Below are 461,373 nucleotides of genomic sequence, written 5' to 3' on the forward strand. Positions count from 1 at the left end.
ACTTTAATCAAGATAACTGCTAATCTGTGATACAAATCCTCGCGGAACTTGCCATCGGCTATTTCCTTTTTTAAGTCTTTATTGGTTGCTGCAATTACGCGAACATTCACCTTAATGTCTTTATCACTACCTACGCGCTGAATCTTATTTTCCTGCAAGGCCCTGAGAACCTTAGCTTGGGCGGACAGGCTCATATCGCCAATTTCATCTAAGAAAATCGTACCACCATTGGCAGCTTCAAATTTTCCTGCTCTATCTTTATTAGCACTGGTAAAAGCACCTTTAACATGCCCGAACAATTCACTTTCTATCAATTCACTTGGTATCGCAGCACAGTTCACCTCAATCATATTTCCTTTTGAGCGTTCACTTTTTTCGTGTAACCAATGAGCAACTATTTCTTTACCGGTTCCATTTGGACCGGTAATTAACACCCTAGCATCAGTAGGCGCTACTTTTTCAATAATATCTTTAATTTGTGAAATGCCTTCGCTCTCTCCAACCATTTCATACTTCTTACTAACCTTTTTCTTTAGAATCTTATTTTCAACAACAAGCTCCTTACGATCCAAAGCATTTCTAACCGTGTTTAACAAACGATTTAAGTCTGGTGGTTTAGAAATATAATCAAAGGCACCTAAACGCATCGTATTCACAGCTGTATCTAAATCGCCATGCCCGGAAATCATAACTACAGGTATCTCAGGTTTTATCTTTTTTATGGCTTCCAATACTTCAACACCATCCATTTTTGGCATTTTTATATCACAGAGCACCAAGTCAAAATCTTCTTTTTTTATTTTTTCTGTACCGGCCAAACCATCTTCAGATTCATCAACTTGATAATCTTCACTTTCTTCTGAAAGAATCTTAACAAGTACCCTTCTAATGGCAGCTTCGTCTTCTATTACAAGTATTTTTTTAGACATGCTTTATTGGTTTTGATTATATAAATACACATCCCTCTGTGGAAATGGTATTTTAATATTATTTTCTTTAAACGTTTTGTTTATACTATAACGTAAATCACTCTTTATAAGCGGTACGTTAAAACTATCGCTAATATAGAAATGTAACTTAAACACAAGAGCACTATCCCCAAAATTTTCAAATAGCACTATAGGTTCAGGCTCATTTAAAATTGCAGCTTCTTGAACTGCAATGCCTAACAATAATGCTCTTACCAGATCAACATCTGTGCCATAAGCAACCCCAACCTCAACAAATTCCCTGGTCACTACAGTATTCTGTGTCCAGTTGTATAATATCTCAGACAAAAACTTATGATTGGGAATGACCAGAGTTTTATCATCATTAGTTATAGCTTTGGTTGTTCTCAAACTTATCGCAGTTACCTTGCCTACTTTTCCTTGAATCTCAATAACATCATTAATCGCAACGGTTCTATCTATTAAAATAAAAACTCCCGAAATTATATCTTGAAACAACTTCTGCATACCAAGTCCAATACCAACGAAAAGCGCAGTGGAAGCAGCTAATATGGCTGTTACTTTAACACCAGAAGAGTCTAAGGCCACCACAATAACCACACAGAAAATAATATATTTCAAGAAGGAAAAGACAGCTCTAAATCTAAATTTATCGGCCTCATCCAGTCTTCTGGTTACAAAAATCCTAATAAACTTTAAAACGATATGTGTAAGAAACAATACCCCAACAACAATTATTAATGCTCCATAAGTAATGTTGATTGACTCCCCTAAAAAAGGAATTTGTTTACCCCAAAATTCAGTGACCTCTTCCATATTAATATTTAATCCACTTAATTAATTCTTTGTAACTCGGTTTTTTACCATACATTAAAATACCCACTCTGTATATTTTGGCAGCAAACCAAACCGTGAGCATAAAAGTTCCTATTAAAATGAATAGTGCTAATAGCTGTTGCCAGATAGGTACCCCAAAAGGGATACGCATTAACATAACTACAGGAGATGTTAATGGAACAAACGAAAACACCGTAGAAACTGTACCGTGAGGATCTTCTATTACAGTAAAAATACCAATATAAACAGCTAGTATTAAAGGCATTAAAATAGGTAACATAAACTGTTGTGTATCGGTTTCGTTATCAACAGCAGCACCTATTGCAGCGTATAGCGAACTATACAGTAAGTATCCTCCAATAAAGAAAAATATAAAGGCCACTATTAGGTTTATTAGAGGCATATTAGCTAAAGCCTCTTTTAATAACCCAAAATAGTACTCGGTGCCTTTAGTTTGAGTTGCCATTTCAATAATTTCCTGTTGGGGTGTAGCGTCCATTAAACTAATTCCCAACACCAATGAAACGACCGTCATTAACAATCCTCCAAAAACAACCCAAATTACAAATTGAGTGATTCCAGCCAAAGAAGTTCCTATAATTTTGCCAAGCATAAGCTGCACTGGTTTTACAGAAGAGATGATAACCTCAATAATTCTACTGGTTTTTTCCTCTATAACACTACGCATTATCATATTACCATAGATAATGATAAACATGAATAGAAGATAACCAGCCGTACAACCAAAAATCAACTTAAATACACTATCGCTTTTAGAGGATTCTTGTCCCGAAAAATTCTCTTGACCAATATTTACGCTTACTTTAGATTGCGCTATTATTTTAACATCAATAGCTGCAGCTTCGAGTTTTAGATTGGTAAATCGTTTTTCTAATTTTGATTCTAAATCAGTTATAACCGATAACGATGGAGGTTCTTTCGAATAAAATTTAACAGACCTCGAAGCATCATCTAAACTTTCAAACTTTTCTATGTACAGTAATCCATAATTAGATGTTTCTTCAACGATGCGTTTAGCGACTTCTAACGAAACACCATTTAACACATCATAGGTGGTTTTCTCTGTACTTTTAAAAACGTCTTTAACTAAACCTGATTCATCAAGAACAGAAATGGTTCTAACCTTTTCACTATTGAGATTAGTTAAATATGCAATTACAGCGATAAGTACTATCATGATAATAGGACTTAATATCGTCATGACTATAAACGATTTGTTTTTAACCTTGGTTAAATACTCACGCTTTATAATTAATGGAAGATGGTTCATGGCTAGTTATTCTTAATAGTTTGAATAAAAATATCATTGGCACTAGGAATCACCTCTACGAAATGATTGATATAAGCTTGCTGATTTAAAAACGCAATAAGATCCTGTGCAGACTGATGCTCTGCTATTTTAATATTAAGTTTTAAATCATCGTTCAACGATTTGAAATTAGCTTCTGAGACTGAAAATTTATCATCCAAACGATTTCTTAATTCAGATTGATTTTGTGTTTCCAAACCTACCTCGAATGTATTGGTTTTAAACTGTCTTTTTATATCGGTGAGTTTACCTTCTAAAATTTTGTTAGACTTGTTTATTAGAGCAATATCATCGCATAACTCTTCAACGGATTCCATACGGTGTGTAGAAAAAATAACTGTAGCCCCTTGTTCTCGAAGATGTAAAATTTCATCCTTTATTAGGTTGGCATTGATGGGGTCGAAGCCCGAAAAAGGTTCATCAAAAATCAGTAATTTTGGATTATGTAAAACAGTAACCACAAACTGTATTTTTTGCGCCATTCCTTTTGAAAGCTCTTGTATTTTTTTATTCCACCAATCTCCAATCTCCAACCTATCGAACCAGTATTTTAGACGCTCCCTAGCTTCAGTTTTGTTGAGTCCTTTTAATTGGGCTAAATACAGTGCCTGTTCACCAACCTTCATGGATTTATATAAACCGCGTTCCTCTGGTAAATAGCCAATATCTTTTATATGTGACGGGTGAAGGGATTCGCCGTCCAAAATAACAGAACCTGCATCGGGCATAGTTATTTGATTGATTACACGAATTAATGTGGTCTTCCCTGCGCCGTTAGGTCCCAAAAGCCCAAAAATACTTCCTTTTGGTACCGTTAAAGACACATTATTTAGGGCCTTAAAATCTCCAAAATTCTTAGAGACCTCATGAACTTCCAATAAGTTGCTCATACGTTAAAAACTGTCTAGATAATTCGTAAATATATTAAAGTTTGTATCAGACCTCAAGGAATAGTTACATTTTGTTAACTATTGAAAATGAAATTCAACATGATATTTGCACAATTCAGTTTACATGTTGAAAAACAGAGGACAGACTCCGAAACACTTCTAAATTTAATCAACCAACAACAACCTTAGGTTTGCCTAAAAAGGTTCATCAAAAATGGGTTTTATTAAAAAACAAAACCCATCCTTAAAACAAAAGATTAAGGATGGGAAAAAAATTGCTATGAAAAAGAAAAATTACCACTAACGTTAATTAGTGATACTTCAAATATAATTCTTTTTTCAATACTTTTAACATTTATGCCCGATAACTTACATTTTAAATTGTTGAATGGTTTTTGTAAGACGGGTTGATATTTACGTAAACCCCGATGTAATCAGGAAAACATATCTTTTACTTTCTCAAAAAAAGATTTATCAGAACTTTCTGGTTTTGGCTCAAAATGTTCGTCTTCTCGCATACTTTCAAAAAATGCTTTCTGCTGTTTATTTAAGGTTTTTGGTGTCCAGACATTTACATGTACCAGTAAATCGCCCTTACCATATCCATTAATACTAGGAATACCTTTTCCGCGTAAGCGTAATATTTTACCAGACTGCACTCCTGCTTCTACTTTAATACGCACTTTACCAGTTACGGTATCTATTTCTTTAGAGGTACCCAATACCGCATCAGGATAACTCACATACAAATCGTAATGCAAATTATCACCCTCACGCTGCAATTTATCGTGTATTTCCTCTTCTATAACAACCAATATATCTCCGGCTATACCATTTCCTGGAGCCTCGTTTCCTTTTCCAGAAACTTTAAGCTGCATACCTTCTACAACACCTGCAGGAATCTTAATGGATACCGTTTCTTCAGCTACCTTTAAACCTTGTGCATCTGCATCGGCAGGTTTTTTATCTATTACTTCTCCGGCTCCACCACAAACGTTACAAGGCGAAGAGGTTTGCATTCTTCCTAAAATGGTATTGGCAATACGTGTTACCTGACCTGTACCGTTACAAGTAGAACAAGTTTTATAAGTAGTACCTGGCGCCTTAATTTTGCGCTTTACTTTTATCTTCTTCTCAACACCATTAGCGATTTCCTCAAGGGTAAGCTTAACGCGAATACGAAGGTTACTTCCTTTTGCTCTACGTTGGCCGCCTCCGCCACCAAAACCAGAGAATCCACCAAAGCCACCACCAAAGATATCACCAAACTGACTGAATATATCGTCCATATTCATGCCACCGCCGCCAAATCCGCCACCATTCTCAAACGCTTGGTGACCAAACTGGTCGTAACGGGCTTTTTTATCGGCATCACTTAATACCTCGTAAGCTTCGGCAGCTTCTTTAAATTTTGCTTCGGCGTCTTTGTCATCCGGGTTTTTATCGGGATGAAACTCTATCGCTTTTTTACGATAGGCCTTTTTTATTTCTGAAGCGCTGGCTCCTTTACTTACCCCTAAAACTTCGTAATAATCTCTTTTTGCCATTCCCATCCCGCCCCTAAGAATATGAGGGGCTTTTTTTAATTAATACTATTTTACTGTCCTATAACCACTTTAGGAAACCTTATCACTTTCTCTCCCAACTTATAACCCTTTTCAATGACATCGATTATCTTTCCTTTTAGGTCTTCGGTTGGTGCTGGTATTTGTGTAACCGCTTCGTGGTCGTCTGCATTAAACACATCGCCTTTTTCAACTTTAATAGCAGTTAATCCCTTTTGCTCTAAAGTAGATAACATTTTTTGATAAATAAGTACTACACCTTTACGGAGTTCTTCTGCTTCTTTATCTTCTTCAATGTGTGTTAAAGCACGTTCAAAATCATCAATAATTGGTAACAAAGCTACCATAACTTCTTCATTAGCAGTTTTAAACAAATCTAAACGCTCTTTTGAAGTTCTCTTTTTATAATTTTCAAACTCTGCAAAAAGACGTAAAAACTTCTCCTTTTCCTGCTTCACTTCTTCTTGAAGTTTTTCTTCTACGGTTTGTTCTTCTACTGAAGCCTCTTTTTGCTCTTCAATCTCAACAGTTTCGGTTTGCGTTGCATCAATTTGATCTTGTTCTATATCTGCGTTCTTTTCTTTTTTACTCATCGCTAAATTTAATTTAAGCTTTTCTTGAAATTAGTTGGCAAAAGTACTGCCATTATTATAAAAATGTCAAAATGTCATCAATTATTTTTTAATTTTTTTTGTTATTCCAAATGGTTAACTTTACGTAATAACACTAGTTTGCATCTGTAAAGGTGTATCATCTAAACTGAAATTAAATTAATAACCAAAAAAAAATGAGAATTATGAAAAAACATCGCTTTTCAATTTGTGCTCTAGTAGTTTTAGCACTTCTTGTCTTTAACTGTAAAGACAAAGCCAAAGAAGCCGAAACTAAAGAAGCTGAAGCAACTGCCACTACAGAAGTTACTTCTGAAAAATTTACGGTTAATATTTACGAATCTTCTATTGCTTGGCAAGGCTTCAAGCCTACAGGAAAACACAACGGAACTATTAATATTGCAAACGGGGCTTTTGATGTTTCTGATGGAAAAATTACAAGTGGAACTTTTTCTATTGATATGAACACCATTGTAAACTTAGACTTGCCAGCAGACTCTAAAGGCAATGCCAAATTGGTAGGACACTTAAAGAGTCCTGATTTCTTTGATGTTGAAAAATTCCCAACTGCTACTTTCGAAATCACAGGTGTAGAAGATAGTGAAGGAAAAACGATGCTTTCTGGAAATCTAACTCTTAAGGAAAAAACCAATAATATCACATTTCCAGTAAGTGTTAGTACAGAAGGAAATACCTTAACACTAACAAGTGACACTTTTACGATAGACCGTTCTAAATGGGATGTTAAACACGGCTCCAAATCGTTTTTTGATAACCTTGGAGATAAGTTTATCAATGATGATATTGAATTAACCGTGTCTGTTAAAGCATCCAAATAGTATTAACGCAAATAATATAAGGCTTATAAACCACTTTATCTTGCATAAAGTGGTTTTTAATTATAAATTCCAACTATGAAACGACTCCTTTTTATTTTATCCCTATCCTTACTTTTCAACTCATGCAAATCTGATAACGAGCCTGTTAACCCCAATCAAGAAACATGGATTAATTTGTTTAATGGAAAAGACTTAAGCGGTTGGGATATTAAAATTTCTGGTCACGAATTAAACGACAATTATAAGGAAACTTTTATTGTTCAGGATAGTATGATTCGTGTAAACTACGATAACTACGACACTTTCGATGACAAGTTTGGGCACCTATATTACAAAACGCCTTATTCTTATTACAAAATCAGTTTCGACTACCGTTTTATTGGAGAACAAACTCCCGGAGGCGCGCATTGGAACGTAAGAAACAGTGGTATTATGTTACATTCCCAGTCTGCAGAAAGTGTAGAAATTGGGCAAACGTTTCCCATATCTGTAGAATTACAACTTCTTGGTGGACTCAATGATGGTAAACGACAAACTGCCAACGTTTGTACACCCGGCACAGCAGTAATGTTTAAAGACACCATCAATTTTGAGCATTGTATACGATCAAACTCCAAAACCTTTAATGGTGATCAGTGGGTGCATGTAGATGCCACTATAATGGGCGGCGAACACATGGAGTTTTTAGTTAATGGCACCTCTGTTTTAAAATTCGACAAACCTCAAATTAATGGTGGCTTCTCTTTTGAATGGGAAAAAGGTAAAGATTGGGATCGAAATAAAATTATTAGAGACAAACAAAGTTGGATCGCCAAAAAGGGTACTATTTTAACCGAAGGCTATATAGCACTACAAGCCGAAAGCAGCCCTATAGATTTTAAAAACATAAAACTGTTAGACCTCTGTGGTTGCATGGACCCGAAAGCCAAAAATTACAAATCTTATTATGTAAAGGATGAGCCAGAGAGCTGCAAATACTAGATTATTTTCAGTTAAGTAAAAATCTAAACCTTATAGAGTCTCAATCATTTTTTCTACTTCTACAATCGTCTGTCTGTAAAGGCGCTTGTTGGTTTTGGTCATATGTTGTGCTTCTGAAGCAATAGACTCCAAAACCGCTTTGGCCTTTTCCGTTTTATTTTGCGATAACAAGAATTTAGCATAAACCAAACGTTCGTCGTAAAATGAAAAACGGACATCTATACTTTTTAAATTCGCCTCGGCCTCTTCCAGCTTTCCTTCTTTCTCTAAAGCCAAACCATAAATAAACTGGGTTCTAGACTTTAGAAACTCCTTGTGCGCCCTAATAGGTTCCACGTATTGTATAACACCTTTATAATCTTCTATGTTATAAAAGGCCTCAACCATGTTCTTAATCACATAAAAGTCGTTTTGAAAATTACCCTCTAACGCTTCTTTATAATGATTAATGGCATTTTGATTATCCCCTAGTTCTAAATAAGCATCGGCTAGATTAACACGATTTTGATAGGTATCTGAAAATTCCAATTGTTTCTCTAAATCATTAATCTTCTTGGTGGGGTTGATAATATGTGTTAGCTCACTGGTAATTTTTTCAGCATCGCGTTTATTATATACCTGAGTTACCAAGTATATAAGACAACCTATAGCGGGCAGAAACAAGATCAGAAATATCCAGTAATACTGATTTCTGTATTTAATAACATGATAAATACAGAAACCTTGTAAAGCAATAATTAAATAGTATAGCATATATGTTTTCTGAAAAACTCAGCCTTTAACATGTACTTCGACTGCGCTCAGCACGACATTAAGAATGACGGTTAATTAGCGTATAAATACCAGTTCGGTATCAGAGGACATATCTTCACTAAAACCATAGCCTTCGTAATTAAAACCTTTAATATCATCTATGGTATTGGCGTTAGTGTCTACAATATATCGTGCCATCATACCTCTTGCCGCCTTTGCAAAAAACGAAATCATTTTATATTCACCATTTTTAAAATCTTTAAAATTAGCGGTAATCACCGGCACTTTTAAAGCCTTTTTATCAATAGCCTTAAAGTATTCGTTACTGGCGAGGTTTAGAAAAAGTTCATCATCTTCCAGCTCATCGTTTAAGGCATCGGTCACTGTTTTTTTCCAAAACTCGTAGAGATTCTTTTTTACACCAACGGGAAACTTCGTGCCCATTTCCAAACGGTAAGGCTGTATTAAATCTGTTGGTTTTAAAACCCCGTACAAACCCGAAAGGATACGCACAGTTTGTTGTAATTTATCCAGTTTATCCTGCGGAATGGTGTAGGCATCCAAACCTCTATATACATCACCACTAAAAGCATAAACCGCTGGTCTTGCATTATCGCTTGTAAAAGGTAAACTCCATGTCTGATTACGTTCATAATTTAATTGCCCTAAAGCATCCGAAATACTCATGAGCTTTGATAAACTCTTAGCAGATTTCTTTTTAAGCAATTTATTTAAACGCTCCGATTGTTTTAAAAACAAAGGTTCTGTATGTAATGTGGTAGGTAGTTCACTTTCAAAATCGAGTGACTTGGCGGGTGATAGTACTAGTTTCATATATTGATTTTCTTTTACATATCCGTTAAAACGAAAACATAAATTTTTCAATCAAAGTTACGATTACTTAACAACTTTTGAAAACAAGAATTAACCGCTTTATTTTGTAGATATTTTCACCTAAATTTGCAAAAAAAATTAATCTTTCTCTCAAGATGCAAACTTAAAATATTCAATTAAACAATTAAAAAATTCAGACGAAATCATCACATAGTGATAGAATCAATTCAAATAAAACTTCTGCATATTTATATTTAATAGTTTTAATTTAAAATCCCTCAATGAAAAAAATTGCTAAAAAAATATTCTACCCCTCTCTTAAAATATTATTAGGTATTGGTATCCTACTTTTTACTCTTAATGCTTTTACAAGCCCTTATTTCAGATTTGGTTATCTAATTTTCAATGTATTGTTCCTAGTATTGGTTTTATCGTTTATCGTTTTATTCGTTTCTTATATAAGGGATTTTGGATTTTCAAAAGGGTTTAGAAAATCCAGCTTAAAAGCAGTGTGTCTAATAGGTGGGCTTTTCCTTTTTGGGAATTTAAAGACTACGGCTATTAAAAACAAAAACAATATTAGACTTTGCCTTGTTAATGATACTGCTTACGATATTTCAGAATTCACCATATCTTACCCCTATGGCGCTACAAAATTCACCAATACTCTAGCAGCTAATGATAGCGAAACATTAACCATTCAACCAAGTGTGCCAGAAGATAAAAACTCCATAATAACCAAACTTAAGTACTTCAGTAATAACAAATGGAGCAACAATCATGTTTCTATTGAAATTAAGAATAATGATATTATCGATAAAGGTTGGGAAATTGTAATTAAAGAATCCAATACCGTTGATTTAATACGACTGTAAACAACGTTTAAAAACTAAAGTTTTTCTTGATGCTTAGAATACCCACGCCACTTTTCGATACACTGCACCATATCTTCTGGAATATCTGAGGTAAAACGCATAAACTTACCTGTTAAAGGATGTTCAAAACCCAAGGTTTTGGCGTGTAGTGCTTGGCGAGGCAATATTTTAAAACAGTTTTCTACAAACTGTTTGTATTTAGTAAACGTCGTGCCTTTTAAAATCTTTTCGCCACCGTAACGCTCATCGTTAAATAAGGTGTGCCCAATGTGTTTCATATGTACACGAATTTGGTGTGTACGCCCTGTTTCCAATTTACAGGACACCAAGGTAACGTAGCCCAATCGCTCCAAAACTTTGTAATGCGTAACGGCCGGTTTACCCTTTTCGGCTTCATCGCCTAAAAAAACAGTGTTTTGTAATCGGTTTTTAGGGTGTCTACCAATATTGCCTTCAACGGTACCTTCATCGTCTTCAATATTGCCCCAAACCAAAGCTACATATTCGCGTTCGCTGGTTTTTGCAGCAAACTGAGCCGACAAATGATTCATGGCATTTTCGGTCTTGGCAACTACTAAAAGTCCGCTAGTATCTTTATCGATTCGATGCACTAAGCCTGGCCTGTCACTAGAATTATTAGGAAGGTTATCAAACCTGTGTATCAAAGCATTAATTAATGTCCCCGAATAGTTTCCATGCCCAGGGTGTACGACCATTCCTGCTGGTTTATTGACTACCAATAATTCATCATCTTCATAAACCACATCTAAAGGAATGTCTTCACCAATCAACAAACCTTCGTAAGTTGGATGCTTGAACATGACCTTAATTTCGTCATCTGGCTTAACCTTATAACTAGCTTTAACAGGAGTATCGTTAACAAGAAGCCCGCCGTCTTTGGCAGCCGTTTGTATTTTACTGCGGTTCACGTTCTCGATAAAATTCATAAGGTATTTATCGATACGCAACGGCGCTTGCCCTTTACCTACCGTAAACGCATGGTGTTCGTAAAGATTATCTTCCGCAGGAAGTTGTGGCGTATAGTCGTCCATTAAATTGATCTTAATTTCTTGGACGTTTTCCGTTACCAAGTACCAAATCGATTACCGATGTTTTAGAGAGCTTATCACCACGTTGTAGCAATTTTCCTTTATGGTACATTTTTAGGACCAAATCTTTACCTATGTTATCTTCATAAGTAATCTTACCCACCCTAAACTCTAAGGCTTCTAAATTTGGTTTGGCCTGTCTAAAGGTGCGTTCCCTTAAATCTGGCACTTCTATTTTTCTGTATCCTGAAGGGTTTAACGTTAAGTAGATTTTTCTATTTTCTTTTACTTGAGCACCCGCTGCAGGATCTTGCTCAATGACCGAAAACTTAGGATAATCAGGATTAAAATTGGCCGAATCCTGAATTTGCATCACCAAATTATTATCATCTAATTCCATTTGGACGACACTAATCGATTTTCCTTTTAAATCTGGAACGGTTTCGAAATCGCCATGATTGGTGTATCCTTTTAACCACCATAACATTAAAAAGCATAAAACTACCACTGCCACAATAGCTAGGGCGACTTGTTTAAAAAACGTTTTACTGATTAGGAATTTTACAAAGCTCATAGGCGGGATTTTCGATTCACAAAAGTAAATCATTTTTTTTATTTAAAAACGCAGTGAAAACCAAATGAAAAATATATTAAAACGAACTCCTTTCTCCTTTACAATATATGTAATACTTTAGCTTATCTATAATACATACGGAATATTGTAGGTTTTAGATTAACCAGAAATTATTTCAAGGAAAATGAAAAAAAATATAGCCATTATCATGGGCGGGTATTCTAGTGAGTACAAAATCTCATTAAAAAGCGGAAATGTGGTTTACGAAACCCTAGATTATTCAAAATACAACTGCTACCGTATTCATATTTTTAAAGATAAATGGGTTTATGTTGATGATAATGATACCGAATATCCAGTAGATAAAAATAATTTTTCGGTTAAGGTTAATGATGAACATATTACTTTCGATTGTGTGTTCAACGCCATACATGGTTCACCCGGCGAAGATGGCTATATGCAGGCTTATTTTGAACTCTTGGGCATTCCACACACAAGCTGCGCCATGTATCAAGCCTCGGTTACTTTCAATAAGCGAGATTGTTTAAGCATATTAAAACCATACGGCATAAAAACAGCTGAGTCGTTTTACCTCAATTTAGGTGACACTATTAATGAAAATGCTATAATTGAAAAAGTAGGCTTACCTTGTTTTGTAAAAGCCAATAAAGCCGGAAGTAGTTTTGGGGTGAGTAAAGTCCATAAAAAAGATGATCTTCAAAATGCTATTGATGTTTCCTTTAAAGAAGATGATGAAATCATCATTGAATCCTTCCTTGATGGTACCGAGGTATCGGTAGGTGTAATTAGCTATAAAGGAGAAACCAAAGTACTCCCAATTACTGAAATTGTTAGTGAAAATGATTTCTTTGATTATGAAGCCAAATATCTAGGAAAGTCTCAAGAAATAACTCCAGCCAGATTAACTCTTGAGGAAGAAGAAAAAGTGAAAACCATTGCAAAGAAAGTTTACGAAACCCTGAAAATGACAGGATTCTCCAGAAGTGAATATATCTTTAAAGATGGAGAACCGCATTTATTGGAAGTGAATACCGTTCCCGGACTTACCAAAGAAAGTATCTTGCCACAACAAGCAGCAGAAGCGGGCATTTCTTTAGCAGACTTATTTGATAATGCTATTAAGGAAGCCCTCAGATAAATAGAAACATGACTTTTTGAAACAGGAACCAGAGACATGAAAAGACATAATTTCAAAAACTTACAGATTTGGCAGGAAAGTATTGTACTTATTTCGGAAACTTACAAATTCACTTCAACTTTACCAGATTACGAAAAGTTTGGTTTGAGAAGTCAACTGAATAGATGCTCTGTCTCCATAGCATCTAATATCGCCGAGGGCACCAGTAAAAGAAGTGACAAGCATTTTATCAAATTCTTAGAAGATAGTTTAGGTTCTGCTTTCGAATGGGAAACTCAAATGATAGTCTGTAATAATTTAGGATTCCTTGAGCAGACAACATTTGAAGATTTTGAAACTAAAATCAAAAAATTACAACAAAAAATTTCCAATTTCATTAACAAACTAGATAATTGATTATCTTGTTTCTTGAATCAATTAATCTTGTATCTAAGAAGATGAAACGAGCAATTTTCCCAGGATCTTTTGATCCGTTAACCTTAGGCCATTACGATATTATAAAACGTGGTGTTACCCTTTTTGATGAACTTATTGTTGCCATTGGTGTTAATGCCGACAAAAAATATATGTTCTCGCTTGAGGAACGTAAGGCTTTTATAGAACAGGCTTTTGTCGATGAACCTAAAGTAAAGGTGGTTACTTACGAAGGACTTACAGTAGATTTTTGCAAAGATATTGGTGTAGAATTTATATTGCGAGGGTTGAGAAATCCTGCCGATTTTGAATTTGAAAAAGCCATAGCCCATACCAACAGAGACCTTGCTCCTATAGAAACCGTGTTTTTATTAACATCAGCCGACACCTCTTATATCGCCTCCTCAATCGTTAGGGATGTAATTAGAAATAATGGGGATTATACTAAGTTGGTACCAGATAGCGTAAGAGTTCGTTAAAATATTCGTGTAACATTTTGAGCTTTTTATACACTTATAAAGTAAGAATAATAGCTCATGTTAAATCATATCACATTTTTTCTTTTTCGATTTAATTTGGTTCAGCCGTCTGCAAAGACGTTTGATACCTGGAAACTATGTGGGTATGTAAACCGAATTGAATTTGCTCTAGAAAACGGAAACTATAAAACTAGAAAGTTAGCTGCAGATACTTTAGGTGAACTAGGCTATGAATCGTCTATACCTGCTTTATTTAAGAAGATTAATGATAATGTTCAAAATGTTTCTATTGCTGTACTAAACGCTTTAGAAAAAATTGGGTGCCAAGACGAACTAGGGACAACTATCATCAAAAAACGTTTTGATTGGGTAAAACTACAACGTGAAAAACAAGCCAAACGTGAGGCCAACAAAGGTAAAAAGTACAAAATTTACCGTTGGGAGCGCGCTAGTAAAAAAAGTTTTGATCGCGTAAAAGAGCAATTAAAAAAACCCATACGATAGATATCCAATTTTGAAAAACTCAAATTTATTGTTGGGTCTTGGGTCTTAAAAACCTACAATTTATATTCAGAAAGCCCTTTGGTAAAAGCCTCAGGGTTTTCGGCTAAATGGTAGCGAGGGTCATCAATATCTTCTTCAATTACTTCTCTGAATTTTGGGCTGGATTTATATAGTAAGACTTTACAATCTTCACTTAAATGCTTCAATTTAATGGATTTGCCTTCAGCTTCGTATTTATTCACTAAATTAAATATGGCCTCGATAGCAGAATGGTCACTAACCCGAGATTCTACAAAATCAATTTCAACTTTTTCAGGATCGTTCTTAGCATCAAACTTTTCGTTAAACGCTTTTATCGAACCAAAAAATAAAGGCCCCCAAATTTCATAAACTTTAGTACCATCTTCTCTCATACGCTTACGCGCTCTAATTCGTTTAGCATTCTCCCATGAAAACACCAAAGCACTTATTATAACACCAGCAATAACTGCTACTGCTAAATCTTTCCAAACGGTAATTAACGATACAGCAATTAAAACCACAGCATCTGTAATTGGAATCTTTCTTAAAATCCTAAAACTACTCCAAGCAAATGTCCCGACAACCACCATGAACATTACGCCTACTAATGCTGCAATAGGAATCTGCTCTATGTATGTTGATGCAAAAAGGATAAATATTAACAAAAGAACAGCAGCTACAATACCAGAAAGTCTACCACGACCACCACCTTTAATATTGATGATAGATTGACCAATCATGGCACAACCACCCATTCCTCCAAAAAAACCGGTTAAAATATTAGCACCACCTTGAGCCATACATTCTCTATTGGCATTACCTCTAGTTTCGGTAAGTTCATCTACCAGGTTTAAGGTCATTAAAGACTCAATTAAACCAATGGCAGCTAAAATAACTGCATAAGGTCCTATAAACCATAAGGTCTGAAGATTGAAAGGCACTTTGCTAAAAATATCGGTTTGAAATTGAGGCAAGCCACCTTTAAGTCCTTCACCGCCACCATCTCTAATAAAACTACCAACGGTAGCCACATCTAGTTTTCCGAAAATAACAATAGCCGAAACTACCAAAATTCCAATTAAAGCCTCAGGTAATTTTTTAGTAACCTTAAACTTAGGTAAACCAAACATAATAAGCATGGTAAGTCCCACTAATCCTAACATAGTCCATAGTTCAGAACCTGTAAAGAAAGCACCATCAGCATCTCTAAACATCTTTAGTTGAGCCAAGAAAATTACGATAGCCAGTCCGTTTACAAACCCCATCATAACCGGATGCGGAATTAACCTTACAAACTTACCTAGCTTAAAAACACCAGCTAAAATCTGAATGATTCCCATTAGAATTACAGTAGCAAACAAGTAATAGAGTCCTAAGTTTTCCTCTGGAGCTCCCATAGCATTTCCTTCAGCAACCAAACTTACCATCACCACTGCCAAAGCTCCTGTAGCACCACTTATCATTCCTGGTCGTCCTCCAAAAACAGATGTTATAAGGCCAATCATAAAAGCTGCGTAAAGCCCAACTAAAGGATCTACACCAGCCACAAAGGCAAAAGCTACAGCTTCTGGCACCAAGGCTAAAGCTACTGTCGCTCCACTTAAAATATCGTTCTTAGCGTTTTTAGCACGCTTTCTAATAAACTCTGTCATGACTCCGTTTTTGAAGGTGCAAATTTAACGGATATATAGGAAGAGGCAAGTAATTTGCTATAATTCAATGAAGAACAACACTAAAACGTTTGAATTTCAACAGAGTAACTACTGCTCTGAAATCCAGTCGAGCGCTTTTTCTCGTTCTTGGAATACGTAAATATTCCAGTTACTGTCTGTGTTTAGGTTTATAATGGTTTCTGTAGACATTAATGCACCGCTTGAAGCAATAAGTACTGCAATGGCTTTTATCTCTTCTAGTTTACCAATTAAGCGTTGTGCCTGAAAGGTGTAACTATAGGAATGCTTTCTGTTTATAAGTAGTGAAAAGGGCGCTTTAAGTCCTTCCAGTAGAAAATCATGAAACTCGCTCACATCAGCCTCATTCATCTCAACCCCCTCGTCTACAACGACTTCAGCTAGAGAATCATTTAAAATTGTTATGGTTCCAAATGTTAGTTTATAACTTTTCAAAATAAAATATTATAGATTTAAAAAATCACAACCAACTTCAAAAAATAATCTCTAATAGCAATTTTAAGCCTCGGCTCATAAAGCCAAAGTACTTCTTTTTTGTAAATTTTAAAATATGTGAGAGCGTCTTTTTAAGAACATTTTAATTTATTTTCAAATACATAAAAATAGCAGATAATAATTATACTTTTCTTAGGCATTGAAAATAAAAAGCGTACTGGTTTGATTAGCAGTACGCTTTTTGGGTAATCAATTTTTCTTTTTCTATTTTTCTACAACTATTCTTTTAGTGATTTGTCTATATTGTGAGTTTAACCTTATCAAATAAACACCATTACTTAGACTGTTTGTATTTATACTTACAACACCTCCATCTAATAAATTTAGTTTACCTGACAATATACGTCTTCCTCCTATATCTGAAACATCGTAATTTACGTTTTCATCTCCAAAGGCAGCCATATTAACAGTTAATCGATTAGCTACAGGGTTAGGAAAGAGTCTCACTTTACTATCACTGAATTTTTCTAATTCATCATCACTTAGAACCGCCTCTATGTTAGCAGGTAATTCAGCCATTGTCAATCCAACAGAACGTCCATTGAAAAGATCACCTAAATATTTACAGAACCATTTTGAGCGGATAACGACATTTATTGCCCCGTGAACATCCAATGAAGCGCAAATATTATTACTTGTGACAATATTAAGCACATCATAACCAGTTGTTACACCAATTTCAACAACACTTAAGTCTAAAGTACTCGGATTATAAACTAAACTGTGTATTCTGTAAAGCCCTGAATTCTCAACATCAAATGTAGGTTGATCAGAAACACCAAGGATTGTAAGGGTAAAACCTTCAGTTAAAACATACAACTGCTGATATCCGTCTGGAATTGTTGGTTCGTCATAAGCCTTCGCCATAATCGTAGTAAGTCCCCCTTCATAACAACTAATTGGGTAGCTAGAATACATAGTACCTGCATCAGCCAAACACTCACCACTCTCCTCTACCATTACGGGCGCACCCGCCGCATCAAGGGAGGCACATATCCCGGCGTTGCCAACTACGGTAAGCACGTCAACACCAGTGGTCTCACCAATCTTGACGATGCCAAGGTCTAGGAAGTTAGCACTCTCGGCATTACCGTCGTATACCAATGTATGTATCGTATAGAGCCCTGCTCCGTCTACCGTGAACTCGGGCATGTCGCCCACCTGCTCGATGACCAAGCCCTCACCCGAGGTAAGCACGAACAGCTTGCTGTAACCGTAGGGAACGTTGATGTCTCCGTTGGGCGTAGCGCTTATCGTGGCCGATCCGTTGGCTAGTACCACCTTGTCCATATCCGCTGTCAGCGTACCGGCATCGGCACTACAGGCCTCTACCATTACCGGAGCGCCTGCCGCATCCAATGAGGCACATATCCCGGCGTTGCCAACTACGGTAAGTACGTCAACCCCAGTGGTCTCCCCAATCTTGACGATGCCAAGGTCTAGGAAGTTGGCACTCTCGGCATTACCGTCGTATACCAATGTATGTATCGTATAGAGCCCTGCTCCGTCTACCGTGAACTCGGGCATGTCGCCGACCTGCTCGATGACCAAGCCCTCGCCGGAGGTAAGCACGAACAGCTTGCTGTATCCGTAGGGAACGTTGATGTCGCCGTTGGGCGTGGCGCTTATCGTGGCCGATTCGTTGGCTAGTACCACCTTGTCCATATCAGCTGTCAGCGTACCGGCATCGGCACTACAGGCCTCTACCATTACCGGAGCGCCTGCCGCATCCAATGAGGCACATATCCCGGCGTTGCCAACTACGGTGAGCACGTCAACCCCAGTGGTCTCCCCAATCTTGACGATGCCAAGGTCTAGGAAGTTGGCACTCTCGGCATTACCGTCGTATACCAATGTATGTATCGTATAGAGCCCTGCTCCGTCTACCGTGAACTCGGGCATGTCGCCCACCTGCTCGATGACCAAGGCCTCGCCGGAGGTAAGCACGAACAGCTTGCTGTAACCATAGGGAACGTTGATGTCTCCGTTGGGCGTGGCGCTTATCGTGGCCGATCCGTTGGCTAGTACAACCTTGTCCATATCAGCTGTCAGCGTACCGGCATCGGCACTACAGGCCTCTACCATTACCGGAGCGCCTGCCGCATCCAATGAGGCACATATCCCGGCGTTGCCAACTACGGTGAGCACGTCAACCCCAGTGGTCTCCCCAATCTTGACGATGCCAAGGTCTAGGAAGTTAGCACTCTCGGCATTACCGTCGTATACCAATGTATGTATCGTATAGAGCCCTGCGCCATCTACTGTGAACTCGGGCATGTCGCCGACCTGCTCGATGACCAAGCCCTCGCCGGAGGTAAGCACGAACAGCTTGCTGTATCCGTAGGGAACGTTGATGTCGCCGTTGGGCGTGGCGCTTATCGTGGCAGATCCGTTGGCAAGTACAACCTTGTCCATATCAGCTGTCAGCGTACCGGCATCGGCACTACAGGCCTCTACCATTACCGGAGCGCCTGCCGCATCCAATGAGGCACATATCCCGGCGTTGCCAACTACGGTAAGTACGTCAACCCCAGTGGTCTCCCCAATCTTGACGATGCCAAGGTCTAGGAAGTTGGCACTCTCGGCATTGCCGTCGTATACCAATGTATGTATCGTATAGAGCCCTGCGCCATCTACTGTGAACTCGGGCATGTCGCCGACCTGCTCGATGACCAAGCCCTCGCCGGAGGTAAGCACGAACAGCTTGCTGTATCCGTAGGGAACGTTGATGTCGCCGTTGGGCGTGGCGCTTATCGTGGCAGATCCGTTGGCAAGTACAACCTTGTCCATATCAGCTGTCAGCGTACCGGCATCGGCACTACAGGCCTCTACCATTACCGGAGCGCCTGCCGCATCCAATGAGGCACATATCCCGGCGTTGCCAACTACGGTGAGCACGTCAACCCCAGTGGTCTCCCCAATCTTGACGATGCCAAGGTCTAGGAAGTTGGCACTCTCGGCATTACCGTCGTATACCAATGTATGTATCGTATAGAGCCCTGCTCCGTCTACCGTGAACTCGGGCATGTCGCCCACCTGCTCGATGACCAAGCCCTCACCCGAGGTAAGCACGAACAGCTTGCTGTAACCATAGGGAACGTTGATGTCTCCGTTGGGCGTAGCGCTTATCGTGGCCGATCCGTTGGCAAGTACAACCTTGTCCATATCAGCTGTCAGCGTACCGGCATCGGCACTACAGGCCTCTACCATTACCGGAGCGCCTGCCGCATCCAATGAGGCACATATCCCGGCGTTGCCAACTACGGTGAGCACGTCAACCCCAGTGGTCTCCCCAATCTTGACGATGCCAAGGTCTAGGAAGTTAGCACTCTCGGCATTACCGTCGTATACCAATGTATGTATCGTATAGAGCCCTGCTCCGTCTACTGTGAACTCGGGCATGTCGCCCACCTGCTCGATGACCAAGCCCTCACCCGAGGTAAGCACGAACAGCTTGCTGTAACCATAGGGAACGTTGATGTCTCCGTTGGGCGTGGCGCTTATCGTGGCCGATTCGTTGGCTAGTACCACCTTGTCCATATCAGCTGTCAACGTACCGGCATCGGCACTACAGGCCTCTACCATTACCGGAGCGCCTGCCGCATCCAATGAGGCACATATCCCGGCGTTGCCAACTACGGTGAGCACGTCAACCCCAGTGGTCTCCCCAATCTTGACGATGCCAAGGTCTAGGAAGTTGGCACTCTCGGCATTACCGTCGTATACCAATGTATGTATCGTATAGAGCCCTGCTCCGTCTACTGTGAACTCGGGCATGTCGCCCACCTGCTCGATGACCAAGCCCTCACCCGAGGTAAGCACGAACAGCTTGCTGTAACCATAGGGAACGTTGATGTCTCCGTTGGGCGTGGCGCTTATCGTGGCCGATCCGTTGGCTAGTACCACCTTGTCCATATCAGCTGTCAACGTACCGGCATCGGCACTACAGGCCTCTACCATTACCGGAGCGCCTGCCGCATCCAATGAGGCACATATCCCGGCGTTGCCAACTACGGTAAGTACGTCAACACCAGTGGTCTCACCAATCTTGACGATGCCAAGGTCCAGGAAGTTGGCACTGTCGGCATTGCCGTCGTATACCAATGTATGTATCGTATAGAGCCCTGCGCCATCTACTGTGAACTCGGGCATGTCGCCCACCTGCTCGATGACCAAGCCCTCACCGGAGGTAAGCACGAACAGCTTGCTGTAACCATAGGGAACGTTGATGTCTCCGTTGGGCGTAGCGCTTATCGTGACCGAACCGTTGGCAAGTACTACCTTGTCCATATCCGCTGTCAGCGTACCGGCATCGGCACTACACGGTGGTGCTAATCTAAATGTGATTGTTTTTGAATCACATGGTGTTGTTGACAGATAAGACTTGAAAGCTTTCGCTGTAATCCTGAAATTACCATCACCAAGATGCCATGCTCCTCCCCCTGCCGGAAAGGTATAAGGCTTAAAATTTTCGGTAATTGTATAGGTTTTGTGAGTGTCGAGATTTTCGACTTTGTAGTAAACCCTTTTAATTTCGTCTGTAACTATTGTATTGAAATAAAAATTCATTGGAAGTTCTGACTGTGCATAAGTACCACCATCTGTGATAGATGCTACTTCATGGCCGTTGGAAAATTCAAAGTATTCTATTTCACCACAATTATCGTCTGCTTGAGAGAGCAGCGTAAAGAACAAAAATAATGAAGTAAGTAGGTAGTTTAGATGGGGAAATCGTTGATGTAATACTACTTTCATGATTTTTTGTTTAATTAATTTGAAACAAAATTAAACATTTTTATTCTTTTTGTTTAACTTTTTTGAAAAAATTATAAACAATTTAAAATCAAACAGCCTTCATACCTCTGTTTTGTTGACAAGAAACAATATGAAAAATCAAAACTTAAAACCAGTTAAATGCCTGAATATCAATATAAAAACTAAAAAATATCGTAAAGAAAAAAGTTCATTAGCAAAGAACTACACTAAACATTAAAAAAAAAATTAACGGATGGTAAATGACTGATTTTGTTTAACTTCTATAATTCTTAAGAGACAAGAAGTGTTTATTTATAGAAAGGTTATTCCCAGTTGAGAACTATTTTAGGAAGGGAAAAAGAATGTAGATTTAACTAGTTTATATTAGGGACCTAATGTTTGCATAAGAATTTTGAAGAGCATTATCCGCTTGGCTTTTGCTTAACCATTTTACTTTTGTTATACCCTCTTTTTCTTGCGGATAAAGTTTACCATCAAAGCTCGTTGTCATCTCAAACCAATACGTAATTTTTATTTTGTGCTTTCCATTACGCTTAAAAATATGATACGTAGTTTGCAATGGTTTGGTGATTTGGAGACCATTAACGCCTGTTTCTTCCTCAACCTCTCTGATGGAGGTTTCTTCTATGGTTTCTTTGCCTTCAGCTTTTCCTTTTGGTAAATCCCATTTTTCATTTCTGAAAATAAATAAAATTTCATTTTTAGAATTTAGGACTTTTCCTCCACCAGCTATAACATTGGGTAATTTTTTTAAGAACTTAACAAGTAGTTTATCGGGTTTTTTATGAATGAGCCTAACTTCCTGTAAAGAAGATTTATTGAGGGCTTTAATAACCTTTCCAATATTTACAGTATCTAACAAATAATTTTTAAAGTTTGTTTCCTGCTCAACTTTGTTTGTTAATATTATGGGCTTGTCTCCAACAAAAACTTTATACATACAATCATTCAAAAATATGTTGGCAATATAAAAATATCTTTTAAGTAATAAATTGGCTTTTGTTAAAAAAAAAAAAATCAATCTTGATATTACTTTTACAATAATTGTAATTTAGCCCTCATGATTTTTAATAAAAATACAGCAAGAAAAACAGCCGAAGTTTTATTACAGGTTAATGCGATAAAACTCAGCCCAAAAGCACCATTTACTTGGGCCTCTGGATGGAAATCACCCATTTACTGTGATAATCGAATCATTCTTTCGTTTCCTCCCATTCGTAATTATGTTAGGGAAACCATGGCGAAACAGATAGAAAAACAATACGGCAAACCCGATGCCATTGCTGGAGTTGCCACAGGAGCCATTGGTATAGGCATGCTAGTTGCCGAATACCTTGGTTTACCTTTTATTTACGTAAGACCCAATGCAAAAGGTCATGGTCGTAAAAATCAGATTGAAGGTTTTATTGAAAGCGGGCAAAATGTTGTTGTTGTAGAAGACTTAATAAGCACAGGAAAAAGTAGCTTAAATGCAGTATCTGCTCTAAGGGAAGCTGGCGTAAACGTTAAGGGCATGATCGCCATTTTTAGTTATGGTTTTGATATTGCAACCGAGAATTTTGAAAAAGAAAACGTATTTCTGCAAACCTTGGGCAACTACGAAAGTTTACTCGATCAAGCATTAAAAACGAAATATATAACTGAATCGGAATTGGAAACCTTATCTGAATGGAATTCCAACCCAAGCGAATGGAATGGTATTTGATTTAGTAAAGCAAATAATGACAAACTATGAATCTAGAATCTCCTAAAATAAACGTTGAAAAATCACCAGAAGAAGTATTTGCTTTTTTAGCAGATGTTAAAAACTTCGAATCATTAATGCCAGAAAACATAAGCAAGTTTGAAGTTCTTGAAGACGACAAGTTTGTTTTCGCTTTAAAAGGCATGCCAGAAATTATCCTGAAGAAGAAAGAGGTCATAGCACCTAACAAAATTGTTTTAGGTGCAGCCGGGGGCAAAATCGATTTTTCGTTAGTTGGTAATATTGTAGAAGCTAGTGATAATTCAAGTGACGTGCAACTATTGTTCTCTGGAGACTTTAACCCCATGATGTCGATGATGATAAAAGGTCCAATTACCAAATTTATAGAAACACTAGCTACAAGTATCCCAAATGCCATTTAGCTTGTAAATAATAATGTAGCTATCACATTTTCATCATTTCAAATCTTGAAAAACCACATATTTGTGAAAATCGGTAGTTTTTGTTTTGTGTAAAACATAACCTGATTTAGTAGAGTAATTCTATTTGCTTTAAATCAAATTTTGCAATTATACCATCTTCTATGGCCACCATTAACTTTCCGTATTTGGTGACTCCTCTTATAAACCCTGAAAACAAATTGCCTTCACTGTTTTTAAAGGTAGAAGGTTTGTCTTTCCTAAAGAGATTGGCTTCATATTCATTTTTTACTAAATCATATTCACCTTTTTGTAAAAGTTCAGAATATTCAATAGTACATGTTATAATTCTGTGTAAAACTTCATCTAAATTGAAATGAACACCGGAAATATTTTTCAAAGATGATGCTTTTGGTAAGCCTTCAAATTTGGTTTGGTTTACATTGACCCCGACACCGATGATGGTTGACTCTAGTTTGTTTTTTATGACATTTTCTATTAAAATTCCGCATATTTTTTTATTATCTGACAAAATGTCGTTTGGCCATTTTATTGATACGTTTGGGATATTGAAAGATTTTAATGCCTTTAAAATAGCCAAAGACATCGCCATACTTAAATAAAAGGGAAACTCAACTACATGTATACTTAAATCCTTAAACATACTAAAAGTGAGGTTTTTAGAACCTTGCGAACTCCAAACAGTACCCATTTGTCCTCTACCATTAGTCTGCTCTTTTGCTACAACAACCGTATAGTCTTCCACTTCATTATCCATAATGTACCTTCGCAAATAACTATTTGTAGAATCGGTGGCATTAAGTTTGATTATATTCACTGACAAAGGTTATGTTTTAAGAAAAAAATCTTATGATTTTTTTAAAGTGTAAACAACTAAAAAAGTAATAACTTTGCACAAATTAAATAAATTTAATGGCGAAAGAAAAAATAAGCGCAGACCAATTAATATCCGTAATTATAAGTGGCATTGAAGATGTTAAGGGGCAAGAGATAAATATTTTAGATTTAAGGGAGATTGATAATACGGTTTGCGATTACTTCATAATCTGTGAAGGGACTTCAAACACACAAGTAAACGCCATAGTTAACTCCATCCAAAAAAAGGTAAGCAAAGAACTTAAAGATAAACCTTGGCATACTGAAGGTGAAGATAATGCAGAATGGGTACTTATAGATTACGTTAATGTTGTTGTACATGTTTTCCAAAAGCATGTAAGGGAATATTATGATATTGAAAGCCTGTGGGGTGATGCTAAAACAACATTAATAGAAACAAGTTATTAAAGACACATGGCAAACGATAAAAAAAATCCAAGAGAAAAAAAACCAAAATTTAGTCCTTATTGGATCTACGGCTTATTGATTGCCCTTTTTCTTGGCTTTCAATTCTTTGGAGATAGTGGAAACAGTAGTGGTTCTAAAATTACCACATCAGATTTCTTCGAGTTTTTGAAAGAAGGTGATGTTAAGAAAATTGATATTGTAAAAAACACAAGGGTAGCCAGAGTGTATCTTACAAAAGATGCTGAAATAAAAGATGTTCACAAAAACTCCAAACAACAACCTTTTATTCCTACTGTAAGCGCTTTACCTAATTACAGATTTGAATTTGGAGATCTTCAAAATTTTGAAAATAAGCTAAACGAAATCATTGTAGATCTGGATTCTAAACCTGTTATTGAATTTGATACTGAAACAGATACCTTCGGTAATATACTCATAGGCATATTACCATTTATACTTCTTATTGGTGTATGGATTTTTATCATGAGACGTATGTCTGGTGGCGCTGGCGGAGGTGCTGGTGGACAAATCTTTAATATCGGAAAGTCCAGAGCTAAACTATTTGATCAAAATACAGAAGTAAAAACGTCTTTTAAAGATGTTGCAGGACTCGAAGGTGCCAAAGAAGAAGTTCAAGAAATTGTAGATTTTTTAAAATTCCCCGAAAAATATACAACTCTAGGAGGTAAAATTCCGAAAGGAGCTCTTTTAGTAGGGCCTCCGGGAACAGGTAAAACCTTATTAGCTAAAGCCGTTGCAGGTGAGGCCAAAGTACCTTTCTTCTCGCTTTCTGGTTCAGATTTTGTGGAAATGTTCGTAGGTGTGGGAGCATCTCGTGTTAGAGATTTATTCAAACAGGCTAAAGAAAAATCACCTTCAATCATTTTTATCGATGAGATTGATGCCATTGGTAGAGCTAGAGGTAAAAACGCTATGTCTGGAAGTAATGATGAACGTGAAAACACATTAAATCAACTACTTACCGAAATGGATGGTTTTGGGACCAATACCAATGTTATTGTTCTTGCAGCTACCAACAGAGCAGATATTTTAGATAAAGCTTTGATGCGTGCGGGACGATTTGACAGACAAATTTATGTGGACTTACCAGATGTACGTGAGCGTAAAGAGATTTTTGAGGTACACTTGAGACCATTAAAAAAATCCAAAGGCTTAGACACAGATTTTCTTTCGAAACAAACACCTGGATTTTCTGGTGCTGATATTGCAAATGTGTGCAACGAAGCTGCTTTAATAGCCGCAAGAAACGGTAAAAAAGAAGTTGATAAACAAGATTTCCTTGATGCAGTAGATAGAATTATTGGTGGTCTGGAAAAGAAAAACAAAATCATAACTCCGGCTGAGAAAAAAGCAGTGGCTTTTCACGAAGCAGGACATGCCACCGTGAGTTGGATGCTCGAACATGCAGCGCCACTAATTAAAGTTACTATTGTGCCTAGAGGACGCTCTTTAGGAGCAGCTTGGTATTTACCCGAGGAACGATTAATTGTTCGACCAGAGCAAATGTTGGACGAGATGTGTGCTGCACTTGGAGGAAGAGCCGCCGAACAAGTTATATTCAATAAAATATCTACCGGGGCTTTAAGTGATTTAGAAAAAGTAACTAAGCAAGCCCGCGCCATGGTAACTATTTATGGGCTAAGTGACAAAATAGGAAATCTTACTTATTACGATTCTTCGGGTCAAAGTGAATACGGATTTACAAAACCTTACAGTGAGCAAACAGCCGAGCTTATAGACAAGGAAATTTCAGATATCATTGAAAAGCAATACCAACGCGCTATAAAACTTCTTGAAGAGAATAAAGATAAACTCACAGAACTGGCCGAAGTACTTCTAGATAAAGAAGTTATTTTTAAAGATAACCTAGAGAAGATTTTTGGAAAACGTAATTTTGGAAGCTCGGAGGAGAGCCCAAAAGAAACAAGCGAAAAAAACGAAAATACAGAAACTGAAGAGGAATCTGAAAACAGTTAAAATACAACTTTTTGTTGGCCTTTTATTAAAAATCTTAAATTAACCATATGGTTAGTTTAAGATTTTTTATATTTGATTATCAACGAAAGAATTGGGTTAATAGCAAGAGCTAAATGAGTCTTTTTAGAAAACTATTTGGTTCCAAATCTCAAAAAACAGGAGAGGAACTAAAATCTGAAGATAGAGGCAAATATATGCCTGAAGTTAAGCTGCCAATAGACGAAAGGTTTACCATAAACTTTAAGGCTAATGGTGGTAAGTTTTTGTATTGCGAAAATTTAAACGAAGTCTACGAAAATCTTCAAAATATCATTGATGAAAACAAATGGCAGGAGAAGAAAGTCCTTCTCTTGGATAAAAATCTTGAAGATAAATTCAAAAATTCCAATCTAAACCCGACTAGAACAGTTAGCGCATCTACTTTTTTTCTCACTACCTGTGAGAATCTCATAGCAGATGATGGTTCTCTACTCATTTCATCAAATCATATCTTCGAAAAAAAATTACCGGAATTACCCTTTAATTTCATTGTTTTTGCCACCACAAGTCAGATTACAGAAAACATTGGAGAAGGGCTACGTGGTATAAAATCGAAAAACAAAAATAATATCCCTACCAATATCACAACCATAAAGCACTTTAAATCGGGAGAGGAAAAAGATTTCTTGAGCTATGGAAGCAGTGCCAAAAACCTTTACCTACTACTTTTAGAAGATCTATAATACATGAAAGAAACCCTAACAAGAGGGCTCTCGGGCATACTTTATATTGCTTTATTAATTAGTTGCTTTCAAAACGAACATGCGTTAATCATACTGTTTTTTGTTTTCGGATTGATTTCCCTTGCTGAGTTTAAAAAACTCATTCAATTAAAAAGTTTCATTCCCTACATAATTTTTGTTATTCTATATTTTGTGTTTGTTTACTGGAAACTGGTTTTAAACACCAATTTTGGTCTAGATGAAGCCATTCAGATTTTAACCGTCATTACAATTTTTGTTGAATTATTTCTTATCAAAGATTTATTTTCTGAAAAAAAAATTCCCCTTTTTGCAACTAAGAGATTCATACTAACAACTTTCTATCTTTCAAGTGCTTTCGTTTTCATTACACTTATAGGAAACTATCAAGATAGTAACAATGCCTATATTCTACTGGGCGCTTTTATTCTTGTGTGGGTTAATGATTCTTTTGCTTATATCGTTGGTAAGAATTTTGGCAAACAAAAATTATTCGAAAAGATTTCTCCCAAAAAAACAGTCGAAGGTTTTCTAGGAGGTCTCCTCTTCTCTTGTATAGCAAGTTATTTTATTGCTAACTTTACAGAAACACTAAACTTTACCAATTGGCTCATATTAAGCATTATCGTAAGTGTTTTTGGGACTTTGGGCGACTTGATAGAGTCTAAATTTAAAAGGCAGGCGGGTGTTAAAGATAGTGGTGTCATCATGCCTGGTCACGGCGGTTTGCTAGATCGTTTAGATAGTATCATATTTGCAGCACCATTTATTTATTCATTTTTAAGTTTACTAAATTATGTTTCATAAAGAAGGCCATAAAATCATTTTAATAACATTTCTTATTGTTATAGCGGGTGTTGTTCTTGCCGACAGTTTTATTACAATTGAATGGCTTAGGTTAATTTTAATCATAGCACTGCTAGTCTTGTTGGTATTAATCCTGCAATTTTTCAGAAATCCAAAGCGACGAACACTTGCAAATGACAAACAGGTAATTTCACCTGTTGATGGGAAAGTAGTGGTGATTGAGGAGGTTTTTGAAAAAGAATATTTTAAGGAAAAACGATTACAGGTTAGTGTTTTTATGTCGCCAATAAACGTACATGTAACCCGTTATCCTATTGGCGGCAACGTACTATTTAGTAAATACCATCCCGGAAAATATTTGGTGGCCTGGCATCCTAAAGCTAGCGAAGAAAATGAACGCACAACCATTGTTGTAGAAAATGACACTTATGGTAAAGTGTTATACAGACAGATCGCCGGTGCTCTTGCAAAGCGTATTGTGAACTATGCGAAACCAAATGACAAGGCCGTTCAAGGTGCCGATGCTGGATTTATTAAATTTGGCTCTAGGGTAGATTTATTTTTACCTCTAGATACCAATATAAAAGTTGCGTTAAACCAAAAAGTTAGAGGTGGAGAAACTGTAATTGCAGAACACTAAATGACAAACGAGGAACTAGACATAGCATTTAAAGAAGCGGTAGCTAGAGTTAACGCCCATACAGAGCCTTTCCCTGCAGATACGCTTCTAAAACTTTATGCCTATTACAAAAGAGCTACCAACGACTACGGAAGACCTAGAAGCCGTGAAGCGCTAATAAATGCGTTTAAGACCAATGCGCTATTCCAAGCCAAGGATATTACCGAGGAAGAAGCCAAAAGACATTATGTAGATTTGGTAAACAAGTACTTTCTTTACAGGGAGTAGTTACTCTTTTGAAAAGCTTTTCTTGAGCTTCCAAAATTACCGATAAATTATTGTAGAGCTAATTTTTGTTAAAAGTTTTGGCTACCGATAAAACACCACTACCTTCACAGATTTTTGTTCATAAATAGCTTATTTATGATTCATAAACTGATGGATACATACATCCTTTTTAACTTGATTTTGTAAAAAATTTCATCTACTTTCGTTTATCTGATATAAGTTATTGAAACGTTGCATATCAGTAAAACCCTCGGCAATAATTTGAGATAACCCTAAAAAAATAAATAGACTGAATGAAATACTATATTAGCTTTTTAGTTTTAAATGCATTAATTTTTATGACTACTTCTTGTCAAGAAAATAGAAACATAGAAAACAAGTTTTCATCATTAAATGATACAATCTCAATAAAAACAAAAAAAATAAAAGGAAGAGGGTTATTTGAATTAGGGTACGGCAGTCTAAAATTTAAAGATACTTCTGAAACCTTTTCTAATTCGATTAAGTATCCAAAAAACATAGAAAACATAAAACGATATCAATTAAAAGTTGATTTTAGTGAAAAGCAAAATAACAATGTGGAAATTTTATTGGGTAACAAAAATGGAAATCAAGTTTTTATAGTAGACCAAAACAACAATAAAGATTTAACTGATGATATTGTAAGAATGTGTGAAAATATAATTTGGACAGCTCCTCCAGAAATAATTAAATGTGAATATTTGATTTCCAATGGAAAAGAAATGGTTAAAGATTCATCTTGGCTATGCATTGGTAAAGGAAATGGAAAAATTTTATTAGGAAAAAGAGAATATTTTCTCGGGAAATTCAGTATTGATAATGAGAATTATGAAATTGGTGTTATTGAGCCGAGAAACTCTATGAGCTTTGCCTATAACTTTTTACCTGAAATTGCACTATTATCAAAATTTGGAGTAAATAAAGATTCTTTATCTTACAGTGATTTAATTAAGATTGGTGAAATCTTAATTTTAAACGACAAACATTATCGCTTTGAAAAAATATCTAATAATGGAGATTTAGTAACACTAGTAAAAGAAGAAAGATTTGATAATAAAATTGGAACTCAGAAAGGGATGATTGCCCCCGAATTTAAGGCTATAACAATTTCAGGAGATACTATTACCAATTCTATTTTCGGAAAAAAATTAACAGTTATAGCTAATTCTTGTGGATGTGGAGGAGACAAGAAGTCTACAGAGGATTTTTACGAAATGGAACGGTTATACGGTAATGATATTAATGTTTTACACGTAGACTTTAACATAAAAAAAACAAATACTGGAATACATATTGACTCAGAAAAAGAGTTTAACAAAGATTTTTCCAATCATTACAGACAAGAATATTGTTCAAGAATTTGCTATGTAATTGGAAAAAATAAAAGAATTATTGATAAATTCAATATCAATCAATGGAAAGATAGATTATCTACCATAATCAATAAAAACTAATGCCAACATATCCTACCGAAAATTCCTTCCATTTTGTTATGTTGTTTTACGGCCGAAAATCCTGAAGAATATTAACTAAATCTTTAAATAAATGAAAAACAAACTATTCTTGACTTTTATTTTATTAACCACTGTTACTATTCACGCTCAAAGAATTAAAAACAACCCTGAATTTAAAAATATTATAGTAATAGATACCACAAAAACAATTTCAAAAATAGTTGAACTTGATAAAGTTGTACATGGGTTTGGCCCTTCTGGTAATTTCGGTATTGAAATAGGTTCAAGAGATTTAATTAGTAAAAATAGTGAGGAGTTAAAAGGGTACCCTACAATGAAAAATCTACCTGACTCGTTGACCAATATAAAAGAGTATCTTATTATTTTGAACGACCTACAATTCTACTACCAAAATTACAAGCAGGGTATTTATAGCAAAGAATTCTTTCTTCAAAGTGTTAAAGTAAGGAAAAGAAACCTTTCAGATACTATCCATTTAACTGATAAGATGGTAAAAAACACAATTTCAGTAGTATCTGGTTTAACAACGGATGATAGAATTGTATATATAGTCGATACCAATAATAATAATGATTATTCTGATGACGAAATGAAGCCTCTATTGTTTGATTTAAGAAAACATGATGATATAATTAAAAATTCTCAATCTGTTGATATCGAATATTTTGATGGAGATTCAATAAAAAAAGACCAACAATTGCTTTGGGTCAAAAACAGTTATAATAGTCAAGAATTAACATTTAGTTTTCCGCAATTTAGATATGGTAAAGTCGAATTAGGGAACGAAACCTATTTGATGATTTCCGAATCATTTAGTCTTAACAATTCTATCTATCTAGTAAAAGACCGCCCTTATTTTAGCAATCTTGACCGAAAAGATATGATAAACCCTTATCAATATTTAAATGTAAATGGTTATTACATACAATATTCTCCAGTTTCACAAAACAATGATAAAGTAAAACTAACCATAAGTTCTGACGACTCGGATAATAGAAAGACTCCCATCGGAGCTCAAGTTGGAATGATAGCCCCAAATTTTAGTGGCAATAATATACTAGATGACATTAAAATTTCTTTGGATAAATACAGAGGGAAATATGTATATGTCGACTTCTGGAGCTCATCATGTCCCCCATGCATCATAGAGTTTCCCTACATAAATGAAACTTACAATAAATTTAACAGGAGTGAAATAGAATTTATTGGAATTGCCGACATTAGGAAAAACATTGATATTAAAAAATTTGTTAAAGAAAAGAATATTAATTGGCCAACTATTAATGAGGCAGAAAAAACAACAATTACAAAAGGCTATAACATCAACTCCTGGCCAACTACATATCTAATTGATCCTAACGGAAGAATTATTGCTACCAATTTGAGAGGAAAAGACTTGAACAATAAATTAGAATTGTTAGGAATATCTACAAAAAAATAAGAAACGTGTTCTAGCATCTATAATAATAATTGCTTGGTTCTAGCCTACTCGGAAAATCCTGCGGATTTTCCTCTGGTTCGTTCCATTTTTTCTAAGTTAGGGGCTTAACCACGCAACTATCCTAACACCAACCGTTAAACGAACACTACCCCAAACTAGCTAAACTCGCCTTTAAGGTTTCAATCTTAGCCAATGCATCTGCTTCCTTTTTCTTTTCACTAGCGACAACCTGCTCTGGCGCATTATTTACAAAACGTTCGTTAGAGAGTTTCTTTTGTACAGATTTAAGGAAACCTTCAGTATAACTTAACTCGTCTGTTAGCTTTTTAATTTCAGCCTCCACATCAATAGCACCAGCCATTGGTATAAAGTATTCGTTAGATTTTACACGATAGGTCAACGCGCCATCAATTGTTTCGTTTACATATTCAACACCTTCAAGGTTACCTAATTTCTTAATAACGGCATCGAAAGTGTTGGCTTGCTTTTCATTGTTAATTACCGAAAACGCGATAGCATCTTTAAACGCAATATTCTTTTCTTTTCTTATGGTCCTAATACCAGAAATAACATCGGCGGCAAAATCAAATTCAGCAATTAAGGGTTCATTTGCAGGTTTTAATTCTGGCCATGTAGCTACTATTAAGGCGTCTTCTGATGTTCTTTCAGTAATTAACTGCCAAATTTCTTCGGTAATAAACGGCATAAACGGATGCAAGATCTTTAAGTTGTCTTCTAGTAAACTTATAACTGCATTGTATGTTATAGCATCTATTGGTTGTTGATATGCTGGTTTTACAATTTCCAGTAACCAACCGCAGAAATCATCATAAATTAATTTGTAAATGGCCATAATAGCATCGCTTAAGCGGTATTTACTAAAATGGTCTTCAATGTCTGCTAAAGCTTTTTGAAATTTAGCTTCGTACCATTCTAATGCTATTTTACTGGATTGTGGCTGCTCAACAGTTTCAGACACCTCCCATAAGGTTGTTAAATAAAACGCACTCCAAATTTTATTACCTAAACCTTTTCCTTGCTGACATAGGGCTTCATCGAACAATAAATCGTTACCAGCAGCTGCACTCAACAGCAATCCAACACGTACACCTCCAGCACCGTATTCCTCGATAAGTTTTAAAGCATCGGGTGAATTCCCCAGAGACTTACTCATTTTACGACGTTGTTTATCGCGTACTAAACCTGTTAAATACACATTTTTAAAAGGCTTATCATTTTTGTACTCGTACCCAGCAATAATCATACGGGCCACCCAGAAAAATAGAATATCTGGACCTGTTACCAAATCGTTGGTTGGGTAATAGTATTTTATATCGTCGTTTTCGGGGTTTCTTATGCCATCAAAAACGCTCATTGGCCATAACCACGATGAGAACCAAGTGTCTAGCGCATCGGTTTCTTGTTTTAAGTCTTCTTTAGTAATTGACCTCTCGACTCCGCTCGAGGTGACATTTAGCTTTTTATTAGCCAATTCTAGAGCTTCTTCAACAGATTCTGCAACAACAAAATCTTCTTTGCCATCGCCATAGTAATATGCCGGAATTTGTTGCCCCCATAATAACTGACGTGAAATATTCCAATCGCGGATGTTTTCCATCCAGTGACGATAGGTGTTTTCGAACTTCTTTGGGAATAACTGAATGTCATTTTCTTCATCTAAAACTGCCTTAATAGCCGGTTTTACCAAATCTTCCATCTTTAAAAACCACTGGTCTGATAGCCTTGGCTCAATGATAGCTTTGGTTCTTTCTGAAATTCCAACACGGTTATTATGTTCTTCAATCTTAGCAATCAGTCCTAGCTCGTCAAGTTCCTTTACAATGGCCTTTCTAACCTCAAAACGGTCTTTGCCCTCGTAATGCAAGCCGTAACTATTTAGAGTAGCATCTTCATTAAAGATATCTACCACTTCTAAATTGTGCTTGTCCCCTAATACTTTATCGTTCTCATCATGAGCCGGTGTAACTTTTAAACATCCGGTACCAAACTCAACATCTACATACTCATCTTCAATTATAGGAATCACTCTATCACAAATTGGCACAACGGCCTTTTTACCTTTTAAATTGAAATGACGCTCATCTGTTGGGTTGATGCAAATTGCTGTATCTCCCAAAATAGTTTCAGGGCGTGTAGTTGCAATAGTTAAAAAGGCCTCCCCTAACCCCTCCGAAGGAGGGGAACTCTCACTCTTATGTTGAGCATCCTGCTCAGTTCCCCCTTCGGGGGTTAGGGGGCTTATTTTATATTTTATATGATATAACTTCCCTTGTTTGTCGATATACTCAACTTCTTCATCCGATAAAGTAGTTTTGGCTTCAGGATCCCAATTCACCATTCTATAGCCACGATAAATTAAGCCTTTGTTATATAAATCCACAAATACCTTAATCACCGCTTCACTCATATCGTCATCCATAGTGAATTTAGAGCGGTCCCAATCGCAAGAACACCCTAGCTTTTTCAATTGCTCAAGAATAACACCCCCATATTCATGGGTCCAATCCCAAGCATGTTTTAAAAACTCATCTCTAGTTAAATCGTTTTTATTAATTCCTTGTTCCTTTAACTTAGCAACAACCTTGGCTTCGGTAGCAATAGAGGCATGATCTGTTCCGGGTACCCAACACGCATTTTTACCTTGTAAACGCGCCCTTCTAATCAATACGTCCTGTATGGTATTGTTAAGCATATGCCCCATGTGCAAGACTCCGGTAACATTAGGCGGAGGAATGACTATGGTATAAGGCTCTCTTTCATCGGGTTCTGAATGAAAATAATTATGTTTCATCCAGTAGTCGTACCACTTGCTTTCTACCTTGCTAGCATCGTATTTAGACGGAATTTGCATACTTTGGAATGATTTTTGACTTTTGATGAGCAAAAGTACTTATATTTCTGTTTCTGTGAAAACTATTGTGTCCTTTTGGACGGTTAATAATTTAACTAAAATTTTAGGGTATCACAGGAAAGTTATATGTAACTTTAGCCAAGTAGAATATGTTAACATTGGTGCATTTCATCTATAAATTTTGCATGTTGTAGAAAAAGTACCTATGTTTACGAAGAATTAAAAAATAAAGTAATGAAAAATTTAATTACAATTTTATTTATCGGATTAGTCAGCTTTTCTGTAAATGCACAAGACAAAGTCGCTAAAATTAAGTTTGAGACTGAAACTATAGACTATGGTACTATTGAAAAAGGTTCAGATGGTGTTCGTGTTTTTGAATTTACAAATACAGGAGATGCGCCTCTAGTAATTACTGATGTTAAATCGTCTTGTGGTTGTACCATCCCTTCAAAACCTAAAGAGCCTATCTTACCTGGTAAAACTGGTGAAATTAAGGTTAAATATGATACTAACAGAGTTAACCCTATAAGAAAGACTATAACGGTAATATCTAATGCCGATACACCAACAGTTGCCCTAAAAATAAAAGGTTTGGTTGTAGACTCGAGCAAAGCAAGTATTATTGAAAAAAAGGATAAAAGTATCGTTCAGAAATAAAAATATATTTATCTAAAGATTAAAGGCCTAAAAAATTGTTTTTAGGCCTTTTTTATTTAATCTAACAAACTTTCTAATCTAAAGGTAAACGTTAGGATGTCTTGTCCCCTTTCTACTTTCAATCTAATCTGTTTACCTACGTTACCATAAAAATCTAACATAATACTCTGCAATTCCATTTGATGCGTAGACTTACCATTAACCGATAAGATAATATCACCTTTTTTTAAACCTGCATTATAAGCTGCTGAATGTTCCCTAAGTTCAACAACAGCTATTGCTGGTTTTAAAAGCAGTTTATATTGTCTACTTAAATGAAAGGTAGCACTATTGTCCCCATCAGACTGGTTCTTGCCAAATACTTTATAGCTACTGGGCTCATACTCTTTAATTAATCGCATACCCTGGTGAGCTAGCTCAATACCACTTCTGTTATAACTAAACTTTTCTTTAAAATTTTTGTTTTTACTTATTGTAATCAGGGCTTTATTATAGTCCAATACAATATTAAAACGTTTAAGAACATTTCCGGCTAAACTACCGTTTCTAACTTTAACACGTTTGGCATGAACAATAGACGTTGAATCTGGATAAGCAACATTCACGTTTTTGAGCACAAACGAGCTTAAATGGAGTGCACCTATTCGTCCTCTTTTCCCAAAAACACTTCCACTTAATCCTCTACCCAAAAAATCTTTAAAATAGTTACTTCCAGATTGTATCCCCAAAGAATCATCTTCAAATAACCACAAACTATCGCTACCACCAGAATCTATTAAAAGCTTTACAGGAATTTTATTTCCACCCATACTTACATGAGCATTCAAATAAGGTTTATCATTATAAAACTCAAGATTTAGGCGTTCACATTTTCTACATGACTTGTACTTGTACAATTCTGGTTTAGTCAACTTTATATGGCCCGAGACATATTTTATTTCAACTACAAAATCTTTGAATATATCGAGTCCAATAATACCATGTATGGGAACGCCCAATCTCGAACCAAAATCAACACCTAAATCATAAACTGAAAATAAATCCTGTTCGATACTTATGGCTTCTCCTATTTCAAATATATTACGTTGCGATTTTGAGGCCTCTACAACTTCACCACCGCCAAGGCCCCTCATAAAAATAGACTCCGAGCTTTTTAAGTTTAAAGAGTCTGAAGCATTTAAAAAATTGAAGATAATGGGTTTGCTCACCCCCGTATCCAAAATAAAAGATAAGTCCACGCCATTGACCTTTACAGGAATAACGATTAGATTGTTAATTAGCTTGAAATTAACTTTTGTAACTTGTTTTTTATTCTGAATTATAAATTTGTTTTGAGAAAACAATCCATGACAACAAGTGATTAAAAGCAAAGCTAATGGCACTAACTTTTTCATTTATAGAAATGTATCATTAGTTGTTTCAATTTACAAATCTTTCAAAAAGGCTTTGGATTTATCATCAATTTTTAAAAAAACTTTAAGATAATTTTCTCAAATTTGCAGACTAAAATTAAAATTGGATGCCAACAATATCTAAAAAGGGACAATTAATGCCGGAATCTCCAATAAGGAAATTGGTTCCGTATGCAGAGGAAGCTAGAAAACATGGCAAGCATATATATCATTTAAATATTGGACAGCCCGATATTAAAACACCCGAAATCGCTCTAAATGCAGTAAAAGAAAATACTGTAGAGATTTTATCCTATTCACGTTCTGAGGGCTCTGAAACCTACAGAAAGAAATTAGCAGCATATTACGATTACCATAATATTAAAGTTTCTCATAAAGATATTGTAGTTACTACTGGAGCTAGCGAGGCCATTGCCTTTATATTTGGTAGTATTATGGATGTTGATGACGAGGTAATAATTTGCGAACCTTTTTATGCGAATTACATTGCCTTTGCCACTGCTGCAAGTGTAAAAGTCGTTCCGATTGTCTCTAAAATGGAAGATAATTTTGCATTACCCGAGATTGAGGAATTTGAAAAGCTAATTACACCAAGAACAAAGGCCATAATGATATGCAACCCAGGAAACCCTACAGGTTGCTTATATTCAAAAGAAGAAATTAAACAATTGGCCGATATTGTTAAGCGCCATGATTTGTTTTTAATATCTGATGAAGTATACCGTGAGTTTACATATGATGGGGAACCTCATTATTCTATTTTAGAGTTAGAAGGCCTTGACGAACACACCATAATGATAGACTCTGTTTCTAAACGTTACAGTATGTGTGGTGCAAGGGTTGGTTGTTTGGTAACCAGAAATGAAACCATAAGACATACCGTTTTAAAATTTGCACAAGCACGATTAAGTCCACCTACTTATGCTCAAATAGCCAGTGAAGCCGCATTAGATACTCCTCAAAGCTATTTCGAGGAAGTAAAAAACAAGTATATTAACAGAAGAGATACCTTAATTGAAGCACTCAAAAAAATAGATGGTGTTAAAGTTTCTTTGCCTAAGGGTGCGTTTTATTGCATCGCTGAACTTCCGGTAAAAAATGCCGATCATTTTGCACAATGGATTTTAGAGTCTTTTGATATTGATAATGAAACGGTTATGGTAGCTCCTGCAAGCGGATTTTACTCCTCTCAAGATATTGGTAAAAACCAAATAAGAATTGCCTACGTACTTAATAGAAGAAGCTTGGTTAAAGCCGTAAATATTATAAAGGAAGCCTTAAAAGTTTATAAAGACTAGTGCATATTGAACAAAACATATCTTTAAAACCTTATAATACGTTTGGTATTGATGTTAATGCCAAATATTTTATTTCAGTTTCAAATAACAAGGAATTAAAGGATGTTTTAAAATTATCGAACTACCCTAAGAAATTAATATTAGGTGGCGGCAGCAACATGCTCCTTACCAAAGATTTTGATGGACTTGCTATTCATGTTAACATAAAGGGTATTTCTGTTATTACAGAAAACAGTGATTATGTTACGGTAAAAGCTAACGCAGGTGAAAACTGGCACGGGTTTGTTTTATGGTGTCTAGACCATGATTATGGAGGTATTGAAAACCTATCATTAATCCCCGGAAATGTTGGCACAGCTCCCATACAAAATATTGGAGCCTATGGTGTGGAACTTAAAGATACTTTTGAATCTTGTAAAGCAATTTCCATTGATAACCAATCCTTAAAAACATTTTCAAAATCAGATTGTGAGTTTGGTTATAGAAATTCCATTTTTAAAAATGACGCCAAGGGCAAATTCATCATCACCAGTGTTACTTTCAAACTAAGCAAACGAAATCATACTTTACATACTAACTACGGTGCTATAACTTCAGAATTAGATACTATGGGCGTAAGAACGCCAACGATTCAAGATGTTTCTAAAGCTGTAATTGCCATTAGAGAACGTAAATTGCCAAATCCGAAGGTGATAGGTAATAGTGGTAGCTTTTTTAAAAATCCTGTGATCTCTACAACCCTATTTAAAACGCTACAAGATAATTTTGAAGATATCCCAAGCTATCCTATTTCTGAAACAGAAGTAAAAGTACCGGCCGGTTGGCTTATAGAAAAATCAGGGTTTAAGGGCAAACGTTTTGACAGTTACGGCGTTCACAAAAACCAAGCCTTGGTGTTGGTTAATTATGGAGGTGCTAAAGGTGAAGATATTTTAAAGCTTTCTCAGTTAATCCAGAAAACTGTAAAGAGATTATTCAATATTTCTATCGAAGCCGAGGTTAATATCCTGTAATGTAAAAGAAATTTCTAAATTTGGAGTAATTGTATCATCGGCTAAACTGCATTTAATTTGGTAACATCAATTGAAAAACAAATAGTGGCTCTATTGGAAGTGGGAGATAAAAAAGCCATTTCTTTACTCTATGAAAACTATGCTGATGCACTCTATGGTGTTATTAAAAAAGTAATAAAAGACGAAGATACGGCCCAAGATGTCCTTCAAGAAAGTTTTGTAAAAATTTGGCGATATGCTAAAAAATACGATGCCAGCAAGGCCAAATTGTTCACTTGGCTATACAGGATAGCCTATAATACGGCAATAGACAAAGTACGATCTTTAAAGAATAAGACCGGCAAAGACATCCAAATTGAGACCTCTGTCGTATATACATTTACAGCAGATAGCATTAACCAAGACGTTATAGACATAAAAAAACATCTAGGAACGCTTGATGAAAAATATCAAATTGTTTTGAATGCGCTCTTTTTCGAGGGTATGACACAACAAGAAGCCAGTGATGAATTGGATATTCCGCTGGGAACCATAAAATCGAGATTAAAAATTGGATTACGTGAATTGAAAAAGATTTACAATCCGTAAATGATAAAGTCATGAATGAGAAAATAAATACTTTTTTAAGTTCTGGCCTTTTAGAAAAATATCTAATAGGGGCAACCTCTCCTGCTGAAACGGAACAGGTTGAAACTTTTATATCAAAGTACCCCGAGGTACAGAATGCATACAACACCTTGCAGCATAACCTTGAAGTAGTTGCAAAAAGTAATGCCGTTGAAGCTCCCAAAAATATTCTAAACCATATTTTAGAAGAGTTAGACGAAGCTCCAGTCATCAATATGGCAAGCACAAATAAATACAAAAAGTGGTATAAATTAAGTATCGCTGCTTGTTTTGCAGCCTTGCTTTTTGCAGGAACATCAATTTATTACTACGACCAAGCTCAAAAATTAGAAAGTGACACTGTTGTATTTGATGAAGAAATTTGGGATTTACGCGATGATATAGCAGAAAACAGAAAGGCTCTAGATGCTGTTTACAGACAGTTATTAAAACTTAACGACCCAGAAACGGCTAAATACATCATTAATGGTAACGAAAGAGCTAAAGAACTAAAAACGGTAGCCTACATTAATCCTAAGGAGAAGACTTCGATGATAGACGTCGTTTCCTTACCAGAATTACCCGATGAGCAATGCTATCAAATTTGGGCAGAATTACAAGGTAAGATGATTAGTTTGGGCATTTTAAACGAGGCAGATAGACAGCTTATAAATATTCCTTATGCCGAAGATGCTCTTGCGTTAAACATAACTATAGAGCCAAAGGGAGGTAATAAAATCGCATCTCTAGAAAACAAAGTAGCCGAAATTAGTTTACAATAAAAATATAAGTCTAAAAATAAAAAAGCGCTATTCCAACAGTTGGAATAGCGCTTTTTTTTATACCCGTGAGTCTGCCTATTAAAGTATAAAACATTAACTTTGCTCAAAATTATCCTAAATGAAACTTTTCTTAATCACCATAGCTATTTTAGGTCTTGCCATTGCAGGTATAGCTATTAAAATCTGGGCAAAAAAAGACGGTAAATTCGCAGGCACTTGCGCCAGCCAAAACCCCATGCTAAACCAAGAAGGCGAAGCTTGTGGTTTTTGCGGAAAAACACCAGATCAATTTGCAGATTGTAACGAACCTCAACATTCGTAAACATTAATGATTGTACTTGATATTATTTACTATGCGTTTATTGGTATAGTTAGTGTTCAAGTAATATTCCACGTATTCTTTTTCGGGAAATTCTCGTTTTCAAAAGAAAAAAAACAACAGCCAAAAAAAATAGGTGTTTCGGTAATTATCTGCGCAAAAAATGAAGCCGAAAACCTAAAAAGATTCCTTCCTTCAATTGTAGCTCAAAAATATCCAGACTTTGAAATCGTCCTTATTAATGATGCTTCCAGTGATGACACACTCGAGGTTATGGAGGCTTTCGAAAAACAACACGATACAATCAAAATAGTAAACGTTAAGAATGTTGAAGCATTTTGGGGAAACAAGAAGTATGCCCTTACGTTGGGTATTAAAGCCTCTAAGTACGATTATTTATTGTTTACAGATGCCGACTGTAAACCAGTTTCAAAATATTGGATTTATGAGATGACCTCTCATTTTAATAATGAGAAAAGTATCGTACTTGGTTATGGAGCTTACACAAAAATTAAAAAATCGTTCATAAACAAACTAGTACGGTTTGAAACCCTAGTTACAGCTATTCAATATTTTTCGTTTGCCAAATTAGGATTACCCTATATGGGCGTGGGTAGAAACTTAGCTTACACAAAAAAAGAATTCTTTAATGCTAACGGATTTATAAATCACATTCAAGTGCGCTCGGGAGACGATGATCTATTTGTAAACCAAGCAGCAACAAAGCATAATACGGCTATATGCTATACTAAAAATAGTATAACGACTTCCACCCCCAAACTAACCTTTAAAACGTGGTTTAAGCAAAAACGCCGCCACGTTTCTACTGCTAAACACTATAAACTAAAACATAAAATACTACTAACGGTATTTTATTGCAGCACCTTTCTTTTTTGGTTTTTAGGCTGCGTGCTTCTAATCGCTTTATATAAGTGGCCCATAGTCTTGTTATTAGTTTTATCTAGAATCATTATTCAATATATCGTTTATGGCTTTTCAGCTAAAAAACTAAATGAAACCGATGTTTTATGGCTCCTTCCTTTTTGGGAAGTTTTTTTAGTTGTTTCACAATTAGCTATATTTATAAACAATCTTATTTCAAAACCAAACCATTGGAAATAAACGAAGCCATTAAACGGGCCAAAGAAAACGATCAAAAAGCATTCAATTTTTTACTAGATAAGTATTGGGATGATGTTTACGGATTTCAGTTAAAACGTATTGAAAACGAAAATGACGCCGAGGATATCGCTATCCAAACATTTTCTAGAGCTTTTGATAGGATAGAAACTTTCGACCCTTCATTTAAATTCAAAACTTGGCTGATAACCATTTCTAAAAACATTCATATCGATTTACTAAGGAAAGAGAAGAAGTCTATTTCCAACATGCTTTCTAATGATGAAAAATCGGTATTACAAATTTTAGACGAATCGCCTTCGGTAGAAGACAAACTAATTACCGAGCAGAATTTAGCCAAACTTCTTCGCGACATTAAAAAACTAAAACCCCATTACCAAAAGGTTATAAACCTAAGATATTTTCAAGAATTGAGTTATAGAGAAATTTCTAAAGAACTCGATGAACCCATAAACAATGTTAAGGTAAAACTTCTAAGAGCCAAAAAATTATTGGCAGACATTATTAAGAAAAATACACCTAAATGAATCCGCAAACTGTATTTTACAAAGAATCTGGTATTGCCCCACCAATAAACCTATCGCTTTACTTTATTTGTAGTTCTATTGTAATTCTAATTTTTAGTTTCTTTTACAGCCTTATCATTACCTTCTTACCTATAATATATTTCAACTTTTTAATTGTGATTGCCTATGGTTTTATAGTATCTTTTGTAAGTAGAGGGTTTAAAGCCATCTTTAAAATACGAAACAGAAAACTGTCTATAACGGCAACCATAATCCTAGCTGTTTTAGCGGTTTACTTTCAATGGGTTTGTTACCTTTTTATTGTTTCCTTTGAAGACTTCAAACCCGGACTTCTTATTTCAGAATTTGGTTTTTTCATTAACATACTAGGCCGACCAGATTTAGTTATTGAATACATTACAGACATTAACAAAATAGGACTTTGGTCGCTGGGACTTTCCAATCCAATTCCACTTACAGGTATTGCACTGTGGTTAGTTTGGCTAGCAGAAGCCGCCATTACTATTTATGTGTCATGGAACAATTTTCAAAATTTTAATGAAATTCCTTTTTCCGAAAAGGATAACAAATGGTTTAAAAAAGAAACTCTAGATTTTGATTTTGAACGTATTCCGTTTAAAAAAAACTTTATCGAAGACTTTACTGGCAATCCATCAGATACACTTATAAACCTCGGGAAAGGTGATGGCCTAAGGCATGCTAAAGTCTCTATTTTTAGCTCTGACACAGAACCTAAAAGCCTTATTACAGTTGATAATATAGTAGTTACCCAAAGAGGAAAAGGAAAAAGAGACGTTACCAAAGTTTTGGAATATTGTTATGTTGACAATATGCACTTAATGAAGATTAAAGACAATTTCAGAATAAAAAAATCATCCCTCTTTGATTACTAAAATTAAAAACCTAGGCCCAGGATTACTGTTTGCCGGGGCGGCCATTGGAGTATCGCATTTAGTACAATCTACCAGAGCTGGAGCCGATTTTGGTTTGGGTTTACTCTGGGCACTATTATTGGCAAACCTGTTTAAGTATCCTTTTTTTCAATACGGCCCCAAATACGCTGCAGCAACAGGTGAAAGTCTATTAGACGGTTACAAAAAATTAGGTAAAGGCGTATTAGCAGCCTATTATATCTTAACGCTTGCCACAATGTTCACCATACAAACGGCGGTTACTATTGTTACTGCGGGATTGGCTTCTTCCCTATTTGGAAACCTTGGTTTTGATGCCGATTTAACCATAAAAATTTGGACCGTTATCATACTCCTAATTTGTTTAATATTACTCCTTGTTGGAAAATACAAACTACTGGATAACCTCATAAAAATCATCATCGTAGTGCTATCGCTAAGTACTATAGCGGCTGTATCAATGGCTTTTTACGGTAACCATTCTGATGTTTCGTTTACTCAAATATTTCCGAAGGAAACTCCCGAAATAATATTCCTAATTGCCTTTATGGGATGGATGCCAGCACCTTTAGATGTTTCGGTTTGGCATTCGCTTTGGGCTGTAGAAAAACATAAAGACACTAAATCGAAAAACCCAAATTCAGCTTTATTCGATTTTAATGTAGGGTATCTAGGCACTGTGTTTTTAGGTGTTTGTTTTGTGCTACTGGGCTGTTTAGTAATGTTTGGTACAGACAAATCTTTTGGAGGCTCGGCAGGTCAATTCGCAAATCAACTCATAGACATGTACACAGGAAGCATTGGAAAATGGGCCAAACCCCTAGTAGCGATTGCTGCATTTACAACGATGTTCAGCACGACATTAACCTGTTTAGATGCCTCTCCTAGAGCTATGAATAAAACCCAAGAACTACTATTAAATAGAAATTACAAACAAGGCTATTTAATTTGGATACTGCTATTGGTAGTAGGTACCATTGGTATATTTTTCTTCTTTGCTTCTGAAATGGCGTTATTAGTAAAAATTGCCACTATACTGTCGTTTATAACAGCGCCATTTTATGCGTTTATTAACTTTAGACTAATCTCCAGCAAACACACCCCTAAAGCATGGCACCCCAATAAATACATGAAAATATTAAGTTGGTCTGGTATCGTTTTTTTAATTGGCTTTAGCATCTGGTATCTTACCACTTTATAAAAAAATCACGTATTTTTGCAATTCATTTTTTTACTATGCAAAAAGAAGCAACATCTAATATATTACCTGAAAGAAAAGCAAAACCAAAATGGTTACGTGTTAAACTTCCAACAGGAAAGAAATATACCGAATTAAGAGGCTTAGTAGACAAATACCAATTGAATACAATTTGCACCTCCGGAAGTTGTCCTAACATGGGAGAATGTTGGGGAGAAGGTACTGCTACATTCATGATTCTTGGTAATATTTGCACACGCTCTTGTGGTTTTTGTGGAGTAAAAACTGGCAGACCAGAATCTGTTGATTGGGATGAACCCGAAAAGGTAGCACGCTCTATAAAAATCATGAAAATAAAACATGCCGTTTTAACAAGTGTAGATAGAGATGATCTTAAGGATATGGGAAGTATCATGTGGGCAGAAACGGTTAAAGCCGTTCGCAGAATGAATCCTGAGACTACACTTGAAACCTTAATACCAGATTTTCAAGGCCTAGAAAAACATATAGATAGAATAGTTGATGTAGCGCCCGAGGTTGTTTCTCATAATATTGAAACTGTACGACGCTTAACCCGAGAGGTTAGAATCCAGGCACAGTATGATCGTAGTATGGGTGTTTTAAAATATTTAAAGCAGGCCGGACAAAGACGCACAAAATCTGGAATAATGCTTGGACTTGGTGAAACTCGTGAAGAAGTCATTGAAACCCTTCATGACTTAAAGGATAACGATGTAGATGTTGTTACCATAGGGCAATATCTTCAACCTAGTAAAAAACATCTTCCTGTTAAAAAATTTATTGATCCGGACCAATTCAAGGAATTTGAAGAAATTGGTAAATCGCTAGGATTTCGTCATGTAGAAAGTAGCGCTTTAGTACGCTCGTCTTATAGAGCACAGAAACATATTCACTAAAATGACCACTGTTGCAATAAACGGCTTTGGTCGTATAGGCCGTCGTGTTTTTAGATTACTCCAAGAATATAAAAACATAAAAGTAGTGGCTATTAATGATTTAGCCGATGCTAAAACCTTAGCCCACCTTCTTAAATACGATAGTGTTCATGGCCTTTTTAATGGTCATATTTCTTCAGATGAAAGCCACATCATCATTAATAATGAAAACGTTCCCCTACTAAGAGAAACTCATCCTAAAACTATTGATTGGTCTCCCTATAATGTAGATTTCGTTATTGAATCTACAGGAAAATTTAAAAGTACTTCAGAATTAAATTATCATGTAAAAAACGGAGCTAAAAAAGTAATTTTAAGTGTCCCTTCTATCGAAGATGACATTAAAACTATTGTTTTGGGTGTTAACGATGATAGCCTTGACGGTTCTGAAACTATTATCTCTAATGCGTCCTGTACAACAAACAATGCCGCTCCAATGATTGACATTGTCAACAAACTATGCGGAATAGACCAGGCTTATATAACTACAGTCCACTCCTACACTACCGACCAAAGTTTACACGACCAACCACATAGAGATTTACGGCGATCAAGAGCAGCGAGCCAATCTATTGTTCCTACTACAACAGGTGCTGCTAAGGCATTGACTAAAATTTTCCCAGAACTCTCCAGTGTTATAGGAGGTTGTGGTATTCGGGTTCCTGTCATTAATGGCTCTTTAACAGATATTACCTTTAATGTAAAAGAAACGGTCTCTATTGAAGATATAAACACCGCTTTCAAAAAAGCTGCTCAGAACGACTACAAAGGTATATTAGAGTATACCGAAGACCCAATAGTTTCCATTGATATTATTGGAAATACACACTCCTGTGTTTTCGATTCACAAATGACCTCTGTAATTGGTAACATGGTAAAAATTATAGGTTGGTACGACAACGAAACTGGCTATTCTCAAAGAATTATAGACTTATTGTGTAATTTGTCGTGAAAAAAGTGTATTTTGTCGATAAAATGATTATATTTGTCGATAATAATTGAGTGATTATGTCCCAAATAAAACAATATACTATTGCATTTATAATGCTTTTAGGCGCTTTAGTCTATTCTCAAAAAAGTATTAGTGATGACCCTGAGTTACTTCAAAATAGTATTAATCATCATATAGAACAATCTCAAATTGAGCTTGAACGATTTAATTATTCCGAATCTCAAAGAAATCTTGATGAAGCCTTAAAGCTTGCTGAGAAAGGTAATAACAAGAAATATCTGGGTATTATATACGGTAGAAAAGGAAAGCTTCAACTTCTTATTGAAGAGGAAGATAATGCCATAAATTCTTTAAACGAGGCCAAGACACTTCAATTAGAAATAAACGATTACAGTAATTTAGCCGAAACCTATAAAACTCTTGGAGAGGTATTTGTTAGCAAGGGCAACTACTACCAGGCTACTAGTTATTTCACCTCAGCAAAAAACCTTTTTGAGCAGGTAGATCTAGATGAGGGGATTGCAGAAACTTTACTTTGTGAAGGTAAAACGTATATACTACTTAACAATTTTAATCAAGCTAGGTCTATTTTAGAGCAAGCTGTTGCTCAAGCTAAAAAAACAGGTTTGCAAAAAACCCAAAGCGAGGGTCTTATCAACCACGCTTTAGTTTACAATAAGCTTGGAGATAACCAAAAAGCTATTGAATTGATAAATGAAGGAATGCAACTTGCAAAGCAGAATAAATTCACTTCTATTTTAAATCAAGCCTATATTATAGCCAGTAACATACATAATAATATTGGCAACTATCAATTGTCTAGAGAGCTATTAAATACTCACTTACAACTTACAGATTCTATAAGGAACTTAACAAGAGTAAGCTCTACAAAAGAACAGGAAACAGAGTTTCTTATTAAAGAAAAGAACGATAGAATCGAAGAACTTGAAGCCCAAGCTAAAGAGGAAGAAGAAGATAATGGGGTAAGAACACTAATTTCTATTTTAAGTGTGGCTCTAATTACCATTCTGTCTCTATTAACACTTTCGCTATATAAGAACAACAACATAAGATTAAAGACCAATAATATGCTTCACAAAAAAAATGGTGAACTTATTATTGCAAAAGAAAAAGCCGAATTAGCTTCAAAAACAAAAGCCAACTTCCTTTCTACCGTAACCCATGAGCTACGAACGCCATTATATGCGGTGACAGGATTAAGTAACATGCTGTTAGAAGAAGACCCCAAACCTTCTCAAATTCAGCATTTAAAATCTTTAAAATTCTCGGGTGATTATTTATTGACCTTCATCAATGATATTCTTCAAATAAATAAAATTGAAGCCAATAAAGTTAACTTAGAGTTAGAACCATTCAACTTAAAAAAGAAGATAAACAATATCATTTTGGCATTAAACAATTCTGCTCAGGATAATAATGTTCAGATTCACTTCGAATACGACCAGCATCTCCCTGAAAACTTTATTGCAGACCAAATAAAAATATCTCAAATCTTAATAAACCTTATAGGTAATTCCATCAAGTTCACCAAAGATGGCGACATATGGATAAGAGTATACCAGATGGAAGTTAAGAAGAAAATGTATACGCTAAGATTTGAAGTTGAAGATAATGGTATTGGTATTAGCCAAGAGAAACAAGAAAAGATGTTTGAAAGTTTCTCTCAAGGATCTATTCAAATTAATAGAAAATATGGAGGTACCGGTTTAGGACTATCTATTGTTAAAGGTTTGATTGATATCCTTAAAGGTGAAATCCATGTAAAAAGTGAATTAGAAAAAGGAACAACTTTCTATTTCGAAATACCTTTAGAAAAAACCAAAGCCAAAGAAGTTAGTACTGAAAAACCATCGTATTTTGATGAGGAGAGTACAGAGTTAGATTTAACCAATGTTAAAATATTAGTGGTCGAAGACAACAAAATCAATCAAATGATTACCAAAAAGATTCTTACTAAAATGAATCTTAAATGTGATATCGTTGATAATGGTACAGATGCGGTGGATAAGATTAAAACTAATGACTACAACATTATTTTAATGGATATCCATATGCCGGGCATTAGTGGTATTGAAGCTACAAAAATTGTTAGGACATTTGATAAAGAACTAACCATTTTCGCACTTACTGCAGTTACTATTGAAGATAAAATGCATGAGTTTGAAGAAGCTGGATTTACTGATATCATTCCGAAGCCTTTTAAACAAGAAGAGTTCGAAAAGAAACTATTTAATGCCTTATCGTCTAAGAAAAATAAATCGGCTACTGCATAGAAGCTATAAAGCGCTTAATCTTTATATCAAAGGCTTTTTCATTATCTAAAGAAACCTTTATTGGCAAATAATATAGTTTTTCCTTTAAAGATTCATATTGCTTTAATCGCATAAAATCTTTTTCTGTAGTTACAATTAAATCTTCCTTTTCTAAATTTTGAATATCATTCTTGGAAAATTCATGATGATCCTTGTAATTCAGATGTTTGTAAATGCATCCTTGAGTGTTTAAAAACTCTAGCATAGGACTTGCATTTGCTATACCTGTAACCAAAGTAAATTCTGGTAGTTCTTCTAGCTTAATGCCTTGACCTTTACAAACTACCTCATCAGAGTATACTATAGAACTAAAAAACACGTCTTGATTGTCCTTGGGCTTAATCCGCTCTAAGTAATCTTGCTTATCGGAGTCACTCAAATTATCGGGGCATTTGGTCACAACAATAACATCGGCTCTTTGGGCTCCACTTCTGGGTTCCCTTAAATCACCTGTTGGTAAAACAATATCATTAAAATAAGGTTTGCTATAAGTGGTTAACAAAATATTGAAACCTGCTTTTACTTTTCTGTGCTGAAAAGCGTCATCAAGCAAAATCACTTCAGGAGATTTTTCTTGACTTAAAAGATTTTTAATACCATTGTTTCTATCAGCATCCACAGAAACCATGATTTCACCTTTAAACTTGTTGTAAAACTGAAAAGGCTCGTCTCCAATAGACTCGGCATTAGAGTTTTCATCGGCCAATTGGAAACCTTGTGTTTTACGTTTATACCCCCTACTTAATGTAGCAACTCTAAAATCGGTTTTAAGTAAATTTATTAAATACTCAATCATAGGCGTTTTGCCAGTACCTCCAACGCTTAAGTTCCCAACACAAATAACAGGAACATCGTATACCGTAGATTTTTTAATGCCAGAATCATATAACTTATTACGTAAACAAGTGACTAAATAATAAGCCGGAACAAATGGAAAAGCGATGTATCTAATAATTTTCATCAAGGCAAAGTAAATATTTTATATTTGTTTAATAATCAAATCGCACAAATAAAATGATTATTCAGGATGTCATTGATCACTTAGAAGAATTAGCGCCTTTGGCTTACGCCGAAGATTTTGATAATGTTGGGCTTTTAGTTGGAGACAAAAAAGAAAAGTTAACAGGTATACTGGTTACTCTGGATACATTGGAGGCTGTTGTAGATGAAGCCATTACTAATAACTGCAATTTAATTATAAGCTTTCATCCTATTATCTTTAAGGGTTTGAAAAAAATCACAGGTAAAACTTATGTTGAACGTGTTATTCTTAAAGCCATTAAACACGGTATTGCCATTTATGCGATACATACTGCCCTTGATAATGCTATTCAAGGAGTCAATGCTATGATTTGCAACAAACTTGGCCTAAAAAACAAAAACATTCTCATACCGCAAGGTGGCACCATAAAAAAGCTAACAACTTATGTTCCCAAACATGAAGCCGAACAATTAAGAAAGGCCTTATTTGCAGCTGGTGCTGGTAATATAGGAAACTACAGCAATTGTAGTTTCAATACAGATGGCCTAGGCACCTATCAGGGCAATGAAGATTCCAACCCTACAATTGGTGAAAAAGGAAAAACACATGAGGAAGAAGAGACTCAAGTTTCAGTTATTTTTGCAAAACATTTAGAGTCTAATATCATAAAGACCCTAATTAAAACACACAGCTATGAAGAGGTAGCATACGAAGTGTTTACTATTGAAAACCGAAACAAAGATATTGGCATGGGTATGATTGGGGAACTTAATACCCCGATGACGGAAGAAGATTTTCTAGCATTTCTTAAATCTACCATGAAAACAGGCTGTATAAGACATTCCTCGTTTTTAAATAAAGAAGTAAAAAAAGTGGCTGTTTTGGGCGGCTCTGGTAGTTTTGCAATAAATGCCGCTAAAGCAAATGGTGCAGACGCTTTTGTTACGGCAGATTTGAAGTATCATGACTTTTTCATGGCCGAAAACAGTATTCTATTAGCAGATATTGGACATTACGAGAGTGAACAGTACACAAAAAACTTAATAGTACAGTATCTTACAAAAAAAATTACTAATTTTGCAGTCGTTTTATCAAACACCAATACCAATCCTGTTAAGTATTTTTAAAGTATGGCTAAAAAGAAAGAAGCAACTGTAGAAGAGCGTTTAAGAGCTTTATACGATTTACAGCTTATAGATTCTCGTATAGATGAAATTAGAAATGTTCGTGGAGAACTTCCATTAGAAGTTCGTGATTTAGAAGATGAAGTTGCCGGATTAAACATTAGACTAGAAAAACTTGTTGCTAGTTTAGAGGTTATCGAGAACGATATCAGTTCTAAAAAGAACCTAATTGAAGAGTCTAAAGCTTTAATAGGAAAATATACAGAGCAACAAAAGAATGTTAGAAATAACAGAGAATACAACTCTTTATCTAAAGAAATCGAGTTCCAAGAATTAGAAATTCAATTAGCTGAAAAGCACATCAAGGAATTTAAAGCCCAAATAGAACAAAAGAAAGAGGTTATTTCTGAAACTAAAGAGCGTTTAAAAGAACGTGAATCTCACCTTAAACACAAAAAGGGTGAACTTGATGCTATTTTAGCTGAAACAGAAAAAGAAGAGCAAGCACTAATCAACAAATCTGATGAATACAAAACTCAAATAGAAGACAGATTAGTTGCTGCTTACGATAGAATTAGAGGAAGCGTAAAAAATGGACTAGCGGTTGTACCAATCGAAAGAGGTGCTTCTGGAGGGTCTTTCTTTACTATTCCACCACAAATACAAGTTGAAATTGCTTCTCGTAAAAAAGTAATTACCGATGAGCATAGTGGTAGAATTTTGGTAGACGCTGTTTTGGCAGAAGAACAAAAAGCAAAAATGGAAAAGTTATTTGCAAAGCTTTAATCCATTTAAATTATATTAAAAAGCCTCCACATTGTGGAGGCTTTTTTGTTTGTTCTTTTTTACGCTTCGTCATTCTGAGTGAAGCAGAAACGTAAGAGTCTATTAAATGGTTATCCATATTTTTATTCGTTCAAACAAACAAAGAGATTATCACGTCGCTGTGCTCCTCATATTGACGACTCTCCTTTATGACCACCTGTTTAGAAACAAAATGAACAACAATAATTTTAAGGTTTTGTATTTTTACACGTCTTACTTTAAAAAATATGCCATGAAAAACATCATATCACTCTTCATTATCGCCCTACTCGTTAGTTGTCATAATTCGGCTCAATCCAAAAAGAAAATGGAAAATGTCGTCAATGCCGAGCCGGTTGAGGTCCCTCTAGAAAACGGTAAAGCAAGAGCATATTTCGCTAGCGGATGTTTCTGGTGCGTTGAAGCTGTTTTCGAAAGCGTTAAAGGCGTGGAAGAATCTATTTCTGGATATTCTGGCGGACATACTAAATCGCCAACCTATGCTGCAAGTAATACAGGACGTACCGGACATGCAGAAGCAGTAGAAATCATCTACGACCCCAATATTGTAAGTTTTTCAATATTAGTCGATGTCTATTTCGCTTCTCAAAACCCACTACAAGTAAACGGACAAGGGCCCGACCACGGCTCACAATATCGCTCAATTATTTTTTATCAAAACGAAGCCCAAAAACAAATTATTCTGGAGAAAAAAACAGCTTTGACAGAAAAACTAAATGCTAAAATAGCTGCTGAAGTTTATCCTTTCCAAAAGTTCTGGATAGCCGAAGATTATCATCAGAATTTTGAGAGACTACACCCAGACCACCCTTACATACAACGTATTTCTATCCCCAGACTTAATAGATTTAAAGCTAAATTCCCCAAAGAATTTCTTAAGGAAGAAACGCATTAAACACGTTTGAAAGACTATTATTACAACAGTTAATCCTGAAGTAGCTTGATTGTATCGGCTAAAATATCAATATGATAATTTATCGATTAAAATTTATTGATTACATATTATACAATCAACAAATTATTGTTTTTGATAATTTATATTCAACTAAAAATCAAATTCTATGATAATAACTGAACAATTATTAAATTTGGTTGAATGACCCTCAAAAACTAATTATGGATAAATCTCAGTTCATCTCACCTTACGATCTACAAAAAGACACATGGGATGAAATGTATACCAATGATTTAAAGTTAAGACAGCAATACGAAACAATCAACAACTACCTCAATAGCACATCTATTGAAGAGCTTTCAAAAAAAGAAGAACTTTCCAAGCAGCTTTTTATAAACGAGGGGGTTACGTTCACTGTTTATAACGACTCAAAAGGTATTGAAAAGATTTTTCCATTCGATATCATTCCTAGGATTATTACCTCTAAAGAATGGAGCAAAATTGAGAGCGGCATAAAACAACGTATAACCGCTTTAAATCTATTTATTAAGGATATTTATAATGAGCAATTTATTTTAAAGGATGGTATAATTCCGCCTGAATTGATCTATAGTTGCCCATACTTTTTGCGTGAAATGAAAGGAGTAGTCCCACCTTTCGATATTTACGTTCATATAACAGGTGTAGACCTTATACGAAACACCGATGGTGAATTTTATGTACTAGAAGACAATCTTAGAACACCTTCTGGAGTAAGTTATATGCTCGAAAATCGTGAAATTTCTAAACGTATTTTTCCCGGTATTTTACCCATGTGCAATGTGCTTTCTGTTTCTAGCTACCCAAATATTCTTTATGAAAATCTAAAATCCTGTAGTCACCAAGATAACCCTAATGTGGTTCTGCTTACGCCAGGGATTTACAATTCTGCGTACTATGAGCATACTACCTTGGCAAGACTTATGGGTATTGAGCTTGTAGAAGGTTCCGATTTGGTTGTAAAGGATCATGTGGTGTACATGAAAACTACTTTCGGACTTAAACGTGTTGATGTTATATACCGAAGAGTTGACGACGACTTTTTAGACCCTATGGAGTTTAACGCCAATAGTGTTTTGGGAGTGGCTGGAATAATGTCGGCCTACAGAAAAGGTAATGTAGTTATAGTTAATGCTCCTGGAACGGGTGTTGCAGACGATAAAGCCGTGTACACCTTTGTTCCCGATATGATAAGGTATTATTTAAACGAAGAACCCATATTAAAAAACATTCAAACCTACCAACTTGGTAAACCTGATGAATTAAAATATGTAAAAAAACATATTAATAAAATGGTTATAAAGAAAACCGATGGTAGTGGCGGTTATGGTATGTTAATGGGACACGAGGCCAGTGAACAGGAAATAAAGGAATATCTTGATAATGTAGATAAAAATCCTGCGGCATTTATAGCGCAACCCATACTTAAACTATCCACCACACCGTGTTTTATAGACGGTCAACTTTCACCAAGATGTGTAGACTTAAGACCATTTGCTGTTTATGGACGAAACGGTATTGAAATATGTCCAGGCGGATTGACCCGAGTGGCACTTAAAAAAGGATCCCTAGTAGTAAACAGCTCTCAAGGTGGCGGTAGTAAAGATACTTGGGTGATAAAATAAAATTTATGCTTAGTAGAGTTGCAAACAATCTTATTTGGATGAACCGCTATATGGAGCGGGGTTATAGTATTTTAAGACTATTAAAAACAAACTATTCTGCACATCAGGATTCTCCTGTGCTTTTCTCTTGGGAACCTATTCTTAAAAACTATGGGGACGAATCTAATTTTCGTTCTGAAAACACCATAGCCTGTTTGGATTATATGATTTTCGATAACAATAACCCCAACGCTATAGTTAACTTGGTTACCCGATCTCGAGAAAATGCACGAAGTGTTCAAGAGCATATTCCAAGAGAAATATGGTTATCCATAAACAGTTACTTTCTCTATCTCAATGACCCAAATACCCAAAAAGAACTTACCCACAGTGACCCAGTAACGTTTTTGGACCAACTTCTAAGATATCAACTTATTTATTATGGCAACATCGATATTACGCAAGAACGCGGACCAGCTTATTACTTTATGGATGTGGGCAAATTTTTAGAACGCGTTATACAAATTTCAGATATAACAAGTATGAAACTAAAGGAAATATCGAAAACATCCGATAGCTTAGAACGTAGTTTTCATTGGAAAAACCTACTGCTATCTGTTGGCGCCTATCAACTTTACTTAAAAAATTACAAATCGGTTTTCACTTCAGACTCCATTATAAAAGTTATTTTTCAAGAACAATTATTTCCAAAATCATTGTACTATTGCATCAATAAATTGAGCAGGCACATTAACCACCTAATTTTAACAAACGAATTGGTTAAAAACGATTTGGAGTTCCTTTTAGGAAAACTGGAAAGCACTATAAAATACACAACCATAGAAAGTATAAACGATCAAGGTCTAGAACAATTTATTGAAAGTATTAAGAGTGACATAAGCAACATTTCACTTAGTATTAACAATGTCTATTTCTCTGCGCAAAGCTAGACACATTTATGGGTTTATTTTACATTAAACATATTACGAGGTACGACTATAGCGGTGCTGTAATTGACGGGGCAAACCAAATTAAACTATACCCCTTTAACAATGAATACCAAAAAGTTAATTCCCAAAAAATAACTATAAACGATAATCCCAACATACAGACTTACAAAGATTTTTATTTTAATACTGTGGGAACCTTTATGCTGGTGAAACCACATAATTTTTTATCAATAGAATCTGATATTGAAGTAAAAACATATCCGGTGCAATTTCCAGAGGATTCTGCTTCACCAAACGAGCAGTGGAAAGTTTTAGAATCCTTAAAAAGCGACACGCAGTTTATTGACTATTTAAAATTTATCACTTTTGATGGCACCCCTGAAATACTTGAATTAATCAATTCCAAGGATAAATCTACCATCACACCCTATAAAGTCGCTTTAGAGTTTTGCGAGTATATTTTCAAGAATTTTAAATACATACAAGGTATTACCAATGTAGATTCTAAACTAGACCATGTTTGGGAGTTAAAGGCGGGTGTTTGTCAGGATTTTACCAATATTTTACTTCAGATGGTTAGAAAAATTGGAATTCCGGCGCGTTATGTTAGTGGTTATATTTGTCCGAGCGACTCCAAAACAAGAGGTGAGGGCGCAACCCATGCTTGGATTGAAATTTACATCCCGTTTTACGGATGGCTAGGTCTAGACCCTACCAACAACCTTATTGCATCAGAATATCACGTTAAATTGGCTGTGGGCAGAAATTATAAGGATTGTGCTCCTTTAAAAGGCGTTTATAAAGGCAATGTAACCGATAGCTTGTTCGTGAAGGTTCATGTAAGTACCAAAAGAACAAACGGTGTGATAGCTATTAGCGAAGACACCGATGCAGAAAAATCCAAAGCACAGGTAAAAACCGATTCAAAAAATAGTTATCGCCAAAATTTAGAATTCATTCAACAGCAACAACAGCAACAGCAATAATAACACGCTAGAGCACCTGACTGTTTTCGGTAAGACTTGCCTTTTCTTCTAATCTTTTTTTCACCACTTCTGTAGCTAATTGGTCCACATAATTTAATAAGTCCATTAATGGCTCACCTTCTTGAATATGGCTCCAAGCGTTATGGATTAGCATTACCCTACGCTTACACTCTATCGTATAAGGATTATTGGAAATAATTTCTGTGATGCCGGGAGTAAAAAAAGTATCGATTAGGTCTTGATTATTTCCAAATACATTAAACGGCCTATGGTTAGTTTTAGGCATGAGTTTAAAATCATAGTCTGTAATGAAATCAAATAAGTCTGTTTTATCTTTGGTATAAAAGTCTGGAATCCCGCCTTTGTCAATATTAAAAATTAAAGCTATAGTGCATGTACTTGTTTCAGTAGAAAACTCGCCAGCGCTCACATACGTAATATCACAAAGCATAAAACTGTAATGCTCTCGGGTACCAAGCACAAAATTTCTTGCGCGTCTTAGTTTAGACAAAATGGAGAACGCACTTAAATACGGTCTAATTAGTGACGGACTTAGGTTAGCTTCAAAGTCTAATTGATTCACCAATGCCATATTTTGGATACGCTGTGCACGTTTCGACAAATCAAAATTGCCATTAACCTGTTGAAAAGGGTTTGTGATTAAGCGTCTCGAAGCCAAATGGTGACTGGATTGAAAATGATGGTTTTCAAAACCTGTTTTAATAAGCTCACCACCTTCTTTTGAAAACTTATTTTGAATACTATTAATATTATTTAAAAACGTGTGGTCAATAAAATGAGCGCCTGCAAAATCTAGAACTATTTTTTTATTCTTTGGCTGTGCATCAATAAGCGTCTTAAACTTAAGATAATTGATGAAAGAAGCCACACCATCAACCTTTATAACCAACCCATTATCACCCGAAAACATTTGTGTCTTTAGACTAAACATTTCTTTAACTCGTACCCCTTGCATCAGTTCCATGACAATTTTTAATGCTATTCCAGAGGCTACACCAACCAATAGGTCGGTCATTAACGTTACAATCAAAGTTGTTAAAAATTGAAGCAACTGATCCAGCCCTATACTTTTAATTTTCTTAAGCTCTTTTGGCGAGGCTAATTTAAATCCGGTGTAAACCAACATGGCCGCCAAAGCCGTGTTTGGGATGGTCTTGATTACAGATGCAGCTAATAAAACAAAAAGAAACAAGAACAGGCCGTGATAAAAATTACTCATGCGTCCTTTGGCTCCAGCATTGATGTTAGCCGAGCTCCTTACAATTTCAGAAATCATAGGCAATCCGCCAATAAAACCTGCAATAGTATTTCCTATACCAACCGCAACCAAATCTTGGTTAAGTTTGGTTTCCCGCCCTTTAGGATCTAAAGCATCGACTGCCTTAGCACTTAAAACAGATTCAATACTACCAACTAAAGCAAACATGATAATGTATTTTACAGAAGAATAGGATAGTAATTGGGAGAAATCTGGAAAAGTAATCCCACTTAAAAAACTATCGGGCAACATCACCAAAAACTGAGATGGATCAATTTCAAAATTTAAAGTACCAATATTATAAGTGTGTTGTTGGGATAAATTAAAAACGAAACCTAAAGGAATTGCAATAAGTAAAGTAAGCAGTGGTGCCGGTAATTTCCGTAATGTGCCATGTTTAAGGTAAGGATGCCCAAAAAGAAACAATAAACTTAAAGTCCCTATAATGGCCACCTTGGGGTTTAAATGCATGATACTATTTGGCACTTCTGCCAACAATGCCATGGGGGATTTCGCCTCTGGCACAACACCTAATATTACATGAATTTGTTTGCTTATAATAATAACACCAATAGCAGCCAACATACCCCTTATCACCGAAATGGGAAACATATCGCCTAACTTTCCAAACTTAGCCAAGCCCATAAAAAGCTGGAGTACTCCAGAAACCACAATTACAGCCAAAGTGAGCTTATAGCCCATAATAGGGTCATCTCCTCCTAGTTCTTCTACAGCACTTATGGCTATTGCAATTAATCCAGCAGCAGGGCCTTTAATGGCCAATGGTGCCTTAGACAAGAAAGTAACAACAAGCCCGCCTATAATAGCTGTATAAATTCCAGCAATTGGTGGAAATCCGCTAGCCTTAGCAATACCTAAACAGAGTGGAAGGGCAATAAGAAAAACTAAAAACCCAGAAATGATATTGGACTTAGTGGCGTTGTGAGTCATTTGCTATAGGGTTTTGTTCTAAGTGCAAAACTCTAAAACTCTATTGGAAACAGAACAGTGATTTTAATTAATATATTTTATAAATATCATAAACTATAGTATATAATACAGGTTTTATAAGCTGCTAAAAGTTGATAATTAGAGACATACCAGCAAAGTATTTTAATGAAATTGTATTAAAAAAAGACATCCATAATTCTAAAAAAGTAATTGCATGCACTTTTTTGTAGGTATATTTAAGATAATTACCCAAACGCTTTTCTAGTAACAGCTTGATTTTGTAAAAATTTTCAACTAATTTCGTTTAACGATACATATAAGACATTAAAACACCGCAAGGCACATGTTAGTTCCAAATCTAAAAAACCTATGAAATGATAAAAAAAATTATTCTAATTTTAATGGTATTCTTTAATTCAGAAATTTATTCTCAAAATAAATCGTATTTTAAGTCTGGGTTCTATAAAGATCTTATTGAATTTGATTTGAGAACAAGTTCATCAAACTCTGATTTCAAAGCTAATAAAATTAAAACCACGTTACACTATCGCTTAAAATATAAATCAGGAAAAAGAATAAAAAGCCCCTTTGCTGTTTCTGATGGGGAAAAACTATATATCAAAACAAAAAGTATTAGTGATAATCTCAGCAATGATTATTGGATTATATTAAGTGATGAAGGATCTGTTTATTCAATAGCTTCTAAAATAAATGACAAGCTGATTTATCTTGAAGAAGAAGAATTAGGAAAAACAATTGCTTTCATCGGAATCGCGACAGCTAAAACCAGAGGGATTATTTACGAACATGAAACAAAAAAATTCACTGTATTGAAAAAAAATTCTGATCTATTTGATTTTTTAAATAGAAACTCTCCTGAATTAATTAGACAATATTGCATAGAAAACAGTAACGATAAAGTTAAAATTGAATTCTTAAGGAAAATAATATCACATATATTCAATCAAACAACATCACCCAGTAAAGTGTTTGAATAATTGATAGATTTAAACTCAAAACATAAACATAGTTCGATTTTGACACTTTTTTTTTCATCCTGAAAATCACTCTCTCAAAATCGTAACCGTTCATTAACTAGCCATTTAAAACACCCCATCAAACCTTAACAGCCTTCAACTCAAAAATTAATGGATAGAGTTTATCCTTAGTTTCGAATAAGCCTTTTTCATTTTCAATTAAATTAGGCAATACGTTATAGGGGCTGGCATGATGCTCTTTTAAATATTCAATGTGCAGCCCGGCTTCGGTTAAAGCCGAGATAATTTCACCCATACCATGATTCCAGCCATACTCCTTACTTATCATACTAGAGTTTTCATCGGCATAGGTACCTTGGTATTCTTCGTAAATGGGTTCATCTTGCATGTAACCATAGGCCATAACAGGTTGCTCTTTTAAATAATCGAACATCCAGACAATAGGATGAAATTCTACCATATAAAATGTACCGCCTTGGGCTAGTCTTTCAGCAATCATTTGTCCCCAAGGCTTTAAATCGGGCAACCACCCTATAACCCCGTAACTTGTAAAAACGATATCGAAAGTTGCTTCAACGAATTTAGAGGTCTCTAAAACATTACAGCACACAAACTGGGCATTAAGTTGCAGTTCATCGTTCAATGCTCTGGCCAGCTTGATACCTTCATCGCTTAAATCTATTCCAGTACACCGTGCTCCCATTCTACTCCAACTTAAAGTGTCCTGTCCAAAATGACATTGCAAATGCAACAACGACTTTCCATTCACATCGCCCAAGGCATCTAATTCATAGGGCATTAACGAGGATTTTCCATTTTTAAAGGCCTCGATATCGTACATTTCACTTTTGGCATGTACTTTCACCTTTTCATTCCAAGTAGATTTATTCGTTTTAAAATAGATGTCGTTTTTACCCATAGCTAAGTTCACTATCTTTACAAAAACTCTAAATTATGAAAAAAGCACTAGTCTGTATTGGTCTTATCGCTGTTTGTTTATCCTGTAAAGACAACCCCAAGAAAACGACTGAAATACCAGAGCCAACGGTGGCCGAGCTTATTGCAGAGGCTCACGGTTATAAACACTGGGATAAGGTTTCTGAAATCCAATTTAGATTTGGTAAAAACCGACTTTGGAATTGGAACCTAACTACCGATGCGATAAAACTCACCACAAAAAAAGATACGATTCAGTATTACAGACGCGCTATAGATAGTGTATCGCAAAAAGCAGACCGGGCGTTTATAAATGACAAATTTTGGCTTTTAATTCCCTTTCAATTGGTTTGGGATGATATCGAGTATACCGTTTCTCCCATGGAGACGGCTCCAATTAGTAAACAACCCATGAGCAAGATGGTTGTCACCTATCCACAGCAAGGCGGATACACTCCTGGAGACGCTTACGATATTTATTTTGATGAAAACTATATTATTAGGGAATGGGTATTTAGAAGAGGTAACAAAAAAGAACCATCTCTCATAAACACTTTTGAAAACTATAAAGATTTCGAGGGTATTAAAATAGCACAAGACCACACAAGAAATAACGGTAAGCCCATGGTAAAGCTATCAGATATTAAGATTACCCTTAAGTAAGTTTGGCACAAGATTTGGTTATAGAATACTAGAAAAATTTTTTAGTTTTTTGTGTAAGCAAAACATCTAAACACCGTCTAAAAGCGTATATATAATAAACAAATATCCCGCATTAGCGTCTCTATATATGAAAAGGGCTTTAACCAATGGTTAAAGCCCTTTTCCTTTGCGTAAATCTCAGTTAGAAATATAATCCTAATTTAAACCAATGTCTATTTAGCCCTTAAAACCTGCTTTGGTATGTGCGCCATCGCAAAAGGGTTTGTTATTAGAGTGACCGCATCTACAAAAAGCTGTGGTGTTTTCTTTTATTTCAGAAGTACCATCCTTATGAGTAATGGTTAACGTACCATGAACCAATAAAGGACCATCCTCTAAAATTTGAGCTTTGGTAGACGAATTCTCGACGGTTTCTTCTTTTTCATTATTCATATAATAGCGTAATGCCCCAGACGGACATTGCTTTACTTGATTAACGATGGTTTCGGTTTTATCCTCGTCTAATTTAATCCATGGCCTAAGTCTGGGACGAAATACTTTGGGAAGTCCTTTGGCACAAATAGCCGAATGAATGCATTTTTCAGCCTCCCAAATTACAGTAACCTCTCCGTTGGTGTATTCTTTTGTCTTTCCCATAGTATTGTGTTTTCATTAAAGTTACAAAAAATATTGTTTTGAAGGCACAAGCGTTTGAGTCTTAATAATATCAATAATTTCTGCTATTAGAGTACTAATTTTCAAGTGGAAAAATTCATACTTTTGTTAGAAACAGAAAAACATCAATAGTGTTAGCTTACAAAACAGGTAAAGATTTCGCCATAGAATTAGATAAAAACGATGAGCTTGCATCTTATAGAAATCAATTCCATATCCCCAAAGACAAGAACGGAAACAACCTCATTTACATGACGGGCAACTCCTTAGGCCTGCAACCAAAATCCACAAAAGAATACATAGACCAAGAGCTTAATGATTGGGCAGAATTGGGTGTTGAAGGCCATTTTGAAGCTAAAAACCCTTGGTTGGGTTACCATGAATATTTAACTAAAAAAATGGCCAATGTTGTTGGGGCCAAACCCATTGAAACCATAGTAATGAATACCTTAACGGTAAACCTTCACCTCATGATGGTTTCATTTTATAAACCAACAAAAACACGTTACAAAATACTTATTGAGAGCGATGCGTTTCCTTCTGATAAATATGCGGTAGAATCGCAACTACGCCACCATGGTTTTTGCGATAAAGAAGGACTTATACTCTGGAAACCAAGATACGGAGAAGAATTGCTTAACTACGACGATTTAGAAACCATTTTAAAACAACAAGGCGATGATATTGCCTTGATATTGCTCGGCGGTGTTAATTATTATACTGGACAATTCTTCGACCTTAAACGCATAACATCTTTAGGTCATGAATACGGTTGCTTGGTAGGTTTTGATTGTGCCCATGGTGCTGGTAATGTAAAACTCGACCTTCATGATTCAGGCGCCGATTTTGCCGTTTGGTGCTCCTATAAATATTTAAACTCCGGACCTGGCAGTTTGGCCGGGTGCTTTGTGAATGAAAAACATGCTCACCGAAAGGATTTAAACCGATTTACAGGTTGGTGGAGTCATAACAAAGCGACTCGATTTACTATGCGAGATGAGTTCGACCAACTTCCCGGAGCCGAGGGGTGGCAACTTAGTAATCCGCCTATTTTATCTATGGCGGCCATAAAGGCTTCGCTTGATATGTTTGAAGAAGTGGGCATGGATAAGCTGGTTGAAAAATCGAAAAAACTTACTGGATATTTTGAGTTTTTAATGAAACAGCTAGGTGAAGATGCAATAAGAATTATTACTCCTGAAAATCCAGATGAGCGTGGTTGCCAATTATCTATACAAGTAAAAAAAGCCGATAAATCATTACACAAAAGACTAACAGCTTCTGGAGTAATTAGCGATTGGCGAGAACCCGATGTAATTCGTTGTGCACCGGTACCGCTTTATAATTCATTTCAAGATATTTATAATTTGGTTGAACGCCTTAAAGAAATATTAACTTAACTTGTCTATAATTAGGCGTATACCTAACTAATTTCAGCGAGAAAGGAATTGCAAAATGAAAGAACAAAAACAAAATATTCTAATCATTGGAGCTGGTCTTTGTGGAGCGTTACTGGCATTACGCTTGGGGCAACGTGGTTATAGCGTCTCGGTTTATGAAAAACGCCCCGATTTAAGAACAGTAGATATTAGTGCTGGCCGTTCTATAAATCTAGCGTTTTCAAATAGAGGTGTAAAAGCCATGAAACTCGTTGGTTTAGGTGAAAAAGTAAAACAGCTTTGCATACCTATGCATGGCCGTATGATTCATGGAAAAAAAGGACAGACCTTCCTTTCGCCCTACAGCGGTAGAGACCATGAATACATTAATTCGATTTCAAGAGGAGACTTGAATGCTCTACTTTTAGATGAAGCCGAAAAGCATAAGAATGTCAACATTTATTTTAATAAAAAATGCAAATCTGTTGACTTTGAAAACACTACGGCAACGTTTAAAGATTACGAATCAAAATCAGAATTTATTGAGGATGCCGATATCATTATCGGAACAGATGGTGCTGGCTCAGTGCTTAGGAAAAGTTATTACTTGGGTAAAAAATTTCTGTTTAGTTTTTCTCAAGACTATCTAACCCATGGTTATAAAGAGTTGAGTATTCTCCCAAAGCCCAATGGTGGGTTTAAAATTGATAAAAACGCTTTACATATTTGGCCAAGAGGGCGCTTTATGTTAATTGCCCTTCCCAACCTTGATGGAAGTTTTACCGTTACCTTATTCCTAAGCTATAATGAGGGCACTTATAATTTCAAAAATCTAGATACCGATGACAAGATTCTGGATTTCTTTAAAAATGAATTCCCCGATGCCTTAGCCAAAATGCCAAATCTACTTGAAGATTTTAAGAACAATCCAACGGCGCCTCTAGGCACCATTAAATGTTCGCCGTGGCATTATAAAGGCAACACCTTGTTAATGGGTGATGCTGCTCATGCCATTGTGCCCTTTTACGGTCAAGGGATGAACGCGAGTTTTGAAGATGTTGTTGAATTTGACAAGATACTCGATAAAAAATTAGGTGATTGGGAATCTATTTTTAAAGCCTATGAAAAAACTCGAAAAAAAGATACCGACGCCATAGCCGATTTAGCTATCGATAATTATTATGAAATGCGAGATCATGTTGCCAACCCCATATTCAAGGAAAAACGTAAACTAGAAATGGCATTGGAAAAAGAATTTCCCGAGGATTATGCATCTAAATATGCTTTGGTTACTTTTAATGACGCCATAGGTTATGAAAAAGCTATGCTGAGAGGTAGAGCTCAAGATAAGGCCATTTTAAATATGCTATCTCAAGAACACACCGACTTATTTAGTGATTTGAAATCTACTCTAGAAATGGTTAAAAAAGAAACCGAAGCCATACTAACAGAAGATAAAATCGCTGGATTAAAATAAACACTATTTGAAACCCTTGGTTTAATAAAAAAGATGATATTCTTTTCAACGTCAGATTGTCATTCCTGCGAAGGCAGGAATCCATAAGAAAAACTGGATTCCGTAACAAGTACGGAATGACAAACAGATTGAAAAAAGTTTACAAAAACTAATGTAACTACAATAGGAATGCAGGTTTTTAACATCCAACTTGAAAATAAAACAGAATGAACCTTAATTTAAACAATAAAAATGCTCTAGTATGTGGTAGCACGCAAGGCATAGGAAAAGCAACGGCCATGTTACTCGCCCAAGAAGGCGTAAATGTTACTCTAGTAGCTAGAAACAGAGAAAAACTAAAAAAAGTTTTAGCAGAACTACCTCAACACAGAAACCATAATTATATAGTTGCAGACTTCTCCAATCCAAGGGAATTACAAGAACAGGTTATTAAGTTTATAAATAGCAATCATGGATTCCATATTGTAGTTAATAATACTGGCGGACCAAGAAGCGGGGATATTCTAAATGCCAGTTTAGATGAATTCGAAAATGCATTTACCATGCATATTAAATGTAACCATGTGCTGGCACAAGCCACGATTCCGTTTATGAAAGACCAAGGTTTTGGACGCATTGTAAATATCATTTCCACTTCGGTTAAAGAACCTATACCAATGCTTGGTGTTAGCAATACCATAAGAGGGGCTGTTGGGAACTGGAGCAAAACACTTTCTACCGAAGTTGCTCCATACGGCATAACCGTTAACAATGTGCTTCCTGGCTTTACCGATACAGAAAGGTTACATGAAATCATAAAAATAAAAGCAACTATTGAAGGAACTAGCCCTGAGGAAATGGCCGAAATCATAAAAAACTATGCCCCAGCCAAACGTTTTGCAAGTCCAGAAGAAGTTGCCAATGCCGTTGTCTTTTTAGCCAGTGATGCCGCAAGTTATATTAACGGTATAAACATCCCGGTAGATGGCGGTAGAACAAAATCACTTTAAAACCTTCTCCATTGGTGTAATCTTTAGATGTTTTATATCTTTAGTATAAATTAAAAATCATTGTTTCATTACCACTCAAACTTTCAATTTTGAGTGTTACATAACAAACCGAATTAAGAAAACACTATCATGAGCAAATTAGTATCACCCATAAACTTTAAAGCGTGGATTGAAGAAAACCGTCATCTTTTAAAACCACCAGTAGGCAATAAAGTTGTTTGGGAAGATGGCGATGTTATAGTCATGGTTGTTGGCGGGCCTAATAGCAGAACAGATTATCATTATAACGAAACACCAGAATTTTTCTATCAAATAGAAGGCGATATTGTTTTAAAGGTTATTGAAGAAGGTAAGCAAAAAGACATCCACATTAAAGAGGGAGAAATTTTTCTATTACCCCCAAAAGTGCCGCACTCACCTCAACGTGGTGCTAACACTGTTGGTTTAGTGATAGAATATCCAAGACCCGCTGGTGTAAAAGACAAGCTACAATGGTATTCTGAAGACAACGGAAGTTTATTGTACGAAGAAGAATTTACTTTGTCTAATATTGAAACCGATTTACCAGCAATTTTTGATAGATACAACTCCAAAATAAAGAAAGACGCTAAACGCAAGTGATTTTTTGTTGTATTCAAAAAGTTGAGATGAACTTTTAGTATTAAGGATTTTAACTAAAAGAAAGTAAGACGACGTGATTAATGTCTTAAACAAATAGGTTACAATACATCGATATGGAAAAGCGTAAACTTAGAATAAATGGCCACTCCCACTTGCTCCCCTACCCTGAGGAGATTCCTGAGTTTATGCGCGAAAAAGGGATTTTTTGGGTGGACAAGGACCGAAAGTTCATGTTACAAAAAGGATGGAAACGTCCCGTTACAGATTCTAGCTTCTTTTTAAACGAAAAGCTGGAATGGATGGAACGCAACCAGATAGACCATGCTGTTGTTCTTAATCTGTCGCAATTATACGGTAACGGTTTACGTGTCGAGGAAATGAAAAAAGCCCTGCGCTTTCAAAATGATTTTAACGCTAGGATTCAGCATCAACACCCTAACAAATTTACTTGTGGATTTGTGGTTCACCCCGGATTTATAAGAAGTGCTTGCTGGGAAATAGAGCGCTGTGTGGAAGAACACGGTCTACAATTACTATGTCTTCCCACGCATTACATGGATACAATTGGTACTTGGCGGTGTATATACGACGAGGAAAACGAACCACTTTTTGAGTTGGCAAACGCCTATAACCTAGCAGTTGAAATTCATCCTTACGATGGTGAAAAATTTATTAAACTGGAAAATACCTCATGGCGATTCCATTTAATTTGGATGTTGGCCCAATGTGCCGATGCCTATCACTTTTTAACCTTAAACGGCTACCAAGAAAAATACCCCAACATGAGAACCTGTTTTGCTCATGGCGGACAATTAGCCCAAATTAATCTGGGACGGCGCATTCAAGGCTTTGATGGCAGACCCGATTTGTTTGAAGGTAAGCACCATCCAAGAAAAGCTGTTGGCCATAAAAATATTTTCTTCGATACTCTAGTACACGATACAGGTGGTCTTGAACTCCTCATCAGAAATCATGGTTCAAAACAGGTCATTATGGGGTTAGATGACCCCTATCCACTTGGTGAAATGGAAAGTGAACCTCAATCATCTTACCCTGGGAAACTCCTAGACCTAGCCATGAATCGAAACATTATCAACCAAAGCGAATACAATGCTATCTGGGAGGATAATGTTATACAATGGCTCTGCGGTGAAGACATGGCATACAAACAAAAATTAGTGGATAGAATTCTAAGCTAATACACTGAATATAAGCAAAAACTAATCAAGTCTATCTAGTTAGTTTTTCACTTCTTCTTTTAATTCTGGTAATAATTTGGCAATCAAACTTGGGTCTTCAATATATTTCTTAGCAACACGATTAACTAACTTTGTTGTTATATTATCTAAATTCTCTTCATAACCATCAATGCCATCATCGAATGTCTTTTTCCAATAGACCTTATTGTACATATGGTTGAGCCAAAAGCTATTGGTTTCCAGACCTTTCTTTCTATTAAGCACCCAATTTTTCTTCACGCCCTCTACTTCTTTTTTAGATACGCCTTTTTTAATAAGCTCCTGTAAAACAGCTAAACTCTCATTTTCAAGGCTTTCCACATTGTCCGGAGCACAAGAAAAAGTAATACTACCAGTGTATCTGGAATAAGGACGACCAATATGTCTTAAACCAGCGCTTACCGAGTAAACACCGCCCTTTTCTTCTCGAATCTTATCTCGAAGATGAGTTTGAAATATATTTCCGAATATATTTAATGCCTTATCCTCATTTTTAATGTGCTTTGCTTCTTTTAAAAACTCTATTTTTAGAGTTGCCTTATCCTCCAGTCCTTTACGCACCTCTACACGCTCACCAGAAAGTATATTTTTAAAAGTAGTTAGCTTATAGTTCTCACGTTCCTCTGTACTGGGTAAGGAAGCAATATATTTTTCAACAAAATCTTTTAAAATATCCTCATCAAAATCACCAACAAAGAAGAAATTAAAATCACCAGCATTTTCAAATCGCTTGGTATAGGTTTTGTATAAATCTTTATAAGGTACAGAGTCTAGCAACTTCTCCATATTATCACCTTCGTTGATATCAAAATACCTTGGATTATCTTTGTTTTTCAACTTGCTAATGGCACTAGAAAACTCGTTTCTAGGGCTTAATTTTCTATTTTTTAGTACCGCTTTTATTTTATCTACGTAATTTAAATACATGGTTTCATCATAATTAACCTCTGTAAAAACTAGGTAGATGAGTTTAAATAGCGTTTCTAAATCTTCAACCCTTCCGCCACCTCTTAAGCCTTCTTCATAAGAAGATACAAATGGAGAAACGTTTACCATTTTACCATCCAAAACCCGTTTTAACTCATGGGGCTTATATCCACCAATACCACAAACGTTAACAATTTCCATGTGTCCTACCCGTTTAATTTCTTCGTCATTTAGTAACGAAGTTCCGCCGTAGCTAAAGGCTTTAAAGCTTATTTTTTCTTTATCGAAATCTGTTTTTTTATAAAATACCTTAGCACCATTGCTAAGCTCAATTTTTTTAATACCATGAGCCCCATCTTCCTCATGAACAATCTGACCTTTTGGTCTGATTTCTTTTAAAAGTTCATTTTTAAGTATTTTAGGTATATAAGGTGTTAAGGTAGAATCCTTTTCTGCAGTACTTAACACGCTGAGTAGAGCCTCATTAGTAGGAAGAACAAAACCTTCTTTTTCTGGAGCCGTTACTATTAAAGCTCTGTTGTCTTTATGGTAATAGGTATTAAACAACGTTTCAATATCTTTAACTGTTATTTCAGGAATTATTGCTTTATCAAAAGCATATTTCCAATCTTTGGAATAAAGTACCCAATCTCCAGAAAACTCTTGTTCTAAAAGCCTTAAATAACTACCAGAATACCAATCATCTTTACTTTCTATAAAAGATTCATTACTGGCCAACATATCCTTTTTTATATCGCTTAGCTCTTCTTCACTAAAACCAAAACGTTTGATACGCTCTAGCTCTAAAACCATGTGTTTAAGTGTCTTTTCAATTTCAGATTCCTTTGCAGAGGCACCAATAGAAAAATTATAGTGATATTTACTTAAAGTGGATGAAATGCCCACACCGGCACCGATAAAAGGTGGTTGTTCACTATTAGAAAGCTCATCCAGCCTTCTATTAATTATTCTTTGCATTATACTTTTTACAATACCTTCTTTTCTATGCTTCATTAAGGTATTCTGTCTCCTTTTTGGGTATTTATCAAAAAAGCGCAGTCGAATAGAAGTCAAGGTCTTTTCTTTATCGGTGATAACCTTTACACGTGTTTTATTGTAATAAGGTACCGTATCGAAAGTCTTGAGTTGTTTTTCATTAACAGGGTTCGTCAATGCAGAAAAGTGTGTCTTTATTTTATCTTCGACATAAGCGGCATCTATATCTCCGGCAACTACAATTCCCATTAAGTTGGGGCGGTACCATTCTGTATAATATCTTCTTAACTCATCGTAAATAAAGGTTTCAATATTTTCAACCTGTTTATCAAGTTCAAAAAACTCCAATTGTCTCATTCCCTTATACAAAAAGCTACGTATCTCATCACCTACGCGTTGACCACTACCTCGCATTCCCCTTAATTCTTCTACAATAACAGGCCTTTCATCATCTATTGCATCATCCTTTAACAACATATTATGTGCCCAATCTTCTAAAATTTGAAATGCCTTATCTACTTGTTTTAAGTTTTTAGTGGGTACTTTTAACTTGTAAACCGTTTGATTCTGCCCTGTACTGGCATTTAGGTCCATCCCGAACTTAACACCTATACTCTCTAAATATTTAATGAGTTTATCTTTTTTGAAGTTCTTGGTTCCATTAAAGCCCATATGCTCTAACAGATGTGCTAGCCCGTGTTGTTTTTCATCCTCTTGCAGAAAACCAGCCTTAACAATTAACCGAATGTAAACGGTCTCTTTTGGTCTATCGTTTTCTTTTATAAAGTATTTTAATCCGTTGGGAAGTTGCCCTCTTAAGGCAGTGGTGTCTTTAGGGATTTCACTTTCTAAGTTGTAGGTTGTTATGGCTTTATTAGTTTCTTGGGCGCTTAAAAGCATAGATATGCTTAAAAAGCAGAACGCTAAGAAGTGTTTCATAAGTAGATTATTGTGTTTTTTAAGGTTTACAAGTTAGTGTTTGTTTTGTAATAAAAGTTACATGTTTAGTTCTTTTTTTATTTTTTAAAATAACCCCTTCCTATTGTTATTTACAAAGTGATTTACGCCTCAAAGAAATCTATAAAAGATTATTCTACATATCAATGTCTTACAAACTGCATTATAGCCTTATAAATTGCAAATACTTTATAAAATTTGGTAATTTTGAGGACCTTATTAAAATTTCATGCATTTTATCCCAGAAGAATTAGACGATTATGTAGTAGCACATTCTGAAAGCGAACCAGAATTACTGCAACAGCTAAATAGGGAAACCTACCAGAAAATATTACAACCCCGGATGCTTAGCGGACATTACCAAGGGCGTGTTTTAAGTATGATTTCTAAATTAGTAAACCCAAAAACCATTTTGGAAATTGGTACCTACACCGGTTACTCAGCTTTATGTTTAGCAGAGGGCATGCAACAAAATGGCACTTTACATACTATAGATGTTAATGAGGAACTTTATGATTTTCAAAGGGCTTATTTTAACAAATCGGGGTATGGTAATCAAATAGTTCAACACTTGGGAAATGCCTTAGATATCATTCCTGAAATAAATACCGCTTTTGACCTTATTTTTATAGATGCCGATAAAACCAATTACCCAAACTACTTTAACGTGATTATCGACAAACTAAACCCGGGAGGGATTATACTATCGGATAATGTATTGTGGAGCGGTAAAATTATTGAAGATTTAAAATCCGATGATTCTGATACCAGAGCACTACTTGAGTATAACAAAATGCTAAAAGAAGATCATCGCATTGAAACGGTTATACTACCAATAAGAGATGGGTTAACAATAAGCAGGAAAATAGGTTAAAGGATTGAAAATACTCAATCTAAAAAAGATGAGATACTGTCTCTAAGATTATGGAAAGTTGTGATTTAACTAGAACCTACGCTTTACAGAGCCTGTGAAGTCATCGATATCGTCTTTTACCTTATCGATTTCTTTCTTAACATCTTTCGTAATACTGGTGTCGATACCATGATTTTCGGCACTCTTGGTAATTTCATGCTTAATATCGTTGGTGGCATCTTTAAGAGTTCGCATACCTTTACCCAAACCTCTGGCAATTTCAGGTAATTTATCGGCACCAAAAACCATAATGGCGATAAACAAAATGAAGGCAATCTCTGCGCCGCTGATAAACAAAAATGTAGGCTTATAAATCACGTTACAAAAGTACATTAAATTTTAAACGAAAAAAACTAATGCTCTATTGAATTTGCTTAGGATACATGTAATTGTCAAAAGCATAATTCACAAAAAAACCGACTTTAAAAGTCGGTTTTATATTAACCTTTTATCCTGGTTTTAAATTTTTCGAAAGCGCTAGTCTCTTCTTCTGTAATTGGCCATTTGTTGTTGCTAGTGTCTACATCGGCTGTTTCTAAGTCGGGATCTATAACAATACCAACTATTTCTTTATCAGAGGCAATAGATTTACTAACTTCATTATCATTCAACCTCCAAATTTGGGCAGGATACGTTTCTCTTTTCTTAGAACCATCTGCATAGGTATACTCTACTATTATGGGCATAACTAAACCTCCTGGTTTTTCAAAAGTAATATCATAGAAGAACTTTGGTGCTTTGATATTCTTTTGCTCTTCTGGCGTAAAATTATCCATTATGTACTCTTTAAGAGGAGTAGAATTTTCTAATAACGTTCCATTTTTCATTTCTTCTTTATATTCTTCACTACCCTCTTCTATCATGTACACCAAAGGTTTTAACTGTGTTGGTTTTACATTGTATTTTTTCATGTAATCCTTGATATATTGGTTGTGCTCTGAAGACACATAATATCGTTTTACATCTTTTAAACCTATGTCTACCCAGTCTGTAGTGTAGAACCATCCTCTCCAGTACCAATCTAAATCGAAAGCCGAAGCGTCTTCCATAGTCCTAAAGAAATCTTCAGGAGTTGGGTGTTTAAACATCCATCTTTGCGCATATTCTTTGAATGCATAATCGAAAAGCTCTCGTCCCATTACGGTTTCACGAAGAATATTTAATGCCGTGGCGGGTTTTCCGTAGGCGTTATTACCAAACTGATAGGTGTTTAATCCTTTTGTCATTATGGGTGCAATGTAATCTTGGTCACCGCTCATGTAAGGTATGATTTTATGAGCTGGGCCTCGTTTAGAGGGATACACTTTATCGTCTGGTGATAGAGCTTCTGGATACTTTTCACCAAAATCTACCTGAGCCACATGCTGTACAAAAGAGTTTAGACCTTCGTCCATCCATGTCCATTGACGCTCGTCGCTGTTTACAATCATAGGAAAGAAGTTATGTCCCACTTCATGAATAATAACACTCATCATTCCATATTTTACACGATCGCTATAAGTGCCATCTTCCTTGGGTCTACCATAGTTCCAACAAATCATAGGATACTCCATACCTTGTTGCTTTGCATGAACAGAAATTGCTTTGTGGTAAGGATAATCGAACGTCATTCTAGAATAAGACTCCAATGTACTGGCCACAGCTTTTGTAGACCATTCCTCCCATAATGGGTTACCTTCTTTTGGGTAGAGTGAGACTGCCATGATATCTTCGCCACCTATTTTTACAGCCATCATATCGAGAATAAACTTTCTAGATGTTGCGAATCCGAAATCACGAACATTTTCTGCTCTTAACTTCCATGTTTTTGTGGCTTTAGAAAAACCCTTTTCAGCTGCTTCAGCCTCAGACTGACTGACAATTATAACAGGTTCTTTGTAACTCTTTTTTGCTTGCTCATAACGATTCATCATAGTTTTAGAGTAAACGTCCTTCCTGTTTATGAGTCTTCCTGTACCATCTAAGATATGATCGGCGGGAACGGTGATATCGACCTCAAAATCACCAAAAGGCAAAGCGAATTCATCTCTCCCCCAAAATTGTGAATTTTGCCATCCTTCTACATCATTGTAAACTGCCATTCTTGGATAGAATTGAGCAATGACATAAGCACGATTCCCATCTTTGGGAAAGTACTCGTAACCAGAACGCCCATCTTCCTCTACATGATTATTAATATAGTACCACCATTGTATTGAAAAGGTAAACTTATCTCCTGTAGACATGGGTTTTGGCAGCTCTATACGCATCATAGTTCTATTGATGTAATGTTTAAGAGGTGCTCCTTTAGCATTTACAACCTTTTGAATATTAAAGCCACGCTCTAGGGGTTCACCCATATATTTTGCGGCAAAATCATTGGGGAGCATTACAGGTTCTATACTATCGGCTTCTATAAGTGGCGATTTAGAATCTTGCGCTCTTTTATTTTGATCTAACTGAACCCACAAATACTTTAACTCATCTGGTGAATTGTTTGTATATGTAATTGTTTCGTATCCTGAAATTTTTGCATTTTCATCATCTAACACAATCTTCATTTTATAATCTGCCTGCTGCTGATAATAAGCACTACCTGGAGCTCCCGAAGCTGTTCTATACATATTTGGAGTTGCAAATTCATCGTATAGTTGCTTAAATTTGTTTGTATTAGTATGCCCTGTTTTGATTTGTTCAACATTGCTATCTTGGGCATGAGCACCAATAAAGGTTAATACAAATACAACAAAAGTTAGTTTCAGTTTATTCATTATAAAATTTTTAAATAACTACAAAAAGACTTACTGATTATAACAACAAACAGACAATCTTTTAAAAATTGAACGAAATTAAGGATTTTAAGAAAAGTCTAACTTATTTTTAATTAAAATTTAACACCTCTCTATTTTTTTGGGCAACTAGAATAAAACTCTTCTTCTTAGAATTAATATTTGTTTTTATGATATTTTGTTGTCCTTCAAACAAGTCAAATAAAACAGAATTACTTATTTCAAAGGAATTAATTGAGGCTACATCCTCGATTTCCAGATAGACTTTTAAAAGGTCTAAATCGTATTCCTTACCTATGTATTTAATATCTGCTGCTTCACCATTAATCTTTATGTTAATTTTCCCCTTGAGGTAAAGCTCAATATACTCGTTTGTCGACACCATTTCTTCGTGTTCCTCTAAAACAATGGCCTCATTATAGCGTTGCTGCAATAAATTTTCGAAATCATCCAAAAAAATTCTGGTAATGATTTGTACAGACTGTTTATCCTCAACATATTCCACTTGTGTAACACTTAGGTAGTATTTATGCATCACCGAAAAAGCAAACAGCGGTATGCAGAATAAAAGAACTAGTGATTTGTAAGTTTTCATTTATTTTTTTTGCTAATGTAACGATTCTTGATTGTTCAAAAAGTATTCCAAAGGGGATTAATCGACTTTTGTCTTTAAAATTTTTTTGAAAGCTTTTAATCTTTCTGTGAGATATTGAAAGACCTGAAAATCTGATTTTCCTTTACATCTAACCATGAAATCTGATGCTTCTTCACAAAAAAAGAAGAATTCGTTTCTATGTTGTTCTTTTAACTCATAACTAGTAAATAGTGCTTTGGAATGTTTTGATCTAATTTTACGGATTAAGTTCTGCCTGTTTTCAATTTCTACCCGTTCTTTTAACATTTTGGTTCTACCTGTTAATCCATTTATTATAGGATCAAGAGAAGCTCCTCCCAAAATCATACCTATTAACATTTTTGGTTTAAATTCTCCTGCTTGAGCTAACCGCCTTTCACTTTGTGTAGCAATTTTTCCTTTATAACCAGGAATACCCACATCGTAAAAATTAATGGGTGTATTGGTATCTGCATTTTCGATATCGGATAATAAATTACCTGTTAAGACCTTACCAACAAGAACTTCTTCAAGTTCATTTGTTTGCTCATCTAGGGGCACTATCATGGTTTTGGACAATATAGTACCTTTAGTCACTATAATATCTTTAACTCCAAATTGAATCGAAGAAAATTGAAGCGTATCGTGCACCTCGGCATTGATCTTAAACTCGCCGTTAATATTTGTTATGGTAAATACTTGTGCTGTTTTGTTTATAACATGAATATTTTCAACATCGGTTTTACTTATAACCTTTCCGGAAATTTCAACCTCTTGAGCGAAAGAAATTCCAAATATGAAGAAAAATGCAAAAACTAAATTAGTTTTTAGCATCCTGTTTTTTTAGAAACTGCTCGCTTTTTTCGAAAAGGAACTGTAAGCATTTAATCTCATTGCCCTTTTTTAAAAGTTCGCGATCTAAATCTTGATTATCTACATAAGCCACAAAAGCGTCTACTTCTGCTAAAGGAATATCAAACATTTCGCTTATGTATTCATGCGAGTAGACATCGGTCAACTCAATGGGGTGTTCAATTTCAAGGTAATCGGGTAGCTTGTACGATTTGTCTTTTTTACCAAAAATGAGCTTACCTATTTTTTTAACATCAAAACCGTTATACAATTCCCCTTTACTAATTCTGGACTTCAAATCATTTTGAACCGCCTGAGCATCAAATATTTTATCATCAAAGTATTCATAGTTGGTATTCATGTTCCCCATATCTAGAATAAGGGGTTTTATGTTAGCTACATTTTTTATATCAGCATCTACATTCCCCGTTAGTCCAGAGCGCAATAGAACAGCATCTAATTTATGTATTTGCTCTACTAAATGAATGCCTAATTGTTTTGAATCTACAACATCTTCGGGAACAGTAATGGACAGTGCTTCAAATTGAATAGCAGAAATCTGGACAATATCATTAACAGCAACCGCAATGCTAAACTCTCCTTTATCGTTAGTAATAGTCCCTTCATTTGATGACGCATTGTAAACTGTAATGCCTTCCACATCATTGGCATCGGCGTATATTTTCCCTTGTACTTTTATCCTTTCGGTAGTTTGAGCAACACTCAATAAAGGCATCATAATTAAACAGAAAACAAATACAACTTTTCTCATAAAACGAATTTTCTATAAATTTCGGGTTTACTTTTTTAATCCAAATTAAAACTCATTATAAACTTTTGTTAAAAAGACTGTTTCACTAATTTTAACAACATTCTTGAATTTAAATGTCATCGTTAATCATGAGAAACATCATTCTTGCAAGTACATCTACAATCCACGGAGGCGAATACCTTGAGTATTTATTACTGGAATTAGCTACTTTTTTTAAAGATACGGAAGAAATTTTATTTATTCCTTATGCCAGACCAAGTGGTTTAAGTCATGATGATTACACAAAAAAAGCTGAAAAAGCATTTGCGAAAATCAAAAAAAATGTAATTGGTATTCACTCTACTAAAAACCCCGTAGAAGCCATAAAAAAAGCTAAGGGTATTTTTACTGGAGGTGGCAATACATTTGTTTTAACCAATATACTATACAAATACAACTTAATTGAGACTTTAAGGGCATCTGTGCAGAATGGCACACCTTATTTGGGCACTAGTGCCGGAAGCAATATTTGTGGCTTGGATATAAAGACTACCAACGATATGCCCATAGTTTATCCGCCAAGTTTTGGTGCCTTAAAACTAGTTCCGTTTAACATAAACCCGCATTATTTGGATCCAGACCCTAATTCCAAACATATGGGTGAAACACGAGAAACTAGAATAAATGAATTTCATAAATTTAATTCACAACCCGTTGTTGGTTTAAGGGAAGGTAGTTGGTTATATATAAAAGGCGAATCGATACTCTTAAAAGGAAACTTATCGGCCCGAATTTTTGAAGCTAACAAAACACCCTATGAAATTGATACTGAGACCAACCTTAGCTCCATAAAATAAATTTACACAAAAAAAAGACCTCACTTAAAGTGAGGCCTTTTGAGCGGGAGACCAGGTTCGAACTGGCGACATTCAGCTTGGAAGGCTGACGCTCTACCAACTGAGCTACTCCCGCCTTTTTGCGCTTGCAAATATAAAATCTATTTATTTATCTCCAACTATTTTGTTAGATTTTTTAAAAAATGAAAGCCTAAAATTTTAAAACCTTCGTTAAAATAAAATTTATGTGAAGGAGCATTTGCTACATAGGTATTTAGCTCTACAGCTTCATATCCTTTACTTTTGGCATGCTCGTAAATCCAACTAAAAAATTGTTTTCCTAATCCCTGTCCGCGGTAGTCTTTCTCAATAAAAACATGATCGGGCTCAACACTTCTTCCTGAATAATGCCTTGTACAATACCATAATCCGGAAACACCTATTATCCTATCATTATGGTAAACGACTGCACACTCGTAATTATCAAAATTTGCCATTTCTGCAAACCGTTGTTTTAAGACCCCATACGATATTTTGTTATTGTTTAGTTTTTCCACTAATGGAATAACTTCATTTATTCGATTCTTTTCAATAATTTTAAAAACGAATGCCATAGCGATTAGAACTCTATAAATTAATTACGGTAGACGAAATTATCAAGAAAAAATGAATTATCATATTAAGTTCATAACTGCTAAGGAAACACACACTGTAAGACACCCCGTTTTACGACCTGGTAAACCTATTTCATCTTGCATCTTTTATGGAGATGAACTTGATAATAATTTTCATCTTGGCTTATATAAAAACACCAAGCTTGTTGGTGTAGCTTCGTTTTTTAACAACAAGCATCCTAGTTTAAAATTTAACAGGCAATATCAATTAAGAGGTATGGCGATTTTAGAACCGTATCAAGGGAAAGGTCTCGGTAATAGACTCATTAATCATGCTGAAGATATCCTAAAAGCTAAACATATAGAAGCCATATGGTGTAACGCCAGAAAAATAGCAGTAAACTTTTACAGTAGAAATAATTTTCAAATTAAAGGAGACCCTTTTGAGATTGAAGATATTGGAACACACTATGTTATGTTTAAAAAAATCTAACTTAGATGTGACAATTATTATTTTAGAGTGTCATAAATTTAAGATGGTAATTTATTGCTTTTAACTACACAAAAATAAACAGATGAGAGGTAGAAATCTAAAATTCAGGTTATTAATAGGTGCTGCAATAGCTATTTTCTTTGTTTTTAAAAGATGTAGCCAACAGGAAAAGAACCCTTATACAGGTCGTGTACAAACTATATCGATGACTCCTGACAAAGAAATTGCCATAGGTTTACAAAGTGCGCCCCAAATGGCACAACAACATGGCGGCTTACACCCAAACAACAAATACCAAGCTTTTGTAGATGAAGTTGGAAATAAATTGGTTTACAGCAGTATGGCTAAGGACACACCTTACAAATATGATTTTCACTTACTTAACGATAATAAAACCATCAATGCATTTGCGCTACCGGGTGGACAAATATTTATTACCTACGCCTTATTTTCCAAATTGGAAAATGAGGACCAACTAGCCGGAGTACTTGGCCATGAGATAGGACATGTACTGGGCAGGCACAGTGCAGAACGAATTGCTGAAAGTGAATACTGGCAGGGTTTGGCTACGGCAGGTTCGGTTGGCGCAGACATGGGTGGTTTGGTAAGCGGCATTGGTCAGCAGAAATTATTAACCAATGGTAGAGATGATGAATTAGAAAGTGATGATTTAGGGGTCCTGTTTATGCTCAATGCTGGCTACAACCCCAAAGAGATGATTGGCGTAATGCAAATTCTAAAAAAAGCAGCAGGCCCCAACAGAGTTCCAGAATTTCAAAGTACTCATCCTGACCCTGATAACCGGATAGAAAAAATAAAAGCAGCAATAAGAAAGTATGAAAACATCCAATAAAAAAAGCCTCGTTAAACGAGGCTTTTTTGACTGACTAACTCAAAATAATTTATAAAAGTTATTATAATTATTTTCTCTTTTTCTTCTTAAGATTTGCTTTGATCATTGCAGCAGCTTCATCTGCCCCATGAAGTTCGGCATACTTAACCGCTGTAAAGCTTTTGTTTGAACATCTTAATTTTAAGTTAGCTCCATTATCAATTAAGAGCTTTAAAATTTCGGTTCTGTTAAATTTTGCTGCATACATTGCTGGTGTCATTCCATTAGATCGTTCATTAACATCGGCTCCTCGTTCTATTAGTTTCTTTACAGTATCTATGTCTCCTTTTGCTATAGAAACACAAAATGAATTTACCTTAAAGAAATATTCTGAAGAACTATTCTTAATAGTTGAAGTGGCAGATGTTGTGTTAACAGAAACTAATGCAACACACAAAGCTAGTACTGAAGTAATGATTGTTTTTTTCATGATGAAAGATTTTAAGTTTGATTAAATGATTCGCTTTTTGATATACTAAAGAGACGACATTTTTTTTAGATTGTTACAGTCTTCACTATTAATAACACATTTTTAACGTTTGTTTCACAAATCATTAACGAAAACGTTTTCTTGCTATATTTTTCGAAAACCTAGAAAAATAAAGGTTTTTCAGAGATTTTAAACTTCGTATTTTACGAAACTTCAGTATCTTTGCCTAGTTTTAAAATTTAACAAAAATGAACAAAAAAGTTATCTTAATGATACTAGATGGTTGGGGAAATTCTCCCGACCCAAAGGTGTCGGCAATAGATCATGCCAATACTTCTTTCATAGATTCACTATATACTAAATATCCTCACGCCACTTTAAGAACAGACGGCCTTCATGTCGGCCTACCTGAAGGGCAAATGGGAAATAGTGAAGTAGGTCACATGAACTTAGGAGCTGGTAGAATTGTATATCAAGATCTAGTTAAAGTTAATCTGGCGGTAGAGAATAAAACCCTAAACAACGAAAAAGTACTTGTAGATGCTTTTACATATGCAAAAGAAAACAATAAAGATGTTCATTTTTTGGGCTTACTAAGTAATGGTGGTGTACATTCACATATAAACCACTTATTAGGTTTAATAGATGCTGCTAATGACTTTGGTGTTAAAAATTCTTATGTTCATGGATTTACCGATGGTAGAGATGTCGACCCAAAATCCGGTGCGGGCTTTGTTAAGCAATTACAAAATCACATCGAAGGAACAAACACAGAAATAGCAAGTATTTCTGGTCGTTACTATGCTATGGATAGAGACAAGCGATGGGAACGCATTAAATTTGTTTATGATGCTCTTGTGAACGGTAAAGGTGAAAACTCAACCAATATTGTAGATGCTATAGAAGCTAATTATGCGAATGATATTACCGATGAATTTATAAAACCTATCGTTTCTGTTAACGATAACAACGAAGCCATAGGAAAAATAAAAGAAGATGATGTCATTATATTCTTCAATTTCAGAACAGACAGAGGTCGCGAATTAACCGAGGCGCTATCTCAGGTAGATTTCCCTGAACACAACATGAAGAAACTGAAGTTACACTATGTAACCCTGACAAATTACAATGACACTTACAAAAACGTTAATGTAATATTCAATAAAGAAAACTTAAACGAAACTCTAGGTGAAGTTTTAGAAAAGAACAACAAAACACAGATAAGAATAGCAGAAACAGAAAAGTATCCTCATGTTACATTTTTCTTTTCTGGAGGTCGTGAAGAGCCTTTTAAAGGGGAGCAACGCATCTTAAGGAACTCACCAAAGGTGGCTACCTACGACTTAAAACCAGAAATGAGTGCTTTTGAACTTAAAGATGCTTTAGTTCCTGAACTTCAAAAAGGTGAAGTAGATTTTGTATGTCTAAATTTTGCTAACGGTGATATGGTTGGCCATACTGGTGTTATGGATGCAGCAATAAAAGCATGTGAGGCAGTAGATCAATGTGTCAACGAAGTAATCACAACAGCTCTTGAGCACAACTACACAACTCTTTTAATTGCCGATCATGGTAACTGCGAAACTATGATCAATCCAGATGGTTCTCCAAACACGGCGCATACAACTAATCCAGTTCCTGTAATCCTAATAGACAAAGAACTTAATGCCATCAAAGATGGTATACTTGGTGATATGGCACCAACTATTTTAAAACTTATGGGAGTTGAACAGCCAGAAGCTATGACTCAACACGCTTTGGTTTAATATTTATAAGAGAATTAAATTTGAAAACCCCGCTTTTAGCGGGGTTTTTAGTTGTATGGTATTTAGACAAGTTACATCAGAAAAATAATGTATTTTTGTGTATTCGAATCTATCATAACATGAATTTTAGCAACACACTTACAATAGCCGTAGATTTTGATGGCACTATAGTAGAAGATGCTTACCCAAAGATTGGTAAACCCCAAATGTTTGCCTTCGAAACTCTAAAAAAACTACAGGACGATGGACATCGATTAATTTTATGGACTTATAGGCACGGCATAAGACTTAATGAAGCCGTTGAGTTTTGTAAAAAAAATGGCATTAATTTTTATGCAGTAAACAACAGTTTTCCAGAAGAGCATTACCTTTACGATGCCAGCAGAAAAATTAACGCAGACCTATTTATTGATGATAGAAATTTTGGTGGCTTTCCAGGTTGGGGTGAAATCTACCAAGACCTCACGAATTCCGAAGCTCCAAAACCAAAAAAATCTAAAGGCTTTTTTGGCTTATTTAAATAAAACCTTTTTTCATATAACTATAGTCTCATAAAGCTTTTGAAAATATACTTTAGGAGTATTTAGTATCTTTGCCATTATTTTTTAACATGATAGAAGTAAAAAACCGAGAGGAAATAGAATTAATGCGCGAAAGCGCCCTTATCGTATCAAAAACGCTTGGGGTTTTAGCAAAAGAAATCAAGCCAGGCGTAACCACGTTACAATTAGATAAAATTGCTGAAGAACATATAAGAGATTGTGGCGCCGAACCCGGTTTTTTAGGATTATATGATTTCCCAAATACGCTTTGTATGAGTCCCAATGAACAGGTCGTTCATGGCATTCCAAATGGTACACCGCTAAAAGAAGGGGATATTATTTCTATAGATTGTGGAGCGTTAAAAAATGGATTTTATGGTGACCATGCGTACACATTCGCAGTTGGGGATATAGAACCCGAAGTCGAAAAACTACTAAAAATAACAAAAGAGTCTCTTTACGTAGGAATAAGAGAGTTTAAGCTAAATAATCGTGTTGGTGATGTAGGCTATGCTATTCAGCAGTATTGTGAAGCTCATGGTTATGGCGTAGTGAGAGAACTTGTAGGCCATGGATTAGGCAGAAAAATGCACGAAGATCCAGAAATGCCAAACTATGGAAGACGGGGCAAAGGAAAGAAATTTATTGAAGGCATGGTTGTGGCTATTGAACCCATGATCAATATGGGAACTCACCGAATCAAGCAACACAGAGACGGCTGGACCATAACTACTCAAGATAAAAAGCCTAGTGCTCATTTCGAACACGATGTAGCTTTAGTAGATGGAAAACCCGAATTGCTATCAACCTTTGCATACATTTACGATGCTTTAGGTATAAAAAGCGATGAAGAAGCCGAATTCCGTCAAGAGACATTGGTGCTTTAACAATAATGAAAAAACTCTTCAAACTTGTTCTAAACCTTGTACCAAGGCCAATATTAATAAGGTTGAGTTACATGGTTAGGCCTATTTTAATATTCTACCTAAAGGGAAACAAATTTACAGACCCTATAGATGGTAAAAGCTTCAAATCTTTTTTACCTTATGGATATGGTCATCAGCGTAACAATGTTTTATCCCCATCTACGCTTTCGCTGGAACGGCACAGGTTATTATGGCTATATTTAAAAAACGAAACCAATTTTTTCACTGGCAACCATAGAGTTTTACACTTCGCTCCCGAACAAGCATTTCATAAAAGATTTAAGAAGATGCGTAATTTAGATTATGTTACAACTGATCTAAATTCTCCTCTAGCAGATGTGAAAGCAGATATATGCAGCTTGCCTTTTGAGGACAATTCTTTTGATATCATTTTTTGCAATCATGTTCTAGAGCATATCCCTGATGACACAAAAGCCATGGAAGAAATGTATCGTGTTATGAAAACTGGTGGCATGGGAATTTTTCAAATACCACAGGATTTGAACCGTCAAATTACTTTCGAAGATGATAGTATTATAGACCGTAAAGAGCGCGCTAAAATTTTTGGACAATATGACCACGTTCGTATCTACGGACGCGACTATTTCGACAAGCTTAGAAATATTGGATTTACAGTTAAGGAAGTAGATTATACCGCTACCTTAAGCGAAGAAGAAAATAAAAAGTATTGCTTAGCAAAAGGGGAAATTATTCCCGTAGTTTTTAAATCTTGATTATGATTCAGCAATTTATAATGACTGCCGCGATATTTGGAGCTTTAGCTGTTATTTTTGGGGCTTTTGGTGCCCATGCATTAAAAAAAATATTATCTGTAGAGGAACAAAAAAGTTTTGAAACGGGTGTAAAATATCAAATGTATCATGCCCTTGTATTATTAGCTCTTGGGTTAAATCCTGAATACAGTTCCACTAGCATATATTGGTGCTTTACGTTAGGTATTATATGCTTTTCCTTTAGTATTTATGGGTTAGTATTGTCTAGTGCAAAGAATAAAAAGCTAAAATTTTTGGGTCCAATAACTCCATTGGGAGGCTTGCTTTTTGTTATGGGCTGGATACTTCTTCTATTTAAAACCTTTTAAATCAAAGCCCTAATCAGGAAATCCGTTTAAAGATAAGGTCTCGAAAGCATTATCCTCATTTTCAAAAATCAAGAACACTTTTAACTCTGGGTGGTGTTTTAAAAACGATTTAATTTTTTCAATACCCATGGCCTTAAAAGCAGTTGCATAGGCATCGGCTGTCATACAATCATCAGATATTACTGTTATACTTAGCAGGTTAGTTTTGCTGGGATAACCAGTTTTTGTATCAATGATATGAGAATACTTATTACCGTTTTCATCAACCTTGAACTTTCTATAGGTGCCAGATGTAGCCATAGCAGCATCTTTTAATGGTATAGCCTTAAAAACCGATTGTGTCCCATCAAAATGTGGTCTTTCAACACCAACTGTCCAAGCCTTTTGCTTTTCAGTATTAATACCTCTCACTCTAATCTCCCCTCCAATTTCAACAAGATAATTTTTAATGTTTTTCCCTTCCAGAAACTCACCAATCACATCAACACCATAGCCTTTTGCAATAGCGTTAAACTCCATATAAATATTGGGATGGTCTTTTTCAATACTTGTGTTAATCCTCCTTGTTTTATCAAATCCAACAAACTGCATTAAACTATCTATTTTTAGACTATCCAGTTCTTGGATAATGTCTTGAGCACCAAATTGCCAAGCATTAACGATATTACCAATTGTTGGATCAAAAGCACCATTGGTAAGTTCAAATATTTTTTTTGAGGCATCAAAAACCTTAATAAAATGTTCATCTATTTTCACGAGCTCATTTCTATTAAGCTTTGAAATATCAGAATCTATCTGATAAGTTGACAAAGACCCATTTAAGACTTCAAATAAATTTTCAAATGCCTTTTGATAATTTTCATCTGAATCATAAATAACAGAATAGGATGTTCCGAATACAGTGCCAGACAATTTTGTGTTTTTTTCTTCATTGGTGCAAGACATAAAACAACAAAACAAAAGGAATATCATAAAAATTCTGGCGGAGCTCAAGCGCTTCACCTTAATTTGAAACTGATTTAAAAGTATTTGTAAAAGTTCCATTATCACAATACAATAAAGATTAATTCAAATGAGTATCTAAAACTTGTATACCATTGTATTCTAGTAAGTAATCTTCGTTTAGATAAATATGCTCCTTTTCACCATTTGGATTACCTAAACCAACCCCTGCATAAAGTACTTTCGCATCATTATCTCTAGCATGTTTTTTAAAGGATTCCATCCAAACCACATCGTAATTATTGGGATTATCTGGTAAGATAACCGCCTTAACAATTACAAAATAATATTGCTTATGCTTGTCCATACAAACAAACTGGGGATGCTTTTTTAGTTTGCTGTTTATAGCAATAAACTCAAAACCACGTTTCTCTAAATCTTTACCAACATGGTTCATTGCTAAATTATGAAGTTCTTGAGGTGTAAGTGGTTTACTCATATTGCAAAAATAACATTTAAATTAGGCATTTTAAGGTATCTAAAAATGTTTATTTTTATACTTCAAATTTTTTAAAATGAATGAATATACTTTTACTAAAAAAGTAGGATTGTGCCTTGGCCCTATAGTTTTCATTCTTTTTAAAATAATCCCTTTTGAAATTATTTCTGAAAAAGGGGACTTGGTCCTTTCTATTGCTTTTTGGATGGTGTGCTGGTGGATTACAGAAGCTGTAGCAATTTCAGTTACGGCACTTCTTCCGCTTTTATTATTTCCACTATGCAAGATAATGCCCATGACAGATGTTGGAGCAAATTACGGTAGCCCTATTGTGTTTTTGTTCTTTGGTGGTTTTGTTTTGGCATTAGCTTTAGAAAAGGTAAACCTGCACAAAAGAATAGCATTAACTATTATAAAGAAAACAGGCAGCAGCCCCAATAAGGTCATCTTAGGTTTTATGATCGCCACAGCGTTTATGAGTATGTGGATAAGCAATACCGCTAGTACTGTTGTTATGCTACCTATAGCATTATCAGTAATCCAGCTATTAATAAATGACGAAGATGGTTTTACAAAACAAGATCAAAACTTTGCTTTAAGCGTTATGCTTGGTATAGCTTTTTCAGCCAATGCAGGTGGTATAGCTACTATTATTGGTACGCCACCAAATTCGGTTTTAATAGGTCTTTTAGAAAACGAATACAACATAGAAATATCCTTTTTAAACTGGATGTTGTTGGGTCTTCCGTTTTCAATTACTCTTGTTAGCATCATTTATTTAGTAATTGTTAAATGGTTGTTCCCTAACACAGGGTTACAATTTAGAGCTTCAGAAAACATTATAAATAATGAACTTAAAGCCTTAGGAAAAATTACAGCAAGGGAAAAGCATGTCCTTATTATATTTGGTATAACCATTTGTTTGTGGATTTTTAGATCACTTATAAACTCTATCATTCCTAGTTTAGATTTATCTGACACCATGATTAGTATTTTTGGAGCCCTGGCTCTTTTTACCGTGCCTTTTAATTTTAAAAACGGAGATTTCATACTGGTATGGAAAGACACTAAAAATCTGGCTTGGGGCATTCTAATACTGTTCGGAGGCGGATTGGCTCTAGCGAAAGGCATGTCTTCTACTGGGATTGTAGATGCTATTGCAAATACTTTAGCAAATAGTAACATTAGTATTTTGCTAATGGCTTCTCTACTAATCTTTTTAATGTTATTTATGACCGAACTTATGAGCAATGTGGCCCTAGTAGCCGTTTTAGCACCAGTTGTTGCTGGAATTGCAATAGGCTTAGAAATACCCGTACTTTATTTATTAATCCCTGTAACTATGGCAAGCAGTTGTGCTTTTATGCTCCCTATGGCAACACCGCCTAATGCTATTGTATTTGCTAGTAGTTTTATTAAAGTAAAAGACATGGCTAGAGTGGGTATTATTTTAAACCTCATTGCAGTTGTTTTACTGATTCTAGTTTTTAAATTTTTTGTGCCACTTATATTTTAAAACTATTTAAACCTTACAAATTTAGAATTATGGAAAATGTAGTTAGACACAGGAATAACTTTATCTTTTTCTAAGTGATACCATGGAGATATATCATTATTTTCAAGATTTTTAACTAAATGAACACTCTGTGCAGGTGTATTTCCTTGGAATAAGAGATATAGTTTTTCGCCTCTTGAGTTTATAATTTCATCACAAATCATTACGATATGACCTGGTGTACCACCTATAATTAACATGTCTCCTGTTTTTAGGTTTTTAACATCATTTATCTTAGGCAACTCGTGATAAAGAGATAAAGTTCCGGAATAGGTATAAATCAAATTCAGGTATTTATAAAAGTTAGATTTTGAATGATTAGCCTTTGCAGTTTTATGAAAACTCACCTTATTCCCTTTAATTTTTGGTCTGTATCCCTCTGCATATTTATTCCATGAGCAATAGTGCCCACTTGTAAAGTTAAATCCGATATCATCCTTTCTATTGTTATCCCATAGGTATTCACTTCTTACTCTAATTAAGGCATCGGCACATTGCTGTAATCCGTTCTTGGGAACAGGAATATCCAAAATACCAATATGTCCCATTTGCCAATAATATTCTGAACCATCATAATTTATGATTTTAGAACCAAAGGCTTTCAATTTATAATTCCTGAGGTATTCCTGAAATGAACCCTTGGTATATTCAACCCGTTTAAAATTCTCTGGAACACTTACCCTACTTTTGATCGTTAAACCATCTTTATTGATTAAATCAACTGGTCGTATGGATGAAACTATAGAAATAGCACTAAATCTCACTGGTTTAAATTGGTAAGCTACTAGGACTAAAAACGCTAAAATTGATAAAGTGAAAACTAATTTACGCATGTTGTGCTAACGTAAGACTAATCCCCTTGGTATACTACAAGGGTAATATTAACTTAAATTTTAGAAGCTATATTTCAAGTTTTTGTAACTTAATGAAAAATTACTTCTATGAATACCTCACAACGTTTTGAATCTGCAATTAATAAACTTTATGTTGCTTTTAACAACAATACTTTAAATCCTGAATGCTGTAAACAGTGTGCTGTGGGTAATATTTTAGATAACACCGATAGTTGGAAACACTTATCGGACAACCATGGCAGCTTTCAACTAAACTATGTTGGTAAAGTACACCAAAGTTTTGGCAGAACATTTAACGGTTATACACCTTTGGAATTACTACAGATAGAAATTACCTTTTTAAAAGCATGTGGATATCAATTACCACTTCACCACAAAAATAAGAAACCTGAAAATCCAACCGATAAGAGTGTTCTTTTTAATGGACTTTCTAAGGTTATAGAACTCCTATGCAAGTTAGACGATATTCCTAATGTTATGGACTATCAGGAGTTGTTTAATCATAAAAAAGACAAAGAATTGCAAAATGCATGAAAACAAAAACCAACTCTATATATGAGTTGGTTTTTGTTTTATATAAGATGCTAAAACAAGTTCAGCACAAGACTTGTTGTTTAAGATTTATCCTCCAAAGTCATCGAATCTAATATTCTCATCTGGGATACCAAAATCCTCTCCCATTTTCTGAACAGCCTTGTTCATTAATGGCGGTCCACAGAAATATAACTCTATATCTTCTGGCGCTTCATGATGGTTTAAATAATTATCAATAACACAATTATGGATAAAACCAACAAAACCGTCTCCTTCTGTATCATTAATGTCTTTCTTAACTTTCCAATTGTCTTCCTCTAATGGTTCAGATAAAGCTAAGAAAAATTTAAAGTTGTCGAACTTACGCTCTAGCTCATAGAAATGCTCTAGATAGAATAACTCGCGTTTAGAACGTCCACCGTACCAATACGTTACTGTTCTACCAGTTTCTAGAGTTTTAAATAAGTGATATAAGTGTGAGCGCATTGGTGCCATACCAGCTCCACCTCCAACATAAAGCATTTCAGCTTCACTTTCATTAATAAAGAACTCTCCGTATGGTCCTGAAATAGTACACTTATCACCTTTCTTTAGGTTAAAGATATAAGAGGATGCTACACCCGGATTAACATCCATCCAACCATTTTTTGCACGATCCCATGGTGGCGTAGCAATACGTACATTAAGCATAATCTCTCTACCTTCAGCAGGGTAAGAGGCCATAGAGTAAGCACGCTCTACAGTTTCTGTATTCTTCATTACTAAAGGCCATAGACCAAATTTATCCCATTCTTGTTGGAATTTATCAGGAGTTTCATGCTCCTCAGGATGTGCCGTGATATCCATATCGGAATACTTCACTTCGCATGGAGGAATTTCAATTTGAATATATCCGCCTGCCTTGTATCCCATATCTTCAGGAATCTCAACAACGAATTCTTTGATAAAAGAGGCTACATTGTAATTTCTAACAACAACTGCTTCCCACTTTTTTATACCAAATACCTCCTCAGGTATGCTGATATCCATGTCTTGCTTCACCTTCACTTGACAAGCCAAACGTGCTCCGTGTTGTAATTCCTTTCTAGTAAAATGAGGTGTTTCAGTTGGAAGTGCTTCTCCTCCACCAGAGTTTACATGACACTCACATTGAATACAAGTACCTCCACCACCACAAGCAGATGGTAAAAATATTTTCTCGTTTCCTAGAGTGGACAATAAGCTTCCTCCTGAGGGTACCTCAATTTCCTTTTCACCATTAATCTTAATCTTTACAGGACCAGATGGTGCCAATTTTTGTTTTACAAATAACAACAACCCAACTAAGATTAGTGTAATTACTAAAAAAGCTGCTACAGTTGCTACAATAGTTCCCGTTGTACTAGCTAATACTATCATGTTATTCTACTACTTTTATTGTGTTGTCGGCTATTTCCTTGCTTTCCTTTTCCTTAACCTCTTCTGCTTTAGCCGTCTTTTCTTCTTTCTTCTCGTCATCACCTCCAGTTAACATACCACCAAAACTCATAAATCCTATGGCCATTAAACCTGTAATGATAAATGTAATTCCCAGTCCTCTCAATGCTGGTGGCACATGAGAATATCTAATCTTTTCGCGAATAGCTGCAATAGCCAAAATTGCTAAGAACCAACCTATTCCTGAACCTAATCCGTAAACAGTTGCTAAGCTAATTGTAGGTATTTCACGAGACTGCATGAATAAAGACCCTCCTAAAATCGCACAGTTTACAGCTATTAAGGGTAAAAATATACCTAATGAATTATATAGTGCTGGTGCAAATTTTTCTACTATAATCTCTACTAACTGTACCATAGTTGCTATGGTTGCTATAAACATTATGAAGGAAAGAAAGCTTAAATCATAAGAAGCATAATCTTCACCTAGCCACTTACCAAGTGCACCTGGTTGTAATATATATTGATCTAACAACCAGTTTACTGGTACTGTTACTAACAATACAAAAATCACAGCAGCTCCAAGACCAACAGCTGTAGATACTTTCTTAGATACTGCCAGATAAGAACACATTCCTAAGAATGTAGCAAATACCATGTTATCTATAAATATTGATTTAAAAAATAACTCTAAATGTTCCATATTTTTTAGTTTTCAGTTAGAAGTGAGTTAGGTAAACTTTGACTGCCAACTGTTTCCTGATTAATGATCTTCTACTAATGCTTTATTTCTTGTTCGTTGTACCCATATAATTACGCCTACAACGATTAATGCCATTGGAGATAATAACATAAATCCGTTATTTTCATATCCGATAGCATATAATCCGGTTTTTTCTATTGGATCTCCTAAAACTTTAAAACCTAATAAAGTACCAGAACCTAATAACTCTCTGAAAAAACCAACAATTATCAAAATCACGCCATAGCCTAAGGCATTACCTATACCATCAAGAAATGATTTCCAAGGACCATTCCCTAAAGCAAAAGCCTCAAAACGCCCCATGATGATACAGTTGGTTATAATTAATCCAACAAACACCGAAAGTGTTTTACTTAATTCATATGCAAAAGCCTTTAGTACTTGGTCAACAATTATTACTAGTGCTGCAACTACTATTAACTGAACAATAATTCTAATTTTAGAAGGTATAATGTTTCTCATCAAAGAGATTACCACGTTACCTACACCTAAAACGAATAATACGGAAATAGACATTACTATTGAAGCTTTCAACTCAGCCGTAATAGCTAATGCTGAACAAATACCCAATACTTGAATGGTAATTGGATTATTATCTGCTAATGGATCCGTAATTAACTTAGCATCTTTTTTTGAAAGTAAACCCATGTTTATTTAAGTGTTTTGAAGTAAGGTAAGTAAAGTTTTAATTCAGATTTAATCATAGCAGAAACACCATCACCGGTTATTGTTGCTCCGGCTATTGCGTCTACTTCGTTATCTGTTTTATCCTCGTTTTTTGGATCAGCATTAGACTTAGAAGCCGTAATACCTACAAAATTACCATTGGCATCGTTTAAGTGCTCACCAATGAAATCATCCATAAAGAAACGTTGCTTAATATTTGCTCCTAAACCAGGAGTTTCACCTTTATGGTCAAAATAAGCACCTTGAACAATCAATTCTTTATCTAGTGCAACATAACCCCATATAGCATCCCAAAGACCTTTACCTCTTATTGGGGCTATATAAAAAGTTTCACCGTCTTTCTCTCCAACGAATAGAGGTAAGCGTCTCTGTTTTCCTGCTTTAGCATTCGCTTGTTCCTTTTTTACATCTATTAGGAAAGCCTCTTTATTTTCTATTGCTTTAGTGCCCTCTGTTATAACTAATTGTTTTGTGATGTATTTTTCAAACAAGTCTGGTGCCTCTTCTGTAGAAACAAAAATGGCGCTACTCTCATCGTTATCATTCACACCCATAGCGTAAAGAATATTTTTTTGTTTTTCTAAACGCTGGTTTTCAATGATATTCGGTTTTAAGGAAGAAGCTGTAAAGGCTAACAAACCACCAACTAAGAATACCATTCCTATGGCGAATATTATTGTGTATGAATTTTTATCTGTATTCATTGCCATAACTAAGCTGTTTTAACTTTTAATCGTTTCATTCTTTTCTTAACATTACCCTGAACAACATAGTGGTCAATAGTTGGTGCAAATACATTCATCAATAGTATTGCCAACATAACACCTTCAGGATAAGCTGGATTGAATACACGAATCATAATTGATATAAACCCAACAAAGAAACCGTAAATCCATTTCCCTTTATTAGTCTGTGAAGCCGTTACTGGATCTGTTGCCATGAATACCGTACCGAAGGCAAAACCACCTATTAATAAATGCTGCCAGAACGGAAGGCTTGCTAGGCCTTGGAATTTTGCTGGCATGATTCCTGCAAAACTGTTGAAGATAAGCCCCATTGCTATTGCACCTAAAACTGAAGATAACATAATTCTCCAACTTCCTACTTTTGTGAAAATCAAGAACAAACCTCCTATCAAAATCAACAAGGCAGATGTTTCTCCTACAGAACCAGGAATAAAACCATAAAACATATCTAACCAATCAAATCCGAGTACACCTTTATTTTGTGCTAATCCACCTAGTATAGTTTCTCCTGAGATGGCGTCTGGGGTACCCTCTAACAACTTTGCATCTCGAACCCATACTTTATCTCCAGACATCCAAGTAGGGTATGCGAAGAAAAGAAATGCTCTAATAGTTAAAGCAGGGTTTAGTATGTTCATTCCTGTACCACCAAATACTTCTTTACCAATTACAACACCAAATGCAACAGCTACCGCTAACATCCATAAAGGTATATCGATTGGCACAATAAGAGGCACTAACATACCTGTAACTAAATATCCCTCTTCAACTTCATGTTTCTTTATTACAGCGAATAAGAACTCAATAGCTAATCCCACTCCATAAGAAACAACTACGAGAGGTAATCCTTTAATTATCCCAATTACGAAATAGTGGAATTTCCAAAATTCAGAACTAAAGAAACTTGTTACTGGTTCTATTTCCCCTAATGCTAGATTGTGTTGATAACCTATATTAAACATTCCAAAAATAAAACATGGAAGCATAGCCATAATAACTGTATTCATGGTACGCTTTAAATCATCGGCTGCCTTTATGTGAGTCCCATTGTGAGTGGTCTCGTTCGGCAAATACAAAAAAGTATGAATAGCATTGAAAGCTGGAGCCATCTTGGTACCTTCATACTTCTTTTTTAACTTATGTAAATTCTGTTTTAAACCCATTATCCTATCTCTTTAAGCATTAAGTCCAAACCTTCTCTAATTATCTTTTGATGAGGCTGTTTAGATACACAAACAAATTCTGTTAAAGCAAAATCCTCTGGAGCCACCTCATACATTCCCAAAGCTTCCATTTCATCTAAGTCTTTATACATACAAGCCTTTAAGATTTGTAAAGGATATATGTCTAATGGGAAGACTTCTTCATATCCCCCTGTAACTACAAAAGCTCTATGCTCACCGTTTGTATTGGTATTTAAATCATATTCTTTTTTGGGGTTCAACCAAGAGAAAGTCAATGCTCTAGATGTTGAAACTTTGTTAAATACAGGCTTATTCCACCCAAAGAACTCATAGTCATCACCTTCAGGAATAATAGAAACTACGTTACTGTAGTAATCTAATTCTCCATCTGGTTTTACCTCTTTACCACTTAAAACATTTCCTGAGATTATCCTAGCATTATCACCTTTTGGTATGCCTTTGTCATATATCATAGTTGATATTTCGCTTCCTATTTTAGTTACAAAATATCTTGGTGATTCTACAGATGAACCAGCCATAGCTACAATTCTTTCAGCATTGAATTTTCCGGTTAACAGCAATTCACCAATAATAACAAGATCTTGAGCGCTTATTGTCCAAACTACCTCTCCCTTGTTTACAGGGTCGATTTTGTTAATCTGTGTACCAACATTCCCTGACGGGTGCGGCCCAGATACTTTGTGGATAGTGGCACCAGAAACACTTGCTAAAGGGGAGTTAGAATTTTGCCCTACGGAAACATGCACGCTTCCTTCGGTTAACTTTCCAAGAGCTGAAATGGCAGCTTGAAGTTCGGCTTCTTTTCCTTGAAGCGTAAAATCTAAATCTGCAGATAACGGCGCACTGGCATAAGCCGAAACAAATATAGATTTCGGAGCCTTATCAGGATTTGCTATAACGTCATAAGGACGTTGTTTTACAAACGGCCAGCAACCAGAAGCTAACAAATGTGCTTTTAGTTCATCTGTACTTGCCGATTCTAAATTAAATACACCTTGATCTAAGTAAACCTGTTTTTTGTCTGCCTGAATTTTAATGGCTAGAATTCTACGTTTTTCCCCACGGATAATTTCAACTATCTCTCCAGAAACCGGAGAAACAAATTTTAAATCTTCATTGGTCTTATCATGAAACACAGCTTCACCTGCCTTTACTTTAGATCCAACTTTTAAAATCAATTTAGGAATAACGCCATGGAAATCTTCTGGTCTAATAGTGCAGAAATTACTAACAATAGCTTTGTCTAGTGTTTTTTCTGCTGCACCTTTAAGGTTGATATCTAGACCTTTTTTAATGCGGATGTCGTTTGACATATTTTTTTCTTTGAAATTTGTTGTCTAAAAACAGGTGCAAAAATACGAATTAATAAGACAATTTTTTACCATAATACAGTAACGGTTTATTATTTATATTAATTCTAAATAACTAAAAATAGCTCAGGCATGAATTTTGTTTATCTTTACCTAAACAACAACTACTTATGACATTAAAATTTACTGGCTTTATTGTTTTTCTTTTACTAACAACTACGGTATTTGCTCAACTCGAAGAAGTACCACCGCCAGATTTTATAAAAACCATAAATTTTAAAGGCAACACCCCAGAGACTCAATTACCTGTATTAAGATTAGGAGACCCTGTAATTCTAGAATTTGATGCTTTGAATGGTAACGAAGACGACTACTACTATAAAATACAGCATTGCGATTTCGATTGGTCACCTTCTATTCTAGCAAAGACAGAGTATCTTGACGGATTCGACAATCAACGCATTAGAGATTATGAAAACTCATATAACACACTTCAAATATACTCCCATTATAGACTATCCATTCCAAACCAATTTTCAAGAAGATTAAAGAAAACAGGAAATTACATGCTAAGTATTTATAACAGCTATGATGAACTTGTTTTTTCTAGAAAATTCATGATATACGAAGAGCGATCTAATGTTGGAGTTACCATAAAAAGATCCAGAGACATAGAGTTTCTTGAAGAGAAACAGCGGGTGGAAATTACCATAGCCCCAAGAGGCATGCAACTTAATAACCCTATGCAAACCGTAAAAACCCTTGTAGTACAAAACAACAACCTCAACACAGCTATATCTAACTTAAAACCACAGTTTACAGTAGGCAATCAGCTCATTTACAGATATGATAACGAAGCTAGTTTTTGGGGTGGTAATGAATTTTTAAATTTTGAAAACAAAGATGTTCGGGCTGCTGCTAACGGTGTACAAAGTATAGACTTAAAAGACATTTATCATAATTATTTATTTACTAATATTCAAAGAAGCAACAGACCATATACCTACAATCCAGATATTAATGGTAACTACCTTATCACCAACGTGAATGAAGGAGACATTAGTATTGAATCTGATTATGTTTGGGTTCATTTTTCTTTACGCCCTAACCCTGATTTTGACACAGACACACCTGTTTTTGTTTATGGAAACTTCAATAATTACGTTATTGAGGACAGCAACAAAATGACTTATAATTCTGCTAGCAACATATATACTGGCTCTATTTTGCTCAAACAAGGGTTTTATAATTATAAGTATGTTACTTTGGAAAACGGCAGTATAAATGAAAGTATAATTAGCGGAAGTTTCTACCAAACAGAGAACAACTACAAGATTTTAGTTTATTATCGTGATTTAGCAGGTCGATATGACCGAATTATTGGCCTGGGTGAAGCTAGCTCCATTAACATCAGCAATTAAAAAAGGTATTTTAACCATTTTTTTGATTTCTGATTTTAAAAAATATTATTTTTGCACATCAAAAGTATTGAATATCAGCATAGAACATGGTACAACAAGTAACCAAAGGCATTAAAATTTCGGTGGAAACCACTTTTGAAGGGTCATTTTATAGAAACTATAAAATACAATATGCTTTTGGCTATAAAATCACCATAGAAAATCAAAGCAAAGATTCTGTACAATTACAATCACGCCATTGGGAAATCTTAGACGCCTTAAACAACGAAGAAATTGTTGATGGAGAAGGTGTTATCGGGAAAAAACCGGTTTTAAAGCCTGGCGAATCACACACCTATAATTCAGGTTGCCTACTCGCGTCTCCTTTTGGAGCCATGCAAGGCTATTACACCATGGTAAATTTCACCACAACCAAGAAGTTTCAAGTAGACATTCCAACATTCAAGCTCAGCGCTCCTTTTGCTGTTAACTAAAAAGCAATTTTATCAAACCTAAAAATTGCCCCATTCTGTTTTACATGGAAAAATTTGCAGTTGGAGTAATGTACAAACTCATAGCTTTCTTGATACACAAAGTTGTCATCTTCTACTTTAAAAATGGCATCAACATCAATATTTCCATAAGGTGAGAGTCTCCTAAAACGATACTCCATATTATTATCTGTTTGATGCAATTCAAACCAAGCTCCAGCAGCAATTCCAGAGAGCCATTGTCCGTTTTCATGAACCTCATCATTTGGCTTCGGCTTTAAAGTCCCAAAAAGATTGACCTTATGGTCTTTAAGTTTATCTAAAAAACAACGGATGTTTTCACTTCTTTGGGAACCAGTGAATTCTGAAATCACTCCCGATTCAGAAACTTCATAAACTTTATTTTGAGTATCAGCTAAAACCACATTACCAACTGTACTTGGCGTAAACCATTTTGATTTCACGAGCCGTTTTTTAATGACAGTATCGGTTAGACCGGCAATCAAACTATCGGTAACAAACCGGGCACAGTTACAAGCATCTTTTATAAAGGCAGCATATCTTATAAAATGTTTATCCTGCATTTGAGAAATATGTACTCTAGCCTTTTTGTAATCTATCGCATTGCAAACCGAAGCTACCAATTTACCTTCACCATGTGTTAATTTTGGATGGGTTCCTAAAAACTCTAAAATCTCATCTAGGTTTTTTATTTCATTATTTTCAATTTCGGCTTTTAAAGGAAAGTCCAATTCATTATCTGTATTGCGACCACGAACACGCCCTGTTGGTTCTGGTGTAATGTATCTGCCAAAGTCATGGTATTCCAGAACACCGGTTTCTTTATTTATCAACACTAAAGCAGCGTGACCAGCCCTTAAATAATCCTTTTTGCCTATGCCTATATACCTCAAAAAAGGTGAATACCACTCATCGGCCACCATAACAATGGTCTCCGGATAAGCCAAGGTTAAAATGATTCCGGTATTATTCATTAACTATCTGAGGTAATCTAAAAATCTTATTGGTAACAGTTCCATCTTGTAGGTTTTCGTAAGACATAATAAGGTTACCTCCCTGTTTTTCTACTTGGGTAATACTAGTCGTCTTTACAAAACCTCGATCCATAAGAACACCATAATCTAAATTTTTACCAGCTCCCTCTTTATGGAAAGCCATTAAAGACTGAGGGGTCAAGTCATTCTCGGCTTTAAAATCTTTAAACCACTGCTGCCGTTCAATCTTCATTTCCTCATCATATAATGTTGAAGATGACCATAGCTTAGATTCTAAGGGCAATTCAGCAATATGTTTTTTATTTCCATCCCAAACCAATTCAATAAATTTCAATTGGATATTCCAGTCAGCTATTACAATAGTAAAGGGTTCAACATCTTCTAAATCATAAGTTTTGATAAAAGAAAAAACATCATCGGCAACCATAAAATCCTTAGCTACTATACCTCTACTTTTCCTGTATTCTGCCTTTCTTTCGTGAATGATAAATCCGCCATTAAGCACACACACCAATCTATTTTTTTCACTAACACCAATCCAGGTACCACCAGACAATTCATCTTTGGGAAATAACGTCTTTACACCTTCGACATCATAAAACTCAGGAGATAAGGATTTCCTATTGGGCGCCTCATCTCTATTAGAGGTTAACACAAAACCATTATTATCTATAGGGCTAATTGTTACAGTACACATGCAGAATGTAGTCTAAATACAAAGTGCCAACTTACAAAAAAAACATAATTAGAGGAAACTCCTCTTAATAAGAATAGAACACCATTACTTCTAAATAATGAATTATTGTTAATTTTAATAAAAGACTTGTATTCTAAAACACAACTAACCAAAAAAGGAAAAAATTAACGCTATTTTAGAAGTTTAATAAGCAAATAATAATTTTAATATTCTTAGATTTGCATCATATTTACTGAATATTTTTTAACGAAAACACACAAATCATGGGAAAAGGCTTTTTTAATGTACCAATTGCGGTTAACGAACCCGTAAAAGGTTATGCTCCAGGATCACCTGAACGCGAAGAAGTTTTAAACACCTATAAAGACATGTTTAACAGTAAAGTTGATGTGCCTTTATTTATTAATGGTCAATATGTTAAAACCGGTAATACAAGAACCATGTCACCACCCCATGACCATAAACATATTGTTGGGACCTATCATTTAGCTGAACCATCTCATATTGATGACGCCATTACCACCGCTCTTGAAGCCAGAAAAACTTGGGCTCAAACCCCATGGGAGCAGCGTGCAGCTATATTCTTGAAAGCCGCTGAACTAGTTGCAGGACCATACAGAGCCAAAATCAATGCCGCTACCATGATTGCGCAATCTAAAACCATTCACCAAGCAGAAATTGATGCGGCTTGTGAGTTCACAGATTTCCTCCGTTTCAATGTTCAGTTTATGACAGATATCTACACAGAACAACCAGAAAGTACAAACGATTCTTGGAATAGAATAGAATACAGACCATTAGAAGGATTCACATATGCGGTAACGCCTTTTAATTTTACAGCTATCGCCGGTAATTTACCTGCTTGTATGGCTTTAATGGGGAATGTAGTAGTTTGGAAACCAAGTGACAGCCAAGTCTATTCTGCTAAAGTCATCATGGATATTTTTGAGGAGGCAGGTGTACCTCCAGGTGTTATTAATGTGGTTTTTGGAGACCCAGTAATGATAACAAACACTGTTTTAGCCAGCCCTGATTTTTCAGGATTGCACTTTACAGGCTCTACATTTATTTTTAAAGAACTTTGGAAACAGATAGGCGCCAATATCCACAATTACAAAACATATCCGAGAATAGTGGGAGAAACTGGCGGTAAGGATTTTATCATAGCACACAAATCGGCCAATCCTAAGCAAGTTTCCACCGCCATTACTCGTGGGGCTTTTGAATTTCAGGGGCAAAAGTGTAGTGCAGCCTCCAGAGTTTATATTCATGAAAGCATCTGGGTAGAAGTAAAAGAAAACCTAATTACCGATATTAATTCATTTAAAATGGGTTCACCTGAAGACATGAACAATTTTATAACAGCGGTAATCCATGAAGGTTCTTTTGATAAATTGGCCAAATACATTGACCAAGCGAAAGAAGACACTGAAGTTGAAGTCATCGCTGGTGGTAATTACGATAAAAGTAAAGGCTATTTTATTGAGCCGACTGTTTTATTAACAAAGGACCCTAAATACACCACCATGTGTACAGAATTATTTGGTCCAGTGGTTACAATATATGTCTATGAAGATGATGCCTATACCGAAACTTTAAAACTTGTTGACAGCACCAGCGATTACGCATTAACCGGAGCTGTTATTTCAACAGACAGATATGCTATTGTTGAGGCCACAGATATTCTTCAAAATAGTGCTGGTAATTTTTATATAAACGATAAACCAACTGGGGCTGTTGTTGGCCAACAACCATTTGGAGGCGCTAGAGCATCTGGAACAAATGATAAAGCAGGAAGTCCTCAAAACTTATTACGCTGGGTATCACCTAGGTTAATTAAGGAAACTTTTGTTACCCCTACTGATTATAGATATCCGTTTTTAGGAGAGTAGTTTTTATTCAACATAAATAATCATAAAGCCCTATCAAAATTTCGATAGGGCTTACTTTTTCAGTATCAATTCAAATCTTCTTAACTTAGTAAACAAACCTTTCTTGATAAACATGAAAAGACATTTATTCATTTTAGCTTTATCCCTTTTCTTTTACAATTTCAGTTTTTCCCAATGGACCAACAGATATCCCAAAGTTGATGGCTTTGGACATCATGTATATCTAGAAGGTTATGAACTTCCAATTTTAAATTCGGGACCAACCTACCCAGCACCTTCCCCTACCAAAAACCAAGTTGTTTTTTCGGCTAAAGGCTGGCTATGGCTCATGGACTTAAATAGCTTGGAAGCAAAAAGAATAACCTATTCACCTGATATTGACTCAAGCCCTAACTGGTCTCCAGATGGTAATCAGATTGTCTTTGTTAGAGACAATAGTAGCGACACAAAAATTGTTATCTTAGATTTAGCCTCTAAGACCGAAACTACTATTGTAAATGCCAAAGCCTTAGACCTTGACCCCATATACTCAAAAGATGGTAAACATATTTATTACGCTTCAGCAGAAAACGGGTCACTCGATATTTGGAAAGTCAACATATCCACCAAAGAAAAGCAAGTCATCACTAACTCAAAAAACTTAGAACGCCTTCCCATTTCTTTTAACTCTGAAGAAAGTTTAATATATCTCAAAAAAATGGGGTTTTCTTATGATTCAATTGAACTATTCGATACTGCCCAAAATACGTCACAACCCTTGGCCGAAGAGAATTTTATGTCTCAAACATCATTTTCACTTTCACCAGACAATAGAACATTAGTCTATACTTGGCCCAAAGACGACAATTATGAATTAAGGTTACTAGATATTCAAATACCAAAAAGCACTTTACTCTTAACCAAAAGTAACAACCTACCAATAAACCCTAAATTCAGCTATGACGGAAAGTGGATTTATTATTCTGAATTCAATCAAAATGAGAGGTCAAAATTAAAACGTATAAACGTAAATGGTGGCAAATCTGAAACCTTAAATCCAAAAACATGGGATTGGAATTCTCCGACTGGTAAACTAAAGATTATAAGTCGAGTTGATAACGTAAAAGCTCCAGTAAGATTGAATGTTAAGGATATAAACGGACATCCAATAATTCCATGGTCAGGCATTATTCATTCTGATGGACAGAACGGCATGGTCTTCTTCTACTCGCCCGGAGAAATTGAAATTGAAGCACCACTTGGTGAAATTACTATAACCGGAGTTCAAGGATTCACTACAATAAAAACTGAGCAGAAAGTGAATCTTAGAAAAGATTCTCAAACCACCACCGTGAATCTATCCAAAATTTGGGATGCCAATGCTAATGGTTGGTATTCTGGGGATAACCATTTTCATTTAAATTACGGAGGCACCAACCAATTAGACCCAGATGATATTGTATTGGATTTGAAAGCAGAAGATTTAGATGTTGCCTTTCCTCTTTTGGCAAACCTTGGGCAACGGTTCTTGGAACAAGACCTTTGGGATTGGAATAGAAAAGAACCTCCATTCATCCAATTTGGGCAAGAAGTACGTTCTCATTTTCTGGGGCATTTAGGTTTATTGGGAACTAAAAAACTTTATTGGCCTTGGGTTTGGGGACCTTATTATGACATTTATGGCCGTGACGACAGGTTAAATGCAGAACCCTTAAGATTTGCCCGAAGTCAAAATGCCATTGGAGGCTATGTACATCCTGTTAGCGTAAGAAACCCATTTGATGAAAAAGGCTCCAGACGCATCCCCATAGAACTTATAGCAGATTGTGTTTTAGGCGAAGCCGATGTTATAGAAATTGGTTGTCTATGGTCTGATGAAATAGGCACGGCTTCTTTATGGCATCAAATTCTAAATATTGGTGTTCCCTTAACAATTTCAGCGGGTAGCGATGTGATGAATGACCTATATAGAACCATGGCTATTGGAGCTTCAAGGGTTTATGTTAAACCTGAAGGAGAATTAAGCATAGACTCATATTTGGAAGCTCTAAAAAAAGGACAAAGCTTTGTATCTACAGGACCTTTAATAGAATTTCAAGTTGATGGAAACAATCCTGGAGACATTGTAAAATCTGAAAAAAGAAAAACTAAATGGTCCCTAAATATTCATTCGGTTGTTGCCTATGAGAAAGTTGAAATTTTCGTGAACGGGAAAGTTATTTGGAGCAAAAAAGGAAGCGAAAAACCAGGAACAAAAACCTATAAAGGTTCCATTGATATACCTTCTGGTGGTTGGGTTACAGCTAGAGCATCTGGAGGGACTGTAGAATGGCCCTTAATGGACAGCTATCCCTATGCCGAAACCAGCCCTATTTGGTTTGACAAAATAGGCAGTACCCACCCAGAAAGCAAAGTATTGGCCGCAAAAGAATTATTAAAACTTCTAGATGTTTCTGAAGAACGTTTAAAAAAAGGGTATGGTTCAAACCCTATACCCCAATTGGAGTCGCATTTTAATAAAGCAAAAAATCACTTGATAGAGCTATCTAAAACGGAATAAAATATCTTTATCGAATGACTCTATTTTTATTTTAAAAATTAAGTATCTTTCGGTTAAAAATTGCGGCATGTTATTTGTAGCTGTGTATTGATATGAAAAAAATCCTAATTGTTTTAATAACCGTTCTGCCACTTTTAGTCTTCGGTCAGACTAATAAGAATTTCAGAAAAGCTCTTAGAACTGCAGATATAGAAGAGAAATTAAAACTTCTAAACCTAGCAATTAAGGAAAACCCTTCTAACCTTGACGCGTATTTTCAAAGAGCCTTGGTAAAAAATGATTTGGGAGATTATAGTGCTGCAATTGTAGATTATTCAAAAATTATTTTGTCTAAACCTGATGCTGATAGTTATTTCAACCGTGGCAATGCTAGATTTAGTTTAAAAGACCTTGAAGGTGCAAAAAGCGATTATGCTAAAGCTTTCGAACTCGACCCATATTTTGTAGATGCCCTATACAGCTTAGCTTGTGTAAAATACGATCTAGAGGAATACGTTGAAGCTATTAAAGATTTCAATAAGGTTTTAAAAATCGCACCAAATTCGCCTAAGGTATACATGTTACGTGCAGCATCGTTCAAAGCGATAGACCGCCCAAAAGAAGCTTTAAAGGATTACTCTATAGCCATATACATATCTCCAAACGCTAACACTTACTATAATCGAGGTGTATTCTTCATGGACATAAACAACTATGCAAAAGCTAATAAAGACCTTACGAAATCCATTCGTATTAACAGTAATAATACTTTTGCACATTTTTACAGAGGTGTTTCTTTCCTTTTACTTGGCAAATACGAAAACGCGTTGAAAGACTTTTCGAATGCGCTTGCTTTAGACTCTTTAGATTTTGATGCTTATATAGGCTTGGCAATTACCCATCATAAAATGAACAATGTAGCACTAGCCAAAGAACAGTTAAAAAAGGCCAACAATATTCTGGGAAATGGAGAATTCCCTAAACTATACGAGAATACGTTTTGGTACCAAAACCACTACTACTTTTTCACAAATAACATCAAGGCTTTACAGGACTCATTAAATAATTAGACTTTAAACTTTTGAGGTAAATGCACCAGCTTCTTGGTTTCAAAAAAGTCTTCGGAATAATAATCTGTTAAATTGTATACTGTTGCGGTAGCGTAGTCTTTGAGTTCTTCTTCTAAATCACCCCCTTTGAGATAAAGAATGCCATTCTTTAATTTGTGGTTTTGTTTTTTGGAAACCTTACCCTTAACCCAATGAACAAAAGTAGGCATTGCCGCTACAGCTCTACTCACAATAAAATCATAAACATCATCAATTTCCTCTACTCTGCTATGGGATGTTTTTACATTAGTCAAACCAAGACCATCAACTACCTCATTTACTACCCTAATTTTTTTTGCGATACTATCTACCAAATGAAACGAACAATCTGGAAACATGATTGCCAGAGGAATACCTGGAAAACCACCTCCTGTTCCAACATCCATAATTTTAGCCCCATCATTAAATGATATTAGTTTGGCAATGGCCAAAGAATGTAACACGTGTCTTAAATAAAGCTCATCTATATCTTTTCGAGATACCACATTGATCTTTAAATTCCAATCTTTGTAGAGCTCCTCTAGCTTTTCGAATTTAGAAATCTGATCTTCTGTAAGGTCAGGAAAATACTTTAGGATAAGTTCCATTGTGTTAAATTTTCAACAAAAATATGTTTTTTATGTGCATATTTTTACGAAAAAACGTTATTACTTAAATTCGATTATAGCTATCTTTGCGCCTTGTGAAGTAAAATAAACTTCTTACTATAACTAAAAATAAGAACATGACTAAACAAGCATTGTCCTTTTCTAGAAACGATTCTGCAAAGTTTTTCAAAACTTTAAATAAACGTGTTAACAATTACTTTAAAGAAAACAATTTAAAGAAAACTGGCAACTGGAAACTCTATCTTAAAACAGTGGTTATGTTTACATTGTTAATAGGACCTGTAGCTCTAGTTCTAACACAAGAACTTCCAGGATGGGCACAGGGATTATGTATGGTTATAGTTGGTGTTGGCATGGCTGGTGTTGGCATGAATGTTATGCATGATGCCAACCATGGTTCATTTTCCAGCAAAAAATGGGTAAATAAACTTATGGGAAGTAGCATCTATATTTTAGCTGGCAATGATTACAACTGGAAAGTGCAGCACAATGTATTACACCACACATACACCAATATTCAAGGGCATGATGAAGACATTGATGCCGGTAGGATAATTAGATTTTCAAAACATGCCAAGTGGTTTAAAATTCATAAATATCAAAAATACTATGCTTTCTTCCTTTATGGGCTTTTAACCGCAAATTGGGCCATAGTTACTGATTTTGTTCAAACTTCGAAATACCTAAAGAGAAAACTCTCTTATGGAAAATTCCCTAACCCTGCCACACAATGGACTAAACTCATTATTGGTAAAATTGTATATTACACGGTTTGGATTTTACTGCCATTGTTATTGGGTATAGTTTGGTGGAAAGTACTGATTGGATTTTTCATTATGCATTACACAGCGGGTATTATACTTAGTGTAATTTTTCAATTAGCGCATGTAATGCCTAATACAGAAATGCCTCTTCCAGACAAGGAAGGCAACATGAAAAACACTTGGGCCATACATCAACTCTTCACAACTTCAAATTTTTCGCCAAAAAGTTGGCTTGTTGGATTTTACACAGGAGGATTGAACAGACAGGTAGAACACCATTTATTTGCTCATATCAGTCATATTCATTACAAGAAAATTGCAAAAATCGTTAAAGAAACTGCACAAGAATTTAGCTTACCATATAACGAATACAATACGTTCTGGAAAGCTGTAGCAGAACACTATAATCAACTTAAAGAATTAGGAAAAAAACCTAGTTTTGCTTAACAATTAACTACCAAAAACATAGAAAATAAAATGAGCTTATTATCCGAAAGAATTTTAAGTATGTCAACTTCTGCAACTTTAGCTATGGCGGCTAAAGCCAGAGAGCTTAGAGGAGAAGGAAAAGATATTATTGGGCTAAGCCTTGGTGAACCCGATTTTAAGGTTCCCGACTTTGTAAAAGAAGCCGCAATTGACGCCATTAACGAGGGTTACAATTCATACACTCCAGTTGATGGATATGGCGACTTGAAAGAAGCTATCATCACTAAATTTAAAAGGGACAATAATTTATCTTACGACCCATCGCAAATAGTAGTCTCTACTGGAGCAAAACAAGCTTTGTTCAATGTTGCTGGTGTTATGCTTAACGATGGCGATGAAGTTATTCTACCTTGTCCTTATTGGGTAAGCTACTCTGATATAGTTAAACTCTTTGGAGGTGTTCCTGTTGAAGTTGAAACTTCTATAGATACAGATTTTAAAATGACTGCCGAACAATTGGAGGCAGCTATTACTCCTAAAACTAAAATGATGTGGTTTAGCTCGCCGTGCAACCCAAGTGGTTCAGTTTACAGTAAAGAAGAGCTTAAATCTCTAGTAGATGTATTAGCAAAACACCCTGATATTTATGTGGTTTCAGATGAAATATACGAACACATAAACTACGGTAAAGGACATACCAGTATTGCTGAGTTTGACGCCTTATACGACCGTACTATAACTGTAAACGGTGTTTCAAAAGCATATGCTATGACTGGTTGGCGTATAGGATTTATTGGTGCTCCTGAAAAAATTGCCAGAGCTTGTAATAAATTACAGGGACAAACAACCAGTGGTGCAAACTGTATCGCACAGAGAGCGGTAATTACAGCTTTAAATGAATCTCCCTCTCGTATTAAATACATGATTGATGAGTTTAATGTGCGTAGAGATTTAATCTTAGATTTATTAAATAACATCGAAGGTTTTAACACCAACACCCCCGATGGTGCTTTTTATGTATTCCCAGATATTTCCCATTATTTTGGTAAAACTTTACGAGGCAAAACTATTAACAATGCTACAGACTTCTCGCTTTATTTACTTGAAGAAGCTTTAGTCGCTACAGTTACAGGAGACGCCTTTGGAAACCCGAATTGCATTAGAATCTCTTATGCGGCTTCGCAAGAACAAATTATTGAAGCTATAAAGAGAATTAAAGACGTTGTTAATTAACAACAGAAAAAACTAAAACAAATAAAAAAAGCCACTGATTTCTCTCATATATTCAGTGGCTTTTTGCTGTAAAAAATTTATTCGTTTCTATAAAGTTTTAATGATTAATAACAACCAAAAAGTTAATCTTACCAAAACTCAATATGAACTTTATTACCAACAGCTTTTAAGGTAACCTTTACAGCATCATTTTCACAAAGTTTTACTAGTTCGATGAGCTGTTGCTTAACCAAAGGCTCATCTACTACAGTAATTAAACCATTATTTCCTATAAATTGAGATTCTTCATCACCATCAATCACTTCAGTTTTAAAAATACTATACACGCCATCTTTTAACCTTTCATGATATCGCTTTTTAAAAATCATATCTCAAAATTTAGTTCTTGCATTTAATTTGTAAATCAAAACTGCAGGAGTTAAAACATATAAAATCAGTGTTCTAAATCTGTTGTTCTAACACTACAAAAATTAAATTCTAAATTAATCACAAATAAATGATTAAAAACCATAACTGCACTGCGGTTTTACCACATATTTTATAAGGTTATTCTCAAATAAAGGAAACAATGTATATTTTTGCCTACAGCTTATTCATAAAGATTAATGGTGTAGAAAATTTGAATTCCTAATGAAGCTAAACGATTTAAACTTTTTAATAATTGAAGACCACAAAATCATAGCTAATGCCTACAAGAACATTTTAATGGCAATTCCTGGTATTAACTTTAATATTAGTATTGCCAATAATTGTGATGAGGCTGTTAACTTAATACGTCGAAAAAAGCATCATATAGCTATACTGGACCTTCAATTGCCCATTTCTGAAAATGAAAGGTTTATTTGTGGAGAAGATTTAGGTACACTACTAAGGAATGAGATTACTTCTTGCAAATTGATAATACTTACCTCTGTTACAGATCATTCTAGAATACTTAGTATCATTCAACAGATAGACCCAGAAGGCTTTTTAATTAAGGCCGATATTGACTCAGAAGACCTAAAAACTGCTGTATTGGATGTACTCAATAACAAAAGATATTATAGTAAGACCATAAATTCCCTCACTAAAAAAACTACAATTAATGGAATAACCATTGATGATTTTGATCGTCAAATATTGTATCACCTATCCATGGGAGAAAAAACCAAAGACCTCACCAAATTCATACCTTTATCCATAAGAGCTATAGAAGTTAGAAAAACAAAACTTAAAACACTTTTAAGTAATACAAGTGAGGAAAACTTTAATTTAGTAAAGGGCGCTAAAAAACTAGGATTGATTTAAATCTTAATTACCTGTTTCGCCAAAAGAAGGGTGTAAATAATATAAGCACCGTAAAAAGCTCCAATCTTCCAATAAGCATCAAAAACGATGCCCACCACTTAGCCAAAGCTGGTAAGGACGCATAATTATTTACAGGGCCATAATCTCCTAAAGCTGGTCCTACATTACCTAAGGTAGAAGCGGATAAACCGATAGCTGATTTAAAATCGATATCGAACATAGAAAACACCAAACCACCAATAATAAAGGACAGCATATAGAGAATAAAAAACGCCAGGACATTGAAAACAATAAATCTATTTATGGCTTTTTTATTATACCTAACCGGTACAATCGCATTGGGATGTAACGTACGTTTAAATTCAAGAAAACCGTTCTTAATCAAAATTAAATGACGAACTACTTTTACCCCACCAGATGTACTTCCTGCAGAGCCTCCTAAAAACATTAATCCGAAAAAGAAAACAACCAAAAATGGTGTCCACATAGTATAATCTGCAGTAACAAAACCTGTTGTCGTAATTATTGCCAAAACCTGAAAAAGTGCATGCCTAAAAGCACTCTCTCCTTCACCTAAAACCATGGGGTGGGAAACACTCGAAGCGCTCACATCTGCTCTAAAGTAAATAATTAAGGCTGCAATAATTGTAAAAACCGTAATGAACTTAAAATACAACTTAAACTCTTCATCTTGGATAATCTTCTGCACTCTTCCCTTAAAAGCAAAATAACTAAGCACAAAGTTTGTACCCGCTAAAAACATGAAGAGAATTATAATATACTGTATCATCGGATTGCCATTCCAATGAGCAACACTCGCATTTTTTGTTGAAAACCCTCCGGTAGACAATGTACAGAGCGCATGGTTTATAGCATCAAAGAATGACATTCCAGCTAAATTCAAAAGAATTGTTTCTGCTGCTGTATAACCAAAGTAAATAAGCCATAATCGTTTGGCGGTATCAGTTATTCTTGGGTGTAATTTATCGCCACTTGGACCGGGCGCCTCGGCTGCAAACAACTGCATACCTCCAATACCCAATAACGGCAAAATTGCAATAGCCAGTACAATAATACCCATACCCCCAATCCAATGCGTAAGACTTCGCCAAAATAAAACACCTTCAGGCATAGCCTCTATATCGTTTAAAATAGAAGCGCCAGTGGTGGTATAACCAGACATGGTCTCAAAAAAAGCATTGGTAAACGATGGGATACTTTCGGTAAACACATAAGGCATTGTTCCAGAAAGTGACATAACCACCCACCCAAAAGCTACTACTACATAGCCTTCTCTTTTATTAATTTCTTTTTTATGGTCTCTGGTAACAAAAAAGCCTATTAAACCAATTATGATGGTTACCACACCTGCCATAAGGATTTGCAAGGTTACCCCATCATTGTATGTCCAACTTACTAGGGCAGACAACAACATGAAACCTCCGTTAAAAAGGAGTAATAAACCTAAAAAATGAAAAATGATTTTGTAGTTAAGCTTCATCTATCAGAATTAAAGGAATAATTTTTCAACACGCTTTATAGATTTGAGCAAGCAACATACCACTACGCGATCTCCTTTTTGTATAACAAAATCACCAAGAGCTATCATACCAACACCATCCCTAATTACTCCTCCAACGATTGCCGATCTAGGAAAATCTATATGTTTTATCGCTTTATAACATACGGCAGATGTATCTTTCACTTCAAACTCCAATAACTCGGCATTAAGATTGCTTAACTTGGTCATGGCCACAACTTCTCCTCTACGTATATACCTAAAGATATTGTTTGCGGCTAGTAATTTTTTATTGATTAGAGTATCAATTCCTATGGAATGCGATAAATCGAAGTAATCCATATTCTCAACTAAGGCAATCGTTTTTTTAACCTCTTTGGATTTGGCAACCAAACAAGACATAATATTGGTTTCAGAATTTGGACCTACAGCAATAAAAGCATCCATATCGCTAATATTTTCCTCATCAAGCATATCTGCATTTCTGCCATCACTATTAATAACCAATACTTTGGTAAGGGCTTCGGCAACCTCGAAAGCACGATCTCTATTACCCTCTAATAGTTTAACATTCAACCCTTTTTCACTTAAATCCTTTGCAGTTTTATAAGCTATCTCGGAGCCTCCTAGAATCATAACGTTTTTTATGTCCCTGTTAACCTTACCAGTTAATCTACAAAGCTCGTCATCTCCACCCTCCGAGGTAATAAAAACAACTGTATCGCCTCGCTTAAAAACCGTGTCACCACGGGGTATGATAGTATACTGGGTTCCAAAACGTTGTATGGCAATAGGTACAAAATGAATTTCAGGAAAAATCTGTGCTGCTTCCTTCACCGTTTTACCAACAAACGAGGCTGTTTTTGAAAGCGTTAATCCTGCCATGGTTAGGGCGCCACCTTCAAATTCATAATTTTCATCGAACGAAGACTGTTTTAAAGACAATTCTATTTCGGCTGCTGCCAATGCCTCTGGTGAAATCAACTCATCAATTCCAAATTTAGTAAAACCAACTTCGTCTTTATATTGAATAAACTCCGTATTGGTAATTCTAGCTATCGTTCTTTTGGCTCCAAGTTGTTTTGCCAAAACACTAACCGTAATATTGGTGGTTTCACTAGAAGTAACGGCAATAAACAAATCGGTATTATCAACCCTGGCTTCTTTTAAAACAGCAATTGAAGTCGCATCTCCCTTTACTGCTCTAATATCCAGCAAAGAATCTGCATATGCTATCCTTTTTTTATTGGGGTCTATTAAAGTAATTTCTTGAGATTCGTAAGATAGTAGTTTAGCTAAATGAAATCCAACTTCACCTGCTCCTGCAATAATTATCTTCATGTTCTTTTAATCATAAAAAGTACAACAAAAGTACATTAATTTTTTCATTTAAAAATTAAATCTCCAAGCACTGGCTTCTAATTAATCTAAGTGTTTACAACGAAAAACACACCTTTTTACATTCATGCACAAAACCTATAGCTCAAGTCTAGTTAAGATAAACCTTTTCAATGGTTAACAAAGTATTGACCATTGCTTTTTAAACTAGGAATAAATATTGTAGGTTTGTCAAAAAATATTGGTTTGTCAAAAATAAAGCCCTACAAAAACAGTGATTTAGGCAAGAAAGAACAAGTCACACAGATGTTCGATAATATTTCTGGAGACTACGATGGTCTAAATCGGGTTATCTCCTTTGGTGTTGATGTAAAATGGAGAAACAAGGTTGTTGATATTGTTAAAGAAGCCCAGCCTGAAACTGTTCTTGACATCGCTACCGGAACAGGTGACTTAGCCATAAATTTAGCGCAAACAAATGCCTCTCGAATTGTTGGCCTAGATATTAGTAGTGGCATGCTCGAAATTGGCAAGAAAAAAATAAAAACCAAGAATTTAGATAACAAAATAGAGATGGTACTCGGAGATAGCGAGAAGCTCCCTTTTAAGGACAATACCTTCGATGCTATTACTGTCGCTTTTGGAATTAGGAATTTCGAAAATCTTGAAAATGGATTAATTGAGATTTTAAGGGTACTTAAACATAACGGAACTTTTGTTATTTTAGAAACTTCGGTGCCTACAAAAGCTCTATTTAAAGCAGGTTATAATCTCTACACGAAAAATATTATGCCTTTAATAGGAAAACTGTTTTCTAAAGACAGAAGCGCTTATAAATACTTAAGTGAATCTGCTTCGGTTTTTCCTTATGGCGAAGCTCTAAACAATATTTTACGCAAAATTGGGTTTATTAATGTTGAAGATTTTCCGCAGACCTTTGGTGTTGCTACAATTTACAAATCATCAAAATAATATAATGAAGGCTTTTTTTTTACCGCTCTTACTTTTATCTCTGTCACTAAATTGTAATGCACAGCTATTCAAGAAAGAAAAGGTAACTTATGATGCCAACCAAGGACGTGGCTCAACAGACAACAATCTTTTACGTTGGGGTTATTTTTTAGGAATTAGTCATTATGATTTTAATTTTGACTATGACTTTGGCAATCAGGGAGACCTTAGGGATATCTATGTTAACCGAAGTCCTGGTTTTAATGTAGGACTTATTGGGAATTTAAGGATTAATAGCTTTTTAGATTTACGCTTAGAACCTGGATTATGCATAACCAATAGAGAAGTTAACTATAGTGAAAGTTACTTTAGCGGAGAAATTCAGAGCAACGATTTAATACGGGAAGTAAAGTCTACATATATCCATATTCCTCTTTTATTAAAAGTATCGACCAAGAGAATAAACAATTTTAAACCTTTTATTGTAGGAGGATTTTCTACGGCTTTAAACCTTTCAAGTAATGAAAACAACCCTGAAGACAACAGTAATGGTCAATTTAGAACAAAAAGGAATTCTATCTTTTACGAATTGGGTTTTGGTATAGACCTCTACCTATATAACTTTAAGTTCTCACCTTCAATACGAGGTATTTTTGGTATAAATGATGAACTGGTAAGGGATAACGACCCTAATAGTCCGTGGACCAGTAACATTTCCAGTATGAAAACAAGAGGGCTGTTTATAAACTTTACCTTTCAGTAACACTTACAGGTTTGAGAAAACCCAAATCAAAAAAAACAAAAACAGCACTCCTATAAGCGTGTTGAAACCTTGGTGGGTAAGTTCATCGTAATAATCTGGAGATTTTGGTCCAAACAAATACTCTTTGAAAGTAAATTTAGGTTTTCTGAAAATGGTACGCCAAATACTACCGTAAACCCATCTCACACATCCCCCGATAAAATTGAAAACAAGATAGAAAATCCCTTTAAAAAGTTCTTCCATCGTTATTATCCCCGCTTGAATTCGCTCAATAATATGGCTGTGGCCATTGCTACATTTAGGCTTTCTGTAGCTTGAATATTCCCAAACCTGGGAATACTAATCCTTTCATTTGTAAGGCTTTTTATCTCATGAGAAATTCCATTACCCTCATTTCCCATAACTAAAATGCCTTTTTCTGGTAAACTAGACTTATATACAGAATCTCCATCCATAAAAGCCCCGAATATTGGCAGCTTTGTTTTTTTTAAGTAGTCACTTAAATCCACATAACTAATATTTACCCTCGATATAGAGCCCATTGTAGCTTGAATTACCTTGGGGTTATAACAATCCACAGTTGCTTTGCTACAAACCAAATCTCTTATCCCAAACCAATCACAAAGTCTTATAATAGTACCCAAATTCCCTGGGTCTTGAAGTTCGTCTAGTGCAAGAATTAAATTACTGTCATTAATTGGCTGAGCGTCAGGAATTCTAAAAACAGCCAATGCTTTGTTTGGGGTCTTTAGAAAACTAATTCTTTTAAGTTCAGATTCTGAGATTAAATTTTCCTTTTTGGCATCAATATTGAACGATTCTGTTGTATATAAGCTATAGAGCTTCAATTTAGACTGCAACAGTTCTTGTATTGTCTTTACTCCCTCAACAACAAATAAACCATGGAGTAGTCTATATTTTTTTTGCTTTAAACTCGTTATTAGTTTTACTTGACTTTTAGACAGCATATAGTCATGAGAATTTATTTCAATTTATAAAGAAAATGAAAATATCTGGTTAAGATCATCTAAGATTAAAATTATTTAAATTAACACATGAAATAGCTTATTTTTGATCAAGTATTTTGCATATACAAACTCAATTTATTAAAGCTATATCTAAAATTAACCTAGGGTTATTTTGAAAAAAACTCTCTTAAAAATACTATTTCTCTTTTTACTTGTAGAATGCTTTACAGCATGCGATGCTACCAAAAGAGTTACAGAAGGAGAATATCTGCTTACAGATAACGATATAATGGTTAACGGAAAAAAGAGAAGCACAGAAGCTTTGAACAACCTTATTTCACAAAGTCCAAACAGAAAAATATTAGGCATACCCCTAAGGTTGCATATATACAATTTAGCTAGAGAACGAAGAGATTCGCTTTTCGAAGTCTGGTTAGACAAAAAGCCAAAACGCAGGGAGCGACTAACAAAAAAACTCTCAAAGAAACAGCTAGACCAATTAAAAATGACATCTATTGGGTTTAACGACTGGTTAAAAAGAACTGGAGAGGCACCAGTTATAGTTGATGAGGCTAAAGCAAAAAAATCTGCCAAACGTATTGAAGATTATCATATTAACAATGGCTGGTTTGATGTAGATGCAGCTTACAAGATTAATAAAGGCGAAAACAAACGTGCCAAAATAGAGTATAACGTAGAAACAGGAGTTCCCTATATTTTAGATTCTATTTCAACAACGGTAAAATCTGTAGTTGTAGACTCACTTTACCAAAACATAAAAGAACAATCTTTAATTCGGACAAATGAACAATACAAAACCGAAAACTTTGTTCAAGAACGCGATAGAATTTCAAGTGAGTTAAGAAACTCTGGAGTATATCATTTTAGCACCGATTATATAACTTTTGAAATAGATACTATAGGCACCAATAAAAAGGTAAACGTAGATATTAACATTCTAAATAGGGCCATTAGAACGCCCGATTCTATAAGAAGAGAACCTTTTCAAATATATGATATTAGAGAAGTGAATATTATCACAGATTACACTTACGGTAACAGGAACAAACCTTTTCAAGATTCCATACGATTTGGAGGATATAACTTTTACAGTTATGGAAAAATGCGATATAAACCACGTGCCATAACCGATGCTATATTTATTACACCAGGCGATATTTTCAGGGAGCAAGATAGAACTTTTACCTATAGACAGATTAATCAGCTTAAAACCTTTAAGTATCCTAACATTGAATATACCGAGAATTTAGATAATTCCCTTTCCAGTACCATCCGATTGGCACCATTAAAGAAATTTAGTTTGGGTATTGGAACCGACGCCTCAACAAGTAACATACAAACTGTAGGGTTTTCAGTTAATCCAAGTTTACAAATTAGAAACATTTTTAAAGGCGCTGAAACACTTCAAGTATCTGGGTTGGCTTCTATAGGTGCTTCTAAAGATGAAAATAATGACGATTCGTTTTTTGATATAGTAGAATATGGCTTAGATTTAAAACTCACCATACCACGTTTATTATCACCATTTTACACAGAACGTATCATTCCTAAATACATGTCGCCAAGCACCAAAATAGGTGTCTCACTTTCCAGTCAGACCAATATTGGTTTAGATAAGCAATCCCTTAGCGGTACCATTAATTATAATTGGCACCCTAACAACAAAAAAACGAATACTTTAGACCTTTTTAATGTACAATATGTTAGAAACCTTAACATCGACAATTACTTCGATGTTTATCAAAATTCTTTTTCTCTTTTAAATAGTATTGCTCAAGATGTGAATTTCATTGATCAAAATTCAGATTTAGACAAACCAGAACAAGCTAATGCCTTTATTGCTTATGCTTTAGGTAATCCAACTCCTGGTGAAATATCAGAAAGCCAGCTAACAACTGTTAATAGTATTAACGAAAGAAAAGAACGTCTTACAGAAAACAACTTAATATTATCGTCCAGTTTTAGTTTCACTAATGATGGCCGTACAAACCTTTTCGATGAAAATTTCTCGATTTTTAGATTTAAAATAGAATTTGCCGGCAACTTGCTATCCAACGCATCTAAACTTTTAGGTTTAGAAAAAGATGAAAATAATCGCTTTAAACTTTTTAATGTTGCCTTTTCTCAATACGCAAAAACCGAATTGGAATATACGAAACACTGGGACCTTGGAAGGAAAAACGTGTTAGCTTTCAGGAGTTTTTTCGGTATAGCAATTCCATACGGCAACTCCGATAACATTCCTTTTGCAAAGAGTTTCTTTGCTGGTGGACCCAATGATAATAGAGCATGGACAGCATATCGCCTTGGCCCCGGTAGCCTGCTATCTGCTAACGAATTTAACGAAGCAAATTTAAAATTAGCATTTAACCTAGAACAGCGCTTTAATATTTTTGAAAACTTAAATGGCGCTATTTTTGTAGACGCCGGAAATATTTGGAATGTTCTTGATAACATCGAAGATAGTAGAGCCACATTTACAGACCTAGGCTCACTAAAAGATATAGCCGTAGGGTCTGGTTTTGGGCTACGCTACGATTTAAGCTACTTTATTTTCAGGTTTGATATTGGTTTTAAAACTTATAACCCAACATATACATTGGGTAATCGTTGGTTTAAAGACTACAATTTCTCTAATGCTGTTTACAACATAGGGATAAACTACCCTTTTTAATATTATCTGTACCTCTTAAAAACTATAACGTTTTAGTACTTATTTGTATTTTTCAAAAGGAAAAACAGGCTGTAATTCGCTAAAATTTAATTACTTTTGAAATCAATAATTATTAAAAATCAATAAAAAATGGGACACAACATAAAACCGGGCGTTGCTGCTGGATACGAAGTTCAAGAAATCTTCAAACTTGCTAAGGAAAAGGGATTTGCTTTACCCGCAGTTAATGTAATTGGCTCAAATGCTATAAATGGTGTATTAGAAACTGCTGCAGCTTTAAATGCTCCAGTTATCATTCAGTTTTCTAATGGTGGAGCTCAGTTTAATGCTGGGAAAGGATTAAGCAATGAAGGTCAGAACGCTGCCATCCAGGGTGCTATTGCTGGTGCTAAACATGTACATACTATGGCAGAAGCCTATGGTGTTCCTGTAATTCTACATACCGATCACTGTGCCAAGAAACTATTACCTTGGATTGATGGTTTATTAGATGCTAGTGAAAAACACTTTGCCGAAACAGGAAGATCACTTTTTAGTTCGCATATGATAGACCTTTCTGAAGAGCCAATAGAAGAAAACATCGAACTTTGTAAAACTTATCTTGAGCGCATGAGCAAAATGAACATGACGCTTGAAATAGAATTAGGTATTACTGGTGGTGAAGAAGATGGTGTTGACAATACAGATGTGGATGACTCTAAACTCTACACACAACCAGAGGAAGTTGCTTATGCTTATGAAGAGTTGAGTAAAGTGAGTGACCAGTTTACAATTGCAGCTGCTTTTGGTAACGTTCATGGTGTCTACAAACCTGGTAACGTAAAATTAACGCCTAAAATCCTAAAAAATTCTCAGGAACACATTTCAGAAAAATATGGTGTTGGACATAATCACATAGACTTTGTTTTCCATGGTGGTTCTGGTTCTACTGTAGAAGAAATAAGAGAAGGTATAAGCTATGGTGTAATTAAAATGAACATCGATACCGATTTGCAATATGCTTTTATGAGTGGTATTAGAGATTACATGGATGAAAAATCAGAGTATTTGAAATCTCAAATAGGTAACCCAGATGGGGATGACGTTCCTAACAAAAAGTATTACGACCCTCGTGTATGGTTACGCGAAGGAGAAAAATCTTTTGTTGAGCGTTTAAAGAAAGCTTTTGAAGACTTAAACAACGTAAACACATTATAGTAAACACGATATATTTTCAAAATAACTAAGGTTCCGTTTCATCGGAACCTTTTTTTATGGGTCAAAATTATATGCATGCATGATAATAAAACAACATGGTGTTACCTCAAAATTAAAAAAAGGTTTAATTTTGTCATTAGGCTTCTAGCTGTATTGTCTAAGCAAGCCTTAATCCTTAACGCAAACAATGGTAGTGTAATTAATTATTTTTATCATTGCATAACTAAAATTAACAAGCATGTCATCTTGGTTTAAAAGAAAAACAAAAGGAATAACAACTTCTACCGAGGAGAAAAAAGATACACCTAAAGGACTTTGGTACAAAACACCAACTGGTAAAATCGTAGATACTGAAGAATTAGAACTAAATTTCTATGTAAGTCCAGAAGATGGTTACCACGTTAGAATAGGAAGTAAAGAATATTTCGAAATTCTTTTTGACGACAATAAATTTAAAGAACTAGATGCCGGTCTAGAATCTAAAGACCCTCTAAAATTCGAGGACACTAAAAAGTACCCAGACCGTTTAAAGGCTGCTCAGGACAAAACAAAACTAAAAGATGCTGTAAGAACAGCAGTAGGAAAATCGAAAGGTAAAGATTTAGTTATCGCTTGTATGGACTTTAGCTTTATTGGAGGTTCAATGGGAAGTGTAGTTGGCGAAAAAATTGCTAGAGCGGCAGATTATGCCTTAAAAAACAAGTTGCCTTTAATGGTTATTTCAAAATCTGGTGGCGCTAGAATGATGGAAGCTGCTCTATCGTTAATGCAACTAGCAAAAACCTCTGTAAAATTAGCACAATTAGCAGAAGCTAAATTGCCATACATATCATTATGTACAGATCCAACTACAGGAGGTACAACCGCTTCATTTGCTATGCTAGGAGATATTAATATTAGCGAACCAGGGGCTTTAATTGGTTTTGCTGGACCACGTGTGGTAAAAGATACTACCGGTCAAGATTTACCAGAAGGTTTTCAAACCTCTGAGTTTCTGTTAGAACATGGGTTCTTAGACTTTATAACGGTTAGAAAAGAATTAAAAAACAAGGTTAATCAGTATATCGATTTAATACTCAATCAACCTTTAAGAGCATAAAAAACTATAAAAACTCTCAGACAATGTTTGAGAGTTTTTTTAGCTTTCAAAACTTGACAGATAAACTAAAAATACCTTTCAACAAGAAAAGAATCTTAATACTGCTTCTCTGCAGCTTTCTGTTTATCCTAGCTGGTTTATGGTTATTTATTGAATCTGAACGATTTGTAAATACATTTCAAAATTCAATTATAATTACAAAATTAGTAGGAAGTATAAGCGTTTTGTTTTTTGGATTAGCTTTCGTCTCAATGCTAAAAAAATTAATTGGGAACAGCCATGCTTTAATTATTGATAAAAAAGGGATAGTTGATAATGCCAGTGGCGTTTCTGCAGGTTTAGTCGAATGGAAAGATATTACTGAAACCTTTTTACCAAGTATAGATACATCTCAACAATTCATATACATTCATGTAAAAAACCCCAAACACTATATTGAAAGAAAAAGAAATATTGTGTCTAAACTTTTCATGAAAGCCAACTATAAATTTTATGGAACTCCAATAACCATACCCATTAAAATGTTAGGTTGTGACTCCGCATCATTAGAAAAAAACTTAAGTGAGTATTTTTCCAAATATTATAATACTTAAAGATGTTAGTTAATAAAAAAACGTATATTTGCCGCTTGAAAGAAAGGCTTTCATATACATAAAAATCATTTACAATAATATTAGCATGTATTTAACAAAAGAAATCAAAGAAGAAATCTTCGCAAAACACGGAAAAGGAAAGAACGATTCTGGTACTGCGGAGGCGCAAATTGCACTATTTACTCACAGAATTAACCACCTAACAGAACACTTAAAAAAGAACAGAAAAGACTTTAACACTGAGCGTTCGTTAGTAAAATTAGTAGGTAAGCGCAGAGCGTTACTAGATTACTTAACTAAGAAAGATATCTTAAGATATCGTGCAATAGTTAAAGAATTAGGATTAAGAAAATAATAAAAAGAGGCTTTAACAGCCTCTTTTTTGTTTAAATATAACTCTTTCGAAAGAGTATAAATTTCGTAATAAGAAGCTGGATCCCAAAAAATTTTGGGACTAAAGGTTTTTCATTGGTCAAGGCACACATGCCAAACACAACAACTACAACAACACAACGACCATTGTTTAACATAGTTCGGGCTATATGTTTGCTTGAACTCGAAGAAAAAATTTATGATTCCAAAAGTATTTAAAGAGGTCATAGACCTTGGTGACGGTAGAGAAATCTCTATCGAAACCGGAAAATTAGCAAAACAAGCTCATGGTAGCGTTGTTGTGCAATCTGGAAAATGTATGTTATTATGTACAGTTGTTTCCAACTACAAAGCTGCAGATGTAGACTTTTTACCTTTAACGGTAGATTACCGTGAAAAATTTGCTGCTGCAGGACGTTACCCTGGTGGTTTCTTCAAGAGAGAAGCTAGACCAAGTGACGGCGAGGTTTTAACCATGCGTTTAGTAGACCGTGTGTTACGCCCATTATTTCCAAAAGATTATCATTCAGAAACTCAGGTTATGATTCAGTTAATGTCTCATGACCCTGAAGTTATGCCAGATGCTATGGCTGGTTTAGCTGCTTCTGCTGCTATTCAATTATCAGATTTCCCGTTTGAGTGCCCAATTTCTGAAGTAAGAGTTGGTAGAATAAACGGTGAATTGATTATCAACCCTTCTTTTACGCAATTAGAAGAATCTGATATTGATATGGTTATTGGCGCATCTGCCGATTCTGTGATGATGGTTGAAGGTGAAATGGATGAGATTTCTGAAGAAGAAATGACTGAAGCTATCAAATTTGCTCACGAAGCTATTAAAGTACAATGTGATGCTCAGGTTGCATTAGCTGAAGCTTTTGGTAAAAAAGAAGTACGTGAGTACGAGCCTGAAAGAGAAGATGCTGATTTAGCTCAAAAAATTCATGATATGGCATATGATAAAGTATATGCTGTAGCTAAAGCAGGTTCTTCAAAACATGAAAGAGGCGCTGCTTTTGCTGAAATTAAAGAAGAAATAACTGCTTCTTTTTCTGAAGAAGAATTAGAAGATATTAGTGATTTAGTTTCTAAATACTACAGCAAAGCAGAAAAAGCGGCTGTTAGAGATTTAACATTGAACGAAGGGTTACGTTTAGACGGACGTAAAACAACAGATATTAGACCTATTTGGTGTGAGGTAGATTATTTACCATCTACTCACGGTTCTTCAATCTTTACTCGTGGAGAAACTCAAGCATTAGCAACAGTTACTTTAGGTACGTCTCGTGAAGCCAACCAAATAGATATGCCATCATACGAAGGTGAAGAGCGTTTCTATTTACACTATAACTTCCCTCCTTTTTCAACAGGTGAAGCTAGACCAATTCGTGGAACATCTCGTCGTGAGGTAGGACACGGAAACTTAGCGCAACGTGCCTTAAAAGGAATGGTTCCTGAAGATTGCCCTTATACCGTACGTGTAGTTTCTGAGATTTTAGAATCTAACGGTTCTTCATCTATGGCGACAGTTTGTGCTGGAACTATGGCTATGATGGATGCAGGTGTACAATTAAAGAAACCTGTTTCTGGTATTGCAATGGGATTAATTTCTGATGCTGAAACTGGAAACTATGCAGTTCTTTCTGATATTTTAGGTGATGAAGATCATTTAGGTGATATGGACTTTAAAGTTACAGGTACTGCAGACGGTATTACTGCTTGTCAAATGGATATCAAAGTTAAAGGATTATCATATGAGATTTTAGTAAATGCACTAAAACAAGCGCGTGATGGTCGTTTACATATCTTAGGTAAAATCACTGATACGATTGAAACTCCAAATGCAGATGTGAAAGCTCATGCTCCTAAAATGGTAACTGCAATTTTACCAAACGACTTAATTGGAGCCTTTATTGGGCCTGGCGGAAAAGTAATTCAAGAATTACAAAAAGAAACAGGAACCACTATTGTTATCAATGAAGATCCTGTAACTGAAGAAGGAATCGTTGAAATTTTAGGCACAGACCAAGAAGGTATTGATGCTGTTTTAGCAAAAATAGACTCTCTTAAATTTAAGCCTGAAGTTGGTAGCGTTTACGAAGTGAAAGTTATTAAAATGTTAGACTTTGGAGCCGTAGTGGAATATACTGAAGCTCCAGGCAATGAAGTACTTTTACATGTAAGCGAGTTAGCTTGGGAACGCACTGAAAATGTTTCTGATGTTGTAAACATGGGTGATGTTTTTGATGTTAAGTATTTTGGAATTGACCAAAGAACACGCAAAGAAAAAGTTTCTAGAAAAGCTATTTTACCAAAACCTGAAGGTTGGCAGCCAAGACCTCCAAGAGATAACAATCGTGGTGGACGTGATAACAAAGGCAGAGACAATCGTGGACGTGACAACCGCAATAGAGATAATCGCAGAGACGATAGAAAACCTAGAGAAGATAAAAAAGAAGATTAATTTCTTTTTATTATACAAACCAAAGCCCATCAAAATTGATGGGCTTTGGTTTTTTATTTCTATTAGTGATGTATTGAATGAGCTACTATACACCACCACCGGTAGCAAATGCAATAGCAGGAGTTAAAGCGCACAGTACTCCAAACAGCAAAATACTCATAAATGTAGACACCTCTCTATTTTTTAACCTAACGGTTTCAATATCTTGTTCATCAATATCTATTCGCACCAGTTCTCCTTGTACTTTTTTCATACCATAATATCTACCATTTTCAAAAACTATACTTTTATATTTAAGTTTTTGACCATCTTTTGTCTTAATTTTAGTCTTAGTAGGAGCTTTAACAGTATTCTCTAGAGTAGTTGGTTGCCTGTATACCGAACAACTTTGAAAAAAAATCAACCCTACCAATATTGTAATTAATAATCTGTTGCTGTTATTTAAAGTTTTCATTTTATGATTATTTATAACTGGATATTATTCAGACTGCTTTACCATAGCGTACCTATCAAGTTCTTCATATTTTGTTTTAAAAACGCTGTCATATCCATAGATTATAAATTCCTTTCTACGTATGCCAGCTAAAGCTCCAATTGGAGCACCAAAGACAACACCAGTTGCTGCTGCAGCGACCTCATTTGAAATCCACGATTCCCCTCCTCCTCCAGAAACCATTATTAGCTCTACAACCACAGCAGTGCCTAACATTCCTTTTAGTGCATTTCTCCAAACTTTCCCTCTCCTTTTAATATAAACCTTATAAATATCTTTAGCATTTATTGTTGTAATCTCGTTTAAATCTTTTAAAGATTTTCTTGAAACAATCTTTAGAGATAAATCATCTACCGCATACAAAAACCCCTTTTGTTTGGTTTTATCTGTAAGCTCTACCCATATCTTATAAATTTTCACTTTTTTAGTTTCCTCTTGTGAATTTACTTTGAAACATAACAAAAGCGTTAAGCATAGTATTATCAGACTTAAATTAGTTCCTATTGTTTTCATAATTACTAGTTTAAAAGTTAGTATTTTTAAAATCCACAGCATGAACAGTCTCATATCCCCTTATTTTTCTATTTCAACTCCCTTTGTAATAACTAACTCATCTTTACAATCATTATCCAGAACCAACATAACGTATAATTTGTAAGATTTGGTTAGTAAAACTTGCCTCATTAAAGATATGAGTAGTAATTTTTCTTAATTTATCTAGATTTCTTTACCATAGCATATCTACTAAGTTCTTCTCGCTTTGATTTAAATATGGCCGCATCACCAGAAATGTCAATTTTCTTTTTACCTGTGCCAATTATCGCCCCTAATGAAGTACCTACAAGCGTCCCAAAAACAATTGACCCGGCTTTAGCAGCTTCACTATATATCTGAACAACAACAGAATCATCGTCACTGGTATCTGAAGAACCCAAAGTAGCCAACAAGCCTCCAGATAGTCCGCCAATTAAAATGCTTCTCACCATTTTCCCTTTTCTTTGAATCTTTATTTGATTAATATCTTCGGGATTAATATTTAGTATTTCACTTTCGTTTTTTAAAGGCAAATCACTAATAATCTTTAAGGATTTATCATCAATAGCATACAAAAAACCCTTTTGTTTAGTTTTATCTGTAAGCTCTACCCATATCTTATATATTCTTACTTTCTTAGCTTCCTCTTGTGAATTTACTTTGAAACACAATAAAAGTGTTAAGCATAGTATTACTGTACTTAAATGAATTGTCACTGTTTTCATGATGAATGATTTAAGTTTAATTAATAATCAAGCTCAGAGCTAATAGATGAAGCATTATAGCGTTGTCACTATTGTTGGAATAGAAAACAATAATCTAATCATTAATTGATGCTATTATTAAAGTTTCATAATCTTTAGCATTATCAAAATCTATGAACTTACACACTTACTGACATCGAGTAATTTCCTAAATTAAAAAAAATCTTACACGCTACAAACATTTTTTCGCTGAAAATGAGCAAGTTAACAACTACTATAAAAATTAGCACAGTCGAAATCTAACTAATTCAACGTTAATTAGATGTCTTTCGACTGCGCTCTTAAGGAGACAAGCACCTGTTTTATTTGAAGTTTTTTTTTACACACTTGATCAGTTAAGGCTGTACCCAAGCATCATTATAGGCATTGTATATCATTTGCCTTAAACTGGTAGTACCTTCTAAGGTAACACCTTGAGAATTCATAACAATAACACAATCTACACCTGTACCAGGAAACATTACGATTTGTGTTCTCACACCTTGAGAAACTGTTGGGTCGCTACTTGTGCCTATAGATCCTGCTTTTCCGTAGTAATTCCCATGGATTTCATCGGCTGGATCTGCAACATCCATTCCCAAACGGTGCAATTTCATTAAATCCCTTTGGTCTTTATTGACTAAAACTTCGGTATGTTCAAAATACGCATTGACTTTAGACATCTCTAGAGTAGTCATAAAATAACCGCCGCCTCCAGATTTATTATTCCAATCTCCATAGTATACTCCCCCATTATTACTACCATCATTTACATTGTAGTATAGTGTTGAAATATCTCTACTCTCTGGAAAACAACCTACTAGTGGCAAAGACAACCTATCAAAAATATTCTGCTGCATATAGAGCAAGTACATAAATTGTGTATTTGCATCATTTTCAATATCAATAACCGGGCTTCCTTCTAAGTTACTCCACAATGAGGGAATTAAAACTCTATAAAGTGCAAAATTAACGTTTAGATAAGTTCTTGTTTTGGCATTTACAACACCAGTTTGGATACAATCCCTTAATCCCTGATACCCTAACGTAGTATCAAAATTATTGTTTGTACTCTGAAGTCCAGACTCGTGTTTTAATAAATCCTTAAAGCTAAGACCATTAACGCCGGGACCTTTAACCCATGATTCTGGAAGCCAATCGGCAATATTATCTTCAATGGTCAAATCATTTGCCTCTAACAGTTGCATTACCGCTATAGCGGTGTAAAATTTAGAGACACTAGCAACATTTATTTCTTTATTTAATGTAAAGTCTAAAGTACCATCAGCAGAATTTCTAGCTTTACCAAAGGCATTAGATCGTTGTAAATTTCCATTTTTGCTAATAGTGTAAGCCCATCCTATCGGACTATCTCCTCCAGACTCAACATAATCGATAATATTCTGTTCAAAAAGATTTATATCAAATACTGGTAGATTGGTCTGTAAATCATTGAACGAATCTTCTACTTCACAGCTAAAAAAAGATGCAAATAAAAAGATTAGGAATAGTTGTTTTACTAACTTACTGTTATTCGGCAGAGTAAACATGTGGTTTGTAGTTATCATTGCTGTTTTTAATTATTGTTACACCAATAGATAAACCAGATGTGTTTTTTGTTACCCTATTTTTTTATTTTTTTTTAATATTTATCTAACCAATCAAAATGTTTCTTTATGATTGCCTCTTTATTTAGCTCAATATGCTCTATTAATGCTTTAGCTATATTGGTTAGATTTTTTGAACTCAACCAAATTAAGTTCCAATTGGTCGTAATGGGTAATTGCTTGACTGGAATTATCTGCAATTCCCCATTTGCTATTGCATTTTTTATACCTATTAAGGGCATTATGGAACATCCTAATCCTGAAATAACTGCCTGTTTTAGAGCCTCATTAGATTTTAATTCCATTTTTTTATAGGTTGATATTTTTCTAGAATCGATAAATTTCTCCATTGCTAAGCGCGTGGCCGAACCTTGCTCTCTGTATATTAAAGGTAACTTTTGAAATTCAGAATAAGACAGATGCTTTCCTTTGAGTTTATAATCCTTTCCTGCGACCATAAACAATTTGTTCTCCATTAATTCAATTCTATTAATTTTCAGATTACTCGGAATGGTAGAGACCATAGCAAAATCTACCTCGTTGTTTTCAAGAGCACGAACAACCTCTGCCTTATTAGTTACATCCATAATAAGATCCACCCCTTTGTTCTGGTTCATAAAATCAGCCAAAAAATAAGGCATAACATATTTTGCAGTTGAAACAATAGCTATTTTAAGTTTCCCTGCTAGCTCTCCTTGAAACGACAAAGCCTTGTAGTTTATCGCCTGAACCTCGTTAAGAATATTTTCGGCAGCATCTGCAATCTCGTGACCAAACTCCGTGATATAAATCTTTCTACCTACAACTTCAAAAAGCGGGGTTTTAAACTGTTCTTGGAATTTTTTTAACTGAATTGAAACGGCTGGCTGGGTTAAATAAAGTGCTTCAGAAGCTTTAGTAACACTCTGTAGCTGAGCTATTTTTAAAAATATCTCTAGTTGATGCAATGTATAATTCATAAATAAAACATATAAATAACATAATAAATATAAATAAAAATATATAAATAAAAACATTCAACTTTGCAAAAAAATAAATCACATGAGAGAACTATTAAACAACAACTTAAAAAGGTTAAAATTTAAATCTAGAGCGATAAATGAAATTATACTGTTATTTACCTACTGTATTTTTTTAGTGCTTTCCATAAAAAATGATAATCTCTTTTTAAAAGAAATTACTCTAGGCGGACTTATTATAATTTTTGCAATGATTAGTTCAATTAATAAAAAAAACAACAAATAAGAACTCAAACAAAACACTTGTATGGATCTACATTTACTAATAGACAACTTATCAAACCCGGCGTTATTATTCTTTTTTTTAGGAGTTATAGCAGTGCAGCTTAAAAGTGATTTGAGCATACCTGAAAACTCTTCAAAATTCATATCATTATACCTTTTGCTAGCCATAGGCTTTAAGGGTGGACAAGAGTTGGCACATAGTGAGTTTAATCTAGAAATACTTTGGTCTTTACTTTTTGGAATTTTTTTGGCAGTTGCTGTTCCAGTATATGCGTACTTTATCTTAAGAAGAAAGTTTAATGTTGAGAACGCAGGTGCTATTGCAGCCTCTTACGGATCAGTTAGTGCTGTAACTTTTGTGACCGCCATTTCTTTTTTGGAATTAGAACAAATTGCATTTAGTGGTCATATGGTGGCCGTGATGGCTCTTATGGAAGCTCCTTCTATTATGATCGGCCTTCTATTAATCATGCTTTTCAGCGGAGGGAAGAAAAAATCAAACATTCCATTAAAAACAGTGCTTCAGCATGCGCTTTTTAATGGTAGTGTATTACTCATTCTAGGAAGCTTGGTTATAGGATTTTTGGCAAGCGAAGCTCAGGCTGAAGGAATAAAACCTTTTACAACAGACATTTTTAAAGGCTTTTTAGCTGTATTTCTTTTAGATATGGGGATTACCAGTGGTAAAAAGCTAAACGAATTTATTAAGAAGGGTAAATTCGCTCTCATTTTTGCAATCATAGTACCTATTGTTAATGGATGTATTGTAGCATTAGTTACTGGATCTTTTGTCACTGGAGTAGGAAACAGACTTTTATTTGCAATACTGGCTGCAAGTGCTTCTTATATTGCTGTACCTGCTGCTATGAAAATTGCTGTACCCAAGGCGAGCCCGAGTTTGTATATACCTATGGCTCTTGCTATAACCTTCCCATTTAATATTACACTTGGTATGCCTTTATACTTATATCTCATTCAGAGTAGCTTTTAAATAAATTTATCTTCTTTTAAAAGTAAATCATTAAAAAACCATCTTAAAAAAAATTGCGATGGTTTTTTATCTCTAAAAACTAAATGGGTAAAATAAATAAAGCTCTCTAATGTGACCTTACCAATATCTATGTGTCATAACTTATGAGAAAAAGAAAATAATTTATATGTTTTTGTAACATAATTTGATTTATGTACGTATAACTACTGAATGCCCTAACATTCATAAATTAAATTACAGGAGATTTTAGATGAGACAACTTAAAATTACGAAGCAGGTTACTAATAGAGAAACGGCTTCCCTAGACAAGTATTTACAAGAAATTGGGAAGGTAGATCTTATTACTGCGGATGAAGAAGTGGAGTTAGCACAGCGTATAAAAGCGGGTGACCAAATTGCTCTGGAAAAATTAACAAAGGCTAATTTACGTTTCGTAGTATCGGTAGCTAAACAATATCAAAACCAAGGACTTACATTACCGGATCTTATTAACGAAGGAAACCTTGGATTAATTAAAGCTGCACAACGTTTTGACGAGACTCGTGGTTTTAAATTTATCTCTTATGCGGTTTGGTGGATACGTCAGTCCATTCTTCAAGCATTAGCTGAACAATCTAGGATTGTACGATTACCTCTAAATAAAATTGGTTCGATCAACAAAATCAATAAGACCTTTGCTTTTTTAGAGCAAAGTCATGAACGACCACCAAGTGCCGAGGAAATTGCTAAAGAGCTAGACATGACAATTAACGACGTAAAAGAATCTATGAAGAATTCTGGTCGTCATGTTAGTATGGATGCGCCCCTTGTTGAAGGTGAAGACTCAAACTTGTACGATGTTTTAAATAGTGGCGAATCTCCAAATCCTGATAAAGAATTACTACACGAATCTTTAAGAACCGAGATAGAACGTGCACTAGAAACACTAACACCTCGAGAAGCTGATGTTATTCGTTTGTACTTTGGTCTAGGAAACCAACACCCTATGACGCTTGAAGAAATTGGAGAAACTTTCGATTTAACAAGAGAGCGTGTTAGACAAATTAAGGAAAAAGCTATTCGTAGATTAAAACATACGTCTAGAAGCAAAATATTAAAAACTTATTTAGGATAATAATCAAAATACTCCTAAATTACCGCAACAACAGTTACACATAACTGTTCGTTTTTTGATTGATGAAAGAACCCCCGGCTGATTACCGGGGGTTTATTTTTAAATACTAATTTGTAAGTATTCTTTTAATGTTTATCTGTTTTTTCTTAACTTTAATTCGTTTTAATGAAATACCCCTAACATGATTAAAACCATTTGTTATTTAAGTGATTCTATAGCCCACGAATCTATGGAAAAGTTAGAAACACTCTATCTTAAGGCAAGGGCGAATAACAAAAAAAACAACATTACTGGAGTATTAATCTACAACAATCTTAATTTCTTACAAGTTCTTGAAGGAGAAGAAGAGGTAGTGAACGCCACGTTTGACAGAATTCGGTTTGACAGAAGACACAGGAATATTTTCGAGGTAATTAACACTACCGTAGATGTACGGATTTTCGAAGATTACAATTTTGGCTTTACCATTGTTAATAGTAAATCAGAACTAAAAAATCTTTACGACTACTTAGAATGGTTAAGAAATGGAGACCACAAACTAGCTAATGATGTCATAAACATGGTTGAAAACTTTATAGACAGGAAGTCCTAGAAGAACCAACAAAAATGCTATTTTTGCCAAAATTAAAGATGCTTTCTTATGAATTCTAAACTAATAGCACCCTCTATTCTGGCGGCTGATTTCGCAAATCTACAGCGAGATATTGAAATGGTTAATAATAGTGATGCAGATTGGTTTCATATTGATGTGATGGATGGTCATTTTGTACCCAACATTTCTTATGGCATGCCCGTTATAGAAGCTATTAAGAAGCATGCTAAAAAGCCTTTGGATGTTCACTTAATGATAGAAAAACCTGAGCGCTACATTGAGGAATTCGCTCGAATTGGTGCAGATATTATCACTGTTCACTATGAAGCTACGGTGCACTTACACCGAACTCTAACACAAATAGAAAATGTAGGCTGTAAAGCTGGTGTTGTACTCAATTTAACTACACCTGTATCGGTTCTAGAAGATATTTTACCTAAGTGCTACATGGTACTCTTAATGTCCATTAATCCAGGTTTTGGTGGTCAAAAATTCGAGGACATCACTTATGATAGAGTTAAGAAACTAAGACAAATGGTTAACGAAAAAGGCTTAGATACTCGTATAGAAATTGACGGAGGTGTATCCAATAAAAACATTAAAGCACTTGTAGAGGCTGGTGCAGACACGTTTGTTGCCGGCAGTTATATTTTCAAAAGTGACAACCAGACTGAAACCATTAAAGACTTAAAGGTTCTAGCTAACTCTTAGTTAAAGTTCAGCAAAATATTTTAAAACGTCTGTGGTTGTTACTATTCCAACCAATTTATCGTTATCAACTACTGGTAGTGCATGAAATTCCTTCTCGGCGAGTATTGCTGCAACCTGCTTTATGGAAGTTTTACTATTTACGGTAAAAACATCTTTAACCATAACCTGTTCAATGCTAAACATATTAAAAACTAATGAGTCGACGGTATCTGAGTCATCTTCAGACAATTCCGCATAACTTATACGCATTAAATCTGTAAAACTTAATATCCCCAAAAGTGTTTCGTTAGACACTATTGGAATATGCCTTATTTTATGCTTTTCGAAAAGTTTTTCGGCTTTTTGTAAGTCATCAGAAAGTGTTAAAGTAATTAACGCCTTAGTCATTATTGTTGCTACGGGGATATGATGTCTCATAACATAAAATCATTAATTCTAACTAAAACTGTTTTATAAGATACCTAATCAAGTCTGTTGTAGTTACAATACCTACTAATTGATTGTTTTCTAAAACTGGAAGGGCGTGAAACTCTCTGCTCGCAAGGACTTCGGCTACTTCTTTTATAGAATTTGATGTACACACACTTACCACCTTCTTTTTCATAATTTGGTTAATAGTAAACATATTGTATACCATGGCATCTGTATCCAACTGATTTTCTGTGGTGATATCAATAAAGCTCAAGCGTTGTAAATCGGTATAACTTAACATACCAATAACCTCTTTATCCTCTACCACTGGAATATGTCTTATGTGGTGGTGTTTGAATAAATACTCGGCCTTTTCTAATGAATCTGTTCTGTTTAATGTAATGACCGGCTCTGTCATAATCATCGTAATAGGTGCTTTTCGAATCATAACATTTATTATTTAGATTAGTTACCTCTAAAATTAATAAACATCAATTTTTTAAAGCATGACAAATATCATGAAGATTTCTAGCAGCCAGAAAATAAACATTGATATATATGGTGGCCTAATTCAATTATTTAAAATCAAAAAGTCTTGTGAAAAAATGATAATAAACTAGTTAAAATCTATTTGGTCCAACCGTATATTTGAAATAGTTTAAACTATTTCCGCACTTAAACCCGCATTTAATAGTATGGTGCAACGTGGTTCTAAATCGTTATACTCACCAGTTTTAACTGTGCATTTACCCTTATAGTGTACAATAATCGAGCACTGCTCAGCCTGTTCGGCTGTATGGTCGCAAGCGTGAATGAGTGTTTCTATAACATGATCGAAAGTGTTTACATCATCGTTATACAACACAATTTCATTTAAATTAGTTTCTTGTTCTAAGACCTCTAATTCTTCCTGTAATTTTTCTTTTGTACTCATAGCAGTTCAAATTTACAAAAAAATTCACCACAGGCTTTATGCTAAACAAATATTTAACATCTAAGCATACTTCAAGGCTACCCAATTATTATGTTCTAAAGTCTCCTGAATTGTAAGTCCGTATTTAGTAACCTCAGCATCAATGGTGGGTATATCACTATTGTAAAACCCACTTAAAAACAACACACCACCTTTTTTTAAGCAAGCGGTATAGGTGTTCATATCCTGAAGCAAAATGTTTCTATTAATGTTAGCAATAATCACATCATATGTTTTGCCTTCCAATAAAGAGGCGTCTCCCTCAAAAACTGTAATTTCATTGCAGTTATTACGCGCTACGTTCTCCAAACTGTTCAAATAGCACCAATTATCGATATCGATAGCTTCAATGGGCTTTGCGCCTTTCATTTCAGCTAGAATAGCCAAAACACCTGTGCCGCAGCCCATATCTAAAACCGATTTCTCATCAAAATCATTTTTTAAAATATGCTGAATCATCATATGGGTAGTTTCATGGTGTCCCGTACCAAAACTCATTTTTGGTTCGATAACGATGTCATATTCGGTATCAAACTTATCGTGGAATGGCGCCCTAACGGCACAAACATCATCTACTACAATAGGATTAAAGTTTTTTTCCCATTCGGCATTCCAATTGGTTTGTTCTATTTCAGAAAACGTATAGGCGATTTCGAATTCATCGGAATTCAAAATGTGAATATCATCTAAAATCGATGCATTCCATTCTTCTTTTTGGATATATGCAGTAACACCCGTTTCGTTTTCAACAAAACTTTCAAAACCGGCGTAACCTAATTCTGCAATAAGGATTTCTACTACGGGTTGCAACGGTTCAACTTTAAACTCGTAACCTATGTAAATGGTGTTAGACATATCTCTATTTATTTTGGTATTCTCGTCTTAATAAGAATGAAAATTTAGATGATACCTCAACATTATTGAGGCTTTTATTTAAATTAAAAACCTCAAGAATATACTAATTCGTGAGGTTTGTTTTGTACTGCTTATTGAAGCTTTTTATAGTGAGATGCTGAAACAAGTTCAGCATGACATAGAAAGTTTATTTATTAGAATGCATTTACAATAGCGAAGAAATCTTCGGCTTTTAAAGAAGCACCTCCAATTAATCCACCATCTACATCAGGTTTAGAGAAAATCTCTTGAGCATTGGCTGGCTTTACGCTTCCTCCATAAAGAATAGACACAGAATCTGCAACTTCAGCTCCGTATTTGTCTGCTAATGTTTTTCTAATGAACGCATGCATATCTTGCGCTTGCTCTGGCGAAGCAGTTTCACCAGTACCAATAGCCCAAACAGGTTCGTAGGCTAAAATGATATTTTTAAATGCAGAAGCTTCTAGATGAAACAATGCATTTTTAATTTGGCTTTCAACTACCGCTTCTTCGTTTCCTGCTTTTCTATCGGCTAATTCTTCACCAAAACAGAAAATCACGCTCATTTCATTCGCTAAAGCAGCATCCACTTTCTTAGCAAGAAGCTCATCGGTTTCGTTGAAATATTCTCTACGTTCACTGTGACCTAAGATAACAGTCTGTACACCTACGCTCTTTAACATAGCTGCACTAACTTCACCTGTATAAGCTCCATTTTCAGCAAAGTGCATGTTTTGAGCAATCACTTCAATGCCTGTTGGTTTTAAAACATTAAAGGCTTGATATAAGTTTGGGTATGTTGGTGCTACCATCACCTCTGCATTAGAGGTTTTTGTTTGTTGTGTTAAATCTGCCAATAACGCTTCAGTTTGTGATAAATCGTTATTCATTTTCCAGTTTCCGGCAACGATATTTTTTCTCATAATTCCCATCCTAACCTTCCATACGGGAAGGATTGTTTATTTAAAATTGAATACTAATTAAAATTTCAAGTGCTAAAGTACTTATTTTTTTAAAGCCTTAATAAGTTTTTTGTCATTAGCTTTAATAACATCAAATACAACGATTTCGCTGGCTTCATTAATCACCAAATATCTGGGAATCCAATCTAAATCAAGAAATTTCCCAAAGGCACCTTTCCATCCAGATTGCATGAAATAATGATCACCGACTACCCCGTATTTCTTAATGCCTTTTTTCCAAGCCACTTGTCCTCTATCTAATGATAAAAACACATAAGCAACATCATTGTATTTAGACTGTAAATCTTTCACCTTAGGCATACCACGTAAACAATCGCCGCACCATGATGCCCATACATCAATAACGATAGTTTTTCCTTTATGTCTTTCTAAAATAGATTCAAAGGCAACTTCATTTCCTTCAAGAGTGATAAAGGTATCATTTAAGGCTTCTTGACTAAATTGTGTTGGAGGTTCGGCACAGCTAAAGAGACTAATTAGCAGAACAATAAGTATATTCATTTTTTTCATTTTTATTTTTTGTTATTGAGATTTCCGCCTTCGCGGAAATAAAACTTAGTTAAGTTTTACTTTTGGATCTAACCAAGCATAGATTAAGTCGACAAAAATATTAATCATTACAAACATGGTAGCTATAACCAATACAGCCCCCATGATGACAGGCAGATCCAATGTATTCAAGGCATTTACGATTTCTTTCCCCAAACCGTTCCAACCAAAAATATACTCCACAAAAACTGCTCCGGCTAACATGGATGCAAACCAACCCGAAATAGCCGTAACTACGGGATTCATAGCATTTTTTATAGCATGTTTTTTTATAATTTGAAACTCACTTAAACCTTTAGCTCTGGCAGTTCTAATATAGTCCTGATTAAAAACTTCCAACAAAGAATTTCGCATAAGCTGAATCACCACAGCTAAGGGGCGAATGCCTAAAACAATGGCCGGCAATATTAAATTCTTCCATTTTATATGCATGGCCTCACCAAAATCATCCAGTTCATAAAGGCTTCCTGTCATTTCTAGGTTAGTATACTCATGCAATACAAACCCAAACACCCAGGCAAACAGAATGGCACTAAAAAAAGAAGGCACACTCATTCCTAAAGTACTCACCACTTGAATAACCTTATCCAACCATTGATCTTTAAACAACGCTGAAACTATACCTAGAGCAATTCCCAAAAGAATGGCTATTATAATCGCTGATACTGCCAAAACAAAAGTATTAGGCAAGGTTTCTCCTAAAACCTCAGTAACTCGTTTTCCCTGTTTTGTAAACGATTCCCTCAAGTATGGGAATTTTAAAACCGTAGTCGTGTTTCCAATTGAAAATAGTTTAGTTGCCGAATATTTTCCACTTTGTAAAGCGGTATAATCTTCTTTGGAGCTAGAGTGAAATGAAATTGGAGACAAATCATTTAAATAATAGAAATACTGCGTAGATATAGGCTTATCAAATCCGTATTTCTTTTTTACCAAAGCTAATTGTTCTGTATCCTCATTTTGCCCCAACATCATTTGAGCAGGGTCTCCAGGTAGCACGTTAAATAAAAAGAATATGACGGTTATTACTCCAAATAAGGTGAGTAAGGCGTAAGTGATTTTATTTAGTAAATAGGTTATCAGTGTTCTTTATATTGTGGTTTTAGTTCTACTTCTATAAAAGAAGTATACTCTGAATTGTTGGCTTCATTTATTGATTTCAAGACCTCTTCATCTTCTACCACATATAGTTTAGTTATATCATCTTGATTTAATTTATCAAAATCAGATTTAGTTGACATCTTTCCATTTGTGAGAAACAAATTACCTCGATTATTTAAATTTAGAAGTTCATACTTTCTTTCAACTTTTGGCAACTCTAAATCCTCAATATCATTCCAATGTACTTTTTGCATCACCGTTCCCTTATCCAACTCTAAAATTCCTGGATTAGAGCGCACTACCGTTTTCAATACTTTTTCATCACATAGATACCATGTAAAACTAAGTTTGTAGGCTTCATTTATACGTTGTTTAGTTTCAGGACCAGATGCTGTTAAGCCAATAACTTGATATCCATTCTTTTCAGCAGTTTCAGAGAAGGCCTTTAACTTCTTGGCGCCTTCATATTCTATCTTATCTAAATTATAGGATATGATTACTATTAGATTTTCTTGGTTTAAAAAGTGTTCGGTTAAATCTTCCTCATCACTCTCCATAGAGAAATCGACTACTGAAGGCGAATACCCTTCCTCTAAAACTTTTGTGTCAACACTTATAAATTCACCTTCTACTGAGGGATAAGAACCATCGGTAACAATTACTTGCTCTTCCCCATTCACATTAAACTTCCAACTATATTCCAATACAGGCTTAGGCGCATCTTCCGGAATAATCATGCCTTCGGTAATATTATTTCCAATTTTATAAGCTCTGAAATCGATAGCTGGCAAATGCATCAAAACATGATACCCAAACCATAAACTCACTATAAAACTCAATAGAGCCAAAACTGTAGTTGGTAGTTTTCCAAAAACTGGTTTAATGTGTTTTATTCCGAAGAATAGCAGGAGAATCAACACCAATAGAATAACATCTTTTGCAAAGCTTTCCCAAGGTGTTAGTTTTAAGGCATCGCCAAAACAACCACAGTCTTTCACTTTATCAAAGTAAGCTGAATAGAACGTTAAAAATGTGAAAAACACAATCATTAACAGTAAACTCCATATTGTGAATTTCGGTTTATAACCAATTAGTAGAAACATACCTAGCACGACCTCAAAAACAACCACAAATACCGAAATCCCCAAAGCATAGGGTTCTAAAAAGGGTACATTTAAAACCTCAGGGCTAAAATACTCTTGTAACTTATAAGAAAACCCAAGCGGGTCATTGAGCTTAATAAACCCTGAAATAATAAAAAGGACTCCAACGAATATTCTTGATAATGCTACTAATGGTTTCATAATTTTTGTCATTCCTGCGTGGGCAGGAATTTACTTTTAAAAATCTACAATATCTTTATGGATTCCTGCTTTCGCAGGAATGACAGTTAACTTTCACTTAAGTGAATAAGCGCAAAAACTGCATAGTTAATCATGTCCTGATAATTGGCATCAATACCTTCGCTTACCAAAGTTTTACCAGCATTGTCTTCAATTTGTTTTACACGGAGCAATTTTTGTAATATCAAATCGGTTAAACTACTCACTCTCATATCTCGCCAAGCCTCACCATAATCATGGTTTTTATCCTCCATTAATTTTTTGGTAATACCAATATGCTTTTCATACAATTCAACGGCCTCATCAGTCTCTAAATCCGGTTGTTCAACAACCCCTTTTTCAATTTGAATCAATGCCATCACACAATAGTTTATAATCCCTATAAACTCGCTTTCCTGTCCTTCATCAACTTTCCTAACATCATTCTCCTGCAACCCTCTAATGCGCTGTGCTTTTATAAAAATTTGGTCGGTTAAAGATGGTAGTCTTAATATCCGCCAAGCACTGCCATAATCGGTCATTTTCTTTTTGAATAAACTTTTACAGGTATCAATGACATCATTGTATTGTTTTGAAGTATCTTGCATAAAATAAAATGTATTTTGTGTAAATTTCGCATAAAATTGTTTAAACATCAAGGTTTACGGTTTAAACTTTTAAACTAAGTGCAAACACCTTATAAAACGGGATTAATGACCATTAATTGCAAAGGAAAACTCATTGATTTGGCGTCACCAAAAGTGATGGGGATTTTAAATATTACCCCTGATTCTTTTTTTGACGGAGGGAAGTACAATGATGAAAAGGAAATACTAAGACAGGTTGATAAAATGTTAAGCGGAGGTGCTACTTTTATTGATGTGGGCGCTTATAGTTCGCGACCGGGAGCTGATTTTTTGAGTGAGAAAGAAGAACTTAAACGTATTGTCCCAATTGTTGAATTAATCCTAGAACATTTCCCTGAAACTTTAATTTCTGTTGACACTTATAGAGCAAAAGTCGCCAGAAAATGTATAGAAGTTGGAGCGGCATTGATAAACGATATTTCTGGTGGCAAAATGGATGAATACATGCTACAAACGGTTGCCGATTTACAAGTTCCATACATTATGATGCACATGCGTGGCAACCCGAAAACCATGCAAGGACTGACCGATTATGACGATTTGGTTAAAGACATCATTTTCTATTTTTCTGAACGTATTGTAACCGCTAGGGCTTTAGGTGTTATTGATATTATTATTGACCCAGGTTTTGGATTCGCAAAAACCCTTGAACAGAACTATGAACTTTTGAGCAAACTTGAATTATTCAAAATGACTGACAAACCTTTGTTGGTTGGCATTTCAAGAAAATCCATGATTTATAAACTTTTGGAAACTACACCCGATAAAGCTTTAAATGCCACAACATCATTAAATACGGTTGCCTTACAAAAAGGCGCTTCCATTTTACGTGTGCATGATGTAAAAGAAGCTATGGAATGTGTTAAACTAGTTGAGATGTTAAGTCAATAATCTACCATGAAAAATATCACCTTATTACTTTTAATTACCCTAGTCTTTTCATGTAACAAGAAAGTTGTAGAGCTACCCGAGATTAGCCATTCGGATATTACCGAAATTAAAGATGTCTCTGCCGCCTACTTGTTTTATGACGAAACCCAAACCGATAGTGTTGAACTAAACCGAAAAAACCTGATAAGTACAACCAATTGGTTAGTAAACGTTGATAAACGCTTGACTTTAAAACAAGTAATCCCGCATATTAAATTTCTACAAGAAAAAAAGGCCAATGGTGCTCATAAGAACGAAAGTGCTAAAAACTATTTTACGTGTCATGATACCAATAGGAATAATTTGGGGTTTGTGGAGTTTACGGATGTAAATTACATTATGGACGGAGCAGGACATGCTTTGGAACCCGATGAGGACCTCACCAATATGTTAATTTTTGAAAACAAAGAAATTAGTATTATTACCTTAGAAAACAGGATATATCAGACCAACATAAATTCTCTATTGAGTACTCTCAAGGATTCATTAGATAGTAATTCTAAAGAAAGACAAATATTTATGAGTATTCATGGAAACTTAAAATTTCAGGATTATATCGTATTAAAATCTATTATGAAGAATATTAAAAATGAGCGGATAAAGGTTTCGAACTATGAATTTATAGGAGATTAAACGTAATTTCTTAAATTTACAAAAACCATTCGCCATTGGACATCTTTAACGACATTTTAAACCTACGCTTTATAGATTATCTTGATGTTGTTCTGGTGGCTCTTCTACTCTACTACCTTTATAAACTAGTTAAGGGTACTGTTGCCATAAATATCTTTTTGGGAATCATTATTATTTACGGCGCATGGAAACTCACTGAGTTTCTAGACATGGAATTGCTTTCTGGTATTTTTGGTGGTTTTATGAAAGTTGGGCTTATTGCATTAATTGTAGTGTTTCAACCCGAAATCAGGAAGTTCTTATTAATGGTTGGCTCCACAAACTTTGGTAGGCGCGTTAAGTTTTTACAACGTTTTAATTTCTTAAAAACCGATGTCACCAATGCTACAAATGTTGATGCTATTGTTTCGGCTTGCAACAAAATGTCTATGTCTAAAACGGGGGCTTTAATTGTTTTTGAACGCAACAATAACCTGGATTTCTTAACCTCCTCTGGTGATGAAATGAATATACAGGTTACCCAACCTATTATTGAAAGTATCTTTTTTAAGAATAGTCCGTTGCATGATGGCGCCATTATAGTGAGTAATAACGTGGTTAAGGCCACAAGAGTTATTCTTCCTGTTAATAATGAAAAGAAGATTCCTTTACGCTTTGGCCTGCGCCACAGAGCTGCTATTGGAGTAACCGAAAAGACTGATGCTTTAGCTTTAGCAGTTAGTGAAGAAACCGGTCATATATCCTATTTTAAAGATGGTGAGTTTATCGCTTTTGAAGATAGCTCTGAATTGATAACATTGATTAAAAAAGATTTGGTGTAATGAATTGTAAGAATTGCGGAAGTAGTTTAAGAACAGATTACAGCTTTTGTCCAGATTGCGGAGCAAAGGTTATTAGAAATAGAATTACAACTAAAAATCTGTTTTACGATGTTATTGAACGTTATTTTAATCTAGATAATACCTTTTTGCTAACACTGTGGCATATGATTATTAAACCAAAAGATGTTTGCGGTGGTTACATATCTGGGGTAAGAAAAAAATATCTCAACCCTGTGAGCATGTTAGCTATTTCGTTGACCGCATCTGGTTTTGTTCTTTATTTAATGAAGAAGACTGCTTGGCAAAAAATAGACTTCTCCTCCATAAGTTATGCTCAAACCAGCACCGGAGGAAGCGGTACTGAAAAAATTATGGCTGCCACTATGGAATATAGCTCTTTTCTTTATTTTTTATATATTCCAATAATTGCATTTGCCAGTTATTGCGTCTTTAATAAAAAGAACTACAATTATGCCGAACATGTTGTTATTAGCATATACTCCCTCACAAGTTTTAGTATTCTATCTACCCTTTATGCTGTTGTTTTATTAATTTGGTTTCCACAGATATACATAGATACTGCCTTAATTTATGTTTTGGTAATGATTCTATTTTGTGCTTATGCCTCCTATAAAAATTCTGAAGACAAACCAGTTTCTTTGTTATGGAGACTGCCCTCTTTTTTGGTTATTTTCTTTGTGGGCTACATGGGTGTTTCAATTATGGCAGTAGTTATGCTCTTTGTTACTGGAGAAATTTCTATTCAAGACGTTATTCCCAAGCAATAGGTTAAACCGCCTCTTGCTCCTGTAAGAACTGCACCTCGTAAAGGTTTTTATAGTACCCATTCTGTTTTTTAAGGAGTTCATCGTGTGTACCCTGCTCAACAATATTCCCAAGGTCCATAACTATAATCTTATCTGCTTTTTTAACAGTGGCTAAACGGTGGGCAATAACAATGGATGTTCTTCCTTTAGTTATTTTATCGGTTGCATTTTGGATAAGTTGTTCTGAATATGAATCTACAGAAGAAGTTGCTTCATCTAAAACCAAAATACTCGGATTAGTTACATAGGCTCTTAAAAAAGAAATAAGCTGTCTTTGTCCAGACGATAACATCACACCACGTTCCTTAACGTTATAATGATAACCGTTTGGAAGACTCATAATAAATTCGTGAATCCCAATTTCTTTGGCTGCTTGCTGTACTTTATCCTCGGTTATTTCAGGGTTATTCAATGTGATATTATTCAAAATGGTATCAGCAAATAAAAATACATCCTGAAGCACTACTGCTATTTGTGTTCTCAACGAGGATAAGGTGACATCTTTTATATCGGTATTGTCTATGAGTATAGCGCCATCGTTAATTTCATAAAAACGATTTAGTAAATTTATAATTGTGGACTTACCCGCACCTGTCGCTCCTACAATAGCAACGGTATCTCCTGCATTCACTTCAAAAGAAATACCTTTGAGTACCTTTTCATCTTCAACATAACTAAAATGCACGTTTTCGAATTTAATATTGCCTTTAAAATCCTCAGCTACTTTGGTTCCGGTATCATCTATTTGAGAATTAGTATCTAATACCTTAAAAACACGATTGGCTGCTACCATCCCCATTTGAAGCGCATTAAACTTATCGGCCATTTGTCGTAGCGGCCTAAAGAGCATAGGTATATACATGATAAAGGCGATTAGCGTACCTTGTATTGCTTCACCTTCCAAAGCTTTTATACCACCATACCAAGACACTAAACCAATTACTATTGAAGAAGCTAAATCTGGTATGGGAAAGAAAATGGAATTATACCATATCGTTTTTAACCACCCTTTTTTGTGACGTGCATTTATTTCTTTAAACTTTCTGTACTCAACTGTTTCTCTAGAAAAAAGCTGTAAAATTTTCATGCCTGTTATGCGCTCTTGCACAAAAGAGTTTAGGTTTGACACCTCGGTCCTAACCTCTTCAAAAGCCTTTTTCATGTATTTTTGAAAAATCTTTGTAGCATAGACCAAAACAGGCAACATCGCAAAAACAATCATACTTAATTGCCAATCTATGGACAACATCACCACAAAGACAACTATCATGGTCAGTACATCCCTAAAAATCATAAACAGACCTTGACCGAATATATCTGCAATACGCTCCATATCGGTAACCGATCTTGTTATCAATACACCTACCGAAGAATTATCGTAATACTTCATTTTAAATCGAAGTAGGTGATTAAACAATTTACTCCTAATGTCCTTAACCAAACTCTGCCCTAACCATGAAGCATAATAAATAAAGATAAGTTGAAATAGAGTTTGCAAAACTAGGGCTGCAAGCATTAACGTTAAGTAGAACAGAAATGCATCTGGGTTATCTAACTCGATACCTTTATCTATGGCATCTTTGGTTAAGTAAGGAGTCGCAGTACTTATTCCCGCCAAAAGCAATACTAGAAGACATAAACTTGAAAACACAAATTTATAAGGCTTAATGTACTTAAACAGACGTTTAAATAATACAAAATCAAATGTATTCTCTTTTGCTTTAGTCATTTAATTTAATACTTTCTGGATATTCGACTTTAACCAAGTAAAGGGCATGCGCAGGAACAGAATAACCAGCCTTACTTCTATCTTTAGATGCGATAATGGTATGCAAATCCTGTACTTCCAATTTATTCAAACCTATATTAATCATTGTACCTACCATAGCTCTTACCATATTTCTCAAAAAACGATCAGCTTTTACCCTAAAATGGAGTTCGTTTTCTTTGAAGAACCAATCGGCTTTCATAATATCACAATAATACGTTTTTACATCTGTATTCGTTTTAGAAAAGCATTGAAAATCTTTATACTGAAATAATATTTTTGAGGCTTCTTGCATCCTATCGATATCCAAATCTTGCTTTACGTACAATGTATTATCAAAAGTGAACACATTTTTTTCTAAGGTAATCCTATACAGATATTCTCTACTCAAAGCATCAAATCGCGCATGAGCATTTGGGTTAACTCTGAAAATATCATGAATCGCAATATCTTTTGGCAAAAAGGCATTGAGCTTATATACTAATTGACTTTCTTCAAACTTGGTATCAGATTCAAAATGGGCAAACATTTGTGAGGCATGAACCCCAGTATCTGTACGACCAGCTCCAATAATACTAACAGTTTCCTTGAGTAAGGTTGAAAGTGCTTTTTCAAGAACTTCTTGTACCGAAATAGCTGTTGGTTGAATTTGCCAACCATGATAGGCGCTACCATTATAAGAAAGTTCTATGAAATACCTCAAACTGAATTAATACATTTGTAAAACAGCAAAGATAGATAGTTTTAGGTTTATGCCGAAGTTTGAATTTCTTAATTAAATATTAAAAACGCGCCAAACGTAATTAATTAAATGAAAAAGATTTTACTACTCTCAGATACCCACGGCTTCATGGACAATGATATCCTAAAGTATGTAAAACAAGCCGACGAAGTCTGGCATGCAGGAGATATAGGCGATTTAAAAGTAACCGATACTATAAAAGCATTAAAGCCACTGAAAGGCGTCTATGGAAACATCGATGATGCCAAGGTAAGAGTTGAATTTCCCGAGCACAATCGCTTTATGTGTGAAGATGTTGATGTTTGGATAACCCATATTGGGGGCTATCCACCAAAGTACAACCTTAGAGTATCTGAAAAAATAAAGCAAAATCCGCCAAGACTTTTTATATGCGGCCACTCACACATTTTAAAAGTAATGCCCGATAAAAAACTAAACCTCATCCACATGAATCCCGGTGCTGTGGGCAAACATGGCTTTCATAAAACCCGTACTATGTTACGTTTTACTATTGATGGTAAAAAAATTGATAATCTAGAAGTTATTGAATTCAATAAGCGGTAACAATATGCAGTTACAGGTAATAAAGGGAGGAGACAAAAAAAGCCCAAAGTCTTCACCTTGGGCTTACGCACTAATACTACTAAGATATTAGGTTTTTATCGCAATCGATCTACAGATTTTACAAGATCCTCATCCTTTTTAATGGCTCTATTGGCTAATGCCAAAAACACGATAGAAATGATAGGAATGAACATCGAAATACCTTTCTCAGAAACCCCAGTTTCTCCAGATAAATTTAGAGATTGATACACAAAAAATCCTAGTAAAATAAAGTTTAATATGATGTTAAGTCGCCCCAACATAAACTGAGACTTCCTGTTTTTGTATCTAAATATGGCTACCAGCGAAAAAAATGCAGAAGTTACAAACCCAGCAAAAACATAATTAATGTCCTTTGCCCAAACTTGAGTACCATCTTCTAGTTCCCACAAATTGAAAACAAAAATCAACCCTCCCGAAACGGCAGCGGCAAGTATTAGGTAAACTGTTTGTATTCTTTGTAACATGTCTTTTTAAAACTGGACAGCAAAAATAGCAGTTTCTTCAATAAATAAGCACTAAAAATTAAAATAAAGTTGTATAATTGCATTAATAATTCACAACAATCGCTGTTACAAGCGGTTAATTCTCCAGATTAAAATCTAATTTTTCTCAGAATTACTCAAAAATTTACACGCAAAAAATATATTCAACCTAAACTTATATGTTTGAAATTTCGCAATTAAAAGAAAAAAAACTCTCTGACTTACAAGAGATTGCAAAAGAATTAAGTATCCCTAAGTACCGTTCTTTAAAAAAACTAGATCTAGTATACCAAATACTAGACCACCAAGCAGCTAACCCAAAAGCCGTAGCGCAACCAAAACCTGCAACAGAAGAAAGTAAGCCAAAACCTAAAAGACAAAGGCAACGCATACAAAAACCAAATGCTAACGCCACAAAGGATGCTCCAATAGAAGAAGCAACCAAACAAGAAGTCCAAGAACCAAGAAAACAAGACCAGAAGAAAGAAGAGGTTAAAAAAGAGGACGCTCCTAGACAGGAAAACAAACCTAAACCTCAAGGGAATCAGCAAAAGCAACATCAACACAAAAATCAACATAGAAACCAACATCATAAAGGCCAAAAAGGCAATGTTGATAGTGGTAACAAAGACAATAGAAATCGTTACCGTGAACCTGATTATGAGTTTGATGCCATAATAGAAAGTGAAGGCGTTCTCGATATTATGCAAGATGGCTATGGGTTTTTAAGATCCTCAGATTATAATTACCTATCATCTCCAGACGATATTTATGTATCCCAATCACAGATCAGACTATTTGGTTTAAAGAAGGGAGATACCGTACTTGGTAACGTAAGACCTCCAAAGGAGGGTGAAAAATATTTCCCTTTAATCAAGGTTAACCAAATCAACGGACAGAAACCTGAGGTAGTAAGAGACCGTGTTTCTTTTGAGCATTTAACGCCTTTATTCCCTAAGGAAAAGTTTGATATCGCTGAAAAACAAAGCACTATTTCAACTAGAATAATGGATTTATTCTCTCCCATAGGAAAAGGCCAACGTGGTATGATTGTATCGCAGCCAAAAACTGGTAAAACGATGTTACTAAAAGACGTTGCTAATGCCATAGCAGCTAACCATCCGGAGGTTTATCAAATGATTCTATTAATTGATGAACGTCCTGAGGAAGTTACCGACATGCAGCGCAATGTTCGTGGTGAAGTTATCGCTTCAACTTTCGACAAAGAAGCACATGAGCACGTAAAAATTGCAGATATCGTTTTAGAAAAAGCAAAACGTTTGGTAGAATGTGGTCATGATGTTGTAATACTTCTAGATTCCATTACTCGTTTAGCTAGAGCCTATAATACAGTACAACCAGCTTCTGGTAAAATATTAAGTGGTGGTGTAGATGCTAACGCTTTACACAGGCCAAAACGTTTCTTTGGTGCTGCCAGAAATATTGAAAATGGTGGTTCTTTAACTATTATAGCTACAGCACTCACAGAAACTGGTTCTAAAATGGACGAGGTTATCTTCGAAGAATTTAAAGGAACAGGTAATATGGAACTTCAGTTAGATAGAAAGATATCTAACCGTAGAATATTCCCAGCTATCGACCTTACCTCGTCAAGTACTCGTAGAGATGACTTATTACTAGATGAAAGTACCATACAACGTATGTGGGTATTACGTAAATACCTAGCCGACATGAACCCTGTTGAAGCCATGGAATTCACAAACGAACGCTTTAAGCAAACCAGAAATAACGAAGAGTTTTTAATATCCATGAATGGATAACCTTTACCAACTAAACTAAACCCTAAAAAGCCTCATTACTTGTTTGTTTTGAGGCTTTTTTTTTGGTTCTAATGAACCGTTCAGAACAATTCTTTTAGTCTGTGCACAAATAAGTCCACACAAAATAAAAAAGCCTTTCATTTCTGAAAGGCTTTCAAATATCTTTTTTGGTGACTTATCCTAAAGTGCAGAAACGTGTTTTGCTAAACCAGATTTAAGGTTTGCAGCTTTGTTAGCATGAATAACGTTCTTCTTAGCTAACTTATCCAACATAGAAACAACTTGAGGAAATAAAGCCTCAGCTTCTTTCTTGTCTGAAAGCTCACGTAATTTCTTAATAGCGTTACGTGTAGTTTTGTGTTGATATCTGTTTATCACACGCTTAGCTTCGTTACTTCTAATTCTTTTTAATGCTGACTTATGATTTGCCATGTTGTTTTTTTCTTTATAAAAAATTGTAGCCCGTAGGGGAATCGAACCCCTCTTACCAGGATGAAAACCTGGCGTCCTAGCCGATAGACGAACGGGCCATTTAGGTTACTTCATTATTTAATGAGCATGCAATTCGTGATTGCGGATGCAAAAATACAACTATTTTTAAATGTTGCAATACTTATGCATTTTTTTTTGAAAAAATTTTAATCTAATAAGCTTTTGCAAATAAAACCCTGCCTTTAGAAGGATTTCCAGAGTACACACAAGTACCTGTTTCTTCTTTAGAATCTAACGGAATACAACGAATGGTTGCTTTTGTAAGCTCCTTAATTTTTTCTTCGGTTTCATTAGTACCATCCCAATGTGCAGAAACAAACCCACCTTTACCTTCTAAAACTTCCTTAAACTCATTAAAAGTTTCTACTGGGGTGATATGCTCATTTCTAAAGTCTAAAGCTTTGTTAAATAGGTTTTCCTGCATCTCTTCTAACAAATCTTCAATAACAACTGTAATTCTATCTAAAATTACGGTTTGCTTGCTCAAAGTGTCCCTTCTAGCGACTTCTACAGTTTCATTTTCTAGATCTTTTGGTCCAATTGCAATTCTTAAAGGAACCCCCTGTAACTCATGTTGGGCAAACTTTGCTCCAGGACGTAATGTATCCCTTTTATCAAATTTAACAGAAATACCTCGATCTCTTAAATCACTGATAATGTCTTCGGCTACTTTACTAATGGCTTCAAACTGCTCCTCACTTTTATATATTGGCACCACAACGACTTGGTAAGGTGCTAAATTTGGAGGTAGTACTAATCCGTTGTCATCACTATGGGTCATGATTAGAGCACCCATCAATCGCGTAGATACTCCCCAAGAAGTTGCCCAGACATAATCCTGTTTTCCTTCTTTTGTAGCGTACTTAACATCAAATGCTTTCGCAAAATTTTGTCCTAAAAAGTGGGATGTTCCAGCCTGTAACGCTTTTCCATCTTGCATCAAAGCTTCTATACAATAGGTATCCTCGGCTCCTGCAAAACGTTCACTTTCTGTTTTTACACCTTGTATAACCGGTATAGCCATGAAGTTTTCAACAAAATTGGCGTAAACATTATTCATTTGCTTAGTTTCTTCTATAGCTTCAGCTTTAGTGGCATGTGCTGTATGGCCTTCTTGCCATAAAAATTCAGCAGTCCTTAAAAACAATCGTGTTCGCATTTCCCAACGAACCACATTTGCCCATTGGTTAATCAATATGGGTAGATCTCTGTAAGATTGGATCCAATTCCTGTAGGTATTCCATATAATGGCCTCACTTGTTGGTCTAACAACCAACTCTTCTTCTAACCTAGCTTCGGGGTCTACCCTTAACTTACCTGGTTTATCTGGATCATTTTGCAATCTGTAATGTGTTACAACTGCACATTCTTTTGCAAAACCTTCAGCATTTTTTTCTTCAGCTTCGAATAAACTCTTAGGTACAAAAAGAGGAAAATACGCATTTTGATGTCCCGTTTCTTTAAACATTTTATCTAGTTCTGCTTGCATTTTTTCCCAAATTGCAAAGCCATAAGGTTTAATAACCATACAACCTCTTACTGCCGAATTCTCGGCCAGGTCTGCTTTTACAACCAACTCGTTATACCATTTTGAATAATCTTCTGCTCTACTGGTAAGTTTTTTGCTCATATCAATGCTTTGGCACAAATATTGTGCTTATGTTAAATGAAAAATAGTTTCGCAAAACTAACTATTTTTGTTATGTTCAACAATAAAATTCTAGAGATATGCGCTTTAATAACAACCCAATAGGAAAAGCGTCATTCATTGTCTTAATTGTTCTAATGTTTGGCTTAGTTTCATGTGGATCATACCAATACGTTGGTACAGACTATGATGGTATATATGGCGATTCGCAAGTGAAAGTAGTGAACACACCAACAGAAACTGTAGTTGAGGTTCCTAACCCATCTAACAGCAATTACTACAAAAACTACTTTAGAACGAAAACTCTAGAATCTGAAGTTGTATTGGACAACGACTCTATATTTACAGATATAGACAGTTACCAATCTGACAATTACGCTGTAAACGACACCATTTATAATGATTACCTAGGTCATGCTGGTTGGGGCCAACAAAGCAATAATGTTACCATAAATTATATTGACAACGGTTGGAACAACTGGGGTTGGAATGCAGGTTTCGGATGGGGATGGAACAACTGGGGTTGGAACAATTGGGGTTGGAATAACTGGGGCTGGAACCGATGGAACAGATGGGGTTGGAATGACTGGGCCTGGGGTGGAGGCTGGAACAACTGGGGTTGGGGGTTTGACCCATTTTGGTGTCCACCATATTTTGGCGGAGGCTTCTACGGAGGCTGGGCTAATAATCCTTGGAGATTCAACAATGGCTTTTATAATGGTAGAAGATTAGCCTTTAATTCAACTAGAAGAGGCAGCTATTACGGCAATAGTTCTAGAAACACTTTAAGTAACAGAGCTGTAAGCTCCAATACATCTAGAAGAAATAGCATATCTAGTTCTAACAGATTGGCCACTAATTCTAAATATAACACTGCGAGGAGAAGTAGTATATCTAGAACATCCAGTAGAGCAACAACTTATAACAACACCAGAACAACATCACGTATTAGTAGTGTTAACAGAAATTACAATAACACTAATAGCACAAACAGTTCCTACAACAGAAGGCCTACGAGTAGTACAGTAAGACGATATTCTAATTCTCAATCGAGAACTACAACTTCGAGAACACCTACATCGAATTCTACAACAAGGTCTACATCGCCTACGGCAAGAAGAAGCACGAGCACCTATAGACAGCCCTCGAGCACTTATAGTACACCTAGTAGATCCTCGTACTCGAGTTACCCTTCTCGCTCGTCTTCATCATCTTCCTCAAGGAGTTCCTCTTATAGTACACCTAGTAGAAGCTCTAGCTCAGGGTCTTATTCTAGATCCTCGGGAGGAGGTAGTAGCAGAAGTTCATCAAGCGGAGGAGGAAGACGCCGATAATACCAAACATTACAAAAACAAAAATTAACTATATGAAAAAGTTTAGTTTCCTATTTGTAGGCTTGATTTCTATGGCCTCAATAAATGCCCAAGATATATCAGATGCTTTAAGATATTCTCAAGATGAAATTCAGGGAACAGCCCGGTTTAGAGCTTTAAGTGGTGCTTTTGGTGCCCTAGGAGGCGACATGAGTGCTGTAAGTATTAATCCGGCAAGTTCAGCAGTATTCAGCAGAAGTCATGCCTCAATCTCTGGTGCAAACATTGAAACCGAAAATAGCTCAAACTATTTTGGAGGAACAGGTATTACTAATGAAACAGACTTCGATATCAATCAGGCTGGAGCGGTGTTTGTTTTTGCCGCTCGTAACAATTCTCCATGGAAAAAGTTTTCTCTGGCAGTTGCTTTTGAAAGGACAAACAACCATGAGGACACTTGGTTTGCCGCAGGAACGAATACTACTAACGACCCCAATTTCAGCAATTCTGTAGCCAGTTATTTCTTTGATTTTGCTGATGGAAAAAGACTAGATGAAATCTCCGCTATGCCAAATGAATCACTTGCAAACGCCTACCAAGACATTGGACAAGTATTTGGCTTTGCACACCAACAGGCATTTCTCGGTTTTGAATCCTTTATTTTAGAACCAGACAACATAAATAATGATGCTAACACAACTTACACATCCAATATATCACCTGGAAGTTTTATTCACGATTATACCTATGCAGCTACAGGATATAACGGAAAAGTATCTTTTAACTTAGCCACGCAATACGAAGACAATCTATACCTTGGCGTTAACCTTAACTCACACTTTATCGACTATCAACGTTCCACGCTATTGTTCGAAGACAACAACAATATTGGATCTACAGTAAATTTTGTAGAGTTTGAAAATACTTTAACCACAAGGGGTAACGGTTTTTCATTTCAAGTTGGTGGTATTATGAAACTAACCCCAGAGTTTAGGGTTGGTATCACATATGATTCACCAGTGTGGTATACTATAGAAGAAGAAACCTCTCAATATTTAGGAACCGATGGCACTAATGGTTTTCTTGAGATATTTCCACAAACAGTTAACATATACCCACAATATAGACTACAAACACCTTCTAAAGTAACAGGAAGTTTAGCTTATGTCTTTGGTAAAAAAGGCTTAATAAGCTTTGATTACTCTAGAAAAGACTACGGCAACACTAAATTTAGACCAGAATCTGATGTCTTTTTCCAAGACTTAAATACAGATATTAGCAACGTACTTACCGAAGCGTCTACATACAGACTAGGCGGCGAATACAAACACAAGCAATTTAGCTTTAGAGGTGGTTATCGCTTTGAAGAGAGCCCGTATTTAGATGGAGTTACAGTCGGTGACCTTAACGGTTATTCTTTAGGGTTGGGTTATAACTTTGGGAATACCAAGTTAGACATCACTTACGACCGTGCCGAAAGATCTTTTAACAACAATCTTTACAACCTTAATTTTGGTAATGCCCCTCAGGCGGCAGTAAATAGAGAAAATTCAAATATTACAGTATCACTAAATTTTAATATATAATCAATGAAAATAAGGGCTTTAACTGATACCGTTGCAAATCCCTTGTTTTTTTATGTAATTTTTACAGGAGCACTTAGACTATTAACAAAACACTAATTATTTGCTAAGACCAAGAATAACAAATCTTTATTGTTTATCTTTGCAAACTAATTTTTTAAACTTTTTCATATGAAATTTGATAAAGATTTTGAAGATTTTGACGCCATAGGAGACAACCACATTGGGGCTTCGCAAGATACGCCAATGAGAAGTGATGCTTTTAAGTTAACAAATGAAGAGAAAATAGACATCATAAAAGATGATGTTCGTCATATTATGGAAACTTTAGGTTTAGACCTAAGCGATGATAGTTTAAGAGGCACTCCTAACCGTGTTGCAAAAATGTTCGTAAAAGAGATTTTTGGTGGATTAGACCCAGAGCTCAAACCAAAAGCCTCCACTTTTGAAAACAAATACCAGTATGGCGAAATGCTGGTTGAAAAAAATATCACAGTATACTCAACTTGCGAGCACCACTTGCTACCTATAGTTGGTAGAGCTCATGTAGCTTACATTTCTAACGGTACGGTTGTTGGCTTATCTAAAATGAATAGAATCGTAGATTACTATGCTAAGCGTCCTCAAGTTCAGGAACGTCTAACTATTCAAATCGTAAGAGAACTCCAGGAAGTTTTAGGCACTAAAGACGTTGCTTGTATCATTGATGCCAAACATCTTTGTGTAAACTCCAGAGGTATTAAAGATATTGAGAGCAGTACTGTAACTTCTGAATTTGGCGGAAAATTTAAAGACATGGCTACCAGAAGAGAGTTTTTAGATTACATTAAGTTAGATACTCAGTTCTAAATAGATAATCTGTCATCCTCGATATTAAGATATGTAGAGTATCTTTTTAAAACAGGCTCAAATCGAAAGCTTCTTAAATATTTTAGAAGAAGTATATTCAAATAACAAAACCTAATTTATTAACTGATTTAGTAGTTCTAATCTAAACTATTAAATCAGTTAATTATTTCTAAAAAATCAAGATTAATTGTACTAGGAAATTATAAAAGCATTAGTTTTGGATTTAAATCTAGATAAAACAAATTAAAAGATTCTGCATAATTACCTCATTAATTTCTAATAGCTTAACCACGTTCTAACCATCAACATGCAACTCTACAAACAACAGCAATTAAAAATCTACAACTCACTTACTGGAGAAAAAGAAATCTTTAAACCTATAAACGAAGGCCACGTTGGCATGTACGTTTGTGGACCTACAGTCTACAGCAATGTTCATTTAGGTAATGTTAGGACTTTCATGTCTTTCGATGTGATTTTTAGATATCTAAAACATTTAGGTTATAAGGTACGCTACGTTAGAAATATTACAGATGCTGGTCATCTAGAAAATGATGCAGATGTAGGAGAAGATAAAATCACAAAAAAGGCACGACTAGAACAAATAGAACCCATGGAAGTGGTACAGCGTTATACACTGGACTTTCATAATGTTTTAAGTACATTGAATTTTTTACCTCCAAGTATAGAACCTACGGCAACAGGCCACATAATAGAACAGATCGAACTTGTAAAGGCAATAATCGATAACGGATTCGCTTACGAGGTTAATGGCTCGGTATATTTTGATGTTCATAAGTTCAACGAAACCAGCAAATATGGCAAGCTAAGCAAAAGAGTACTTGAAGACTTAATTCATAATACACGTACTTTAGATGGGCAGAGCGACAAAAAGAACCCTCAGGATTTTGCGCTTTGGAAAAAAGCAGAGCCTCAACATATCATGAGATGGCCTTCTCCATGGGGTGATGGATTCCCTGGTTGGCACTTAGAATGTACAGCTATGAGCACCAAATATCTTGGTGAAACTTTTGATATTCATGGTGGTGGTATGGACTTAAAATTTCCACATCACGAATGCGAAATTGCTCAAAACGAAGCAGCTTTAGGTAAATCGCCTGTAAACTACTGGATGCATGCCAATATGTTGGAAATGAACGGTCAGCGCATGGCTAAATCAACAGGAAACATCATAAACCCGCATGAACTATTATCTGGAAAAAATGATAAAATGAGTAAAGCTTACTCTCCAAGCGTAATACGTTTCTTTATGGCACAGTCGTCTTACAGAAGTGTGCTCGATTTAACAGATGCTGGTTTGTTAGCTAGTGAGAAAGGTTATAACAGGTTAATGGAAGCTATGGGATTAATATCTAATCTAAAAGCTTCTGGCTCTTCATCAATTGATATTAAATCATGGCTTCAAAAATGTTATGATGCCATGAATGACGATTTTAACACACCGATCTTAATAGCCAACTTGTTTGAAAGCGCCAAATACATTAATCAAGTAAAAGAAGGTAGCAAGACATTAACCGCGGAAGACATTACACTTCTACAAAACAGCTTAAACATATTTGCTTTTGATATTCTAGGACTATTAAAAGATGCCGAAGTAATTTCTGGTGGTGATAAATTAACTGGAGCTGTTGATGTACTAATTAAGTTAAGACAAGAAGCAAGAGCGAATAAAGACTTTGCGTTATCCGATAAAATAAGAGATGAATTAGCCGATGTAGGCATTGTGCTTAAAGACGGGAAGGACGGCACCACATTTACTGTGAATTAATTAGTCGTTTATCTGTTTAGACGTTTAGTTGTTTATTCGTTTCCCACTTAACATCTAAACAAATCCACAAATAAACATTTTATGAAATTCCTCATAGCACCATTTTTATTTTTGATAAAAGTATACCAATTGTTTATTTCTCCCATTACACCGGCTACGTGCAGATACAACCCAACATGTTCTCAGTACAGTAAAGAAGCTTTAAAAAAGCACGGCCTTTTTAAAGGAGGTTGGTTAGCTATAAAGCGTATACTTTCTTGTCATCCATGGGGAGGCTCTGGGTATGACCCTGTGCCCTAGTGAGGTCTTTACGTGATCTACTTCATTCCTGAAGTTAAATCACTTTAAAAAATAATCATTAACTTAGTTAATTCAGGCCGTTAAAAAACCTCTTGATTTCATGAGAAAATTGATTATTTATCTTTTAAAACAATTCAATCCAGGTACTATTCGAATAAAACATCACCTGACCAAAAAACCCTTTTATCTCGACATGTTTTTACATAAAGGGTATTGGTACTATGGAACCCGAAGAGAAAAAGACACCATAGCTCTATTTAAAGACATATTACCAGAATGTAGTTTTGTTATTGATATCGGTGCCAACATTGGTTATTTTAGTCAATACTTTTTTGAACTCATGAAGTCCCCTAAAACACTCCTTCTTTTTGAACCTGAAAATAAAAACTTAACATATCTAAGAAAAAACATAGACAAGCATAATAGTGTAAGAATAATAGAAAAAGCCGTATCAAATAAGAGTGGAACTGCTAATTTCTATGTCGACGACTTAACTGGTCAAAACAACTCTCTTTTAAGTGACTATAAGGTTTTTGATGAAGTTGTTAAAAACTCAGGGATTAAGAACGTTAAAAAAACAAAAATTGAAGTACAAACTATTACAATTGACTCCCTCTTAGAAGAAGAATTCAAAAGTAAACAACCAGACTTTATCAAAATAGATATCGAAGGTGCTGAATTATTAGCTCTTAAAGGAATGCAGAAAACTATAAAACTTCATCATCCCACTTTAATGGTAGAAATTACCGAAAACATTAGTGAGACTCTCCAATTTATTCATGATTTTGGTTATGTAATTTTCACTCCTAAAAAGAGACTAGTTGCTGAATCTGACTATAAAAATGTATTTTTTAATGTTTTTTGTATCCATAATTCAAAGCACGATTTACTAAATAAACTGGGTATAGAACATAATGAATTTAGCACTTTAGAATCTTAATACTCGTATTAACAACTTAATATCATAGCAAAAAAATTAATCACATTACATTTACGAATTCCCATTATATTAAATTAAGATTCTACTAAAAAATTCCTAAGATTAATTCTAAGGTTGTTTTTTTAAATCGATTCCCTTGGGATAGCCTTTAAAATTTCTAGTACAAACCTCCAATATTTTTTAACTGAAGATATTTGAGCGCGTTCATCAGGAGAATGTGCGCCTTTAATATTTGGCCCAAAACTGATCATATCCATATCTGGGTAGTTTGTTCCTAAAATACCACATTCTAAGCCAGCATGGCAAGCTGCAACACGAGGTTTTTCGCCGTTTAACGCTTCATAAAGTTTTGTCATTACCTTAAGAATTTCAGAATCCATATTTGGCGTCCACCCAGGATAATCCCCAGAAAATTCTACCTCACAACCTGTTAGTTCAAAAGTAGCCCTTAAGGTATTGGCTAAATCCATTTTAGCACTTTCAACAGAAGAGCGAGTTAGACAAGCAATTTTGATAGTTCCATCTTTAATCAACACACGAGCAAGATTATTAGAAGTTTCAACTAAATCCGGAATATCTGCACTCATCCTGTAAACCCCATTCTGTGTGGCATATAGGGCCCTAGTCACCCCTTCTTGAACACCTAAATCTATTATCATTTTAGGAGCATCGCACTTAGACACTACAACATCTAAATCAGGTTCGGTTGTTTTTAATTCTTTTCTAATAGTATTAGATAGCATTGCCATTTCTAATAAAAAAGCATCTTCATGAATGGCATCAATGGCAATTAGAGCTTTACTTTCTCGTGGAATGGCGTTACGAAGTCCGCCACCATCAATTTCAGAAATTCTTAGTCCAAAATTCTCAAAACCGTCAAACAGTAAACGGTTCATGATTTTATTGGCGTTACCCAAACCTTCATGAATTTGCATGCCCGAATGCCCTCCTTGCAGCCCCTTCACTTCAATTGTAAAACCTATTTTAAACTCTGGTGTTTTTTCTTCGTTATAAGCACGAGTGGCAGTAACATCAATTCCTCCTGCACAGCCCACACCTATTTCATCGTCTTCTTCAGTATCTAAATTCAATAGGATTCCACCTTCTAAAAGACCGCCCTTTAATCCCATAGCACCAGTCATACCGGTTTCTTCATCTATAGTAAACAAGGCTTCAATCGCAGGATGTTCAATCTCATTGCTCTCTAAAATCGCCATAATGGTTGCAACACCCAAACCATTGTCTGCACCTAAGGTTGTTCCTTTTGCGTAAACCCAGTCACCATCTACATACATTTCAATACCTTGAGTCTCAAAATCAAAAACGGTATCGCTATTTTTTTGGTGAACCATATCCAAATGCGACTGCATAACTACTGTTGTTCTATCTTCAAAACCTACTGTCGCTGGTTTTTTTATGATTACATTACCTACTTTATCGACCAAAGTTTCTAAACCTAGGTTTTCTCCAAAAGTTTTCATGAAATTAATAACCCGCGCTTCTTTCTTCGAAGCTCTGGGCACAGCGTTTAAATCTGCAAACTTATTCCAAAGCTGTTTAGGCTCTAATTGTCTTATTTCTGTATTCATTTTAGTTTTTATTTTAAAGCTCTTCTTTTTTTGCAGCTTTCAAAATCATATTGCATACTTTTAAATAGGTCTGCAACTGCCTTTCTTCCGTATTACTTGAAGGCGACCAAGCATTTAATGAAATTGAACTCATACTATCTCCATATGTTAACTGACATTCGTAACCATCGACCCCTATTCTATTTTCAAATTTCACAAAACTGTCAATATCTATGGAATGAATCAGTTTTTCAATTTGACTATATTCGTCTTTTGAAATCTTAATCCTGAAATCTGGTTTTACAGAAGTTTCTTTATCAGCATCTGTGGTCCATACAAATATCTCAGATTTTTTAGGTTCTGGACGATTGAATATAGTTATGTGCACTTCTTTATCTATAATCTTCCTGCTATGTCTTACCAGAAGTTCAATCTTGGTAAATATGTTTTTATCCTGTGTTGTGCCATTTTGACCAATAGTAATATTGGATATCAAAATGAGAACAATAATCATAACTTTATTTATAATTTTCATGGACAAAAAGAGTTTTAGGTATTATAAAAGTACATAAAATGAACTGGTATACAACTTATCAATAGACACAATTTTTATTACTTTTGATTTATGCTGAAAAACAAAAAACTACTCTTAGCACTAAGCCTTATTCCACAATATGTATTGGTTGTTTTGCTATCTAAAAACCCAGAATTTATAGAATCTTTCTACAGCAATGGAATATATGTTTATGTTTCTAAGTTATTTAGATTCATGTTAGGATGGCTGCCCTTTTCTTTTGGAGACCTAGTCTACGGTTTAGCTATCATCTATATTATGAGGTGGTTGATAATACATCGCAAACGCATAATTAAAGACACTATAAATTGGTTAGTTGATATAGTAGCAGCTGCTGCAATCTTGTATTTTACCTTTCATCTGTTTTGGGGATTAAATTATTATAGATTACCTCTACACGAAAGCCTAAACTTAGACCATAAGTATACTACAGAACAGTTAGTGGCTACGACAAACAAACTTATTGAACATACTAACACCTTACACGCTAAAATAAAACAAAACGATACGGTTAAGGTTACACTACCCTATTCTAAAAGTGAAATCTTTAAGAAAACACCCGAGGGCTATGATAATTTAAAAGCTATTTTTCCACATTTAGAATACGCGCCCAAGAGCATTAAAAAATCTTTATTTAGCTACCCTTTAACTTATATGGGGTTTAGCGGGTATTTGAATCCACTGACTAATGAATCTCAAGTTAACGGGGTAATGCCCTTAATAAAAATCCCCACAACTACGGCTCATGAAATGGCGCATCAATTGGGTTATGCCGCAGAAAACGAAGCAAATTTTCTTGGTTTTCTGGCTTCCATTCATAATGATGATATTTACTTTAAATACTGTGGTTACACCTTCGGATTACGTTATTGTTTAAACGAAATTTACAGGCGTGATGAAGCACTTTTTAAAGAAATCATAAAAACTATAAACAAAGGCGTTTTAAAAAACTATGAAGAGGTTCGTTTATTTTGGGAAGCCCAAGAAAACCCCATCGAACCGTTTTTTAAAATATTCTATGGCAGCTATTTAAAAGCCAATAACCAAAGCAAGGGCATGAACAGTTACAATTATGTTGTGGCGCTATTAGTGAATTACATTGAGACCAATGGCTTAGATTAACAATCCATATGAAGGAAATAACGAGTATACAAAACCCATTTATAAAACAACTTGTTCAATTAAGGGACAAGTCTCGAGAACGTAGAAAATCGGGCACCTTTTTGATTGAAGGGCTACGTGAAATTTCATTAGCTATTAAAGGTGGCTATAAACTTGAAACCCTTTTGTTTTATCCAGATTTATTCTCACTAGAACAACTAAACGACTTATTTCTTAGCGTAGTCGAAGACCCAATAAACACCATCGAGATTTCAAAAGAAGTATACCAAAAACTTGCTTACAGAGAAACTACAGAGGGTATTTTGGTAGTTGCAAAATCTAAGTCTAATTTGCTAGACAAGTTAAGCTTTAAAAATGACTCACCTTTGATTTTAGTTGCCGAAACTCCTGAAAAACCCGGTAATATAGGCGCTCTTTTAAGAACAGCAGATGCCGCAAATATAGATGCTGTAATTATAGCGAATCCAAAGACCGATTTATATAACCCAAACATTATTCGCTCCAGTGTTGGTTGTGTATTCACTAATCAAATAGCAACAGGAACTACCATAGAAATTATTGAATTCTTAAAGGAAAACAACATCAATATCTACAGTGCGATTTTACAAGAATCTGTTGAATACCATACTCAAGATTTCACAAAAGCCACGGCTATAGTTGTTGGGACAGAAGCTACTGGTTTAAGTGAGGATTGGCGGATTAACGCAACTCAAAACATCATTATTCCCATGCAAGGAGAAATAGATTCTATGAATGTTTCGGTTGCCGCAGGAATTCTTATTTTTGAGGCCAAGCGCCAGCGTGGTTTTCAATAACCTGTCATGCTGAACTTGTTTCAGCATCTCAAAAGACCCTGAAACAAGTTCAGGGTGACAACAAGTAATGCAACAACAAAAATGACCTCAACAACCCTATTTTACATCATCATCGCCATTATAGTAATCAACTTTATAGTAGACAAGGTTCTTGATGCACTAAACGCCAAACATTTTAACGACGCCTTGCCAAAAGATTTACACGATGTTTATGATGAGACCGAATACAAAACATCGCAAAACTATAAGACTACCAAATATAAATTTGGGATGCTAACCTCAACCTTTTCCATTATACTTACCTTAGGTTTTTTACTTCTAGATGGTTTTGAATTCGTTGACAACATAGCCCGTAGCTTAAGCACCAATCCTATTGTTATTGCTTTGATTTTCTTCGGAATCATTATGATTGCTAGCGATATACTCACTACACCATTTTCGTACTACAGCACTTTTGTAATTGAAGAAAAATTCGGATTCAACAAAACCACCAAAAAGACCTTTGTTTTAGATAAAATAAAAGGCTGGCTAATGTCTGCCGTTTTAGGCGGTGGTATTTTAGCATTAATCATTTGGTTTTACAACGCTACCGGTAAAAACTTTTGGTTATATGCATGGGGGCTGGTAACCGTATTTACGGTTTTTATGAATATGTTTTACTCCAAACTCATTGTGCCACTCTTTAACAAACAAACACCACTGGAAGCAGGTAGTTTAAGAGATAAAATTTCGGCTTATGCTAAAACGGTTGGTTTTAAACTAGACAAGATTTTTGTAATTGATGGTTCTAAACGAAGTACTAAAGCCAATGCCTATTTTTCTGGTTTTGGTAGCGAAAAACGAGTAACCCTTTATGATACATTAATAAACGATTTGGACGATGAAGAAATCGTTGCTGTACTAGCTCATGAAGTGGGTCATTATAAAAAGAAACATATCATTTTTAATTTAGTAGCTTCTGTTTTACTTACAGGATTAACACTGTATATCTTATCACTTTTTATTTCGAATCCCATACTATCACAGGCTTTAGGTGTTGAAACAGCAAGTTTTCATATTGGTTTAATCGCCTTTATGCTACTTTATTCCCCTATTTCTGAAATTACAGGGTTGATCATGAATATTTTTTCAAGAAAGTTTGAATACCAAGCCGATGATTATGCCAAAAGCACTTACAAAGGCGAACCACTCATTACCAGCCTAAAAAAACTATCCAAAAACAGTCTAAGCAATTTAACGCCTCACCCGGCTTACGTCTTTATGCATTACTCACACCCCACGTTGTTGCAACGCATAAAAAATTTAAGGAAGTAAGCCCATAATACAAATCATTTCAAAACATATAATAAGATGAATCCCCAATTAAAACCTACTATTTTTCTCATAGCTCTTATGTTTTGCATGTTAAACTCGTGTAGTAATAACGACACTACGCCACTTTCAGAAGAAGAACCTGATGAAATACCAGACCAGTCGGAATTCACAATATATTCAGATCAGGATTATCCAGACATACCTTCATTTGAAATCCCAGATTCAGCTCAAAGGTATATAGGAGGCCCCAATGCAGACGATTCCAACAACGGTTCTAAATCGGCACCATGGGCAACATTTGATAAAGGCCTAAGGGAATTGGCTGTATCTAGCAGTTGGTATTGTTTAAATCTAGCATCAGATTTAAGTATTGACTCCCCAATAGACACCAAATTTTACGGCCCTGGCCCGGGTACACCCTCGCAATTTGTCTACATAAGAAGCGACCCTTCGGTTTCCACGCCCATAACATTAACCATAAATGCTAGGGTAGAAATAGACGGACAACAACATTGGCTTTGGTATGGTTTTAAAATGAGAGGTACAGAAGGTGTAAACATTGGTGATGACCGTCCAACATACCATCATACCATTCGAAATATACAAGGAAACATGAGCGGACAAGGCGGTGATAATCATGGCTTTTTCCAAGCCCTTAATTACAATGCCAATTACTTTGGGGTTTTTAATTGTGATTTTACTGGCCCAGGCACAACAAACGATGGCATCCATGGAAATACAGCGGCTATTATTGCATTCCGTGTTACGCATATGCGTTTAGAAAATAACCGTATAAGTAATACGCCAAGACCGCTTTATTACAAACACTCTAACCAACCTGCTTTCGGGACTGCCAGTATTCATATTAGAAATAATTATCATAAAGCAGAAGGTATAGGCGAGTATTGTTTTTTTGCCGGACGCGCCGAAGCTGGTACTTTTGAAATCTCCAACAATATTTTTGAAGGTTATGTGGAAATCTCTAACGGTGGCGGGTCAGAACAACCCGAAGGACATTTCATTTCCCATAACACCTTTTTGTCTGACTTAAAAATACAAAATGGCAATGACCCTGTGATTAATGCTACTATTACAAACAATATTATTGCTGGTAAATTCGAAATACTAAGGTATCATAACAACGTAAACACGAATACATCGAACTATCAGCTCTATGGTGACCATATTTACTATCAGACTCACAAATACACCTTAGAAGAATGGCAGGCATCTTCTATACCAAGCAATCAAGACACCAATTCCTTGTCTGGGCAACCCCAGTTTTTAGAAAACCAAGACCCGCCAAAGCATTATGAACTAGCCCCAAATTCTACAGGAAAACAGGCGGCAAGCGATGGTGAAGATATTGGAGCCAATACTAGCTATGTGGGTGTAAAACAATAAGTTTTAGGCTCAGTAAACGTAATTTAAAAATATACTTTAGATAATAAACCTTAGGTGTAGTTAAATGACCTAATTATTGATTTTGTAAAAATTTTCAACTAACTTCGTTTAACAATCGATAAACTTCATTAAAACGGAAGTCTATCTCCAAGTTGTAATTCATTGCCCTAAAAACCGAAATCAAACCCGAAAAATGAATTTGAAAAGATATTTGATTGACCTAATTACAATTCCCATAATCCTTATTTTTTGTTTTGTTAAATTAATTATGAATATTCCTGGCTATGGAGAAATATGCGACCAAGATGCAGGAATGATTTTCATTTCGTTATTAATTTTCGTTCCAGCTTGTTTTATCTTTTTGATTAGAAACTTCTTTAAAATTTCTAAGAACAAGGGAAATAAAAATAGAAAAACAGCTCTAATAATCTGTATTTCTCTATTGATTTTAAGTTTTGGCGGGTTGAATAAATTGATATTTTCCACTTGGTTTGGAAAGTTAAAATTCCAAGCTCGTTCAAGTCAGAATAATATGGTTTTTATAAAACTATATGAAAACGGAAAATTTTACAGTGAAGGTTTTTTTAGTTCTTGTTATGAGGAAATCACTGGCACTTATAAAGTTAACAATGACAATTTGAAACTAAAATACGAAAAAGAATCTGAATTCATATCTAGAGAATATTTAATTAAAGGCAAGGAATTAATAAATTTAAATGAAAAAAAAGACACTCTTTTAATTGAGTAAAATTACGAATGAATAAAACAACGAAATTACAACAACGTGTATATTCAATTGCTTGCTTTATGCTTACTTGGGAAAATCCTCGCGGATTTTCCATTCAGTAATTATTTGCTAAATTTAGTGCTTAAATCACGCAACTGAAACATACACACAACCATTAAACAAACCACCAAAAAAACACTTGATTTCATCTTAGTCACTTAATTAGCAAACAAACACGTTAACGATTGAAGCGGCATCCTTTTTTGAAGCGTGAGAAAAAGATATAGCGAAAAGCGTGTTAAAACCTGCCTACCTGCGGTAGCAGGCAGGCGCCAAATAAAAAAACATTATCTTTGCCGCTTAAATTCCTCAGGGTGAGGATGTGTTACGGGAAGGTTTAGGTTTAAGTATGTCGGTTCACTTCTTTATGTAACACTACATAATACAACTGATTACTTATACTCAAAAATGAGCACATTCCAAGACTTGGGTTTGCAAGACAACCTTTTGCAAGCCATTACAGATTTAGGCTTTATTACTCCTAGTGAGGTACAACAAAAAGCCATTCCTATTTTATTAGACGAAGAAACCGATTTGGTGGCACTGGCCCAAACAGGAACCGGTAAAACAGCGGCCTTTGGCTTCCCTATGCTACAGAAAATAAATGTAGATAGCAGAACTACACAAGGGTTAATCCTATCACCAACCCGTGAGCTTTGTTTACAGATTACCAACGAATTAAAACTCTACGGAAAGTATTGCAAAGGCTTAAACGTCGTAGCCATTTATGGTGGTGCAAGCATTACAGACCAAGCAAGGGCTGTTAAAAAAGGTGCACAAATTATTGTAGCCACACCTGGTAGAATGAAAGATATGATTAGCCGAAGATTGGTAGATATTTCTAAAATAGAATACAGTGTTTTAGATGAAGCTGATGAAATGCTAAACATGGGGTTTTATGAAGATATTACCAGTATTCTATCACATACTCCAGACGACAAAAGCACCTGGTTATTTTCGGCCACTATGCCAAAAGAAGTTGCTACTATTGCTAAAAAATTCATGTATGAGCCTAAGGAGATTACCGTTGGCCATAAAAATGAAGGTAGCAAAAATGTATCTCATGAATATTACACCGTTAATTCTCGTGACAGATACCAAGCCTTAAAACGTTTGGCCGATGCTAACCCAGATATTTTCTCGGTAGTTTTTTGTAGAACCAAACGCGACACACAGAAAGTAGCCGAACAACTTATTGACGATGGTTATAACGCCGGCGCGCTGCACGGTGATTTAAGTCAGAACCAACGTGATTTGGTTATGAAATCTTTTAGAAATAAGCAAATACAAATGTTAGTGGCTACCGATGTGGCTGCTCGTGGTATTGATGTTGATGATATTACCCATGTTATAAATTACCAATTACCAGATGAAATTGAAACCTATACGCACCGTTCTGGGCGTACAGGTAGAGCTGGAAAAACCGGAGTTTCTATGGTAATTGTTTCTAAAAGTGAGGTTAGAAAGATAAAGAGTATTGAGCGTATTATAAAAAAGCAATTTGTTAAAAAAGATATTCCAGATGGATCTATGATATGTGAAATTCAGTTGATGTCTTTGGCCAACAAGGTTCATAATACCGAAGTGAATCATGAGATTGATAAACACCTAGAAAGTATAAACGAACTGTTCGAAGACACCACGAAAGACGAGCTTATAAAAAAGTTCTTTTCGGTTGAGTTTACACGTTTCCATAACTACTATCAAAAAGCACGCGATTTAAATGTTTCTGACGGTGGAAGAGCAGAAAGCAGTGGCGATTCTACCCGTTACTTCATTAACGTAGGAAGAAAAGATGGTTACGACTGGATGTCGCTTAAAGACTTTTTAAGAGAAGTTCTTGAACTAGGAAAAGATGATGTCTTTAAGGTGGAGACCAAGGATAGTTTTTCATTTTTTAACACAGAACCAGAACACCAACAAAAAGTTTTAGACTTTTTTACCGACTTTAAACAAAATGGACGTTTTGTAAATGTAGAAGTCTCTGAAAACCGAAGCAGAAGTAGAAGACGTGATGGCCGAAAAGGTGGTAAACGCGATGGAGGAAGACGAGATGATAGACGTGGAGATAAGCGCTCTGGTTCAAAAGGCAATGATTATAAACGCTCTGATAAAAAAGGGAAACGCTCTAAGTCTGGTAAAGATTTTGGAGCATCGAGACCGAGACGTTCTAGACGTTAAATTTAAATGTCATTAAGAAAGAATTTTTGTCACACTTCCTTCTTAATGACAGTTAAACTGAAAAAATATATTTAATTAAACACTTTTGTTAATTTTTAGTCAAAATATCGAACTAAAACACACATTAGTGTTTAGTTTAGTACTTTTATCTTTAAATTAGAGTATAAAAATTGTTATGAGATTTCAACTATTGCTTTTATGCCTTTTATTTTCGTCTTTAGCTGTCGTGGCTCAAGAGGATAAACTGGCCATTGGGGTAGTTTTAAATTCTGAAAACAATAAACCGCTAGAAAGTGTAAATATTGTAAACCTTAATCAAGTAAAAGGAACAATCACCAACAGTAAAGGTGAATTTGAAATTGCTGCCAAGGTAAATGACACACTTCATTTTTCTTACCTAGGGTTTAAATCGATTAAAGTTAGGGTAACCAACGACTGGTTAAAATTTGGAAGCTCTGAAATTAAACTCACCGAGCTTGCTCTTGCACTAGAAAAGGTTGTTGTAAACCAACTTAGGCTTACTGGCTATTTAGAGGTCGATATAAAACAGGTTCCAGAACCAAATTACAACTACAGGTATCAAATTCCGGGGCTATCATCAAGTGGATACGAGGCCTCGAAATCTAAGGGCATAAATAAAATTATTGGTTCAATTTTTAATCCGGCAGATTTTCTTCATAGAATGTTTGGCAAGAAACCAAACGAACTTAAAAAGCTAAAGAAAATGAAGGAGGATGACGAAATACGGAATTTGTTGGCTTCGCGTTTTGATAGAGAAATGCTAACTGCCTTGCTTAATGTAGATAAAATAGACCTCGATGAAATTGTTAGCCAATGTAACTATTCAAAAGGGTTTATACAAACAGCAAACGACCTACAAATCCTCGATGCTATTAGTGAATGTTATGAGGAATACAAAGTGTTAAGCAGAGGAAGAAACAACAGACTTTAGAATAAACAATCCTTACCCAAAACACTTTTTTAGCTACTTTTCTAGGATATGCTTTAGTGTGGATAATCCGTCTTCAAAATCTTTACCAACGGCCTTATCCATATTAAAAAAGAGCATAAATAAACTAAACGGAAACTTATTCTTTCCAGAAAATCCCCAAACGACTTTTGTCCTTTCATCACCAAGATATTCTACCTTTAAATAGGCATCAGATTGTGATTTCCAAGGTTTAAAAAAACGGAGTTCAGATTCAATAATATCGTCTTTAACAATCCTTTTAATCTCCTGTTCACCAGAACCAACGTCTTTATTACCTTCCCATTTAGAAAGAAAACCCACTTCACCATCTTTACCAACAAACTTTTGAGACATATCTGGGTCTTTTTTCTTCCATGGTGACCATTCATCCTGATTTTTGATAAGTTTTAGATACTTAAATACTTCAGATATTGGTTTTTCAATCTCTATAACTCTAGAAACATGATACTTTTTAGGTGCGATAAGTACAAGGAATACAAAAATTACAATCAGGGATATAAGTATATAAAGTAAAATATACATAAGGTATCTTGTTTAGTTGGTGAACTAAAATTAAAGAATTAAGGTGTAATATAAAAACGCTTAACGATATCGTCGTAACTTTTGATAGTTTTCGATATCCAATCGAGCTTCTTTTCTTTTATTTCACTCTCCGAAAGACGCCAGTCTATTTCAGATGCTTTTAGTTTAGATGTGACATACTGAAGGATAATGGCTGCTGAAACCGATATATTCAAACTTTCAGTAAAACCAACCATGGGTATTTTTAAAAAACTATCGGCTGCATTGACAACGTCTTCAGAAAGCCCTTCGGTTTCCCTTCCGAAGAAAAAACACGATTTCTTAGTAACATCAAAATCACTTAAATCACAATCATTTTTATGCGGTGTCGTCGCTACGATTTGATATCCTTTGCGTTTTAAATCAGAAATACAATCCTTAACCGAATGGTATCGGTTTAAGTCGACCCACTTCTGTGCGCCCATAGCAATCTCGCGATCTATACGTTTGGTATTCTGTTCCTCAACAATATTAACTTCCTGAATACCAAAAACATCACAACTTCTTATAACTGCGCTAGTGTTATGAAGCTGATATACATCTTCGGTAGCCACCGTAAAATGCTTTGTACGTTCTTGTAAAACGGCGTTAAATCTTGTTTTACGATGTTCTGTTAAATAGGTTTCTAAATGCGCTAGAAGTTTTTCGTCAATCATATTTTCAAAGTTAGTATTTTTATATTATGAAGAAACATATTGTTGTATTGACAGGAGCTGTAAACAAATTTGTGTAAAACAAAAATTTTAATCCCTATCTTTAACCATATTTTAGTGTGGAAATTATGGAGCAATTAGCGATATACTGTCGTAAATCTCAGGATAATAAAGATAGGGATTCTACTTCAATTGACGAACAAAAGAATCAGGGTAATTTAAAGGCTATAGAACTTAATTTAGAACCCGTATTATTTATTGAAGACACCAGTTCAGGTAAGCTTGACTTAAAGGATAGACCTGTTATGATGGACATGCTACAAAAAATAAGTGCTAAAGATTCTAAAATCAAAGCTGTCTTTGCTTATGATACGAGTAGATTATATAGAAATGATGAAACTAAGCATAAGTTTTTAGCTATTATCAAAAGAAAAGATATTGAATTATATTTTAAATCAGGTAGGTTTGATTGGAATGACCCTCACTCTAAACTTTTACATAATATCTTATCTGCAACAGATGAATTTTTTGTTGACTTAACTTCTATTAAAATTAAAGATACATTAAGGTCAAAAGCAAGAGAAGGAAAGGTAAACGGTGCTGTTTTACCTTATGGATATACTAAAGATGAAAATAGTTATCTAAAGCCTGACGAAAGTGAATCTAAAATAGTTAAAAAGATATTTGATGACTTCATACAAGGTAAAACATCTTCAGAGATAAGAAATTGGTTAATTGATAATAATGTGCAAACAAGATACAATAAAATAGGCGGCACTAATAAAATAATTCATAAAGGTAGGAATGAAACAAGAGTATATAAAAAGTCTGATTCAACTTGGACAACTGGCACAATCTTACAAATAATTAGAAATCCAATTTACAAAGGGAAAAGACGTTGGAGGGATGAATTTTTCGATGTTCCTTTAATAGTTGACCCAGTAAAATGGGAAAAAGCTAATAATAGTTATATAAACAGAAACAAAGGCTCTCTAAGAGGCAAAAATACAGACCATAAATATTTACTTACTCCATTACTCCAATGCGGTTGCGGTCAATCACTTAATGGGCGTTCAAATAAACTTGAAAACTATTATGGTTGTGCAGGAAAAAGGTACAAGGAAAAAAAATGTAATTCTAAATACATTCCAGTTAATGTACTTGATTCAATAATAACTAAATTAATATATGGAAATCTCTACAGTACAGTTAAGGAATCATTTTCTGATAATAATTCAGATAAACGAGAAGAACTCCAAACAAGAATTAAAAGTCTCGAAGCTGACTTAAAAAACATAGAAAATAACAAGCTAAGTGTAGAAAATTATCTTGCTGACGGCACTTATAATAAAGTACAATATTTAAGACAAGTTAAAAGGTTAGATAGTAAGGCAAATGAGATTAAAATAAAGAAAGCTAATATCGAGGAAAGCTTGAAATCGCTGAAAGGAGATACAAATATTTTAAGAGAAATTGAAGAACTAACAAATATCGCTCATTCATATATAGATTACCCTTTTGAAGATACACACCCTGGTTTTATGAAGAATTACACCGACGCTGTTTTTAAGGGGTATCTCGCTTTAAAACTACCTTTTTTGGAAAGACAAAAAACATTTAGAAAGTTTATAAAGAACATACTGGTAAAATGGAAGCCCGAAAGTAAACTGTTTGAAATTACAATTAGTTACAAATTACCTATTGAGGATGAATTGTATTTAATGGATAGCTTAACATTGCACGTTGTTGATTCTAAAAAAAGACAAACCCAATGGGCAAATACAGATAAATTAAAAAAACATAGAAAGGTAACTATTGAAGATGTACAGTCAAGACTGCAAAAGTATAAACTATAAATATTCTCCTTTTTGTTGATTTTATAGTTATATTATAACTAATTGAAAATAAAAGTACTATGTTTTATTATTTGTAGAATTTTAATACTTTTTTTTTCTAACTTACTATTCATTAATTTTGACCCTTTAAGGCTAATATTAACCTTAATTTTGGGGAAACTATACTGGGACATGGAGACATGCCGAGTCAGACCAAGGACGAGCATCCACAAATATGCTTGGTTGGGGTCTTAGAGGGTTTAATATCTGTACCTTTGCAATAACAGGGAAACATAGCGGAGAAATTTGAAGAGCGGTTGGAATCCGTATCGCAATCCTACATAGTTGAAAGTTCTTGATATAAATGCAGGTCGTAGGGAAGTATCCCCTATATTTTTCAAGTGTAGAAACTTGGAATCTGGCAAGGCTTTTTAAAGTCAAAACAGCTTGTCCGAAATTCAAGAATAGAATTTTAAATAGTTGATTTTCAGTATTTTAACTGATTTTCTCCCTTGGGATTTGTGTATCTATTCAACAATGGCTAAATCATTGAGTCTTTTTAGTTTTTTTGACAGTCAAAAGTCGGAGCTGACGCTCCCCCTTTTAGATAAAGCAGCCTAAGTAAATATTTATATTCTAAAGATTTGTATTTCTTTCGAATAGGCTAAACAAAATACGGCACGGGGTGGACTATACCCATATTAGATTTTTTTAATGTATATTTAGTAGTACAACAATTTACCCTATTGATTCTTCTAATAGGACATCTAAACTTATGTTAAACAAAATAAGGAGTTCTTAATTTTTTATACCTTTGTATCAGATATGAAACAAGTATTCCATAAAATAATGTCGTTTTTAATGGCTTTTGTAGTATTATTTTCTACAATGTCATTTACAATAGATATGCACTATTGCGGAGATACTTTGGTTGAGACTGCTGTATTCCATAAAGCAAAAGGTTGTGGTATGGAAATGCAAAACCCTTCAAGTACTGATTGTGCTGTTACAAAAAAGAATTGTTGTACAGATGAACAAATTACTATTGAAGGTCAGGATGAGTTAAAAATATCTTTTGATAAATTAACTTTCGACCAACAAGTATTTATAGCTTCATTTATATCTACTTATATTAACCTTTTTGAAGGTTTAAATGAAAGTGTATCTTCTTACGAAGAATACAAACCGCCACTCGTCATAAGGCAAATCTTCAAGCTTGACGAGACCTATTTAATTTGATTTTTAAACAATAGACTGTTTATCCTATAGTCCATGCACTATAAGGATAATTTGTTGTATTCGATGTTTTTCTAACATCAATGTCTAACTGTTTAATAATCATACACAATGCTAAATAAAAGCATAAAATTTTTAATAGAAAATAAACTTGTAGCAGTTTTATTGCTCGTTCTTTTTATAGGTTGGGGAACTGTAAATGCTCCTTTTAATTGGGATGTTGGCTTTTTACCAAGTAACCCTGTAGCCGTTGATGCCATCCCTGATATTGGGGAAAATCAACAAATCGTTTTTACTAAATGGGATGGTCGTTCTCCACAAGATATTGAAGACCAAATTACCTACCCATTGACCACCTCATTATTAGGAATACCAGGAGTGAAAACCATTCGTAGTTCATCAATGTTTGGCTTTTCCAGTATCTATATCATTTTTGAAGAAGACATAGAATTTTACTGGAGTAGAAGTCGGATTCTTGAAAAATTGAACTCACTACCAAGTGGATTACTTCCAGAAGGTGTAAATCCAGCTTTGGGTCCAGATGCTACTGGCTTAGGTCAAATATTTTGGTACACCCTTGAAGGACGTGATGAAAACGGAAATGTAACTGGTGGTTGGGATTTACATGAATTACGGAGTATTCAAGATTACTATGTAAAGTATGCTTTGTCATCAGCAAGTGGTGTTTCAGAAGTTGCTTCGATTGGTGGGTATGTTCAAGAATACCAAGTCGATGTTAATCCTGAGTTAATGCGACAATACAATATTGGTTTGCATCATGTTGTAAAGGCAGTAAAAGAAAGCAATAAAGATATAGGCGCACAAACCTTAGAGATTAATCAGGCTGAATATTTGGTTCGAGGGTTAGGCTATATAAAATCCATTGCAGATATAGAAAATGCTGTTATAATTTCTGAAGACTTTACAGCAATTAGAATTAAAGACATAGGAAATGTGTCTTTAGGAGCAGCAACAAGACGAGGTGTTTTGGACAAGGAAGGTGCTGAAGTTGTTGGAGCAGCAGTTGTAGCTCGATATGGAGCAAATCCAATGGAAGTCATCACAAATGTAAAAGAAAAAATAAGTGAGTTAAGTTCTGGGTTACCATCAAAAGTATTGAGTGATGGAAGAACGTCTCAACTTACTATTGTACCTTTTTATGACCGAACAGAATTGATTCAAGAAACGTTAGGGACACTTAATGAAGCTTTAACTTTAGAGATATTGATAACAATTTTGGTCATCATTATTATGGTGTTCAATTTACGAGCTTCAGTTCTTATTTCTGGTTTACTACCTGTTGCTGTTTTAATGGTGTTTATAGCTATGAAACTCTTTGGAGTTGATGCAAACATTGTAGCCTTATCTGGTATTGCTATTGCTATTGGTACGATGGTAGATGTTGGTGTTATTCTTTCAGAAAACATAATAAGACACTTAGATGAAAACAAAAATAAGCTACCAATAAATACTGTGGTTTATAATGCAACTGCTGAAGTTTCAGGGGCTATTGTAACCGCAGTAATGACCACTATTATAAGTTTTATTCCTGTGTTTACAATGATAGGTGCAGAAGGAAAATTGTTTAGACCATTGGCATTTACAAAAACCTTTGCTTTAACGGCTTCTATAATAGTTGCCTTATTCCTGATACCACCATTTGCGGCATTTCTATTTAGAAAGAAGAATATAAAAAAGACCTTTAGTTATGTAGTAAATGGGCTTTTAATCATAATTGGTATTGCAACAATAATATCTGGATATTGGATCGGTCTTATATTGATAGCATTTGGCATTACAGCCTTATTAAAATTTAATGGACAACTTTTAGAAAAAAGAGCGAACCTTATAAATATTGTAATCTCATCATTAACAATCGTCTTTCTTCTTGCTGAATATTGGAGACCTTTAGGTGTTGACAAAAGCATCTTTTGGAATCTCATTTTTGTTGGTATGATATGCTTTGGCTTATTAGGTGTGTTTACATTATTTAGAAGATACTATACTCGCATTTTACAATGGGCATTAGCTAATAAAATCTTATTTCTATCTATTCCAACACTTATCGTGATTGGTGGATTTTTCATAATGAAAAATACAGGTAAAGAATTTATGCCATCGTTAAACGAAGGGTCTTTTTTACTCATGCCTACTTCGATGCCACATTCAGGTGTAGAAGAAAACAAACGAGTGCTTCAGCAATTAGATATGGCTGTGGCAAGCATTCCAGAGATTAAAACCGTAGTTGGGAAAGCTGGACGGACAGAATCTGCTTTAGACCCAGCTCCATTATCTATGTATGAAAATATGATTCAATATAAACCTGAATATATGTTAAATCTGCATGGAGAGCGTCAACGCTATAGGGTTAACGAAGATGGTTTGTTTGAATTGAAGGATGGAAGTTTTGTAGCAAACCCTAATAACTCTGATAAAAACATTGTTCTTAATTCTGATATAGTTAGAGAACAATTAATTGAAGATAATGATGGAGAATTTTATAGAAACTGGAGGCCAGTAATAAACAACCCTAATGACATTTGGAAAGAAATTGTACGTGTAACTAAGTTGCCAGGTGTTACATCAGCCCCTAAATTACAGCCCATAGAAACACGTTTGGTCATGTTGCAAACAGGAATGCGTGCTCCAATGGGAATTAAGGTTAAAGGACAAGATTTAAAGCAAATTGAAGCCTTTGGTGTTCAGTTAGAGGATATTTTAAAACAAGCTGAAGGTGTTAAAGTTGAAGCTGTATTTGCTGACAGAATAGTCGGAAAGCCTTATTTGTTAATTGATATAGATAGGGAAAAATTGGCTCGTTATGGCATATCCATAGATGATGTCCAAAATGTTTTAAAAGTTGCTGTAGGCGGTATGGTATTAACTCAAACTGTTGAGGGTCGAGAGCGATACGGAGTAAGAGTTCGTTATCCAAGAGAGTTAAGGGGCAATCCTTCAGATTTAGAAAACATTTATATCCCAGTAGAAAAAGGAAGTCCAGTTCCATTGAGTGAATTAGCAACTATTCGTTACGAACAAGGCGCACAAGTCATTAAGAGTGAAGATACTTTTTTAGTGGGTTATGTGTTGTTCGATAAATTAGATGGGTATGCAGAAGTTAATGTTGTTGAAAATGCGCAAACCTTAATTCAACAAAAAATAGATTCAGGAGAATTAGTAGTTCCTAAAGGGATTAATTATAAATTCACAGGAACTTATGAAAATCAATTACGAGCAGAAAAAACCTTATCGGTTGTAGTGCCATTGGCATTGTTCATTATCTTCTTAATACTATATTTTCAGTTTCGTTCAGTAGCAACCTCTTTTATGGTATTTACAGGCATAGCCGTTGCTTTTGCAGGTGGTTTTATCATGATTTGGTTATATGGTCAAAACTGGTTTTTAAACTTCAATTTCTTTGGCGAAAACCTAAGAGACTTGTTCCAGATGCATCCTATTAATTTAAGTGTAGCTGTTTGGGTTGGTTTTATAGCCTTGTTTGGTATAGCTACTGATGATGGCGTTGTTATGGCAACTTACCTCACTCAAATATTTGATAGGAATAAACCAACAAACAAGAATGATGTAAGAGCATCAGTAATAGAGGCAGGAGAAAAGCGTATTAGACCTTGTTTAATGACAACTGCAACTACCATATTAGCACTATTACCAGTACTAACATCAACAGGTCGTGGTAGCGATATTATGATTCCTATGGCAATTCCAAGTTTTGGAGGTATGCTCATTGCCTTAATCACTCTATTTGTTGTTCCAGTTTTATACAGTTGGAAAGCAGAATTACAACTTAAAAAAGTAGCAAAATGAAAAGATTAGTATTAATACTTCTTGGTCTAATGACATTTAATTTTTCAAATGGGCAACAGTTGGAAATATTAATTAATGAAGCATTAGCGAATAATCCAGAGATTCAGAAATTTGAATTACAATATAGTATTGCTTCAGAAAAAGTAAATGAAGTTAATACCATTCCAAACACCGAATTTGGAGTAGGCTATTTTGTAAGTGAACCTGAAACAAGAACTGGAGCGCAACGTTTTAAAATTTCTGCAAAACAAATGATGCCTTGGTTTGGTTCTATTACTGCCAGAGAAAATTATGTTAACTCATTGGCGGATGCTAAATATGAAGATATTGCGATTGCAAAACGAAAGTTAGTAGCTTCTGTATCTCAGTCTTACTATAACCTCTATGCGCTTAAAACAAAACAAAGGGTTTTAGATGACAATATAGCATTACTTAAAACCTACGAAACATTGGCTTTAACGTCTCTTGAAGTAGGTAAAGCTTCAGCAGTTGATGTATTAAGATTGCAGATGAGACAGAACGAGTTATGGCAATCAAAGCAAGTTCTGGCGCAGTTGTATTTAGCAGAACAAACAACATTTAATAAGCTTTTAAATAGAGAAAAGTCTGTTGAAATTGATTTAGTTAGTGAATTAACTATACCATTAAATGATGCTTTAAATGACTCGAAAAATTTAGCATTACATCCTGAGCTGACAAAATATGATAAGTTGTTTAAATCTGTAGAACAATCCGAATTATTGAATCAAAAAGATAGTCAACCTATGGTTGGTTTTGGGTTGGATTATGTTTCGGTTTCAGAACGACCAAACATGAGTTTTAGTGATAACGGAAAAGATATTGTTATGCCTATGGTGTCACTTTCAATTCCGATTTTCAATAAGAAAAACAAATCGCAAACAAGACAGAACGCTTTAAAACAACAAGAAATTACATTCCAGAAACAAGAAAGAGAAAATGTTTTAGAAACTGCTTTATCTAAAGCAATTAATAACAGAATAGCTTCACGAATTAGTTATGATACGCAAGCCAAAAACTTAAAACAGGCAAAAGATGCAGAAGACATTTTGATAAAAAGCTATGAAACAGGAACGATTGATTTTAATGATGTCTTAGACATCCAAGAATTACAATTAAAGTTTCAAATTAATCAAATAGAATCTGTGAAGAACTATTATGTTCAATCAACAATTATTAATTACTTAACTATATAAAAAATGAAACATACATATAATATACAAGGCATGACTTGTGGAAACTGTAAAGCTTCTGTTGAGAAGTATTTAAGTGAAGTAAATAATGTAACGGATGTTTCTGTGAACCTTGAAAGAGGAGAAGCAGAAATAACAATGAGCAGTCATATAGATACTAACGTATTTCAAAAAGCCTTACCAGAAAAATATTTACTCACAGAGAAAAATGTATTTACTTCAGTAGAACCTTCAAGCCATGAAATAGAACAAGAAAAGAGCAAATTACAACAATTAAAACCGTTATTACTTATTATCTTTTATATCGTATCAGCAAGTATTTTGCTACACTATAAAAACTGGTCTTGGGATTCTTTTATGCTTGACTTTATGGGATTGTTCTATATCGTATTTAGTTTCTTTAAAATGCTCGATTTAAAAGGTTTTCCAGAATCGTTTAGAATGTATGACCCATTAGCTAAGAAAGTACCTGCTTATGGCAAAGTTTATCCTTTTATAGAAACAGGATTAGGTCTGATGTTCTTAATGCGATTTGAAGTGAATATTGCTTTAATTATCACACTTATTGTTTTAGGAATAACAACTATTGGAGTTACTAAAACTTTATTGGATAAAAAATCTATCAGATGTGCTTGTTTAGGAACAGCACTAAAACTGCCCATGACAGAAGCTACATTTATTGAGAATGCTATTATGATTGTAATGGCTGTACTAATGTTATTAAACATATTTTAAAATGAAAAAATATATAATTTATATCGGAGTATTGGCTGTGGGACTTCTGTTAGGATGGTTACTTTTTGGTAATACTTCAAATGAAGCAACTGCACATAATCATATCGAGACAGTAGAAAACAATCAGATGTGGACATGTTCTATGCATCCGCAAATTATGCAACCAGAAGAAGGGGATTGTCCAATATGCGGTATGGATTTAATTCCAGCGGAAGCTGGAGCTGATGGGTTAACCGCAGACCAATTTAAACTGACTAAAAATGCAATGGCATTGGCTAACATTCAAACATCAGTTGTAGGTCATAGTAAAGCTGAAGGAGGTACTATAAAACTTTCTGGTAAAATAGTTGAAAATGAAGAAGCAAATGTAGTTCAAGTCAGTTACTTTTCTGGTAGAATAGAAAAACTAAATGTCAGTTATACAGGAGAAAAAGTAAGAAAGGGTCAGTTATTGGCAACTATTTATTCTCCAGAACTATTTGCTGCTCAACAAGAGCTTATTACAGCATCTTCCTTAAAAGAATCTCAACCAGAATTATATAAGGCAGTTCGTAACAAGCTAAAACTTTGGAAGCTATCAGATACCCAAATAAATCAGATTGAAGCTTCTGGAAAAGTAAAAGAGAACTTTTCTGTTTATGCTACTGTATCAGGTACGGTATCTAAAAAATTAGTAGAGCAAGGTAGTTATATAAAGCAAGGGCAGCCTTTGTTAAAAATTGCAAACCTAAATACAGTTTGGGCAAATTTTGATGTCTATGAAAATCAAATAGACCTATTTAAGGAAGGGCAAGAAGTTTCTATTAAGACTAATGCATACCCCAATAAAACTTTTAATGCTAAAGTTTCTTTTATAGACCCTACACTTGATGTTAAAACAAGGACAATGAAATTGAGAGCTGTTTTAAGCAATGGAAAAGATTTGTTTAAACCAGGTATGTTTATAGAAGGTAATATAAAGCCTGTTAACGCAATTAATGGACAAATATCTGTTATACCTTCAAGTGCTGTTTTATGGACAGGAAAACGCTCCGTAGTGTACTTAAAGAAGAATCCTAACGAACCCATATTTGAATTACGAGAAGTAACATTGGGCAACAGAGTTGGAGAAAATTATGAAGTATTAGAAGGGGTTAATAATGGAGATGAAATTGTAACGAATGGCACATTTACTGTGGATGCTGCTGCACAATTACAAGGTAAAAAATCCATGATGAATAAAGAAGGAGGTAAAGTAATGACTGGTCATGAAGGACATCTTGGTATGGATTCAAAACCATCAAGCTCAAATGAAAGTCATTCCAATATGAATGAAAGAATAGAAGTGTCAGAAGATTTTCAAAATCAATTAAAAATAGTTTTTAATGATTATATCGAATTAAAGGAAGCTTTGGTAAACGAGGATTCTAAAAAGGGGGTTGAATCGGCAAAAGAGTTATTGTCTAATTTAAGTAAGATAGATATGAAGCTATTAACTAATAAGGGACATAGCCATTGGATGACCTTAGAAAAAGAATTAGAGACTTCGGCAAGTTCAATCTCAAACACATCAAATATTAAAGGGCAAAGAAATCATTTTAAACATCTCTCATCTCATCTGGCAAAAGCACTTCAGTTATTTGGTATAAACGAAAAGGTTTATTATCAATATTGCCCTATGGCAGACAGTAACACTGGAGCATATTGGTTAAGTAAAGAAGAAAAAGTAATCAATCCATATTTTGGGGAAGCCATGCTTACCTGCGGAGATGTAAAACAAGTAATAGAATAATTAATTATAAATAATAACAATTAAATTTTTAAAGATGAAAAAAGTAATTTTAAGTGTAGTAATAATTGCAGCTATTGGTTTAGTAAGCTGCAAAAGTGATTTAAAACAGAAAACAGAAACAACTACCGAAGTTTCTCATGAAATGGCGATGACAAATTTGTCCTTTGGTGTTAGAGGAAATTGTGGTATGTGCAAAAAGACTATTGAAAAAGCAGCCAATAGTGTTGACGGTGTTGCAAAAGCAACTTGGGATGTAGATAAGAAGAAAATTGATGTAACTTTTGATGATTCTAAAACTGATGCTATGGCAATTCATAAAGCAATAGCAGCTTCAGGTTACGATACGGAAAAAGTAGCGAGTAGTGAAGAAGCCTATAGCGGTTTACCAGGTTGTTGCCAGTATGACCATGAAATGGCTATGAACCAATAAATCGAAATCAACGAGCATAATTATTAATCAATAATGTAAAAGACGTTCTAAATATTGATTAAGTATAAATAACCCTCCTTGTTTAAGTAAGCTAAGAGGGTTGTTTCAATTCGCATTATATAATGATAGTTAGATTAATTATCCTTGATGGGTTTTATTGAAATATATGAAATATGATTATAAAATAAAACTAATCGAAGTCTTTATGAGGAATGTGTAATAAATGCCCAATAGTGTTTTTGCACAACCATTGCATCATTAAATTTTTATCTTTGCCTCAATGAGATTCATAACAATCATACTGTCACTTACAATGCTTTTTTTGTCTATACAACCTTGTTCAGATGGTCAAAATTTAGAAGACCATCATCAAGGCGAAATTAGCGTTAATCACAATCATCAAGAAGATAGTGATGATTCTTGCCCTGTAACCTGTATATGTAATTGTTGTGGTATAGCAATAACCTATGAGCCTTTGGATTCTTATGACTTTATCCTTCAATTAATGATTTCAACAGAATTGATTTCCTCATACCAATTTCATTACAGATTAGATGTTCATCCCAAGATTTGGCAACCGCCACAAGTAATTAGCTAAAAACAACACAGTTTTTAAATCAATTTTTAGTTAATTACAATAATATTTCAATGAATAAATACATATTGAGCATAAAGCTCATTTTAATACTTTGCCTATCACTAAAGGCACAAACATCGGATATACAAATAAAAGTCATTACAGAGGCTGAAGACGAGCCTTTAATGGGTGCTACGGTTTATTTTGAAACATTAGAAAAAGGAGCAGTAACCAATTTTGAAGGTATTGCAGAATTTACAGAAGTAACAAATGGTCAGCACCATGTAATAATTTCATTTTTAGGCTTTGAAACGTTAGAAACGACAATTCAAGTTCCAAGCAAAACAGAATTATTATTTAAACTTAAAGAAGGTGGCAACGAATTGGATGAAGTTGTACTTCAATCTACTCGCAGTACAAGAACAGTAAAAAAGATACCTACTCGAATTGAGTTTATTGGAACAGAAGAATTAGGCGAAAAAGCAATAATGAACCCTACTAATATTTCTATGGTATTACGTGAAAGTACGGGAATACAAATGCAACAAACTTCTTTAAGTAGTGGTAGTACTAATATTCGTATTCAGGGTTTAGATGGAAGATATACACAATTATTGCGAGATGGATTTCCACTTTATGGTGGCTTTTCAAGTGGATTAAGCATATTACAAATCCCACCTTTAGACCTTAAACAGTTTGAAATAATAAAAGGTAGTTCATCAACACTATATGGCGGTGGTGCTATTGCAGGTTTAGTAAATATGGTGTCTAAAACACCCGATGAAGAACCAGCATTAGATATTATGCTTACACAAACCCAAGCATTAGGAAGTACAGCTAATATCTTTTACAGTAAACGAAATGAAAAGTTTGGTGTTTCACTTTACGGTTCGGGTCACTATCAAAAGGCGTATGACCCAGAAGATGATGGCTTTAGTAATCTACCAAAAACAACATCAATTTCTTTCAATCCTAAATTGTTTTACTATCCATCGGAGAAAACTATAGTTTGGTTCGGACTTAATGGAACGTATGATGATAGAGTTGGTGGAGATATTACTAAAATTGAAAGTGGCGAAGAAGGGATTCATCAATATACAGAAGAAAACAATTCAAAACGTTTAAGTAGTCAATTTGTATATCAAACGCAGTTAGATTCTATTAGTTCATTGCAGTTTAAAAATAGTATCTCGTTTTTTGACAGAAACGTAACAGTTCCTGATTTCAATTTTGATGGCAAGCAAACTAATACCTTTACTGAAATTACATATAATAAAGCATCAGTAAAAACCGATTGGATAGTTGGAGCTAATCTATATACCTCAAATTTTGATGAAAATGATAATGCATCACTACAACGTGACCAAAAAGATGTAACCTTTGGAGTATTTGCAAATAACATCTACGATATTTCAGATAATTGGATATTAGAAACAGGGTTAAGAGCAGATTATAATAACGATTTCGGATTCTTCCCATTACCAAGAATTTCATTATTATATAAAAATAATAGTGGATTTTCAAGTAGAATTGGTGGTGGTTTAGGGTATAAAATTCCAGACATTTTTACAGAGGAAGCAGAATATATCAACTTTGAAAATGTTCTTGCTATAGATAAATCTACAGCAGGTGCAGAACGTTCTTATGGTATTAATTTCGATTTAAATTACCAAACACATTTATCTGATGAGATAGGGTTCTCTTTAAATCAACTTTTTTATGTAACTGCAATAAATGATGCACTACTTCTAAATTCAACTAATAATGGTTTGTTTCAATTTGAAAATGCACCTGATGAAATCTTTAGTAAAGGAGCAGAAACTAATATCAAATTTACTTATAAGGACTTTAGATGGTTTTTAAACTATGCGCTTATTGATACCAAACTAAATTATTTAGCTGGTAATCCACAAAAACCATTAACTGCAAAACATAATGGGGGTAGTGTATTAATGTATGAATCTGATAAGTGGCGAATAGGCTATGAAACCTATTACACAGGAGAACAATTCTTGTCAAATGGTACAAAAACAACAGATTTTGTTACTATGGGTTTATTATTAATGCGTAATTTTAAATTGGGTAGTGTGTTTATGAATTTTGAAAACTTTACAGATAGAAGACAAAGTAGATTTTCGCCATTGGTTCTACCACCGTATGAAAACCCTATATTTCCAGAGATTTATGCGCCTACAGATGGTTTTATTTTTAGTGTAGGTCTTATTATTAAACCTTTTGGTAACGAAGACCACGATTAATTATGGAAACAATAGAACAATTATTAGAGTCAAAAGATATTCGTGTTACAGCAATGCGTTTGTTGATTTACAAGTTTCTTGCAGAAAAAAAGGTAGCAGTAACTCTGAGTGATATTGAAAATGCTTTTGGAAAGGCAGATAGAACGACACTTTATAGAACTATTAAAACCTTTGAGGAAAAAGTAATAGTACATCAAATAGATGATGGTACAGGTATTACCAAATATGCATTATGCGAACAAGGTTGTAGTTGTGATATAAAAACCGATTTACACTTACATTTTCATTGTAACAATTGCAATGAAACCATTTGCTTAACAGACCATAAAATACCTCAAATAAAAGTACCTGATGGCTTTATTTCGGAAAATGTAAACTTGGTTGTAAAAGGAATATGTGATAAGTGTAGTGGGTAACATAATGCACTTCCATTGCACTTACTATTAAATTATTTTTATCCAAAATTAATGGATATGACGTTTAATACTAAAATACCTAAACATCTTAAAAAGGCTTATAACGAAGAATTAAAACAATACAGTTTATGTTTAGAAAATAAACAGTATAGTAATGCTTGGTATCATTTAGAGCGCAGTCATATAATAGGGCAATCTTACCCTATAGAACATACCTATTCACATTGGCTAATGCTAAAATTTGGATTGAGACAAAAAGATATTAAAGAAGTATTCGGTCAAATTATAAGGTTAATTGCTGGTGGTTGGAAATCATTTATAAATCACGTTCCTCTTGGAAATACTGGTGGTGCAAATGTACCACCATTAATGCGTATGCCTATTCCAAGTGATATTAAATCATTGATGTAATATCAAAATGGTATTGCGTAAGACTTTTAATAAGACTTATTAATAGAATAATAAAATGAAAAATAAATTAGCGGTTACAAGTATCCTAACAGCAATCACAGCTTCATTGTGTTGTATCACACCTATTTTGGCATTAATTGTAGGAACAAGTGGTGTAGCTTCAACATTTTCTTGGATTGAACCGTTTAGACCATACTTAATAGGGCTAACCATATTAGTCATTCTCTTTGCTTGGTATCAAAAACTAAAACCTCAAAAAGAAATTGACTGCGAATGTGAGACAGACGAAAAGCCAAAGTTTATGCAATCAAAAACTTTTTTAGGGATTGTAACTGTATTTGCAATTGTAACATTGGCTTTCCCATATTATTCAGGAATTTTCTACCCAAACACAGAAAAGCAAATAATCGTAGTTGACAAATCAGACATTAAAACGACTGAATTTAAAATAAGTGGAATGACTTGTGCGAGTTGCGAAGAAAACGTAAATCACGAAGTAAATAAGCTCAACGGAATTGTAAACTCAAAAGCGTCTTACGAAAATGGAAATGCAATCGTAGAATTTGACAAAACCAAAACCAACGAAACAGAAATCGAGAAAGCAATTAACTCAACAGGTTATAAAGTAACCGACAAAAAATAAAATTAATGGAAATTCAATTAAAATCAGAAATTACTTGTCCTAATTGCGGATATAAAAAAATTGAAGAAATGCCAACAAACGCTTGTCAGTTTTTCTACGAATGCAAGAATTGTAAATCGGTTTTGAAACCAAATGAAGGAGATTGTTGTGTGTATTGCTCTTACGGTACAGTTTCTTGCCCACCAATTCAACAAAACAAGGAATGTTGTTAATCTTTGTATTGTAATAAATTGAGGAAGTAATAAAAAGCAGGAAAGTTTTAAAAAGATAATTGAATAATTACAATTAACTATTTTGGTAATTTTTATGAAAAATAGTATTGATACTTATCCATTTTACTTGCAATAGAAGGAAAGGACATTGGTTTAGATTCAAGTTTTATATGTATGTCTTTTAAATCCAGTAAGACTTGATTAAGATAATATAGGTCATGTTCATTTTTGTCAAGAGGTTTTCTACATTTTTCTAACTCTTCAATAAGTTGTTTACACACATCTGGAGAATTATTTTGAGCAATAGCATTAATTGATTCAACAATAAACCTTATTGGGTTGCTATACTCATCAAATTTAAACTCATTATTTTCATAATAAGTTTTAATTAATTCAATGATATATGGGATTGATTTTGGGTTGTTATGCTTAGGAAAGTCCTCTGTACGTAAACTATTTTTAGTTCTTCGTGTATATATCTTTTGCTCTTTAATCCAATTATTAAAATATAGGAATGCCTTTTCATAATTAGATTTAATAAGGTATTTAATAGTGATTAATTCTTTTAAGTGTTCATCATTTGCATTATAGTAATACAGTATTTTATCAATAATGAAATCACTTTGGTTATTTTCAATTAGAATATCGAAAATTGACCATACTATATCACCTGTAATCTCTACTTGCATATTTTTGTTTGCAATTTTTTTAAGTAAATCTACAGAAGGGTTAATTTGATAATATTTCTTTAAGATTTCTTTTCTAAAGTAATGGTTTTGATTGTTATCTAATAAGTAGTCTTCTATTTTAGGATAAGCCTTTCTTAAACGGTTATCAATAGCATAGATAAAGTGATTTTTTCTTATTTGCTCAACAGTAATGCCTTTTTCAATGTTTCGAATTATCCTGTCATCAACTGTAGATTTATCTAATATTTTACATATATAGCCAATACCATGATGCTGTCCGTTAAAATTCATTGTACCATCAACCTCCAATAATTCTAAAAGGATTTCATCAGGATACTTTAAATTAAGTAGATTTCTAAAATACCAAAGAAAATCACATTCCTCTTTATCTAATAAAGATTCTGATTCAAGATTTATAGATTTAATCGATTCTTGGCACCAGTTATTGATAAAATCATATTGCTCTTTTGTAATCTCTATGGGCTTGTTTAGTCTGTTGTTACGCTTAGAATGTATTTCTTCTTTAATTTTCTTTATTAGGTATAATTCGCGGTTGACTAATTTAAGAACATCATCACAAGTAACATATTTGGAATTAGAATGACGTAATGTCTCATGAACAATATTAATGACTAATTGTGGAATGGACTTTTGTAATTCAAGACTCTCCCAATATATTTTCTCAAATTCATGAAGACTCTCCCAACTTGTTTTTTCTGATTGTAGATTAGTGAATAAAACTTTTACTAATTCTATTAATTTGTTTTTACTAAATAATAAATCAAAATTTAAACTTTCTTTAACCTCATGAAATTGCTGCCATTCACTTCTCTTTTTTTGTTCTAAAATATCTCCTTTAAAATCATAGTTTGTATCCTTCAAAATAAGACTTTGAAATTCTATTGCTAATTCGAAATTTCGCCAACTCAAGTTATTTCTGAAATGCAGTACAGCTATATCTTTAATGTTACTTTTCTTGTATTCTTCCGCTAAAAATACAATACACTTATCAGTAGCTATGTGCGACATAAACCGCATTCCAATCTTATTTCTAACAACATAGAATTTTAAAAAGGCTTCATGTTGAGTATTTGTGATTTTGAAAAACTCAGAAAAATCTTTTTCAAAATCAAAAAGATATAACCTTTTTTCAATGCCTCTGTAAATAAAATTCACAACCTTATCTAAAATATTAGCTTCTTTAGAATACATAGTAGAAAGCCTTTGAATAGATTCTGTGATTTCGCTTTCGTTAAGATGATAATTATCTTTTCTAACTAATAGGAAATCTAAAGCAAATAAAAATGAGTCAATATCTCTAAACTGTAAAAGAACATTCTTTAAATTTTGTCTTTCATTAGATGCTATGTTCCTATCTTCTTTATGCTTTCTTTTTTTATTTCCAGATATTTTTTGAGCTATATTTTTTATGAAACTTATGTGCTTGTTAGGGTCAACAGATTTTTCGTTTAAGAACAATTCTTTTTGAAAACATTCTAATATGGAAGTGAAAATTCTATGATAATCATTTTCTTGAATCTTAGATAATAGCTTTGTGAAAAACTCTTCATCTAAATGATATTCTAATCGTTTTACAAACCTTAATAAATCTGATTTAGCATCTAAATCGAAATCATCATTAGAATCGTCCAAATAATTTAATATTAATGACTTTATCTCTTCTTCTTTTTCTCTTAAATTCATGTGAGTCAATAAATCAAAAGCTGATATTCTTGTTCTTCTATGATTTGTTGTGTCATTTATTTCAGAGATTAAAAAATCGATATTTTTAACGTCGTCTCCAAACTTGGCAATTTTTATTGTTTCACTATCATTAGTCCTTATCCACAAAGTGTTAACCTTACACCTTTTAATAAAATAATCTTGAAAAACATCTGATCTTATATCTTTAGATATTCTGTCTGAATCAGATTTAAATAGAACTTCTGAATCGTATTTTTTAAGCCATTCCGTTAAATTTATATAAGTTTCATCAGTTGATTCTAAATCATTAATCAAATAGGATATTGAATTTAACCATGAAGGGTGTGTTTTATTATTATCAGAATTAAGACTAATAAAGCTAATAATTTCATCAAATGGAAGCTTCATCAAGGCTTTTGAGACAAAATACTCTTGAAGGTTTTTATGCTCAAATTGCCATTTATCTGCGTTGTAAACTTTTTCAATAAAACAAGAATTGATTAGTTCTGCCTTATGATTTGGAATTAACATTGTTAGTTCGGAATCTTCAATCACTCTTGATTGCATTGCCTCTATGGTTAATGCAGTTTTTTTACATGCAGAAAATATTATAGACTTGTCATATTCTTTATTCTGAAATTTTCTAACTCTATCTTCCTCTAATCTTTTATCAACGTATTTTTCAATTAGGTCAGTTTTGTTTTTTGGTAAACTGGAGTTTTCCGAATAGTATTCTCCGAAAAGGTTTAAATAAAAAGGGTTTTCTAAAAACTCTCTTTGGTCTTCATTAACATGTAAGCCTAAAATTACTTTACGTGGAAATTTGAATGCTGACTGTAAATGATTTATTGCGCTTTGATAGCTTATACTGTCAAGAAAAAAGCATTCAAATTTTGGTATTCCTTTTACAATATTTTCATAAATGTTGGTTCTACAACTAAGAACAAAATAAATATTCTTAAATTCATCTTTGTTATTAGAAATGAAGTTTTGGAGTTTAGCCTTAAACTCATTTATATAGGATATTTCATCCAAGCCATCCAAAATAATCAAAAGGTTAGGTATCTTATCCCAATCTTTTGGAAGAAAATCACTTATTTTACTATCAACTGTAAAACTGTTTATTACTCTGTAAAAAGGAATGGTATTCGTTTCTTCTCTATTCTTCCAAAAATATTGTGCCAGTTCAGCTAATTCTACAGATTTACCTAAACCTGGATTGCCTAACAATGCTAACCCATCATTTTTTGAGTTTGAAATATTGTCCTTAACTATTGAGATTAGATTATCTGAATCATCTTCTTCATGATATAAATATCTATGAGACTTCTTAGCTTTTTTTTCCTTAATTAGATTTCGTGGAATATAATTTGAACATTTTTTGGCGTTCGAAATAAATTTTTCTTTATCCTCTTCGCTAACTATGACTTTCCTAAAATTTCCTCTTGAAAGAATGATGCTTTTAAACTTTTCAATTTCCTCATTCTCATTTATTTTGAGACTACATTCATGTTTGTAAATTTCTTTGTAGATGTTTTTATTTAGAGCGAATAAGTTTTCTACTCCATTTGACTGTTCCAAAAGCCTTATTGTAAATGGAAATTTATCTAATATTGGTTCGGACTTTTCAGCATTTCTATTATTTCCAAAATTGGCTCTTGGACTGATAAATATTGCCAAATCGTTTTTTTTGAGCGTATAATTTGATTCTAAGTCATGAGCTTTGGCGTAAATTGCCCCAAACTTTAAATCTGTTGAATAGTCCTTACATTCAATATAAATTGATTTTTCAATTAAATTTTCACTGATAATAAATTGAACATCAAAGCCATCTTGTGTCCCATTAAATTGGATACGCTCTTTATGAACTATATAGCCTAACTTGTTGAATAAGTAAGAGAAGAACTCTTTGGTTAATTTTTCAAAATTTTTACCATCATTTTTCATTGTTTTATAGAACAATTATTCGTCTTTAAACATAGCATTTAATATAAGACCAAGACCTAATCCAATAATACCTCCTATTATAGCTGTACCAATATTTTTCTCTTTTTGCTTGTCTTTTCTTGCCAGTGCAAATTCTTCCCAATTATTAAAACCTGCTCTATTTAAAAAAGTATAGATATAATCTTTGGTTAAGCCAGAGTTTAATAATATAAATTCATATTTTTTATAATCATCTAAAGTGGCAGTATTTGCCTCAATCTTATTAGACAATAATTCTAATTCGCTAATTTGAATATTACTCATTATCTAAAAGGTTATTATTAATATTATTTTGATTGTTGGAATTTAATCTTCTAACGACATCTATAGCAGTGTTGAATGAAGATATTTTAATTTCGTATTCTCTTAACCTATCCTCAAGTTTAGATATTCGCTCTTTATGGTCTTTTACATGATGATTTAAACCAATATTTTCTTTTTCTAATTTATTGGTTAGACTCGATATAGGAGTAACCTCTTTTGTAATTACTTCCTGTAAATACTTTTTACTTATCCAAATGAAAGGGTTTAAGTTCATAAATAATTTTAATTATTAACTTCATTATTTTATTAAGTGGTACGAAACAATAAAATTAAAAGAATAAATGAAATTTGAAAGAATTAACTTTAAAATAGCATCGAATTTAACGGCTATTATTTAAATTGGAATAGTTCAGAAACATCAACATTGAGAGCTTTAGAAAGGCTTAAAAGCGTAGTGGTAGTTGGGTTAGTTCTTCCTGATTCTATTCTTCTTAAAGAGCCATCGTCCATATCAAGCAAATCTGAAAGTTCTTTTTGTTTGATTCCTTTTTCTTCACGAATTGCTACGATACGCTTACCTAACTTTTTTATATAACTTTTTTCTTCTTTTGTAAGTGACATTATCAACCTGAATGATGTCACAAATTATAGGTTTGACAGTATTAACAAGAGGGCGTATACGCCCTGTATTAAATATTATTTATATATTTGAATTTAAGCTTACGGTTATCTCTAAGATTAATTGTTGCTTGAACAATATAAAAACCTCAAAACCTACCAATGAAAAAAAATCTAATATTATTAATAATAGTAATTACTATAATTTTTAGCTGTTCATCTACGTCCGTTGATAATACAGATTCAAATAATGATTCTACTTTAAACCCACCAGAATGGATAAGAGGTGTATGGTTAACAAGTACTTGGATAGATGCAGGATATGAATTTTCTACTGATGACTTTTGTTTTATTGAATTATGTGATAAATCTTGTATAGGAGATGAAGCAGGAAGCTTTGATGTCAGCTATGAAGAAGAAATAACCGAAAGTTATTACTCTTTTGCCGTAATTAGGTCAAATTCGGATAATACGTCGGCAACAAGAACAAAATATGAGTTTGAAAAGATTTCAGATACAGAAATCAAAAGGGGAAACCAAAGTGCTATTCATACTAAACAGCAAGATGATTGGGTAAATTGTAGCCTATTTGATGAAAACACTGTTTATCCTCTGAACAACGAAGATGCTTTTTTCGTTATTAGTGTTCCTAATGCACCTGCCCGTGCAAGAGTTACATTAGAAATACATTTCAAAGACGGTTCAATGGAAAAAAGCGAATCAAACCCAAACTCATATATCCAAAAGGCAATTAGGATAGACAAAGAAGCAACAAAAGCTGTATTGACTGTTAAAGATTTAGACAATTTGAGTGGTATCGATTATACCGTAATAGGTAGATTATATAATTCTGATTACAGTAACCAGTACTTCGTTATATACGAAGAAGATATAAGAGGTGTAGTTAAAACGATTTTCTTTGAGTAATTAATTAATGTGATATTGATAAAAGTGTATTTATGGCATTTGTATATATTGGAATAGCAGTAGTTGTATTTATAATAATATTTAATATTTCTGATAAGGCAGTTAACAAAACTAATCCAAAGCCTCAAATAAACAGGGTAACAATGGATAGTATTGAAAATGTTATGAATAAACAGCAAAAGGCAATGAACGATTTGCAAAAACTTACAGAAGATAGGTTATATAGAACATTAACATTAGGGTTAGATAAAGCATCAGAAGAAATCAGGGAAAACCCAGACTATCTTAAAAGATATATGGAAGTATTGATAGAAAATCAAACTAAAGAAATATCTAAAACCGTTTATAAAACTTCTGCACCTAATTCACTATTGAGTGATGAGCAAATAAAATATTCTCTAAACGAAGCTGCTAAAAAAGTTCTTAATCACGCTAATAAATTAAACTCCCTATAGAAAATGGACTCAATATTTCAGTTTTGTGTTGACATATTAAGAGAAACAGCTAAAATTATAGGTGTTTCATACGAAGCAATTAATGTTTGGATATTTGTAATTATTCATCCTTTAATAACTACATACTTGTTTTATCAATACAAAAAATACAAAAGGCTTTTCAATGAAGTTAAAATCTCATAAGGAATTAGTTTCAAGTTACGCAAGAGCGTTTAACCACTTAAATTCAAATTATATAGTGATTATTTAGCTGATGGCTTTCAATATACTTCTCAATGGGTTTTTAGTGAGATTGAGAATAAAAAAAACTATTTGGAGTATTTTGAACAAAAATTAAAGCAATTTTTAAATTCCGATATAAAAATAATAGCAAGATTAGGTCTATATCGTAATAACTATTGTATTGTGCTATATCAAATAGACCTTAGCAAAAGAAATCAAACTAAAATAGTAACACTACTAATTGAATCTCAAAAAGGGAAAATAAAAAGGGCAGATATGTGTATGATTCCGAGTATTAGTCAAATAAATTTGTTAGAAGAAATACCAAGTTAGTATATGCCACTCTTATTGAAAAAAAGGAATATTTTTTCGCATTAAACTTGACAATACTATTGTCATAAATATTATTATCAGAAATATATTAATAACTCACTTAAACACTTCATTTTAATTTTAAAAAACCACTTTTTGGGTAATAATTATGTCCTTTTGCGAGCATGTACCTAAAAAGCATAGATTTAGCCAGTTTTTATCACTAAATTTCTAACTGACATTGAATAACTTTAAATTTTGAACACCTTAAAATTTTGCTATAAAAATGCTTAAAATCCTTGATATAGTTGAATTTTTGTTGATTTAACAAATTTGATTTATAAATTACCTTGTATGGTTTTTTGTAGGTCTTTAATAATCATCTAAAAAACGTCTTTTTAGGCAAAAACACCTTGATAACCCCCATTTTGCCCAAAATGCCATTTTTTGCCCAAAATCCACGTTCAGAACAAAATAACTTTAATTTTTTAAATCGGATAATTTCCGAACTTTCAATTCTTCGAAACGCTTACTATATATGAGATTACAGAAGTTCTAATTATTTTATTTTCTTTATTTTTTAAAATCTCTTTGTATGGTTTTTTGTAGGTTTATGTCGATTTGTAAAAATTGCATATTTGCCCCTGTCTGTACCGATAACCCCCCATACAAAACTCTGGTATTAAATCTTTTGGAATACCCCCTGCATATCCAAATTCAACATTTTAAAACAGCTCGAATTTTGGAATGTTTTCCATAATAAAAATCTTAATAAATAAGAATGTTATCATAAAACAATTAACGTGCTATTTTTAGATTATAGCCTAATTGCAATACAGGCAAAAAATAATACTTCACAAAAAAAAAGACATAAAAATATACTAAATATACCTACCCTAAAATTAGTACATTAATTAGGTTTTTTGTATATTTATTATAAATAAAAAAAGCCTTGAAGTATTACGAGTACTACAAGGCATATCAAAAAATGTTTAACGCTAATTAAAATTTAATGACATGACAAATGTACAAATTTATGTTGGTACTTATGCCAAGTACAACAATGGAAGCATTTACGGAAAATGGTTCAAATTAAAAGATTATTCTGATTATCTGGAACTGCAAAAAGCAATTAAAGAATATCATAAGGACGAGGAAGACCCAGAGTTTATGATTCAAGATTACGAATGTTCTGAAATAATAGAAAGTTTAGGGTTAATTAGTGAGTGCCATATTTCTAAAGAAATATATGAAATCATTGAAGAAATTGAAGATTGTTGTTATGAAGAAGAAATAGTTGAAGCTTATATTCATTGCTTTGGAGGCGCAAATAATATTCAAGAAATTTTAGATAATGTTAATGAATCTTATTGTGGAGAGTTTTTAAGCGATGTTCAATTCACAGAGCTTCTTTTAGAAGAAATGGGGGATTTGAAACCTGAATTACCTTCTTATATTCATATAGATTGGGAAAGAACAGCTTCGGATATTATGATGGACTATGCTAATCATAATAACCATTATTTTAGATTAATGTAAAATATTAAGCCCTCTAAATGGGGGCTTTATTCAACTTATAGAAAATGAAAACAAGATACATAAGAGTAAGTACTGGAAATCAAAAAACGGAAAGGCAACTTGTGAAAAAGCATCCAAACGAAGTTTTATACATTGATGTTATTAGTGGAGCTATACCGTTTAGAGAAAGACCTAAAGGAAAAGAAATATTAAAAGAAATTGAAAAAGGCAATATTGATTACATTTCTGTACATAGTATTGATAGGCTCGGTAGGAGCTTATATGATATACTTTCTACTTTAGAAATATTAAATAAAAATAAAATTACACTCAAAGTAGATAATTTAGGCATAGAAAGTTTAGTTGACAATAAACCTAACCATGCATTTAAATTAATTATTTCTGTTATGGCTAACATTGCAGAAATGGAAAGAGAATCTCTCTTGGAAAGGCAAAGAGAAGGTATCGCTATTGCTAAAGCTAAAGGTGTTTATAAAGGTAGAATAAAAGGATCTGCCGAATCTGACAAACAAGTACTACACAAGTATAAAAACGTTGTTAAACAGCTTAAAAATGGGCAGTCTTTGAGAAATACAGCGAAGCTATGCGACGTTTCCTTAGGAACAGTACAAAAGGTAAAGTCTATTATGAAAAATCAAAGTATAATAACTTAAAATTTATAAGATTATTATGCAGCTTTTAAATTATCCTTTTCATTACTGTGATTCTGAAGAATAGATGTCCATCGCCTCTTAATCGTACTTAGGCTTAAAGGAACTTTCTTTTCCAATTCCTCTTGGGTCATTCCGTCCCTGTAGGCATTAATAAGTAATTGAAGATTTTTATTTAAAATCGTTTTACCTCCATCTTTATTAGTCAAATCCGATTTCTGATATGGAGTCAAATCATAATCTGGATTCCACAGAATTGGTAAGCACTTTACACGCCCTTTAAAAACTGAAGGTTTTTCGATTATCTTATCTATAATATCTTCAATTTTTTTAAATGATTCAAGTCGCTCTTCTGTTAGCTTGAAAACATGATGAATAGGGGTATAATGATAGTAAATTTCGTTCGCTAATGCTACTAAGCAATCTTTTTTTGCTTTAGTACATATATGATAGCCATTTAGAATCCCGTTCAAAACCCTGTAAAACCGATTTAAGGATTTTAGTCTTTTTTCTGGAAGTAATACTTGCATAAACTCAAATTGCCCTCTTAAAAATGGTTCTCCATTAAAATATTGGTTTGCTATAACTATATGCTCGTTAGAAGTGAGGACATTAAAGAATGGTTTATGATATGTTTTTATATCATTAGGCTCTACATAAGTTATTTTTATGCCAGATAAGGGTGTGCCTTTGGTAAATAGTTCATTTAATTCTTCTAAACTATTGCGTTTTGTGAGTGTTATTTTACTTTCCATATTCCTTTTGACCTTCCGTTAATTCATTGCGTAAAATTATTTTAATTTGACTTTTCTGGCAATTATGTCACAAAAAGACAAAGTTTCCCTACTAAATCAGTAGGGATTAGGGTTTAACCTGTCTTTATATTATTATATATATACTGCGTGACACCTTTCTATTTAGAAAATTTGCAATACAAACCATTCATTAAAAGACACTTAGAGACTAACCTTCGGTTGTGTAGTAAAAAAGTAGGATAAATCATAGGTGTAATCCAGAAGTGCCACGGCACCAAGAACTACCACCTACAGATATTTTTAATAGAGGAATTTGTGCCATCTAATCTTTCTAAGATTTTTGTATTAATAAGTATTAGTACGAAATGGCACGTGGGGAGCTATATCTTTTATATCCTTTCTCCTATTAAATAGATTTACCAAAAATTGATAGGTTTAACTAAGTGGGCGCAAAATATTTAGTTTTTTTAATTAAATTAAGAATAGAGACTAAACCGCCCATAAACTAAACCTATCAAATCAGGCTTATTAGAATTGAGCAAGTCAATTAAACTTTTGTTTAAGCCCCACCAAAGCCCAGTAAAATTGAAATGATTAAAAAAAATATTTAGAACAATAAATTAATTGCCAACAAAAAGTTTTACTGCAGGTATGAGTGCCGAAAGTGGTGTAAAAACATTTAGGGACCATGATGGACTTTGGGAAGGCCATGATGTTATGCAAGTAGCTTCGCCCCAAGGATTTGCAAACGACCCCGAACTGGTTTTTGATTTTTATAACCAAAGACGCCGACAACTCTTTGAAGTTGAACCAAACAGTGCACATTACGACTTGGCTAATTTGGAATCTAATTACAACGTTTCTATAATAACCCAAAATGTGGACGATTTGCATGAAAGGGCCGGAAGCACGAATATATTGCACCTTCATGGGGAACTATTAAAAGTTAGAAGTACTCATGATGACACCAACATTAAAGTATGGAAAACCGATTTAGTTTTGGGGGACTATTGTGAAAAAGGACATCAATTACGCCCCCATATTGTTTGGTTTGGAGAAGATGTCCCGCTCATCAGTAAAGCTGTGGAAATATGCGCTTCTGCCGATGTATTATTCATTATTGGAACTTCAATGCAGGTGTATCCAGCTGCTGGATTAATGCATTATATCCCCGAAAAGACGCTTGTTTTTTATATAGACCCCAACCCTGCTCTATCTGGAAAGGAAAACATTACCGTTATTGCAGAACCTGCTACGATAGGTGTAAGACAAGCCATTACACTATTAAATGCACTAGATTAAATCCCTGTGTATTCACTCAATGCTTTTCCAAGACCAGTTTGTAAGGTATAGTCGAAACTTGAAATTTCAGAATCTATTTTACCTAAAATACGCTCTATTTGCTTGTATGTTTTTTTCAATGATTTATAATAGTTTAACCAACTCATATTAGATGCATCTAAATTATAGAGTTTACACCAAGCTAGGTAATCATCGCTTTCTATATACTCTTCCAGAGCTACAAGAGTTAAGTAAAAATTTATAAGGGGATTTTGTTCGCTAAAATGATTGAATTCATCATCAATAAGAATATCCCAACAGTCATCGTTAATTGTGTACCGTACCCAAAAAACATGGTTGTTGCTATCTAAACTTTTAGTCTTTCTTACATCTATTTTAAAGTCAATTAAATATTGCTTTAATCGTTCTATTTCAGGATGTGATCTCAATAATTTATTGTTTTAGCCGCCCAATTTTTCGATTGCCATTACCTGTTTTAATACCCACGTTTATATCTCCCAGTTCCTTTCTTGCCTTTTCAACTTCTAACATTAACTCCTCAACCTTTTCTGGATAATGTTCATATACATTGTACTGTTCGCCAGGATCACGCATCATGTTGTACAACTCTGGAGTTTCTATGGTCATTTTAATACGCTTTCCTGCATGGCCGTCGTTTCCAGGTTTTGCGTTATATGATTTCCAAGAATGCGGCAGAACTAATTTCCAGTTACCTTTTCTAAGTCCATTTAAATTATTCTTACCAAAATAGTACCATATGGTTTTCCTAGGATTTGTATTAAAATCTCCTTTAAAAAGAGAAGTAATGTCCACTCCGTCTATTTTGTTATCAGACAATTTACCTTCCGTTATTGATGCTAATGTTGGCAGTAAATCTATAGCGCAGGCTAAGTGATTGCATACAACACCTTCCGGTATATTATTAGGCCAATTGATTATAAAAGGAACTCTTTGACCGCCTTCCCAACTAGTGGTCTTTCCCTCTCTAAGTCCTCCAGAGGACCCCGCATGATTGCCAAAATTAAGCCATGGCCCATTATCTGTTGTAAAAATCACAATGGTATTATCAGTAATGCCATTTTTTTCTAACGCTTTGTTAATTTCTCCTACCGACCAATCAATTTCCATCATAACATCGCCATAAAACCCTTGTTCACTTTTTCCTCTAAATTTATCTGAAACCCCCAGCGGAATATGCCCCATGGTATGTGGCAGGTAAACAAAAAATGGCTTCTCAGCATTTCTATTTATAAAGTCAACTGCTTTTTCAGTATAAAGTGTAGTAAGCTTATCCTGATCTTTCATACTGGAAATGGTATCTATAACCATGTTACCTTCTATTAAAGGAAGCGGTGGCATTTTTCCTCTACCCTTATCTTCGGGAAGTTCGTGCCCATCTATATTACTATGGGGCCACATATCATTAGAATATGGCAGCCCGACATATTCATCAAAACCATGTTGTAATGGTAAAAACTCTTCTTGCCAACCTAAGTGCCACTTGCCAAAACATGCCGTGGCGTAATCTTGTTCTTTGAACATTTCGGCAATTGTCCATTCATCTGAGTTTAAACCAACATTATGATGAGGGAATAAAGCACCAGAAAAGCCAATTCTATTTGGGTAGCAACCTGTTAATAAACCAGCTCTGGATGCCGAACAAACGGGCTGAGCAGCATAAAAATTGGTAAACGTCATGCCATTGGCAGCCATTTGATCAAGATTGGGCGTTTCAAACCCGGTGGCTCCATAACAACCTAAATCTCCATACCCCATATCATCTATAAAGATGAGAACGACATTGGGCTTACCATTCTTTTTTTGTTTGTTGCTGTCTTTATTAGAGCTACATGAAAAAAAGACAGCAACTATTATCACCAAGATAATTATTTGCTTGAGCCTTTTAGCAAATTGCATAGATGCTTCGATTAGTTTTTAATAATCCTAAAAGTAAGATTTATTCTTGAATCAATTGGTCTTTTCGTTTTTGGTATTTTGTGTTTCCAAAAATGTTGTGTAGTGCCTTTCATCAACAAATAGCTACCATGTTCTAACAGTATATCGGTTCTCTTAAGATCTTTTCTTGATACATGCTTAAGTTGAAAGGGACGGGTCTCTCCAAACGAAACGGAAGCAATAACAGGATTTTCACCGAGTTCTTTCTCGTTATCCTGGTGCCAGTCATTACTATCCATACCGCCTCTGTAATAATTAAGCAAGCAAGTGTTAAAAGATATACCAGACACCTCCTCGATACGTTCTTTAATAAAAGTTAACTCTTTAGTCCATTGATGAGGTCGCATTGTTATTCCAGAATATTTATATGTTTTATTGCCATCACCGTATAAAGCTGTGAGCCTGGGGACATCATAAATCTTTCCAAAAAACTTAATTTGATCTTGTTGCCAAATAATATCTGATTTTAAAGTTTGGAATAATTTATCTGCAACATCTTTAGTGAAAAAATCATTGTGCAGTTCTATATCGGCATCAGGCAAACGGAATATTTCCTTTTTCATTAAATATAACTTTAGACCACGATACTGAAATTATATATACTAATATGATATTTTGAATTTGTTGATACACCTAACATCATTGGGGTTACTAACATTTACAACTTCAACATTATTGAAAGTAGCTCTTAAGGAAAGTACCATGCCACTATCGGAGTCCAATTCAAGTCTTTCAACAACTAAACTGCCTGTATTATTATCAGTACTAAAATACTCGGTAGTACCAACCCTATAAAACACATAGGCCGAGCCAACTGTGGCACTGGCATCATCAATAGTATAATTTTCTTTTTCGAGATTATCAAGATCAATAAAGATGTTAAAACCTAAATCTGTACTTTCGTCTATAGTACTATGACCACCCGCTTGTACTGTAGGTTTAGCAAATCCAGCATCGGCCCTGTATGCATAAACATTATTATCTAAATCTTCAAAATTGATATTTGTGGAGCAACTCGTATTATTAGATATTGAAGCCTCTAATGAAGCCCCAATTATTATCGCCATGGGGTTGGATGGTTCGGAGCTACAGCTAATCAATAGTCCTGAAAACAGACTAATAAAACCGAGCCTAAAAAACACTTTCATGATATAATATTTTGATTAACAACATCTTAAATATACTAAAATTTAATAAGAGGCTTTGTAAAATAATGGCACTACCTTACTAAGCTAAAATGTCCCTTAAACGTTCTTGAATTCCCAGAGGCATCTACAAGGTTTACAACAAACCAATAATCTGATGCCGCTAATGTTTGCCCATTAAAAGTTCCGTCCCATCCGGCTTCTCCTGGATTTATTTGTTTTAAAAATTTACCATACCTATCGTATATTCTAATGGTTGACAAAGCTTCGTATTCAGGACCAAGACCTATTATATTCCATGTATCATGCTGTAAATCGCCATTTGGAGTAAAAAACTTTGGAAAACCTAAAACGAATACTTCTAACTCAGTTATTCCACATCCGTTTTTATCCCTAACATAAAGTTTATGATTGCCTGACTGGACACCCTCAAAAACCGACTGTTCTTGGTAGGGCCCGAATTCATTGTCCAAGGCAAATTCATAATCACCAATTCCAAGGTTAGAAACATCTATGGTAATGGTATTGTTATTGGACAAATCAACCACAGTGATGTCATCCAAAGTAATGGTAGAAACACCAGAGGTTAACAGTTCATAAAAAACCGGTGCAGATTCACAGTTTTCCAGAGATGTTGCAGTGGCACTATACACACCTTCAGCATCTACGAAAACTGTGCTTGAACTACCAATAATATTACCGTTTGTATCCTGCCATTCGAAGGTAAGACCACTATCGCTTGGATTTACAATTGAAAGCACAACCGGAGAACCATCTATACAAAACACTTCAGACTGTTCTATTTCAAATTCTGGTATTGTATTTACAGTTAGCAAAACATTTGGACCAATACCAAAACAATCACCATTATCCATACTTTCTATCCGCACATAAATACTTTCAGAAAAAGGAGACTTATTTCTGTAATTTTCAGAATCAATGATTTCATTTTGTTCTAATTGCGCATCGGCAAGTGTATTGTAATAATGAACACTCAAATTTTGTCCCGATGGAAATTGCCCCATAAAACTAGCTGAAAGACTTGCTAAATTAAAACTACTAAATCCAGCAGAGGCACTATTCTCACAAGCATCAATGCTTAAAACAAAATCGCTGGATAATGCTGTGGTCGCTACTTCCAAATTAATTTGAGATACACTAAAACAGCCTGTATTAATATTTTCAACACGCCCATAAACGGTGTTTGAAGTGCCGTTACTGTAAGGAAAAGGTGTTAAGGCATTGTCTCCCTGCTCGGCATCTGTAATCGAACTATGGTAGGTAACTGTTATAGTATTGGAAGGCTCAGTAGTTGTAACATTATTCAATTCCTCTAAATTAAATACTGTAATCCCATCTGGTGTGCCATCTACATCACAGTTTTTAAACGTTACCACAGGCTCAACATTGGGTATTTGATTCACTACCACTTGAAACTCAACACGTTCACCTTCCGTACAACCATTTACTGATACTGAAGCAAAATAACTCGTTGTAGCTTGTATTACGGGTGTTATAAATATATTGCCCGTAAAAATAGGAGTGGATGCGTTTATACTATTGTACCACAAAATATCCCCATCACTAGGAATGGCTTCTAAAGTAACATTTTGTGGTCCGCATACTGTAGTAGTCTCAATTGGGCTTGTAATACTTGGAAAACTTATTTTAGTACTCGCAGAGATGTTTACTACAGGATCTCCTGGCATACCGCCATATTCCACAACATAGCCTCGTGGATGGAAATCTCCTGTAACATCAGGATCTCCCGCTAAGGGCAAATCGTTCCAACTACCTAAATTACCCACATTGGGGCTAGTTATGTGAGCATAGTTTTCGTCTCCACCATTAGGACTACAGCAATCGTTTGGTTCATTTACATTCCAATTCGCAAAGTTTGGTGAGGTTCCGTTTATACCACCATTCCAAAAAACAGTGCCTGCTTCTGGGCCTGTCACCCATTGCCAAACCCCTTCGGTTGCAGCATCGGTACCTCCAATCCATCCGGCACCTGCAGCCTGTTCTCCGGTTATTTGCGCTTCTTCTGGAGAAGTAACGGTAGCTAGATAGCCTTGCAAGCCAAAATATGTACTTGAAGCAGCTGCAGCTCTTGCCTGCGTCCATGTGATACCAAAATTTGGGATGTATTCATAAAAATGACCTGTTGATGGTAAAAAATTAGCATCGCCAATGGTAAAAGAAAATATCTTATCAACTCTTTCTGTGTTAGGGGTTGTAGTGTAAACCACATCTCTAACAGCCGCAATTAAATCTGCGTACAAGATTGTTGTGCTTGGAACAATACTAAAAAACGTAAGTTTCCCCTGTACCGGATCCCAAGTTCTGCCAATATTTGGATGGTTTCCTGTTAACAATAAGACATCTTCACCAAAAGTATAACCTTCAGAAATTTGAATAAAAAATGCCTCAATTCCTGTATCATCGGGATCTATTATATCAAAATCTGTAGCTATATTTATTGGGTTCCCTGAACAATAACTCTGATCTCCGGTCGCAATAATTTCTGGAGGCACATTAGTTTGCGCACAAATTAACCCAACAAAAAGCAGAAAAGGAAAAACAAATCTAAATTTAAAATCCCATATCATTAAAAATACAGCTTATTTTACTCGAATTAATAAATTTAGTCATTATTGCGCTAATTAGCTAAACCAAACTATTTATTCTTAGCCTCTATCCACTTACTCATAAACTTAGTACTTTGCAAAGAATGGTGAAACAACATTTGCCCAGTGAAATTATTCAACCTGCGTTCATATAGCTCGATAGAAATATCTAGAACGGTTTTAATGAAGACCTCTTGAAATGCTCTTTTGCTAAACCTTTCATTAATTACATCTAAGCCAAACTTTTGCTTTTCTTGCCAAAGTACTTTTGTGGTATAGAGCTCCACTGCTCTATCTGCAAACGCATGGGGATTATTTTCTATGAATCCATTTGGTTGATAGTTGCCATAAATACCCTCTGCCCCAATACTGGTTGTAACACAGGGCGTACAGTTCTTAATAGCATCGAAGATCTTACCTTTTAAACCCGCACCAAACTGCAGGGGCGCTAAACACACTCTTGATTTTTTTAGAACGGCACTGGCACTTTCTGCAAACCCATTAACTATAAAGCCTTCTTTAGAATTGTGTAACTGATTTACCTTGAGCGAAGCATAAGCACCATATATATGCATTTGTGAGTCTGGAATTTGCTGCCTAATTAATGGCCAAATGTTTTTCTTTAAGTGCAAGACTGCATCAAAATTAGGTTCATGTAAAAAATTCCCAATAGTAGTAAAGTAATTTCGTTCTTCGAAAGCTGGGAGTTCTGAATATGTATCAGAGGGTATATAATCAAACATGAAGGGCAAATAGAACAGCAAAGACTCATCAACCTTAAAATCCTCACTTAAAATATCCATCTCAGCTTCAGAGATTATTAAGGTTAAATCACATCTATATATACTGGCTATTTCTCTTTTAGCTGTATCGTTGAACAAGTATGATTTGTTAAAATCCGTATTATCCTTTAGAGCTTGATGCCGCCCTTTTCGTAAACAATGTAGGTCTTCGGTATCAAGAATCCTGAGTGCATCTGGACAGTGTTCTGCCACACGCCAACCAAACTGTTCCTCGGTCATAAACCTATCGAACATAACTACATTTGGATTCAGTGCTTTTATAAAATCATCAAAACTAGAACTATTAAGCTCAATGGAGACCTGAGTAACGCCTATATCTTTTAAATTAAATGCATTATTGGACCTAGAAGAGGTGCTCGCAAAAGTTATTTCATAATCGGCCAATTGAAACGTCTCTATTAACTGCATCATCCTACTACCTGCCGCAGAGCTTTTTGGTTCGGGCCAAACAAAACCAATAATCAATAATTTTCTACTCATAAAATTCAAAAAACATTTATTTTTATGTTTTAAAAGTAACAAATTCCTTTTGACTTCAAATCAACTTTACAACGAACTGAGCTATGTAAATCATTCTCGAGAAAAACGAACTTACTATGCAAATTTGGTAATTAACAATCCTCATTTAGTACCCAAACTATTAGAAATCTTATTTAAAGTTGATGATAAACTATCGCCTCGTGCGGCGTGGGTTTTCGAATTTATGTGCAGCAAGGATATCGAAACAGTTGCCCCATACCTAGACTATTTCACAGAAAACATACATAAAGTCCACATAGATTCTGCCGTAAGACCAGTAGCTAAAGTTTGTGAGCTTGTGGTTACTGCTTATTATGACAAAACCAAAAACATCATACAAAATACTTTAACCAATATTCATAAGGAACGTATCATTGAAACCTGTTTTGATTACCTTATAAACGACGAAAAAGTTGCCCCAAAAGCCTACAGCATGTCAACCTTATTCCTTTTGGGCAAAGAATACGATTGGGTATACCCAGAATTGATTACGATATTGGAACGAAATTTTCATTTACAAAGTGCCGCCTTTAAAGCCAGAGCTAAACACATCCTTAAAAAACTAAAAAAAGATAGAAAATGACACTAAAACTTCCTGCATGTAGCTTCTGTCTTCTATCTAAAAAACCTATCTTTGCAACTTCTTAAAAATCAAACATAACATGTCATTATCTGTATTAAATGCCATCTCTCCAATAGATGGTCGTTATAGAAGTAAAGCCAATGAACTAGCGCCTTTCTTTTCTGAAGAAGCCTTAATAAAATATCGTGTTTTAGTTGAAATAGAATACTTTATTGCGCTTTGTGAATTACCTCTACCTCAACTTACAGATGTAGACCATGCCATTTTTGAAGACCTTAGAGTTATTTACAAAGATTTTACAGCGGAAGATGCGCTAGCCATAAAAAAAATTGAAAGCGTAACTAACCACGATGTAAAAGCTGTAGAGTATTTTATTAAAGAAAGGTTTGACGCATTAGAATTATCACAATTCAAAGAATTCATTCATTTTGGATTGACCTCGCAAGACATTAACAACACGGCCATTCCATTAAGTATCAAGGAGGCCATGAACGATGTTTATGTCCCAGAATATTTTACGGTTTTAAATAAACTTAAAGAATTAGTCGAAGCCTGGAAAGATGTTCCTATGCTCGCAAGAACACACGGACAACCTGCTTCCCCTACTCGATTAGGTAAAGAGATTGCTGTTTTTGTAACCCGTTTAGAAGAACAATTCAATTTATTGAACGATATCCCTAGTGCTGCCAAATTTGGTGGTGCTACCGGAAACTTTAATGCTCACCATGTGGCTTATCCAGATATTGATTGGAAAGCTTTTGGAGATACTTTTGTACAAGAAAAATTGGGTTTACACCACTCGTTTCCAACAACACAGATAGAACACTATGACCATATGGCGGCACTGTTTGATTGTCTTAAACGCATCAACACGATATTAATTGATTTAGACCGCGACGTTTGGACTTATGTGTCTATGGATTACTTTAAACAAAAGATTAAAAAAGGTGAAGTTGGAAGTTCGGCTATGCCACATAAAGTAAATCCAATCGATTTTGAAAACAGCGAAGGAAACCTGGGTATTGCCAATGCCGTTTTTGAGCACTTATCTGCTAAATTACCAATCTCAAGATTACAACGCGATCTAACTGACAGTACAGTTTTACGTAATGTTGGCGTACCTTTTGGCCACACGATAATTGGGTTTAAAGCAACCTTGAAAGGGTTGAACAAATTACTTTTAAATGAAAGCAAGTTCGCTTTAGATTTAGAAAATAACTGGGCCGTTGTTGCAGAAGCCATTCAAACGATTTTACGCAGAGAAGGCTACCCTAATCCTTACGAAGCCTTAAAAGGCTTAACCAGAACCAATGAAACGATAAATCAAAGTTCTATTTCAAATTTTATTGATACCTTAGAGGTATCTGACACAATAAAAGCGGAATTAAAACGTATTACCCCTAGCAACTATACCGGGATTTAAAAAAATAAGATGCTAAGCGACAACCAATCATTATTACTTTGCGGCTTAATTGTAGTGGGCATTTTCGTCACAGGACTACTTGGAACACTAGACAACTTCTTGGTTCTCACTGTACTGACTATATTTTTCTTAGCCATTATCATCAACCTTGTTTCAACTAAAACGTTTGCTCCAAAAGAAGAAGAGATTGAAGTCGAAGTTGAGGAATAACTTCTAATCATATTTAAATTCAAAAAAAAAGAGTGCCCCTTAGACACTCTTAAATTATGTTTTTTGTGTATTCCTTTAGCTACTCAAAAAAATTCATGATATCCTGAATTTGACTTTGATCTAAATTGGCATTTCGAAGACTGTTTATCAGTACTCCTATTTTTTCTGGTTTCATATCATCTCCAAGCACACGAACAATTCCAAAGCCAAGGTCTTCAGCACTTCCAAAAATTACAACTTCATCGGCCGATTCGTCGTCACCAACATATTTAACCACAACTTTTCTTCCTCTATCACTAAATTCAATTAAATCTTGATATTCATCATTACTTAAAATGGTCTTCACTTTTTCTATTTCAGCATTGTAAACCTTCAGGTCTGAGTCTGAACTTCTATAACCAAGAAAATTCAATTTCTTCACAGAATTATAGGCCTCTTGCTGTTCTTCTGTAAACTTTGATTGATCGAGTTGCATTAAGGAGATTGGAATATCTTGAGCAATAAAGTCTTTGGTCTCTTGATGATCCACATAATAGCGTTGTAAGCTAACACCATCGCCGCAGCTTACAAAGAAAACTGCGGCAAGGGTATAAAGAATATATTTTACTGTTCGTTGCATGATTGATGGTATGATTATTTTTTCTCTAAATGTTCTCCAGCTGGAATATTCATTTTTTCGGTTAACTTAGAAATCTCGTTTAAGTCTATATCGCCTGTGAAAGACACAACTACCGTTTCTATTTTTCTTTGCTTACCATTGATTTCAATTTTATCATCCATCACTTTATCTATTCCATTAACAAAAATCAATAGTTCTTTTACATGGTCTTCATCTTTGCCTTCTTTTACATAGAACTTCACTTCACTACCATCGTCTCTAACTTCCATTAACTCTTCAAGGCTGTTAGATCGCGACTTTACCCATTTACTGATATCTGCCGATATTTCTTTACTATCTGTTACGATAGTCTTAAAACTGGTAATACTTTTTACCATATCCATAAATGCTTTGGCCTCTGGATCACTTGTATCGACTCCAACCTTTGCAATCATCTGGAACATTTTTGGTTTTATGTTTACGTATGTTACGTTGGGATTGTCGCTATACTTTTCAAAAATATCTTTTTGTGCCATCCCTGTTAGTGGTAATAACATAATGGCCATTACGAATACTATTAATCGTTTATTCATTTTTTCTGTATTTAAATTTATTGAAATCATTTTGTTTGTTTTGTACCGAATGTAATTCGGTGTTTTTGTTACTTTTTAAAAATAATACTGGTCGAATTTTCTATTTCGTTCAAGTATCCCAAAGTGGCTGTTCCTTTGTCAACTTCACCCAAATAACTAACTGCTTGGGTACCTTTGTTAAAATGACCTGAAATCATAGCCAATTGTTTAGATACTTCGTTAAGAGCTTCTTCGGGTTCACAATACGTACCTAAATCATTGCAATTGTCTTGTTGACCAAAGTAAAACCCTAACATAAGAACCGCTACGGCTGCGACAGAAATCCATTTGTAATTAAATATTTTCTTATTTTTTAATGGAACGTCTTTAGTAAACTGTTCTTTTTGGTTTCCCAAAAAATACTGGAACATGGGTTTGTACATTTCTAAATGTGGCGCTACAGTTTCTTGCGAAAAATAGTTTTTTAACTGCTGCTCTTCTTTAAGAATTGTTTCTCCGTTCTCGTACTTTTCAAGTAACTTTTCTATATTATCTAACACCATAATTATGTGTTTTTGTTAATTTCTCTCTTATTGCTTTTCTTGCTCTAGACAAGGTAACCCTCACAGCTGTATTGGTCATATCGAGCATTTTCGCTATCTCATCATAATCGTATTCCTCGATATCTCTTAACTGAACAATCATACGCTGCTGTTCTGGTAATACTTCTATTATTTTCCCGACCCAACTTACACTATCGTTTAACTCAACTTGTTTTTGTAACGGCGTATTTTTCTCTTCATAATTTGTGTGAACAATCTTTAGGTTTTGCGCCTGCTTAGATTTTAATTTATCGAAACAAAAATTCTTGGTCATGGTCATTGAAAACGCCTCCACATTCTTATACTCCTGAATTTTCGCTTTGTTGTTCCACAATTTCAAAAGAACTTCTTGAGTTGCATCTTCTGCCTCTTCGGTCGATACCAGCAATCGTTTTGCCAAACGAAACACCTTATCCTTAAAGGGCATAACAATATTTAAAAACTCTGTTTGAGTCATTTTGGGTTGGTTTTTGAATAGCCTTTTTTTGCTATTTGTTATTACGACGAGTCACTTTTTATTTTGTTACACGTGAAATTAAAATTCTATAAAAATGAAATTTTTTCGCTTATTTTTAGACTACTTAAACTAATGCTTGATAATTTTTACCCTAATTTATTTCAATTAAGTATGTTTTTTATTTTTTATTATACAATAATGTAAGTAATTTTAGGGTTTTATTTAAAATTCATTGCTATGAAAAGAGACATATACACAATGCTAAGAGTGTTTTATTCATTAACTTTTGTCATCTTATTGGTGGGATGCAGTAAAAGCGACCCTGTAACCGAAGAGGATGACACTCCAGATCCAGATACACCAATTCCGGTTTCATTAGACAACCCTATTCATAATTTTGTATGGAAAGGTCTAAATGAAATATATCTATGGCAACAAGACGTAGCCGATTTGGCAGACAATAAAGACGACAATCAAAATAATTACTACAGTTTTTTAAATGGTTTTAACTCACCAGAAGAAACGTTTGATGGTTTATTATATCAAAAAGACGTTGTAGATAAATTTAGTTTTTTGGTAGATGATTATGTGGAATTGGAAAATTCTTTTCAAGGCATTTCCCTTTCTAATGGCTTAGATTTTAGATTGGTAAGATTATCAGGTTCTGATGATATTTTCGGTTATGTAAGATATGTGGCCAACAATTCTGATGCTGCTTCAAAAGATATTAAACGCGGAGACCTTTTTTTAGAAGTTGACGGACAGCAACTTAACCTTAACAACTACATAAACCTTTTGTTTGGAGATAATAGCAGATATACGCTCGGTTTGGCAGAAATAAACAATAACTCCATTTCACTTTCTGGAAAAACTGTAGAACTCACTAAAAGCCAATTTACCGAAAACCCTATCCTGATTGATAAAGTTATTGAAACGGGAGGATCTAAAATTGGTTACTTAATGTACAATAGTTTTATAGCAGATTTTGATGACGAGCTTAACACCGCAATAGGAAACTTTAAATCCCAAGGAATCACAGACCTTGTTTTAGACTTAAGATACAATCCAGGAGGGCGAGTAAGTTCAGCTGTAATTCTGTCCAGTATGATTACGGGGCAATTTGGACGAAAAGTTCTAATCCAAGAAATATGGAACGACAAATATCAAGCCTTTTTTGAAGCGAATGCTCCAGACAGGCTTTTAAATAGATTCACCTCAACTTTATTGGATGACACTCCAATTGAAACGCTCAACTTAAATAAAGTTTATATTTTAACAACTGAAAATTCTGCATCTGCGAGCGAACTCATCATAAATGGATTAGACGCTTACATAGATGTTGTGCAAATAGGAACGAGTACAACCGGAAAATATACAGCATCTGTAACCTTGTACGACTCACCAGATTTCTCTAAAGACAATGTTAACCAGGGTCATACTTATGCGCTTCAACCTCTTGTTTATAAATCTGCCAATGCTAATGGTATAACCGATTATTTTAATGGGTTAACTCCAGACCATCTTATTACTTACAATACATCGTCGGGTGTTGCAGAAGGAGAAGACTTCTTGAACATGGGTACTTTAGGTGATGTTAACGAGCCGTTTTTGGCAAAAGCTATTGAATTGATTACAGGTTCAACAACTAAGAGCACACCTAACAAATTAGATAGACAACCCTCACCTGCTGTAGATGTTGTAGTAAATTCTAAAGACTTTTCTCCTCTGGGTAATGAAATGTATATAGAACGCTTACCTGTTATAGAGTAACCTAAAAATCCATGAGCCCCAGAAAACAAGTATTTCTTCATTTAGGTCTCGTAGCACTATTATGTTCAGGTTGTTTCACGGATAATGACGACAATGTTGTCACTACAAGTGAAATAAATGATTTTGTCTACAGAGGGATGAATGTCTTTTATTTATACAAAGACAATGTACCAGATCTCGATAACGACCTTTTTTTAAGCGACAATTACAACAACTATCTCAATTCGTTTAGTTCACCAGAGCAATTATTCGAGAGCTTAATCTACAATCGCGAAACGATTGATCGGTTTAGTTGGATAGTAGACGATTATTTTGAATTAGAAAGACAATTTCAAGGTATTAGCGGAACCAACGGTATGGAATTTAGTTTGTTTTCTAAACCAAACAGCAACAATGGTGTTTTTGGTGTGGTAAGACTCGTGCTACCCAATAGCGATGCCGATAACAAAGGATTAAAGCGGGGTGACCTATTCTTTGCAGTTAATGGTGAGGATTTATTTTTTAATTCTGAAAATGATAATAATCTAGATATTTTCAACAATTCTAGCTACACACTCAATTTAGGGGTATACGATGACAAAAATACAACTGACGAGAGTGATGATACCATTGAAACAAGAAATGAAGATATTTTATTAACTAAGTCTGAATATACCGAAAATCCCATTTTCAATACCAACATTTATGACGTTAATGGAGAAAATGTTGGGTATTTAATGCTCAACGGGTTTACTGCTGGTTACGCCCAGGAACTTAACAACGTATTTAATGACTTTAAAGCGAACAATATAAAACACCTAATTGTAGATTTGAGGTACAACCCTGGCGGAAGCGTCTCACTTGAAACTGATTTAGCGAGTATGATTACTGGGCAATTCACCGGACAATTGTTCAAGCGATTAGTTTATAACAGCAATTTCGAAGCAACCGATTATAATTTTACAAGCAAACTAGAGAATGGCGACGCTTTAAATAGTCTTGAGCTGAACAAAATTTATATTCTCGCTACAGGACGCTCTGCTTCTGCCAGTGAGGGGCTCATAAACAGCCTTAAAGCCTACATAGATGTCGTTCAAATTGGTACGAATACTACTGGAAAAACACAAGCATCCCGAACCATTTACGACTCTCCCGATAACAATTATAGGCGACAAGGGGCCAATCCAAATCACACTTATGCCATGCAACCACTAATTGCCGAGGGTGTGAATAAAGACAACCTTAGCGTACCAAATAACGGTTTAGTTCCTGACATCGACTTTTGGGAGAGTGCGCTCAATTATGGCATCATTGGAGATGAGAATGAACCCTTTCTAGCCCTAGCGCTAGCTGAAATTGAAAATTCTTCAACAAAATTAAATACAATCAAAGCTCAATCTGAAATATTTAACTTCAACCCAATAAAAGATAGCGATGATTTTATTCGCCATCAAGGCGGTATGATCATCGACTAAAATTTAACCTTTTGAAAAAACGCAAAACCTATTTTAATTGGAGCTCAGGCAAAGATTCGGCCTTGGCATTATATCACTTATTGCAAAACAAAAACTATGCTGTTGAAGAGCTAATCACAACTGTTAATGGTCACTACAATCGTGTTTCCATGCATGGACTTAGAAACGAACTACTCGTTGCTCAGACCGAATCTATAGGAATCAAATCAAACTTAATTGAACTTCCTGAAATGCCCAATATGGAAACTTACGAGCAAAAAATGAGCGAAACAGTTTCTAGATTGAAATCTGAAGGGTTTACACACTCGGCTTTTGGTGATATTTTCCTAGAAGATTTGCGACAATACCGCGAAGACCAATTGGCAAAACAAGGTTTTAAAGCTGTTTTCCCCATATGGAAAAGAGATACCAAAGCGCTGTTGAATGAGTTTCTGGAACTAGGTTTTAAAACCATTATTGTATGCGCTAATTCAAAATACTTTAATGAGGATTTTGTTGGGACTGTTATAGATAAAAACTTTATAGATAATCTGCCTGAAGGGGTAGACCCCTGTGGTGAAAATGGGGAGTTTCACACGTTTTGTTTCGACGGCCCCATATTTAAAACCCCAATTGATTTCTCAATAGGAAAAAAAGTTTATCGAGAATATAAAAACCCCAATACAGATGATTCTGTTTGCAAGTCGGATGCTGAAAATTACGGGGTTTGGTATTGTGATTTAATTCCAAAATAAAAACCTGCTAAGCCTAAGACTTAACAGGTTTTTAAATATTTAAATGGGCAGTAAACTCAGCTATCCCACTTGTCTTTCTAAAGCAATAAAATGGGTTTTATTATTATTACTAAATAACGGATAAATCTTTATCTCACATTCGTAAGGATCTCCATTTTTCCTGTAATTTGTAATAATCTCCTTAAAAGGCATACTTCCCCTCAATTTCGACCTTATTTTCGACTTTGCAGTCCTGGAAGTATTAGCCCCCTGAAGTAAACCTGGTCTTTTATTAAGGACATCAGACTTGGCATAACCCGTCATTTTAGAAAATCCTTTATTCACCCAAACTATATTTTGGCTTAAATCTGTTAGAATGATAGCTTCAAAAACCTCTTTTTCAAAAATAGACTCTACATTATCCTGCCAATTATACTTTTTAGCATAAGATTTTACTTGGTTTATATCCTGAATTCTTTCTGCTTCATTTAACGACCTAAAATATTGATCACTGTAAATATCCCAGCTCATAAGAGGTGTTATACCTTTATGAATACCAGAAATTTTAGCAGAAACCACATCATACTCTTCTTTATTCAAGGTAGATAGGTAGATATCTAACCCCTTCATATTTTTTAAATCGTATTTCATGATAAAGTGTTACAAACCTAATTGAAAGCCAAGCCTTACGTTTCTTCCCTTGGTTACATAACCAGGCACATCTTCATAATCTTCATTCAATAAGTTATCAAGGCCTGCAAAGAAATTTATTTTGCCCTTCATGGCTTTGTGGCTTACATAGAGATTTACCAAACTAAAACTATCTAACATTGGCACAAAGGCATTTTCAAATCTGTCATGAACATATTGATATGACAATGATGCAAATGTAGATTCACATAAATCATAACCTAACAAAAGATTTGCCTTGTGTTTAGGAATTCTTCTAGCTTCACTTTCTTTGTATTCAGTAAATGTATAGTTAGCTGTAACAGATAATTTGCTTAATGGAGTCGCACTAAGTTCAACTTCTGCACCTCTGGCATTTAAATCTGATTCAGCATTTTGATAACCTCCATCAATCCATAACACCGTATTAGATTCTTTTCTATTAAAGAATAATCCGCTAACCAAAAAGTCTTTACTTAACTTTAGTTCTGCCCCTACCTCTATTGTTATATTTTCTTCGGGCTCTAAGTCTGGGTTAGCTCCAAAATTCCCAAACAATTGCGATAAAGATGGTGCTATAAATGAGGTACTGTAAGAACCAAAAAGTTTAGTATACCCCTTTTCGTTCTTTATTGTAAATGATGGATTAAGATTATAGGTGAAATGAGACCCATACTCGCTATGATTGTTTAAACGAGCACCGGCATTAACATTCAATCCAAATTCGGAAATGTAAACAAAATTAGCATAAGGATCTGTTATTTTAAAAGTCTGTTCTTCAGAAAAAACAGCTTTATTTTCTGTTGCGTTTAGTCCTACAATCGTATAAAATGTTTTATTGAAAACATACTTATTAAAGATATCTGCTACATAGTTTTTTGATGTAAACACAGATGGAAAAGCAGAAATAAACTCTCTTTCATATTCACTATAGGCCGCATTTAAATTAAGACTACCGTTATTATATTTTAGTTTAGAAGAAACACCAACCCTATGCTGAATACTGTTAAACTCGTCTGGTGTATCTACTAATGCAAAGTTTGAATCGAAACCGTCAATATCCGAATTCGTGTCTGTAAAATTACCGTATACGTTTAATGAAAAGCGTTCACTAAAATTATACCCAAGGTTAACATCTACGCCATACTGAGAAAAAGCATCTTTTTCATCGGTTTCACTTATCGCAGCAGAGAGACCATCTACAAACCTATTATTGAAAGCAGCACGGTAAGTAAATTTATTCAAAGTCCCGCTTATTGCTACATTATTATTGAAATCTGATATATTATAATTTTGGTCAGATTCAGACTGATTCGTACCAATACTAGAGGAAAACACCCCATTAATTTTCTTATCACCAGCTCTTTTTGTTGTGATGTTGATAACTGCAGATGCAGCACCACTTCCATACAACGTACTAGCAGCTCCTTTGATAATTTCTATGGATTCAATTTGGTTAAGATTCAATAAACGTAAATCGTACTCGATATTTATCTGCGATGGGTCACTTACCTGAACCCCATCGATTAAAACAAGAACCTGACGATTCCTACCTCCACGAACGTAAACGCCTAAATTTTGTCCGGCATTACTTCTACTTCCGTTCACCTCAATACCAGATTTTGTGCTAATAAGTTCAGATATGGTTCGACCTTGGTTACGCTCAATTTCTTCTTGTGAAATCTTAATAACCGTTTTACCAGAATTTTCACGTTTTAGTGCAAATCGTGAATCTGTAAGAACTACTTCGTCAAGCTGTTCTACTTTTGTTGAATCTACTTCTTGTTGTGAAAATCCAACCAATGACACGCCCAAAAAGAGCAAGCCAAAAACATTCGTTTTTTTCATTTTAATGAATAATTACTCGAGAATCGCATGGATTATAATGCGCAAACTTTTATCCCGAAAGTTTAACTTATTTGTTTGAAATTGGCAGGTCTCCTGACTCATTTGATGTTACTTCACCTTCCCAGCCTGACGCCAGTGGTTTTGAAGTAAGTAACACCCTCACATTTGAGGTACTGAAACAAATTCAGCATAAACTTACAGTTGCGGGAACAGTCCTGGATTTTCACCAGATTCCCTTTTAATCGGCATTATCGTTTACCTAAAATTAGGTGCTCATTATATCGATTTTGCCAAACCAAATTTCGGTGCAAATGTAACATGTATTTTTTAATAAGAGATTGTTTTTTCCGAAAACTTAAAAATAGAGGACGTGCAGAAGTTTAAGATTGTTTATAGCAATTTCAATAGGGCGAAGTTGTAATTGCCGTTATATTGCTTTTCTAAAATTTCAATATTGATTTTAGATTTAAAAAAAGGTGCATTTACCACCAAGGTATGAAACTCCCCATTTTCACCACAGGCATCAACTCCTTTGTCTTCAAGTTCTTTGACAAGCGCTTTAGAAACCACTCTTCCCAAATAGTCGGGCCCTAAGTCCTCGTTACAAGAAACTATGATAGCTTCAATACCGGAGTCAATCATTTCCAAAACCAAATCGCTTCTTTTACCTTGCCATAAAGGCAAAACAGCGTTAAGGTTAGCGGCTTTAGACACTTTTTCTTCCCAAGCCCGGTGAGACTCTATATCAATGTCTCCAAAAACTGTGTGAGTAATTGGATATTGCCCTTCCAACGCTATTAATTTCTTAATATAATTAACTTCATAATCTTCCCAAGTGCTATTAAAAAAATGAATTGGCAAACCAAGAGCATTCGCCTGAGCTTGCAATATGTTTTTAGGAATACCATGAGAACGTGAACGCTCACCAAGTTCGTTCAAAACATTAAGAAGCACTTTGGGTCGATACCCTAAATTAACAGCTCTATAAAAAGCAAAACAACTGTCTTTTCCTCCACTCCAAGAACACAAAAAATTCATGCTAGATCTGTTTTAATCGCTCAAATGTAACCTTATGTGTACGGTATTACAAAAAAAATATTGACCTTTGATACTCAATTCTAATCCATGCGGCACTTCATTATTTGTAGTTTTTTATGTTTACTGTTCTTTTCTTGTAAAAAAGAAAAACAAGTTAAACAAATGCCATTAAATAAAAATAGCACAAGCCTATCTTTAAGTTACGCCAAGGGTTTCAAAATAACAGATTTTAAGGATTATAAAGAAATTAAAGTGATTTCACCATGGCCAAAAAGCAAAGACACCTTTAACTACTACTTAGTAAAGAAAGGACACGATATACCTACCGAAATTGAAAACGAAATTGTAATAAAAACACCTATAGATAAAATTGTTGCGATGTCTACAACAAATATTCCCGCATTGGAATATTTAGATGAAGCCGCCAAATTAGTGGGCTTCCCAAGTACCAAGTTTATTTCTTCTGAACAGACTCGAAAAAGGGTTAAAGAAGGTTTAATAAAGGATTTGAACAACGATTTAGACATCAATATGGAATTACTCCTAGATTTACAACCCGAATTAGTCATTGGTTTTTCGGTAAACGGAAACAACAAGGTTTTAAATCAAATTGAAAAATTTAACATCCCCGTAGTTCTTGATGGTGCTTGGACAGAAGAACATCCATTAGGGCGTGCCGAGTGGATTAAATTTATCGGAGCCTTCTTTAACAAAGAGAAAGTAGCTGACAGTATTTTTTCTGAAATTGAATTCAATTATACTGAAGCCAAAAAGCTAGCCTCTAATTCGAGAAAAAAGCCTGTAGTTTTCTCTGGTTCTATGTTCAAGGACGTTTGGAATATCCCTGGAGGCAAAAGCTTTATCGCCAAGTATTTGGAGGATGCCAATACAAACTATTTATGGAAACATGATAGTAGCAACGGTAGTTTACAGCTTAATTTTGAAAATGTATTCTTAAAGGCCAACGACGCCGAGTTATGGATTGGAGCTGGTTCTTTCGAAAATAAAGATCAAATGGCAGAACAGCATAAAGGTTATACATATTTTAATACCTTTAAAAACAGTAACATCTACACATACACAAAACAGGAAAGCCCTAGCGGCGGACTGATTTTCTACGAATTAGGTCCTCTAAGGCCTGATATCATTTTAAAAGATATTATTAATATTGCACATCCTGAGTTGTTACCCAATTACGAATCCTACTTCTACAAACGCTTAGAATAATTGACAAAAAATAGTTCCTATACCAATTCTTTAATAATACTAGCACTCTTACTGGTTGCTGTTTTCTTTTTAAACATAAGTATAGGCTCTAGCTACGTGCCATTACCTGAAGTCTTTAAAAGTTTATTTGGTAGTGCCTCTAAACCTACTTGGGAGCAAATTATTTTTAATTACAGATTTCCAAAAGCGATAACAGCTATAATTGTTGGTTCTGGTTTAGGAATTTCTGGGCTATTGATGCAAACGTTATTTAGAAACCCTTTGGCTGGACCTTTTGTACTAGGTATTACCTCTGGAGCCAGTTTAGGGGTTGCTTTAGTTACCATGGGCGCTCCTTTATTTGGAGGCATTGCCCTAGGCATCTTAGCTTCAAAATGGAGTTTAATCGTAGCGGCGACCTTGGGAAGTTTTTTAGTATTACTAACCGTTTTAGTTGTTTCTTCAAAAGTAAGAGATACGATGGCTATTTTGATAATTGGCCTAATGTTCGCCAGTATTTCTGCAGCTGCTGTTAATGTGCTTTCTTATTTCAGTTCGGCTGAAGAACTTCAACAATTCTTCTTTTGGGGCTTTGGCAGTTTAGGAAATCTAGACTGGAATGAAATTCTTGTATTATCTGTAATTTATAGTCTTGGTTTGTTTTTTAGTATCATTTCAATCAAAACTTTGAACACGCTACTTCTTGGTGAGAATTATGCCAAAAGTTTGGGTATAGACATTAAAAAAAGCCGGTTAATTATAATCATTGCAACCAGTTTATTGGCTGGAACTATAACAGCTTTTGCTGGTCCTATTGCCTTTATAGGCCTAGCTATTCCGCATATAACAAGACAAGTTTTCAACACCTCTAACCATAAAATATTAATTCCAGCTGTTTTTTTATTTGGTGCGATAATTATGTTAATCTGCGACATTATAGCACAACTTCCCGGTAGCGACAGTACCCTTCCAATAAATGCAATAACGTCTTTATTTGGAGCACCAATTGTTATTTGGTTGTTAGTCAGAAAACGAAAAATGATGTTTTAATTATTATGCATAAATTTCAACACAACAATAACAAAATTCCAAACCAAAGATTTGATATGCCCCACTTTTTTTTGGAATTTACTAATTGGAATTTGATATTTTGAAGATGAGTCAAAATAAAACAAATATCGTTTTAAAAACAGAATATCTGTCAATTGGGTATACTTCTAAAAAGGAGCAATCTATTATTGCTTCAAACATCAATATTGAGTTACACAAAGGAGAATTAATTGGTTTAATTGGTGCTAATGGTATTGGAAAATCAACACTTTTAAGAACATTAACTGGTGTTCAACCTAAACTTGAAGGTAACATCCTTATTAATAACAAAGACCTAAATAATTACTCCAACATTAACCTAGCCAAATCATTGAGTTTAGTACTCACAGAATCCCTTCCTTCGAAAAATTTCACAGTTTCTGAATTGGTTGCACTCGGCAGACAACCATATACAAATTGGCTTGGAAACCTTTCTAATGAAGATGTAGACATTGTAAACAAAGCCCTTAATCAAATAAATATTAAGGATTTAAAGCATAAGAAATGTTTTGAATTAAGTGACGGACAACTTCAAAAAGTGATGATTGCAAGAGCCTTGGCGCAAGATACCGACTTGATTATTTTAGATGAACCTACCACGCATCTGGACATGTATCACAAGGCTTATATCTTAAAACTTCTTAAAAATTTAGCCAAGGACACCAACAAGACCATTCTGTTTTCTTCTCATGAAATTGATTTGGCCATTCAACTATGTGATAAACTGATTGTTATGACAGAAGACAAAGTCGTTTCAGATGAGCCCTGCAACTTAATATCCGAAGGAACTTTTAATAAATTATTCCCGAAAGATTTAATTGCTTTTGATGAAACCACTGGAAGTTTTAGGGTTAAAAAGTAGTGAATACCAAATAGCAGCTACAAATAATAAAACATTCTTTTTAAATTAAGTCATGTTGATACTTTGCATCTCCATGCCTTTGTGAGAGCTTATAAATCATTTATATTTGGATATATACTTTTCCAATTCATGAACGATAATCTTATCATAATTTTGGCAGCTGTAATTTTTGCTGTAATAGGCTTTTTCTTAGGGAATTACTTTTCGAAATTGAAGAATAAAAGCGAACAAAGCACCCTAGAAGAACGCAACTCTAATTTACAACAACAATTAAACGATTTAAAGTTAATTTCCGAAAAGGAAAAAGAACAACAGCAAACTAATTTTAGCAATCAAATCTCTGAATTAAAAGAGAACCTTTCCAAGATGGAATCAGAACGGGAAGAAATCCGTGGTGAGAAAGAGTTTCTAAATACCGAGTTAGCCAGGAAAAATTCTGAATACGAAAACCTTCAGCAACAAAGCATAAAAAGAGATAAAGAATTAGAAGAGCGCCAAGAACAATTGCGTAAAGATTTTGAGCTACTTGCTAACAAAATCCTTGAGGAAAAATCAAACAAGTTCACCGAACAGAACAAAGAGAACATCAAAAATATTTTAAATCCGCTACAAGAAAAAATTCAAGGTTTCGAGAAGAAGGTAGAGGCTTCCCAAAAGGAAAGCATTAGTATGCATTCGGCCTTAAAAGAACAGCTTTTAGGATTAAAAGACCTTAATCAGCAAATGACCAAAGAGGCTACCAATTTAACTCGAGCTTTAAAAGGTGACAGCAAAATGCAGGGAAACTGGGGAGAACTGGTTTTAGAGCGTGTACTTGAAAAGTCAGGGTTAGAAAAAGATCGTGAATATTTTGTCCAGCAAAGTTTTACTAGAGATGATAATTCGCGTGTAATGCCCGATGTGGTTTTGCATTTACCAGATGGTAAAAAAATGATTATAGATTCTAAAGTATCCCTTACCGATTACGAACGTATGGTAAATGCCGACGAAGATAACAGGCCTCAATTTTTAAAAGCACATGTAAATTCTGTTAGTAAACACGTAGAGCAACTTTCATCAAAAAACTACCAAGATTTATATGATATTGAATCTCCCGATTTTGTACTCATGTTCATTCCTATTGAGCCTGCATTTGCAGTAGTCGTTAATGAAGATAACAGCATTTACAACAAGGCTTTTGAAAAAAACATTGTTATTGTAACACCATCTACCCTGTTGGCTACATTACGTACCATTGACACCATGTGGAACAACGAGAAACAACAACGCAATGCCTTGGAAATTGCACGACAGGCAGGAGCTCTTTACGATAAATTTGAAGGTTTAGTGAAAGACCTAACAGGAGTTGGTAAACGCATTGATGATGCCAAAAAAGATTATTCGGCAGCTATGAATAAATTGGTTGACGGTCGAGGTAACCTCATCACAAGTGTTGAAAAACTCAAAAAAATGGGTGCTAAAGCTAAAAAATCGCTACCTGAAGCTATTTTAAAACGTGCAGAGGAAGAACAATAACATCACATTAAAATGTGATATGTTTTTTTATCACATAAAAATGTGATATATTTGTTTATCACATAAAATAGTGATGTTATGACTACTAGTGTTATTACAGGTGATATTGTAAAATCCACTGCTCATAAATTCCCAAAAATATGGTTAGATGCTTTAAAGGAGGCTTTATCATTTTTGGCTACAAACAGATTTTCATGGAGACTACATCAAGGAGACAGTTTTCAGTTAGAAATTCCTGAGAAAGACCTTGGTTTTATTAGTGCTGTGTATATAAAGGCTTCAATGAAATCTAAAGGGCTTGATGTGCGTTTAGCAATAGGTGTGGGCGATAAATCATATGAAGGAGAGAATGTTAGTGAATCCAACGGAGAGGCTTTTATGTTTTCTGGTGAAACATTAGAAACTCTTACAAAAGAAAAACAAAACCTAGGGATTAAAACCAATGATTCTGAACTTGATGAAGAGCTCAATTTGTATTTTAAATTAGCTCTTATAGCCATGGATAGTTGGACTGTAAATACAGCTGAAATAGTTAAACTTACTATCGAACAACCAAATGCTTTGCAAAGTGAATTAGGAAAAATGATTGGCATTAACCAAAATGCAGTGAGCACAAGGCAAAAACGAGCTCATTTAAATGAAATAATGGAGTTAGATTCGATGTACAGAAAAAAAATTGGTGAACTATGATTTTATTCTTAAAACTATTCCTTGCGCATATTATAAGCGACTTCTTTCTTCAACCCACCAAATGGGTAAAAGAAAATGAGAAGAAAAAATTAAAATCACCTAAACTCTATATTCATGTTCTAATACACATAGCCATTACGGCTTTAATGCTTTGGGATTTTAGGTTATGGTACCTTCCGCTAATTATTGGAGTTTCACATTTCATCATAGATGCTATTAAGCTATCCATCCAGAAGAAAAAAACAAAACGATTATTTTTCTTTTTAGACCAGTTTGCTCATATTTTAGTCATCATAGTTTGTTTTTTTATTTACTCAGGAGGCACCTCAAACCTAAAAATAGCACTGACAGAGGAGACACTTTTACTCATAACTTGTTTGTTGTTTTTAACCATTCCGGTATCAATAATTATGAAAACCATTTTTTTAAAGTGGAATATTTTAGAACTTACTAAAAATAACGAATCACTTCAGGATGCCGGTAAATATATTGGTATTTTAGAGCGTATTTTAGTGTTCATTTTCATCATATTGGGGCACTGGGAAGCCGTTGGTTTTTTAATTACAGCCAAGTCTGTATTTCGATTTGGAGACCTAAGAGAATCTAAAGACCGGCAGTTAACCGAGTATATTCTAATAGGCACACTAATAAGTTTTGGCATTGCCATAATTATAGGAGTTATTTACAATTTAATAGTTTAATTATGTTTAAGAGCGCAAAAGAGTCTCAGGTTACCATTACAGAATTAATGCTACCTTCTAATTCTAATTTTAGTGGAAAAATTCACGGGGGTTACATTTTAAATCTCATGGATCAAATCGCTTTTGCCTGTGCCTCTAAACATTCTAGGTACTATTGTGTTACCGCTTCGGTTAACCGTGTTGATTTTTTAAATCCTATAGACGTGGGTGAATTGGTGACCTTAAAAGCCTCTGTAAACTACACAGGAAGAACCTCTATGGTTATTGGTGTTCGAGTAGAATCGGAAAACATACAAACAGGGGAAAAGAAGCATTGTAACTCGTCATATTTTACCATGGTTGCCAAAGATAAAGATGGTAATAACGTTCCTGTTCCTGGACTAATTTTAGACAGCCCGCAAAGTGTACGTAGATTTTCAAGAAGTATCGCACGACAGGAGCAATCGAAGAAAAGAACTAATATTTTTAAATCTTCTGAGTTTAAAATTGAGGAACATTTAGACTCACTTAAGCATCACAATGTAAAAATCACTTTGTAAAAAGTGTAAGTTTTGCTTTTTTTAACCGACATTGTATTTATCATCAGGTAAATCTATGTTATGCGCAAATATGTTATCCTTCTACTTATTGTTTTATTTGCGCTAATAGGATACAATTATCTTTACCAAGACCATAGAGATATAACCGCTGAAACCCCCGAATTTGTTTTAACTGCCGAAACACTTTCTAATGAATTTAGTAATGCCCCTATTGAGGCTGAAAAGCAATACCTAAATAAGACTATTGAAATTTCAGGTACTATAACCGAAGTTGAAATAGATTATTTAGTCATGAACGAGAACATCTTTTGCCGATTTAAACAAGGTGAAAAACTATCACCTTCAAAAGGGCTTAAATCAAAAATAAAAGGACGTTTAATTGGCTACGATGACCTTCTTGAGGAGGTAAAACTAGACCAATGCACAATCTTAACCATTAAACCATAGTGAAAAACAGAAGTCAAATCCCTAACTAACTATAATCAACATAATGAATTACCGTATTCTATTCTTTTTTCTAATCCCATTATTAAGTTTCTCACAAGACGATTTGCTTAGCGAAATCGATTCAGACTCAATTGGTATACAATATGAATCGGCCACATTTAAGGGACTTAAAATTGTGAACTTCGAGTCTACTAAGCTAGTCGCACATAAAGAACTAACGTTTATTGTATCCCATAGATTTGGAACCTTAAAAGACGGCATAAACACCTTCTTTGGTTTGGATAATGCCGTAACCCGTTTAAATTTTGTTTATGGTATAACAGACGGTATTAACATAGGAATTTCAAGAAGCTCTGGAGTAAAGGTATACGATATCACATTTAAATACATCATCGCCAAACAAGTAAAAAATGGCTTTCCTTTTACTATAGTTGGCTTTAATGCGCTAATCTTCGATACAGGACTGAGTGATGACATATACCCACTTTTAGAATTTAAAGACAGAATGGGTTACACCTCTCAAATACTAATTGCTAGAAAAATAAACACTAACCTATCATTACAACTATCACCAACAGTTTTTCACGACAATTTTGTTGTAACAGATGAACAGAACAACACCCAATACGCCCTTGGTATTGGCGGCCGATATAAGCTCAACAAACGTTGGTCTTTAAACTTAGACTATGGCCTTCATTTAAATAGAGCAGACACTTCTCCGTTTAAAAACCCACTATCCATTGGTTTTGATTTAGAAACCGGTGGCCATGTGTTCCAAATGCATTTAACAAATGCCCAGCAAATGTACACTAATGGGTTTTTAGGACAAGGCGCTGGTGATTGGGGTGATGGAAATATCTTTTTTGGATTTAACTTAAGCAGACGATTTTAACACTATTAATACCTTAAAAATAATTGATTATGAACATGAAAAATTTAATTTACCTCTTAGGATTTATACTAATCTTTAGCGCTTGCTCTAGCAATAGCACCGACGATGTAAGCAGCCCTGACCCAGACCCGATACCTAACCCTAATCCAAATCCTAACCCAACTGCTAAAGTGACTTACGATGCAGATATAAAGAGCATAATAAGCAATAACTGCTTAAACTGTCATGGAAACCCAAGACAAAATGGAGCGCCTACAAGTTATACTACGTTTTCACAGGTTAGAAATGGAGTAGATGGCATTATAAATCGTATTAACAGAACAGGAGGTGGAGTTATGCCGCCTTCAGGACAAATGTCTTCTTCTACCAGAGCTTTAATTCAGCAATGGAAAGACGATGGTTTATTAGAAAATTAACATGAGATATTTTTTAGCTTTATACCTAATACTAACAGGAATTAGTGCTTCTGCACAGTCTAAGTACCTTACAAAAACTGGGACTGTTGACTTCGAAGCCTCTGTACCTTCATTTGAAGAAGTAAAGGCTACCAACAATTCGGTTACTGCTATTATAAATACAGAAAACGGTGAGTTTGCAGCTTTGGTTTTAGTAAAGGGATTTCGTTTTAAAAACGCCCTTATGGAAGAGCATTTTAATGAAAACTATGCAGAATCTGACACTTACCCAAAAGCAACCTTTAAAGGTAAAATAACAGATTTTGTTTTTTCTAATTTAACGGATACTGATAGCACTTTTAAGTATAATGGCGAGCTAAGCTTTCACGGTAAAACTAAAAGTCTTAAAAATTTAGACCTCCTAATTTCTAAAAATGGTGACCTAGTCAACATTTCAGGGAGTTTTATGACCAAGGCATCAGATTTTGATATTGAAATTCCCAAAATTGTGAATAATAAAATAGCTGAAGAAATAGAAATCTCTTTTAATTTTGAGTTGAAAAAGAAATAAAAAAGCCGCTTATAGCGGCTTTTTTATTAAACAAATTCTTTATTTACTCAAGTACATTTTACGTCTAGAGTATAGATCGTAAAACTCGTCGTCTTTTAAACTATCAATGAAAAGGATACTTTCTCCAGTACTCTTCATTTCTGGTCCTAATGTTTTATCTACATTCGGGAACTTGTTAAACGAAAACACTGGCTGCTTAATGGCGTAACCTTCCAATTGAGGATTGAAATTAAAATCCTTAACCTTTTTCTCTCCTAACATTAGTTTAGTTGCATAATTTACATAAGGTTCTCCATAAGCCTTAGCGATAAACGGTACCGTTCTAGATGCTCTTGGGTTGGCCTCAATGATATAAACCACATCATCTTTAACCGCAAACTGAATGTTTATTAAACCTACAGTATTAAGCGCTAAAGCAATCTTCTTGGTATGGTCTTTTATCTGTTGCATTACAAACTCACCTAAGTTAAATGGAGGCAGTGTTGAATTACTATCACCAGAGTGGATACCACAAGGTTCTATGTGCTCCATAATTCCGATGATATAAACTTCCTCACCATCACAAATAGCATCTGCTTCAGCCTCAATAGCTCCTTCTAAGTAGTGATCTAATAGTAATTTATTGTTTGGAATACTTTGTAATAAGCTAACAACGTGCTTTTCTAATTCCTTCTCATTAATTACAATCTTCATCCCTTGACCTCCTAATACATAAGATGGTCTTACCAAAATTGGAAAATCTAATTCCTTAGCTACTGCAAGGGCTTCATCGGCAGTTTCGGCAGTATCAAATTTAGGATAAGGAATGTTGTTCTCTTTTAACAGAGTAGAGAAACTTCCACGGTCTTCGGCTAAATCTAAAGAATCGAAGCTCGTACCAATAATTTTAACACCATAGCGATCTAACTTTTCAGCAAGTTTCAAGGCAGTTTGACCACCTAACTGAACGATGACACCTTCTGGTTTTTCATGCTTAATGATGTCATAAATATGCTCCCAGAAAACTGGTTCGAAATATAATTTATCGGCTGTATCGAAATCTGTAGAAACTGTTTCAGGGTTACAGTTAATCATAATGGTCTCATAACCACACTCAGCAGCAGCTAAAACCCCATGTACACAACAGTAATCAAACTCAATTCCTTGGCCAATTCTATTTGGTCCAGAACCTAGTACAATAACTTTCTTTCTATCTGTTACTACACTTTCATTATCAGAATAACGCTTACCATCGGCAGTTTCCATTTCACTTTCAAAAGTTGAATAGTAATATGGTGTCTTGGCCTCAAATTCAGCCGCACAAGTATCAACTAGCTTGTAAACTCTGTTAATATTCAATTCTTCACGCTTACTATAAACCTGACTCTCTAAACACCCTAGCATATGCGCTATCTGGCGGTCTCCATAACCTTTCTGCTTAGCTTCAAGTAAAAGTGGTTTTTCAATGGTATCAATATTAAAGGTAGAAATTTCCTTTTCTAAGAAATATAGTTCTTCGTATTGCTTTAAGAACCACATGTCTATCTTAGTGATTTCATGGATTCTACTTAAAGGGATACCCATTTTAATAGCATCGTAAATAATGAATACACGATCCCAAGACGCAAATTTTAGCTTCTCAATAATTTGATCGTAATTAGTATTCTCCTTGCCGTCAGCCCCTAAACCATTACGTTTAATCTCGAGTGACTGTGTAGCTTTGTGCAATGCTTCTTGGAACGAACGTCCAATACCCATAACCTCACCTACAGCCTTCATTTGTAGTCCTAAAGTTCTATCTGAACCTTCAAACTTATCGAAATTCCAACGTGGTATTTTTACAATAACGTAATCTAAAGTTGGTTCGAATAATGCCGAAGTCGATTTAGTAATCTGGTTGCTTAACTCATCTAAATGGTACCCCATAGCCAATTTAGCAGCAATTTTTGCAATAGGATACCCTGTTGCTTTACTTGCCAATGCCGAAGAACGTGATACACGTGGGTTAATTTCAATAGCGATAATCTCTTCTTGATCATCTGGACTAACTGCAAACTGAACGTTACAACCTCCAGCAAAATCACCAATACTACGCATCATATGGATAGCCATATCACGCATTTTTTGATACGTTCTATCACTTAAAGTCATAGCTGGCGCTACCGTAATGGAATCTCCCGTGTGGATTCCCATGGGATCCATATTTTCAATAGAACATATAATGACAACATTACCGTTAGAATCTCTTAATAACTCCAACTCATATTCTTTCCATCCAAGTAATGCTTTATCAATCATTACCTCATGGATAGGTGATATCTCAAGTCCGCGACGTAATAGCTTGTCAAAATCGGCTTCATCATAAACAATAGCCGCTCCTGCTCCACCTAAAGTAAACGAGGAACGAATACATAATGGAAAACCAAACTCTTGAGCTATCTCTTTACCTTTTAAGAAAGAGGTGGCCGTTGCCTGCGGTGCCATACCAACACCAATTTTGCCCATTAATTCTCTAAACTGTTCTCTATCCTCGGTGATATTGATAGCATCGATATTTACACCGATAAGCTCTACTCCAAAATCCTCCCAAATACCTTTTTCATCAGCCTCGATTGCAAGGTTTAGCGCAGTTTGTCCTCCCATAGTAGGTAAAACCGCATCAATTTGTGGATGTTCTTTTAAAATCTTGACTATCGACTTTGTATTCAATGGCAACAAATACACATGATCGGCCATAGAAGGATCGGTCATTATCGTTGCTGGATTCGAATTAATTAAGATAGTTTCAATTCCATCTTCTCTTAAAGATCGTAATGCCTGTGAACCAGAATAATCGAACTCACACGCTTGTCCAATGATAATTGGACCCGAACCAATAATTAGTATAGATTTTAATTTAGGATTTTTTGGCATTTTTTAAAGTATTCTAGTGAAAATAAATTAGTTGCAAAATTAGTAATTACGAAACATAAAAAAAGGCGTTACACTTAAGCAACACCTTTAACTTATAAACAATTGTTAATCATTATTTTTTATGTCTTGTTTCAGATGATACAGACAATTTCTTTCTTCCCTTAGCTCTTCTACGGGCAAGTACTTTTCTTCCATTAGCAGAAGCCATTCTTTCTCTGAAACCATGCTTGTTTCTTCTCTTTCTTTTCGATGGTTGAAACGTTCTTTTACTCATTGTCTTATATCTTTAAATATCTGAAATGTAATTATAACTGTAATTTTGACCTTTTGGCAAAACTGGGTGCAAATATACAAAGCTTTTTTATTTCACAAACCTATTTTAAAAATATTTTTTAGATAAAATTTTGTTTCTTTGCATCTCAAAATAAAATCACTCAAAAACAAGGCTATTTGCCCTGTATAACATACAAAACACAACCATGTACAACAAGATTATAAAACTCATTATTGCCATTGGAATTATCGCTTATGCTGTTTACCAATTTACCTTAGGTGAAATTGGAAATGGTATTGCCCTTATCCTATTAGCCGGTGTGTTTATCTTCTTATATTTCAAAAACGAATTTATTCTATTGGCTTTTCTTCGACTAAGAAAGCAAGATTTTGATGGTGCTAAAAAATGGCTAGACAAAATTAAAAATCCTGAAGGCGCTTTAGTTAAAAAGCAACAAGGCTACTATAATTATCTTCATGGCTTAATGACTATGCAAGATAATATGAATGATTCTGAAAAATATTTCAAAAAGGCCATTAATCTGGGCTTATCCATGAAACATGATTTAGCCATGGCTAAATTAAACCTTGCAGGAATTGCCTTTTCAAAACGCAGAAAAAGAGAGGCGCAACAATTGCTAACCGAAGCCCAAAAGCTAGATAAACACGGCATGCTCACCGATCAAATAAAAATGATGAAACAAAACATGAAGCAAGCTGTAGGACCTAATCAACATTTTGGTGCAGGTGGATCTTTAAGATCTCAGAAGAGAAGAAGCAGATAACTTTAAGTGTACTACTGTCATTCCGAACTTGTTTCGGAATCTAAATAATTTTTGGTGAGATGAGGCTGAAACGGCTTCAGCATAACAAAAATGAATTATTTCTCAGCTAAATCATAATACCCTTCTTTAGGTATTTCTATTTCGTAACGTTTCCTGGATTTATTATTGAGATGTCTTTCGCGCAACCAAGGATTGTGTAGTTTAAGTATCTTATAGTTTATTCCAAATTCCTGGGCAAACATAGAAAAGTCGGTAACAGCAGTATCTACTTCAACTTTAAAAGTTGGAATATTAGTATATAAATCTTTATCCCTAAAATTGAAACCGTATTTATTTGGATGGGATAAAATCTCTTTTAATGCCACAATTCTAAAGAGGTAACGCCCTGTTTCTTCTCCTAGTAATAAATCATAATAATCTGTAACATTTTGCTCTCCTAATCTTCTAGACACTCCAGCTTTCCCAGCGTTGTAAGCTGCCGCAGCTAGTGTCCAAGACCCTAGACTTTCTTTAGCATCTAACAAATACTTACAAGCAACCTCTGTAGCTTTTTTTAAATGATAACGTTCGTCTACATTGGTATTTACTTCTAAACCATTCTCTTTCCCTGTGGCTTTCATAATTTGCCATACTCCACGAGCACCTGCAGGAGACACCGCATTGGTGAGTCCGCTCTCAATAACAGCTAAATATTTAAAATCGTCCGGAACTCCATACTTCGCCAAAATAGGTTCTATTATTGGAAAATATTTTTTGGAACGCTTAAACATTAACAATCCATTAGATTGCCAATAGGTATTTACCAATAACTCTCTATCCATACGTTCTAGAATATCCGGATTGTTTAACGGCATGGCCTCACCCGCAAAGTCTAGATGTTCTGGGACTTGAAGTGCATAAACATTGTAATCGTTTATGAGTTTCTTTTCAAAGTTTTCATCGGTAGGCGCGTCTTGGAGGGCATAAATAAATATAAAACATAAACTTAATAACCCTACGCACGCTAAAATGCGTTCTACTAGCTTCATCGTTAAAAGTTTTGTATAAAGTTAATAAAAGCGTACTAATTTTCAAGAATTATATCCACTAAATGCGCATTAAACCACTTGTACTTATTTATTATCATAATATGGGTACCACCAGGAACAACAATACAATCTTCGATATTACTAATTGGAAAAACAGCATCATTATCACCATGAATATGCACAATACCTGTTGGCGGTTCTTCTTGCTGCCAATTAACCATACAGTCTATGGCCCAATCTAAGTATCTATTATCATTTACCGACAAGTATTTTTGATATAATTTTAGCCGTTTAGTAAAACTCTTTCCAAAGGCATATTTTTCCAGAACATCAATTTTACTGGCTAAATGCGTGGGTAATAGTTTATACACCTTTGTTTTTCCTGCCAATTGCATGTGCTTAGGAATCTCACTTTTGGACTTTACGCTAGAAACAATAATCAGTTTTTTGGGTGAAACAAACTTTACCATCTCTTGAACTAGAACACCTCCAAAAGAAACCCCTAACAACAAAAAATTCTCGTTGGTAATATGGGTTGTCATTCTATACGCATACTCGCTTAATGTTTCTTCATCTAAGGGCACACACCATTCAAGATAATGTAACTTGAATTTGTCTTGCGGGAGGCTAATATGCTCAAAAATTAATGGGCTTGCAGCCATACCTGGCATTAAATAAACATGTATTAACTCTTGACTCATAAGGTATTAACTAGGTTTTTTCTTTACAATGCCGTTTTTTTTTCGTAGTTTTGCAGCCTAAAACAAACTAAAGTTTGTAATTATATTCTCCGCATAAATTTAAAACATTTAAATAATATGGTAGATGCTGTTGAACTAATAGACAATGATTTTTTACGCCAATTTGAAGTTAAAGTTGATAATCAATTAGCGAAAATTGAGTATTCTTTACAGGAGCGAAAAATATTTTTGACTAAACTTATAATCCCTCAAAATGTTGAAGACGAAGGATTTAAAAAAGAATTTTTAGCTGCTGTTTTTGAGCAGATTCACGAAAGAAACCTAAGTGTTGTTCCTACCAGCCCAGAAATTGCGAGATTTGTTAGGGCTAACAGAAAGTATAAGCGTATGCTTCCTGTAGGCGTAAGAATTTAAGTTTTCTAAAAAAACTACTAAAAGTCCGAAGTCTAATATTTAGCTTCGGATTTTTTATTTGCCATCATAATATCTGGAGTAATCATCTGACACCTTATCCAACACTAAGTCTGCTGTAGCCTTCGAGACCAACTTACCAAATGAATTGATATAGTATTCCTCTTTGGAATTCGTATAGGAATCGGTAATCTCTATTTGATCATTCTGTAGCGACCATTCAAAAGATTCACTAGAAGAGACTACACCTTCGGCATCCTCAGTAGATCTAATTCTTCCCCCTGTATTATCTGGCCCAAAAAACAACCGTAATGTTAGCTCTTTATCCCCATCGAACTTAACATTATCCCAAACACCATAAAGCAGTTCGTTTTCATCAATATCATCTTTAGAACATGAGAATAATGAGAATGAGATAAAGGAAACAAGTAATATTTTGTGGAAAATTTTCATAAGTAGGTTGTTTTGGGGAAACAATTTCTAGATGTAAACATACTTCTTAATTGTAGTTTACCTTAAAAAACTCGTTCAACCCTCATAAAATCAGATTAAAACAACTCCAAAGCGCGTTTACTTCAGTTTTTAAAATTAAATCTCACCAGACCGTCTTCATCTATTTTAGTTAGTTCTACAGTATGTAATGTATTTACTAAATCCGGATTCCAAGGCGTTTTAACCTTTACATAGTTTTCTGTAAACCCATGAATATAGCCTTCTTTATTTTCACTTTCGAACAAAACAGTTCTGCTAGTAGCCAGCTGACTCTCATAAAACGCTCTTCGCTTTTTCACAGAGAGCCCTCGTAACATTTTACTACGTTTACTCCTTACGTTGTTAGGAACAACCTCTTCCATTTCGGCGGCTTCGGTATTATCCCTTTCAGAATAGGTAAAAACGTGTAAATAAGAAATATCGAGTTCGTTTAAAAAATGATAGGTTTCCAAAAAATGCTCGTCTGTTTCCCCTGGAAAGCCTACAATAACATCTACTCCAATACAGGCATGAGGCATCACTTCCTTTATTTTTGCAACTCTATCTATATACAATTCCTTAAGATAGCGACGCTTCATTTTCTTTAAAATTTCATTACTTCCACTCTGTAAAGGCACATGAAAATGAGGAACAAAAGCACGTGACTTAGATACCAAATCTATCGTTTCGTTTTTTAGCAAATTGGGCTCTATAGATGAAATACGAAGGCGCTCTATACCTTCAACTTTATCTAATTCGGTTACTAAATCCAAAAACGTATGTTCGTGTTTTTTGTTTCCGAATTCCCCTTTACCATAATCTCCAATATTAACGCCGGTTAAAACAATTTCCTTAATGTTTTGAGCAGCAATCTCTTTGGCGTTGTTTAAAACATTTTCCATGGTATCACTACGAGAAATACCACGAGCTAAAGGGATAGTACAATAGGTGCATTTATAGTCGCAACCGTCTTGAACTTTTAAAAATGCTCTTGTTCTATCTCCAATGGAATAAGACCCCACGTAAAAATCGGCATCTTCGATTTCACAAGAATGCACCTCTCCAAAATCGTTTTTTGTTAAATCGTTCAGGTAATCTGTAATCTTGAACTTTTCAGTAGCCCCCAAAACCAAATCCACGCCATCTACATCTGCTAACTCCTGTGGTTTTAATTGGGCGTAACACCCCACAGCTGCTACAAACGCTTTATCGTTTGCCTTTTGGGCTTGCTTTACAATAGTTTTGAAACGCTTATCGGCATTTTCTGTAACCGAACATGTGTTTATCACATAGATATCGGCTTTCTCTGAAAAATCTACACGATCAAAACCTTCGTTCTTAAAACTTCTGGCTATAGTAGAGGTCTCGGAAAAATTCAACTTACAACCTAATGTATAAAATGCGACTTTTTTGTTCATTATTGTTCTGATGCTATTTCTAGCGCTTTAAAACTCTTTATATTTGTGATATTAAGGAAACCAATACATAAAAAATTATAGGCTATTGATTTCTTAGGCGCACAATTAGCGTGCAAATTTACAACTAATTAGTTATATGATAAAACCTGTTAAAAAACAAATAACACACTATATATCAATAAGTTGTATAATAATATTTATTTTCTCCTGCACAAAAAACGCAAACTCAAATAGAGACCACCTCGTCTTTAGATACAACGAGTATGCTAACATCAACACATTAGACCCTGCTTTTTCAAGGACGTTACAGGATAATTCTGTAAACAATCAAATCTACAACGGATTGGTTCAACTTGATGACCGTCTAAACATAAAGCCTTGTATTGCCAAATCTTGGAACATTTCTAACGATGCTTTAGTTTACACGTTCAGCCTAAGAAACGATGTTTTTTTCCACAAACACCACTTATTTGGCAAAGATTCCACCAGAACGGTTACGGCTAAAGATTTTGAATTTAGTTTAAATCGATTAAGAAATAAGAAACTGGCCGCTCCAGGAAGTTGGGTTTTAAATAAGGTTCGTGATTTTAAGGCCATAAACGACACCATTTTCAGCATTGAATTAAAACAACCTTTTCCTGCATTTATCGGTCTACTTGCCATGAAATATTGCTCTGTAGTTCCAGAAGAAATCTTAACACATTACGGAAACGATTTTAGGTCTAACCCTATTGGAACGGGGCCTTTTAAGTTTAAACGCTGGGAGGAAAACATTAAGCTTGTTTTAAGAAGAAACGAACTTTATTTTGAAAAAGACTCTTTGGGCAACCAACTCCCGTATTTAGAGGCGGTAGCATTAACTTTTTTACCCGATAAACAAAGCGAATTTTTACAATTTGCTCAGGGCAATATCGACTATTTACAGAGTCTAGACAATTCTTATAAAGATGAATTGTTAACCGCCAACGGCAAACTTAGAGCTAAATACAACGCCACGGTAAACATGTCCCGCGGCCCTTACCTCAACACCGAATACCTTGGCTTTTACCTTGATTCTGAAACGCCCGAAATTCAATCTAAGCTAATTAGGAAGGCCATAAATTATGGTTTCGACAGAAAAAAGATGATGATTTACCTTCGAAACGGCATTGGCAATCCTGCTAATGGCGGATTTATTCCTATTGGACTAGAAGGTCACAAAACAACCAGTGGCTATAGCTATCAACCTCAAAAAGCCAAACAACTCATCAATCAGTTTAAAAAAGAAAGCGGTATTACAAACCCCGAAATAAACTTAGTAACAACGAGTAATTACTTAGATTTTTGTGAATTCATTCAACGAGAGCTCGAAAAGGCGGGCCTAAGCATAAATGTTGAAGTCATGCCAGAGGCAGCACTGCGAAGTGCGCGATACAATGGAAAAGTAGACATGTTTCGAAGTTCTTGGGTTGCCGATTATCTAGACGCCGAAAACTATTTGTCCATTTTTTACAGCAAGAACTTCGCTCCCAGTGGCTCGAACTACTTCCACTTCAAAAACAAAACAGTAGATAGCCTTTACAATAAAGCGTTCCTAATTACCAATATTGAAGAACGAAAAGAGTTATACTCCAAAATAGATTCATTAGCTATGGATCATGCTATCATGGTGCCTCTTTATTACGATGAAGTCGTAAGGTTTACCCAAAAAAACATAAGTGGCCTTGGCATCAATCCCATAAACATGATTGATTTAAAACGTGTTAAAAAAGCTGAGGAATAATTTTCAACTATGACAGAACTAGTGTTCTAAAGGCTAAAAATCTTCTTTGGGAGCTTTACCAATATCTTGAATCTCATCTTTTACCTCAACACCTGTTTTCTCCCATTTTTTCTTCAATAATATATAGAATAGATATACTGTTAAAAGTCCAAAAGGAAGGGCCAATAAGCCCGCTCCAAGGTTATTGTCCCAATCAATACCCAAATCAAAAAGCCCATCTATAATACCAAGGGTAAAACCTCCAATGACGATAGCGCCGACATAATACGAGGCTACACCTAAGATAGCGAAAAGCCATTTCTTCTGGTTATATGCAACCGATAAATCGTAAAAACGTTTCCCTATAAAGTAAACAAGTATTAAACCTAACATATTTTAGTTTTTAATGAAATAATAAATATCGTCGTCGCCCTTTCCTTTAAGTCTTTTAGAGACCAAGTATCCTGAGGTTCCATTGTTGTTTGTTATAAATGAAAAATCGTCCTTAGAGCTATTTAACGGTTTTGGTAATTTTTCAGCTTTAGTAAATTCTCCCTTGTCATTTATAGTGCTTTTGTAAATATCGTAAGCCCCGTAACCTCCCGCTCTTAAAGAAGAGAAATACAACACATTATCATCTGTAATAACAGGAAACATTTCCCTGCTATATGAATTCACATTCTTTCCTAAGTTTTTGGGCTCAGAAAAGGAGTTATGTCCTAAGACATCAACCTTAAAGATATCGGAACCTCCTTTTGTTGTCTCTCTGCCTCCTCGAAGGTTAGATGTGAAGTATAACGTTTTCCCGTCACTACTTAAAGTGGGATGCGCATACGAATACCTAAGTTTACAAAAAGGCAACACCTTAAAATCGGTCCAACCAATAACCTTATCGTACCTACCAACCGAAATATGAAAATTTTCCATATTAAAATTTCCTTTGGGCTTATTTTTATAATTATACCTCGAAGTAATGTATAAATACTTCCCATCTGGCGATAGCGTTGTACTTGTAATATTGATTATATTCTGTCTTGGATCTATGGGGAGTTGTTCAATATTTATAATTTCACCTGTTTCAGAAACCTCTCCCTGGAAGACCTGTAAAACAGGCATACCTTGGATTTTTTTAACCTTACCCTTTTTCCCCGTAACAAAAGATGTAAATAGGATTTTGTTGGACTTGATTGACATTAAGGCAAAATGTGGGTATTTATTGTTTAGGTCTATATTGACAATCTTGTAAGTGTCTTTTTGAGAAAACACAAGTACAGACATAAAAAGCAATAGCAAGCTAAAAAAAAGCCTCATAACCCTCAATTATAAAAAATAAAGTTACTGAATATTATTCACGCCTGTATTTTTTGGTTTCTTCGAAAACATATTCCAGAATCGCTTTATCTTCTTCTGTAAATTCTTGTTTTCGCCTATCCATTACTACTTGGGCGACCTCAAATGCTTTTCGGGTTAAATATGTTGTAAAACCTGCACTTCCACCCCAACTAAAGCTAGGGACAAAATTTCTTGGAAAACCACTACCAAAAATATTGGCACTCACCCCCACAACGGTGCCCGTATTAAACATTGTATTTATACCAGCCTTGCTATGGTCTCCCATCATTAATCCACAAAACTGCAAACCAGTTCTTGCAAAACCTTCAGACTCGTAATCCCACAACCTCACTTCGGCATAATTGTTTTTTAGGTTAGAGGTATTGGTATCTGCTCCCAAATTACACCACTCTCCTAAAACGGAGTTACCCAGAAATCCGTCATGACCCTTATTTGAATAGCCAAAAATTACAACATTATTAATCTCTCCACCAACTTTACTGTAAGGCCCTATAGTTGTAGGCCCATAGATTTTAGCTCCCATATTTACTTTGGCGCCTTCACATAAGGCAAAAGGCCCTCTAATCATACTGCCTTCCATAATTTCAGTATCCCTCCCGATGTATATTGGACCTCCGGAAGCGTTCAAAGAACACAATGGTAACTGAGCACCTGGTTCAATAAAAATATTTTCTGATTGAAAAACAACTACCTGATCGGGAATTGGCTCGGATGCTCTGTTTTTCGTAATTAATATGAAATCTTCTTGAATAGCTTTTCCGTTTTTTGAAAAAATATCCCAAGTATTCTCAATTTTAATACAATCTTCTTCAAATTCTACAACTTCAAAAGCACTAAAATCTATATCTTCTTGGCCTTCTTTTGTGAAAAAGGCAACAATATCTTCACCTTTAAACACTGCTTGGTTATCTTTCAAATTTCTTATGACTTCAACCATCTTAGAATTAGGAAGGTAAGAAGCATTAATCATGATGTTTTCTTCTAGCTCCACCATAGGAAACTTTTCAGACAGATAGTCTTCGGTAACCGTTGTTGTAGTAGTATCTAGAAAGGATTCCCATTTCTCTCGAATTGTTAAAATACCAACTCTAATGTCTGCCACAGGACGCGTATAGGTAAATGGTAATAAATTATTTCTTGATGGGCCGTCAAAAAGGATGTAATTCATGGGAAATATGAAGTTTGAAATTTGAAATTCCTAAAAACACCCAGCATTTAGCTTTGTGCTTAGAACAAATGTATACCAATTGCGCAAAATAAAAAAGCCTTTCTAAATTAGAAAGGCTTGGTAGTTTTATAGAATCTTAAGTTTACTTTTTAAACTTAGCGTATTTAGTTTTGAACTTATCGATACGACCAGCAGTATCTACTAATTTAGATTTACCAGTGTAGTAAGGGTGTGATGTTCTTGAAATCTCCATTTTTACAAGCGGATACTCAACACCGTCAACCTCAAGAGTTTCATTTGTTTCTGCAGTAGATTTTGTTAAAAACACATCGTCGTTAGACATATCTTTAAATGCTACTAATCTATAATTTTCTGGGTGTATATCTTTTTTCATCGCTTTGAGCTTTAAAAATCTTTAATTTTTCGAGGTGCAAATTTAAGTAATTTTTATAACTGCACAATACTTTTTTACTAATTTTTATTTCATTTTTTTGTGTAACTATTTGGTATCTTTGGTTACTAACCTACCAACTAACAAAATATTTCAACTTTATCATGGAAAAATCTGTAAAATCTAACGCAGTTAATCTTGGACTTTATCTGGCTATTATTCTTTCACTCTATACCGTAATTGGATATGTAGTTAATCTTGAATTGTTAATCAACTTTTGGATGATATTCTTGGTTTTACCCATAATCATATTAATTTTTGGAATTTACACTATTGGCAAAACGAAAAAATTACAAGATGGCTTTGCCAGTTTCAAGGAGGCCTTCTCTTCCTACTTTATCACTGTAGCTGTCGGTATTTTTGTAAGCACGCTCGTAAGCTTCATATTGTTTAACTTCATTGACCCCGAAGCTGCTTTAGAACTAAAAGAAATCGCTTTAGAAAAATCGGCTGAAATGATGAAAAGTTTTGGCGCACCACCAGAGCAAATTGCCCAACAAATAGAAGCCGCTGAAAAAAAGGATACACAATCCCTTAAGTCTCAAGTATTGCAATTGGCTCAAAGTTTAGTTTTCTTCACTATATTAGGTCTTATTGTTGCGGCAATAATGAAAAAAAACAGGCCTGAGACAGAATAATTTCTGTACTTTTGGCTTAGCAAACTATAAGTCATTTCATGAACATATCTGTAGTTATACCACTACTTAACGAACAGGAATCAATAAAAGAATTACACAATTGGATTGCAGATGTTATGCAATCCAATCATTTTTCTTACGAAATCATTTTTATTGATGACGGTAGTACAGATGAGTCGTGGAAAATTATAAATACCCTTGCCTCTAAAAACAGCACTGTAAAAGGCATACGTTTTTTAAAAAACTTTGGGAAATCGCAAGCATTACATGCTGGTTTTGAAAAAGCAAAAGGCGATGTAGTTATAACTATGGATGCCGATTTGCAAGACAACCCCAACGAAATCCCCGAGCTTTATAACATGATTACTATAGACGGGTATGATTTGGTTTCTGGTTGGAAAAAAAAGCGTTACGATTCTGTTATTTCAAAAAACTTACCCTCTAAATTATTTAACTGGGCTGCACGAAAGACTTCTGGAGTAAAGTTGCACGATTTTAACTGTGGCTTAAAAGCCTACAAAATAGATGTTGTAAAAAACATTGATGTTAATGGTGAAATGCACCGCTATATCCCTGTACTTTCCAAAAACGCTGGCTTTACCAATATAGGGGAGAAAATAGTAAAACATCAAGCTAGAAAATACGGTGTTACCAAGTTTGGGATGAATCGCTTTCTACATGGATTTTTGGACCTTATAACCATTTGGTTTATTTCACGTTTTGGTAAACGCCCCATGCATTTGTTTGGAGCGCTTGGTGTTATTATGTTTATCATAGGCTTTAGCTTTTCTATATATCTAGGCATTGACAAACTATTCTTAAATCCTACGGGAAGGTTGATTACAGAGCGCCCACAATTTTATATAGCGCTATCAACCATGATAATAGGTACACAATTTTTTGTAGCTGGTTTCTTGGGGGAGATTATATTGCGCTCAAAACAAGACAAAACGCGCTACTTAATTAAAGATGAAATAAACTTATAAATCACATAAACCCTAATTGGTCATTCGTTAAAAATGACTTTTTATAAACTAAATTTTTAATCATTATAATTACTTTTGCAGTATAAAATTCAACCACGTTATGATTTACATTGAACCAAAAATTTTAAATAGGATAAACACTTGGCTTACTCCAACTTTTGATGAAGAAACTCAGCAATTTATTAAAGATAGCATTGCTAATAACCCAAAAGACATACAAGAAAGTTTTTATAAAGATTTAGAATTTGGTACCGGTGGTATGCGTGGTATAATGGGCATAGGCACCAATAGAATAAATAAATATACCTTAGGAAAAAGCACACAAGGCTTAAGTAATTATTTAAAAGCATCGTTTCCCGATGAAACAATTAAAACTGTTATTGCCTACGATTGTAGACACAATAGTAAAACCTTAGCAAAAGTGGTTGCCGATGTCTTTTCTGCTAACGGTATAGAAGTCTATTTATTCGAAGATTTAAGACCTACTCCAGAACTATCTTTTGCGGTAAAGCATTTAAATTGTCATTGTGGTATTGTATTAACCGCATCTCATAATCCTCCAGAATACAATGGATACAAAGTATATTGGCAAGATGGTGGACAATTAGTACCGCCACATGATGGTGCTGTTATTAAGGCCATTAACGATATTGATTATGCAGATATCAAGTTAGACTCTAACGAATCGTTAATTAACTACATAAGTACAGATATTGATAACGCTTTTGTTGATGCCTCGGTAGAAAATGGTAGCTTAAATTTAACCCAAGAAGCTAAAGATAATCTAACGGTAGTGTTTACCTCACTGCACGGCACTTCGATTACAGCTGTACCAGAAACACTTAAACGTGCTGGTTATAAAAATGTTCATATCGTAAAGGAGCAAGAAGCTCCAGATGGCGGTTTCCCTACAGTAGAATCTCCTAATCCCGAAGAGCCAGCAGCCTTAAAAATGGCCTTGGAATTGGCCGAAGAAGTGAATGCCGATATCGTAATTGGAACGGACCCAGATTGTGATAGATTGGGTGTTGCGGTTAGAAACCTGAATAATGAATTAGTGCTTTTAAACGGAAATCAAACTATGGTTATGATGACCGATTTCCTTTTAAAACAATGGAAAGCACAAGATAAAATCAAAGGAAAAGAATTTATTGCTACCACTATAGTATCTACTCCTATGCTTTCAACCATTGCTAAATCTTATGGTGTAGAGAACAAGATTGTTTTAACAGGTTTTAAATGGATTGCCAAACTCATCAAGGATTTTCCAGAGCTTAATTTTATTGGTGGTGGAGAAGAAAGTTTCGGTTACATGGTAGGTGATTTTGTTAGAGATAAAGATGCTGTTACCTCTACACTACTTGCCGTTGAAATCGCAGCTCATGCAAAAGCAAACGGAAGTTCGGTTTACGAAGAACTAATAAAACTTTATGCAGAACACGGATTCTTTAAAGAAAAACTTGTTTCACTCACAAAAAAAGGTATAGAAGGTGCCGAGGAAATCAAGCAAATGATGGTCGATGCCAGAGAAAACCCCTTAAAGGAAGTCAATGAATCTAAGGTAATTAAAATCGAAGATTACCAATTATCTGTGTGTAAAAATATGGTAACTGGTCAAAAAACAGATATTAAAATACCTAAATCGAATGTATTGATTTATTACACAGAAGACGGTACGCAAGTAGCGCTTAGACCTAGTGGTACAGAACCAAAAATAAAATTCTATGTAAGCGCCAATACAACTCTAGATTCTGTTTCAGATTTTAAAAATGTAGAAAAGGCATTAGATTCTAAAATCGATGCGGTACTCAAAGACATGAACCTTATTTAATGAAGTACTTTAAGCAGATTTTAAGGTTTGCTGTTCCTTATAAAAAATATGCCATATTAAATATTATTTGTAATATTTTCTATGCCCTTTTTAGCGCTTTATCTTTTATAGCCTTAATTCCCATGTTAGATGTTCTATTTGAGAAGGACCTCTCCACGGGTAGCGCCAAGAAAGAAATAGCCAAACCTGTTTTCGAAGGGGTTTCCAAAACTTTGGATTTCTTTAAGGATTACATGGCATATCACATCAACGAATATGCTTTTAACGACCCTTCTAAGGCCTTAATATTGGTAACATCGTTAGTGATTATCCTATTTTTTATCAAAAACATCTCTAACTATTTCGCCATGTATTTTATAACGTTTTTGCGAAATGGTGTTTTAAAAGATGTTAGAAACACATTATTCAAAAAAACTGTAGAACTACCTATTTCATATTATTCGGAAAAAAGAAAGGGAGATATTATGGCAAGGATATCTACAGATGTACTAGAGATTCAACATTCCTTTTTATCAATTTTAGAACTTATAGTTAGAGAACCTTTAACTATAATTTTCACCATAGTAATGATGCTTTTAATTAGCGTTGAACTTACTGTATTTGTTTTCATTTTTATACCTGTTACTGGATTTATAATTTCTAGAATCGGGAAATCACTCAAACGCAAATCAGACCGGGTTCAAAAGGAACAAGGGGAGTTTTTATCTATAATAGAAGAAACCCTAAGTGGGCTTAAAGTTATCAAGGGCTTTAATTCTGAAGCTATATTCAACCGAAAATTCCAAAACTCGACCAATAGATTTTATAAATTTTCGAACAGGCTTCTTAACCGACAGAATTTAGCATCTCCTACCAGCGAATTTTTAGGCATAACCGTAATAGCCATATTGCTTTGGTTTGGTGGAAGAATGGTATTGGTAGACGGTACTCTGGACGGTAGTGACTTTATAGCTTACATGGGATTAGCATATAACATACTTACTCCTGCTAAAGCCATAAGTAAAGCCAGTTATAATGTAAAAAAAGGCAATGCAGCCGCAGAACGTGTTCTTGAAATATTGAATACAGAATCGTCTTTAAAAGACAAGCCCAATGCGAAAGTTAAAGCAGAATTCAATAGCGATATTTCCTTAAATAACGTATCGTTTAAATACGAAGACGATTATGTCTTAAAAGACTTTTCCATTAAAGTCCCAAAAGGAAAAAGTGTTGCCTTAGTTGGCCAATCTGGAAGTGGAAAATCTACCATCGCCAATCTTGTTACCAGATTTTACGATGTTAACAAAGGTAGTATTACTATAGATGGTGATGATATTAGAGATTTGACCAAACACTCCCTTAGAGACTTAATGGGACTAGTAACCCAAGATTCTATATTGTTTAACGACACTATTAAAAATAATCTGCTTCTTGGTAATGAAAATGCAACCGATGATGAGATTATTGAAGCTCTAAAAGTTGCTAATGCTTGGGAATTCGTAAAAGATTTAGATGGTGTCTTGGACTATAATATTGGTGACTCTGGAACAAAACTTTCTGGCGGACAGAAACAACGTTTAAGCATTGCCAGAGCCGTATTAAAGAGTCCGCCTATAATGGTACTGGATGAAGCAACATCTGCTTTAGATACCGAGAGCGAACGTCTTGTTCAAGTGGCTTTGGAAAATATGATGAAAAATCGAACTTCAATTGTAATTGCCCATAGGCTGTCTACAATTCAAAACGCCGATGAAATCATTGTACTCAATAAAGGAGAAATTGTAGAGCAAGGTAAACACAAAGCGCTAATCGAAAAAAATGGCACTTACAGAAAGCTTGTTGAAATGCAGACGCTTTAAAAAGAGCGATAACTTATAAAAAGTAAAAAAGGATAGTGATTTGGGGGCAACTATCCTTTTTTTTATTCATGGTCAGACTTGGGGACGACTAACCAACATAAGTAGGTTTCTTGTACAAACTTATAATAAATAAGGTTGTCCACCAAGAAAAAATAGTATTTTATCGCTTATAAATGCATTTCATCGATAATTTATTTTCAAATATCAGAATTTCAATCAATTACAAAACCCGTTTTTGATTAAAATTTTAGTGTTTAAACTTTTACTATATTTATTAGTCTAATGACTAAATTTTGTTTGTGACCCAAGAAGAAGAACTATTACAAAAGCTGCAGTCCAACACCCATAAAGAACAGGCTTTTAGAGAATTAATTTCGCTCTATAAAGAACGGCTCTATTGGCACATAAGACATATTGTTAAATCTCATGACGATGCAGACGATGTACTGCAAAACACCTTCATAAAGGTTTTTAGAAACATCAATAACTTTAAGGGCAACAGTAAATTATATTCTTGGCTGTATAGGATAGCAACAAACGAGTCTATCACATATATTAACAAAAACGCTAAACGATTACAAATATCAAGTGAGGAAGTTCAACAATTGGCCATTAACAACCTAGCTTCTGATGTCTATTTTGAAGGTGAGACCATTCAATTAAAATTACAAGAGGCCATTGCCACGCTTCCAGAGAAGCAACAATTGGTATTCAACATGAAATATTTTCAAGATTTAAAATATAAAGAAATATCAGAAATTTTAGAAACTAGCGAAGGCGCCCTGAAAGCATCATACCATATTGCAGTAAAAAAAATAGAAAGCTATTTAACTCAAGATTAAACCTTTAAAAAAATATAGAGTCTTATAGATAAGATGAAAAAAGATAAATTACATAACTTAAAAGATAACGGTTTTAAAGTACCCGAAGGTTATTTTAATGGGCTTGAAGACCAAATAATAAGTGAGTTAAAACTAAAGGATATAACGAAAGAACCAGGGTTTAAAATACCTGGCACATACTTTGATACCCTTGAAGACACAATAGTTTCAAAAACTAAGCATAAAGAAACAAAAGTTGTTAAACTCTTTAGTAAAAAAGTCGTGCTTTACGCGTCCAGTATAGCTGCAGCCATCTTACTTTTGTTTAACTTATCTATCTTTGAAAAAGAGAACATTGAACCAGATTATGCTTCTTTAGAAAACTATCTTTTAAACGAAGATATCAGCGCCTATGAAATTGCCTCTTTCTTAGAAGAGGAAGACCTTACAGAAGAAAATTTTGTAGAGTTCAATATAGACAAAGATGCTGTAGAAGATTATATATTTGAAAATTTAGACGTAGAAGATCTATATTAACGATAAACGATTGAAAATGAAAACATATATACTACCCGCAATACTATTTCTATTCGCCTTAAATATGGCGAATGCCCAGCCTCAGGATAGAGAAAGAATAGAAGCCTTAAAGGTGTCTTTCATCACAGAACAGTTGGATTTAACCAAAAAAGAAGCTCAAGCATTTTGGCCCATTTATAACGAATTCGATAAAGTTAACGGTGAAATAAGACATCAAGAAATGCGAACCGTTAGGAGAGAAATAAGAGAAAATCTAAACACAATGTCTGAAGAAAGAGCTTCAGAGTTATTGAAAAAATTAGAAAACTTAGAATCTAGAATTCAAAAAAGCCGTCAGGAATTCATGTCTAAAATCCAGAGTGTGTTACCTGCTAAAAAAATCATCAAATTAAAGATTGCTGAAGATGATTTTAAACGAAAAATGCTTAACCAATGGAAAACCCGACGAAAGGGCCCAGAAGGTAAAAGACAATAAACAGAAGAGATTGCCCTAGAACAACTGTCATTCTGAATTTATTTCAGAATCTGAAACAGTTCAGATTGACAAATGTGACGCTTTAGGCAGTCTCTTTTTTTATTCCCTAAATGTTATTTTAGAAATTTTACCTGCTCCAGCAGCATAAGCAACAGAATCATTTAAAAAACGAATGGTATAAAAACCCTCATCGCTTAAATGCTTCCAGGTATCTCCAGAATCATTGCTGTAGTCTATGCCTTTAAAACCAACAACAACTAATTCCTTTCCGCCCCGATTAGGAACATACTGTACACAACTCCTGTAACCAGGGTTTTGGTTTTCGGCCACGAGTTGCCAAGTTTTACCACTATCAGAAGTTTTTATTTTATTAGCAGTATTTTCGTCGGGCTTGGTATAGTCACCCCCAATGGCAAACCCGTTTTGCTCATCATAAAAATCGATAGAATAGATACCCGTAGTTTCCTTTCCTTGAACAATAGGTGTATTGAACACCTCCCAAGATTTACCTCTATCTGGAGAATACAGAACACGGCTTACTTTTCCCCCAGTTGCAACCCAAGTATGATCTCCAACAATAGCAATATTAGTATCGCTAGCAGCAAAAGCGGCTTCACTAGCTTTGGCTTTTGGTAGCACATCACAGGGTAATTTCGCCCAAGTACCTCCTCCATCTCTTGTAATAATTACACTCATACAGTCTGTTGTTGGGTCGCCTATAGCAATACCCTCTTGGTCATTCCAAAACGCCATGGAATCATAAAAAACCTTAGGATGATTTTCATAATAAACCAACCATCCATCTGAAAACAATTTTGCCGGACTGCCAATTGACAACGTAAACGTTTTATCACCTTGAAAGGCAATGGACCTAAAATTACTGGGCTTTAAGGAATCTTCAGTAACACTCCAATAATTTCCAACTTCGAAGTCTTTCATATAAGATAAGACACTTCTATATATTTCTCCTCTTGAACTAGCTGCCACTACCCTTCCTTCATTTATTTCCAATGCCCTGACATTCAACAAAGAATCTTCCAAAATATGGCTTATTTCTATTTCACTAATATTTCTATGAATAAATTTGGTTTCCTTTTTACAAGAAAAACTAAAAATCACTAGGATTGCCAAAAGAACAAGTTGCTTCATAACATGTATTTGTATAAAAATAAGAAAGCCCCACAATTAATTGTGAGGCTTTCAAAAAAAAAACTAGGTTTATTAACCAAATCTAACTTTCCTGTTTTAATATATCTATATGTCTATAAAGTCGCTCTACATCTAACGGAAGTGTACCATTATAAACACCTCTAATAAAGCCTTGTTTATCTACCAGTATAAAATTTTCGGTATGAATAAAATTACTCTCATCTTGAGTTTTCACAAAATCCTCGTCGGCAAAATAACCTGCTCGTGCCATATGATACAATACCTCCTTATCCCCTGTAACCAAATGCCATTTTTCATTATTCACACCATTCCTTAAAGCATAGTCTTTTAGAACAGGAACCGAATCTCGCCATGGCATAACGGTATGAGACAACAATAATATGTCTTCATCTTGTTCGTAAGTTTTCTGAATCTTACCCATATTTTTGGTCAACTTTGGGCAGATACCTGGACAGCTAGTAAAAAAGAAATCTGCAATATAAATTTTCCCTTCAAATGTTTTATTGGTAATGGTTTCGTCTTCTTGATTCGTAAATGAAAATGCTGGTATTTTATGAACCCCTTTATCCCAATTTGGAGTAAAATCTGCTGAATTAAAATAAGGCAATTTAGTTACTCCCTTATGCACTTTCTGCTCTTCTTTGCATGAAATGAAAATTAAAAACGTTGCTATTAATGTGATGTATTTCATTCTTTGATTTCTTATGAGATTCTGAAAAAAAGTTCAAAATGACAACACATTGTCATTTTATCTCGTCACTATCTTTAGTTACGGTAAAGCACTTTTTTAATCCTACGAGCCCAAAACGCTCTCCATCAATTACTTCATAGTTAGATTTAATGCTACCATCTATCTTCCATAACTTTTGGGAACCAGACTCTTTTCCGTTCTTATAATTAAAATCCATAGAGCGTTTTCCATCGGCATACCATTCTTTTACATTGCCATGAAACTCACCTTTGTTGTTAAAAGTGTAAACAAATTTCTGAGCTCCGTTTTGCCACCAAGCCTTATGGATTCCTACTTTAACACCTTGATTATAAAATCTTTCAAGCGCTAATGCACCATCTTGAAACCACTGTTTTTCAGAACCTTGTTTTCTACCTTCGGTATAAAATATCTCAGATTGTATTTGTCCGTTTTGAAAATGGCTAACTAATTTTCCTGTAAACGGGCTGTCTTCAAATTTTAACACGCCATTATCTAGATTAAACGCTTTACTGGTAGCATCAACAATCAGGATTTCGTCTTTCTTGCAAGAGACAAAAACCAAAAAGAACAGAACAATATGAAAAAGAGTGTGCTTCAATTAACGTGAAATATTCCCTGGCGTACCATAAAAGCCATTTCCATTTAAATAAGGATCTTCGCTAGTAATATGGTAATGATAAATACCATCAGGAAAATCTGCCGTAGCATGAGAATGACCGTGATAATCGTCTAAATCTGAATTGGTGATTTCTTTTCCACTTTCCATTGGTCCATATACCGGGAAACCATCTGCTAATAATCCTAAAAAGGCATCATCTCCAAACTGCTCGGTTAAATACGCAGGTTCAATATGATAATGATAAACACTTCCACCTGTTGGGTGACCGAGCCATTGATCAAAAGAATTAATTTCTCGAGTTAAGGGAGAACCTCCTGCAGCATATTGATTAAAAAATACAACCCCATTTCTCGAAATTCCAATAGGCCCCATAGGCGTAGCTTCTTTATTTGTGGCTTCCTCAGGGTTTAAAGTAATTGTAAACACAATATTTTGTGTTCCAATTCTATTAGGGTTTATTCGAAATTCGCTGTTTGTTCCGTTGTATTCAGCATGCAAAGGATTAGATTCTGGCCAATACGGACTGGTATGATTGGGTAAATCTTGAGTAATGAAAGTTACCGTATTACCATTCACCTCGTAAGACAATCCCGTTCCAGAAAACTTAGACAGAATACTACTAATATCGTAACTCGTATTATCTGGCTCTGGTTCCACTGGGTTCTCTGTATTATCCATATTGTTATTATTATCCTCTTCTTGATTTACAATAACATCATCACCGCTAGAGCAGGCTATAAAAATAATAGTCAACAACAATGGTAATGCTAGTAATTTCTTTACATTTTTCATAATTCATTTTCTTTAAGGGGTTATTTTATAGACTTTCTAAAAGAAGAAAGGTTTAAATCGTCCTAAAATCTTTTTGTTGGTTACCTTTGCACCCAGATTTGGTAGATATGAGATTACACAGAAACTTATGCTTTGCGGTTATTGATGGTTTGACCGATATTTTCAATGAAGACAATTATGCCGATAAAGTCATTCAGCAGCTATTAAAAAGAGACAAACGTTGGGGTGCACGTGACCGCGCTTTTGTTGCAGAAACCACTTATGATATAGTACGATGGAAACGCCTTTATGCCGAAATTGCTGAAGTCAAAGAACCTTTTAACCGTGATAATCTTTGGCGTATGTTTGCCGTTTGGGCAACCTTAAAAGGAATTAAGCTACCAGATTGGAAATATTTTGTTGGTACACCTACCAGAAAAATAAAAGGCCGTTTCGATGAACTTTCTAAAATCAGGAAATTTAGAGAATCTATTCCAGATTGGATTGATGAACTTGGTATTGAGGAATTAGGTGAGAAAAAATGGACCAAAGAAATAGCGGTCCAAAATAAACAGGCCGATGTTATCTTAAGAACCAATACCCTAAAAACTTCTAAAGAAAAACTACAAAATATTTTATTCGACGAGAATATTGAAACCGAATTTATAAAAGGTTATTCGTCGGCTTTAAAACTAAAAGAACGCGCTAATGTTTTTGTAACCGATGCGTTTAAAAACGGTCTATTCGAAGTTCAGGACGCCTCATCGCAGTTGGTGGCTGATATGCTTGATGTAAAGCCAGGCATGAAAGTCGTAGACACTTGTGCCGGTGCCGGTGGAAAAACACTACATATTGCTTCCTTGATGGAAAATAAAGGCCAAATTGTGGCCATGGACATCTATGAAAGCAAACTTAAGAAGCTTAAAGTTAGAGCAAGACGAAACGGTGTTCACAACATAGATCTAAAGGTTATAGATTCCACTAAGCCTATTAAAAAACTTCACAATAAGGCACACCGTGTGCTTATAGATGCCCCTTGTTCTGGCCTTGGTGTTTTAAGAAGAAACCCAGATGCCAAATGGAAATTAGAACCTGAGTTTCTTGATCAAATAAGAGGTATTCAGCAAGACATTCTACAGCGTTATTCTAAAATGGTAAAGTCGGGCGGAAAATTGGTGTATGCGACATGTTCTGTGTTACCTTCGGAAAATGAAAATCAGGTAAATGCATTCCTAGATTCTGAAGCCGGTAAAGAGTTTACCTTTGTAAAAGACAAAAAAGTATTGGCTCACGAATCTGGTTATGACGGCTTTTACATGGCGTTGTTAGAGAAGCATTAACAATAAGTCTTTGTCATTCTGATTGCCCGTGCTGAGCGGATTCGAAGCAAACGTAAGAATCTGTTTAATGAGGTGACCAATATTATTCAGGCTTGTTCTAAAACAACGAGATTGTCACGTCGCTACACTCCTCACAATGACGGCGTGCTTGTTTGGTTTTGTCAACCTGAACTCGTTTCAGGTTCTCACAATAATTAATAATTGAAATTTGAGATTCTGAAACAAGTTCAGAATGACAACTAGTAATGTTTTAAACAGTCTTTTTATTTTTACATATGGCAAAAGAAGACTTGAAAAAACATCTTGGAAACATACTTTACGAAAACATTGAAAATTTACAACCTATTAGCGGCGGCGATATTTCACAAGCCTATAGAATTGACACAAACAATTCAAGTTATTTTTTAAAGTTGAACGGTGCAGACAAGCTCAACATGTTTAAAACCGAAGCCTATGGCTTAGAACTGATTGCTAAAACAAATACTATTAAAACACCTAAAATTTTAGCTTTCGATGTATTTGAAAACTCGGCTTTTCTATTAATGGAATTTGTGGAGTCCAAATCACCAACAGCCCAAGACTTTAAAGCATTGGGTAAGCAGTTAGCTGCATTGCACCAATGTACATCGGAAAGTTTTGGACTTGACACAAACAACTTTATTGGCAGTCTAACTCAGTCTAACAACCAACATGAATCTTGGACCGATTTCTACATTGATGAACGCCTAATACCTCAACTAGACCTCGCCAAAAGCAAAGGACTATTAAACGCTAAAGAGATTCCCTTGACCTCAGCAATGAAAGACGCTTTACAGACTCTTTTCCAAAACATAAAACCATCGCTTTTACATGGCGATTTATGGAGTGGCAACTACCTCATTGCTTCAAACGGGACGCCTTACCTGATTGACCCAGCAGTTTATTACGGACATAGCGAAATTGATATCGCCATGACCAAACTGTTTGGTGGATTCTCTAATCATTTTTATGAGGCATACTTTGACACGATGCCTCCAGATGACTATACAAATCAACGCATTGAGATTTACCAATTGTATTATTTGTTAGTGCATTTGAATTTGTTTGGACGAAGTTATTATGGTTCCGTAGCCTCTATTTTGAAAAGTTTTTTTTCTTGACTTTATAAAATTACAACCACGTTAGTTTAATACTTGCTATGCATCACTCTAACCGTTTTAAAACGTTATTATAGGATGCCCTCAGTATCAAGAGCATGTATTAAAATTAAATTTTATGAAAATTATTTTATGTTTTACATAAATTTATTTACGTTTGTATTAATAAAAGTTATTACTCATGAAACGAAATAAAATAATTCAGACCACATTAAACCTTAATAGATTCACTTTTTGGTTGTCAATAGTTGGAGGGACTGCACTTATTCTTTATATAGGCTATTTATTTATTTTTCCAGAATCGTATCCCGATATTAAAATTTTAAATGATGGAAATATTTCAACCTTTTACTTATGTACTGAATGTGATTATACTGCAAAAAGTATCCCTATTACGGAAGTTGGTTCAGAAATGAAAATCTGGATACTACTGCGCCTAGCTACAATGGGTTTACTATTTATATTGATTACTAATGAAGTAATCAAAATTTTAAAATCAGTTAGAGATTATAAAACATTCCATAATCAAAACATGTTGTATTTCAAACGAATAGCTAAATATACCTTAGCAATCGCCTTTTTTAGAACCATCAATTTTGTTGACGAGGGACAACACGGGATAGGTTTAGAAATAGGGTTTCCCCTAGATTTGTTGCTATTTGCGTTATTCAGCCTAAGTCTTAGTGAAGTTTTTAAAGAAGGTCAACTCTTGCAAGAGGATAAAGATTCAATATTATGAGTATCGTTATAAATCTGGATGTAATGCTGGCCAAACGTAAAATGAAGCTAAAGGACTTGGCAGAGACCATTGGTATATCTGAAACCAATCTCTCCCTACTGAAAACAGGTAAAGTGAAAGGTATCAGGTTCAATACATTGGATAGCATTTGTGAAGTATTGGAATGCCAACCTGGAGATATATTAGAACACATCCCTCCAGATTCGTAAAATGATATCACTTTAAAAACTATTAGAAAGGAGAAAAGGCTGCTACTCTAGAAAATATTAAAATCAATAATTCTTAACGATTATGAAACTATATGCTATCATAGCAATCATCTTATTGTTTAACTCTTGCAATCCTGCCGGAAAAAACACCAAGGAATTAGTCATGGTTAATACACTAGAAAGCCCTGTAACACTTCCTTATGAGATGATTAACGGATTAATTGTTATCAAGCTGCAAATAAATAATTCTAAACCGTTAAATTTTGTTTTAGACACGGGTGCTCCCATCACCTGTATTTTTGAATCTGATAGAGCCATTGGATTTCAAGACCCTTTAGATGAACATGACAAAATTGGTTCACATACAGAAACATATATGGAAAAGCCCGTGAAATTTATTGATGGATTACATCTCAAATTGAATGATGATATCTTTCTTAAAAATCTATCTGTAGGGTTGTGGCCACCAGAACTGTTTTTTAAAAGTACTTCTTATGACAATGTGCCATATGATGGTATAATAGGTTATGACTTATTAAGGTTTGTAATGTTAGAAATTAACCAAGAAAGTAAAACCATAACATTACATAATCCAAAGGAGGCTATTTTACCAGACGATTGGGTTTATTCCAATCTTGAATTCAAAAACAATAAGCCTTATTGCAATATTAACTTACGGATCAAACCAGAAGACGAAAATATCCCACTAAAAGCACACTTAGATTTTGGGAACATAAACCATATGTGGGTAAAAACAAATCCTAGCAAAAACATAATTGCCCCAGTAGAAAGTAAAGAACAAGTTATCGGTATGTCATTAGATGGCAAACCAATGATGGGAATTTCATGGCCAATTCATAGTTTAGAAATTGCTGGATTTATTAATTGGGCAGTACCAATTAGGTTTTCTTCTACTGGGCATTCTCGAGATAAGAACAGAGAGGGACATATTGGCTTGAGAGAGCTAGAACGCTTTAATTTATTGATTGATTACCATAATGAACGCCTTGGGATTAGCCCTATCAAAGAATCCTTTACAATCGATGATGATTCCTTAAAATCATACGAAGGGAAGTATTCATCTCCAAACCTTTCTTATATCATAAAATTGGAGGCAAAAAGAAATCTCTTATATCTTTCAGCAAAAGGAAAGAATCCAATTCCTATGGTTCCCATAAACAACTCTACGTTTAGTTTCAAACCAATGAATATTAGGATAATTTTTTCAAGAAACGAAAACGGCGAAATTGATTATACTAAGTTCACCCTTGAAGAAACCAAAAAAGAGTCAACTTGGACAAAACTTTGATTTTATTTTACGAAATTATTACGGTTTGGTAAAATCAATTCTTCAAAAATACTTTTAACTTATCTGTCATTCCTGCGTAGGCAGGAATCTATTTTGGTTAAATTATGTGTATTCCCACCTACGGAGGAATGACAAAAGGCTTGATTTTGTAAAAAATTTCATCTACCTTCGTTTAACACTGGATATAAGACATTGAAACGTCGCATATCCAAAAGTTAGCAGTGATTTGAGAAAATGGAATATACATTAATACTTCTTGGAATTTTTATTGTTGCTATTTCCAGAGCATATTATTTGGATTATAAAAGTGATAAAGAAGAATTTAATTTCTCTTTAAAAAATGTTGGAAAAAAAGTTCTTGAATATTGTTTTGTTCTATTGATAATATTTGGAATTAAATCCGCGTACACTTATTTAATTCCTTTAAATAAAACTAATGGAATAGAATATAACTCTGAACGATTGAAATTAGGAATCCCACAAATATCAGACAATCTCAAGCACATTCCTGAATGGTCAGAGCAATTCGAAATAGTTTGGTATGATGAGAATTCAAAAAATGGACATTTCAAAAAAGTTGTTGAATATGGAGTTTTAAATGTAAAATCTGAAACTGACTATTACAAAAATGAAAACAAAAAAGATATTTATGTATGGTCGGAATATGATTTTACCGATAACTCGTTCGCATATTTTATGGCAAAACCTAATGATAAAGTTGCTTCCATTTCGGAAAATGGACGACTGAAAATTGAAAAACCAAGAATAGAGCAGGAAATAAATAAATCGGAATTTGAAAAATTTATAAACGAATAAAAACTACCGGCAACAATGGCTAGAACTAATCACTTTTCTCGGCTAGTTCTGAAAATCCTCGCGGATTTTCTGTTTGGTGGGTACTTGCAAAGTTTTAATAAACCACGCAACTACTCATTGCCGATACCATTAAGCAAAGAGTTTATATTCCCCAAAAAAACAAAACCTACCCTTGTTAAAAACCCCGTTAACAACCCCTATTCCTTTCCTTAAAAAACCTCCATTGAATCATGAAAAAAGTGTATTTTTGCGTTTTCATTTTTCATATAAAAAATCATAATAATGATTCATTTCTTTGGAAACACTAGCGGCAAAGTATTTGCTGTACAATCATCAGAAGAATTATCTACTGAAATCATTTCGAAATTAACCTGGTTATTTGGCAACCAGCCTAAAATAGAACAAGCATCATTAGATGCTTTTTTTGTTGGACCTAGAGCTGCCATGATTACCCCTTGGAGTACCAATGCTGTGGAAATTACTCAAAACATGGGTATTACCGGAATTATCAGAATTGAGGAATTCCAAGCGGTTTCTGATGATTTCAAAGATTACGACCCCATGATTTCCGAGAAATTTAATGGATTAAATCAAGAATCATTTACCATAGATATTGAGCCAGAACCTATTTTAGATATTAAGGACATTGCGGCTTACAACATTCAAGAAGGCTTATCGTTAAGCGACGAAGAAGTTGCCTATTTGGAAGGTGTTTCAAAAAAAATTGGTCGTCCGTTAACCGATTCCGAAGTTTTCGGATTTTCACAAGTAAATAGTGAGCATTGTCGCCATAAAATCTTCAATGGAACTTTTGTCATTGATGGTGAGGAAAAACCAACTTCATTATTCAAATTAATTAGAAAAACTTCCGAAGAGCATCCAAATGATATTGTTTCGGCCTACAAAGACAACGTCGCCTTTATTCAAGGGCCAGTAGTTGAGCAATTCGCACCAAAACGTGCCGATGTTCCAGATTATTATACTACTCAAGATTTTGAATCGGTGATTTCATTAAAAGCCGAAACGCATAACTTCCCAACAACAGTTGAGCCATTTAATGGCGCTGCAACGGGTTCTGGTGGAGAAATTAGAGATAGATTAGCAGGTGGAAAAGGATCTCTTCCTTTAGCAGGAACTGCGGTTTATATGACCTCTTATTCACGTTTGGAAGAAAACAGACCTTGGGAAAAAGCGTTTGAAGAACGTAATTGGTTATACCAAACCCCAATGGATATTTTAATAAAAGCATCTAATGGTGCATCCGACTTTGGAAACAAATTTGGTCAGCCATTAATTTGTGGTTCGGTATTGACTTTTGAGCATGAAGAAGAAGCACAAAAATTAGGCTTTGACAAAGTGATTATGCTTGCTGGTGGTATTGGTTACGGTAAAAAAGACCAAGCCTTAAAAGACACGCCGAAAACAGGTGATAAAATCGTTATCCTTGGTGGTGAAAACTACCGCATTGGTATGGGTGGTGCCGCGGTATCAAGTGCTGACACTGGTGAATTTGCTTCTGGTATTGAGTTAAATGCGGTGCAACGTTCTAATCCAGAAATGCAAAAACGTGCTGCTAACGCGGTACGTGGTATGGTAGAAAGCGATGAAAACTTTATCGTTTCTATCCACGACCACGGTGCTGGCGGACACTTAAACTGTTTGTCTGAGTTGGTTGAAGATACTGGTGGAAAAATCGATTTAGATGCACTACCTGTTGGTGACCCTACCCTGTCTGATAAAGAAATTATTGGTAACGAATCTCAAGAACGTATGGGATTGGTTATTTCAGAAGAACATATTGATACCCTAAATAAAATAGCCGATAGAGAGCGTTCGCCAATGTACACTGTTGGTGACGTTACAGGTGATGACCGATTTACGTTCCAATCTAAAACCAAGGGTAATACCCCAATGGATTTAGCTATGGAAGATATGTTTGGTAGCTCTCCAAAAACCATCATGACCGATAAAACGGTTAAACGTAATTATGCAGATGTTAGTTACAACTCGGATGATTTCTACAACTACCTAGACCAAGTTTTACAGTTAGAAGCTGTAGCTTGTAAAGACTGGTTAACAAATAAAGTAGACCGTTGTGTTGGCGGAAAGGTAGCTAAACAACAATGTGTTGGACCGTTACAAATCCCGTTGAACAATGTAGGTGTAATGGCACTGGATTTTAGAGGCAAAGAAGGTATTGCTACCTCTATTGGGCACTCTCCAGTTTCAGCTTTAATAGACCCTGTTGCTGGTAGTAGAAACTCTATTACAGAGTCATTAACCAATATTATTTGGGCACCTTTAAAAGACGGACTGAAAAATGTATCGTTATCTGCTAACTGGATGTGGCCTTGTAAAAACGAAGGTGAAGATGCTAGATTATACGAAGCGGTTCAGGCAGTTTCTGAATTCTCAATTGATTTAGGAATCAATGTGCCTACAGGAAAGGATTCTTTATCCATGAAACAGAAATACCCGAATGGTGATGTGATTTCTCCAGGAACGGTAATCATTTCTGCTGGTGCCAACTGTAACGATATCAATAAGGTTGTTGAGCCAGTTTTAAAGAAAAACGGCGGCGATATTTATTATATCAATATCTCTCAAGACGACTTTAAATTAGGGGGAAGTTCCTTTGCACAAATCGTTAATAAAATTGGTAATGAAGCACCAACAGTTAAAGATGCGGGCTATCTTAAAACCGTTTTTAATACCATTCAGGATTTAATTAGAGACGAACAAATTGTTGCTGGACATGATGTCGCTTCTGGTGGATTAATCACTACGCTTTTAGAGCTATGTTTTGCTGATACTAATATTGGTGCTGAATTAGACCTTTCAGACCTTAATGAAAAAGACTCATTAAAACTGTTGTTCTCTGAAAATGCAGGTATCGTCATTCAGTCGAAAGATAGCTCAATTGAAAAAGTACTGTCTGATGCTAATATTACGTTCAGCAAAATTGGATCGGTAACAGAAAGTGACAACTTAAGTATCATTAATGGAACTGATGTATTTACTATGACTATCTCTAGATTAAGAGATGTTTGGTACAAGACGTCTTTCTTGTTAGACCAAAAGCAAACGGCTAACGGTCTTGCTGAAGAACGTTACAACAATTTTAAAAACCAACCTTTACAATATACATTCCCTGAAAACTTTACGGGGAAACTTGCGGATGTCATTCAGAGCGATAGCGAAGAATCCCGTCCCAAAGCAGCCATTCTTCGTGAAAAAGGAAGTAACTCTGAGCGTGAAATGGCTAACGCTATGTACTTAGCTGGATTTGACGTGAAAGATGTTCATATGACCGACTTAATTTCTGGTCGTGAAACCTTAGAAGACATTCAGTTCTTAGGTGCTGTTGGTGGGTTCTCAAATTCGGACGTTTTAGGTTCTGCCAAAGGATGGGCAGGCGCTATTAAATACAATGAAAAAGCAAGACAAGTCATTAGAAATTTCTTTGACAGGGAGGACACCCTTTCTGTTGGAATCTGTAATGGATGTCAACTTTGGATGGAATTAGACCTCATCAATCCAGACCATGAGATTCATGGTAAAATGCGCCATAATGATTCTCATAAACACGAAAGTTCATTTACTTCGGTTAAGATCCAAGAGAACAATTCGGTGATGTTATCGTCATTAGCTGGAAGCACTTTAGGTGTTTGGATTTCGCATGGAGAAGGAAAGTTCAATTTACCATATGCTGAAGACCAATATCATATTGTTGCTAAATATGGTTATGAAGGTTATCCTCATAACCCTAATGGTTCGGACTTTAACACGGCAATGATGTGTGATAAGACTGGACGTCATTTAGTGACCATGCCGCACATAGAGCGTTCTACGTTCCAATGGAACTGGGCTAACTATCCCGACGGACGTAAAGACGAAGTGTCTCCATGGTTAGAGGCTTTTGTGAATGCTAGAAAGTGGGTTGAGAAGCATTAAGCAAACCTTGTCATTCCGAACTTGTTTCGGAATCTCATAAACGTAACTTATCACCCTATCCCAATAGCTGTCAGAGTATTTTGGGGTCTAAAGATATTTATAGTTAGGATGCCATTAGATGCTGAAACAAGTTCAGCATGACACAAATCTGAAGGACTTGTCACCCTGAACTTGTTTCAGGGTCTACTCCCAAAGGCTTCCAAAGATTGTCCCAATTTGGATTAATACTTTCAATCAAATTGATTTTCCATTCCCTATGCCAATTCTTTAATTGCTTTTCTCGTCTAATAGCATCTTCAATAAATTGAAACTCTTCATAGTAAACGAGCTTTTTAAGTTTATACTTTGCAGAAAATGATTTTTCTTTTCCTTCGATATGCCTTTCCATTCTGTCATCCAGCCCTCCGGTGACACCAATATATAAAACGCCTTTTGGTTTATTAGTGATAATATAAACCCAATAGTTGTGATAAGCTCGTTTAGGTATGTTGTTTACTTTTAATTAACTAGGATACCGAAACAAGTTCGGCATGACAAAACCGATGTGAATTGTCAATCTGAATTTATTTCAGATTCTAATAAACAACTTAATTTAACAGATGCTGAAACTAGTTCAGCATGACATAAAACTTGATAAGAAACCCCGAAGTTGTACTTCGGGGTTTCAATCAAAAAAAGAAAAACGGAAAACACTATAAAGTTGTTTTTATCGTCATTAAGCAAGTACCCATCTACTTACTAAACAAACCGTAAACGACAACTTTAAGTTCGGTTTAAATTCTTTTGTATCATTTAAACTACTCACAAATAGGTTTATAAATTTATATGTTATTTGAAGGTATTTTCATGACTTAAATCATATAAACTATTTAAAACCAAAGATTTTTTGAACATCAATTTTGAGCAAAAACCCCGAAACAAAATTTACCTGCCTCGGGGTTTTTAATAAAAAAAGAAAAAATGGAAATTGTTTTAATATAGCTTAAGCAAACTTTAAGCCTTTATTTATTTTTCTGTACGATAGCACAATAGTTCTTTTCATTAATAATGAAACGATAAGCGCAACTATAAACAGACCAGCAAATACTGCCAGTGTAGCATCTAATGAGCCTGTAGCATTTTTAACCTCATCGTAAATGGTTGGACCAACAACACCTGCCAATGCCCATGCCGATAGAACCATACCGTGGATGGCACCTAATTGTTTTGTTCCGAATAAATCACCAAGGAATGCTGGTAAGGTTGCAAAGCCACCTCCATACATCGTTATCACTGTAAATAGTATGACTAAGAATGCCAACTCCATGGATATTTGTGGCAAGAACCAAAATGCTAATATTTGGAATCCGAAAAAGATAATATACGTGTTAGCTCTTCCTAAATAATCCGATAACGTAGACCACATAATTCTACCTACACCATTAAATACACCAATTAAACCAACGATAGCCGCTGCTTCCATTGGGGTATAATTTAACTTCTCCTGCATCATGGGACTGGCTGCAGAAATAACTGCAATACCGCAGGCTATGTTAATGAACATCATAATCCAGATATAATAAAAACGAGGCGTTCTTAAGGCTTCATTAGCTGTGATATTTGCTAAATCTGCTTTAATTGTTTTTCCTTCACCTGGCTTAAACCCTTCTGGCATGTAACCTTCTGGAGGTCTTTCTATATATCTAGCAGAGACTAGAATTAAAACCATATAAATAGCTCCTAAAATATAAAACGCGTTAGAAACACCTACAGCATCAAATAACGATTGCATCACTGGACCGAAAATCAAGGCAGCAAAACCAAAGCCCATAATAGCCATTCCCGTTGCTAAGCCCCGTCTGTCTGGAAACCATTTTACTAATGTACTTACAGGTGTGATGTATCCAAGTCCGAGACCTATACCACCAATAACACCATAACATAAATAAAATAACCAAAGCTGACCGAATTGAACCGCAAGTCCAGAGCCCAAAATACCCAACCCATAGAACAATCCTGCTGTGGTACCACTTACCTTAGGCCCTACTTTTTCTACCCAACGTCCTAAAAATGCTGCTGAAAGTCCTAATAATAAAATGGCGATTTTAAAAGCCCATTTTATGACACTTCCGTCTACATCAAATATATCCTTTACCGGATTGGTCATTACTGAATAGGCATATACTGATCCAATAGAAATATGTATTCCTACAGCAGATGCCGCTATTAACCATCTGTTTTTTAATTTTTTTTGCTCACTCATGTTCCTGTCTTTTGTGCTGGTTGGTTACCAACTAATTTATTTTTACTTCTTTAAAATATTGTTTTAGTATGTTAACAGCCTCATTGATTTCTTCTTCTGTGTTCTCACGAGCCTCTTTTAGTTGATACTCCCAACCAAGTTTTTCCCATTTATGAACACCCAAAGTATGATAAGGTTGTATTTCAATCTTTTCTATAGTCTTATAATCTTTAAAGTAATCACCCAATTCATGTAATAATTCTGGCTTATTTGTTATTTCAGGAATAAGCACATAGCGCAACCACATAGGTTTACCTGAGGCTTCCCTATATTTTGCGAAATTGAAGGTGGTTTCTTTATTTTTCATTCCTGTTATCATTTCGTAACCATCTTCCCGCATGTGCTTTATATCTAACATCACCAAATCTGCATAGTCATCCAAAAGCTCTTCTGTAAAGTGATTGAGCACTCTACCATTGGTATCAACATTAGTATGAATACCTTCTTCCTTCAGTCTTTGAAAAAAATGAATTAACTCCTTAGATTGTAGTAATGGTTCTCCGCCAGATACCGTAACACCGCCAAACTCACCAAAATACGATTTCATATTTATGGCTCGTTTTACCAAGCTTTCGATAGGATATTCCTTGCCCCCATGTGTATCTATGGTGTCCGGGTTATGACAGTAAGCACACTTTAGCTTACATCCCTGCAAAAAAATAACCATACGAATCCCTGGACCATCGTGCGTACCAAACGACTCTATTGAATGAACCCTTAATGTGTTTTCCGTTGTTTTGATAAGGCTTCTTTTTTTATGTACCCATTTCAAGTCTTTAACGACATAAAAACTTAAAAAGGAAAAATTAGAACTTCCGAAATGTTTAGTTTTCGGAAGTTCTTATTTGACTAATTCATAATTACATTGAATCGTGGAACGATCTTGTAATAACTTCTAATTGCTGTTCTTTAGTTAATCTGATAAAGTTTACAGCGTATCCTGAAACCCTGATGGTTAATTGTGGGTATTCCTCAGGATGTTCCATAGCATCTAATAAAGTTTCTTTGTTAAGAACGTTTACGTTTAGGTGCTGTGCATTTCTTGAGAAGTAACCATCAAGCGTAGTTGAAAGGTTAGCTATTCTATCTTCCTCAGTAGCTCCTAAAGATTTTGGAACTATAGAGAACGTATTTGAAATTCCATCTTGAGAATCTTCATAATCAATCTTAGCAACAGAGTTCAACGATGCAATAGCGCCGTGTGTATCACGTCCATGCATTGGATTGGCTCCAGGAGCAAAAGGAACACCTTTAGCTCTACCATCTGGTGTAGCTCCAGTTTTCTTACCATAAACTACATTAGATGTAATAGTAAGCACAGACATTGTAGGTTCTGCATCCTTGTATACCGGTAATGCTTTTAATTCATTATTGAAGTCTCTAACTGCATCGTGAGCAAAAACATCTACACGATCATCATCATTTCCGTATTTAGGGAAGTCACCTTCAATCTCGAAATCTACGGTTAAGCCTTCTTCATTTCTTATAGGCTTCACTTTAGCGTATTTAATAGCCGACAATGAATCTGCTACAATAGAAAGGCCTGCAGCACCATAAGCAATATTGATTTCTGGATTTGTATCAATTAATGCCATTTGCGCTTTTTCGTAGTAATATCTATCGTGCATATAGTGGATAATATTCATAGAATCGTTATACACACGAGCTACTTCTTTCATGGCAATTTTAAAGTTAGCCATTACTTTATCGAAGTCTAAGTATTCGCAGTTACAAGGTTCAATACCTTCAACCATTTTAGTTCCGGTATTTTCACAACGTCCACCATTAATAGCCAACAATAAAGTTTTAGCTAAGTTGGTGCGCGCTCCAAAGAACTGAATTTGTTTACCTAAAGCTTGATAAGACACACAACAAGCGATTCCGTAGTCATCAGAACCTCTCATTTCACGCATCATATCGTCATTTTCAAACTGAATAGAAGACGTATCTATAGCCACCTTAGCACAATAATTTTTGAACTTTTGAGGTAAATTATTAGACCAAAGTATGGTAATATTTGGCTCAGGTGAAGGTCCTAAGTTATAAAGTGTGTTTAAGAATCTGAACGATGTTTTAGTTACCTTCGTTCTTCCATCTGCAAACATACCACCAATAGCTTCTGTTACCCAAGTTGGGTCACCAGCAAAAATTTCATCGTAAGCTCCCATTCTTAAGTGACGTACCATACGTAACTTCATTACGAATTGGTCAATATACTCTTGCGCTTCAGCTTCTGTGATTAATCCTTGCTCTAAATCATTTTCTATAAAAATATCTAAGAAAGTAGACACATTACCCAAAGACATGGCCGCTCCATCTTGTTCTTTAACAGCAGCTAAGTAGGCCATGTAAGTCCATTGAACAGCTTCGCGCGCATTTTCTGCAGGACGTGATAAATCAAGGTTGTATTTTTTACCCATTTCTATCATGTCGTACAACGCTTTAATCTGATCCGATACTTCTTCACGTAATCGAATTACAGCATCTGTCATTGGCCCCGCAATAGCCTTATGATCTTCTTTTTTAGCCTCGATTAATTTTTCGATACCATATAATGCCACACGACGGTAATCACCAATAATTCTACCACGAGCGTAGTTATCTGGCAATCCGGTTAAAAGTCCTAAAGAACGGAATCTTCTAATCTCTTCGTTATATGCAGAGAAAACACCATCGTTATGACTTTTCACGTATTTAGTGAATAGTTCTGATACCGTATCACTAGCCACAAGACCGTGCTCACTTAAAGCTTTTTGAACCACTTTAAAACCTCCAAAAGGTTTCATGGCACGTTTAAGCAATTCATCGGTTTGCAATCCAACAATAACCTCGTTATCCTTATCTATGTATCCTGCTTCAAAATTACTTACACCAGAAATAATTTCTGTATCTACAGAACGAACGCCATTATTTTTACGTTCTTCCTTACTTGCTTCTAAACAAATATCCCAAAGGGTTTTGGTCTTTTCGGTAGGTCCAACTAAAAATTTCTCATCTCCGTAATATGGTGTTACGTTATTAGTGACGAAATTTCTAACATCGATAGTGTTATTCCAAACACCATTTTTAAATGCTTTTACTTCCATTTTTAATATATTTTTATTTACCTTCTAATTGTTACACCAAATTTAGTCCCTAATACTAAGGTTTAAACTGATATTTGTCATATATAGAGCGATTAACACTTTATCTATCAATACTTTTAGCATTTTGAATATTTAACAAAAAACACACCTGTTCGTTTTCACTTTATCATAAAAAAAAGAGAAAAATTGTTATATTATTATTAAAGAAGCCTTAATAAATCCTATTTATTTCATATTTTGTTGCTCTACATTAGAAAAAATTGAAACAACTCACCAACTAAATAGGGTTAATATGCTCCCAAATATTTCGAGGTGAGCTATATCTGTTTAAAAAAGAAAATACATTTAGGCAAATGAAAGAGGTTACTAGAATTTTTGATTTCCCGAAATATCAACAGGAAAAATTTGCACTTGACAAAGCATTTACCTCCAAATACGATGGTAAATGGGTTAGCATATCTTCCCAAGAATATATAAATCAAGCTAATAAAATTAGTAGAGGTTTATTGCGAATGGGAATAAAGCCTAACGATAAAATTGCTATAATCTCTACCACTAATCGTACAGAATGGAATATTCTTGATATTGGGGTTTTACAACTGGGGGCTCAAAATGTTCCTATATACCCTACTATTTCCAAAGAAGAGTATGAATATGTTTTAAATCACTCTGAAGCCATATACTGTTTTGTCTCAGACGAAACCATTCTAGAGAAACTAAATCAAATAAAAGGTAACACCAAACTAAAGGAGGTCTACACCTTTAATGATATTGAAGGAGAAAAGAACTGGAAAGAAGTTCTTGATTTAGGTGAAGACGACTCTAACCAAAAGGATGTTGAAAAAGCCAAAGACAATGTGAAACCCGAAGATTTAGCTACCTTAATTTATACTTCGGGAACAACTGGAACCCCAAAAGGTGTTATGTTATCTCATAACAATTTGGTTTCTAACGTACTCGATAGTTCTTCAAGAGTTCCTATGGAACACGGAAAAGCCTCGGCGCTGAGTTTTTTACCTATTTGCCACGTGTTTGAACGTATGATTTTATACCTATATCAATATTGTGGTATAGAAATATACTTTGCCGAAAGTATTGAAACAATAAGCGACAACCTAAAGGAAGTTAAACCTTTCATCATGACTGCGGTGCCTCGTCTATACGAAAAGGTATATGATAAAATTATAGCCAAAGGTGCAGAACTTAAAGGCATTAAAAAAATGCTATTCTTTTGGGCCGTGAACTTGGGATTAAAATTCGAACCTTATGGAAAAAATGGCTGGTGGTACGAATTTAAATTAAAGATAGCACGAAAACTCATTTTCAGTAAATGGAAAGAAGGTCTGGGCGGTAACCTTAACACACTGGTATCTGGAAGTGCCGCTTTGCAACCAAGGCTGATTAGAATTTTCTCTGCGGCAGAAATGCCAATTCTGGAGGGCTACGGGCTTACAGAAACATCGCCTGTTATCTCTGTTAACTGTCCGTTTAATATGGGGATTAGAATAGGAACTGTTGGACGAATCATTGATAACGTAGAGGTGAAAATCGCCGATGACGGTGAAATTTTAGTAAAAGGCCCCAACGTTATGATGGGCTATTATAAAGACCCAGAGAGAACAGCTGATGTAATGACGGGAGATTATTTTCATACCGGAGACATTGGAGAAATCAACGATGATAATTTCTTAAAAATAACCGATCGTAAAAAAGATATGTTTAAAACATCTGGGGGGAAATATATTGTTCCCGCTATGTTAGAAAATCAATTTAAACAATCCAGGTTTATAGAACAAATCATGGTTATTGGCGAAGGTAAAAAAATGCCTGCAGCACTTATTCAAATCAATTACGAGTTCGTAGAGGAATGGGCCAGAAGACATGATATTACTTTCGAATCTAACGAAGCAATTATAAAAAGTGAAGTGCTTCATGAACGTATTCAAGAAGAAATCGACGAGGCCAACGCAAACTTTGGAAAGTGGGAACAAATAAAAAAGTTTGAGATAACTCCCGATGTTTGGACTATCGAAGACGGTCACCTTACACCAACAATGAAAATGAAACGTAAAGTGATAAAGGAAAAATACAGTAGCCTTATCGAAAAAATATACAACAGCTAAACTTAGATTAATGGAAGAGACATTTCCTTTTCCATGCTCATAGTTAATATCTTACAGCCTCTTCAACATTATCTTAAATTTCGTTATATATATTAAAAATATTATGCATGCATAATATTTTTTTTTATATTTGGGTTATAACGACCAACCAATGAAAGATAAAACGATTGATTATGTACTAAGAACCACTTGGCTTACGGTTCAGAAAATGTACAATGAGGAAGCGGCGAAATTTGAAAGTACTATGGCAACAGGTTTTACGCTATTGAGCATCGACCCAGAAGAAGGCACACCTTCTACGTCATTAGGCCCAAAAATGGGTATGGAAGCCACCAGTTTGTCAAGAACTTTAAAGACAATGGAAAAAAGAGGCTTAATTGAAAGACACCCTAACCCCAACGATGGTAGAGGCGTAATTATAAAATTAACTCCATTTGGTCGCGAAAAACGAGACTATTCAAGAGAAAAAGTATTGACTTTTAATGAGGTCGTTAGAAAGAATGTGTCGCAGGAAAAAATGGAACATTTTTATGAAGTAGCCGAGCTTATTGTGGATATGGTATCGAACAAAAAAATTTATAACAAAAAATAAATTAGTTTATACAAATGGGTAAACGACTTATAAAAAAAGTTGCTGTTATTGGTTCAGGAATTATGGGAAGTGGTATTGCTTGTCATTTTGCCAACATTGGTGTTGAAGTTTTACTTCTCGATATAGTTCCAAGAGAACTCAATGACATTGAAAAATCTAAAGGACTCACTTTACAAGATAAAGTTGTTAAAAACAGACTTGTTAATGATGCTCTGAAAAAGACTTTAAAATCTAAACCATCTCCTATTTATCACCAAAAATTTGCCAGTAGAATAACAACTGGAAATTTAGATGATGATATTTCAAAAGTTAAAGATGTTGATTGGATTATCGAGGTTGTTGTTGAACGACTCGATATTAAAAAGCAAGTTTTTGAAAACTTGGAAAAGCATAGAACTCCGGGAACACTCATCACTTCTAATACTTCGGGAATCCCCATAAAATTTATGAGCGAAGGCAGAAGCGATGATTTCCAAGAACATTTCTGTGGTACACACTTCTTTAACCCTGCGAGATATTTAAAGTTATTCGAAATTATTCCGGGGCCTAAAACTTCTAAATCTGTTTTAGATTTTCTCAATAATTATGGCGAACAGTATCTGGGAAAAACTTCGGTTATTGCAAAAGATACGCCTGCTTTTATAGGAAACCGAATAGGGATTTTTGGTATCCAATCACTGTTCCATCAAGTCAAAGCACTTGGATTGACCATAGAGGAAGTCGATAAATTAACCGGACCAGTTATTGGCAGGCCTAAATCTGCTACCTTTAGAACGGTAGATGTTGTTGGCTTAGATACGCTAGTGCATGTCGCTAACGGTATTTACGAAAACTGCCCAGAAGACGAAGCCCACGAGCTTTTCAAACTACCAGATTTTATAAACACCATGATGGAAAATAAATGGTTGGGTAGCAAAACAGGTCAAGGCTTCTATAAAAAGGTAAAAGGGGAAACAGGTAAAAGTGAAATCCTATCTCTAGATTTAGAAACCTTGGAGTACCGCAGTAAAAAACGAGCTAAATTCGCCACCTTAGAACTCACAAAGTCTGTTGAAAAAGTTATTGATAGATTTAAGATTTTAGTGTCAGGGAAAGATAAAGCAGGTGCTTTTTACAGAAAGAATTTTGCTGCTATGTTTGCTTATGTATCCAACAGAGTTCCTGAAATATCTGATGAACTTTATAAAATAGATGATGCCATGAAAGCTGGGTTTGGTTGGGAGCATGGACCTTTTCAAATTTGGGATGCCATTGGTGTTGAAAAAGGTATAGATATTATGAAAGAAGAAGGTTTGGAGCCTGCCTCTTGGGTAAAAGCCATGATTAGCGCTGGTAATAGTTCTTTTTATTCCGTGCAAAATGGCGCAACATATTATTACGATATAACATCTAAATCGCATACTAAAAAACCAGGACAAGATGCCTTTATCATTCTAGATAATATCAGAAAGAGTAACGAAGTTTTTAGAAACTCAGGTGTTGTTATAGAAGATTTGGGAGAAGGCATATTAAATTGTGAATTCCAATCTAAAATGAACACTATTGGAGGTGACGTGCTGGCTGGACTCAATAAAGCAATTGATTTGGCTGAAAAAGATTTCGATGGCTTAGTCATAGGAAATCAAGGCGCCAATTTCTCAGTTGGAGCTAATATAGGCATGATTTTCATGATGGCCGTAGAACAAGAATACGACGAACTTAATGGGGCTATCAAGTATTTTCAGGATACTATGATGCGTATGCGCTATTCATCGATTCCAACTATTTCTGCACCTCATGGCATGTCTCTTGGAGGTGCCTGCGAATTATCCATGCATGCCGATAAAGTAGTAGCAGCAGCAGAAACTTATATCGGTTTAGTAGAATTTGGAGTAGGTGTTATCCCAGGTGGTGCAGGGTCTAAAGAAATGGCCCTTAGAGCATCAGACTCGTTTAGAAAAGGAGATGTAGAACTCAATGTTCTTCAGGAATATTTCCTAACAATAGGTATGGCAAAAGTAGCAACATCTGCTTACGAAGCCTTCGACATGGGGCTATTACAAAAAGGAAAAGATGTCGTAGTTGTTAATAAGGATAGACAGATTGCAACGGCTAAAGCCCATGCCAGATTAATGGCAGATGCAGGGTATACACAACCCGTAAAACGCAAAGATGTAAAAGTACTGGGCAAACAAGCTCTAGGTATGTTCTTGGTGGGAACAGATGCTATGGAAGCCTCTAATTACATAAGCGAACATGATCAAAAAATAGCTAATAAACTAGCCTATGTTATGGCTGGTGGAGACTTATCTGAGCCTACACTAGTAACAGAGCAATACTTATTAGATTTAGAGAGAGAGGCATTCTTAAGCTTGTGTACAGAACGAAAAACCTTAGAGCGAATTCAACATATGCTCAAAACAGGTAAACCATTACGTAATTAGAAGATTAGACGTGTTAGATTTCTAGATTATTAGAAGTCTAAAAGGTCTGAAAATCTAGTTTTCTAAAAATCTAAAATTATGAAAACCGCATATATAGTAAAAGCATACAGAACAGCTGTTGGGAAAGCACCCAAAGGTCTATTCCGTTTTAAAAGAACCGATGAGTTGGCCGCTGAAACCATTCAATACATGATGAATGAACTTCCTCAGCTAGATAAAAAAAGAATTGATGATGTTATTGTTGGTAACGCGATGCCCGAAGGCTCTCAGGGACTCAACATGGCTCGTTTAATTTCTCTTATGGGATTAGATAGTGTCGATGTACCGGGCGTAACCGTTAATAGGTTTTGTTCTTCAGGTATTGAAACTATTGCCATTGCAACTGCGAAAATCCAATCGGGCATGGCAGATTGTATCATCGCAGGAGGTGCTGAAAGTATGAGTGCCGTTCCTATGACAGGCTTTAAACCTGAGTTAAATTACGATATAGTCAATTCAGGACACGAAGATTATTATTGGGGCATGGGAAATACAGCAGAAGCTGTTGCCAATCAGTTTAAGGTTTCAAGAGAAGACCAAGATGAATTTGCATTTAATTCCCATATGAAAGCCTTAAAAGCACAGGCAGAGGATAGATTTCAAGATCAGATTGTTCCTATCGAAGTGAATCAAACCTACATAGATGCCAATGGGAAAAAAGCAACTAAGAGCTATACAGTCAACAAAGATGAAGGCCCCAGAAAAGGCACCAATCTAGAGGCTTTAGCTAAACTTCGTCCTGTATTTGCACAAGGAGGAAGTGTTACAGCTGGTAATTCTTCACAAATGAGCGATGGTGCAGCATTCGTTATGGTAATGAGCGAGGCTATGGTTAAAGAACTTAACTTAGAACCTATCGCCAGATTAGTAAACTATGCCGCTGCTGGTGTAGAACCTCGTATTATGGGTATTGGACCTGTAAAGGCTATTCCTAAGGCTTTAAAACTAGCGGGCCTAAAACAAGATGATTTAGAGCTTATTGAATTAAATGAAGCTTTTGCATCTCAATCATTAGCCGTGATACGAGAATTAAACTTAAGCCCAGATATCATTAATGTTAATGGTGGTGCTATTGCCCTTGGACATCCTTTAGGTTGTACTGGAACAAAACTTTCGGTTCAACTATTTGATGAAATGCGTAAGCGCGATATGAAAGGAAAATACGGTGCGGTAACCATGTGTGTAGGCACAGGACAAGGCGCCTGTGGTATTTTTGAATTTTTGAATTAAACTAAAAATCTACAATTAAACTATGGAAGAGAAAGCGATATTAAGAGGAGGACAGTTTCTTGTAAAAGAAACCGCTTGTGAAGATATTTTCACCCCAGAAGATTTTAACGAAGACCAGCTTATGATGAAAGAAGCTGTGACGGAGTTTGTTGATCGCGAAATCTGGGCTAAAAAAGCTCAATTTGAAAAGAAAGATTACGACCTAACAGAATCCTGTATGCGTAAAGCTGGAGAGCTTGGTTTTTTAAGCGTATCAGTGCCAGAAGAATATGGCGGCATGGGTATGGGTTTTGTTGATACCATGCTGGTTTGTGATTTCATTTCTGGAGCAACAGGTTCTTTTAGTACCGCCTTTGGAGCACATACTGGTATTGGAACTATGCCCATAACCTTGTATGGAAGCGAAAACCAAAAACAAAAGTATGTCCCAAAACTGGCTAGCGGTGAATGGTTTGGTTCCTATTGCTTAACCGAACCTAGTGCAGGTAGTGATGCCAATTCAGGAAAAACAAAAGCTGTGCTGTCTCAAGACGGTAAATCATACAAGATTACTGGACAGAAAATGTGGATTTCCAATGCAGGTTTCTGTAATTTAATGATTGTCTTTGCTAGAATCGAAGACGATAAATATATTACAGGTTTTATTGTTGAATACGACCCTGAAAACCCTAATGGCATAACCATGGGAGAAGAAGAGCACAAACTAGGCATACGCGCTTCCTCAACAAGACAGGTCTTTTTTAACGAAACTGAAGTCCCTGTAGAAAACATGCTATCGGTACGAGGAAATGGTTTCAAAATTGCCATGAACGCTCTTAATGTTGGCCGTATTAAATTAGCTGTAGCTTGTTTGGATGCTCAGCGTAGAACAATCTCAGAATCTATAAAGTATGCCAATGAGCGTATTCAATTTAAAACACCTATTTCTAGTTTTGGTGCTATTCGCCAAAAAATTGCCGAAATGGCAACAAACTGCTGGGTAGGTGAAGCTGGTTGCTACAGAGCCGCTAAAAATATTCAGGATCGTATTGATATTAGACGTCAAAATGGCAAGGATTCTCATCAAGAAGCCGAATTAAAAGGTGTTGAAGAATACGCTATAGAATGTTCTATTTTAAAAGTATCAGTTTCTGAATTTGTTCAAAGATGTACCGACGAAGGTATTCAAATCCTAGGTGGTATGGGATTCTCTGAGGAAACTCCGATGGAATCCGCTTGGAGAGACGCTCGTATTTCTAGAATTTACGAAGGCACCAACGAAATAAACAGAATGTTAAGTATTGGGATGCTTATTAAAAAAGCCATGAAAGGGCATGTTGACTTATTAACTCCAGCTATGGCGGTTAAAGAAGAGTTAATGGGTATTCCTTCTTTTGATACACCAGACTTTTCAGAATTGTTTTCAGAAGAAAAGAGCATCGTAAAAAACCTAAAGAAACTATTTTTGATGGTTGCTGGAGCAGCCTTAGAAAAATATGGTGAAAAAATCGAAGAACAACAACAGCTTATGCTAGCAGCTTCAGACATTTTAATTCAAATTTATTTGGCTGAATCGGCTATTCTACGTGCCGAAAAAATGGCCAAAAAAGAAGGCGAAGACAAGGTTAAAGAACAAATTGCTATGGCCAAGCTCAATTTATTCCACGCCATCGATGTTATTGAAACCGCAGGAAAACATTCAATTATTTCATTCTCTAGTGGTGACGAACAACGCATGATGCTTATGGGATTAAAACGCTACATTAAATATGTGAATATGCCTAACATCATTGAACTGAGAAATATTATTGCAAATAAAGTAACTCAGGAAAATAAATATTGCTTCTAAGCAATAGGGTGACTAACTCAAATAAAAACGCTTCAATTTACTTTTTTGAAGCGTTTTTTATTTTGCTTAATTTTATACAAACATCTTTTATGAAAAAAACCATATTCCTTTTACTCCTAATACATGCCTCTTTGCTTCATAGTCAAGACACCAAAAAACTTGAACCAAAGCTGGAAAACATTGCTTGGATTTCTGGTAATTGGAGAGGTGAAGCCTTTGGAGGCGTTACAGAAGAAAACTGGAGCAAACCTTCCGGCGGTTCCATGATGGCTACTTTTAAGCTAATTAGTGATGGTAAAGTGGCTTTTTATGAAATCGAAATAATAAGAGAACTGGAAAACACCCTTGTGTTACAGCTAAAACACTTTAACAATGATTTAAAAGGATGGGAAACAAAAGACGAAACTGTTGACTTCCCCTTAAAATACATCACCAAAGACAAAGTTGTTTTTGAGGGTATGAGTTTTGAAAAAGTAAGTGAAAATGAAATGAATGTTTATGTAGACATTCACCAAAAAGATGGTTCTGTTAGTACAACCAAATTTAATTATAAGAAATAAATGAAGTATTTTATAGTTTTTCTTCTTTTAACAATATCGCCTACAATCAAAAGCCAGAACAAGACTGTATTGTATGATATTATTGATGCCATATCGGCCAATAGAATTCAAAATGACATACAAACACTAGTTGATTTTGGAACTAGAAACACCTTTAGCGATACCCTCTCTACAAGTCGTGGTATTGGAGCAGCACGCAGATGGATAAAAAAAGAATTTGAAACCATCTCTGCTGATTGTGATAATTGCTTGGAGGTTTTTTTTCAAAAAGATTTTGTTACAAAAAAGGGTAACACCAGAGTTCCTCACGATACTTGGGTGGTCAATGTTGTTGCTATACAAAGAGGAACCAAATACCCAAACAGGTATGTTATTATGAGCGGTGATATAGATTCCAGAGCTAGTGATACCATGGACTTCACCACCGATGCTCCTGGTGCAAACGATAATGCTTCAGGAATGGCAGGTACTTTAGAAGCTGCTCGAGTTCTATCGCAATACAAATTTGATAGTAGTATTGTGTATGTGGGTTTATCGGGCGAAGAACAGGGCCTTTTTGGTGGTGCTGGACTGGCCAATTATGCTAAAAAGAATGACTGGGAGATTATTGGTGTATTAAATAATGACATGATTGGCAATATTAAAGGAGTAGATGGTGTAATCGATAATCGTACTTTTCGAATTTTTTCAGAACCTGTCCCCCATACCGAGACTGAACGCCAAAGAAAATTAAGAAGGTATTATGGCGGTGAAGTAGATGGGATTTCTCGCCAATTAGCGCGATATATCTACAAAACTACTAGAACCTATATGCCAGAAATGAACCCAATGATGGTGTATCGATTAGACCGTTTTGGCCGTGGCGGACATCACCGTCCGTTCAACGATTTAGGATTTGCTGGTGTTCGTATCATGGAGGCTCATGAAAATTATAACCAACAGCATCAGGATATAAGGGAAGAAAATGGTATTGCGTATGGAGACGTTATTGAACACGTTAACTTCGATTATGTGAAAAAACTAACTGCTGTAAATGCCATCAACCTTGCAAGCCTCGCCTGGGCACCTCCAGCTCCAAAAGAAGTCTCTATTGGAGGGGTTGTTGAAGCATCTGCTCGTTTTATATGGCAGAAAGTAGACCATGCAAAAGGATATAAAATATATTGGAGAGATACTACTTCCCCAACATGGGACAATAGCCGTTATGTAGAAGGTCTTTTAGGTACTACACTAGATGGTATTGTTATTGATAATTATTTCTTTGGTGTTGCAGCAGTTGGAGATAATGGCTTCGAGAGCCCAGTAGTTTTTCCTAATAAAATAATGATTCGATAATATGTCAAGGAGCTTCTTATTCATTTTACTAACAGTTATGTTAAGTTGCTCTAAACCTCCTAATAATAAGGGCAACGTATCATTTTTTGAACTTAACGATACCACAAAAGTTATATACGAGAACAAGTTACCATGTCCTGTTTTCACTAAAATAACTAACTTAAAAAATGGTAAATCTAATTTTATTCAATCAAAACCTAACGAAACTTCACTAATAATGCAGTTTAACACAAGTAAAAAGGACTCCTCGTTAATATTGGAAACCTATAAGTTTAGCCACTATTATGGTTACCATGAAAAGGGTAAACAAGGTTACGATACACTTCACAACTATGCTTTACCTTTTCCAAAAGGAAAACGTTATAAAATTATTCAAGGTTATAATGGTAGCTTTACACATAATACAGATTTTTCAAGATACACTATAGACTTCAATTTAAAAATAGGAGATACTATTACGGCGTCACGTTCTGGTATTGTAATAAAAGTTATCGATACACATAACAAACAGGGCACTACTAAAAAATATAAGCCTTATGGTAATTTTATCATGATATATCACAACGATAATACATTTGCCCAGTATGTGCATTTAAAGCAACATGGAGCCTTGGTAAAGAAAGGAGATTCTATATCGATAAACCAACCCATTGGAATTTCAGGGTTTACAGGTTTAACCACCACACCACATTTACATTTCGGTGTTTTTAAACCTACAACCAACGGTTTTAAATCCATACCTATTATCTTGGATTCAATCTCAGGAAGAAAATACACAAAAAATAAAATCGCAGTAAATGATTAATCACAAATTTATATTCATTGTTTTAATAGCTCTTATCACAATACAATCTAATTCTCAAAATATTTTGAAAGAAAAGACCAAATTTACAAGGCAAGATACTCTGAGAGGCAGCATAACACCAGAACGCGAATGGTGGGATTTAACCTATTACCATTTAGATATTAAAGTTGAACCAGATAAAAAGTTTATTTCTGGAAAAAATACAATTCAGTATAAAGTATTGAAGACAGACTCGATTATGCAAATAGATTTACAACCGCCTATGGTTATATTAAAAGTGCTTCAAAACGGTGAAGAACTCGCGGTGAATCACGATGGAAACGCTCATTTTATCCACTTAAAAAAGAAACAAATTGTTGATGAAATTGAACATATTGAAGTCTACTATGAAGGGCTCCCTAAAGAAGCCGTTAGAGCGCCTTGGGATGGCGGGATTTCTTGGAAAAAAGATAACAATGGGAATCATTTTATTGCATCATCTTGTCAAGGTTTGGGCGCAAGTGTTTGGTGGCCCTGTAAAGACCATATGTACGACGAAGTAGATGGTATGAAAATTAGCGTAAATGTACCAGATGATTTAATTAATGTTTCTAATGGAAGATTACGACTTGTAGAGCGTATTGGCAATACAAAAACATACCATTGGGTTGTAAAAAACCCCATCAACAATTATGGTGTAAATATCAATATCGGCGATTATGTAAACTTCTCTGAGGTTTATGATGGAATGGCCGGGAACCTTAATATGGATTATTATGTATTGAGTTATAACCTAGAAAAGGCCAAAGAACAATTTAAGCAGGTTCCAAAAATGATGGAAGCTTTTGAGCATTGGTTTGGACAATATCCGTTTTATGCCGATAGCTTCAAGTTAGTTGAAGCACCTTACCTAGGTATGGAACATCAAAGCTCGGTTACTTATGGCAATGAGTTCAAAAACGGATATTTAGGTAGAGATTTGTCGGGAACTGGATGGGGCTTAAAATTCGATTTTATTCTAGTACATGAATCTGGGCATGAGTGGTTTGCTAACAATATTACCAACAAGGATGTCGCCGATATGTGGATTCATGAAGGTTTTACGGCCTATTCCGAAAATCTGTACTTAGACTATCATTTTGGGAAAGAGGCTTCAGCAGACTATGTTATTGGAACTCGTAAACTTATCGCAAACAAAAACCCAGTTATTGGGACTTATAACGTTAATAAATCCAGTGAAGGTACAGATATGTATTATAAAGGTGCCAATATGCTCCACACACTTCGCCAACTTATTAAAGACGACGAAAAATGGCGTAAAATTTTGCGTAAAATCAATGTGGAGTTTTACCATCAAACTGTGACAACAGAACAGATAGAATCGTTTTTGAGCAGAGAAACAAATATAGATTTAACAGCATTTTTCAATCAATATTTAAGAACTACTAAGATTCCCATTTTGGAATACCAAATTGATGGAAAACTCCTAAAATACCGCTGGACAAATGTAGTAGATGGCTTTGCTATGCCTTTACAAGTGACAATAAACGATAAAGAACTGTGGTTGCAACCAACAGCGATTTGGAATAAGGTTTCAATTGAACAGAAGATTGAGACTATGGAGATTGACCGCGATTTTTATGTAGAATCGAAAAAGATTTAAAGACTTGAAAGAACTCCCAGAACTATATTTTGAACGGGATACAGATTGGTATTACTGGCTTTTGAACAACCACTCAAAAAGTGATGGCGTATACCTTATCTTTTATAAGCTTGAATTGAATATCCCTACCATGCGCTGGGAAGATGCCGTGAAAGTAGCCATTTGTTTTGGCTGGATAGATTCTACTGTGAAAAGTTTAGGTAACGGCAAACGACGCCAGTACTTTACCAAAAGAAACCCCAAGAGTTCTTGGAGTGCTCTTAACAAACGCTATATTAAAGAACTAGAAGCTTCCGGACTAATTCATGAATCTGGTTATAAATCTATTGAAATTGCCAAACAAAACGGTAGTTGGACAGCTGCCGATGCTCTTGAACAGGGCATAATACCTGATGAGCTCCAAAACGCCTTTGATGAAAACCCAAGGGCTTTTGAAAATTACCAAAGCTTTTCTAAAGGCTATAAAAAAGCTTATTTATCATGGGTTTATAGTGCTAAAAGACCCGAAACCAAACAGAAACGTATTTCTGAGATTATAAAATTATGTCATAATAATATAAAATCTAGAAATAACATCTAGATATTTGCAAATTCTATTATTTCATGTTGAGTGAATTTGGGATTTGCCCCCTTGTTTTGTGCAACCATAGCTCCAACAGCACAAGCAAAATCAATAGCCTTTTGTGGATTCTCATTCTGAAGTAATTTGTTAATGAGCGCCCCTAAAAATGAATCACCTGCACCAACAGTATCTGCCACCTTAATTTTGTAACCACTGTTATAGAATAGACTGTCATTGTAAAATAACACAGCACCAAAAGCACCTTTGGTCACACAAATACAATTAGTATTTGTGTGTTCTGATATAAACTTAATGTTCTGTTCCAAACCCTTATATTTAGAACCTAAATAGTCTGCAACTTTATAAAGTTCTTCATCATTAAACTTAATGAAATCAGCTTTTTCCATCAGCTCTTTCAAAACTGTTATGTTATAATGCGGCGGCCTGAGATTTAAATCGAATATATTATACTTAGATAAATCGATTAAACGACATAATGTTTGTTTGGACACCTCATCCCTAGCTATTAAACTACCAAAAACAAAGGCATCGGAGTTTTCGACATAGTTCTCTAATTCATCCGACATCTCTATTTTATCCCATGCTCTTGGTTGCTCTATTTCATATGTAGCAGAGCCTTTATCGTTTAGTAAAACAGTGACTTCACCTGTACTAAAATGGTCTTTAGTTTGAATATAGGCGTCATCAATTCCGTTTTCTCTAACGTAATCTATTAATTTCTGTCCGTTATCGTCTTTACCTATTGCACTTACCATAGTAACTTTATCTCCTAATGAAGCCAACCTAAGCGCAACATTTAAAGGTGCACCTCCTATTTTTTTATTCCCATTAGGAAATATATCCCATAGTACTTCTCCAAAACATACAATTCTAGACATCAGGCTATCATTTTTCAATAAATATTCGATTCCATTGTTTGCTGATTGATTGAGTTCCTGAAGACTTGCAGCATACGTTTAGCAATACCAGTCCATCCAAAATTACGTCTAGCAAAACGGGCACCTTCAACCGATAATTCATTTCGCATTTTAGGGTAAAGCAAAGGCATTGCCATCATAGCTCCAAACTCAAGTGGTCTATGAGGGTCAGCAAAAAGAGCCTGGTTTCCAAAATCAATTAAATCGTATAATCCGCCATGAACTGTAACTACACTTGGTGTTCCACAAGCCATTGCTTCAATAGCAACCATTCCAAAAGGTTCATATCTCGATGGCATAGCAAAAATATTTGCTGAACGGTAAACATTTGCTAAATCTTCATCAGCAATGTAACTTTTCCACTGTATTCTCTCCATAACTCCGAGCTCGCTTGCCATTTTTTTCAGTTTAGCAACCCCTTCATCATCCCTATTAGAATTATCGCTACCAATGGCCGCAACCAATCTTGCCTCCGGACAAAGCTTAAAAACAGTTGGCAATGATTTTATCAAAAGGTCGTAACCTTTATTATGTGCCATTCTTCCTAATGTAAGTATATCTGTAGGGTGGATATCGTATTTTAAACGAACCTTGTCGTTTTCTTTAGAAGGCACAGGAAAGAAGCGGTTTTCATCTATTCCTGGTGGAATCATCGTACAATTTTTTGGCAACACATCGTACTGTTTAGTCAACAAATCTACTTGAGGAATAGTAGTTGCAATGATGTGATTACACATTTGATAAACGAAATATTCTTTTCTAATCCGTTCTTTAAAACGGTACTTTTCTTCCATTTCCTTTTCATCCATATCACTTCCCATGGTATGCTGTTTCCACCATCCTACAGAATGAGGTGTATGAACATGAGAAACACCTAACTCTTCTGCTATTTTTTGTCCTGCCCAACCTGCATCCCAATAATGTGAATATACCACATCATACTTTTTACCTTCTTTTTTTATTGCTGCCAGTGTATTGGTTACAAACTTTTTAAGATGATCATGCATATCTTCTTTCCTAATAAACTTTTTACCACCAAACGGAATACGCCATACGCTGTAATTTTCATCTACATGATCGTATTCTGGTTGGTCTTCAAATTGTCGTGTAACTAAATCGACTTTTTTACCAAGTCGACTAAATCGTTCTGCAAGTTCCAAAACATATACAACCTGACCCCCTGTATCTGGTTTTCCTAATTCCGGGTTTGCTGCTACATATCCATGCAAAGAGATCATTAAAATAGATTTCATAATATTTATTTTAGGTTATTTCTTAATAATTTTTAAATCGTGACAAGCAGAAATATACTGTGCGGCCGACCAAGCTTGATATGCTTTACCCATAGGTTTACCAGTTGTACCATGAGCCCATTCTGTAAATTCCCATTCGTGATTTATACCTTCCTTATTTATTAAAGCAAGTTTATACAGTTCTGAAATAGCAACGTCTTTTAGTCCTAATTTATTAATAAATTTAACCCAAAACCCACCTACAAAAGGCCATATACCTCCATTATGATAGTGGTTAGGTAAATTCAATAAATTTACTGTATAATATGGTCTCCAATCTGGATCCCCAGGACTTACTACTGGATAAACATTGGCTACTGGATAGGGGTCATTAACACCAACGCCAAGCATAAACTTAAACGTTTGATGGGCTTTTTCAGCATCAATAGTACCGTGTAAAAATGCTAAAACATTTCCTAAAACATCGCAACGCCAACTAAAATCGAAAGGTGTTGTTTGGGCTATTAAGTATGACGTATCCCCTAGAGTAAATTGTTTTTCTGCAAACGAAACTGATTGAAATAATTTTTGCTGTGTTGAAGGCCAAAAATTTTGTAAAATTTCTTTTTTTATTACCTGAGACCACCTTATGTACTCACCAGCTTGATCATAATCGCCCAACATTTCCAACATTCTACCAAAACACACATTGGATCGATACCACAAAATTTCATCGTAAAGTATGTTGTAACTTCTTCCAAATAAATCTGTCCAATCACCTGCCTCTGGAATTTCTAAGAGGGCATCGTTATTACTATCATGAGCTCCTAACCACCGCATGGTCTCTTTTATATCGGATATATATTCTCTTAAAAAATCGATATCCTTAGTATAACTTACATATTCATAGAAGGCAATAACTACCCAAATACCGCTATCTATAGAACAGATGCCTCCAACACCAGAATAGTCTGGAACATTATCTTTAATTCTTACATTTGATGGAATTTGGCCGTTCTTGGTTATATGTTCCAAAAGTGTGATAAGTGTCTGCCTTTGGCAATCATGAATTTCTTTATCATGACTAAGTGGAAGTGAACCAATAACAGTAATAGCACCATCTCGTGCCCATACACTATAATAGTTTTCATCAGTACCATGAGCAACATTATCTTCAATAGAACATGCAGAAAACCCTAAAGGTGTAATATTCTTTTTTAAGGCCTCAACTGCCTTAAAATAACCTTCCTTTATTAACGCTACCTTTTCATCTTCGTCTTCTAATGCTATAACCTCTAACTCCTTCTTAATATAAAAATCATGACTATGGTCTATTCCACTAACAACTTTTGCCTCTTTAGGAAAAACTCCAAAATAAATGAGGCCCTCTATAACGCCGTCTCCTTTTTCTTGCTCGGCATGATATACTTTTCTATGTTTAGTATAGCTGTACAACTCTTCATGTGCATTAGAGACCACTATGCCCTTTACCCCCTTTAAATCGAACATGGCTGAATCATTACCACTATCTCCTGCCACCAATACCTCTTGGGTCTTTATATCCAACTGCTTGAGCAACCAATGTAAAGCATTACCTTTATTAGCATATTTAGGGAGTATGTCTAAAAATTTTTCTCCGGAATATACAACATTAACATCCATGTTAGCGTTATTAAAATCTTCTTCAATTTCTGCAATATGGTCTAGGCTAGCATTGTGAAAATAATAACTTCTCTTATAAGCGTGCTGAAACTTTGTAGGCTGCTCGCTAATTGGATGACTTAATTTATTTATAATTTGTTCTACGATATTAAGGTCCCATCCATCATCAAGTACGTTATTAAATTCTTTTACAACCTTTAGCTCATCATAATTATAAATATGTGTACCTACACCAGAAATAATATAATTTGGTGCAGGCAATACACCCACATCTATCAAGTTTAAAACATCATCTATTAAACGCCCTGTATTGTAAGCCAGTAAAACGTCTTTGGTTTTAAAAGTTTCCCAAACGTTTTTGAAGTTACTCTTGAAAGTATGAAAATCTATTAATGTGTTGTCAATATCAAATGATAAAAGACGAATATTTCCTGAAATATCAACATAAGTTTTGCTCATAAAGAATTTTTAAAATTTTACGTTTTTACAACCTTTTTGTAAAAAATAGGGCTTTAAAGAGCCAAAAACAAGTCAAAACAGTCGAATTTTGACCATTTTTAAAAAGTGCTAAATAAAGTGTGAACCACTACGAAATTTTGAACTATCCAATTGTATTTTTAAAGATTTTATAATACAGTAAAATATTACAAACAAAACAAAAAGAGCCAATTTGATAATTCAAATTGGCTCTTTTTTTGAATAATTTGGTCTTAGACTCCCCTTATAAAACTCCCATAAGGGTCTTTAAACTGAATGCTTTCTGCAAAGCGTTGTTTGCTTAACAATTTATATTCGGCTAAAGCCCAAAGCACGAATTCTTTCATAAAGAAAGTATCTTCAGAGCTTAAATTTGGTTGATATTTCCCTAATAAATCATCGAGAGGTGTTATGTTTTTTAACAAACTGTGATATTCTTTATCTCTTAAATCGTCTAAAAGTTCAAAGCCGTCCTTTTGATTAAAAAACCAAGACACAATATCATCGTAGGGTGTATCTTCATCTTGTCGTTGTAATTTTTCAATCTTCGGAAAATGCTCAACAAATAAATGTTTTATGGCGTCACCAATTAAGGTCATGGCTACAAAAGCTGCGCCTTCTTGCTCTCCTTCGTAAACAAGTTCCACCTTTCCTGTTATAGCAGGGATAACACCTACAAAGTCGCTTAACCTTAAAGTTGTTTTACTTTCTCCGGTAATTAAAGCTCTACGTTCTGCCGTACTTAATAGATTTTCGAATGCTGTAATACTTAATCGGGCACTTACACCAGATTTAATATCTATGTATTCACTTTTTCTAGCTTCGAACACCACTTGTTCCAAAAGGTCTTTGGCTAGCTCAGGAACATAAACACTGTCTTTCTGCCCTTCAACTAAATTAGATTCCTGTTCGGTAATCTTTCTGGCCGTTTTTATATCCTCGGGGTAATGTGTTAATATCTGTGAGCCTATTCTATCCTTTAAAGGTGTAACAATACTACCTCTGTTTGTATAATCTTCTGGATTTGCCGTAAACACAAATTGAATATCTAAAGGCAATCGTAACTTAAAACCTCTAATTTGGATATCGCCTTCTTGTAATATATTGAATAAGGCCACCTGAATTCTAGCTTGTAAATCTGGCAACTCATTAATTACAAAAATGCAACGGTTGGCTCTTGGAATCATTCCGTAGTGAATTACCCGATCATCGGCATAACTCAGTTTTAAGTTGGCTGCTTTTATGGGATCAACATCACCAATAATATCGGCTACCGTTACATCTGGTGTTGCTAATTTTTCTGCAAAGCGCTCGCTTTTATGCAACCAAGAAATTGGAGTGTCATCTCCTTTTTCTTTAATCAATTCTACTGCAAATCTGGATATTGGATTTAAAGGGTCATCATTGATTTCAGAACCTTCTAAAATAGGAATATATTCATCGAGCAGGTTAAGCATTAGTCTGGCTAAGCGCGTTTTTGCTTGTCCTCGTAGACCCAACAAGTTAATATTATGTCTTGATAGAATGGCTCTTTCTAAATCTGGAATTACCGAATTCTCATAACCATGAACACCTGTAAAAGTAGTTTCCTTATTTTTTATTTTTTTGACTAGGTTATCTCGTAATTCGTCTTTTATAGACTTAGATTGATATCCTGTTTCCTTTAGTTCTCCTAATGTTCTAATATTTTTCATTCTATAGCTTTTGTCCATTAGCTTTTAGCTTCTAGCTGCTTCACATTCTATGAAGCTAACAGCTAACTCCTAAAAGCTAAAGGCTAATTAACCTTTTATTCTTTTTTTTCTATTTGTTTCGTAATCTTCAAAAATCATTTCGCCCAAGCCCTTTAAACCTGTATAAAAGGCTTTGCCTTGATTGGCATGAGTAAATTCGCGAACAAACTGCATTAAATAGTCATCTTTAGCAATCATAAATGTAGTTATCGGAATATGTAATTTTCGAGCTTGTTGTGCCATCATGTAACACTTATTTACTATATCTGGATCTAAACCAAAACTATTTTTATAGTATTGCCCATCTGGTAAACGCAAACAGCTAGGCTTACCATCGGTTATCATGAATATTTGCTTATTGGTATTTCGCTTTCTTCTTAACATATCCATAGCCAATTGCAAACCTGCAACCGTATTGGTGTGGTATGGTCCAACCTTTAAGTAGGGTAAATCTTTTATTTCGATTCGCCAGGCATCATTTCCAAAGACCAAAATATCCAGAGTGTCTTTTGGATAACGCGTGGTAATGAGTTCGGCTAGAGCCATAGCTACTTTCTTCGCTGGTGTTATACGATCTTCTCCATACAATATCATACTATGACTGATATCTATCATGAGCACTGTACTCATTTGCGATTTATGTAGAGACTCTTCTACTACTAAATCATTTTCAGACAGGGTAAAATCATTGATACCGTGATTAATTTGAGCATTTCTTAAACTTTCGGTCATAGACACCTTATCTAAAGCGTCTCCAAATTGATAAGACCTGTAGTCTCCTGTATGCTCGTCTCCTATACCTTGAGCTTTGCTCTTATGATTTCCCTTACCACTTTTCTTAATCTTACCAAATATTTGATCCAAAGCCTGTTGCCGTATGGCTCGTTCTGTTTTCGCCGTTATGGCAAGAGAGGGCTCTCCATTAGGGTCAATTTCCTCCCTTAAGTAGCCTTTCTTTTTGAGGTCTTCAATAAAATCATCGATAGTATATTCTGGTGTAGTAAGTTTATACTCTTTATCGAGTTCGAGTAACCAGTTAATAGCTTCATCAAAATCTCCGGAAGTATGGGTAATAAGTTCTTTAAAAATTTCGAAGAGTGTATCGAACGGTGACTTGGAGGGCGCTTCGTACTTTTTAAACACAAACCCTTTTCTTGAAACTTCATAGTTTTTCATAGCAACATAAAATTACGATAATTATGAATTCTTACCGTTAAGATTAACATCTATTTAGGTTATTGACGGATAAGTTTTAGTTATTTGCTCAACTACGAAAAACAGTAAATTTATCGTTTAACTGATAATGGAAAATCCTGACCAAAACCAAAGCTAGCCGGATACTGAGCGCTTCCTTTGTACTGCTCTGAAATTTCTGGAACACGAACTTCTAAGTATGCCTTAAGCTCATTAACGGTAACTTTGGAGTCGCCATTATCTGCTTTTCCAGATAAAGCCTCGAGTAATGCATAAGTAAACACCCCATGACCAAGCTTTTCAAACTCGGTGGCGAATTGGTCACTGCCGCTTGCGGTTAACCAATGTGTACCTGTACTTCTTGCTAGTTGGGCTATAGCTTTTTCTTCTGCAACACCTCTTGAAGCCAAAGTATTGATAGCGCCCCCACTTTGGCAGGCATCTAATATAAATAGTTGCTTTTGCGCAGGAATTATGGCAGATAAATCTTTAATTTCTGTGGCAGAAACTCCTTTTGTATTTAATATATCATCGTTTCCGAAAAGCTGGGTAATATCATGCGGTATTAGGAAAAAATCTTTTGAATCGCCTTCGCTCATCATACCATGTCCTGCATAATAAAAAACAAAAACATCTTGTGGATTTGACTGTTCAGCAATTGTTTTTAAGGCATTGATAATATTGGCTTTATTGGCATCTTTATCCTGAACGCTATAGGTGTGTATTTTAGGTATAAACCCTTTTACACCATCCATAACCGCTTTTTTAAATCCAAGGGCATCGGCAACCGCATAATTTAAATTATATCTAGGGTTTTTATATTTATCAATTCCTATGGTTAATAAATGTATTTCAATGGTATCCGATTTAGGCTCGGTTTTCTTAGGCCGATATTTGGCGATAACTTTTCTTGTCGCACTTTCCGTATTTTGAGAATTAACAGCAACAGCCGTAATTACATTTTCTCCTTCAATTAAACTAATAGCAAAATCAGAACTATTTTCACTAGCAAGTACACGCTTTCCATTGTGGTATAACCTCATTTCTTTAATGGCATCTCCAAAAGCGTCTGCCTGTAACTTAAAACGCTGTGCTTTAGAATTGGTTTCAAAAACTTGAACCTCCCCTTTTACAGAAATATTCCTTGTACCATCATTGAATTCAATGCTAACCTCTGGTGCTTTATTAAGGCTATAAACCGATTTTTCAGTATCAACTTTTTGATTATTTAAAATTGTACTCGTAAGGTTAGGCGTATAAAAGTCATTAAATATCTGGTTCAATGGTATAATATCGGCTCCCTTGGTAAACAACACTCTGTTCCATGCTTTTTGTGAACCCTCGAATAGTCCCTCTGGTGTGTGTGCCAGCCACTCCCCATCTATAAACACGTAAAGCCTGAGTATTTCTTCGTGAGTTACAACATCATAAAACCTAAAGTGTCCGTTGGTAAGGGTAACGTAAATCTGATCAGTTATAAATTTAACAAAGGTAAATCCATCAATAAATTTATCGGTTTCACTAATTAAACGTCCACTCTCCAAATCATATACTTTCAAGGCCGATTTATAATCTGAAAATATGATTAAATTCTCCGATGGATTTAAAACTAAGTTAGGAAAATCGATATCAGGAACCTTGAAAACCCTGTCAATCTCTCCATTAGAAACGTTGATAATTTCTACCTGTTGCTTTTCAAAATTGAGCGTTAGGATTTTGGTTTGTTCTTCTATAAATAACAGATTTGTATACTCTCCTTCTCTTTGCCACAACAACTTTTTATTTTTGTAATCGTAATAATCTATTCGTCTTTTGTAAACGGCTTCTGGCACCACTTCGTTCAAAATCAGAAAGCCAACTTCATTATCACTATCTTTCACAACCGCTGTAAAATCAGCAATGGTATTAACACCTTTAAAGGTTTCTGAAAACAGAAGTTCCTGAGTTTTTAAATCTGTAACAGAAAATCCGTTTTTATTATGGGTTACAGCAACTTTAGAATTCGTATTGACCACCGCTTTATCCTTGTAGTCACCAGATATTTTTTGAGTCTTAAAGCTTAAAGGTTTACCTATAGTAAACTGCTTTACCCCTTCATCTTTTCCCATACCATAATAAACAGCTTTGGTTTCCTTACTGGTGTAAAAGTCTCCTCTTAATGAAAACTTTTGAAGGTATTCCGTAAAATAACTGGTAACTGATGTTCCCGTAATATTGATTGAAACCGATCCAATATCTCCATTTAAATTCTTGAACAAGAGTCCTTTTTCTTGTTTGTATTTATAAGTTTCTAAATCATTGACATCAAAAATCGGGCTCCCAAAAGTAGTTAAAGGCATTTCGGAATAGCGCCTGTATTTATTAAAGTAGGAAGGCGCTCCATAGGTGTCAGATGTTGGTTCTAGGGCGTAAACAAAATTGTTGTCGGCCGTAATTATTCTTTTATCGACACTAGAATTTATCAAACCAATAATGTCTCCAGTTTCAGAATTTAGCTCATACATTGCAGCTTTGGAAGGAGCGACCCATAACCGGGATTTATCAGGAGTGAAAGAAAACGTAGGATGATGAATGGTAAAACCTGTTTTTGTTCTTCCTGCTTCTAAAACCGTTTCCCAAACCGTTTTATTTTCAACCGAACTGTATCGAACTACCTTGATATGTTTTTCGTCAACAATATCGAAGTACAACAAATCCAGATTTCCAAAAAAATCTTTGTGTTCTCCATTGAACAACTGAAATGTATTCGATTGCGTTTCAAAATAAATATTTTCCCTAAAGTTTGTTTTGAATTCAATCATGGTATAATCTCCAGCCGAAATTAATTTGGCATACATGGGATACCCTTCACTAGGCCATTTAGGATAGGTGCTTTCAATTTTTCCGGTATTAGGATTTAAACTTTGAAACGTATGATTGCCATCGAATTCGGCAGTTCCCGATACAAAATAAATGAACTTGCTATTCGGGTCGTAGACGAAGTTCTTTAGGAACTTTATGGGATATTGCTGTATAACCTTTAATGTTTTATTATCTAAAACATCAATACCGTTTTTATCACCAATAAAGGTTCTGTCATTTTCTTTATCAATAACAATATTCTTGACTAAGGCTGGATAGTCCATCGTTTTTAGAAGGAACCCAGAATATAAATCCCATATTTTTACCGATTGATCGGTATACCCGCCGTAGGTCAATAATCTACCGTTTTTGGAGTCTATATTCGGTAAACCAAAACCGTAAGCCTGCTGTACCTCGATTTTAGCTTCTTGAGAAAAAAGAAAATTTAAACTGAAAAAAAATATAAGTGCGAGTTTCTTCATTAAACCAAGATATCCATATTTCTAAACTAAAATTATTAAAAAAATACGATTAATCCATTTGGTAAAATCAAAAACCAAACCAGTTTAAAAAATGAGAGGTAAAAAAAATACTTGTTTATTGAGACGAAGCCTAATCTACCCTGCTTAACCCGCTTAGATCCTCTATTTTAATATGCTTGCCCTTTGAGGAAATGAGTCCTTCTTTTTTAAATTGAGAAAGTACTCTTATAGCAGATTCTGTGGCGGTGCCTACAATATTTGCAAAATCTTCTCTTGAAAGCAACACACTTAAAGTTCCATCTGGGTTTACACCAAAACTATCGTGGATATAAAGCAAGGTTTCTGCCATACGTTGCCTGACAGATTTTTGTGCCATATTTACGATGACGTCATCTGCCTCTTTTAAGTCTTTCGCCATCTGCTTTAACACATCGAAAGTAAAATCTGGGTTTTTTTGAAGATCCTTTAAAATTTCACTTTTGGGAATAAAACACACCTCCATATCGTTTAGTGCTGTGGCTTGTAAATTAGACCGTTCGTCACCAACCACAGAACGTTGCCCAAGCAAATCGCCCTTAACCACCATTTTTACAATTTGATCTTTACCGTTTGCACTCAACTTGGTTAATTTACAAATACCATTTCTTACGCAATAAACACCATTAAGCATATCGCCTTCCTCAAAAATGACTTCACCTTTTTTTATAACTCTGGATGTTTTACAAGCCGAAATCCTAATCAACTCTTCTTTGGAAAGTGCCTTTAATGAATTAAACTGTTTTATGATACACTGCTCACATTTACCCATATCTATCTTTTTAAAACAAACTTCATTTTCATTTTTTAATGCAATACTAAAAAAGGTATATCTGTGTAATATTTTAGTTCTGGCATTTTAGGATGGAATAAAATCTTCTCAAAATAGCTTAGGTTCTTCGCAAACATGGTAATAAGGTTTATCCTCTTATTTTCAACAAAATCCTGAACCTGGTTCTCTACCTGATTATTAGCTAAAAAATGAAAACTATGTGTGTTGGCTCCTAAGTAATCATCCAGAAGCTCTTTATTTCTCTGTTGATCTTCGTTTAGAGTTGTATTTTCGTTTTTAATATGCAAAACACGTGCAGAGGCTTTGTGTTTCTCAACAATGCTTGTAATAGACTCTAAAGTTTTTGAAGAATATCTGGAAAGAAAATCTGTAGGAAAAGCGATTTCCTTTAAATCTGAATACTTAGCATTCTCTGGAACTATTACAGTAGTGCACTGTACTTTGGTTATGATACTAGAAGCATTACTACCTATTGGGATTTTCTTTAAATCTGAAGTTCCCTTAGTACCCATTACTATAAAATCTATATGGTTCTTATCGACTTGAGTTCTTACGGAATTGACTATGTATCCATTATCAACTATGCTAAAAAACCTATGCTTCGGAAATTTTGGTAGTTCCTGATTAATTTTGCTTAACAATTCCTGCATGCGCTTTTCGCAGGTCTCCTTTAAATCATCTTGAATTCCATTTTCAATACCAGACGCAGAACACACATGAAGAATATAGAAATTGCAGGAAGATTTCTTAAAGAAATTAACCGCATATTCTACTGCATTCCATGCGTTCGTAGAAAAATCTGTTGGTATTAAAATATTTTCCATACTTATACAAGTAGCTATCTTGCAAAATTACAAGTATGGTTTCGGTGGAAATATGACCAAAATCAGAATTTGGGACAAATAAGGAGCTTATTCTATTTTTTGAAGATCTGCTAAGTTGAGCACCTTGATATTCCTACCTTCAATTTCAATTAAACCTTTATCTTTAAAACGCGAGAGTGTACGTATAAGACTTTCTGTGGCAACACCTGCTACACTTGCCAAATCGTTTCGCGAAATCCTGATAAATTCTCCCGGTCTACTACCCAACTTTTCAGCAAACCTTATAATGGTCGTAGCTGTTCTTTTTCTCACAGAACTATATGCCATTTGAAGCAACTGGTCTTTGGCATCTACCAAGTCTTCATTTAATAACTGAATAAACTCTAAAGTTACATTATGATTGGCATGCAGAATATCTTGAAGTTCATGCTTTGAAAGCCCCAACAGGACAGTATCTTGAATGGCCGCAGCAGTTTCTTTGTAAGTAATATTTTGGGTAAAAGATGTATACCCGAACAAGTCGTCTTCTTTGTGTAAGGCCGTAGTTAAATCTTTGCCTTGTTCATCGAGTTTATGACATTTAACAAGCCCTTTTTCTATTAAATAGATATGGTTAGAATGCTGGCCTTCTTCATAAATCGTTTCACCCTTTTTAAACTTATAGGTTTCACCATTATCATCGAAAAAATTTTTAAGATCGTTTAAATCCCTAATATCACTTTCCTCTGCTTGCTTATCGATTTCATGTTCTCTTCGTTCTTGTAAAATAGCTGCTTTTGCCAACCTACTTTCTATGGCGCTAATAAGCTCATCTTCTTCAAAAGGCTTGGTTATATAATCATCTGCACCTAAATCCATACCCTTGCGTACATCTTTGCGTTCGGTTTTGGCCGATAAAAATATAAACGGAATATGCATGGTTTCCTCATGCTTGGCCAATCCTTCTAAAACGCCATAACCATCTAATTCTGGCATCATGATATCACACACTATAATATCTGGAACTATTTTCAAAGCGGTCTCCAAACCAGCTTTACCATTGGGAGCAGTGGTTACGTGATAGTCAGACAACTCTAATAATTCGGATGTATTCTCTCTTAAAATTGTATCGTCTTCTATTAACAATATTTTTTTCATGTGTTACTTTTCATTTTTAAATAATCCTGTCGAATTTAGATGTCTTAACCTCTTCTGTAAAGATTATTTTAAATACCTCAATTCTTTAACTTGCTTTATTTGGCAGTGTTATAGTGAACGAACTTCCTTTATTTTCTTCGCTGATGAAGGTTATATTGCCTCCTAAGTTATTCAAATGACTTTTTACAATATTCAGTCCAATTCCTGTCCCTTGCACTAAAAGCGCATTTTCAGCCCTAAAATAACGATTAAATATTTGTTTTTGGTCGGCTTCTGGAATTCCCATGCCATTATCTGAAACCACAAAAGTGGTATCCGTTTCATTTTGGTCTATTTTTATATCAATAACTGTATTCTCTGGCGAATATTTAATGGCATTATGCACCAAATTACTTAAAGATAATTCCAATATTTTTTCATCTTGATGTAATGACAAATCATCAATTTGCTTCGGATAGTTTATTTTCTGTCCTTCCTTTAAAAGCATATTGGCATTGTATATAACCTCATCAATAACTTTGGTCAATCTAAAAGTGCCATATTTGTAGGTTACCTTACCGGTTTCCAACTTTTCTACAGAAAGAAAATCATTAAGAATATTGTTAAGATAATGCACTTTATCAGAAATGGTTTTAATGTGCTTATCCCGTCTTTGCTGCTGTTCGGTTAACTTATACTTACTTAACAACATGGCAGAGGTTAAGATACCACTTAAAGGGGTTTTAAACTCATGCGATACAAGAGATAAAAATTTTGTTTTCAACTCATTAAGCTCTTTTTCTTTCTTAAGCGCATCACTAATTTTATTTTGAGCTTCTATTCGTTTTTGTATCTCAATATCTCGTTTTTTGTTGGCCTCTTTTAATTCTTCAACTGTGGTACTTAAAGCCTTTGTTCGCTCCGCCACTTTTTTCTCCAACTTACTGTTTAGCTCTTGTAACTCCTCTTCTTGTTTTTTACGAACAGAGATATCAATAACTAAGGCCATTACATAAGTATTCCCATTAAAATCCAAAGGATTAAGACCAGCCTCAACCGGAAAGGAGTATCCACTTTTATGAGCTCCATACAAATCCCTTCCATGCCCCATTCGTCTGCTTTCTCTTGCTTTCATAAAGCCATCTACATGCTTTCCATGGCCGGCATGATATTGTTTAGGAATTAAAATCTCTAAGTGTTGATTTAACAATTCGTCATTAGAATAACCGAACATGTGTTCAGCCGACTTATTGATAGACACGATTTTCTGGTCTTTATCAACTACAATGACCCCCTCTGAAACAGCCTCGAAAAGAGCATCAAATACATCATTACCGTTTTGAAACATTATTAAACTACTAGGATTAAATGGTTTAGAACTCGAAACAAAAAAGACGGTATGTTCACTTCGAATTTCCTGCTCATGTTGTGTAAAAATATATAAATCATGACTAATATCATATTTTAATTTTCACTTTCCCTCCACCTTTGCATTGGGTAAAAATGAGCAAATTTATGGAGCATAAAACATGTTTCCACTGTGGCTTGGATGCCACATCGTCCAACATCACTTTTGATGACAAGTCGTTTTGTTGTAACGGTTGCAAAACCGTTTACGAGATTTTTTCGGCTAACGATTTAACTTGCTATTACGATTTACAAAACGCTCCAGGAGCAACTCCAAAAGAAGTTGCCGGCAAATACAATTTCTTGGAAAACGAGAAAATTGTTGAGCAGCTCTTGGAATTTAATAGTGACGATACCGAAATTGTAAATCTTTACATTCCGCATATTCATTGTAGTTCTTGTATCTGGATTTTAGAAAATTTAAACAAGCTCCACCCAGCCGTTAGTGCTTCCGTAGTAAACTTTGGAAAGAAAACCGTTAGGGTTACGTATAACTCAGAAAAGACCACGCTTAAAGAGTTAGTTATTCTTTTAAGTAGTATTGGTTATGAACCTTATATTAGTTTAGAAGATTACAGCGTTGGAAAAAAGAAAACCGACCGTTCTTTAATCTACAAACTAGGTGTTGCTGGTTTTGCCTTTGGAAATGTGATGTTTCTATCCTTCCCAGAATATTTTGAAGTTGGTGAATTTTGGCTTGAAAAATACAAACACCTGTTTAGGTGGTTGATGTTTACCTATAGTTTACCTGTAGTTTTTTATTCGGCCCAAGGTTATTTTATTTCGGCTTTTAAAGGCCTACGCTCTAAAATATTGAACATTGATGTACCCATTGCTTTAGGTGCAGCCGTGTTATTTATTAGAAGTAGTGTTGAAATTATTCTGGATTCCGGTTCTGGCTTTTTTGATAGTTTAACAGGGCTCATCTTCTTCTTATTGGTTGGTAAGTTCTTCCAACAGAAAACGTATACATTCTTATCATTCGAACGGGATTATAAATCCTATTTCCCCATCGGAATTACCAAAATAACTGATGAAGGTAAAGAGGAATCCATTCAGGTTTATGACATTAAAAAAGGCGACAGACTTCTTATTAGAAATGAAGAGCTTATTCCAGTTGATAGTATACTTATAAAAGGAAAAGCAAGAATTGATTATAGCTTTGTTACCGGAGAATCCAAAACGGTTAGTAAGCAATCTGGCGACAAATTGTTTGCCGGCGGTAAGCAAGTAGATGGTAATATTGAATTAGATGTTTTAAAATCGGTAGAGCAAAGTTACCTCACCCAACTTTGGAGTAATGATGTCTTTAAAAAAGACAAAGCATCTTCTTTTACCACAATCACTAACAAGATTAGCAAAAACTTCACATTGGTTCTATTACTAATTGCCGTAATAGCTACGAGTTATTGGCTTGTAAATGATTCTAGCAAAGCCATTAATGTATTTACAGCGGTATTGATTATTGCCTGTCCGTGTGCCATCGCCCTATCGGCACCTTTTACTTTTGGAAACATATTACGGATTCTGGGAAAGAAAAAATTCTATCTAAAGAATGCCAGTGTTATAGAACAATTAGCTAAAATAAATACGATAATTTTTGACAAAACCGGAACAATAACTTCCAACAAAGAGGCCTCTATAAATTATGATGGTGAAACATTATCTGCATCTGAAGAAGCTTTACTAAAAAGTACATTACGAGGCTCTAATCATCCGCTAAGCCGTTCATTATATGAACTGTTGAATGAGCAGGACATTGTAACACTCGATGATTACCAAGAACACACCGGCAAAGGTATTGAGGCGCAATATAACAACGATTATATTAAAGTAGGTTCGGCGCCTTTTGTAGGTCATCAAGCTGAAACCACCACTCTAAATACAACTGTTCATGTAAGTACCAACAATACATACAAAGGCAAGTTCACCTTTTACAATGCTTATAGAAAGGGCTTAGCGCAACTGTTCAATATTCTTAAAAAAGATTATGATTTAGCCATTCTTTCTGGCGATAATGCAGGGGAAAAAGAGAACTTGACCAAGCTGTTACCTCCCAAGACGAAGCTTCTGTTCAATCAGAAACCAGAGGATAAACTGGAATACATAGAATACCACCAAAGTGAAGGCGCGAGTGTTTTAATGATAGGTGACGGATTAAATGACGCTGGTGCATTAGCCCAAAGCAATGTTGGCATCGCCATCTCAGAGAAAGTGAATGTATTCTCTCCTGCTTGTGATGCCATTTTAGATGCTTCAAAATTTAATGAACTGTCTAATTATTTGAAAATATCGAGGTCGGCCATAAAGATTATAAAATGGAGTTTTGTGCTCTCATTCATCTACAACATCATAGGCTTATACTTCGCCGTTACTGGGCAATTGGCCCCTGTTGTGGCGGCTATATTAATGCCTTTAAGTTCTATTAGCATTGTGGTATTTACTACAATTTGCACCAACATTGTTGGTAGAAGATTGAAATAAAAAAAGATATCCTTTTTATTCTAGATAGAGTAAGTATGCGAAATAATCTCATTGATTTAAGAGATTGCCACAGCACGTATAAAAACGTGACTCGCAATGACAGACAAAAAACATAAACATGACCATTGTCATGTTTTAAAAATGTATATGAAAGTACTTTTGATCCATAACTTCAAATAGGTATGAGTGTTATATATGTATTACTTGCTATAAGTATAATTGTAGCCGTTGGTTTTTTTATAGCCTTTATTATGGCCGTTAAGAGCGGACAATATGATGATAGCTATACACCATCGGTACGCATGCTTTTTGAGGATGAACTCATCAAAGAAAAATCAGATAATTCAATACTAACCAAAAAAAAAGATTAACAACTAATTATGGAGATGCAACAATTTCATTACGATAATAAAATCGTTACAAAGTTCATTTACGCCACAATAATTTTTGGAGTAGTTGGGATGTTAGTAGGTCTTCTACTAGCATTTATGTTTTTATTCCCCAACCTTACGGATGGTATTTCGTGGCTTAGTTTTGGTAGATTAAGACCATTGCACACCAACGCTGTTATTTTTGCCTTTGTTGGTAACGCCATGTTTGCTGGGGTCTACTACTCACTGCAACGATTATTGAAAACACGTATGGCTAGTGACCTCTTGAGTAATATCAACTTTTGGGGTTGGCAGCTTATCATTGTGGCGGCAGCAATCACCTTACCTTTAGGTATTACAACTTCTAAAGAATACGCCGAATTAGAATGGCCCATAGATATCGCCATTGCACTTGTGTGGGTGGTTTTTGGCGTGAACATGATTTGGACCATTTTAAAACGTAGACAACGTCATTTATATGTTGCTGTTTGGTTCTACATTGCCACATTTGTAACAGTTGCAGTACTTCATATTTTTAACAGCTTGGAATTACCAGTAAGTGCTTTAAAAAGTTACTCGGTATACGCCGGTGTTCAAGATGCCTTGGTACAATGGTGGTACGGGCATAATGCGGTAGCATTCTTCTTAACCACACCATTCTTAGGTTTGATGTACTACTTTATTCCTAAAGCAGCAAACAGACCGGTTTACTCTTATAGATTATCTATAGTGCACTTCTGGTCATTAATCTTTATATACATTTGGGCAGGACCTCACCACTTATTGTACACCGCTCTACCAGAATGGGCTCAAAACTTGGGTGTTACATTCTCTGTGATGTTATTGATGCCTTCTTGGGGTGGTATGATAAACGGTTTATTAACCTTACGTGGTGCTTGGGACAAAGTTAGAACAGACCCTGTTTTAAAATTCATGGTAGTGGCAATTACCGGTTACGGTATGGCGACTTTTGAAGGGCCTACCTTATCGCTTAAAAACGTAAATGCCATTGCCCACTTTACCGACTGGATTATTGCCCACGTACACGTTGGTGCATTGGCCTGGAACGGATTCATGGCCTTTGGTATGATTTACTACTTAGTCCCAAGGTTATTTAAAACAAAAATACACTCGCTTCCATTGGCCAACCTACATTTCTGGTTGGGTACTTTAGGTATCATTATATATGCATTACCAATGTATGTTGCTGGTTTCACACAAGCCAGTATGTGGAAACAGTTTAACCCAGACGGTACTTTAGTTTATGGTAACTTCTTAGAAACAGTTACCGAGATTATTCCAATGTACTGGATGCGTGCTATTGGTGGAACCATGTATGTGGTTGGATTGTTAATCTTAGTTTATAACGTATGGGTTACTATTAAGCACGGAAGCAAAGTTGAAGACGAACTGGCAGAAGCACCTGCATTAGAGCGTGTAACTAAAAGGCGAACGGCCAATGAAGGATGGCATACTTGGTTAGAAAGAAGACCTATACAGTTAACTATTTTAGCAACGGTTGCCATTCTAATTGGTGGTATTATTCAGATTGTTCCCACTATTATGGTGAAGTCTAATATCCCAACCATTGCCAGCGTGCAACCTTACACACCTTTAGAATTGGAAGGTAGAGATATCTACATACGTGAAGGTTGTGTTAGCTGTCACTCGCAAATGATTAGACCTTTTAGAAGTGAAGTTGAACGTTACGGTGAGTATTCTAAAGCCGGTGAGTTTGTTTATGACCATCCGTTCCTTTGGGGTAGTAAACGTACAGGACCAGACTTACATAGAATTGGTGGAAAGTACAATGACAACTGGCACTTTAACCATATGTACGACCCACAAAGTACCTCATCTGGTTCCATCATGCCACGTTATCCTTGGTTGATTACCGGTTCTTCAAGTACACTTGATAAATCACAGACTGAAGCTAAGATGCGCACCATGGTATCCTTAGGTGTTCCATATTCTGATGAAGAGATTGCCAACGCGCAACAAAGTATGACAGCACAAGGAACTCAGATTGAAGAGAACTTGAAATCTGATCCAGACTTTGCCAGTAACTACGAAGCAGATAAAAAATATGCTGCCGATAACGGTGAAGAATTTGTGGAGATGAAGAATAGAGAGATTGTTGCACTTATTGCTTATTTACAGCGATTAGGAACAGATATTAATGTTGAAACCGCTCAGAACTAACCCTCAAAACCAGAAATCATGTTAAAATTTGTAAAAAATCATATGGAGAGTATCACTGGGATAGAGATATACCCTATCATCTCCCTACTAATCTTTTTTATCTTTTTTGTAGCACTGTTTTGGTGGGTAGTATCTGCAAAAAAAGACTATATAAACACCGTTAGCAATATTCCATTAGACAACCAAAACGACGACACATTATGAGAAAATTAGTTCCATCTTGGGTAAGAGTACCCGTAGTATTCTTCATCATCTTCGGAGTTGTTGAATTCTTTATAGACTCAGGCGAAAAACCTGCCTTTATAGAATATCCCGTAGTATTACTATTTCTCTTTCTAGTACTTCTAATTTTAATCGCTATTGAAGCGATTATTGGAGCACTTGAAAATGTGATGCTTCATAAGTTAGATGAAGAAGCTAAAGCCAAATTTTTAGCCGATAAAGAAAAAGCGTATCAATTCACTTGGTTAAAGAAAACTTACACGAAACTTCTTGGACAAAAACCAATTGAAGAAGAAGGCGAAATTATCCTAGACCACAACTATGATGGCATTAAGGAGCTTGACAATAACTTACCACCATGGTGGTTATACGGATTTTATATCTCAATAATTTTTGCTGTTGTTTATCTAATTAGATATCATGTATTTGATGGCCCCGGACAAATTGATGAATTAGAAACCGAATTGGCAGAAGCCAAAATAGCCATTGAAGAATACAAGAAAACTGCCAAAGATTTGGTTGATATTAATACCGTAACACTGCTAACTGATGCTGGCGATTTAAGTGCTGGAAAAGCGGTTTTTAACACCAATTGTGTGGCCTGTCACATGGCCGATGGCGGCGGAGGTATTGGACCAAACCTTACTGATGACCATTGGATTTTAGGTGGTGGTATCAAAAATGTATTTAAAACAGTTTCTGAAGGTGGTCGTTCCGGTAAAGGGATGATAGCTTGGAAAACACAACTAAAACCATCGCAGATAGCACAAGTAAGTAGTTACGTATTAAGTTTACAAGGTACAACGCCAGCGAACCCCAAACCACCAGAAGGTGATATTTGGGTCGCTGAAGATACAGAAGCAAAAGCACAGGAATAAAGACATGTAGTTCGACTAACTCATTCATATCCAATGATTCCCTTTGTTTTTAAACAAAGGGAATCATAAAAACCAAAATTACTTGGAAACCCCAGAAAACGAAATATTCAGAGATTCCATAAGCACAGTTACCGAAGAAGGGAAGCGTGCCTGGGTGTATCCTAAAAAACCAAGTGGAAAATATTACGACAAAAGAAAACTTGTTAGCTATGGCCTGCTGGCATTTTTATTGGCATCGCCATTTGTAAAAATTGGCGGGAATCAATTTTTAATGTTCAACGTTCTGGAGAGACGATTTAACATTTTTGGTTTCCCTTTTTGGCCTCAAGATTTTCACTTGTTCGTTATCTCAATGATAATTGGGGTGGTATTTATAACACTGTTTACAGTGGCTTTTGGGCGTATTTTTTGTGGCTGGATTTGTCCGCAAACCATTTTCATGGAAATGGTTTTTAGGCGTATTGAGTATTGGATTGAAGGCGACCGAAACAAACAACGCAAATTAGCACGACAAAAATGGGATGCTGAAAAGATTAGAAAAAAAGGATTAAAGCTTTTTATTTTCGTAGTCATTTCATTTTTAATAGCCAATGTATTTCTTGCCTATTTGATTGGTGGAGACAGGTTACTAGAATACATTGTAGAAGGCCCATTTAGTCATATGGGCACACTTATACCTTTAATAATCTTTACAGCTGTTTTCTATTTTGTATTTGCATGGTTTAGGGAACAGGTTTGCGTAATCGCTTGTCCTTACGGAAGGCTACAAGGCGTTCTTTTAGATACCAAATCGGTTGTGGTTGCATACGACTATAAACGTGGTGAAGGCCCTAGTGGCAGAAAAAAATTTAGAAAAAACGAAGACAGACAAGCGCTTGGACATGGCGACTGTATAGACTGCTTGCAATGTGTACATGTTTGTCCCACGGGCATTGACATAAGAAACGGCACCCAATTGGAATGTGTAAACTGTACAGCATGTATTGACGAATGTGATCATATTATGGAAAGCATCAATCTCCCAAAAGGATTGATACGCTATGCCAGTGAGGAAAACATTAAAAACAAAGTACCGTTTAAACTTTCGGCTAGAATGAAAGGCTATATCGCGGTCTTGACTATTTTGATTGGTATATTAACCGGTATGCTCTTTTTAAGAAATGAGGTGGAGGCTAATGTTCTAAGATTGCCAGGACAACTGTACGAGCACAAAGCAGATAATATTATAAGTAATGTGTTTACTTATAAATTGGTAAATAAAACAACACGAGACATAGAAGATGTAACGCTAAAACTGATGTCTCACAAAGGAACTTTAAAATTAGTCGCCACGAGCGATGATTTTGTTGTTCCTAAACAAGGTATTGCAGAAGGCACCTTGTTTATTGAAATAAACAATTCGGCGTTAACTGGTGATCGTAATAAAATTAAGATTGGGGTTTTCGTTGGTGATGAATTGATAGAAACTTGTACGGCCAATTTTTTAGGCCCTAGAAGTTATAAATAATTTTTTGGTTGGTGGTCGTAAAGTTATTGATTGGTTTTTGGCATTTAATACAATCAATAGCTTTTACGGCCAAATTTAGAAACTAAAGTGCATTAGGGATTGAGGTATTGTTGGAGCTCCTTGAAAAGAGCGACTACCGAAAGCCCGACCCGATAGGGGAATGCCATAAAAATAGAAGTCATGAAACTAAACTGGGGAACAGGTATCGTACTAGCATTTATAGGGTTTATTTCCTTTATAATGTACTTTATCATTACAATGAACATCGACGATTCGTATGACCATGATTTGGTTAGCGAAAATTACTATGCCGAAGAGCTGGCATACCAAAAGGATATTGATAAGCTTAAAAATTCGAAAGCATTAAGTGAAAACATCACTTATAAGAAGACAGAAAAAGGGCTAACCATTGTGTTTCCCAGTAATAAAGATTTTAAAAACATAACCGGAAAAGTGTTCTTATATAGGCCATCTAACAAACAATTAGATTTTGAAAGTACCATTTCATTATCTAATCCATATTTGCTCATACCTGACTCCCGTTTGGTAGATGGCCGTTGGAACATTAAAATTGATTGGCAATACGATGGGATGTCTTATTTGTATAAAGAATCCATAGAATATTAATAAAGCCATTTTTAACATGACAATATAATTGTTCTAAAAAATAGACCATCTAGCAAACTCCTAGATTTTGAAAGTACCATTTCACAATCTAATCCACTTTTGCTCATACCTGACTCCTGTTTGCTAGGTGGTTTTTTTATTAATAGAATTGACAGCAATATAATAGAATTTCTAGTTTAATTAAAAATCTATAATTTTTACTATGCTTGTTTCGGCATTTGTTTTGGGTATTTTAGGAAGCTTTCACTGTATAGGCATGTGTGGGCCAATTGCCTTTATGCTTCCAGTAGATAGAACAAATGCGTTTAAAAAGATATCTCAAATAGTAATTTACCATGCTGGGAGATTACTCGCATACAGCTTTATAGGACTAGTTTTTGGACTAATAGGCAAGAGTCTTTACATTTTTGGTTTTCAACAACAACTTTCCATAATCATAGGTGTTCTTATGATTGTATTGGTTTTAATACCACAGCATAAATTGAATCAATTTAGGGTTTCAAAACCTATTTACAGATTAATCTCAAAGGTGAAATCTGCACTTGGTTCTGCTTTAAAAAGAAAAACAGCAGATACTTTTTTAACTATCGGTTTTTTAAATGGCTTTTTGCCATGTGGCCTTGTTTACATGGCTCTTTTTGGAGCTATCTCTGCAGGCCATGCACTTCAAGGCAGCCTATATATGATTTTATTTGGCCTGGGAACTGTTCCTTTAATGACCACCGCCATTTACGCCAGTAACTTATTAAAAGGTGTAGCTAGACAAAAAATTCAGAAAGCCATCCCGGTTTTCGTAATCATTATAGGTGCCTTATTTATTATTCGTGGCCTAGGACTTGGCATTCCTTACATCTCTCCCACTCCAGTGTACGATGTTGTGAATAGTTCTATAGATTGCCACTAGAACACTCTTCTCTTTTTGAGTAATTAGACCCACGTATCTAATTGATTTTAAATTAGTTAACCAGACAACATATTCTTTTCATAAGAATTTGTTATGAACACCATTAACAAAATCAATAGTTTTATTCTCAATAATAATAGTAATACTATTAATTTAGCGCAAAATATTATTAATCATGGACAGATTACTATCAAATTTAAAAATTACTGTACCAGAAAAAATCTATGTAAAAGACCCAGAATCTTCAGATCTAGGAAAGCGTATCGTCGAGCACAGTATAAATTTAATAGATGAAATTGGCTTTGATGCTTTTACCTTTAAAAAACTTGGCGCTGTTATTGGTTCTAACGAAAGTTCTATATACAGATACTTTGAAAGTAAACACAAATTATTACTTTATTTAACGTCCTGGTATTGGGCATGGATTGAATACCAGCTAGTATTTGAAACTTATAGTTTGCAACCAGAAGATAAACTTGAAAAAGCAATTGAGATTGTTTCTAGAAGTACTAAAGAAGACACAAACTTCAGCCATATTAATGAGGTTGTATTAAACAGAATTATAGTTAACGAGAACTCAAAATCTTTTTTAACAAAAGAAGTAGACCAAAAAAACAAGGAAGGATATTATATCATTTATAAACGTATTGTTTATCGTTTAAGAGACATGATTAAAGCCATTTATCCAGACTACAAATACCCTTCAAGCTTGGCAAGCACCATATTAGAGGGAAGCTTACACCAACATTTTTTAAAGGAACATTTCGAATCTATAACAGATTGTAATTTAAATGTTTCTCCTTCAAATTTCATAAAAAACTTAGTCCTTAACACTTTGAACTCTTAATTATGACAAAAAAACAAATGACACCATGGCTTCGATTAGTGGGACTATTGGAGTTGGAAAAGAAAGATATTTTTCAAATTTTTTATTACGCGATTTTTGCCGGTATAGTTGCACTCTCTTTACCACTGGGCATACAGGCTATTATAAATCTTATTCAAGGTGCGCAAATATCAACCTCATGGATAATACTCGTAATTGTAGTAACCTTAGGCGTTGCGTTTTCAGGAGGGTTGCAACTTATGCAATTACGTATTATTGAAACCATTCAACAACGTATTTTTATGCGTTCGTCTTTTGAATTGGCATATCGATTTCCAAAGATAAAAATGGCCGAATTGCGAAACTATTACCCACCAGAATTAGCAAATAGATTTTTTGACACCTTAACCATACAAAAAAGTCTGTCAAAAATATTAATCGATGTACCTACAGCAGTGCTACAAATTTTGTTTGCACTTATTCTGCTGTCTTTCTATCATCCATTTTTTATCATTTTTGGATTACTGCTACTTATTCTAATAGCAGCTGTTTTTAGATTCACAGCCAGAAAAGGCTTAGAAACCAGTTTAAAAGAGTCGAAGAACAAATATAAGGTTGCGCACTGGATCCAAGAAGTTGCACGTTCTGTTATAAGTTTTAAACTTTCAGGAAACACAAGTCTGAGTCTTTCAAAAAATGACGAATTGGTAAACAACTATCTGGAGGCACGTGAGAGCCATTTCAAGGTTTTAATCCTTCAATTTATCCAAATGATAAGTTTTAAAGTCGTTGTAACTGCAAGTTTATTATTAATTGGAGGGGCTTTAGTTCTTAATCAAGAAATGAATATTGGTCAATTTGTTGCCGCCGAGATTATTATCATCTTAGTAATAGCCTCTGTAGAAAAACTTATTCTAGGTCTAGAATCGTTTTATGACACCTTAACGTCTCTTGAAAAAATCGGACAGATTGTAGACAAAGAAATGGAAGATCAAACAGGAGAAACTCCGGCTTATGACCGCGGTATAACTGTTGAATTAGAGGATGTTTCTTATGGCGTCTCCAATAGGGACAAACACATATTAAAAAATATTTCTTTAAAATTAAACAACAAGAGTAGAATTTTAGTAACTGGTGAAAGTGGCGCTGGAAAATCTACCTTACTAAGATTGGTTGCAGGAGTGATCGAAGCAACTTCCGGTCATGTTTATGTGAACGACATGTCCATAAATAATCTAAAGTTGAACTATTACCGATCACAACTTGGATTATCACTTTCAGATGAATCGCCTTTTGAAGGTTCTATTCGTGAAAACTTAACCTTTGGCAACAAAGAGATTTCAGATGATAAAATCTATGAGGTCCTGGAAATAGTGGGACTAAAAAATTTCATTAAAGAACAAATCAATGGGTTAAATACCATTTTGTACCCAGACGGAAAGCAGCTTTCTTATACCCTTTCTAAAAAAATTGTTTTAGCTAGGGCTATTTTAAAAGCTCCAAAAATTATAATTCTTGAAGATGCTTTGGACAGATTCAACAAAACAGAAACAAAGTCTATTATCGATTTCTTAACCCACAAAGACAGGCCCTGGGGACTAATTGTGGTTAGTAGTAGTCGCGCTTGGATCGATCCATGTACAGAAGTAATAACACTTGAAAAAGGTCAAGTTAAAAACTAATTAGTTATGCTTAATATATCCCATAACAAATTGAACAAAAAGGTAGATTTAAATCAGTATAAATCTAGCAAAAACATAATGAACAAAGGCTATTACAAGTACTTTAACAGGTTCTTGCTTACAGCAGCCGTTATTTTACTTATTGTCTTATTCCTTCCTTGGACACAAAATATTACCGGCCAAGGTTTGGTAACTACCCTAAAGCCAAATCAAAGACCTCAAACTATACAGTCTCAAATTCCAGGACGAATTGAAGAATGGTTCGTGCAAGAAGGTGCTTTCGTAAAAAAAGGAGATACTATTTTAAGAATCTCTGAGGTGAAAAGTGATTATTTTGATGATAAGCTGGTTGAAAGAACCAATCAGCAAATTGTAGCAAAATCACAATCTGTAGAGGCTTACAGTGGAAAAGTTGGCGCTTTAAACAGACAGATTTCTGCACTAAAAAACGAACAGCGTTTAAAACTAGAGCAAACTCAAAATAAGCTATTACAAGCTAATTTAAAGGTTAAAAGCGATAGCATTGATTTAGAGGCTGCTAAAACCAATTTGAAAATTGCAGAAACACAATTTAACCGAATTCAAACGCTTCAAAACGAGGGCTTAAAGGCCGTAAAAGATGTTGAAGAGAAGCGCCTTAAACTTCAGGAGACACAGGCTAAATTTATCTCTCAAGAGAACAAGTATTTAATGAGTCAAAATGAAGTTATTAATGCTAAAATAGAGCTATCACGAATTGAAGCAACTTTTGGTGATAAAATATCAAAAGCACAAAGTGATATGTTTACGGCCCAATCGAGCCAATTTGATACCGAAGCTCAGGTTACCAAATTAGAGAACACATATACAAACTATAAGAGACGAAATAGCTTATTGTATGTAACTGCCCCACAAAGCGGATACATTAACAGGGCAATAACAGGCGGTCTTGGTATTACATTTAAAGAAGGTCAAGAATTAGTAAGTATTATGCCTGCTCAAATAGATTTGGCGGTAGAAACTTTTGTAAGACCTATAGATTTACCACTTATCCACAAAGGTGAGAAAGTTAGAATCCAGTTCGATGGTTGGCCCGCAATAGTTTTTAGCGGTTGGCCCAATGTTTCTTATGGCACCTATGGTGCAGAAGTTGTAGCCATAGAACGTTACATTAGTGCTAACGGAAAATACAGGGTGCTTTTAGCCCCAGATACTAACGACCATGAATGGCCTGAAGCTATTCGTGTAGGATCTGGCGCTAGGACCATAGCCTTATTAGAAGATGTACCTATTTGGTTCGAATTATGGAGACAGATTAACAGTTTTCCTCCAAATTACTATGAGCCTGAAATTAACAAAACTGCCTCAAAAAAAGATAAAAAATGAGAATAAGCTTATTAGCCATATTACTTTTTATTGGAACGGCATCTGCCCAAACTAACGATAGCATGTTAACGTTAGAAGAATATTTGGGCTATGTTAAATCTTTTCACCCTATTGTTAAGCAAGCCAATTTGGTTATTAACGAAAGCCAAGCCAAGCTCATGAAAGCTCGTGGTGCATTCGACCCAAAACTTGAAGTAGATTATGACCGTAAAAAGTTTAAAGGCACAGAATATTTTGACAAACTGAATGCTGCATTTAAAATACCTGTTTGGTTTGGTATTGAGTTTAAGGGAAATTTTGAGGAAAATACTGGAGATTTTCTGGATCGCGAATCTGATGTTCCAATCGATGGTTTATATAGTGCTGGCGTGTCTGTTCCATTGGCTAGAGGCCTGCTAACAAATAAGCGCATGGCTACATTAAGACAATCTAGACTATACGTAAAGCAAGCGGAGGCAGATAGACAATTACTAATTAATGATATTCTATTTGAGGCTACCAAAACCTATTTTAAATGGTTAAGGCATTATAACGAAAAAATGGTTTACGAAAACTTTTTAGAAAATGCCTCTATTCGTTTTAATGGTATAAAAAAGAGCTACGAAGTTGGAGACAAACCAGCCATTGACACTCTAGAGGCTAGAATCACATTGAACAACCGTAAATTAAATTTAGAGAAAGCACGCATAAAATTTATTAAATCCTCTTTGGAACTATCGAATTACTTATGGCTAAACGATAATACTCCGGTAGAAATTAAAGAAAATATCATTCCAGATGAGGGCACATTCAACATTGTTGACAATATCCTTAATACGTCGGCTATTGAAATAGAAAGTTTTGATATTGAGTCGCACCCTAAATTAAGGTCGCTAGATTATAAGATTCAAAGTTTAAGTATAGAGCGAAGACTAAAAAGAAACAACCTATTACCACAGATAGACCTGCAATACAATTTCTTGTCTGAAACACCCGAAATTGCGCGATCTTTCAGCACGGCGGCTTACAAGAGCGGACTTAACATCAACTTCCCTCTATTCTTGAGAAAAGAACGCGGCGATTTGAAGTTGGCGACCATTAAACTACAGGATACACGATTCGATCTTCAGAATACCAGACTGAGTTTAAAAAACAAGGTTGATGCCATTAATCAAGAACTAGACTCTTTTGTTACCCAGAACGACTTCACTTTAGCTATTGTAGAAGATTATTCGAAACTGTTAACTGCAGAAGAACGGAAATTCTTTTTGGGAGAAAGCTCACTGTTTTTGGTAAATTCCAGAGAATCTAAACTTATAGACTCTAAGCTTAAGGCTATTGAAATAGAGAATAGCTTTTTAAACACTAAAGCAAGTCTCTTTAATGTTTTAGCATTGTCTGATGTTCCTTTGGACTAAAAATAGAAGGGCGCCGAAGTCCTAAAACCTCAGCGCCCCTCTCGCGAAATTAATAACCAAAATTATAAACAATCTATATCTTAAAAGTCATAACTGGCAGATTAGCATGGTTAGCGACATCTTCGCCAACACTACCTTGAAAGAAATGAGCTAAGCCCTTTCTACCGTGGGTAGCAATCACAATTAAATCTGCACCAACTTTATTGGCACTATTTAGTATACCATCTTCTACACTATAGTCACAGACATAATGTACATCTTCCATTTTTTCTAAGTTTCGCTCTGCCTTTGTGAAAAAGTTCACAACATTCTTTTCTATTTCAACAGAGCTCTTAAATCTATCATTTGGCAAATTAACATGAACCAAATACAACCTGGAATCCATGGCATTGAACATTTTAGAAGCTTTTAAATAAGACTCTATGGACTCTTCGGAAAAATCGCAGGCGAAAAGAACAATATCAAAATTCACTTCTCCTATATCATTTTTAACAACTAAAACCGGAACATCGGCATTTCGTATAACACGTTCGGTATTAGAGCCAATAAAAAATTCTTTAGCCCCACTTACACCATGAGATCCCATAACAATAAGATCAGCCTTGTTAGTCCTAGCAACATCGTTAACCTCACTAAACACTTTAAAATGCTTAACGATTGGGGTAACCTTTAGCCCATTTAAATAGTCCTTCTTCAAAAACTTTTCAAATCGTTGCTCTGCCAATTTCAAAAAGTAAATTACCTTTTGTGGTTCTTCTCCCGCTCCTGTTAACATGATATCAGACATTTCCAGCATGTGCAACACCAATAGCTCGGCATTATTCTTCTTGGCTAAACTAGCCGCAGCTTTAAGTGCGTATTCAGAGTATTCGGAGAAATCTATAGGTACTATTATTTTTTTCATTATTTCTACAGTTTAGTTTAAACAGTCATGGAAAACAGTTGAGTGTCCGGCTGTTTCCGCTTCAACAACAAGTCAAAAGCCATACAAATGTTCCTTACGAACGGCTGTCCTTTTTTAGTCACCTCAATACTATTCGAGTTGATATTGAGTAATCCATCGGCCTCCATTTCTTTCAACCTAATCAGAGTTTCAGGAAGCTCATTAAAATATAATTTACCCCTAGTCCATTCTGTTTTAAAGGCACACATTAAATTTAAAATGTGCCGCCTTATAACAAGGTCTTCATTATTTAAAATATGACCTCTATAAACCGGGATTATGTCCTTGTCCAATAATTTATAATACGCTTCAATTCCTTTTACGTTTTGTGAAAAGCCATACCAACTATCGCTTATCGACGACACCCCCAAACCAATCATCGCCTGAGTTTTAGAAGCAGTATAGCCCATAAAATTTCTATGTAAAGTGCCTTTATGCATGGACTTATAGAGCGTATCTGTTTCTAGAGCAAAATGGTCCATACCTATTTCATGATAACCTACCTCTGCCAATAAATCTTTTCCTAACTCGTACTGCGCTCGTTTTAGTTCGGCTGAAGGCAAATCGGTATCACTAAAACCCCGTTGTCCGTTTCCTTTAATCCAAGGCACGTGCGCATAACTATAAAAAGCTAGTCTATCGGGAAGTAAAGCCTTTGTTTTTAGTATGGTTTCTTTTACATGTTCTAGATTTTGAAACGGTAAACCAAAGATAATATCGTGCCCAACCGAGGTATATCCTATCTCTCTTGCAAGTTCGGTTGCTCGTTTTACGTTTTCAAAAGGTTGCACTCTATGAATGGCTTTCTGCACGGTTTCATTATAATCTTGAACACCATAACTCACCCTTCTAAAGCCAACATTGTACAATGCCTGTAAATGTTCACTTGTTGTATTATTGGGGTGACCCTCAAAGCTAAACTCATATTGTTCTGCAAGAACAGCATCTTTTAAAATTCCTTTTATTAAAAACTCTAAATTTTCAGGGTTGAAAAAAGTAGGTGTGCCACCACCAAGATGCAATTCCTTAATAATAGGCTTTTCATCAAATAACTGGAGGTATAAGCCCCATTCTTTCAATACCGCATTTATATAAGGTGATTCTACACTATGCTGTTTCGTTATTCGCTTATTACAACCACAAAACGTACATAAACTTTCGCAAAAAGGAAGGTGTATATAAAGACTTATTCCTTCTTTGGAATTGCTTTCCTTTAGTGATTTTACAAGTGATTCTTTCCATGAATTTAACGAGAACGTCCTTTCATCCCAATAAGGAACGGTTGGATAGCTCGTATACCGGGGACCCGCAATATTATACTTATTAATTAACGCTCTTGACATACCTGACTTTTAATAGTTCAAAAGTATTATCTATACTGCTTTTAAAAAATGATATATATCATATAGGTATTTGTATTTATTTGAATATTGCGTACCTTCACATAAACAAAAAAACACATTGAAAATGAAAAAAATTAGTTTGCTTTTATTAGCATTAATGCTAGTAACAACAGCTTGTAAAGATGAAAAAAAGGCAACCGATACAACAGAAAAAGAAGTCGTTAAAACCGAAAAATTTGTTGTAAAACCAGAAGCAACTTCTGTAAAATGGACGGCTTACAAAACAACAGAAAAAAAAGGTGTTGGCGGGGAATTTACATCGGTAAAATTTGATGTAAAAGAGGGCAGCTCTGCTCAAGAGGCTCTTAACAATTTAAAATTCTCTATTCCAATTAGTAGTTTGTTCACTAATGATGCCACAAATACTAGAGATGCCAAAATCAAAACATTCTTCTTTGGAAAAATGCTCGATACCGATATGCTGAAAGGCACAATAAGTTATGATGGTGACAAATGTTCTGCTGCACTTACTATGAATGGCGTTACCAACGACCTCCCTTTAGAGGTAAGTATTACAGACGGAAGACGCGTATCTATGACCGGTGTAATGAACTTGGCAGAATGGGATGCACTTGATGCGCTTAGCGCACTAAATAAAGTATGTTACGATTTACATAAAGGCCCCGACGGTGTTAGTAAAACTTGGGAAGACGTTGCTATTGAAGTAAGCACATACTTAAGAGACAAATAGGTTAAAAACTTAATGACCACCCAACAAATCCTTGAAAAGCTAGTTTCATTCCCAGTACTGGGCGGCGAAAGTAATTTAGAAATTATCCATTGGATAAAAGATTATATAGAAAGCTTTGGTATTACAACAAAATTGGTTCCCAATGAGCGTAATACCAAGGCTTCTTTGCATTGTAGAATGGGACCAGCGGTTGACGGAGGTGTTATCTTATCTGGCCATACCGATGTGGTTCCTGTAAAAGGTCAGCCCTGGGACTCCGATCCTTTTACATTAACAGAAAAAGACGACAATAACCTTTATGGACGTGGCAGCTGCGACATGAAAGGCTTTTTAGCTTGCTGCTTAGCAGCACTACCTGAAATAGTAAATAGTAAATTAAACAAACCATTATATTTCGCGTTCTCTTACGATGAAGAAATAGGCTGTTTGGCTGCCCCTGCACTTATAGAAGATATTAAAAAAACGTATTCTGAAATCCCTAAATATGCCATAATTGGTGAGCCATCCATGCTACAACCTATCATAGGGCAAAAAAGCATTCATATAATTGATATTAGTATTACCGGATCCCAAGGGCATAGCAGCCGAATTAAACAGGAAGTTAGTGCTGTGCACGAAGCGGCACATATTATTCTTTGGGCCGAAGCTAAAATGAATGAACTCATTAATACGGGCCGACTGGATGATAGATTCAATCCGCCACATTCCTCCCTGCATACAGGTCTAGTTAATGGTGGCATTGCACCAAATATTATTGCAAACAAAGCCACTTTATCATTGGATATACGGTGTCTACCTCAAGATAATGCCGAAAGTCTCTATAAAGAACTCAAGGCTTTTTGTGAGCAAAGAGAAACTTTACAACAATCGGTTTTTCCTAAATTTAATATTGAAGTGGTTGAAAACCACCCTATAGTACCGTCATTAAATACAAGTGAAAATTCTACTGTTGTAGACTTAATAGGAAAAATAACAGGCAACTACAATTGGACAACCGTATCCTATGCCTCGGAAGCAGGTCATTTTTCCAATGCCGGTTTCGAAAGTATTATATGCGGACCTGGATCTATAGCCCAAGCACACCGAGCTAACGAATTTATTTCTAAAGATCAATTAAACAAAGGATTGGAAATGATAAAAAACTTAGTTAGCCTAGAAGCAAACACACTTTAATTCTTATGTTTTTTGTTTTCGAAAAAATTTAAAGCTAACTTCACAAAAAATCTTTAAAAAAAGAACCTAGCATTAATTAAATGCAATTAGAAACACTTGTTAAAAAATTTCAGGATAAAGACGAAAACGCTTTTGAATCACTATATAACATGTATAGCCAAAGTATTCATGGTGTTATTTTTAATATTGTAAAAGATGATGCTTTAGCCGATGAAATAACCCAAGACGTGTTTATAAAAGCCTGGCATAAATCTAACTCTTATAATAGTGGTAAAGGCCGATTTTTTACTTGGATTTTAAATATTGCTAGAAATGCAGCAATTGACAAAACACGTTCTAAAGACTTTAAGAAAAATAAGCAAAACCTTAATGCCGATTTTTTCGTAAATATTATTGAAGCCTCTGATAATTTGGACAACAAAACCGATGCTATTGGCATTAAACAATTTGTAAGCAAACTAGCCGATAACTGTAAAAAAATCATAACCCTACTATATTTTAAAGGATATACTCAAAGTGAAGCTTCAGAAACACTAAACATGCCTATAGGCACAATAAAAACTAGAAACCGAAATTGCATTAAAGAACTTCGAAACATGGTTCTTAATTAAACAATGGATACAAAAGCATACATAGAATCTGGAATTTTAGAGCTATACGTAGCCGGCGTCCTCTCCAAAAAAGAAAATGAAGAGATATATGCGCTTATGCAAAAACATCCTGAAATTTTACAAGAGGTTTTAGAAATTGAAAGTGCTGTGGTTAAACTTACTGCTGCGACTTCTTCACATAACACGAATAAAAATATTCAGTATTTAAAACATAAGTTAGGTTTTAAAAACACCAAAGTAGTTTCAATAAAACCTAAGTACAATTGGCTGACTTACACCGGTTGGGCAGCTTCCATAATTTTAGGAGCTGGATTATTATGGACTATAAACCAAAATAATCAGTTAAAATCCGATATTAATGTTGCTACTATAAATGAACAATTATTAGAATCTGAAATAGAAAAAGCAAACAGTAATTTAAAAGATGCCAAACACCTTATTTCGGTTTTAAGGGATAGAAACATAATAGCTGTACCGCTTCCTGGACAAACCGCTTACCCAGATGCTTACGCCAAGGTTTATTGGGATAAAAATGCCAATAACATTTATTTAGATGCAGAAGGTTTACCCTTACCACCAGAAGGCAAAGTTTACCAAGTTTGGTCTTTAACATTAAATCCTTTGAGCCCTACAAGCCTAGGAATACTCAATAACTTTAATACAGATGAAAATAAAATATTTACCATAAGAAACACTAACCAATCTCAGGCATTTGGCATTACTTTAGAACCTGCTGGTGGTAGCTCATCACCTACTTTAGACCAACTTTACACCTTAGGTCTTGTTGAAAACAATTCTTAAAAAAAGGAAAGCTACTAATTATTTCAAATTAAGTAACTTTCCTAAGCAACAAACCAACCAAAAAAAACTAATACTTTTAATCTACAAAAGACGTTTAAAGATTTCTACTGTTTAAAATTTATAACTTATTACACCCTTTATGAAAAATGGTGTACCGGGCGTAAAATGAATTTCTTCAACAGGTGTTATTTCGTTTTGAAGTCTTGATTCTGTAGCAAATTGTGTTTCGTTCCACTCGGTGTCAAAAAGGTTTTCTATCACAACACCAAAAGTTATATTTTTAATAGTGTAATTCGCATTAATATCAGTCACAAAATAACCATCGGCAACAATACTGTTATCTTCATTGGCAGGTCTATCATCTAAGTACCTATAGTTTATGCTTCCAGAAAACCCTTTATAATCTTGCAAAGACAAACCTCCAGTTACTGTGAAATCTGGGGCCAACGGAATGTAATCATTTCCTTCATCTTCAGCAGTACTTCGTGCTTTAGTATAGGTAGCATCGGTATTAAAATGAATATAGTCTGAAAACTGATAGCGAATACCGAAATCTACTCCATAACGTTCTGTTTTTCCGCTGGGTTCAACAACCCCGGCATCGCCCACATAAACAAATTCCTGTTCTAAAAACAAATACCAAAATGCAGTATTTAAGAGCAATTTTTGTGTTGGTTTCCAAATATTACCAAAATCAACACCATATGCTTTGGGCAAAATATTTTCTTGTGTATTGGTTACAACCACACGTGTATCGTTTGAGTGAAAACCAATGCCCGATTTTAAAAACCACTTTATGTTGTTATTAGCTGTGTAAAATAAGTTAAGCTTAGGGCTGAAAATCGTTTTGCCTTCAGATAACGTTTCACCAGTATTGCTAAGTTTATCTTTGTAGATAAACTTATAATTATCTAACCTAACACCTGGTGTAAACGTAAATTTGCCTTTTGTAAATGCTGTATTAAAAAAAGCTGATGTATTAGTTTGATTAATATCTCCTAACTGTACCGCTTCGTTTAATGTAGTTTTATTTATAGTTTTTGACAACTCATTATTATTCGAAATATCATACCTAAAAGACAACCCATAATTTAAATTCACCTCAATATCATTTAAAAATGTTTCGGTTGTAAAGGCGGTGTTCAAACCAAAAATATTGCGACTTTCCTTTTGTTTAATTTGGTCTCCGTTCTCCTCATCATCTAAAAAGAAGGTGAAATTTGAAAATAATTCGAAATTATAATTACTGTAAAAAGCGTTGGTTTTAAATATAGTGTTATCACTAACCTGTTTTGTTAAACTCACATTGAAATTAGTTCTGTCAGTAGTACCACCTTCAGTATCATCAATTGCGCCAAATCTTGAGATTAATCCGCTATTTACGGCTCGCACAGGAATTTGTCCCGAAGCATCCCAAGTACTTGTAAAATGCGAAGCTGTTAGCGTTATTTTATCGTTTGAAGGTGTGAATAACACGTATTTTCCAAACATATTAAGTCTGTTGAAATTTTGTGGCGACTCAAAAGGACCATCACTTTGTAAATTTTCAATGGCTACGTATGCATGTTGGTTATTCACCTTATCAAGTAAATTAAACATACCCAATACACGTGACGTATTAAACTGCCCCAAACCAAATGAAATAGTACTGTTGTTTAAATAATCTTTGGTGGAAAAATCTACATATCCCGCAGTATTAAAATCGCCTTTATTGGCATAATATGGTCCTTTACCAAAATCTATTTTATTCACCGTTTCTGGTATTATAAAATGCAAATCACTATACCCTTGCCCATGAGAATGTGAGACCATATTTACTGGCATACCATCAACCGAAAGAGCTATATCTGTACCGTGATCTATATCAAAACCTCGTAAAAATATTTGTTCGGCTTTACCACCTCCTGCATGCTGCCCGATAATTAATCCGGGTACTTTACGTAATATTTCTTGTGATGACTTTACAGGATTTGTATTTAAATCTAAATCGGTAACAGTGCTTAAGGCATTTAACTGCTCTGAAATCACCAATTCATCTAACGAATATACTTTTTCAGATAACTGAATGGTTATATACTCTTGCACATTCTCTAGATATATAATTTTTGTTTTGTAACCTAAAAGTCCAATTTTAATAGAATCACCAACTTTTGTGTCATTTAAAATAAACGTTCCTGTTTCTAGTGAATGAGCGTGACTTTTAGAGTTTAAATTATAAATATACGCGGCTTCTAAAGGTTGGTTTTTAGTGTTTAACACTTTCCCTTTAAGCTGCTGCGCGTTAGTTTTAACAAAAGCGAAAAGCACCAGTAAGCAAAGCCATATTTTGGTTAATTTAATTATCATAATCAGGCATTAAATATTTTCAATTTTTTTTGTGGTAAGCGGACCTAGTTCAAAACTACTTTCTAACAACTCGTGTTTTATTTTTTTTGCTTCATCAAACTTTCCGTTAGCTTTATAAACTTCTGCTAAATGATAAAGCGCTTCGGGTTCAAAGGTTTTTCCAACAACATGGTCTTCCATTATAGTTAAAGCCTTATCTTCTTGGTTATTGTTAAAATACACCCATGCTAACAAACTGTAAGTTTGCGGTGTTGCTCTGTTTTCCACTTCTGTATGAGCTGTATTAAGAGCTTTCATAAAATGTGAAGGCTCATCAGCGAGCAAAAGTACATTATTAATATTATACATATCACCGTAAAAAGGGTTTTTAACGACCTCTCTAAACGAATTTAACTGCCTTTCTTTAAACTTATTATCACCTTTATAATCAGCTATTTCAGCTTTTAACAGGTAATAATCTGGTGAGTTGTGAGTTGATTTTATCGCTTCTAAAATATTTAAGGCTTCATCAGGATTTTTCTCATGTGAATATACTATCCAAGCTATACCTTTTTTTGCATAAGCATTATTTGGATTTAATTGTAAGGCTTTTAAATAATGATTATACGAGGCCCTGATTTTACCAGCATGCCCATAATAATCTGCTAAATTAGTATAGACCCATTGTTTCATGGTTTTGAGGTTTGAAGATTCAGCAATGTCTTTAGCGCGTTCCATATATCTGATGGTCGCTTCAAGATTACCCTCGTAATCTGACCACTTTGATAATCGGATTAAAAAATCAAAATCTGACAAATCTCTAATCTCAGTTAGGTAGGTTTTCGCTAATTCATAATTACCCAATTCTAAATATACATCAAACATCATGCATTGTGTAGCTCTTAGATTTTCACCCACGATTTCGGCCTTTTTTAAAAGTTCTAAAGCTTCTTTAAATCTATGTTGTGAAATGTAGTTTCTTGCCAAACCTCTTAAGTAACTAGCATTTTTGTATTGCGTTTTTTTATTAGCTTCGGCTAGATATTGTCCAGCTTTAACTAAATACTCTATATTACCTGTTTCATTAAACAAAACAGATTGAGATGCTGCAAGTTTTACTAAATAAGGGAATTGATTTGGTTCTTTTTCTAGCTTTTCTTCCCAAAAGATGGCATCCTTATTTGCTAAATGTAGCACCTCATTTTCTGTTGTATTTAAAAACGCATTGTAATGTGCTTTTTGAGTTATTCTTTGCGAAGTATCATTACAACTACTTGTAATTATAATAATAGCAAGTAGTAATATTTTTTTTGTGGTCTGCATATTTTTTATTTTTTTTTATTGATACTCTTTTTAAAGTCGTTGTAAAATAACCTCAAGGACATTAAAACATACCTTGAGGCTAATTATTTTATTTTACCAAGGTGAGGCTAAATAAGGGAAAGAGGCTAAAAAAGGTTTATCGTTTGCATCAACATTATCATTAGATAACCCTGGGTTTTCTGTAAAATCTTCACCTCCAAAGATTAGCAAAAGTTCTACTGTAATAACATCGTCTACCAAAGCTCTTCCCGTTAAAACATTTGTTCCATCGAAAAATGTTGTTGTTCCATCCAGAGAAACATTTAAAACATCTGTAGCTAAAAGCCCTGTAAATGCTGCTGCATCTAAACCTAGCGCATTAGTATCTCCATTGTTTGAAAACGCAGGACTAAGCGCCGTTAGATTAGTTTGAAACATACTTTGAAAAGCAGCATTTTGTTGAGATGGCACTGTTACATTGAATGTGTCTTTACTATCCGATGATACAAAAACTGTGTTTACTGCTGGCCTACCCATTTGATCTTTTTGCGTATAGGTTCCAGAAAAATCTATTGGCTCTGGTAGAATGACATCATCACTGTTAGAACAATTAAAAACTGTTAATACCATAACCATAAAGACTGTTAATATTTTAATATTTTTCATAATTTAAATTTTTAGTTGTGTTTGTTATTTTCTTTTAGCTTCAACCCAAGTATTAATAGTGCCACTGCCACCAATCATAGGTTTTGGCACTTCAACTATTACAGACATTACGTTTGTGCCTGCAAAGGTATCTGCCCCGGGGTTGTTAAAACTCGTGGCGTTACCTGCAATAATTTCGGAATATTGGGCAAAATCCATAAAAAAGGGATCGTCCCTAGGACCTGCAAAAAATGACATACCATTATTAGTTGCTATTATGGCAGAAGAACCGTAAGGTGTAATATCTACAACACCTCCTACAGTAGCATTCACTTGTATTACACTATTTAAACCTGTTGAAGAAGGCTGTATCGGACCAAAGAAATACATTTTACCATCCCTTGGAATGGCTTGAATCACCAAATCTTCAACACTATCTCCTGTAGTATCAATATTAAATTCTACTAATACATTTTCGTCAAAGCTGGCTGTTGATGTTCCTGAAGGACTCAATAAACCTTGTAGATTAGCTACAAACACTAAGTTATCTGTATTCTCCGCCTGAAAGGCATAAAAATCGGTAATATCACTTGTGCCACCCTGTACGCTTGGAGCATCAATATGATCTGCCGCTACCACTATTAAACCTATTACGGTTATAATAGTTATTCCTAGAACATTTCTAATTTTTTTCATAATTCTTGATTTTAGTTAAATTAAAACTCTGTTTAATGTGAATACCTACGTAAAAACAAAAAGAGCGGTTTTGTTAAAATTTTGTTAATGCAATTAGTTTTTAGATTATGCTACCAATGCATTACATTTACAATAGCATTAAAAACACCTTTTCAATGAACCCATCTGCTCAAGGTTGGATTAAAAAATTATTACTAGAAGTTTCTGAAAATGATGCTTTTCTAAATGTTGAGGACACCTATTTTTACGATGCATTGCGAGGTTGTGGATTTATTTATGGCAATAATTTAGATGTTATACTTGCTGTTGTTGACAAAAAAGATTTCACTGAAGAAGAAATATCCAAGACCAACTTACTTTTGGCATTGCTCTACACACATCATAACGCTAACACTAACACCAATTTTGTAGACAGTGCTATCGATTTTTACTCCTCAATAAACGAATTGAAAATCTCTTTTTTGCAAGGTTTACTAGGCGGGAAAAAATCTAGTGAAAAATTAGAAAAAATAATTCACAAGCGCACACAAATTGACGCCAATGCACTCACAAAGAACTTCAAATATTTTATTATCAATGCGCTTTTATACTTAGACGTTCTAGCCTACTCTGAATTTTTGAAGAAAGCATCTATTTCAATAGACTATCTTAGAAATTTGGAAGCCTCTATAGAAGCTATTATAATGAATGTTTTAAACTCTAAATCATTCAAAAACAAATACGATGAAAGTCTTATAAAATTATTCGAGTCTTCGTTGAGGTATCACGACTCAAAAGCTCTTGGCTACAAAAGTGCTATAACTAATATAACATCTCACTTAGAAAAAAATTACATTTTGGATTTGGCCTGTATGGCTACTTGGACGGATAAAAAAATTGACAAAAATGAACAACGCTTTTTAGTAACCCTTGGTACAGACTTGAACATTTCTAAAGATAGAATAAGGGAGTCTATTTCTTCAGTAAACCTATTTTATTCGGTCAATAAAGACAATATAGCATTATTGAGTTCCAAGAATATTGTACAGAGTTTTTACACAAACTCCAGCAATATGGTATCCAAGCTTATTTCTAGAAATAGAAAACGCTTATACCGAGAACTTTTAGACAGTAAAGAGCTTATGGTGCTGCTAACACAATCTACAGTTAGGGACTTAAGCCAAGATGAACAGAAAAAAGTACAAGAACAGCTACTAGATATTTTTAAATCCATACCTAGTTTAGCAATTTTCATGTTACCCGGCGGAGCGCTATTACTACCCTTGGTCATTAAATTTATCCCGAAACTTTTACCATCTGCCTTTGATGAAAATAGGATTGATGATTAACAGTAATTTACAATCAAAAAAATGAAGCTAAAAACCCAATCTATAATCTTGAAAAAAAACCTTTTACTACTTATTATAATTTTGAGCTTCACTTGTTGTAAATCTTCTAAAAAAGCTAAAAACAAAACTGAAACACCCACAGAAGTTACTGCTAAAAAAAGCAAGACATTATCTTTACCTGAATCCATCATTAATTTTGCGAAACAGTTTAAAGGAGTACGATATAAATGGGGCGGAACATCAAAATCTGGCATGGATTGTTCTGGTCTAGTTTATGAGTCGTTTAGAGCTCATCAAATATACTTACCTAGAATTTCTAGGGACATGGCTCGCAAAGGAAAAAAAATAAAACTCAAAGAAATAAAAGAAGGCGATTTATTGTTCTTTAAAACAAAAAATAGAAGGAATGCCATAAATCATGTGGGCTTAGTAACAAAGTCAAATGCTAAAGAAATCGAGTTTATACATGCTACCACCAGCAAGGGCGTAATTATATCTAATCTCTCTGAAAAATACTGGAATAAAGCCTTTGCTGAAGCCAGACGTATTCTGTAAGATTTTTTTATCTTACATCTAAATGCGATTACTCAACTTTTCCATAATAAAACTAACCATTTGCCTTATTGTAGGCATTGCCGTTGGTTATTTTATCAATCTATCGGTAAACCTATCGCTATTAATTACATTATTACTCATTCTTCTTTTATTAATCTCCTACACCGTTGCCAAAAAACAGTTTATCCAAACCCCATGGTTTGGTCTTTTGAGTTTATTGACTATGATAAGTATAGGAGTGCTTACGGTAAACCTTCACAATGAACAGAACTTTTCTAACCACTATTCGACTGAAATATCTAGTTCACCAGATTCTTCAAGGACAATAACCTTTAGAATCAGAGAAACATTAAAACCGGGAGCTTATCACAACAAGTATGTGGTAGATATTTTAAAAATTGACACTATTGAAGTAACGGGCAAATCGTTATTAAATATTGAAAAAGCCCCCTTACACCCTTATTTACAAATAGATGACATCTATGTAACAAAAACAGAATTCTCTAATATAGCAGCACCTTTAAACCCAGGGCAATTTGATTATAAGAGCTATTTAAAAAAGAAGTACATATACCACCAATTATACCTAAAAAACGAATCTCTATTCCTTATAAATTCTGAAGTGCACACGTTATTAGGAGTCGCCAATACATTGAGAAACTTCATCAATACAAAACTAAAATCATTCAGTTTTAAACCAGATGAATTAGCTATTATCAATGCTTTGTTCTTGGGGCAACGACAAGATATAAGCGAAGATGTTTATAGGAGTTACGCCAACGCTGGCGCTATACATATTTTAGCTGTTTCGGGCTTACATGTAGGTATCATTTTGATTTTTTTATCATTTGTTTTAAAACCTATTGAACGCTTTAAAAATGGTCACGTACTTAAAACCATATTGCTACTCATTCTTTTGTGGAGTTTTGCCATAATAGCCGGACTTTCAGCATCGGTAACCAGAGCTGTAACCATGTTTAGTATCGTGGCTATTGCCATGAATTTAAAAAGACCAACAAACATATACAATACACTTGCCATTTCTATATTGGTTATATTACTTTTTAAGCCGTTGTTTATTTTTGATGTAGGGTTCCAATTGAGTTATTTTGCCGTTTTGGCCATTGTTTCAATAGACCCGTTACTCTATAAGGTTTGGCGACCCAAAAACTGGTTATTAGACAAATACTGGCACACTCTTACTGTTACAATTTCGGCCCAATTAGGCATTATTCCCTTGAGCCTTTTTTACTTCCACCAATTCCCCGGATTGTTCTTTATTTCAAATTTAGTAATCATCCCATTATTGGGAATTATTTTAGGTTTTGGTATTCTAGTTATCATTTTGGCTATTTTAAATCTTCTTCCCCAGATTTTAGCCAATGTTTTCGGAAACATAATAGAAATCATGAATCGGTTTGTGAATTGGGTTTCTAATCAGAAAATGTTTCTTTTTGAGGATGTTTCCTTTAGTATCTTTTACACGATAGCATCTTATCTTGTAATTATCGCATTGGTTCAACTTTTTATAAAACGAAATTATAAGAGACTAAAATTATTTTTAATTACGATTTTAATATTTCAGCTATCCATTTTAATAATAAAATTTAAATCACCAGACAACCAGTTCGTTATCTTTCATAAGAGCAGAAACACCTTGGTTGCAAATATTAAAGACAACAAAATAATAGTTGCCCATGACTTTGATAGTATTACTAAATCTAAAAACAATATTGTAAAAAACTTCAGTGTTAAAAATCATATAAATACCATTGAAACTCATAGCATTAAACCAATATACCAGTTCAACAATAAAATATTTTTAGTTGTTGATAGCTTAGGAATTTATAATTTAAAATCTATGAAACCCGATTATGTTTTTTTACGACAATCACCCAAAATAAACCTGAATAGATTAATAGATTCCATAAAGCCAAAACAAATTATTGCAGATGGTAGCAACTATAAATCGTTTGTGAATAGTTGGGAAAGTATTTGTGAAAAAAGAAAACTCCCTTTTCACAATACCAGTAAAAATGGAGCTTTTATTATAGACTATTAACTCTTAAAGCGATCTATTAACTATATTGTTGGCAACATTTAACCAAGCACTGGCTCCGCCACGAACATATCCGGTTTTTCCTAAATTTTGAAGATTAGTTTTTCCGTCTGGTTTTTTCTCAGGCTTTACAAAATACACCGAGGGGTACCCTCTTACCTTAAAGATACTTTGCAAATACAGATTTTGATTTCTAATCGTTTCATCTTGAGGTGTTCTTCTGGGAAAATCCAATTCTACAAGTACAACCTTGTTAGACCACTCCATAAAATCGTTGGTTGCAAAAACCTCTTTTTGAAGTCTTTTACACCAACCACACCAATCGGAACCTGTAAAGAAAAGCATTAATTTTTTATCCTGAGCGCTTGCCACTTCTACAGCCTCATTAATATCGGTATACCACTTAACACGTTCTTGGGCATTAACTTCTACAGTAAAAATCGAGAATACAGCCAAAACAAACACTAATTTCCTCATTCTTCTTTATTTTTAAATTCGGGTTTAAACGCTTTGTAATATGTATTGAATTCCTCTTGCGTTTCTATTTCCTTGTGTTTATCGTTCTTGAACATTTTTAAATACAACTCTAGCTGAACAGGTGTTTTATATCCTCTAAGTGGAAAAATTAATTTCCCACCTTCATCTAGAAATACAATGGTAGGATAGGCCTGTATTTGAAGATATCTCGATAGCTCATGAGCCGAATTGCGTCTATTTGCCAAACTAGGATTATAATTCGGGTTTTTAAAGGTTCTACCCTCATAACTTACAGTATCATTTCCTTCAGCATTAAACTTTACGGCGTAATAATGCTTGTTTACATATTCAACAACATCATTATTATGAAATGTATTCCTGTCCAGCATTTTACAAGGGCCACACCAGTTGGTGTAAACATCCATCATAATCTTTTTGGGAGTCTTCTTTTGAAGGCTTAAAGCCTCATTTAAGCTCACCCAATGTATTTCTTGGGCTACAACTCCAAGAGAAGTAAAAATAGTAAGTAGGAGTACAAAATGTAATCTTTTCATAGTCGATTTGTAGCAAATGGTGTGCCCAACTTACAAAAAACACAGTAAATAGGGCCATTTTAAACAAACTTTAGCTTTTTACTCGATTAACGAACACCGTGCATGAGTTTTTTAAGTACTGGATTAAGAGCATAGACCAACAAACCTGCCACTAATGGTACAATGGTAAAGATTAAGAAGAAAGTCGACAAACTATACTCCTTTGTAATGTTTTCGATTTGACCACCAATAACTGCTGCCAACTTGTTACCAATAGCTATAGCTAAATACCACATACCAAACATCAAAGCAATCATTCTTGCTGGGACCAGCTTGCTCACATAAGACAAACCAACAGGTGATAAACATAATTCGCCAAGAGTATGAAACAAATAGGCCATTACCAACCATATCATACTAACTTTCACACCTGCTTGAACGCCATAGGAACCAAAAGCTAACAAACCAAAACCAACTGCCATAATTACAAGCCCTAAAGCATATTTTGTAGCAGCTGACGGATTATATTTACTTTCCCACCATTTAGAAAAGAATGAAGCGAAAACGATTATGAAGAACGAATTCAAAATACTAAACCACGATACTGTTATTTCCGAAATTTCAGCAGTAAATTCCCTGTTCAACATCCATACCACCAAGCCCCACATACTTAAAAAGCACAATACCAAAACAACGTTTGACCCCGGAATCTTTTTAAACGTTTTTTTCCAAAGTAAATACAAAACATATGTGATAATTACCAAAGGTACTATAGTCAATATGGCATTAATGATATTGAAAGTCACTGCAGCATTTCCAATTAAAACTCTATTAACATTATCTCTAGCAAAAAGAATCAATGATGAAGCCCCCTGTTCAAAACTCATCCAAAAGAAAACCGTAAAAAAAGCAAAAATGATAAAAGCAATCATTCTATCCCTCACAATTTTAGTATACCTAGAAATCCGACTTACACTAAGAATCAAAAACAATATTAAACCTGCTATGACTATAACATACTGTCCCTCTAAACTTGAAGTTTGCGCCCAAGAAAAGATATCAATCTTAACAATTTTAGACATCGGGTCATTTATTGCATATGCTAACGCAATTAGTGAAGTTATTCCAATCAATACCTTATCAAAAAAAGTGAAAGGATTTAACTTTTCTTCATTATTACTTTGTGACTTCACCTCTGGTGATTCCTCATTTATGTTTTGAGGCAATTCAACTTCATGTATTTTGCTCGGCTTAGCACCAATATTCCCAAACAGATTTCCCGAAAACCAAAACTGTAAAGTTCCCAATAACATAAAAATTCCAGCTAAACCAAATCCATAAGCCCAACCTATTTTTTCCGCCAAGTAACCACATAACATCATTCCGAAAAATGCACCCGCATTAACACCCATATAAAAAATGGTATAGGCACCATCTTTTTTTTCTGGATTATTCTTATACATCTCTGAAATTATCGACGTTATATTTGGCTTAAAAAAACCTGTACCAATAACCAATAAAGCTAAGCCTAGATATAATGAAAGCTCTGTTTCTAGTGCCATAAAAGCATGACCCAATGCCATTATAACCGAACCTATTATAACAGCCCACCTATACCCTGTAATCTTATCAGCGATAATACCTCCTAAAATTGGTGTTACGTAAAGTAACATTGCATAAGTTCCAAATAACGCTCCAGCATTTTCAGCACTCCATCCCCATCCAGGATTTGAAGCTGTAATGGCCATTGTTAGAAAATTTACCAAAAGAACTCTCATCCCGTAAAATGAAAAACGCTCCCACATTTCAGTAAAGAATAGAACGAAAAGCCCAGCTGGATGACCTAAGACTTTATCTTTAAATAAATTTTGTATATCTGTATTCATGGTATAGGCCTTATTAATTCTCTGCTAACTCAAAACCTTCTGTTTCATCATATTTCATCTCACGTTCATTATCTTCTGCTCCATGTGTTAGAGTTTCTAATTTCTTCCTAAAAACCATAACCAATGCACCAAATACTAAACAAAAAACAGCAATTCCTGTAAATATTGCATACTCCCCTAAACTCTCTGATGCTTCTCCCAAAAGCCCTGCTACTTTATTACCAAATCCTGTCATTGCAAAGTAAACTCCCATCATTAATGAGGCATATTTTACAGGCGCTAATTTAGTTATATAAGAAAGAGCGACCGGAGAAATACAAAGTTCCCCAACAGTATGGAATAGATAAGCTAACACTAACCAATACATAGCTGACGCCCCAGTGCTTTCATATTGAGCTGCAGCTGCGGTCATAAAAAAGAAACCTGTTCCCATTATAATCAAACCAATAATCATTTTAAATAAAGAGGAAGCAACTTTTCCTTTTAATTTTCTATTGGCCCAATAAAGTGCTACAGAAGTTCCTAGGAAAATTATAAACATAGCGTTTAACGATTGAAACCAGGTCGCAGGAACCTCCCACCCTAACAACATTCTATTTGTGTTTTCTTTTGCATAAATATTCATTAAACCTCCAGCTTGTTCAAAGGCACCCCAAAAAACAACAACTAATAAGAATGAAATGAATAAAACCACTACCCTTTCTTTTTCTATTTTAGTTAAAGGTCTTTTCATTGCTTCCTTTTCTTCTTGGTTTTCGGAAGACCCCAAAAAGTTACCCACATACTTAAGATGCTTTTGTCCCAAAACATATTGTATAAGACCTAAGGTCATTCCAATACCCGCAAGACCAAAGCCATAATGCCATCCATGCACCTCTCCTACATACCCAACTATTAAACTTGAAAGAAATGCACCAACATTTATACCGATATAAAATATTGTAAAACCTTTATCTCTTCTAATATCGCCTTGCTTATAAAGACCTCCAACCATTGTTGAAATGTTTGGTTTTAACATACCCACACCGGCAATAATCAATGCAAGTCCAGAATAAAAAGCCCACATCTGCTCAATAGCCAATACACTGTGCCCGGCAACCAAAAGAATACCTCCATAAAGCACAGATTTTTTTTGACCTAAAAACTTATCTGCAATCCAACCTCCTGGAATCGACATGACATAAACAAGCATTGTATACCAACCATAAAGCGCTAAGGCCTCTCCACTTGACCAACCTAATCCAGGGTTATCAGAAGTGGTAACCTCTACTAAATAAAGTGTTAATAATGCACGCATTCCGTAGTACGAAAATCGCTCCCACATTTCGGTAAAAAAAAGAACATACAACCCAACCGGATGCCCAAAAAGTTCTTTTTGCTTTATTGTTTCAGAATTTGCCATAATCTATTTCAAGTTAGTTTTTTATCCTTTAACCTTAATCTCTTCATGTTTCTTTTCAACAACCTTCTCTCTTTTGTCTCCAAGATTCTCATGAATGAAATTGGTCATTTTTTTATATAAATGTAGCCTGGTATTACCTCCATAAATACCATGATTATCATCTGGGTAAACAGCCCATTCAAATGGTTTATCTGCCTGAATCAAGGCTTCGGCCAATCGCATAGTATTTTGTACGTGTACGTTATCATCAGCAGAACCATGGACCAAAAGAAAATCTCCTTTTAATTTATCTACATGGTTAATAGGTGAGTTATCGTCATAGCCACTGGGGTTTTCCTGAGGTGTCGTCATGTAACGTTCTGTATAAATCGTATCATAGAATCTCCAACTGGTAGGAGGCGCCACAGCAATAGCCATTTTAAAAACATCATTACCTTTAAACAAACAATTACTACTCATAAAGCCTCCATAACTCCATCCCCAAATTCCAATTCTACTGGCATCTATATAAGGACGTTCGCCAAGTTGTTTAGCTGCTGCTATTTGGTCTTCAACTTCATATTTCCCAAGTTGTTTTTGAGTAACCTTCTTAAAGGCGGCTCCTTTAAACCCAGTACCTCTTCCATCTATACAAACAACAATATAGCCTTGTTGTGCTAGGTATTGAAACCAATAATCATTTGTACCGTTCCAACTATTGGCTACAGACTGAGATCCTGGACCAGAATATTGAGTCATAAACAACGGATACTGCTTTGTCTCATCAAAATTAGCCGGTTTAATCATCCACATATTCAAATCGTACCCGTTAACATCTATAGTACTGAACTCTTTTTTTGAAGTTTTATAGTCTGAAAGTTTTCGAGCTAGTTTATCATTATCCTTGATACTCTTTATGAGATTTCCCGAAGCAGAGCTGTTCAAAGCATATTCTGGTGGAGACGTAGCACTGGAAAAAGCATTTATAAAATACGAGAAATCTGCACTAAATGATGCGTTGTTCGTTCCGTCACTCTTAGTCAACCTCTTTTTATCGCGACCGTTTAATTTTATAGAATAGACATCTCTGTTTATAGAGCTATTTTCTACCGATTGATAGAATATACGCTTTGTCTTCTCATCGTAACCATAATAATTGGTTACCTCCCAGTTTCCTTTAGTAACTTGATTTATAAGGTCTCCTTTTTTGTTATAGTGATAAATGTGGTTAAAACCATCTTTCTCACTTGTCCAAATAAAACTGTTGTTCTTTAAAAAGGTGAGATTATCTGTAATTTCAACATAAGCATCATCACGTTCCTCAAGAACCAGCGTTGCTGTATTATCTTCTGTATTAATGAACCATAAATCCAATTCATTTTGATGCCTATTTAAAAAATGGGCGCTTAAAATATTACTTTCATTGGTCCATTTTATTCTTGGAATGTAGAAATCTTCATAAGCCTTCCCAAAGTTCACCAAACTTACAGTTTTAGAATTCAAATCATAGACATGAAGTGAGACCACTGAGTTTTTTTCACCTGCCTTAGGATACTTAAAGACTTGTTGTGTTTGATAAAGTCCCGTTCCATAAATATCCATAGAAAACTCCGGAACTTCAGTTTCGTCAAATCTAATAAATGCTATTTTATTACTGTCTGAATTCCATTCAAAAGCTCTTACAAAAGCAAACTCTTCTTCGTATACCCAATCTGTAATACCATTGATAATACTGTTCTTTTTTCCATCGGTAGTTATTTGAAGCGTATCACCTGTTATCAAATCCTTCACATATAGATTATTGTTGTAGGCATAAGCTACCTTTTTTCCATCGGGTGAAAAAGTAGGCTCCTGAATAAGTTGCTCTGAAATTAAATCAAGTGTACCGCTTTCAATATCAAACACAAAATAATTACCCGCGGATGAATGCCTGTAAATGGACTCCTCGTTAGTTGCTAAAACCACTTTTTTTTCATCCAGGCTAAACTTATAGTCTGAAAAATAATTTACAGCACTTAAATCTGCTGAACTCACTAGAGTCTTTACCTTTTCTAAGGTTTGATAGTCGTAGATATCTATAGACGTATTACCGTTAGCTCTGTTAAAGTTAAGCACCGAATACTGTTGCCCATTGGCCATAGAATGGAGAACGTCCATACGCTCTGTTCTAAACGCTCCTTTCCATATTTCCTCTAATGTAATGTCTTTATTTTGAGCGTTAATAATTGAAGTGAGTAAAAATAAAACGCCAAAAAAATATTTAAGGTATCTCATCCAGTAGTTTTTAAATATGAGTGTCTCAAGATACGACATCCATTACACATCTCTTACAATTTATAATAGAAAATAACGAATGGTTCTTTAATAAAAATGCTTTTTGATTAAAACAGTGTCAATTTTAATAAAAACTGCCCTAAAACCAATCTTTATTAACACATATTTAGCTAGTCATTGCTTTGTTGTTCAAAATTCATGCCGAGTGTAGTATCTTTGTTCTTAAAACACCCCTTTATGAGTAAAACTATTGCCGGTTTTTCCAAACTTTCTAAAGAACAAAAAATCGATTGGCTTGCAAATACGCATTTTGTCAACCAAAAAGAGGCCAAGGCCATACTTAAACAATATTGGAATACTAATGATAAGCTCCAAAAATTACACGATGAGTTTATTGAAAACACCATAACCAATTATTATTTGCCGCTTGGTGTAGCACCAAACTTTCTAATAAACAACAAGCTTTACACCATACCCATGGCCATTGAGGAAAGTTCTGTTGTAGCAGCAGCAAGTAAAGCAGCTAAATTTTGGCTGGACAGAGGCGGCTTTAAAACGGAGGTTATCTCGACTACCAAAATAGGCCAGGTTCATTTCATCTATAAAGGCGATTTTAATAAGTTAGAACAGTATTTTCAACATATAAAGTCCGCTTTATTTGAGGACACCAAATCCATAACAGCCAATATGGAAAAACGTGGCGGTGGCATTCTAGATATTGAACTTAGAAATAAAACCGAAGATATCGAGAATTACTACCAGCTTCATGCTTCTTTTGAAACTCTCGATGCCATGGGAGCTAATTTCATCAATTCTTGTCTTGAACAGTTTGCTAAAACCTTTAAGGCTAATGCTCTGGAGTTTGAATTATTTACTGCCGAAGAAAAGGATATAGATATCATTATGAGTATCTTATCTAACTATGTTCCAAATTGCATAGTGAAAGCTGAAGTTAGCTGTCACGTTGATGAACTTTCCGAAAACAACAAGATATCTGGAAAAGCCTTTGCCGAAAAATTTGTTCAAGCCGTATCGATAGCTGAAAAAGAACCTTACAGAGCTGTTACCCACAATAAGGGTATCATGAACGGTATTGATGCCGTAGTTCTTGCTACTGGGAACGATTTTAGAGCTATTGAAGCCTGTGTACACGCGTATGCTTCTAGAAACGGACAGTATAGCAGCCTTACTCACGCTAAAATAGAAAACGATATTTTTCGATTTTGGATTGAAATACCCCTAGCCTTAGGAACAGTAGGTGGCCTTACAAGTTTACATCCGCTCGTAAAATTAGGACTGGAACTACTAGACAAACCTTCTGCTAAAGAACTTATGCAAATTGTTGCTGTTGCCGGACTTGCACAAAATTTCGCTGCATTGCGTTCACTTACCACGACAGGTATTCAACAAGGACACATGAAAATGCACCTCATGAACATCTTAAATCAATTCGAGGCTACAGATACCGAAAAAAAGAGACTGGTAGAACATTTTAAAACCAATACCGTAACACATAGTGCCGTGGTAGAAGCTTTAAACAATCTAAGATAACTTACTCGTAATATGAAGCATTATTTTAGTCACGGTAAGTTATTAATCACTGGAGAATATTTGGTTCTAGACGGGGCACAAGCCCTAGCTATTCCCACTAAATACGGACAATCTCTGGAAATAGAGACAATACCTGAATCGTCTATCTACTGGGAAAGCATAGATTTAAATGGTTCTATTTGGTTTAAAACAGAAATAAAAATAGCTCCTAACGGAGATCTTAAATCTGCCCAAAATGATGTTGTTACCGAAAGACTGATTGAAATATTTAATGCAATTAAAACTCAAAAGCCTGACTTTTTTGGTATTGAAGGTGGTTATAGCATAAAAACAGTTCTAGATTTTCCTAAAAACTGGGGTTTAGGAACGTCCTCTACCTTAATAAACAACTTGTCTAATTGGGCAGACATTAATGCCTTTAAGTTACTAGACCTAACTTTTGGGGGCAGCGGTTATGACATTGCATGCGCCCAAAATGATGGCCCTATCATTTATAAAACGATACCGAAAGGGCAACCTGAAGTTGAAACAACACCATTTAATCCAATTTTTAAAGAGGATTTATATTTTATTCACCTTAATAAAAAACAAAATAGCCGAGATGGCATTGCTTACTACCGGGCTCAACAAAAAGAAGCGCTTAAAGATGTTATTTTAGAGATTAATGCTATTACATCAAAAATGGTTTCTTGTCGTGATTTGAACGAATTTCAAGATTTAATGGATAAACACGAAACTATAATAGCCAACATAACCAATCAAACTCCAGTAAAAGAACAGTTGTTTAAAGATTTCAACGGAAGCATTAAAAGTCTTGGTGCGTGGGGAGGAGATTTTATTATGGCTGCATGCGATACAAATCCAACTAATTATTTTACAAATAAAGGGTTTGAAACCATTATCCCTTACAGTGCTATGGTATTATAAGCATCTACTCTTGAACATTTTAGAAGATGCAAAAAAATAAAGCCTCGTAAAAGTTACGAGGCTTTATTTTTTTGGTTAACACCAAATAATTTTATTGAACCTGAGACGATGCTCTGTTATCTTCAATCTCTGCAGCAGCCTTTAGAGCATTGTATAACTTGGTTGACACCGTTCTGGATTTTTGTTGTTCAATACGGTTTGCTGCGGCTTGATAGTTATCAAGTTCTACGGCCGGAGTAACCTTTGTAACCTGAACCATATAAATCCCTTTCTCTCCAACAACAAGTCCTGAAGTCTCTCCTTCAGATAAACCAAATGCAGTCCCAACTACAAGCGGCTCTCTACCTGCTCCAGAAATGGTTGGGTTTTTCATGTTTATTGCAGATGCAGTTCTTACAGAACCACCTTCGGCAGTTGCTAAATCCTCTAAGGTAGTAGCCGATATTCTTTCTTTTATAATCTCAGCTTTCTTTTCTTTTCTGATCTTTGGTAATACAGTTGCCGTTGCATCTTCAACAGACATTAAACCTGCTTCATTCTTAGCCACTAATTGTGCAACAACATATCCTCCAGTAACGTTGAAACGTTTTATATCACCAACTTCAGCTTCTTCTTCAAAAGCCCAACGTACAATTGGTCTTTGGTTACCAACACCAGGAATACTTTCGTCTAACGCTTTTATACCGTTAACCGGTCTAACTGTATAACTGCTTTCTTTTGCAAGAGCTTCAAAATCTTGTTTGGCAGCATCAATTTCAAACTTAGATGCATCTCTAAAGATTTTAGCTGATGTTTCTTCAGATGGTTCTATTTGTCTAGCAATAGTTCCTACCTGAACTGCTCTCTTCTTATTTTTCTGTCCTTCAATTTCTATAATGTGAAATCCAAATACAGTTTTAACAACTCCCATATCACCAACTTTACCCTCAAATTCAAAGTCATTAAATTCAGGAACCATGGTGTTGTATGGATGCCAATCATATCGTCCTTCGTTAGCTACACTTCCTTGATCCGAGGAAAATTCTTTTACAAAATCTGGGAATTTAGATTTATTTCTCTTTAATACAGCCAATAAACTATCTGCTCTTTCTTTGGCTTGATCTTCAGTTAAAGTTACTTCAGGAGATGCACTTTGCGACCCTAAAAACGGAATTAATATGTGCCTAACTTTAGCTGAATCTGGAATGTTTTTTTCAGCGATAAGTTTAGATAACTTAAAGAAACCAGATTCTTTGTAAGGACCATAAACTTCTCCAACGCTTAAACCAAATATACTGTCTGCAACCTGAGATGGTAATCCAGATTTGAATACAAAACGCTCATTGAACTTAACATCAGATTTTAAGTTGATGTATTCTGCATCGTTTTTAACTTTAGAAAAAGCTACAATAGTATCTTTTCTTCCTGTCTCATCAACTAATTGGCCATTTAGAAAAGTCTTCAATTCATTTTCTATTGCTGCCTCGTCTTCAACAGAAGCAACTTCCTTGAATTGAACAAATCTGATATCGCGCGATTCTTCAACCTCAAAATCTTTTCTGTTATCGTTAATGTATTTTGATATATCTGACTTGGTAACTTGTACAGTACTATCTGCAATAGAAGTGTAAGGCACTTGAACATATTTAATGTCAATCTTGTTTCCTTCTAAATTATGGTCTAGTTTACCTTCGGCCAACGTACCTGTTAAACCAGCCTTAACTAAATTAAAATAGTTTTGTTGTAAACCATTAGCTGCTAATTGTTGCTCGTAATCCACCCAACTTTTGTAGGCAGCAGCCGAAGTTGCTTTTAGATTAGAGATGTACTCATTAAGCATGTATTCATCGAATAAACCTGCTTCGTTAGAAAACTGAGGATTGTTAGCCAAAGCTGTTTTTAACAAGTCTCTCATTTGATCTTGCTCCACAGTAATACCCAAAGCCTCGTATTCTGTTTCCAAAATGGCATTTCTAACTTCCTGTTCCCAAACCCTATTCATTACTTGTGTATTAGTAGCATTAGGACCAAGTTGTCTTTGTGCATTTTCTACTTTTTGAGTAAAATCTTCTCGCGATATCTCTTTTCCGTTTATTGTGCCAACTACACTTTGAGATTTATCTGAGAAACTTGCACTTCCATCAAAAAGACCTGATAACACAAAAGCAAACAACGCCATTGCGATTACTAAAATTAATACTAAGGTCTTCTGTCTTATCTTGTTTAAAATTGCCATTTTATATATGTGATTTTTAACTTTTTCTTGAAATATCAATCAAAATAGTGCGATTGATGAAAATATCGTGCGCGAAAATACCATTTTATGTTTAATAATAAAAGTGCAATAGGGCATTAATTGGAATAAAGAAGCGTATTGCAAACACTAAAATGATAAACACAAGAAAGATGTACGCTGGTCACAAATTAATTAATTATCATTCAGCAGTTTAAGTTCTACTAAATCTATCTTTGTATTGGAGACTTCGGTTATTTTAAACTGAAAATTCTCTATTTTGATGACGTCATCCTGACTTGGAATTTCTTCGGTAAAATTTACAATTAGTCCACCTAAAGTCTCATAGTTTTCGCTTTCCGGTAAATTAATTTTATAGGTCTCGTTAATATAGTCTACTTCCAACCTTGCTGAAAACAAGAAAGAATCACCATCAAGAACCTGTTCTACCAAATCTACAGTATCATGTTCATCCTCTATTTCACCAAATAATTCTTCAACTATATCTTCAACAGTCATTATGCCAGATGTACCACCATATTCATCAAGAACTACAGCTATACTTCTTCGTTTTTTTGTTAGCACATTCAACACATCCTTAATTAAAACGGTTTCGGGCACGAACTCAACCGGCATCATCATAGACCGAATATCCTTGTGCTTTTTAAATAGTTCGAAAGAGTGTACATAACCTAAAATATCATCAATACTTTCTTTGTAAACTAAAACTTTTGTTCTTCCAGTATCAGTGAAAAGTTCGCTTAGTGTCTTTATGGATTCATTTATTTCTACGGCAATAATCTCTGTTCTAGGCACCATAACTTCACGTGCCTTAACATCTGAAAACTCTAGGGCATTTTGAAATATCTGAATTTCAGAATCCACTTCATCATGCTCTTCCACAGATTCCATTTGCTCACTAATATAATTCCCTAATTCAACCTTAGTAAACGCCAGTTGAATTTGGTCTCCATCGGTTTTGAAAAAGGTTTTTAGAACAATATCTGAAACCCAAATAACAAATTCTGATATCAATCCGAATAGTACATAAAAAAAGTAAGCGGGTATTGCCAAAACTTTTATGAGTGTGTTGGCATAAATCTGAAAAAACACTTTGGGTAAAAACTCAGCAGTAATTAAAATCACAAACGTGGATATGACAGTTTGAGAAAGCAAACTTAAATCTTGTAGCAAATAATTTAAAAAACCACTATCTGTGGGCAAAAAGGATTGAAACCATTTTACCAACAAGTCGCCCATAAAAAATCCATAAATTACTAACGCTATATTGTTACCAATTAGCATAGTTGTTATGAATTTAGAAGGTCTGGCAGTGAGTTTAGAGAGGGTAGTAGCAAGAATACCTTCTTGCTTTTTTTCAATTTCTATATGAATTTTATTTGAAGACACATAAGCAATCTCCATACCAGAAAAAAAAGCCGAAAGCACTAAAGAAAGGACAATAATTACAATATATATTGTCATTTAGCTTTTATTATTTCTATCCTGAAATTTTTGCCGAAACCTCCGCCTAAAGAAAAACATAAAAACAGCTAAACCTGCTAGCAAAAGATATGGATAATTAACCGCTCCAGTTTTATTGTAAGTTTCCCAAACATTGTACAAAAAAAGTCCAGCAAAGATTAAATATGCGTATTGAAAAATACTTAAATATTTCATTTGTTTAATTTAATGTAAAGATAGTTAATTAGAGGTGAATACGGTATTGATTAATCTTCTACAGAGAAAATCCCGGTAACTTCGAGTACCTCTGCATTAGAAAAACTCTTATTGGAATCGAAACCATTACCATGTATGATATCCTCACCAGAAATATAAGTTACAGGTTCGTTGGTAAATAACCATTTCCGCTTTTGGTCGAAATACAATTGTTGCGATTTTAAAACATCTCCATTGTGAGTGATTATTTCAACGTTACCTTGTAAATCTATAATACCTGTTTTATCATACACAATTGCATAGTCTGATACTATAGTGCTCTTCTTTTTTTCTTTATCAAAAAGATTCATAACAACACCGTCTATAAACTCATAGTAAGGAAAATGTCTATTAGTATAATTAAACATTTTTTTTCCAATTAAGTGCCTCGTAACCCTACCCGAATCTGTATACTTTAAATTAAAGTTTTCAGCTTCTCCAATAGGTTCATTTTCTGAGATACCTAAATTTTGAACCTCGTTATAATTGTCTTTACATGAAAAAAACATAGCCACAGTAAAAACTGTGACTATGCTTAACATATAATGTTTATAAAATTGTATCATTTATTTTAGTTCAGACCAAGAGCTAGTCTAATCTAGTCTTAAATTTTTGGCACTGTAACCTGGCCTCCAATCCAACAACCAATCTTAATTACTTGACCAGAATTAGCAGCACTAAAAATATCTGCTTTTGATGGGGCTTTAGCCTTATAATTTGCAACAGACTTAGCAGCATTTTTCTTTTGTGTTGGATCAACTCTTGCTGCTTTATTGGCTTCATCAGCAGCTAACCAATATACTGCTCTTTTGTTAAACGTTGTATCTCCACAATTATTTGCACTTGCAGCATACATAGCTGCGATAGATAAATGTGGGCGACCGTTAGAAGGGTTTAACCTTAAAGCGTTTCTAAAATACGTTCTGGCCTGACCATATCTACCTTTTTTCTTAAGAATCAATCCGATATTATTCGCCAGTTTAGCCTTTTTAAAAGTATCGGTCTCTAAGTCATAAGACTCCTGAAAATATCCAATAGCCTCATTTTCCTTGTGGTTCTTGAACAATACAGTTGCAACGAAATATTTTGTATCGGCTGAAGGTGCAGTTTCATCATAAGCCTTTACCAATTGTTCGTATAAATCGCTATCAGTACACTCTTTGTGATACATTCTACTAACCGCACGTTTAAGCCAAACTGCATCAGATTTGTGAGCTTCAAAATCCTTAGTATAGAGAGGAATCAAATTATCACAATTAGCTCTAGTCCCTAACTTTTCATCAACTCCTGAAGATATCTGGTCGTAGGCTTTCAAATAACTTTCATAAAACCTTTTGTATTTACCATCTTTACTTGATAACGGAGTACCAGCTTCTTCTTTGGCAACCAATTTATTAAGCTTTTCAGAATAGTTTTTTATTTCGTCTTCAACTTTCTCAACAACATCATCGTACTTATTGAATAAATCTTTTGCTGGTTTCTTTCCTGCGTCATACAATTGTACCATTAAAGAGAAATAAGTGTACAAACTCTTTGGATTTGTGAACGTTTTTTTATCGGCATTGTATGCTGTATCAAAACCTTCGTATAACTCTTCTGTTGTCTTATTAAGCTCTTTTTTATAGTCGTACATTAACTGACAAGCAATGGCACCATACTTCCCTTTTGGTGTTTTACTTGGGAAATATTCTGCTCTCTGTTCGTAAAGTTTTAAAAGGTCGTTAATGAACCCTATTTTTTCTGCTCCCGTTGAGTTGTCTATTTTATGGTTTAAGATTTTTTCTCCATCAACGTAAATAGCGTTGTTAAACTTCGGACATTTATTCCTTACGGCAGACCAAGGTTCAAATGCTGCATCGTAATTTTTTGCCTTTACATACTCATGGAATATTGACAATTTAGTCATGCACTCTTCATCCTGCTGCGCAAAACCAAAACTTATCCCTACAAATAATGCAATTAAAAAAGTAATTTTCGTTTTCATGATAAAATTTATACTGTGTTAGTTATACTTTCGTTTCTGGAACCATCTGTCGCCCAAAGATAAACTTAATTGAACGTTTATAAAATTCTCTTGTATTAAATTATTATTAGTTGTTCCTCGTTTACCTAGCTCTACTCCTAAGTTGGCATTAGATATTCCACCTCTTAATGGTAATCCTACTCCAAAAGATATGCCAAACTCTTTAATAGATTCAGAATTTATGTTTAAACCTGTTTTTTCCATCCTTACACCTGCACGGTAAACCATTCTCTTATAATAACCATTTAAAGATCGATAGTTCGGAATATAAAATCCGCCAATAGATAGTGTAGTGGCATCTTCGTATATCGTATTGACACTGCTGTATAGGTCATTTGTAAAATCACTGGTTTTTTGAAAGGTATAATCTGCACCTAGAAACCAAACTCTAGGTCTTCCTATACCTAAACCAAACGACATCTTAGAAGGCATAACCAAATCTGTCTCTAAAAGCCCAGCAGATTCTAAATCCACATCGATATTTTCACTAACAAATTCTTGTCCTGTACTACCAACAGTGGTTATTGTTGCAATAGACCGTTGGTTTTTTGATGTTAAGTCGCTTTCTGGAGTATAAGTGGTAGTTGCTTTAAGCTCCAAATTATCGGTAAGCATAGTGCTATAATATAAGCCTAGATTAAAATTCAATCCACTTAAATCAGAACGATTACTTTCTCTAGACTGTAATTGCAAACGAACACCGTCATCATAGACATATTCTACAATACTGTTCTGAATATTACCAAAATTATAATGTGCATCTACACCAAAACTAAGCCCTTTAGCTATACGATAACCCAAACCTAAAAAAGCCTTGTTAACGCCTCCTTCTCCACGAAATCTATTCTCTATATCACCTGCTGTGTTTAACGATTCTAATTTATATCCTACTGAGGTATAAGGAAGTAATCCTAAAGCAAAACCAAACTTACCCATTGGTATAGATAAAGCCAGATAATCGAATGTTGTTGCACTTGATGTAGCACTCCCAGTCTGAGTGTCTAAGTTTGTATTAACATAACTACCGCCAACGGTAAACTTTACAGGTCTACTCTCGTTATTCCAATCACTTATGTTTTCAGTGGCATAAGAGGCAGGGTTACGAAGGTTTACATGAATACTATCAATGTAAACACCTATTCCTCCCATACTCCTATTTTCTACTGTTCCTTTGAACTTAAGGCTACCTATACCATAAAAAGAATAAGGTGAAGCTGTCCCTTCTTGTGCATAACTTGTTACAGCTATCAACGCAATAAAAACTACTACAAGTTTTTTTATCATTCGTTTGAATTAAATTGTAATAAAAAATTCAGACCCTCTAAAAGAAAATTTGAATTGGCAAATATGCTACTTTTTAATTGTTTAGACAAGAAATTAGCATCGCCGCCTGTTAAAATAACTGTTAAATGAGGATATTTGATTTTATACTCCGTTATTACCCCATCAATTTCTTTCACGAGTCCGTTCACTACACCAGAGTGGATTGATTCATTCGTTGAATTTCCAGTTATATTCTCAGGTAGTTTCAAATCCAACAACGGTAAATTTGCAGTTAAATTATTTAATGACCTATATCTTGTGCTTAATCCCGGTGAAATAGCACCACCAATGTACTCATTACTTGAATTGATAAAATCATAGGTAACACAGGTTCCTGCATCGATGATGAGCACATCATCATTAGGAAATTGATTTACTGAAGCTGAAACGAGAGCTATACGATCTACCCCTAGCGTACTGGGTGTTTTGTATTTGTTTTCAAACGGTAGCTTCGTTTTGGAATTTAAAATCATCAGATTTACCAATTCGGTTATCTTAGATATCACTTTATCATCAAATCCACCTACAGAAGACATTATAGCACCTGTTATTGATTTATAACGCTCAACTAACATACAAATCTGTTCAAATAAGTTATCCTGACTTGTGGTTAAACGTTCTTCTAGGTGGCTACCATTGTAAACAGCTAACTTCACCCTGGTGTTTCCAACATCAATAATTAGTTTCATATGTTTTGTTATGAAAGCGGTAAAAATACAAAACACTGAAAACTATACTCTTAATGAAATTATAATATTGAGTTTAAATAAACAGAAGAAATTTAAATAATTAAAAGGCATATTTTTTAGTTTTTATTTTGTGAAATGTAAATTAGAACATATATTTGCATCCGCATTTAGCGAGGTACCTTAGCTCAGTTGGTAGAGCAAAGGACTGAAAATCCTTGTGTCCCTGGTTCGATTCCTGGAGGTACCACAAAAAAATCCCGAAACTTTATTGTTTACGGGATTTTTTGTTTCTGTACGCTTTACATTTATTAATTTAACGCTTATTAAAAGCGTTATGCAACCTCTTTCCTTTCTATTACTAATATTTTGTTAAGGACTTAAAGCAGATAAATCAATTTATAAATACTGAATTTTATATGATAAAGATTATTAATGAAATACTATTCTATTAATACACAGACTTTTTAAAAACCCTAAAACTATATTGATGAAAAATCAGGAGTATTATTCTAATTAGAAAGGCCTTTTAAGTAATACGTATCTAGACCCTCTCAATTTTGGCAAAAAAAAAGACCCTTCATGTAAAAATGAAGGGTCTTCAAGAAAGGCAACGACCTACTCTCCCACAAATGCAGTACCATCGGCGCTAACGGGCTTAACTTCTCTGTTCGGAATGGTAAGAGGTGAGCCCCGTCGCTATAACCACCTTAAGTTTTAAGTTAGAAGTCTAAAGGGATTGGGCATTAGTAACAAGTGACTTTTGCCTTTTCACTTTTGACTTTTAACTGCAAGCTACGCTTGCAAATATCTTAACATATTGAAAAAATTACATGAACTTGTGTTTTGTACTCTAAAAAGAACAGGCGTACAATAAGCCTACGGGTTATTAGTACTACTCGGCTGCGTGCGTTACCGCCTTTACACCTGTAGCCTATCAACGTGGTCATCTCCCACGACCCTTTAAAGAAATCTCATCTTGTGGTGGGTTTCGCGCTTATATGCTTTCAGCGCTTATCCCTTCCCAACGTAGCTACCCTGCAGTGCCGCTGGCGCGACAACAGGTACACCAGAGGTTGGTCCAACTCGGTCCTCTCGTACTAGAGTCAGATCCACTCAAATTTCTAACGCCCACTGTAGATAGAGACCGAACTGTCTCACGACGTTCTGAACCCAGCTCGCGTGCCACTTTAATGGGCGAACAGCCCAACCCTTGGGACCTTCTCCAGCCCCAGGATGTGACGAGCCGACATCGAGGTGCCAAACCCCCCCGTCGATGTGAGCTCTTGGGGGAGATCAGCCTGTTATCCCCGGCGTACCTTTTATCCTTTGAGCGATGGCCCTTCCATGCGGAACCACCGGATCACTATGCTCTTGTTTCCAACCTGATCGACTTGTAGGTCTCTCAGTCAAGCACCCTTATGCCATTGCACTCTGCGCACGGTTACCAAGCGTGCTGAGGGTACCTTTAGAAGCCTCCGTTACTCTTTTGGAGGCGACCACCCCAGTCAAACTACCCACCAAGCACTGTCCTCACATCGTGAGTTAGACTCTAGATAAGCAAAGGGTGGTATTTCAACAATGACTCCACAACACCTGGCGATGCCGCTTCAAAGTCTCCCACCTATCCTACACATTACTTATCCAAAACCAATACTAAGCTATAGTAAAGGTGCACGGGGTCTTTTCGTCCCACAGCGGGTAAACGGCATCTTCACCGTTACTACAATTTCACCGAGCTCATGGCTGAGACAGTATCCAGATCGTTGCACCATTCGTGCAGGTCGGAACTTACCCGACAAGGAATTTCGCTACCTTAGGACCGTTATAGTTACGGCCGCCGTTTACTGGGGCTTCATTTCAGATCTTCGCCGAAGCTAAACCCTCCACTTAACCTTCCAGCACCGGGCAGGTGTCAGGCCATATACGTCATCTTTCGATTTAGCATAGCCCTGTGTTTTTGATAAACAGTCGCCTGGATCTTTTCACTGCGGCCCCCCCAAAGGGGGGCGACTCTTCTCCCGAAGTTACGAGTCTATTTTGCCTAGTTCCTTAGCCATGAATCTCTCGAGCTCCTTAGAATTCTCATCCCAACTACCTGTGTCGGTTTAGGGTACGGGCCGCTTCCCTCGCTTTTCTTGGAAGTCGCTTCTCTGGATTATCACCGCAACCGAAGTCTTAGTGTACTATCGCCGTGTTGCCACTGGCTTCAACGTGCTATTCCGTCAGCACGCACCAAATATACGCCTCCGTCACTTTTAACGGGAGCGGGTACAGGAATATTAACCTGTTGCCCATCGACTGCCCCTTTCGGGTTCGCCTTAGGTCCCGACTAACCCTCAGCTGATTAGCATAGCTGAGGAAACCTTAGTCTTTCGGAGTGCGGGTTTCTCGCCCGCATTATCGTTACTTATGCCTACATTTTCTTTTGTAGCTGCTCCAGCAGGCCTCGCGACCAACCTTCAGCGCCACTACAATGCTCCCCTACCACTTATAAAGTCCATAGCTTCGGTAGTATGTTTATGCCCGATTATTATCCATGCAGAATCGCTCGACTAGTGAGCTGTTACGCACTCTTTAAATGAATGGCTGCTTCCAAGCCAACATCCTAGCTGTCTAAGCAATTCCACCTCGTTTATTCAACTTAACATACATTTGGGGACCTTAGCTGATGGTCTGGGTTCTTTCCCTCTCGGACATGGACCTTAGCACCCATGCCCTCACTGCTGTGTATATTTATTAGCATTCGGAGTTTGTCAGGAATTGGTAGGCGGTGAAGCCCCCGCATCCAATCAGTAGCTCTACCTCTAATAAACTAACCACAACGCTGCACCTAAATGCATTTCGGGGAGTACGAGCTATTTCCGAGTTTGATTGGCCTTTCACCCCTACCCACAGGTCATCCGAAGACTTTTCAACGTCAACCGGTTCGGTCCTCCACTGTGTGTTACCACAGCTTCAACCTGCCCATGGGTAGATCACACGGTTTCGCGTCTACCACTGCTAACTAAGCGCCCTGTTCAGACTCGCTTTCGCTACGGATCCGCACCTGAAGTGCTTAACCTTGCTAACAACGGTAACTCGTAGGCTCATTATGCAAAAGGCACGCCGTCACACGTAAACGTGCTCCGACCGCTTGTAAGCGTATGGTTTCAGGTTCTATTTCACTCCCTTATTCAGGGTTCTTTTCACCTTTCCCTCACGGTACTAGTCCACTATCGGTCTCTCAGGAGTATTTAGCCTTATCGGATGGTCCCGACAGATTCACACAGGGTTCCACGTGCCCCGCGCTACTCAGGATACTGCTATCTTAACGTCTCTTACCTATACGGGACTATCACCCCCTATGGTCCGTCTTTCCAAACGGTTCTAGTTCGATTCGCATCGAATGTCGCAGTCCTACAACCCCCACATTGCCGTAACAACATGGGTTTGGGCTAATCCGCGTTCGCTCGCCACTACTAACGGAATCACTTTTGTTTTCTCTTCCTCCGGGTACTTAGATGTTTCAGTTCTCCGGGTTCGCCTCCTTTCGGATGTTATGTCTTCAACATAACGGGTTGCCCCATTCGGATATCTGCGGATCAAATCGTATGTGCCGATCCCCGCAGCTTTTCGCAGCTTATCACGTCCTTCTTCGCCTCTGAGAGCCTAGGCATTCCCCATACGCCCTTATTTAGCTTATTGTACTTTTTGTCTTTTTAATGAGTTACTAATAATTGCTCGTTACAATTATTCTAGTTTTATTAAATATTTCTATCTAATTAAATTTCATGTATCTTTTTTCAATATGTCAATGAACGTTTCAATTAACAACTATTAATTAATAATTGTTAATCATCCGTGGAGAATACCGGAGTCGAACCGGTGACCTCTTGCGTGCAAGGCAAGCGCTCTAGCCAGCTGAGCTAATCCCCCTTGTTTGAGCCGGCAGTCCTCAGTCCTCAGTATTCAGCTACTGTGTACTGCTTACTGCGTACTGCAAAACTGGTTGCCCAACTTCTAGAATTTCCTTTCAGTATTTAATGAACTTTTTAAAAGCTACAAGTAAACTTTTAACTTTTAACTCGCAAGCTCCAGCTTGCTCAGTAGTCTCAGGCAGACTCGAACTGCCGACCTCTACATTATCAGTGTAGCGCTCTAACCAGCTGAGCTATGAGACTTTGTTTAGTCGTTAGCACTTAGCCGTTAGCTTTTAGCTTATGACTAACAACTAATGCCTTGTGACCAATATATTTTGAAAATTGACAGCAAAAGAACAGACTATCCTTTAAACTTAAAACTTTAACCTACCGTCGTCTTTCTCTAGAAAGGAGGTGTTCCAGCCGCACCTTCCGGTACGGCTACCTTGTTACGACTTAGCCCTAGTTACCGATTTTACCCTAGGCCGCTCCTTACGGTGACGGACTTCAGGCACTCCCAGCTTCCATGGCTTGACGGGCGGTGTGTACAAGGCCCGGGAACGTATTCACCGGATCATGGCTGATATCCGATTACTAGCGATTCCAGCTTCACGGAGTCGAGTTGCAGACTCCGATCCGAACTGAGACCGGTTTTATAGATTCGCTCCTGCTCGCGCAGTGGCTGCTCATTGTACCGGCCATTGTAGCACGTGTGTAGCCCAGGACGTAAGGGCCGTGATGATTTGACGTCATCCCCACCTTCCTCACGGTTTGCACCGGCAGTCTTGTTAGAGTTCCCGACATTACTCGCTGGCAACTAACAACAGGGGTTGCGCTCGTTATAGGACTTAACCTGACACCTCACGGCACGAGCTGACGACAACCATGCAGCACCTTGTAAGTAGTCCGAAGAAAGATCTATCTCTAAATCATGCAACTTACATTTAAGCCCTGGTAAGGTTCCTCGCGTATCATCGAATTAAACCACATGCTCCACCGCTTGTGCGGGCCCCCGTCAATTCCTTTGAGTTTCATTCTTGCGAACGTACTCCCCAGGTGGGATACTTATCACTTTCGCTTAGCCACACAGCCGAAGCCGCACAGCTAGTATCCATCGTTTACGGCGTGGACTACCGGGGTATCTAATCCCGTTCGCTCCCCACGCTTTCGTCCATCAGTGTCAGTACGTTGTTAGTGATCTGCCTTCGCAATCGGTATTCTAAGTAATATCTATGCATTTCACCGCTACACTACTTATTCTAACCACTTCACAACGACTCAAGACTGGCAGTATCAAAGGCAGTTCTACAGTTAAGCTGCAGGATTTCACCTCTGACTGACCGGTCCACCTACGGACCCTTTAAACCCAATGATTCCGGATAACGCTTGCATCCTCCGTATTACCGCGGCTGCTGGCACGGAGTTAGCCGATGCTTATTCTTACGGTACCGTCAAGCCCCTACACGTAGGAGTGTTTCTTCCCGTACAAAAGCAGTTTACAACCCATAGGGCAGTCTTCCTGCACGCGGCATGGCTGGATCAGGCTTCCGCCCATTGTCCAATATTCCTCACTGCTGCCTCCCGTAGGAGTCTGGTCCGTGTCTCAGTACCAGTGTGGGGGATCCCCCTCTCAGGGCCCCTACCTATCGTTGCCATGGTGTGCCGTTACCACACCATCTAGCTAATAGGACGCATGCCCATCTCTTACCGTAACCTTTAATCGAATGTCCAGGAGGACTCTCGATACTATGGGGCATTAATCTCCGTTTCCAGAGGCTATTCCCCAGTAAGAGGTAGGTTGCATACGCGTTACGCACCCGTGCGCCGGTCGTCGGCAGAGAGCAAGCTCTCTCCGTTACCCCTCGACTTGCATGTGTTAAGCCTGCCGCTAGCGTTCATCCTGAGCCAGGATCAAACTCTTCATCGTTAAATTTTTAGGTCTTTTGTTGACCTGTCTTAATTAACGAACAGTAGAATTTCAAGGTTCTCAAAATGGTCTATTCTCTTGTTCGAAACAACTCCGAAAAGTTGCTTCTTACGCTGTCAATTTCAATATGTCTATGAACTCTTTTTATCTTTACTAAACTCGCTTCCTCGTTTAGCGGGTGCAAATATAAAACCCTTTTTTTTACTCCACAATACTTTTTGATATTTTTTTTGAAAAAAGTTTTTTTCTGCTTTTTTCCCTATACAATATCCCTGTGAACGTTCGCACTCCCGGGATAGCTACCCCGTTTTTGCGGGTGCAAACATACGACCCTTTTCCGTTTCCGCAAGAACTTTTTCAATCTTTTTTCAATCTTTTTTGAACCACCTTTTTTAGCCCCTTAGAACCAAGTGGTTACAAAACAAAAAAAATACACAAAAATATATACCTGGGACAAATCGGAAATTACAAGGTACGGAAAATTTCTTAAAACCAAGACTCAAGACTCAAGACTCAAGACTCAAGACTCAAGACCCAAGACCCAAGACCCAAGACCCAATGAACAATTAATGATGAACAAGGACTAACATCTTATGCCTTTTACCTTGACCAATGGAATCTGAGATTAGGGAATAGACAACTAACTACAAAAAGAAATTCCAAACAACACCAAAACGAACTGTAAAGTCTCGGTAAGGGTTATTAGGGGCCGAAAAATAATCGTAACCTGTAAATGATGAATTGAAGTGCTCGGCTTTTAAGAATAACCTTGTCTGCCTAATTTTCGCATTAATAAAGAAATCCAACCTAGGAAACCCTCCAAACTTTTCTGTATTTTGAACATAAAACTCTGCTAACAATGGGTTATAAGCATTCATATTATACTCAGTGAAATAATTTAAGGTTACTCCTGTTTGGAGAAACAATGCTTTCCTAAACATTTCACTGGAAAAATAAAATGTATTTCTTGTTATGAGTTCAGGTACGTTTAAAGAATTGTTTTCGTCCTGTACGTTTTGATATAATACCGTATTATTTAGGGCAAACTTACCTAATTTTATTTCGTTCTCTAACTTAACCTTTAAATAGGTTATTGTAATACTATTTTGAAACGGCCTTATTTCTTGTGAAGATTCGGTGCCTTCAATATTCTTAAAATACACATAGTCTGTTATAGTATTTAAATCGACAGTAATATTCGCTAGGTTTTTATATTGTGCATTAAAAGACAACTCTTGGGACTCTATATTATTGAATCCATTTTGCCAATTATAGTTTTTATAATCACTTTGATACAATAGGGTATTGTAATTTGGTGCTCTTGAACTATGACGCAGTGAAGCCGATGCGGCTATGTCTTCTTTTAGATTAAAAGATACTTTACCCGCAATATAATTCCCTTCAAAATCCCCTGCAATGTTGAGCCCAAATTTACCATTCAACAGAAATCCTTTGTACTTTTTATTATATACACCTTCAACGGCATATATATTCCCTTTTAAACGGTTTGTTATGGTTGAATTATCAAGAACAACTATTTTATCGTATCCATAATTGTAATTGTTATTGGTTATACCAAAATGCAAGTCTCCTAAAACATCATTACTATAATTAAGATAGACTTTATTGTAGAAGTTTTCTAAAGTACTCCTGTCTCTTATATTAGAATTCACAAAAGATTCTCCAAAAAAACGTGTAAGACTAGAGGTTTGCTCATACTGAAAGTATTTATCCTCGAAGGACATTACATGACCTATTTTAATTTCATTTTTATTTAGAGAGTCTTGCTTTATGATTGTATAGTCGTGTTCCAAGTGCACACGTTTTCCCAATAGTATACTCTCTGCGTTCTCAAAATTCACTTCTAAAATCGACCTATCTAAAAACTCGTCTTCGCCACCAATAAAATTAGCTACACTCACATCATCTAAACCACCATTTTCCTGATTGAGTAAATCCTGAGTTACAATATGCCCACGAGCGTTATACCTCTTATTTTTTGTCTGGTAGTTTGAAGTAAACCTAAAATTACCCGTACTCGTAAGCACATGTTGATACCTACCCAAAGACCGCAAGCCTTTATATGCTATCGAAAAGTTAAACTGAGGTGAAGTGTTTATGGTAATGAAAGAATCTACTAACTGGCCTTGCTCGAAAGCTGTTCTGTAGAATAACTCTGTTAATGGTGTTGGGACCCTGTAATAGTTTATGTCTTCTACCTCCCAGTAATTGAAATGTCTGGCCTGTGCACCAAAGTTTGGCATCAAGCTCGTATCACCAAAACTATAAGTAAGACTGTTGTAGGTCTGACCTAAATTAGCAAAAGGCAGCAATCCAAAATTGTCACGTCTTAAATAGTTAAACTTATAATCTTTTTGAATGGTTAGAGTCGTGTCTACGTAAGTGGTATCTCGCTCTGCTGTGATTATAAGATAATCCTTTATCCCGACCACTTCCTCTTCAGGTTCAACATCAACGGGTTCTTTTTTTAGCTTACGCTTCTTGGACAGTTTTTGTAAAATGGTATCTTGATCTTTTGGGGCAACAACCTCTTTATTTTCAACAGGCTCTTGGGCACTAAGAACACATACTCCAAATAAAAAGAAAAGCCCAATAGACATTCTCACTTTACTAACAAGAGCTTCAACATTTCTTTTAAAATGTGTATTCAACATATAATAATGAAGAAAAAAATTGATTAATTCTTTTATTTTGGCAACAAAAGTAGTTATTTGAACGGAAAGAGTGCTCAATTATTTTAAATAAAGAAAGCCAGCGTTTACCACTGGCTTTCTTTCTAAATATTAAACAAGAATATTTACTTTGAGTTAGTCGAGTGCAAACATCTAATAATTAAACTGAAAAAACAAAAAAACAACTAAAAAACACCTTAAAACCTGCCAAAAATCAGGTTTTGAAATTATTATATCCACAACCAAACATCTATTTCTTAAAGTATTATTCAAAAAAAATCATCAAAATACTAAATTTCGTAATAATTATTAAACAAAACGTAAAAACCTATGTATGCATAATAATTCTGTCAATTAATTATAGATTTGATAAATTTTAACATAAAATGCTAAAAATAAACTTTTCTGGGTTTGAACTAGAATGTGGTACAGATGAAGCAGGAAGAGGCTGTCTTGCCGGCCCTGTAACTGCTGCTTCAGTAATACTTCCAAAAGACTTTCAAAATGATTTACTCAACGATTCTAAACAATTAAGTGAAAAGAAGAGGCTTTTATTGAAAACTGTTGTTGAGAAAGCAGCACTTAATCACAGTGTGGCTCATGTGTTTGAAAAGAAAATAGATGAAATTAATATTTTAAATGCTTCTATTTTGGCCATGCACAACGCTATAGATCTGCTACCCACTGTACCAGAATTTATTATTGTAGATGGTAACAAGTTTAAGCCTTACAAAGATATTCCGCATGAAACTATTATAAAGGGTGATGGTAAATACTTAAGTATTGCTGCAGCATCCATTCTCGCTAAAACGCACAGGGATTTGTATATGAACAAAATCCATGAAGAATTCCCTATGTACAATTGGAAACAGAACAAAGGCTATCCTACCAAAGAACACCGAGAAGCCATCAAAAAATATGGTGTTACCAAATACCACAGAAAGTCCTTTAGATTATTACCCGAACAATTAAAATTAGATTTATAAGTTTTTATATTTACGGAAAATTAATCAATTAATGAGACCCTACCGCTTAGCCCTCTTAATTTTACTGTCATTTTATAGCTGTACCAATTTAAAAACCAAACGGGCCGAACTTATAGATTTTGCTCCAAAAGATTCTAAAGTTGTTGTTGTAACTTCAAATTTTGAAAATCTTAAACACACAATCTCCAACAATGATTTTTTATCACGGATTTCTAAGAGTGAATTCTACAAAAAATTAGAAAAGAGCCTGCAAAGCACATCTTTTTTAACCCCTTCTGGAGAAATACTAATCTGTTTTTCAAAGGATATTAACGATAGCCTGCAATACGCAATCATCACAAAACACCACAAAGGATTATTAAAGACAGATTCACTAAAGAATTTCTCTAAGGAGACGTTAACATACAAGAACAAAACAATAATAAAGTCTACGTTAAACAATCAAGCGCTTTTCAGCACTGTTATTGATAGCGTTCTTATTGCATCCTCGTCGAAAGAGACCATAGACCATATATTTTCAGAACCAAAGAAAGACGCCGAATTAACTAAAATTTACAATAGTATAAATAGCTCTAAAACCTGTTCTGTAATCTTAAAACCCGATTCTTCTTTTGTAAATGTTTTTAGTCCTGAGAAAGAATTACTGCTTAACGAATTTTCAAATTTCATAACCTTCGATATAGAAGCGAACCAAAATGAAATAGTTCTAAACGGTATAGCAAAAGCAAACGACTCTTTGAACAGTTCGGTAAATATTTTCAAAAACACCATTGCCCAAGAAAACCAAACTCCAAACATCACACCATCAAACAGTGATGGTTTTATGAGTATAACCTTTAACGAGTATAAAACTTTTGGCGACAATCTTAAGCGTTACAACCAAAAGGATTCTACTTTTGTTAGTCATGAATTATTCAATGATCTCGTTGAAGTTGGTGTTGTTTACCAAGGAAAAGAACAAGCTATTATTTTAAACTATATTGATAATATAGCTACAAAAGATGCCCTAGTTGGCAATGAAAATGTACAGAGCTCATATAGAGAGATTGATATTTTTGAGTTCGATGACCCCGAACTTTTTTCAGAAACTTTAGCACCATTCATTTCTTTCAATAAAGCCACCTTATATTGTAATATTGATAATTTCTTTGTCTTTGCAAACTCTATAGAATTACTACAAAACATAATTGCGAATTACCAAAATAAAACAACATTATCTGAACATTACTACTACAAAAGCCTAAAGGAAAAATTAAGCGATGAGTCTTCCCTGTTAGTAGTTTACAATCCATCGGTACTAAATAAGGTCATCAACCATAATGTAAATGAGGATTTAAACTATAAACTAGACAAATACCATACATCTGCTCTTCAGTTTGTTTACGACAATAATTTTGCGCATGTTAATGGGGTTGTAAAAAAGAGCAAATCGGGCGCTTCTTTAAATTCGGTCTCAGAGGAATGGAACATTAAACTTGATACGGATATTCTAACCAATCCGCAATTTGTAACCAATCATGTAACAAGACAAAAAGAAATTGTGGTTCAAGACGTAAATAACAACCTGTACTTAATTTCCAATAGCGGTAAAATACTTTGGAAAAAGAAACTGCAAGGTCCTGTACTGGGTGAAATCAACCAAATAGATATTTACAGAAACGGCAGACTACAATTATGTTTTGCCACACCTCACAGAATTTATGTTATAGACAGAAACGGCAGAGATGTAGCATCATTCCCAAGAAAATTTAATGATGTAATAACACAGCCACTCTCGGTTTTTGATTATGATAAGAGGAAGAATTACAGGTTATTGGTAACACAGGGCAAAGATTTGCTGATGTTTGATGTAACATCCAAAATTGTTTCCGGTTTTACATTTAAAACAGCCAATGGCAACATACTATCTCAACCTAAACATTTTAGAATTGGAAGCAAGGATTACATAACCTTTAAGACCAGCAGCAAACTTTACATCTTGGATAGAGTTGGAAGAACAAGAGTAAAACCAAGAAGTAACAGTTCTTTTTCTGATCAATCTATTTTCCTCTATAAGAACGAATTCACAACAACCGCTAAAGACGGCAACCTGTTTTCTGTAAAAACTAACGGCAATGTCACCTTGAAAAATTTAGGATTGCCTGAAAACCATGCCTTGACCACAACCAGCAAAACACTTGTGGCTTTAACCGAAAATAAACTTACCATTAAAAACAAGACCACAGAACTGGATTTTGGAGCCTACACCGAGCCCAAGATTTTCTATATCAACGATAAGATTTATGTCACGGTAACCGATAAACAATCGCACAAGGTCTATCTTTTCGATAGCTTATCTAAACCTATATCTAACTTTCCGGTTTACGGAAATTCTTTAATGGATTTGGACAATATCGATAAAGACAGAAACCTTGAATTTGTTACTAAAGGCGAAAACAATTCTATTATACTTTACCAGATAAATTAACTAGTGAATATCTTGTTAATTGAAATTGTATGAAACTATTTGCAGTTAAAAAATAATCTTTATCTTTAGGCTGCATTTAAGAGCCTTTGGCATCCTTGTTTTCACGCAAGTTTCAAGCTTTTAAACATTTAGTAAAACATAAAGAAAAGGGTATAAGTTTGGTATTACCCGAAGTCCTCAAATCTAGAACGTCAAAGTTTACTTTGGCGTTCTTTTTTTAAATTATTCTCAAAATACAAGAGCCAGTATTCCCAAGATTTAATACTATTGTATTCTTAAAAAACAAATTATGATTTCCAGAAAAAATGCTTCCATTGCCAAGTGCATCATTCATAAAGTAGGCAACAAATTTAATGATACGAAAAATGCATTTTCTGAAAAAATAGTAGAATTCGACGAAGCCAGCTACGACCTTATGCTTCTGTTTTTGTTAAGACCTTTTAGCAGTGCCACACAGAGCTACAGGTTTAATCACCACGCCAATGTAAATCTTAACGAAATAAACAGCTATAGTGCTCAAATTTTTAATGACGATGATTTTATAGAAGTATCTAAGCATATTGTCATGCATCTTTACGAACAGTCTAATTCTGCGAATATTAAAACCGGTGATGTATTAATCGTATTGTTTGAAGGCATTGAGTTTAACGAGATAACCACCAATGCCTTGGGAGTTTTTAAAATTGAAAACAAGACCAATTTCTTTCAAACGTATCTAGAAAATAATAGCTACGATGTTTTGGTTCAAAAAGGCATCAACTCTAAAAAAGTAGATAAAGGGTGCTTAATTTTAAACCAATCTGATGCTGAAGGCAATATTATTTTCAGTGCAGATAACAATAATTACGATGCTCAATATTGGATAAACCATTTCTTGAATATTAAATTCGCCGACGATGCCAATAGCCATACCCAACAATATCTTGAATTATGTAAAGATTTCTCCGAAGAGGTTATAAAACACAGTTATGGCCTACAAGAGCAAAACACCTTTTTAGCTAAAACTATAGACTTTTTTAAGGAAAATGAAGTCGTTAATGTAGAGCGCTTTAAAGATGAACTTTTTGAAGAAGACAAGCACAAATCTGAATTCGACACCTATAAAAAAAGCTTTGAAGATGGTCAAAACTTGGTAATACGAAATCAGTTTGATGTGGTAGAGCGTGTTGTAAACAAAGAGAAAAAGAAAATTAAGACCGATATAAAACTCGATACCCATATTCAAATAAAACTTGATATTGATGCGCCAGATGCTTCTACCGAATATTTAGAGCGCGGTTACGACGAAGAGAAAAAGATGCATTATTACAAAGTATTTTTTAACGCCGAAAACTAAAACCAGATGAACAATAAGGTTACCATAAAATATTGTCCAAAATGCCGTTGGTTAGTACGGTCTACTTGGATGGCTCAAGAACTACTCACCACCTTCGAGGAAGACCTACAGGAATTAGCCCTACAACCTGCTGGTTCTGGAATTTTCGAAGTCCATGCCAACAACAAAATGGTTTGGTCTAGAAAAGAGATGCAGGGATTTCCAGACATCACCCAATTAAAACAACTGGTTAGAGATGTTATTGCGCCCAATAAAAGCCTGGGGCATGCCGATAAAAAGAAGGACACCAATTAACCCCTAAGCATATAGTTTTTATTCTTAAATTTGGTTGTAACCACAATTTTGAAACTATATGTCGAATACCATCTCCACCAGAAAGTACAATACCGCATTAAAAAAGCTACATACAGAATTAGTCCACCTGCAAGAATGGGTTAAAAAAGAAGGACTAAAAGTAGTTATTGTTTTTGAAGGTCGAGATGCTTCGGGTAAGGGAGGCACCATTAAGCGTTTTACAGAACCCTTGAATCCTAGAGTTTGCAAAGTAGTGGCTCTGGGTGTTCCTACCGAAAAAGAAAAATCGCAATGGTATTTTCAGCGGTATGTCTATCATTTACCCCATGCCGGACAAATTGTTTTATTTGACCGTAGTTGGTATAATAGAGCTGGTGTAGAAAAGGTTATGGGCTTTTGTACCAATGAAGAATACGACGAATTTTTACGCTCATGCCCAGAATTTGAACGCATGTTGGTTCGTTCCGGTATTATTCTTTTAAAATACTGGTTTTCTGTTAGCGACGAAGAACAAGAAAAGCGTTTTAAAAACCGAATAAACAACCCTTTAAAGCGTTGGAAATTTAGCCCAATGGATCTAGAATCACGCTCTAGGTGGCTGGAGTATTCTAAAGCTAAAGATGATATGTTCGCGCACACAGACACAAAACAAGTACCTTGGTATGTGGTGAACTCCGATAATAAGAAACGAGCGCGCTTAAATTGTATTAGCCACGTACTAAGTAAAATACCCTACCAAAAAATGAACATAGAACCGGTGGATTTACCAGAATTACCAAATAAAGAAGCCTATGTGAGACCACCTCTAGACTACCAAACTTTTATTCCTGAAAAGTACTAGTTATCGACTTGATTTTGTAAAAAATTTCAACTACCTTCGTTTAACACTGGATATAAGACATTGAAACGTCGCATATCCACAAGTTGCTATAATTTAAAGAACAACCATAAGTAAACATTTAAGTTTACTTTTATTATTATTTGTAATCTTATAAGTTGACTTTTTTATATATTTGTAAATATATATGTTTACATTATTTATGTTTTGTAAACTTAAATATTTACAAAAAATGAGAAATAAGCGAAAACTTTTAATCGAACAATTGGACCAGAAGCTACAACCATTCTCTGAAAGCAGAAAGGTCCTGGTCCCAGAACGTGGATGGATAAATACTATTCGAACTGCACTTAATATGACCATGGCCCAACTTGGCGCCAAACTAAATATTACAAGACAAGGCGTAAAAAGAATTGAGGAAAGTGAGGCTAATGGCACGATAACACTCAATTCTTTAAAAGATGTCGCCATGGCTCTAGATTTAAAATTGGTATATGCACTGGTCCCAAAAAATGAGACCATAGACGATTTAATACAGAAAAAAGCAGATAAACTGGCCCAAAAAATAGTATTACGGACCAATCAAAACATGAAATTAGAGGACCAAGGAATTGGAGATGACAAGATAGCCAAAACCATAAAGGAACTTGCTAATGAAATAAAACGAGAAATGAGAAAGTCATTATGGGATTAGAATTCGTTTACAAAGATGGACAAACACCTTTAGAAGAAGAAGAAAAGGATGGTCTAAAAATAAAATCAATTACGACTCAAGGAGAGTTAGACGAATTTGAGCAACTGAACATTGAAAAAGCTGTCGAATGGACTATTCACACAAATTTGAAACCTGAAAATATTTTGACAGAAAAGTTTATTAAAGACCTACATAAAAAAATGTACGGTGATGTATGGAAATGGGCTGGTGAATTTAGAAGAACTGAAAAAAACATTGGTATTCCCTGGACAAAAATTGGATAGAAAACAAAACCTTTTCACCAGAAGAAATAGCAATTAGATTCAAACATCGAATAGTATCTATTCATTGTTTCCCAAATGGAAATGGAAGACATTCAAGAATGATGGCGGACATAATTATGGAATCAATATTTGGAAAAGAAATATTTTCGTGGCATCAGTCTAATATGGTAAAAGCTAACGAAACTAGAAAAGAGTATATTAATGCATTGAAAGAAGCTGACAATGGAAATGTTAAACCACTAATTGAATTTGCAAAAAACTAAAGCCAACAATGGCTACAAGTAATTGCTTGAGGTTGGTAAGTGCCAATCGGAATATTCTCCGAATATTCCTCACTCTGTGCTTGTTTGCCGAGGATAGTTCCTTTAAGCAACTACCCATAGCCTAACCGTTAAACGAACACTACTAAACTTCAGCTTCAAAAAGTGCGCTAAAATGCTTTAATAGTTTTGCTTTAACCTCGGCTTCGTCAACTGTTTTCTTGCCAAGTTCTACATTTAAACTAGTCACTGCTTTTCCACGAATACCACAGGGAATAATATTATCAAAATAGCCCAAATCGGCATTTACATTTAGGGCAAAGCCATGCATGGTCACCCAACGGCTGGCGCGTACACCCATAGCACAAATTTTACGTGCAAAAGGGGTGCCTACATCTAACCAAACACCGGTTTCGCCATCACTGCGTTCGGCCTTTAAACCATATTCTGCAAGAGTTAAAATAATCATTTCCTCCAGCAACCTCAGGTACTTATGTATATCTGTAAAAAAGTTTTCTAAATCTAAAATGGGGTATCCAACAATTTGCCCAGGTCCATGATAGGTAATATCGCCACCACGGTTAATCTTATAAAATGATGCCCCCTTTTCGGCAAGTTGGGTTTCGTTTAATAAAAGGTTAGACAAATCGCCACTCTTACCCAAAGTATATACATGCGGGTGTTCTACAAAAAGAAAATAGTTATTGGTTTCTAAACCGGCTTCCTCGCGCCTGTTCTTAACCTTGGTTTCTACAATAGCCTTAAACAATTCTTCTTGGTAATCCCAAGTGGCTTTGTAATCTTTAAGTCCTAAATCTTGTATGTTAACCGTTTTATTCATTGGCAAACGTAATATCAACGTCTAGGAGTTTTGGGTCTTTAAGAAAATCTAACCAACTCACTTTGTAAGTTATGGTTTTATCATTGTTAGAGAGTTCGGCATTTTCAACCGAAAAACCACTAATCATTTTAGGAAAAGTATACTCAACAACATAATAAGCATTAGAAAAATAAGACATGAGTTCGCTTTCGGTTTCATCCGCTTCATCAAATGCTGCTTCATCAGGATTCCAATCTTCAGGAAGGGTTGTGTTTCTGGTAAAACCTGTATCGGTTAAATCGTAAGCCGTGTTGCTCTTTTCATAATCCATAAATTTACCAAGTGGCGACCCCTTCATGGCATCAACTTGATCACTCTTGGCATTTAAACTTTTAGCTTTCTGTATTTTTTCACCTATGTTGGTTAACTCACCTATGGTCTTAAAGTCGAGTCCTATACCAAAATCGAAAACACCCTTATCTTCATCCATTGTCATTTCCATATACATATCTTTCACCACCTCTAGAGCTAATTTCTTCTCTTCGGGAAGGGCTGCTATGCTATCCTTGTAAGACTCCATAAGGTCTTTAAAAACAATGGTCGTGTCCATGACCTTTCCAGCTTCATCACCTTCGGAAGCGCCAGCACCCATTTGAGTCTTCATTTGTTTCATAAACTCCCCCATATCGTAGCTCACCAAAAAATTCCCACCACCGTCTTCGTTAAAGACAATACGTTCCTTTATAGTACAATTAGTAAAAGATAACGTTAAAATAACTAGGGCTAGAACTTTGATATATTTCATGATGCTCAGGGTTTAAATTTAAGCCCCAAATATACGTTATTATCTATTAGGATTATTGATTATTACCAAAGCGGCGATTACACCCGGAACCCAACCGCATAAGCATAAAAGAAAAACAATTAGAATGGAGCCGCAGCCTTTATCAAGAACAGCTAGCGGCGGACAAATTATAGACAGTATAACTCTCCAAATACTCATATAAATTTTAATTTGACACCGAAATAAATTCGGTATTGATTGATGATTAATTATGAGACGCCACCTTTATGCTTTTGTTACACATCTGCACATAACTAAGATAATCTTCGAACTCCACAACACACATTACACTGTATTACAGCACAATACAAACCACTATCGAATCTTTAAAGCAGCAAAAAAATCGTAAATCATTAATCGCAAATCGTAAATCAAATGTTTATCTTTGTGCTCTTAAAATTTACACACGGTATTAAGATGTCGCAATTATCAGAGCAAGAGCTAGTAAGACGAGAAAAACTCGGAAAATTAAGAGATTTAGGTATTAACCCTTATCCTGCAGATTTGTATCCTGTAGACCACACCTCAAAACAGATAAAAGACAGTTTCGAGGACGGAAAAGAAGTGGTTATTGCCGGAAGATTAATGATGATTAAAGTACAAGGGAAAGCGAGTTTTGCTCAATTACAAGATGGCGAAGGAAAAATACAAGTGTATTTTAATAGAGATGAAATTTGCCCGGGTGAGGACAAAACCAAATACAACGATGTGTTTAAAAAACTAATTGATTTTGGTGATTTTGTTGGAATTGAAGGCGAACTATTTACAACTCAGGTTGGTGAAAAAACGGTTAAGGTTAAAGACTTTACACTTTTAAGCAAAGCCTTGAAACCATTACCACTACCAAAAGAAAAAGACGGCGTGGTGTACGATGCCTTTACCGACCCTGAACAACGCTACAGACAACGCTATGCCGATTTGGCCGTAAACCCACATGTAAAAGAAGTTTTTGTAAAGCGTACAAAATTATTCAATGCCATGCGTCAGTTTTTTAATGATGCTGGTTATTTTGAAGTAGAAACCCCTGTTTTACAACCCATTCCGGGAGGTGCTGCAGCTAGGCCTTTTATAACACACCACAACTCTTTAGACATTCCGTTGTACATGCGTATTGCAAATGAGCTTTACTTAAAAAGGCTCATAGTTGGTGGGTTTGATGGTGTTTACGAGTTTTCTAAAAACTTTAGAAACGAAGGGATGGATAGAACGCACAACCCTGAGTTTACCGCAATGGAAATTTATGTTTCCTATAAAGATTACAACTGGATGATGGATTTCTGCGAACAGCTATTAGAGCATTGTGCACTAGCGGTTAACGGCACTACAAAAGCTACTTTTGGAGAGCACGAGGTCGATTTTAAAGCACCTTATGCCCGTGTAACCATGGCAGATTCCATTAAGCACTTTACCGGTTTTGATATTACAGGAAAATCTGAAGAAGAAATTAGACAAGCCGCTATAGATTTAGGTATTGAAGTCGATGCAACTATGGGTAAAGGAAAGTTAATCGATGAAATTTTTGGCGAAAAATGTGAAGGCAATTACATTCAGCCAACTTTTATCACAGACTATCCTAAAGAGATGAGCCCGTTATGTAAGGAACACCGAGATAATCCTGAGCTTACTGAACGTTTTGAACTTATGGTTTGTGGTAAGGAAATAGCTAATGCTTATTCTGAATTAAACGACCCTATCGACCAACGCGAACGTTTTGAACACCAATTAAAACTGGCTGAAAAGGGCGATGACGAGGCTACTGAGTTTATCGACTTCGACTTTTTAAGAGCTTTAGAATACGGTATGCCTCCAACGTCTGGTATGGGAATAGGTATGGACCGTTTGATTATGTTCTTAACGAACAACCAATCTATACAAGAAGTGTTGTTCTTCCCACAAATGAAACCAGAGAAAAAAGCAGTGGCCTTAAGCGACGATGCCAAAGCGGTTTTTGAGACCTTAAGGAAAGCTGAAAAACTACAACTGAACGATTTAAAAACCCAATCGGGTCTGTCTAATAAAAAATGGGATAAATCGATTAAAGAACTTACTAAAAACAGCCTTGCCAAAGTTGAAAAAACCGACGAAGGCCTTTTTGTTGAAGTGCTATAACAATACCTTATTAACCACATAAAAAAAGCCCAATAATTAACATTATTGGGCTTTCTAAAACTAACTAACAACTTAAACTCAAATATAATCTAAAAAATTTTTCTCTTTTAGTAGAATTTATATTCTCATACAAATTGACAATAAATAAACCACTCCACAAAGCATGTTTAGAAAGGTTTAACAGGTTGATTTGAATTTTATAACTTCATTAAGAAAAACCCCTTAAAAATTGTTAAAATTTTTAAGATATAAATTAACCTCACAGAACATCAAGTAAAGAACTAAAGACTATTTATTTGTAGTTGTAAAATACTGTAGTCAGCCATTTTTAAATAAAAAAATCATTTACTTTTGCCACATGTTAAAAAGAGCAACTCTACTTTTTATATTAACATGCCCCTTATTTTTGCTTGCCCAAAAACAAGACAGCTTATCAATTAAAAATGGTATTGACAACCCATCCCTACTTACCACCCACCATTTTGGTATTTTCAACTCAAGGCTAAATACTAATTTTAAATTAACCCCCGAGCAAACCAAAACGCTTTCCATAAATTATACTAGCGGAAATAGTTTTCATCCTTTTGTAGAATCCTACTTTCCCAGAGACCCAGAGGTGAGACAACAACTAAGTGAGGTTATTTGGTATTTAAGACCATTTCAATTTATAGACCATGAAACGACTCCGGCAGATTACTTGAATATTGTAATAGATGCTGTTATAAAAGAATTTAGGACCAGTTTAAATATTCCTTTAAACGACAACAACGAACTCCATATATCTGCACGTTCTTACTGGATTACTAAAGGCAAATACCCCTTTTCTATATTTACTAGCGATGAATCTATTGAATGGTTTCATAGTAATATAGCTGGTGGCGAGGACCCTTTCGGCCGACGTTTTTATGGTCTAAACCAGGTTAACTTTGAGTATTTAGACCGAAACGGAAATACGTTAAAGTTAAACCATAACGATGTGTTTGTTGGTGGTGTAGAGCTATCACATTACTATTACCCCAAACTGAGAATTAACACATCTAAACATATTTATATAAATTTTGGTTCTCATTTGGGAATCAACCTATCGAAGTTCAATCCTTCAGTTGATATAGGCCTATCTGCCAACGTCGTAAAACATAAACCTCTTAAAAATGATTACGAAATCAACTTTGGACTAGGTCTAAACCTACTTAGAAAAAACATACTTAAACTAAATAATGATGCCATAGACTTGGGCAATAATCCGTATTTGGGAACAATAGAAGGTAATTTTGAAATTTCTAAATTCACTAAAAGAAGAAATTATCATGCCCTTGGTATAAATTATCAAGCACAGACCCGATACAACAAAAAAGACGAGGCAGACTACTACAGTTTAAGGGGGAAATGGCAGGAAATTAATGCTGGCTGGCATAACGGTGTAAGCACACTATACGATGTGTTATCTAACTGGTCATTCATTTACACTTACGGCAGACCAAATTACAAAATCGCTCTTTTTGTAAAACAAGATTTAGATGTTAATAACGCCCCCGATTTCCAAACCGGATTCAACCTTAAAGTCCCATTAAAAAAGGGATTATAAGAACTCCTACCTTAATTTTATCAAAAAATCACTTCTGTTAATTTCAAGTTAAAATCCAACTTAAATTAAACCTTTTTCAAGCGTTCTAGTCAAAAAGCCAAATAAACTTTTAAACCTAGATAAAATGAAAAAATTAATATTAATCGCCTTAGCTTTTGTTTCAATCCAAGCTTTTGCACAACCAAATGAAGGCCAAAACAAAAAAAAGAGAATGCATAAAATGCATAATCTTACACCAGAACAAGCTGCTACAATGCAGACTAAAAAAATGACTTTGCATTTAGATTTGAACGAAAAACAGCAAAAAGAAATCTATGCTATTATGCTGGCCAATGCAGAGGCTAGAAAAGCTAAAATGGAAGAATTTAAAGCTAAACGTGAAAGTGGTGAAATGAAAAGACCTACAGAAGAAGAACGCTTTAAAATGGCAGAAGCCAGATTAGACCAGCAAATTGCGATGAAGGCGAAAATGAAAGACATATTAAATGAAGAACAATTTGCCAAATGGGAAAAAGCCAAAGCAAGAATGGCTCACAAGGCAAAACAAAAAAAGGGAGAAATGAAAAAAAGGGGCAATAAAAAAAGACCCGAGTAAGATTTTAGTTGATTGATTATAGTTTGAAAAGAAAAAGGCAATTCTGAATTTTGAATTGCCTTTTTCTCTGTTATAATGTTTTTGCAACTTCAGCAATAACCTTAATGGTAAAATCTAGGTCTTCATAACTCAAGGCATCTGTAATAAACCACGTTTCAAAAGCACTTGGCGCAATATATACGCCTTTACTTAACAAACCATGGAAAAACTTTTTAAACGTTTCGTTATTTCCTTTGGCTGCCGTATCGAAGTCTACCACCTCGGCGTCATCAAAATGTACCGAAATCATAGACCCTACTCTGTTAATGGTATGAACAACATTATTTTCACTCAACACCTTAGCAATGCCTGTGTGCAGATACTTTGTTTTAGCTTCTAAGCGCTCAAAAACCTCTACATCGCTGTTCAGCTCACTCAACATAGCCAATCCAGCAGCCATAGCTAACGGATTTCCACTCAAGGTTCCAGCTTGGTATACTGGCCCCAAAGGTGCTAAATAATTCATTATTTCATTTCTAGCTGCAAATGCTCCAACGGGCAAACCGCCGCCAATAACTTTTCCAAAACAAACAATATCTGCCTTAATACCAAACAATTCCTGTGCACCACCTTTAGACAGCCTGAAACCCGTCATTACCTCATCGAATATAAGCAAGATATCGTTGTCATCGCATATCTCTCTTAAAGCCTGCAAAAACCCTTCTTTTGGTGGAATACACCCCATGTTTCCGGCTACAGGTTCAATTATTACACACGCTATTTCACCTTTATTGGCACTAATAAGTTGGCTTACATTATCTATGTCGTTGTACTTAGCCAATAACGTGTCTTTAGCCGTACCTTGAGTCACTCCCGGACTATTTGGGGTTCCGAAGGTACTAGCACCACTACCGGCCTGAATTAAAAACGAATCGCTATGCCCATGATAACACCCAGCAAATTTTATAACCTTATCCTTACCGGTAAACCCTCTTGCCAACCTAACGGCACTCATACATGCCTCGGTTCCGGAATTTACAAACCTAATTTTATCAATATTTGGAACCATCGAAACGGCCAACTCTGCAATTTGAGTCTCGATTTCGGTAGGCATTCCAAACGATGTTCCTTTTTTTGCTTTGTTTACAACGGCATCAACTACCGGTTTATGGGCATGACCTAAAATCATTGGCCCCCAAGAGTTGATATAATCTATTAAACGATTTCCGTCTTCATCGAATAAATAGGCGCCCTTGGCTTCTTTTACGAAAATAGGCGTTCCCCCCACACCTTTAAAGGCTCTTACTGGAGAGTTTACACCACCTGGGATAACTTTTTCAGCTTCGGCAAATAATGCACTGCTTCTCTTATAAATCATAAATTCTTAATTATCTTTTGAAACCTCAACCATCAACTCTTGCCCAATACTAAGGCTGGTATCAGACAACCCATTAATACGCTGAAGCTCTTCTACTGTAATATTATATTTTTTTGAAATGGAATAAAGCGTATCGCCTTTTACAACCACATAGGTGAGCTGGCTTTTTTTCGGGGTATCAATAGTCCAATAAGTACTTCCCAAAACTTCTTTATCATACTCATAAAGTCTATAGCGCTCTATGAGCGAAATAAGTTTTTGGGGATACTTTTTGTCGGTTGCATATCCGGCTGCCTTTAAGCCCTTAGCCCAAGCTTTATAATTACTTTGCTTGAGCTCGAAAAGCCCAGCATAGCGTTTTCTGTCTTTTAAGAACAAAGAATGATCCCTGAAGGAGTACTTCGGGTCTTTATACTTCCTGAAACATTCCTGCCGCTTATCATCATCGTGATAAATTTTAGCACCAGTCCATTCATGGCACTTAATCCCGAAATGATTGTTGGCCTTAACAGACAATCTCCCATTACCAGATCCAGACTCCAAAATACCTTGAGCCAAGGTTATACTTGCGGGAATATTGTACAGTTTCATTTCATTTTGAGCTATCGTTTTATAAATATCAATATAGCGCTCTGTGTCATTAGCATATACTTTTTGGGGTTGTTCCTTATTAACAACCACTGCTTCGGTTTTTGGTTTTGTTGGCTTAGAAACGACTTTCTTTCTAGTTTTACAACTGAATAAAAATCCGCCTAATAATATTATTACTATTACTTTTTTCATCTAACTTATGATGGGTATATTTTTCTTCTTTAAAATTGAATTCATACCCTGAATACCTTGAAGGCCTCCGGTATGAATCGCTAATATTCTTGTTCCTTTTTTAAAAAAACCTGTTTTTATCAAGTCTAAAACCCCAAACATCATTTTTCCTGTATAAACTGGGTCTAAAGGAATTTTATTATCGGCCTTGAACGTATTGATGAACGCAATTAAATCACGGTTCATTTTTGCGTAGCCTCCAAAATGGTAATCGGATATTAAATCCCAATTGGTTTTAGATACGAATTTAGTAATTTCTGTTCTCAAAAAATCACCTTTCAAAGCAGGAAAACCCAATATTTGTTGTGTGTTTCCTGAACCATTTATTAAACCTGAGATTGTCCCTCCTGTTCCAACAGGGCAGCAAACAACATCAAAACTCTTATCTTCCTCGGTTAATATTTCCTCACAGCCTTTTACAGCTAACTCGTTGGTTCCTCCTTCTGGGATTAAGTAAAACTTTCCGAAGAATGCTTTTAAATGATCAATCAATGTTTGACTTCCCTTCTCGCGATATACTTCTCTCGTTACAAATTCGAACTTCATACCGTTTGATTTGGCAAAGCTCAAGGTTTCGTTCTCTTCAATTTTACTTTTTAGTTCTTCTCCCCGAATGACACCAATGGTTTTAAAACCGTACATTTTACCTGCATAAGCTACTGCAGCAATATGATTAGAATAAGCTCCACCAAAGGTTAACAAAGTATCATGTCCTGAAATCTTGGCTTCCAAAAGATTAAACTTAAGTTTCCTGTATTTGTTCCCCGAAACAAAAGAATGGATTTCATCTTCTCGCTTTATGAACAACTCAACACCACATTCAGAAGGCACTTTCACCACTTGGTTGATGCTATTTTCAACTTTAAAATCCATTGTTGCGAAGATACTTTTTACTATTCAATTTAAGAACTGATTTTCACTTTTTCAATCGTTTAAAAATCTCAAAATGAGTTAGTATCTTTGTATTCTATGAAAAAGATTATCCCCATCGAAGAAGGAGACTTCTACTGGACTCCTGAAGGCTATCGTTGCTTTACAGAACAATACCATTTAAAAAGAGGATACTGTTGTGAAAGCGGTTGTAGACACTGCCCTTATGGCTACAATGCTTCAACATCGCTTAAAACAGGCAAAAAAGACTAACAACTTGAAAAATACCTTCAAAAAACCTTCATTATAGTTGGTACGGTTATTGATGCTTTACAAGTACCGAAAAGCAAATAAAAAACTGATCTTAAACTAACCTAACACATTTAAAATTAGTTTATTAAATTTACTATAATTAAAAAAAATGCGTTATGAAGACATTATTAAAAAGCCTACCACTGTTTGCCCTATTGTTGATTTTTGGCTCCTGTAGTTCCATAAGAGTTGCTGCAGATTACGATAAAGATGCCCCTTTTAAAGAATACAAAACGTTTGCTTTTTTCAAGACCGGCATAGATAAAGCAGAAATTAGCGATTTAGACAAACGTAGAATACTGCGCGCCATTGAAGCTGAGTTACTCGCTAAAGGCTATACAAAATCTCAAAAACCCGATTTACTCGTTAGTATTTTCACCAAATCCAACCAACGTGTTGATGTTTACAACAATGCTTGGGGCGCAGGCGCCTGGGGATGGGGTGGTTTTTGGGGACCTGGATGGGGTTTAGGCCCAGGATGGGGCTGGGGATGGAATCAACCCACTGTATCTACAACTACGCAAGGCACATTGTTTGTTGACCTTATCGATGCCAAGAAAAAAGAACTGATTTGGCAAGGTATGGGAACAGGACACCTTTCCAGAGATATGGATAAAAAAGAAGAACGCATTAAAGAGTTTGTTTCAAAAGTATTTGAGAAGTATCCTCCTGAAGCTTTACAATAATATAAAAAAGAGCAATTATTCTAGTTGCTCTTTTTTTATTACATCACGATATCATTTTTCCAAACGTAGGGTTCAGGAATATCGGTATCGTCAATAAGTTGCCTAATATCAATTTCTATACCTCTACTTAAATCTGTTATGGGTACATCATTAGGCCCGCCCTCAAAGGGGTTTTCTGTATTCTCGCCAATCGCTTCCATAGTATGAAAAACCCATGAAAGCATAGCACTAAAAGGAATTGAAAACCAAACAAAATGGTTCGCAATGAACTCTTGGATTCTATGCCCCAGAGACGTGCGGGATTCGTGTGTAGCTAAGTCTTCTATAATATGATTACCAATAGCTTCGAACCCTTCCATAATACCAAATGGCAGCATTAATATAAACATCCAGACGAAAAGGTAATTTAAGGTTGCAAACTGTCTGGGGTATGGAAAATTCTTTATACGTTCACTTTTACCTTGAAGTGTGTAAAACTCTACCAACATATTTGCCATTTCCATGTGTCGAAAATCCTCGATAAAACCGTCAGACCTCAATTCTTTTAAACGTTCGGATTGTATTCCTAATAATTGGGACGCTTGATTTCCTTTGGCAAGTAGTACTTTGTATTCCTCATTGGAAATATAAGGCTTAACCGCTTCTTCATAAGGAATTTCGTCCTCACAAACACGATACTGGCTAGCTCGGAACTCTTTGTTGGATTTAGCTGATTTTAAATGCATTTCCCAAGGTTTATCTTTCCTAAGTTGGTAACGCAATGCCGTGAGCCAAGCTATATGTCTATGAACCAGCTCTCGCTTCATATCTTGAATCTCACTTACACTTGCCTTCTCAACAGCATGCGAGTTGGTTATAAAATCCTTGACCATTATGGTCCATGACCTTGAGGCATTTACAATACCACCCCATATTTTTCTCGCCTCCCATAACCTATCGTAGGATGCATTATTCTTAAAACTCACTATAAATGCTACAGCTGTACCAAGTACGCCCAACGGTAACCAGGGCACGTGCAACCACTTTAGTCCAAAAATATCGAACAGTATTACTGGAATAAGCGCAAGAAAAAGAAATAGGACAATATGGCGGCGTGTCCATTTAATCACACCCTTAACAGGAAATATTCGTCTTGTATACATAGTATATTATTTGGTTTTTATAAATATAACAAAACTTAACCTTAAACCTTATAGTCTTTGATTATCAAACCTTTAAACAAAAATAAAGTTTAGAACCACCTTAAAATTTCGTATTTTTAAGAAAGTTTGAACACCCAATAACAAGCGCATGCAAATTGAGTTAAATCCAATTTTAAGGAAGCTACCTGAACATTTAAAACAGTTTATCAAACCTCAAAACTACAAGGGCTACTCTCCTGTAGATCAAGCTGTTTGGAGGTACGTTATGCGTAAAAATGTTTATTTCCTAGGCAATGTAGCACACAAATCGTATTTACAGGGCTTAAAGCAAACCGGGATTTCTACAGAACATATTCCTAACATGTATGGTATGAATCGTATACTGAAGGAAATTGGCTGGGCCGCTGTAGCTGTAGATGGTTTCATTCCTCCTAATGCTTTTATGGAATTTCAAGCATATAATGTTTTAGTGATAGCCAGCGACATAAGACAATTAGAACACATAGAATACACTCCTGCCCCAGATATTATTCATGAAGCAGCAGGTCACGCACCCATTATTGCAAATCCTGAATATGCAGAATACCTAAGACGTTTTGGGGAGTTGGGCTGCAAGGCAATCTCATCGGCCAAAGATTACGAATTGTATGAAGCCGTTAGGCATTTGTCGATTATAAAAGAAGCACCAAACACCGCTGAAAAAGACATTAAACGTGCAGAGCACAACATTGATGAGTTACAAAAAAATATGGGAACTCCCAGTGAAATGGCGCTTCTAAGAAATTTACATTGGTGGACTGTTGAATATGGGTTAATTGGTTCCTTAAGTAACCCCAAAATATATGGTGCAGGGTTGTTATCTTCTATTGGCGAAAGTGAATGGTGCTTAACCAATGCCGTTACAAAACTACCATATACTATGGAGGCTATCTTTAAGGATTTCGATATTACCAAACCACAACCCCAGCTTTACGTTACTCCAGATTTTGCTCATCTAAGTTTAATCCTTGAAGAATTTGCCAACACTATGGCATTAAGAACCGGAGGACTTGGCGGCGTTCTCAAGTTAATACATTCAAGAGCACTAGGCACCATAGAACTGAGTACAGGTCTTCAAATCTCTGGTATATTCACTAAAGTATTGGAGCATAATGACGCGCCTATTTACATTCAAACTTTTGGAAAAAGCGCTTTATCATATAGAGAAAAAGAACTTGTAGGCCATGACACAAATACACACTCCAGAGGCTTTGGCTGCCCTATAGGAAAGTTAAAAGGTATTAATATCGCTATTGAAGACATGAGTCCGCGTGATTTGGCAGCTTATAATATTTATGAAGAGCAAACCGTTACTCTTGAATTTGAAGGTGGCATAAAAGTTTCTGGTGAAATCATAACAGGAAAACGCAATCTACAAGGAAAAATCATTTTAATTAGTTTCAAAAACTGTACGGTTACACATCAAGACACTATACTTTTTAAACGGGAATGGGGTATTTATGATATGGCGGTTGGCAAAGAAATCGTTTCGGCGTTTTCCGGTCCGGCAGATTTAAATAGTTTCAACCTTATTACTCACATACCTTCAGAAAAAACCATTCAAGTTAAAAAAACTGAAGAACGTTTACGATTAGAATCTTTATACCAACAAATACGGGATTACAGAACTAAAAAAAATCAAACTATTTCTAGAACAAAAGTTTTAGAAGAACTTATTGAAAATCATGCAAACGACTGGTTGTTACCCGTAGAAATTTTTGAGTTAACTTTCATTGACAATAAAACCGAATTGAGAGAAAAAGTCCTGAAACATCTTGAAACGGTGAAACAAAACAGACCCGAAGTTGGCAAACTGATTGATGATGGTTTAGAAATTATTCGAGAAGCAAAAGTTCCTAATTAGTCCTTTCTAAAGCGCTTCAAAGTCTTTTTGGTAAACTTGCTAAGCACCAATTTTCCACTAATACCTGCACGTTCAGATAAAAGTGTATTCCAGTGAGAGGTGCCTTCCCAAAAAACATGTTTCATTTCGGTTAAAGCTTCTGGGTTATAACTACTCAGTTTTTTAGCTAAAGTAGTTACTGCTAAATCCAGCTCCTCCAAAGTTTCAAATACTTCGGCGTATAATCCTTTTTCTTTTGCCCATTGAGCAGAATAAAATGTTTCCGCATCAATAGTCATCTGAGACATGGCCATTTTCCCTATCTTTCTAGATACGGCAGGCTCAATCACAAAAGGCCCTATACCAATACTCAACTCACTTAATTTAATTGAGGCATATTGTGTTGCCAAGCAATAATCTGTTGCTGCTGCTAAACCAACACCGCCACCAACAGTTTTTCCCTGTACCCTTCCAATTATTGGTTTAGGGCATTCACGCATGGCATTAATAACGTTGGCAAATCCAGAAAAGAACCTCATACCAGTTTCGGCATCTTTAATAGTCATTAATTCATTAAAGCTGGCTCCAGCACAAAACGTTCTATCACCTGAACTTTGGAGTATAATCACCTTAACATTATCATTTTTACCTGCTTCAACAATGGTTTGCTCCAGATTTTGCAACACATCGCTGGGCATAGCATTCTTGTTAGGGTGAAAAAATTCTATTTGACCAACCTGGTCTAAAACGGTAAGTTTAACGTAAGATTCCATAGTCACTTTTACTGGGTTGAAGATACTCAAAATTTACATGAAAACAGACTGAACCGTTTTGTACACTCTTAAAATTTTAAATTTTGAAACTCTTCCATGGAGGTCAAAGAAGATTCATTGTATTTTAGGGTCCAACCAAAAGAATTAGTAAGGATATAAAATTTAGAAAGCTCACTTATCAATCTATTTTTTGCATTCTTCTTTAAATCTGATGCTTCAATCTTTTTCGTCAAAGATGTTTTTACAGCCTTTTTTATTTCATTATAATCTTTTGCTTCGAACGGATTAAAAAAATCGGCCTGCATATCGTAATACTCCATATCGGGATTAATATTGATTTCAGCTTCAGGAATTTTTAAAATGTGAAGCGTTTTATTGGCCTCATCTACTTTAAATTCAACCTTACTTAAATCATAACCAATAGAAACACTAGCATTAACAACCACCAATGCTTTCTTTTCTGAAGTTACATAGTCTCCAAAAATCTCTTTAGAATTTTTGTAATTGAACACCTCACTAAAATGACCTTCGGTTACGATTAATTTTCCAACATTCTTTATTTGTTCCTGAATAAGCATAGAACTTTCTTGAAGCACCATTTTATCAGCTCGTTTATCATCACAATATTTGAATGAAAAAAGGATAATAAGGGTAATAATGACTCCGAATAGAATTTTTCGCATGTTCTAATTTAGAAATATTTTGTGAAAATGAGGTGTTATCGCGAACTACAAAATAAAACCTGTATAAATAAAAGATTCCCGCCTCCGCGGGAATGACAAAAAATAAAAAAAACATTAGTTTCCTTCGACATAAGAAGCCTAACTAATGTAATTATGGTGATTAAAATTAACACCACAAAGATATGTTTGTTTTAGATAAGCTACTTTACCATAAGGTTAAAGAATGATTAATTAAAACCTTTCGACGGACCCACATTACAAAAACATGAAACTAGTTCAGGCTAACAAAAACCGACCACTAAATAAGATTATTTTTTTTCGCTTTTTGTACTGCTTCCAACTTATTGTGGACCTGTAACTTTCTGTATATATTCTCAATATGCTTTCTGATGGTTCCAACCGATAAAATCAAATTATCGGCAATAGCACTATAACTCAACCCCCTGCTTAATTGTTCTAAAACCTCAACTTCTCTGTTGGTAAGAAGGATTTCCTCTTTTTCCTCTACATTTTCAAGACTAGCTGGGTTCCTTAAAAGTTTTAAGGTCTTTAGGGCTATTGAAGGTGTCATTGCCGCCCCTCCATTTAAGGTGTCTTTTATACCATCATATAAATCTTTTGGATTTACCTCTTTAAGCAAATACCCATCTGCCCCAGCTTTTATGGCGTTGAAAATATTTTCATCATCATCAAACACCGTAAGCATGATTATTTTAATATGCGGATATTTTTGTTTTACTATTTCTGTAGCTTCTATGCCATTCTTAACAGGCATTTCAATATCCATTAAAATTAAATCCAGATTATGATTTTCTGCTAACTTCTCCAGTAAATTGCCACCATGAATAGCTGTAAAACTAACTTTTATATCTTCAAAGAATGACAGTTTTTCTTTAACGGCTTTTATTAAAAAGCTATTGTCGTCTGTTATGGCAACCTTAATGGTCATAGGCTTAAAATAATCTCAGTTTCTTTATCTATTTTACTGTTAAATGTAATATCCGCATTAATATCGGCAGCACGTTTTTTCATGTTATTTAGTCCATTGCCTTCCTCCACAGTTTGTAAATCAAATCCTTTGCCATTATCTTTAATCGAAAAAATAACATCTTCATTCTTCTTTTGTATATTGACTTCAACCTCAGAGGCTTCGGCATATTTAATGGCATTATTTATCGCTTCTTGAACGATTCTATAAATATTCATACCCTTAACAGAGCTAAACTCCAATTCATCTGAAAGCTTTTCATCTATATTAACAGTAAACTGTATACCACTTGCAGACGTGCCGGCTTTATCTATAAAGTTAGAAATTCTAGCCCTTAAATCTTCTAAAGTAATTTCATTTTTATTCATCGCCCAAATGGTATCCCGCAACTCGTAGATGGTTTCTTTTGTAAAAGAACTGATGTTGGTAAGTTTCCCCTTTAGTTTATCGTTGGTTATTTTAAACCCATATTGTAAATTTTCTATAGACGAAATTATAAATGTTAACTGGGCCCCAATGTTATCGTGTAAATCCCTAGAGATTCTTAAGCGCTGCTCTTGAAGTTTATTGTGAGTCTCAATCTCGATTAAGGCTTGTTTAAGTTCGTTTTCTTTTTGAAGCTGTTTGTTTTTAAGTTTCTGCTGTTTGTAGAGTAAATACCCCAATACAATAAGAACTAGAGTCAAAATTACGAGACCTAAAATCTGTGTGTTCTTTCTATTTAGATTAAGCTCCTTTTCTGCGATTTCGGCTCTTTGTGTTTGAATTTCTTTTTCTCTTTCAGCTGCATCATACTTCTCTTGTATCTCTGCAATCTCCTTTGTTATCCTGCTATTGTAAATCGTATCATTTAAAGACTTGTAGAGCGCCTTGTAATACATAACACTATCTGGAATTCTCTTATATGCATAATAGGATGCCAACTTATCATAAGCATCCATTTTTAGCTCATTAATATTATACCTTTTAGATAAATTAAGACCGGTATACAAGCAGTTTTTAGCTTTGTTGTAATTTTTTAAATCTATATACAGTCCTGCCAAACGCAAAGTAGAACTGGTTATTCCATAATTATCTTTTAATTCTTCCCTTAACTTTAGCGATTTGGTATTATACTCAACAGCCTTAGTATATTTTTTCATATCATGTAAGATCCCACCATAGTTATTGTATAAGCCTGCTAATTCTTTTTTGTAGTTATGTTTTACGGCTAAATCAATACTCTTTAGATAATACTCCTCACTCTGCACCGTATCTTTTAAAAACAGGTAGGCATTCGCAATATTATTGTAGGTTCTTGTTAGCCCTAAATTATCATTAATGCTTTTATTAACTTCGGCTATTTCTAAATGTGTATCAAGCGCCCGTTGATATTGCTTTAATCCTCTGTAAATATTAGCAATATTTGTTTTTATGTAAGCTACATAACGTCTGTGGTTTTTCTTCTCGTAGATTTTTAAAGCTTTGGTGGCGTAGAAAATTGCTGAATCTAATTTGAAGGTGTTTTGATGAATGAGTCCTATTTTATTGTAAAGTGCTGCAACTCCCATGGAATCATTCAACGCAGTCCGGATTTTCATTGAGGCATTGTACTGGTTTAGCGCTTCACCATAATCGGCCAAATCATAATGTAATATTCCAATATCATTATAGGCTTGCGCTTCTCCAACTACATTGTTTGTTTCTTTAGAAATTTTTAGAGCGAGATTCCCATACTTAAAGGCAGAATCTTTTGATACAGCTCTGTAATACCAACATAAATCCCCATAGGTTTTTATCCTAGTTGAGTCTGAAGGTTTATTCAGCAATACCGCCTTGAGACTATCAATTAGGATAGAATTATCCTGAGAAAAACCAATACATATAAAAAATGAGAAAACAATTGACAGTATTCTTTTCTTCATGGATAAGAATTATAATTACTTCTGTATTAAGAACTTTTGAAGGGAAAGAAGGCGATTGATAACCGTAAACATATTTGGTAACAGCGTTGTATTAATATTTCTTGATAGTACTTCTTTTTGAGACAATACTTCTTTTTTTTGTTTAGCCAATTTCAACCTAATCTTTAAATTATTTGAACCTAAATTGAACGTATTCTTTAGTTCAAGAATATTTCTTTGAACAATTACAACCACAACAATTGTAATAAGAATACCTGAAGCTATTAATATTTCTAACACTAAATTAAAGTCCATAACCGCGTTAAATTAAATTAAACCACTTTAGGACAAGCCCATAAAAAAACACCAATTGCTTTCTTTTTAAAAAAGATTTAGGCAATTGATGTTTTTGATACGAACTGATTAATAGCATCTTAAATCTACAATTATAAGTTTTACATCGATTATAATTTCGACAAACTGTTATTAAAAAAGATTAAGCGCAGTAAAATAATTTACCACGCCTAATCGAACAAATCTCAACAACAAGATTTACTTTACAAGGTTGTAAGCATACACTGTAGTGCCATTTGCCAGGTAGTATAAGTACCCTCCAAAATCGTCTACTTCGTATGTTGGTTTTTTATCTTTTAGTAAAATATTTTTTCCAACCTCTCCACTATCTTTATTTACCTTAACTAAGCTTACACCATCGTCTAACTTCGTTAAGATGAACTGATCATTTTCTGTAGCAGCAGTGGCTTTAAAGCGCTTTGCCATTTCATTAAAAGAGGCAGTACCGATAGCTGAGAACATATCAGCTGTACGCTGCATTTGAGCACCATATTGGTTATATTGCCCTAAATAATTTCTATTGGCACCAGCCCTGAAACTTGCGTCCGCGGCCATAGCTGTTGAGGCCACAGCTAGTGCACCAAGCGCAATTTTAGCAAAAGTGCTTTGACCCGGTGATTTAAAATAGGCGTGAAATAATTCTTTACCTTCAAAATCTAGCATCATTAAATTCTGGCTAGACGAAAGTAGCAGTCCATTTTCTCTAATTTCAAAAGATGATGGATTTTCCTTTTCATTAAACTTATATGTTGCTAGTGTACTTATGTCACCATTGTTTTCATCTATAGAAATCAATTCCTCTCCAGTACTTATCAGGTATCTGGCATGAGCTTCATCGTATGTACTTGTAACAGATTTAGCTTTTTTGTATTTAATGGGCTTGTTCCAGATGGATTCTCCTGTATCTAAATTGATGATATTGGCATCACTATCGGTTATATAAATCATACCCTGCTTTGTAAGCGCCATAGTGTGAATGTTTTCACCTGTTTTTAATGGTTTTTTAAACAACGGTGTGCCTTCGTAAGAAATTTTATTGATTCCACCTTCACCAATGCCAAACAAAATACCATCTTCCATGATATAAAAGTGCTGAACATAGCCTTTTGTTTTTGGGGCTTTCTCCCATAAATCTTCACCTGTAGCTGCCGATAAGAAAGAAATGTTACTTTGTGCTTTCGCCGCGGCTAACTTTGCTAGACCACCCTTTCCTGTGTCTGCAACATCACTAACAATAGCCAATCCTTTTGGTGTCACTTCAAAGTTAGATACCACTCCTTTTAACTTGGCGCCTTCTCCCCATAAAAGACTACCACTGCCATTAATTTTGTGAATGACATGGTTTTTTCCTTTTCCTTGAACGGCAAACATAGATTTACCATCATCATCAGGAATAACATAGGCTACGTTTTTTAAATCTACCACCCAACTTTCGGCACCTGTATTCATATCGATTCGGTATATACCTTTGTATGTTGGCAAAATAACGCCCCCATCAATAATACTTGGTTTACCAGTTAAGGAATTAGACCCCTTGAGTTTGAATAGCTTAATTTCATTCCCATTGGCCATATCGTAAATCCCAACGGCTTGTGTATACTTTTCCTTTGCTGTTCTTTGTCCTGATACAATTAACCTATTCTCGGGCATTATTAATGTTGGTCTACCAGCTGCTTTCCAACCATTGGCTTTAGTATCGAAAAGTCTTTTCCCGGTAACAACATCTATAACACTTTGTTTACCGGCAATACCGCCAAACCCAGCTTGCCCCACCATAACGTATGGTGTATTAGGGACAATAAAAATTTCTTCTTCTTTAACTTTTCCGTAGTCATCAAAATTAAACACCAGTTGATCCTGACCAGGCTTAATGCCTGCAAGACCTTTACCGTGCATAATTAACATAACTCCAGAACTGGTTAAGGTCATCTTTTCTACTTTACCTCCTAAATCGTAAGTAAAGTCTGGAGCTTCTGCTTTTTGAGCGTTTAACACTAGCGTACTCGCTAATAGAAAAACTAAAATTTTTAAATTTCTCATTGTTGAATTTTGTTTATAATTAATAGCATCTCAAAATTGCAACTATGAGCTAATGAAATCAATACGATGAATTACGTATTTTACGAATACGAAGAAGGAAATAAATACATTCTAATCAAAAAAGACAAGTTTAACAACGACTGCTAGAAAAGACACGCCCAAAAATATAGCTACATTAATAAAAAACTTAAGCCCTCGCTTTGATATGGCTTCCTGTTCTTGAGCAGATTTGGATTTAAACTCATTTATCGTCTTATTATAACTTCGTTCTGTTCCTAAAGTATACCTCACTATAGGAAAGGCCAAGGCTACAATTATCAAGCCAATGAATTTACCCACAGCTCGACCAGAACGTCTGCCAAAAGCAGATTTAAACATTTTATTTAAAGCCCTATCAAAATCAGGAATAAAAACAACCAGTAAAAAGAAAATACTTAGCAATATTAACATTATGGCCACCGCATTAAGTATTGTCCCCATTTTTTTTGCAGTATCGGCTTTACCTTTTGTTTCTAACTCATAATACTGATTGCAATAAAGCGCTTTAAAAACATTCATAATTTCTATTCTTTATTATTCTGAAAAAAGTATCAATTGTTTTCTTAGTTCATCCTTAGGCGTTTTTCCGTCATACATTTTATCTACCATTCTATCCAATAAAGCGTCATTTTCCCTTATGGCTACCAAAAAGAAATCAACGACAGCCCTGATTAAAATCAATAGAATAGCAGCTACAACATCAGCATTAGAAAACATTGTGAAAAACATAGCCAAAATCACTGCAAACTGTTGAATTAATATCCTAACATAGGGTTTAAACATAATCTCTTCTGGAGTATAGTTCAAATACTTTTTTGGCTGTATATAATCAAAAATATATTTGGCAAGTTGCGTAATGCAAAGCAAACCAAGTATATATTCCATACCTGCTAATTTAAAAACAGCGCTATAGTTCGCAATTAAATGAAAAGGCTCTTTAATGGGAATTACATCGCTTTGCCCCATGAGCACAAAAACGAAAATGGATTGTACAGCTATAAAAAAGCCATAATGAACAATAAAAAAAGGAATTAAAAAAGCTATGGATTTTTCCGACTTATGGTGTTTGGACGACACAAACATCTTTAAAGCGTTAAAAAAACCAATAATAATGGTCTCAAGAAAATATCCAAACAATACAGCATAGGCATCTATTTTACCTACATAGAGCAGTAACAAGAGTGCTACTATATTCATCCATGCAAATGAATTGTAGCGATTAGGTTTAAATATTATAGCGTACATATATTGTTTAAAGTATGCAACTTAACAAATCCCTTAGTTTATAAACATACGCAAAAAGTCGTATTTTAAAAACTAATATGCTGAAATTGAGCTTTCAAATCCTTTTGCTTTTGCTTTAAATTCCGCAAAAACTTTTGGTGGGCTTCAGAGTTAGGATTGAAAGGCTTATGAAGTAATCCTTTTTGAACGGCACAAACATCATCCATAGTTTTTTGAGCAACGGAAGCTATCCAAACCTCTTTGAATTTTCCCCAAATATAATCAATAGCGGTTTGATTGGGATGAATCATATCCTCGGTATAAAATCGATAATCTCGAAGTTCGTCCATCATGATTTCATAGGATGGGAAATAATGAAGACCTCCCGACTCCACGCTTGTCGACAAAAGCTTGTGTATTGCCGTTATTAAATGTGCTTTACTTTGTGTGTTCTCGACAAATCCGTCTTTTAAATGTCTAACCGGCGAAACTGTAAAAATGATACTCACATCAGGGTTTACTTCTCGAATTGAATCAACCATTGCTTTTAAAGAAACTAAAACTTCATCAACCGAAAGCAGTTCTTTCGAAAAAACGTTCTGGGACATTTTATGGCAGTTGGCAACAACATTGTTGGATTCTTTATTCCTGTAAACCCATGCTGTCCCCAAAGTGATGATGACGTGAGAAGCATTTTTGAGCTGATTGGCGGTTAAAGTGACTTGTTCATTTAAGTCATTCAGCAACCCAGGCTTTGAGGAATTGCTCAACTTAGAATGTGCATCAAAACAATGCCATTGTTCATTATTTTGAAATATATCTACCTCGGAATAAACTTTTCCTTGAACAGAGTTTCTAACCAAAGCCTCAATAGCCTTGGGATTGAATAACACCCCAAACGGATTTATGAGATTTTTAAATTTAAAATAATCTAATTTCTCTCCAATATTTTCAACAAAGCAAGAGCCTAGGAGCAGAATATTAGATTCATAGCCTATTAGATTGTTAGGCCGTTTAGGTAATGGTATTTTGGTTTGAAGATTCATAAAAACAAATCCAATTGTAACATTTTAAATATTTGCTTGTCTAACACATCAAATAAATGAATTATGAAAAACAACAAAAAAATGGCAGCCCTAAAAAGTAAACTTATGAAGTTTTACAGATGCGAAGTAAGAACCTTCAATAAAATGTTAGGGATTAATTAAGCCCTATTTCACGAACTCCTTAGCTGCTAATAAAGCCTCTTCAATACCTGCTGGATTTTTTCCTCCCGCCGTAGCGAAGAAAGGCTGTCCGCCTCCGCCTCCTTGAATATGCTTACCAAGTTCGCGAACTACCTGTCCAGCATTTAACTCCTTGCTTGCCACCAACTCCTTAGAGATATAGCAAGACAATAAAGCTTTTCCGTTTTGTTCGGCACCGAGTAATAAAAACAAATTATCAAATTGACCTCCTAATTCGAAAGCAACATCCTTAATTCCAGCGGCATCTAAATCTACTTTTTTAGCTAAAAACTGAATACCGTTTACATCGGTCAATTCACTTTTTAATTCCCCTTTAATATTTTTAGCTTTATCCTTCAACAAGGCTTCAATCTGCTTTCTAAGGTTAGCATTTTCGCCTTGTAAACTTTGAAGCGCCTTAACAGGTTCTTTGGCATTGTTAAGTAGATCTTTCATTTCAAAATAAGCACGGTTATTTTCATGATAAAAATCCTTAACAGCATCGTTAGTAATCGCTTCTATTCTGCGAATTCCTGCTGCTACTGCACCTTCAGATACTATTTTAAAATGCCAAATATCGGCAGTATTACTAACATGTGTTCCTCCACAAAGTTCAACAGACTGACCAAAACGAATTGCTCTAACAGTATCACCGTATTTCTCACCGAATAAAGCCATAGCACCTTCGGCAATAGCTTCATGCATTGGTATATTTCGCTTTTCTTCTAATGGTAACTTGCCATCAATCCTGGCATTTACAAAGTTTTCTACATCTCTTAACTCATCAATCGTCATTTTTGAAAAATGAGAAAAATCGAAACGTAAATATTTAGAGTGAACCGCACTACCTTTTTGTTCTACATGAGTTCCCAACACTTCTCTTAATGCTTGGTGTAATAAATGTGTTGCTGTGTGGTTACATTCGGTTCTATGGCGTTGCTTAGAATCTACAACCGCCTTAAAAGAAGCCTTTACATCCTTTGGTAGGTTTTTAGCGAAATGAATAATAACATTGTTTTCCTTTTTTGTGTCTAAAATGTAAACTACATCGCCATGGGCATCTTCTAAATACCCTTTATCACCAACTTGGCCACCGCCTTCGGCATAAAATGGTGTTAAATTAAAAACCAACTGATACATATCGCCTTCTTTTTTAGAAGTTACCTTTCTGTATCGTGTAATCTTGACATTAGCTTCTAGGGCATCATATCCAATAAATTCTTGTTCGGCATCGTCAACTAAAATGGTCCAGTCGTCTGTAGACATCTCACTTGCCGCCCTAGATCTATCCTTTTGTTTTTGTAACTCCTTATTGAAGCCAGCTTCATCAAGTTTATAACCTTTTTCACCTAATATTAAAGATGTTAAATCTATTGGAAAACCATAGGTATCATAAAGTTCGAATGCTTTCTCTCCAGAAATAGTATCGCCCTTGGTTTCATCGACAATTCTATTTAATAACACCAAACCTTGTTCTAGTGTTCTTAAAAAAGAATTTTCCTCTTCTTTAATCACATTCTCAATAAGCTGTTTTTGTGATTTTAATTCTGGAAATGCTTTTCCCATTTTCTCACTTAACACATCTACCAATCGGTAAATAAATGGCTCTTTCTTATCTAAAAATGTAAAGCCATAACGAACGGCTCTTCTTAAAATCCTTCTAATCACATAACCCGCTCCATTGTTGCTTGGTAATTGTCCATCGGCAATAGAAAATGCCACAGCGCGAACATGATCTGAAATCACCCTAATGGCAATATCAACCTTTTCGTCTTTACCATAATCTTTACGACTTATCGCTTCAATCTCCCTAATGATTGGGGTAAATACATCGGTATCGTAATTACTTTGAACACCTTGTAATACCATGCATAAACGCTCAAACCCCATTCCGGTGTCTATATGCTTATTTGGCAATGGCTCCAGAGACCCATTGGCTTTTCTATTATATTGCATAAAAACCAGGTTCCAAATCTCCACCACCTGTGGATGATCCATATTCACAAGGTCTTTTCCATCAACTTTTGCTTTTTCTTCGGCAGAACGAATATCAACATGTATTTCACTACAAGGACCACAAGGTCCTTGGTCGCCCATTTCCCAAAAGTTATCTTTTTTGTTTCCTTTTAGGATACGGTCTTCAGAAATATGTTTTTTCCAAAAATCGTAGGCCTCGGTATCCATTGGTAGCTTATCGCCTTCATCACCTTCAAAAACAGTTACGTAAAGAATATCTTTATCGATACCGTAAACTTCAGTCAATAGTTCCCAAGCCCAAGCTATAGCTTCTCTCTTAAAATAATCACCAAAACTCCAGTTACCTAGCATTTCGAAAAGTGTATGGTGATAGGTATCATAACCAACTTCTTCTAAGTCGTTATGTTTTCCCGAAACCCGTAAGCATTTTTGAGTATCTGCTATTCTATTGCTTTTCGGTTCGGCATTCCCTAAAAAGTACTCCTTAAAAGGGGCCATACCAGAATTCACAAACATTAAGGTGGGGTCATCTTTTAAAACCATTGGTGCAGAGGGCACTATAGCATGTTTCTTATCTTCAAAAAAACTTAAAAACTTAGATCGAATCTCTTGTGACTTCATGTATTCTGGGAATATCCTGATTTCGTTAAATTATATTAATTGTAAAACAATTTTTATCTTTACTCACCAAATTTCAATTCTAGTTTCGATTTAACTAAAGTTGTTTCATTTTAAAACGAACTTCTAACATCGAAAAATAAATGAACAGGTTTGGTCGTTAGCTTAAATAATTCAAGTTCTAAGGCTCGAATTTATTTCATGCAAAAATAGTATAAAATAAGTAATGAGTAAGGTAAAATATTACTACGATCCAGAATCACTTTCTTATCGCAAAATTGAGCGAAAAAAAAGACGAACCTTTAAATATGCCATGGTATTTTTATTGGCTTCGGCTTTGTTTGGATTTATGTTTGTTTTTGTTGGCAGCTACTACTTTGAATCTCCCAAAGAAAAGGCTCTAAAACGAGAGCTTCAAAACATGGAGTTTCAATTTGAGCTATTAAACAAAAAAATGGATCATGCCGAGAAAGTACTCGCCAATGTTGCCGACAGGGACAATAATATTTACCGCGTTTACTTTGAAGCCAACCCAATTCCCGAATCCCAAAGGCAAGCTGGTTTTGGCGGAATTAACAGATATAAAAAGTTTGAAGGTTATGATAATTCCAAACTAATTATGGAAAGCAACAAACGGCTTGATGTTTTACAAAAGCAGATTGTCGTTCAATCGAAATCCTTAGACGAAATAAAGGCCTTAGCCGAGGAAAAGGAAAAACTTTTAGCTGCTATCCCCGCTATACAACCTGTTAGCAACGAAGATTTAACACGTATGGCTTCTGGTTACGGTATGCGCACAGACCCATTTACCAAAGCACGAAAAATGCATAAAGGCATGGATTTTACAGCACCTAGGGGTACCCCAATTTACGCCAGTGGAGATGGAAAAGTCATAAGGGCAGATTCTAGATCCAGTGGCTATGGTAAGCACATACGCATTGATCATGGCTTTGGCTATGTTAGTCTCTATGCGCACTTATACAAATACAATGTTAGAAAAAACCAAAAAGTGAAACGTGGGGACTTAATAGGTTTTGTTGGTAGTACAGGACGCTCACAAGCGCCACATTTACATTATGAAATTAGAAAAGATGGCAAAAATATAAACCCCGTTAACTTTTATTACGGTAGTTTAACCGCCGAAGAATTTAGTAAAATGCTGGAGCATGCCTCATTAGAAAATCAATCTCTCGATTAATATGCAAATAGATTTACCAGAACGACGTTATTACGGCATTGGCGAAGTGGCAAAGGCTTTTGGCGTAAACACATCTTTAATTCGCTTTTGGGAAAAGGAGTTTGATATTCTAAAACCAAAGAAAAATGCCAAGGGCAATCGTAAGTTTACTCCAGAAGATGTTAAAAACCTAAAGTTTATTTATCATTTAGTAAAAGAACGTGGGTTTACTTTAGAAGGCGCCAAGATTCACTTAAAAGAGGAAAAGAAAGCCGCTTTAAGTAACTTTGAGATTGTGAGCAAACTGGAAGACATTAAAGAGCAGCTCATTAAAATAAAAGAACACCTTTAAAAAGTTAGACCAATATTATGTAACTTTTTAGTCTCTTTTGTGTCACATAATTAACCAATAACACATTTAATAAACTATTTACATCATGAAGAAAAAGGGATTATACATATTCTTGGGACTACTTGTTCTAATCGTTATTTTTATGTTTAACAAAATGACTTCAAAAGAAGTCAGTGCAGAAACTCAATGGGCTGATGTTGAAAGCGCATATCAAAGGAGAGCAGACCTAATACCTAATTTAGTGGCTACAGTAAAAGGGTATGCAGCTCACGAAAAAGAAACTTTGGAAGGCGTTATAAAAGCAAGAGCAGAAGCTACAAAACCAGAAATAAAAGTTGATGAGTTGACTCCCGAAAAAATAGCTCAATTTGAACAAGCTCAACAAGGTTTAAGTGGTGCACTTTCTAGACTTCTTTTAACTGTTGAACGTTATCCTGACTTAAAAGCTAATCAGAATTTTTTAGAACTACAATCACAATTGGAAGGCACTGAAAACAGAATTAATGTTGAAAGAAATAGATTCAATGATTTAACTCGTGAGTACAATACCTATGTTAGAAAGTTTCCCATGAACTTATTGGCAGGAATTTTTGGATTTGACCAGATGCCGGCGTTTAAATCTAGCCCAGGTAGCGAAAAAGCTCCAAAAGTTGAATTTTAATGTCTAAAATCGAAGACTTTCTTTCGGCTTCTGAAGAACAAGATATCGTTGAAGCCATTCGCAAAGCAGAATTAAACACCTCAGGTGAAATACGGGTTCATATAGAAAAAACCTCCAACGGTGATGCTTCAGAGCGGGCTTTGGAAGTGTTCTACACCCTTAAAATGGAAAATACCAAAGCGCAAAATGGGGTACTCATTTATGTTGCTGTTGAAGATAGAAACTTCGTGATTTATGGTGACAAAGGGATTAACGACGTTGTGCCCAAAGATTTTTGGAATAGCACCAAAGATGTTATCCAGTCGCATTTTAAGAATGGAAATTTTAAACAAGGTTTGGTAGAAGGCATTTTGATGTCTGGCGAACAGCTCAAGACTCATTTTCCATATACAGACACAGATACTAACGAACTTCCAGACGAAATTTCAAAAGGCTAATTCCAGTATGCAGTATTTATTAAGCAGTTTGCAGTTGCCAGTAGGCAGTAAACAGTATACCAAGAGAAAAATCATTTCTTTTGCATCCATACTGTGGCTCCTTGTTTTTTCATTTAATATTTCCCATGCGCAGTATGACATACCTGAAAAGCCTAGTTTCATTCCTCCGGTAATAGATAGCACTGAAACCTTAAGCAAACAGGAATTCAAGTTTCTATATGACAAACTGAAAAATTATAACGATACAACATCAACCGAAGTTGCCCTTATTATCATCCCCACCACCAAAGGTGAAAATATTAATTTCTTAGGTGCACAATGGGGAGAAAAATGGCAAATTGGTCAAGAAGGAAAAGATAATGGAATATTGATTCTACTTGCAAAAGACGATAGAAAAATAGCTATAAGCACAGGTTACGGTATTGAATACCTGCTAACAGACGCCCTTTCCAAAAGAATTATAGAACGAGACATTATTCCTTTCTTTAAGAGAAACGATTATTATGGTGGACTTAATAGAGGCACAGATGCTATTTTTGAAGTTCTTCAAGGTGAATACAAAGGCTCAAGAAAATCAAATAACGATTTCCCAGTTGGCGCCCTATTGATTTTCCTTTTTATCTTCTTTATAATCCTTATTTCCATTTCTAAAAATAAACGCGGTGGCGGACGAGGTGGTAATCGAGGGAACCGCACTAACGGCACGAGTATTCTAGACGCCATTATTTTGAGCAACATGGGGCGTTCATCCAGCAGTGGCTGGGGTGGCAGCTCTTCTGGTGGCGGATGGTCATCTGGCGGAGGTTTTGGCGGTTTTGGTGGCGGTGGTAGCTTTGGCGGAGGCGGTGCCTCTGGAGGCTGGTAACCCAAAATACTATTTAACGTGAGTTTGGTATAAATCCTTACCAAGAAACAGCTAAAAGTTTAACAAAACAATAGTTCATCACCTTGAGCATTACTGAAATGAAATATATTTTCATTGAAAGCACCGTGCTAAGCTAATCTAAAGGCATCTAAATAGCGTTATTTTAACTAAGTTTCGACTGCACTCAACCTGTCAATAGGATATAGTTTCTTCATAAAATAAAAGTAAGATTGTGTTACGCCAACGTTTATCAATATGTGACATAAAAAAGAGGTTAATCTTATCGATTAACCTCTTTTTTATTGAAGGGGTGTTCTATTTAATCTATTTAGACAATTCAGCTTTAAAAATGCGTTTTAAACCTGAGTTCGACAAATACGCCATTTTAGGTTTTACAATTTCACCTTTTTTATTTACGAGTACATAATGTGGAATTCCAGAAATTTTAAATTTTTCTTTTAAGTAGTTCCACTCATCTGCAGAAACCCTATAGTGTTCGCCTTTAATATTGGCTATAGAATTTCTCCATGTCCCTTCTGGCGAAGTTTGGTTGGTAACATATAAGAACACCACATCTTCATCTACCAGCTCTTCTTTTAAAGGTGCAATTCGCTTTATCCCCGATTTACATGGTCCGCACCACGTGGCCCAAAAATCTACATACACTACTTTACCCTTAAACTTTTTTATCATGGCTTCAAAAAGCTCGTCGCCTTCACTTTTTTCGATATTGTGTACCGTGTAACCTCCTTTGGTTTTGTTTAATTCTATCTTCGCTTTTGTCTCTTCGTTAGTAAATGCTAAATAATCCTTTAAAAACGTAATATTCAACTTAGCCTGAGCAACTTCCAGAGCCCTATTATCAAAAACCTTATAATCTTCAAATGTCTTATAAAATGCTTGCATCATCATGACATCTTGCATAAACGAATCCTTTCTTCCAAAAAAGGCTTCTATTTTTTTATCTTTTTCCAATGCCCTTCTTTCTCTAGAAATTTCAGAGGCGTGTTCGATGTATTTGTTATTAAACGTAATGTTTGCCTTGGCAAATTGCTCATAAAATTGACGTTGTTGCTCAATTTCTATGGGTGTTTTTAATGCTTCTAAAGCACTTACCATTTTAGCTTCCTCTTCTGTAATTTCAATGTTTTTAGTTTTTAAATAATCTACAACACTAAGAATAAAGTCGTGCGTGGGTTGGTCCAGACTCTTAATGTACTTAGATATTTCTTCAAAATGCGGGTTATATTTTTTATAGAACGCCTGTCTAGTATCACCATAAACCTTTTCGAATTCCTCTTTCTTGGCAATCATTTCTGGTGTTTCAATCTGTTTACTAAATTCTACCATGTTAAGTTCATCGGTAGTTAGTTCCACACCTTTGTTCTTTAGCCATAAAGCCCTGTCTACAGTATTTAAATTGGGTAGTCTGTTGACTCTAAAAATATCGGCATACACTATATAATTCGTGAGGAAGTAATAGCTGCCGGATAAGGCTAATAATTCATTATCTAAAATATCTTTTGGTAGAAAATTGTAATAATCGTTACTAACCTCAAATGCCTTAAACGGTAATTTATCTTTCTCTTCTTTGGCTTTTTTATTTCTATATTCTAAAGAGCCCCTATACATACTGTAAGCTAAAAGGCCTTGATAGAACTCTAATTCAATTTCTGTATTTTTTAACTGCAACGCTTTTTTACTTATAAAATTATGCTTCTGGAACTCAAGGATTTTATTTACTACATTTTCCTTTTTCTGAATGCACAAGATTTTATAATCTTCGGGAGAAGTTATCCCTATCTCATTTCTTTCTTTCCTGCTCAATATAAAATTCACATCCTTCAAGGCTTCTAGGCCTGCATTAATTTGAGCGTTGTCACCCATAAAGAAAGACTCCTTATTATATAAGTAATGAAATGTTTCTTTATTCGGTTCTACGAATACATAGAAGCCTCCTGATTGCATACGTACAAAAACCGTTTGTGGGTGCGTAATTGGAAACTTAACCTTAAAACTACCATCATTATTGATTTTAATTAAGTGAGATTCCTGATCTCCTTTAAACGGATTATTAACATGAACCATAGCGGTTTTTTGCTTCACCTTTTCAGAAAACCCTTTTATAACTCCCGAGTAGGTTGTAGAGTCCAAGGCAAATGTTATAGCCTCAAACGCTTTATCGTCCTTCATCTTAAAATCAGGATTATAAACCTTTTTTAAACTATACTCTTTAAGTGATTTTGGTGAATCACCAAAAGCCACTATACCATTTTTTCCCAATTTGGCAGTTATGGTTTTAACATTACCATCACGCTCTAGAGTTATGGTGTATTTCTTTCCTTTATTTTCTATAGACTTGTAAGTCCAAATCTTTTCTTCTACGATGGCGTTCTTTGAGTTGAAACCATAATCCCAACGGTTACTGCCATCGGCCAGAAGCCAGTTTCCTCTTAATGCTATAGGAAATTGTGTTGCGTTTTCGCCCTCTTGAATAACGATATCATATACAAACCAATTGCCACCATTATTAGCTTCTCCAAACTCTATGGTTTTTACGTTTTTATTTAAAGCAGGAAAGTATAATTGATAAAGGATCTCTCCAGAATCTGGAACAATATTCCTACCTAGTTTCACACCTTTAGCATTAGTTACAAAAAGTTTTTCTGAACTTGATAAATCCTGAATGTAAGTCTCTGTGGGAATTCCAAAACGGCCTCCAGCTATGTATTTAAGGTGAAAATGCAATACAGTTGTGGTGTCTAAAAGTTCTACTTTAGTTATTTCTCCAGGAACTGTTGAATATCCATATTCAGGATTTTCAATAACTTTTTGAGCAAAGGTGTAGGATGATGCCAACAAGCAGAGGCAAAAGAATAGAATGTTTTTTTTCATGATGTTTATTTAATTGATGATTAATAGTTTGTTTGAGAAGATATATGGAAACGGTAAACACCACATGAGTAGTCTGAACCCGCTTTTTTAAATATTCGTTTGTTGGATTGATGTTGATGAGTTGTTATTTTAGATAACTATTGGTTTGGCTAATGATTTTTTCTCAATTAAAATCTGATATCCATTGAAGTCTAAAACATCAAAAATTATACCGAAAAATATTACTATTTGTTTAATTAGAAAACGAATATAGCCTTAATTTAATATGTTCTTTCTTAAATAAATTATAAAGTTATTTTACATTCCTTCGAAGTTTTATCGTTTCTCCAGCATCGTTTTTGTATTCTACATACTTAATACCATTAATAGAATCTAACTTTTTAACATTATCAAAATATTGATTGGCATCTTCATGTAAACCCAAATTTTCTAAAACCTCGCCGTATACAAGATTAACTTGTCTGTCTTTTGGATTTAACTCGTAGGCTTTATGAATCCATTTCTTGGCCGGCACCAAATTAGAAGTGTCTTTAAACATTTTAAATTGGTTATTTAGTATACTTGCAGCACTAAAAAAATCATAATGATATTTATTGTAATACTTAAAGTATTCTTTAGCCTTTTCTGTAAACTCTGCTTGCCTGTCTGGGCTGTCATTATTTTTTTCTAACAAAGTCCTAGCTCTATAAAACTCCATTCGGGCTTTTCGCTTTTTATCATATTCTTCTTCATAAATTTTTGAATCTATGTGCCAGCCTAAAAGTGAAAATGCCACAAATGTTAAAAATCCTATTAATATGTAATTACTTGTTTTCATGTGTTAATATTTATATTCTTTAAATGCTCACATGCAACACCCAAATTATCATTTTAGCTTTACGGTTAAAAGTTAAAAATGGGTGTTTCATTTTAATCGTTTAGTTTTAAAGCCTCAATAATCTGCTTGAAATCTTTAGTTGTTAGTTTTAACAACTTTATTTTTTCTAAAAGCACCGGAAATTCGTTTTTAAAAAATGCATTCTTATCTCTGTCTTTTATAAGTGCTATAGCGTTGCTCGCCACAAAAAAGCCTACTCCTCTTTTGTTCTCGAAAATTTCTTCTGCTTGCAAATAGCTGTAAGTCCGCATTACTGTATTTCTATTTACTTCTAGTTCTGTAGCCAAATCACGAACCGAAGGCACCCTCTCATCGGGTTTTAGTTTGCCTTCTAAAATCTGGTTACAAATATTTTCGGCTATTTGTAAGTATATGCCCTTTGTTGCTTTAAAGTCCATTTTAAACCTCCTTTTCTTTTAACTTAAAGTAAGTAAACGGTAATAAAAACAGACAAGAAAACATTGAAATAATACTCATTGTAATTAAAGTAGTAGAATAACCATTGTCCATCTTTCTATCGAATACTCTAACTTTAAGATAATTAACTTTTGTAGGCATTAGTATACCGTAAAAAATCAAAGTAACAACATAAGCAAATAGAAGAAGCCCTCCAAAAGCCAGTATAGTCTTGAATATGGCATATCTACCAAAGTAACTCGCTCCTGCGAACATAAATGTAGCCAAAGAAAACAAAGAACATAGAATTGCATATCTTTCGAATATTTCTTTGTTATGGGTTATTGGATGGAGTATTGAAAAATTAGGTATCTCGGTAAACATATTGCTCTCATAAGACATTTTAAAAACGTGTGCCGCGATTTTAAAATCTATCCAAAAAAACACGAAATACAATATATTGAAGACGATAAACCTCATTAAAAACTCAACACAAAACTTCTCAAAGACCGAGGCCGGTAATGTTATAAAACTTATCGTTTCCGATTTATTTCTTAAATATGCAAAAGATGTTCCAGCCACTAAAACTGATAAAATAAGATAATAGTTTATAAACCAATTTTGGTATAAACGAAGTTTTAATTTATAGGGAAATCTATCAGTTTTTAAAACTCTGTATCTATTATCCAAATGATAATAGCTAACTAAAAAAAGTACAATAAACATACCTAAAGCAAATAGAATATACTTCTTCTTGTTAAGTTCAAAATCGTACTTTAACAATGCTATAAAGCGCTTTAATTGAAAATATTTTTTCACGTTTTTTAATTTATAGTTTAATTTCTGCGTTGTTCAATACGGCCTTAAAAAGCAGCTCTATATCAATTTCGGTTTCCTCTTCGTTGATTACTGGAAGAATGGCATCATAGCCACCTACACTTTTTTCTGAGTATAAAACTGTTTTATCCTCTAACGAGACCACTCTTTTAAATTGTAATTTTTCAAGAATAGTTATCATATCCTCTTCGAAAACAATATTACCGTTATCGATAATAACAATCTTATCAATAACGGCTTCTATATCTTTAACTTGATGTGTAGAGATTAAAACCAATTGGTCGTCTCCAACAGCATTGACCAAAACTTTACGAAATACACTTTTAGAATGTATATCTAAACCATTGGTAGGTTCGTCTAACAATAGTAGCTTACAATTTGTTGCCAGGGCGAAAGCTATTGTAAACTTCTTTTGTTGGCCATGGGACAGTTTTTGTAATTTGTGAGATGGCTTTAACTCAAAATCCGATAGAATTTGATTCATTTTTTCATGATCAAAATTCTTATAAAACGTACTGTATACTTTAACGTAAGATGCAATGCTTAAAGCGGGATAAAATGGTGCCTCTGTCACCAAAAAAATATCACTTAAGAAATTAGGGTTTCTATTGGAGGGTTTAAAACCATTTACTTCTACCCCATTACTTTTAACATGGACCAACCCAGAAATAATTTTAAACAGCGTAGACTTTCCTGCTCCATTCTTACCCAATAGGCCTACGATATTCCCTGTATCCTGTTTAAAATTCAAATCTTTAAACAGCGTTTCTTTCTTAGAATAATTATAAGAAAGGTTTTCAATTGAAATCATATCTAATGTATTAGTGTACTATTTAAGTATGACACAAATATACATTTATAATCTTTGTAGGCAAAAGATTATTTAAAAAAGTTGTTTTGAATACCAGAAATCAATCATATGGTTTATTGTCAACCTGAACTTGTTTCAGGTTCTCAACATAAAACATCAAATATTTACAGGTGTTATGAGATAGTGAATCGAGTTCAGCATGGCAAAATAACATTATGACTCAAAAAGGTCAATTAGTGAAAGTTACTTTTTACGCATATAAACGCTAATAGGCACGCCTGTAAAACCAAAGTTATCGCGAAGTTTGTTCTCCAAAAAACGTTTGTATGGATCCTTTACATACTGTGGCAAGTTACAAAAAAAAGCAAATTGCGGTTGCGGCGTAGGCAACTGCATAACATACTTAATCTTTACAAATTTGCCTTTATATGCTGGGGGTGGATAATGCTCTATAATTGGCAAAAACACATCGTTAAGCTCGCTGGTTTTAATACGTTTGCTTCTATTCTTATAGACCTCAACGGCTGTTTCTATGGCTTTGTAAATACGCTGTTTGGTCAATGCCGAAATAAAAACAATTGGCACATCTATAAAAGGCTCCATTTGTTTACGAATTGCTTTTTCGTATTCTTTAACAGATTTATGGTCTTTCTCCACTAAATCCCATTTATTGACAAGAACAACAATCCCTTTTCTATTTCTTTCAGCTAGCCAAAAAATATTTTGCACTTGTCCGTCGAAACCTCGATTAGCATCTAAGACCAAAAGGCACACATCGGCGTGTTCAATCGCTCTAATACTTCGCATTACGGAGTAAAACTCTAAATCTTCTTTTACTTTGGATTTTCTTCTTATTCCTGCTGTATCGACCAAGTTAAACTCAAAACCAAAACGATTGTATTTCGTATCGATAGCATCTCGTGTTGTTCCAGCTATATCGGTAACAATGTACCTATCCTCACCTATTAAAGCATTAATAAACGAAGACTTCCCGGCATTAGGTCGGCCTACAACAGCAAAACGAGGCAAGTCTTCTACTTCTACCTCTTCCTTTTCTGGTAAGGCTTCTACAAGAGCATCCAACAACTCTCCCGTTCCACTTCCGTTTATACTAGCTACCGTATAATATTCACCTAAACCTAATGAATAGAATTCTACAGCATCTTCAGCACGTTTGGAATTATCTACCTTGTTGACCGCCAAAAACACAGGTTTATTTACTTTTCTAAGTAAACTGGCAACATCTTCATCCATACCTGTAACCCCTGATTCTACATCAACCATAAAAATTATGGCATCGGCCTCGTCTATGGCTAACTCTACTTGTTTATCGATTTCGGTTTCAAAAATATCATCGCTACCAACAACATAACCTCCCGTATCAATTAACGAAAACTCTTTACCGTTCCAGTCACTTTTTCCATAATGACGATCTCTAGTAACCCCACTAACAGAATCAACAATGGCTTCACGCCTCTGAATAAGACGATTAAAAAACGTTGATTTCCCAACATTAGGCCTTCCAACTATAGCTACTATATTACTCATATCACTTAAAGGTTTCGTTTTCAATTTGAAACATTTTGCAAAAGTATAAAATATACTATCATAAGCACCCCTTTTTGGGAACTATTAAACGACTGAAAATTTTCAGTTCAAAATTCTAATGCACAAATTGGATTTAAATAAAAAACTGTACATTGAAGTTCAGAAAAACATCAACCAAATGCCAGGTGCCAACGACATTGTTTTAAGACCCAGATTTAAAAAAGAACTCAATAAAAACAACGAGGTTCTACTCAAGGCTTTTGAAGATTCTAAAACAGAACAATCTGACTTTATCGTAACGCGCATAGACAACCATGTTTTTATTAAATTCCCTAAAAAAGAACAACAATTCTGGACACCCCAGCTACATTTAGAAATTGATGAAGTAGATGAAAAAACGAGTATCCTTCATGGTTTATTTGGTCCCAACCCCACTGTTTGGACAATGTTTATGTTTCTACACTTTATAGTCGCTTGTCTTTTTATAGGTTTTGGTATTTGGGCTTATACCAATTGGAAACTAGGAGAAGATTTTATCATTCAGATTAGTATTATGGTTTTAATGGTAATTATCTGGTTTACACTTTATTTTGCTGGAAGTATAGGTAAATCTTCTAGTAAAAATGAAATGCACAAGCTCAACGATTTCATGAATGGCGTATTAGAAAAAACTGGAATAGACCTAACTCAAAAATAGGGTTATTTCAACTTACAGTTTTGAGTGTGCCTTCTAGGTTTCTCAAAACTAAGTTTCACTAAAAAAAGGAAAAAGTCTCAATTTAGGGCATAATCAAGACTTTTATTAACTAAACTAACTAACTCAAATATTTAACAAATTTGATATAGCAAATGTATTCTAGTTATGTAAAGTAATGGTTACGAGAAGATAAAGAAACCGTTTTGATTTCAATTTTACTTTTGATTATAACCGAAACGCCTTAATTGGTTTTGATTACTTCGCCAATTCTTATTGACCTTTACGTAAATTTCTAAATGGATTTGTTTTCCGAAGAATTTCTCCAAATCCTTTCTAGCCTCGGTCCCAACGCGCTTTAAAGCACTTCCTTTATGCCCAATAATAATTCCTTTTTGGGTTTCGCGTTCCACCATAATCACCGAACGTATACGGATAATCTTTTCCTCTTCGTGAAATTCTTCCGTTTCAACCTCAACGGCATAAGGGATTTCTTTTTTGTAATGTAGAAGTATTTTCTCCCTTATACTCTCATTTATAAAAAACCGTTCTGGTTTATCGGTTAATTGGTCCTTTGGATAGAATGGCGGAGACTGCGGTAACAATTCTATAATTCTATTAAACACCTCTTTTACATTAAACCCCTGTAAAGCAGAAATTGGATAAATCTCGGCGTTAGGTACTTTCTCGGCCCAAAGCTGAACTTGTTCTTCCAATTGTTCTTGGTTAGATGTATCAATCTTATTTAGCAATAATAAAACCGGTATTTTAGAGTTGGTTATCTTGTTGAAAAACGCTTCGTCTTTAAGTGCTTTTTCACCAATTTCAACAATATAAATAAGCACATCGGCATCTTCGAAAGCAGACTTAACAAAATCCATCATAGATTGCTGGAGCTCGTATGCGGGTTTTATAATTCCTGGTGTATCACTAAACAGCACCTGAAAATCATCGCCGTTTACAATGCCTAAAATACGGTGCCTTGTAGTTTGCGCCTTAGACGTTATAATGGATAACTTCTCCCCAACGAAAGCATTCATTAGAGTAGACTTACCCACGTTTGGGTTACCAATAATATTTACAAAGCCTGCTTTATGTCCCATTATTCTATTAAATTCTTCTGTGCAAAGTTACAACCTTGATTGGTTTCTGAAACTAATTTTACTAAACAAAAAAAGCAGGAAGACATCTTCCTGCTTTTTTTGTATGTTTTAGATATTAGTTACTTAACTATTTCTAATAATTCTACTTCGAACACTAAAGGTGTAAAAGGCCCTATTTTTTGACCTGAGCCTCTGTACCCATAAGCCAGCTCTTGTGGTATGAAGAATTTGTACTTAGAACCAACAGACATTAATTGTAGCCCTTCAACCCAACCAGGAATCACTTGAGTAACACCAAAAGTAGCAGGTTCATCTCTTTCTACAGAACTATCAAAAACTGTCCCGTCGAACAAAGTACCATGATAATGTACCTTAACTCTATCACTAGCAGTTGGCTTATCGCCTTCACCTTCCTTCATTACAATATATTGCAAACCACTCTCGGTAGTTTGTACTCCTTCTTTAGAAATATTGTCTGCCATTAATTGTTCTCCGGCAGCCTTTTCTTTAGCATACTGTTCTTCAGCTTTCTTTTTAGCCTCAGCTTGTTGCTTCTCCATTTCTTCTTCTTGTCTCTTTCTCATGTAATTCTGGATTACAAACTGTACTTCAGATGGGTCTATTTTTAAATCAACAGAATCGATAGCACTCTTATACCCTTGATAAAATAAATCGATATCGAATTCTTTACCAAACGTAGACTGTAAACCTCTTGCTGCATCAACACCAATAGCATAACTTACCGAGTCTATTCCTGTTTCTAAAGACTTACTTTGAGCACCATTTTTGTTACACGATACCACCATAACAACAGCGGCAACAACACTTAAAATTTTTCCTATTTTCATTTTAATCTTATTAATTGTTTAATGTGTTGCGAATTAACGAATTTCTAATCAGAATAAAAAAAAGAGCCGCAATTAAATTGCAGCTCTTTAACACTAATGATCTTTACTTTATTTACCTAACGGCCTTTACTATGGCTAACGCATTTCTAACGTCTTGCTCTAGCTTAGCATAATCCTTATTGGCAATGATATCTTTAGAGATTAATTTAGACCCCATACCAACACAAGTAACACCTGCATCGAACCAACCTTTTAGGTTTTCTTCGGTTGGTGAAACACCTCCTGTTGGCATGATGCTCGTCCATGGTTGTGGCCCCTTAATTCCTTTTACAAATTGTGGCCCATAAATATCACCAGGGAATAGCTTTACTATTTCGCAACCTAATTCCTCAGCTCTGGTAATTTCAGTTAACGTACCACATCCTGGAGACCAAAGTACTTTTTTTCGGTTACATGCAATTGCAATATCTTCTCTTAATACAGGAGTTACTACAAAGTTAGCTCCTAAAGACATATACAATGAAGCCTGTCCCGCATCTGTTACAGAACCAACGCCCATGATCATTCCTGGTAATTCTGCTACAGCATATTTAGTTAATTCACCAAAAACTTCGTGAGCAAAATCGCCACGAGCAGTAAATTCCATTAAACGCGCACCACCATCGTAGCAAGCCTTTAATACCTTCTTACTTAATTCTATATCGTTGTTAAAAAACAAAGGAATCATCCCTGTTTCTTTCATTGCCTGTGCAACTTCTAATCTTGAAAACTGTGCCATTTTTTTTAATGTTTAATTGTTGATTTGTGTACTTGTTGAACTGCTAAACCGAATAAACGATTCAACAGATAAACAATTAAACACTTTTTATCTAGCTACACGTCCAGAGGCATCACCTCCCATTAGTTTTTCAACTTCATCAACCGTTACCAAGTTGGCATCACCTTTAACAGTGTGTTTTAAACATGAAGCAGCTACAGCAAAATCTAGTGCGTTTTGGTCGTCTTCTGGGTACTTTAACAAACCATAGATTAAACCTCCCATGAACGAATCACCACCACCAACTCTATCAACGATATCGGTAATTTGGTATTGACGGGTTTGATACATAGTTTCGCCATCGTATAACACGCCTGCCCAAGTATTATGAGAAGCAGAGATTGAACCTCTTAAGGTAGTTATTACCTTTTTAGCTCTTGGGAATTTTTTCAACATTTGATCACATACAGATAAAAATGCTTCAGCCTTAACATCATGACCATGTTTATGTACATCTAAACCTTCTGGATGAATACCAAAATGTTTTTCAGCATCTTCCTCATTTCCTAAGATAATATCACAGTACGAAGTTAATTCAGTCATTACTTTTTCTCTATGAGCTGTATCACAATAACTCCAAAGTTTTTGACGGTAATTTAAATCTGTAGATATTGTTAAACCTAATTTGCTAGCTGCTTTTACAGCTTCTAAACAAACATCAGCAGAGCTTTGAGAAATCGCAGGAGTAATCCCTGTCCAGTGGAACCAATCTGCTCCATCGAATACTTCTTCCCAATTAACCATCCCAGATTGGATTTCAGCCATAGCTGAATTGGCTCTGTCGTAAACCACTTTACTTCCTCTAGACACAGCTCCTGTCTCTAAGAAATAGATTCCTAAACGATCTCCACCCCAAACAATCTTATCTACACCAACACCTCTTTTACGCATTTCCATCATGGCACATTCGCCAATGTCGTTCTTTGGTAAGCGCGTTACAAAATCTACATCTACACCGTAATTTGCTAACGAAACTGCTACGTTAGACTCTCCACCACCATAAACAACATCAAAATTGTTGGCCTGTGAAAATCTTAAAAATCCTTGTGGAGACAATCTTAACATAATCTCTCCAAATGTGACTACTTTACCCATTTTTTTAATTCTTATATTTAATATTAATTAGTTTTGCTTAAACGTTTAACCATTTTGCAAAAAATAAATCAAAACCCTTTTTATTAGACCAAGATGTTTTGATTTTTTCTATTAAAGCAATATATTTGCTTAAACGTTTAAGCAAATATATAACAAAATTGGGTAATAAAAAAAAAGCGACCATAAAAGATATTGCAAACGTGCTAAACATTTCTCCTGCTGCCGTTTCTAAAGCCCTTCATGATGACTCCCGTATAAGCGAGAAAACAAAAAAAGCTGTTAGGCAAGTTGCCAAAAACTTAAATTATCAACCCAATCACCTAGCAAGTGCTCTAAGAAAAGGAAAGAGCAACTTAGTTGGTGTTGTTGTTCCAAAAACTAATAGCAATTTCTTTTCATCGGTTATTCATAATATTGAAGAAGTTCTAAACAAGGAAGGTTACAACATAATCATTACTCAGTCTAACGAATCTTATAAAAAGGAATGTGATAATATCGACGCGCTTTTATTTACTCAAGTTGATGGTATCATTGCTTCCATGGCCAACGAAACGGTTGAACTAGACTACTATGAAAAAATAAAATCTAAAGGCATTCCCTTAATATTATTTGATCGTGGTGAAAACGACCTTAATGTAGATTATATTGGTATAAACGACTACGAGAGTAGCCACAAAATTGTAGAGCACCTGATAAACCAGGGATGCAAAAGAATTGCACACATTGGAGGTTTTAAGCGTACAAGAATTTACAATAACCGTATTAGGGGTTATATGGATGCTTTAAAAAAATATGATTTGCCATTAGATGATGAGTTACTAATTGAAAGTAATCTATCTACAGAAGACGGTAGGTTAAGAATGCAAGAACTTATAAATCTAAAAAATAGGCCAGATGCTGTTTATGTTGCTGGAGATTATGCCGCTTTAGGTGCGCTACAAGTACTTAAAGAAAATAATATTAACGTTCCTGGTGATATTGCACTAGTTGGTTTTGGCGACGAACCTTTTACAGCTATGGTCACGCCTCCTATTTCCAGTATAAATCAGCATAGCAAACAGATTGGTAGACTTGCAGCTTTAAAGTTCTTAGAATATGTAGAGCAAGACTCTTTTAAACAATCTCTTAACAAACAAATTTTGGATGCCAAATTAGTAGTTAGGGCATCGTCAAATAAAAACCCCACAACTTAATTAGCTAAGGGTTTTACTCTCTAGTTGTAACTAGACTCAAACCAGTGACTTTCGAGTTTTAAACTGAAACAAACCTCTTATCCATAAATTAAAAAAAAGAGAGTTCTACAAAGAGCCGTATGCTATAGAGGGTACAATTGAGGAATTTCCTTTTCAGGGTAAACAGTTCTAGCTTAAAGTCAAAACTAGTTGATAGTCCAGTAAAACAAAACAGAAGTTGTCAAAGAGATTGGGTTTTTGTTATGTTAGCTTTACGTTAACAGCATTCATTCCTTTTTGACCTTTCTCAAGCTCAAATGAAACCTTATTATTTTCAGAGATTTCATCAATAAGACCGCTAATGTGAGTAAAGTATTTTTCTTGGGTTTCCGAATCTATAATAAACCCATAACCTTTAGATTGATTAAAAAATGAAACTGTACCTTTTCTTATTGGGTCAAAATCTTCAGTTTCATCTTCCTTTTTAGGAATGGCAACCTCTATATTTTTAGCTTTTATTTTAACTTTCTTAGAAGGATCAGGTGGGGTGTCGGTAAGTTGACCATTATGGTCTACATAGGCAAATTCAATCCCTTTTTTTCCACTTTCCTTTGCTTCAATTTTTCGAGCTTCCATTTTCTTTCTTTTTTCTTCACGTTTTTTAAGACGTTTTTTTTCTCTTTCGCTCTTACTAAAGGATTGTTGTGATTTGCCCATAAATTATTTGATGTAATTCAATATACTATTATTAATTTAATTATGATGGAAAAAGCCTATTATTTTGAAATAATAGGCTCTTAAATGAAAAATATATTTTATTAAATAACTGCTACATTTACAGCATTCAACCCTTTTTTTCCTTGTTGGGTATTAAACTCTACTTTGTCATCTTCTCTAATGTCATCAATCAACCCTGAACTATGTACAAAAATGTCTTCTCCTGATTCTGATGATGTAATGAACCCAAATCCTTTTGAGTTGTTAAAAAATTTTACTGTGCCTTCTTGCATCTTTACTAAATTATAAATTATTAAATATTTTTTTGTTGAATTAACTCCTAAATAAGTACACAACAATTCATAAACATTAAACTGCTTTAAAATACTTAAACAACTAATAAAGTAATGATGAAATAGAGAAGGTAAGAAGAGAAAAACTCGAAAAAACTAATTACTAAATACTACCTTGAAAACTGAAAAGGTGTCCTATTCGAACATTGCAAACATAGGCTTTTATTCTCACAAAACAACTATGTTTCTATGAAAACAAATATAAACTTGCTTTTAAACTTAATCACCAACACAACTTAAAGATTAGATAACGAAACCTTTAAGTAATATACTTTAATTCTTTTTAGTATTAGTGTTATTCTTATACTTTATCTTAACATAAATTAATTTATTCCTGCTTTTAGGATTTTCTCTTTGCTCTATTTCAAACTTATCTATTGATTTTATTAAGGGGGTCAGTTTATCGAAACCATAATTTCTTGAATCAAAATTTGGTTGTTTTTTCTGCAATAAACTTCCAACGTCTCCTAGAAACGCCCAACCATCATCATCCGAAATATCTCTAATTGTAGTTGAAATAAAGTTTATTTCTTTTCTTGTTATCTTATCAATTGCAGGTTTGGTAGATTCTTTGGTTTCGTCTTTTTCTCCAGCTTGTGATTTAAGAATCTCAATGTAAATAAACTTATCACAAGCTACTATGAATGGGTTAGGTGTCTTTTTTTCTCCAATTCCAATCACCTGCATTCCTGCCTCCCTTAATCTTGTAGCTAGCCTCGTAAAATCACTATCACTAGAAACCAGACAAAAGCCACCGACCTTACCGCTATAAAGTATATCCATGGCATCAATTATCATTGCCGAATCGGTAGCGTTTTTACCCGTAGTATAACCATACTGTTGAATTGGTGTTATGGCGTTTTCTAGGAGTAGTTTTTTCCACTTTGCTAAACCTGGTCTTGTCCAGTCACCATAAATCCTTTTAATTGTTGGGCTGCCGTATTTGGCAATCTCTTCCATCATTTCTTTAACATTTGCTGAAGGAATATTGTCTCCATCAATTAAGACAGCTAGATTAACATTTTGAGTCATTTGGTTCTTTTAGATGTTATAAATAAGACAATTAACGAATAATATATCTTTTACCATAACTAAACTACTTTTAATAATTACTTAACCTTTAAATTCATGTGACAAATCTAATTTGAGTTGTTATTGTTGAGCAAAGTAAACAACGATGGCTAAAAAATGTTATACAAGTGTTGTGTGGAAAAATAAAAAAAGGGCTTCAATCTCTTGAAACCCTTGTCTTTGCTAGTAGCGGGAACTGGACTCGAACCAGTGACCTTCGGGTTATGAGTTCTCAGAACATGCTGATTTAAACGCATTTACTGAGCTCACAAGCCGCCATTTTATAAAATCGTATGCAAAAACGTATGCAGTTTTTGGCTTTCCGGTTATTGAAAATATTTACTGCAATTTAAGGAAAGCTGGCGATTTCTGGTAAAATCTTGTTGAATAAATTCATGGGCAAATAAAAATCTATAATTACGGGAAACCATATTGCTTTTGTATGAAAAACATTTATTTTTATTTAACTAAAACTTTATGAAAATAAACACAATTGTGTTTAACCAACTATTGTAGCGTAATACAAAACAAACCTATGAATACGGATATTATACTTTTGATTGTGTTGATTGTTTTATTAGTAATTAATATAATTGTTACGCTTTCGAAAAAGATAAAATTAGACTTTGATATTGAAGATAGTTTTGACCAAACAAAAAATTCTCTAATAAAATTTGATGGTACTCTCGAAAAAACGGATAAAACCATTAAAGACGAGTTTCAAAGAAATCGAGAAGAAACAAATAGCTCTTCAAAAACACAAAGAGAAGAACTAACAAAATCCTTGGATAACTTTAAAGAAGGTTTTGACACCAATACTAAAGCACTAAATGAACTTTTAAAAGATAGGTTTGACTCATTTAGTAAACAGCAAAATGAAATAAACCAGAAAAATCGTGAGGAAAATAACACTGCATCAAAAAACCAAAGAGAAGAACTAACTAAGTCATTAGATAATTTCAAAGATAGTTTTGATAATAATACTAAGAGGTTAAACGATTTATTGAAAGACAGATTTGATTCATTTAGTAAAAAGCAAAATGAGATTAATCAAGAATCAGAAAAAAGGATTAAAGAAGTTAAAGAATCGGTTGAAAAACAGCTTTCAGATATAAGAAAAGACAATACTGAACAACTCAATGAAATGAGAAAAACTGTTGACGAAAAACTTCAAAAAACAATAAATGACAGATTAAGTCAATCATTTGAAACGGTCGGAAAACAGTTGAAATCTGTTCAAGAAGGCTTGGGTGAAATGAAAAATTTGGCATCAGATGTTGGTGGTCTAAAAAAAGTATTGAGTAACGTAAAAATGCGTGGCGGAATTGGAGAAGTTCAATTAGCTATGTTATTGGAACAAATACTTGCACCTGACCAATACGAAGCGAATGTAAAAACAAAAAAAGGAAGTTCATCTACAGTAGAATTTGCAATTAAACTTCCAGGAAAAGACGATTCAAGTAGCGTTGTTTGGTTACCAATCGATGCAAAATTCCCAAAAGATATTTACGAAAAACTTCAAGATGCATACGAAGATGGCGACCCAAGTCAAATTCTTTCAGCCCAAAAAGAACTTGACGGTACAATTAAGAAAATGGCCAAAGATATTAGCGAAAAATATCTTGACCCACCAAACACTACTGACTTTGGTGTAATGTTTTTGCCATTTGAAGGGATTTACGCAGAAGTTGTCAGAAAATCAGCTTTGCTTGAGACGTTACAGAGAGATTATAAAATTATAGTTACTGGACCTACTACATTGGCCGCTATTTTAAACAGTTTACAAATGGGCTTTAAAACCTTGGCAATTCAAAAAAGAAGTAGTGAAGTTTGGACTGTATTGAGCGATGTAAAAAAGGAGTTTAAGAATTTTGGCGGAATGATGCAAAAGGCTCAAAAGAATATTCAAACTGGTTTAAATCAGTTGGACGATGTTATGGGAGTTAGAACAAGAGCAATCCAAAGAAAATTGAAAAATGTAACATTGCTCGAAGAAAAAACAGAAAATATCATCCCAGAATTAAACGACAGAATTTTAGATTTCGATGATGACGAAAAAGAAAATGAATAATAGAGTACTGCTCACAACAAAGATGGCTATAAGTAATTGCTTGTTCTCGATTACTTCTGAAAATCCTCGTGGATTTTCAGTTTGGTTTGTACTTGCAAAATTAAATGCTAACCCATTTAACTATTCATATCCTATACCACTAGCACCAATACAACCAAACAACAATGGGATTAAAATTTAGAAGAAGACAAAAATTATTTCCGGGTTTCTATGTAAACTTTAGTGCGAGTGGAATTAGCACTACTTTAGGTATTAAAGGATTTAATGTTAGTCTCAATAAGAACGGAGCTTATTTAAACACTGGAATTCCAGGAACTGGAATCTATGACAGAAAAAAAATTACTGACTGGGAATCTAAAAAACAAAAATCTGAAGACTTTGTACCAGAGCTACAACAAACCGAAAACTATTTCCTTCCAGAAAATTTAAGAGGCGAAATAAAAAGTAAAAATGCTTCAGAAGTTACTACACATGGTTTAGTAGAGTTAAAAGAGACATTAGTTGCGGCAAATAAAGAAATGGTTGCGATTAAAAAAGAAATTTCGCAACTTGAAAGAAAGGTTAAAAATTCAAATACTTTAAAAATAATCTCAAAAGTATTTTTAATTGGATTTTTAATTAAATGGTTCGATAACGATTATATCGAGAAAAAGGAATATTTAGTCAATTTAAAAAAACAAGTTACGGAATGCCATATTGATATAGAAATCGATATGGATAGAGTTCTAGATGAAAAATATTTGAAACTAAAACTTGCTTTTGATAATTTACTAGAATCGTCTTTAACTTGGGATATTACAAATGCAATTCCAAATGAAGATAATCGCTCTTCAGCCTACAGAGATATTGAAAGAATACGAACAAAAATCAGATATGAAAAAATTCCATTTTTAAATTCTGTTTACGAAGCAATGTGTTTCCAAAATCAAAATGGAAGTAATATTTACATTTATCCTGGGTTTGCGGCATTATTCGATAACAAACAAAACTTTGGACTAATTGAACTAGATGAACTTGAATTGAATTTTGAGCCAATGAATTTTCTAGAGACAGAAAAAATTCCCAAAGACAGTAAAGTTGTTGGAGAAACTTGGGCAAAAGTTAATAAAGATGGTTCGCCAGATAGAAGGTTTAAAGAAAATTATAAAATTCCAATTGTCAGATATGGAGAATTAACATTTAAAAGCGACACAGGTGTATTTGAAGTATTTCTATTTAGCAACGAAAATTTTGCCGAGGAATTTTTCGGAAAATACAATGATTATATGGAATAATATATTGGTGCTAACAAAGAACTGAGTTAAAAAAACAAACCTTTTTAGACTAATTTAGAAACAAACCGCTTTATGACGGTTATTCGAACCGTAGGGTGTATAAAACACACATTATGAGTGAAAAAAAACTACTTAAAATCATACTGGGACTGTTAATCGCTGTTCTATTACACAACCTTTTCTTGAATTATGAAATTCAACAAGTTAAAGAGGAGGCTGAAAGAACTAAACGATATGCCAGTTCGGCGGAAAATCATGCTAGAGAAGCTGCTGAAAATTCTCGTGAGGCTGCTGACTACGCATCTGAAGCCGCAAATCAAGCTGCAACTGCTGCATACAGGGCGTTTGGTAACCAATGTAGTTACTGCCCTTAATTAGTAAAAAGTTTAAACAAGTACAAAAAGAGTCAAAAAATGCACCCAACATAGCAATAAGTAATTGCTTGTTTTCCGGTTGGTGCGTACTTGCTAAGTTAAGTATTAAACAACACAACTACACATAGGTTTTGTGTTAAAAATCAGTTATAACATTGAAGAATTATGGATATAGATTTTATGTATAAACTTAAAGAATATAACATAATTGACAATCCTTTTGACTACAAATATTTGGATGCTGAAATTATTGAAAAGTATCAGTTTTTTGCAGATCAATTTGAGAAATTATATGAAGAAAAAAATGAACGTTATAATTTAACAGATTGTTTTTTTTATATAAGAGACGACATATCTTGTAATGCATTTGCCAGAAACAAAAGAGGCTATAATATAATTGGAATTACCAAAGGATATGCTGTTCAAATGTTAGAGGCTTTTGACGAAAAAATAATATCAAATAATTCTATTAATAAATTAATCGAATCAAATAATGGAAGTATTTCATCTGGATATAAAAAGCTACTAAAAACCAATGATTTTAGCGTCTCTAAATTCATGCTAAATTGTTCAAATCAATTTACTTTCGGACATGAATTTCAACACATATTACAATTTAATAGTTCGAAAATAATTGTTGAAAATTACATTTCTGAAAACATTGATTTATCTAACTTCTGTATTAAAAGGCATGCCTGGGAGTTAGACGCTGATTTCTTTGCTACCTGGGATGTTTTTGGATACATCCTAAACGTCAAGAATGGTTATTATTTCAAGAACAAACAAGATATTAATGAAAATGCATTTATTTGTTTACTATTTTTAGGAATAGGCAGTATTTGTATTACAAAGACATTCTCCTATTTTGGAAAATGGAATTACAAAAATGACATTAAAAAGATTAATTTTTACACAAAAAAACATTCACATCCACATCCTCTTGTTAGAATACTCCACATTCTTGATAGTTACCATGACCAAATCAAAGATAGTTTTCCTTCTTTAAAAATTGACAAACAGGGTTTATTGAACAATGTTATGTTATTAATGGAAATATATTTTAAAACACAGTCACCAAATAAGAAAATATTATCTTCATTTTTTAAAGATATTGACAGGTATTTAAATATTGCTAATGAGTATAAAGATGAATTGTATGATATTGCAATAAAAGATGAAGCAATAAGAACTTTACTTAATAAGAGAAATATTAAGTTTAAAGAATAAAAACTAATCCCAACTAAGTACAACCGGAATTACGGCAGAATGGACTACGTCCGAATGCACCCCGAATTGCCATCAACAGCCTAAAAATTTATTATTAACCTGTAGCCTATTTCAGGACTAGACACTTTGGAACGTTCTGCCATTTTAATTAAATTATTTGGGTTATTGGAGTTATTCAACTAAACCTTTACACCATACTTCTTTAACTTTTTGAGAGAATCATCAACTATTTTCATTCTTTTTAAGTCAATGTTTTCCTTTCTTTTAAGTTTTTGTCTGACGGTTTTAATGACACTCAATTCTTTAAAAGTAAATGTACCTGTTTGTTCTCCTAAATCTATAATTTGACGCCATTTAGCCTCATCTATCAAAAGGAGTCTATTATATAATGCGGATGGATCTATGCTTTCACATTCATCAAGTTCACTTAAAATTGTAATATCTTTAAAATTTACTTTTAATTGTTCTAACTTTTTAATAATTCTTACTCCAACTGAAATTTCATTTTCTGTAAAATTTCCAGAATATTTCATTTTTCTCCGAATACTTGACAACATATTATCTTCATATTTTGATAGTACATTTGTTCTAATATTATACTTGAATAGGCCATCCCAAAATCTAAGCCCTAAATCTGAAATTCGTTTTAAATTATCATATTTACGGATTTCTTCACTATCATCCTCATTCTGCTCATACCTTTGTTTATAATCCCTTTCACTTACTATATATGGTTTTAATATATCGAGATCAAAAGGGCATTTTTTCTGTTCTAATAACTTGAGCCATGTCTTTTCTGATTTTGCAGCTTCACTAATTAGTAAAACATTTAATGATGTAAAATATTCATATACATAGATTAGTCCCTTTTTCAACTCCGTTTTGAAAGATTCATCTATAATTTGCTTATTCCATATTTTACCTAAATCAATTTTCCCATCTGTTAATTCATGTAAAAGAGATAAAGTATATGCAACTGTGTGAGATTTAATATTTGTATCTCCTATTGGATCCTGATTCTTTCTTCCAAAAAGTTTATCAGTTGTCTTAAACAGTATAGCATTAGCAACTATATCTTCCCACATTATACGTGTAGGTTTCTTTTTTTTATACTCTTTCTCTGCTTCTCTAAGATAAATATTGTAGTTCTTCTGTGCTCCTTTAGATACATGATAAGGTATTCTATCATAAATATTCATGTACTTAGCTACCTCAGATTTCAATATCTTCTGAGAGGTTGGATATTTTAATTTAAAAGCTCTTTGCTTACCGGCTGTAGGTTCTTTATTTAATGATTCTTTATATTGACCTTTAACTCTTTCGAAAAACCAAATAGACTGTTTATTTCTATCATCAGGATCAATAGCATAAGTTGTTCTCGATAATTCCTCTAGCTTTATTAAAAAGGGATTATTAGAACTCAAATCTAGCTCAGAAACCTTATTTTGACTATTGGCATATCGAGAAATATTCGGGACCATTTCATTCTTTTTTTCTTCGTCTTTGATTACTGTCAATTTCATTTGAACGAAGACTTCAGAAAGGTCAGATTTAAATTTTTTGAAGGTATGAAACAAAGATGCTGTGGTTTGTCCTCCATTAACAATTTGAAAATCTTTAACACTTGTGATAAAATTTCGCCCCCCTATTTGCTCTGTTTTCACATCTATTGCCGTAGTAGCTAAACCATTATTATATGGTAAAAACATTTCAGGATTTTCACGAATAGTATCTCTTATTCCACGATTAACCTTTCCGGTTTGTTGTAAAAAAGCCCTCACGTTACTTTCTAATAGTCTGGTACCATAATTTTTGTACAAGGCAGCAAGGGCGTCTCCTGGAACAATTGCTAAATAGCATTCATAAAGATTATTTTTTGAGGGCATTTCTAGACATGGAATATCAACACCTAAAGTTTCCCTAAAATCAATTTCGATGGGCTCTCGGTTATATTTGGATTGAGATAAACGGTGTAAGCGTTCTAAATCCCATATATGGACATTTATTAAAAGATCATCAAATCCTTTTATTTTAGCTTTTGGGGCATCAAAAGGAATATTACCATTTGAGATAACAAAGATGTTTATTCTAATAAAATCATTTCTATGCTTTTTTATAAGGCTTGCTAAACCATACGCTTCCGTTGAAGGCTCTATCTCGTCCAAATGACCTTTCAACGCTGCATTCAAAAATTTAGCTGACCATTTTAACAATCCGTCAAATTCAGGTTTTCTTAAAGAGTAAATATCATTGGTATCTGAATAATGAGTTATAAAAAGGTCTACACTTTCAAACCCTTCTTCAATAGAATAACCATTAATTTTAAGATCAATATTTTCAAAGCGATTCTCTTTAACATAAGGACATAATCTAATACCATCTGTTTCTCCTGCTTCAGCTAAAATCTCCATTATGTATTCGGTGAACTTATCCTCTTTAGACGCTCCATCTTCATCTGAATAAGCTAATGAATTTACTTCATGGAACACTTCTTGTGTGTATTGTTCTAATTCAAAATCGGAATGTTGAGTGGTTATATTGCTCATATCATTTTACTTATAACAGATTCGAGTTCAGTTTCAAAAGGTTCTAGAGCCGTTAAATCTATTTGGTATTTTACATTATGAATAGCTTCATTATTAATGGTATCATTAATTAATACAGGAAAACCATTTTGCACCTTAAACACTCTTTGAGAACGAATAATAAACTCTATTTCATCATAATGCTTCTCTTCTCCAAGAGGAATACCCGAAAGATCAAGTTTCTCCTCAAACAACCGCAATAAATTAGGGTGCTTAGCCACTTTTTGTTTAATGCCTTCAATCAGTTTTTTTAAAGTATCTGAGCCATTACTTAATTCATCAAGATGAATCACATGTAAAAAGAGGTTATCCAATATAGTCCAATCTAATTGCAATTCACTAGCAATATTAACCGTTGGTTTAGTTGCCCTAGAGCTTTTTACTTCAACTGCTGATAGTCCATTGCTGAAATCTTGATTTGAACCCTCAGGACCTGTCCAAGAAGAAATTGTCTTTACAAAATCATTGGAACTATTCAATAAAGTGTTTAAAAATATTAATTCCCCATAAAGGCCTCGTTGTCGTTCTTTGGAAAGTAATTCCCCTTTTATTTTTGCAAATAATTTTCCCCAATACCCAACTTTTTCATTTAAGATTAGCGGTATGCTGTTTTCATTATCTAAATTTTTAAGACTACTAATCAAATCTTCAAGAAAAAGTATGAATACGTCTATTAGGTCATTATCCGATAGTATAATTGTAACGTCCTTCTTTCCCTTTTTTGAATCCAAAACTCTAATCTCAACCCCATGAAATCGCTTCAAATAATTCTTATGTATTGGTGTTGATTCATTTAATTCAATTTGAAACATTTTTGCATTAGACACACCGATACGCCCAACAAAGCAATTAAAACCTACATGAACAGCAAAATGTTCACGTAACGTGATTGATCCTGAATTTAATTCCTGATTTATCCATATGTCCTTAATATTACTCATCGTCTGCTTTATCATCACTTTGTTGTGGCTCTTCTTCGAATTCAGGGTTCAATGGACGTGCAGCATACTCAAATTTTTTCTCTGACTCAAATATTGGAAACATTAACCCAAATCCTATTATTGGTTCTTCATTAGATATGCCTTCATATTTTTCAGGATCAGGGTTCATTGGAACAATAACCAAAAGAGGCTTTCCATACCTTTTTCTATATTCTCTAATATCCTTTTCTGACAAAGATTTTTTCGTTGTATTTAAATCGACCACTTTATGTTCTTTAAAAAGGATTGCCCTCTTATTTGCTGGAACAAATATTTCATCTGCAGTTTGACCTAGGTTACGATCTGACAAACCAACATCAATCTGACCGTTTGCCCAGTTTAACTTTATGGATTTCTTCGGTGATGTATTCAAAGAAATAGCAATTGACCATTGGTCTAATAAATCATGTTGATTTTGCTTTTCAATGTATGATTTGATAATATCAAAACGATGGTAGGAATTACGATATGTTGAAATAAAATCAATAACCAAATTTGAATTCATATCCTTCCATAAAAGGAAATTTACAGCTCCTTTACTATTCGTCTTTAATTCTGGCTCAGGTAGTCTCGAAATTAAGTATTTGAAGTCATTATAATTTGCAGTAATTTCAGATTTATTGAATCCGAATGTTTGAATCAATTTACCGGAGAATCCTACCTGAATCTTTTCATGTTCCCTCATTTTTGTTAGAGACGTCACCATCAACATGCCAGGGTGTGTACGAACCTTCAATTGATAATCTTTCGGGACCATATTATTAGCCGCCATCTCATCAAAATCATTACGCATTTCTTCGGTTGCCATTGTTACGTGCCTATACCAGTTAATCAGTTGAGATGTCGTATACAATCTACACAAATCAGCATAACCAGGACGATATCCAAACCAACGCCCCATTTGCATAAGTGAATCATACATTCGAGTTGTTCTTAAATAATAACTAACTGAAAGTCCCTCAAGTGTAATACCTCTAGCTAATTTATTTCCCCCAACTGCAATTACTGAGAGCCCTACTTCTTTATGAGCATCATAATCAATCTCTTCAATTCTATGATATTCAAGAGAACCTGTTCTTTTAAGACCGTGGACAGCACGTACTTCAATCTTAGTCACTGCAGCAATTAATTCTTTCTTTACTTCATCCCAAGTATGCGTCCTTATTTTTGGGTCGTTATACGAAATATTATTCTTCACCTCTTTAGTTGTAGGTGTAAAATCATCATAGAAAATCTCTTCAAGATCATATAAGATATTACCTTGACCTGATTTTATTTGATTTTTGTATCCTCTTAATATTTCATTTACTAACCAAGCAACTCTATCAATCCACAGAACTCTCAAAGCAACATGCACTAACATTGAAGAATGTTTATTTCCATGTCCCCTCAATCTACGCATGGCATTGGTTAAAATAAATGCTTTTATTGCCTCTTTTAAAGTCTCAGGGACATCATCTGGTAAATCTTCTGCATTATGCTTATTGATTTTTTTTGGGATCCATGGTTCCTGGTCTTCAGCAAACCTAATTATGTCCAATCCTTCAGCAGATTCTCCTGTATTTTCATTTTCAAACCCAAATACTTGAGCAGCTCCTACATAATTAGAGGGCGGTGGAATATTTACTATAAAATCTCTTGGGAATAAATCTTCTCCAACATTTAATTTTACATCTTTAACATATGTTTCAAGATCTTCACTCCATGAAGATGGGATATATAAATTAGCATAAGGCGTGGCTGTATATCCAATAAAAGTGTTTTGATTGAATAAATTCAACAAAGTTCTAATCAATCGGTTAATTGTTCTAACATCATATTGGGTTCCAGAATTTACAGACGCATTATCAGCCTCATCATCAATCACTAGCATTGGAACATCCATTAATTTCCTCTCGCCATTGACATCAGATGCGAATTGATTAAGCCAAAGGATTAAATTTTCTAAAATACTTTTATTCTTTTTGATAACCAGAACAGTAGGGCTTTTACCTCCTATCGGAACATTTATTCTGCTTGCAATTGAACGATTGAAATCTCCTTTGTTATCTGACGAAGTATAAGAGTATATTTCAGTATCACATGCATAATTCCCAACGCCTACTTTTACATTTTTTTGGCGCATTATGAAATCTGAACTCTTTCTACCTATATAACCTTCATCAACTCTTAACTGAGTCTGGGACCTTAGTGAATTATGAATACCAGCGATTACTATAATAAGTTTATAACCAGCATCTGTTGCCTTATTAATCAATCCAGTGTAGTTAGCTGTTTTACCAGATTGAACATTTCCAACAACCATACCTCTTCTATCCCAACTTCCTTTGGTTTTTGGATTAACACACTTATCTAAAATTTTATCAGTTAGATCATCAACACTATCTACTGGAAAAGATCCATCCTTAGCTCTTAAATGTAATTTATAACGATCCCATAACTCCCATTTGACTGATGATTTGACATCACTTAACCAAGGTTTAACATCTTTTTCTACCAATTGGGTAGCCTTACCAGAGTATATATTTAAGTCAGCCTCCAATTGGATGATTAAATCATCTCTATCTACCTTATCAAATCCATTCATCTTAAACACATTGTTAATCTCAGTTTGAAGAATATCAGTATTTAATTCTTCCTTACTGTATTTTGCAAGTAGAACATGAGCTATATTTCGTGCACTTTCAAATTGATTCATTAGCTAAAGTATTGTTCCAATTCTGGAAATTGATTAAAAGGTTCGATATTAAAAATTTGTTTCAATGCAGTTTGATTATTTAAACCTTGAGACTTAAGCGACTCATACATTAGGGAGGCAACCTCTATTGTTCCTTGGTCTAATTCATTATTTGTATCTCTTAACTCATGACACTGTGGCTCTTCACTATGAAACTGAATGATTGACTCAACGGGTATTGTTTCTCCAATAATTTTTAAGACAGACTTCATTTCTTTCGTAGAAATAGATTCTTTCTCAAGTAAATTCTTAATAATAGAATGGTCTCGATTTATATAATAGTGTCTAACTTCTTCCCTAGTCTTTCTTGCTTTCCAAACAGATTGAAAATCAAACGAACTGATAGTGTCATCGAGCATAATCTGATTACCCCTAAATTTATGGATTGAACCTGCCCTAGACCTTGTTAGCTTACCTAATCTTACTAGGTCTTTTCTTATAGTGAATGAAGGTGTTGCAGTTGCTTTTTTAATATCTATTTTCCAATCGTGATCTAATTTATTTGGAATATCAATTAGGATTCTTGCATTTTTAAAATGTTCATTTTTTGAGAATAAGCCGAGCCAATCACCATGTAGCAATAAGCGGTTTTGACGGTATATATAAAACCCTTGAAGTTTATACCAATCTTCAGTTTTTGCTTTTTTCCTTTCTTCAATAGTCAATTTCGAAATATGTGGCAAAACATAACATTTAACACTAACTTGCCCTTTGTCTAGAGATTCATTTGCAACGAGTTGGCCACCATCAGATTGCTTCATAAATGGGTCCCAAGGTTCTAGCTTATTACCGTTTAAATAAATCGCAACCTTTTTTTGTTCCAAATATCTATGAAAAACAAGGCTTAAATGATCTTCTACTGCAGCAAATTCATCGAGAAACACATTCATAGCTGCTTCATTATTCTTGTTTGCATTACCGACAAGTCGATCCATCTTTTCCCATATCACTGTTGTACCAGAACTTAATTCCTCTAATTTATTTACTAGTGATTTATCAGATATATAATCTAATAAGGACCATTTCTTCGTTTTATTTACATAATCTAAATCCCAACAACGATTAATAATCTTATAGCCATCACTTTTAGAAACAACTGTCAATCTTTTGCACTGAGAGAATGATGAGGTTTTTAGACCTAGTCCAAATCTACCTAAATCATGTTCTTCACGATCATCTTTTGGGTCTCTACTTCCGGGTGTCATTGCCAATTTTAATTCGCCAAGATTCATTCCCAATCCATCATCAGTGATTGTAACCCATGAATCTGCTCCATCCCACTTGTATTCAATCCAGATATTTTCTGCTTTAGCAGAAATACTATTATCAATTATATCAGCAATAGCAGTCCTTAAATTATATCCAAAAGCCCGAAAGGTATTAATCATAGCACTAGCTTCTGGCGGCGTTTCTTCTTGTGAAATATTTTTATAATCTATATCCATTAAGCGTTCTTTTGATTTAAAATATCTGCAACTAATTCAGCTATTTGATATGCCAAATAAGGAGGTACAGCGTTACCAACTTGATGGTATTGGGCTGTCCTACTTCCTCTAAATAGGTAATTATCTGGAAACGTTTGGATACGCGCAGCTTCTCTTACCGTTAAAGATCTGCATTGAGCTGTGTCATAGTGAATAAAATAATGTCCATCTTTAGAAATATGACTTGTAACTGTTGTTGCTGGTTTGTCTGGAACTTGAACCCTAAATCGATCTGCAAATTTTCCTGAGTCTACATTGGCATGATCCGGTAATAAATCTTTACTGTGCTCAGCATAATCATTTAAACGAGGGAATCTTTTGTGTTTCTCAACGTAGAGTCCTGCAAATAAATATCGCATCAAATCTTGGGTAAGATGTGATCTAGACTCATGATTTACAACTCCCCTTAACCTTTTATCAATGTACCAATCTTTTAAAATATGGTTTCTCGGAATTAAGTTATTAGCTTTAAGGTACTCAGCACCGGTATCTAATTCTATTTCTCTTGGACCATCGGTAAGTCCATTTAATTCCAATTCCCCCCATACCTTTATCTGTTTAATATTTTTAGACATTTCCTTTAGCCAATTAACGCTTGAGTCAGGCACATTTTCATATAGTCGCTTAGGTTTACCATTTTTATAAACCTCAGTTGAATGATAGTGGGTAAAACTTCTATTTAAGCCACTTCTCACTTTTGGCAAATTGTCAATTACCGATTTTAACGTAACTTCTTTCTTCTCTTTTAAATATTCTCCATTATGACTAAAATCTTTTCTAACCCCTAAAAGAATTACCCTATGACGTTTTTGAGGCACACCATACTTCTCTGACTTTATTAGAAAATCTGAATCTTTTGCAATTGGTTTAACCAATGAATGTATTTCGTAACTGTTACCAACTTTTAAATCTCGTTTCATCCAATCAAAAACTTTTTCCCCATCTATCTTTGCAGAAAGAAGACCTTTGACATTTTCCATAACAAAAACGGCCGGCTTATGTTTTTTAATGATTCTTAGGTATTCTTCATACAAGTATACCCTGTGATCTTCTTTATAAATACCTCCAACTCTTGACCTTCCTACATTAGAATAGGCTTGACATGGCGGACCACCTATTAACACCCAATTCTTCCTGTTACTTAATTGGGAATTAATTATTTTATCCACCTTTTTTGAGGGCCAATTTTCACCTCCCAATTCAATTAATCTTGCTTCTTTTTTTGCTAAAACTCCCTCCTCATACTTATCTAATATTTCTTCTATAAATGATTCTCTTTTTATTAAGTCTGGTTCCCTTAGAGCTCTATAGTAATCTTCAGGAACTCTCTTATTATTCTTAATAAATTGCCTAAAAAAACTTCTAAAGGTTAAAGTTTTATGCGCGTTTTCCTCTTTCTCTATAGAAAGTTTAATATCAAAAACATTTTCCCTATCATTATCCTTTAGAGACATAAAACCTTCACCAAGTCCTCCAGGGCCGGCAAACAAGTCAATTATTGGAATTTTGCTATTAATTTTCATCATTAAAGTCTAGACTTCACTATTATTAATGTACTAACGGGTTACTTTTATCAATAATAGCGACCTGAGAAAGTCGCTATTATGAATTTTTCGTGAGAGTTTTTAAAGTTAAAAAAGAAATTGAAAACAATCATATTCCTATTTGATTTTCTCCCAATAATCCTGGGATTTAATTAAAATTAGGTGCGCACTTTAAATTATCATTATAAGGTCGAATGTATTTCCAAAACGCTTTACCAGCAATATCTAAATAATTCATAGAATAATACAATTTGGCTTTCGAACCTACCTGATAAATGTATTCAGAACATTTATATGAATAATCTCTTTTAAAACACACAATAGCAAAATGATATGTCCGATAATCAATATATACATCATAAAATGTCACCTTAGAAATTGCGTCACTAGTATAACTTGTATATGCTGTTCCACGACTTTTAGATTTTACAAAGCTTATCATTTCATCACAGGATTGAGCACAGGATTCCAAAGAGGACAAAAAGGTGAAAACCACTAAAGGGAGTGAAATTTTCTTCATGACAGAATTGGGACTTCGATTAAGGTTTAAATATAATTTCAAACTTGTAGATATTTCATGACATGAATCATAAGCAATAGTTATTGTTCTCAAATTTATAATGGTTTAAAACACCGAGATTACGGATATCCGTAAGTAGTCGTATTTTTTTTTTACGGATTAATGCTGATAACACCGACCATTAGCATTTTTGGTCATCCTTTTGCATCTGCTGCCGGATTTTGTTATCCCTATACACCTTGTAGAGGTAGTATTCTTAGACGAAGGACTATTTACTTTAGCATTGGACAAGTTGTTACGCAATTTTCCTTTACTCCCTTTTTCTGGCTTACAAACCGAACATGCCGAATAACCATATTTCAGTGCCTTTTCCAAGGTTATTTCCTTCTTAGAATATTTTAAATAATGGCATTTACTTTTATGATATTTTTTTCCTGTTTTAGTTATATAAACAGTTTGAGCCTCGACCTGCATAGAGACTCCTGCAATAAAAACAAAAAGAACAATTCTTATGAATTTCATTACTTGCTTTTTCTTTTAGATGAACGCCATTCCCAAGGAGCCATGGCATGAGGATCCTGCCACAATCCTACTTTATTTTTCCTTGCTTCATCATGCAAATCTTGCAATACAGAATCTTTAGAATATTTTAAATAATGCCATGCAAATCCATTCTTGAGGAGCTCCTGACTTAAATCTAAGGAATCGTCATATTTTACGAGAGCCACGAGTCTTCCATAACGGTCTTTTTTTATAACCTCTAATTTTACTCGTTTATCAAATATTTCTTGAGAGGTAAATTGTTTAGCTTTTTGATAAAAAGGCTGTTTTCTCTCTGGACAATCTATGTTTGCTACCCTTACCCGAACGAGTGTAGAATCTTGAGTTAATAATTTAAATGTGTCCCCGTCTGTAATCGCAACTGTCTTTCCTTCTATATGCTCTATTGTATAATATGAACTGGCATTAACTAAAAATAAAACCGATAAAAATGTTAAAGCTACTTTTTTCAAAATTCCTAATTTGAAGATATATAATAAGTACTTGAATATTCGCCGTGTAAGTTTTCTACACCTGCAAAATTCCTGACTCCAGCGGCGTTTACAGAAGCCGTAACTTTATAAACACCACTTTTAAACTTCACTGACTCTAATGAGCCTGGTGAAATATTTATTTTTCTCACCTCGGGTCCGCTATATCTTAAGGTTAAAGTGTATCTGGTATCATTAGTTATTTGGATTGTAGAAACCTCATAGTTCTTAGTCCCTGTCAATTGAGAAGGGGGTATTTCACCATACTCCCCAGAAAATATTTCTTCAATTTCCAAAACAACAATGTTCTTTGTGATTTGTTCCTTTTCTGGGTGATTTGGATAATCATTTAAAAATTTCTTCCACGTTTTAGAATCATTTACCGCTTGGGCATTCAAATAAGCATTTCGCTTATTTTTTTCTTTCAACTCAACTAATCTCTCATTGGCAAGATCCGCGTGAGCATTAAACCCTTGAGAATTGAGATAATCTTCTAATTCTTTTATGCTATTAGAATCACTAATGATATCCTCTATTTTCTTATTAGCAATTACTCTCACATCTACATCACTCACATTTTCAACTAGCACCTTTATTGTATCTATGCTTTGGGAATTATTAATTCGTTTTATCAACAGCTTTAAATTAAGATTCTCCAATATACTATTGGCTTCAACAACTTCCTGGTATGTCCCAAAGTTATTAATGATTATAATCAATTTATCCTTAGCCTCCTCATACCTTCCTTTTTCAATTAGAACCCTTGAAAGAGTTAACAACTCCCTCACACTGTCCTGCTCTTTTTTCAATAATTCATCAGTATTAAACCGTTCAATCTTATTGCCCTGTTTGCAAGAGACAGTTAACGACAATACCACTAGTAAAACTTTAAAAAATATTAAACACCTCATTCTTTGAAATTTGAATATACACAAAGTTGAACAACATAACGATAATCGAATTTAAGCATAGCCAGATGATGGAAAAAATTATAGAGTTGACCAACCTTAAACCTATTTTCATTACAAATAATGTAATTAAATAAGAAGCTAATAAAGTGCAGGCATTAACTATTAGCACCACAGATGACCAACTTAAATAACTCATAAAACCATGGTCACCTCCTAATTTGAATGTCACCATATTTATTAGGGTGTCAAACAAAATAAAATTGGATAACAAAAAACTAGTATTCAAAGAAATTAAATACGGTACCTTAGACTTAATTTCTTCTTCATTTAAGCTTTTGCTTTTTAAACCGCCAAAAAGTAAAAATCTATTTGCCAAAATTAAGGTCACTAAAAAATATACAAGTATTAATAACCCTAAAACATAATAACTATCTTGATTCATAATGATTAATTTAAATTCATATTCCAATATCTTACATCACTTATTTCTTTTGGTATTTTACCAACTTTAAAACCCATTGAAGTAGTTTCCCATAAGTAATACTTTTTCTGTCCATATTTCTTAAACACCCCTAAATCTCTATCAATCTTACCAAATGATATTCCTAAAACAGAATGCTGGTATACCTCACTACCAAAAATTGCAACATCATACCCAAATTGCTTGAGTAAGGAATAAAGAAACAATGTTCTAGTATCGCAATCACCTTTAATATCCTTCAAAAATTCTGAAGGAGATTTGATTCCAAACTTAACATACCCTTGACAAGGGTTATTAAGCAACAATTCTCTCATTGACTGATCTCTATAATCATAAGGGTTACAACTATCATCTAATATTGCATAATAGGGAATACTTTGTACCATACTCACCATTACCATAGGAAAATCGTAGCGTGAAATATTATTTCTCACTCTAATTGAATCCAATGAATTGACAACATGATAAAGGGACTCATTAGAAGCCTGATTTAATCTTTTTAAAATCAAACTATAATCAGCTTCAGACCTCATACCAGGTAAGGTTTGTTTTAAATTTTGTTCATAAGCTACAAAATCACTATTCACCCTAAGATCAGTCTCATACTCATTACTTTTATAATCCTTCCACTTTATATGGTGAACATAATCTTTAGTTGAATTTTCACGCTCTTCTACCTCGGTATCCGGAATAGTTCTAACCTCGTTAACATCTGGCAAACCTGATTTGATTCCTGAAATGAAATTAAATAAACTGAATCCAATGAAAAGAAAGAAAACAACGTTAAACAATACTCTGAAAAAGCTAAGTAAGTTAATTCTGCTTGAAAGAAAAGACCCCCCAAAAAAGAAAAGTAATACAAGCCCCAAATATAACAGGCCTAAACCAAATGCCTTGATCAAAGCTAAAACGGATACTATAACAATTAAGCCATAAAACAAATATCCGATTATGGTAAAAACAACAGATATTAAATCTCCAAAACCTCCCCATGCACTTCTCCCTCTATGTAAGTGCCTGTCACGTATTTTGCCTGACCTAGATTCGGGGTTCAACACATTCTTCCAATATTTTTTTGAAGACGCATTTCTTAAAACGTCATTAAAACCATTCTTAAATTGACTACCTTCATTTAATTTGACAAAATTAGCTTGAAATTTATAATCCTTATCTATTGTAATCTCCAATTCATTAGAAACAACTCTTTCAAAATCTTCATCCCACCCAACAAAGCTAGAATTCTTATCTGGTAGAGCCGTAATCTTCACCTTTTCTCCTATTTCGTATAAATCTTTCTTTGGTTCAATTAAGATTTTGCCTGGCCCCTTAACCTCATCAAACAACTCATAAAACGTAACCTTTTGAATTTCTGTCCTAACCTTTTTAATTAGCCCATAACCTTCCAAAGTCAAAGTAGAAAAAATAACAGCACCATCTTTAATTGAGTTCTTCCTCTCTACCCTCAAATATCCATTCTCTGAAACATATTTGTCATTGCAAATAATTTTATCAAATTTAACACTGTACCCCTTTGCTGAATCATCAGACAAATAGACTACGGTCTCCTCAGGTAAATCCAACCCAAAAACCCTATTCTTTTTTATTCCACTAGGTATGTTAGGCGCATTATATTTCCTTAAAACATTAAACTTGACGGACAATACATCCCTAACATCAAATTCCTCATTGAAACCATCATTAATTTTCTTACCTGACACCTTCAGCTCAAGAATGCCAGAGACATAATGAAAGTCCTCAAAATCTATATTAACTTCAATTACCTTCATCGAGAAGCCATTTAGTAAATTCTTGCTCTGTTCCCAATTTAGGTTTGTCTATTTTGATAGTGTTATAAGGTGGGTCCTTGTAAGCAGTGGTATATTGCAAATTGAATTCGGGATATTTTTTCTTCAAGATATTGTTATAATCCAATAGGAATTGCTGGTAAGTCCGCTCTATTAGGTTTCTTTGAATTTTTGTTTTATTCCTATAGTAATTATCGTCAAAATCAATTCTTAGTTTTAGATAAAAAGGCAAAGAAAAAATCACAACAAACAGTATCGAAAAAGGCCAAATATAGATAAGATTCCTATCCATTAGAATCATCTTTTCAATAAAAAAATTTCTTGAATATTGATAATCAATAAATTGGTTTAAGGCCACCTCCTTCTCCAATTTATATTTAGTTATTATAGATTTTGGATTCTCTTTAGAATATTTAATTTCCTCCCTAGCTTTTAATGAAAAATCAAGATTTAAACTTTTACTTTTTTCATGGATAGATTCAACAATTTTTTCATTCATTAAATCATCAATTTGGCCTGAAAACAGGTAATATTCAATAGGCTGAGAAGCTAACAAACCTAAAATAAAAATAAATCCAAACCTAAGTAAATAAGATGTTGTAATTTCTATTTTCTTTCCTTTTTTATGGGGAAGAACATCCTTGGTTAAGGTATATTGGATAAACAAATAAAGAAACATTACTAAAACGGAAGTATAAACCCCTATTAAAAGCCCAATATAATAAGATTCTAATAGCTCATAGACGCCGTACGAAACACTAACAAAAGTCGCAATCATCACAACAAGAACCACAAGACCAATTAAACTAAATCTAACCCGAACATCCCTATTACAATTATTAAGTATTTCAGAATCTTCCCCTGCAAACCACCAAAGAAATTTATTGTATTCGAAAAACCTTTTAACCATATTTATTACGAATATTTAATAAAGTCTTCAGGGTTTTCATCTATTTTTCTTTTCTCAGATTCTTCAAACTTTTCGATAGCATATTTGGTTATCCGCATCTGAGCATCATGAAATTCCTTTTGTTCATTAATAAGCTTTTCCGCTTTTAAGAACCTAACTAATTCTCTTTGCACCCCTTCTTTATCCTCATAATAATCTTCCTCAATATATACTCCATTATTTGCCAGTTCTAAGGACTTATAATTTTCAGACATATAATCGTATGGAGATTTAATAAGCATTAGTTTAAAAAATATTGGCGTTAATTCAATTGCCAAAAACAATAGTGTTAAGAACCATGATACAGTAGGGTATTCTTCCTCAGCTATTGTTATGCGCTCAGCAAGACCATCAAGTCCAGACAAGCTAAAACTCAAATTGTCAATTTCTTTATTTTTCTCATCAATATAGCCCTTGATTTCATTATTCAATTCTGTAATTAGAGGCTCCAAATTGGAACGCATTTTATCCCTTTCTTTCTGGCGATCCTGCATAATTAAATCCAGTCTTTTCGCCTGAGGACCATACCCTCTATTACCTTCCTGAGTCATCTCTGCATTCAAATTCATTTCGGCTTGAGTTAGGGCATCTTCCGCCTTATCAATTTGCTTTTGATAGTCGGCAATTTTAGTGTTTTTTTCTGCTATTCTTGCAGCATATTTGTCTTCTATACCCTTAATTGCATCTTGTTTAAGCTCTTCCTGTTTTACTTGAAGTTTAGCATCAATTTCACCTTTAAGAATCCTTATTTCTAAAGGTTTTGAAATGGAGATAGCAATAATACACCCCATTATTATTCTAGGTAAGGCACTTTTAAATTCACCCCATGTTATGGCCTCGGTACCATCCCCCTTACCAGTACTAGTTACTATAAACCTATCAATATTGTAAATAATTAACCCCCATATGATCGCAAAAACTAGAGCAACTAACATAGTACCTATATCTGTTGATTCAGTAAACCCAGAGATATTATTAACAGCCGAACTTCCTTCTGCTAATTTCCACAGTTCGGTTACATTTGATTTCTTGGGTTTGAAAATAGTATAAAAGGCATAACCTCCTGAAAGACCAGCCATTATAGCCGTAGCTATAACAATTCCTCCCAAACAAAAATATTTGATTTGATCACTATATGTTGATTGGCTTAAAATATAGTCATCACCTCCAGCAGCTTTCCAAAAAAGCTTCATTACTTTTGATGGTTTTGGTGTTTTGTAAATTAAATTATCCATATTGTTCAATAATATTTTTTAGGTTATAATTGGGATTTGTAGAAATAGCTTTTGATTGAAAAACAGCTTTACGGTGAGCATATTTTAATTCCACCACATTGGCATAAGTAATTGTTGAAATATCAATGCTAGCCTCCTTAGGAATTTCACTAATTAAATATGACCTTATTTTCCTAACATAAAACAGTTCTTTAATTTTCGAAAAACTATTACTCTTAACCGACTTAAAAATTGGAGAATTAAAATCTATACTATTACTAGGGTTAACTTCAATATATACCTGTTCCTTAAAAAGGATATTGCGAAATTCAATCAAAACCTTATTAGTTCCTTTCAGGGTTGAAACGAGGTATAAATCCATTTTAGGTACTTTGACACCATTAATTTTTAGGTGGATGGCTCCTACTAAATTTAAACGAAGAGTATACAGTTGTTTATCGTTTGTTTTGAAGTTACAAACTTGGTAATCAGCCAGATTTGGTTTTAAAAAAACACTAAGAAATCTCCTCATCATTGGTTGGTAAATGAGACTTAAAAACACTACCAAGAACTACAGTTTTTACGATACACCATTGAAAGATATATATTTCTTTTATCAAAACCAATTCTCACTATTTTTAAAATTTATAATCATCAAAAATGACCGCTTCTACTATTGTTTAGCCATTCAAACATAACTACAGAAAACAACAAAGCCTTACGGTTTTCCGTAAGGCTTTGTTCATGTGGGTTGGATAACAACTAATTGTTTAAAACAATTACAGTTTCAATAAGCTTTTTATCCGTATTAATAGAAACCTTTTTTATCTCACCATTATCCAAATAATTTTCTACTGCCACAGATTTTGATTGATTCTCCATATCCACCTTTACATATTTAGTGTCAACTCTTTTTAAGGAACCAGTGAGAGCATCTACACCCCAACCAATAATTGACAAACCGTTAAGGATAGATACAAGATTAAAATTACTATCCATAACCACCACCCTTTCCTTGAAGCCATCTAACCTAAAATCAATTCTATCATCGGCCTTTACCTTTATTTGCGCTGGGGTAACCCCTTTTTCAAAACCGTTAACATAAACTTTAGCTCCAGATGGATTAGATTCAAAAAGAACGTTTCTTTTGGAACCCGTAAAAATGGAAGCACAACTTGAAAGTGTCAATATTGCAACACTTAATACAATCAATTTTTTCATTTAAATATTTTTAATAGGTTAATACACTTCAAACCTACTTTTAAACCAGAGAAGTATTTTACGGGCATCCGTAATGGATTAATAAAAATTAAATACTAATACATATACCACTGATTTACCAAACTGCTAGAAATAAAAAACCTTCACAATTCAATTGAACCGTGAAGGTCATGATAATTCTCTCTCTAAAGAATTTATTAATAGCACTACAATAATAAACGTAATTAAGTCTTCTGCATTACGGGATTCCGTATAACAAAGTTTTAAATGAGACCGATATCTTTTGTGATTGCAACTAAATGTATGGCGTTATTTGCTTGAAATTGAATCTTAAGCTTATTCAGGCGTTTTTCGATGGAACTTAAACTACTCGGCTTTAAATCCTTAGCCTTTAATATCTGACTAATTTCTTCTTGTGAATCTCCCTTAGCAAGATGTTCGAGTAATAACACATCAAAGTCATCAATTTCCATTTTTGATTTCCGTTTCAATGCTGGGCTGACCTGTTCTGAAAAAAATGTATCATTATTGTAAACTACTTGAACTGCTTTAGTAAGTTCATCCAATCCCTTTCTGCCCTTGCACACATATGCATTAATTTTATATGATTCCACGAGCCTTCGAACCATTTGTATGCGATCTTCAATGGAATAAACAATTATTTTCAAATTTGGATATTCATTTCTTAAAGCTTTAACAAGATCTTCTCCAGAGGTGTATTTTTGCTCCCTATGATCCTTCTTAAAAGATAAATCGGTTATCAGTAAATCATAAGGATCCATATCAAAAGAACCTTTTTTAATTCTTAAATAAGCGTCATCACAATATTCAACTCTTTCTACATTTAGTATCCCCAAATGTTTTGCAATTGTAATTACTCCCAAATTTATACTTCCCAAATCATCGGCTACCAATACTTTCTTGAACATAACTATATCATTATTTTAGCTCTGAAACCGTTGCCAGGTTCCGATTCAAAAGTAATAGTTCCCTTCAAGGTCCGAATACGGTTTTCCGTATTATGAAGTCCATTCCGCTTTTTAATATTACAACCAATGCCATTATCAGAATAATGAATCAGCACCTTCTCGTTAGATTTCTCAAATGCAAGAACAACCAGGGAGGCTTTACTGTGCTTTCTCATATTTGTCATTAATTCTTGCAAAACACGGTAAAGTGCGGTTTTCTTTAATTTACCAATTGAGGACCATTTAATAGTTGTTAAACTTTTTGTTATAACCCTTATATTTTCAGTATTGTAATTTTGTAATAAATCGGATAATATTTCTCCAAAATCTTCATCAAAATCGATAGATTCGTTTTCTTTGGAAATATCCCTGGTCTTAATATAAATATGCTCTAGGTCATCAAGCAAATCGTCTCCTTTACTTTTATATTTGGTCATCACATGATATACGTCATTAGCAACCTCATCATGAATCTTTTTGGAGATTCTCTTTTCTGTTATATATACTTGCTGGAGATTATCCTTTTTATGCCTTGCCCTTAAATAGAAATATAGAAACACTGAGGACAACAAAACGAACAGTCCACCAAATAAATATACCAGCGTTTTTTTCTTTTGTTTTTCATTTTGAATCTGGGCATCCTTTAATCGACCCTCACTTTCCGCAATATTGTATTTAATAGCGGCATATTTGTTCTTCCTTTGTTGATCTTCTAGGTCTATTTTGGATTTTAAATCGAGGTACTTTTCCAGTAGTTCATATTTGCCTAGTTTCAGGTTCAGCTTCATTGCTTCCAATTGGTACAATGGACTATCCAAATCATTAGCTATTTTAAGGGCATTTTCAGCATAATACCTGGCCTTTTTATTATTTCCTACTTGCTCGTAAAAATTTGACAAATGCCTGTAACTAGAAAACAGGCCAGTTTCATCCTTTAACTTATCTCTTATACCCAAAGCCATTTGCATGTGTTCAATACCCTCAGTAATATTTAACTTTGATTGATAAAATCCCAGGTTATCAATATAATTAGCTTTGATATAAGAATCCTTAAGTTTTAATGCCTCCTCATAAAATGGTTTTAATAAGGTAATAGCCCCCTGAAAACTACCTCGGTCAGCATCTATATTTGCGGTATTGGTGACAATTGCAATTTTATCGATTGTTTCGGAACTTAAATCCATAGCCTGACCATAAAACCTAAGTGCATTATCATAATCCCCTATTTTCCTGTAGATCATACCCAATTGATTGGTTAAACGCTCTCGAGCAGCATCACCTTCAGGATTTGAATTTTTCTTTTTTAAATGACTAAGGGCTTTTATAGTTGTTGTTTCGCTTTCGCTATAAAAGGCCAGTTTAAATTGTCCCAACGATACCAATTCCAGATATTTAGCTACCTCTGAACTATCACTTGAAATCAGAGCGTTTTTAGCTTCTTGTTCAAAAAAACCGAGAGCATAAATCGTATTGTCTACGTCCTTGATGTTTATTATTGCATTGTAGTAAAATAGCAGACTATCTTGATTGATTTGGCCTGAGGAGGAATCTGTTTTCTGAGCATTGAGTGCTATAGCCAGAAGCAGGCATAAAAAGAGGAATGAAACTCTTATGTTTTTCATTCCTCTAAAATAAAAACTATTTTCTTTTAAAAACTATTTTTATCCACCTCCTCCAGTTGGTGGTGGCGGTGGTATTGGACTATCATCTCCACAACATGCTACTTCCTCATTTGAACCAGAACTTCCATCATCGTTAGAACTTGGCGTGCATGAGAAAACAAACACATTAAGGAAAACCGTAAACGCAAATAACAATATTTTCTTCATTTTGTATTATTTAAAATTGAACACTAGTGTGGCTGTCCGAACTCGATAATCAGATTCAGATATCATGCAGAACAACTACACGTTAAAGGAGGAGACGTCTCTCCGTTTTGGGAAGTGTCGGAGCGCAGAAGTAAAGAAGTAATAACACTTCCCGGGGTTATACCACTCTACTTTGCAACTCCTAAATTGAATTAACAAAAAGCTAAAAGCACTTTGTTAATTCTGATACAAATGAAAGAAGATTTGGTTTTGAACGTTGGAAATCTCATGGAAACTAAGGGGAAAATAATTTCCATTTATTTTCCTTGGAATTTGTAGTTTTATAACAACTAAATATTTATAATGTATAAAGATGTAGTTATTAAATCATTCGAAAAGGCGGAAAAAGAGATTCATGGAAAAACTACTACCAATAATATTTCCGAACATATCTCTAATTCCTTGCTAGATGACTTTCAACACCAACTAAGCGGAAGAAGACTTCGTACATTTTATAAGGATTCACTATCGGACACTGAAAACGACATCAGCATTTATTCAAGTCATATAAATGCTTTGGCTAATTATTTAGGCTATAAGGATTATGAGGATTTTTTAAGGAGTAACATCTCCCATAACGAGGGTAAAGAAAAAAACAAACTCACAAATTTATTAAAGGATAATAAAATCGGCTTAATCATTGGTACAACTGTACTTTTATTGGTCTATTTCCTCAACACCTTCAATAAACAAAGATGGATGACATGGCAAAAAACGGAATATGTTGAAGTAGATTTTGACGCCCGAAAATATTCGAAGGGCATCTTAAAGTTATACGATTCTAATATTATAGATAATTTAAGAAAAATTGAAGCTGACTGTGAAACGAAAATTTTTGATGAGAATAAGGAAGCCGTTTTATGGTATGGCAAAAATAAAGTGGGGGAATATGAATTTTTTAATGATGTTGGCAAACATCCGGAAACTGGAAAAACCCTAAAAGCGGTAACGCCTTATATGTTTAAAAAATATATCTGCCCTGATTAATAAATTATTTTTCATTTTAGAATTTACACAGTTCGACCTAACTGAAAGTTTCTTGCAAAACCTTGTAACAACACCATCAACAAAAATCAACGATCTATTTACGCGAAATCACAAGAAAACACCAGTTTTATGATTATAGAAATAATCAAATCAACATAACATCAACAAAAAACCAACAAAAAATCAACAACTTTTTTATGATTAGAATTGTAATCAAAAAAGTGAAATGTTGAAAAACGGTGTAAAAAGTTGCGTGAAATGATGGGTAAAATTGTGCAAAATGGCGTGTGAAATTGCCTAAAACTGGGTGAAATTGGGTGTTATATGGGGTATAATTGGGTAAAATTGTGCAAAATGGCGCGTAAAATTGCGTAAAACAGGGTATTCTATTCCACTTTAAAAACCTTCTTTAATAATTCCTTTCTTGCATCTTCTTTGGTCAACAAAGGTTCCTTGCGCTTTCTGGTGGTTTTTTCACTTGGACTTGCAGATTCTGGTAATTTAAGCTTAGGCACTATTATAGGTTTTTGAATTTTATCCACCTTTCTGGCAAAATCTTGGAAATAAGTTTCCACGAATTCATGGGTATTTAAATTTTTCTTGGGAATGGATGTCTTGAGCGGAAAAAATTCCTTTATCAACTTTTCAAAGTGGCTTTTGGAACTAATATGTTGCATTTGAAAAATACTGGAAACGGCTTCATCCGCATTCAAATGGTTTTCATAATTCTTGTAGAACCAATCAGCAATATAAAAATGAAGTTCCGCTAAACCATAATAGTCTTCCAATGCATATTGAAACTCTTGTTCGCTGAGTTCATGCTTGTGTTCAAAAAGTGCCAGAATGTTATTTTCCAGTTTGCCAGCTTTTACCAGAAGTTGCGATTTCCTTTCCTTGTTATGAGGAATTGGCCCTTCATGGTAATCGATAACATGTACCAGATTAAATGGAATATCTTGATTTAACAGCTTTATCATACCCAAAGTCTCAGGACTGATATCCTTATCTGGTATGTAGAAGTAGAATTCCACAAGGATGTTACCCATTAAATTGCTCCGAAGCTCTGTCAACGTCTTTTTACTCATCTTCTTTTTTAAACAATTCTGAATAATCCTCTGGCAAATAAGCATCCATATCCCTAAGATATTTATCAAGGGCAGCCATGGTTCTATGGCCCGTGATGGTCATAAGCTTGCTCTTGGCTTCAAAAGGCGGAGCGTCCTTCAATAAAACCCTGTAAAGCTTGGTAGCGAAGGTATGCCTAAAACTATATAGCCCATATTCCCTTCCGAGCCCGAACGGTTTCTTGACATCCTCCCTAAACCTTTCCGAGAAGACTTGTCGCTTGTGGTTTTCATCGGCATCCCACTTACCACCTATTTTATCTGGAGTAAATAAATAGTCATCGGCATTAAATTTAGATAGATCTGGTAATTCATCCCACAATATTTTAGGTATAATCTTGACCCTTGAAGCTCCACCTTTAGCAATATATTGGAAGGTTTTGTTATTTTGGTCTATATCCTTAATCTGAATCCTACAGACTTCTATAGGCCTTAAAAAATTATACGATACAAATTTGATGAACAGCAACAGTACAGGATCGCTTTTCTCCAAGTGGTCAAAAATAGCCTCTTGCTCCTGCATGGTATACCGCTTATGCATCTTCGGTTTGGACTTCAGTTTCGGTATTTTTTGCAAGAAGTTGGATTGTACTATATCATTATCCGCAAGCACTCCCACCAGGCTGCTTAGTTCCGTTCTATAATTGTTCCTGTACCTAGCAGAGTTTTTTATACTGATATGGTTCAAAAATGACACAAAGACAACTTTATCAAGCTGTTTAATGAATTTGATTTCGGGGCACTCTTTACCCTGCCACTCCAGAAAGTTTTTGACCTTATGCTTGTAGTCTATTATAGTCCTAGGGCTTACAACGTTCGATTTTAGCTTCAAAGCAAAATCAAAAGCCTCCCTAAGGGGCATTCCCAAGTTTTCCGGCTTTGTGGTTTCTTGCACTTCATGCACTTCTTCTTGTACTTTTGCTTGCACTCCTGGCACATTTTCTGGCACCAGCCCTGGTACCTGTTCTTGTGCTTTACCTGGCACCTGTTCTGGCGAAACTTGTGGAATTTCTTGTGGTCTGCTTTCCTGCTTCGCATAAAGCTTGTTAAATAGGGCTGCATTATCCTCAAAAGGATTGAAGCCTTGCTTTAGTAGATCGTGCAAGACCCTACGGTATACGGACAGTACTTCCATACGTTCTCCCTTAGTCTTGTACTTGTGCGCACATCCATAAAAGGGTGTTACCCGTTTCATCTTCCCTGTTTCGGGATGTCTAAATGAAAAATACACGTACCAGCGCTTGTTAAGGTCGCCATTGGCCATATGGATTTTAGGGATAGAATAATTTTTCTTTTGGGACAAATCGTATGCACTTTCGTATTCAGAAACGTATGCAAAAGTAAGAATTTGTTTCAAGCTGAGCATAAAAAAACGGTTAAGGAAAACCTAAACCGTTGAATTTGCTGGACTTTTGTCTTAGTAGCGGGAACTGGACTCGAACCAGTGACCTTCGGGTTATGAGCCCGACGAGCTACCTACTGCTCTATCCCGCGATATTGGACAGCAAATATACAACCCTTTTTAGATTTAACAACAATTAATATCGAAAAAAATTATTGCTCGATGCTAACCGCTTGAAAATCTTGAATCTCGCCTTCACAAAAGGTTACAGTTATTTGAATTGGATTACAACAAACTTCGCAATCTTCTATGTATCGCTGCTCTAAAACCGAAGTATCAATGAGCATAGAAATAGATTCCCAACAGTATGGACACGTAAAATAATGTTCATTCATAGCGTTAAAATAAAAAAAAGCGACCAAAAAGGTCGCTTAACAACTAACTAACTATAAAACTTTATACGTGATAAAAATTTATTCTTTTTCTATATCTAATACGGCAGTAGCGTTTGTGTTAATCGACATAATCCCTGGAGGATTTTTGCCAGACACACTAATGTATTCTTGTTTAAGATTATTATCGCTGACCATTACAGTATTCAATTTTGTTAAATTCACAATCTCTATCGGCAAATCTCCAGTAAGATTATTTGAAGATAATAATAACTCTTCTAAGTTACCCAATTGTGCAATCTCAGTTGGTATTTCACCTTCTAGCTTATTGTCCATCAAGCTAAGTTTTTGAAGCTTTGACAGTGCATTGATGTTCGTTGGTATAGTTCCTGTTAAAAAATTACTTCCAAGCAAAAGCTCTTTAAGATTGGTTAATTCCATTAACTCTGTTGGAATGTCTCCAGATAATTTATTACTGTATAATTTTAGAGATTGTAATTTCTTTAATTCTGATAATTCTGAAGGAATGTTCCCCTCTAAGGCATTCATAAACAACTCTAAAGAGGTTAACTCTTTCAAATTACTTAACGAAGCAGGAATAACTCCTGATATTTTATTAAAACCTAAGTTTAATTTTTTAAGGTTTGTAAGTGTCCCTATTTCCTGTGGCAACTCACCTTGTAAGTTATTGAAAGGTAAGTTTAATTCAACAATGCTATTGTTTTCAATTGTAACACCATACCAAGTAGAAACATCGGCACCTAAGTCCCAAGAAGCGTTCCATTGGTCTCCATTAGTTGAATTATAAAATGCAATAAGGGCTTCTTTTTCTGAAGAAGAGATACTTGCAAACGAGTACGCAGTAGTAAATAAACATACTGCTATTAGTTTTAAGGTTTTCATTGTTAGAATAGATTTGGGATTAATTCTAGTACGAAAATAACCTAAAACAGGATTAAAAACCACTTTAATCGATGAAATACATATATTTTTAACAATTGTTACTCGTTAAACTGCTCAATTTCCTCATGAACGGCCTCCCATTTTTCCATTAAAGCATCTAAATCAGACTTTTTCTTATGGTAATTATCGAAAAAATTTGATTGAGAAGTTACCTCTTCATAATTAATTTCCAACTCTAAATCTATGGCTTTAATTTCATTTTCGAGCGTATTAATTTGGGCCTCAACATTGCTCAATTTATTATTCAGGGATTTTAGCTTTTTTTGCTCTTCGTAAGTTCTTTTCTCTTTCTTTTTAGGTTCATCTTTTACAACTGTTCTTTTCTCAACCTCTCGTAAACTTTCAACCTTTCTTTGCTCTAGGTAATAATCTATATCCCCTAAATACTCTTTGATGTTATGGTCTTTAAACTCATATACTTTATTGGTTAGGCCTTGCAAAAAGTCCCTATCGTGAGACACTAATATCAAAGTGCCTTCATAACGCTTCAGGGCTTCTTTAAGAACATTTTTAGATTTAATATCTAGGTGGTTGGTAGGCTCATCCATAATCAACACATTAAAAGGCTGTAACATCAATTTAGCCAAAGCCAATCGGTTTCGTTCCCCACCAGATAGTACTCTAACATATTTTTCAACCTCGTCTCCCCTAAAAAGAAAAGATCCCAAAATATCTCTAACCTTACTTCTATTGGTTTCATTAGCAGCATCAATCATGGTATCTAAAACCGTTTTGTTGCCATCTAAATATTCGGCTTGATTTTGAGCAAAATAACCCAGTTGTACATTATGCCCCAACTTTAAACCACCCTGATACTTTATATCTCCAACAATGATTTTAGCCAAAGTAGATTTTCCTTGTCCATTTTGACCCACAAAAGCCGTTTTGCTATCGCGTTCTATATGTAAATCGATTTTTCTAAGAACTTCTTTATCACCGTAGTTTTTTGAGACGCTTTCTGCCTCTACAACAACTTTACCAGGTGTAATTGAAACTGGAAAATTAAGTGTCATCACACTATTGTCGTCTTCATCTACTTCTATACGTTCAATCTTATCCAATTTCTTTATAAGCGATTGGGCCATTGAAGCCTTTGAGGCCTTTGCCCGGAACTTCTCAATAAGTTTCTCGGTGTGTTCTATCTGCTTCTGCTGATTTTTTTGTGAAGCCAACTGTTGTGTTCGTATTTCCTCTCGAAGTACCAAGTATTTTGAATAGGGTTTTGGGTAATCGTAAATTCTTCCCAAAGAAATTTCAATAGTCCTATTGGTTACATTATCCAAGAACATTTTATCGTGCGATACAATAACCACAGCTCCTGCATAATTCTTCAAAAAGTTTTCTAACCAAATTATAGACTCAATATCCAAATGGTTTGTTGGCTCATCGAGTAACAGCACATCATTACTCTGCAGAAGTAACTTAGCCAACTCTATACGCATACGCCAACCACCAGAAAACGTATCGGTTAGTTTATTAAAATCTTCACGTTGAAAACCTAAGCCTTGTAAAATCTTTTCGGTGTCACCTTGATAATTATAGCCCCCTAAAATTTCATATTGATGTTGTAACTCGTTAATATCTATCATTAATTGGTTATAACCCTCACTTTCATAGTCGGTACGTTCAGACAACTGTGTATTAATAGATTCCATTTGAGCTTCCATTACCTTAATTTCGGTAAAAGCTTCATAAGATTCCTCAAGCACGGTTCTTCCAAAATGAAAATCGATATCTTGTTTTAGAAACCCTATTTTCAATGCTTTATCTGTTGCAATCTGCCCTGAATCTGGTTCCAGTTCTTTAGACAAAATCTTGAGCATGGTTGATTTACCGGCACCATTTTTTCCGATAAGCCCAACCCGATCCCCATTGCCTAACTTAAAGGTAATATCCTCGAATAGGTACTCCCCTTGAAATGAAATAGATAAATTGTGAATGTTAAGCATAGAAATGTGACTTTAGTTACAAATTTTAAAACAATATCAACTAATTTTGTTTTTATAACGGAAGCAAAAATACATTAAATTAAATGTTTAAAAAAGGAACAAAACTATACAGTATTTTAACGGGCAGTTGTCCTAAATGCCACCAAGAATCGATGTATACAAACAAAAATGCCTATGCTATCTCCGAAACACTTAAAATCAATGAACGTTGTTCGCACTGTGGTACCAAATACCGTATTGAACCTTCATTTTTTTATGGCGCCATGTATGTAAGTTATGCTGTAGGTGTAGCCTTTGCTGTTGCCGCTTTTATAATTAGTTATGTCTTCTTTGAAACTAGTTTAAAAGTCACCTTTATTTCTATTGTTGGAACATTAGTTGTATTTATGCCCGTAATAATGCGACTTTCTAGAAATATCTGGATCAACTTTTTTATGCACTACGACAAGGACATAATTAAGAAATAATTTACTATATTGTGGGTATATCTTACAATAAAGTAAACTATTTCTAAATGAAAAACTTCTTATGTATCGTGTTTTTTGCTTTTGCCTTAAACACATTCGGTCAAGATTTCGCTACACTTCAAAATTATGAATTCAAATCGGTTGAAAGTTACAAGACCCAAGAGAGTGAAGTCTTAAAATGCGCCAATTATTTATTCGGTAATCCAGCCGATAGTTCTGAATTGAATCGCTTAATTAGTGCCCAATTTATTATGAAATGGATGGAAGGAACACCAGACTATACTTTTAGCATTGACCAAAAAGCTATGGAACTTACTAAAGGAAGTACTGACCTGTTAGGATTATATTTAGCCGCTATGAGTAAAACAGTCCTTGAAAAACCAGATACAAAACTGAGTAACGATGAAATATATAATGCTTCTGAAAATCTTCTTGTCACTTATTGTAGTAACAAAGCAAACAATATAAAACCCTCCAAACACATTAAAAAATTACTTAAAAGCAAAAAGTAGCTAGTTAAAACCTAGCAATATCGACCTCTTTATCTAGGGGCATGTTGTGCTCGATATAATTATAAAGCTGTTTTGCTGCATAAGGGCCAATCATCACCCCTCTTGTACCCAAACCATTTAACAGAAACATATTTTTGTAATCCTTGTGGTGACCAACAAGCGGCCTTCTGTCTTTTACGGTAGGCCTTACTCCAGCAACTTGATTAACTACTTCGAAGGGACATGTTATGAGCCTCTCTAATTTAGATAAGAGTTCGTTTTTTCCTTTAGCGGACACATTATTTGTTAAATCTTGCCATTCGTAAGTAGCCCCTACGATATAGTGATCGTTTTCTAAGGGAATCAAAAATGCAGCCGATTTTAAAACAACATCTAGTTTTAGTTCAGGCGCATGAATAATCAATAATTCCCCTTTTGCGGGAACTAAAGGCATGTTTTTAAAAAACGGATTACACTGTATACCAAAACCTTCGGAAAACACAATATATTTGGCTTCAATGTTATTATATTTTACAACATTAGGCTCAACGACCAGAGCGTCATAATCAATCCGTTCTTCTAATAACCTTTTGCTTTCTTGAAGAAAAACTTTATACTTGGCAATTAGTGTTTTTGTATCAATCCGCCCTGTTTCGAGTACTTTACCAAAACCAAAAGGCGCTTCTATACTTGGATTTGTATTCTTTATAATTTCATCTGAAAGATAGGGCTTAAGCAAAGGTTTATCTGCAGCTATAAACCAATTGTTTTGTTCTTCGGTTGAGGCAAATTTTCGATACACTGGAATTTTATAATCCAGTTTTACATTTAAAAGTTTTTCGAGAGTAGCGTATATAGGTAATGCAATTCCTAATTGCTCTTTAGCTTTCCAAACTCCGGTGAAACGTTTAAGTACCACAGGATTGTAGAGCCCTCCGGCTACGACCGAAGACTTCTGCGAACCATCATCAAAAACCACAAAACTTTTATTGTGCGCTCTTAACTGTTCACAAAAATTAATACCAGCCAATCCTGCGCCTACCACAATGTAATCTACTTGCTGCATACTGCGAAGATATAAAACGGATTACTGCCAAAACATAAATGGCAAAAAATAAAAACGCCCACTTAAAAAGTGAGCGTTTTTTGTTTTATTGGATGTGAATTAATAGGTCCACATATCTAATTCAAAATCTCGTATTTTATCCTTGATCCTTTCAGATTCGAGCAATTGCATTAATGAATTGTCTGAGACATATTCGCTAATGGCCCTATCGCCATGTACATTTTCCTCTTTATAAATAAAGCCGTGAAAACGTCTTGAGTTTAGGACATGATCAAAAGAGAACGGTAACGAACTATTGGCACTGTTAAAGGATTTGGCCTCATGAAGCACTTCTCTCGCATCTGGAAAGAATACCCAAAATAATGGCACTAAATCTGGGTTATCTGTATCAATAAAGTTAACATCTGGTGCTACAGGCGCAATTCCCAATAGTCTGTATTTCATTTCAGCTTGGCGTTTATCGAAATACCATAGCCCTTTAACACGGTATTCTACAATATCGGCTGCTGTTATATCTCTTCTGTTTATGTACTCGGCAGATACCTCTTCTCCGGCGTTTAATTGCTCAATACCTAATTCGGTAGTATCAACTCTTACCAAGGCAGCTTCGATATCTTTGAGTGTACGTTTTGTAGAAAAATATGAATCATCATAAATGTTCTTTATTTTACCATTTTTAATGTTCTTCATAAGTACATCATACAAACAACGTCTGTCTTTACCAATGTTGTTGGTATCTATAGGGTAGTATAGCGGGAAGTTTACTCGCTCATCGAGAACTACACGCTCCCAAGTCATTTTTGCGAATAACACATCTCTATCGTCTACATAACCATATTCTAAAGGCTTGTCGTTGTCTACAGCTTTTTGCTCTTCGGTTCTAACCCCAATTTCATCTGGGCTTTTAGCGTTTAAGATATTTGCCTGTGCAAACATACCTGAAGCTGTAAATACAGTTGCTACGGTTAATAAAAAACTTTTTAAATTCATTTTCTTTTCTTTTGTTTATTAGGTATTACCCTTATAATTCTAGTTTGTAAGCTCTATAGAAACTGGGGATACTTTTTTGATTTTCACACTAACACCAGAAGCCTTAGCCTGAATATCGAACACTTGTACTATAGATCCACGTTTTGCTTTGCGTAATGCTGCTTTTGCTCTTGTATCTAACTTACTACCTTTTACAATTATTGTAGGTTGACCAGGAACTTTAAACTTAAATTCTGCGACACGTAATGGTAATTCGAAATCGAAATCATCGAATTTAGCACCAACGGTTGAGATTTCAAGCGCACTCTTTTGCATCTTAATTAAACCATCTTCACCTCTTACCGTACCAGTTGGTTTTGGTAAATCTTTGATTCTGAATTTAGCATTATCAGAAACTTTTTGACCATCAGGTAAAGTACCTGAAACATTGATAGTAATCTCTCTACCTGGAGCCTTAGTAACATCCATTACATATTTACTTCCGCCTGTTCTATTCAAATAGCTACCCGCATTGGCAACAACCTTATTATCAGAAACTCCTGCAAATGAAATGGTCATTGGGTTTTTAACACCTCTATATACCACATTCATTTTATCAGCAGAAATTGTAGCCGAGTTTGGTTTAGGAACCGTAGCGAAAGTTTGACTTACAGGAACTTCTATCTCCTCACCATCTTGAGCAAATATTAATTTCCCTTCTATTTTATGCTCGCCAGCTCGACCAGCTCCAACATTAAGTTTTACTTTACCATCCTCGATAGTATACTGTCCTTCTTTTAAAGGAGTACCATCTAAAGTTAGTTCAACTCTGTTTGGTTTTGTAGAGGCATCTTTTCTACCTAAAACGATTTCTCCATCAAACTTCTCTCCATTAAAGTATGCAGCTTTTGATGTTTCCATTAAGGTAGTATAGTTATTCATCGAAACCTCACCGGCTAATGTACCTTGTAACATTGCAGATAACACCTGAGACTCTGTAGTTTTGATATCTGCCTGTAGTTGTGTCATCTTAGTTAAAGAAGCCACTAAAGGAAATCCTTTGTAATGATAATCCAACCACTGTACTGGTCTTCCATCACGATTGATAACATCATCAGTATTGAAATTCTTTTGGACATCTTTTATGATACCTTCCATTCCGTTTTGTCCTTCGAGTACTTCTGCAACACCTTCACGAAAATCTTTCATTTGTTCTAAAAAATCAAGACCTTCATCTTTGATTACATCCCCCTTGAAAAAGTTTTCATCTAGATAATCGCCTTTGTCCATGATTTCATAATCTGTAGGATCTTCTATTTTAGCAATCATCTTGCTTTTTAAGTCTTCAAGATAGTTGTCGAATTTTGTTGCTAAAAGATCTATCTGGTGCGCTTTAGCCTTTAAAGGCTTATACTTGTCAGGTTGATCGTTTGCCTTTTGATCTAAACTCGCTACAAATGCTTCATTTCTGGCTGTTGCTGCTTCGTTAGATTGCGTAAGCTTTTCGTTCATTAATCCGAAGGCGGATAGCACCTCCTTAGACATATTTAATGCTAACATCGCAATGAAGATTAAATACATCAGATTAATCATCTTCTGTCTTGGTGATAAATTATTTCCTGCCATTTCTAATTAGGTTTTTTGGTTAATCAATATAAATTTGGGTAACCCCTAATTAGTCTTTGTTCATTGCAGATAACATTCCACCGTATACACCGTTTAATGAAGACAGGTTAGATGCTAAAGATTGCATTTGCTCTTTTAATTTGGCCGCATTTTCTACAGACTCCTCGTTAATTGAAGTTTGTTTGTTAATGCTTTCTAATTGTACTTTATACATACTGTTTAAAGATTCCATTTGAGCTGCTGCTAAAGATAACTCTTCACCATATTTTTTAGTGGCTTCGATAGAATCTACAGTAGATGACATGTTTTTTGCAGCACCTTCAAAATTCTTGATGCTTTCCCCTAAGCTAGAAATAAGTTCCCCATCTATTTTAGCTTCTTTTAATAAACTGTCTAATTTTTGAGATAATAATCCTTGAGGATTTTCTTCTCTTTCTTTTGCTGCTGCTTGACCTCCTGCTAATTCTGGATATACCAAAGACCAATCTAACTCGTCGTCAACTGGTTCGAATGCAGAGATTGCAAATATGATAGCTTCGGTTACAAGACCTATAGTTAACATTACATTACCCGTTAGAGGTCCAATTTCAAAGTGTATGATTTTGAAAAGTGCTCCAATAATTACAATTGATGCCCCTAACCCGTAAGCTAAATTCATAAACTTTTTGTTTGCTTTTGACTGTGCCATAATTTCTCGGTTTTTAAAAATTTAAGTAGGTTCTTTACTTAAGTAGGTTAATTAAATAGTATTTAAATTTGATTTGATTAATGTTCTTTTCTTATTTGCTACCGTTACTTGTTACTTTAGTTCCCATATAATCCTGTACGGTTCTAAATCCAATATAACTTCTAGCTGAATCTGCATATTCGTAATCTCTTGAACTTACTTGTAAGAAGTAAGCAACATCTTTCCATGAGCCACCTCTAATAACTTTTCGTGTATTATCATCGTCGTTAACACTTGGGTTAATGGTTGAAGTATACTCGTAAGACGCAGGATCGTAAGATGCATTTACCCATTCTGCCACGTTACCGGCCATGTTATACAAATTGTAATCGTTTGGTTCGTAAGACTTAGCCTCTACAGTGTACAATGCCTGATCTGCAGCATAATCACCTCTTACAGGTTTAAAGTTTGCCATAAAGCATCCTCTATCACTTTTAGTGTAAGGACCTCCCCAAGGGTAAGTAGCAGCTTGCAGACCGCCTCTGGCCGCATACTCCCACTCTGCCTCTGATGGCAATCTAAATCTGTTTACCAAAGCGGCACCTTTTTTAGATTTTTGATATGAGTTCTTGTTAATGGTACGCCACTCACAAAAGGCTTTAGCTTGTTTCCAGGTCACTCCTACTACAGGATAATCGCTGTAAGCATCATGCCAGAAATAATCATTGTGCATTGGCTCATTATAGGAATAAGCGAAATCCCTGATCCAAACTGTAGTATCTGGATAGATTTCAACTTCGTCTTTCTTTATAACATCTTTTCTTGCTACACCTCTATTTTTGGCAGCCTCTTTAATGTCCATGTAGTTGTATTGGAACTTAAATTTCTTTACATCCCAAGTACGTTGTCCATTATAAGATTCTTCCATAGGCAAATACATCGTATCCATTACTTCTGCGTAATACATATCTATATATTCTGAAGTATCGTAAACTAAATCGATGTCTTTATTAATTTTTCTTCCCTCGTAACCTGTTGGACCTAATCCTGTATAATTCTCGTACATATACTTCTCATATACAGACATATCGGTGGTATCTGCATCTTTAAATGCATATTCACCGATTGTTCCTTCATCTTCAGGTGTTAATCCAACCTCATCGGCAAGAACCGCCAGCTTCATTCTTAGGATAGAGTCTCTAACCCAATGAACAAATTGACGATATTCACTATTAGTGATTTCGGTGGCATCCATGTAAAAGGCTCTTACAGTAACCGTTTTAGCAGGAGCATCTTGCACACCAGCTAAATCGTCGTCGGCCTTACCCATTATAAATGCACCTCCTGGAATAAGCTCCATCCCATAAGGTTTTTCAGGGTGCCATTTTTTACCTTTAACACCTACCAGTTCTCCTCTATCTTTAGAGCCGCAGCTGGTTAAAATTGTTATTGCTAAGGTTAATAAAAAAATCTTCTTCATGTCTATAGTAAACTCGAGGTTAATTAATTAAGCTTCATTTTGAGGCGTAAACATATCTATATATTTTCGAAAAAACAACTTTTTAAACAAAAAAAATACGTTTCGTCGTTAAAAAATGTCGTTTCACCGATAAAATTTCCCGTTCAACCATACACTTTTAACTACACGCTATTCTTTCGTATGGCTTTGTACCAGCGCTCTGGCACCTTATTTTTACAGGCTTCCAAGTAATCTTCGTGCGTGCAAGGTAATAACGTATGTCTTTTTAATTTATTATTGACTTCAGACAAAAATGGAATTTCAATCCACCATCGTCCTGTTTTATTGCTTTTGTAGAAAACCAATTCCTCGGTATCTACAAGTGTGATATACTTTTCGAAATAGCGTTCATCTGAAAAATCGTCGTCCTTAACTCTATAATTCACACCTTCTATAAAATACCAAAGCATTTGGGAGATTAACATAGACGTTATTTCATCATCATTAGAAGGCTTGTACTCATAAATACCAAAAGAGGACACCTTATTACTTATTCCTGCATATCGGGCAATGGCACAAATCTCCTTTCCGTCTAATCCATTCGGAGAAAATTTTTGTTTTGAACTGAGCTCTGAACCTTTAACAGATGTTAAATCTACGCTTACAATATTGGCATCTCTTAAAACTGGCTCTACCAATGCTATGTTATTTGAAACTTCCCCCAACCTGTAAGACTCGAAATAAAGGCTAGCCATTAAATCGATTTCCTCTTGGGAATTAAAGTAAGTTTGATAACCAATGGTAGCATAATTAAAAAGATTATAAGGCTGTTCTAAGACCACTTTACCTATAAAGCTATTATTTTTGATGGGTTTAGACGAATCGCCTAAATCGAACTTACTGTCTACATTAACTATGTTGACCATAGGGATTAAATCATCATAAGCCCTGTAATTTGCATAAGTAAGGTCTTGGGAACCCCCAATTATTATAGGAATTATATCTTTTTTTACGAGTATGCTTATGGCTGTCTTTAATGCAAAATAAGTGTCTTCTACACTTTCTCCCTTGTGTATATCGCCCAAATCGGCCACTTGTGTGTTCCAACTTCCTGGAAAGAGCGCATAAAATGTTTTCCTTACCTCATCTAGATTAAACGTTGTACCAATGTAGTTTACATCGTTTCTATTTTCCAGAACACCAATTATAGCAATGGAAACACCTTCTAAATCGGGAATTCCATTTTGTTCGGTATGAATTTTAATTTTTCTTCCTAATGCTTGCGTGGCTAATAACTCGTTATGGGCTAGCACTAAATCTGAGACAGGCGAAAGAAAACTAAAGTTCATCTAAAAAATGGTAGTTGTTTTTTTGTAATGAATCACAAATATCAATAGAATTAATGAGTATTTCATCAATTTAAAACTTAAAATATCGACGAAATACCATTTTTTTCTAAAAACTAAGACTTAAACCACACAAAAAAGTTTAAGACCACCTGAAAAATAAACTATTTCTTTTTGGCAGTTGCCTTTTTTCGAGTTGTCTTTTTCTTTGGCGCGTTGGCCTCTATGATAGCCTTGGCCTCATCTAAAGTCATTTTGGAAACATCAACAGTTTTAGCTAATTCAACTTTAAGTTTTCCTTGAATTACATTGTGTCGTCCCCATCTTGCCTTTTCCACACGAATACCTTCGGCCTCCCAATGGTGAATTAACTTATCTTTTTCTTTTTGAATTTTATCTTCAATCAATTCGACGATGTCTGAATCTGACAAGTTATCCCAATCATATTTCTTGTTCACGTTAATAAACATACTGTTCCATTTAATAAATGGCCCAAAACGTCCTTTACCCTTTTGAACTGGCAAGTCTTGATACACATAAATAGGAGCATCTGCTTTTTGCTTTTCTTTAATTAGAACAATAGCATCATCTAAATCGACACTTAGAGGGTCTGCACCTTTTGGTAGGGAGACAAATGTTTTTCCGAATTTTACATAGGGCCCAAAACGGCCGTTATTCACTTGAATTTCCTCACCTTCATATTCACCTAAACTTTTTGGAAGCTGAAATAAATCCATGGCCTCTTCAAAAGTAATTGTTGTTAATTGTTGGTCTGGAGTTAAACTCGCGAACAAGGGTTTTTCCTCTTCATCAACAGTCCCTATCTGTACCATAGGCCCAAATCGACCTAAACGTACACTAACCTGTCTTCCCGTTTTTGGATCTACACCTAAAATACGTTCACCTGATTCTCTTTCGGCATTTTCTTTAACATCTTCTACCTTAGGATGAAAATCTTTCCAGAACGACTTCATCATTTTGGTCCAATCTTCTTCGCCCTCGGCAATACTATCGAAGTCTTCTTCTACTTTCGCTGTAAAATTGTAATCTAATATCTGGTCGAAATGATTCACCAAGAAATCGGTCACAATCATACCAATATCTGTAGGCACTAATTTTCCTTTATCGGACCCTACTTTTTCAGAAAGCTCTTTTTCGGTAACAGCGCCATTGGTTAATGTAAGTTGGGCATATTTTCGTTCTACACCTTCAACAGTACCTTTTTCGATATAATTTCTATTTTGAATTGTTGAAATTGTTGGCGCGTAAGTAGACGGGCGCCCAATACCTAGCTCCTCGAGTTTCTTAACCAAAGATGCCTCGGTAAATCTTGCCGGCGGCCTTGTGTAACGCTCTGTTGCAGTTATGTAATTATTTAAGAGGCTTTCACCGGTTTTCATTGCCGGTAACATTCCTTCTTGTTCAACATCTTCATCGTCTGTCCCCTCTAAGTAGACTTTTAGGAAACCATCAAAAGTAATTACCTCACCATTTGCCGTAAAGGTTTCACTATGCGTTGAGGCACTAATCTTTACATTGGTTCGTTCTAATTGCGCCTCACTCATTTGAGAGGCAATGGCACGTTTCCAGATTAACTCGTACAAACGGGCTTGATCTCTGTCTATATTAACGGTGTGTCTTGAAAAATCGGTAGGACGAATGGCCTCGTGAGCCTCTTGAGCCCCTTTAGATTTTCCTGAATAATTTCTAGGTTTACTGTAATTGGAACCGTACGCCTCTTCGATTTCTGCTTGAGCGCCTTGCCTAGCTTCATCAGATAAATTTGTACTATCTGTTCTCATATAAGTAATGAGACCGGCTTCGTAAAGACGCTGTGCCATGGTCATGGTTTTACTTACAGAGAAATATAATTTACGTGAAGCCTCTTGCTGTAATGTCGATGTTGTAAACGGCGCAGCTGGTGATTTTTTAGCTGGCTTTTTTTGTAAATCGGCTACTTTGTAATTGGCGTCAACATTCGCTTTTAAGAATTGTTGCGCTTCTTCTTTCGTAGAAAAGTTCTTTGGCAGTTTTGCTTTAAAGGCTTGTCCGTTTTCATTTGAAAACTCGGCTACCACTCTGTAAGAAGGCACTGGTTTAAAATTGGTAATCTCACGCTCTTTTTCCACAATTAAACGCACTGAAACCGATTGTACTCTACCCGCAGAGAGACCGCCTTTTACCTTTCGCCATAACACCGGAGATAATTCGTACCCAACGATTCTATCTAAAACACGACGGGCTTGTTGCGCATCTACCAAATCGTAATCTATGCCTCTTGGGTTTTCTATCGCTTTTTTTATGGCCGACTTAGTAATTTCATGAAAAACAATACGTCTTGTCTTTTCCTTGTCTAATTTTAAAGCCTCAGCTAAATGCCATGCAATTGCCTCTCCCTCGCGGTCTTCATCACTTGCTAACCATACCATTTCAGCTTTCTTGGCTAACTCTTTCAGTTTTTTTACAACCGCTTTTTTATCTTTAGATACTTCGTATTTTGGTTTGAAATCACCGTCTACATCAACCCCTAACTCCTTTGAAGGCAAGTCTGATATATGCCCAAAGCTAGACTCTACTTTAAAATCTTTTCCTAGAAATTTCTCAATGGTTTTTGCTTTTGCAGGTGACTCTACAATCACTAAATTCTTCGCCATACATCCAATTTTGAAGCTACAAATGTATGTGAAAAAAAATTTATCTAGTGCATTTTAAAGTCTAACTGTTTAATAATTTTAAAAAAACGCCCGTATTTAACCTGGTAAATACGGGCGTTTTAAAATATTGTTAAAAAATTTATTCTTCTATCAATCCTATTTCATCTATAGCGTTGGTTTCTTCAAAACCTACAACTTCCTTATAAATTAAATAAATAGGATGATATACAAATGTTGCTGTAAATAAGACACCTATACCACAAGCTAAAAAACCGACTATTTGCGCTAAAAATGAAGAAACAATGACCAATCCAAAAGTTAAAAACCATTTTTTATTCCCTAGTTTAAAACTTGCCTTAACGATTTCTCCAACACTTAAATCTGGGTTAAAAGCAAATATAACCGCAAAATAGGTTAAGGGAATCACCACATAAAACACAGGAAAATAGCACAATAAAGCTGCCAGTATAGATATCCCCACAGAAGCTAACATCAACATGAAAATCTTACTTAAATACTTTGCTTTGATAAAATAGAAGAAGTCTGATGCTGAAGTTTGCTCATTGTTATCCAACTTTTTCATAATTCTATAAAAACCTGCATTTAACCCTAGTGAAATAGTTCCCAGCACCAAAATCCCTACAATCACAAAAAGCACGTAGAACAGAGATATACCTGCAATAAAATTTTCTACAGCACCATTATTATACCCTCCTTCTTGTTGAGCTAAAACAAGGCCTATTAAAGGAACGTAAAGCACAATTATTAATGGTAACATAACTATAAAGGTGAATAATTGAAGTAAAAATCCCTGAAGCCAAGTTTTCTTAAAAAGCTCGATAGATTCACTAAAAATATTACCAAAATCTAATGCCTTGGCGGCATTTATTTTTTCAATTAATGTGTTTACTGTATTCATTGTAAATGTTTTTGGTTAGTTTTTTACACTTTAAAAGTAACCGTTTTTTATTAATCGCTTTATCTTATAAACAAAAAAATCTGCCCGTAGGCAGATTTATAGTCAAAGTTTAGTTTAGCTTAATTAAGCGTAAATGCACTTAAAAAGCTAATATTGTTTTCTAAATAACTGTATTGATATAGCGTATTATCTCCAATCATAATTAATTTGTCTTGTAGTGGAATAACATCGGTTGCTTGAATATCACCAATAGTTCTTACCAAATCTAAATCTACCGGCGTATTCCTATTAAAAAGTTTTAAACCCGCTGTGCCGTCACACACGTAAAGCATATTACTTTTTATACCCAAACCATAGGGGTTTTCTAATGTGTAGCGCTTTGCCAATGTTGGATTGGATTTATCATGGATATCAATAACCTCCAAAACACTTTCTATCTGTCCGCAAGCATTTCCGCCACGCAATGTAAGATAAGCATAATCACCATCGACCACAACTGGATCACAACCTTCCCAATGCACAAATTCAGAGACATAGGCTGGTTCTGCAGGATTGTTTAAGTCGTAAATATACATACCATTTGTACTGCCCAAGTATAAATAATCGTCTGCCTCGAACATGGTTTCTATATTCCAACCGGCATATTGTGTATTCTCTAAAATTGGACTCCCTAAGTTTTTAATATTAAAAATAGCCATACTGTAAGACCCCACAGTGTACAAATAATCATCCTTTATTTGAAAGCGTGCTAAAGAACCACCCGTCCCCACATTAGATTCTGCTGCACTGGCCAGCACGGCATCATTAAACATCACACCCCTGTCTATCAAAATATTTGGCTCAACATCTTCTCTTGGTTTTTGTTCTAGCTTCCAATCTATTATAATATCGGTATCCCAATTAAAGTCGCTATAATCGGTAGCAAAAGCCTCTTCTGGAATTCTGTAATTGTAAATCTCAAATACGTTTTCCAATCGCTCTACTTGAGTAATATCATTTATATTAGAGATATTAAAAACCACCAAATCTGTAGCACTATCGGCATACAGGTAATTATCTTTAATTGAAATATCTTCATTTCCTGGAATAGTAATATACTTAATGGCTTTTGGTGACTCAGGATTGCTATTATCTATGATATGAACCCCTTTATTGACATCGTTAACAAAAATGTAATCGTTGTAGGCATATATTTTCCCAGCCTGTTTTACAGGCCTAGGAGGAACTATATCCACCATTTTCCTAAACTCTGTTTTACTAACAAATTCGGGAGTGGCTACAGTTACTAAATCTAGATTTTCATCGTCGTTTTTGTTGCAAGAATATAAAACAACAAACATGGATAAGATTAAAAGAATACGTTTCATTTTCATTTATTTTTTTGGAATTCTAAGATTCAGACATTTAACCAAGCGAAGGCTTAATCAATATAACCACAAAATACTAATACGAATACTCTAAAGGTTGCTCTACACCTTCTACATGAAGTATCACTTTAGAACTTCCCTGTACTCTAACTGGTGTAAGATCGAACGTTATGGTTCTTTCAAAAAAAGCCAAGCACAATTCTTCATTATTAAAGTCTAGCTTCAAATACCGCTGCTCTGGAAAAGATTCTGCAACAGCACCAGAATCCACAAGACTAAAACCCCAAGTAGACCCATCGCAACCAGAAGCTCCAATTTTAAGAGACAGGCAATCATCTTCAATTTTAGCGTTTATAAAAGTTACACCTTGACTAGATGCCGAATCGTACAAACTATTGCTAACTATTGTTTTGAAATCACAATCCTGGCTTACGGCAACATCGTCTTCGCATTGCGTGTTGGTAAAACAAAGGAGGCTAACCAAAACAAAAAAAAATTTTCTAATAAATTGTAACATAAGCCAAGTAAATTGAGTTATTATGAAGATGCATGTATTCCATTTTGGTTGCGCGAATAAACGTATAAAATTCAATTCAAAATAAACATGACACTTTGTCACAAAAACCAAATTAATTGTATCTTTGCACCTGCTTACCTGCAGGCAGGCACGAATATTGACCAATTTTGGTACAAGTAAATTATGGAAAAGATAATAGACGAAAAAAAACAAGGAGAAGCTTTATCGCTTAAGCAGAAAGAAGGTAACGCACGTAAACTTTTTATTGAAAGTTACGGTTGCCAAATGAATTTTTCAGATAGTGAAATAGTAGCTTCCATCCTTAATAATCAAGGATATAATACAACTCAGAATTTAGAAGAGGCCGATTTAGTTCTGGTCAACACCTGTTCTATTAGAGACAAGGCAGAACAAACTGTTCGTAAACGCCTAGAGAAATACAATGCCGTTAAACAAGAAAGCAACCCGAACATGAAAGTTGGTGTTTTGGGATGTATGGCCGAACGTTTAAAAAGTAAGTTTCTCGAAGAAGAAAAAATAGTGGATTTGGTTGTAGGACCAGATGCTTACAAAGACCTCCCTAACCTTTTAGCCGAAGTTGAAGAAGGTAGAGACGCTATAAATGTTATCTTATCTAAAGAAGAAACATATGGCGATATTTCCCCAGTACGTTTAGACAGCAATGGCGTAACTGCTTTTGTATCGATTACACGTGGTTGCGACAACATGTGTACGTTCTGCGTGGTTCCCTTTACAAGAGGAAGGGAACGCAGTAGGGACCCACAAAGTATTATTGAAGAGGTAAACGATTTATGGAACAAGGGATACAAGGAAGTCACACTTTTGGGACAAAACGTTGATAGCTTTTTATGGTATGGCGGCGGACTTAAAAAAGATTTCGACAAAGCCAGTGATATGCAAAAAGCTACGGCCGTTAATTTTTCTATGCTGTTAGAAATGTGTGCCACTGCTCAGCCCAAAATGCGTTTTAGATTTTCAACATCAAATCCTCAGGATATGACATTGGATGTTATCGAGACCATGGCGAAATACAAGAATATTTGCAACTACATTCATCTTCCCGTGCAAAGTGGCAGCAACCGTATTTTGAAAGAAATGAATCGTCAGCATACACGAGAGGAATACTTCGAACTAATCGATAACATTAAGCGTATTATCCCAGACTGTGCCATTAGCCAAGATATGATTTCTGGTTTTCCAACAGAAACAGAAGCAGACCATCAAGACACCTTGAGCTTAATGGAATATGTTAAGTACGATTTCGGATTTATGTTTGCTTACTCTGAAAGACCAGGCACTTTAGCCGAGAGAAAACTCGAAGATGATATTCCATTAGACACAAAAAAACGTAGGCTTAACGAGATTATAGCGCTTCAGCAAAAACACAGTTTAATGCGCACTCAAGAGCATGTAGGCAAAGTTGAAGAAGTACTCATCGAAAAGGCTTCTAAACGTTCCGACAAACATTGGGCGGGAAGAAATAGCCAGAACACCATGGTAGTTTTTCCTAAAGGGAATTATAACATTGGTGATTTTGTAAATGTAAAAATCACGGATTGTACCAGCGCTACTTTAATTGGAGAAGCGATTAGTCTTTCTGAAAACAATTAAAAAGCATTTGTCATTCCGCACTTGATGCGGAATCCACATAAACCTAAAAAAGATTCCTGCCTTCGCAGGAATGACAGAAAATAAATGGAATCAATTCAAGCAATAAAACAACGTTTTGGCATAATAGGCAATACACCATCCTTGAATCGTGCTATTGAAAAAGCCATTCAAGTTGCCCCAACAGATATTTCTGTATTGGTAACGGGCGAAAGTGGTGTTGGTAAAGAAAGTATTCCAAAAATCATACACCAGCTATCCCACAGAAAGCACAATAAATACATTGCTGTAAACTGTGGTGCAATACCCGAAGGCACCATAGACAGTGAGCTATTTGGGCATGAGAAAGGTGCCTTTACAGGAGCCACCCAAACTCGCAGCGGTTATTTTGAAGTGGCCGACGGCGGAACAATTTTCCTCGATGAAGTTGGAGAATTACCACTAACAACCCAAGTACGTTTGTTGAGGGTTCTTGAAAATGGTGAATTTATAAAAGTAGGATCCAGCAAAGTCCAAAAAACCAATGTACGCATAGTGGCCGCTACTAATGTTAATATGTTTGAAGCCATTGAAAAGGAGAAGTTTCGAGAAGATTTATACTACCGTTTAAGCACCATCGAAATTCATTTACCGCCACTTCGTGAGAGACAAAATGATATCCACTTACTTTTCAGAAAATTTGCCAGCGATTTTGCTTTGAAGTATAAAATGCCAACCATAAAACTTTCTGATGATGCCGTACAAATACTCTTAAAATACCGTTGGAGCGGTAATGTAAGGCAGTTGCGTAATATTGCAGAACAGCTTTCTGTTCTGGAACAGAACAGAATTATTACGGCTGAAGTTCTAAGAAGCTATTTACCAACAACAGCGTCTACCAACTTGCCGGCAGTAATAAAAACATCTAAGTCTGAAAGCGATTTTAGCAGCGAACGAGAGATTCTTTACAAGGTCCTTTTTGATATGAAAAGCGATTTGAACGACCTAAAGAAACTCACCATGGAACTCATGAAAAGTGGCAGTGTAAAAGATGTAGAAAAAGACCATGAGCATTTAATTCAAAAAATTTACGGTAACGAAAGCGAAGAGCCAACCGTATACCAAGAACCTGTTGAAGACACCGAAGTACTATCGATACCTGAACATACAAACAATATTGAAAGTGTAGAAAGTCAGCAAGATAAATACCATTTTGCCGAAGAAATTCAAGAAGAGGAAACATTATCGCTGCACGACAAAGAATTAGAATTAATTAAAAAATCGCTTGAAAGGCACAACGGAAAACGTAAATTAGCAGCAGCTGAATTGGGTATAAGCGAACGCACATTGTACCGAAAGATAAAACAGTACGACTTGTAATTAACAGTTCAAAAGAATTAGGAATTCACAACAATGTAAAAAAGAAATCGTTTTTATAATCATGAACTTAAAATCACGCGTAGTGCCATCGAGATACATAGTTAAAAGAATTAAACTGCTTTTTTTAATGCTGTTATTGGCTACGATTCAATCTTGTGGCTTCTATAGTTTTACACCACCAACATCCATTAATGCCGAGACTTACCAAGTCAATCAATTCGAAAACACATCCCTTTTATTCGAACCCGGCCTAGATCGAGATTTCAAAATCGCATTAGAAGATTTAATCCAAAACCAAACAAATTATAGACTTGTTCCTTCTGGCGGCGATTTAATTTACGAAGGAGAAATAACAGATTACAGAATAGCACCAACAACAGCTACTGCTCAAAATACCGCCGCGCAGAACAGGCTTACCATATCTGTTAAAGTTCGGTTTTACAACACCAATAACGAAGAAGACGATTTAGACCAAATGTTTTCGTTTTTTTATGATTTTCCCGGTAGTGCACAATTAACTGGAACTCAAAAAGCAACAGCACACGAAGAAATATTAGACCGATTAACACAAGATATATTTAACGCCACTTTGGCAAAATGGTAAATTCAGTGATCAGTAGGCAGTCGCAGTAGAATTATAAAATTCCATTATATCACAAACACTGAACACTAAAATAATTATAAGTAAATTTGGCTAAGCCAATGAATTCATCCGATTTTATAGACATATTACAACATCCTCAAGATATTACGAATCAACAAGCTGATGCTGTTAAATCTATTATTGATGAATTTCCTTATTTTCAGTCTGCAAGAGCGGTATATCTCAAAGGGTTAAAAAATCAAAACAGCTTTAAATACAATCAAGAATTAAAAACTACAGCGGCCTACACTACAGACCGAAGTATCCTGTTTGAATTTATAACCTCGGAAGCTTTTGTTCAGAATGAGATTTCTGAACATATCAAACTCAACACAGGCCGATTAAAAGACATCGATGTTACCGCTGAAGACATTTCAATAGATAAAAGTATCGCTTCAAGCGAAACGCTAAGTCGCCAAATAGAAGATACCAAAGGTGTTTTAGATCCTGCATTGTTTCAACCCAAAGAGGAAGCTACCAAAGATGAAACAGCAATTAATTTTAAACTGGATGACCCTGAAGCTATTAAAGCATCAGGAGAAACTAAAGACACACCTGAACTATCTGCGCAAGAGATTCTTAACCTAGGTAAGCCACTTCAGTTTGATAAAAACGAGAAACACTCTTTTAACGAGTGGCTGAAGCTTACACGCTACAAACCTATAGAACGCAAAGAAGTTTTTAAAGAGCAAACAACTACCGAAACTGAATCTGATGACGTTCCTTCAACTTCAGGAAAAGCAAGAAAGTTTGAGCTCATAGATAAGTTTATCACCGAAAACCCAAAAATCTCACCAACCAAAACACCATCTAAAAAAGGAAACTTGGCCAAGGCACAAATGATGCAGCCCGAGGCTTTAATGACAGAGACTTTGGCGCGTATTTATGTGGAGCAAAAAAACTATAAAAAGGCCATTCAATCTTATAAAATTTTAAGTTTGAAATATCCAGAAAAAAGTAGTTTCTTTGCAAACCAAATTAAGGCAGTAGAAAAATTACAAGAACAAAACAATAACGAATAATGAGTTTTACAATATTTCTAGTACTAATTGTTGTCGTAGCATTTTTATTAATTGTAGTAATCATGGTACAGAATCCAAAAGGTGGAGGATTATCTTCTACATTTGGAGGCGGAGGCTCACAACAACTTGGTGGCGTAAAAAAGACCACAGATTTTCTAGATAAAAGTACATGGTATCTAGCCACTTTTTTATTGATATTAATATTGGCTTCGAATGTGGCCATAAACAGAGGAGATAACACTTTAGACTCTAAAGCTTTAGATCAGGACGCTAATCAGCTACCTCCTATAACAATGCCTACAGGCAACGACACTGCTGCAGATTCTACTTCTGCCAAGTAAAAAGTGTGACAAAAATTTAACAAAAATGCCAACTTCTTTAAGTTGGCATTTTTGTTTTTACAAATAACGTTTATTAAGTCTGAAAGTTTGTCAGTCTCAAAGCATTGGCACATTTTTAGCATAACGCTAAAGCGTTAATTTAAATCAGTTAAATAAAAACTATATAAGAAAATGGGCTTAAACATTAAACCATTAGCAGACAGGGTACTTATTGAACCTGCTGCAGCCGAAACTACTACGGCATCAGGTATTATCATACCAGACAATGCAAAAGAAAAACCACAAAAAGGAACTGTTGTTGCTGCAGGACCTGGCACAAAAGACGCTCCTGTTACAGTTCAAGTAGGTGACACTGTTTTGTATGGAAAATACGCTGGAACAGAATTAAAATTAGAAGGTAACGATTATTTAATCATGCGTGAGAGCGATATTCTTGCGATTGTTTAAAACCTACCTGTCATTCCCGTGAAAACGGGAATCCACAAAAAATCGACTACAATTAATTAAGATTCCCGCCTTCGCGGGAATGACAAAAACAAAGTAAAATGGCAAAAGATATAAAATTTGATATTGAAGCACGCGACGGATTAAAACGCGGTGTAGATGCATTAGCAAATGCAGTAAAAGTAACTCTAGGTCCTAAAGGAAGAAACGTAATCATTTCTAAAAGTTTTGGTGCACCATCTGTAACTAAAGATGGGGTTTCTGTTGCTAAAGAAATTGAGCTTGAAGATGAGCACGAAAATATGGGCGCTCAAATGGTAAAGGAAGTTGCTTCTAAAACCAACGACCTTGCTGGTGACGGTACTACTACCGCTACCGTTTTAGCTCAGGCTATCGTAAAAGAAGGCTTAAAGAATGTAGCTTCTGGCGCCAATCCAATGGATTTAAAACGCGGTATTGACAAAGCCGTAGAAGCAATTACTGCTGATTTGTTAAGTCAGTCTCAAGAAGTTGGAAACTCTTCTGAAAAAATTAAACAAGTAGCTGCTATTTCTGCTAACAACGATGACACTATTGGAGAATTAATCTCTCAAGCTTTTGAAAAAGTTGGCAAAGAAGGTGTTATTACTGTTGAGGAGGCTAAAGGAATGGATACTTACGTTGAAGTTGTTGAAGGTATGCAATTCGATAGAGGGTACTTATCACCTTATTTCGTGACAGATTCTGATAAAATGGTAGCCGATTTAGAAAATCCATACATTTTATTATTCGATAAAAAGATTTCTAACTTACAGGAAATCCTTCCAATATTAGAGCCAGTTGCTCAATCTGGTCGTCCGTTATTAATTATCGCTGAAGATGTAGACGGACAGGCTTTAGCTACTTTGGTAGTTAACAAATTACGTGGTGGTTTAAAAATTGCTGCTGTAAAAGCGCCAGGATTTGGCGACAGAAGAAAAGCCATGTTAGAAGACATCGCTATCTTAACTGGTGGAACGGTTATTTCTGAAGAAAGAGGATTCACCTTAGAAAATGCCGACCTTTCTATGTTAGGAACTGCTGAAACAGCAACCATTGATAAAGACAATACTACTATTGTGAATGGTTCTGGTGATTCTGAAGCTATTAAAGCTAGAGTAAACCAAATCAAATCTCAAATTGAAACAACCACTTCAGATTACGATAAAGAAAAACTTCAAGAGCGTTTGGCTAAGTTAGCTGGTGGTGTTGCAGTTCTTTATGTTGGTGCTGCTTCTGAAGTTGAGATGAAAGAAAAGAAAGACCGTGTTGATGATGCCTTACACGCTACAAGAGCTGCAGTTGAAGAAGGTATTGTTGCCGGTGGTGGTGTAGCATTAGTAAGAGCTAAAGCTGTTTTAGAAACATTAACTACCGAGAACTTAGACGAAACTACTGGTGTACAAATCGTAAACAAAGCTATTGAAGCGCCTTTACGTACGATTGTTGAAAATGCTGGAGGCGAAGGCTCTGTAGTTATCAATAAGGTTTTAGAAGGTAAAAAAGATTTTGGTTATGATGCTAAATCTGAAGCCTATGTTGATATGCTTAAAGCAGGTATTATCGACCCTAAGAAAGTAACTCGTATTGCTCTAGAAAATGCTGCTTCTGTAGCCGGTATGATTTTAACAACCGAGTGTGCTTTAATCGATATTAAGGAAGATGCTCCAGCTATGCCTCCAATGGGCGGCGGTGGTATGCCAGGCATGATGTAAGTCGAGAGCTTCGACACACAAATAATAAATTATAAAAAACGCTTCCTGAATCTGGAAGCGTTTTTTTGTACTACAAGAGACCAAGAATTATTCTTGTTTATGCGCTCCTTTTACATCTTCATCTCTATATTTACAACAAGGATGCACTTTAGCATAAGCCTCATCTGGTGCTTTTGTGTCTTTAACATCGTGCCCAGCTTTTAACACACTGGCTTCTATAGTTTTCAAATTGGTTTTACGCTCGTCGAAAATCAAACTCAATTGATGTGTTTCAACATCCCATTTAGCAAACTTTACCCCTTTAGTATTTAGGCAGGCTTTTTCGATACGTGCCTTACACATACCACAAACACCATCTACTTCTGTAGTGGCTTTAGCATTTTTGTTCTGAGCAAAAATTGTGCTCCCTGTTAGTAACAAAGCAATTATTAGTAATTTTTTCATGTTTTTATTTTTATGGTTGTCATTGTATAATTTTACTAAAGCGGCATTAATCATTAGATTACAACGTCGCTTTACTCCTCGTAATGACGGTTAATTATTATTTATCCTATATCGAATACCAGCGTAATACATACTTCCAAAAATAGGACCATATACAAACGTTGTATCAAAATTTGAACCAAATGGATCATCAGCAGCCAAAATCGGGTTTGGTTGTCTAACATTAGTAATATTCTCCCCGCCTATATATACCTCAAATCTGGAGGAAAACACTTTGGTTACTTGAGCATTTAAAGTTGAAACCGTTGGTGTTCTATCAGATAAGCGATACTGAACGGGGTTTGTTAATGTAGACGAAAACCGTTGTTCTCCTAACCAATTAAAGGTTGCATCGAACTTCCACCTGCCTCCTGTTTCGGTTAAAGCGGTTTTATAGCCCATATTAGCAAAAAACCGATGTTTCGGCGTTAAAGGCCTGGTAAGTTTTCCAGACCTATAGTCGGTTTTAACATCATAAAACTTGTAGGCTGTTCGGAAATCAAAACCTTGGAAAGCATTATAATTAAATTCGGCCTGAAAACTATTGGCATAACTTTTTCCTTCCAAATTATAAAAATTTATTTCCAGCGGATTTTCATAATCTACGACGACTTGATTTTGGAAATCGGTTTTATAAAAATCTACAGTGATATCGGCTTTCTTTCCAAAAAGATTAAAACCCTGTAAGTAAGACACTCCATAATTCCAAGCGATTTCGGGGTCTAGCCCATAAATATTTCCACCTACATCATCGATAATTATATTTCGGGATGTCGCAAACATCTTTTGGTTTTCGGTAAAAATATTGGCGCTTCGTTTGCCTCTTCCAAAAGACGCCCTAAAGGCCGACTTACCCCAAGGAGAGTAACGCGCATGCACCCTTGGAGTTATAAAAGTTCCCAATAGATTATGGTAATCAATGCGTATGCCTGCTGTTAAATTAAACAGCTCTAAGTTGTCATGCGAATACTCGAAGAAACCACCTACCGATGTTTCTGTTCGTTCAAACGCATTCAAATTCACCAATTCGTTATAGTAGTCGTAGGTATAACTCACACCAGTCTTAATTTTATGTCGAGAGTCACTAATTATAGAGTTATAAATAGCGTTAGCATACAAACTATTATGGGTGATATCATAATCGTTCAATCCAAAATACGATTCTTGTTTATGGTTACTGTATGCAGTTTGTACTCCTAGACTTTGCCATGGTACTTCGGGATTTACATACCCTAGTTTAGCAGCGATTTCAAACCTATCGGTAAAAATCTCACTGCCCCAAACGTCGTCTCCGCTCAGTACAGGATCGTTTGTAGTTAACCTATCCGTATCGGGATTAAAACCCAATTGCCCTGTAAGTTTCTCGTCTGTTAGAACCTTTAGGTTAATAAAACTAACAAAGCCCTTTTCAGGATTGGTATACTGCCAACGGTTCATCACATTTATTTGATGGTATTTAGGCATATCCATAAAACCATCGTGGTTAACATCATGTTCTTTTTGATGTGTATTCCCATGCAAATAAAGCCCCATATCCCACTTATCGCTCACTCTAGAATTTATATGGGCATTTAATTCCATACGCTCGTTCGTGGCTCCAAATAAATTTAAGAACAACCTATTGTCTGTAGAGGGCTTAACCAATTCTGTATTGATTTGCCCAGCTATACTTTCAAAACCATTCACAACACTGCCGGTACCTTTGGTAATTTGAATGCTCTCTACCCAAGTTCCTGGAATAAAGCTTAAACCAAACGCTTGAGAAGCTCCACGGATAGAGGGAATATTCTCTGTTGCAATCAAAATGTAAGGACTAGTAAGACCTAACATTTTTATTTGTCGTGTGCCAGTAACCGCATCAGCAAAATTAACATCGATTGACGGGTTGGTTTCAAAGCTTTCAGACAGATTACAGCAAGCCGCTTTGAGCAATTCTTCACTACTAACTGTCAATACATTTTGCGCTGTTAAATAAGATTTTGCAGTGGCCTGCTTTCTTGTGGTTATGGTAACCTCGTCTAAATCGCTTGTTGGCTGCAACCAGTGACGGATAAATTTGGGAGATTCAACCGTAATGGTATCGGTTTTAAAACCTACGTAACTTATAACTAATTTGGAGTACGCTTTAGAATACGATACTGTAAACTTGCCATCAATATCGGTTACTGTTCCAATATCTGTGTCTAACCAATACACATTGGCACCAGCTAAACCGATGTGTTCGTTTTTTTCATTTGCTTCCATAATCATACCACTAATACTTTCTTGGGAAAATGTTAGTAGTGGAATTACGAAAAATATGTTTAATATGTTTTTCATTTTAATTCTTAGGTCATTGTGAGACTTTGAAAAAGTGGTGACAATCTCTAGATTACCACGTCGCTTTGCTCCTCGTAATGACTAAAGTTTTTAATTCTTAGGTCATTGCGGATTTCTGCCTTCGCAGGAATGACAGCTCTACTTCACTAACATTATTATTGCCATAACAATCATGATACTATTTTCAATGAAAGTCGCTTTGGTCATAGGGAGTTTTAAAGCTGTTCCTAGACAAGCACATTGAATACTTTTTTTATCCAACAATACTTTTGCAACACCTATTGTTGTGACACCAAGAATTATTAATGTAACTATTAATGCGGATGGAATTTCTACACGCATTAAAAACATGATTCCAAGAGCTACTTCTATAAAAGGATAGATCCATCCATAAAGCGGCATTAGCTTTGCTAATGGATCGTACATTCTAAATGATTGCGGAAAACCTTTTAAATCTAATAACTTAAAAAAGCTGAAAACGATGTAAAAAAGCCCCATGAAATCGAGCATAAAGCCATTAGTATCCCAAGGCTTGTAGTTTAATAGAATACTTACAGCAAGTATGTATCCGAAAATAAGGAACAACGGATACAATTGTTGTAATTCTGTTTTTTCCTTAACAAGCACTTCTTCCTTTTCTTTGATAACGTATTTACTAGAAAGCGCCTTTTGTAAAGTTGCAATGGAAACGTGCTTGGACATTGAAATTCCAACTTGAGCAGCTTCTAGGTCTACAATAGCTTCGGTTACATCAGAAAGTTTGTTCAAAGCCTCTTCAACCGATACTTTGCAACCACCACAGGTCATACCTGTAACTGTATATGTATGTTTCATTTTGATAAAATAAGATTAATAATCTTTTGTGCTTCCATATCAAATATGGTATGCAAGTTGTAGATTCCCATTTCGTGGGAATGACAAAAATGACTATTAAATCAAATCAAGAAGACTTGGTCTAAAACAAGAATGTTCCTGACCAAATTAGGCGGTGAATAATCTTTGTGAGGAACTATTTTTTTTGGAGCCCCTTCAAAAGGATTTAAATAAGAATAGACTAGTGATATTATAAAATGTTGTTGTTCAATATTAAAATCATTGAACGATTTTAGCAGTTCGTCTTGGCCTTCAACAACATCAATTTCGTCTTTACAACAGGATTTTTTGGCAAATTCAGTGTTTGTGATTTCCGATTCATCCATCCCGCAATTATCCGCTCCAGTAAAAACTGCAACATCAACCAAAACATCTCCACAAAAGTGTTTTTCAAAAGTTACAGACACTGTTGAAAACAGCACTAGCAATGCCAATAACACAGAAAAAGATTTATATGTAAACTGTTTAACCACTACACAAAAGTACAAAACCTTTAAATTCCATTCGCCTTTTTATTAAATGATTAACATATCATTTTTTAATCTTATGGTAATAGAACGCCGGCAATAACAGGATAAGTATTATGGGTTGAATTAAAAATCTTCGAACATTAAAAAACATATAATAGTCCTCCTGTTTTGGGTTAATCACAAAATACATATAGACAATAAGAAGTATTACAAATGCTATGACATATATGACACTAGCAAACTTAATAACACTTTTATTCCTAAAAACCATATAAATAATCCCCAATGAAATTATAGTGTTTAAAAAGTACCGTAATGTGGTAAAACCAATTAGTTTGGCCACTTCACGTCTCGGACTGTCTAAATACAAATAATCATTCTGAAAGAAAACCAAATAAGGGTCGTAAAACAGCTGTTCTTCAAAAGCTCTAATTAGAATAAGCAATCCAACAAGAACAAACAATAATATGTATTTAAGCAGTTTATTCATGCCTACTACTTTTAGAGAACCTATTCACCCAGTAAAACCACAATAAAAACATCATGCCGTAAATTATTGCAGGAAACACAATTGTATGCAACACATGCTCATGTTGGGGATAATGAAATAAACCTATAGACAACAGCGCAATCCTAATTAGATTTACAGAATACAGGAGTACACTTCCACAGAGCATGAATAAAATCGTTGCCTTAAACTTCCCTGAAAAAGCAATTACAAAAGAAACAAACAAAATAATCACACTAAAAGCATTACAGCCTTCTACAACCCTACCCAAATAATTTCCGTTTAACACAATTTTGATTGATGGTTCGTTTGCATGCGGAATCATTTCAACATGATACCCAAAAGTTTCAATCAAAGCCTCTGTTTGCTTTGCTACTAGATTAGTAATGTAGTCTGGGTAAAATTTTGAGCCATCAGATAAATCTAAAAACAAGCTGTACAAGAAGGACAAAACAATGTATACCAACAAAAAAGTAATAATAAATTTTACAACCGCTTTGTATTTAACGAATAGTGCTCTCAAGGTTTTGAATTACAAATCTGAATTCCGAAAGTACATCTTTTTTAAATACTTTTCTTTAGTAAAAAACTAAATTTTTGCATGCAATAAATCACAAATCTTAGCCTCTTTTCAGTAACCACTTTGTTAATCCATACAATTATTTCATTTCGTTTACATGAACTTTCAAACGAAATAATTCATGTACTTTTGCATAAATTTTGAATATGAATTTTGAACAGTTAAAACCCGAAGTATCATATATAATTGCTAAAAAAAACTTCTCTACAGACCAACGACTACTCAGCATTTGTGAGTTATTGGAGCAACATATAGACTATTATAATTGGGTTGGTTTTTACTTTAGAAACGGCGATAAAGAAGAACTAAAACTAGGCCCTTATGTTGGCGAACCTACTGACCATACGATTATTCCCTTTGGAAAAGGGATTTGCGGACAGGTTGCTGTTAGCAATAAAAATTTTGTAGTTCCAGATGTTAATGCTCAAGATAATTATATCGCCTGTAGTATTACTGTGAAAGCTGAAATTGTAATCCCAATTTTTGTAAATGGTGAAAACATTGGTCAGATCGATATAGACTCCAACACACCTGACCCTTTTACGGAAGAAGACGAACGTTTTCTTGAGTTTGTTTGTAAAAAGGTCTCTGAAATGATTTCTTGATTTGACCTCCTCGAATTCTGAGTTACAAAATCAGAATCCACCCCTCCTTAATAAATAGGAGAATTGATGACAAAAAAACTTCCTTCCCTTCACAAGGGAAGGTGTCACGAAGTGACGGAAGGGTTCTGCAATTTTTAAAAATCCAAACCCCAAATATATTTTTAACTCCATTTTGGAATTTGATTTCACCTGTTAACAACTCTTTCCCATCGTTGAAAAGTCATTGTTTTTTTACCTAAATAAAATCGTTTTTCTGCTTTAAATAACTACTTTTGCACTTTAATACAAAACACATCAATTTTTAACTTAAAAATAACCTTAAATACTCATTTTCACAACAATGAGTATTCATAATTAAACAGGAATGAGCAACGAAAAAACTATCAAATCGGCCCTAATTTCAGTATTCAGCAAAGACGGTTTAGAACCAATTGTAAAAAAATTAGATGAGCAAGGCGTTACCATCTACTCGACTGGTGGTACTGAAAAATTCATTAACGATTTGGGTATTAATGTAGTTCCTGTAGAAGATGTGACGTCTTATCCTTCTATTCTTGGCGGACGTGTAAAAACACTTCACCCAAAAGTATTTGGCGGTATTTTAAATAGACAAAACAACGATTCTGATGTTGCAGAGTTAGCCGAATTTGAAATCCCTCAAATTGACGTAGTTATTGTGGATTTGTATCCTTTTGAAAAAACCGTGGCTTCAGGCGCTAGCAATCAAGATATAATTGAAAAAATAGATATCGGTGGTATTTCGTTGATTAGAGCTGCAGCAAAAAATTATGCCGATGTTATCTGTGTATCTTCAGTTGATGATTATGCTGAATTTTTAGAATTAATTACGGAGAAGAACGGTACACTTTCCGAAGAAGACAGAAAACGTTTTGCTACTAAATCGTTTAATGTATCCTCTCATTACGATTCAGCCATCTTCAATTATTTTAATACTGATAAAGAAGAAACTGTTTTAAAAATAAGCGAAACCAAAGGAAAAGTTCTACGATATGGTGAAAACCCACACCAAAGAGGTTTCTTTTTTGGAGATTTCGATGAATTGTTTACAAAACTCCACGGTAAAGAACTTAGCTACAACAACCTATTAGATATTGATGCCGCAGTAAATTTAATGTTAGAGTTTAAAAACGATGCTCCTACTTTCGCTATTTTAAAGCACAATAACGCATGTGGCTTAGCACAAAGAGACACCATAAAACAGGCTTATGTTGATGCTTTAGCGGGTGACCCTGTTTCTGCATTTGGCGGTGTTTTAATAAGTAATACCGAGATTGATCTAGCCACTGCTGAAGAGATACACAAACTATTCTGCGAAGTGGTTATTGCGCCATCTTTTGCAGCAGATGCGTTAGAATTATTAAAAGGGAAGAAAAATAGAATCCTACTGGAAATTCATGATGTAGAGATGCCTGCCATGAACGTTAGAACATGTTTAAACGGTATTTTACTTCAGGACAGAAACAATATTACAGACAAAGCCGAAGACTTAAAAAGCGTTACTAATATAGCGCCAACAGAGGCTCAAATAGAAGACCTCTTGTTTGCTTCTAAAATTTGCAAGCATACAAAATCCAATACCATTGTTTTGGCAAAAAACAAACAATTATGTGCTAGCGGAACAGGACAAACAAGCCGCGTAGATGCCTTACAACAAGCCATCCATAAAGCAAACTCTTTCAATTTCGATTTAAATGGTGCTGCTATGGCAAGTGATGCTTTTTTCCCATTCCCAGATTGTGTAGAGATTGCTAAAAATGCTGGGATTACCTCTGTAATTCAGCCTGGCGGTTCTATTAAAGACCAGTTAAGTATCGATTATTGTAACGAAAATAATGTCGCTATGGTGATGACGGGGACACGTCATTTTAAGCACTAAAAGGCGATACTTAAATCTAAAAATCGATTAAAAACGTATAACATTGGAGCGCCTAAAATTAATAACATTTTAGACACTCGTTAAGCACGTAATTATACTAAGTTTTATTACATTTACAAGATTTCATTTCTAAACCAATAAAACCACACAAATCACATGGGCTTTTTTGATTTCTTAACCGAAGAAATTGCAATTGACTTAGGTACTGCAAACACTTTAATTATCCACAACGACAAAGTTGTTGTCGATGCACCCTCTATCGTGGCAAGAGACCGGATTTCGGGGAAAATTATCGCTGTTGGCCAAGAAGCAAACTTAATGCAAGGTAAGACCCATGAGAACATAAAGACCATAAGACCCCTAAAAGACGGGGTTATTGCTGATTTTGATGCTTCTGAGCAAATGATCAGTATGTTTATTAAAAACATACCGGCACTAAAAAAGAAGTTTTTCACTCCTGCCTTGAGAATGGTTATCTGTATTCCTTCGGGAATTACCGAAGTGGAAATGCGTGCAGTAAAAGAAAGTGCTGAGCGTGTTAATGGTAAGGAAGTATACCTAATTCACGAACCTATGGCAGCCGCTATTGGTATTGGCGTAGATATTATGCAACCTAAAGGAAACATGGTTGTGGATATAGGTGGTGGTACAACTGAAATTGCTGTAATAGCATTAGGCGGAATTGTTTGTGACAAATCGGTAAAAATTGCAGGTGATGTATTTACCAGCGACATTGTTTATTACATGCGTACACAACACAACCTTTATGTTGGAGAGCGTACTGCTGAAAAAATAAAAATTCAGATTGGGGCAGCAACCGAAGATTTGGAATTACCTCCTGAAGATATGAGCGTTCAAGGTCGTGATTTACTTACAGGAAAACCAAAACAGGTTTCTATTTCGTATCGTGAGATTGCCAAGGCTCTAGATAAATCTATATTACGTATTGAAGATGCCGTAATGGAAACCTTGTCGCAAACTCCTCCAGAACTTGCCGCAGACATTTACAATACAGGAATTTATTTAGCAGGAGGTGGATCTATGTTGAGAGGCCTGGATAAGCGTTTATCTCAAAAAACAGATTTACCGGTTTATATCGCAGAAGACCCCTTACGTGCCGTAGTTAGAGGTACTGGTATTACACTTAAAAACTTACCGAAATACAAAAGTGTATTGATAAAATAAAATTAGGAATACCTACTAAGCATGCAGCAGATTATAAATTTTATACTTCGGAATAAAAACTTTCTGTTGTTCTTCTTGTTATTTTCTGTTTCTGTTGTATTTACGATACAATCACACTCCTACCATAAAAGTAAATTCATAAACTCTGCCAATTTTTTTAGTGGTGGTATTTACAGCTCAATAAATAACATTAGTGAATATTTCAGTTTAAAGTCTCAAAACGAAATTCTGGCAGAAGAAAACAATACACTCAGAGAATTACTGCATAACAACCATCTGGAATCGGAGTCAAATATAGACTCTATTATAAAACGCACTCATTTTTTCAATGAATCCTTCCGGTTTTCTAATGCCAAAATCATAAAAAACAGTTACTCAAAAACAGATAACATACTTTTGATCAATAAGGGTAAAAATGACAGTATTCAGGAAGATTTTGGTGTTATTACTTCAAAAGGAATTGTTGGGATTATCGATAAATCCAGTGCTAGATACGCCACCGTTATTTCAATTTTAAACATGTCTAACAGCAGTATTAGCGCAGGATTAAAACAAACCTCACACTTTGGTTCTTTAAAATGGGATGGGAATAACCCAGAACTTATTCAGTTAATTGACATTCCAATTAACGCCCCTGTAAAACAAGGTGATACTATTGTTACCTCAGGACAATCCTCGATTTTCCCCAAGGGTATACCCATTGGTACTATTGAGAGTTATAAAAATGATGCCGCCGAAAACTTTTACGAGATTAATGTAAACCTGTTTAACGATATGACTAATCTTGAGCATGTTTACATCATAGAAAATAGACATAGAGCTGAAATAAACAACCTTATAAATGAATAGTTCTATCACCGGAAATATAATTCGTTTTATTCTATTGGCTTTGGTTCAAATTTCAATATTTAACAATATTGATTTTTTAGGGTACATAAACCCCTATGTTTATATTTTATTTATAGCATTCTTCCCTGTTGGAAAAGACAGATTATTACTTATATTTTTGAGCTTTTTTCTGGGCTTAACAATTGATATGTTCTTAGATTCAGGTGGCATTCATGCCGCAGCTAGTGTATGTATTGCCTATGCTAGACCTGTGCTATTAAAGTCTGCCTTCGGAACCATGTATGAACACCAAAGTGTTAAATTCGATTCGATAAATCTAGGACAAACAATAACCTATATCGCTCTATTAACTTTGGTTCATCATGTCGTTTTATTCTCTTTAGAAGTTTTTAATCCTTCCAAAGTAATTTTAATCCTCAAAAAAACGTTATTCTCTGGTATATTTACTATTTTATTGTGTGTGATAATTTCCATTATTTTCAATAGAAGAAAATGAGACAGCTTTTACTTTTTGGCACCGTAATTCTTGTTGGGGTTTTATTTGTTTCTAGACTTTTTTATCTCCAGATTTATTCCTCTGGTGGCAACGATTTATTTGATGACAATGCCATAAGATCTGTTTACGACTATCCTAAACGTGGTTTTGTATACGATAGAAACGGAAAATTGTTGGTTTCCAACCAACCCTCTTATGATGTCATGGTTATCCCCAAAGATATTGACAGTTTTAACATTGTAGAGTTCTGCGATTTATTAAAAATTGATACTCTTCAATATAACAAAAGGCTAAAACGCGCCAAAAATTATTCGCCATGGCTATCTTCTGTTTTTCTTTCTCACCTTTCTAAGGAAGATTTCGCTTTTCTTCAAGAAAAAATGCGAAAGTTCAAGGGGTTTTATATTCAAAAACGTTCTTTAAGACACTACCAAAGAGAAGTTGGCGCCAACGTTTTAGGATATATTGCCGAGGTTAATCAAGGTGAAATAAAAAAAGACGGCTATTACCTTAGTGGAGACATTATTGGCAAACAAGGTATCGAGAAATCTTATGAAAAAGAACTTCGAGGTGTTAAAGGCGTAAAACGCTACCAACGTGATCGTTTTAATAAAAATATTGGTTCCTACAAAAATGGAAAATTTGACACTTTACCAGTACCTGGCAAAGATATTACCATAACCATAGATGCCGAACTTCAAGAATATGGAGAGTTTTTAATGCAAAATAAAGTAGGTGGTATTGTAGCTATAGAACCCAAAACTGGGGAAATATTAAGTCTAGTTTCGGCACCATCATACAATCCCAATCTGCTAGTAGGCCGAAAACGATCAAAAAACTACACAAAACTCCACAACGATTCCATTCATCTGCCACTTATAGACAAAGGTCTTTTAAGAATGCACGAACCGGGATCGCCTTTTAAAACCCTTATTGCACTTGCTGCATTGCAAGAAGGCGCAATAGATGAACGCACTTCGGTAAGATGTACTGGAGCTTATTATTACGGAGGAAGTCGCCCAATGGGCTGCCATTGTGGTGCAGGTACCCGAGTGCTCAATAACGGGATTTCCAAATCTTGTAACTCCTATTTTGCTAATGCCTTTAGAAAAACTATTGACAAATATGATAATGCCGTGGAAGGCATGGACGTGTGGAGTAAGCACATTAAAAGTTTTGGGCTTGGGAATTATTTAGGTTATGATCTTTCCATTGGAAAAAAAGGCAACATCCCAGATGGCGCCTATTACAACAAGTGGTATCCAGATTTTCGTTGGGGTGCAACTACGATAATCTCAAACTCCATTGGCCAAGGAGAGGTTTTAGTTACGCCTATTCAATTAGCCAATATGATGGCCGCAATTGCCAACAGGGGTTACTACTACACACCACATATTATAAAGCACATAGAAAACGACACTATCCCTTCTAAATACACATTTAAACACAAAACAACCATTGATAAAAAACATTTTGAACCAGTAATTGAAGGCCTTCATGATGTTTACGGACCTCATGGAACCGCCTGGTTTTTAAATGCTCCTGGGATTGAAATCTGTGGAAAAACTGGAACAGCAGAAAATTTTACGAAAATTGATGGTGAAAGAAAACAATTAACAGACCATTCCATATTCGTAGCCTTCGCACCAAAAGACAATCCTAAAATTGCGCTTGCTATACTTGTTGAAAACGGTTACTACGGTGCGAGGTTTGCTGGTAGAATTGCTACTTTAATGATTGAAAAATATATTAATGGTTCAATAACACGAAAAGATATTGAAAACTGGGTTTTAACCTATACGCTAGAACACGAATACGATAAACCTTTCCTTGGAGAACCTTTTGAAATAAATGCTAAATCCAGAATGATGACCGTAGAGGAATACGAGTCTAAAAAGACACTAAGAGAACAATAAATGAACTCTAACAGAACTCGATATTTTAAATTTGACTGGATAACCATTATCCTTTTCTTTTTGCTTGTGTGTTTTGGCTGGTTAAACATTCTATCGGCTTCACATACGGGTGAGACTTTAAATTATTTCGATTTAACGCAACCCTACGGCAAACAAACCGTTTTCATTGTTTTAACCGTCGTTCTTATTGTGTTAATTCTAGCCATTGACTCCAAATTTTACGAACGATTCTCTAGTATTATCTACATAGTATCCATGCTATCGCTAGTTGGACTTTTTGCTTTTGGCAAAAACGTAAATGGTGCTACTTCATGGTATGCTATTGGAAACTTTACATTACAACCTAGTGAGTTTGCCAAAGCAGCAACGGCATTGGCTGTCGCCAAACACATTAGTGATCTAAATACCAACATTAATAATTTACAAGATCAAATTAAGGCATTTATAATCATTGTTATTCCGGCCATATTGGTTTTACTCCAAAATGACACAGGAAGCACCATTGTTTACGGTGCTTTTTTCTTTGTTTTATATAGAGAAGGTCTACCTAAAATATATCTATACATCGCACTTTTTGTTGTTTTGGTTTCAATATTAGCATTGAAATTTGGAGCTATAATAATCGCAATAATTGTAGGAGTTATAAGTATCACACTATACTTTTTGAATAAAAAGAAACACCCTTTAACGCAAACACTTTTAATCATTTTAATTAGTACTGGATTGTGTTTTGGAGTAAAATTCTTTTACGGAAGTATTTTAAAAGAACATCAACAAGACAGAATTAGCTTATGGTTACGTTTAGAAAAAGACCCTGCTAAACTACAAGCTATGAAAAAAACCTTTGCCTATAACTTAAATGAATCTGAAAAGGCTATTAGTTCTGGGGGCTTTGCAGGAAGAGGGTTTATGGAAGGTACAAGAACTTCTGGCAAGTTTGTTCCAGAACAACATACAGATTATATTTTTAGTACTGTTGGTGAAGAATGGGGCTTTTTAGGTGCTTCGTTTGTAGTAATATTATTTGTTCTATTATTACTTAGAATACTCCACTTAGCTGAATTACAGAAATCTCAATTTAGTCGGGTTTATGGTTATGGTGTGGCTTCCATAATATTCATTCATTTTCTAATAAATATTGGTATGGTAATGGGCTTAATACCAACCATAGGTATTCCACTACCAATGTTTAGCTATGGTGGATCAGGTCTCTGGGCGTTTACAATCTTAATATTTATTTTCATTAAGTTAGATTCCAATAGGATAAACGAGTGGTAAATCCCAGAATTATTTAATTATCATGAAAAAAATATTTCTTTTGGCCTTTGGTTTAATATTAACCCTAGGGTGTTCCAGTACAAAAAACTTCTCTAAAACTGAGTTAGAACTCATTCTTGCTGCAGATTCTTTAACGCCCATGCGTGTGTATAAAATCACCAATGCACAAGATTCAATCCTACTCAGAACCAAAAGCAGCTATATAAAACCAAATCCTGAAGATAAACTTCAACAACAATTTATAAAGCGGCTTTATGCTACCGTAAGAGACAGCATGTCTTTAGGAGTTGGTATTGCAGCGCCTCAAGTTGGCGTTTTGAAAAATATTATCTGGGTACAACGCTTCGACAAAGAAAACTTTCCCTTTGAAGTTTATCTAAACCCAAAAATCGTTGAATATTCAGACCAAAAGCAAACAGTAAGAGAAGGCTGTTTATCAATACCAAACAGATCAGACACTCTAAACAGCAGGTCCCTCACTATTAAATTTGAGTACGATACTATCGATGCTGAACATAAAACTGAAACAGTAGAAGGCTTTACATCAGTTATATTCCAACACGAAATAGACCACCTAAATGGTATTCTGTATTTAGACCACCTAATTAAAGATACCAATAATGATGGAAATTAAAACCATAACAACCGAGGATGTATTAGATATCCGGCACAAAGTTATGTGGCCTAATATGCCGAAAGATTATGTTAAAATTATTGATGATAATCTTGCCAAGCATTTTGGGGTATTCGAAAATAATAAACTTGTATCTATTGTATCTCTTTTTATAAAAAATGATGAAGTCCAATTTAGAAAGTTCGCAACTTTAGAGGAATATCAAGACAAGGGCTACGGTTCTAGATTACTTAACCACATTATTGATTATTCACAAAAAAAAGGGTACAAAAAAATATGGTGCAATGCCAGAGTTAACAAAACAAATCTATACCATAAATTTGGATTGAAAGAAACCAACCAAACCTATGTTAAAGGTGGTATTGAATTTGTAATAATGGAAAAAGAACTCTAAGACCTTTACTACTTATTAAGCTCTAACTTTTCCGCAAAATAATCACAAAAATCTTTCATAGTGGCAGTCATTTTTTCATCTTGAGTAGCCCTTTTAAAAGTATCACTCATAGACACTAAGGTTTGATGAAAAAACACTTTCATTTCATCCACAGGCATATCTTTTGTCCATAAATCGATACGTAAAGACTCCTGCGCTTTAGAATCCCAAACACTAAGCATCATGGCCTTAGCCTCTTCATTAGAAACTCCCCCATCTTGTGCAGACCAAGTTAATTTCTCAGGCACTCTGTTTTCATCTAGTTCAACATTTAATTCAATCTTTGAGGTATGTACTTTTGCCATTATCGTTTTGGTTTGTATTTTGTATTGTTAAAAATATCTTCTGTACTTTTTACTAGCATTTCCTTTAGAGACACATTATTTTGCTCCATGTAGGCTCTTACCATTTGCCAACCAATAAACTGCCCCAATCTCCCGGGAGAATCGGCATCAATACCTTCAATATAAAATTTTGTGAAAGGTGCAGGGTTTATAAATCGCACAGGTAACTTAGAATCTGTACTAAACAGTAATTCATGCTCCACTAGATAACGCCAAATTTCATTTTCATTGATTTTGGCCCACTCTAGTTCCTTTTCCGAATAGGCAATCCGTTGAGCTTCACTTTTAAAAGGAACTACCATATCTTTAAAATAGAGTTGCTTACCATAGTAAATCATCTCATCCAAGAGTGTTTTATTTTGAGATTGATATAAGTATTTCTTGGCATATTCTGTGGCTAAATCAACAACCACTTGTTCTTTCTTAAAATCGGCTTTTATAAAATTGGGGATATTCCCATAAAACTCATGCTCACTTCCTAAATAGTTATCCAATGCTATAATAGCAATGGTATCTGTTACAATGACTTTATTCCTGTAATCCACGTCGCTAGTTGTAGTGATAATTCTTGGCGGATTAAAAGTTTCGAAATAATACTTAATATGATTGAATAAAGACTCTATTTCGGCTTCTGTAGCATTAAAATCTGGAAACACCTTGCTGACCTCGCTAAAAAGCTGTTTCTGTAGCGTATCATTCACCTTGGCCAACCAAAAAGAGTCCTTAAACTTTTCTGAGAACATAAACGGGTAGGCTCTCTTTAAATCGGATAACTTACTTGCATTGGTTTCAGCAAATAATTTATCAAATCGTTCAACCTGTACGTCTAAGTTTATTTTAGCTATTTCGCTTACTAATTGATCTTCCTTTTTACAAGAAATCATCAATAAAATAGCTCCAAATAGTAAGATTAGTTTCTTCATGTAAAACTTAACGGCATAAATTTTTATTAATTGAGTGTATGGCGTATTTTTGTTTGCAAAGGTACTATTTCTTAGAATTAATTTCATTTTAATATGCAGACAGAAAAAGTTGCGGATTACATAGTTAATTGGTTAAAAGACTATGCTGCTAATGCTGGAGTTAATGGTTTTGTTGTTGGAGTTTCTGGTGGTATAGATTCTGCCGTTACATCCACTTTGTGCGCTAAAACCGGAATGAACGTTTTAGTTGTTG

Annotated in this window: 419 protein-coding genes, 6 tRNA genes, 3 rRNA genes, 3 pseudogenes and 1 riboswitch (2 of these 432 running past the window's edge); of the genes and pseudogenes, 221 read left to right on the top strand and 210 right to left on the bottom strand. The window is 34.9% G+C overall.

The genetic code is table 11. The features are described 5' to 3' along the window. From M0214_RS01330 to M0214_RS01355, 6 genes are all read right to left on the bottom strand, one after another. Positions 1-929, bottom strand: the 5' portion of a protein-coding gene (locus tag M0214_RS01330; RefSeq protein WP_248723677.1) for a sigma-54 dependent transcriptional regulator. Its footprint begins 238 nt before the window's first position; only the first 929 of its 1,167 coding nucleotides appear in the window; it begins with the start codon at positions 927-929; its stop codon lies beyond the left edge, outside the window. 3 nt (positions 930-932) lie between these two features. Beyond that, entirely contained in the window at positions 933-1,766 is an 834-nt protein-coding gene (locus M0214_RS01335; protein ID WP_248723678.1) for a mechanosensitive ion channel family protein, read from the bottom strand. Position 1,767: 1 nt separating this feature from the next. Further along, a complete protein-coding gene (locus M0214_RS01340) occupies positions 1,768-3,078 on the bottom strand; it encodes an ABC transporter permease (RefSeq protein ID WP_248723679.1) in 1,311 nt (436 codons plus the stop codon). A 2-nt stretch (positions 3,079-3,080) separates the two neighbouring features. Then, the gene (locus M0214_RS01345; protein ID WP_248723680.1) at positions 3,081-4,007 is read right to left on the bottom strand and encodes an ABC transporter ATP-binding protein; all 927 of its coding nucleotides are present in this window, start codon (positions 4,005-4,007) and stop codon (positions 3,081-3,083) included. Positions 4,008-4,441: 434 nt separating this feature from the next. After that, a complete protein-coding gene (dnaJ, locus tag M0214_RS01350; RefSeq protein WP_248723681.1) occupies positions 4,442-5,554 on the bottom strand; it encodes a molecular chaperone DnaJ in 1,113 nt (370 codons plus the stop codon). A 50-nt stretch (positions 5,555-5,604) separates the two neighbouring features. Then, the gene (locus M0214_RS01355; RefSeq protein ID WP_248723682.1) at positions 5,605-6,165 is read right to left on the bottom strand and encodes a nucleotide exchange factor GrpE; all 561 of its coding nucleotides are present in this window, start codon (positions 6,163-6,165) and stop codon (positions 5,605-5,607) included. A 203-nt stretch (positions 6,166-6,368) separates the two neighbouring features. Between M0214_RS01355 and M0214_RS01360 the strand changes: the two genes are divergently transcribed. Then, on the top strand, positions 6,369-7,022 hold the full coding sequence (locus M0214_RS01360; RefSeq protein ID WP_248723683.1) for a YceI family protein: 654 nt from the start codon (positions 6,369-6,371) through the stop codon (positions 7,020-7,022). Positions 7,023-7,097: 75 nt separating this feature from the next. Next, positions 7,098-8,003: a DUF1080 domain-containing protein gene (locus M0214_RS01365; protein ID WP_248723684.1), complete on the top strand. Its 906-nt coding sequence runs from the start codon at positions 7,098-7,100 to the stop codon at positions 8,001-8,003. 30 nt (positions 8,004-8,033) lie between these two features. Here the strand turns inward: M0214_RS01365 and M0214_RS01370 are convergent, their stop codons facing one another. Together M0214_RS01370 and yaaA are read right to left on the bottom strand one after the other, a co-directional pair. Next, the gene (locus M0214_RS01370) at positions 8,034-8,756 is read right to left on the bottom strand and encodes a hypothetical protein (RefSeq protein ID WP_248723685.1); all 723 of its coding nucleotides are present in this window, start codon (positions 8,754-8,756) and stop codon (positions 8,034-8,036) included. A 75-nt stretch (positions 8,757-8,831) separates the two neighbouring features. Next, positions 8,832-9,590, bottom strand: coding sequence for a peroxide stress protein YaaA (yaaA, locus tag M0214_RS01375; protein WP_248723686.1), 759 nt, complete (start codon positions 9,588-9,590; stop codon positions 8,832-8,834). Positions 9,591-9,871: 281 nt separating this feature from the next. Here yaaA and M0214_RS01380 point away from each other — a divergent pair, with 281 nt between their 5' ends. Continuing rightward, on the top strand, positions 9,872-10,465 hold the full coding sequence (locus M0214_RS01380) for a hypothetical protein (protein ID WP_248723687.1): 594 nt from the start codon (positions 9,872-9,874) through the stop codon (positions 10,463-10,465). A gap of 14 nt (positions 10,466-10,479) precedes the next feature. On the opposite strand, the gene M0214_RS01385 is transcribed toward M0214_RS01380, so the two are convergent. Both M0214_RS01385 and M0214_RS01390 read right to left on the bottom strand, forming a co-directional pair. Then, positions 10,480-11,517, bottom strand: a complete 1,038-nt coding sequence (locus M0214_RS01385; protein WP_248723688.1) for an RluA family pseudouridine synthase — start codon at positions 11,515-11,517, stop codon at positions 10,480-10,482. 10 nt (positions 11,518-11,527) lie between these two features. Then, positions 11,528-12,088: a PASTA domain-containing protein gene (locus M0214_RS01390; RefSeq protein ID WP_248723689.1), complete on the bottom strand. Its 561-nt coding sequence runs from the start codon at positions 12,086-12,088 to the stop codon at positions 11,528-11,530. Positions 12,089-12,272: 184 nt separating this feature from the next. Here M0214_RS01390 and M0214_RS01395 point away from each other — a divergent pair, with 184 nt between their 5' ends. The 4 genes from M0214_RS01395 to M0214_RS01410 are packed head-to-tail and all read left to right on the top strand — an operon-like array spanning position 12,273 to position 14,644. Further along, positions 12,273-13,247, top strand: coding sequence for a D-alanine--D-alanine ligase (locus M0214_RS01395; RefSeq protein ID WP_248723690.1), 975 nt, complete (start codon positions 12,273-12,275; stop codon positions 13,245-13,247). A gap of 36 nt (positions 13,248-13,283) precedes the next feature. Continuing rightward, positions 13,284-13,643 (top strand): four helix bundle protein, encoded by a 360-nt coding sequence (locus M0214_RS01400; protein ID WP_248723691.1) that lies wholly within the window; start codon positions 13,284-13,286, stop codon positions 13,641-13,643. A gap of 41 nt (positions 13,644-13,684) precedes the next feature. Continuing rightward, the gene (gene coaD / locus M0214_RS01405; protein ID WP_248723692.1) at positions 13,685-14,140 is read left to right on the top strand and encodes a pantetheine-phosphate adenylyltransferase; all 456 of its coding nucleotides are present in this window, start codon (positions 13,685-13,687) and stop codon (positions 14,138-14,140) included. A gap of 57 nt (positions 14,141-14,197) precedes the next feature. Then, positions 14,198-14,644, top strand: a complete 447-nt coding sequence (locus M0214_RS01410) for a HEAT repeat domain-containing protein (protein ID WP_248723693.1) — start codon at positions 14,198-14,200, stop codon at positions 14,642-14,644. A gap of 53 nt (positions 14,645-14,697) precedes the next feature. Here M0214_RS01410 and M0214_RS01415 read toward each other — a convergent pair whose 3' ends face one another. The 4 genes from M0214_RS01415 to M0214_RS01430 form a co-directional block, all read right to left on the bottom strand. Further along, positions 14,698-16,317 carry a SulP family inorganic anion transporter gene (locus M0214_RS01415; protein ID WP_248723694.1) on the bottom strand — a complete coding sequence of 540 codons (1,620 nt, stop codon included), beginning with the start codon at positions 16,315-16,317 and terminating at the stop codon, positions 14,698-14,700. 108 nt (positions 16,318-16,425) lie between these two features. Continuing rightward, positions 16,426-16,791, bottom strand: coding sequence for a hypothetical protein (locus tag M0214_RS01420; RefSeq protein ID WP_248723695.1), 366 nt, complete (start codon positions 16,789-16,791; stop codon positions 16,426-16,428). A gap of 264 nt (positions 16,792-17,055) precedes the next feature. Beyond that, entirely contained in the window at positions 17,056-21,606 is a 4,551-nt protein-coding gene (locus tag M0214_RS01425) for a T9SS type A sorting domain-containing protein (protein ID WP_248723696.1), read from the bottom strand. Between the two features lie 379 nt (positions 21,607-21,985). After that, on the bottom strand, positions 21,986-22,567 hold the full coding sequence (locus M0214_RS01430; protein WP_248723697.1) for an NUDIX hydrolase: 582 nt from the start codon (positions 22,565-22,567) through the stop codon (positions 21,986-21,988). Positions 22,568-22,687: 120 nt separating this feature from the next. Between M0214_RS01430 and pyrE the strand changes: the two genes are divergently transcribed. Continuing rightward, a complete protein-coding gene (gene pyrE / locus M0214_RS01435; protein WP_248723698.1) occupies positions 22,688-23,332 on the top strand; it encodes an orotate phosphoribosyltransferase in 645 nt (214 codons plus the stop codon). 26 nt (positions 23,333-23,358) lie between these two features. Further along, positions 23,359-23,754 carry an SRPBCC family protein gene (locus M0214_RS01440; RefSeq protein ID WP_248723699.1) on the top strand — a complete coding sequence of 132 codons (396 nt, stop codon included), beginning with the start codon at positions 23,359-23,361 and terminating at the stop codon, positions 23,752-23,754. A 106-nt stretch (positions 23,755-23,860) separates the two neighbouring features. Here M0214_RS01440 and M0214_RS01445 read toward each other — a convergent pair whose 3' ends face one another. After that, positions 23,861-24,589, bottom strand: a complete 729-nt coding sequence (locus tag M0214_RS01445; RefSeq protein ID WP_248723700.1) for a biotin--[acetyl-CoA-carboxylase] ligase — start codon at positions 24,587-24,589, stop codon at positions 23,861-23,863. Positions 24,590-24,684: 95 nt separating this feature from the next. Between M0214_RS01445 and rsfS the strand changes: the two genes are divergently transcribed. The 8 genes from rsfS (at position 24,685) to M0214_RS01485 (ending at position 32,445) form a co-directional block, all read left to right on the top strand. Continuing rightward, positions 24,685-25,056, top strand: a complete 372-nt coding sequence (rsfS, locus tag M0214_RS01450) for a ribosome silencing factor (protein WP_248723701.1) — start codon at positions 24,685-24,687, stop codon at positions 25,054-25,056. A gap of 6 nt (positions 25,057-25,062) precedes the next feature. Next, complete coding sequence (gene ftsH, locus M0214_RS01455) at positions 25,063-27,054, top strand: ATP-dependent zinc metalloprotease FtsH (RefSeq protein WP_248723702.1); 1,992 nt, start codon at positions 25,063-25,065, stop codon at positions 27,052-27,054. Between the two features lie 113 nt (positions 27,055-27,167). Further along, complete coding sequence (locus M0214_RS01460) at positions 27,168-27,776, top strand: lactate utilization protein (RefSeq protein ID WP_248723703.1); 609 nt, start codon at positions 27,168-27,170, stop codon at positions 27,774-27,776. Between the two features lie 3 nt (positions 27,777-27,779). Then, positions 27,780-28,601, top strand: a complete 822-nt coding sequence (locus M0214_RS01465) for a phosphatidate cytidylyltransferase (protein ID WP_248723704.1) — start codon at positions 27,780-27,782, stop codon at positions 28,599-28,601. Then, positions 28,591-29,241 (top strand): phosphatidylserine decarboxylase family protein, encoded by a 651-nt coding sequence (locus tag M0214_RS01470; protein ID WP_248723705.1) that lies wholly within the window; start codon positions 28,591-28,593, stop codon positions 29,239-29,241. Before M0214_RS01465 ends, M0214_RS01470 begins: the two co-directional genes overlap by 11 nt. Continuing rightward, positions 29,242-29,508 (top strand): acyl-CoA-binding protein, encoded by a 267-nt coding sequence (locus M0214_RS01475; protein WP_248723706.1) that lies wholly within the window; start codon positions 29,242-29,244, stop codon positions 29,506-29,508. A 293-nt stretch (positions 29,509-29,801) separates the two neighbouring features. Then, positions 29,802-30,983, top strand: a complete 1,182-nt coding sequence (locus M0214_RS01480) for a hypothetical protein (protein WP_248723707.1) — start codon at positions 29,802-29,804, stop codon at positions 30,981-30,983. Between the two features lie 91 nt (positions 30,984-31,074). Continuing rightward, the gene (locus M0214_RS01485) at positions 31,075-32,445 is read left to right on the top strand and encodes a TlpA disulfide reductase family protein (protein ID WP_248723708.1); all 1,371 of its coding nucleotides are present in this window, start codon (positions 31,075-31,077) and stop codon (positions 32,443-32,445) included. 145 nt (positions 32,446-32,590) lie between these two features. Here M0214_RS01485 and M0214_RS01490 read toward each other — a convergent pair whose 3' ends face one another. Further along, positions 32,591-35,317, bottom strand: coding sequence for a valine--tRNA ligase (locus tag M0214_RS01490; RefSeq protein ID WP_248723709.1), 2,727 nt, complete (start codon positions 35,315-35,317; stop codon positions 32,591-32,593). A 234-nt stretch (positions 35,318-35,551) separates the two neighbouring features. On the opposite strand from M0214_RS01490, the gene M0214_RS01495 reads away from it, so the two are divergent. Next, positions 35,552-35,977 (top strand): DUF1573 domain-containing protein, encoded by a 426-nt coding sequence (locus M0214_RS01495; protein WP_248723710.1) that lies wholly within the window; start codon positions 35,552-35,554, stop codon positions 35,975-35,977. 56 nt (positions 35,978-36,033) lie between these two features. Here M0214_RS01495 and M0214_RS01500 read toward each other — a convergent pair whose 3' ends face one another. Further along, on the bottom strand, positions 36,034-37,371 hold the full coding sequence (locus M0214_RS01500; RefSeq protein WP_248723711.1) for an aspartyl protease family protein: 1,338 nt from the start codon (positions 37,369-37,371) through the stop codon (positions 36,034-36,036). A gap of 125 nt (positions 37,372-37,496) precedes the next feature. Here M0214_RS01500 and M0214_RS01505 point away from each other — a divergent pair, with 125 nt between their 5' ends. From M0214_RS01505 to M0214_RS01560, 12 genes are all read left to right on the top strand, one after another. Beyond that, positions 37,497-38,687, top strand: coding sequence for a pyridoxal phosphate-dependent aminotransferase (locus tag M0214_RS01505; RefSeq protein ID WP_248723712.1), 1,191 nt, complete (start codon positions 37,497-37,499; stop codon positions 38,685-38,687). Then, a complete protein-coding gene (murB, locus tag M0214_RS01510) occupies positions 38,687-39,700 on the top strand; it encodes a UDP-N-acetylmuramate dehydrogenase (RefSeq protein ID WP_248723713.1) in 1,014 nt (337 codons plus the stop codon). Before M0214_RS01505 ends, murB begins: the two co-directional genes overlap by 1 nt. Positions 39,701-39,757: 57 nt before the next feature. Further along, positions 39,758-40,288, top strand: coding sequence for an RNA polymerase sigma factor (locus M0214_RS01515; RefSeq protein ID WP_248723714.1), 531 nt, complete (start codon positions 39,758-39,760; stop codon positions 40,286-40,288). 11 nt (positions 40,289-40,299) lie between these two features. Beyond that, positions 40,300-41,088 (top strand): anti-sigma factor, encoded by a 789-nt coding sequence (locus M0214_RS01520; protein ID WP_248723715.1) that lies wholly within the window; start codon positions 40,300-40,302, stop codon positions 41,086-41,088. A gap of 118 nt (positions 41,089-41,206) precedes the next feature. Next, on the top strand, positions 41,207-41,410 hold the full coding sequence (locus tag M0214_RS01525; RefSeq protein ID WP_248723716.1) for a membrane or secreted protein: 204 nt from the start codon (positions 41,207-41,209) through the stop codon (positions 41,408-41,410). A 6-nt stretch (positions 41,411-41,416) separates the two neighbouring features. Continuing rightward, positions 41,417-42,529: a glycosyltransferase gene (locus tag M0214_RS01530; RefSeq protein ID WP_248723717.1), complete on the top strand. Its 1,113-nt coding sequence runs from the start codon at positions 41,417-41,419 to the stop codon at positions 42,527-42,529. Then, complete coding sequence (locus M0214_RS01535) at positions 42,520-43,074, top strand: RNA polymerase sigma factor (protein WP_248723718.1); 555 nt, start codon at positions 42,520-42,522, stop codon at positions 43,072-43,074. The genes M0214_RS01530 and M0214_RS01535 overlap by 10 nt, the downstream gene beginning before the upstream one ends. Continuing rightward, positions 43,071-43,967 carry a hypothetical protein gene (locus tag M0214_RS01540; RefSeq protein WP_248723719.1) on the top strand — a complete coding sequence of 299 codons (897 nt, stop codon included), beginning with the start codon at positions 43,071-43,073 and terminating at the stop codon, positions 43,965-43,967. The genes M0214_RS01535 and M0214_RS01540 overlap by 4 nt, the downstream gene beginning before the upstream one ends. After that, on the top strand, positions 43,957-45,186 hold the full coding sequence (locus tag M0214_RS01545) for an Nramp family divalent metal transporter (RefSeq protein WP_248723720.1): 1,230 nt from the start codon (positions 43,957-43,959) through the stop codon (positions 45,184-45,186). The genes M0214_RS01540 and M0214_RS01545 overlap by 11 nt, the downstream gene beginning before the upstream one ends. 35 nt (positions 45,187-45,221) lie before the next feature. Then, entirely contained in the window at positions 45,222-46,100 is an 879-nt protein-coding gene (gene lipA / locus M0214_RS01550) for a lipoyl synthase (RefSeq protein ID WP_248723721.1), read from the top strand. A gap of 1 nt (position 46,101) precedes the next feature. Continuing rightward, positions 46,102-47,091, top strand: a complete 990-nt coding sequence (gap, locus tag M0214_RS01555; protein WP_248723722.1) for a type I glyceraldehyde-3-phosphate dehydrogenase — start codon at positions 46,102-46,104, stop codon at positions 47,089-47,091. Positions 47,092-47,147: 56 nt separating this feature from the next. Continuing rightward, a complete protein-coding gene (locus tag M0214_RS01560) occupies positions 47,148-49,385 on the top strand; it encodes an ATP-binding protein (protein ID WP_248723723.1) in 2,238 nt (745 codons plus the stop codon). On the opposite strand, the gene lpxK is transcribed toward M0214_RS01560, so the two are convergent. Further along, complete coding sequence (gene lpxK, locus M0214_RS01565) at positions 49,375-50,385, bottom strand: tetraacyldisaccharide 4'-kinase (protein WP_248723724.1); 1,011 nt, start codon at positions 50,383-50,385, stop codon at positions 49,375-49,377. The two genes, M0214_RS01560 and lpxK, sit on opposite strands and share 11 nt — an antisense overlap. A 53-nt stretch (positions 50,386-50,438) precedes the next feature. Between lpxK and M0214_RS01570 the strand changes: the two genes are divergently transcribed. The 6 genes from M0214_RS01570 to M0214_RS01595 all read left to right on the top strand — a co-directional run bounded on the left by M0214_RS01570 (position 50,439) and on the right by M0214_RS01595 (position 56,829). Beyond that, positions 50,439-51,533 (top strand): Nif3-like dinuclear metal center hexameric protein, encoded by a 1,095-nt coding sequence (locus M0214_RS01570; protein WP_248723725.1) that lies wholly within the window; start codon positions 50,439-50,441, stop codon positions 51,531-51,533. A gap of 3 nt (positions 51,534-51,536) precedes the next feature. Then, positions 51,537-52,316 (top strand): zinc ribbon domain-containing protein, encoded by a 780-nt coding sequence (locus M0214_RS01575; RefSeq protein ID WP_248723726.1) that lies wholly within the window; start codon positions 51,537-51,539, stop codon positions 52,314-52,316. Between the two features lie 271 nt (positions 52,317-52,587). Then, complete coding sequence (msrA, locus tag M0214_RS01580; protein ID WP_248723727.1) at positions 52,588-53,250, top strand: peptide-methionine (S)-S-oxide reductase MsrA; 663 nt, start codon at positions 52,588-52,590, stop codon at positions 53,248-53,250. A 221-nt stretch (positions 53,251-53,471) separates the two neighbouring features. Further along, entirely contained in the window at positions 53,472-54,914 is a 1,443-nt protein-coding gene (locus tag M0214_RS01585) for a circularly permuted type 2 ATP-grasp protein (RefSeq protein WP_248723728.1), read from the top strand. Positions 54,915-54,919: 5 nt separating this feature from the next. Continuing rightward, on the top strand, positions 54,920-55,843 hold the full coding sequence (locus M0214_RS01590) for an alpha-E domain-containing protein (RefSeq protein ID WP_248723729.1): 924 nt from the start codon (positions 54,920-54,922) through the stop codon (positions 55,841-55,843). Positions 55,844-55,851: 8 nt separating this feature from the next. Beyond that, positions 55,852-56,829, top strand: coding sequence for a transglutaminase family protein (locus tag M0214_RS01595; protein ID WP_248723730.1), 978 nt, complete (start codon positions 55,852-55,854; stop codon positions 56,827-56,829). 7 nt (positions 56,830-56,836) lie between these two features. On the opposite strand, the gene M0214_RS01600 is transcribed toward M0214_RS01595, so the two are convergent. After that, complete coding sequence (locus M0214_RS01600) at positions 56,837-59,059, bottom strand: SulP family inorganic anion transporter (protein WP_248723731.1); 2,223 nt, start codon at positions 59,057-59,059, stop codon at positions 56,837-56,839. A gap of 374 nt (positions 59,060-59,433) precedes the next feature. On the opposite strand from M0214_RS01600, the gene M0214_RS01605 reads away from it, so the two are divergent. Next, positions 59,434-60,057, top strand: coding sequence for a hypothetical protein (locus M0214_RS01605; RefSeq protein WP_248723732.1), 624 nt, complete (start codon positions 59,434-59,436; stop codon positions 60,055-60,057). Positions 60,058-60,175: 118 nt separating this feature from the next. On the opposite strand, the gene M0214_RS01610 is transcribed toward M0214_RS01605, so the two are convergent. Beyond that, complete coding sequence (locus M0214_RS01610) at positions 60,176-60,976, bottom strand: class I SAM-dependent methyltransferase (RefSeq protein ID WP_248723733.1); 801 nt, start codon at positions 60,974-60,976, stop codon at positions 60,176-60,178. A 35-nt stretch (positions 60,977-61,011) separates the two neighbouring features. Here M0214_RS01610 and M0214_RS01615 point away from each other — a divergent pair, with 35 nt between their 5' ends. After that, a complete protein-coding gene (locus M0214_RS01615) occupies positions 61,012-61,656 on the top strand; it encodes a hypothetical protein (protein ID WP_248723734.1) in 645 nt (214 codons plus the stop codon). Positions 61,657-61,872: 216 nt separating this feature from the next. Here the strand turns inward: M0214_RS01615 and M0214_RS01620 are convergent, their stop codons facing one another. Then, a complete protein-coding gene (locus M0214_RS01620; protein WP_248723735.1) occupies positions 61,873-62,292 on the bottom strand; it encodes a (4Fe-4S)-binding protein in 420 nt (139 codons plus the stop codon). A gap of 149 nt (positions 62,293-62,441) precedes the next feature. Between M0214_RS01620 and kynU the strand changes: the two genes are divergently transcribed. The 5 genes from kynU to M0214_RS01645 all read left to right on the top strand — a co-directional run bounded on the left by kynU (position 62,442) and on the right by M0214_RS01645 (position 67,975). Further along, positions 62,442-63,710, top strand: coding sequence for a kynureninase (gene kynU / locus M0214_RS01625; RefSeq protein WP_248723736.1), 1,269 nt, complete (start codon positions 62,442-62,444; stop codon positions 63,708-63,710). A gap of 55 nt (positions 63,711-63,765) precedes the next feature. Further along, on the top strand, positions 63,766-65,166 hold the full coding sequence (locus M0214_RS01630) for an NAD(P)/FAD-dependent oxidoreductase (RefSeq protein WP_248723737.1): 1,401 nt from the start codon (positions 63,766-63,768) through the stop codon (positions 65,164-65,166). A gap of 206 nt (positions 65,167-65,372) precedes the next feature. After that, on the top strand, positions 65,373-66,155 hold the full coding sequence (locus tag M0214_RS01635; protein ID WP_248723738.1) for an SDR family oxidoreductase: 783 nt from the start codon (positions 65,373-65,375) through the stop codon (positions 66,153-66,155). Between the two features lie 129 nt (positions 66,156-66,284). Further along, the gene (locus tag M0214_RS01640) at positions 66,285-66,776 is read left to right on the top strand and encodes a 3-hydroxyanthranilate 3,4-dioxygenase (protein ID WP_248723739.1); all 492 of its coding nucleotides are present in this window, start codon (positions 66,285-66,287) and stop codon (positions 66,774-66,776) included. A gap of 113 nt (positions 66,777-66,889) precedes the next feature. Beyond that, entirely contained in the window at positions 66,890-67,975 is a 1,086-nt protein-coding gene (locus M0214_RS01645; protein WP_248723740.1) for an amidohydrolase family protein, read from the top strand. Positions 67,976-68,014: 39 nt separating this feature from the next. Here M0214_RS01645 and M0214_RS01650 read toward each other — a convergent pair whose 3' ends face one another. Continuing rightward, entirely contained in the window at positions 68,015-70,876 is a 2,862-nt protein-coding gene (locus tag M0214_RS01650) for a pitrilysin family protein (protein WP_248723741.1), read from the bottom strand. A gap of 247 nt (positions 70,877-71,123) precedes the next feature. Between M0214_RS01650 and M0214_RS01655 the strand changes: the two genes are divergently transcribed. Further along, complete coding sequence (locus M0214_RS01655; protein WP_248723742.1) at positions 71,124-71,768, top strand: O-methyltransferase; 645 nt, start codon at positions 71,124-71,126, stop codon at positions 71,766-71,768. A gap of 69 nt (positions 71,769-71,837) precedes the next feature. Here M0214_RS01655 and M0214_RS01660 read toward each other — a convergent pair whose 3' ends face one another. The 5 genes from M0214_RS01660 to M0214_RS01680 all read right to left on the bottom strand — a co-directional run bounded on the left by M0214_RS01660 (position 71,838) and on the right by M0214_RS01680 (position 76,812). Further along, on the bottom strand, positions 71,838-72,140 hold the full coding sequence (locus tag M0214_RS01660; RefSeq protein WP_248723743.1) for a twin-arginine translocase TatA/TatE family subunit: 303 nt from the start codon (positions 72,138-72,140) through the stop codon (positions 71,838-71,840). Positions 72,141-72,247: 107 nt separating this feature from the next. Further along, on the bottom strand, positions 72,248-74,557 hold the full coding sequence (locus tag M0214_RS01665) for a M1 family metallopeptidase (protein ID WP_248723744.1): 2,310 nt from the start codon (positions 74,555-74,557) through the stop codon (positions 72,248-72,250). A gap of 109 nt (positions 74,558-74,666) precedes the next feature. Further along, a complete protein-coding gene (locus M0214_RS01670; RefSeq protein ID WP_248723745.1) occupies positions 74,667-75,170 on the bottom strand; it encodes a DUF6702 family protein in 504 nt (167 codons plus the stop codon). A 57-nt stretch (positions 75,171-75,227) separates the two neighbouring features. Then, complete coding sequence (locus M0214_RS01675) at positions 75,228-76,022, bottom strand: carboxypeptidase-like regulatory domain-containing protein (RefSeq protein WP_248723746.1); 795 nt, start codon at positions 76,020-76,022, stop codon at positions 75,228-75,230. Then, entirely contained in the window at positions 76,009-76,812 is an 804-nt protein-coding gene (locus M0214_RS01680) for a carboxypeptidase-like regulatory domain-containing protein (protein WP_248723747.1), read from the bottom strand. The genes M0214_RS01675 and M0214_RS01680 overlap by 14 nt, the downstream gene beginning before the upstream one ends. A 128-nt stretch (positions 76,813-76,940) precedes the next feature. Here M0214_RS01680 and pepE point away from each other — a divergent pair, with 128 nt between their 5' ends. Beyond that, positions 76,941-77,648 (top strand): dipeptidase PepE, encoded by a 708-nt coding sequence (gene pepE / locus M0214_RS01685; protein WP_248723748.1) that lies wholly within the window; start codon positions 76,941-76,943, stop codon positions 77,646-77,648. 42 nt (positions 77,649-77,690) lie between these two features. Here the strand turns inward: pepE and M0214_RS01690 are convergent. Both M0214_RS01690 and M0214_RS01695 read right to left on the bottom strand, forming a co-directional pair. Then, a tRNA-Gly gene (locus M0214_RS01690) sits at positions 77,691-77,763 on the bottom strand. 43 nt (positions 77,764-77,806) lie between these two features. Further along, positions 77,807-78,241: a GNAT family N-acetyltransferase gene (locus tag M0214_RS01695; protein WP_248723749.1), complete on the bottom strand. Its 435-nt coding sequence runs from the start codon at positions 78,239-78,241 to the stop codon at positions 77,807-77,809. Between the two features lie 52 nt (positions 78,242-78,293). On the opposite strand from M0214_RS01695, the gene M0214_RS01700 reads away from it, so the two are divergent. Continuing rightward, complete coding sequence (locus M0214_RS01700) at positions 78,294-78,734, top strand: GNAT family N-acetyltransferase (protein ID WP_248723750.1); 441 nt, start codon at positions 78,294-78,296, stop codon at positions 78,732-78,734. Positions 78,735-78,816: 82 nt separating this feature from the next. Next, positions 78,817-79,587: a M48 family metalloprotease gene (locus M0214_RS01705; RefSeq protein WP_248723751.1), complete on the top strand. Its 771-nt coding sequence runs from the start codon at positions 78,817-78,819 to the stop codon at positions 79,585-79,587. A 67-nt stretch (positions 79,588-79,654) separates the two neighbouring features. Here M0214_RS01705 and M0214_RS01710 read toward each other — a convergent pair whose 3' ends face one another. Beyond that, positions 79,655-80,056 (bottom strand): ankyrin repeat domain-containing protein, encoded by a 402-nt coding sequence (locus M0214_RS01710; protein ID WP_248723752.1) that lies wholly within the window; start codon positions 80,054-80,056, stop codon positions 79,655-79,657. A gap of 248 nt (positions 80,057-80,304) precedes the next feature. On the opposite strand from M0214_RS01710, the gene gpmI reads away from it, so the two are divergent. The 5 genes from gpmI (at position 80,305) to M0214_RS01735 (ending at position 84,392) form a co-directional block, all read left to right on the top strand. Further along, the gene (gene gpmI / locus M0214_RS01715; RefSeq protein WP_248723753.1) at positions 80,305-81,822 is read left to right on the top strand and encodes a 2,3-bisphosphoglycerate-independent phosphoglycerate mutase; all 1,518 of its coding nucleotides are present in this window, start codon (positions 80,305-80,307) and stop codon (positions 81,820-81,822) included. A 119-nt stretch (positions 81,823-81,941) separates the two neighbouring features. After that, the gene (locus M0214_RS01720) at positions 81,942-82,346 is read left to right on the top strand and encodes a BT0820 family HAD-type phosphatase (RefSeq protein WP_248723754.1); all 405 of its coding nucleotides are present in this window, start codon (positions 81,942-81,944) and stop codon (positions 82,344-82,346) included. Between the two features lie 86 nt (positions 82,347-82,432). Beyond that, the gene (map, locus tag M0214_RS01725) at positions 82,433-83,251 is read left to right on the top strand and encodes a type I methionyl aminopeptidase (RefSeq protein WP_248723755.1); all 819 of its coding nucleotides are present in this window, start codon (positions 82,433-82,435) and stop codon (positions 83,249-83,251) included. Between the two features lie 5 nt (positions 83,252-83,256). After that, positions 83,257-84,024, top strand: coding sequence for a class I SAM-dependent methyltransferase (locus M0214_RS01730; RefSeq protein WP_248723756.1), 768 nt, complete (start codon positions 83,257-83,259; stop codon positions 84,022-84,024). 2 nt (positions 84,025-84,026) lie between these two features. After that, positions 84,027-84,392 carry a DUF423 domain-containing protein gene (locus M0214_RS01735; protein WP_248723757.1) on the top strand — a complete coding sequence of 122 codons (366 nt, stop codon included), beginning with the start codon at positions 84,027-84,029 and terminating at the stop codon, positions 84,390-84,392. A 9-nt stretch (positions 84,393-84,401) separates the two neighbouring features. Here M0214_RS01735 and M0214_RS01740 read toward each other — a convergent pair whose 3' ends face one another. Beyond that, on the bottom strand, positions 84,402-85,304 hold the full coding sequence (locus tag M0214_RS01740) for an FAD:protein FMN transferase (protein ID WP_248723758.1): 903 nt from the start codon (positions 85,302-85,304) through the stop codon (positions 84,402-84,404). Positions 85,305-85,455: 151 nt separating this feature from the next. Continuing rightward, positions 85,456-85,833 (bottom strand): Na(+)-translocating NADH-quinone reductase subunit F, encoded by a 378-nt coding sequence (locus M0214_RS01745; RefSeq protein ID WP_248723759.1) that lies wholly within the window; start codon positions 85,831-85,833, stop codon positions 85,456-85,458. 76 nt (positions 85,834-85,909) lie between these two features. On the opposite strand from M0214_RS01745, the gene M0214_RS01750 reads away from it, so the two are divergent. Further along, a complete protein-coding gene (locus tag M0214_RS01750; protein ID WP_248723760.1) occupies positions 85,910-87,349 on the top strand; it encodes a DASS family sodium-coupled anion symporter in 1,440 nt (479 codons plus the stop codon). Between the two features lie 2 nt (positions 87,350-87,351). Here M0214_RS01750 and M0214_RS01755 read toward each other — a convergent pair whose 3' ends face one another. Beyond that, positions 87,352-88,221, bottom strand: a complete 870-nt coding sequence (locus M0214_RS01755; RefSeq protein WP_248723761.1) for a DUF4846 domain-containing protein — start codon at positions 88,219-88,221, stop codon at positions 87,352-87,354. A 108-nt stretch (positions 88,222-88,329) separates the two neighbouring features. Here M0214_RS01755 and M0214_RS01760 point away from each other — a divergent pair, with 108 nt between their 5' ends. After that, complete coding sequence (locus M0214_RS01760; RefSeq protein ID WP_248723762.1) at positions 88,330-88,776, top strand: Na(+)-translocating NADH-quinone reductase subunit F; 447 nt, start codon at positions 88,330-88,332, stop codon at positions 88,774-88,776. An 87-nt stretch (positions 88,777-88,863) separates the two neighbouring features. Here the strand turns inward: M0214_RS01760 and nqrF are convergent, their stop codons facing one another. Genes nqrF through M0214_RS01790 form a run of 6 tightly spaced genes read right to left on the bottom strand, consistent with a single transcriptional unit; the run spans position 88,864 to position 94,906 of the window. Next, complete coding sequence (gene nqrF / locus M0214_RS01765; protein ID WP_248723763.1) at positions 88,864-90,174, bottom strand: NADH:ubiquinone reductase (Na(+)-transporting) subunit F; 1,311 nt, start codon at positions 90,172-90,174, stop codon at positions 88,864-88,866. 1 nt (position 90,175) lies between these two features. Continuing rightward, a complete protein-coding gene (gene nqrE / locus M0214_RS01770) occupies positions 90,176-90,895 on the bottom strand; it encodes an NADH:ubiquinone reductase (Na(+)-transporting) subunit E (protein WP_248723764.1) in 720 nt (239 codons plus the stop codon). Positions 90,896-90,955: 60 nt separating this feature from the next. Continuing rightward, complete coding sequence (locus M0214_RS01775) at positions 90,956-91,603, bottom strand: NADH:ubiquinone reductase (Na(+)-transporting) subunit D (RefSeq protein ID WP_248723765.1); 648 nt, start codon at positions 91,601-91,603, stop codon at positions 90,956-90,958. A 2-nt stretch (positions 91,604-91,605) separates the two neighbouring features. Next, positions 91,606-92,352: a Na(+)-translocating NADH-quinone reductase subunit C gene (locus M0214_RS01780; RefSeq protein WP_248723766.1), complete on the bottom strand. Its 747-nt coding sequence runs from the start codon at positions 92,350-92,352 to the stop codon at positions 91,606-91,608. Between the two features lie 2 nt (positions 92,353-92,354). Further along, positions 92,355-93,551 (bottom strand): NADH:ubiquinone reductase (Na(+)-transporting) subunit B, encoded by a 1,197-nt coding sequence (locus M0214_RS01785; RefSeq protein ID WP_248723767.1) that lies wholly within the window; start codon positions 93,549-93,551, stop codon positions 92,355-92,357. Further along, positions 93,551-94,906: a Na(+)-translocating NADH-quinone reductase subunit A gene (locus M0214_RS01790; protein WP_248723768.1), complete on the bottom strand. Its 1,356-nt coding sequence runs from the start codon at positions 94,904-94,906 to the stop codon at positions 93,551-93,553. The genes M0214_RS01785 and M0214_RS01790 overlap by 1 nt, the downstream gene beginning before the upstream one ends. Before the next feature lie 167 nt (positions 94,907-95,073). Between M0214_RS01790 and M0214_RS01795 the strand changes: the two genes are divergently transcribed. Continuing rightward, the gene (locus M0214_RS01795; protein WP_248723769.1) at positions 95,074-96,324 is read left to right on the top strand and encodes a DUF5103 domain-containing protein; all 1,251 of its coding nucleotides are present in this window, start codon (positions 95,074-95,076) and stop codon (positions 96,322-96,324) included. Positions 96,325-96,410: 86 nt separating this feature from the next. Then, positions 96,411-96,797, top strand: a complete 387-nt coding sequence (gene apaG, locus M0214_RS01800; protein ID WP_248723770.1) for a Co2+/Mg2+ efflux protein ApaG — start codon at positions 96,411-96,413, stop codon at positions 96,795-96,797. On the opposite strand, the gene M0214_RS01805 is transcribed toward apaG, so the two are convergent. Then, positions 96,794-97,789: a DUF6695 family protein gene (locus M0214_RS01805; protein WP_248723771.1), complete on the bottom strand. Its 996-nt coding sequence runs from the start codon at positions 97,787-97,789 to the stop codon at positions 96,794-96,796. The genes apaG and M0214_RS01805 overlap by 4 nt on opposite strands. Then, positions 97,782-98,507 (bottom strand): NRDE family protein, encoded by a 726-nt coding sequence (locus tag M0214_RS01810; RefSeq protein ID WP_248723772.1) that lies wholly within the window; start codon positions 98,505-98,507, stop codon positions 97,782-97,784. Before M0214_RS01810 ends, M0214_RS01805 begins: the two co-directional genes overlap by 8 nt. A 263-nt stretch (positions 98,508-98,770) precedes the next feature. Here M0214_RS01810 and pruA point away from each other — a divergent pair, with 263 nt between their 5' ends. The 3 genes from pruA (at position 98,771) to M0214_RS01825 (ending at position 103,987) form a co-directional block, all read left to right on the top strand. Next, on the top strand, positions 98,771-100,399 hold the full coding sequence (gene pruA / locus M0214_RS01815; protein ID WP_248723773.1) for an L-glutamate gamma-semialdehyde dehydrogenase: 1,629 nt from the start codon (positions 98,771-98,773) through the stop codon (positions 100,397-100,399). 112 nt (positions 100,400-100,511) lie between these two features. Further along, entirely contained in the window at positions 100,512-102,938 is a 2,427-nt protein-coding gene (locus tag M0214_RS01820) for a CehA/McbA family metallohydrolase (protein WP_248723774.1), read from the top strand. Positions 102,939-103,030: 92 nt separating this feature from the next. Next, entirely contained in the window at positions 103,031-103,987 is a 957-nt protein-coding gene (locus M0214_RS01825; RefSeq protein ID WP_248723775.1) for a tetratricopeptide repeat protein, read from the top strand. On the opposite strand, the gene rsmG is transcribed toward M0214_RS01825, so the two are convergent. Beyond that, positions 103,984-104,613, bottom strand: a complete 630-nt coding sequence (gene rsmG / locus M0214_RS01830) for a 16S rRNA (guanine(527)-N(7))-methyltransferase RsmG (RefSeq protein WP_248723776.1) — start codon at positions 104,611-104,613, stop codon at positions 103,984-103,986. The two genes, M0214_RS01825 and rsmG, sit on opposite strands and share 4 nt — an antisense overlap. A 137-nt stretch (positions 104,614-104,750) precedes the next feature. On the opposite strand from rsmG, the gene M0214_RS01835 reads away from it, so the two are divergent. Both M0214_RS01835 and M0214_RS01840 read left to right on the top strand, forming a co-directional pair. Next, the gene (locus M0214_RS01835; RefSeq protein WP_248723777.1) at positions 104,751-105,845 is read left to right on the top strand and encodes an acyl-CoA desaturase; all 1,095 of its coding nucleotides are present in this window, start codon (positions 104,751-104,753) and stop codon (positions 105,843-105,845) included. Positions 105,846-105,875: 30 nt separating this feature from the next. Beyond that, entirely contained in the window at positions 105,876-107,060 is a 1,185-nt protein-coding gene (locus M0214_RS01840) for a pyridoxal phosphate-dependent aminotransferase (protein ID WP_248723778.1), read from the top strand. 128 nt (positions 107,061-107,188) lie between these two features. On the opposite strand, the gene M0214_RS01845 is transcribed toward M0214_RS01840, so the two are convergent. Beyond that, positions 107,189-107,428, bottom strand: coding sequence for a hypothetical protein (locus tag M0214_RS01845; RefSeq protein ID WP_248723779.1), 240 nt, complete (start codon positions 107,426-107,428; stop codon positions 107,189-107,191). 262 nt (positions 107,429-107,690) lie between these two features. On the opposite strand from M0214_RS01845, the gene M0214_RS01850 reads away from it, so the two are divergent. Then, on the top strand, positions 107,691-108,347 hold the full coding sequence (locus tag M0214_RS01850; protein WP_248723780.1) for a response regulator: 657 nt from the start codon (positions 107,691-107,693) through the stop codon (positions 108,345-108,347). A gap of 7 nt (positions 108,348-108,354) precedes the next feature. On the opposite strand, the gene M0214_RS01855 is transcribed toward M0214_RS01850, so the two are convergent. Together M0214_RS01855 and trkA are read right to left on the bottom strand one after the other, a co-directional pair. Continuing rightward, on the bottom strand, positions 108,355-109,848 hold the full coding sequence (locus tag M0214_RS01855) for a TrkH family potassium uptake protein (RefSeq protein WP_248723781.1): 1,494 nt from the start codon (positions 109,846-109,848) through the stop codon (positions 108,355-108,357). Between the two features lie 9 nt (positions 109,849-109,857). Further along, the gene (gene trkA, locus M0214_RS01860; RefSeq protein ID WP_248723782.1) at positions 109,858-111,207 is read right to left on the bottom strand and encodes a Trk system potassium transporter TrkA; all 1,350 of its coding nucleotides are present in this window, start codon (positions 111,205-111,207) and stop codon (positions 109,858-109,860) included. A gap of 243 nt (positions 111,208-111,450) precedes the next feature. Between trkA and ubiE the strand changes: the two genes are divergently transcribed. Both ubiE and M0214_RS01870 read left to right on the top strand, forming a co-directional pair. Next, the gene (ubiE, locus tag M0214_RS01865; protein WP_256467943.1) at positions 111,451-112,176 is read left to right on the top strand and encodes a bifunctional demethylmenaquinone methyltransferase/2-methoxy-6-polyprenyl-1,4-benzoquinol methylase UbiE; all 726 of its coding nucleotides are present in this window, start codon (positions 111,451-111,453) and stop codon (positions 112,174-112,176) included. A 4-nt stretch (positions 112,177-112,180) separates the two neighbouring features. After that, a complete protein-coding gene (locus M0214_RS01870) occupies positions 112,181-112,918 on the top strand; it encodes a porin family protein (protein ID WP_248723783.1) in 738 nt (245 codons plus the stop codon). 248 nt (positions 112,919-113,166) lie between these two features. Here the strand turns inward: M0214_RS01870 and M0214_RS01875 are convergent, their stop codons facing one another. Continuing rightward, positions 113,167-113,886, bottom strand: coding sequence for an RNA methyltransferase (locus M0214_RS01875; RefSeq protein ID WP_248723784.1), 720 nt, complete (start codon positions 113,884-113,886; stop codon positions 113,167-113,169). Positions 113,887-114,058: 172 nt separating this feature from the next. Here M0214_RS01875 and M0214_RS01880 point away from each other — a divergent pair, with 172 nt between their 5' ends. The 6 genes from M0214_RS01880 (at position 114,059) to M0214_RS01905 (ending at position 122,306) form a co-directional block, all read left to right on the top strand. Further along, positions 114,059-116,581: a BamA/TamA family outer membrane protein gene (locus M0214_RS01880; RefSeq protein ID WP_248723785.1), complete on the top strand. Its 2,523-nt coding sequence runs from the start codon at positions 114,059-114,061 to the stop codon at positions 116,579-116,581. A 129-nt stretch (positions 116,582-116,710) separates the two neighbouring features. Continuing rightward, positions 116,711-117,778, top strand: a complete 1,068-nt coding sequence (gene fbaA / locus M0214_RS01885) for a class II fructose-bisphosphate aldolase (protein ID WP_248723786.1) — start codon at positions 116,711-116,713, stop codon at positions 117,776-117,778. Positions 117,779-118,016: 238 nt separating this feature from the next. Then, positions 118,017-118,877 (top strand): acetyl-CoA carboxylase, carboxyltransferase subunit beta, encoded by an 861-nt coding sequence (gene accD / locus M0214_RS01890; protein ID WP_248723787.1) that lies wholly within the window; start codon positions 118,017-118,019, stop codon positions 118,875-118,877. Positions 118,878-118,900: 23 nt separating this feature from the next. After that, positions 118,901-119,470, top strand: coding sequence for an STM3941 family protein (locus tag M0214_RS15320; protein ID WP_305879791.1), 570 nt, complete (start codon positions 118,901-118,903; stop codon positions 119,468-119,470). An 85-nt stretch (positions 119,471-119,555) separates the two neighbouring features. Beyond that, positions 119,556-119,825: a 30S ribosomal protein S15 gene (gene rpsO, locus M0214_RS01900; RefSeq protein ID WP_248723789.1), complete on the top strand. Its 270-nt coding sequence runs from the start codon at positions 119,556-119,558 to the stop codon at positions 119,823-119,825. A gap of 216 nt (positions 119,826-120,041) precedes the next feature. After that, positions 120,042-122,306 carry a polyribonucleotide nucleotidyltransferase gene (locus M0214_RS01905; RefSeq protein WP_248723790.1) on the top strand — a complete coding sequence of 755 codons (2,265 nt, stop codon included), beginning with the start codon at positions 120,042-120,044 and terminating at the stop codon, positions 122,304-122,306. Between the two features lie 85 nt (positions 122,307-122,391). Here the strand turns inward: M0214_RS01905 and M0214_RS01910 are convergent, their stop codons facing one another. The 5 genes from M0214_RS01910 to M0214_RS01930 form a co-directional block, all read right to left on the bottom strand. Continuing rightward, positions 122,392-122,760, bottom strand: a complete 369-nt coding sequence (locus tag M0214_RS01910; protein ID WP_248723791.1) for a hypothetical protein — start codon at positions 122,758-122,760, stop codon at positions 122,392-122,394. A 24-nt stretch (positions 122,761-122,784) separates the two neighbouring features. Beyond that, entirely contained in the window at positions 122,785-123,312 is a 528-nt protein-coding gene (locus tag M0214_RS01915) for a hypothetical protein (RefSeq protein ID WP_248723792.1), read from the bottom strand. Between the two features lie 200 nt (positions 123,313-123,512). Further along, positions 123,513-124,058 carry a hypothetical protein gene (locus M0214_RS01920; RefSeq protein ID WP_248723793.1) on the bottom strand — a complete coding sequence of 182 codons (546 nt, stop codon included), beginning with the start codon at positions 124,056-124,058 and terminating at the stop codon, positions 123,513-123,515. A 374-nt stretch (positions 124,059-124,432) separates the two neighbouring features. Further along, a complete protein-coding gene (locus tag M0214_RS01925; protein WP_248723794.1) occupies positions 124,433-125,644 on the bottom strand; it encodes a serine hydrolase in 1,212 nt (403 codons plus the stop codon). Positions 125,645-125,718: 74 nt separating this feature from the next. Continuing rightward, entirely contained in the window at positions 125,719-126,642 is a 924-nt protein-coding gene (locus M0214_RS01930; RefSeq protein ID WP_248723795.1) for a LysR family transcriptional regulator, read from the bottom strand. A 307-nt stretch (positions 126,643-126,949) separates the two neighbouring features. Between M0214_RS01930 and M0214_RS01935 the strand changes: the two genes are divergently transcribed. From M0214_RS01935 to rpe, 4 genes are all read left to right on the top strand, one after another. Continuing rightward, a complete protein-coding gene (locus tag M0214_RS01935; RefSeq protein ID WP_248723796.1) occupies positions 126,950-127,918 on the top strand; it encodes a sodium-dependent bicarbonate transport family permease in 969 nt (322 codons plus the stop codon). A gap of 250 nt (positions 127,919-128,168) precedes the next feature. Continuing rightward, positions 128,169-129,032: an RNA polymerase sigma factor RpoD/SigA gene (locus M0214_RS01940; protein ID WP_019387909.1), complete on the top strand. Its 864-nt coding sequence runs from the start codon at positions 128,169-128,171 to the stop codon at positions 129,030-129,032. Positions 129,033-129,213: 181 nt separating this feature from the next. Further along, complete coding sequence (locus tag M0214_RS01945; protein ID WP_248723797.1) at positions 129,214-129,624, top strand: BLUF domain-containing protein; 411 nt, start codon at positions 129,214-129,216, stop codon at positions 129,622-129,624. A 48-nt stretch (positions 129,625-129,672) separates the two neighbouring features. After that, positions 129,673-130,335, top strand: coding sequence for a ribulose-phosphate 3-epimerase (rpe, locus tag M0214_RS01950; RefSeq protein WP_248723798.1), 663 nt, complete (start codon positions 129,673-129,675; stop codon positions 130,333-130,335). On the opposite strand, the gene M0214_RS01955 is transcribed toward rpe, so the two are convergent. The 9 genes from M0214_RS01955 to M0214_RS01995 all read right to left on the bottom strand — a co-directional run bounded on the left by M0214_RS01955 (position 130,336) and on the right by M0214_RS01995 (position 137,158). Next, positions 130,336-130,752, bottom strand: a complete 417-nt coding sequence (locus M0214_RS01955; RefSeq protein WP_248723799.1) for a CBS domain-containing protein — start codon at positions 130,750-130,752, stop codon at positions 130,336-130,338. 22 nt (positions 130,753-130,774) lie between these two features. Continuing rightward, complete coding sequence (locus M0214_RS01960) at positions 130,775-131,194, bottom strand: CBS domain-containing protein (RefSeq protein WP_248723800.1); 420 nt, start codon at positions 131,192-131,194, stop codon at positions 130,775-130,777. Positions 131,195-131,404: 210 nt separating this feature from the next. Next, positions 131,405-131,680, bottom strand: coding sequence for an ATP-dependent Clp protease adaptor ClpS (locus M0214_RS01965; protein ID WP_248723801.1), 276 nt, complete (start codon positions 131,678-131,680; stop codon positions 131,405-131,407). 60 nt (positions 131,681-131,740) lie between these two features. After that, positions 131,741-132,574 carry a 50S ribosomal protein L11 methyltransferase gene (prmA, locus tag M0214_RS01970; protein ID WP_248723802.1) on the bottom strand — a complete coding sequence of 278 codons (834 nt, stop codon included), beginning with the start codon at positions 132,572-132,574 and terminating at the stop codon, positions 131,741-131,743. A gap of 194 nt (positions 132,575-132,768) precedes the next feature. After that, positions 132,769-133,518 carry a triose-phosphate isomerase gene (gene tpiA / locus M0214_RS01975; RefSeq protein WP_248723803.1) on the bottom strand — a complete coding sequence of 250 codons (750 nt, stop codon included), beginning with the start codon at positions 133,516-133,518 and terminating at the stop codon, positions 132,769-132,771. Between the two features lie 81 nt (positions 133,519-133,599). Next, positions 133,600-134,079 carry a TlpA disulfide reductase family protein gene (locus M0214_RS01980; RefSeq protein ID WP_248723804.1) on the bottom strand — a complete coding sequence of 160 codons (480 nt, stop codon included), beginning with the start codon at positions 134,077-134,079 and terminating at the stop codon, positions 133,600-133,602. A 54-nt stretch (positions 134,080-134,133) separates the two neighbouring features. After that, positions 134,134-135,210: an ABC transporter permease gene (locus M0214_RS01985; protein ID WP_248724919.1), complete on the bottom strand. Its 1,077-nt coding sequence runs from the start codon at positions 135,208-135,210 to the stop codon at positions 134,134-134,136. Further along, entirely contained in the window at positions 135,207-136,532 is a 1,326-nt protein-coding gene (locus M0214_RS01990) for a BT_3928 family protein (protein WP_248723805.1), read from the bottom strand. Before M0214_RS01990 ends, M0214_RS01985 begins: the two co-directional genes overlap by 4 nt. Positions 136,533-136,618: 86 nt before the next feature. After that, complete coding sequence (locus tag M0214_RS01995; RefSeq protein WP_248723806.1) at positions 136,619-137,158, bottom strand: DUF1599 domain-containing protein; 540 nt, start codon at positions 137,156-137,158, stop codon at positions 136,619-136,621. Positions 137,159-137,263: 105 nt separating this feature from the next. Between M0214_RS01995 and folP the strand changes: the two genes are divergently transcribed. The 4 genes from folP to M0214_RS02015 are packed head-to-tail and all read left to right on the top strand — an operon-like array spanning position 137,264 to position 140,369. Continuing rightward, a complete protein-coding gene (folP, locus tag M0214_RS02000) occupies positions 137,264-138,088 on the top strand; it encodes a dihydropteroate synthase (protein WP_248723807.1) in 825 nt (274 codons plus the stop codon). A gap of 6 nt (positions 138,089-138,094) precedes the next feature. Then, a complete protein-coding gene (locus M0214_RS02005; RefSeq protein WP_248723808.1) occupies positions 138,095-138,760 on the top strand; it encodes a hypothetical protein in 666 nt (221 codons plus the stop codon). A 35-nt stretch (positions 138,761-138,795) separates the two neighbouring features. Continuing rightward, positions 138,796-139,581, top strand: coding sequence for a DNA integrity scanning protein DisA nucleotide-binding domain protein (locus M0214_RS02010; protein ID WP_248723809.1), 786 nt, complete (start codon positions 138,796-138,798; stop codon positions 139,579-139,581). Then, entirely contained in the window at positions 139,581-140,369 is a 789-nt protein-coding gene (locus M0214_RS02015) for a DUF3667 domain-containing protein (RefSeq protein ID WP_248723810.1), read from the top strand. Before M0214_RS02010 ends, M0214_RS02015 begins: the two co-directional genes overlap by 1 nt. 1 nt (position 140,370) lies before the next feature. On the opposite strand, the gene M0214_RS02020 is transcribed toward M0214_RS02015, so the two are convergent. Together M0214_RS02020 and truA are read right to left on the bottom strand one after the other, a co-directional pair. Then, positions 140,371-142,137, bottom strand: a complete 1,767-nt coding sequence (locus M0214_RS02020; protein ID WP_248723811.1) for an ABC transporter ATP-binding protein — start codon at positions 142,135-142,137, stop codon at positions 140,371-140,373. Beyond that, a complete protein-coding gene (truA, locus tag M0214_RS02025) occupies positions 142,130-142,879 on the bottom strand; it encodes a tRNA pseudouridine(38-40) synthase TruA (protein WP_248723812.1) in 750 nt (249 codons plus the stop codon). The genes M0214_RS02020 and truA overlap by 8 nt, the downstream gene beginning before the upstream one ends. A 108-nt stretch (positions 142,880-142,987) precedes the next feature. Here truA and M0214_RS02030 point away from each other — a divergent pair, with 108 nt between their 5' ends. Then, positions 142,988-143,482 carry a metallophosphoesterase gene (locus M0214_RS02030; protein ID WP_248723813.1) on the top strand — a complete coding sequence of 165 codons (495 nt, stop codon included), beginning with the start codon at positions 142,988-142,990 and terminating at the stop codon, positions 143,480-143,482. Positions 143,483-143,577: 95 nt separating this feature from the next. Here the strand turns inward: M0214_RS02030 and M0214_RS02035 are convergent, their stop codons facing one another. Further along, complete coding sequence (locus tag M0214_RS02035) at positions 143,578-143,988, bottom strand: DUF4293 domain-containing protein (protein WP_248723814.1); 411 nt, start codon at positions 143,986-143,988, stop codon at positions 143,578-143,580. 197 nt (positions 143,989-144,185) lie between these two features. Between M0214_RS02035 and rho the strand changes: the two genes are divergently transcribed. Next, a complete protein-coding gene (gene rho, locus M0214_RS02040; RefSeq protein WP_248723815.1) occupies positions 144,186-145,787 on the top strand; it encodes a transcription termination factor Rho in 1,602 nt (533 codons plus the stop codon). A 180-nt stretch (positions 145,788-145,967) separates the two neighbouring features. Here the strand turns inward: rho and rpsT are convergent, their stop codons facing one another. From rpsT to proS, 3 genes are all read right to left on the bottom strand, one after another. After that, positions 145,968-146,219: a 30S ribosomal protein S20 gene (gene rpsT / locus M0214_RS02045; RefSeq protein WP_248723816.1), complete on the bottom strand. Its 252-nt coding sequence runs from the start codon at positions 146,217-146,219 to the stop codon at positions 145,968-145,970. Between the two features lie 26 nt (positions 146,220-146,245). After that, positions 146,246-146,317: transfer RNA gene (locus M0214_RS02050), tRNA-Glu, on the bottom strand. A gap of 113 nt (positions 146,318-146,430) precedes the next feature. Then, entirely contained in the window at positions 146,431-147,909 is a 1,479-nt protein-coding gene (gene proS / locus M0214_RS02055) for a proline--tRNA ligase (RefSeq protein WP_248723817.1), read from the bottom strand. Positions 147,910-148,007: 98 nt separating this feature from the next. Between proS and M0214_RS02060 the strand changes: the two genes are divergently transcribed. The 6 genes from M0214_RS02060 (at position 148,008) to M0214_RS02085 (ending at position 154,701) form a co-directional block, all read left to right on the top strand. Beyond that, positions 148,008-149,261 (top strand): hypothetical protein, encoded by a 1,254-nt coding sequence (locus M0214_RS02060; protein ID WP_248723818.1) that lies wholly within the window; start codon positions 148,008-148,010, stop codon positions 149,259-149,261. Positions 149,262-149,293: 32 nt separating this feature from the next. Then, positions 149,294-150,826, top strand: a complete 1,533-nt coding sequence (locus M0214_RS02065) for an OmpP1/FadL family transporter (RefSeq protein ID WP_248723819.1) — start codon at positions 149,294-149,296, stop codon at positions 150,824-150,826. A 168-nt stretch (positions 150,827-150,994) separates the two neighbouring features. Further along, entirely contained in the window at positions 150,995-151,672 is a 678-nt protein-coding gene (gene folE / locus M0214_RS02070; protein WP_248723820.1) for a GTP cyclohydrolase I FolE, read from the top strand. 307 nt (positions 151,673-151,979) lie between these two features. Further along, entirely contained in the window at positions 151,980-153,461 is a 1,482-nt protein-coding gene (cysS, locus tag M0214_RS02075) for a cysteine--tRNA ligase (protein WP_248723821.1), read from the top strand. Positions 153,462-153,542: 81 nt separating this feature from the next. Continuing rightward, entirely contained in the window at positions 153,543-153,761 is a 219-nt protein-coding gene (gene yidD / locus M0214_RS02080) for a membrane protein insertion efficiency factor YidD (RefSeq protein ID WP_248723822.1), read from the top strand. A 193-nt stretch (positions 153,762-153,954) separates the two neighbouring features. Further along, positions 153,955-154,701, top strand: coding sequence for an FkbM family methyltransferase (locus M0214_RS02085; RefSeq protein ID WP_248723823.1), 747 nt, complete (start codon positions 153,955-153,957; stop codon positions 154,699-154,701). A 122-nt stretch (positions 154,702-154,823) separates the two neighbouring features. Here the strand turns inward: M0214_RS02085 and M0214_RS02090 are convergent, their stop codons facing one another. Next, entirely contained in the window at positions 154,824-156,290 is a 1,467-nt protein-coding gene (locus M0214_RS02090; protein ID WP_248723824.1) for an aminoacyl-histidine dipeptidase, read from the bottom strand. 13 nt (positions 156,291-156,303) lie between these two features. Further along, positions 156,304-156,804 carry a hypothetical protein gene (locus M0214_RS02095; RefSeq protein WP_248723825.1) on the bottom strand — a complete coding sequence of 167 codons (501 nt, stop codon included), beginning with the start codon at positions 156,802-156,804 and terminating at the stop codon, positions 156,304-156,306. A 90-nt stretch (positions 156,805-156,894) separates the two neighbouring features. On the opposite strand from M0214_RS02095, the gene M0214_RS02100 reads away from it, so the two are divergent. The 7 genes from M0214_RS02100 to M0214_RS02130 all read left to right on the top strand — a co-directional run bounded on the left by M0214_RS02100 (position 156,895) and on the right by M0214_RS02130 (position 165,418). Continuing rightward, positions 156,895-157,965: a DUF3810 domain-containing protein gene (locus tag M0214_RS02100; protein ID WP_248723826.1), complete on the top strand. Its 1,071-nt coding sequence runs from the start codon at positions 156,895-156,897 to the stop codon at positions 157,963-157,965. A gap of 8 nt (positions 157,966-157,973) precedes the next feature. Then, positions 157,974-158,780, top strand: coding sequence for an RNA methyltransferase (locus tag M0214_RS02105; RefSeq protein WP_248723827.1), 807 nt, complete (start codon positions 157,974-157,976; stop codon positions 158,778-158,780). An 81-nt stretch (positions 158,781-158,861) separates the two neighbouring features. Beyond that, complete coding sequence (locus M0214_RS02110; RefSeq protein ID WP_248724920.1) at positions 158,862-160,094, top strand: M48 family metallopeptidase; 1,233 nt, start codon at positions 158,862-158,864, stop codon at positions 160,092-160,094. Positions 160,095-160,130: 36 nt separating this feature from the next. Continuing rightward, positions 160,131-161,498, top strand: a complete 1,368-nt coding sequence (locus M0214_RS02115) for a hypothetical protein (protein ID WP_248723828.1) — start codon at positions 160,131-160,133, stop codon at positions 161,496-161,498. Positions 161,499-161,691: 193 nt separating this feature from the next. Then, the gene (locus tag M0214_RS02120; protein ID WP_248723829.1) at positions 161,692-162,246 is read left to right on the top strand and encodes a hypothetical protein; all 555 of its coding nucleotides are present in this window, start codon (positions 161,692-161,694) and stop codon (positions 162,244-162,246) included. A gap of 447 nt (positions 162,247-162,693) precedes the next feature. After that, positions 162,694-164,466, top strand: a complete 1,773-nt coding sequence (locus tag M0214_RS02125) for a DEAD/DEAH box helicase (protein ID WP_248723830.1) — start codon at positions 162,694-162,696, stop codon at positions 164,464-164,466. Positions 164,467-164,641: 175 nt separating this feature from the next. Further along, entirely contained in the window at positions 164,642-165,418 is a 777-nt protein-coding gene (locus M0214_RS02130) for a carboxypeptidase-like regulatory domain-containing protein (RefSeq protein ID WP_248723831.1), read from the top strand. Between the two features lie 33 nt (positions 165,419-165,451). Here the strand turns inward: M0214_RS02130 and M0214_RS02135 are convergent, their stop codons facing one another. Together M0214_RS02135 and M0214_RS02140 are read right to left on the bottom strand one after the other, a co-directional pair. Continuing rightward, positions 165,452-165,979: an SRPBCC family protein gene (locus M0214_RS02135; RefSeq protein WP_248723832.1), complete on the bottom strand. Its 528-nt coding sequence runs from the start codon at positions 165,977-165,979 to the stop codon at positions 165,452-165,454. Positions 165,980-166,017: 38 nt separating this feature from the next. After that, positions 166,018-166,674, bottom strand: coding sequence for an RNA methyltransferase (locus tag M0214_RS02140; protein WP_248723833.1), 657 nt, complete (start codon positions 166,672-166,674; stop codon positions 166,018-166,020). Positions 166,675-166,799: 125 nt separating this feature from the next. Here M0214_RS02140 and M0214_RS02145 point away from each other — a divergent pair, with 125 nt between their 5' ends. The 13 genes from M0214_RS02145 to M0214_RS02205 all read left to right on the top strand — a co-directional run bounded on the left by M0214_RS02145 (position 166,800) and on the right by M0214_RS02205 (position 182,231). Further along, on the top strand, positions 166,800-168,527 hold the full coding sequence (locus M0214_RS02145) for a recombinase family protein (RefSeq protein ID WP_248723834.1): 1,728 nt from the start codon (positions 166,800-166,802) through the stop codon (positions 168,525-168,527). A gap of 804 nt (positions 168,528-169,331) precedes the next feature. Next, on the top strand, positions 169,332-169,745 hold the full coding sequence (locus tag M0214_RS02150; RefSeq protein ID WP_248723835.1) for a hypothetical protein: 414 nt from the start codon (positions 169,332-169,334) through the stop codon (positions 169,743-169,745). A gap of 108 nt (positions 169,746-169,853) precedes the next feature. Next, on the top strand, positions 169,854-173,567 hold the full coding sequence (locus tag M0214_RS02155) for an efflux RND transporter permease subunit (protein WP_248723836.1): 3,714 nt from the start codon (positions 169,854-169,856) through the stop codon (positions 173,565-173,567). Further along, on the top strand, positions 173,564-174,781 hold the full coding sequence (locus tag M0214_RS02160; RefSeq protein WP_248723837.1) for a TolC family protein: 1,218 nt from the start codon (positions 173,564-173,566) through the stop codon (positions 174,779-174,781). The genes M0214_RS02155 and M0214_RS02160 overlap by 4 nt, the downstream gene beginning before the upstream one ends. Positions 174,782-174,784: 3 nt before the next feature. After that, on the top strand, positions 174,785-175,513 hold the full coding sequence (locus M0214_RS02165; protein ID WP_248723838.1) for a heavy-metal-associated domain-containing protein: 729 nt from the start codon (positions 174,785-174,787) through the stop codon (positions 175,511-175,513). A 1-nt stretch (position 175,514) separates the two neighbouring features. After that, positions 175,515-177,284 (top strand): efflux RND transporter periplasmic adaptor subunit, encoded by a 1,770-nt coding sequence (locus M0214_RS02170; RefSeq protein ID WP_248723839.1) that lies wholly within the window; start codon positions 175,515-175,517, stop codon positions 177,282-177,284. 34 nt (positions 177,285-177,318) lie between these two features. Beyond that, positions 177,319-177,714: a heavy-metal-associated domain-containing protein gene (locus M0214_RS02175; RefSeq protein ID WP_248723840.1), complete on the top strand. Its 396-nt coding sequence runs from the start codon at positions 177,319-177,321 to the stop codon at positions 177,712-177,714. 280 nt (positions 177,715-177,994) lie between these two features. Next, complete coding sequence (locus tag M0214_RS02180; RefSeq protein WP_371873522.1) at positions 177,995-178,312, top strand: DUF6660 family protein; 318 nt, start codon at positions 177,995-177,997, stop codon at positions 178,310-178,312. 50 nt (positions 178,313-178,362) lie between these two features. Continuing rightward, positions 178,363-180,549: a TonB-dependent receptor gene (locus M0214_RS02185; RefSeq protein ID WP_248723841.1), complete on the top strand. Its 2,187-nt coding sequence runs from the start codon at positions 178,363-178,365 to the stop codon at positions 180,547-180,549. Positions 180,550-180,551: 2 nt separating this feature from the next. Continuing rightward, complete coding sequence (locus tag M0214_RS02190; RefSeq protein ID WP_248723842.1) at positions 180,552-180,965, top strand: Fur family transcriptional regulator; 414 nt, start codon at positions 180,552-180,554, stop codon at positions 180,963-180,965. A 57-nt stretch (positions 180,966-181,022) separates the two neighbouring features. Then, positions 181,023-181,376 (top strand): DUF3703 domain-containing protein, encoded by a 354-nt coding sequence (locus M0214_RS02195; RefSeq protein ID WP_248723843.1) that lies wholly within the window; start codon positions 181,023-181,025, stop codon positions 181,374-181,376. 55 nt (positions 181,377-181,431) lie between these two features. Further along, positions 181,432-182,019: a mercuric transport protein MerTP gene (gene merTP / locus M0214_RS02200; protein ID WP_248723844.1), complete on the top strand. Its 588-nt coding sequence runs from the start codon at positions 181,432-181,434 to the stop codon at positions 182,017-182,019. A 5-nt stretch (positions 182,020-182,024) separates the two neighbouring features. Beyond that, positions 182,025-182,231: a GDCCVxC domain-containing (seleno)protein gene (locus tag M0214_RS02205; RefSeq protein WP_248723845.1), complete on the top strand. Its 207-nt coding sequence runs from the start codon at positions 182,025-182,027 to the stop codon at positions 182,229-182,231. A 92-nt stretch (positions 182,232-182,323) separates the two neighbouring features. Here the strand turns inward: M0214_RS02205 and M0214_RS02210 are convergent, their stop codons facing one another. From M0214_RS02210 to M0214_RS02225, 4 genes are all read right to left on the bottom strand, one after another. Further along, positions 182,324-186,571, bottom strand: a complete 4,248-nt coding sequence (locus tag M0214_RS02210; RefSeq protein ID WP_248723846.1) for an NACHT domain-containing NTPase — start codon at positions 186,569-186,571, stop codon at positions 182,324-182,326. Positions 186,572-186,586: 15 nt separating this feature from the next. Next, positions 186,587-186,874 carry a hypothetical protein gene (locus M0214_RS02215; protein ID WP_248723847.1) on the bottom strand — a complete coding sequence of 96 codons (288 nt, stop codon included), beginning with the start codon at positions 186,872-186,874 and terminating at the stop codon, positions 186,587-186,589. After that, complete coding sequence (locus M0214_RS02220) at positions 186,867-187,148, bottom strand: hypothetical protein (RefSeq protein ID WP_248723848.1); 282 nt, start codon at positions 187,146-187,148, stop codon at positions 186,867-186,869. The genes M0214_RS02215 and M0214_RS02220 overlap by 8 nt, the downstream gene beginning before the upstream one ends. Positions 187,149-187,264: 116 nt before the next feature. Next, on the bottom strand, positions 187,265-187,516 hold the full coding sequence (locus M0214_RS02225) for a helix-turn-helix domain-containing protein (RefSeq protein ID WP_248723849.1): 252 nt from the start codon (positions 187,514-187,516) through the stop codon (positions 187,265-187,267). A gap of 138 nt (positions 187,517-187,654) precedes the next feature. On the opposite strand from M0214_RS02225, the gene M0214_RS02230 reads away from it, so the two are divergent. The 4 genes from M0214_RS02230 to M0214_RS02245 all read left to right on the top strand — a co-directional run bounded on the left by M0214_RS02230 (position 187,655) and on the right by M0214_RS02245 (position 191,600). Beyond that, the gene (locus M0214_RS02230) at positions 187,655-188,419 is read left to right on the top strand and encodes a hypothetical protein (protein WP_248723850.1); all 765 of its coding nucleotides are present in this window, start codon (positions 187,655-187,657) and stop codon (positions 188,417-188,419) included. Between the two features lie 32 nt (positions 188,420-188,451). Then, complete coding sequence (locus M0214_RS02235) at positions 188,452-188,874, top strand: hypothetical protein (RefSeq protein ID WP_248723851.1); 423 nt, start codon at positions 188,452-188,454, stop codon at positions 188,872-188,874. 1,551 nt (positions 188,875-190,425) lie between these two features. Beyond that, positions 190,426-190,947, top strand: coding sequence for an antirestriction protein ArdA (locus M0214_RS02240; protein ID WP_248723852.1), 522 nt, complete (start codon positions 190,426-190,428; stop codon positions 190,945-190,947). A gap of 44 nt (positions 190,948-190,991) precedes the next feature. Next, positions 190,992-191,600, top strand: coding sequence for a recombinase family protein (locus tag M0214_RS02245; protein ID WP_248723853.1), 609 nt, complete (start codon positions 190,992-190,994; stop codon positions 191,598-191,600). Positions 191,601-191,614: 14 nt separating this feature from the next. On the opposite strand, the gene M0214_RS02250 is transcribed toward M0214_RS02245, so the two are convergent. Further along, entirely contained in the window at positions 191,615-192,352 is a 738-nt protein-coding gene (locus M0214_RS02250) for a hypothetical protein (RefSeq protein WP_248723854.1), read from the bottom strand. Between the two features lie 651 nt (positions 192,353-193,003). Here M0214_RS02250 and M0214_RS02255 point away from each other — a divergent pair. Next, positions 193,004-193,654, top strand: a complete 651-nt coding sequence (locus M0214_RS02255; protein ID WP_248724922.1) for a Sir2 family NAD-dependent protein deacetylase — start codon at positions 193,004-193,006, stop codon at positions 193,652-193,654. Here M0214_RS02255 and M0214_RS02260 read toward each other — a convergent pair. The 6 genes from M0214_RS02260 to M0214_RS02285 all read right to left on the bottom strand — a co-directional run bounded on the left by M0214_RS02260 (position 193,651) and on the right by M0214_RS02285 (position 200,665). Further along, positions 193,651-194,082: a hypothetical protein gene (locus M0214_RS02260; RefSeq protein ID WP_248723855.1), complete on the bottom strand. Its 432-nt coding sequence runs from the start codon at positions 194,080-194,082 to the stop codon at positions 193,651-193,653. The two genes, M0214_RS02255 and M0214_RS02260, sit on opposite strands and share 4 nt — an antisense overlap. Before the next feature lie 4 nt (positions 194,083-194,086). Beyond that, positions 194,087-195,571, bottom strand: a complete 1,485-nt coding sequence (locus M0214_RS02265; RefSeq protein ID WP_248723856.1) for a sulfatase — start codon at positions 195,569-195,571, stop codon at positions 194,087-194,089. Between the two features lie 11 nt (positions 195,572-195,582). Then, on the bottom strand, positions 195,583-196,173 hold the full coding sequence (locus tag M0214_RS02270; protein WP_248723857.1) for an alpha-ketoglutarate-dependent dioxygenase AlkB: 591 nt from the start codon (positions 196,171-196,173) through the stop codon (positions 195,583-195,585). Positions 196,174-196,212: 39 nt separating this feature from the next. After that, the gene (locus tag M0214_RS02275; protein ID WP_248723858.1) at positions 196,213-196,758 is read right to left on the bottom strand and encodes a hypothetical protein; all 546 of its coding nucleotides are present in this window, start codon (positions 196,756-196,758) and stop codon (positions 196,213-196,215) included. Between the two features lie 71 nt (positions 196,759-196,829). Beyond that, the gene (locus M0214_RS02280) at positions 196,830-199,364 is read right to left on the bottom strand and encodes a T9SS type B sorting domain-containing protein (protein WP_248723859.1); all 2,535 of its coding nucleotides are present in this window, start codon (positions 199,362-199,364) and stop codon (positions 196,830-196,832) included. Positions 199,365-199,432: 68 nt separating this feature from the next. Next, positions 199,433-200,665: a glycosyltransferase gene (locus M0214_RS02285; protein WP_248723860.1), complete on the bottom strand. Its 1,233-nt coding sequence runs from the start codon at positions 200,663-200,665 to the stop codon at positions 199,433-199,435. Positions 200,666-200,714: 49 nt separating this feature from the next. On the opposite strand from M0214_RS02285, the gene M0214_RS02290 reads away from it, so the two are divergent. The 3 genes from M0214_RS02290 (at position 200,715) to M0214_RS02300 (ending at position 202,920) form a co-directional block, all read left to right on the top strand. Beyond that, positions 200,715-201,287 carry an adenylosuccinate lyase gene (locus M0214_RS02290; RefSeq protein WP_248723861.1) on the top strand — a complete coding sequence of 191 codons (573 nt, stop codon included), beginning with the start codon at positions 200,715-200,717 and terminating at the stop codon, positions 201,285-201,287. 79 nt (positions 201,288-201,366) lie between these two features. After that, on the top strand, positions 201,367-202,710 hold the full coding sequence (purB, locus tag M0214_RS02295) for an adenylosuccinate lyase (protein WP_248723862.1): 1,344 nt from the start codon (positions 201,367-201,369) through the stop codon (positions 202,708-202,710). A 9-nt stretch (positions 202,711-202,719) separates the two neighbouring features. Beyond that, entirely contained in the window at positions 202,720-202,920 is a 201-nt protein-coding gene (locus M0214_RS02300; protein WP_248723863.1) for a hypothetical protein, read from the top strand. A 79-nt stretch (positions 202,921-202,999) separates the two neighbouring features. Here M0214_RS02300 and M0214_RS02305 read toward each other — a convergent pair whose 3' ends face one another. From M0214_RS02305 to M0214_RS02320, 4 genes are read right to left on the bottom strand one after another with little or no spacing between them, the layout of a single operon-like run. Next, the gene (locus M0214_RS02305; protein ID WP_248723864.1) at positions 203,000-203,539 is read right to left on the bottom strand and encodes a DUF4252 domain-containing protein; all 540 of its coding nucleotides are present in this window, start codon (positions 203,537-203,539) and stop codon (positions 203,000-203,002) included. A 14-nt stretch (positions 203,540-203,553) separates the two neighbouring features. Then, positions 203,554-204,141 carry a DUF4252 domain-containing protein gene (locus M0214_RS02310; protein ID WP_248723865.1) on the bottom strand — a complete coding sequence of 196 codons (588 nt, stop codon included), beginning with the start codon at positions 204,139-204,141 and terminating at the stop codon, positions 203,554-203,556. Positions 204,142-204,179: 38 nt separating this feature from the next. Further along, on the bottom strand, positions 204,180-204,653 hold the full coding sequence (locus M0214_RS02315) for a hypothetical protein (RefSeq protein WP_248723866.1): 474 nt from the start codon (positions 204,651-204,653) through the stop codon (positions 204,180-204,182). Then, on the bottom strand, positions 204,640-205,149 hold the full coding sequence (locus M0214_RS02320) for an RNA polymerase sigma factor (RefSeq protein ID WP_248723867.1): 510 nt from the start codon (positions 205,147-205,149) through the stop codon (positions 204,640-204,642). The genes M0214_RS02315 and M0214_RS02320 overlap by 14 nt, the downstream gene beginning before the upstream one ends. A gap of 237 nt (positions 205,150-205,386) precedes the next feature. Between M0214_RS02320 and M0214_RS02325 the strand changes: the two genes are divergently transcribed. The 3 genes from M0214_RS02325 to M0214_RS02335 are packed head-to-tail and all read left to right on the top strand — an operon-like array spanning position 205,387 to position 209,107. After that, positions 205,387-206,919 carry a S41 family peptidase gene (locus M0214_RS02325; protein WP_248723868.1) on the top strand — a complete coding sequence of 511 codons (1,533 nt, stop codon included), beginning with the start codon at positions 205,387-205,389 and terminating at the stop codon, positions 206,917-206,919. An 11-nt stretch (positions 206,920-206,930) separates the two neighbouring features. Next, positions 206,931-208,373, top strand: a complete 1,443-nt coding sequence (locus M0214_RS02330) for a S41 family peptidase (RefSeq protein ID WP_248723869.1) — start codon at positions 206,931-206,933, stop codon at positions 208,371-208,373. An 11-nt stretch (positions 208,374-208,384) separates the two neighbouring features. Continuing rightward, entirely contained in the window at positions 208,385-209,107 is a 723-nt protein-coding gene (locus tag M0214_RS02335; protein ID WP_248723870.1) for a diphthine--ammonia ligase, read from the top strand. Positions 209,108-209,167: 60 nt separating this feature from the next. Here the strand turns inward: M0214_RS02335 and M0214_RS02340 are convergent, their stop codons facing one another. From M0214_RS02340 to M0214_RS02350, 3 genes are all read right to left on the bottom strand, one after another. Next, entirely contained in the window at positions 209,168-209,737 is a 570-nt protein-coding gene (locus M0214_RS02340) for a PAS domain-containing protein (RefSeq protein ID WP_248723871.1), read from the bottom strand. Positions 209,738-209,746: 9 nt separating this feature from the next. After that, on the bottom strand, positions 209,747-211,603 hold the full coding sequence (locus M0214_RS02345; RefSeq protein ID WP_248723872.1) for a TonB-dependent siderophore receptor: 1,857 nt from the start codon (positions 211,601-211,603) through the stop codon (positions 209,747-209,749). A gap of 65 nt (positions 211,604-211,668) precedes the next feature. After that, positions 211,669-211,881, bottom strand: a riboswitch (cobalamin riboswitch). Positions 211,882-211,993: 112 nt separating this feature from the next. Then, complete coding sequence (locus M0214_RS02350) at positions 211,994-212,641, bottom strand: diphthine--ammonia ligase (protein WP_248723873.1); 648 nt, start codon at positions 212,639-212,641, stop codon at positions 211,994-211,996. A gap of 162 nt (positions 212,642-212,803) precedes the next feature. Between M0214_RS02350 and M0214_RS02355 the strand changes: the two genes are divergently transcribed. The 11 genes from M0214_RS02355 to M0214_RS02405 all read left to right on the top strand — a co-directional run bounded on the left by M0214_RS02355 (position 212,804) and on the right by M0214_RS02405 (position 221,548). After that, positions 212,804-213,868, top strand: a complete 1,065-nt coding sequence (locus tag M0214_RS02355) for an ABC transporter substrate-binding protein (protein ID WP_248723874.1) — start codon at positions 212,804-212,806, stop codon at positions 213,866-213,868. Next, on the top strand, positions 213,869-214,897 hold the full coding sequence (locus M0214_RS02360) for an iron ABC transporter permease (RefSeq protein WP_248723875.1): 1,029 nt from the start codon (positions 213,869-213,871) through the stop codon (positions 214,895-214,897). It abuts the gene before it with no gap. Positions 214,898-215,003: 106 nt separating this feature from the next. Then, positions 215,004-215,798, top strand: a complete 795-nt coding sequence (locus M0214_RS02365; RefSeq protein ID WP_248723876.1) for an ABC transporter ATP-binding protein — start codon at positions 215,004-215,006, stop codon at positions 215,796-215,798. A gap of 129 nt (positions 215,799-215,927) precedes the next feature. Beyond that, positions 215,928-217,313 (top strand): DNA recombination protein RmuC, encoded by a 1,386-nt coding sequence (rmuC, locus tag M0214_RS02370; RefSeq protein ID WP_248723877.1) that lies wholly within the window; start codon positions 215,928-215,930, stop codon positions 217,311-217,313. Between the two features lie 78 nt (positions 217,314-217,391). Next, positions 217,392-218,003, top strand: a complete 612-nt coding sequence (locus tag M0214_RS02375) for a transcriptional regulator (RefSeq protein ID WP_248723878.1) — start codon at positions 217,392-217,394, stop codon at positions 218,001-218,003. Next, a complete protein-coding gene (locus tag M0214_RS02380; protein WP_248723879.1) occupies positions 218,000-218,704 on the top strand; it encodes a DUF3307 domain-containing protein in 705 nt (234 codons plus the stop codon). The genes M0214_RS02375 and M0214_RS02380 overlap by 4 nt, the downstream gene beginning before the upstream one ends. 2 nt (positions 218,705-218,706) lie before the next feature. Continuing rightward, entirely contained in the window at positions 218,707-219,243 is a 537-nt protein-coding gene (locus M0214_RS02385; protein WP_248723880.1) for an acyl-CoA thioesterase, read from the top strand. Between the two features lie 60 nt (positions 219,244-219,303). Further along, positions 219,304-219,690, top strand: a complete 387-nt coding sequence (locus M0214_RS02390) for an OB-fold putative lipoprotein (RefSeq protein WP_248723881.1) — start codon at positions 219,304-219,306, stop codon at positions 219,688-219,690. Positions 219,691-219,733: 43 nt separating this feature from the next. After that, positions 219,734-220,582 (top strand): DUF5777 family beta-barrel protein, encoded by an 849-nt coding sequence (locus tag M0214_RS02395; protein WP_248723882.1) that lies wholly within the window; start codon positions 219,734-219,736, stop codon positions 220,580-220,582. Positions 220,583-220,617: 35 nt separating this feature from the next. Further along, positions 220,618-220,998 carry a hypothetical protein gene (locus M0214_RS02400; RefSeq protein ID WP_248723883.1) on the top strand — a complete coding sequence of 127 codons (381 nt, stop codon included), beginning with the start codon at positions 220,618-220,620 and terminating at the stop codon, positions 220,996-220,998. Between the two features lies 1 nt (position 220,999). Further along, positions 221,000-221,548 carry a YceI family protein gene (locus M0214_RS02405; protein ID WP_248723884.1) on the top strand — a complete coding sequence of 183 codons (549 nt, stop codon included), beginning with the start codon at positions 221,000-221,002 and terminating at the stop codon, positions 221,546-221,548. Positions 221,549-221,587: 39 nt separating this feature from the next. Here M0214_RS02405 and carB read toward each other — a convergent pair whose 3' ends face one another. Together carB and rpmH are read right to left on the bottom strand one after the other, a co-directional pair. Next, the gene (carB, locus tag M0214_RS02410) at positions 221,588-224,440 is read right to left on the bottom strand and encodes a carbamoyl-phosphate synthase large subunit (RefSeq protein WP_248723885.1); all 2,853 of its coding nucleotides are present in this window, start codon (positions 224,438-224,440) and stop codon (positions 221,588-221,590) included. Positions 224,441-224,552: 112 nt separating this feature from the next. After that, complete coding sequence (rpmH, locus tag M0214_RS02415) at positions 224,553-224,714, bottom strand: 50S ribosomal protein L34 (RefSeq protein WP_027878648.1); 162 nt, start codon at positions 224,712-224,714, stop codon at positions 224,553-224,555. 205 nt (positions 224,715-224,919) lie between these two features. Between rpmH and M0214_RS02420 the strand changes: the two genes are divergently transcribed. Then, a complete protein-coding gene (locus tag M0214_RS02420; RefSeq protein ID WP_248723886.1) occupies positions 224,920-225,498 on the top strand; it encodes a DUF2892 domain-containing protein in 579 nt (192 codons plus the stop codon). A 95-nt stretch (positions 225,499-225,593) separates the two neighbouring features. On the opposite strand, the gene M0214_RS02425 is transcribed toward M0214_RS02420, so the two are convergent. Next, positions 225,594-226,526, bottom strand: a complete 933-nt coding sequence (locus tag M0214_RS02425; protein WP_248723887.1) for a lytic transglycosylase domain-containing protein — start codon at positions 226,524-226,526, stop codon at positions 225,594-225,596. Between the two features lie 35 nt (positions 226,527-226,561). After that, entirely contained in the window at positions 226,562-227,227 is a 666-nt protein-coding gene (locus M0214_RS02430) for an alpha/beta hydrolase (protein ID WP_248723888.1), read from the bottom strand. Positions 227,228-227,344: 117 nt separating this feature from the next. Here M0214_RS02430 and M0214_RS02435 point away from each other — a divergent pair, with 117 nt between their 5' ends. After that, positions 227,345-227,641, top strand: coding sequence for an N-acetyltransferase (locus M0214_RS02435; RefSeq protein ID WP_248723889.1), 297 nt, complete (start codon positions 227,345-227,347; stop codon positions 227,639-227,641). Positions 227,642-227,695: 54 nt separating this feature from the next. Here M0214_RS02435 and M0214_RS02440 read toward each other — a convergent pair whose 3' ends face one another. Both M0214_RS02440 and mtaB read right to left on the bottom strand, forming a co-directional pair. Next, entirely contained in the window at positions 227,696-228,091 is a 396-nt protein-coding gene (locus M0214_RS02440) for a hypothetical protein (protein WP_248723890.1), read from the bottom strand. 122 nt (positions 228,092-228,213) lie between these two features. Continuing rightward, positions 228,214-229,527, bottom strand: a complete 1,314-nt coding sequence (gene mtaB / locus M0214_RS02445) for a tRNA (N(6)-L-threonylcarbamoyladenosine(37)-C(2))-methylthiotransferase MtaB (protein WP_248723891.1) — start codon at positions 229,525-229,527, stop codon at positions 228,214-228,216. A gap of 136 nt (positions 229,528-229,663) precedes the next feature. Between mtaB and M0214_RS02450 the strand changes: the two genes are divergently transcribed. Then, complete coding sequence (locus M0214_RS02450; RefSeq protein ID WP_248723892.1) at positions 229,664-231,289, top strand: ABC transporter substrate-binding protein; 1,626 nt, start codon at positions 229,664-229,666, stop codon at positions 231,287-231,289. Between the two features lie 33 nt (positions 231,290-231,322). Here M0214_RS02450 and M0214_RS02455 read toward each other — a convergent pair whose 3' ends face one another. The 4 genes from M0214_RS02455 to M0214_RS02470 form a co-directional block, all read right to left on the bottom strand. Beyond that, positions 231,323-231,661, bottom strand: coding sequence for a hypothetical protein (locus M0214_RS02455; protein ID WP_248723893.1), 339 nt, complete (start codon positions 231,659-231,661; stop codon positions 231,323-231,325). Between the two features lie 3 nt (positions 231,662-231,664). Continuing rightward, positions 231,665-232,546: a hypothetical protein gene (locus M0214_RS02460; RefSeq protein WP_248723894.1), complete on the bottom strand. Its 882-nt coding sequence runs from the start codon at positions 232,544-232,546 to the stop codon at positions 231,665-231,667. Positions 232,547-232,613: 67 nt separating this feature from the next. Further along, entirely contained in the window at positions 232,614-233,789 is a 1,176-nt protein-coding gene (locus M0214_RS02465; protein WP_248723895.1) for a GlmU family protein, read from the bottom strand. Positions 233,790-233,931: 142 nt separating this feature from the next. Further along, a complete protein-coding gene (locus tag M0214_RS02470; RefSeq protein WP_248723896.1) occupies positions 233,932-234,183 on the bottom strand; it encodes a type B 50S ribosomal protein L31 in 252 nt (83 codons plus the stop codon). 161 nt (positions 234,184-234,344) lie between these two features. Here M0214_RS02470 and M0214_RS02475 point away from each other — a divergent pair, with 161 nt between their 5' ends. From M0214_RS02475 to M0214_RS02505, 7 genes are all read left to right on the top strand, one after another. Next, the gene (locus tag M0214_RS02475; RefSeq protein WP_248723897.1) at positions 234,345-234,878 is read left to right on the top strand and encodes a DUF4199 domain-containing protein; all 534 of its coding nucleotides are present in this window, start codon (positions 234,345-234,347) and stop codon (positions 234,876-234,878) included. 38 nt (positions 234,879-234,916) lie between these two features. Next, positions 234,917-235,864 (top strand): glycosyltransferase family 2 protein, encoded by a 948-nt coding sequence (locus M0214_RS02480; RefSeq protein WP_248723898.1) that lies wholly within the window; start codon positions 234,917-234,919, stop codon positions 235,862-235,864. Positions 235,865-235,964: 100 nt separating this feature from the next. Then, positions 235,965-237,695 carry a phospho-sugar mutase gene (locus tag M0214_RS02485; RefSeq protein WP_248723899.1) on the top strand — a complete coding sequence of 577 codons (1,731 nt, stop codon included), beginning with the start codon at positions 235,965-235,967 and terminating at the stop codon, positions 237,693-237,695. Next, complete coding sequence (locus M0214_RS02490; protein WP_248723900.1) at positions 237,695-239,533, top strand: ABC transporter ATP-binding protein; 1,839 nt, start codon at positions 237,695-237,697, stop codon at positions 239,531-239,533. The genes M0214_RS02485 and M0214_RS02490 overlap by 1 nt, the downstream gene beginning before the upstream one ends. 299 nt (positions 239,534-239,832) lie before the next feature. Then, positions 239,833-240,375, top strand: a complete 543-nt coding sequence (locus M0214_RS02495; RefSeq protein ID WP_248723901.1) for an RNA polymerase sigma factor — start codon at positions 239,833-239,835, stop codon at positions 240,373-240,375. A 33-nt stretch (positions 240,376-240,408) separates the two neighbouring features. After that, complete coding sequence (locus M0214_RS02500) at positions 240,409-240,891, top strand: hypothetical protein (RefSeq protein ID WP_248723902.1); 483 nt, start codon at positions 240,409-240,411, stop codon at positions 240,889-240,891. A gap of 16 nt (positions 240,892-240,907) precedes the next feature. After that, on the top strand, positions 240,908-241,366 hold the full coding sequence (locus M0214_RS02505) for a Spy/CpxP family protein refolding chaperone (RefSeq protein WP_248723903.1): 459 nt from the start codon (positions 240,908-240,910) through the stop codon (positions 241,364-241,366). 99 nt (positions 241,367-241,465) lie between these two features. On the opposite strand, the gene M0214_RS02510 is transcribed toward M0214_RS02505, so the two are convergent. The 4 genes from M0214_RS02510 to M0214_RS02525 form a co-directional block, all read right to left on the bottom strand. Further along, positions 241,466-242,515: an oxidoreductase gene (locus tag M0214_RS02510; RefSeq protein WP_248723904.1), complete on the bottom strand. Its 1,050-nt coding sequence runs from the start codon at positions 242,513-242,515 to the stop codon at positions 241,466-241,468. An 82-nt stretch (positions 242,516-242,597) separates the two neighbouring features. Next, on the bottom strand, positions 242,598-243,227 hold the full coding sequence (locus M0214_RS02515) for an SCO family protein (RefSeq protein WP_248723905.1): 630 nt from the start codon (positions 243,225-243,227) through the stop codon (positions 242,598-242,600). A 52-nt stretch (positions 243,228-243,279) separates the two neighbouring features. Further along, entirely contained in the window at positions 243,280-243,846 is a 567-nt protein-coding gene (locus M0214_RS02520) for a toxin-antitoxin system YwqK family antitoxin (protein WP_248723906.1), read from the bottom strand. Next, the gene (locus M0214_RS02525; protein WP_248723907.1) at positions 243,847-244,659 is read right to left on the bottom strand and encodes a YHYH protein; all 813 of its coding nucleotides are present in this window, start codon (positions 244,657-244,659) and stop codon (positions 243,847-243,849) included. Between the two features lie 107 nt (positions 244,660-244,766). On the opposite strand from M0214_RS02525, the gene M0214_RS02530 reads away from it, so the two are divergent. The 7 genes from M0214_RS02530 (at position 244,767) to purL (ending at position 254,141) form a co-directional block, all read left to right on the top strand. Continuing rightward, positions 244,767-245,978, top strand: coding sequence for an RsmB/NOP family class I SAM-dependent RNA methyltransferase (locus tag M0214_RS02530; RefSeq protein WP_248723908.1), 1,212 nt, complete (start codon positions 244,767-244,769; stop codon positions 245,976-245,978). Between the two features lie 275 nt (positions 245,979-246,253). Beyond that, the gene (locus tag M0214_RS02535) at positions 246,254-247,117 is read left to right on the top strand and encodes a fructosamine kinase family protein (protein WP_248723909.1); all 864 of its coding nucleotides are present in this window, start codon (positions 246,254-246,256) and stop codon (positions 247,115-247,117) included. 178 nt (positions 247,118-247,295) lie between these two features. After that, on the top strand, positions 247,296-247,853 hold the full coding sequence (locus tag M0214_RS02540; RefSeq protein ID WP_248723910.1) for a DUF2975 domain-containing protein: 558 nt from the start codon (positions 247,296-247,298) through the stop codon (positions 247,851-247,853). After that, complete coding sequence (locus M0214_RS02545) at positions 247,850-248,062, top strand: helix-turn-helix transcriptional regulator (RefSeq protein WP_248723911.1); 213 nt, start codon at positions 247,850-247,852, stop codon at positions 248,060-248,062. The genes M0214_RS02540 and M0214_RS02545 overlap by 4 nt, the downstream gene beginning before the upstream one ends. Positions 248,063-248,144: 82 nt before the next feature. After that, positions 248,145-249,371 (top strand): hypothetical protein, encoded by a 1,227-nt coding sequence (locus tag M0214_RS02550; protein ID WP_248723912.1) that lies wholly within the window; start codon positions 248,145-248,147, stop codon positions 249,369-249,371. Positions 249,372-249,605: 234 nt separating this feature from the next. After that, positions 249,606-250,187: a hypothetical protein gene (locus M0214_RS02555; protein WP_248723913.1), complete on the top strand. Its 582-nt coding sequence runs from the start codon at positions 249,606-249,608 to the stop codon at positions 250,185-250,187. Between the two features lie 282 nt (positions 250,188-250,469). Beyond that, positions 250,470-254,141, top strand: a complete 3,672-nt coding sequence (gene purL, locus M0214_RS02560; RefSeq protein ID WP_248723914.1) for a phosphoribosylformylglycinamidine synthase — start codon at positions 250,470-250,472, stop codon at positions 254,139-254,141. A gap of 160 nt (positions 254,142-254,301) precedes the next feature. Here the strand turns inward: purL and M0214_RS02565 are convergent, their stop codons facing one another. The 4 genes from M0214_RS02565 to pflB all read right to left on the bottom strand — a co-directional run bounded on the left by M0214_RS02565 (position 254,302) and on the right by pflB (position 259,508). Continuing rightward, positions 254,302-254,628, bottom strand: a complete 327-nt coding sequence (locus M0214_RS02565) for a GIY-YIG nuclease family protein (protein ID WP_248724923.1) — start codon at positions 254,626-254,628, stop codon at positions 254,302-254,304. A 495-nt stretch (positions 254,629-255,123) separates the two neighbouring features. Continuing rightward, positions 255,124-256,383 carry an OFA family MFS transporter gene (locus tag M0214_RS02570; protein ID WP_248723915.1) on the bottom strand — a complete coding sequence of 420 codons (1,260 nt, stop codon included), beginning with the start codon at positions 256,381-256,383 and terminating at the stop codon, positions 255,124-255,126. Positions 256,384-256,414: 31 nt separating this feature from the next. Continuing rightward, positions 256,415-257,194, bottom strand: a complete 780-nt coding sequence (gene pflA / locus M0214_RS02575; protein WP_248723916.1) for a pyruvate formate-lyase-activating protein — start codon at positions 257,192-257,194, stop codon at positions 256,415-256,417. Positions 257,195-257,282: 88 nt separating this feature from the next. Next, a complete protein-coding gene (gene pflB, locus M0214_RS02580) occupies positions 257,283-259,508 on the bottom strand; it encodes a formate C-acetyltransferase (RefSeq protein ID WP_248723917.1) in 2,226 nt (741 codons plus the stop codon). Positions 259,509-259,861: 353 nt separating this feature from the next. Between pflB and M0214_RS02585 the strand changes: the two genes are divergently transcribed. From M0214_RS02585 to M0214_RS02630, 10 genes are all read left to right on the top strand, one after another. Beyond that, entirely contained in the window at positions 259,862-261,631 is a 1,770-nt protein-coding gene (locus M0214_RS02585; protein ID WP_248723918.1) for a long-chain fatty acid--CoA ligase, read from the top strand. 151 nt (positions 261,632-261,782) lie between these two features. Further along, on the top strand, positions 261,783-262,223 hold the full coding sequence (locus M0214_RS02590) for a MarR family winged helix-turn-helix transcriptional regulator (RefSeq protein ID WP_248723919.1): 441 nt from the start codon (positions 261,783-261,785) through the stop codon (positions 262,221-262,223). Between the two features lie 14 nt (positions 262,224-262,237). Further along, on the top strand, positions 262,238-264,646 hold the full coding sequence (locus tag M0214_RS02595) for a 3-hydroxyacyl-CoA dehydrogenase/enoyl-CoA hydratase family protein (protein WP_248723920.1): 2,409 nt from the start codon (positions 262,238-262,240) through the stop codon (positions 264,644-264,646). A gap of 78 nt (positions 264,647-264,724) precedes the next feature. Next, positions 264,725-265,915 (top strand): acetyl-CoA C-acyltransferase, encoded by a 1,191-nt coding sequence (locus M0214_RS02600; RefSeq protein WP_248723921.1) that lies wholly within the window; start codon positions 264,725-264,727, stop codon positions 265,913-265,915. A gap of 22 nt (positions 265,916-265,937) precedes the next feature. Continuing rightward, positions 265,938-267,743, top strand: coding sequence for an acyl-CoA dehydrogenase family protein (locus M0214_RS02605; protein ID WP_248723922.1), 1,806 nt, complete (start codon positions 265,938-265,940; stop codon positions 267,741-267,743). A gap of 89 nt (positions 267,744-267,832) precedes the next feature. After that, positions 267,833-268,303, top strand: coding sequence for a DUF6265 family protein (locus tag M0214_RS02610; protein WP_248723923.1), 471 nt, complete (start codon positions 267,833-267,835; stop codon positions 268,301-268,303). After that, positions 268,304-269,638, top strand: a complete 1,335-nt coding sequence (locus M0214_RS02615) for a M28 family peptidase (RefSeq protein ID WP_248723924.1) — start codon at positions 268,304-268,306, stop codon at positions 269,636-269,638. A 1-nt stretch (position 269,639) separates the two neighbouring features. Continuing rightward, on the top strand, positions 269,640-270,443 hold the full coding sequence (locus tag M0214_RS02620; protein ID WP_248723925.1) for a M23 family metallopeptidase: 804 nt from the start codon (positions 269,640-269,642) through the stop codon (positions 270,441-270,443). Further along, positions 270,436-272,085 (top strand): M1 family metallopeptidase, encoded by a 1,650-nt coding sequence (locus M0214_RS02625; protein ID WP_248723926.1) that lies wholly within the window; start codon positions 270,436-270,438, stop codon positions 272,083-272,085. The genes M0214_RS02620 and M0214_RS02625 overlap by 8 nt, the downstream gene beginning before the upstream one ends. Before the next feature lie 4 nt (positions 272,086-272,089). Then, positions 272,090-272,665, top strand: coding sequence for a YdeI family protein (locus M0214_RS02630; protein WP_248723927.1), 576 nt, complete (start codon positions 272,090-272,092; stop codon positions 272,663-272,665). On the opposite strand, the gene M0214_RS02635 is transcribed toward M0214_RS02630, so the two are convergent. The 10 genes from M0214_RS02635 to M0214_RS02680 all read right to left on the bottom strand — a co-directional run bounded on the left by M0214_RS02635 (position 272,662) and on the right by M0214_RS02680 (position 287,323). Further along, entirely contained in the window at positions 272,662-273,546 is an 885-nt protein-coding gene (locus M0214_RS02635; protein WP_248723928.1) for a carbohydrate kinase, read from the bottom strand. The two genes, M0214_RS02630 and M0214_RS02635, sit on opposite strands and share 4 nt — an antisense overlap. A 14-nt stretch (positions 273,547-273,560) precedes the next feature. Next, complete coding sequence (locus M0214_RS02640) at positions 273,561-274,838, bottom strand: glycosyltransferase (protein ID WP_248723929.1); 1,278 nt, start codon at positions 274,836-274,838, stop codon at positions 273,561-273,563. Positions 274,839-274,853: 15 nt separating this feature from the next. Next, the gene (locus tag M0214_RS02645; protein ID WP_248723930.1) at positions 274,854-276,938 is read right to left on the bottom strand and encodes an HAD-IIB family hydrolase; all 2,085 of its coding nucleotides are present in this window, start codon (positions 276,936-276,938) and stop codon (positions 274,854-274,856) included. A gap of 251 nt (positions 276,939-277,189) precedes the next feature. Continuing rightward, entirely contained in the window at positions 277,190-278,650 is a 1,461-nt protein-coding gene (locus M0214_RS02650; protein ID WP_248723931.1) for a magnesium chelatase, read from the bottom strand. An 87-nt stretch (positions 278,651-278,737) separates the two neighbouring features. Then, entirely contained in the window at positions 278,738-279,865 is a 1,128-nt protein-coding gene (locus M0214_RS02655; RefSeq protein ID WP_248723932.1) for a VWA domain-containing protein, read from the bottom strand. Between the two features lie 110 nt (positions 279,866-279,975). Further along, positions 279,976-283,206 carry a caspase family protein gene (locus M0214_RS02660; protein ID WP_248723933.1) on the bottom strand — a complete coding sequence of 1,077 codons (3,231 nt, stop codon included), beginning with the start codon at positions 283,204-283,206 and terminating at the stop codon, positions 279,976-279,978. A gap of 130 nt (positions 283,207-283,336) precedes the next feature. Further along, a complete protein-coding gene (locus M0214_RS02665) occupies positions 283,337-284,014 on the bottom strand; it encodes a Crp/Fnr family transcriptional regulator (protein WP_248723934.1) in 678 nt (225 codons plus the stop codon). 35 nt (positions 284,015-284,049) lie between these two features. Further along, positions 284,050-284,859, bottom strand: coding sequence for a universal stress protein (locus M0214_RS02670; protein WP_248723935.1), 810 nt, complete (start codon positions 284,857-284,859; stop codon positions 284,050-284,052). 87 nt (positions 284,860-284,946) lie between these two features. Beyond that, complete coding sequence (locus M0214_RS02675) at positions 284,947-285,996, bottom strand: response regulator (protein WP_248723936.1); 1,050 nt, start codon at positions 285,994-285,996, stop codon at positions 284,947-284,949. 85 nt (positions 285,997-286,081) lie between these two features. Then, positions 286,082-287,323 (bottom strand): PAS domain-containing sensor histidine kinase, encoded by a 1,242-nt coding sequence (locus M0214_RS02680; protein ID WP_248723937.1) that lies wholly within the window; start codon positions 287,321-287,323, stop codon positions 286,082-286,084. Positions 287,324-287,490: 167 nt separating this feature from the next. Here M0214_RS02680 and M0214_RS02685 point away from each other — a divergent pair, with 167 nt between their 5' ends. From M0214_RS02685 to M0214_RS02740, 12 genes are all read left to right on the top strand, one after another. Then, positions 287,491-289,866: a heavy metal translocating P-type ATPase metal-binding domain-containing protein gene (locus tag M0214_RS02685; RefSeq protein ID WP_248723938.1), complete on the top strand. Its 2,376-nt coding sequence runs from the start codon at positions 287,491-287,493 to the stop codon at positions 289,864-289,866. Positions 289,867-290,048: 182 nt separating this feature from the next. Then, on the top strand, positions 290,049-290,237 hold the full coding sequence (ccoS, locus tag M0214_RS02690; RefSeq protein WP_248723939.1) for a cbb3-type cytochrome oxidase assembly protein CcoS: 189 nt from the start codon (positions 290,049-290,051) through the stop codon (positions 290,235-290,237). A 9-nt stretch (positions 290,238-290,246) separates the two neighbouring features. Next, entirely contained in the window at positions 290,247-292,439 is a 2,193-nt protein-coding gene (gene ccoN, locus M0214_RS02695; RefSeq protein WP_248723940.1) for a cytochrome-c oxidase, cbb3-type subunit I, read from the top strand. Between the two features lie 18 nt (positions 292,440-292,457). Beyond that, positions 292,458-292,643, top strand: coding sequence for a CcoQ/FixQ family Cbb3-type cytochrome c oxidase assembly chaperone (locus M0214_RS02700; protein WP_248723941.1), 186 nt, complete (start codon positions 292,458-292,460; stop codon positions 292,641-292,643). Next, positions 292,640-293,539 carry a cbb3-type cytochrome c oxidase N-terminal domain-containing protein gene (locus tag M0214_RS02705; protein WP_248723942.1) on the top strand — a complete coding sequence of 300 codons (900 nt, stop codon included), beginning with the start codon at positions 292,640-292,642 and terminating at the stop codon, positions 293,537-293,539. Before M0214_RS02700 ends, M0214_RS02705 begins: the two co-directional genes overlap by 4 nt. 82 nt (positions 293,540-293,621) lie before the next feature. After that, on the top strand, positions 293,622-295,046 hold the full coding sequence (gene ccoG, locus M0214_RS02710; RefSeq protein WP_248723943.1) for a cytochrome c oxidase accessory protein CcoG: 1,425 nt from the start codon (positions 293,622-293,624) through the stop codon (positions 295,044-295,046). Positions 295,047-295,226: 180 nt separating this feature from the next. Then, positions 295,227-295,673: a FixH family protein gene (locus M0214_RS02715; RefSeq protein ID WP_248723944.1), complete on the top strand. Its 447-nt coding sequence runs from the start codon at positions 295,227-295,229 to the stop codon at positions 295,671-295,673. Between the two features lie 202 nt (positions 295,674-295,875). Then, positions 295,876-296,577 carry a sulfite exporter TauE/SafE family protein gene (locus M0214_RS02720; protein ID WP_248723945.1) on the top strand — a complete coding sequence of 234 codons (702 nt, stop codon included), beginning with the start codon at positions 295,876-295,878 and terminating at the stop codon, positions 296,575-296,577. Positions 296,578-296,752: 175 nt separating this feature from the next. Further along, on the top strand, positions 296,753-297,424 hold the full coding sequence (locus M0214_RS02725) for a TetR/AcrR family transcriptional regulator (protein WP_248723946.1): 672 nt from the start codon (positions 296,753-296,755) through the stop codon (positions 297,422-297,424). A gap of 2 nt (positions 297,425-297,426) precedes the next feature. Next, complete coding sequence (locus tag M0214_RS02730; RefSeq protein WP_248723947.1) at positions 297,427-299,085, top strand: peptidase domain-containing ABC transporter; 1,659 nt, start codon at positions 297,427-297,429, stop codon at positions 299,083-299,085. A 6-nt stretch (positions 299,086-299,091) separates the two neighbouring features. Continuing rightward, a complete protein-coding gene (locus tag M0214_RS02735; protein WP_248723948.1) occupies positions 299,092-300,450 on the top strand; it encodes an HlyD family secretion protein in 1,359 nt (452 codons plus the stop codon). Beyond that, entirely contained in the window at positions 300,447-301,847 is a 1,401-nt protein-coding gene (locus M0214_RS02740) for a TolC family protein (protein WP_248723949.1), read from the top strand. Before M0214_RS02735 ends, M0214_RS02740 begins: the two co-directional genes overlap by 4 nt. A 73-nt stretch (positions 301,848-301,920) precedes the next feature. Here M0214_RS02740 and M0214_RS02745 read toward each other — a convergent pair whose 3' ends face one another. After that, positions 301,921-302,751 carry a universal stress protein gene (locus M0214_RS02745; RefSeq protein ID WP_248723950.1) on the bottom strand — a complete coding sequence of 277 codons (831 nt, stop codon included), beginning with the start codon at positions 302,749-302,751 and terminating at the stop codon, positions 301,921-301,923. A gap of 17 nt (positions 302,752-302,768) precedes the next feature. After that, positions 302,769-304,133, bottom strand: a complete 1,365-nt coding sequence (gene hemN, locus M0214_RS02750; protein WP_248723951.1) for an oxygen-independent coproporphyrinogen III oxidase — start codon at positions 304,131-304,133, stop codon at positions 302,769-302,771. A gap of 124 nt (positions 304,134-304,257) precedes the next feature. Between hemN and M0214_RS02755 the strand changes: the two genes are divergently transcribed. The 4 genes from M0214_RS02755 (at position 304,258) to M0214_RS02770 (ending at position 307,469) form a co-directional block, all read left to right on the top strand. Beyond that, entirely contained in the window at positions 304,258-304,884 is a 627-nt protein-coding gene (locus M0214_RS02755) for a YceI family protein (protein WP_248723952.1), read from the top strand. A gap of 12 nt (positions 304,885-304,896) precedes the next feature. Further along, a complete protein-coding gene (argE, locus tag M0214_RS02760; RefSeq protein WP_248723953.1) occupies positions 304,897-306,057 on the top strand; it encodes an acetylornithine deacetylase in 1,161 nt (386 codons plus the stop codon). A gap of 80 nt (positions 306,058-306,137) precedes the next feature. Further along, entirely contained in the window at positions 306,138-306,668 is a 531-nt protein-coding gene (locus M0214_RS02765; RefSeq protein WP_248723954.1) for an RNA polymerase sigma factor, read from the top strand. Between the two features lie 3 nt (positions 306,669-306,671). Further along, on the top strand, positions 306,672-307,469 hold the full coding sequence (locus M0214_RS02770; RefSeq protein ID WP_248723955.1) for an anti-sigma factor domain-containing protein: 798 nt from the start codon (positions 306,672-306,674) through the stop codon (positions 307,467-307,469). Between the two features lie 111 nt (positions 307,470-307,580). On the opposite strand, the gene M0214_RS02775 is transcribed toward M0214_RS02770, so the two are convergent. The 4 genes and pseudogenes from M0214_RS02775 to M0214_RS02790 form a co-directional block, all read right to left on the bottom strand. After that, entirely contained in the window at positions 307,581-309,815 is a 2,235-nt protein-coding gene (locus M0214_RS02775; RefSeq protein WP_248723956.1) for a TonB-dependent receptor domain-containing protein, read from the bottom strand. 9 nt (positions 309,816-309,824) lie between these two features. Further along, entirely contained in the window at positions 309,825-311,117 is a 1,293-nt protein-coding gene (locus M0214_RS02780) for a lipopolysaccharide assembly protein LapB (RefSeq protein WP_248723957.1), read from the bottom strand. Positions 311,118-311,210: 93 nt separating this feature from the next. Beyond that, positions 311,211-312,131 (bottom strand): annotated as a pseudogene (locus M0214_RS02785) (DUF4331 family protein). Between the two features lie 33 nt (positions 312,132-312,164). Beyond that, positions 312,165-312,437 (bottom strand): annotated as a pseudogene (locus M0214_RS02790) (DUF4331 family protein); the annotation flags it as partial. Positions 312,438-312,592: 155 nt separating this feature from the next. On the opposite strand from M0214_RS02790, the gene M0214_RS02795 reads away from it, so the two are divergent. From M0214_RS02795 to M0214_RS02805, 3 genes are read left to right on the top strand one after another with little or no spacing between them, the layout of a single operon-like run. Beyond that, entirely contained in the window at positions 312,593-313,765 is a 1,173-nt protein-coding gene (locus tag M0214_RS02795; protein ID WP_248723958.1) for an LETM1-related biofilm-associated protein, read from the top strand. Positions 313,766-313,786: 21 nt separating this feature from the next. Then, complete coding sequence (locus M0214_RS02800; protein ID WP_248723959.1) at positions 313,787-314,320, top strand: C40 family peptidase; 534 nt, start codon at positions 313,787-313,789, stop codon at positions 314,318-314,320. A gap of 22 nt (positions 314,321-314,342) precedes the next feature. Further along, complete coding sequence (locus tag M0214_RS02805; protein WP_248723960.1) at positions 314,343-316,382, top strand: ComEC/Rec2 family competence protein; 2,040 nt, start codon at positions 314,343-314,345, stop codon at positions 316,380-316,382. 3 nt (positions 316,383-316,385) lie between these two features. On the opposite strand, the gene M0214_RS02810 is transcribed toward M0214_RS02805, so the two are convergent. From M0214_RS02810 to M0214_RS02830, 5 genes are all read right to left on the bottom strand, one after another. Continuing rightward, positions 316,386-316,856: a thioredoxin family protein gene (locus M0214_RS02810; RefSeq protein WP_248723961.1), complete on the bottom strand. Its 471-nt coding sequence runs from the start codon at positions 316,854-316,856 to the stop codon at positions 316,386-316,388. After that, positions 316,853-317,410 carry a thioredoxin fold domain-containing protein gene (locus tag M0214_RS02815; protein WP_248723962.1) on the bottom strand — a complete coding sequence of 186 codons (558 nt, stop codon included), beginning with the start codon at positions 317,408-317,410 and terminating at the stop codon, positions 316,853-316,855. The genes M0214_RS02810 and M0214_RS02815 overlap by 4 nt, the downstream gene beginning before the upstream one ends. 86 nt (positions 317,411-317,496) lie before the next feature. After that, positions 317,497-319,275, bottom strand: coding sequence for a peptide MFS transporter (locus M0214_RS02820; protein ID WP_248723963.1), 1,779 nt, complete (start codon positions 319,273-319,275; stop codon positions 317,497-317,499). A gap of 13 nt (positions 319,276-319,288) precedes the next feature. Beyond that, a complete protein-coding gene (locus M0214_RS02825) occupies positions 319,289-320,677 on the bottom strand; it encodes a peptide MFS transporter (RefSeq protein WP_248723964.1) in 1,389 nt (462 codons plus the stop codon). Between the two features lie 21 nt (positions 320,678-320,698). Next, positions 320,699-322,930 (bottom strand): S9 family peptidase, encoded by a 2,232-nt coding sequence (locus M0214_RS02830; protein ID WP_248723965.1) that lies wholly within the window; start codon positions 322,928-322,930, stop codon positions 320,699-320,701. A 237-nt stretch (positions 322,931-323,167) separates the two neighbouring features. Between M0214_RS02830 and M0214_RS02835 the strand changes: the two genes are divergently transcribed. Both M0214_RS02835 and M0214_RS02840 read left to right on the top strand, forming a co-directional pair. Further along, positions 323,168-324,481, top strand: a complete 1,314-nt coding sequence (locus M0214_RS02835) for a hydroxymethylglutaryl-CoA reductase, degradative (protein WP_248723966.1) — start codon at positions 323,168-323,170, stop codon at positions 324,479-324,481. A gap of 12 nt (positions 324,482-324,493) precedes the next feature. Next, a complete protein-coding gene (locus tag M0214_RS02840) occupies positions 324,494-325,408 on the top strand; it encodes a GYDIA family GHMP kinase (protein ID WP_248723967.1) in 915 nt (304 codons plus the stop codon). A gap of 91 nt (positions 325,409-325,499) precedes the next feature. On the opposite strand, the gene M0214_RS02845 is transcribed toward M0214_RS02840, so the two are convergent. From M0214_RS02845 to M0214_RS02875, 6 genes are all read right to left on the bottom strand, one after another. Beyond that, positions 325,500-327,623 (bottom strand): SurA N-terminal domain-containing protein, encoded by a 2,124-nt coding sequence (locus M0214_RS02845; RefSeq protein WP_248723968.1) that lies wholly within the window; start codon positions 327,621-327,623, stop codon positions 325,500-325,502. 192 nt (positions 327,624-327,815) lie between these two features. Then, positions 327,816-329,105, bottom strand: a complete 1,290-nt coding sequence (locus M0214_RS02850) for a hemolysin family protein (RefSeq protein WP_248723969.1) — start codon at positions 329,103-329,105, stop codon at positions 327,816-327,818. A 245-nt stretch (positions 329,106-329,350) separates the two neighbouring features. Next, positions 329,351-329,905, bottom strand: coding sequence for an LPS export ABC transporter periplasmic protein LptC (gene lptC / locus M0214_RS02860; protein ID WP_248723971.1), 555 nt, complete (start codon positions 329,903-329,905; stop codon positions 329,351-329,353). A gap of 38 nt (positions 329,906-329,943) precedes the next feature. Then, positions 329,944-331,323, bottom strand: coding sequence for a M48 family metallopeptidase (locus M0214_RS02865; RefSeq protein ID WP_248723972.1), 1,380 nt, complete (start codon positions 331,321-331,323; stop codon positions 329,944-329,946). 18 nt (positions 331,324-331,341) lie between these two features. Next, complete coding sequence (locus M0214_RS02870; RefSeq protein ID WP_248723973.1) at positions 331,342-332,646, bottom strand: hypothetical protein; 1,305 nt, start codon at positions 332,644-332,646, stop codon at positions 331,342-331,344. Continuing rightward, entirely contained in the window at positions 332,643-333,374 is a 732-nt protein-coding gene (locus M0214_RS02875) for a type III pantothenate kinase (protein WP_248723974.1), read from the bottom strand. The genes M0214_RS02870 and M0214_RS02875 overlap by 4 nt, the downstream gene beginning before the upstream one ends. Positions 333,375-333,548: 174 nt before the next feature. Between M0214_RS02875 and M0214_RS02880 the strand changes: the two genes are divergently transcribed. After that, a tRNA-Phe gene (locus M0214_RS02880) sits at positions 333,549-333,621 on the top strand. Between the two features lie 355 nt (positions 333,622-333,976). On the opposite strand, the gene rrf is transcribed toward M0214_RS02880, so the two are convergent. From rrf to M0214_RS02910, 6 genes are all read right to left on the bottom strand, one after another. Then, positions 333,977-334,084: ribosomal RNA gene (rrf, locus tag M0214_RS02885) — 5S ribosomal RNA — on the bottom strand. Between the two features lie 156 nt (positions 334,085-334,240). After that, positions 334,241-337,058: ribosomal RNA gene (locus tag M0214_RS02890) — 23S ribosomal RNA — on the bottom strand. A 157-nt stretch (positions 337,059-337,215) separates the two neighbouring features. Then, positions 337,216-337,289: transfer RNA gene (locus M0214_RS02895), tRNA-Ala, on the bottom strand. 171 nt (positions 337,290-337,460) lie between these two features. Then, a tRNA-Ile gene (locus tag M0214_RS02900) sits at positions 337,461-337,534 on the bottom strand. A gap of 146 nt (positions 337,535-337,680) precedes the next feature. Continuing rightward, positions 337,681-339,200, bottom strand: a 16S ribosomal RNA gene (locus M0214_RS02905). The 16S, 23S and 5S rRNA genes sit together here with 2 tRNA genes alongside, the layout of an rRNA operon. Before the next feature lie 644 nt (positions 339,201-339,844). Continuing rightward, a complete protein-coding gene (locus tag M0214_RS02910) occupies positions 339,845-341,953 on the bottom strand; it encodes a putative porin (protein WP_305879792.1) in 2,109 nt (702 codons plus the stop codon). Positions 341,954-342,279: 326 nt separating this feature from the next. Here M0214_RS02910 and M0214_RS02915 point away from each other — a divergent pair, with 326 nt between their 5' ends. The 7 genes and pseudogenes from M0214_RS02915 (at position 342,280) to M0214_RS02945 (ending at position 349,055) form a co-directional block, all read left to right on the top strand. Further along, complete coding sequence (locus M0214_RS02915) at positions 342,280-342,879, top strand: ribonuclease HII (RefSeq protein WP_248723975.1); 600 nt, start codon at positions 342,280-342,282, stop codon at positions 342,877-342,879. Positions 342,880-342,910: 31 nt separating this feature from the next. Continuing rightward, positions 342,911-345,346, top strand: a complete 2,436-nt coding sequence (locus M0214_RS02920; protein ID WP_248723976.1) for a DUF3352 domain-containing protein — start codon at positions 342,911-342,913, stop codon at positions 345,344-345,346. Positions 345,347-345,635: 289 nt separating this feature from the next. Next, positions 345,636-346,682, top strand: a complete 1,047-nt coding sequence (locus M0214_RS02925; RefSeq protein WP_248723977.1) for a nucleoid-associated protein — start codon at positions 345,636-345,638, stop codon at positions 346,680-346,682. A 6-nt stretch (positions 346,683-346,688) separates the two neighbouring features. Then, positions 346,689-346,976 carry a SelT/SelW/SelH family protein gene (locus M0214_RS02930; RefSeq protein ID WP_248723978.1) on the top strand — a complete coding sequence of 96 codons (288 nt, stop codon included), beginning with the start codon at positions 346,689-346,691 and terminating at the stop codon, positions 346,974-346,976. Between the two features lie 58 nt (positions 346,977-347,034). After that, positions 347,035-347,817 (top strand): polyphosphate kinase 2, encoded by a 783-nt coding sequence (gene ppk2, locus M0214_RS02935; RefSeq protein ID WP_248723979.1) that lies wholly within the window; start codon positions 347,035-347,037, stop codon positions 347,815-347,817. Between the two features lie 229 nt (positions 347,818-348,046). Next, the gene (locus M0214_RS02940; protein WP_144118200.1) at positions 348,047-348,508 is read left to right on the top strand and encodes a mobile mystery protein A; all 462 of its coding nucleotides are present in this window, start codon (positions 348,047-348,049) and stop codon (positions 348,506-348,508) included. Then, positions 348,499-349,055: pseudogene (locus tag M0214_RS02945) on the top strand (mobile mystery protein B). The gene M0214_RS02940 and the pseudogene M0214_RS02945 overlap by 10 nt, the downstream one beginning before the upstream one ends. Positions 349,056-349,197: 142 nt before the next feature. Here the strand turns inward: M0214_RS02945 and lipB are convergent. From lipB to M0214_RS02960, 3 genes are read right to left on the bottom strand one after another with little or no spacing between them, the layout of a single operon-like run. Next, positions 349,198-349,893: a lipoyl(octanoyl) transferase LipB gene (gene lipB, locus M0214_RS02950; RefSeq protein WP_248723980.1), complete on the bottom strand. Its 696-nt coding sequence runs from the start codon at positions 349,891-349,893 to the stop codon at positions 349,198-349,200. After that, on the bottom strand, positions 349,886-350,677 hold the full coding sequence (locus tag M0214_RS02955; RefSeq protein ID WP_248723981.1) for a hypothetical protein: 792 nt from the start codon (positions 350,675-350,677) through the stop codon (positions 349,886-349,888). The genes lipB and M0214_RS02955 overlap by 8 nt, the downstream gene beginning before the upstream one ends. A 39-nt stretch (positions 350,678-350,716) precedes the next feature. Beyond that, on the bottom strand, positions 350,717-350,875 hold the full coding sequence (locus tag M0214_RS02960) for a YqaE/Pmp3 family membrane protein (RefSeq protein WP_248723982.1): 159 nt from the start codon (positions 350,873-350,875) through the stop codon (positions 350,717-350,719). 258 nt (positions 350,876-351,133) lie between these two features. Between M0214_RS02960 and lysS the strand changes: the two genes are divergently transcribed. The 3 genes from lysS (at position 351,134) to M0214_RS02975 (ending at position 355,005) form a co-directional block, all read left to right on the top strand. Then, positions 351,134-352,825: a lysine--tRNA ligase gene (lysS, locus tag M0214_RS02965; protein ID WP_248723983.1), complete on the top strand. Its 1,692-nt coding sequence runs from the start codon at positions 351,134-351,136 to the stop codon at positions 352,823-352,825. A 406-nt stretch (positions 352,826-353,231) separates the two neighbouring features. Beyond that, positions 353,232-354,410, top strand: coding sequence for a hypothetical protein (locus tag M0214_RS02970; RefSeq protein WP_248723984.1), 1,179 nt, complete (start codon positions 353,232-353,234; stop codon positions 354,408-354,410). Positions 354,411-354,534: 124 nt separating this feature from the next. Beyond that, the gene (locus tag M0214_RS02975; protein ID WP_248723985.1) at positions 354,535-355,005 is read left to right on the top strand and encodes a hypothetical protein; all 471 of its coding nucleotides are present in this window, start codon (positions 354,535-354,537) and stop codon (positions 355,003-355,005) included. Between the two features lie 70 nt (positions 355,006-355,075). On the opposite strand, the gene hemL is transcribed toward M0214_RS02975, so the two are convergent. The 3 genes from hemL to M0214_RS02990 are packed head-to-tail and all read right to left on the bottom strand — an operon-like array spanning position 355,076 to position 358,057. Then, on the bottom strand, positions 355,076-356,362 hold the full coding sequence (gene hemL / locus M0214_RS02980; RefSeq protein WP_248723986.1) for a glutamate-1-semialdehyde 2,1-aminomutase: 1,287 nt from the start codon (positions 356,360-356,362) through the stop codon (positions 355,076-355,078). A gap of 6 nt (positions 356,363-356,368) precedes the next feature. Further along, on the bottom strand, positions 356,369-357,145 hold the full coding sequence (locus M0214_RS02985; RefSeq protein WP_248723987.1) for a glucosaminidase domain-containing protein: 777 nt from the start codon (positions 357,143-357,145) through the stop codon (positions 356,369-356,371). Beyond that, positions 357,146-358,057: a 1-aminocyclopropane-1-carboxylate deaminase/D-cysteine desulfhydrase gene (locus M0214_RS02990; RefSeq protein WP_248723988.1), complete on the bottom strand. Its 912-nt coding sequence runs from the start codon at positions 358,055-358,057 to the stop codon at positions 357,146-357,148. A 96-nt stretch (positions 358,058-358,153) separates the two neighbouring features. On the opposite strand from M0214_RS02990, the gene M0214_RS02995 reads away from it, so the two are divergent. Both M0214_RS02995 and M0214_RS03000 read left to right on the top strand, forming a co-directional pair. Beyond that, a complete protein-coding gene (locus M0214_RS02995) occupies positions 358,154-358,327 on the top strand; it encodes a DUF5522 domain-containing protein (protein WP_248723989.1) in 174 nt (57 codons plus the stop codon). Positions 358,328-358,482: 155 nt separating this feature from the next. Further along, a complete protein-coding gene (locus M0214_RS03000; RefSeq protein ID WP_248723990.1) occupies positions 358,483-359,052 on the top strand; it encodes a DUF4136 domain-containing protein in 570 nt (189 codons plus the stop codon). Positions 359,053-359,090: 38 nt separating this feature from the next. Here the strand turns inward: M0214_RS03000 and M0214_RS03005 are convergent, their stop codons facing one another. Continuing rightward, the gene (locus M0214_RS03005) at positions 359,091-360,194 is read right to left on the bottom strand and encodes a bestrophin family protein (RefSeq protein WP_248723991.1); all 1,104 of its coding nucleotides are present in this window, start codon (positions 360,192-360,194) and stop codon (positions 359,091-359,093) included. 148 nt (positions 360,195-360,342) lie between these two features. On the opposite strand from M0214_RS03005, the gene M0214_RS03010 reads away from it, so the two are divergent. Then, positions 360,343-362,097, top strand: coding sequence for an aromatic amino acid hydroxylase (locus M0214_RS03010; protein WP_248723992.1), 1,755 nt, complete (start codon positions 360,343-360,345; stop codon positions 362,095-362,097). Here M0214_RS03010 and M0214_RS03015 read toward each other — a convergent pair. The 10 genes from M0214_RS03015 to alaS all read right to left on the bottom strand — a co-directional run bounded on the left by M0214_RS03015 (position 362,094) and on the right by alaS (position 373,884). Next, complete coding sequence (locus M0214_RS03015) at positions 362,094-362,849, bottom strand: enoyl-CoA hydratase/isomerase family protein (RefSeq protein WP_248723993.1); 756 nt, start codon at positions 362,847-362,849, stop codon at positions 362,094-362,096. The two genes, M0214_RS03010 and M0214_RS03015, sit on opposite strands and share 4 nt — an antisense overlap. Positions 362,850-362,917: 68 nt before the next feature. Then, complete coding sequence (locus tag M0214_RS03020) at positions 362,918-363,532, bottom strand: DUF4230 domain-containing protein (protein ID WP_248723994.1); 615 nt, start codon at positions 363,530-363,532, stop codon at positions 362,918-362,920. Positions 363,533-363,830: 298 nt separating this feature from the next. Continuing rightward, positions 363,831-364,481 (bottom strand): response regulator transcription factor, encoded by a 651-nt coding sequence (locus M0214_RS03025; RefSeq protein ID WP_248723995.1) that lies wholly within the window; start codon positions 364,479-364,481, stop codon positions 363,831-363,833. Then, positions 364,478-366,424 carry a sensor histidine kinase gene (locus M0214_RS03030; protein WP_248723996.1) on the bottom strand — a complete coding sequence of 649 codons (1,947 nt, stop codon included), beginning with the start codon at positions 366,422-366,424 and terminating at the stop codon, positions 364,478-364,480. The genes M0214_RS03025 and M0214_RS03030 overlap by 4 nt, the downstream gene beginning before the upstream one ends. A 15-nt stretch (positions 366,425-366,439) precedes the next feature. Further along, positions 366,440-366,718 (bottom strand): hypothetical protein, encoded by a 279-nt coding sequence (locus M0214_RS03035; RefSeq protein ID WP_248723997.1) that lies wholly within the window; start codon positions 366,716-366,718, stop codon positions 366,440-366,442. A gap of 237 nt (positions 366,719-366,955) precedes the next feature. Next, positions 366,956-368,797: a PQQ-binding-like beta-propeller repeat protein gene (locus M0214_RS03040; protein WP_248723998.1), complete on the bottom strand. Its 1,842-nt coding sequence runs from the start codon at positions 368,795-368,797 to the stop codon at positions 366,956-366,958. A 111-nt stretch (positions 368,798-368,908) separates the two neighbouring features. Then, a complete protein-coding gene (locus M0214_RS03045) occupies positions 368,909-369,355 on the bottom strand; it encodes a hypothetical protein (RefSeq protein ID WP_248723999.1) in 447 nt (148 codons plus the stop codon). 15 nt (positions 369,356-369,370) lie between these two features. Then, on the bottom strand, positions 369,371-370,081 hold the full coding sequence (locus tag M0214_RS03050; protein WP_248724000.1) for a DUF6498-containing protein: 711 nt from the start codon (positions 370,079-370,081) through the stop codon (positions 369,371-369,373). Positions 370,082-370,146: 65 nt separating this feature from the next. Beyond that, positions 370,147-371,106 carry a GSCFA domain-containing protein gene (locus tag M0214_RS03055; protein WP_248724001.1) on the bottom strand — a complete coding sequence of 320 codons (960 nt, stop codon included), beginning with the start codon at positions 371,104-371,106 and terminating at the stop codon, positions 370,147-370,149. Between the two features lie 165 nt (positions 371,107-371,271). Further along, on the bottom strand, positions 371,272-373,884 hold the full coding sequence (gene alaS / locus M0214_RS03060; protein WP_248724002.1) for an alanine--tRNA ligase: 2,613 nt from the start codon (positions 373,882-373,884) through the stop codon (positions 371,272-371,274). Between the two features lie 223 nt (positions 373,885-374,107). Here alaS and M0214_RS03065 point away from each other — a divergent pair, with 223 nt between their 5' ends. The 5 genes from M0214_RS03065 to M0214_RS03085 all read left to right on the top strand — a co-directional run bounded on the left by M0214_RS03065 (position 374,108) and on the right by M0214_RS03085 (position 377,373). Next, positions 374,108-375,079, top strand: coding sequence for a M23 family metallopeptidase (locus M0214_RS03065; RefSeq protein WP_248724003.1), 972 nt, complete (start codon positions 374,108-374,110; stop codon positions 375,077-375,079). A gap of 1 nt (position 375,080) precedes the next feature. Further along, positions 375,081-375,410, top strand: a complete 330-nt coding sequence (locus M0214_RS03070) for a MerR family transcriptional regulator (RefSeq protein ID WP_248724004.1) — start codon at positions 375,081-375,083, stop codon at positions 375,408-375,410. Positions 375,411-375,495: 85 nt separating this feature from the next. Next, positions 375,496-376,071, top strand: coding sequence for a LemA family protein (locus tag M0214_RS03075; RefSeq protein WP_248724005.1), 576 nt, complete (start codon positions 375,496-375,498; stop codon positions 376,069-376,071). Further along, complete coding sequence (locus tag M0214_RS03080) at positions 376,071-376,508, top strand: TPM domain-containing protein (protein WP_248724006.1); 438 nt, start codon at positions 376,071-376,073, stop codon at positions 376,506-376,508. The genes M0214_RS03075 and M0214_RS03080 overlap by 1 nt, the downstream gene beginning before the upstream one ends. Before the next feature lie 7 nt (positions 376,509-376,515). Then, positions 376,516-377,373, top strand: a complete 858-nt coding sequence (locus tag M0214_RS03085) for a YgcG family protein (protein WP_248724007.1) — start codon at positions 376,516-376,518, stop codon at positions 377,371-377,373. Positions 377,374-377,697: 324 nt separating this feature from the next. Here M0214_RS03085 and M0214_RS03090 read toward each other — a convergent pair whose 3' ends face one another. From M0214_RS03090 to der, 6 genes are all read right to left on the bottom strand, one after another. Further along, a complete protein-coding gene (locus tag M0214_RS03090) occupies positions 377,698-380,268 on the bottom strand; it encodes a TlpA disulfide reductase family protein (protein WP_248724008.1) in 2,571 nt (856 codons plus the stop codon). 292 nt (positions 380,269-380,560) lie between these two features. Next, positions 380,561-381,085 carry a M48 family metallopeptidase gene (locus M0214_RS03095; protein ID WP_248724009.1) on the bottom strand — a complete coding sequence of 175 codons (525 nt, stop codon included), beginning with the start codon at positions 381,083-381,085 and terminating at the stop codon, positions 380,561-380,563. 92 nt (positions 381,086-381,177) lie between these two features. Beyond that, on the bottom strand, positions 381,178-381,543 hold the full coding sequence (locus M0214_RS03100; RefSeq protein ID WP_248724010.1) for a GntR family transcriptional regulator: 366 nt from the start codon (positions 381,541-381,543) through the stop codon (positions 381,178-381,180). Between the two features lies 1 nt (position 381,544). Next, complete coding sequence (locus tag M0214_RS03105; protein WP_248724011.1) at positions 381,545-382,360, bottom strand: hypothetical protein; 816 nt, start codon at positions 382,358-382,360, stop codon at positions 381,545-381,547. A 10-nt stretch (positions 382,361-382,370) separates the two neighbouring features. After that, positions 382,371-383,189: an ATP-binding cassette domain-containing protein gene (locus M0214_RS03110; protein ID WP_248724012.1), complete on the bottom strand. Its 819-nt coding sequence runs from the start codon at positions 383,187-383,189 to the stop codon at positions 382,371-382,373. Between the two features lie 243 nt (positions 383,190-383,432). After that, a complete protein-coding gene (der, locus tag M0214_RS03115; protein WP_248724013.1) occupies positions 383,433-384,737 on the bottom strand; it encodes a ribosome biogenesis GTPase Der in 1,305 nt (434 codons plus the stop codon). A 127-nt stretch (positions 384,738-384,864) separates the two neighbouring features. On the opposite strand from der, the gene M0214_RS03120 reads away from it, so the two are divergent. Further along, a complete protein-coding gene (locus M0214_RS03120; RefSeq protein WP_371873528.1) occupies positions 384,865-385,434 on the top strand; it encodes a GTP-binding protein in 570 nt (189 codons plus the stop codon). Between the two features lie 215 nt (positions 385,435-385,649). Here M0214_RS03120 and era read toward each other — a convergent pair whose 3' ends face one another. The 4 genes from era to M0214_RS03145 all read right to left on the bottom strand — a co-directional run bounded on the left by era (position 385,650) and on the right by M0214_RS03145 (position 389,294). Then, complete coding sequence (gene era / locus M0214_RS03125; protein WP_248724014.1) at positions 385,650-386,534, bottom strand: GTPase Era; 885 nt, start codon at positions 386,532-386,534, stop codon at positions 385,650-385,652. Positions 386,535-386,653: 119 nt separating this feature from the next. Further along, a complete protein-coding gene (locus M0214_RS15295) occupies positions 386,654-387,382 on the bottom strand; it encodes an FKBP-type peptidyl-prolyl cis-trans isomerase (RefSeq protein WP_371873529.1) in 729 nt (242 codons plus the stop codon). A gap of 112 nt (positions 387,383-387,494) precedes the next feature. Beyond that, positions 387,495-388,160 carry a bifunctional 4-hydroxy-2-oxoglutarate aldolase/2-dehydro-3-deoxy-phosphogluconate aldolase gene (locus M0214_RS03140; RefSeq protein ID WP_248724015.1) on the bottom strand — a complete coding sequence of 222 codons (666 nt, stop codon included), beginning with the start codon at positions 388,158-388,160 and terminating at the stop codon, positions 387,495-387,497. Positions 388,161-388,247: 87 nt separating this feature from the next. Continuing rightward, on the bottom strand, positions 388,248-389,294 hold the full coding sequence (locus tag M0214_RS03145; protein WP_248724016.1) for a sugar kinase: 1,047 nt from the start codon (positions 389,292-389,294) through the stop codon (positions 388,248-388,250). Between the two features lie 158 nt (positions 389,295-389,452). On the opposite strand from M0214_RS03145, the gene M0214_RS03150 reads away from it, so the two are divergent. After that, positions 389,453-390,487 carry a LacI family DNA-binding transcriptional regulator gene (locus M0214_RS03150; RefSeq protein WP_248724017.1) on the top strand — a complete coding sequence of 345 codons (1,035 nt, stop codon included), beginning with the start codon at positions 389,453-389,455 and terminating at the stop codon, positions 390,485-390,487. 240 nt (positions 390,488-390,727) lie between these two features. On the opposite strand, the gene M0214_RS03155 is transcribed toward M0214_RS03150, so the two are convergent. The 3 genes from M0214_RS03155 to M0214_RS03165 all read right to left on the bottom strand — a co-directional run bounded on the left by M0214_RS03155 (position 390,728) and on the right by M0214_RS03165 (position 392,568). After that, the gene (locus M0214_RS03155; RefSeq protein ID WP_248724018.1) at positions 390,728-391,183 is read right to left on the bottom strand and encodes a cold-shock protein; all 456 of its coding nucleotides are present in this window, start codon (positions 391,181-391,183) and stop codon (positions 390,728-390,730) included. Positions 391,184-391,284: 101 nt separating this feature from the next. Beyond that, entirely contained in the window at positions 391,285-391,476 is a 192-nt protein-coding gene (locus M0214_RS03160; RefSeq protein WP_248724019.1) for a cold-shock protein, read from the bottom strand. Positions 391,477-391,809: 333 nt separating this feature from the next. Beyond that, a complete protein-coding gene (locus M0214_RS03165) occupies positions 391,810-392,568 on the bottom strand; it encodes an NYN domain-containing protein (protein ID WP_248724020.1) in 759 nt (252 codons plus the stop codon). Between the two features lie 574 nt (positions 392,569-393,142). Between M0214_RS03165 and rmuC (M0214_RS03170) the strand changes: the two genes are divergently transcribed. The 4 genes from rmuC (M0214_RS03170) to M0214_RS03185 all read left to right on the top strand — a co-directional run bounded on the left by rmuC (M0214_RS03170) (position 393,143) and on the right by M0214_RS03185 (position 397,553). Then, complete coding sequence (gene rmuC, locus M0214_RS03170; protein ID WP_248724021.1) at positions 393,143-394,678, top strand: DNA recombination protein RmuC; 1,536 nt, start codon at positions 393,143-393,145, stop codon at positions 394,676-394,678. A gap of 164 nt (positions 394,679-394,842) precedes the next feature. Further along, positions 394,843-395,952: a DUF4236 domain-containing protein gene (locus tag M0214_RS03175; protein ID WP_248724022.1), complete on the top strand. Its 1,110-nt coding sequence runs from the start codon at positions 394,843-394,845 to the stop codon at positions 395,950-395,952. A 113-nt stretch (positions 395,953-396,065) separates the two neighbouring features. Further along, positions 396,066-396,326: a hypothetical protein gene (locus M0214_RS03180; RefSeq protein ID WP_248724023.1), complete on the top strand. Its 261-nt coding sequence runs from the start codon at positions 396,066-396,068 to the stop codon at positions 396,324-396,326. Positions 396,327-396,491: 165 nt separating this feature from the next. Then, positions 396,492-397,553: a hypothetical protein gene (locus M0214_RS03185; protein WP_248724024.1), complete on the top strand. Its 1,062-nt coding sequence runs from the start codon at positions 396,492-396,494 to the stop codon at positions 397,551-397,553. Between the two features lie 179 nt (positions 397,554-397,732). Here M0214_RS03185 and M0214_RS03190 read toward each other — a convergent pair whose 3' ends face one another. The 17 genes from M0214_RS03190 to M0214_RS03270 form a co-directional block, all read right to left on the bottom strand. Next, entirely contained in the window at positions 397,733-400,099 is a 2,367-nt protein-coding gene (locus M0214_RS03190) for an AIPR family protein (RefSeq protein ID WP_248724025.1), read from the bottom strand. Next, entirely contained in the window at positions 400,096-401,079 is a 984-nt protein-coding gene (locus tag M0214_RS03195; RefSeq protein WP_248724026.1) for a PD-(D/E)XK motif protein, read from the bottom strand. The genes M0214_RS03190 and M0214_RS03195 overlap by 4 nt, the downstream gene beginning before the upstream one ends. After that, on the bottom strand, positions 401,072-403,816 hold the full coding sequence (locus M0214_RS03200) for a Z1 domain-containing protein (RefSeq protein WP_248724027.1): 2,745 nt from the start codon (positions 403,814-403,816) through the stop codon (positions 401,072-401,074). Before M0214_RS03200 ends, M0214_RS03195 begins: the two co-directional genes overlap by 8 nt. Continuing rightward, positions 403,816-405,300, bottom strand: a complete 1,485-nt coding sequence (locus tag M0214_RS03205; protein ID WP_248724028.1) for an ATP-binding protein — start codon at positions 405,298-405,300, stop codon at positions 403,816-403,818. The genes M0214_RS03200 and M0214_RS03205 overlap by 1 nt, the downstream gene beginning before the upstream one ends. After that, entirely contained in the window at positions 405,300-406,865 is a 1,566-nt protein-coding gene (locus M0214_RS03210; protein WP_248724029.1) for a DNA cytosine methyltransferase, read from the bottom strand. Before M0214_RS03210 ends, M0214_RS03205 begins: the two co-directional genes overlap by 1 nt. Before the next feature lie 697 nt (positions 406,866-407,562). Next, positions 407,563-407,925, bottom strand: coding sequence for a hypothetical protein (locus M0214_RS03215; RefSeq protein ID WP_248724030.1), 363 nt, complete (start codon positions 407,923-407,925; stop codon positions 407,563-407,565). After that, the gene (locus M0214_RS03220) at positions 407,925-408,416 is read right to left on the bottom strand and encodes a thermonuclease family protein (RefSeq protein ID WP_248724031.1); all 492 of its coding nucleotides are present in this window, start codon (positions 408,414-408,416) and stop codon (positions 407,925-407,927) included. Before M0214_RS03220 ends, M0214_RS03215 begins: the two co-directional genes overlap by 1 nt. 5 nt (positions 408,417-408,421) lie before the next feature. After that, positions 408,422-409,345, bottom strand: coding sequence for a hypothetical protein (locus M0214_RS03225; RefSeq protein ID WP_248724032.1), 924 nt, complete (start codon positions 409,343-409,345; stop codon positions 408,422-408,424). After that, the gene (locus M0214_RS03230) at positions 409,323-409,787 is read right to left on the bottom strand and encodes a hypothetical protein (RefSeq protein WP_248724033.1); all 465 of its coding nucleotides are present in this window, start codon (positions 409,785-409,787) and stop codon (positions 409,323-409,325) included. The genes M0214_RS03225 and M0214_RS03230 overlap by 23 nt, the downstream gene beginning before the upstream one ends. Before the next feature lie 5 nt (positions 409,788-409,792). Then, positions 409,793-411,613 carry a hypothetical protein gene (locus M0214_RS03235; protein WP_248724034.1) on the bottom strand — a complete coding sequence of 607 codons (1,821 nt, stop codon included), beginning with the start codon at positions 411,611-411,613 and terminating at the stop codon, positions 409,793-409,795. Then, positions 411,600-412,541, bottom strand: a complete 942-nt coding sequence (locus tag M0214_RS03240; protein ID WP_248724035.1) for a DUF4407 domain-containing protein — start codon at positions 412,539-412,541, stop codon at positions 411,600-411,602. Before M0214_RS03240 ends, M0214_RS03235 begins: the two co-directional genes overlap by 14 nt. A 5-nt stretch (positions 412,542-412,546) precedes the next feature. Beyond that, positions 412,547-413,815, bottom strand: coding sequence for a DUF4407 domain-containing protein (locus M0214_RS03245; RefSeq protein WP_248724036.1), 1,269 nt, complete (start codon positions 413,813-413,815; stop codon positions 412,547-412,549). Continuing rightward, positions 413,808-414,176: a hypothetical protein gene (locus tag M0214_RS03250; RefSeq protein ID WP_248724037.1), complete on the bottom strand. Its 369-nt coding sequence runs from the start codon at positions 414,174-414,176 to the stop codon at positions 413,808-413,810. Before M0214_RS03250 ends, M0214_RS03245 begins: the two co-directional genes overlap by 8 nt. 380 nt (positions 414,177-414,556) lie before the next feature. Beyond that, positions 414,557-415,015, bottom strand: a complete 459-nt coding sequence (locus tag M0214_RS03255) for a PEGA domain-containing protein (protein WP_248724038.1) — start codon at positions 415,013-415,015, stop codon at positions 414,557-414,559. 263 nt (positions 415,016-415,278) lie between these two features. Continuing rightward, entirely contained in the window at positions 415,279-415,944 is a 666-nt protein-coding gene (locus M0214_RS03260; RefSeq protein ID WP_248724039.1) for a response regulator, read from the bottom strand. A 2-nt stretch (positions 415,945-415,946) separates the two neighbouring features. Further along, positions 415,947-417,605: a tetratricopeptide repeat protein gene (locus tag M0214_RS03265; protein ID WP_248724040.1), complete on the bottom strand. Its 1,659-nt coding sequence runs from the start codon at positions 417,603-417,605 to the stop codon at positions 415,947-415,949. A gap of 39 nt (positions 417,606-417,644) precedes the next feature. Further along, on the bottom strand, positions 417,645-417,812 hold the full coding sequence (locus tag M0214_RS03270) for a hypothetical protein (protein WP_248724041.1): 168 nt from the start codon (positions 417,810-417,812) through the stop codon (positions 417,645-417,647). Between the two features lie 342 nt (positions 417,813-418,154). Between M0214_RS03270 and M0214_RS03275 the strand changes: the two genes are divergently transcribed. Then, a complete protein-coding gene (locus M0214_RS03275; protein ID WP_248724042.1) occupies positions 418,155-418,838 on the top strand; it encodes a hypothetical protein in 684 nt (227 codons plus the stop codon). Positions 418,839-419,224: 386 nt separating this feature from the next. Here M0214_RS03275 and M0214_RS03280 read toward each other — a convergent pair whose 3' ends face one another. The 6 genes from M0214_RS03280 to M0214_RS03305 form a co-directional block, all read right to left on the bottom strand. After that, positions 419,225-419,884, bottom strand: a complete 660-nt coding sequence (locus M0214_RS03280) for a hypothetical protein (protein ID WP_248724043.1) — start codon at positions 419,882-419,884, stop codon at positions 419,225-419,227. Between the two features lie 31 nt (positions 419,885-419,915). Further along, the gene (locus M0214_RS03285) at positions 419,916-421,328 is read right to left on the bottom strand and encodes a site-specific integrase (RefSeq protein WP_248724044.1); all 1,413 of its coding nucleotides are present in this window, start codon (positions 421,326-421,328) and stop codon (positions 419,916-419,918) included. Positions 421,329-421,383: 55 nt separating this feature from the next. Further along, positions 421,384-421,456, bottom strand: a tRNA-Met gene (locus M0214_RS03290). A 60-nt stretch (positions 421,457-421,516) separates the two neighbouring features. Then, positions 421,517-421,699 carry a CPXCG motif-containing cysteine-rich protein gene (locus tag M0214_RS03295; protein ID WP_248724045.1) on the bottom strand — a complete coding sequence of 61 codons (183 nt, stop codon included), beginning with the start codon at positions 421,697-421,699 and terminating at the stop codon, positions 421,517-421,519. Positions 421,700-421,777: 78 nt separating this feature from the next. Beyond that, a complete protein-coding gene (locus M0214_RS03300; protein WP_248724046.1) occupies positions 421,778-422,599 on the bottom strand; it encodes a Two component regulator three Y domain protein in 822 nt (273 codons plus the stop codon). A gap of 98 nt (positions 422,600-422,697) precedes the next feature. After that, entirely contained in the window at positions 422,698-424,608 is a 1,911-nt protein-coding gene (locus M0214_RS03305) for an ABC-F family ATP-binding cassette domain-containing protein (RefSeq protein WP_248724047.1), read from the bottom strand. Positions 424,609-424,691: 83 nt separating this feature from the next. Here M0214_RS03305 and M0214_RS03310 point away from each other — a divergent pair, with 83 nt between their 5' ends. After that, complete coding sequence (locus tag M0214_RS03310) at positions 424,692-425,075, top strand: DUF983 domain-containing protein (RefSeq protein WP_248724048.1); 384 nt, start codon at positions 424,692-424,694, stop codon at positions 425,073-425,075. 47 nt (positions 425,076-425,122) lie between these two features. After that, a complete protein-coding gene (locus M0214_RS03315; protein ID WP_248724049.1) occupies positions 425,123-425,587 on the top strand; it encodes a hypothetical protein in 465 nt (154 codons plus the stop codon). A 4-nt stretch (positions 425,588-425,591) separates the two neighbouring features. Here the strand turns inward: M0214_RS03315 and M0214_RS03320 are convergent, their stop codons facing one another. The 10 genes from M0214_RS03320 to M0214_RS03365 form a co-directional block, all read right to left on the bottom strand. Next, entirely contained in the window at positions 425,592-426,632 is a 1,041-nt protein-coding gene (locus M0214_RS03320) for an FAD-binding oxidoreductase (protein WP_248724050.1), read from the bottom strand. A gap of 99 nt (positions 426,633-426,731) precedes the next feature. Next, positions 426,732-427,622 carry a gliding motility protein GldN gene (gene gldN, locus M0214_RS03325; RefSeq protein ID WP_248724051.1) on the bottom strand — a complete coding sequence of 297 codons (891 nt, stop codon included), beginning with the start codon at positions 427,620-427,622 and terminating at the stop codon, positions 426,732-426,734. Positions 427,623-427,661: 39 nt separating this feature from the next. After that, entirely contained in the window at positions 427,662-429,227 is a 1,566-nt protein-coding gene (gene gldM, locus M0214_RS03330) for a gliding motility protein GldM (RefSeq protein ID WP_248724052.1), read from the bottom strand. A gap of 49 nt (positions 429,228-429,276) precedes the next feature. Next, positions 429,277-429,915, bottom strand: a complete 639-nt coding sequence (gene gldL, locus M0214_RS03335; RefSeq protein WP_248724053.1) for a gliding motility protein GldL — start codon at positions 429,913-429,915, stop codon at positions 429,277-429,279. Positions 429,916-430,006: 91 nt separating this feature from the next. Beyond that, positions 430,007-431,374, bottom strand: coding sequence for a gliding motility lipoprotein GldK (gldK, locus tag M0214_RS03340; protein ID WP_248724054.1), 1,368 nt, complete (start codon positions 431,372-431,374; stop codon positions 430,007-430,009). Positions 431,375-431,535: 161 nt separating this feature from the next. Next, positions 431,536-432,702 (bottom strand): formimidoylglutamase, encoded by a 1,167-nt coding sequence (locus M0214_RS03345; protein ID WP_248724055.1) that lies wholly within the window; start codon positions 432,700-432,702, stop codon positions 431,536-431,538. Between the two features lie 161 nt (positions 432,703-432,863). Continuing rightward, a complete protein-coding gene (gene topA / locus M0214_RS03350) occupies positions 432,864-435,353 on the bottom strand; it encodes a type I DNA topoisomerase (protein ID WP_248724056.1) in 2,490 nt (829 codons plus the stop codon). 139 nt (positions 435,354-435,492) lie between these two features. Beyond that, positions 435,493-436,272, bottom strand: a complete 780-nt coding sequence (locus tag M0214_RS03355; protein WP_248724057.1) for a hypothetical protein — start codon at positions 436,270-436,272, stop codon at positions 435,493-435,495. A gap of 119 nt (positions 436,273-436,391) precedes the next feature. Beyond that, a complete protein-coding gene (locus tag M0214_RS03360) occupies positions 436,392-437,639 on the bottom strand; it encodes an LVIVD repeat-containing protein (protein ID WP_248724058.1) in 1,248 nt (415 codons plus the stop codon). A 76-nt stretch (positions 437,640-437,715) separates the two neighbouring features. Continuing rightward, positions 437,716-438,156: a hypothetical protein gene (locus M0214_RS03365; RefSeq protein WP_248724059.1), complete on the bottom strand. Its 441-nt coding sequence runs from the start codon at positions 438,154-438,156 to the stop codon at positions 437,716-437,718. A 183-nt stretch (positions 438,157-438,339) separates the two neighbouring features. Between M0214_RS03365 and miaB the strand changes: the two genes are divergently transcribed. The 7 genes from miaB (at position 438,340) to groL (ending at position 445,327) form a co-directional block, all read left to right on the top strand. Beyond that, the gene (miaB, locus tag M0214_RS03370; protein ID WP_248724060.1) at positions 438,340-439,788 is read left to right on the top strand and encodes a tRNA (N6-isopentenyl adenosine(37)-C2)-methylthiotransferase MiaB; all 1,449 of its coding nucleotides are present in this window, start codon (positions 438,340-438,342) and stop codon (positions 439,786-439,788) included. Between the two features lie 84 nt (positions 439,789-439,872). Then, positions 439,873-441,144 carry a sigma-54-dependent Fis family transcriptional regulator gene (locus tag M0214_RS03375; protein WP_248724061.1) on the top strand — a complete coding sequence of 424 codons (1,272 nt, stop codon included), beginning with the start codon at positions 439,873-439,875 and terminating at the stop codon, positions 441,142-441,144. Between the two features lie 61 nt (positions 441,145-441,205). Then, positions 441,206-441,748: an LPS assembly lipoprotein LptE gene (gene lptE / locus M0214_RS03380; RefSeq protein ID WP_248724062.1), complete on the top strand. Its 543-nt coding sequence runs from the start codon at positions 441,206-441,208 to the stop codon at positions 441,746-441,748. Positions 441,749-441,846: 98 nt separating this feature from the next. Next, positions 441,847-442,809, top strand: a complete 963-nt coding sequence (locus M0214_RS03385) for a hypothetical protein (RefSeq protein ID WP_248724063.1) — start codon at positions 441,847-441,849, stop codon at positions 442,807-442,809. After that, a complete protein-coding gene (gene secG, locus M0214_RS03390) occupies positions 442,809-443,150 on the top strand; it encodes a preprotein translocase subunit SecG (RefSeq protein ID WP_371873530.1) in 342 nt (113 codons plus the stop codon). Before M0214_RS03385 ends, secG begins: the two co-directional genes overlap by 1 nt. A gap of 171 nt (positions 443,151-443,321) precedes the next feature. Further along, entirely contained in the window at positions 443,322-443,597 is a 276-nt protein-coding gene (gene groES / locus M0214_RS03395) for a co-chaperone GroES (RefSeq protein WP_248724064.1), read from the top strand. 98 nt (positions 443,598-443,695) lie between these two features. Next, complete coding sequence (groL, locus tag M0214_RS03400) at positions 443,696-445,327, top strand: chaperonin GroEL (RefSeq protein WP_248724065.1); 1,632 nt, start codon at positions 443,696-443,698, stop codon at positions 445,325-445,327. 87 nt (positions 445,328-445,414) lie between these two features. Here the strand turns inward: groL and M0214_RS03405 are convergent, their stop codons facing one another. The 6 genes from M0214_RS03405 to xrtF form a co-directional block, all read right to left on the bottom strand. Next, positions 445,415-445,771: a heavy-metal-associated domain-containing protein gene (locus M0214_RS03405; RefSeq protein ID WP_248724066.1), complete on the bottom strand. Its 357-nt coding sequence runs from the start codon at positions 445,769-445,771 to the stop codon at positions 445,415-445,417. A gap of 90 nt (positions 445,772-445,861) precedes the next feature. Beyond that, complete coding sequence (locus M0214_RS03410; RefSeq protein WP_248724067.1) at positions 445,862-448,129, bottom strand: TonB-dependent siderophore receptor; 2,268 nt, start codon at positions 448,127-448,129, stop codon at positions 445,862-445,864. 138 nt (positions 448,130-448,267) lie between these two features. Then, positions 448,268-448,963 carry a heavy-metal-associated domain-containing protein gene (locus M0214_RS03415; protein ID WP_248724068.1) on the bottom strand — a complete coding sequence of 232 codons (696 nt, stop codon included), beginning with the start codon at positions 448,961-448,963 and terminating at the stop codon, positions 448,268-448,270. Between the two features lie 101 nt (positions 448,964-449,064). Beyond that, positions 449,065-449,409 carry a hypothetical protein gene (locus M0214_RS03420; protein ID WP_248724069.1) on the bottom strand — a complete coding sequence of 115 codons (345 nt, stop codon included), beginning with the start codon at positions 449,407-449,409 and terminating at the stop codon, positions 449,065-449,067. Between the two features lie 124 nt (positions 449,410-449,533). Continuing rightward, positions 449,534-449,962, bottom strand: a complete 429-nt coding sequence (locus M0214_RS03425) for an exosortase F system-associated protein (protein ID WP_248724070.1) — start codon at positions 449,960-449,962, stop codon at positions 449,534-449,536. Next, positions 449,955-450,503, bottom strand: coding sequence for an exosortase family protein XrtF (gene xrtF, locus M0214_RS03430; RefSeq protein WP_248724071.1), 549 nt, complete (start codon positions 450,501-450,503; stop codon positions 449,955-449,957). Before xrtF ends, M0214_RS03425 begins: the two co-directional genes overlap by 8 nt. A 203-nt stretch (positions 450,504-450,706) precedes the next feature. On the opposite strand from xrtF, the gene M0214_RS03435 reads away from it, so the two are divergent. The 9 genes from M0214_RS03435 (at position 450,707) to M0214_RS03475 (ending at position 459,814) form a co-directional block, all read left to right on the top strand. Then, a complete protein-coding gene (locus M0214_RS03435) occupies positions 450,707-451,165 on the top strand; it encodes a GAF domain-containing protein (RefSeq protein ID WP_248724072.1) in 459 nt (152 codons plus the stop codon). Positions 451,166-451,529: 364 nt separating this feature from the next. Next, the gene (gene purH, locus M0214_RS03440) at positions 451,530-453,062 is read left to right on the top strand and encodes a bifunctional phosphoribosylaminoimidazolecarboxamide formyltransferase/IMP cyclohydrolase (protein WP_248724073.1); all 1,533 of its coding nucleotides are present in this window, start codon (positions 451,530-451,532) and stop codon (positions 453,060-453,062) included. Positions 453,063-453,218: 156 nt separating this feature from the next. Next, positions 453,219-454,247, top strand: a complete 1,029-nt coding sequence (locus tag M0214_RS03445) for a rod shape-determining protein (RefSeq protein ID WP_248724074.1) — start codon at positions 453,219-453,221, stop codon at positions 454,245-454,247. A 21-nt stretch (positions 454,248-454,268) separates the two neighbouring features. Next, entirely contained in the window at positions 454,269-455,096 is an 828-nt protein-coding gene (mreC, locus tag M0214_RS03450) for a rod shape-determining protein MreC (RefSeq protein ID WP_248724075.1), read from the top strand. After that, positions 455,089-455,592 (top strand): rod shape-determining protein MreD, encoded by a 504-nt coding sequence (gene mreD, locus M0214_RS03455; RefSeq protein WP_248724076.1) that lies wholly within the window; start codon positions 455,089-455,091, stop codon positions 455,590-455,592. The genes mreC and mreD overlap by 8 nt, the downstream gene beginning before the upstream one ends. Then, positions 455,589-457,508 carry a penicillin-binding protein 2 gene (gene mrdA / locus M0214_RS03460; RefSeq protein WP_248724077.1) on the top strand — a complete coding sequence of 640 codons (1,920 nt, stop codon included), beginning with the start codon at positions 455,589-455,591 and terminating at the stop codon, positions 457,506-457,508. The genes mreD and mrdA overlap by 4 nt, the downstream gene beginning before the upstream one ends. Continuing rightward, entirely contained in the window at positions 457,509-458,786 is a 1,278-nt protein-coding gene (gene rodA / locus M0214_RS03465) for a rod shape-determining protein RodA (RefSeq protein WP_248724078.1), read from the top strand. Between the two features lie 22 nt (positions 458,787-458,808). Next, entirely contained in the window at positions 458,809-459,420 is a 612-nt protein-coding gene (gene def, locus M0214_RS03470; RefSeq protein ID WP_248724079.1) for a peptide deformylase, read from the top strand. Next, positions 459,407-459,814 carry a GNAT family N-acetyltransferase gene (locus M0214_RS03475; RefSeq protein ID WP_371873531.1) on the top strand — a complete coding sequence of 136 codons (408 nt, stop codon included), beginning with the start codon at positions 459,407-459,409 and terminating at the stop codon, positions 459,812-459,814. Before def ends, M0214_RS03475 begins: the two co-directional genes overlap by 14 nt. Positions 459,815-459,822: 8 nt before the next feature. Here M0214_RS03475 and gldC read toward each other — a convergent pair whose 3' ends face one another. Together gldC and gldB are read right to left on the bottom strand one after the other, a co-directional pair. Then, entirely contained in the window at positions 459,823-460,158 is a 336-nt protein-coding gene (gene gldC, locus M0214_RS03480) for a gliding motility protein GldC (protein WP_248724080.1), read from the bottom strand. Beyond that, on the bottom strand, positions 460,158-461,207 hold the full coding sequence (gldB, locus tag M0214_RS03485; protein ID WP_248724081.1) for a gliding motility lipoprotein GldB: 1,050 nt from the start codon (positions 461,205-461,207) through the stop codon (positions 460,158-460,160). The genes gldC and gldB overlap by 1 nt, the downstream gene beginning before the upstream one ends. 6 nt (positions 461,208-461,213) lie before the next feature. Here gldB and nadE point away from each other — a divergent pair, with 6 nt between their 5' ends. After that, positions 461,214-461,373, top strand: partial view of an NAD(+) synthase gene (nadE, locus tag M0214_RS03490; RefSeq protein ID WP_248724082.1) — the start only. The gene runs 629 nt beyond the window's last position; 160 of the gene's 789 nt are visible here — the first part of the coding sequence; its start codon is at positions 461,214-461,216; its stop codon lies beyond the right edge, outside the window.

This window comes from Seonamhaeicola sp. ML3 (assembly GCF_023273855.1).
GTDB lineage: Bacteria > Bacteroidota > Bacteroidia > Flavobacteriales > Flavobacteriaceae > Seonamhaeicola.

Coding starts and splice junctions, on each gene's coding strand:
- M0214_RS02635 (WP_248723928.1), bottom strand. CDS start 273,546: ATGTCTAGAATTGTATGTTTTGGAGAAGTACTATGGGATATATTTCCT.
- M0214_RS02670 (WP_248723935.1), bottom strand. CDS start 284,859: ATGGAAAATATTTTAATACCAACAGATTTTTCTACGAACGCATGGAAT.
- M0214_RS01610 (WP_248723733.1), bottom strand. CDS start 60,976: ATGGGTAAAAACGACATCTATTTTAAAACGAATAAATCTACTTGGAAT.
- nqrE (WP_248723764.1), bottom strand. CDS start 90,895: ATGGAACATTTAGAGTTATTTTTTAAATCAATATTTATAGATAACATG.
- M0214_RS01570 (WP_248723725.1), top strand. CDS start 50,439: ATGATTATTCAGGATGTCATTGATCACTTAGAAGAATTAGCGCCTTTG.
- M0214_RS02500 (WP_248723902.1), top strand. CDS start 240,409: ATGAAAAAAGATAAATTACATAACTTAAAAGATAACGGTTTTAAAGTA.
- gldL (WP_248724053.1), bottom strand. CDS start 429,915: ATGGCACAGTCAAAAGCAAACAAAAAGTTTATGAATTTAGCTTACGGG.
- M0214_RS02310 (WP_248723865.1), bottom strand. CDS start 204,141: ATGATTTCAATAAATTTAAATACAGAAAAAATGAATAAACGATTAATA.
- M0214_RS01825 (WP_248723775.1), top strand. CDS start 103,031: ATGAAAAAAATCCTAATTGTTTTAATAACCGTTCTGCCACTTTTAGTC.
- M0214_RS03360 (WP_248724058.1), bottom strand. CDS start 437,639: ATGAAACGTATTCTTTTAATCTTATCCATGTTTGTTGTTTTATATTCT.
- pruA (WP_248723773.1), top strand. CDS start 98,771: ATGGGAAAAGGCTTTTTTAATGTACCAATTGCGGTTAACGAACCCGTA.
- M0214_RS02700 (WP_248723941.1), top strand. CDS start 292,458: ATGTTAAAATTTGTAAAAAATCATATGGAGAGTATCACTGGGATAGAG.
- M0214_RS02650 (WP_248723931.1), bottom strand. CDS start 278,650: ATGAAAAATATTAGAACATTAGGAGAACTAAAGGAAACAGGATATCAA.
- M0214_RS01385 (WP_248723688.1), bottom strand. CDS start 11,517: ATGGACGACTATACGCCACAACTTCCTGCGGAAGATAATCTTTACGAA.
- M0214_RS02245 (WP_248723853.1), top strand. CDS start 190,992: ATGAAAACAAGATACATAAGAGTAAGTACTGGAAATCAAAAAACGGAA.
- yidD (WP_248723822.1), top strand. CDS start 153,543: ATGAAATTCCTCATAGCACCATTTTTATTTTTGATAAAAGTATACCAA.
- M0214_RS02660 (WP_248723933.1), bottom strand. CDS start 283,206: ATGAAGAAACTCGCACTTATATTTTTTTTCAGTTTAAATTTTCTTTTT.
- M0214_RS02440 (WP_248723890.1), bottom strand. CDS start 228,091: ATGAAAATTTTCCACAAAATATTACTTGTTTCCTTTATCTCATTCTCA.
- M0214_RS15320 (WP_305879791.1), top strand. CDS start 118,901: ATGTTTGAGAGTTTTTTTAGCTTTCAAAACTTGACAGATAAACTAAAA.
- M0214_RS01720 (WP_248723754.1), top strand. CDS start 81,942: ATGAATTTTAGCAACACACTTACAATAGCCGTAGATTTTGATGGCACT.
- M0214_RS02255 (WP_248724922.1), top strand. CDS start 193,004: ATGAGTGCCGAAAGTGGTGTAAAAACATTTAGGGACCATGATGGACTT.
- M0214_RS02015 (WP_248723810.1), top strand. CDS start 139,581: ATGAATTGTAAGAATTGCGGAAGTAGTTTAAGAACAGATTACAGCTTT.
- M0214_RS03410 (WP_248724067.1), bottom strand. CDS start 448,129: ATGAAAAACATATTAAACATATTTTTCGTAATTCCACTACTAACATTT.
- M0214_RS02060 (WP_248723818.1), top strand. CDS start 148,008: ATGCGCTTTAATAACAACCCAATAGGAAAAGCGTCATTCATTGTCTTA.
- M0214_RS01660 (WP_248723743.1), bottom strand. CDS start 72,140: ATGTACTTTTGTAACGTGATTTATAAGCCTACATTTTTGTTTATCAGC.
- M0214_RS01575 (WP_248723726.1), top strand. CDS start 51,537: ATGGCTAAAAAGAAAGAAGCAACTGTAGAAGAGCGTTTAAGAGCTTTA.
- M0214_RS01425 (WP_248723696.1), bottom strand. CDS start 21,606: ATGAAAGTAGTATTACATCAACGATTTCCCCATCTAAACTACCTACTT.
- M0214_RS03110 (WP_248724012.1), bottom strand. CDS start 383,189: ATGATTTCAATTGAAAACCTTTCTTATAATTATTCTAAGAAAGAAACG.
- rpsT (WP_248723816.1), bottom strand. CDS start 146,219: ATGGCAAATCATAAGTCAGCATTAAAAAGAATTAGAAGTAACGAAGCT.
- M0214_RS01935 (WP_248723796.1), top strand. CDS start 126,950: ATGGATCTACATTTACTAATAGACAACTTATCAAACCCGGCGTTATTA.
- M0214_RS02780 (WP_248723957.1), bottom strand. CDS start 311,117: ATGCAGACCACAAAAAAAATATTACTACTTGCTATTATTATAATTACA.
- era (WP_248724014.1), bottom strand. CDS start 386,534: ATGGGACATAAAGCAGGCTTTGTAAATATTATTGGTAACCCAAACGTG.
- M0214_RS01745 (WP_248723759.1), bottom strand. CDS start 85,833: ATGAGTAAACCACTTACACCTCAAGAACTTCATAATTTAGCAATGAAC.
- M0214_RS02380 (WP_248723879.1), top strand. CDS start 218,000: ATGATTTTATTCTTAAAACTATTCCTTGCGCATATTATAAGCGACTTC.
- rpe (WP_248723798.1), top strand. CDS start 129,673: ATGAATTCTAAACTAATAGCACCCTCTATTCTGGCGGCTGATTTCGCA.
- M0214_RS02745 (WP_248723950.1), bottom strand. CDS start 302,751: ATGAAAAAAATAATAGTACCTATAGATTTCTCCGAATACTCTGAATAC.
- M0214_RS03240 (WP_248724035.1), bottom strand. CDS start 412,541: ATGGTTAAAAGGTTTTTCGAATACAATAAATTTCTTTGGTGGTTTGCA.
- M0214_RS01640 (WP_248723739.1), top strand. CDS start 66,285: ATGAGCAAATTAGTATCACCCATAAACTTTAAAGCGTGGATTGAAGAA.
- M0214_RS02545 (WP_248723911.1), top strand. CDS start 247,850: ATGAGTATCGTTATAAATCTGGATGTAATGCTGGCCAAACGTAAAATG.
- M0214_RS01460 (WP_248723703.1), top strand. CDS start 27,168: ATGAGTCTTTTTAGAAAACTATTTGGTTCCAAATCTCAAAAAACAGGA.
- ccoS (WP_248723939.1), top strand. CDS start 290,049: ATGAGTGTTATATATGTATTACTTGCTATAAGTATAATTGTAGCCGTT.
- M0214_RS03230 (WP_248724033.1), bottom strand. CDS start 409,787: ATGAATCAAGATAGTTATTATGTTTTAGGGTTATTAATACTTGTATAT.
- M0214_RS02340 (WP_248723871.1), bottom strand. CDS start 209,737: ATGAAATACGATTTAAAAAATATGAAGGGGTTAGATATCTACCTATCT.
- M0214_RS02160 (WP_248723837.1), top strand. CDS start 173,564: ATGAAAAGATTAGTATTAATACTTCTTGGTCTAATGACATTTAATTTT.
- M0214_RS01995 (WP_248723806.1), bottom strand. CDS start 137,158: ATGCAAGATACTTCAAAACAATACAATGATGTCATTGATACCTGTAAA.
- M0214_RS03305 (WP_248724047.1), bottom strand. CDS start 424,608: ATGCTTAACATTCACAATTTATCTATTTCATTTCAAGGGGAGTACCTA.
- secG (WP_371873530.1), top strand. CDS start 442,809: ATGAGTTTTACAATATTTCTAGTACTAATTGTTGTCGTAGCATTTTTA.
- M0214_RS03385 (WP_248724063.1), top strand. CDS start 441,847: ATGAATTCATCCGATTTTATAGACATATTACAACATCCTCAAGATATT.
- argE (WP_248723953.1), top strand. CDS start 304,897: ATGACCACCCAACAAATCCTTGAAAAGCTAGTTTCATTCCCAGTACTG.
- merTP (WP_248723844.1), top strand. CDS start 181,432: ATGAAAAATAAATTAGCGGTTACAAGTATCCTAACAGCAATCACAGCT.
- M0214_RS03070 (WP_248724004.1), top strand. CDS start 375,081: ATGCAAATAGATTTACCAGAACGACGTTATTACGGCATTGGCGAAGTG.
- M0214_RS01530 (WP_248723717.1), top strand. CDS start 41,417: ATGATTGTACTTGATATTATTTACTATGCGTTTATTGGTATAGTTAGT.
- M0214_RS03255 (WP_248724038.1), bottom strand. CDS start 415,015: ATGAAAAAATTGATTGTATTAAGTGTTGCAATATTGACACTTTCAAGT.
- M0214_RS01400 (WP_248723691.1), top strand. CDS start 13,284: ATGAAAAGACATAATTTCAAAAACTTACAGATTTGGCAGGAAAGTATT.
- carB (WP_248723885.1), bottom strand. CDS start 224,440: ATGCCAAAAAATCCTAAATTAAAATCTATACTAATTATTGGTTCGGGT.
- M0214_RS03225 (WP_248724032.1), bottom strand. CDS start 409,345: ATGAGGTGTTTAATATTTTTTAAAGTTTTACTAGTGGTATTGTCGTTA.
- M0214_RS01680 (WP_248723747.1), bottom strand. CDS start 76,812: ATGAGAAAAGTTGTATTTGTTTTCTGTTTAATTATGATGCCTTTATTG.
- M0214_RS01785 (WP_248723767.1), bottom strand. CDS start 93,551: ATGGGTTTAAAACAGAATTTACATAAGTTAAAAAAGAAGTATGAAGGT.
- M0214_RS02620 (WP_248723925.1), top strand. CDS start 269,640: ATGTCAAGGAGCTTCTTATTCATTTTACTAACAGTTATGTTAAGTTGC.
- M0214_RS01915 (WP_248723792.1), bottom strand. CDS start 123,312: ATGAAAACAATAGGAACTAATTTAAGTCTGATAATACTATGCTTAACG.
- M0214_RS02205 (WP_248723845.1), top strand. CDS start 182,025: ATGGAAATTCAATTAAAATCAGAAATTACTTGTCCTAATTGCGGATAT.
- M0214_RS01940 (WP_019387909.1), top strand. CDS start 128,169: ATGAGACAACTTAAAATTACGAAGCAGGTTACTAATAGAGAAACGGCT.
- M0214_RS02145 (WP_248723834.1), top strand. CDS start 166,800: ATGGAGCAATTAGCGATATACTGTCGTAAATCTCAGGATAATAAAGAT.
- M0214_RS01920 (WP_248723793.1), bottom strand. CDS start 124,058: ATGAAAACAGTGACAATTCATTTAAGTACAGTAATACTATGCTTAACA.
- M0214_RS02135 (WP_248723832.1), bottom strand. CDS start 165,979: ATGTATATTTTACTTTATATACTTATATCCCTGATTGTAATTTTTGTA.
- M0214_RS02020 (WP_248723811.1), bottom strand. CDS start 142,137: ATGACTAAAGCAAAAGAGAATACATTTGATTTTGTATTATTTAAACGT.
- ccoN (WP_248723940.1), top strand. CDS start 290,247: ATGGAGATGCAACAATTTCATTACGATAATAAAATCGTTACAAAGTTC.
- map (WP_248723755.1), top strand. CDS start 82,433: ATGATAGAAGTAAAAAACCGAGAGGAAATAGAATTAATGCGCGAAAGC.
- M0214_RS03405 (WP_248724066.1), bottom strand. CDS start 445,771: ATGAAAAAATTACTAATAATTGCTTTGTTACTAACAGGGAGCACAATT.
- M0214_RS02305 (WP_248723864.1), bottom strand. CDS start 203,539: ATGCAACGAACAGTAAAATATATTCTTTATACCCTTGCCGCAGTTTTC.
- M0214_RS02230 (WP_248723850.1), top strand. CDS start 187,655: ATGAAAAAAAATCTAATATTATTAATAATAGTAATTACTATAATTTTT.
- M0214_RS01465 (WP_248723704.1), top strand. CDS start 27,780: ATGAAAGAAACCCTAACAAGAGGGCTCTCGGGCATACTTTATATTGCT.
- M0214_RS01370 (WP_248723685.1), bottom strand. CDS start 8,756: ATGCTATACTATTTAATTATTGCTTTACAAGGTTTCTGTATTTATCAT.
- M0214_RS02115 (WP_248723828.1), top strand. CDS start 160,131: ATGAATCCCCAATTAAAACCTACTATTTTTCTCATAGCTCTTATGTTT.
- folP (WP_248723807.1), top strand. CDS start 137,264: ATGACCATTAATTGCAAAGGAAAACTCATTGATTTGGCGTCACCAAAA.
- purB (WP_248723862.1), top strand. CDS start 201,367: ATGTCATTATCTGTATTAAATGCCATCTCTCCAATAGATGGTCGTTAT.
- M0214_RS02985 (WP_248723987.1), bottom strand. CDS start 357,145: ATGAAAAAAGTAATAGTAATAATATTATTAGGCGGATTTTTATTCAGT.
- gldK (WP_248724054.1), bottom strand. CDS start 431,374: ATGAAGAAGATTTTTTTATTAACCTTAGCAATAACAATTTTAACCAGC.
- M0214_RS01840 (WP_248723778.1), top strand. CDS start 105,876: ATGAGCTTATTATCCGAAAGAATTTTAAGTATGTCAACTTCTGCAACT.
- lysS (WP_248723983.1), top strand. CDS start 351,134: ATGTCGCAATTATCAGAGCAAGAGCTAGTAAGACGAGAAAAACTCGGA.
- M0214_RS02715 (WP_248723944.1), top strand. CDS start 295,227: ATGAAACTAAACTGGGGAACAGGTATCGTACTAGCATTTATAGGGTTT.
- M0214_RS02920 (WP_248723976.1), top strand. CDS start 342,911: ATGAGACCCTACCGCTTAGCCCTCTTAATTTTACTGTCATTTTATAGC.
- M0214_RS02675 (WP_248723936.1), bottom strand. CDS start 285,996: ATGAAAAAAATATTGTTAATAGAAGACGATACAATTTTAAGAGAGAAT.
- groL (WP_248724065.1), top strand. CDS start 443,696: ATGGCAAAAGATATAAAATTTGATATTGAAGCACGCGACGGATTAAAA.
- rpmH (WP_027878648.1), bottom strand. CDS start 224,714: ATGAGTAAAAGAACGTTTCAACCATCGAAAAGAAAGAGAAGAAACAAG.
- M0214_RS02105 (WP_248723827.1), top strand. CDS start 157,974: ATGAAGGAAATAACGAGTATACAAAACCCATTTATAAAACAACTTGTT.
- mtaB (WP_248723891.1), bottom strand. CDS start 229,527: ATGAACAAAAAAGTCGCATTTTATACATTAGGTTGTAAGTTGAATTTT.
- M0214_RS02265 (WP_248723856.1), bottom strand. CDS start 195,571: ATGCAATTTGCTAAAAGGCTCAAGCAAATAATTATCTTGGTGATAATA.
- purL (WP_248723914.1), top strand. CDS start 250,470: ATGATTCATTTCTTTGGAAACACTAGCGGCAAAGTATTTGCTGTACAA.
- M0214_RS03205 (WP_248724028.1), bottom strand. CDS start 405,300: ATGGATATAGATTATAAAAATATTTCACAAGAAGAAACGCCGCCAGAA.
- M0214_RS01505 (WP_248723712.1), top strand. CDS start 37,497: ATGCCAACAATATCTAAAAAGGGACAATTAATGCCGGAATCTCCAATA.
- M0214_RS01795 (WP_248723769.1), top strand. CDS start 95,074: ATGACATTAAAATTTACTGGCTTTATTGTTTTTCTTTTACTAACAACT.
- M0214_RS02995 (WP_248723989.1), top strand. CDS start 358,154: ATGAAAAAGATTATCCCCATCGAAGAAGGAGACTTCTACTGGACTCCT.
- M0214_RS02875 (WP_248723974.1), bottom strand. CDS start 333,374: ATGAAACTAATTATTGATGTTGGAAACACCAGGGTGAAGTTAGCTGTT.
- groES (WP_248724064.1), top strand. CDS start 443,322: ATGGGCTTAAACATTAAACCATTAGCAGACAGGGTACTTATTGAACCT.
- M0214_RS01500 (WP_248723711.1), bottom strand. CDS start 37,371: ATGAAAAAGTTAGTGCCATTAGCTTTGCTTTTAATCACTTGTTGTCAT.
- M0214_RS01820 (WP_248723774.1), top strand. CDS start 100,512: ATGAAAAGACATTTATTCATTTTAGCTTTATCCCTTTTCTTTTACAAT.
- M0214_RS02320 (WP_248723867.1), bottom strand. CDS start 205,149: ATGACTCAAACAGAGTTTTTAAATATTGTTATGCCCTTTAAGGATAAG.
- M0214_RS01440 (WP_248723699.1), top strand. CDS start 23,359: ATGAATCTAGAATCTCCTAAAATAAACGTTGAAAAATCACCAGAAGAA.
- M0214_RS01540 (WP_248723719.1), top strand. CDS start 43,071: ATGAATCCGCAAACTGTATTTTACAAAGAATCTGGTATTGCCCCACCA.
- M0214_RS02085 (WP_248723823.1), top strand. CDS start 153,955: ATGTTTTTACATAAAGGGTATTGGTACTATGGAACCCGAAGAGAAAAA.
- M0214_RS02095 (WP_248723825.1), bottom strand. CDS start 156,804: ATGAAAATTATAAATAAAGTTATGATTATTGTTCTCATTTTGATATCC.
- M0214_RS01805 (WP_248723771.1), bottom strand. CDS start 97,789: ATGAATAATACCGGAATCATTTTAACCTTGGCTTATCCGGAGACCATT.
- M0214_RS02755 (WP_248723952.1), top strand. CDS start 304,258: ATGAAAAAAATTAGTTTGCTTTTATTAGCATTAATGCTAGTAACAACA.
- M0214_RS03065 (WP_248724003.1), top strand. CDS start 374,108: ATGAGTAAGGTAAAATATTACTACGATCCAGAATCACTTTCTTATCGC.
- rho (WP_248723815.1), top strand. CDS start 144,186: ATGTTTGAAATTTCGCAATTAAAAGAAAAAAAACTCTCTGACTTACAA.
- M0214_RS01705 (WP_248723751.1), top strand. CDS start 78,817: ATGAGAGGTAGAAATCTAAAATTCAGGTTATTAATAGGTGCTGCAATA.
- M0214_RS02470 (WP_248723896.1), bottom strand. CDS start 234,183: ATGAAAAAAGATATACACCCAGAAAATTATAGATTAGTAGCATTTAAA.
- M0214_RS01695 (WP_248723749.1), bottom strand. CDS start 78,241: ATGGCATTCGTTTTTAAAATTATTGAAAAGAATCGAATAAATGAAGTT.
- M0214_RS02365 (WP_248723876.1), top strand. CDS start 215,004: ATGAGTCAAAATAAAACAAATATCGTTTTAAAAACAGAATATCTGTCA.
- trkA (WP_248723782.1), bottom strand. CDS start 111,207: ATGAAGATAATTATTGCAGGAGCAGGTGAAGTTGGATTTCATTTAGCT.
- pflB (WP_248723917.1), bottom strand. CDS start 259,508: ATGGAAGTAAAAGCATTTAAAAATGGTGTTTGGAATAACACTATCGAT.
- pepE (WP_248723748.1), top strand. CDS start 76,941: ATGAGAAACATCATTCTTGCAAGTACATCTACAATCCACGGAGGCGAA.
- lipA (WP_248723721.1), top strand. CDS start 45,222: ATGCAAAAAGAAGCAACATCTAATATATTACCTGAAAGAAAAGCAAAA.
- M0214_RS01810 (WP_248723772.1), bottom strand. CDS start 98,507: ATGTGTACTGTAACAATTAGCCCTATAGATAATAATGGTTTTGTGTTA.
- M0214_RS02975 (WP_248723985.1), top strand. CDS start 354,535: ATGAAAAAATTAATATTAATCGCCTTAGCTTTTGTTTCAATCCAAGCT.
- M0214_RS01495 (WP_248723710.1), top strand. CDS start 35,552: ATGAAAAATTTAATTACAATTTTATTTATCGGATTAGTCAGCTTTTCT.
- M0214_RS02810 (WP_248723961.1), bottom strand. CDS start 316,856: ATGAGGAAATTAGTGTTTGTTTTGGCTGTATTCTCGATTTTTACTGTA.
- M0214_RS03260 (WP_248724039.1), bottom strand. CDS start 415,944: ATGTTCAAGAAAGTATTGGTAGCCGATGATTTGGGAAGTATAAATTTG.
- M0214_RS02425 (WP_248723887.1), bottom strand. CDS start 226,526: ATGAAGCTAGTAGAACGCATTTTAGCGTGCGTAGGGTTATTAAGTTTA.
- gldM (WP_248724052.1), bottom strand. CDS start 429,227: ATGGCAGGAAATAATTTATCACCAAGACAGAAGATGATTAATCTGATG.
- M0214_RS02035 (WP_248723814.1), bottom strand. CDS start 143,988: ATGTTACAAAGAATACAAACAGTTTACCTAATACTTGCCGCTGCCGTT.
- M0214_RS01990 (WP_248723805.1), bottom strand. CDS start 136,532: ATGAAACCATTAGTAGCATTATCAAGAATATTCGTTGGAGTCCTTTTT.
- M0214_RS03295 (WP_248724045.1), bottom strand. CDS start 421,699: ATGAATGAACATTATTTTACGTGTCCATACTGTTGGGAATCTATTTCT.
- M0214_RS02775 (WP_248723956.1), bottom strand. CDS start 309,815: ATGATAATTAAATTAACCAAAATATGGCTTTGCTTACTGGTGCTTTTC.
- M0214_RS02390 (WP_248723881.1), top strand. CDS start 219,304: ATGCGCAAATATGTTATCCTTCTACTTATTGTTTTATTTGCGCTAATA.
- M0214_RS01835 (WP_248723777.1), top strand. CDS start 104,751: ATGACTAAACAAGCATTGTCCTTTTCTAGAAACGATTCTGCAAAGTTT.
- M0214_RS03320 (WP_248724050.1), bottom strand. CDS start 426,632: ATGCAGCAAGTAGATTACATTGTGGTAGGCGCAGGATTGGCTGGTATT.
- M0214_RS02535 (WP_248723909.1), top strand. CDS start 246,254: ATGGCAAAAGAAGACTTGAAAAAACATCTTGGAAACATACTTTACGAA.
- M0214_RS02385 (WP_248723880.1), top strand. CDS start 218,707: ATGTTTAAGAGCGCAAAAGAGTCTCAGGTTACCATTACAGAATTAATG.
- M0214_RS02090 (WP_248723824.1), bottom strand. CDS start 156,290: ATGAATACAGAAATAAGACAATTAGAGCCTAAACAGCTTTGGAATAAG.
- gldB (WP_248724081.1), bottom strand. CDS start 461,207: ATGAAATTAATTCTAAGAAATAGTACCTTTGCAAACAAAAATACGCCA.
- M0214_RS01615 (WP_248723734.1), top strand. CDS start 61,012: ATGAAAAAAGCACTAGTCTGTATTGGTCTTATCGCTGTTTGTTTATCC.
- M0214_RS01775 (WP_248723765.1), bottom strand. CDS start 91,603: ATGGGTTTACTTTCAAAAAAAGATGCTAAGTTAATTACGGATCCATTA.
- M0214_RS02150 (WP_248723835.1), top strand. CDS start 169,332: ATGAAACAAGTATTCCATAAAATAATGTCGTTTTTAATGGCTTTTGTA.
- M0214_RS02490 (WP_248723900.1), top strand. CDS start 237,695: ATGAAGTACTTTAAGCAGATTTTAAGGTTTGCTGTTCCTTATAAAAAA.
- M0214_RS01750 (WP_248723760.1), top strand. CDS start 85,910: ATGAATGAATATACTTTTACTAAAAAAGTAGGATTGTGCCTTGGCCCT.
- M0214_RS03010 (WP_248723992.1), top strand. CDS start 360,343: ATGCAAATTGAGTTAAATCCAATTTTAAGGAAGCTACCTGAACATTTA.
- proS (WP_248723817.1), bottom strand. CDS start 147,909: ATGAGCAAAAAACTTACCAGTAGAGCAGAAGATTATTCAAAATGGTAT.
- M0214_RS02725 (WP_248723946.1), top strand. CDS start 296,753: ATGGACAGATTACTATCAAATTTAAAAATTACTGTACCAGAAAAAATC.
- M0214_RS02870 (WP_248723973.1), bottom strand. CDS start 332,646: ATGATAAAAAAACTTGTAGTAGTTTTTATTGCGTTGATAGCTGTAACA.
- M0214_RS02595 (WP_248723920.1), top strand. CDS start 262,238: ATGGGTAAACGACTTATAAAAAAAGTTGCTGTTATTGGTTCAGGAATT.
- mreD (WP_248724076.1), top strand. CDS start 455,089: ATGAATAGTTCTATCACCGGAAATATAATTCGTTTTATTCTATTGGCT.
- M0214_RS02570 (WP_248723915.1), bottom strand. CDS start 256,383: ATGAGTGAGCAAAAAAAATTAAAAAACAGATGGTTAATAGCGGCATCT.
- M0214_RS01875 (WP_248723784.1), bottom strand. CDS start 113,886: ATGCTGTCTAAAAGTCAAGTAAAACTAATAACGAGTTTAAAGCAAAAA.
- yaaA (WP_248723686.1), bottom strand. CDS start 9,590: ATGAAACTAGTACTATCACCCGCCAAGTCACTCGATTTTGAAAGTGAA.
- M0214_RS03090 (WP_248724008.1), bottom strand. CDS start 380,268: ATGAAAAAAAACATTCTATTCTTTTGCCTCTGCTTGTTGGCATCATCC.
- M0214_RS02865 (WP_248723972.1), bottom strand. CDS start 331,323: ATGAAAACGAAAATTACTTTTTTAATTGCATTATTTGTAGGGATAAGT.
- M0214_RS03165 (WP_248724020.1), bottom strand. CDS start 392,568: ATGACTCAAAATGTTAATCTAGCTGTCTTAATTGATGGAGACAATATT.
- M0214_RS02925 (WP_248723977.1), top strand. CDS start 345,636: ATGATTTCCAGAAAAAATGCTTCCATTGCCAAGTGCATCATTCATAAA.
- M0214_RS01395 (WP_248723690.1), top strand. CDS start 12,273: ATGAAAAAAAATATAGCCATTATCATGGGCGGGTATTCTAGTGAGTAC.
- M0214_RS01520 (WP_248723715.1), top strand. CDS start 40,300: ATGAATGAGAAAATAAATACTTTTTTAAGTTCTGGCCTTTTAGAAAAA.
- M0214_RS02220 (WP_248723848.1), bottom strand. CDS start 187,148: ATGAACTTAAACCCTTTCATTTGGATAAGTAAAAAGTATTTACAGGAA.
- M0214_RS01855 (WP_248723781.1), bottom strand. CDS start 109,848: ATGAAGCTTAACTACAAAATCATTTTTCATTTTTTAGGTTTATTACTC.
- M0214_RS01635 (WP_248723738.1), top strand. CDS start 65,373: ATGAACCTTAATTTAAACAATAAAAATGCTCTAGTATGTGGTAGCACG.
- prmA (WP_248723802.1), bottom strand. CDS start 132,574: ATGTCTAACACCATTTACATAGGTTACGAGTTTAAAGTTGAACCGTTG.
- M0214_RS02185 (WP_248723841.1), top strand. CDS start 178,363: ATGAATAAATACATATTGAGCATAAAGCTCATTTTAATACTTTGCCTA.
- gldC (WP_248724080.1), bottom strand. CDS start 460,158: ATGGCAAAAGTACATACCTCAAAGATTGAATTAAATGTTGAACTAGAT.
- M0214_RS01960 (WP_248723800.1), bottom strand. CDS start 131,194: ATGATTCGAAAAGCACCTATTACGATGATTATGACAGAGCCGGTCATT.
- M0214_RS01700 (WP_248723750.1), top strand. CDS start 78,294: ATGAATTATCATATTAAGTTCATAACTGCTAAGGAAACACACACTGTA.
- M0214_RS01360 (WP_248723683.1), top strand. CDS start 6,369: ATGAAAAAACATCGCTTTTCAATTTGTGCTCTAGTAGTTTTAGCACTT.
- msrA (WP_248723727.1), top strand. CDS start 52,588: ATGAAAAACATCATATCACTCTTCATTATCGCCCTACTCGTTAGTTGT.
- M0214_RS03200 (WP_248724027.1), bottom strand. CDS start 403,816: ATGAATCAATTTGAAAGTGCACGAAATATAGCTCATGTTCTACTTGCA.
- M0214_RS01410 (WP_248723693.1), top strand. CDS start 14,198: ATGTTAAATCATATCACATTTTTTCTTTTTCGATTTAATTTGGTTCAG.
- M0214_RS02480 (WP_248723898.1), top strand. CDS start 234,917: ATGAACATATCTGTAGTTATACCACTACTTAACGAACAGGAATCAATA.
- M0214_RS01485 (WP_248723708.1), top strand. CDS start 31,075: ATGAAAAACAAACTATTCTTGACTTTTATTTTATTAACCACTGTTACT.
- M0214_RS02990 (WP_248723988.1), bottom strand. CDS start 358,057: ATGGATTTTAAAGTTGAAAATAGCATCAACCAAGTGGTGAAAGTGCCT.
- M0214_RS01870 (WP_248723783.1), top strand. CDS start 112,181: ATGAAGGCTTTTTTTTTACCGCTCTTACTTTTATCTCTGTCACTAAAT.
- M0214_RS01605 (WP_248723732.1), top strand. CDS start 59,434: ATGATAAAAAAAATTATTCTAATTTTAATGGTATTCTTTAATTCAGAA.
- M0214_RS01345 (WP_248723680.1), bottom strand. CDS start 4,007: ATGAGCAACTTATTGGAAGTTCATGAGGTCTCTAAGAATTTTGGAGAT.
- hemN (WP_248723951.1), bottom strand. CDS start 304,133: ATGTCAAGAGCGTTAATTAATAAGTATAATATTGCGGGTCCCCGGTAT.
- M0214_RS03055 (WP_248724001.1), bottom strand. CDS start 371,106: ATGAATCTTCAAACCAAAATACCATTACCTAAACGGCCTAACAATCTA.
- lipB (WP_248723980.1), bottom strand. CDS start 349,893: ATGAATAAAACGGTTAACATACAAGATTTAGGACTTAAAGATTACAAA.
- M0214_RS02610 (WP_248723923.1), top strand. CDS start 267,833: ATGAAAAAAACCATATTCCTTTTACTCCTAATACATGCCTCTTTGCTT.
- M0214_RS01710 (WP_248723752.1), bottom strand. CDS start 80,056: ATGAAAAAAACAATCATTACTTCAGTACTAGCTTTGTGTGTTGCATTA.
- der (WP_248724013.1), bottom strand. CDS start 384,737: ATGAGTAATATAGTAGCTATAGTTGGAAGGCCTAATGTTGGGAAATCA.
- M0214_RS01475 (WP_248723706.1), top strand. CDS start 29,242: ATGACAAACGAGGAACTAGACATAGCATTTAAAGAAGCGGTAGCTAGA.
- M0214_RS02280 (WP_248723859.1), bottom strand. CDS start 199,364: ATGATATGGGATTTTAAATTTAGATTTGTTTTTCCTTTTCTGCTTTTT.
- M0214_RS01955 (WP_248723799.1), bottom strand. CDS start 130,752: ATGAGACATCATATCCCCGTAGCAACAATAATGACTAAGGCGTTAATT.
- M0214_RS02065 (WP_248723819.1), top strand. CDS start 149,294: ATGAAAAAGTTTAGTTTCCTATTTGTAGGCTTGATTTCTATGGCCTCA.
- M0214_RS02590 (WP_248723919.1), top strand. CDS start 261,783: ATGAAAGATAAAACGATTGATTATGTACTAAGAACCACTTGGCTTACG.
- M0214_RS03030 (WP_248723996.1), bottom strand. CDS start 366,424: ATGAAGAAAAGAATACTGTCAATTGTTTTCTCATTTTTTATATGTATT.
- M0214_RS02525 (WP_248723907.1), bottom strand. CDS start 244,659: ATGAAAAATGTAAAGAAATTACTAGCATTACCATTGTTGTTGACTATT.
- M0214_RS02825 (WP_248723964.1), bottom strand. CDS start 320,677: ATGGCAAATTCTGAAACAATAAAGCAAAAAGAACTTTTTGGGCATCCG.
- M0214_RS02475 (WP_248723897.1), top strand. CDS start 234,345: ATGGAAAAATCTGTAAAATCTAACGCAGTTAATCTTGGACTTTATCTG.
- rpsO (WP_248723789.1), top strand. CDS start 119,556: ATGTATTTAACAAAAGAAATCAAAGAAGAAATCTTCGCAAAACACGGA.
- M0214_RS02485 (WP_248723899.1), top strand. CDS start 235,965: ATGATTTACATTGAACCAAAAATTTTAAATAGGATAAACACTTGGCTT.
- M0214_RS01850 (WP_248723780.1), top strand. CDS start 107,691: ATGAAGCTAAACGATTTAAACTTTTTAATAATTGAAGACCACAAAATC.
- M0214_RS01415 (WP_248723694.1), bottom strand. CDS start 16,317: ATGACAGAGTTTATTAGAAAGCGTGCTAAAAACGCTAAGAACGATATT.
- M0214_RS02805 (WP_248723960.1), top strand. CDS start 314,343: ATGCGATTACTCAACTTTTCCATAATAAAACTAACCATTTGCCTTATT.
- apaG (WP_248723770.1), top strand. CDS start 96,411: ATGGTACAACAAGTAACCAAAGGCATTAAAATTTCGGTGGAAACCACT.
- M0214_RS01430 (WP_248723697.1), bottom strand. CDS start 22,567: ATGTATAAAGTTTTTGTTGGAGACAAGCCCATAATATTAACAAACAAA.
- M0214_RS03315 (WP_248724049.1), top strand. CDS start 425,123: ATGAAAAACTTCTTATGTATCGTGTTTTTTGCTTTTGCCTTAAACACA.
- M0214_RS03045 (WP_248723999.1), bottom strand. CDS start 369,355: ATGAATGTTTTTAAAGCGCTTTATTGCAATCAGTATTATGAGTTAGAA.
- M0214_RS02955 (WP_248723981.1), bottom strand. CDS start 350,677: ATGAAATATATCAAAGTTCTAGCCCTAGTTATTTTAACGTTATCTTTT.
- M0214_RS02540 (WP_248723910.1), top strand. CDS start 247,296: ATGAAACGAAATAAAATAATTCAGACCACATTAAACCTTAATAGATTC.
- M0214_RS02615 (WP_248723924.1), top strand. CDS start 268,304: ATGAAGTATTTTATAGTTTTTCTTCTTTTAACAATATCGCCTACAATC.
- M0214_RS03475 (WP_371873531.1), top strand. CDS start 459,407: ATGATGGAAATTAAAACCATAACAACCGAGGATGTATTAGATATCCGG.
- M0214_RS02640 (WP_248723929.1), bottom strand. CDS start 274,838: ATGAAATCTATTTTAATGATCTCTTTGCATGGATATGTAGCAGCAAAC.
- M0214_RS01390 (WP_248723689.1), bottom strand. CDS start 12,088: ATGAGCTTTGTAAAATTCCTAATCAGTAAAACGTTTTTTAAACAAGTC.
- M0214_RS01560 (WP_248723723.1), top strand. CDS start 47,148: ATGTCCCAAATAAAACAATATACTATTGCATTTATAATGCTTTTAGGC.
- M0214_RS03270 (WP_248724041.1), bottom strand. CDS start 417,812: ATGAAGAAAATATTGTTATTTGCGTTTACGGTTTTCCTTAATGTGTTT.
- rodA (WP_248724078.1), top strand. CDS start 457,509: ATGAACTCTAACAGAACTCGATATTTTAAATTTGACTGGATAACCATT.
- M0214_RS02170 (WP_248723839.1), top strand. CDS start 175,515: ATGAAAAAATATATAATTTATATCGGAGTATTGGCTGTGGGACTTCTG.
- M0214_RS02240 (WP_248723852.1), top strand. CDS start 190,426: ATGACAAATGTACAAATTTATGTTGGTACTTATGCCAAGTACAACAAT.
- M0214_RS02605 (WP_248723922.1), top strand. CDS start 265,938: ATGGAAGAGAAAGCGATATTAAGAGGAGGACAGTTTCTTGTAAAAGAA.
- M0214_RS02210 (WP_248723846.1), bottom strand. CDS start 186,571: ATGAAAAATGATGGTAAAAATTTTGAAAAATTAACCAAAGAGTTCTTC.
- M0214_RS02645 (WP_248723930.1), bottom strand. CDS start 276,938: ATGAGCAAAACTTATGTTGATATTTCAGGAAATATTCGTCTTTTATCA.
- miaB (WP_248724060.1), top strand. CDS start 438,340: ATGGAAAAGATAATAGACGAAAAAAAACAAGGAGAAGCTTTATCGCTT.
- M0214_RS02420 (WP_248723886.1), top strand. CDS start 224,920: ATGTACAACAAGATTATAAAACTCATTATTGCCATTGGAATTATCGCT.
- M0214_RS02625 (WP_248723926.1), top strand. CDS start 270,436: ATGATTAATCACAAATTTATATTCATTGTTTTAATAGCTCTTATCACA.
- M0214_RS03155 (WP_248724018.1), bottom strand. CDS start 391,183: ATGGGCAAATCACAACAATCCTTTAGTAAGAGCGAAAGAGAAAAAAAA.
- M0214_RS03235 (WP_248724034.1), bottom strand. CDS start 411,613: ATGAAGGTAATTGAAGTTAATATAGATTTTGAGGACTTTCATTATGTC.
- cysS (WP_248723821.1), top strand. CDS start 151,980: ATGCAACTCTACAAACAACAGCAATTAAAAATCTACAACTCACTTACT.
- gldN (WP_248724051.1), bottom strand. CDS start 427,622: ATGAATTTAAAAAGTTTTTTATTAACCGTAGCAACTGTATTTACAGCT.
- M0214_RS02930 (WP_248723978.1), top strand. CDS start 346,689: ATGAACAATAAGGTTACCATAAAATATTGTCCAAAATGCCGTTGGTTA.
- M0214_RS03195 (WP_248724026.1), bottom strand. CDS start 401,079: ATGAGTAATATTAAGGACATATGGATAAATCAGGAATTAAATTCAGGA.
- M0214_RS01980 (WP_248723804.1), bottom strand. CDS start 134,079: ATGAATATACTTATTGTTCTGCTAATTAGTCTCTTTAGCTGTGCCGAA.
- M0214_RS03245 (WP_248724036.1), bottom strand. CDS start 413,815: ATGGATAATTTAATTTACAAAACACCAAAACCATCAAAAGTAATGAAG.
- M0214_RS01645 (WP_248723740.1), top strand. CDS start 66,890: ATGGAAAAGCGTAAACTTAGAATAAATGGCCACTCCCACTTGCTCCCC.
- M0214_RS01790 (WP_248723768.1), bottom strand. CDS start 94,906: ATGTCAAACGACATCCGCATTAAAAAAGGTCTAGATATCAACCTTAAA.
- M0214_RS02600 (WP_248723921.1), top strand. CDS start 264,725: ATGAAAACCGCATATATAGTAAAAGCATACAGAACAGCTGTTGGGAAA.
- M0214_RS01335 (WP_248723678.1), bottom strand. CDS start 1,766: ATGGAAGAGGTCACTGAATTTTGGGGTAAACAAATTCCTTTTTTAGGG.
- M0214_RS01760 (WP_248723762.1), top strand. CDS start 88,330: ATGAATACCTCACAACGTTTTGAATCTGCAATTAATAAACTTTATGTT.
- M0214_RS03310 (WP_248724048.1), top strand. CDS start 424,692: ATGTTTAAAAAAGGAACAAAACTATACAGTATTTTAACGGGCAGTTGT.
- M0214_RS01585 (WP_248723728.1), top strand. CDS start 53,472: ATGGATAAATCTCAGTTCATCTCACCTTACGATCTACAAAAAGACACA.
- M0214_RS02510 (WP_248723904.1), bottom strand. CDS start 242,515: ATGAAGCAACTTGTTCTTTTGGCAATCCTAGTGATTTTTAGTTTTTCT.
- M0214_RS03035 (WP_248723997.1), bottom strand. CDS start 366,718: ATGGACTTTAATTTAGTGTTAGAAATATTAATAGCTTCAGGTATTCTT.
- M0214_RS03005 (WP_248723991.1), bottom strand. CDS start 360,194: ATGTATACAAGACGAATATTTCCTGTTAAGGGTGTGATTAAATGGACA.
- M0214_RS02400 (WP_248723883.1), top strand. CDS start 220,618: ATGAAAAATTTAATTTACCTCTTAGGATTTATACTAATCTTTAGCGCT.
- M0214_RS01905 (WP_248723790.1), top strand. CDS start 120,042: ATGATTCCAAAAGTATTTAAAGAGGTCATAGACCTTGGTGACGGTAGA.
- M0214_RS01930 (WP_248723795.1), bottom strand. CDS start 126,642: ATGAATTATACATTGCATCAACTAGAGATATTTTTAAAAATAGCTCAG.
- M0214_RS02845 (WP_248723968.1), bottom strand. CDS start 327,623: ATGGCAATTTTAAACAAGATAAGACAGAAGACCTTAGTATTAATTTTA.
- folE (WP_248723820.1), top strand. CDS start 150,995: ATGAAATTTGATAAAGATTTTGAAGATTTTGACGCCATAGGAGACAAC.
- alaS (WP_248724002.1), bottom strand. CDS start 373,884: ATGAAGTCACAAGAGATTCGATCTAAGTTTTTAAGTTTTTTTGAAGAT.
- M0214_RS03080 (WP_248724006.1), top strand. CDS start 376,071: ATGTCTAAAATCGAAGACTTTCTTTCGGCTTCTGAAGAACAAGATATC.
- M0214_RS03365 (WP_248724059.1), bottom strand. CDS start 438,156: ATGTTACAATTTATTAGAAAATTTTTTTTTGTTTTGGTTAGCCTCCTT.
- M0214_RS03100 (WP_248724010.1), bottom strand. CDS start 381,543: ATGGACTTTAAAGCAACAAAGGGCATATACTTACAAATAGCCGAAAAT.
- M0214_RS03180 (WP_248724023.1), top strand. CDS start 396,066: ATGAGTGAAAAAAAACTACTTAAAATCATACTGGGACTGTTAATCGCT.
- M0214_RS01665 (WP_248723744.1), bottom strand. CDS start 74,557: ATGAATAAACTGAAACTAACTTTTGTTGTATTTGTATTAACCTTTATT.
- M0214_RS02770 (WP_248723955.1), top strand. CDS start 306,672: ATGGATACAAAAGCATACATAGAATCTGGAATTTTAGAGCTATACGTA.
- M0214_RS03435 (WP_248724072.1), top strand. CDS start 450,707: ATGAATTTTGAACAGTTAAAACCCGAAGTATCATATATAATTGCTAAA.
- M0214_RS02835 (WP_248723966.1), top strand. CDS start 323,168: ATGAGTAAAACTATTGCCGGTTTTTCCAAACTTTCTAAAGAACAAAAA.
- M0214_RS01365 (WP_248723684.1), top strand. CDS start 7,098: ATGAAACGACTCCTTTTTATTTTATCCCTATCCTTACTTTTCAACTCA.
- M0214_RS02740 (WP_248723949.1), top strand. CDS start 300,447: ATGAGAATAAGCTTATTAGCCATATTACTTTTTATTGGAACGGCATCT.
- M0214_RS01945 (WP_248723797.1), top strand. CDS start 129,214: ATGATTAAAACCATTTGTTATTTAAGTGATTCTATAGCCCACGAATCT.
- M0214_RS02125 (WP_248723830.1), top strand. CDS start 162,694: ATGAGCACATTCCAAGACTTGGGTTTGCAAGACAACCTTTTGCAAGCC.
- M0214_RS01355 (WP_248723682.1), bottom strand. CDS start 6,165: ATGAGTAAAAAAGAAAAGAACGCAGATATAGAACAAGATCAAATTGAT.
- rmuC (WP_248723877.1), top strand. CDS start 215,928: ATGAACGATAATCTTATCATAATTTTGGCAGCTGTAATTTTTGCTGTA.
- M0214_RS02285 (WP_248723860.1), bottom strand. CDS start 200,665: ATGAGTAGAAAATTATTGATTATTGGTTTTGTTTGGCCCGAACCAAAA.
- M0214_RS03265 (WP_248724040.1), bottom strand. CDS start 417,605: ATGAAAAACATAAGAGTTTCATTCCTCTTTTTATGCCTGCTTCTGGCT.
- M0214_RS01910 (WP_248723791.1), bottom strand. CDS start 122,760: ATGAAAACTTTAAATAACAGCAACAGATTATTAATTACAATATTGGTA.
- M0214_RS01620 (WP_248723735.1), bottom strand. CDS start 62,292: ATGGGAAAGACAAAAGAATACACCAACGGAGAGGTTACTGTAATTTGG.
- M0214_RS02405 (WP_248723884.1), top strand. CDS start 221,000: ATGAGATATTTTTTAGCTTTATACCTAATACTAACAGGAATTAGTGCT.
- M0214_RS02665 (WP_248723934.1), bottom strand. CDS start 284,014: ATGGGTAAATGTGAGCAGTGTATCATAAAACAGTTTAATTCATTAAAG.
- M0214_RS03140 (WP_248724015.1), bottom strand. CDS start 388,160: ATGGCACAGTTTTCAAGATTAGAAGTTGCACAGGCAATGAAAGAAACA.
- tpiA (WP_248723803.1), bottom strand. CDS start 133,518: ATGAGAAAAAATATCGTTGCCGGAAACTGGAAAATGAATAACGATTTA.
- M0214_RS02325 (WP_248723868.1), top strand. CDS start 205,387: ATGAAAAGAGACATATACACAATGCTAAGAGTGTTTTATTCATTAACT.
- M0214_RS02960 (WP_248723982.1), bottom strand. CDS start 350,875: ATGAGTATTTGGAGAGTTATACTGTCTATAATTTGTCCGCCGCTAGCT.
- M0214_RS02840 (WP_248723967.1), top strand. CDS start 324,494: ATGAAGCATTATTTTAGTCACGGTAAGTTATTAATCACTGGAGAATAT.
- hemL (WP_248723986.1), bottom strand. CDS start 356,362: ATGATTTATAAGAGAAGCAGTGCATTATTTGCCGAAGCTGAAAAAGTT.
- M0214_RS03145 (WP_248724016.1), bottom strand. CDS start 389,294: ATGGGTAAAGTAGTCACATTTGGAGAGATTATGTTAAGATTGTCTCCA.
- M0214_RS02705 (WP_248723942.1), top strand. CDS start 292,640: ATGAGAAAATTAGTTCCATCTTGGGTAAGAGTACCCGTAGTATTCTTC.
- M0214_RS02180 (WP_371873522.1), top strand. CDS start 177,995: ATGAGATTCATAACAATCATACTGTCACTTACAATGCTTTTTTTGTCT.
- M0214_RS03085 (WP_248724007.1), top strand. CDS start 376,516: ATGCAGTATTTATTAAGCAGTTTGCAGTTGCCAGTAGGCAGTAAACAG.
- fbaA (WP_248723786.1), top strand. CDS start 116,711: ATGGGACACAACATAAAACCGGGCGTTGCTGCTGGATACGAAGTTCAA.
- M0214_RS03445 (WP_248724074.1), top strand. CDS start 453,219: ATGGGCTTTTTTGATTTCTTAACCGAAGAAATTGCAATTGACTTAGGT.
- lpxK (WP_248723724.1), bottom strand. CDS start 50,385: ATGAAAATTATTAGATACATCGCTTTTCCATTTGTTCCGGCTTATTAT.
- M0214_RS02190 (WP_248723842.1), top strand. CDS start 180,552: ATGGAAACAATAGAACAATTATTAGAGTCAAAAGATATTCGTGTTACA.
- M0214_RS03280 (WP_248724043.1), bottom strand. CDS start 419,884: ATGGGTAACATCCTTGTGGAATTCTACTTCTACATACCAGATAAGGAT.
- rsmG (WP_248723776.1), bottom strand. CDS start 104,613: ATGGAACTTATCCTAAAGTATTTTCCTGACCTTACAGAAGATCAGATT.
- M0214_RS03300 (WP_248724046.1), bottom strand. CDS start 422,599: ATGAAAACCTTAAAACTAATAGCAGTATGTTTATTTACTACTGCGTAC.
- M0214_RS03175 (WP_248724022.1), top strand. CDS start 394,843: ATGGGATTAAAATTTAGAAGAAGACAAAAATTATTTCCGGGTTTCTAT.
- M0214_RS02460 (WP_248723894.1), bottom strand. CDS start 232,546: ATGTCTGTACTTGTGTTTTCTCAAAAAGACACTTACAAGATTGTCAAT.
- M0214_RS02140 (WP_248723833.1), bottom strand. CDS start 166,674: ATGATTGACGAAAAACTTCTAGCGCATTTAGAAACCTATTTAACAGAA.
- M0214_RS01670 (WP_248723745.1), bottom strand. CDS start 75,170: ATGAAAACTTACAAATCACTAGTTCTTTTATTCTGCATACCGCTGTTT.
- M0214_RS02680 (WP_248723937.1), bottom strand. CDS start 287,323: ATGTTTCAAAACGGTAATGATGTATTTGATGCTCTTTTCGAGGCTGTT.
- M0214_RS03095 (WP_248724009.1), bottom strand. CDS start 381,085: ATGAAAACAAGTAATTACATATTAATAGGATTTTTAACATTTGTGGCA.
- M0214_RS02100 (WP_248723826.1), top strand. CDS start 156,895: ATGCTGAAAAACAAAAAACTACTCTTAGCACTAAGCCTTATTCCACAA.
- M0214_RS03285 (WP_248724044.1), bottom strand. CDS start 421,328: ATGCTCAGCTTGAAACAAATTCTTACTTTTGCATACGTTTCTGAATAC.
- mrdA (WP_248724077.1), top strand. CDS start 455,589: ATGAGACAGCTTTTACTTTTTGGCACCGTAATTCTTGTTGGGGTTTTA.
- M0214_RS03015 (WP_248723993.1), bottom strand. CDS start 362,849: ATGGAATCTTACGTTAAACTTACCGTTTTAGACCAGGTTGGTCAAATA.
- M0214_RS02800 (WP_248723959.1), top strand. CDS start 313,787: ATGAAGCTAAAAACCCAATCTATAATCTTGAAAAAAAACCTTTTACTA.
- M0214_RS03425 (WP_248724070.1), bottom strand. CDS start 449,962: ATGAATAAACTGCTTAAATACATATTATTGTTTGTTCTTGTTGGATTG.
- M0214_RS02830 (WP_248723965.1), bottom strand. CDS start 322,930: ATGAGATACCTTAAATATTTTTTTGGCGTTTTATTTTTACTCACTTCA.
- M0214_RS03185 (WP_248724024.1), top strand. CDS start 396,492: ATGGATATAGATTTTATGTATAAACTTAAAGAATATAACATAATTGAC.
- ftsH (WP_248723702.1), top strand. CDS start 25,063: ATGGCAAACGATAAAAAAAATCCAAGAGAAAAAAAACCAAAATTTAGT.
- M0214_RS03075 (WP_248724005.1), top strand. CDS start 375,496: ATGAAGAAAAAGGGATTATACATATTCTTGGGACTACTTGTTCTAATC.
- lptC (WP_248723971.1), bottom strand. CDS start 329,905: ATGATACAATTTTATAAACATTATATGTTAAGCATAGTCACAGTTTTT.
- def (WP_248724079.1), top strand. CDS start 458,809: ATGAAAAAAATATTTCTTTTGGCCTTTGGTTTAATATTAACCCTAGGG.
- dnaJ (WP_248723681.1), bottom strand. CDS start 5,554: ATGGCAAAAAGAGATTATTACGAAGTTTTAGGGGTAAGTAAAGGAGCC.
- M0214_RS02345 (WP_248723872.1), bottom strand. CDS start 211,603: ATGAAAAAAACGAATGTTTTTGGCTTGCTCTTTTTGGGCGTGTCATTG.
- M0214_RS02430 (WP_248723888.1), bottom strand. CDS start 227,227: ATGAGTCAAGAGTTAATACATGTTTATTTAATGCCAGGTATGGCTGCA.
- M0214_RS02735 (WP_248723948.1), top strand. CDS start 299,092: ATGCTTAATATATCCCATAACAAATTGAACAAAAAGGTAGATTTAAAT.
- M0214_RS02515 (WP_248723905.1), bottom strand. CDS start 243,227: ATGAAATACATCACATTAATAGCAACGTTTTTAATTTTCATTTCATGC.
- M0214_RS02250 (WP_248723854.1), bottom strand. CDS start 192,352: ATGGAAAGTAAAATAACACTCACAAAACGCAATAGTTTAGAAGAATTA.
- M0214_RS02505 (WP_248723903.1), top strand. CDS start 240,908: ATGAAAACATATATACTACCCGCAATACTATTTCTATTCGCCTTAAAT.
- M0214_RS03020 (WP_248723994.1), bottom strand. CDS start 363,532: ATGCGAAAAATTCTATTCGGAGTCATTATTACCCTTATTATCCTTTTT.
- M0214_RS02330 (WP_248723869.1), top strand. CDS start 206,931: ATGAGCCCCAGAAAACAAGTATTTCTTCATTTAGGTCTCGTAGCACTA.
- lptE (WP_248724062.1), top strand. CDS start 441,206: ATGAACTTAAAATCACGCGTAGTGCCATCGAGATACATAGTTAAAAGA.
- M0214_RS02730 (WP_248723947.1), top strand. CDS start 297,427: ATGACAAAAAAACAAATGACACCATGGCTTCGATTAGTGGGACTATTG.
- M0214_RS02655 (WP_248723932.1), bottom strand. CDS start 279,865: ATGAAAAACTATGAAGTTTCAAGAAAAGGGTTTGTGTTTAAAAAGTAC.
- M0214_RS02585 (WP_248723918.1), top strand. CDS start 259,862: ATGAAAGAGGTTACTAGAATTTTTGATTTCCCGAAATATCAACAGGAA.
- nqrF (WP_248723763.1), bottom strand. CDS start 90,174: ATGATAGTATTAGCTAGTACAACGGGAACTATTGTAGCAACTGTAGCA.
- M0214_RS02175 (WP_248723840.1), top strand. CDS start 177,319: ATGAAAAAAGTAATTTTAAGTGTAGTAATAATTGCAGCTATTGGTTTA.
- M0214_RS02795 (WP_248723958.1), top strand. CDS start 312,593: ATGAACCCATCTGCTCAAGGTTGGATTAAAAAATTATTACTAGAAGTT.
- M0214_RS01675 (WP_248723746.1), bottom strand. CDS start 76,022: ATGCTAAAAACTAATTTAGTTTTTGCATTTTTCTTCATATTTGGAATT.
- M0214_RS03000 (WP_248723990.1), top strand. CDS start 358,483: ATGAAGACATTATTAAAAAGCCTACCACTGTTTGCCCTATTGTTGATT.
- M0214_RS02815 (WP_248723962.1), bottom strand. CDS start 317,410: ATGAAAAGATTACATTTTGTACTCCTACTTACTATTTTTACTTCTCTT.
- coaD (WP_248723692.1), top strand. CDS start 13,685: ATGAAACGAGCAATTTTCCCAGGATCTTTTGATCCGTTAACCTTAGGC.
- M0214_RS02005 (WP_248723808.1), top strand. CDS start 138,095: ATGAAAAATATCACCTTATTACTTTTAATTACCCTAGTCTTTTCATGT.
- gap (WP_248723722.1), top strand. CDS start 46,102: ATGACCACTGTTGCAATAAACGGCTTTGGTCGTATAGGCCGTCGTGTT.
- M0214_RS02215 (WP_248723847.1), bottom strand. CDS start 186,874: ATGAGTAATATTCAAATTAGCGAATTAGAATTATTGTCTAATAAGATT.
- rmuC (WP_248724021.1), top strand. CDS start 393,143: ATGAATACGGATATTATACTTTTGATTGTGTTGATTGTTTTATTAGTA.
- M0214_RS03160 (WP_248724019.1), bottom strand. CDS start 391,476: ATGCAAGAAGGCACAGTAAAATTTTTTAACAACTCAAAAGGATTTGGG.
- M0214_RS02915 (WP_248723975.1), top strand. CDS start 342,280: ATGCTAAAAATAAACTTTTCTGGGTTTGAACTAGAATGTGGTACAGAT.
- M0214_RS03215 (WP_248724030.1), bottom strand. CDS start 407,925: ATGAAATTCATAAGAATTGTTCTTTTTGTTTTTATTGCAGGAGTCTCT.
- M0214_RS02110 (WP_248724920.1), top strand. CDS start 158,862: ATGACCTCAACAACCCTATTTTACATCATCATCGCCATTATAGTAATC.
- M0214_RS01730 (WP_248723756.1), top strand. CDS start 83,257: ATGAAAAAACTCTTCAAACTTGTTCTAAACCTTGTACCAAGGCCAATA.
- purH (WP_248724073.1), top strand. CDS start 451,530: ATGAGCAACGAAAAAACTATCAAATCGGCCCTAATTTCAGTATTCAGC.
- M0214_RS01480 (WP_248723707.1), top strand. CDS start 29,802: ATGAAATACTATATTAGCTTTTTAGTTTTAAATGCATTAATTTTTATG.
- gpmI (WP_248723753.1), top strand. CDS start 80,305: ATGAACAAAAAAGTTATCTTAATGATACTAGATGGTTGGGGAAATTCT.
- M0214_RS02300 (WP_248723863.1), top strand. CDS start 202,720: ATGCTAAGCGACAACCAATCATTATTACTTTGCGGCTTAATTGTAGTG.
- M0214_RS15295 (WP_371873529.1), bottom strand. CDS start 387,382: ATGAAAATAGGAAAAATTTTAAGTGTTGTTGCCGCTGTTGTTATGGTG.
- M0214_RS01650 (WP_248723741.1), bottom strand. CDS start 70,876: ATGAAACACTTCTTAGCGTTCTGCTTTTTAAGCATATCTATGCTTTTA.
- M0214_RS02435 (WP_248723889.1), top strand. CDS start 227,345: ATGGTAGATGCTGTTGAACTAATAGACAATGATTTTTTACGCCAATTT.
- M0214_RS01780 (WP_248723766.1), bottom strand. CDS start 92,352: ATGGCAATGAATACAGATAAAAATTCATACACAATAATATTCGCCATA.
- M0214_RS02455 (WP_248723893.1), bottom strand. CDS start 231,661: ATGTTAGGTTTAATACTTGTTTACTTTATAGGGAAACGTTTTTACGAT.
- M0214_RS02275 (WP_248723858.1), bottom strand. CDS start 196,758: ATGAAAGTGTTTTTTAGGCTCGGTTTTATTAGTCTGTTTTCAGGACTA.
- M0214_RS01470 (WP_248723705.1), top strand. CDS start 28,591: ATGTTTCATAAAGAAGGCCATAAAATCATTTTAATAACATTTCTTATT.
- topA (WP_248724056.1), bottom strand. CDS start 435,353: ATGGCGAAGAATTTAGTGATTGTAGAGTCACCTGCAAAAGCAAAAACC.
- M0214_RS02235 (WP_248723851.1), top strand. CDS start 188,452: ATGGCATTTGTATATATTGGAATAGCAGTAGTTGTATTTATAATAATA.
- M0214_RS01340 (WP_248723679.1), bottom strand. CDS start 3,078: ATGAACCATCTTCCATTAATTATAAAGCGTGAGTATTTAACCAAGGTT.
- M0214_RS02155 (WP_248723836.1), top strand. CDS start 169,854: ATGCTAAATAAAAGCATAAAATTTTTAATAGAAAATAAACTTGTAGCA.
- M0214_RS02465 (WP_248723895.1), bottom strand. CDS start 233,789: ATGAATTACATCCTTTTTGACGGCCCATCAAGAAATAATTTATTACCA.
- M0214_RS03415 (WP_248724068.1), bottom strand. CDS start 448,963: ATGAAACATACATATACAGTTACAGGTATGACCTGTGGTGGTTGCAAA.
- M0214_RS02555 (WP_248723913.1), top strand. CDS start 249,606: ATGGAATATACATTAATACTTCTTGGAATTTTTATTGTTGCTATTTCC.
- M0214_RS03250 (WP_248724037.1), bottom strand. CDS start 414,176: ATGGATTTATACCTCGTTTCAACCCTGAAAGGAACTAATAAGGTTTTG.
- M0214_RS02765 (WP_248723954.1), top strand. CDS start 306,138: ATGCAATTAGAAACACTTGTTAAAAAATTTCAGGATAAAGACGAAAAC.
- M0214_RS02685 (WP_248723938.1), top strand. CDS start 287,491: ATGGAGCATAAAACATGTTTCCACTGTGGCTTGGATGCCACATCGTCC.
- M0214_RS02315 (WP_248723866.1), bottom strand. CDS start 204,653: ATGGTGTTAGATAATATAGAAAAGTTACTTGAAAAGTACGAGAACGGA.
- M0214_RS01595 (WP_248723730.1), top strand. CDS start 55,852: ATGGGTTTATTTTACATTAAACATATTACGAGGTACGACTATAGCGGT.
- M0214_RS01525 (WP_248723716.1), top strand. CDS start 41,207: ATGAAACTTTTCTTAATCACCATAGCTATTTTAGGTCTTGCCATTGCA.
- M0214_RS01630 (WP_248723737.1), top strand. CDS start 63,766: ATGAAAGAACAAAAACAAAATATTCTAATCATTGGAGCTGGTCTTTGT.
- M0214_RS02450 (WP_248723892.1), top strand. CDS start 229,664: ATGATAAAACCTGTTAAAAAACAAATAACACACTATATATCAATAAGT.
- M0214_RS01845 (WP_248723779.1), bottom strand. CDS start 107,428: ATGATTTTTAAAAAGCGATATCATGAAAGGTTAAAAGATGGCGTGTAT.
- M0214_RS03190 (WP_248724025.1), bottom strand. CDS start 400,099: ATGAGCAATATAACCACTCAACATTCCGATTTTGAATTAGAACAATAC.
- M0214_RS02120 (WP_248723829.1), top strand. CDS start 161,692: ATGAATTTGAAAAGATATTTGATTGACCTAATTACAATTCCCATAATC.
- M0214_RS01380 (WP_248723687.1), top strand. CDS start 9,872: ATGAAAAAAATTGCTAAAAAAATATTCTACCCCTCTCTTAAAATATTA.
- M0214_RS03210 (WP_248724029.1), bottom strand. CDS start 406,865: ATGATGAAAATTAATAGCAAAATTCCAATAATTGACTTGTTTGCCGGC.
- M0214_RS02530 (WP_248723908.1), top strand. CDS start 244,767: ATGAGATTACACAGAAACTTATGCTTTGCGGTTATTGATGGTTTGACC.
- rsfS (WP_248723701.1), top strand. CDS start 24,685: ATGGCGAAAGAAAAAATAAGCGCAGACCAATTAATATCCGTAATTATA.
- M0214_RS03025 (WP_248723995.1), bottom strand. CDS start 364,481: ATGACCATTAAGGTTGCCATAACAGACGACAATAGCTTTTTAATAAAA.
- M0214_RS02720 (WP_248723945.1), top strand. CDS start 295,876: ATGCTTGTTTCGGCATTTGTTTTGGGTATTTTAGGAAGCTTTCACTGT.
- M0214_RS02820 (WP_248723963.1), bottom strand. CDS start 319,275: ATGAATACAGATATACAAAATTTATTTAAAGATAAAGTCTTAGGTCAT.
- M0214_RS02850 (WP_248723969.1), bottom strand. CDS start 329,105: ATGACAATATATATTGTAATTATTGTCCTTTCTTTAGTGCTTTCGGCT.
- mreC (WP_248724075.1), top strand. CDS start 454,269: ATGCAGCAGATTATAAATTTTATACTTCGGAATAAAAACTTTCTGTTG.
- M0214_RS02375 (WP_248723878.1), top strand. CDS start 217,392: ATGACTACTAGTGTTATTACAGGTGATATTGTAAAATCCACTGCTCAT.
- M0214_RS02355 (WP_248723874.1), top strand. CDS start 212,804: ATGCCATTAAATAAAAATAGCACAAGCCTATCTTTAAGTTACGCCAAG.
- accD (WP_248723787.1), top strand. CDS start 118,017: ATGTCATCTTGGTTTAAAAGAAAAACAAAAGGAATAACAACTTCTACC.
- M0214_RS03040 (WP_248723998.1), bottom strand. CDS start 368,797: ATGAGAAATTTAAAAATTTTAGTTTTTCTATTAGCGAGTACGCTAGTG.
- M0214_RS02165 (WP_248723838.1), top strand. CDS start 174,785: ATGAAACATACATATAATATACAAGGCATGACTTGTGGAAACTGTAAA.
- M0214_RS02195 (WP_248723843.1), top strand. CDS start 181,023: ATGACGTTTAATACTAAAATACCTAAACATCTTAAAAAGGCTTATAAC.
- M0214_RS01600 (WP_248723731.1), bottom strand. CDS start 59,059: ATGACTCACAACGCCACTAAGTCCAATATCATTTCTGGGTTTTTAGTT.
- M0214_RS02395 (WP_248723882.1), top strand. CDS start 219,734: ATGAATTACCGTATTCTATTCTTTTTTCTAATCCCATTATTAAGTTTC.
- M0214_RS01655 (WP_248723742.1), top strand. CDS start 71,124: ATGCATTTTATCCCAGAAGAATTAGACGATTATGTAGTAGCACATTCT.
- M0214_RS01965 (WP_248723801.1), bottom strand. CDS start 131,680: ATGAGTACAAAAGAAAAATTACAGGAAGAATTAGAGGTCTTAGAACAA.
- M0214_RS02130 (WP_248723831.1), top strand. CDS start 164,642: ATGAGATTTCAACTATTGCTTTTATGCCTTTTATTTTCGTCTTTAGCT.
- M0214_RS02550 (WP_248723912.1), top strand. CDS start 248,145: ATGAAACTATATGCTATCATAGCAATCATCTTATTGTTTAACTCTTGC.
- M0214_RS01735 (WP_248723757.1), top strand. CDS start 84,027: ATGATTCAGCAATTTATAATGACTGCCGCGATATTTGGAGCTTTAGCT.
- M0214_RS02940 (WP_144118200.1), top strand. CDS start 348,047: ATGAGAAATAAGCGAAAACTTTTAATCGAACAATTGGACCAGAAGCTA.
- M0214_RS03050 (WP_248724000.1), bottom strand. CDS start 370,081: ATGTACGCTATAATATTTAAACCTAATCGCTACAATTCATTTGCATGG.
- M0214_RS03375 (WP_248724061.1), top strand. CDS start 439,873: ATGGAATCAATTCAAGCAATAAAACAACGTTTTGGCATAATAGGCAAT.
- M0214_RS02030 (WP_248723813.1), top strand. CDS start 142,988: ATGAAAAAGATTTTACTACTCTCAGATACCCACGGCTTCATGGACAAT.
- M0214_RS03345 (WP_248724055.1), bottom strand. CDS start 432,702: ATGAACTTTAGTTTTCTTTCGCCTGTCTCAGATTTAGTGCTAGCCCAT.
- M0214_RS03275 (WP_248724042.1), top strand. CDS start 418,155: ATGTATAAAGATGTAGTTATTAAATCATTCGAAAAGGCGGAAAAAGAG.
- M0214_RS01490 (WP_248723709.1), bottom strand. CDS start 35,317: ATGCAAATTCCGTCTAAATACGATGCTAGCAAGGTAGAAAGCAAGTGG.
- M0214_RS01590 (WP_248723729.1), top strand. CDS start 54,920: ATGCTTAGTAGAGTTGCAAACAATCTTATTTGGATGAACCGCTATATG.
- M0214_RS02350 (WP_248723873.1), bottom strand. CDS start 212,641: ATGAATTTTTTGTGTTCTTGGAGTGGAGGAAAAGACAGTTGTTTTGCT.
- M0214_RS02270 (WP_248723857.1), bottom strand. CDS start 196,173: ATGAAAAAGGAAATATTCCGTTTGCCTGATGCCGATATAGAACTGCAC.
- M0214_RS01925 (WP_248723794.1), bottom strand. CDS start 125,644: ATGATAACTACAAACCACATGTTTACTCTGCCGAATAACAGTAAGTTA.
- M0214_RS01755 (WP_248723761.1), bottom strand. CDS start 88,221: ATGCGTAAATTAGTTTTCACTTTATCAATTTTAGCGTTTTTAGTCCTA.
- M0214_RS03355 (WP_248724057.1), bottom strand. CDS start 436,272: ATGAATACAGTAAACACATTAATTGAAAAAATAAATGCCGCCAAGGCA.
- ppk2 (WP_248723979.1), top strand. CDS start 347,035: ATGTCGAATACCATCTCCACCAGAAAGTACAATACCGCATTAAAAAAG.
- pyrE (WP_248723698.1), top strand. CDS start 22,688: ATGATTTTTAATAAAAATACAGCAAGAAAAACAGCCGAAGTTTTATTA.